The sequence below is a fragment of the Pseudonocardia sp. TMWB2A genome (assembly GCF_017312135.1).
In genome coordinates this window covers 1,148,978-1,606,934 of sequence record NZ_QKQY01000001.1, presented here as the reverse complement: position 1 = coordinate 1,606,934, position 457,957 = coordinate 1,148,978, and the positions used below count along the sequence as shown (strand labels likewise).

The window sequence follows — 457,957 nt, the reverse complement described above, 5'->3', positions numbered from 1 at the left end:
ATTGCGCCGGAAGCGCGCGCGCAATTTGACGGCTGGCGCGCGAAATTGCCGCGGCCTTTGACGTTGGGCGCACGCGATGCACTCTATGAACTGACGGCGGACAGGCTCAAGATAGGCGTCAAACTGCCGCAGAGTCTGACGCTCGATAGCCCGCATCTGTTCGCTGCGACCACCGATGTGATCGACTATGCCGCGCCCCAGCGTTTCTACCGAAGCGGCGATTGGCTGGTGATGGAGGGCAAGCCCAATGTGACGCCCGGCGTGACCATCAAGGGCTTGGACAGCCTCCTCAAAATCGCGCCTGACACCGGCCTGCGCTTTACCGCAACGCCTGCCAAAGCGGGCGAACTTCCCGCAAGTGGAACGACAGTGGGAGGAGCGAGCGCAGGCGGGGCTTTCGATGCCAAGCTGTTGCTCATCGCACTGGGCGGCGCGATTGTCGGCGGGTTATTGCTCAACATCATGCCGTGCGTGTTTCCGATCCTGAGCCTCAAAGCGATCAGCATTGCGCGGGCGGGCGGCGACCAAACAACCGTGCGCCGCGAGGCTTGGGCTTATGCGGCGGGCGTGGTCGCGGTGTGCTTGGCGCTCGGCCTCGTCATTTTGGGTTTGCGCGCAGGCGGCGAGCAGGTCGGCTGGGCGTTCCAGTTGCAAAATCCGGTGATGGTATTCCTGCTGCTCTTGCTGGTCGCAGGGATTACCGCAAATCTTGCCGGATTGTTCGAACTTGGCGGGCTAAGCATCACCAGCAGCGGTCCGCAGCGCGGCGGCACTGGCGGTGCTTTCCTCACCGGCGCGCTTGCCGCGATTGTCGCGACGCCCTGCACGGGACCGTTTATGGGCGCGGCCTTGGGCGCAACCATGGTGTTGCCGGGCTGGGCGGCGCTCGTCATTTTCGGCGGGCTTGGTGTCGGCATTGCGCTCCCCTTCCTCCTCATCGCCTATAGCGAGACTTTACGCGCGCGCCTTCCCAAGCCGGGGCCGTGGATGGAAACATTCCGCCATTGGATGGCGGTGCCGATGACGCTGACCTTGCTCGCGCTCGGCTGGCTCTTGTGGCGCATGGCGGGCGATGCCGGGCTGATGGCGGCGATCCTTGGCGCGCTTATCGTTGGCCTCTTCGCATTCGTATATGGCCGCAGCCAGCGACAGGGCAAAAGGCTTGGCCCGATCCTGCTCCCCCTGCTCGTATTGAGCGCCGCGATGGGCGCGATGCTGGTCAGGGGCCATGCGCCGGTCGAAGCGGGCAAAACCCGACTTGCGGGCGCGCCCTATAGCGAAACCGCACTCGCCTCCGCGCGCGCGTCCGGCAAACCGGTGTTCGTCTATTTTACCGCCGACTGGTGCGTCACTTGCAAGATTAACGAGGGTGCGGCGATCAACCGCAGCGAGACCGAAGCCGCGTTCAAGGCGGCGGGTGTCACGGTGCTGGTCGGTGACTGGACCGATGGCAATGCCGACATCACCCGCGCCCTCGCCGCGCGAGGCCGTAACAGTGTGCCGCTCTATCTCTGGTATCGCCCCGGTGCCGATCAGCCTGAAGTCCTGCCGCAAATCCTCACCGTGTCGATGCTCACCGACCGCGCGAAAGGCAAATGATGGCCAAGCAACGTGTGGACCAGATGCTCGTCGATCGCGGCCTTGTCGAAAGCCGGACGCGCGCGCAGGCGCTCATCATGGCGGGGCTGGTATTTGCAGGCGAACAGGGCGACCGGCAGGTGGACAAGCCAGGCTTGCAACTCGCCGACGATACGCCGCTTCTCGTTAAGGGCCGCGACCATCCTTGGGTGTCACGCGGGGGCTTGAAACTAGACCATGCGCTTCAGCATTTCGGCTGGGACATTAGCGGCGCGGTCGCGATTGATGTGGGCAGTTCGACCGGCGGCTTTACCGACGTCATGCTGTCGCGCGGCGTTGCCAAAGTCTATGCGGTCGATAGCGGCACCAACCAGCTTGCCTGGGCCTTGCGCCAAGATCCGCGCGTGGTGGTGCATGAGCAAACCAGCGCGAGGCTGCTCACCGATACGCATATTCCCGAAAGCGTTGACCTTATCGTGTGCGACGCAAGCTTCATCGCGCTCGCCAAAGTTTTGGAAGTCCCGCTGCGTTTCGCCAAACCGGGCGCGCGGCTCATGGCCCTCATCAAACCCCAATTCGAAGCCGAACGCCACGAAATCGGCAAAAAAGGCGTGGTACGCGATACGGCGGTCCATGAGCGCGTATGCAACGACGTCGCCACATGGTTAGAGAATCAAGGCTGGAGCGTCGACGGCATTGTCGAAAGCCCGATCACGGGGCCGGAGGGCAATGTCGAATTTTTGATCGCGGCCGGGAAGGGGTGAGCGGCTGAGCCTTTCGCCTCCATTCCGGTGAGGTCAGCTTCTTTCAAAAGATTCACGCGGAGGCGCGGAGGCACGAAGATCTGGGGCTGTGCGGGGTGTGGAGTAATATAAAGAAAGAGGGTCTCGCAGAGGCCCAGAGGATAGAGAGGGCGCAGAGATATAAAATTATCGAACAGGATAATCCCTCCCCCGTTTGCCCTGAGTAGCAGCGAAGCTGCGTATCGAAGGGTCTTGCTGTGGAGGAACAAGGTGCTTCGATACGGCCTGCGGCCTACTCAGCACGAACGGATTTTTTTAATTCAAAGCCTCTGCTTTAATCCAACCATCTCTGCGCCCTCCTTCCCTCTGCGCCTCTGCGAGAACCAAATAGTCTTCGCGTTTCCGCGCGCATCAAAATGTCGCACGCACCGGCAGCCAGCCCGCTCCCCCCAAACAAAAACCCCGGTCATTGCTGACCGGGGCTCTATGAAAAGCGAAAAGCTTTACCGACCTTAGACGGTCAGTTCCTTTTCGATTTTGCTCAGCTTGAAGCGGGCCATAGCGAGGTTGGCCTTGGCTTTGTCCAGCACGAGATACACGAACAGACCCTTGCCCGATTCCGAGGTCACGGGGCGGATGAGGTGATATTGGCTGTCGAGCGTGATCAGCACATCTTCAATATCTTCCTTAAGGCCCAATTCGCGCATCGTGTCATATTTGGCGCGCATCACATTGGTGTTGCCAGCGGCGGCAACTTCAAGGTTCAGACCCTTTGCGCTACCGGCGGTTGCAAGCGCCATGCCGCTTGCCTGGTCAACGAGGGCAACCGCCATCGAGCCGTCAATTTCAAGACATTCGTTCAATTTGACTTCATAAGACATAATATTTTTCCTTTCTGAAATAGATGATTTTTTCGGCATATTTTCATTATCCTGATGGGCAACCGGCACCGGGTTTCGCTCTGGAGAAGGTTGTCCTGCTTTCGGCTCCGCTCCGTCTTTTTTCGGCTTCTTTTTCTTGGTCTGGAGTGGACTGGCATCGTGGGCCACAGGGGTGGTGCTGTGGGCCGAAACACCCTCCTTCCAATTGATAACGCCCAGCGCGCTATCAATGGTGTCGCCATCGGACGAACAGGGCAGGAGGATGCCACGATAAAGGAGCAGCTTTTCGGCTTCGTTCACGAATTCCGCTTCGAAGCCGACGGGCGCACGGTTGGCCACGGTCTGCATATAATGGTCGGTGAGCCGCGACAGGATCGAGCGGCTGGGGACAGATTGAAGGTCTGAAGGCATGGCGTCGAGCTCTGCCTCGTTCATCACCTTGCGCCCGACATATTTGATGGCAGCATCGTCCAGATCATCGGAAAATTGCATCAAGACGGCGTGCTGGCCAAAATCGCCCATGCCGGTGCGCAAGATGGTCTGCGCATCGGGGAAACGGCCATTGTCGAACAGCTCGGCCCACATATTATAGGCGACAAGGTGCATCCGGCGTTCGGTCGCCGATGCGTCAACCGCATCCGCTCCCCCGCTGGCAGTCCCTAAGTCTGCAACGCCTTCATGTGCCACTGTCGATGAACCCTTGATCTGCTTGAAATGATTGATTGTCTTGAACGCTTCTTTGCCGCCCGGTTGTTAAAATGGAGTTAAGCGAAATCGCTTTTACGTTGAGTTACAACGACATGGGCGCTGCGGGATAACAGGAGTAGAACAAGGCTCGACAGGACCGCAGATGCGCGGTAGCACGGCAAAAAGGGCCGCTTTTCCTATGAATGAAATCGCCTCGACCGGTCAGTTGAAAATGTCGCTCGCGCGCTGGGTGATTGTGCTTGCGCCTTTGCTCATGCTGCTGGGCATTTTGTCCGGACTTATTGGCGGAAGCGGGGATGGCAACCGCTGGTATCAATCGCTCGCCAAGCCGGGTTTCATTCCGCCGGGATGGCTGTTCGGCGTGGTGTGGCCGCTACTCTATATCCTGCAAGCCTTCGCGCTCGCGCTGGTCCTCGATGCGCGCGGTGCGCCCAAGCGGGGCCGTGCGGTGATGCTCTTCATTATACAATTCGGCTTGGGCTTGCTGTGGACGCCGCTGTTTTTCGCCGCGCATAAAGTGGAAGCGGCAAGCTGGGTGGCGCTGGCGATGGCGGTGAGCGCCTTGGCGGCAATGCTGGCTTTCTGGCGCATCCGGCCCAAAGCCGGGCTGTTAATGGTGCCGCTTATTTTATGGCTGGTTTTTGCGTGCGTGACGACTTTCTCGCTTGCGCGCCTCAATCCCGACGCCGAAAGGCTTCACAATCCCGTTGCGCGCACCCACATAGGGGCGGCATCTTCTTGAATGACGGGGCGCAATGCCCTTGCCGGAGTGACTTATATGCAATCGCAGAACCGTTTTTTCGATGACCTGGCCAAGATTTTGAACGGCGCAGCCGGGACTTTTGCCGGTATGGGCCGCGAGGCCGAAGCCAATGCGCGCGAACGCTTCCGCGAATTTGTCGGCGGCGCGGATTTTGTGACGCGCGAGGAATTTAACGCGGTGAAGCAGCTTGCCGCCACCGCCCGCGCCGAAGCCGATGCGCTCAAAGCCCGCGTCGAAGCGTTGGAATCCGGGCATAAAGGCGCGGCTGCACCCAAGGCGGCGGCCAAACCCGCTGCGGCTGCCGCCAAACCGCGCGCAAAAGCGGCCCCCAAGGCTGCGCCGAAATCTGCGGCAAAGCCCGCACCTCCGGCCAAAAAATAACGCGCAACGGGGGGCGCTTGCCGCCCCGTCTGCCGCACCATAGCCACCGGCAAAACGCGCGCCGCTTGTCAAGCGGCGGCACAGTTGCGACAAGCACGGATAAGCATCGTGCGAGTCGCACCTGCTTGGGGTCTGTTTTTGGCCCGCTTTTTGAAAACGAGACATTTTTTTGACCGACGATTTGTTTGATGATGCTCCGGACGGCCCCGAGGATGCCGCGCCGATTGATATGCTCTGCGCCTATTTCGACGCGCATGGCTGGAGCCACGAGCATGTAAGCGACGATGAAATTGTCGCCAATACGCAAGGATCCTGGGCCTCTTATGAAGTGCGCGCGGTGTGGCGTTCGGACGATCAGGTGCTGCAATTGCTGGTCTTCCCCGACATCCGCGTCCTCGATGACAAACGCGCCGCCGTTTATGAAGCGTTGAGCCTCATCAACGAACAATTATGGCTCGGCCATTTCGAACTCTGGTCGTCGAGCGGCATCCTGCTGTTCCGCCACGGTCTGTTGGTCGGTGAAGGCGATACGCTGAGCCTTGCCCAGACCGAAACCATCATCGAATCCGCGATTGACGAATGTGAACGCTTCTATCCGGTGTTCCAGTTCGTCCTGTGGGGCGGAAAATCCCCAAGCGAAGCGATTGCGGCCGCCCTCATCGAAACACGTGGGGAAGCGTGAGGGTTAGGGGAAGCTGTTGAACTGGTCTGTTGAACGGTATGCAATAAATACACCGCTAGTGCTGAGCTTGTCGAAGCACGGGTATAAGGCAAGCACAATCTTGAACTGAAACCCGCCCTTCGACAAGCTCAGGGCTAACGGTTTTTGGATATGGGCGTTCAGCCTTGCCAAATACGCATGTCACCCATGCAGGTTCACGCGACCACGCCATACCCTTCAGCAGGCAGCTTTAACCCGGCCAATCATCCGCCCCTTCAAACCCGCGCAAAGCGGCTCAATAAACATTCGTGCGTTTCGACCATCGCGCGGGCCTTGTGGGCGACGATTTCGGCGCAGGCTTCTTCCATGCCGTCCACCATCACTTCGACATAGAGCATATCCTGCTCCTGCGTGGCGCGGACCGAGGCGGGGGTGAAGTCGCGCGCGGCGAACAGGCCGAGGAGGCGTAATAAGGCTTGCGGGCCATTATCCACCGTCAATTGAAAACAACTGCGCCGCGCTAATACTGTCATTTGGGGTGCCAGCATTTTGCGCGGCGCAGCGAGGGACGCGGAGGGGATCGCAAAATCCTCCGCAGGGGCTGTAAAATCGGGGGACGGACGGGCCAGCGGTTCGAATGACATGCAATACTCCATAAACGACCTGATCCGGCCCTAAGTCTTGAACGAGGGTATAGGGGAATATCGGCGGAATATCCTTGCAAATCTTGCCGATTTTGGTAAAAATAAGCATATATAATGCGCATTACATCATTTTAAGGAATGAAATGGTTCATAAGCTCGACTCGTTCGACCGGAAAATTCTCGCCGAAATGCAACGGGATTGCAGCCGCTCGGTCGCCGAAATCGGCGAGGCAGTCGGGTTGTCGCAATCGCCTTGCTGGCGGCGTATCGACCGGTTGCAGAAGGAAGGCTATATCAGCGCGCAGGTCGCGCTGGTGGACCCCAAGCGTGTCGGCCTCAACGCGCATTTATTCGTGCAGGTGAAACTGGACGCGCATGGCCGCCAACATCTTGACGAATTTGCCGAAAGGATGCGCGAATTTGACGAGGTGCTGGAATGTTGGGTGCTGATCGGGGCGATCGACTTCATGTTACGGGTTGTGACCGCCGACCTTGAAGCCTATGAGCGTTTCTTCTTCGACAAGCTCAGCAAGGTGCCGGGGGTGCGCGAAATTGTCGCGACAACGGCGCTTTCAAAAATAAAATCAACGACCATTTTGCCGATCCCGACGCGGTGACGGGCATAATAGAGGAATAATCATCATGACGACATCCTTTGCGCCGGACATTCCGGCGTCGTTGCGGGACTTTGCCGGGTCGCTGACGCTGGTCGGTTGCGGCAATATGGCGGGCGCGATGATGGCGCGCTGGCTCGATCTGGGACTGGCCCCTGAGCGCGTGACCGTGGTGCGCCCCAGCGGCGCGGCTGTGGCCGAAGGCGTGCGCGTCGTCACCGATATTGCCGAGCTTGCGCCAGTGAGCGGGCTGGTCCTGTTGGGCTTCAAGCCGCAGCAACTCGCCGACAGCGGCCCTGCGGTCGCGCGTGCGTTGGCACCGGATGCCACCGTCATTTCCATTCTGGCGGGCGTTGCTCTTGCCGATCTTGAAGCGATGTTTGCGGGGCATCATTGCATCCGCGCCATGCCCAATATGCCGGTGCGCGAAGGGGAGGGGGTTGTCCTCCTTGCCGGTGAACGTGATGCGGCGGTGGATACGCTGATGGCGGGGCTGGGCTATAATCAATGGTTGGCCGATGAAGCCGCGTTCGATTTATATTCCGCGCTGTCGGGCTGTGGTCCGGCCTATCTTTACCGCGTGATCGAAGCGATGACGGGCGCGGCAACCCGGCTTGGCCTGCCACAGGACGAGGCGCTGGCGATCACCAAGGCGATGGTGCGCGGGGCGTCCGGAAGCGCGCTGCGCTCACCATTGACGCCCGGCGAACTGGTCGCGCAAGTCGCTTCGAAGGGCGGCATGACGCAGGCAGGGTTGGATGTGCTGGACAGCGACGGTCAGCTTGCCGCGATCTTCACCGACACGCTACGCGCCGCCCGCGACCGCGGCAAGGAACTGGCCGACGCCGCACGCGGGTAAGGGGCAGTAGTTTAATCCGGGGGAGCGGTTAAGGCTGCTCCCGCCCGTTATTATTCCGGCACGGCTTGGGGGGGGGGGCTTGGCCCGCCGTTCGGGCGCGCTCTTCCAGTTTCGCCGCGTCGATGGCCTGTTGAATAGCGGCGCGTAACTCGGGCAGCATTTCAATCCCCATCATTGCAATAACAGATTGCAGGGGATGACACCGTAATGGCATAAATATGGACGACATGAACGGCGCTATGCTTTGGCCAAACTCGCGAGCAGCCCGCGCACCCCTTGGTCGCAATCCTCCCAACACAAGACGAAATCGCTTTCATCACCATACCAGGGGTCGGCGACAGGCTGGCCTTCACGGCCCGGCACATGGTCGAACAGGAGCGACAACGTGGCGGTGGAATCGTCCGGCTGAAGGCGGCGCAGGTCCTCCATATTGCTGAGGTCCATCGCGACAATATGGTCGAAGCGGTAAAAATCGTCGCGGGTGATTTGCCGGGCGCGCAGATCGTCAATCGGCGTGGCGCGGCGCGCAGCTTCCGCTATCGCGCGCGCATCGGGGGCTTTGCCTTGATGCCAGTCCCCCGTGCCAGCCGAATCCAACGTGACGTCCAGCCCCGTTTCGCGCGCCCTCACCCGCATAATCCCTTCCGCCGTTGGCGACCGGCAGATATTGCCAAGGCATAAAAACAGGATAGAGGTCATTGTAAAAACTCCCTAAAAACGAAAAATAATATTTGCGATGGACAGCAGATTTTCTTCTGCTAGCTTTCCTTACTTACACGGGTGAAAGTTGTCGCCCGGAACCGCATGACAGATAAAAAGGTCCGCATAACAGGGCCACACAGGAGAGGAAAGACGCATGAGCGACCAACAGGCGGAGTCTGTTTCCAGCCCCGATGCTTCCGTGACGAGCGTCCACGCGGCCGCGTCACAGGAGGGTAGCACAGACCCCCGCCAGCCCTCGCGCAGCTATGCCTGGTATGCGCTCTCGGTCATGGTCCTCGTCTATATATTAAACTTTATCGACCGCCAGATTTTGTCGATCCTCGCCAATGACATTAAGGCCGACCTTGGGCTGGATGATGCGCAAATCGGTTTTCTGGGCGGCGCAGCGTTCGGCGTGTTTTATGCCTTGTTCGGTATCCCCTTGGGACGGCTTGCGGATAATTGGAACCGCATCCGTTTGATGACCATCGGGCTGACCTTATGGTCGGCGATGACGGTCGCGTCCGGCTTTGCGCGCAATTTTGCGGGGTTGGGCGCAGCGCGCTTCGGGGTCGGTGTTGGCGAAGCATCGGCATCGCCCGCCGCTTATTCGCTCATTTCCGATTATTTTCCCAAAAGCCAGCGCGCGACCGCTATCGCCATCTATTCGTCGGGGCTTTATCTCGGCGCGGGGCTGTCGCTGTTTCTGGGCGGCAAGATCGCGAATTGGTGGAACGAAGCCTATCCCGGCGGCGGCCTGTTCGGACTGGTCGGCTGGCAAGCAGCCTTTGTGATTGTCGGCTTGCCCGGTCTGCTCCTCGCCTTTCTTGTCGCGACATTGAAAGAACCGGTGCGCGGGATTAGCGACGGGATTGAAAGCCAGACATCGCCGCATCCGTTCAAGGATTTTTTCGCCGAAATGATGACGGTCATCCCGCCTTTCACGTTGATCGGCGCCGCGAGCCGAGGTGTGCGTGCGCTCACCGGCAATCTTGTCTTTGGCGCGCTGACGGCGTTGGTCGCCTATGGCATGATAAGGCTGACCGGCGAGAAGAATATGCCGCAATGGGTGGCGATGGGACTGGGCTGCTATGCGGTCTATAGCTGGGCGACCTCGTTGAGGGAGCGCGCGCCGGTGACGTTCCGGCTGATCTGGGGGACACCCGCTTTCATTTATACCGGCCTTGCCTGCGCGATTACAAGCCTCACCTCTTATGCCATCGGCTTCTGGACGCCGCCTTATGTCGAGCGCGTGTTCGGCATCGGCAAGGCCGAAATCGGCCTGTTTGTCGGCGGAGCTGCGGCAGTGGGCGGCTTTATCGGCGTCATTGCGGGCGGCAAGCTTGCCGACCATCTCAAAAAGCGCAACCCCGGCGGGCGTTTGCTGGTGATGATGTTCTCCACCCTCGCACCGGTCATCCCGTTGATCGTCGCACTTAACACCAGCAATTTTGCACTGTTCGTCGGCCTGTTCTTCATCATGGCGACCACCACCAGCATGGCCATCGGCGCGGCGGGGGCGACCACGCAGGATCTGGTGATGCCGCACATGCGCGGGGCCGCCGCTGCGACCTTCTTCCTTGGCACCACCTTATTGGGGCTGGGCATGGGGCCGTATATGGTCGGGCAAGTGTCCGAGCTGACCGGCAGCCTGAAGAGCGGGATGCTCTCGCTGTTGCTGCTTGCGCCTTTGTGCATGGTGCTGCTCATCCTTGCCTATCGCAAAGTTCCGGAGGCCGAAGCCACCGTCGAAACCCGCGCAGCCGAAGGCGCGTGAGCGGGGGGAGGCGCTATCAGGGAGAGGAAGCGCCTCCCCTCTTATACTGTCGGTTTTTGCGTGGGCCGGTTGGCGCAAGGGATGCGTATGCTTTTGTGCGGCGCTGGATAAAGTTTCACGCGAAGGCGCGAAGGGTTTCCGGCCGTGGATGGCTAGAGGCGCGTACCGCGAGAGGACCGGAGGACGCAGAAGGTTTGAGAGTTTGAGAGATTGAGCTATTTGGATAGCGAGAGTCTGAGCGAACGCTAAAGGCCTAGATTATATGCGGGGTCTGGGGACTTCTCAGAAACTCCTGCCCAACCAATACCGCTCGTCCTGAGTGCCGTCCTGAAAGGACGGTGTATCGAAGGACAGGCTGCGCGCGCAACTGGTCCTTCGATACGGGTCATGCGGCCCTACTCAGGACGAACGGATTGAGAAACAGGACTAAAACGATCCCCATCAAATCTGGCGGAATACCCCGCAGGCGATGCGGTCGCCGCTATTGCCGCTGGGGTCGGTTTTATAATCGTCGGGTCCGGCATGGACGACAATCGCGCCGCCATCATCGTCGATAATGCCGCCTTGGCCGGTGTAGCTTTGTGCCGGGATGGTGAAATTCACCGTGCCCCGGCCATTGCTGCCCACTACAATATTAGGCAAGTCACCGCTATGCGGACCCATGCTGTTATGTGATCCGTGCTGGCGGCCCATCGGGTTCCAGTGCGCGCCTGCGCTTGTGAATTTCGGGCCTTCGCATTTGCCGACCATATGAATGTGCGTGCCATAGGTGCCGGGAGCAAGCCCGTTCACCGCAAGCGTGACATTCAGGTCGGAGCCGCGCTGATAGACCAAGGCTTCGCCCATCAATGCGCCGCCCGCATTGCGGATATCGGCGCGTGCGGCGGGGACGCCAAGGCTGGCAACGGTCGAACAGCCCGACACAATAAGGGCAGTCGCGATAGACAGGGCGGCTAAGCTTTTACGGGCGTTCATAAATTTCTCCAAAGATGGTCGGCGGGGGTGGCGGGGCATGGCACGCGGGCGATTCCCGCGCTTCCACACCAACACACAGCCATCCTTGGAGGTTCCCTGTCAACCCGCACTATTGCGCAGGTACGCGCGCTTAATCCGCCGGATCGTGATCCTTGAGGCCGATCGAATAATGGTCGAACCCGGCGCGCTCCACTTCGCTGCGGCGATAGATGTTCCGCAAATCGACCAGCTTTTTCTGCGCGACAATGGACGCCAAGCGGCCAAGATCGAGCGCGCGGAACGCATCCCATTCGGTGACGATGACGACAACATCGGCGTCCTTGGCGGCATCATAAGCATCACCGGCCATGATAACATCGGGCATTAGGGGTGCGGCTACCTCCATGCCTTCGGGATCGAAAGCGGTGATGGTCGCGCCTGCATCGAGCAAGGACTGGACGATGGCGAGCGAGGGCGCATCGCGCATATCGTCGGTGTTGGGTTTGAAGGTGAGGCCGAGCAGCGCAACCTTCTTGCCGCGCACCTCCCCGCCCAGCGCCTTGATGACCTTGCGGCCCATCGCGCGCTTGCGGTTGTCATTCACCTGCACCACGGCTTCGACAATGCGGATCGGCACATCATTATCCTGCGCGGTTTTGAGGAGCGCCAGCGTATCCTTGGGGAAGCAACTCCCGCCATAGCCGGGGCCTGCGTGGAGGAATTTGGTGCCGATGCGGTTATCCAGCCCGATGCCGCGCGATACATCGCGCACATCCGCGCCAACAATCTCGCACAAATCGGCCATTTCATTGATGAAGGTAATCTTGGTCGCAAGGAAGGCATTGGCCGCATATTTGATAAGCTCGGCGGTGCGGCGGCCGGTGAACATCAGCGGGGCCTGGTTGAGGAACAAAGGCCGGTAAATTTCGCGCATCACCTCGGACGCCCATTCATCCTCCGAGCCGATGACAATGCGGTCGGGGCGTTTGAAGTCGCCAATCGCCGCGCCTTCGCGCAAAAATTCGGGGTTGGAGACAACCGCGATTTTGTTGCGATCATTCACTTCATGGAGGATGCGCTCCACCTCGTCGCCGGTGCCGACAGGGACGGTCGATTTGGTGACGACGACGCAATCATGGTCGAGCGCCTCGCCAATTTCCTTGGCCGCTGCATAGACATAAGACAGGTCCGCATGGCCATCGCCGCGGCGCGAGGGCGTGCCGACCGCAATGAACACCGCGTCCGCGCCTTCGGTCGCGTCTGCAATGGTGGTGGTGAAGGACAGCCGTCCGGCCGCCACATTGGTCGCAACCAACTGGTCGAGGCCGGGTTCATAGATCGGCATTTTGCCGCCGAGCAGCGCGTCAATCTTGCGCTGGTCCTTGTCCACACACACAACATGATGGCCGAAATCGGCAAAACAGGCCCCCGAAACAAGCCCGACATAGCCCGCACCGATCATTGCGATTTTCATTCATTATGTCCTTTTGTCCGTCTACAAACGGTTGGGAGGCCGCTTGGGTGGCTGCGTCCTATAGCCGCCATTTGCTGAAATAGCGTAAAGGCCCGCGCCCAGTCTTGCCCGCGCCTATAGCCGAGCCACGCGTGCGACAAAAGAGGATTAAGTAAGGGAGGCGGCGGAGCGGGTGCAGGTGGTGCTGCCCAATAGTATCAAGCTCTGCTGTAAGGTAGGCAGGCTAGCTTTTGACAATGGAAGGGAAAGGGGGTGCGCCCCTCCCCTCCCGTCAAAAATCAGAAAACCCGCGCATATTGCTCATTGCCGATGAAACCCAATTTGCTGACTTGGGCATGTTTGATGGTCGCCAATGTTTCATCGACCACGACATAGGAAGCAAGCGGGTCGGGCTGGAATTGCAATTCGGGCGCGACGTCGAACTTCTTGGTTTGGTCAAGCAAATGGGCAAGCTGGCGCTGGTCCACCAAGGTGCCGTTCCACGCCATCACATTGTCCGCGCTAATGGTAAGCTTGTTTTTAACCGCATCGGGAACGGGGCCGGAGTCCGGTGCGGGTCTTGGCAAATCGACCTTTACCGAATGGGTCTGGATCGGCACCGTGATGATGAACATCACGAGCAGCACCAGCATCACATCAATGAGCGGGGTCGTATTCATCTCCCCCATCGCCTTGTCGCCGCTGCCATCCCCTTTGCCCAGCCAGCCCTTGATGCGGCCAAAAGCGGAAAAACCGGAATATGCCATCTCAACCTCCTCTATGGTGTAACCGTATCAATCTTCATAATTTCTAATTATGATATAACGTCTCACTTAAGCGGAGGAATTGCAAGCGATTTGGTCGGGCGGAGTGCGGGCGGAGGCTAAGGGCTTCGGGCAGGGGCTAAGAGCGGACGGGGAACGGCAGAAGGCGCAACGCAGGGGGACTAAAAGCTAAAAACTGGAGTGAAAGCTAAGGGCTAAGGACTGAGGAGGGGGCAGAAGGCGGATAAGAATAGCAGAAAGGGAGGAATGGGGATGGGGGTGGTGTGTCGATAAAATCAGAGGTGATTTTGAAAACCCCGGCACGCTTCCCGTCATATCCGGTCTATTACGCAACCCCCGCACCGCACCCAACAAAAAAGGCCGGACCTTATGGGTCCAGCCTTTAATTTCACGTGGATGCTGATGAACCCGAAGGCTGGATCAGAATTCACGTCCATATTGTTCATTGCCGACAAAGCCGAGCTTACCCACGTCCGAGCGTTTGATCGTCGCGAGCGTTTCGTCAACGATGACGTAGCGCGCATTGGGATCGGGCTGGAACTGGAGTTCCGGCATCGGCTGGATCGCCTTGGTCGCTTCAAGCTTGGCTGCAAGCGCCGTCTGGTCAACCGGCTCGCCATTCCACGCAAGCTGGCCGTTAATATCAATCGTCAGCTTATTCTTGATCGGGTCGATATTGTCGGTCTTCGGCGTATTATCCGGAACCGGCAGGTCGACCTTCACCGCGTGGGTCTGAATCGGAATGGTAATGATGAACATCACGAGCAACACGAGCATCACGTCGATCAACGGCGTGGTGTTCATTTCACCCATTGGCGCTTCATCACCGCCACCACCCATAGACATTGCCATGGTTTATTCTCCTATTCTAAAAAAGCTTAGAGGCGCGGTATAGTGGCCGAACCAGGAGCCGGTTCGGAAATGAACCCGATCCGCTGGTAGCCCGCATACTGCATCGTATAGATGACGCCCCCGATGCACTTATACGGTGTCATAACGTCGCCGCGAATATGCACTTCAGGCATGGTTTCGTCGGTGATATTTTCCGCACCGCCTACATCGGCGATAAGCTTTTCAAGTTTCGTCTGGCCCAGTTCGAGCAGCTTGGTCGAATCGACTTCCGACTTGCCCCAATAGACCTTGCAAGCACCCGTGCCGTCGTCATTCTCCGCGCGAACGGTGAGCAACACATTTTCCGGTTTGGTCTGCGTCGGGTCGAAAACGACCGGCGGCAGCTTGACCGGGACGGTGTCGAGCACAGCCGGAATTGTCAGAAGGAAGATGATCAGCATCACCAACATCACGTCCACGAGGGGCGTGGTGTTGATGTCCGCCATCGGACCACCTTCGTCTGATCCCATACTAATTGCCATTGATCAGCATCCTATCATTTCAAGTTCGTCCCGGACCGGATGTTGTGCCGGTCCGGCATGGAAGGGCGGGAGCATCCGCGCACCGGACGCTCCCGTGCTTCCCTTGATTATGCCTTCTGCGGAGCCGCAGCCGGACGGGCAGCGGCGGCAGCAGCCGGAGCCGCAGTTGCGGCGGTTACCGGACGGATCGTGCCGCGCGACATGATCGAACCCATAACGTCGTTCGAGAAGGTGCCGAGGAGACGGGCGATATTCTTGTTACGGGCCTGCAGCCAGTTGTAAGCAAGAACCGCCGGAACCGCGACGACCAGACCGATGGCGGTCATGATGAGCGCCTCACCGACCGGCCCTGCGACCACGTCGATCGACGCCTGACCCGACGCACCGATTTTCACGAGCGCGTTCAAAATACCCCAAACCGTACCGAACAGACCGATGAACGGCGCGGTAGCACCCACGGTTGCAAGGAAGGAAAGGCCGCCGTTAAGCTTCGAGTTGATGTGGCTTTGCGCACGGTCAAGCGTCCCATGGACCCAGTCATGGGCTTCCACGGGGTCGGTCAACTTGGTGTGTTCGGCTTCAGCGCGGATACCATCGTCAACGATCTGACGAAATGCGCTGTTCTTTTCGAGCTTCGCTGCGCCTTCATGCACGCTGTTGGCGCGCCAGAAAGTGCCCGACATCGCCTTATACTGGCGGAAAATCTTGTTCTGCTCGAAAAGCTTGGTGAACAGGATGTAGAGCGATCCGACAAACATGATGACCAGAATAGCGAACGTAGTCCATGTAACCGGACCACCTTCGCGCATCGCGGCCATGAAACCATATTTGCTTTCGCCTTCGGCGGCTGCTGCGCCTGCCGCTGCAATGAGATCAAGCAACATATTTAAACTTCCCTCTCAATAAATTCGTAAAAATCGGTTCAATTTTAAATTTGGAAGCGCGGTGCCGTTTTTCGGGCGCCACCGCGCTTTGGTAAAAGCTATTAATCCTTCGGGATCTGCCAGCGGACTGAACGCGACCAGCGTCCGGTTGTGGGCTGACCATCATCCCCCATTGCGGGCGTAAAACGACCACGGCGACGGATATTGGCACAAGCGGCCTGGTTAAGATCCTCATGCGGACCGCTGGCCGAACAATCGGCAACGCGACCGTCTGCACCCACCGTGACGCTGACCTGCGACGTGCCTTCGCGTTCTTCACGCAGCGCACGGGCCGGATAGTCGTCGGTCGTCACCCAGTTGGCCGGATTACCCTTGGGCGAAGCCGGTTTCGGCTGGGCCTTGGGCGGCGGCGGCGGGGGAGGCGGCGGCGGCGGAGCCGGCGGCTGCGTCGGCTGTATGCTCGGCAGATTGCTCTGCGGAGCAATTGGCGGCGGCGTCGGCGTCGTATCCCGCAACACGTTCGGCGTCGGACGCGCGATCGGCGACGGAGGAATTACAACCGGCGGCGGCACTTCCTTCTCCGGCGGAGGCGGAGGCGGCGGCGGCGGTTCTTCCGGTGGGGGCGGCTCTTCAACATCGACTACGTCGAGCTTTTCAGCCACCTTCTTTGCAATATCAACGGCCAGGCCGTTGACCAGGCCCCATCCGATAACAAACGTGATCAAGCCCACCAAAACGGCAGCTATGACCCTGTTCTTCGGATCTACATTATCACCATATGCCATTCAGGTATGACACTCCTTGCTTCATCTTGCGATTCTTAGAAGGTCGGGTCCGATGCAAAAAATAAGCAATGCCGGACCATTTTCAGGCCCTGCATCCCTTGAAGCGCATTTTCCCCAACCTATAATTTTTTGGCACGCAACGGCGTTCCTATCGACTCCATCGCGCTGGCGCAAACCCTTTATCGACCGTTAATGTCGGAAATAATACAAGGCGGGACAGGAAAGATGGCTCCCGCCATACCCGAAGCAAGAAAGGTAGTGATGATGAGATCGCTGATGGTTTCCGCCCTCGCCCTGTTGGCGAGCACCAGTCCCGTTTATGCCCAAAGCGGAAAAAATCCGGCGACTTCTGCGGACTCTGCCGCTGTTTCTGCCAGTGCAAGCCGTTATAATTTCGCCGATATTGCCGACCTTGCAGACCATGCGCCGATGGTGCTGGATGCCACTATCCGCACCGCTTCAAAGGTCGACAAGCCCTTCACCGCCGATGGCGGCGTGGTGCGGCAACGTTATTTTATCGAAGCCGATATTAGCGCCTTGATTCGCGCATCGCAGGCGATGCCCAAGCAAATCTCCTATCTGGTGGATATCCCGCTCGACTCGAAGGGTAAAAGCCCGAAGCTCAAAAAACAGCGCGTGCTGGTGTTTGCCCGCGCGGTTCCGGGGAAAGCGGGTGCGCTCCAATTGGTTGCGCCCGATTCCCAGCTTTTTTGGGATGCGACCACCGACCAATGGACCCGCAATGTCATCGCCGAATTGCTGAAACCCCAAGCGCCCGCCCGAATCACGGGGGTTTCGACCGCTTTTCACGCGCCGGGAAGCGTGACGGGCGCAGGGGAAACCCAGATTTTCCTTTCCACCGCGTCGGGCGCGCCTGCGTCGCTGTCGGTTAGCAGCGTGCCGGGAGCGGCCCCTACATGGTCGGCAACCTTTGGCGAGTTGGTGAGCGATGCGGACGGGATGCCAGCGCCTGCCACCTTGGGTTGGTATCGCCTCGCCTGCGGCCTCCCCGCCACACTTCCGGCGAGCGCCTTCAATGATGGCGGCGTGGAACATCGCGCCAAGATCGAGGCCGATTATATGTTGGTGCGTCAAGGGCTTGGCGATTGCACCCGCACCCGCGCACCGATCCGCCGTTGAAGCAAGAGGGGAGCTAACAGAAACAGTAAAAGAGACGGGGCTGGAATCTTGTCCGGTTCCGGCGTAGGGGGCTGGCTTTCTTCTTTCCCGTGCATCCTGCACCGCTCTTTTCACTTTAAGGATATTGCATGACCGCCCCCTCTTCCGGCCTTTCTTCCGGCGCTTCGTCCGGTCCGGCGTCCGGCGCGCAAGCACAGCCGCTGCGCATTGCGCTGGCGGGGCTTGGAACGGTGGGTGCGGGCGTGATTCGCCTGCTCGAAGCCAATAAGGAGCTGATCGCCCGCCGCGCCGGTCGCCCGATTGAAGTGGTCGCCGTGTCCGCGCGCGACCGCTCCAAAGATCGCGGCGTCGATTTGTCCCGTTATCGCTGGGACGATGATATGGACGATATGGCCGACCATCCTGATGTCGATACTGTGGTCGAACTGATCGGCGGCGCAGACGGCCCCGCGCTCACCCTTGCCCGCAATGCGTTGAAAGCAGGAAAACCGTTCGTCACTGCCAACAAAGCGATGATCGCGCATCACGGCCTTGCCCTTGCCCAAGCGGCAGAAGCGGCGGGCGTCGGCTTGAAATATGAAGCGGCGGTCGCGGGCGGCATCCCGGTCATCAAGGGCCTGCGCGAAGGGGCGGCTGCCAATGATATCAGCCGCGTCTATGGCATTTTGAACGGCACCTGCAATTATATCCTGACCACGATGGAAAAGGATGGCCGCGATTTCGATGTCGTCCTCAAAGAAGCGCAGGATAAAGGCTTTGCCGAAGCCGACCCGACCTTTGACATTGACGGCATAGACGCCGCGCACAAGCTCGCCATTCTGGCAAGCCTATGCTTCGGCACCGCGCTCGACTTGGCGCGCGTCGAAACTGATGGCATCCGTCATATCACTGCAGGCGACATCGCCGAAGCCGATGATCTGGGCTATCGTATCCGCTTGGTCGGCGCCGCGGTCGGCACCGAAGACGGGATGCTCCAGCGCGTCGCCCCGATGCTCGTGCCGATGAGCCACCCACTCGCCCATGTCGATGGCCCGACCAATGCGGTCGTCGCCGAGGGTAATTATGTCGGGCGGCTATTGTTCCAGGGTGCAGGCGCGGGCGACGGCCCGACCGCTTCCGCCGTGGTGGCCGACCTTATCGACATTGCGCGCGGTGAAGTTGGCCCGGCTTTCGCGATGCCGATTGCGGCGCTCAAATCCGCCGACCCTGCCGATCCCGGCGAACGGGGGGAGCGCAACTATGTGCGCTTCGGCGTCGAGGACCGTTTGGGTGCGCTCGCCGAAATCACCGCCGCGATGCGCGATTCCGGAGTGTCTATCGAAAGCGTCACCCAACGCGGCCATACCAGCGAAGGCGGCGTGTTCGTCGCGGTCGTGACCCATGAATGTAAGGTCCGCTGCATCAACGATATGGTGCAACGCCTCGCCAAATCGGAAATGGTCACGGGCGCACCATTGGTGCTGCCGCTGCTCGACGATTGAGATTTTTTCAAGCCGATAACATAGTCGTGATATAGTAACGGGTGGGCGTTTTTGCATGACGCCCTTCCCTGCGGGCATGACGCATGTCCATGCCGCGAAAAAGATCCTATAGAAAATAAAATCTGAGGAGAGTTATATTATGGCGGACATTATTTTCTATCATAACCCGATGTCGCGCGGGCAGATTGCGCGCTGGGCGCTGGAGGAAGCAGGTGCGGATTATGAGCAGGTGCTGCTCGATTATGGCACCAGCATGAAGGATGCGGCTTACCTTAAATATAATCCGATGGGGAAAGTCCCGTGCATCGTCCATCAAACGGATGCGGGCGAGCAGGTGGTGACCGAGGCTGCCGCGATTTGCGCCTATCTCGCCGATGCCTATCCCGCGGCCAATCTCGCGCCGACGGATGCAGAACGCGCGGATTATTATCGCTGGCTTTTCTATGCGGCGGGACCGGTCGAGCAGGCCGTTTCGGCGCGCTCGATGGGTTGGGCTGCGACCGACCCGCAAAAGCAGGGGATGCTCGGCTTTGGTTGCTATGATCAGGTGATGGACACGCTGGATGGCGTTATCGGCGATGGCCGCATCTACATCTGCGGCGACCGTTTCACCATGGCCGATGTCTATTTCGGCAGCCATATCGATTGGGGCTTGATGTTCGGCAGTATCGACAAACGTCCGTCCTTCGAAGCCTATGCCGCACGGTTGAAGGAACGGCCCGCTTACCAGAAGGCAAAAGCGATAGACGGTGCGCTGATTGCCGAAGCGCAGGCGAAAAGCGCGGGGTGATTGCGCCGTTCTCGCAGGTTCAGAGTAAGAAGGGCTAAACGGCTTTTCAGTCGTTCAGACCCACCCCCAACCCCTCCCGCAGGCGGGAGGGGCCTTATGAACTTCCCAGCTTCCATACCCCCAACAAAAAAGGCCCGGCGGATTGCTCTGCCGGGCCTTATCTTATGCAATGTCCTGTCCGACCTTATCAGTCGTTATTGCCCATGAACGAGAGCAGGAACTGGAACATGTTCACAAAGTCGAGATAGAGGCTAAGCGCACCCATAATCGCAACCTTGCCCATCATGTCGCTGCCTGCGACCTGGAAATACATGCTCTTGATGCGCTGGGTATCATAAGCGGTAAGCCCTGCAAAAACCAGCACGCCGATGGCGCTGATCGCCATTACGGTGATGCCCGATTTGAACACAAAATAGTTGAGCAGCGAGGCGATGAGGAGGCCCCACACGCCCATGATGAGGAAGCTGCCCCATCCGGACAAGTCCTTCTTCGTGGTATAGCCCCAGATGCTGAGACCCGCGAACGCTGCGGCGGTCGCAAAGAAGGTTTCGGCAATCGAGCTACCGGTAAAGCGCACGAAAATCGTCGAGAGCGACACACCGATAAGCGTCGCAAACGCATAGAAAGCGACCTTCATGCCGCCTTCGCTGAGGCGGTTCATGCCCGCGCCCATCAGCAGCACGAAAGCGATCGGCGATAGCGCGGCAATCCAGCCGAGCATCGACAGTCCGCCGGTCGGCGACAGCAACAGATTGACGGCTTCGCTATTCCCGATGACGTAAGCGACAATGCCCGTCCACAACACGCCCGAAGCCATATAATTATAGACTTTGAGCATATAGGCGCGCAGGCCCGCATCATAGCTGGCATCGGGCACGCCGACGCTGGGGTGATAGCTGGTGTCGGCGCCGACGCGATTGTCTTGGCGGGGATCAGACCAGTTAGCCATTGTTTCAAAAACTCCGTTGAACCCGGCCCTATGCCGGAACGCGTTACATATTGGAGCAAAACCGCAAAAATTCAAGGAAAACTATGCAGGAATCTTGCGCGGATTTCGGGGCATTTCGCATCATTCCGGCATATTTGCGCAAGCGATGCCCCCTTAAATTGCGGAAGCTGGGGGACAAAGCGGGCAGGCGCATCTTGGAGGGGCCTTCCGCGAAAAAAAAGCAAGCGGGCGCGAATAATTCCGCCCGCCTCTTGCCCGCGCGCCGAACCTCGCGCACAGTCACCCATGTCATGCACCGTCTCTTCATAGCGTTACGCCCGCCCGCGCCGATGCGCGCGCAGCTTCTGGGTCTGATGGGCGGGGTCGCGGGCGCGCGATGGCAAGATGACGGGCAATTACATGTAACACTCAAATATATTGGCGAGGTGGACAGCCACCGCGCCGAGGATATTGCGGCGGCGCTTGCGGGGGTCAACGCCCCTGCGCTCTATCTGGCGCTCGACGGGATAGGGACATTCTCCAAGAAAGGCCTTGTCCATACGCTATGGTCAGGCATCACCCCGCACGGGGCGGTGACCGCGCTCCACCACAAGGTCGATCAGGCGTGCATCAGGGCAGGTATAGCCCCCGAAGCGCGCGCCTTTGAACCGCATATCACGATCGCCCGCGCCAACCGCGCCACAGGGCCGCTCGATGCGTTTATTGCAACGCATGGCGGGCTTGCCTCGCCGCCCGCCTTGTTCGACCATTTCTTGCTGTACGAAAGCCATATGGGGCAAGGCGGCTCCTTCTATGAACCGGTCGCGCGCTATCCTTTGGGGTAAGGGTTGAGGGGAAGGGGGAAGATGTATCCCGATGATGTCCCCTATGTCCTCACACCCTTGCCCGCACGCAGGAAGCCCAAGCGCAGCCCCCTTCAGGCCTCTCTAAAAATACCCCCTCAGACTCCCGTCCCCGAAAATCCCTGACCGGAACGCCATCTGCAAAAAAATCACACTCTCCCTCTTGCGTAAAATAATATAAGATATATTTTGAGCGCATATGAAACAGTCAAAAATGATGAAAGGATGCTGGATGCGGTATCAGAATAGTGAAGAATATAGCGGCAGAGGCGCGCGCGAATTGGGCGGTTTTGGCCATGAACGTCGGGGCAGAGGCCGTCGCGGGTCGCGCTTTTATGAAGGGCGAGGTCGTGCCGAAGGCCATGAGCGCCGCTTTTATGTCTCGGACCATTATAATGCGGAACATCCGCGCGGCGAATCATCGGGCGAAGGCCATCGCGCCGGGCGGTGTGGGCATAGTAATGCGCGCAATTGGCACGACCGGCATGAACGCCGCGAACGCCGTGCGGCTTTTCGTGCCGCCCGTGCCGCTGTGCGAGCGGCGTTGCACGAGGGGCGGGGACCGCGCCGTCATGGTGGGGGCTTTAGAGGGCATTTCGGAGCCGGATTTGGCGGCGGCCATTTCGGGGGCAGGCATTTCGGGGGTGGCCCGTTCGGCCCCGATGGACCGTTCGGTCCCGATGGTCCTTTTGGTCCGGGCGGCCCGTTCGGAAATGATGGCCCCTTTGGCGGCGGCGGCGGTGGACGCGGGCGCGGCGGCGGGCGGCGGCGCAAGCGGTTTGACGGAGAGGAACTGCGGCTCCTCATGCTGAAGCTCATCGGCGACGAACCGCGCCACGGCTATGATATTATCCGCGAGATAGAGAGTCTGTCGGACGGGGCATATGCGCCCTCTCCGGGGCTGGTTTATCCGACGCTGACCTTGCTCGCCGATATGGACCTCATCGCCGAACAGGGCGAAGGCGGCGCGCGCAAAAGCTATGCGATTACCGATGCGGGCAAAGCCGAACTCGACGCCAAGGCCGATGAGGTGAAGGCGGTGCTGGAACGGCTCGGCAGCTTTGCCGGACGCGGCGGGCGCGACAGCATTGCACCCGCGCTGCGGGCGATGCAAAACCTTGCCGCGACCATGCGCAACAAGGTGATGCAATCGGCGCGCACGGGCGAAATGTCGCAAGAGGATCTGTTCAAAATCGTCGATATTATCGACGAGGCAGCGCAGAAGATCGAGCGGCTTTAAGGCGGGGTGCGGGGCTTCAATCCCGCGCCCTAAACCCCCGCGCCCTAAACCCCCGTGCGCTTATTGCGCTTATTGCGCCTATTGCGGACGTTCCATTCTGGCGGCGAGGCGGTCCACCTGCTTCGTCGCATTTTCCAACCCTTCGACCGTCACCAAAGTGAGGCTGCGCGCATAAGGATTGGCGCGCACCCGCTTATGTTTGGCGAGTGCAATCGTTGCTTCGCCGTCAATATTCAGCACCTCGCGGGTGGCGAGCGTCATCGCGTCGCGCAATTCCATCAGCGGCCATAATTCCGCCAGCATCGCCTTGTCGTCGGCCTGTTGCCCAAGCTGTTCTACCAGACTTGCCAGCGCGTCCAGAAAATGATCGCACAGCGCATCGGCCCGTTCGGCGCGGTAACGGTCCTGCGTCACAAAAAATTCCTGAATCGCGTGGAGTGCGCCCGGTACATTATTGCCGGGGACGGTATTTCCGGGGAGATTACCGGTCCCATCGTTGCTGGACACATGATTTTCAGGCGCATGATTTTTGGGCAAACGGGTCATAGGAATCGCTGTAGCCGCCTTCGGTTACAGTTGCGTAAAAGAAGGCGTGCGCGAAGCGGGTCTTATCGACGCTTACACCAGATAAATGACAAGATAGCGCATATCGTGCGCGTTGCTTCGCGTCGGTCCTGCCCCGCTTATACGGCCTCAAACCTGTTCATGGCTTAATCTCGTCGGCCAGCCGGAAACTGTCGGGCAATATGCCTTCATAATGTTCAAGCGGCGGCGCGCCGCGGATTTTCTGGCCGTGTCGCAGCAAGAAGATGTGGCGGACAATTTCGGCTTGCTGTTCGATGCCATAGCGTTCGAGCGGCCAGCCCGGAACTAGGCTATAATCATAGCGCGAAAAAGGATGGCGCATCAGGACGAGATAGAATTTCCCGCGCTTTTGCGCCTGCCACACATGGGTCATTTCATGGATGAACAGCCCTTGGCGGATAAGCTGCATATCGCAAAAATCGTCGCAATACAGGTCCGATTTGGGGTTGAAATGGATATGCCCCATCGGTGCCATCGCAACCATAGCAGGCTGGAAAAACGCCCATTTCCTGTTGCGGATTTCAACCTTGGCATAATCAATCGCCTCGCCGAATACAGAGCGGGCGAGGGTGATTTCGCGGGAGGTGAGCGGACGGGTGGACATGAGATCAGGCTTGCTTGAGGTTAATTGAAAAGATCGAAGATGCGGAACAGACCGGAGAAGGCGCTGACATCGTCCAACGTATTGCTGCCGGTGAGGCGCTTACCGATTTTATCGACGATAAAAGTGAGCGGAAAATAGACAATGGCACCGACAAGAAAGGCGATCATGAAGTTGCCGAAATCGTCTTTAATCCACGCCTTTTGCGTCATCCATTCGTATAAAATTGAGCCAATCAAATAGGCAATCGGTAGTATGATGGCTTGCCCGGTGAGAAAAATCAGGCATCCGCCGCAGCCTGATTTCAACTGACCGTTCGACGACATGGTTTATTGGGAATCTTTATCTGCCGCATCCTTGCCCATATCCATGCCCGCCATATCATGCCCGGCATGGTCATCCTTGGCCGCATCCGCCGCCGCATTGCCGGCAGTGGGTGCAGGATTGATCTTCACGTCCGCGACAATGCGGTCCTTGTTCGAAAAGACGAAGGTGATCGGGAAAGTGCCGCGCTGGATGGCGGCATCGTTAATGCCCCACACCATGACATGCTTACCGCCTTGCCTGAATTCGACCGTGCCCTTGGCGGGAACATCGACGCTTTGCAGCTTGTTCATCTTGACCAAGCCGTTTTCCGACACGGATTCATGCAGTTCGATGCGCTGGGTATCGGGCGACAGCACCGCGAGCAGCTTCACATCTTCCGGCCCGCCATTGATGCGGAAATAGACCGCGCCGGGATTGCCCTTGACCGCCGGTAAAGTGGTTTGCGCGCCGTGGATGTTCAGCACCGGCTGTTTGGCAGGCGGGGTGCAGGCGGCGAGTAGGGCGGTTGCGGCAACAGGCGCAATCAGGCTGGCGAACAGGGCGGGGCGGATAACGGGCATCGGCTTAATCCTTGGCTGGCTGGCAATTTCTATTCTCTCTAGTGGCGACTTCATCTTGTGCCAAGAAAAAGCGCACCTATATCGCTTGCAACAGTTCCAATGGCGACGCGGCTGTTTCGGCAGTTTCGCCCGTCATTCCCATCACATCTCACTAAGTTTCAGGGGTGAAAGATAATATGGCAAAAGTAATCGGTATCGACCTTGGCACCACCAATAGCTGTGTCGCCGTTATGGACGGCGGCAAGCCCAAGGTGATCGAAAATGCGGAAGGCGCGCGCACGACTCCGTCGATCGTGGCCTTCACCAAAGATGGCGAGCGCCTCATCGGCCAGCCCGCCAAGCGTCAGGCTGTTACCAATCCGGACAATACGATTTTCGCGGTCAAGCGCCTTATCGGCCGCCGCTTTGACGACCCCGTGACCAAGAAGGACACGGAGCTGGTCCCCTATAATATCGTCAAGGGCAAGAATGGCGATGCGTGGGTGAAAGCAGGCGGGGAAGATTATTCGCCGTCGCAAATTTCGGCCTTCATCTTGCAAAAGATGAAAGAAACCGCTGAAGCCTATCTGGGTGAAAAGGTGAGCCAGGCGGTCATCACCGTTCCGGCTTATTTCAACGACGCCCAGCGTCAGGCGACCAAGGATGCGGGACAGATTGCGGGGCTTGAAGTGCTGCGCATCATCAACGAGCCGACCGCCGCCGCACTCGCTTACGGCCTTGAAAAACAGGATAATAAAACCATCGCGGTCTATGACCTTGGCGGCGGCACGTTCGACATTTCGATTCTCGAAGTGGGCGACGGCGTGTTCGAAGTCAAATCGACCAATGGCGACACTTTCCTTGGCGGTGAAGATTTCGACGCCAGAATTGTCGAATATCTCGCGGACGATTTCAAAAAGGCCGAAGGCATCGACCTCACCAAGGATAAGCTCGCGCTCCAGCGTTTGAAGGAAGCGGCGGAAAAGGCGAAGATCGAATTGTCCTCGGCGCAAACCACCGAAGTCAATCTGCCCTTCATCACCGCCGACCAGAATGGCCCCAAGCATCTGGTCAAGACCATCACGCGCGCCGACCTTGAAAAGCTGGTCGACCCGCTCATCAAGCGCACTTTGCAACCGTGCAAAAAGGCGCTGGAAGATGCCGGGCTGAAGGCGAACCAGATTGACGAGGTTGTGCTTGTCGGTGGCCAGACCCGTATGCCCAAGGTGCGCGAAGCCGTGAAGGAATTTTTCGGCAAGGAACCGCATACCGGCGTGAACCCTGACGAAGTTGTCGCCATGGGCGCTGCCATTCAGGCGGGCGTGTTGCAGGGCGACGTCAAGGACGTGCTGCTGCTCGACGTGACCCCGCTCAGCCTCGGCATCGAAACGCTGGGCGGCGTGTTCACCCGCATGATCGACCGTAACACGACGATCCCGACGAAAAAGTCGCAGACTTATTCGACGGCGGACGACAACCAGCAGGCGGTGACCATCCGCGTGTTCCAGGGCGAGCGCGAAATGGCGGCGGATAACAAGCTACTCGGCCAGTTCGACCTTGTCGGCATCCCGCCGGCGCCGCGCGGTGTGCCGCAGATTGAAGTGACGTTCGACATTGACGCGAACGGCATCGTCAACGTGTCCGCCAAGGATAAGGGCACGGGCAAGGAACAGCAGATCAAGATCCAGGCATCGGGTGGTCTCAGCGATTCCGACATTGACCAGATGGTCAAGGATGCGGAAAATTTCGCCGAGGACGACAAGAAGCGCCGCGCGGCGGCTGAAGCCAAAAATAATGCGGAAAGCCTTGTCCACACCACCGAAAAGCAGCTCGAAGAGCATGGCGACAAGGTGGATGCGGGCTTGAAGTCCGAAATCGAAACCGCGATTGCCGACACCAAGGTGGCGGTCGAAGGCGGCGATGCGGACGCGATGACCGAAAAAACCCAAGCCCTCGCCAATGTCGCGATGAAGCTGGGGCAGGCCATCTATGAAAAGGAACAGGCCGGTGCAGCCTCGCCGGGCGGCGAAGGCGGTGCTGACGCTGAACCGGCGCAGGACGATGACGTGGTCGACGCCGAATTTTCGGAAGTCGAAGACGACAAGAAGGCCTGATTTTTTAAGATGAACCGGAACGGGCATCCTATCCGCGCAACAGCGGCAAGGGTGCCCGCTCTTATTTGAGCGGGTTAGGGCGGGGCGTTGAGTACCGAAATCGACTATTATGAATTGCTCGAAGTCGAGCGCACGGCGGATGATGCCACGATCAAATCCTCCTACCGGCGGCTTGCGATGCGCTTCCACCCCGACCGTAATCCCGGCGACCATGACGCCGAGCATCGCTTCAAATCCATCAACGAAGCTTATGATTGCCTGAAAGACCCGCAAAAGCGCGCGGCCTACGACCGGTTCGGCAAGGCGGCGTTTGAAAATGGCGGGCCCGGCGGCATGGGCGGCGGTTTTGGCGGCGGTTTTTCCGACCTTGGCGATATTTTCGAAACCATCTTCGGCGCGTCCGGCTTTGGTGGCGGTGGCAGCCAGCGCGGCCCTGCACGCGGCGCGGACCTGCGCTATGATATGGAAATCACGCTGGAAGAAGCGTTTCACGGGCGCGAAAGCGAAGTCACGATTGATGTCGCGGCGCATTGCGAAACCTGCGACGGCAGCGGCGCGAAACCCGGCACCAGCGCCTCACGCTGTGGCCATTGCCAAGGCAGCGGCAAGGTCCGCGCGCAACAAGGCTTTTTCGTGGTCGAACGCACCTGTCCGGTGTGCGGCGGCATGGGCGAAACCATTGCCGACCCCTGCCGCGACTGTCATGGCGAAGGCCGTGTCGGCAAGCGCAAGACGTTGAGCGTCACTATTCCGGCGGGCGTCGATGAAGGCAACCGCATCCGCTTGTCGGGCGAAGGCGAAGCGGGCGCGCGCGGAGCGCCGGCGGGCGATCTTTATATTTTCCTCCATGTGAAACGCCACGCGATTTTCGAGCGCGAAGGCACGACCCTGTTCGCGCGCGCGCCGATCAGTTTCACAACCGCCAGCCTTGGCGGCACGATTGCCGTGCCGGGCCTCGATGGTGTCACCCATGACATTAAAATCCCGGCGGGCATCCAGTCCGGCAAGCAAATCCGCCAGCGCGGGGCGGGGATGCCGGTGCTCAACGGACGCGGGCATGGCGACATGGTCGTCCAGATCGACGTCGAAACCCCGACCAAATTAAACGCCAAACAGCGCGAGTTGCTGGAACAATTCCGCGAAACCGAAACCGGCGAAGAATGTCCGCAGTCGAGCGGCTTTTTCAGCAAGATCAAGGATATGCTGGCGGGGTAAGCAGGGGTAGCCGAGGACGGTTAGCGGTTTGCGGTTAGCGTTATCCGTTATTCGTTCGCGCGGTGGCCGTTAGCAGTATATCTATCAGTGAGTCGTTGGCGCAAACAAGCCCGCCCCTTTGCAGTATATGACCCCGCCTTTCCCCACGCCGTGCCCCCGCGCAGGCGGGGTCCAGTGCCGTCTGCCATAATCTTCGATTGTGTATCCCTATAATAGCGACGCGCCCTACCACTCTGGACCCCCGCCTGCGCGGGGGCACGGGAGAGGAAAAATCGCTACTGGTCCTTGCTTCCAGTTACTCGCTCTCTCCCCCAAAAAACCATCATATAAAGTTTTCTTTATATCCACTCTTGACCCCGCGGGTCTTTTGGACAATCTTAAAGGCGTCATAGGTTCTCCGGTCGGGCGTACGCCTGCGCCGGAGCTAAGACGGGAAGCCGGTGCAAGACCGGCGCTGCCCCCGCAACTGTAAACAGCGAGCGGCAATCCAAGCAAAGTCACTGGACGGCTCACGCCATCCGGGAAGACGGATTGTCCGCAATGACCTGTGAGCCAGGAGACCTGCCTTTGGCATCATAACGTCCACCGGCGGGGTGCCCGGTCTGGTCGCGCGCATAAGGCGTTGCCGGTCATGGCCGCGCGTCTTGTGCCTGTGTCTGGTCCGGTCATGTCCGCCCCTCTTCGGGGTTGAAGAATATGACTGTCACTATTGCTACATTGGGTTTCCCGCGTATCGGCCCACGCCGCGAGTTGAAATATGCGCTCGAAAATTATTGGGCGGGTAAAACGCCACAAGCCGACTTGCTCGAAGCGGCCGCCGGTTTGCGCACCGCCGCTTGGGCGCGGCAAAATGCGTTGGGCGTGGATTGGCTCCCGTCGGGCGATTTTTCGCTTTATGACCATGTGCTCGATACCAGCCTGATGCTCGGCGCGGTGCCGCAACGCTATGGCGCGGAAGAAGGCGCGGCGGGGCTTGGCACCTATTTCGCAATGGCGCGCGGCACGACCGGCGATGCGGGCGGGTGCGCGCACCACAGCAGCCTTACCGCCTGCGAGATGACCAAATGGTATGACACCAACTATCATTATATGGTGCCCGAACTGGTCGCGGGGCAAAAGCTTACGCTCAACAATATGAAGGTCGTCGAAGATTATCGCGAGGCCAAGGCGCAAGGGTTTGAAACCCGTCCGGTGCTGCTTGGTCCGGTGACATGGCTGAGCCTCGCCAAAGGGCGCGGCGTCGATCCGTTCGACTTTCTCGACGAGGTACTGGGGCTTTACGGCGTTATCCTGTCGCACCTTGAGCAAGCGGGCGCGCAATGGGTGCAGATAGACGAGCCTGTGCTGGTCACCGACTTGACCGAGCAGCAACGCCGCGCGCTCACCCGCGCTTATGCCAAATTGCCGCGCAAAGGGTTGAAGCTGATGCTCACCACCTATTTTTGCGGGCTGGACAGTAATTTGGGCTTTGCCGCTGCACTGCCGGTGGCGGGGTTGCATGTCGATCTGGTGCGCGCGCCGGAGCAGCTTGATGCGCTGCTTAAAGCCGCGCCTAAAAATCTGTGCCTGTCGCTCGGCGTGATTGACGGGCGTAACATCTGGCGCAGCGATCTGGAAAGCCTGCTCGACCGCTTGGAGCCGGTAGCCGCAGAGCGTGACATCATCCTCGCGCCTTCCTGTTCGCTGCTCCATGTGCCGGTCGATTTGGCGCTTGAAAACAAGCTTGATCCGCAAGTCCGGCAATGGATCGCTTTTGCGGTGCAGAAGATCGAGGAGTTGGCCATCCTCAAACGCGCGCTCAATGAAGGCCGCGATAGTGTGGCGGACGCTTTGGCCGCCTCCAGCGCAGCAGCGGCACAGCGCAAAGTCTCGCCGCTCATCCATAACCCGGACGTCACCGCGCGGGTCGCCGCGATCACGCCGGATATGCGCGAACGGCGTTCGCCTTATGGCGTCCGGGTGGCGGTGCAGGCCGATGCGCTGAAGCTTCCCGCTTTCCCGACCACGACCATCGGCTCCTTCCCGCAAACGGGTGAAGTGCGCCGCGCGCGCGCCGAACATGGGCGCGGCAATATCGACGCGGCGGCCTATGAAGCTTTCCTGCGCGAAGAAACCGGTCGCGCGATCCGCTGGCAGGAGGAAGCGGGCCTAGACATGCTGGTGCATGGCGAGTTTGAGCGCAACGACATGGTGCAATATTTTGGCGAGCAACTGTCGGGCTTTGCCTTCACCAGCAATGCGTGGGTGCAAAGCTATGGCTCGCGCTGCGTGCGCCCGCCGATCCTCTATGGCGACGTATCGCGCCCCGCACCGATGACGGTTACATGGTGGCGCTATGCCCAATCGCTGACCGACAAGCCGGTCAAGGGGATGCTCACCGGTCCGGTGACGATCCTCAACTGGTCGTTCGTGCGCGATGACCAGCCGCGCGAAGCCTCGTGCCGCCAGATTGCGCTCGCGATCCGCGACGAGGTGACGGACCTTGAAGCCGCAGGTTGCAAGGCCATCCAGATTGACGAAGCGGCGCTGCGTGAAGGCCTGCCCCTCAAGCGCCGCGACTGGCAAGCCTATCTTGACTGGGCGGTCGATTGTTTCCGCCTGTCCGCGTCAGGGGTGGGCGATGCAACCCAAATCCACACCCATATGTGCTATTCGGAATTTAACGACATTCTCCCGTCCATCGGCGCGATGGATACGGATGTGATTTCGATAGAGACGGCGCGTTCGCAAATGGAATTGCTCGAAGGCTTTGCCGCCTACCGTTATCCGAGCGCCATCGGCCCCGGCGTCTATGACATCCACGCGCCGCGCGTGCCGACGGTTGAAGAAATGGTGCGGTTGATGGAATTGGCGCGCCAGCATCTCGGCGCGGAGCAATTATGGGTGAACCCCGATTGCGGTCTCAAAACGCGCAAATGGGACGAGGTCAAACCGGCCATCGACGCGATGGTCGCCGCCGCGCGAACTTTGCGGGAAAGTGCCGGGGCAGCGGCGTGAGCGCACCGCTCCCGGCCGAAAGCCTCGACAAAAATGTCGTCCGGATCATCGATATGGTGTTTCCGGGCGACACCAACCATCATGGCACCTTGTTTGGCGGAGAGGCGCTCGCGCATATGGACAAGGTCGCGTTTCTCGCGGCCTCGCGTCATGGGCGCGCGACCTTTGTGACCGCCGCATCCGACCGCATCGACTTTGCCGCGCCTGCGCATAAAGGCGAGCTTATCGAAGCGAGCGGGCGGGTGGTGCGCGTCGGCAGCCGCGCGCTCGATGTCGAGGTGGCCCTGGTCGCCGAAGGCTTGCTCACCGGCGAAAGGCGGCTCTGTACGCGCGGACTATTCACGCTGGTTGCGGTCAAGGAAGAGCCGCCGCACCGGCCGTTCCCCCGTATTGCCTGCACGGCACCGGGGATAGAGGCGGCAAGCGATACGCTCCATATGGTCGATATGGTGTTCCCGCCCCAGACCAACCATTATGGCACGTTGTTCGGCGGCGATGCGCTCAAAATGATGGGCAAGGCGGCGTTTATCGCCGCCACCCGCCATGCGCGCGCGACGATGGTGATGGCCGCATCCGAGCGTGTCGATTTCCGCGCGCCGGTCGAACAAGGGGAGATGGTCGAGCTTATCGCCCGCGTCACAATGACGGGCCGTTCGTCGCTGCGCGTCGCGGTCGAATTATGGGCCGAACATTTGCTGAGCGGGGCAAGGTGCTGCGCCGCCAAGTCCGAATTTGTCATGGTCGCGGTCGATTGCAACGGCAAGCCCCGCGCCTATGGTGAGAGACAGGTTTAGCGATAGCCTAAGCCGCGATTGTGCCCCCGCGCAGGCGGGGGCCAGTTCGGGGAGAGCGACTTTCCGGCTTGGCCCAACCGGCGATGGCGGGCGTGGCTGCTCCGGCCCCGCGCCTTTAACCCGCTGCCGCAACTAGGGCTTGCCCCGCCCGTTGCAACAACAGCGACGCATCAATCCCCGCCAGCGTTTGCGGACTGACAAAAGCGCCATTGACCAGCACCGCCAGTTGCGTCGCCAGCTCCTCGGCGCGCGCGACTCCCATGCGGCGGGCAAGATCGACAAGGCGGCGCTTCATTTCCTTCTTGTGCGCGGACGCGATGATTCGCGCCGGATGACCGGCTTCGGGAAACTCCACCGCGACATTGATTTGCGGGCATCCGCGATAGTGCGGCGCGCGCACCCGTTCGCCAATCCATTGAAAATGTGCGTCGAGTTCGGCGCGCGGATCGTCCGGATGGGCGGCGCTTGCTTCATCCCATAAACGCCAGAAATCCGCGTCTTCGCGCTCCAGATAGGCGGCGATCAGATCATCTTTGGTATGGAAATGGCGATATAGGCTGGTCTTGGCGACTCCGGCCTTTTCGACGAGCAAATCGACGCCCACGGCACGGACACCGCGTTCGTAAAACAGCGCGGACGCTGTTTGCATAATTTTTTCTCGAAGATCCATTTTCGAATTAAGTTACCAAAATTTCCGGAAATAATCCCTAACCGGAATGACCGTACGCGGCCAGCATAACATAGTTGCACTTGACACGATACATGATGTTACCTATCAAAAAACAGACAGGTCTGTAGCGTAACAGGGATACAGCCTCGACCATATTGCATTGTTAAAGCCGCATGCGCGCAGCGATTATGCTCGGGATTTTTCTCCCTGAGCGGCGCTGCCCGTTTGCCTATGTGTCAACCGGGGGCTTTCGATTAAGGAAGTGGAAGTTCGGATTATGGATGACCGAGAGAGTATCGCGGTTCTGGGGGCTAATGGCCATACGGGACGCTTTGTAATCGCCGAATTGTTGCGGCGGAATATCCACCCGATAGCCGTCGTGCGTCCGCCGACCGGGGACGCGCGCGGCAACCTTCCCGACTTTGGCGCGCACGAGGTTGAAATCCGCCACGCCGCGCTGGACCATGAAGCCGCGATTGATGCGGCTTTTTATGGCGCGGGCGCGATCATCAACTGTGCGGGGCCGTTTGTCGATACGGCAGAGCCCGTCATCCAGTCGGCGCTGCGGCTCGGCTGCCATTATCTCGATGTGACCTCCGAACAGGCGAGCGTCGAGGCCTGTTTCGCGCAATTTGATGCGCCCGCGCGCAAGGCCGGTGTGGTCGTCATGCCGGGGGCCAGCTTTTTCGGCGGCTTTACCGATTTGCTCGCGACCGTCGCGGCGGGCGATTGGGACACGGTCGATGCGATTACCGCCTATATCGGACTGGATAGCTGGCATCCGACCCACGGCACGCGCCGCACCGCCGCCATCAATGTGCCGCGTCAGGTGATGTGTTGCGGGCAAAAAGTGCCGCAATTCCTGCCTCCGCACCAGCGCGACTGGCGTTTCCCCGCGCCGTTCGGGACGCAGCTTGTGACCGCTTTGCCCCTGTCCGAAATCCCGCTGATCGCGCACCATATTCCCGCGTCCGAAATCCATACCTATGTGTCGGACATTGCGCTTCAGGATATTCGCAACCCCGATACGCCGCCGCCGGTGGTCAATCCGGTGACGGGCCGTTCTTCCCAGCAATTCATGGTCGAAGTCATCGCCCAAAAACGCGGCGTCACCCGCTCGATCTGCGCGCATGGCCATGACCTTTACCACTTCACCGCGCCTTTGGTGTGCGAAGCCGCCAAGCGCCTCATCGCCGCCGATTATGACGGCCACGGCGTCCTGTCCCCCGGCGCAGCGTTCGACGCCGCCCATCTGCTCGCGACATTATCGCCCGAACATATCCGCCTGAATTTGGCGCATTGAGGAAGGTCACTCTCTCACCTTCCTCAGAGCCCCTGTTCCCCCGCACGGCCGGGGGAACAGCGCGGCGCGCAATGCCTCGGCGGCGCTAAGCCTGCTTAGAAGTCTGGTATGGCGGCCTTGGACCCCCGCCTACGCGGGAGAACGGGAAGGTTGATGGTAAAGAGGCGTTGGGGGTGCGGCGCTAAACAGAAAGGCCTTGCCTTTCGTCCCTCACAATCCCGCCATTTGCACGCCGGAGCCGCCGCCGCGTTCGGCGATTTCGCCTTCATAATTGCCGGGAGGGTCGTAGCGGCAGACCAGATATTCCCATTGTGCGTTTTTGGACAAAGCGCAGCCGACATGGCGGGTGTCTTTCCAGATGACCTGGGTATAATGGCTCACATCTTCCCATTTGCCGGTGCGCGACACTTGGGGGAAGACGCGGCCTGCCTGATAATATTGGCCTTCTTCGACCCAGCCATCGACCATTTCGGCAAGGCTATAAGCACCGCGTGTGCCCATCCACAGATTTTCGCCCTGATTTTCGGCCGCTTGCGATTCTTCATCATGGTCGAAATTATCGGTTTCGGCCATTTCGGCGGCCCATACTGTGGCATCGCGTGCAAGGCCTTCATCCCATGCGAGAACGGGAAGGCCCATGCGGATCCGTTCGGCATTATGATTGTCGAGCATCGCCTTGATGAAGCTGGTGCGGCTCACTTGCGGGCGGTCGGGAAAGGCCCCCGTGCCATGCGCGTCGGCAGGGGCAGGGGCGAGGATGCTGGCGCTCGTCAAGGCTGCCACGGGCACAAAGGCGATTGACAGCGCGCGCAGAAGGTTGAGAGGCTGGTTCATGCTTCCAGAATATGAACCGCAGATAAACAGCCTTCTAACCGACGCAGTTAATGCGCCGCTAGCCATCTATATCCATTGGCCCTTTTGCGTAAAAAAATGTCCTTACTGCGACTTTAACAGCCATGTGCGCGATAGCGTCGACCAAATGGCCTGGCGCGCGGCGTTGCTGGCCGATCTGGCCTATGAGTCGGCGCTCATGCCGGGGCGCATTGTGGGGTCGATTTTCTTCGGTGGCGGCACCCCTTCCTTAATGGATCCGGCGACCGTCGCGGCGTTGATTGAAGCGGTCGGGCAGCATTGGCGGCTCGCCGATGATCTGGAGATAACTCTGGAGGCGAACCCGTCATCGGTCGAAGCGGCGCGCTTTGCCGATCTCGCGGCGGCGGGGGTTAACCGCGTGTCCTTGGGGTTGCAGGCGCTCGATGATGAAGTGTTGGTCTTTCTGGGCCGCGCGCACGGGGTCGAGGAAGGCTTGGCCGCGCTTGATGTGGCACAGCGCCATTTTGCGCGGGTGAGTTTCGACCTTATTTATGCGCGGCCGGGGCAGAGCGTGGCGGCGTGGGAGGCGGAGCTGGCGCGCGCGCTGGCGTTCGGGACCGGCCATTTGTCGCTCTATCAACTGACCATCGAGCCGGGGACGCGCTTTGCGGCGTTGGCGGCGAAGGGTGCGTTGACCTTGCCCGATGGCGACGCGGCGGCGGATTTATTTGAAACAACGCGCGCGATGACTGCGGCGGCGGGGCTGCCTGCCTATGAAATTTCGAACCATGCGCGGCTGGGCGAGGAGAGCCGCCACAATCTCACTTACTGGCGCTATGGCGATTATGTCGGGGTCGGCCCCGGCGCGCACGGACGGCGCTTGGGGGAGGCGACCGAGCGGCACAAAAAGCCTGAAAATTATCTGTCCGCTATGGGACGTAATGGTAATGGTATTAAATTGGTATCATCTTTGTCGCCGGAGACACGCGCGGCGGAAGCCTTGCTCATGGGTATGCGCTTGAAAGAAGGGGTAAATTTATCCCGCATCGCTGCGATTACAGGCGTAAACGAAGTGCGACTCACCGACGGAGAAGCGGTGCGCAAATTGCAAAAAATCGGCTTAATTTCCGCAGAAAACAGCCATATTCGCGTGACCGAAGCGGGGATGTTATTGCTCGACGCCATCCTCCCCCAAATCGTCGCCTCCTCTCTCCTTTCCGACACCCTTGTTTCGGACGGGGGAGCGGCGTAGATTTGCCCCTCGAAAATGCAGCATTTTCTGGTACAAAACTGGCGAAAAAGCCTTGAAGTCGAACAGCGCCGCTCGGCCCATACGGTGCGCGCCTATGTGACGACTGCCGAGCGTTTCTGCGCCTTTCTCGCAGATTATGAAGGGCAGGCGGTCGATGCGGACGCGTTGCGCGCGCTGACCCCTGCGACCTTGCGCGCTTTCCTTGCCCGGCGGCGCGGGGAGGGGCTGGGCAATGCGTCGGCGGCGCGCGAATTATCGGCAATCCGCGCCTTTCTGCGCTTTGTCGGCGGCAAGGAAGCCACGGTTCCGTTGGTCAAAGGCCCGCGCGTCACCAAAGGCGTGCCGCGCCCTGTCTCTCCGGACGAGGTGGTCGCGCTCGCCGAAGATGTAGCGGAAAACCGCCGCGAGGCTTGGGAAGGCGCGCGCGATTGGGCGGTCCTCATGCTGCTTTATGGCGCAGGGCTCCGCATCGGCGAGGCGATGGGTCTCAACGGCGATGTGCTGCCCTTGGGCGAAACGCTGCGGGTCACGGGCAAGCGCGACAAAACGCGGATTGTCCCGCTTTTGCCGCAGGTGCGCGAAGCGATTGACGCCTATGTTGCACTCTCGCCTTACCCGCCGGACAAGGGCGCGCCGCTCTTTCGGGGGCGTCGTGGCGGGGCGCTATCGCCTGCCCTGGTGCGCCGTGCGGTGCAAGGCGCGCGTGGTCGGCTGGGCCTTTCGGAGCGCACCACGCCCCACGCGCTGCGCCACAGTTTTGCAACCCACCTCCTTGCAGGCGGCGCGGATTTGCGCAGTTTGCAGGAGTTGCTCGGCCATGCGAGCCTGGCCTCGACGCAAATCTATACAGCGGTTGATGCCGCCCATTTGCTCGACGTCTATCGCAACGCCCATCCGCGTGCGGAAAGTTAAAGGATCATCATGGATAAGCGCTTATGGATATAGTGTGGAAAGGCGTGCTCGGCGGCCTTGTGACGGCGCTCATTGTGTGGCTGTCCAAGCGCGGTAATGTGTTGCCGGGCATTCTCCCACTCGCGCCGACTTTCGCGATTATCGCGCTGCTTGCGGTCGGCGCGAAAGGCGATGCGGGGGGCTTCAAAACCGCCTGTCTGGCTGGCCTCAAGACTATCCCCGCTTATGTGATATTCCTTGTCGGCTGCTATTTCCTCATCGACAGACTGGACTATCGGGTTGCCATATTGGGCGGGCTCGCTTTCTGGCTGGTCGCCGCGCTCGCAATATTTCTCGCGCCCAAATTTATTTAGGCCGCGACCCGTTTTTCCACCGCATCCCAGATCATCCCGGCAATGTTGGTGCCGTCAAAATCGCTGATCGCGACAATGCCGGTCGGTGAGGTCACATTGATTTCGGTGAGCCATTGGCCGCCAATCACATCAATGCCGACAAACACCAGCCCGCGTTTTTTAAGCTCCGGCCCCATCGCCGCGCAAATTTCGCGCTCGCGTTCCGTAAGATCGGCCTTTTCGGCAGAGCCGCCAACCGCGAGATTGGAACGGATTTCGCCCACACCGGGAAGGCGATTGATTGCACCCGCGACTTCGCCATCGACGAGCACGATGCGCTTGTCGCCCTTGGATACATCCGGCAAAAACGCCTGCAACATATGTGGCTCGACCCACATCAGATTGAACATTTCCATGAGCGCGGACAGGTTGCCGCCTTGCTCTTCAACCTTGAAAATCGCCTTGCCGCCATTGCCGTGAAGCGGTTTCACAACGATGCTGCCATGTTCATGGAGAAAGCTTTTCGCCTCTTCAAAACTGCGCGTAATCATCGTCGGCGGCATAAAGCGCGCATAATCCAGCACGAATAATTTTTCCGGCGCATCGCGCACCGAAGCGGGGTCATTGACCACCAATGTTTCGGCCTTGATGCGCTCCAGCAAATGGGTCGCGGTGATATAGCTTAAGTCAAAGGGCGGGTCCTGCCGCATCCACACCACATCAACGTCACGGCCAAGGTCGATGGTTTGCGCGGGGCCGACGCGATAATGGTCGCCTTCGACCCGCTGCACCATCTCGACCGGATGGGCGAGCGCGAGTAAGCGGTTGTCGCGCCAGGTCAGCGCCTTCACATCATAATGCCACAGTTCAATGCCGCGTGCTTGGGCTTCGAGCATCAGCGCGAAGGAGGAATCGCCTTTGATATTGAGCGTTGCGAGCGGGTCCATCTGGAAGGCGACGCGAAGGGACATGGGGTGGGCTTTCTTCAAATTGTGACATTGACCAGATGGCGCGGCAAGCGGCGCGGCGCAAGCAGGATAACGTCGACGCGAATATCTTCCCTGTTGCGCGCATAGTGCGGGGCCAGCATATTGGCGGCGGCAACAACGCGGCGCAGGCGATAGCTGTCAATCGCATGGTCAAGGTCGGCGGCACTTTTGCGGCGCTTCACTTCGACAAAGGCGATGATGCCACGGCGTTTCGCGATAATATCAACCTCGCCAGCCGCGACGCGCACTCTCTGTCCGATAATGCGCCAGCCGTGGAAGCGCAGCCACCAAGCGGCCCAGCGTTCCGCACCGCGCCCTTCGCTTTCGGCCCTTTGGCGGTTGGTGGAGCGCCGGCTCACGAGGGGTTGTTTTCCCCGTTTCCTTGGTCCTTTTCCCCTAGATTGACATCCTTCAGCGCCATTGCGCGCGCATAGACATCGTGCCGGTCAAGCTTGAGCTTTTTGGCGACCTCTTTGGCCGCTTTTGCGGGCGGAAGACTGGCAAGGGCTGCGCGCAACGCATCGTCGAGGCTGTCCGCATCGGGCGGCGCATCCTCCTCTTGTGGAGGCCCGACCATTAGCACAATCTCGCCCTTTGGCTCTTGCACGGCATAGCGTTCGGCAAGATCTGCAAGCGTGCCCGTCACACATTCTTCAAATTTTTTGCTGATCTCGCGCGCAACCGCGGCTTCGCGCGTTCCGAGCAATTTTGCGAGCAGCGCCAAGGTGGCCCCCAATCGCGGCCCGCTTTCATAATAAACGAGGCTCGCGCGCACCGCGCCCAGTTCGGCAATCGTGTCGGCCTTGGCTTTTTCCTTAGGCGGAAGAAAGCCTGCAAACAGGAAACGGTCGGTCGGCAGCCCCGCCATGCTAAGCGCTGTCGTCGCCGCGCAAGGGCCGGGGAGAGCGGTCACATAGCGCCCCGCTGCCCGCGCATCACGCACCAGCTTATAGCCGGGATCGGAGATAAGCGGCGTCCCCGCATCCGACACCAATACCACAATTTCATCCGCCATGCGCGCGATCAGCCGTTCGCGGTCGGATTCCTTACTATGGTCATGATAAGGCACCATCGGCTTTTTAAGGCCGAGATGGTGGAGCAATTTTGCGGTGACGCGGCTATCCTCCACCGCAATCACATCGGCAGCGGCGAGCAACTCGGCTGACCGCTTTGTTATGTCACCAAGGTTGCCGATTGGCGTCGGCACGATATACAGGCCGGGTAGAGGAGGCGATTCCATGACAGCGGTAATGGCAGACCAAGGCCTTGGTGGACAGGCTAATATTTCCGGGGGTATTTCAGGCGGCCAAGCGGCAAGCGCGGCGCGGCAATGGATGCGGCGCGGCTTTGTCGTCGCCATGGCGATGCTGGTGGCCGCGTGCCAGACGGTTGTTCCCAAAGGACCACCGACCACGCCCACCTCGCCGGAAGGGCCGGTAACGCCGGGCTTGCCGACCGATACGCAGCGGCATCGCATCGCGCTCCTTGTGCCGCAAACCGGTCCCCATGCCGATGTCGGCGAAGTGCTGGCCAATGCCACGATGATGGCGATATTGGACAGCAATACCGACAAGTTGCGCATCACGACTTATGATACTGGCGCAGGTGCCGCCGCCGCCGCGCGGCGCGCTGTTGCCGACGGGAACAAGCTTATCCTTGGGCCGTTGCTTGCCGAAGATGTGTCGGCGGTCGGCCCGATTGCGCGCGCGGCTGGCGTGCCGATCATCAGCTTTTCCAATGATACGGCGGTGGCAGGAAACGGCGTTTACCTGCTCGGCTATGTGCCCAACCAGTCGGTCACGCGCGTGGTCCAGTTTGCCCGCTCCAAGGGGCTGAACCGTTTTTCGGCTATTGCGCCGCAAGGGGCCTATGGCGACCGCGCGCTCGCCGCGTTGCGCACGGCGGTGGCAGCCAATGGCGGCACGATGGTTGCAACCGAAAGCTATGACCGTTCGGCCGCGAGCATCACCGGCGCGATCCGCCGGTTGAGCCGCACGGGCAGCTATGATGCGTTGCTGATTGCCGATGGTGCCAAGGTTGCGGTGCAGGCCGCGCCGCTGGTGCGTAGCCAATCGTCCAAAACCGCCAAGATTTTGGGCACCGAATTATGGAATACCGAATCGCAACTTGCCGGCACGCCTGCGCTACGCGGGGCGTGGTTTGCGAGCGTTCCGGACCAATATTATTCGACCCTTGCGACCAAATATCGCCAGCGTTACGGCAAAAACCCCTATCGCATCGCAAGCCTTGGCTATGATGCGGTGCTGCTCACCATCAAAATGTCGCGCAACTGGAAGCCCGGCACGCGATTTCCGGTGAATAATCTCAATGCAGCGGACGGCTTTGGCGGGATTGACGGGATTTTCCGTTTCGACCGGCGCGGTATTGCCGACCGCGCGTTGGAAGTGACCGAAATCCGCGCAGGCGGCTTCACCACGGTTTCACCCGCCCCGACACAATGGTGAGTAGCGGCGGCAAAAAGCCATAGAGCAAAAAAGACCCCCTCCTGATTTATGCAGGAGGGGGTATTTTTTGTATGATATATCGGCCCGCTCCGACGGACAGATTTAGCTGATTTTCTGGCCGGTCTTGGCCCAATCGGCGAGGAAGCCTTCAATGCCTTTGTCGGTAAGGACGTGCTTGACCAATGCTTTGATAACGCTCGGCGGGGCGGTCATGATGTCCGCGCCGATCATTGCAGCTTCATAGACGTGCATGACATGGCGGACCGAGGCGACAAGGATTTGCGTGTCGAACAGATAATTGTCGTAAATCTGGCGGATGTCGCGGATGAGTTGCATCCCGTCGAGGCCGTTATCGTCATGGCGGCCAACGAAAGGCGACACAAAGGTTGCGCCCGCTTTGGCGGCGAGCAAGGCTTGGTTGGCCGAAAAGCATAAGGTCACATTGACCATCGTGCCATCGTCGGTGAGCGCCTTACAGGTTTTGAGGCCATCCAGAGTGAGCGGAACCTTGATCGCGACATTGTCGGCAATTTTGCGCAGGATTTCGGCTTCGCGCATCATGCCTTCATGGTCGAGCGCGACCACTTCGGCGCTCACCGGACCATCGACGATGGCACAAATTTCCTTGGTCACTTCCATGAAATCGCGGCCCGATTTGGCGATCAGCGACGGGTTGGTGGTTACACCATCAAGAAGACCGGTGGACGCCAGTTCCTTAATGTCCGCAATTTCGGCGGTATCGGCAAAAAATTTCATGGGTCAGCTCTTTCGCAAAAACGAGGGGATGATTCGGGCGCCCTATAGCAAGGAACGGGCAGCTTTGGGGAGGGTTCCTCCACCAAGCGCCGCTCGTCTTATAGCAGAGTCTCGTCCTAAATTGTGCTCAAGATGCTGAACAATAATGTATCATTGGCCGACCCCGGATTGGCGCGGATGGCGGCTTCTTCGGCTCCAATAGCGCGATAAATGGCGCGGCTTCCCTTGCGGCTCACATCGCTTGCAAGCCCTTGAAAGTCGATACCGGTGGCAAGGCGCAAGGCTTCGGTGACGATCTTATCGTCAAACATGCGCAAGCCTTCGCCAACGCCCGGCAGCATCGCGTTAAACAGCGCATCGCCCATCGCATTTTCGAGCAGGCTGGTCGCCGCAGTTGGCCCGCCCTGAATAACGCCCAGCGCATCGGCAATCGTAAGCCCGCGAATGGCATCGGTCACAACCGGCGCGGCGCGTTTGGCTCCGACTTCGGCGGCGCGATTGACTTGTTTGCGCAGCCTGTCCTTGATGACCGCGCCGGTCAAGGCCGCGATAATCGCATTGCTCGCGCCCGCACCGCCAAGTTGCGGCGGCAGGTCGATTTGCGCGACCTGATTGTCATAAAAACCATTGGCCTGCATCAGCCTTGCAAAAGCGCGCTGCGAGGAAATGGTGAGGAGGCGACGCACCGCATCATCAATCCCGAAACTCCCCAAGCTGGTCGCACAGCCGGGAAGCATGAGCAACGCTACCAAGGTGGTGCCGCCAATCATATTACGGCGCGAGATTATTTGCTGTTTCACAAGCTTACCCCTCTTCATCATGCGGTTTTGTTTGTGTTTTAGACACAAGTTTTTCAAGACGCAAAATTTGTTAGCGTTCCTTATATGTTCTTGCTAGGGGAAGGGCATGGCAAAAGCGAAACGCAAATATGTGTGTCAGGCGTGCGGGTCGGTCGCGTGGCGCTGGCAAGGGCAATGTGCGGATTGCGGCGAATGGAATACATTGGTCGAAGAAGCCGGCGAAACCGTGTTTTCGGCCAAGCATAATCTGCAAGGCGGGGGTCGTGCGATTATGTTCGAAGGGCTCGACAGCGAAACCGCGCTGCCCGCCCGCGAAAGCACCGGCATTGCCGAATTTGACCGCGCTTTAGGCGGCGGTCTGGTGGCAGGCTCTGCGACGCTTATCGGCGGCGATCCGGGTATCGGCAAATCGACATTGCTGTTGCAGGCCGCAGCCCGCATGGCATCGCGCGGGCTGTCGGTGGCATATATTTCGGGCGAGGAAGCGGCGGGGCAGGTGCGTTTGCGCGCGCAGCGATTGGGGCTTGGCACGGCGCCGGTGCAACTGGCGAGCGCGACCAGCGTGCGCGACATTTTGACGACATTGGGGACAGCCAAGCCACCCTCATTGCTCATCATCGATTCGATCCAGACGATGCACTCCGACCTTATCGAAGGCGCGCCGGGGACGGTGAGTCAGGTGCGCGCGTCAGCACAGGAACTGATCCGCTTTGCCAAGGAGCAGGGGACGGCGGTGGTGCTGGTCGGCCATGTGACCAAGGATGGTAGCATTGCGGGACCGCGCGTGCTCGAACATATGGTCGATACGGTGCTGGCCTTTGAAGGCGAACGCAGCCACCAATATCGTATCCTGCGCGCCATCAAGAACCGCTTTGGCGGGACTGATGAAATCGGGGTGTTCTCGATGGCCGAACAGGGCTTGGACGAGGTCTCCAATCCTTCCTCCTTGTTCCTCTCCGACCGCAGCGAGAGCGTCACTGGCGCGACCGTATTCCCCGCATTGGAAGGCACCCGCCCCGTGCTGGTCGAAGTGCAGGCCTTGACCGTGCGGCTGGCGAGCGGGGCAACCCCGCGCCGCGCGGTAGTTGGCTGGGATTCAGGGCGGCTTGCGATGATTTTGGCGGTGCTGGAATCGCGCTGCGGCCTCAGTTTTTCATCCTGCGAAGTCTATCTCAATATTGCGGGCGGCTATCGCCTGTCCGATCCCGCCGCCGATCTGGCGGTTGCGGCCGCGCTCATTTCCGCGCTCAGTGAACGGCCCGTTCCTTCCGATGCGATTTTGTTCGGTGAGGTTGCGCTATCGGGCGAAATCCGCCCCGTGGCGCACAGCGCCCTGCGTTTGCGCGAGGCGGCGAAGCTTGGCTTTTCGCGTGCGCTTGTCCCCAAAGGGACCAAGGCGGACGGTGAAAAAATCGGGTGCAAAAACTATCAAACGCTCGCCGAATTCGTTGACCATATGCTTGGCCGTGACTAGGTATCAGCCCGACAGGGGGAGGTGCGGGGCGCTGTTCGCAGCGAATATCGGGCCTCAAAATATGGATTATCAAGGCATTTTTGAATGAGCGGATTGACCGGTTTCGACATGATCGTGCTTGCGCTGATTTTCGGCGGGGCGGTGCTTGGCTATTTCCGTGGCTTTGCGCAAGAAGCCCTGTCGCTGATGGCGCTCGCGGCTGCCGTCATCGCGCTGCGTCTGTTCCACACGCCCGTCACCGAATGGCTTATTCCCAAAATCGGCACCGAAAGCGGGGCGATGGTGCTGGCCTTTTTCATCGTGTTCGGCGGCGTATTGGGGCTGGGCAAACTGATTGCGCGCAAGATCGGCAAATCGAGCCGCGAAAGCTTTGTCGGCCCGTTCGACCGTGTGTTGGGCGTCGGCTTCGGGATGCTCAAAGGCCTGATCATTTCGACCATCGGCTTGCTGCTCTTCTTCATGGTCTATGATTTCATCTATGGCACCACCGCCGAGCGGCCTCAATGGTTACAGGAAAGCCGCACCTATCCGCTGCTGCGCGCCACCGGCGTTGAAATTGCCGACCTGGTGAAAGCACAGCAGCAAGGCGCGCCTGCCAGCGGTCCAGCAACCCCTGCAAAATAATAAGGCCGTTCCCCATAATATTCGCACCCCTCATAAATGATATGCGCGAGGGGCTTGCGGGAAGCGGAGTCTCGCTCCTATGGCAAGCGCATGGCGACGCCCCTTTACACGACGGAAATTTTGCGGCTCGCATCCGAAACGATCCACTGGCCGAGCTTGGATAACCCGCGCTTTTCGGTGGAGCGGCGTGCGGCTCTATGCGGCAGTTCGCTGCTCCTCGATCTTGAAACCGACAGCGACGGACGGATTGCGGCCATCGGGATGCGCCCGCAAAGCTGCGCGATGGGGCAGGCGTCCGCCACGATTTTCGCGCGCCATGCGAAGGGCAAGGATGCTGCCGCCATCCGTGCGGCGCACGAGGCGCTGCAAAATTGGTTGGGCGGCAAAAGCGATGCGCCCGACTGGCCGGACATAGAAATGCTAAGCGCGGCGCGGGACTATCCGGCGCGGCATGGCGCGATTTTATTGCCTTATGTCGCCGCGCGCGCGGCGCTTGAAGGGGAAAGATGATGGCCGCTGGCACCGTCGATACGACCGCACTTTTGTTGCAGGAAGGCGTCATCATGCTCGGCGCGGCCTTGGGTGCGGTGCTGATATTCCGGCGCTTCGGGCTAGGCTCGGTATTGGGCTATCTGATCGCGGGCGCGCTGATCGGGCCGCAAGTGCTGGGGCTTGTCGGCGGCGGAGAAACCAAGCTTGCGACCGCAGAGCTTGGCATTGTCCTCCTCCTCTTCCTCGTCGGGCTCGAACTTAATCTCGACCGTTTGTGGCGGTTGAAGCGCGAAATTTTCGGATTGGGCCTGACCCAAGTGGTGGTTGCAGGGCTTGCGCTCACCGCGCTTGTTTATTTGTCCTCCAGCTTCTCCCCCGCTGCGGCGCTTGCCTTGGGCCTGCCGCTCGCGCTCTCTTCGACCGCACAGGTTTTGCCGGGGCTTAAATCATCGGGGCGCATCAACTCGCCCTTTGGCGAGCGCGCCTTTTCGATCCTGTTGATGCAGGATCTCGCGATCGTCCCGCTCATTACGATCATCGCGGCCTTGTCGCGCGCGCCCGCTGACCCCAATGCCCCTCCCGGCTATATGGTCGCCATCTATACGGTCGGCGCGATCGTCGCGCTGGTGCTGGCGGGACGGTTCATATTGAGGCCGCTGCTGCGCATTGTCGGCCGCTTGGGTGAGCAGGAATTATTCATTGTCGTTGCGCTGTTCACCGTGATGGCCGCCGCCGCCCTCATGCACGCGCTGCACCTGTCCACCGCTTTGGGGGCCTTTATCGCAGGCGTGATGCTCGCCGATTCGCCCTATCGCCACGAGATAGAAGCCGATGTCGAACCGTTCCGCCAGATATTGCTCGGCATGTTCTTTGTCGCGGTCGGCATGGTGTTGGACCTCCATGCGGTGCTCGCCAACCCGCTTTATGTGGTCGGCATGGCGTTCGGGCTGGTCATCGTCAAAATCGCGGTCCTGTTCGGGGTCGCGCGGATATTCGGCATGGAAAGCAAGGGCGCACTCGCGCTCGCCTTGCTCTTGTCGCAAGCGGGCGAATTCGGCTTTGTCCTGTTCAAACAGGCGCAGGAAGCCTTGCTCATCGACCCCAGCGCGGCGAGCCTTTATGGCGCGATTGTCACGCTGTCGATGGCGACCACGCCGTTCCTGATGATGTTCGCCCGCCGCTTTGAAATGGAAGCGCGCGAGGATGGCGAAAATTTTGAAGGACCGGAACAGGCCGAGCGCAACAAGGTGCTGGTCATCGGCTATGGCCGTTTCGGGCAGATGGTTGCGCAAATGCTCAATGCCGCAGGGGCCAAGGTCACGCTCATCGACAAAAAGCCGCGCCAGATCGAATTGTCGCAGAAATTCGACAGCAAAGTCTATTTTGGCGACGGATTGCGGCTTGACCTGTTACGGCGCGCAGGGGCGGACGAGGCCGAACTCATCCTGTTTTGCACCGACGATGCGGGCATGACCGCCAAGGATGTCGAGCCTATCGTCCACGCCTTCCCGCACGCCAAAATCTATGCGCGCATTTATGACCGGCGGCAGGCCGTCGATATGGAAGGATCGGGGCTGACCGGCACGATCCGCGAAGTTTATGAAAGCGCGATTGCGATGGGCATTTTGGCGCTGCAATCGCTCGATACCCCGACCGATGAAATTCACGACATTGAACGGGCGGTGCGCTTGATGGATGCCGAGCGGCTGGACCTCCAGATAGCCGAGGGCGATTTGTCGGCAGGCTTGCATCTGCGTTTCCAACCGGGCGATGCGGGGCCGAGTTTCCAGGAAGTGCTGCAACGCGCACACGCCAAAAATGAAGCGCAATCAAGCGTGGGAGAATGTGGATGAGCGCGCGGGGACATAGTCTGTTTGTAGCCGCTGCTTTATCGGCGGCGCTTGCGGTCGCGGCAGGCGCGTTCGGCGCGCATGGCGCGGCCTCCCCCCAAGCCGCCGAGTGGCTGCGCACCGGCGCCCAATATCAGATGATCCATGCCGTCGCAGTGTTCGCGCTCGCGCTTGGCGGACGCTTCACCCGGCAAGGCTGGCTGATGCTGGCAGGCGCGGCGATTTTCGCGCTGACCCTCTACGCGATGGCGCTGGGCGGTCCGCGATGGTTGGGCGCTGTCACGCCGGTTGGCGGGATGTTTCTGATAGCCGCCTGGTTGTGGATTGCTTTTAGCGCGGCCTCAATGCCACGTCAGTCACTATAGTTCAGTCGATATGCCCGTCCGCTTTGCGCAGGTCATTATGGATGGCGGTGGCGGCAATCGCGCCGTGGCCCATCGCGACGCTGATCTGGTCGAGACATTCGACCGCATCGCCCGCAGCATAGACGCCTTTGACCGAGCTGCGCTGTTCAGTGTCGGTTTTGAAACAGGTCTCGTCGCATAAATCGACGCCAAGCATTTTGCCGAGTTCGTTGCGGGTTTCTGAACCCAGAGCGGGGTAGATGCTGTCAAAGTCGAGCGTGCGGGCGTCCTCCAAGGTGAGCCTCGCAATGTCGCCGTCAAAATCGAACGTGCGGATAGGGGTTGCTTCCCACGCAATGCCCGCTTCTTCCAAAGTGGCGCGGTCGCGCGCGTCGAGATCGCAGCTATAAAGGGCAAGCAGGGTGATGGCATCGCTATATTGGCGCAGGAACAAGGCTTCGGCCACGCCATGATCGGTGGAGCCAATCACCCCGATACGCTTGTCCTTCACCTCATAACCGTCGCAAATCGGGCAATAGCGTAAAAGCCCTTGTTCCAGCGCGCGGGCATGGACGGCCTCGTCGAGATCGGGGCGCAGATTGATGACGCCGGTTGCGAGTAGCAAGGTGCGGGCGGTGAGCGGGGCGGTGCCGGTAATGCTATCATCCTCCGCGCCATCGACGGTGACGGTGAAAAAATCGCCTTGCTTGCGCGCTGCGCTCACCCAGCCATGCTGTAATGTCGCGCCATATTTTTCGGCCTGCGCGCGCATATTGGCGAGCAAATCCCGTCCCTTTATCCCGTCGGGATAGCCCGGATGATTGTGCGAACGCGGGATCATTTCCATCCGCCCGCCGCCGCCATCTATCACCAGCACGCGGCGCCGGAAGCGCGCCAGATAGATGGCCGCGCTCAAACCGGCAGGGCCGCCGCCGATGATGATGCAGTCATACGGCGCCTGGGGCGCGTTCAATCAAGACCTCCGGCCTTGAGTTTGATTTTCTTTTTGACCACGGCGGCCGCTTTTTCTTCGCGTTTGCGGCGGTTGAACACGCTTTTCATATAGCGTAGGTCGGCAGGCGTCAGATGTTTTTCCGCCGCGACAAATTGCTCCTGCTCCTCCTCCTTTATGTGGTGGAGATATTCTTCATGCAGCACCGCAAAGCGTTTGAGCCAGCCGCTCTTGCCCATATCGCGCGCGGCAAGGTCGGCGAACATATCGTCGAGCGCCTTATGTTCGGCGACCGCATGGCGGCCATCGGGCGTGGTCGCGGGGTTGCGTAGGACGCTCGACCATAAGGCCTGTTCTTCGGCGGCGGCATGGGCCGCGACATCCTTCGCCAATTCCTTGAACAATTTCTGGCGGTCCTTGGATTTGCCTTCGGTTTCGGCGATCATTGCGAACAAGGCGCGATGCTTGTCATGATCTTCGACCAGCCGCCCGAACAGGTCCGGATTGCCGCGAAATTTGGTGCGCGGCGTGCTGCCGATGCGCGCGGCAAGGTCGGGCGCGAGCGCCTTTGCTTTGGCGATGCTCTTGGCTTTAGCCTGTTTGGGTGCGGTCTTGCCCGCATTTTTGGTCGCAATGCTTTTCGTCGCCGTTTTTCCGGTCGCCATTCATCCCTCCATCTAAGCTTTTCTTTTCAAAGCATGAGCCCGCTTTTGGTTGCATAGGGGGGTGGACGGGAGGGGAAGGCAAGCGGGGCAAACGGAAAGATGTGTAAGAAAAGGGTTCACGCGGAGGCGCGGAGACGCGGAGCGGTAGAGGCAGAAATTCCGGCGCGAACGCGCCCCTCTTTTTCTCATAAGATTAAGGGACGGCGATAGGGTTCCCCACCAAACCAAAACCTCTGCGCCCTTTGCGTCTCTGCGTGAACCCTTTCCCCTTTACCCCCTCCGCGTCTCCGCGCCTCCGCGAGAACCCAACTAACACAGACGCAAAACCAACCCCCTGAACCGGTCGTCGCTTCCCCGCGCGAAAAGGCCGGTTATGCTTTCGCCCTTGGCAGGCGAGGCTGGCTGGGCTACCCGCCGCGCCCATGAGTGCATCCAAATCCACCGATCCGACCATGTTGAGCCGCCTTTATGGCCGCGTCAAAGGCCATAAGCTGCGCCCGGGGCAGCAGGAGTTGGTTGACCAATTGCTCCCCGCCATTGCGGTCCCCGCGGAAGGGCCGGTGACGGCGGAAGGCCTGTTCGGTTATGACCGGCCCTTGCATTTCGAAATCGGGTTCGGCGGCGGCGAGCATATGGCCTATCGCGCCGATATGTTGCCCGACCACGGCTTTATCGGGGCCGAGCCGTTCCTCAATGGCGTGGTGTCCGCGCTCGGCCATGTGCGCGACCGGCACTTGCCCAATATCCGCCTGCATATGGGCGATGCGCTTGATGTGCTGGGGCGTATTCCCGACGGGGCGCTTTCCTTTGTCTATCTGCTCCACCCCGACCCTTGGCCCAAAGCACGCCACGCCAAGCGTCGCATGATGAATGATGGCCCGGTCGATATGATCGCGGCCAAACTTAAACCCGGCGGCGAATTCCGTTTCGGCACCGACCATCCGGTCTATGTGCGTCACGCGATGATGGTCATGGCCCGCCACGAGCATCAGTTTGAATGGCTGGCGCAAAGCCCCAAGGATTTCCTCAGCCGCCCCGGCGGCTGGCCCGAAACCCGCTATGAAGCCAAAGCCCGCGACGTCGGCCATGATGTCTGGTATTTCCGCTATCGTAAGCGGTAGCGCACCGGTTTCGTGCCGCGCCGCGCTCCACCAAAATCTTGACAATCGCACCTTGTGACGTATATATATGCGTCAGGAGATGCTTATGCCCTACGCGCTATCTTTGCAATCCAAGCCCGTTGCACCGCACGGGCTCCAGAATTTCGCCGATGAGGAGGACCGCAAGCGGCTCACCCCGGCGGCGGTCAAGGCCTTGCTCCGTCTGGTCGAGGCGTGGGATGGCAGCAATGCGCAAGGCGCGGCGCTGCTCGGCGTGTCGGACAGCACTTGGGACCGGATGAAGGCGGGTAAATGGGACGGCGTGTTGAGCCAGGACCAACTGACCCGCGCGTCCGCGCTCATCGGCATTTTCAAAGGCCTGCACCTGCTTTTTGCCGACAGCATGGCGGACCGCTGGCCCCGGCTTGCCAATCGCGGACCGATTTTTGACCGGCGCAGCCCGATCGAGGCGATGATCGAAGGGGGCATCCCACGTATGCTTGAAACCCGCCAATATATTGACGCATTGCGTGGCGGATTCTGACGAAGGCGCGATTGACGGCGTTCCGCTGATACGGGATGCTTTCCCGCGCACGGTGCGGTTGGTTTCGAGCGCGCGACTGCGTGAAGCGGTGTTGACCCCGCTTGCCGATGGCGAAGAGGCGCTTGCGCTTCTGGCCGAAATCGAAGGGGCGACGAGCAGCCGCCTGATCGCACAGGAGCGGGGGTTAAGCGGGCTGAATTCCGACGAGCTTGTCCACGGCGTCCCGCACGCCAAATTCATCAATGCCAGCTTCGCTTATGCCAAGCCGCGCCAGCCGATGCGTTTCAATCCGGCAAATCGCGGGGCGTGGTATGCGGCGCTCCATGTCGATACCTGTATCGCCGAGGTGGGTTTCCACCTGACGCGGGCGTTGGCAGATGCCGGTGATTTCAACGCTGTCGTCGATTATTGCGAGATGTGGGCGAGCATGGCGGGCCTGTTTGCCGACTTGCGACAACGACCCGGCCATAAGAGCCTCGATCCCGATATGGCTGTCGGTTATCCGGCGGGCAATGCTTTTGCGGCGGCCGTCCGCGCGGGCGGCCATAATGGCATCCTCTACCCGTCGGTGCGCGCGCAAGGCGGCACCTGTTTCGTGGCGCTATGGCCCAATGTGGTCCAATCGGTCGCGCAAGGTGCAATGATGCGCCTCACCTGGTCGGGCACAGCGGGCTATGATGTGGTGCGGCTGTAGTAATTGTTAAGATTTAAAATTTAATCTTGGCCCCATGTCCAGTGAATCGCGTACCCGCCTTGCCGTTCTTATCGACGCCGATAATGCGTCAGCGCGGATATGTGCGCGCCTGTTCGAAGAAATTGCCAAGATTGGCGAGGCCAGCGTCCGGCGCATTTATGGCGACTTTTCGAAACCGCAACTCAAGCCTTGGGTCGATATTCTGGCCCGGCACGCTATCCGGCCGCACCAGAATTTCGCTTATACGACCGGTAAAAATGCGTCCGACATTGCGCTGGTGATTGACGCGATGGACCTGTTGCATAGCGGGCGTTTCGACGCTTTTTGCCTTGTATCGTCGGACAGCGATTTCACCGGCCTTGCCGCACGCATCCGCGAACAGGGCGTGGATGTCTATGGCTTTGGCGAGCAGAAAACGCCGCAAAGCTTCCGTCAGGCCTGCCACCGCTTCATCTACACCGAAAATCTGATGTCGCCCGATGCCCCGGTCGCGGCCAATGAAATAAAGGCTGCCCCGGAAGCCAAGAAGGAAGCGCCCAGCAAGGCGGTTCCGCTCATCCGCAAAGCGATTGCGCAACTGGACAATGATGATGGCTGGGTGATGCTGGGCTTGGTAGGCAGCCGCCTTGCACAACTCACCACCGATTTTGACCCGCGCACTTATGGTCATACCAAACTCAGCGATTTGGTGGTGAAGAGCGGCGGGTTTGACTCGCGCCGTGCGGCATCCGGCCACTACCAGATCCGCGCGAGATAGGCCGGATTGTCTGCACCGACCTGTTAGGGGGGCGCCTATCCGCCCGCCATTTCGTCGGCCAGCACTTTTTGGACCACCGGATCGGCGGCGAGGCGGTCCATCAGGGCTTTGACATTGGGATAATCTTTGAGCCCTCCCGGCACTTTGGCGACCGCCCAGCGCAGCATCGGAAACGCATAAGCGTCGATGACCGACAGTCCGCCATCCAAAATCCATTCGCGGCCCGCCATATGCGCGTCGAGGAAGGCCAATTGCTTGCGCACCAAGGCAACACCCGCCTCGGCCGCCGCCGCCAGCGCGGCATCGCTGCTATCGACCGTATAGCGGGCGGGCGAAAAGATCGGCCAGAAAGCCGCGTGCATATCGGAGGTAAAGAAGGACGACCAGCGATGCAGTTCGGCTTGCGCGCGCAAATCGGGTGCGCCGCCTAACCCGGCTTCCGGATATTTGGCGGCCAGATATTCAAGGATTGCGCCGGCCTGCGTCAAGGTCCAGCCATCCTCTTCGCGCAACGCCGGCACCGCGCCGGTCGGGTTGATTTCCTTATAGGCATCCGACCCCAATTCGACGCGCACCGCCTCATAAGGCGCGCCAATCCATTCCAGCACAATATGCGGCGCGAGCGAGCAGGCACCGGGCGAATAGAAAAGCGTGGTCATGAAGGAATCTCCGCAAAAATAGGGGCCATCGGGAAAGCGCAGGCGGCACATATGATGCCCCTGCCACACAGCCTTTCTATGTTTGAACAAGCCATCGGTTCCCGCCTATCCACGGTAACGGCCCCGCAACGGCGGCTGACCGCGAGGGTAAGGCGGATAAGCGGATGGATATGGATGGTTGGGCGGGGGCAGTCTCGTGGCGCTCTATGCGGCTTATATGCCCGCATCTTCAGGTGGGGAGCCTTTGTTTGTGCGGTCTGAGTTTATGCGATCTGTGTTTATGCGATCTGTTGATGCGCAGATAGACCTACCCACACACCGCCATTTAAATCTACCCACCCACCGTCATTGCGAGGAGGCGAAGCCGACGCGGCAATCCAGCGTTGCGTAGCGCGACTATGGATTGCTTCGTCACTCCGTTCCTCGCAATGACGATGAGATAAATAACACCAAGCCTACCTCAAGCCTACCCAAAACCGCAGTCCTGAGCTTGTCGAAGGACGCCCATCCGCCAGATCCGTCCTTCGACAATCGTAGGGCTACGGTTCAATTTTGGGGCTAAATTTACCCATCAAGGCTGGGTAATCGACGGCGGGTCGGAGCCGTCCATCGAATCATCCAACTCCCGATCCAGTTCGCGCGATTCCGCTTTTTTGGTGAGCGCATCCTTTTGCTTGGCCTTCTCGTCCGCACGCGCCGCTTCCGCGTCCAACCGGGCTTTATCCTTCTTGCCCTCTTCCTCGGCATGGCCCGCATTGGCCTGCACCGCTTCATTCTTTTCCTGATTGGTCCGATTCTGGTCGGTCATCGTCTGTCTCCTTCACCCAGCCAACGGGCGGCAAGGCAGAAGGGTTCCACAAACCCACAGTAATACGTCTCTTTTTGCAAAGGTTAAGGGGGTATGTAACCTTTCACCCAGACTTATAGTTACAGGGGTATGTAACTTTAAGATGTTCCTTCACTGCGACCACGTGCATGACACACATGACATAAACGCCCTCCCAACCCTCCCGAAGTCACAAACCCACTCACCAGCAAACCCGGCATGGCTTTAAGGGGAGGGTGTAGGAAAGGGGAAAATGGGGGGAGAGACTTAATCCCAAATATTGTCGAGATATTGCGCTCCATGGAGCAGGCGAACGATTTCGACGTCGCTTTTGCGCAAGCGATAGAGGATCAGATAATTTCCGACCGTAAGACTGCGCGCGTCCGCCGCGATTTCGGGGCGGGCCGATTTCGGGAAAGTCGCGTAAGCCTTCTGCGGCGTCCCATAACCGTTCGAGAAGCGCGCTTGCGGCAGGCTCATGGTCGGCAGCAATGAAGCGGTAGATGGCGCCAAGGTCGGCCTCTGCGGACGGAAGCCAGATAAGGCGCGGCATTATGCGCCGCGCGCCTTGGCCTTGATCGCCTCCAAATCGGCGCGGATCAGTTCCCACACTTCACCACTCGCAAGGCCGTCTTTCCACGCTGTTCGCAATTCGGCGACAAAGGCCGACCGCTCCTGCCGCTCGCGTCGCCACAACCGCAACGCATCGCGCATCACCTCGCTAGTCGTCGCAAACTCCCCGCTCTGCACCGCCGCCTGAACATCGGCCGCAAGGTCATCGGTAAGGGCAATGCTGATCTTTTGGACTTTGGCCATGGGGTGGGATGATAGTGGATGGTAGGAATAATTGCTACTAAAATGAAATTGACATAAGAACAAAGAGGGAACATTGTGTTTTTATGCTATGTGATGATTCATCTCGTCGACTTCGCGTTGACGGTAATGGTGGGAAAGATTAGTGCCCACGGCACATAATGTGGGTGTATTTTTGGGGGATAGATTGACGTCCGGACATGATCCTAGGGCGATAGCAAATGTAATGATCACATTTGCAAACCGACGCGAAATGCCAATTTGGAACGTTTCTGTTCAGAAATTGATGTATTTCGCGCACGCAAGCTTTTTGATTAGGCAGAGTAGGCCGTTAATCCGAGGGGCTTTTGAGGCTTGGGAATATGGTCCGGTTTGCAGGCCAGTATACAACGAGTTAAAATCTTATGGGCGCGAGCCTATCACGACCCTTATCCAACGTGTAGACCCCTTTACTGGTGAAATAACGATGCCCGCATTAGATGGCGATATAGAGGCTGACGATCATATTGCTGGCATAATGCGGACGATGGGACATTTACATCCCAATCAGCTCATCTCACTGAGTCATGTTCGCGACGGGGCGTGGTACGAAGTATGGAACAAAGCAAAAACAGGTGCTACAGTCGGTAATCGAATCAGCGACAAATTGACTGTCGAGCGATTCCATAAATTGAAGCTTGTTTTGACAGATGCGCCTGCCCAAGGGGGAATGGATGAAGCTACGCCGTTTGCCGGAAATTGACTTAGCAAAAGTTGCACATTTACCGGCTGAGGAGAAACGCATTCGATTGCGACGGTTCGGTGTCGGTGGCGGAGGGTGGTCTTATGATCCAGCACGTAGCCAAAGCTTTACTGTTGTTAACCCGCGCGATCCCTTGGGGCTTAGTGCGAACGCGCCTAAGATAGAGAATATTCTCAAAATCGTGAGGCAGGCTTGTCGATGTGACAATCAAGAGATTGCTTGTTTGGATGTGATCAAGCTGTTTCACAGTTGGTGTTCAGAAAATGTGACGGATGCGATCGAGCGACAGCTTCCAGCAATGTCCATCGGCTCTTGGGGAAGTGTCAGATATTGGGAAAATTTTATTCTTGTTGTTAATGGCAAGCCAACCCAAGTATTTACTGACCATCGACGGGGAACATCCGGTTTAGATTTTCTTGCTCGAAAATTTGTTTTTTCTATGATGCATGAGCATACGCGTTCCGTAGATCCGGACATGCTGGATGCGGAAAGGCTGATCCTGAAATTTCCGCAACACGGGAAAAAAGATCGCCAAATTGCCGAATATTTTGCTTCTGAAGTTGGCTTGTATTCTTTTGAAGAACTGTCAGCAATGATAGATGAAACTTATAAAATTTGGATTGAGGTCGAAGAAGAACGGCAAGCTGCTCCTCCCAAACGCCGTGCGGCAGGTGGCAGTCTTTTGTAGCCATCGGAGTAGATGGCTCGGACAGGTCGGGCAATTGGGAGGCTCACCCACCCCCCGACCATCGTCGCCCTTTGACTCTTTCGCCCAACGCGCTAAGGGGCAGGGCATCTATTTTCCACCTGAGTGCTTTGCGCTGGTTTGATGGTCCCTTGGCCCTGTTAGCGGGGCGGCTGCCTTAGAATATAGGGCGGATTTTGTGAGGGGGTGCGTCATTCCCCAAACCGGTCGCTATGCACCTTTTAAGAACGAGGGACGCATCTCATGACTGCTGTTGGACAGGACGCTTTGGGCGCGCGCGCTACGCTGGACGTAGGCGGCAAGCACTATGCTTATTATTCGCTCAAAAAGGCTGCCGAAAAATTTGGCGATGTGTCGCGCCTGCCTTTTTCGATGAAGGTGCTGCTCGAAAATCTGCTGCGTTTTGAAGATGGTGGCTTCACCGTCGGCGACGAGCATATCAAGGCGCTCGTCGATTGGCAGAATAATCCCACGTCGAACACGGAAATCCAGTACCGCCCCGCGCGCGTATTGCTTCAGGATTTCACCGGCGTTCCGTGCGTGGTCGATTTGGCCGCGATGCGCGATGCGATTGCGAAGCTTGGCGGTGATACCTCCAAGATCAACCCGCTGGTGCCCGTCCACCTCGTCATCGACCACTCGGTCATGGTTGATGAATTCGGTACCCCCAAGGCGTTCGAACAGAATGTCGAAATCGAATATTATCGCAACGGCGAACGCTATGACTTTTTGAAATGGGGATCGAAGAGCCTCGACAATTTCAAGGCGGTCCCTCCCGGCACCGGCATTTGCCATCAGGTGAACCTTGAGCATATCGCGGGCGCGGTGTGGACGTCGCAAGATGCGAGCGGCGCGACGGTTGCTTATCCCGATACCTGTGTTGGCACCGACAGCCACACCACGATGATTAACGGCCTTGGCGTGCTTGGCTGGGGCGTTGGCGGGATCGAAGCCGAAGCCGCGATGCTCGGCCAGCCGGTCTCGATGCTCATCCCCGAAGTGGTCGGCTTCAAGCTCACCGGCGCATTGCCCGAAGGCATTACCGCGACCGACCTTGTGCTGACCTGCACCCAGATGCTGCGCGCCAAGGGCGTGGTCGGGCGCTTTGTGGAATATTATGGTCCGGGCCTTGCGTCCTTGAGCCTTGCTGATCGCGCGACGCTCGCCAACATGGCGCCGGAATATGGCGCGACCTGCGGCTTCTTCGGCATTGACGAAAAGACCATCGATTATCTGCGCCTCACCGGCCGCAGCGAAGAGCAGATTGCGCTGGTCGAAGCCTATGCCAAGGAACAGGGTCTGTGGCTCCACGCCGATATGCCGGATCCGGTTTTCACCGACACGCTCGAACTCGACATGTCGACGGTTGTGCCGAGCCTTGCCGGTCCCAAGCGTCCGCAGGATAAGGTTGCGTTGACGCAAGTTGATGACGTGTTCAACGGTGACCTTAAGAGCGTATACAATCATGACGGCTTCAAGCGCGTTGCGGTTGATGGCAAGCCCCATGACATTGGCGATGGCGACGTTGTGATTGCGGCGATTACGAGCTGCACCAACACATCGAACCCCAGCGTTCTTGTTGCCGCCGGTCTGGTCGCGCAAAAGGCGAATGAGCGCGGCATGAAGCCCAAGCCTTGGGTCAAGACCAGCCTTGCGCCAGGGTCTCAGGTTGTGACCGACTATCTGGAAAAGGCCGGACTGCAATCGCATCTCGACGCGATCGGTTTCAACCTTGTGGGTTATGGCTGCACCACCTGTATCGGTAACTCCGGCCCGCTCGCCGAGCCGATTTCAAAGGCGATCAACGAGAATGATATTGTTGCCGCGTCGGTCTTGTCGGGCAACCGCAACTTTGAAGGTCGTGTGTCGCCGGACGTGCGCGCCAACTTCCTTGCCTCGCCGCCGCTGGTGGTCGCTTATGCGCTTAAAGGCACGGTGACGGAGGATTTCACCTCGACCCCGATCGGTCAGGACAAGAATGGCAATGATGTGTTCCTGAAGGACATCTGGCCGACCAATGAGGAAGTCTCCGCGCTCATGCAAAATGCGGTGAGCCGCGATATGTTCGTCGCGCGCTATGCCGATGTGTATAAGGGCGACAAGCATTGGCAGGCGATCAATGTGACGGGTTCGGAAACCTATTCGTGGAATCCGGTGTCGACCTATGTGGCGAACCCGCCTTATTTTGACGGCATGGAAATGACGCCTGCGCCGGTGTCGGACATTATCGACGCGATGCCGCTCGCGATTTTGGGCGATTCAATCACCACCGACCATATTTCGCCGGCTGGCTCGATCAAGGCGGACTCGCCGGCGGGCCAATGGCTGATGGAGCATCAGGTCGCCAAGGCCGACTTCAACTCTTACGGGAGCCGTCGTGGCCATCATGATGTGATGGTGCGCGGGACGTTCGCCAATATCCGCATCCGCAACGAAATGGTGCCGGGCGTCGAAGGCGGCATGAGCCGCTATCAGGGCGAAGTCATGCCAATCTATGATGTCGCGATGAAATATAAGGAAGAGGGTAAGCCCCTCGTCGTTATCGCGGGCAAGGAATATGGCACCGGATCGTCGCGCGACTGGGCGGCCAAGGGCACCAATTTGCTGGGCGTCAAAGCCGTGATCGTCGAAAGCTTTGAACGCATCCACCGGTCGAACCTTGTCGGTATGGGCGTGCTGCCCTTGCAGTTCAAGGATGGCGAAACCCGCGAAACGCTGGGCCTGACGGGCGATGACAGCTTCACCATTGTCGGCATTGCCGATTTGCAGCCGCGTCAGGACGTGCAAGTCGAAGTCACCCGCCCGGATGGCACCCGTGTGACCTTCACCGCGCTCTGCCGCATCGATACCGCCAATGAACTGGAATATTTCATGAATGGCGGCATCTTGCAGTATGTGCTGCGCAAATTGGCGGCGTAAGGAAGCCCTACATTCCGTCATTGCGAGGAGCGCAAGCGACGAAGCAATCCAGGGCGGTTTACGCCGGCTCTGGATTGCTTCGCTTACGCTCGCAATGACGATAGGTTATTTGTCCGTTTTCACCCGTTAGCCCTGAGCCTGTCGAAGGGCGGGGGTAAGACAAGCGCAATACTGACAAACGCCCTTCGACAAGCTCAGGGCTAACGGGTGGTGAGGGTGGCCGCGTGTCAAAATTCTGTGTGCCGGGCCAACCATCTGGTCAATTTGCGTCAAACACACTAAGGCCCGCGCCATGACTCGCTACATTGATGTAACCCCCGATACCCCGCGCGAGCGGATGAATGTTATCAAGCTTTATGGCCCTGACGCCTTTGCCGGGATGCGTGTTGCGGGGCAGATTTCCGCGCGGATATTGGATGATGTGGCAGGGCTTGTCGTGCCCGGCGTCACCACCACCGCGCTGGATGATTTCATCCGCACCAGCATCGAAGCTGCGGGCGCGACCGCTATCAATATCGGCTATAATGGCTATGCCCATGCAAGCTGTATTTCGGTCAATCATGTCGTGTGCCACGGCATCCCCGGCGACAAGATGCTGCATGAAGGCGATATTCTCAATATCGACATTACATCGGTGGTGGATGGCTGGCATGGCGATACCAGCCGTATGTATCTGGTCGGCACTGTGCCGATCAAAGCGCGCAAACTGGTCGATGTGACCTATGAATGTCTGATGCTCGGTATCGAACAGGCCAAGCCCGGCAATCATTTGGGCGACATCGGCCATGCAATCCAGCGCCATGCGGAAAAGCATCGCTATAGCGTGGTGCGCGATTTTGTCGGGCATGGGGTGGGGTTGGTTTATCATGACCAGCCGGACGTCTATCATTATGGCCGCGCAGGGCAGGGGCCGGAACTGAAGCCCGGCATGATCTTCACCATCGAGCCGATGATCAATATCGGCAAGCCCGGCGTCAAAATCCTCGACGATGATTGGACCGCCGTCACCCGCGACCGCAGCCTGTCGGCGCAATTCGAACATAGTATCGGCATTACCGAAACGGGCTGTGAAATTTTCACAACCAGTCCCGGCGGGCTGCACCGCCCGCCTTATGCGGCGGCGTCATGAGGCATAGGGGGCAGGGATTTCCCCCTTACCCTTACGTCCGCGATTGCTTGACCCGATACATTTCCTGATCCGCGCGGGCGAGGAGCTGGTCCTCATTTTCCTCCGGCGTAATCATGATGCAGCCGATAGACGCGCTAAGCCCGAAGCGGCGGCCGCTAAATTCGATGTGCGTGTCCGCAATCACCCTATTGAGCCGCTGGCCCTTTTCGAGTGCTGCTTCCTCGTCAAGCTGGTCGAGCAACAGCGCAAATTCATCCCCGCCAATGCGCGCGGCAATGTCCGACGCGCGGATATTGGCGCGCAGCAATTCGGCGAGGCGCAACAGCGCGAAATCGCCCGCCGCATGGCCGTGCGCATCGTTAATCGCCTTTAATCCGTCCACGTCGATATAGAGGAGCGCGCAGGGCTGTTTATGCCGTTGCAACCGCGCCTTGCGCTTGATCAGCGCGTGCATGAAATAGCGCCGGTTATAAAGCGGGGTCAGCGTATCGCGGTCGACAATCCGTTCGAGTTCGGCGACCGCAATTTTCAACGTCTGATTTTCCCGGATCAGATTTTGCACCTGAAGGCGCAGCATTTCCACTTCTTCGGGAGAAGTTAGGGGCTTATGCCCTGTTGCTGTTCCTTTGGAGCGGCTTCCGCCTGCATCCATATTAACGCCCTGCCCCAATATTTGCACCGGAGATTCGTGCGAATCCGGTAAGGTTTTCTGCCTATTAGTTCATAGGGTTATCATGGATTAAACCATATTAGGAATTGAAAGTTCCACCCAATCGCGCAGCCAAGGGCCGCCAGCCATTGCCCCGCGCGGCGGGACTCGATAGAGCGCAAGCACATCCTTTTGAGCGAAGCGGGAAATACAGGCATGGGTGGAGACGAAATCAAGGTCGGCATTGTCATGGGGAGCCAGTCGGACTGGGAAACCATGATCCGCGCAAGCGAGGTGCTGCGCGAACTGAGCGTGGCCCATGAATGTCGCATCGTATCCGCCCACCGCACGCCCGACCGGCTGGTCGAATATGCCAAGGGCGCGGCAGAGCGCGGCCTTAAAGTGATTATCGCAGGCGCAGGCGGCGCAGCGCATCTGCCCGGTATGGTCGCATCGATGACCTGGCTCCCTGTTCTGGGCGTGCCGGTGCAATCGCAAGCCTTGTCCGGCATGGATAGCCTATTGTCGATTGTGCAGATGCCGGGCGGGGTTCCGGTGGGAACGCTGGCTATTGGGAACGCGGGGGCGACCAATGCGGGGCTGATGGCGGCCTCCATCCTTGCAACACAGGATGACGCGCTCGCCGGACGGCTTCAGGATTGGCGCGCGGCCCAGACGCAGAAAGTGGCTGACACGCCATCATGAGCGCAGGCACAGAAGCGGACAGCGCGGTGATCGGGCCGGGGGCAACCATCGGCATTATCGGTGGCGGACAGCTTGGGCGGATGATGGCCATGGCCGCAGCCCGGCTTGGCTATCGCACCCATATTTATGCGCCGGAAAGTTCGGGGCCGGCCTTTGAAGTATCGACCCATTGGACGCAAGGCGCTTATGACGATGCCGACGCGCTGGGGCGATTTGCTGACCAATGCGCCGTCGTCACCTATGAATTTGAAAATCTGCCCGCAGCGCCGATAGCCGCGCTGGCCAAACAGGTGCCGCTGCGCCCCAATGGCCGCGCGCTTGCGATTGCGCAGGACAGGCTGGCGGAAAAGGATTTTGTGCGCGATCTGGGCGGCGCGCCCGCGCCTTATCACGGGGTCGATAGCTTGGCCGATCTGGAGTCTGCGCTGGCGGCTATCGGCACACCCGCCATCCTCAAAACCCGGCGCTTGGGTTATGACGGCAAGGGGCAGGTGGTGATCCGCGATGCGGGCGAAGCGGTGGCGGCATGGGACGCGATTGCGGGACAAGCCGCGGTGCTGGAAGGCTTTGTCACCTTCACCCATGAATTTTCCATCCTGCTCGCGCGCACCCCCAATGGCATGATAAAATCATGGGACGCGCCCAAAAATGTCCATGTCGATGGCATTTTGGACCGCTCGACCGTGCCCGCGCCCGATGCGCTGGGCGATACTATTGCCAAGGCGCGCAGCCTTGCCGCGCAGATTGCCGAGGCGCTTGATTATGTCGGGGTGATGGCGTGCGAATTTTTCGCAAGCGCGGATGGGCCAGTGTTCAACGAAATGGCCCCGCGCGTCCATAATAGCGGGCATTGGACCATTGAGGGCGCGCTCACCAGCCAGTTTGAAAACCATATCCGCGCGATTTGCGGACTTCCCTTGGGCAGCACCGCGACCCTCGGTAACCGCGTTGTCATGCACAATATTATCGGCGAGCGGGTCGATGACTGGCCCGAATTTCTCGCCGACCCCGCCTGCCACTTGCATCTTTACGGCAAGGGCAAAGGCCGTGCGGGGCGCAAAATGGGCCATGCGACTTGGGTGCTGGCCGATGAAAGCGAACCCGCCATTCCCGGCGCGAAGTCGGCCAAGGAGGGCAGTGCCTGATGTCTCCCGCCCATCCCGAAATCATCCTCATCATGGCGCGCGCCGACAATGGCGTTGTCGGCAATAAGGGCAAAATGCCCTGGCATCTGCCCGCCGACCTGCGCCGCTTCAAACAGATTACCATGGGCAAGCCGATGGTCATGGGCCGCAAAACGTTCGATAGCCTCCCCGGCATATTGGAAGGCCGCCGCCACATCGTCATCACCCGCGACCAAGCATGGGAAGAAGACGGCGTCGAAGTCGCGCACAGCGTCGAGGACGCCATCCGCATCGCCAACGCCCCGCATATCGCGGTCATTGGCGGCGCGGAAATTTATGCGCTGTTTCTGGACCGCGCCGACCGCATCGAACTGACCGAAATCGATCTGTCGCCCGAAGGCGATGCGCGCATTGCCTATCCGGATGCGGCGCACTGGGAAGAGGTGGCGCGCGAGGATCATCCGGCAGCGGACGGTAAAGCCGCTTACAGTTTTGTCACATTCCGGCGGAAGGGTCTATCATGAAGCGCAAAGGCTGGCTGATCACCGCGGCGGTTATCGCGGTCGCGGCGGGCGGATTTTTCGGCTTTGTCCCGCAAATCGCCGAAAATAGCATGAACAAGGTGACCGGCACCGACCACCGGATTTCCGAGCGCGCCAAGGCGCTGCACGCGAAGCTGTTCATCGCCGACCTCCATTCCGATGCGCTGTTGTGGAATCGCAGCCTGCTCACCCAAAGCGCGCGCGGCCATGTCGATCTGCCCCGGCTGGAGCAAGGCCATGTCGGGTTGCAGATATTTTCGTCGGTGACCAAAACGCCGCGCAACCAGAATTATGACAATAATACAGGTGATAGCGACAATATCACTTTGCTGGCGTTCGGCCAGTTGCAGCCGCCGCGCACATGGTTTTCGCTGGTCGAGCGCAGCCTCTATCATGGGCAGAAACTGGAAGCGGCCGCCAAAGCTTCTAACGGCAGCTTGATGCTGGTGCGCACCCGCGCCGACCTTGCGCGCCTCCTTGCCGAGCGGCAGGCTGGCAAGCGCGTGACCGGCGGGCTGTTCAGCGCCGAAGGGCTGCATAATCTTGAAGGCAAGGAAACCAATCTCGCACGGCTTTATGATGTCGGCCTGCGCTCGGCGGGGCTTACCCATTTTTTCGATAATGAGCTGGGCGCGTCGATGCACGGCGTCAGCCAGGGCGGCCTCACCCCCTTTGGCCGCAAGATGGTGACCGATATGGAAGCGCGCGGCATCCTTGTCGATGTGGCGCATCTGTCGCATCAGGGCGTTGCCGAAGTGCTGGCGATGGCGACCAAGCCGGTCATCAGCTCGCATGGCGGAGTGCAGGCGACCTGCAAGGTCAACCGCAACCTTACCGACGAAGAGGTGAAGGGCATCGCCAAAACGGGCGGCGTGGTCGGCATCGGCTATTGGGACGGGGCGATCTGTTCGACCCGCCCCGATGACATCGCCAAGGCCATTATCCATGTGCGCGACATTGCGGGGATAGACCATGTGGCGCTCGGCTCCGATTTTGACGGCGCGGTCACGACCCCGTTCGATACGCGCGGCGTCCCCCATGTGACGCAGGCGCTCATTGATGCCGGACTTTCGGATGAAGACATCGCCAAGGTGATGGGCGGCAATGTGGTACGCGTGTTGATGCAGACCCTGCCGGAAAAATGATTGCAAACCCCTCGCGGGTATAAAAAGACGAAGATCAGAGATTATTGATGACCATCCCCCGCCTCACCAATGCCGAGCCTGTCCCCGAACCGTTGCGCGGGGCAATCGTGGCGCTCGGCAATTTTGACGGCTTCCATCTGGGGCATCAGGCGGTTGCGGGCGAGGCGATTGCGTGGGCGCGCGCAGAAGGCCGACCCGCGATCATCGCGACATTTGATCCGCATCCGGTGCGCGTGTTCCAGCCCGATGCGCCCTGGTTCCGCCTGACAACGCTCGACCAGCGTCAACGCCTGTTCGAAGCGGCGGGCGCGGACGCGATGTTCATCTTCGAATTTGATCGCGCGCTGGCGAGCGTTCCGGCGGAGGAATTTGTCCGGCGTATCCTCCACGAAGAGATGGGCGTGGCGGGCGTGGTCACGGGCGATGATTTCACTTTCGGCTATAAGCGCGGCGGCAATGTCGCCTTGTTGCGCGACCTCGGCGCACCGCTCGGCATCGAAGCCCGCACTGTGGGGCCGGTCGAAGAGGGCGGGGCGATTGTCTCCTCCACCCGCATCCGCGATGCGCTGCGCTCAGGCGATTGCGCCACCGCGACCCGCCTCCTGACGCGCCCTTTCGCCATCGAAGGCGAGGTCCAGCATGGCGATAAAAATGGCCGAAAACTAGGCTTTCCGACCGCCAATATTGACATGGGCCATTATCTGCGCCCGCGTTATGGCGTCTATGCGGTCAAGGGCCGTTTGCCTGACGGGCAGCTATTGGACGGCGCGGCCAATATCGGCATCCGCCCCAGCTTCGACCCGCCCAAGGAATTGTTAGAACCGCATTTCTTCGACTTTTCCGGCGACCTTTATGGCCAGACCATCGAAGTCGAATTTCACGCCTTCCTGCGCGACGAAATGAAGTTCGACGATATGGATAAGCTGGTCGCGCAAATTGCACAGGATTGTGCGGATGCAAAGGCGGTGTTGGCTTAGCTCGAAACTCCTCCCCTGATAAGGGGAGGTGGATTGCGCGTTAGCGCAAGACGGAGGGGTGACACCCTCTCGATAGCGTCACACCCCTCCGTCACGACCTTCGGTCGCGCCACCTCCCCTGATAAGGGGAGGAGAAGCACCGAGGCCGCCAAACCAGTTGAAACCTCCCGCGCTCTCCCGTAAGGCGCGAAGCTGTATGACTGACGCGCAAAAGCCCGACTATAAAGACACTGTCTTTCTCCCCCAGACCGACTTTCCGATGAAAGCCGGATTGCCGCAGAAAGAGCCGCTCATCCTCGCCAAATGGCAGGAGGAGAACCTCTATGAAAAGCTGCGCGATGCGCGGCGGGGGCATGAAAAATTCATCCTCCATGACGGCCCGCCTTACGCCAATGGCGACATGCATATCGGCCATGCGCTGAACCATATTCTAAAGGACATGGTGGTGCGCACGCAATCTTTGCGGGGCAAGGACGCGCCTTATGTTCCGGGCTGGGATTGCCACGGGCTTCCGATCGAATGGAAGGTCGAGGAGCAATATCGCAAGAAAAAATTGAACAAGGATGAGGTGCCGGTCAAGGAATTCCGCGCCGAATGTCGTGCCTATGCAAAACATTGGGTCGATGTGCAGCGCGAGCAATTAAAGCGGCTCGGCATCAATGGCGATTGGGCGCATCCCTATCTCACCATGGATTTCGATGCGGAAGCGACCATCGTGTCGGAACTGATGAAATTCGCGTCGAATAATATGCTCTACCGCGGGGCAAAGCCGGTGATGTGGTCGCCGGTGGAGAAAACCGCTTTGGCCGAAGCCGAGGTGGAATATGAGGACATCACCTCGACGCAGGTGGATATTGCGTTTGAAATCACGGACTCGCCGATCAAGGAATTGATCGGGGCTTATGCGGTGATCTGGACGACCACGCCTTGGACGATTCCGGTCAATCAAGCTTTGGCCTATGGGCCGGACGTTGAGTATTGGAAAATCTCCTTCCAACCGGAATGGGATGACGGTGGCGACGGTATTTGGTCAGAGGATGATCCGCGGCGGCAATATATTGAACGCTATTCAAGCAAAGGTGGAATGCGCAGCTTTATTGTCGCTGCTTCGCTGGCAGATCAATTTGTGGACCGTATCCGGGCTGAATTTCGACGTAACGCGGAATTGTTAGGCATTGAAAATCTCAGAATTCACGGTTTTTATGAACAAGCAAAATTCAAAGGCTCCGATCTCGCCGGAACAATCGCGCGGCATCCGATGGCGAAGCTGTTTGAATCTCCCCTCCCCTTTAGGGGAGGGGTCGGGGGTGGGGGCAGTCAAACTGACGCCACGCCTGCGGACAGCCCCCACCCCAACCCCTCCCCTGAAGGGGAGGGGCTTAATAGTCCCGCGACCATCCACCCCGACTCCCCCCTCGCGGAATTTTTCCTCCGCCCTCGTCCCTTCCTCCCCGGCGATTTCGTGACGACCGATAGCGGCACCGGCTTGGTCCATATGGCGCCCGACCATGGCGAGGACGACTTTGACCTGTGCAAGGCGCACGGCATCAACCCCGTGTTCGCGGTTGAAGGCGATGGCAAATATCGCGAGGATTGGGCCTGGCTCGGCGGGCTAGGGTCGGTCATCAATCCCAAGTTTAACGCGCCCGATGGTCCCATCTGTTCGGACCTTCGCGACGCGGGCGCTTTGCTCGCGGCGTCAAGCGATTATAAGCATAGCTATCCCCACTCATGGCGCTCCAAAGCCAAGGTCATTTATCGCTGCACGCCGCAATGGTTCGTGTCTATGGACAAGGTGATGACCCATATTTCGCCCAAGACCCGGGCCGAAAAAGGCTGGGAGAATGAAGGCGGGGCGATTAATCCGGCGGAAGAGGCTTTATGCGCCGCGCCAACATTGCGTCAGGCCGCGATGAACGCGATTACCGATACGCGCTTCATCCCCGAAAAGGGCCGCAACCGCATCGGCGCGATGGTCGAAGGCCGCCCCGATTGGGTGTTGTCACGCCAGCGCGCATGGGGCGTTCCGATCACCTTGTTCGTGCATAGAAAGTCGGGCGAATATCTCGTCGATCCCGAAGTCAATGACCGCATCATTGCCGCCATCCGCGCCGAGGGCGTCGATGCGTGGGACGAAGAGCGCGCCCAAACCTATCTGGGCGACAAATATGACGCCGCCGATTATGAGCGCGTGACCGACATTTTGGACGTGTGGTTCGACAGCGGTTGCACCCATGCGTTCGTGCTGGAAAGCGGCAAATGGCCGGACCTTAAATGGCCCGCCGACCTTTATCTGGAAGGCAGCGACCAGCATCGCGGCTGGTTCCAGTCGAGCTTGCTTGAAAGTTGCGGCACGCGGGGCCGTGCGCCTTATAATGCAGTGCTGACCCACGGCTTTACGATGGCGGCGGACGGGCGCAAAATGTCCAAGTCGCTCAATAATAGCATCTCGCCGCTCGACCTGATGCGCGATTATGGCGCGGATATTATCCGCCTGTGGGCGCTGTCGGTTGATTATACCGAGGATCACCGCATCGGGAAGGAAATCCTTGCCGGGGTGGGCGACCAATATCGTAAGCTGAGGAACAGTTTCCGCTATATGTTGGGCGCTTTGTCGGACTTTGACGAGGCCGAGCGCGTGGAAGTGGCCGATATGCCGGAACTGGAGCAGTATATGCTCCACCTGCTCGCGGATATGGACACCAAGCTCAAACAGGCGGTCGATGATTTCGATTTCAACACTTATGTGCGGCTATTGAGCGATTTCGCCAATGAAGACCTGTCGGCTTTCTTCTTCGATATCCGCAAAGATTGCCTCTATTGCGACGCCAAAGATGACCCGAAACGCCGCGCTTATCGCACGGTGCTCGACATCTTGTTCCAAGCCATGGTGCGCTATACCGCGCCGGTGCTGGTGTTCACCGCGGAAGAAGTGTGGCAATCGCGCTATCCGGACAGCGACAGCGTGCATTTGCTGGTATGGCCTATCCTCCCTGACCTTCGTCATTCCCGCGAAAGCGGGAATCCAACTGATGCTGGTGCCGTTTTGACGGGTCCGGAAATGGATCCCCGCCTTCGCGGGGATGACGAGTTGGTTAGGAAATGGACGCAAGTGCGACATTTACGCAATCAATTGACCGAATCTATTGAGCCGTTACGCCGCGAGAAGATTGTGGGTTCAAGCCTTGCCGCTGATGTCGAAGCCTTAGCATTCGGCGAGCGCGAACTTGAACTTCTAACATCAGTGGATTTTGCTGAAGTTGCGATTGTTTCTGATTTCAAAGTCGTAAAAGTAAATGCGAATACGGTGACGTCAGAGGATTTAGCGAAAACCCAAGGACTGCATTTAGTTCGGTTTGTGCCAACCAAAACCCACAACCATAAATGCGGGCGCTGCTGGCGGCATTTGCCGGACGTTGCCGAAGATGGTGCATTGTGCGGGCGCTGTGATGCGGTGCTAGCGGGTGAAGGAGCGGCGGCATGAAGCAGTATCGCATCACCGGCCTTATTGTGGCGGGGCTGATTTTCCTTGCCGACCAGCTTGTCAAATATGTCGTGACCGGCCCGTTGCAACTGCAACATCGCGGCGAACAGGGCATCAACCTCATTCCCTTTTTCAAGCTCACTTATGCGGAAAATAACGGGGTTTCGATGGGAATGCTGACCGCTAATACCGATCTGCAACGCTGGTTGCTGGTCGGATTGACGGCGGTGGTCGCTTCGCTGGTCGCGGGCTGGCTGTGGAAAGAAAAGCAAAAATGGGACGCGATGGCGCTGGGGCTTATTTTGGGCGGCGCGCTCGGCAATATCCTTGATCGGGTGCGGCTTGGCTATGTCGTCGATTATGCCGATTTCCACATCGGCACCTGGCGGCCTTTCCTGATTTTCAATCTGGCCGACGCGGCGATTACAATCGGCGTGCTGATTCTGATTGCACGGGCCTTTTTGTTGCGCGACAAGGGCGAAACCGCTAGCGAGGCTTGAACAAGGGCCATCCCCGACCCGTGTTCCCCCGCGTTCCGCTCCGTTCAACCGGGGTTCAGCGCGAAACGGGTTGAGGGGTGGAGTAGTTTTTGGAGTTTAGATGACGATGCGTAAATCCACCCTGCTTTTGGCCCTTGGTGCGGCTGTCAGCCTGTCGGCTTGTGCAAGCGGCAGCCTGTTTGACCGCGACCGTCCGGACGAATTCGCGGTTGGCCGTCAGGCACCGCTCGTCGTTCCCCCCGATTTCAGCCTGAACCCGCCGCAGCCCGGCGCGCCGCGTCCCGGCGTGGAAGGCGCAGGCGAGCAGACCTTGCGCGCCTTGTTCGGCGGCCCCGCTCCGCGCAGCGGCGCAGAAACCTCGCTTTTGAATGATGCGGGCGGCCAGCGCGCCGATGCCGGTATCCGCACCACCGTGGGCGATCCGGCAACCAACAGCGTCGACAAGGGCGCAACCGTGCGCAACATTCTGGCAGCCCCCGAAGGCGCCGGCCAGTTCGCCAATGCGGACACCCCGCAAAACTGATTTTAGCGACATCCGGCAACGGAAAAAAATAGGCCGCCTCCGGATAAGGAGCGCGGCCTTTTTTTGTGGGGTGGGGTGGGGGAGGGGATAGGGTAGAGGGTAGCAAAAAACCGTCAGTCATGAGCAGAAAAAACCGCTAGCCCTGAGCTTGTCGAAGGGCGTCTGTCAGTATTGCATCCACCTATCCTGATGGCCGTGCTTCGACAAGCTCAGCACTAACGGGGAACGATAAACTCACCCCGTGCTTCTATAAGCTCAGCACTAACGGGGAACGATAAACTCGCCCCGCGCTTCGACAAGCTCAGCACTAGCGGAGAAAGCTAAGCCCTCCTCGTGCTTCGACAAGCTCAGCACTAGCGGAGTTGGGTTTCGAAAAACTTTGACAAGCACGCTATGCGATAATCCGGCTATCCCGCACTGTCCCCATTCACCCAAGCCAAAGCCTCGTCGCGGGCATCGGGTTCAAACACGCGATAGCTGATATTGGGCAATATCATGCTTTCAAAACGGGTTGCGCCGCGAATCCAGGCTTGGTCGGCGACCACCGCGACACGGCCAAATTGGCCGAGTTTTCCGAACAGGGGCATGGCGCGCATCGTATAGGCACCGAGCGAGTCCAGCTCTATCCCCTCAATATCGTGCGTTTCGACGAAAATATGGACCGTGCCATGGGCGGCCATCAGCGCGTCGAGCCGGTCCATGATCGTGTCGAGATCGGCTCCGGTAATATTGTGCGAAATGGTAAGTGCCAGCACATCGTCGGCGCTGTCGATGAGGTGCAACATAAACGACTCCTTTGCGAAGATAGTCGCTTATTTATAGTCGATTGTGATGCAATCCGCAGCCTGTTTTGCAAGCGCGCGCGCCGCATCGCTGGTCGCACCGGTCGCAAGCGCTACGCCCATGCGGCGATAGGGCCGCGTGACGGGCTTGCCGAACAAACGCACATCCACGCGCGCGTCCGCAGCCCCCAGAGTAAGCGCATCGGCTAGCCCCGAAAAAGCATAATCCTCCGCGTCCCGGTCGGCGAGAATGACCGCCGATGCTGCCGCAGGCGCGGTCATGCCGATGGCCGGGATGGGGAGGCCGAGGATGGCGCGGGCGTGCAAATCAAATTCGCTCAAATGCTGGCCGATCAAGGTCACCATCCCGGTATCATGCGGGCGCGGGGACAGTTCGGAGAAAATAACCTGATCGTCTTTGGTCACAAAAAATTCGACGCCGAACAGACCATAGCCGCCCAGATTATCGACCACTTTCGCGGCCATTTGCTGTGCGGCGGCAATGGCGGCATCGCTCATCGCGGTCGGTTGCCAGCTTTCTTGATAATCGCCGCGTTCTTGCCGGTGGCCGATGGGCGGGCAAAACAGGATGCCATCCTTGGTCCGCACCGTGAGCAGCGTAATTTCATAGGCAAAGTCGATAAATTGCTCGACAATCACGCGCTGCCGGTCGCCGCGCATCCCGGCACAGGCATAATCCCACGCCGCGCGCACATCTTCCGCGCCGCGCACCACGCTCTGCCCCTTGCCGGACGAGGACATGACCGGCTTCATCACCGACGGAAAGCCGATGTCGGCTGCGGCTTGCTCCGCTTCCTCCAGCGTTTTGGCATAGGCATAAAGGCTGGTCGCAACGCCCAATTCCTGCGCCGCCATATCGCGGATCGCATCGCGGTTCATGGTCAATTGCGTCGCGCGCGCGGTGGGGATGATGTTGAAACCTTCCGCCTCCAGCGCGCCCAATTCTTCGGTGCGGATCGCTTCGACCTCGGGGACGATATGGGTGGGCTGATGCTTGAGCACCACCGCGCGCAGCGCCGCCCCGTCGAGCATCGAAAATATCTCTGCCGCGTCGGCGACCTGCATCGCGGGCGCATCGGCGTAGCTGTCACACGCAATCACCCGCGCGCCCAAACGCTTGGCCGAAATGGTAAATTCCCGGCCCAATTCGCCGGAGCCGAGAAGGAGGATAATAGCGGTCGGTGTCATGGGGCGGTCTATAATCGCAACTGTGTGATTATGGAAACTATCCCTGCCGATAATAAGTCTATGTTGCGGTGCAGCATAAAAAGCGATTATAGAATGGCTCGTTCCAAAGCATCACGGATTCCCCTGAAAAATGACCGATACGTCTGCGCCCGTCGCGCATTCCCCCATGGCTCCCGCTATGCCCGCTCCGCCCGTCACGTTGATATTATGCGCGTTAGGGATGGGCGGTTTTGCGATTGGTATCACCGAATTTGCAACGATGAGCCTGCTGCCTGACTTTGCGCGCAGCTTGCACATTGATGCCCCGACCGCAGGGCACGCGATTAGCGCCTATGCACTGGGCGTCGTGGTCGGTGCGCCCGCGATCACCATATTGGCCGCAAAGATGCGCCGCCGCACCTTGTTGATCGGTTTGATGATAGTGTTCGCCTTGGGCAATTTGCTTGCGGCCTTTTCGCAAACCTATCCGCAAATGCTGGCTTTCCGCTTTTTGAGCGGATTGCCGCATGGGGCCTATTTTGGCATTGCGACCCTAGTGGCCGCATCGCTGGTGCCACGGGATCAGCGGGTGAAGGCGTCGGCCTATGTCCTGCTTGGCCTTACAATCGCGAATATTATCGGCACGCCTTTTGCCAATTTATTGGGGCAGATTGCGGGGTGGCGGTCCTGCTTTATCGTGGTGGCGGTGCTGGCCATTATGACCGCCGGATTAGTGTGGCGCATCGTGCCCGATGAAGCGCCCGATGCGAAGGCCAACCCTTTGCGCGAACTGGGCGCGCTAAAAAAACCGCAAGTGTGGTTGACCTTGGGGATTGGCGCGATCGGCTTTGGGGGCATGTTTTCGGTCTATACCTATCTTGCCGACACGATGACGCATGTGACCGGCGTGTCCCAGAAAATGGTGCCGCTGGCGTTAATGATATTCGGCATCGGTATGTTTTCGGGCAGCTTGATCATCCCGCGGTTTGAACGCTTCGGTTTGCTGAAGCCGGCGGCGGGGGTGCTCGTCTTCTCGGCCATCGCATTGAGCCTCTACTGGTTCACTGCCGCGCATCTGCCGCTCTTGCTGATGAATGTCGTCGCAATAGGCATGGGCGGAATGTTAGCGCCGCTGTTGCAAACGCGGCTGATGGACGTGGCAGGCGACGCACAGGCACTTGCTGCCGCGCTCAACCATTCCGCATTTAACGCGGCCAATGCGCTGGGACCATTTCTTGGCGGGCTTGCCATTTCGGCAGGCTATGGCTGGCAATCAACCGGGCCGGTAGGCGCAGGGTTGGCACTAGGCGGCTTGGCGATATTGGGTGTGTCGGTGTCGGTCGAGCGGGGGGCTAAGCCAAGTCTTTGAACGGGTTGACGATGCGGAGGATGTGTCCGTCAGGGCCTTCCATCACCAAGCCATCCTGCATATCTTCGGAATAGAGGATGTCGCATTTGGCTTCAAAAGCGGCGGCTACAATCAAACTGTCATAGATGGAAAACCGGAAGCGCGCCGCGATACGGCAGGCTTGTTCGTGCAGCGGAAGGCTTAAGGCGAGGATGGTAGGGCAGCATGTGTGAATGAAGTCGAGACTTTCTTGCACCTCGTCCCATGTCATACCTAGTTTACGCCGCGCGACATTCACAAATTCGTTGAGGCATTGGACGCTGATGACGCCCTCTTGACGCAGCAGCGAGCGGGCCACCGCGTTGCGCGGATCCTGGCTATGGGCATAGACCAGAATATTGGTGTCGAAGAATTGCATTGCCGCGTTCAGCGGGCGTTCGCTTCGTCGCGGTCGAATTTATATCCGGGGGGCAGGGGCTTGGCGATGCGGCGCATCCCTTCAATCGCTTCGTCGCGCGTGAGGATGCGGCGTATGCCGATCTTGCCTTCAATCGCGCACAGGTCGATTTCGTCGCCTTCTTCAAGACGCAATTCGCGCGCCACATCGGCGGGAATACGGATGGCGAGGCTATTGCCCCATTTGGCGACTTTCATGGGATTTGCTCCTTATGGATATACATATACGCCATGTATATCCGTGGGGCAAGTTCTTGCGGTTACGGGCCGTCTGCTATACATTTATAGCAAGGAGGCGTCACCCCATGTTGGCTATTCGATTGGATGCAGAGTTGGAGCGCCGCTTGGCGGACCTTGCCGCGCGGACGGGGCGCACCAAAACCTATTATGCGCGCCGGGCGATCGAGGAATATATTGACGATCTGGAAGACCATGCGCTCGCGACCGAGGCGATGGCGGATTATGACCCGAAGCGGAATGTGTCGCATGACGAAATGAAGCGGCGCCTTGGTCTGGACGATTGAATATAGCGCGGGCGTTGCCAAAACGCTCGGCAAGATCGACCGACAGGCGGCGGCGCGCATATTGAAAGCGGTCGAAGAGATTGCCGCGCTCGACGATCCGCGCCTGCGGGGCAAGGCGCTGACGGGGGAATTGTCCGGCCTGTGGCGTTACCGCGTCGGCGATTATCGCGTGATTGCCAAAATCGAGGACGGGCGGCTGGTGATTGTCGTGGTGGCGCTGGGCCACCGCCGCGATGTGTATCGGCGGTGAGCGGGTTTAAGCCACCCCACCCTCCACGACGCCCACACTATTATGCCGCAAGGCCTTCAGCACCGTGTCGACAATATGCGGGGCGTTTAATCCCGCTTCGTCATATTGTTTGTCGGGGCTATTCTGGTCCTGGAACATATCGGGGAGGCGCATAGTGCGTAGTTTCAGGCCATTGTCGATGAGGCCCTCATCGCTCGCCATGGTGAGGACGTGCGCGCCCAAGCCGCCGACGGCGTTTTCCTCGATGGTCACGCACACCTCATGGCTCGTCAGCAATTTACGGATCAGCGCCTCGTCGAGCGGCTTGGCAAAGCGTAAGTCAGCGACGGTGGTCGAAAGCCCCTTGGCGTCCAACTCGTCGGCGGCCTTTAACGCTTCTTCCAATCGTGTGCCGAGCGAGAGGATCGCGACCGATTTGCCTTCGCGCACCAAGCGGCCCTTGCCGATTGCCAAGCGTTCGGGGACTTCGGGGAGCGCAACGCCGGTGCCATTGCCGCGCGGATAACGGAACGCAATCGGGCCGTCATCATGGAGCGTCGCGGTATAGGTCATATGGACCAGTTCCGCTTCATCTGCCGGGGCCATCACCACCATATTGGGGAGCGTCGCGAGATAGGTCACGTCAAACGATCCCGCATGGGTCGCGCCGTCCGCACCGACCAGCCCTGCACGGTCAATCGCAAAGCGCACCGGCAAATTCTGGATCGCGACATCATGCACGACCTGATCATAGGCGCGCTGGAGGAAGGTCGAATAAATCGCGCAAAAGGGCCGCATCCCTTGTGCCGCCAAGCCTGCTGCGAATGTTACGGCGTGCTGTTCGGCAATGCCGACATCGAACGTCCGGTCGGGATGGGCTTTCGCGAATTTATCAACGCCGGTGCCCGATGGCATGGCGGCGGTGATCGCGACGATGCGCGGGTCGGTATCGGCCAGCTTCGCCAAGGTTTCCCCGAACACATTCTGGTAGGCGGGCGCGGAGGCAGGCGCTTTGACCTGCTCGCCCGTCACCACGTCGAATTTCTGGACGCCATGATATTTGTCGGCGGACGCTTCGGCGGGGGCATAGCCTTTGCCCTTTTGCGTGACGACATGGATGAGGCATGGGCCCTCGGCGGCATCGCGCACATTTTCCAGCACGGGGATGAGATGGTCGAGATTATGCCCGTCAATCGGCCCGACATAATAAAAGCCAAGCTCTTCGAACAAGGTGCCGCCCATCGCCATGCCGCGCGCAAATTCGTCGGTTTTGCGGGCAGCAGCATGGAGGGGTGGAGGGAGGAGGCGCGAAAATTTCTTCGCCACTTCGCGCATTTCGAGGAAAGGCCGCGACGATACCAGCCGCGCCAGATAGGCCGACAGCCCGCCCACCGGCGGCGCAATCGACATATCATTATCGTTCAGAATGACGACCAGACGGTTGCCCGCTTGCTCGGCATTGTTCATCGCCTCATAGGCCATGCCCGCCGACATCGAGCCATCGCCGATGACCGCAATCGCCTTGCCGGGTTTGTCGGCAATCTTGTTGGCAATCGCAAAGCCCAAGGCCGCCGAAATCGAGGTCGAGCTATGCGCCGCGCCGAACGGATCATATTCGCTCTCGCTGCGCTTGGTGAAGCCGCTGAGGCCGCCACCTTGCCGCAACGTGCGGATACGGTCGCGCCGTCCGGTCAAAATCTTGTGCGGATAGCATTGGTGGCCAACGTCCCACACCAAACGGTCATCGGGCGTGTTGAACACATAATGGATCGCGGTGGTCAATTCGACCACACCCAACCCCGAACCGAGGTGCCCGCCGGTGGTGCCGACCGCCGCTATGGTTTCGGTGCGCAACTCGTCGGCAAGCTGGCGCAACTGCTCCGGCGCAAGGGCGCGCAGGTCGGCGGGCGTGGTGACGGTATCGAGCAAAGGTGTCTGTGAAAGAACAGTCATAAAAATGCCTTACGCCCCGTTGCCGCAGGAGTCGAACCAAAAAGCGGTGCAGTGGATGTGCAGAAGGGGTGGGTCGTTAACTTTGAAGGATCGGGTAAACTTTATTGCGCCCGTGCCGGAAAATATCCCGACGCGGCAACATAATTTTCAACCGCTTTTGCGTCGGTCGTGTCGAGTTCAATAATCTGCTTGAGCGCAAGACGCTTGTCTTGGGCCTTGGCATAATAGGATTTCGCGATGGCATAGCCGACATAATAGCCAAGGTCGCGCACGCCAAACGGGCTGCCGTCAACGCCGGTATAGAGCCAACCGTTCGCACTTGCGCCCTTGGCGAGATCCGCTTGAAAGCGCGCCTTGATCGCGGCGTCATTGGCCGGGCCGAAGGTCATATAGGGGAGGTTGGGCAATTTTCCGGTGACGCGCTCGGTCACGAAATCGGCCGCGCCTTCCGATACGGTTTGCGCAAGGAGGCCGGTGGCGCCTTCTTTTTGCTGGGTGTGCACAAATTCGTGGATGGCTAGGACGGGGAGGCCTTTTTCGGGGTCGGTTGCGTAAAAAGCGCTGAAAAATTTCTTACCGCGTTCGGGAAGTTCGCTCAAATCCACTTGGGCATTGCCCATCACCAATTCGGTGCCGAACATGACCTTATCGCCCGACGCCGTGCCTGCCGAGGTCATGCAGCCGACAAGGAAATACACGCTTGCGGGACGCATTTCGGGATAGACGGCGCGGAATTTTGCAAGGTCGGGGGCGATGGCGACGGTGAGGTTGCGCGCGGCCAAGGATCGCGCGCGCAGGCTTTCCCAAAACCGCGGATAATTGCGCATATGGTCGGTGTAGGTTTCCGCCGTGCATCTTTTGGCGGCGGCAAAGGCTTTGAGCCCCGCGCTGCCGCTATCGAGATAGCCACTTTGCACGAGCGCGATTTGCGTTGGCCGGTCATTGGTCGCGCGGACCCTATCATAAGTCGCCCAGAAACGATCAATGTCGCCCGTTTCTATCGGCGGGGCGGAGAGCGAGGCATTGTTTTGGGCCGGTTCCAGCGGCGCGCATCCGCTCGCCATAGCCAACAGGCTGCCCGCTGCGACTGCACGGCTTATGCTCCGCATCATCATTCCCCCCGAAATCTTATGATTTTACCCGCAATCGGTGCAGGTGCCGCGCACTTCGATGACCGGATGGTCGACCGCAAAGCCGGTCTTGCCCGCTATCGAGCGTACGCTTTGGGTGAGCGTGTCATCGTCGATATGGGTGGCCGACCCGCAATTATCGCAGATGAGGAAGATGCAATCGTGGAGGCATCCGGGATGTTCATTAGCGATGAACGCATTGGCGCTTTCGACGCGGCGGACAAGGTTGGTCGTCACGAACAGGTCGAGGATGCGATAGACGCTGTTGGGCGCAACGCGCTTGCCGCGCTTTTTGGATACGAGATCGGCAATATCATAGGCCGATGACGGCTTGGTGAGTCCGGACAAGGCTTCGAAGACATCGGCGCGCATCGCGGTCCATTGCTCGCCCGCTGCCTGCAAGGTGGTGCGCGCGGCGTCGGCTAAGTCCGCCCCTTCCATATGATGATGGTGGGCATGATTATGCGTATCGGATTTTTGCGTCTGGGCCATGGCTGCAATGTAATCCTTTCGCCGATGCGCGGCAAGGGGCCGCAATACGGGAATAGCGGGCCAGGGCACCGGTTTAGCGTGAGCGGACGCGTGTGCGCCGGTTCATAAAGCCCGTCAATAAAGGGGTGGCGCTTAGCGCAGGCGGCTTGATGCGCGGATATTGAGGTCATGCCCCAAGGCGACAAGCGACACGCCGAACAGCGTATAGACCAGCTCGGCATCGCCATGCGGAATGGTGAGCGCCCCTGCCATTATGCCAAGGCCAAGCCCGCCAAAAGCGGCAGGCTGGAGATAGCCATGCTCGATAATGCCCTTGGCCAACGCGAGCGCGCCGAAAATAATCGCGATGACCAGCCCGCCTTCATGGATGAGCGGGCTGCCGAGCCAACTGCCAGCGGTCGACAACAGGCTGACGATGATCGCGGTCGCGACACAATGGACAAGGCACAGCCCCGAAATCGCCATGCCGAGCCGGTCCAGCCAGCGCGGACGGATGGCCGAATCAAGCGCCCGCACCCGCGCTGTCGCGAGATCGCGCAAGCCCGACCGAAATTCCGGAGCCGTGCGCGCGAGGCTGGCTATTGCCTGATGATCCTGCTGAGTCTGTGCCATTGCGAGCGATGATATGACATATCGCCGTCAAAGATACAATATATCATTTGAAAGAAATGCGGGTTTGATCCGGCCTGTTATTCCGGTCTGTTATTCCGGCCTTCGGTTGCGGTCCATTTCTTCCCGCCTGCTTGTCGACGCGCCGCCCTAAGCCTTGCGTCGCGCGCGCGCGCGGCCTAGGGGCAGGCCCATGTCGCAGACTCAACGCTCCCCCTCGCTCTTGCCGCCCGGCGCGCGGCCTGTCGCCATCGCCAACTGGTTGTGGGTGGTCGCCGCTTTGGTGTTCTTCATCATTGTGGTGGGCGGGATTACGCGGCTCACCGAATCCGGCCTGTCGATTACCGAATGGAAGCCGGTATCGGGCGCGCTGCCGCCTTTGAATGAGGCCGACTGGGCGCACCAGTTTGCGCTCTATAAACAAACCACGCAGTTCCAGACCGTCAACCAGAATATGACGCTCGCGGATTTCAAATTCATCTATTTTTGGGAGTGGGTGCATCGGCTCATCGGGCGCTTGATCGGTGTGGTGTTCGCGGTGCCGCTTATCTGGTTCGCGTGGAAGCGCGCGATTCCCCAAGGTTATATGCCGCGCCTTGTATTCCTGTTGTTCCTTGGCGGATTGCAGGGCCTGATCGGCTGGTGGATGGTGGTGTCCGGCCTCGTCGGACGCACCGAGGTTAGCCATTACCGCTTGGCGGTGCATTTGATGAATGCCTTCCTGATTTTGGCCGTCACGGTGTGGACCGCGCTCGACATGCTGGCGCTTGCCCGCGGCGAAACGCGCGGCAAGGTCAAGCCGACCGGCTTTGGCTGGCTCGCGCTGCTTTTGTTGGCTGTGCAACTGACGTGGGGCGCTTTTGTCGCGGGGATGCGCGCGGGCCACGTATCGGCGGACTGGCCCAAGATGAACCCGGCGGAATGGTATCCGTCCGGCGTCCCTTATATAGAGCCGCTGTGGCGCAATATTGTCGATAATCCGGTGGTGGTGCATTTCTTCCACCGCTGGTTTGCTTGGGGTGTGGCGGTGGTGCTTGTGATGCTCGCGTTGAAAGCGATGAAGCGCGGCGGGCGCAAGGTCGCGATGGGCCTGAAACTCGCACTGGTCGCGCAAATCCTGCTCGGTATCATCACGGTGATGAGCGGGGTCGAACTATGGGTCGCGGTCACGCACCAAGCGGTCGCGGCGATCCTGCTGATGTTTGCGGTGGCGAGCGCCCATGCGGTGGGATTGATGGAATCCTCCCACCGATAGGACGCGTTCCCCCGCGAAGGATGATGAGAGTCACGTGCCTCTCATCATCCTTCGCGGGAGAATAGCGCAGGAAAAAGCAACGGTATCATAATACCCGTTTTAAGTCCCGCACATATCCTTGACTTTTGACTCATTCCCCGTCATTAGCGCGCTCATTCGCGGTGCGTGGCGGGTTTTCGCTATGCCCCGTGTTTTTGTTTCCGGGAGGACCCTTCTCCCGCTCAACAGGAGTTCACGCCCATGAAGGCGCTCATGAAAACGACCAAGTCGGTAAATCCGGCGGACGTCGAAAAGAAATGGGTGATGATCGACGCAGAAGGTCTCGTCGTAGGCCGCGTTGCCACCATCATCGCCAGCATCCTGCGCGGCAAGCACAAGCCGAGCTTTACGCCCCACGTCGATTGCGGTGACAATGTCATCGTCATCAATGCCGACAAGGTCGTATTCACGGGCAAGAAGCTCAACGACAAGGTTTACTACAAGCACACCGGCTATGCTGGTGGCATCAAGGAAACCACGCCTGCGAAGATCCTCGAAGGCCGTTTCCCCGAGCGCGTGCTTGAAAAGGCGGTTGAGCGTATGATCCCGCGCGGTCCGCTGGGTCGTCAGCAGATGAAAAATCTGCGCGTCTATGCCGGCACCGAGCATCCGCACGATGCCCAGAAGGCCGAAATCCTCGACGTCGCTTCGATGAACCGCAAGAACAAGGTGGGTGCATAATGTCCGATCTTACCGATTTGAAAGACCTCACCGAAGGCACCGAAGTTGTTGTTGACGCTCCGGCACAGCCTGCTGCTCCCTTGCGCGCACAGGAACTCGACCAATATGGCCGTGCTTATGCAACCGGCCGTCGTAAGGACGCTGTTGCCCGCGTTTGGGTCAAGCCCGGCACCGGCAAGATCACGGTCAATGGCCGCGATCAGGAAGTCTATTTCGCACGCCCCACGCTGCGTCTCGTCATCAACCAGCCCTTCACCGTCACCGAACGTGAAGGTCAATATGATGTGATCTGCACCGTCAAGGGCGGTGGCCTTTCGGGCCAAGCTGGCGCTGTCAAGCATGGCATCAGCCAGGCGCTCACCAAATATGAACCCGCGCTGCGTTCGGCGGTGAAGCGTGAAGGCTTCCTCACCCGCGACAGCCGTGCGGTTGAACGTAAGAAATATGGCAAGGCGAAAGCCCGCCGCAGCTTCCAATTCTCGAAGCGTTAATTTCTTACCCGTTCATTGCGAACAAAAAGACGGCTCCGGATTTTCCGGGGCCGTTTTTTGTGTGAGGAGCGCACATAAATTCCCCTCCCGCTTGCGGGAGGGGTTAGGGGAGGGGCTGTTGGTCGATTGACCTTTCACGATAAGCCCTCCCCCAGCCCCTCCCGCAAGCGGGAGGGGAGATGGTTGCCCCCAAAAAAAATTCTGCACCCCCGTTGACACTGTTCTATCTTAGTAATACACAGCGACTACACGCGTAATCGCAATGGGAGTGCGGAGGCTATGGTCCGGAAAATAAAAGCAATGCAGAGGCGCAGCTTATGGTTGGCGGGGGCGATGCTATCGCTCGGCGCTATGGCATCCCCCGCCGTCGCACAGCAAGTCGACGAGCGCGGTCGCACCGTTTATGATGCGGCCTATTTCACCGCCTTTGCGCCCTCCAATGCGCTCGATATTGTGAACCGCATCCCCGGCTTTTCGCTCAGCACCGGCAATAGTGATGTGCGCGGTTTCGGAGGGGCGGCGGGCAATCTGGTGATTGACGGGCAGCGGCCCAGCAGCAAATCCGACTCGCTCGAAACCATATTGAGCCGCATCCCCGCCAACCGCGTGCTGCGTGTCGAAGTCGGCGCGGGCGATCTGTTCGGCGCGGAATATTCGGGCAAGCCCCAAGTGGTGAACCTTGTGCTGACGGCCACGGGCGGCCTGTCCGGCACCGCAGAGGTCGAAATCTCGCGCGATTATACCGGCGACATCCATCCCGTTGGGTCGGTGTCGGCGCTGCTGCGGTCGGGTAAATCGACCTTCAACGCGTCCGCTGGCTATCGCGCAAGTGCCTATACCGAAGAAGGCTATGACCGGCTGGTCAGCCTGCCCGAACGCGACCTCATCGAATATCGGCGCAAGATTAACGACATCACCGACGGCCAATATTTCGGCACCTTATCTTGGGCGCATGATGATGGCGCGAACCGCAGCGCGCACCTCAATGGCCGCATCGCGCGCGGGCTATACCGGCTTGGCCAGACCAATGATGTGACGCCCGTTGGCGAGCCCGTGCGCGACGATATTTACCACCAGCGCATCAATGTATGGGATTATGAACTGGGCGGCGACATTACGCGGCCCTTGGCGGGCGGGGGGCTCAAGCTCATCCTGCTTGGCACAAGGCGCGATTGGGACAATTTCGAATATAATCACAACCGCATCGCGTCCCAGCAGATTGGCGGCTATGAACAAAGCGTCATCTACCGCCGCGACGAGGCGGTCGCGCGGCTGGTGTGGAGCCGCAGCAACTGGAACGGCTGGAATGTCGAACTCGGCACCGAAGGCGCGTTCAACCGGCTCGACAGCAAGGTCAAGCTCAACAGCATTGATAGCAATGGCAATCCCGTCCCCATCGACCTTAGCGTCGATGAAGCGGTCGTCACCGAATATCGCGCCGAACCTTTTGTGACGCTGGGGCGCAGCCTCACGTCCAAGCTGCGCATGGATATGGGCCTCACTTACGAAGGCTCGCGGCTCACCGTGACGGGCGATGCCAAGGCGGAACGCAGCCTGTCTTACCTCAAACCCAAGCTTTCGCTGGATTGGCAGGCAGGCCATAAGTGGCGGGTGCAAGCGTCGGCAGCGCGCACCGTGGCGCAGCTTAATTTCAACGATTTTGTCGGGGCCGCAGAGCTTGCCAATGACCGCGTCAATGGCGGCAATCCCGATCTGGTGCCGCAGCGTGTGTGGACGTTCCGCGCGTCGGCGGAGCGCCCGATCTTCACCAATGGCCGCATCTTTGTCGAAGGCGGCTATAAGGCCTTTACGCAGGTGCAGGACCGCGTGCCGCTGGAGGAGGGCGACGGCCCCGGCAATCTTGGCAATGGGCGGCAATTTTTTGCAACCGGCGCGCTCACCTTGCCGCTTGGCCAATGGGGCATAAAGGGCGGGCAGTTGACCGGCAATATTTCATGGGGCGACACAAGGGTGCGCGACCCTTACACCCACCAGCACCGCCATTTTTCGGGCTATTCCTCGCTCGGCGCGGATTTGGGCTTCCGGCAGGATTTGGGCAAATTCGCGTGGGGTGTCGACGCCGAAGTCGGCACTTGGGGAACGAGCTTCTGGCGCTCGGAAGAAGATTCCAACCGCATGAGCGACCCTGAATTTTCCGCCTTTGTCGAATATCGTCCGACCTCCAAAACGACGATCAAATTTACCGGACAGAATTTGTCGGACATCCCTGCGGTGCGCCGCCGCACCTTCTTCACGCCGGACCGTTACAATCTAGTGCCAAACGAAGAAGAATATCGCGTCCGCAATGCCCACATCCAGCTTTTCCTGACCCTCAAACATAATTTTGGTTGAGGGGAAGGAGAAAAAGCTGTTCGCGCATCAGCGTTTCCGCACAAATTCGGCCCGCAATACAAGGCCTTTGATGCCTTCATATTTGCAGTCGATTTCCTGGGGGTCGCCAGTCAAACGGATCGATTTGATGAGCGTGCCGCGCTTCAATGTCTGGCCTGCGCCCTTGACCGTCAAATCCTTGATGAGCGTGACCTGATCGCCATCAGCGAGCAGATTGCCGACCGCATCGCACACCTCGACGCCACTATCCCGGGCCCCGCCTGCGCCCGCTTTGGCACGGGCATCTGCCGCGCTAATCCATTCGCCTGTCTCATCGTCATAGACATAATCTTCGTCACTATCGCTCATAAACAGGTTCCCTTGTGTGCGGCATCGGCTATGCTTTGCACCAACCCATAACGCGGCGCGGCAGGGCTTGCCAGCGCCCGATCGAAAATGAGGAAGAGTTTATGCGGATTGCGCGTCTGACCCTGTGTGTTGCGGCCTTGTCGGGGCTTGCTCTCGCCGGTTGCCAGAACAAGGATGAAGCGCCGCCGCCTGTGCAGACGACCGAAGGCGCGGCTACCCCGGCACCGGTTACAGACCCTGCGGCGCCCGACCAGCCCAAAGCCTATTGGCGTTCGGCGAGCAATGAGGAAGGGGATTCGCTGCGCTATACCGATGCGGCTACCAACAATACCGTGGTGCTGGCCTGCCCGACCGGTTCGGGCAAATTTTATGTCAATGTGACCAACTTCACGCCGGTATCGAGCGAGGACCGCATGAGCATCGGCAATGGCGGCATCGTCACCGCGCTGGTCGCCGACCCCAACCGCGAAACCAATGCGGGCGGCATGACCGGCGTTGCGCCCGTGCCGACCGATTTGAGCAAATTGCTCCCCGGCGAAGCAGGGCTTTCGGTAAGCTATGGCAACCAGAAACTCGGGCCCCTCCCGCCGGTCCCCGCCGAAATGGCCGCGATTTTCGAAGAAGGTTGTTACGACTGACGCGCGCGAAGGATGCCCCGATCCTTCGCAAGCCCGTCCTCACAGCAAATTTTGCTGCTCGGTCAAATCGGGGAGTGTCCAGTCGATCGGCGCTAATCCGTGGCTTTCGAGGAACGCATTGGTCTGGCTAAAATGCTTACAGCCCAAAAAGCCGTTATGGGCCGAGAGCGGGGAAGGGTGCGCGGATTTCAGCACCAGATGCGGCCCGCCTTTGTCGATACTGTCGACGAACGCGGCTTTTTTCTGCGCATAATTGCCCCATAGCAGGAAGACGACCGGTTCCTTGCGCGCATTGATAGCAGCAATAATCGCGTCGGTGAATTTTTCCCACCCGCGCCCTTGATGCGATGCGGCTTTGCCCATTTCGACGGTCAGCACGCTGTTTAACAACAACACGCCTTGCTCCGCCCAATGTTCGAGAAATCCGTGTGCAGGCGGGGTAATACCCAGATCGCTTTTCAATTCCTTATAGATATTGACGAGCGAGGGCGGCGGTTTGACGCCCGGTTGCACCGAAAAGCACAGGCCATGCGCTTGTCCCACGCCGTGATAAGGATCCTGCCCCAAAATCACCACGCGCACCTTGTCCGGCGGGGTGAGGTCGAGCGCGCGAAACCATTCGCTCGCCTTGGGGAAAATGCGGCGGCCTTGGGCGCGTTCATCGACAAGGAATTGGCGCAGCGCCGCCATATAAGGCGCATCAAACTGCGCCTGTAATGCGTCCTTCCAGCCAGCTTCGAGTTTTATCGCGCTCATGGCCCCAAGCGCCTGCACGGAACATTCGCACGGGTCAACCGTTTTCCAGCCACCAACCAAGCCTGCGTCCGACGCCCTTAAAATGTCTGGCGCACGCTAGAGGGAGAGGGACTATGATAACAGCAAATGATCTGCGCGCAGGGATGCGCGTGCTGGATTCCGACGGTGATTTTATCGGCACAATTTTGGGCGTAGCGGGCGATAATGTGCGCTTGCGGCAGGAAGGCGTGGTCGATGGCGAACATGATGTGCCGCTCACCCGTTTCGCGCGCGTGGACGGGGAATCGGCCTATCTGGACGGCGCTTGGTCCACCATATTGACGACTTTGGGTGGCTTGGCGGCGGGCGCTGCGGCGACGGTCGGCGGCGCGGCCCATGCAGCAGAGCGCGGGATCGACCGGATGGGTGACCGTATCCGTGATGGCGTGCATGGCGATCCTGTGCACCGCGATCCTCTGCATCGCGATCCTGTGACGCCCGCAACCTATAATGACCCGGTAGAGCCGGAACGGCGGATGGGTTTTTGGCCGTGGCTGTTGCTTATTGCCGCTGCGATTGCCGCATTCCTCGCGTTCAAGAGTTGCAGCACGGCGGAAGCGCCTGCGCCCATGCCTGCTGACCCCGGCGTTGAGCAGGCGACCCCTGCTACACCCGCAACCCCAGCGACGGGACCAGTTGAAAGCGTGACGCTTGCCGACAATAGCAAGCTCGACATCACGCCGGGAACGATCACTTACAATCTCTATAAATTTGTGACGTCGGGCGATGCGGTGCCGAAAACCTTCACGTTCGATAAGCTGAACTTCGACACCGGTTCCGCCGCGATCCGCGCCGAAGACCAACCGACCATCGACAGTATCGGCGCGATCATGAAAGCCTATCCCAAGGTCAAAGCCTCGGTTGTCGGCTATACCGACGCGACTGGTGACAAGGCCACCAACGAAAAACTTTCTGCGGAACGCTCGGCCAATGTGGTCAAAGCGATTGTCGCCAAGGGCGTGGACGCTGGCCGTCTTGATTCCAAAGCGGGCGGTATCGCCGAAACCAAAGGCGGCGCTGACCAGAATGCCCGCCGCACCGATTTGGTCGTGACCGCCAAATAAGGGCGGCATTATAGCTTCGTCGCTGTTTTGTGGGGGGCGCTTAGGCGTCTCACGCAAAACAGGCTAGCCATCGGCCCGGTCTCACCACCGGGCCGATTTTTTTGGGCGGGTATGGCGCAATCTAAGCCTCTCAATAAGTCATACATTTCGCTTTGCCGTCAGCAGCCGTATCGGCTTTGTCCCGCGCGACTTTGTTCGCATCGCGCGTCGCCCCCGGAATTTCGGCCAAGCGGCAGCCGGGTTTGCCGCCTTTGCCGACGGTTTCGACCATGAGCCAGCTTTGCTTGGGCTGGTCGGGGACGTCGCTTGTCAGGCGGAAGATGATGGCGAAGGGTTGGCCGTCTTTGCCGACGCGCCATTCGACCGTATCACTGGCCGCGTTAAACGGGCCGGGGGTTAAAAATTCGCCCATCGCACCCGCATCCAGATCAGCGCGCAAATCGCCTTCCTTGATATAGAGCGGGGTGCCCGCAAAGCCGGTGCATTTCTGCTCGCGATATTCTGCCTCGTCATCGGCGGCGATGGTTTTGCAGGCGGATCCTTTGATCGAGCTATAGACCGAGCGGATACCCGTGGCCGCATGCGCTTTTGTTTCGGGACCGCTTGCGGGGACAGTTGCTTGGTCGGTTGTAGCGCCGGTCGCAGGTGCGCCACTTTCTCCCGGCCCGGTTGTGCTATTCGCGGTTGGGGCAGAAATGTCCGCAGCCCCCGCATCCGCAGTAGATACCCCCGATCCGGTTCCGCTCCCCGCCTTATCCTGCGGGGCTTCACGCGTATCGCTGCACGCCCCCAGCGCCAGCAAGCTCGCAAGACAAAGGGCGGCGGGGAGGGGCTTGGGGGGCATGGTCATCTCCTGCATTGCCCCTTCTGCGCTGGACCCCGCGCACGAAAAACGGTAAGATTTGCGCGCATCGGCTATAGCCCAAACAAGGAGCCTTGATATGTCTGCCACCAACCGCGCTGCGGGCAAAGCGTTCCGTATTTTGAAAGTCGCCCTGCCGGTCGCCTTGGTCGGGGGGCTGGGCTTTATGACCTTCCGGCCCGCCACCACGACCGCCGCGCTTCAGGCCAATGCCCGCGCGCCGCAATTTGTCACGCAAGGCGCGATTGGCGGCAAAGTCTTCACGCTCGACCTTCGCAAACAACTCGCCAAAGGGCCGGTTGTCCTTTATTTTTTCCCCAAAGCCTTCACCAAAGGCTGCACCTTGGAAACGGCGGCCTTTGCGGAAAATCATGACCGTTTTTCTGCGGCTGGCGCGACCGTTATCGGTATGTCGGCGGACAATATCGCCGATCTCCAGCGTTTTTCGACCGAGGTGTGCCGCTCCAAATTTCCGGTGGCGATTGCCACCTCGCGCATCATGCAGGCTTATGATGTCAAGCTTCCGGCGGTCAATATGACCAACCGCACTAGCTTCGTCATCGCAGCTGACGGGCGCATTGCTTATGTGCATAGCGATATGAATTATGTCGACCATGTCCGCAACACGCTGGCGGCGGTGGAGCGGTTGAAGACGCGTCCGGCGCGGCGGTAAAGCCTATTTATAACCCGCTAGCCCTGAGCTTGTCGAAGGGCGGTTTTAAGGCTGGCGTAATATTGATGGGCGTCCTTCGACAAGCTCAGGACTAACGGGTTCAGGACTAGCGGGCTTATTTGAGAATATTCGAAATGAAAAAAGCCCGCCGGAATATCCTCCCGGCGGGCTTTTTCATTCTTCTAACCCTATGCCTTATTCGGCGCGCGGGGCGGCGGCGCTGGGGTTGGTCGGCATCCCGCCCAACTGCGTCACCAGATCGCGATAGGCGTCGAGATAGGCCAGCACGATGACCTGACCGATTTCGGTATTTTCATAGCTCGACCCGCCGAGCGCGCCCAATGCGCTGCCCCAGCCAAAGCCGCCGCCGCCAAAACCGATGTCGGTCTTGCGGGCATAGCCTTCGGTCAGGCGTTCCTGTTCGGTGGTGCGCGAATTGACCAGTGTCAGCGTGACATTGGCTTCCTTCTTCTTGACGTTGAGGCCGCCCGCAATCGCGCCGATGGTGCGGTTGCCGATGAGGCCGCCGAGCGCGCCGCCAAGGCCGCCGCCGCCCGAATTGCGGTTGCGCGATACAATGTCGGGGACAAGGAAATAGTCCGCCGCGCGCACCTGACGCTTGCCAATGTTCGACCCGCGCTGCAATTCGCCATTGTCGGCAAGCGCGCGTTCGAGGTTGCGGCTTTCAAGCCCGCGTCCGCGATCGACCAACGTGAAACAGCCCGAACGCATGACCATGACCTTGAGCAAGGCTTCGGGCGAGGTCAGCCCATATTCCGACCACCAGCGATAGTCGGGTTCGACAATCGCGATCGAGCCGAGCTTGCGGGTGCAGACCGGAATTTCGGCCGATGCGCGTTCTTGCGCCTTGCGTCCCGAACTTTTGCTTTTGTTGTTTTGAGCCATTGCGGGCGTGGCCGCCATCGTCATGGCGCTCGCCGCAGCCAGCGCGATCAGAATCTTCTTCATCAAAATAACTCCCTTGGGTTCTCCCTGTGGACGATGCGCACATACCCCCGCAGATCCGTGCGAATCTGCGCTAACTCTTAACGGAGACAGGAAATATTGGTAGAGCCAAAAGCGCAGCTGTCCCGCAAGGTGACGATTATCACATAATCGGACGGGAGGTGAGGCGAGAGGAGAGGGAGAGTGCTGAGCACTCCCACATAACTAGACGGGCACCGTTTCCGATGCCCGTCCGTTGCGACCCCGAAGGGTGGGATGACGCCTCTCATTCAAGAGACGTATCTTTTTTTTAGCGACAGCGTGCGCTGCCCCGGTCAATTTCGCGACCGGCAATAGCGCCCACGCCTGCACCGATGATAGTGCCCAGCGTTTTATCACCACGGCCAGCAATCTCGTGGCCTGCAACACCGCCTACAACCCCGCCGACCACCAGACCGGTCGTGCCATTGTCACGCTTACAACGCCAGCGACCGCGATTATCACGCCACAAACGCTCGTTGCTACGCACACGGCGGTCGCGATACCGCTTTTTGTAAAAGTCGCTAGTGGTCGCCGCAGTCATATCCGGCACATAGCTCGGCATCGTTGCGGCTCCGTTCATCGGACTGATTGCCATCATGGCAGCCATAATCATGCTCATTGTTCTTACCCTTTCGCATGGATGTAATCTCGTGATTTGGGGTATGAACGAACATAGATGAACGCTGGTTGCATGAACGCCTGACAACGGCAGAAATACGTGCAATTTGGCGGTGAAGAGTGCAAAAGCGACGATGGGACGAGGCGCGTTTTTTACAGCTTGTGACGCCTCACCCGCCAAGGAGAGAAGCGACAGGGAGCTACAGCGTGCGCCGACTACCCCTCATCCCCCATCTTAAGCGCAGCAATAAACGCCTCTTGCGGGATGCTGACATTGCCATATTCGCGCATCTTGGCCTTGCCTTTTTTCTGCTTTTCCAAGAGCTTTTTCTTGCGGCTGATGTCGCCGCCATAGCATTTGGCGGTCACGTCCTTGCGCATTGCGGCAATGGTTTCGCGGGCGATGACCTTGCCGCCAATGGCCGCCTGGATCGGGATTTTGAACAGGTGGCGCGGGATGAGGTCTTTCAGCCGCTCGCACATACCGCGTCCGCGCGCTTCGGCGGTGCCACGGTGGACGATCATGCTCAGCGCATCGACCGGATCGCCATTGACCATGATGCTCATCTTGACGAGATCGCCGGGGCGGTGGCCGATTTGGTGATAGTCGAACGAGGCATAGCCCCGGCTGATTGACTTCAACCGGTCATAAAAATCGAACACCACTTCGTTGAGCGGCAGCTCATAGACGATCTGCGCGCGGCCACCGACATAGGTGAGCTGTTTCTGGATACCGCGCCGGTCCTGACATAGTTTGAGGATCGAGCCCAGATATTCGTCGGGGCAGTAAATCGTGGCTTCAATCCACGGTTCCTGAATTTCGTCGATGCGGTTGACGTCGGGCATATCCGCCGGATTGTGCAACTCCATCTCGCGCGCATCTTCGGTTTTCGAGCGGCTGAGCTTGAGCTTATAGACCACCGACGGCGCGGTGGTGATAAGGTCGAGATCATATTCGCGCGTCAGGCGCTCCTGAATGATTTCAAGGTGGAGCAGCCCGAGGAAACCACAGCGGAAACCAAAGCCCAGCGCCGCGCTGCTTTCGGTTTCAAACGAAAAGCTCGCGTCATTGAGGCGCAGCTTTGAGATAGACTCACGCAGCTTTTCAAAATCGGCGGCGTCGGTCGGGAACAGGCCGCAGAAGACTACAGGCTGCACTTCCTTAAAGCCCGGCAAAGGCTCTGCGGTCGGGCGCTTGGCATCGGTAATCGTGTCACCGACGCGGGTTTGCGCGACTTCCTTGATTTGCGCGGTGATAAAGCCAACCTCGCCGGGGCCGATCTCGCTCAAAATTTCGATTTTGGGGCGCATACAACCGACGCGGTCGATGAGGTGGGTCGTGCCCGCCTGCATGAATTTGATCTGCTGGCCTTTCTTGATGACGCCATCAATCACACGCACCAAAATGACGACGCCCAGATAAGGGTCATACCATGAATCGACCAGCATCGCCTTTAACGGCGCATTGCGGTCGCCCTTGGGCGGCGGGATTTTGGCGACAATCTGTTCGAGAATATCTTGAATCCCGATGCCCGATTTGGCCGAAGCCAGCACCGCGTCGGACGCATCAAGGCCGATCACTTCCTCGATTTCGGCCTTCACCTTGTCGGGTTCGGCGGCGGGCAGGTCAATCTTGTTAATGACCGGCAGGATTTCATGGTCATGCTCGATCGACTGATAGACGTTCGCAAGCGTTTGCGCTTCAACCCCTTGGGCGGCGTCCACCACGAGCAACGCGCCTTCGCACGCGGCGAGGCTGCGCGATACTTCATAGGCAAAGTCCACATGGCCCGGCGTGTCCATGAGGTTAAGCTCATAGGTGATGCCGTCCTTGGCTTTATAGTCGAGCCGGACGGTCTGCGCCTTGATCGTGATGCCGCGCTCTTTTTCAATGTCCATATTGTCGAGCACTTGCTGCGCGCCGGACATTTCACGGTCGGACAGCCCGCCCGTATATTGGATCAAACGGTCGGCGAGCGTCGATTTGCCATGGTCGATATGGGCGATAATCGAAAAATTGCGGATGAGGCTAAGGTCGGTCATGGATGCTTCATAATGCGATGAAGGCGGACCTTTTGTGGCCCGCCCGATAAAAAGATTCTGCGCCGATAGCAGGGCCAAGCCTTGCTGTCACCGTTGATTCAGAAGGCAAGCCCGTGCGCGCCTTGGCTCAGCGGTCGCGCCGTCCGGCAAGCATCCGGTCAATGACGGCAATGGCTTTGAGTTTGCGCGCTTCGCCGTCGCCCGAAATCACCACATAAGGCACGCCGCGCCGGTCGAGTTCGGCCTTGGATAATGCTTGGAAATGCGCGCGTTCGGCGGCGCTTTTGTGGACGCGCAGGCCATCGTCGATCCACGGCAAATCATCATCCATCAGCAGATAGAGGTCGCCCACATCGGTAAAGGCGTCGAGATCGGGATGGCGCGATGCGAACATCATCATCTGCCAGGCCGCCGTCATCAGCGGGTCGGTGTCGGAGAAAAACAGCGCACAGGCTTGTTTGCGCACTTCGGCGGTCAATTCCATATGGCCGCGCATGATCTTGACCAGATCGTCCGGCATCAAATCGGTGCCATAGGCTTCGCAATAGGTGCGGCCATATTCATGCACAAAGGGCGCGTCATAATGCGCCGCGAGTTGCCGCGCGAGTGTTGATTTTCCGGTGCTTTCCGCGCCGTGCAGGACGATATTCAACGAAATGCCTCGCTCTCCTCTTGGGGCCGCTGCGCACGATGGATTTTCCACCATTGGATAAGCCCGACTATAGCAAGCAGCAGGAACAGACCATAGAGAATAGCGGTCAAATGCAAGGCCTTGGTCCAGTAAAGCCCGACCGCCAGAATGTCGACGATGATCCACAACACCCAATTTTCGACATAGCGGCGCGCGAGCAAGAGTTGCGCGACAACGCTGATCATCGCAATCGCACCATCCCAATAAGGATAATGGGCATCGGTCATCCGCGCCATCATCGTTCCCCAGCCAAGCGTCAGGATAAGGCATCCGCCCAGCACCGCCAACTGGTTGACCTTGTTAAGCTGTAACACGGGGATTTTGTGATCTTCGGCATCGCTCGCGGCGCGCGACCACACCCACCAGCCGTAAATTTGCACGACAAAGAAGAAAAGCTGGAGCAGAGCGTCGCTGTAAAGCTTAGCCCCGTAGAAGATCCACGCATAGCAGCTCACCATCGCTATCCCGAACGGATAGTTCCAGATGCTGCGCCGGATGATGAGGATGATGTTCATCATCCCCAGCACCACAGCAATGGTTTCAAGCGTAGAAAAGATCATGGGTGCTAGGCTGTTACAATCTTTGTCAGGCGCGCGCGATTAAAGATCATCGGCTTTCATCCGGAAAATCGTCTGGTGCGGTTCATAAGCCGCCATGCGGGTGATAAGGCCATCCAATGTATCATCGACAATCATGATATTTTTATGCGCCTCGCGGACAAAACCCACATCAATCATATGCTGGTTGAACGCGACCAGATGGTCATAAAAGCCCGCAACATTCAGAACGCCGACCGGCTTTTCATGATAGCCAAGCTGCGCCCAGCTAATCGCTTCCCACAATTCGTCCATCGTGCCGACGCCGCCCGGAATGGTGATGAAGCCATCCGACAGGTCGGTGAACATCTTCTTACGCTCGTGCATCCCCGGTACGATATGGAGTTCGGTGCAAAGATCGTTGCGCACTTCCTTGGAGCATAAAGCTTCGGGGATAACGCCGATGACTTCGCCGCCCGCATGGATGCACGCATCGGCAACCGCGCCCATAAGCCCAAGCCGTCCGCCGCCATAGACCAGCCCTATGCCACGCTCCGCCAGTGCCCGCCCGACCGCTTGCGCGGTTTCGATATAGACAGGGTCGGCTGGCGATGCCGAACCGCAATAGACGGCGAGGCGTTTCAACTTATGGGGCATAAAGTCTCCGGTTAAGGGGGAAATGATATTCAGCGCGGGGCCGCGCCGGTGCGGTCTTCGACCAGTTGCCAGCAGCTTGCGGTTTTGCGGAAGCTATAGCTTTGCGCGGGGCCAAAGCGGCGGACAAGGCTTTCTTCCGCCTCATCCTCTCCCGTGACCGCAAATGTGCCGCGGCTCCAGTCCACGCGATAATCGCCCTTGGGAAGGGGGACGGCATTATGCGTAATTTTGTCATAACCGGCGCGCTTGCCCGCTTCGAACAGGGCAAAGCTGCTTGCGGTCGCATAGCTATAATCGATCAGCATGATATCATAGCCGGTATAAGCGGCGCGCGGGACCATGCGGGCCTTGCCGTTCTTCACCACCCGGATGGACGGGGCCAGATAAGCCTGCCGTTCAGGCCAGCTTGCGCGGCTGAACCCTTCAAAAAAGCCTGCAAAATCCTTGTCGCGACAAGCGGTTTCCATCATGACTTTGCCGGTGGTGTCAACGGATTGCGCCTTGAGGGGCGCATCGGCCAATATACCGGTCGCCGATAATATCATGGTTACTGTCGCGACGACCATAAGCTTTCCATAGTGCATAAAGGCGGACTCCCGTGCGGCATAGCGTCACGGTTGCCCATAGCCCGACTGCGCGCGTCCAACAAGGTCACCCGCTTCCTCCACCAGACATTTGCACTGGCACAATAACTCTCTATACATAGGCCCATACCCCGGGGAGCCGATGGCTGAGAGGCGGTGCTGTGATGCCCGCGACCCGTTGAACCTGAACCGGTTAAGACCGGCGGAGGGAGGGCGGTTTTTCCTTTAAGCCACGCCAAAGGACCAAAACCGTTATCACTCCGAACTAGCTTTACCTGCCCCGAAAAGTGGGAACCGGTTTTCGGATCAGGCAGGTAAACAACAATATTGGAGTTGATACTGATGGCTGACTTTTCTATTAGTGAAGATCTGATTTCCGACGGAAATCAGGGGCCCGCCCGCACCGAAGGCAAAGCAACGCTCCCCAGCGTCACCACCGGCCCCATTCGCGGATCGAAGAAAGTCTATGTCGAAACCCCGTCAGGTGTGCGCGTCGCGATGCGTGAAATTCATCTGGAACCTTCCAGCGGTGAAGCGCCGGTGCGCGTCTATGATACGTCCGGCCCTTATACCGACCCCAATGTGCATATCGACATCGACAAGGGCCTTGCCGAATTGCGCCGCGACTGGATTGTTGCGCGCGGCGATGTCGAAGAAGTCACCCAGCGCGAAGTGCGCCCCGAAGATAATGGCCAACTCGGCCCGGATCGCAGCGGCGGGGTCAAGCCTTTCCCCAACGTGCGCGAGCGGGTGCTGCGCGCCAAACCCGGCGCGAATGTCAGCCAGATGCACTATGCCCGCCGCGGCATCATCACGCCCGAAATGGAATATGTGGCGGAGCGCGAAAACTTGGGCCGCGCGCGCCTCAAAGAATATGTCCGCGATGGAGAGAGTTTCGGCGCTGCCATCCCTGATTATGTGACGCCCGAATTTGTCCGCGAAGAAGTTGCGCGCGGCCGCGCCATCATCCCGTCGAACATCAACCACCCCGAAAGCGAGCCAATGGCGATTGGCCGCAATTTCCTCGTTAAAATCAACGCCAATATCGGCAATAGCGCGGTCGCATCCGACGTTGCATCGGAAGTCGACAAGATGGTGTGGTCGATCCGCTGGGGCGCGGACACCGTCATGGACCTTTCCACAGGCCGCAATATCCACGACACCCGCGAATGGATTTTGCGCAACTCGCCCGTCCCCATCGGCACCGTGCCGATCTATCAGGCGCTCGAAAAAGTCGGCGGCATTGCCGAGGAACTGACGTGGGAAATCTTCCACGACACGCTCATCGAACAGGCTGAACAGGGCGTCGATTATTTCACCATCCATGCGGGCGTCCGCCTGCCCTATATCCCGCTCACAGCAAAGCGCGTGACCGGCATTGTCTCGCGCGGCGGATCGATCATGGCGAAATGGTGCCTCGCGCATCACAAGGAAAGTTTCTTGTACGAACGCTTTGACGAGATCACCGAGATTATGAAGGCCTATGACGTCGCCTACAGCCTTGGCGATGGCCTGCGCCCCGGCAGCATAGCAGACGCGAATGACGAGGCGCAATTTGCCGAGCTTTATACCTTGGGCGAACTCACCAAGCGCGCGTGGGAACAGGATGTGCAGGTGATGATCGAAGGGCCGGGCCATGTCCCCATGCACAAGATCAAGGAGAATATGGACAAGCAATTGGAGGCGTGCGGCGAAGCCCCCTTCTACACGCTTGGACCGCTTACCACCGACATCGCGCCGGGCTATGACCATATCACCAGCGGCATTGGAGCGGCGATGATCGGTTGGTATGGCACCGCGATGCTGTGCTACGTCACGCCCAAGGAGCATCTGGGCCTGCCCGACCGTGATGATGTGAAGGTCGGCGTGGTGACCTATAAGTTAGCCGCTCACGCCGCCGACCTCGCCAAGGGCCACCCCGCAGCCAAAGTCCGTGACGACGCCCTAAGCCGCGCGCGCTTCGAATTCCGCTGGCGCGACCAGTTTAACCTCAGCCTAGACCCCGACACCGCCGAGCAATATCACGACCAGACGTTACCGGCGGAGGGGGCCAAAAGCGCGCATTTCTGCTCGATGTGCGGCCCCAAATTCTGCAGCATGAAAATCACGCAGGAAGTGCGCGAATTTGCGAAGCTGCAGAATCAGGACGCCGATGCTTTTGTCGCGGCGGATGAGGCGGAAGCGGGCATGGCGGAAATGAGCAAGATCTATGTCGAAACCGGGCGGGAGTTGTATATGGGCGGCGGCGACTGGGAGCGGGATTGACAAACGCAAGAAATAATTGAGCGGTACCAAGCTATATATGCCGTATAGCTTCGATTAAATCTTTTCCGTATTTTGTTTCTAATCGAGAAACAAATTCCGGCTCTACGTCTCGAGCAAATGCGATCAAGCCTTTCAGTTTTTTCTTCTGCTCGTCGTTCATTAAACCTTTCCGATAGTGATCGACCATCGATCTAATTAGCTTTTTTCGTTCTCGTCCAATGGACACTCGATCATCGTTGGTCAGTATCAATCCTGTAACCGACCTACGATATTTTTTCGTTGCTAGGACCCGTTTTTGATCATTCAGCTTTAGTTTGGGGAACGCCAGTTCCTGAAGTATCGTTCTAACGATCTTTTCGACAGGTTGAAGATAACCAGTTCGGTTTGCAGAAAAAGTCAAATCGTCGGCGTATCGCGTGTAAATGACGGTATGCGTCGCGACGAGCTCAGACACAAGCCTGTCAAAATCATACATCAAGAGATTGGATAAGCGTGGTGACGCAGGAGCGCCAATTGCAAGACGCAATATTGAAGATCCGCGTGCCTGATGGAACATGAGGTTGCCAGCTAGAATTCGATCTTCATTGTCTTCAAAAAGATCGTGTTTCACAGAAAAAGCTAGCCAGTCATCAAATCGAAACGACGGAAAAAAATCTTTAAAATCGAGCTTTAGAATCGCACCAGATGGAGAATGCTTATCTGCATTTTTTCTGATAGAAGTACCTTTTTCATATGCAGTTGCTGCGGGATGGATCGGCAGATCAGACAGGTAATGGGCAATCAAGATTTTCTGTAAAATCTTCACTTCCCTTGCGGGTTGAGCGATCGGCCTTTTCCCCCCATTCCGTTTGTCGATTGTGTAATGCTTGTAACGAATCGGGGCAGACTTGGCTATCTGCCGCACATCCTTTTCCAGCATTCCAGAGAGCTCAGACAGCTCAGAGATTAAGCTGCCCATTTTTTCCCTTTCATTTCTGCAATGGCATAAAATCGCTCCGGATCGTTGGCTTGCCAATAATCTAAAATAGCTGCTCGTCGACGCAAAGCGTTTGTCGGTAAATCGCCGCCTTTCTTGACGAGAAACTGGGTTGCTGTCTCCTCCAATTTGGGATTAGGGAAAATCAACCGCCGATCTCCTGTGCGATTCTCCCTCAGCCACGTAACGGATTCCGCGCACAAGATATATCTGGAAAGCTGGTCGTCGTTGATGTCAATTCCAATATGTTGCAATGCGAGTAGCATCTCATCGCGCTGCAAAGCGCCGAGTTCTTGCGCGAAACCGACAAGTGCCTTAATGGCATGACCCTCGCGTAAAATGCTCAGCGTAGTGTGGCGGTCAATTGACGATAATCGTCGAGCGATTCGTTCCTTCAGCAAGGCGCCAAGGGCTTGACGATTTGCATTTGAAACGTTGGTGCCGACAATACCAAGTTGATTTTTGCTATAGGTGACAACCGCTGAGTCGTCATCGTTCAGAAGGGCTTGAAGAGGTCCCAGCCTAATATAAGATTTTTCATCGTTAAAAAACTCGTCTTGAATGACGACTAGCGTTCTTGAAGATATTTCTTCATTTGAAGCAAATGAACCCAGTTCAGAAAAGCTGCCTTCGCTTTCGCAAAATAATAAAATAAGTTCACATATTTGTGCAAGATCATTTTCAAATTTCAGTAAGTCGTCGTACTTTGCACTTTTAATGTAAAACGCGTTTACATCTTCTGCTCTAAAGAGAGTGGAGTCTTTCGGAATGGGGCTGTCAACAATTTTGAAAAACACGTCTCGGAGTGAAAGAGGCGCATCCTCGTGCTTGTTGGACATCTGTCCGCCGCAAAGTAAGATAATTTTAGAAGGAGCGCGGACACGAATGTCGCTCAAATCCAATTGTGCAAGAAATTCGAACAACATCCGTATTTTAGCTTACCTATGCTCCGAAAGAGACCGATGCGGTATCGAGCGGAGCGGCTCCGCCGGAGACGATACCGCATCGGTCTCTTTCGGAGCCACAATTGTGTCCAATCATATGAAGTCCGGACGAAACGCCAGACTAGGCACCCACGGGCACCTTAATCGCGTAAGCTGCCTTGTAAATATAGTATTTGGTGGAATAGTCAAGCGTATGGCGAGATTCCTTTCCATTAAATGGAACAAGCAAGTGAAGTAATTAAGAAATCCCTTGACGGAATACTAACTACCCACTCACCCCAACCTAACCAATGCCGCGTCCAGCGCCTGCAAAAACCTCGTTCTATCCGCCTTGCTAAACGGCGCTGGCCCGCCGCCCACCCCATCCATTCCGGCGCGCAGGTCGGCCATGATGGCGCGGGTGGCGAGGGCGCTGCCTATGGAGGCGGGTGTGAAGGGTTTGCCGTTGTTGCCGATGACGATGGCGCCTGCTTTCAGGCAGCGGTCGGCAAGTATGATGTCGGCGGTGATGACGATGCTGCGCGGGTCCGCAGCCCCAGCGATCCAATCATCGGCGGCGTCGAAACTGTCCGGCACGATATGCCGGGTAATCAACGGATGGTCGGGTAAGCGAAAACGCGCATTGCTGACCAACACCACGGGCACATTGCGGCGAAAGGCAACCTTGTAAATCTCGTCCTTTACGGGACACGCATCGGCATCGACCAATATGCGCGGCGTCGGGGTGCGGGGCGCGGCTGGCGGCGGTTCCATGGGCTTGGGGTCTGGATTATCGGTCATAGCTGCATGGCGCTGTAGCATATATTGCGTAGGCGCGCGCGAGATGACAGCTTTGATGATGATATGGTATATACACCGCACATATAATGAGGGCACGACAGACCTTGCTTTCGCGCCCTTATCTAGCGGGAGAATGCTATGCGAAAGCGCGCAAGCTTTGGGTTCGGTGCGGCATTGGTGATGCTGGCCTTTTCACTATCATCGCCTGCTGAGGCACAAGCATCCGATGCGAAGGCCGCGAAAAGGGCCACGGCTCCGACTTCTCCCTCCACGCCCACACATCCACGCCACGTATCATCGTTGCTCGGAAGCTGGGACGTTGACGTAACGCGTCTGCCTATGCCGCCCGAAGCACGGCCGCAACGGGTGACGATCCGCTATAGTCAGGTCGATGCGGTACGCTGGCAGATGGACGTCGAAATTGTCGATAATAAGGGCAACAAGACGCATGGCGTGTCGGTTTTTCCGCTCGACGGCACACAGGTTGCGGCGGCCGGAAGTCCGGAAGCGGATAAGATCGCGGCGGTTTTGCCACAGCCTAATGTGCTGGTCACCTCGCTTGCCAAAGGCACCGCGCCAGCCTCGACGCGCATCTATGCGGTGGCGGACGATGGCAAGACTATGGTGGAAACCGCTTCTTATTTCGGGGCGGAGGGCAAATCTATTTTGCGGACCAATTATTTCACGCGCTCAAAAACGCCATAAGGGTGGTCTGAGCCGAAACGGCTATACGAAAAGAGGTTCCCATGTTTATCGCAGGCTATTGGTGGCAGATTGAACCGGCCAAGGAAGAGCAATTCCGGGCGGCTTGGCGGCGGGGGACGGAGTTGATCCGTGAGAAATATGGCTCGCTCGGCTCGCGGCTTCATGTCGAGGAGATGTCGCACGGGACGCGGCGCTTTGTGGGTATTGCCGAATGGCCGGACCGCGCGACTTGGCAAAAGGCGTTTGATGCCAAAATGGTCTATGACGAGCCGGAAACGCGCGCGGCTTTTGTCGATGCGATTGCGGGGGCGTCGGAAGGGCCGATATTTTTGCTTGAGGTGACGGACGATTTATTGGACCGCGCGTAGAAGGCGTTGCGCGCGGGGGAGGGGCCTCAAACGGCCTTGGTTTTACGCAGGCCAGTGAGAGAAAACTCCCCCCGCCAGGCCCGTTCGTGGAAGAAAAACACTACCGCATTGACGCATGGCTCCACCAACGCAATCCCGCCCGCCAGCGCGATGGATCCGGTGAAAATATAGGCAACCGAAAAGCCTACCAGCAAATGTAGCGCCAGAAAGCTGATGGTCTTGGCAAGGTCGCGGTTCATAATCTGTTTGTCCATCCTTGGCTTTATTTATAATGATAATCATTCGCAAATACAAGATGGCGTTTCCGGTCAGTGTGATTGGTGGAGGCGATAAGGCGGGGAGGGATAAAGCGTGAAGCGAGAAAGCTTGAATGCAGGGTGCGGTGCGGATGTGGATGAAGTTGGCAAGGTGAACGGCGGTGCTGTGGTTGCACGATGTGCTTCATGGCTGTGAGGGAATAGGTTCACTCGGAGGCGTGGGGGCGCGGAGTTTTTTATATTCACGCGAAGACGCGAAGGCGCGAAGATTTTTTGGTTCACGCGGAGGCGCTGAGGGAGAGGTAAAAATGGGGCCGTTGTGCTAGAGAAAAATGTCGGGCGGGCGGATAGGATGGTCCTGTTTTTGTCGCTGGGGAGTCCCGGAACGTAGATGCTAGGCAACGTGTGGTCTATGCGCCGACATCTATTCTCAGGCATACCCCTATTTGCCGCTTTGCGGCATTTAATCCTGCAAAATATTCGGGCATCTCCAGCCCTTCGATGCACCGCCCTTACGGGCGGAACTCAGGGCGAACGGAGAGTCAAACTCTCGCTCCCAAGCCTCTCCTTTCCTCTGCGTCTCTGCGCGAACCAAAAATCTTCGCGCCTTCGCGTGAATAATAAGGAGTGGAAGCCCGGCCTAGAAATTGACCGAACCTCGCGACCACATGCCAGCTTACCGGCCATCGGGACAAACCCCTACGAAAGGTCAGCCTTCAAAGCTTGGCATCCTCCTCTAAGCCGGTATAGCTATTAGCCATGCGCGCAAGGTTGCAACGATGGTTCGGGATTGGGAAGTCCGCTTCCAACCCTGCACCTGCGCCTGTCAGGGCTTCGGATACTGCCATGCCGCCACCGCCACCGCTTCCCCGAACCCCCATCCCGCAAGGCCATGTCCGCTGCATTGTCGAGCGCGCGTCGGTGTGTATGGGCGATGATGCGACAACGCCCAACCGGCGTTATTATGATGTGAAGGTGGATGCGGGGCTCGCCGACCTTGCGCTGTATCTGGTTGACCATATTGTGCGCGCGCGGCATTATCTGCCTTCGGTGCAAGGCGGGTCGACTTGGGTAGCGCGGGTCGACGGGCGACCGGTTGCGGTGGTCACCAAAGCAGATGGGTATGTTCACGCGGAAAACTCCGCTCCGTCGCATAAGCTTTATCGTGTCTTTCCGTTGCACCAAGCGGGGCATGAGGTGTCGCCTAATGCCCCTTTTCCTGTAAGCATTCCTCTCTATTTCGACTATTATCTCGCCAATGACCCGGAACGGATCGTGCAACAATTGACATTAGAGGGAAAAGCGGAGCGGCGATCGGGAGATCAGTTTCAGCAATAATAACATTTTTCGCTGCCATGTCCCTGCCGATATTCCGCGTGCCCATATTCTACTTGCGTCTTAGCGCGCTTCGCCATCCAGAAACGCGCTGACATCGGCCATTTCGACCTGCTTGTCGAGGAAGGTTTGGCCGATCCCGCGTGCAAGGAGGAAGGGGACATGGCCCCCGCTCGCTTTTTTGTCATGCGCCATATGCGCGGCCAGCGTTGCGCCATCGGCTTGGACCCCTGCGGCGGAGAGGCCGTCGGGCAAGCCGACGCTGCGCAAATGGGCCGCGACCCGTTCGGCATCCTGCCCGTTGCATAGCCCTTTGCGCACCGAATAGCGGTAAGCGAGCGCCATGCCTGCGGCGACCCCTTCGCCGTGGAGCAGCGTATCGGAAAAGCCGGTTTCGGCTTCGAGCGCATGGCCGAACGTGTGGCCAAGGTTGAGCAGCGCGCGGGTGCCGGTGGTTTCGCGCTCGTCCGCGCCAACAATCCGCGCTTTGGCGGCCACGCTATGCGCTATGGCATAAAGCCGCGCCTGCGCATCGCCTTCGAGCAATTTTTCGCCATTGGCTTCGCACCATTGGAAAAAATCCGCATCGTCGATCAGGCCATATTTGACCACTTCGGCATAGCCCGCGCGGCGGTCGCGCATCGGCAGGCTATCGAGGCTGGTGGGGTCGATCAGCACCAACACCGGTTGGTAAAAGGCCCCGACCAGATTTTTGCCCGCACCCGTATTGATGGCGGTCTTGCCGCCGACGCTCGAATCAACCTGCGCGAGCAAGGTCGTCGGGATCTGGATGAAATCGCAGCCGCGTTTGACGATGCTCGCGGCAAAGCCGGTGAGGTCGCCAATCACCCCGCCGCCGAGCGCAATAATCGCCTCCGACCGCTCGACCCCCAAGCCCAGCAGCGCATCGACCAGTTCGGCAAGATGCGCCCAGCTTTTGGTGCCCTCGCCGGGCGGTAAAATAATCGGCTGCGCGGTAATCCCTGCATCTTCCAGCGACGCGACGAGGCGCGAAAGCTGCGCGTCGGCCACATTGCGGTCGGTGACGATAATCGCCCGGTCGCGTTTCAGCCAAGGGGCGAGATGCCGCGCGGCATGGTCGATGAGACCATCGGCAATCATTACATCATAACGCCGATCGCCCAGCTCCACCGGCACAATGGTCATCGCGTCAATATCGGATATTATGCCGGCCATCGGGCAAGCTCCTCCATAATGGCTTTCACCGTTTCTTCGTGCGGCGCGCGGTTCGATTTTACGTGGATATGCGCTTCGGCATAGACGGGGTTACGCTTGGCCGCGAGGTCGGTCAGCACCTCGACCGGGTTTTTGCCTGACAGCAAAGGGCGTGTGTCGCGCCGCGAAACCCTGTCGGCAAGGATTGCAATATCGGCATCCAGCCAGATCGCCAGCCCCTTGGTCATGATGAGCGCGCGGGTTTCGTCATTCATGAACGCGCCGCCGCCGGTCGCCAGCACCATCGGCTTGTCACTCAATAGCCGCGCAATCACCCGCCGTTCGCCGTCGCGAAACCCGCTTTCGCCATAGCGGTCGAAAATGTCTGGGATGCTCATATCGGCGGCTTTTTCAATCTCCGCATCAGCATCGACAAATTGGAGGCCCAGCTTTGCGGCTAGCCTTTTTCCCACCGTCGTCTTGCCCACGCCCATCAGCCCGACCAGTACAAGCGGGCGGTCCGGCGCAAGCGCGGCGCTGGAAGGAAAAGACGAACGCATCGGGCGGCCTATAGAGGGGGGAGCGGGGGAGGGGAAGCGGCAAGGGCAATTATATGGGCTAGAATTTATGTCGGCGATTATAGGCATGTTTGTCGCGCGCGGCTTGCGCAACGCGGTCTGACCCACTATCGCCAGCCTATGTCACGACGCATTTATTTTCTGCTGATCGCTTTGGTAATCCTGTTCGGATTGCTGTTCCTCCTGTCGCGCATGGACGGCGAAAAGCCGGTCAAGCCTATGGAAGCGGCGGTCGTTGAACCCGCTCAGGCGAAACAGGATTAACATCAGCGCCCGGCGCGTGGTATCGGACGAACCGCATATGACAGCTCGACACGGCATTAAAACGCGCACCGCTTTCGGAACGGCCTTTGCCACGGCTTCGGCTATCGCCTTGCTGGCAGGGACGGCCTCGCTTATATTTGCGCCTGCGGTGGACGGGCAGGAATCGATCCTGCCGCCGGGCTTTGGCGGGCCTGAACCCAAGCAAAAGGCAGAGCCGAAGCAAAAGGGTGAACCCAAAACCAAAGGCCCGACGCGCGCCGAACCCAAAAAATCGTCCGAACCCAAAAAGACGGACGAGCCGCGTCCGGCATCACCGTCATCTGCTGCTGGTGCAGGGGCTGCGCCCCGACCCGTGAGTCCGGTGAGTCCGGCGGATCCGGCAGGTTCATCTGTGCCGCCCGGTCCGACCATGGGTGCAGGTGCTGTAGCGGGCGCGAGCGAATCAACCGCCACGCATGAAGCGGGCGCGGGCGATGAATTTACCCGCGTGCGCAAATATGATTTGCCGTCCGGATCGCGGCGCTCGCTTGAGCGTATCGGCCCGCTCACCCAAGCCGAAGGCGGGCTTCCGGCGGATGCTTTCTGGGGCGCGGGCGGCAATTATCTGTCTATCCTGATGGACAAGACCAATGCGCCCTTGGTGTCGCGTTGGGGGTCTATCCTGTTGCGCCGCGCGATGGTCTCTGCGGTCGATACACCGACCACGATTAATGGCGCGGATTTTGTCGCCTCGCGCGCGGACCTGTTGTTGCGCATGGGCGAAGCCAATGCGGCGCGCGAACTGCTCCAGAATGTCGATCCGGACAAGGCGACGCCCAAGCTGCTCCATACGGCGCTTGATATTTATATGGCCAATGCCGACCCCGGCGGCCTGTGTCCGCTCGTCCCGCGTGGCCTCCAGATCGGCAAGGATGCGCGCTGGGATTTGGCGCGCGGCATGTGCACCGGCCTGTCGGGCGATGCCAGCACGGCAGGCGTGATGATCGACCGCTCGGCGCGCAAGCCGGGGCTTGAGCCGATTGATGCGCGCTTGGCCGAGAAAATTTTGGGCGCAAGTGCCAATGGCCGCCGCTCGGTCAAGATTGAATGGGAGGGCGTCAAGCAATTGACCCCGTGGCGCTTCGGCCTCGCCACCGCCACCGCCGTTGAAATTCCGGATAATTTGTTCAAGACGGTCGGCTCCGATTATCGCGCTTGGCAAACGCTCGCGCCGATGACCTCGCTCAACGCGCGCGTCGCGTCTGCGCCCTATGCAGCGCAAATCGGCGTGCTGTCGAACAATGCCTATGTCGATCTGGTCAGCGCGGCCTTTGCCTCCGATGAGCGCGACGAAAAGACCACCGATGAAGCGCAAGCCTTGCGCGACGCTTATGTCGGTGCGACCTTGGGCGAGCGCATGACCGCCATCCGTTTGCTATGGGCCAATGCCGAAAAAAGCGGCGATCCTTATGCGGGCCAAGTGTTGACCGCGCGCGCGGCGGCGCGGCTTCCCGTCACCGACGAAGTGGGCGACGATATGGGCCGCCTCATCGCCTCGATGCTGAGCGCGGGGCTGGACACCAATGCGGCGGCATGGGCGCGGGTTGCCGAAGAAGGATCGGACGCTTGGGCGTTGCTCGCGGTCGGTGCGCCCAACCCGCTGAACGGCGTGGATGCAGGCGCGGTCGATGATTTCTCCGGCAATGACAACAGCCCCAATTATCTCAAGAGCAAAATCTTCCTCGCCTCGCTCGCAGGCCTTGGCCGCATCGACCAGAAGGAATTTGCAAGCGCGGCCAGCGACCTTGATATGAATATTTCGGGCAAGACCGCATGGGCGGCGGCTATCGGGAAAGCGGCGAATGACGGCCAGCAAGGCACGGTGGCCTTGCTCGCAGCGGTCGGTCTTCAGGGCGATAATTGGGGCAAGATGAACCCGATGCACTTGTATCATATCACGGCGGCGCTGCGCAAAGTCGGCCTCAATGCCGAAGCGCGGATGATTGCCGCCGAAGCCGTCGCGCGCAGCGGGTAAGCCGGTGACGCGCGCGGACGATCGGGCGCTCATCGACCGCTTCCTCGAAATGATGATGGCCGAGCGGGGCGCGGCGCGCAACACGCTGCTCGCCTATCGCACCGATCTTAACCAAGCCGCGGACGCCTTGCCGCAAGGACTGGTCGCTGCCGATGGCGGGGCGTTGCAAGGGCTGGTTGCGCAATGGCAGGATCTGGCCGCTTCAAGCGCGATGCGCAAAATGTCGGCGCTGCGCCATTTTTACCGCTTTCTTGTCGAAGAACGCATGATAGCGCACGACCCGTCCGAAATATTGGCGCGGCCCTGCGGCAGGAGGCCCTTGCCCAAAATCCTATCGCATGATGATGTCGGGCGGCTATTTGCGGAACTTGATGCCCGCATCGCTGCCGACCATCCGGCGATGGCCGATGTGCGGCTCCTCCTCATGCTCGAACTCCTCTATGGGTCGGGCCTGCGCGCAACCGAATTAGTGAGCCTGCCGCGCAATGCCATCGCGCCCGACCGGCCCTTCATGATTATCCGGGGCAAGGGCGGCAAGGACCGGCTGGTGCCCTTGTCCGACCGCGCGCGGCTGATTGCGGGGCGCTGGGCCGATTTTGTCAGCGACGATGCGCTGTGGCTCTTCCCTTCGGGAAAATCGCATATCTCGCGCATCCGTCTTTACCAGATGGTCAAGCAACTTGCCGCTGCCGTCGGTATCGACCCGCAGCGCATCAGCCCGCACGTCTTGCGCCATGCTTTTGCCACCCATTTGCTCGAAGGCGGCGCGGACCTGCGCGCGCTCCAGACCTTGCTTGGCCATGCCGATATTGCGACCACGGAAATCTACACCCATGTCGATAGCAAGCGCCTTGTCGATCTGGTCAATAAACGCCACCCGCTTGCGCGCCATTCGTTGAAACGCGACGTTGACGAGGGCGCGCGAGACGCTTAACCGCCTTTTCCCATGGTAAGCTTTCTTGATTTCGAAAAACAGGTCGCCGCGCTGGACCAGCGCATTACGGAACTGCGCGAAACCGCGGATGACAGTCCTGTCGACATCGAATCCGAAATTGCCAAGCTGGAAACCAAATCGGGCAAATTACTGTCCGATATTTATTCCAAGCTCACGCCCTGGCAGAAAACACAGGTCGCGCGCCATCCCGAACGCCCGCATTTCAAACATTATGTCGCGGCGCTGTTCGACGAATTTATCCCGCTAGCGGGCGACCGCGCCTTTGCCGATGATCAGGCTATATTGGGTGGCCTTGCGCGCATGGGCGAGCGGCGCATGGTCGTTATCGGCCATGAAAAAGGCGATGATACCGCAAGCCGCCTCAAACATAATTTCGGCATGGGCAAGCCCGAAGGCTATCGCAAAGCGATCCGCCTGATGCAGCTTGCCGACCGGTTCGGCTTGCCGGTGGTGACGCTGGTGGACACATCCGGCGCATTTCCGGGCGTTCAGGCCGAAGAACGCGGGCAGGCCGAAGCGATTGCCCGTTCGACCGAACAATGTCTGGCGCTCGGCGTGCCGATGGTTGCGGCGGTGGTTGGCGAAGGCGGCTCCGGCGGCGCGATTGCGCTGGCGGCGGCGAACCGCGTTTTGATGTTCGAACATGCGGTCTATTCGGTCATCTCGCCCGAAGGCTGTGCTTCCATCCTGTGGCGCACCGCCGACAAGGCGAGCGATGCCGCGATTGCGATGCAGGTGACCGCGCAAGACCTTAAAAAACTCGGCGTGATCGACGCGATTATCCCCGAACCTATTGGCGGGGCGCATCGCGATCCGGACAGCGCGATTGCTGCGCTCGGCACCGCGATAGCGGAGGAATTGGACTCATTGAGCGGTAAAACGGCCCAATGGCTGCGCCATGACCGCGAAGAAAAATTCCTTAAAATGGGTAGCATCTGACCCTAAGGGACGGCCTTAAAGCTCTCCTTGTCCTGAACGCACCGGCCATGCCCGGTTCATTCCCGTTTTCATAAAATATTGTAACTGGAACCGTTCGACTTGCGTCGGGTTATAGGTTCGAAATAGCCATGACGTTGGATCATTATGGCCATCGCAATATTGATGAGAGGGGTCTGCCATGAAAAATAAGCTTATTCCGGGAATCGCCGCGCTTGCTTTGCTGGGCGGCGGGATGGTCGGGACAATGGCAACGGCGCAAAGCGCCCGATCCATTTCGGCCACCGACAAAGCCGAAGGCGCAAAAGCGCATCCGCAATTGTTGAACGAATTTGGCGGTGCTTATACGTCCGGCGCGCAAAGCGCCTATGTGACGCGCGTGGGGCAAAATATTGCCGTGCAGTCGGGGCTGTCCAATGCGCGCAGCGATTTTACCGTGACCTTGCTCAACTCGCCGGCGAACAATGCGTTCGCGATTCCGGGCGGCTATGTCTATGTCACGCGCCAGCTGATGGGGCTGATGAATGACGAGGCGGAACTGGCCGGGGTATTGGGCCATGAAGTCGGCCATGTCGCCGCGCGCCATTCTCAAAAACGGCAAAAGGCCAGCACGCGCAACAGTATATTGGGTGCGATCGGCTCGATAGTGGGCGCCGCTATTGGTGGTGACGGTGGCGGTTTTGGCGGATTGATCGGGCGCGGGCTGCAAGAATACTCGGGCACCTTGGCTCAGGTCTTCACGCTGAAATTTTCGCGGTCACAAGAAACGCAGGCCGATGATCTGGGCATCAATTATCTGCGCCGCGCGGGCTATGATACCGATGCGCTATCGTCGATGCTCGCATCGCTGGCCAACCAGACCAATTTGGAGGCGCAAGTTTCAGGGCAAAATGCGCGCTCTATGCCCGAATGGGCGAGCACCCACCCCGATCCTGCGTCGCGCGTGACCCGTGCGCTCAATCAGGCGCGTAAAGTGGGCGGCACCGAAGGGATGCGTAACCGCGACCAGTTTCTGAACGCGCTCGATGGCGTGATGTATGATGATGACCCGCGCCAGGGCGTGGTCGAAGGCAATAGCTTTCGCCATCCCGACCTCAAACTCGCTTTCACCATTCCCAACGGATATGGCATGTCGAACGGCACCAGCGCGGTGACGATTTCGGGCACCAACGGCAAAGCGATGTTCACCACGCAGCGTTATGACGGCAATATGCAAAATTATGTCGATACCGCATTGAAGGCCGTGCTGGGCAATGCGCAGGCGCAATATGGCGAGACTAATCGCACGACGATCAACGGAATTCCGGCCTATTTCCGCGCGGCGCGCGCGGCGACGCAACAGGGGCAAGTCGATGTGATGGTCGTGGCCTATGAATTTTCGCCGAGCAATGCCTATCATTTTGTCACTATGACACAGGCGGGGCGTTCGGATGCGTTCAACCCGATGTTCAACAGTGTGCGGCGCCTGTCAGCGTCCGAAGCGGCACAAATCCGTCCGCGCCGGATTGATGTGGTGACGGTGGGCGCTGGTGATACGGTCGCACGTCTTGCCGCGCGCATGGCTTATCCCAATTACCAGCAAGAACGGTTTATGGTGTTGAATGGCCTCAAATCAGGCGAAGGTTTGACACGTGGGCAACGGGTCAAAATTGTGACCTATTAATAAAGAATAAATAAAAGAATACATATTGTTCTAAAATATATTAAAATCATAAATAAAAGGCGGCTGCCATATGGCAACCGCCTTTATATTTTTTAATCTTTGATGATTAGTTCACGCCAGCGTGAGCCGCTTCCATCTTGTCAGCGCCCTTTTGGAAGGTGCCCGAAATCGCGCCACCGAGTGCGCCGAAAGCAGTGATGCCAGCAACAGCAATAAGTGCAGCGATAAGGCCATATTCAATAGCGGTCGCAGCTTCGTTGTTACGAATCATTTTCTTGACGAATTTCATGTTTGGTCTCCTTGGTCTCAAGCTTCAATTTACCCGGTTGAATGATTTGTCATCCAACAAGAGGGAGGTTTAAAGCGGAAAGGTTTTTAATTTCTTAAAGCTCCGAAATTTTTTACGATTTTGTTGCTTCGACGGTTTTGACCTGAACGGTTGCCCACATATCACCATTGGCATCCGCAAACGCAGAAATGGCAGTAAGGGCACCCAAACAGATGATGGCCGCAATCAGCCCATATTCAACAGCCGTCGCGGCGCGCTCGCACCGCAGCAGGCGGAGTAACTTGGTCATGGTTGCTCGCCCCGATATAATAGTTCCTGAAATGCGCTTATGGGGCCGCTATAATTAAGAAATTATTATGAAATCGGCGGAGGTGTAAAATAATGTTGATGGTCGTCGCGGCCGCTCTTCAGGACGGGGACGGGCGGATATTGGTGCAACAGCGTCCCGAAGGCACACAGATGGCAGGCTTGTGGGAATTTCCCGGCGGCAAGCTGGAAGCAGGCGAAACACCCGAAGCGGCGTTGGTGCGCGAACTGGACGAAGAATTAGGCATAAAGGTGGATGTGGCCGATTTGACGCCCTGCCATTTTGCGAGCGCGCCTTTGGGAGAGCGGCATTTGCTGCTGTTACTCTATCGCTGCACCCGCTGGACGGGAACGCCGGTCGCGCATCATGCGCGCGCGATACAATGGTTGCGCCCCCATGAGATGGAAGGCTTACCCATGCCGCCCGCCGACCTTCCCTTCATCGACGCGCTGCGCCTTTACAGCGAAGCACGCGCGGGCGGGGTCCAACCGATAAAATAGAGCAGGTTAAACTGCTCGGCTATCCGGCCTTCATCATCCGCGAGTGTTTCAAAAGCGGCGCGCAACGCGGCGGCACTTTCCCGCGTAAACGGTCGCACAGACCCGTTAAGCTTATTGGTAAGGCCACTCCCGCGCAGATCGCCGACCAGATTGTCGAAGCTGCGATAGCGCACCGTCAACGGCTCGCTATCCGCCATCGGCATCTGGTAGCCACAGCGGTGGAGCAAATCGCCCATCGCGCGCACGTCGATTTGCGGATGGAAGCGCGCAACACCCTGTTCGCTGGCAAGGCCGCGCATCACCCCGCGCAGCGTGTCGAGCGTGCCTGCCCCCATGCACAGGCCGAGCAATACGCCTTCGGGCCGCAACAGTGTGCGGCACTGGATGAGCGCCCCCGGCACGTCATTGACGCTGTCGACCCCGCCATTCCATAAAATAAGGTCGAAGGAGGCAGGGGACAATCCGCTCGCGATAAGCTGGTCCTCGTCGCTATGAAGGGCATGGGCTGCGCGAGCAAAGAGCGCGCCATGTTCGACCAAGGTTAATGCAAAGCCGCGCGCTTCAAGCCGCGCGACCAGCGTCCGGTCTTGCGCGCCAATGAGCAGCACATCCTTCACCGGACGCTGCACATCATCAAGCCGTTCTTCCAGCCGCTCGCTCATAATCGGCGCAAGGAAATCGGACGCGCGTTCGCCTGCACGAGCCGCCATCACCGCCATACGGTCGCGATGGAGTCGGCGGCGGCGGACATCGAAAATCTGCGGCGGAGCGGCGGCGAGCGTGGTCATGATGGCGGGCTTGTGCCTTGGTTGTGGCTGGTTCACAAGAGGCGAATGGGGAAGGGGTTGAAATGGATGGAAAAGCTGGTGCGCGGCGCGGTCGATTATGCGCTGCCGCCGCGCTGTCCTTCATGCGGGGTGATGGTCGAAGCCGATGACCGTTTCTGCCTGCCCTGCTGGTCAAAACTGGATTTTTTAGGGCCGCCTTGGTGTGCGCGCTGCCAGATGCCGTTGGACGATGCGGCGCTGGAGGGTGATTGGTGCGCCGCCTGCCTTGCGCAAGAACCGCCTTATGATAGGGTCAGCGCGGTGGTCGCCTATACGCCGCAAAGCGGGGCGCTCGTTCTGAAGCTCAAATATGGTCGCCGCACCGGACTGGCGCGGCTGATCGCCACCCATATGCTGCGCCATGTGCCGCAGGATAGCGACGAAGGGGAAGGCGGCGGCGAATGGCTGCTCGTGCCGGTGCCGTTGCACCCGATGCGCTTATGGGAGCGCGGTTTCAACCAGTCGCTCCTCATCGCGCGCCACTTGGGCAAGCGGACAGGGTTTACGGTGATGCCCGACCTGCTGCGCCGTACCAAAAGGACGCGGCCCTTGAAAGGCCTCAACCCTGCGCAGCGCGACAAAGAGGTGCGCGCGGTGTTCGCGCTGGCACCCGACGGCAAGGCGCACGTCAAAGGGCGGCGCATCCTTCTGGTCGATGATGTCTTTACCAGCGGTGCAACCGCGCGGGCCTGTGCGCGTAAGTTAAAGCAAGCGGGCGCGGCGGAAGTGCGGATTTTCTGCTGGGCGCGCGTGGTGCCCCGGCGCGCGGCGCTTGACTTGGGGCTGCCGGATTCCGATATGCCGGAGGACAAGGAACGGGGCTGGCGAGCAAGTAAGACGTTAAGGAATGAAAATGCCCAAGGTTGAAATCTACTCCAAATTTACCTGCCCCTATTGCGCGCGCGCCAAGATGCTGCTCGACCAGAAGGGCGTCGCGTATGAAGAATATGAAATCAGCATGGGCGGCCCCAAGCGCACCGAAATGCTGGAGCGCGCCAATGGCCGCACGACCGTGCCGCAAATTTTCATCAACGGCTATCATGTCGGCGGATCGGATGATCTGGCCGAACTGGAACGCGCCGGAAAGCTTGACGCGCTGCTCGCGGCCCCGGCGGATTAAGCCGATAGGGTCCGCGCCTTATGATCCTGTTCGACCTTCAATGCGGCCAGTGCAGCCACAGGTTTGAAGCCTGGTTTGCTTCTTCGCCTGCTTATGAGGCGCAGAAGGAACGGGGCCAGCTTGCCTGCCCGCTTTGCATGGGGAGCGCGGTGCGCAAAGCGCCGATGGCTCCGCGTTTGAACGGCGTCGGGCGCGAGGATGGGCCGCCACATGCTGTCGCCGATGCCCCCGCCGCCGCGCAAGGCGTATCCGAAGCCGACATGGCCAAGCTCCATATGGCGATGACCAAAGCGGCGGCGGCGCAGGCGGATATGCTCAAACAATCGCAATGGGTCGGCAATAAATTTGCCGAGCAAGCGCGCGCCATCCATTATGGCGAAGCCCCGGCGCAGGCGATTCACGGCGAGGTCGATAAGGCCGAAGCCAAAAATCTCCATGCCGAAGGGGTCAAAGTCGCGCCGCTCCTTTTTCCGGTCGTCCCGCCCGAACAGCAAAATTGACGCAAGCCCGCGCGCGCATTACGGGGAAGCCTTGGCGCGCCCATAGCTCAGCAGGATAGAGCACCAGATTCCTAATCTGGGGGCCACAGGTTCGAATCCTGTTGGGCGCACCATTTCATTACAAAGGTAGACGTTTTTTGTCTTGAAGAGGGCGGAGGTTGCACTCGCGCAAGCGTGGCTTTGGCACTGCGGCTTCGTATTTTCTACCCAGCGCCGAAATCGAAGTGCGGCGAAGCGGTCGCGAAGGCTAGCATCATTTGCTTTGATTAAAACTTGCTCCGTCAATTCCAGCAGTCGCGTAATTGCCGCTACGGCTTTTCGCGAACAGCAATCTAGCGGGTGCGCCTATCCTGCCTTTCGTCCGTCGCCAGAATATCGTGTTATACCCGTGCTTACCTTCGCAGGCTGAACTCTACCGGGACCGTCAATGTCACGACATCCGGCATGTCGTTCGGGATTGCGGGTAAGGGCTGCGCGCGCTGCAATGTTTCCAACGCCGCATCGTCTAATGTGCGAAAGCCGGACCCCCTTTGTATCGAAGCCGATAGCACAGCCCCCGCGCGGTTCATTTTGAATCTGATATAGACGACGCCTTGTTGCCGTGCCGCGCGCGCGCGCGCAGGGTAACGCCGATACTGTTCAAGATGGGCGAGAAGCCGGCCTTCCCAATTGGCTTTGTTGCCAGAGATGCGTTCTGCGGATGGCGCGGCCTGTGCGGTCGGCGGGGATTGTGAAGGTGGAGCCGCCTGCGCTGGCGGTGTTGCTGGTGCAGGCGCCGCCATTTTTTCCGGCACAGGGTTTGCGGGGGCAAGGCCAAAATCGGCTGGTCGTTGTACCGGAGGATATGGCTGGACGGGCAATGTACGAAGGGGCGTTATATCTTGTGGTGCTGCGGGTTGTTGCATTTTTTCAACCGGCTTGGCGTCTTCAGGATGGTCGTCTATATTCTGGATTTCGCGCGGCGGAGAGGTAAGGGGGGAAAGCTCCATCACGAGCGGCGCTTTGGCGGTCATCATCGGCGATTTTTTTATCTCATCCCAACCGAAATATGCCGCCCCGACAATGGCAATAGTCGCGGTTACAGTACCAAAGGAGCCAAACAACCGCGTGCGCCAATCCTGTCCGGCATAGCGGCTATGGCTGTCCGTTAAGCGATAAAAGCCGGGCGGAGAAATCGCGGGGGACGGAGCAGATGTCGAGCGTCCATAGGCCGCATTATCATATTCTTTTTCAGCGCCTGGCCGCAGGCGCTGGGCTACGAGGTCAGCGGTCATGGCGCGTCATGCCCACAATGCTTTTACGGGTGACGATCCATAGCAGACATCCAAACATGACTGCGGCCGTTGCGGTAGCCAGACGCCATCCCGGATGAGCGGACAGGCAGAAGATTAGAAATCCGATGATGATCCCCGCAGAAGCCGCAATCTTGGCTTTGCGGGGAATGACTTTATGCTCGCGCCACATCCGGATTGGCGCGCCAAAGCGAGGGTGCGTTAACAACCATTGTTCCAATTTCTGCGATGAGCGCGCAAAACAACCGGTGGCAAGGATAAGGAATATCGTCGTCGGCATCAACGGGAGCAATGCTCCAATAACGCCAAGTGCTACGCATATAAACCCTAGGAGAAGCCAGCCATAGCGGGCGATCCGGTCAATATGCCCGGTGGGATTACGCTTGGCCAAATTGGTCTTCCACAAGCTGGTATACGCGAGAAAATGCGGATTTTGCACCTTCGAACGCGCGTTGCTCTTCGGATTCCGATAGGTTGATATCGTCAAGCGCGGCGGTAAATTTGCGCCAATGCTGCGCGCGCCCGTCGGGGTGGCCGGCAAGATGGCGTGCGCCTCTTTCGCTATCGAAGCCCAGTGTCATGGCCGCTTTATAGAGAAAAGCGGCACCAAGATTTGACCCCTCGGCAACATAAAGCCAGCCCAATGCTGTGGCAAAATCGATTGCCTCGGGTTCAAATTCAGGCGTTGTTTGCGGCATGTCTACGCGCCGTCCCAGATCGGCAATATCCTGACCGATAAGGTCCCACCTGCGGCGTATCTCAAGATCCGGCAGGGCGGCTTGAAGGTCCGGATCTTCATATAGTGCGGCGATATCGCGGTGGAATTTATATTGGACTTGCAAGAAACGGCCATAGCCGTCGCTGTCGGCAAATGGCTTATAAGCCATGATCCTTTTATCCAGTCTTTCATGCGCCGCATGGGTCGCTGCTTTCAATCGCTTGGCGCGACCTTCTTCAACAAGGTCCATGGCGAGTTCGGATGCTGTTTTGCTCAAGATGCGCTCTTCCCTGAAAAAATTGACGGGTGGAGCAGCTCAAGTTGCGAGCTTTGGCTGATTCCACTACATGCTCAACGTCTGGCAGAATTAAAATTCCGGAAAAACTTACGCCTCCGGCTATCTGATGGTCACAATCCGGAGCCAGGGCGATACATGTTGAACATCAAGCGCGTGGGCTGAAGACAGCGCGGCCAAGGCTGCGTCGGGATCATCGAGATTATAAACCCCGGTGACATGATAGGGTTGGCGGGTCGCATGACGGACAATGATGCGTCCCTTATACCAAGGGCGCAAAGCATTGAGGACATCCGTGATCGGGCGGTCATTGACGATCAATTTTTTGTCGACCCAAGCGGCAACATGATTGACGCGAATGTCTTTGCGCAAAAATTTTCCTGCACCGGTCAATTGTACGGATTCGCCGGGGCGTAGTTTTTCACTGTGGGGAGATGAGCGATCCCTATCGGACACTCCGACCATGCCGCGACGGACGGCAATGGTGGCGTCATCATCCTCCAACCCAACCTCGAACGCCGTGCCAAGGACGGTGGTCTCGCTTGATCCGGCCCGCACCTTGAAAGGTCGGGCAGCGTCATGGGCAACGTCGAAAAAGGCTGCACCGCGTAACAGGCTGACGGACCGGACCGGACCATCTATGTTGAAAGCGATGGCCGATTGGGGCGCGAGATGGACTTTGCTGCCATCCGCGAGCGTCATTGCCCGGACTTCTCCGGCAGACGTCACCTGATCTGATCGCACGCGTAGTACCAACTCGGGTCCGGCTAACCATAAAAGCAGGATTGTTGCCGCAATCGAGGCGCCAAACGCCCAACCGGGCTTGCGTCTTTGGTAAATAGGCAGGCGGTTAAACGGAATGACTGTTTCGTCTTGTTGGCCGCTCTCTCCGGCCGCATTGATGAGCCGGGAGATGCGCACGGTTTCATTCCAAGCCAAAAGATGATCTGTATCCGCCGCAATCCAAGCGTTGAACGCGGCGCGCACTTCTGCATTGTCTGGATCGTCTTCAAGTAGCACGAACCAGTTGCTGGCCTGACGGCTATATCTTTCATGCGCTCTTTCTTGACCGTGCCCCGAAACCATTATCTTACCCTATGTCATTATTGGCACCGTCGAAAGAATGTTATCGCTATGCCTTATTCCTACAACGGATAAGGCATCAATTTTTCCGGAAGCTGATATTCGGATATTAAGCGCGTCGGTCGAGCGCCTTCTTGCATCGCTCGATTCCGTTGACCACCAATTCATGCGCCAGACTTTTCGATATACCAAGCTGTGCGGCAATTTCGACCAACTTCAAGCCTTGGAATCGGTGCATTTCAAAGGCTTTGCGCGTGCGATCGGGCATATTTGCGATAACGCGCTGAATGGCGGCTATGTCACCACGCGATTCTACGACAGTTTGCTGAGACGGTTGATCGCTTTGCACGGTTGCCCAAATATCAAAGGATGTTTCTACAAAAAGCCGCTGTTCTAAGCCTCTGCGCCGGCGTCCATCCAAGGCCAAATTCCGCACAATCCGGTAAAGATAACCCTTTGGCTCGGTAAGAAAACGCGTGTTTGCAATAGTGCGAAACCGCAACCAGGCTTCCTGAACAATGTCCTCTGCGTTCGAAATATCTCCGACTATGTTTGCTGCGTAGCGGATCAGTTCGCGCCGGTGCGATAGATATAGTGCAAGGCTGTCGCCATGTCCGCACGGCGCGGCGTCTTCTGTCGGACTGCTCATATATCTGGCGATAGCAAAGCTGGTATTGAGAATCAATCGCAAAAACATTTTGACTGAGATGGAGGATAATTTGACCGCTATCTCGACCGCGTTTCCGGCCAGTTTAACTTATTTTCCGGAAATAGCCTGCCCCTGTTCGTCCAACCGATATGCGAATGACTCGCAGTAGCGAATCTGGGCATCCCATCATCAGACGAAGGAATAAAATAGTGACTCTAGGGGGTAATAAGGTTGCGGGTAATCCGCGCACGGCGATAAAAGTGGCATTGACCCTATCCTTGGCATTAACCGGCGGGGCCTTGGGTGCCTCGGCCGCATTTGCTCAAGACGTGGTCGGCGAATTGCGTCGATACGATATTCCGGCACAAACGCTTGCCGAATCGCTGACAGATTTCGGGACACAATCCGGCCTTCAGGTCAGCGTCGATGCAGATCAGGTGCGCGACCGGTCGGCGCCGCGTGTGTCGGGACAAAAGACGTCGCGCGATGTGCTCGACCAGCTATTGCAAGGCAGCGGCCTCAGCTACAAAATTGAAGGACAAGTCGTCACCTTGCAAGGCGCGCAAGCGCCGCAAGCAACACAGGCCGCTCAGGTGGAACAGGCTCCTCCGCCAAGCGATGGCGATGCCGTCGAGCTTGGACCGTTGCGGGTGGAAGGATCGACAATCCCTGCCCATGAAACGGGCGCCGAGCGCGATGCGCGGCAAAAGGATGCAATCTATGACCAGGATGTGTCGTCCACCTATGCAGGCAAGGAGGAAGTAGAGCGCTACAAAGGCATCAATACCGCTGACGTGCTTAAAGGCATGGTCAATGTATTTAGCGGGGATGCGCGCAATGGTGGCGCTCTAGACCCTAGTATTCGTGGTATTCAAGGTCCCGGCCGCGTGCCGGTTATCATTGACGGTACCGAACAGGCGCTAACGGTATGGCGCGGTTATAATGGCGCGAGTAATCGCAGTTATATCGACCCTAGCCTGATTTCGGGCGTGCAAGTGCTGAAAGGTCCGCTGTCGATCCGCGGTGTTAATGGCTCCACGGGCGGCGCGGTTGTGATCAACACATTGGACGCTGAAGACATATTGAAACCGGGAGAAAAGTTCGGGATGGAGGTGCGGCTTGAAGGTGGCAACAACTCCACCAAGCCCCGCTTACCCACGCTATTGACCGGACAGGATTATCGGGAGGTGCCGGGCTTCCTATGCAAGGGCGGCTGGCCCAACCCGACCTATCCATATTGTGATACGTCATTACGCGTAGGGCTACGCAAATCTGGGGACAATGAAGTATTTTCATTCGGCGATCATGCGATCCGGGTAGCGGCTGCTGCCAGACTTGGGGATGTGGACCTCTTCGGCGCCTATGCCTTTCGGGAACGTGGGAATTATTTTTCCGGTAAGTCCGAGCCTGATTATTATCAGCGGGAAGATCTCCCGCTCAACGCCGACACCTATGTCCGCAAGCTTGGCTTGAACTATGAGCCGGGCAACGAAATTCCCAATACTTCGAGCGAACTCGAATCTTTCCTCGTCAAGGCAACATGGCGGATCAGCGACGAGCAAGCGTTGCAAATCGGCTTTCGCGACAGCAAAACAAAATTCGGCGATATCCTGCCTTCACGGGTTATGACGACAGGCGGCGGCTATTTCGGCGATGTTCAATGGCCGCTGAGTAAGGTCCATGCCCAAGCCTATAATGCCGAATATAAATGGCAACCCGACAGCCGCTGGATTGATTTCCGCGCGACGGCGTGGCTGACCGATACCGTCAGTAATACTTATAGTTCCGGCGGTTTTCCCAATGCGGCATCCGTTCAGGATCCGATCATTGTCAACACGGCCATTTCGAACTCGCGCAATGATCGTTACGGTCTCACTGCCAGCAACCAGTTCAATCTTTCGTCAAAATTGAATTTCTTGCTCGAAGGGAATTGGCAGCATGAAAAATTGCGGTCGGATGATGAATATACGACAGCCATTGCCAATGGCTGGCGGCAGTTGCCACGGGCAGGTCGACGCGAGGAATATCGCATCAATTTGAGCGGTGAATGGCGGCCGGTTAGCTTCTTAAAATTGAACGCCAGCCTCGCTTATTCCGGTTATTGGGCGAAGGATGATTTCTTGCCCGAATATATCCGTCGCCGGGGCGGGCCAATTATCAATGTTCTCGCGACGAGTTGGCGAACCTCTTATCGAACCCATGGGTCAAGTTTGGCGGATTACGAACTTTATTTTCGTAACCTATACGCTGGTTTCGACCCTGAATTTATAGAAAAAAATCTTCCTGAATTTTTAAAAACTTATGACCCCAACATCCCTTTTCACCTCGAGCATAGCGGTCCGGACTGGACTCCGGACACAGACGGAAACTTCCGCCGCGCGAATAATATCTGCCTCAACGGGTTTTTCTCTAGCGTTCCCAAGCATGTGGAAAAGAGCTGTGTTGTAAGTCCCAATCAAACCACAGTTACAACGTCGCCAACAGGACGAAATTCGGGTCATGGCTGGGCGCCTACCGCATCGGCGACCTTTCAGATTAGCGGCGCAAGCCGGGCCTATATACGCTATGCGCAAGCCTATCGTTTCCCCAGTATGTTTGAAAGCACCATCGGCTTTTCGGCTTCGATCAATCCGCTTCGTGATTTGAAGCCGGAACGTATCCGCTCATGGGAAGCCGCGTGGGTTCAGGATTTGCGTCCTTTGTTCCGGCTTGGCGAAGGTCAGAGTGCGGATATCAAACTCACCTGGTTCCGTAATACGACCCGCGACGTGATCGAACGCAGCACCAGTTTGATGTTCAGCAATGTCGACAAACAAGTGATTGAAGGCGTCGAATTACAGGCGCGTTTTGATAATGGCGGAATCTTTGCCGATCTTGGCGCAAGCCATATGATCACCAACAAGGTCTGCGATGAAAATGTCGCCGCCTTGATGGATCCTGCGCGCGGGCGCGTCCCGGATTGTGTCAAATATGGTTTCATGGCTGGATTCCTCTTAACGCAGGCAACACCAGAAGACGCGATAAATCTGGCCGCGGGTGCCCGTTTTCTAGACCGTCGCCTTGAAGTTGGAGGCCGCCTTGCTTGGTATAGCAAATATGACAATCCGCAGCTTGCAGAATTTACACAGAGAAATGATTGTGTTGGCGGATGCGCGCTCAACATTCCCTATACTTGGGGCGAAATCTTCACGCTCGATGCCTATGCGAAGTTCCGGATCAATGACCGTTTCAGTGCAGAGCTGACCGCACTCAATCTCAATAACCGTTATTATCTGGACCCGCTTTCGCGGTCGATGTTGCCCGCTCCGGGACGGACATTCCGATTGAGCCTTACGGGCAGATTTTAAAGCGATTCAAATTTTAAAAGGATTCAAATTTTTAAAGAGATTCAGGGCCGCCGTCGCACCTTTTCCTTGGACAGTTGAAGTGTGACGACGACCCCGGATGAAAGCGCCTGAATGGTCAGGCGCACCAACACTGGAGAAATACCATGAAAAATGTACAATTCAAATTATTGGCTGCAACCCTTGCCTCAGTCATGCTGGCTGGAGCCGCCCATGCTCAAGTCGTTGGCGGGACGAGCGATCCAGCCAAAGTGAAAATCAGTTCGAGCACCGTCAATGGCGGGCCACATTCTGCTGGAAAAGTAGGTTTCAATGTCCCCAATCTTGCACCTGGGCAGTTTGTCGATTTTCAGGGGCTGAAAACTATCATTGGTACCGATGCTAACGGCGTCACGACCTTCGTAAACACAACGGGAACGACAACCGACCACAGCCAATATGGCCAATTCGACTTCGCCAAGGTCGGTTCGCATGACATTTACTTCGGCGAATGGAAGCAGACGGCCAGTGTAACGGCTGGCGACCACACCGTTTATTATGGCGGCACGGGCGCGTCGACATCGGTGCCTACCACCGGATCGGCGACTTACGCCGTGAAGGGTATTAGCGATTACCAAGGCAAAGGCATATTGACCGGAACGTTCACAGCCAACTTCGCCAGCGGTAGCAGCGGAACCTTGACCGGTAATCTTGCCAATTCCGGGTCCACCTACGGTGTGAATATCGGCACGGCCAATATCAAAGCTGATGGGACATTTATCGGCTCTGGCGCCACGGCAACCGGTTCCAGCGGGACGCCGCTTGCTTCGAGTGGCAGCGTTAATGGCCGTTTCTTCGGTTCGAATGTCAATGCTCTTGCGGGAACGGTGAAATTCGGCCCCGGCACCACCGCAGTGCGTCAATATGACACTGCGTTCGGCGGTACGAAGAACCCCTGATTGCTCAACGGACCGGGCCCCGTTCACCAAGGCGGGGCCTGATCTTTTTCTCCTGCGTTTCCTCGCCCTCTACCGAGATTATATTATCCCATGCACCATTCACCTCTCATCGAGAGTCCATGTCGTTTGCCTTTGATGCTTGTGGGAGCGGGGTGGATGCTGCTTTCATTGGCTGTGCCCGCCGCCGCGCAAACCGAAAGCGGACAGGATGTAAGGCTGCGTCTCGATCAGCAGCTTGACCGGCAACGCAGCGACAATGAAGCTAGGACTTTAGAGGAAGCCGAGCCGCTTGATGGCGCCCCGGCCTCGATTGTCATCGACGGCGAAACCTATAGTGTCGGCAATAGTGTCGATGACGTCGGCAGGGCGCTCTATCTCTCGATCACCCGCAAGCAATGGCGTGATGTCCGCCGGTTTCTGGCTTCTTATCAAAAGCTCGCCGGGCATGATCCGATGCTTATTCTCTACGCACAAGGCGGGTTGGCGCGCGAGGCCGGTGATCTGGCAAAAGCAGAGCAACATTATGGCGCCTTGTTGAAAATTAAACCGGACTTCCTGCCGGGGCAGCTTGAACTGGCGCGGGTGTTGTTTGAAAATCTCAAAGACCGCGAAGCGCGCAACGCATTCGATGATGCCCGCACCATATTGGCCGGCGAAGGCGACAAGGCCGAAGGCGTGCGCCGGAGCGTAGATGCCTATCTTGCCGCCCTGAAACGTCGACGCGGCTGGCAGGGAAATTTCGCGGTTGGCCCTAGTTATAGCAGTAACCTCAACCAGTCATCGGGTAGCTATACCTGCCTGCTCGCGGTTCCGGACGGATCATGCGCGATCGAGCGCAAGGTGCCCGATCCGATCAAAGCGACGGGCATCGGCTTTGAAGGCACGCTGGGGCGCACAGTGCCGCTATCGGGCCATCATAGCCTGCGTGCCCGCGCGATTGTTTACGGCGACATTTATCCTGATAAGCATGATTATTCGCAAACAACCATGATGGCCCGGGCCGGATATCAGTATCAGTCCGCCAGAAACATCATTTCATTATCGCCTTCGTTCGAGCTTGGTACGCTGGCCTCGTCGGAACTCTATCGTGCATGGGGCGCGAATGCCGAATGGCAGCATACAGCCGCACAGAATATTTTATTGCGGATAGAGGCAAACTATCGCGATTTTCGCTATCGCCAGCCCTTCTATGGTGCACAGGATGGGCCATTAGTGGATGTTAACATCACTGGCTGGTATGTCGCATCGCCAAGTTTGACGATTTTCGGCGGACCGGATTTCGCTAGGAAAGACACGTCCGATCCTATCGATTCCTATGGCCAATGGGGCGGTCGGATTGGCGTGAATAAGACGTTCGGCACGAGTGCCAGCCTGCTATTGCTGACCTCCTATCGCTATCGCAAACACCACGCCTATAGCGAATTGCTGGAAGGCCAGCGCCGCGACAAGCAATATAATGTCACCGCGATTGCGCGCTTCCCGGCATTTCAGCTCGCTGGTGTCGTTCCTGAAATTATCGTCCAGCATAACCGTGTGAAAAGCAGTATCGACTGGCTTTACTCCTACAAACGCACTTCCGTCAGCATCAGGCTCAGCTATGCCTTTTAAGCATCCAGGGTTTGAAGGACATTTTTTGCCTAATGGTCATGTGTGTGCCGTTAAAGATGGTTACACATCCAGTGCCTCGGCGCAGCGCCGACAAATGGGCTGACCTTGCGGCAGACGGTTGATTCAAGACTATCTTTTGGGGGCGAGGTTGGGCCGAGGCGATCTTACGGATGCTAGGTATCTGATTTTTTGAAGGGTTTGTTGGCGATTGCGGCTACGAACCTTGAGCGCGGACAGCGGCCAGAAGCTCGGCCTTATGTTCTGATGCCGGACAATCCCAAACCATAATCTGTCAGTTCTCGTCTTCCTTATCTACGGCGCACCATTTTTTGCGGATTTTACGCGCCGCCAGCTTGCCGTAACGGAAGGGCGTGGCGAAAGGGCCACAGCGTGACCGAAATCCGTCACATTGACCTGCCATCTCTAGGAAATCGGGGCTTTTCGCCATTGACACTGTAGTCAGTCCCGTGTTTGTTGACGCCATTCGAGGGGTTGTTGCTGCTTGGCGCAGGAACGGCCGAGCCCGCTGGCTGACAAGGCGGGGTAAATTATTTGTTCGGGGAAGGATGTTTCTGATGAAATTCACACATTATCTTTTGTCGGGTGTCGCACTGGCCGTATTGCCGGTAAGCGCCGCTTATGCGCAGGACACGACCGAAGCGGTCGATGCGGTTGCGGCCCAGCCCGAAGCGGCAGCCGATGAAGGCTATGGCGATGACATCGTCGTGACCGCGACCCGCCGTAACGAAACCGCGCAAAGCGTTCCGCTCGCGGTCAGCGTGGTCGGCGGCGAACAGCTTAAGGTTGCGGGCGTCACCGACATTCGCGGCATGAAACAGCTTTCTCCCTCGCTTCAGGCGACCACCGGCCAGTCGGCAGCGACCGGCGTGGTATTGTCGATCCGCGGTATCGGGACGGCAGGCGATAACCCCGGCTTTGAACCGGCTGTGGGCGTGTTCATCGACGGTGTGTTCCGTGCGCGCGCAGGCGTTGCGCTGGCCGAGCTTCCGCCGGTTGATCGCGTCGAAATCCTGCGTGGCCCGCAAGGCACGCTGTTCGGCCGTAACACTTCGGCCGGTGCGCTCAGCATCACGACCGCGCTGCCCAAATTCGAAACCGGCGGCTATGTCGAAGCGGCCTATGGCAATTATGACAATATCGAAGTCAAAGCGGGCGTTACCGGTCCCGTTGCGGAAGCCTTGGCGCTGCGTCTTGATGGCGGCTATCACAAGCGTGACGGTTACATCAAAGACGTAAATTCAGACCGCCGCGTCAATGATGTTGACCGCTGGTTCGTGCGCGGTCAGGCGCTTTATGAAAAAGAAAATCTGACGTTCCGCCTCATCGCCGACTATGCCAAGACCGATGAAAATTGCTGCGGCATCGTCAACACCAATTCGGGCTTTGTGCTGTTTCCGACGGGCATGGACACCAGCACATCTTCGGCGGTGGGCTATATTGCCAGCAATGTGATTGAAGTTTTGGCCGGTATGAACGGCCTTGACGGCATTGTCCGCCCCTATGATCCGGAAGGTCGTCACATGGCCCTTTCGCCCAACCGCTCGCTGAGCGAAAAGGTGAAGGATTGGGGTGTTTCGGGCCAGTTCGACATTGATATTGGCGACATGAAGCTGACCTCGATCACCGCGTGGCGCGAATGGGCCGCGCTGCGTAATCAGGATGTGGACTTCTCCGGCGCGGACCGTGCCTATCGCGAAGGCTATAAGTCGGAAATGCGCGATTTTACGCAAGAACTACGCTTGCAGGGCAAGGCGTTTGACGACAAGCTCGACTGGCTCGTCGGCGGTTTTTACCTCAATGAAAAGAATAAACTGCGTGACACCGTGCGTTTTGGCACCCAGTCTGACCTTTATGCCGACATGGTAACATCGCAAGCGAGCCGTAGCGCGCTATTGCCGAACGGCTTCCAATGGTTTGGTAATTTGCCGGGTGTCCCGACTTGGGGGCAGGTCGTTATCGGGCAGTTGCAAGCGGCAAATTCGCCGATTTTGGGTCAACTCACACCTACTCAGATTGCCGGTATCATGGCACCGCTCCCTTCGAACGTAGGGGCTGGCCAGTATAATGACAATTATACCGTCAATACTCAGGCATTTGCGCTGTTCACGCACAATATCATCAGCTTCACGGACAATATCAAGCTCACCTTGGGCTTGCGTTATAACCATGAAACCAAGAAGATTAATGCGGACCTCAATACGGTCAACCCGGCTTGCACGGCATTGCTTGGCAATCCGATTTTGGCGGGCGCGCTCCAGCAGAATGCGGGTGCCCGCTCCTTGAGCCTGCTGATTTGTAACCCGACCATCAACCCGCAATCGAACGGTGTCTATAAGGGCAAGCGTTCCGACAGCGAGTTCACCGGCACCGCGAAACTCGCGATCAAGCTGGATGATGGCATCATGCTCTATGGCGGTTATGATCGTGGCTTTAAGTCGGGCGGCTACAATCTTGACCGCGGTACGTTCAGCTACCCCTTCTATGGCGGCACGGGCATCAGCATCGACAATCTGGCGTTTAATCCGGAAACCGTCGATGCGTATGAAATCGGTATCAAGACCAACATCACGCGCGAATTCACCTTTAACGCGACCGTATTCCACCAGACCTTCCATGATTTCCAGTCGCTGGAATTCATCGGTAACAACTTCCAGGTGCAATCGTTCGACAAGGTGCGCTCGAAGGGCGTCGAGCTGGAAACGGTTATCCGTCCGGAGCGGAACTTCACCGTCAATCTGGCGTACACCTATCTCGACTCGAAGGTGCTCGATCCGGCATCCGGTTTCGACCATCGCCAGCAGTCCACCAACCAGCCGCGCCACGTTATTGCGGGCGGCGTGACCTGGACGCCCGATCTGTCGGATAATGTCGGCCTGCTTGCAGCGGTCAATTTCCGCTCGCAGTCGGACCATACATCGGACAACTCGCCGCTGGCGAAACCCTTTGTGCAGAATGACGGCTATACTTTGGTCAATGCCAAGCTTGGTTTGAACTTTGGCCAGAACCGCCAGTTCGGCGTCGAAGCCTATGTCGAAAATCTGTTCAACAAATATTATAATGTGACGTCCTTCCCCATTCCGGAGCAGGGCAACAGCTATGCCATCTATCCGTCGGCACCGCGTTTCTACGGGGTTCGCGTCCGCGCCGGCTTCTAACGAACCGGATCAGGATTGACGAAAAGGCCGGGTTGCCCTTGTGCAGCCCGGCCTTTTCCTTATGTGTCGGACCCAGACATTAGGGAGACAATCATGGGTGATCTCATCCAGACCGCGCTTGAAGCGCGCGAAGCGGCGAAATTGCCGGTGCCGGACGATGTGCAGGACGCGGTGCGCGTGTTGCTGCGCTGGGCCGGCGATGATCCGGACCGCGAAGGCTTGCTCGATACCCCCAAGCGCGTTGCGCGCGCGTGGAAGGAATATTGCCAAGGCTATGGCGAAGACCCCGCCATCCATCTTGCGCGCACATTCGAAGAAGTGGGCGGCTATGACGAGCTGGTCCTGCTCAAGGATATTCCGTTCCAGTCGCATTGCGAACATCATATGGCCCCGATCATCGGCAAGGCCTCGATCGCCTATATGCCGCGCGACCGTGTGGTGGGCATTTCAAAGCTTGCGCGCGTGCTGCACGGTTTTGCGCGGCGCTTGCAGGTGCAGGAACGGCTCACTGCGGAAGTCGCGGGCTGTATCTGGGATAATTTGAAACCGCATGGCGTCGCGGTCGTTATAGAAGCACAACATGCGTGCATGACCGCGCGCGGCGTCCGCACCCCCGGCGTCGGCATGGTCACAAGCCGCCTCCACGGCTGCTTTCTCGACGATGAAAAGACCCGCAAGGAAGTGCTGAGTTTGATGGGATATTGAATATGACTGCTCCCGCGCCATCGCCGCAACAATGGGCCGAAACGGACCATTATTTCGAAGCGCGGTTGCTGGCCGATGATCCGGTGCTGGCCGCAGTTATGGCGGCCAATCAGGCGGCGGGATTACAGGCGATCGATGTGTCACCGTTACAGGCGCACTTCCTTGCGCTAATGGTGCGGATTAGGGCTGCGCGGCGGATTTTGGAGATTGGCACGCTTGGCGGCTATTCGGCGATCAGCATGGCGCGGGCCTTGCCCGATGACGGCATAGTGGTGACGCTCGAACTGGACCCCGCAACCGCAGCGGTTGCGATAGACAATATTGCGGCGGCAGGCCTGTCGGAGCGCATTGCGGTGCGCGTCGGCGCGGCGCTCGACACGCTGCCGGAGCTGGCGGGTGAGGCCCCCTTCGACCTCATTTTCATCGACGCGGACAAGCGCAATAATGCGGCCTATACCGACTGGGCGGTCAAACTCGCGCGGCCCGGCAGCGTCATCATCGTGGATAATGTCGTGCGCGGCGGCGCGATTATCGACCCCGACAAAAGCGATCCGCACACCGCTGGCAACCGCGCATTGGCGGATATGCTGCACAACCATCCTCAACTCGACGCAACCGCGCTCCAGACCGTCGGCGTCAAAGGCTGGGACGGTTTTGTAATGGCGGTGGTGCGGTAGGGGTAAGCGAGAGGCAGCACGCCCTAAATCCTCCCTAGCAAGAGTTACTTTTGAGGATTGCGGCGCAAATTTGGAAGGCCGCGCGCCCCAAATCCTCCCCTGATAAGGGGAGGTGGATTGCGCGTTAGCGCAAGACGGAGGGGTGATGCCCTCTCGATAGCGCGACACCCCTCCGTCATTTGCTAACGCAAATGCCACCTCCCCTTGCAGGGGAGGAGTTGGGAAAAGAGCCACCTCTTTACGCTAAATCGACGATTCCACTGTCCTACATCCGCTACGTTTCGCACGGTGGCGGGTAAGGGAGGCTCTATGCCCACGGGCTAATGCCATAAAATTGTTTCACGCACGCAATCGCGCCGCACCCCCACATATTGTGGTTCAAAAATTTGCAGATAAGCCTGAACTTTGCGAAGCTAAGGGGGTATTTTTGGCAGGAATCCGCCATTTTCCACTTTTTCCCCGCACACCACAATATCTAGGGGCAGCCGGTGATGACGGCGCGGGCGACTCGGCCCGTCAAGCGCGCCAACAAAAAGGGCCGCCAAGCGTGATGCCGGGCGACCCTTTGGATTTTTGTGAAAAAGCGAAAGCCTTAAGCTTCGTCTTCAGCGCCTTCTTCGGTGGCAGCAGCTTCGTCGTCAGCAGCAACAGCCGCTTCTTCTTCAGCTTCTTCACCAGCGATGGTGCCGGGTTCTGCGTTGGCGTCATAATCCTCGACAAAACCGGTTTCTTCTTTTTCGAACATCTGCGCCATAATGTCGACGCCGTCCTTTTGAAGGTCGGCTTCTTCGGGCGAGCGGGCGACGTTCACCTGAACGGTCGAGGCCACTTCGGGGTGCAGCGCGACCTTGACGTCGAACAGGCCGAGCGTCTTGATCGGGCGTTCCAGCACAACCATCGCCTTGGTCACTTCGGTGATGCCCGCTTCATGCAAGGCTTCAACGATGTCACGGACCGATACCGAGCCATAAAGATGACCGGCGTTCGACGACTGGCGGATGAGGACGACTTGCTTGCCGTCAACATTGCCCGATGCCTTTTCAGCGTCAGCGCGCTTGGTGGCATTGTCGGCTTCGATCTGGGCGCGGTTGGCTTCGAACAGCTTCTTATTTGCCTCGTTAGCGCGCAGCGCCTTTTTGTTGGGCAGGAGGAAGTTGCGTGCATAACCGTTCTTAACGGTGACGACATCGCCAATGCCGCCAAGCTTTTCGACGCGTTCGAGAAGGATGATTTCCATGGGTCTTTCTCCTTACTTCACAACGTAGGGAAGCAGGCCCAAATGACGGGCGCGCTTGATCGCCTTGGCGAGTTCGCGCTGCTTCTTGGCGGAAACCGCAGTGATGCGGCTGGGAACGATCTTGCCGCGCTCGGATACGAAACCCTGGAGCAAGCGGACATCTTTATAATCGATCTTCGGGGCGTCCTTGGCTGCAAAGGGGCAGCTTTTGCGACGGCGGAAAAACGGGCGTGCCATAGTGAGGTCTCCTTATTCTGCGCCAGCGTCAAAATCTTCGCGTTCGCGGCGCGGAGCGCGTTCACCGCGTTCACCACCACGTTCGCCGCGACCACCGCGTTCACCGCGGTCGCTCTTGCGCATCATCACCGAAGGACCGGCCTCATGCTCGTCAACCTTGATGGTGACATAGCGGATCACGTCTTCGTTGATGTTGGTTTGGCGTTCCAGTTCGGCGACAACATCGCCCGGAGCGTCAATGTGCAGCATCACATAATGCGCCTTGCGGTTCTTGGCGATTTTGTAAGCAAGCTGGCGAAGACCCCAGGTTTCGGTCTTGGTGACCTTGCCCTTATTGTCTTCAACGATTTTGGTGGCGGCTTCCGCCAGCGCATCGACCTGGGCTTGGGCCAGATCCTGACGCGCGAGAAATACATGCTCGTAAAGCGGCATGGCGTCTTCTTTCTTCGTTGGCCGATCGCTGGTATTCCGCCCCATGCGGATACCCCTCCGGCTGTCGTCTCGGGTATTTTGCTATTCAGCTTCACCGCCGCCGAATCATATCCGGCACGGATGAAGCGCGCCTCATACAGGATTCCGGCAGATTCGCAAGTCATTCCCCCAAGGAGGAGAGGCAGTGTAAACGGATGTAATGTGATATTTTGAACACGCTTTAGGCAAATAAGAAATCACTGATTTTTATCCGCTTTACGCAATCCCGTCGAAGGCGCATTTCGCATGTCGAATCAACACACGCCAAATCCAAGAAGCGAAGAGAGCGTGATATTTGGGGAGACGACAAATGAAACATCCTGTTGCAAAATTGCGCCTCGGTGCCGCTACGGCGGCCTTGGGGCTGGCCTTGCTAACAGCGCCCGCTGCGGCGCAAACCGAAACAACAACTCCAACCTCCGATGATCAAGCTGCGACAACCCAGACGTCGGGTGACGACGCGATTGTCGTGACCGGATCCTTGTTCCGACGCACCGATACGGAAACCCCTTCGCCGGTTACGGTATTGACCGCCGATAATCTTGCCAAAGCAGGTATCACGACAGCCGCCGATGCTATCCGTTCGGTTTCGGCCGATAGTGCCGGTTCGATTGGCGTCGGGTTCCAGAGCGGTTTTTCGGCTGGTGGATCGGCCGTCTCGCTGCGCGGATTGGGGGTTTCTTCGACCCTGGTTTTGGTGGATGGTCTGCGTTCGACCAATTTCCCGATCAATGACGATGGCCGCAACGCCTATGTCGATTTGAACTCGATCCCGTTCAGTCTGGTCGAGCGTGTCGAGGTGCTGAAAGACGGTGCGTCCTCGACCTATGGTGCGGACGCTATCGGGGGTGTGGTCAACCTCATCCTCAAAAAACAATTTACCGGTGTTGCCGGGCAGGTTGAAGCCGGTGCCGCCCAAAAGGGCGATGCGGGCCACCAGCGCGCGACCTTGACGGTGGGCTTTGGGGATTATGAAGCGTCGGGCTTTAACGTCTATCTGAACGGCGAATATCAGCGTGACGGGCGGGTGACCAATCACAGCCGCGGCTTCCCCTATAATAATCGTGACCTTACCTCGATCGGCGGTCTCGATAATAATGCGGCCGACCATTCTTTGACGACCGCGACGCCCGATGCCGTTGTGGTGCGGATCAACCAGACGGACCTTAACAATCCGCTGGCAGGCGGCACAGCGCCGCTCACCAATATGTACACCTTGCTCAGCAATCAATGTGTGAACGGTACTTTCACCGTCACAACCGGCGGCGCACGCGGCACAGGTTGTAAGCATAATATCGAGGATGAATATAACCAGTTGGCGCCGTTGCAGCGCAAATGGTCTTTGAACGGTCGGGTGAGCCTTCGCCTTTCGGACAATATCGAAGCTTATGCGACGGGCAGCTATTCGAACAGCTATGTCAGCATCAAAAACGCGCCGCGCCCGTTGCGTAATACGCAACCTTATGGCGCAGCTCCGGGGCTGGCTTCAAGCAATCCGGGGATTGTTTTGCCGGTCTATGTCTGCTCTGCCGGTACGAATTGCGCGACCGCCGCAGATCGCCGCCTTAACCCCAACAACCCTTATGCGGCGGCTTATGCCAATGACCCGGCCAATGGCGCGGCGCGTATTTATTATCTGTTCGGCGATATTGCGGCAGGTAGCGATCGCACCAATGAGGTTTGGCGCTTTACTGCCGGCCTTCATGGCAGCGTAGGGGATGATTGGAACTGGAAAATTGACGGCGTTTACGCGCGCGACAATCTTGAGATCGTCCAGCATGGTTATCTCAACATTGCCAATACGTTGAAGGCGATCAACACGGGTGAATATAATTTCGTCAATCCGCTGTCGAACAGCCAAGCGGTGCGTGACTTCATTGCCCCTGATAAGACGACCAAATCGCATTCGCAGATGATGTCGTTAGATGCGTCGATTGCAAAGAGCTTGTTTGAACTGCCCGGTGGCCCGCTGATGTTTGCTATCGGTGGTCAGATCCGTCGCGAAGAACTGGAAAATAACAACCAGAATGCGGCGCTCGATACTTGGTCGCTGACGACCTCCTCTGCGTTCGGTAAGCATACCGTCACGGCGGGTTATTTCGAACTCCAGGCACCGGTGCTCGACATACTCGAAATCAACGCATCGGGCCGTTATGACCATTATTCGGAAGGGTTCGGTCGCTTCTCGCCAAAGGTTGGCTTCAAATTTAACCCGATCCGTCAAGTCGCTCTTCGCGGCACCTATTCGCAAGGTTTCCGCGCACCGACCTTTGCTGAATCCGGTCCGCGCAGCCAATATGCAGGCTTTGTGACCACAACGCCTCCGGGTAATTTCTGTGCCCAGCATGGTGGTTCAGCGGGAGCAAATAACGCGTGTGTGTCGGGCGGGAATCCTTATAACCTCGCTTACTCGCTGGGTCGCGGTTATGTCGGCAATCCCAATTTGAAGCCGGAAACGTCTCGTAGCTTCACCTTGGGAGCGATCTTCGAACCGATCCCGCAACTGAGCTTCACGGTAGACTATTACAACGTGAAGAAGAAAAATCTCATTGTTGCTGGCCCTGACTCGGCCAAGGCGATTGCGGCTTATTATAGCGCCACCACGCTTGATGAAGCCCGTGCTGCGGTATTGGCGGCAGCGCCTGGCTATTCGGTAAATACGGTTGACGGTGTCGATCCGCTTTATCCGACAGCATTGCCGCGTTTACTTATCTTGAATGCACCGTTCGTGAATGCCAACTATTCGAAGACATCGGGCATTGACGTATCGGCAACGGCCCGTATTCCGATTGGCGACAATGCACGGTTTACCAGCCGTCTCGAAGTCACGCATGTCATCAATTATGACCTGCACACGCCGTCGGGTGTCCAAAAATATGCCGGTACGCTTGGGCCTTATGATCTTTCATCGGGTAACGGTACGCCCAATTGGCGCGGCAACTGGCAGAATACGCTGGAAGTCGGCAAATTCGCACTCAGCGCAACGGCCTATTATGTCGGCCGCATCAAAGGCGTGAGCGCGGATCAGGTTTCTCCGGTGAACGGAGAATATGATCTTTCCTGCGCCAACGGCCTCTACAAGACCCCGACGAACGACAATAAATTCTGCTATATCAAGAAATTCATTACCGTCGATATGAACGCATCGGTTGAAGTGAATGATGATTTCAAAATTTATGCAAATGTCGGAAACCTGTTCAACGCGCGCGCACCGATTGCTCCGCAATCCTATGCAAGCTCGCCGAACTTCCTGACGACATGGCATTATGCCGGGCTGATTGGCCGCACATTCAAAGTCGGTGCGAATTTCAAATTCTGATTTTGACGCAAGTTACAGGAAAAGGGCCGGTAATCACCGGCCCTTTTTTATGGTGGGATGGCGATCGGATGCTGATTGCGACGCGGGTCCGGATTATCTAAACCCTCTTCATGTTTAACCACCCGAAATTCCGCCTGTTTCGTAAAGCGGTGCCCAGCCGTATATTATTGATAACCGGGCTTGTAACCGGCGCGGCGACCTTGCTGTTGTGGCTCTGGTCCGAAATTGGCGAGGGTGAATTGCGCCATTTTGACGAGGTCATTTTGCTCGCTTTCCGCCACCCCGATGCGGTCGGGCAAATGGTAGGGCCGCTATGGCTCAAACAGACGATGCTCGATTTTACCAGCCTTGGCAGTTCGACCCTCTTGTCGCTGGTCATTGTTGGTGCGACCGCCTTTGCGCTCACCAAGCGCGCCTATCGCATCGCCTTTCTGGCCGCAGGCGCGCCGATCAGCGGGGCGATATTGGTGGCCTTGTTGAAAGTGCAATTCGGCCGCGCACGACCCACATTGGTCGACCCGATGATGGTCGAAAGCTCGGCCAGTTTTCCAAGCGGCCACACCGCCAATAGCGCGATTGTCTATCTCACCATCGCGGTGCTGCTGATGCGGGTGGAGAAAAAGCCGGAAACGCGCATGTTCATCCTGATGGTCGCGGTGCTGCTGACCACCTTGGTCGGCATATCGCGCGTGGCGTTGGGTGTGCATTGGCCAAGCGATGTGCTGGGCGGATGGTTGTTCGGCACGACTTGGGCGTGTCTGTGGGCGCTCGTCATCCGTCATCCGGTGATCGAGAAAGCGACCCCAGCACCCTCGGAAGGATAGACGGTTTAGAGGCGCGCCAGCACGTCGGCGGCGAACAAGGGCAGGCTGTCATCGCGCGCGCCCATGATGACGATGCGGTCGCCGGGGCGGGCAAGCTCCACCAACCGGTCGCCAACGCTTTCACGTTCGGGCACCAGTTCGGCCTTGAAACCGTCCGCTTTCAAAGGGTCGATGACCGCTTCGGAACCGACCGAACGGTCCACCGTCCCGCCAAAATAGCAAGGGTCGGAAAAGATAAGCACATCGTCCGGTCCGAGGAGACCCTTGAACATGCTGGTCAATTCATCGCCCATCACCCGCAACGGCCCATAGCCATGCGGCTGGAAGAATAAGAGCAAGCGCCCCGGAAAGGCTTTGAGTGTTTTCATCGTCGCGGCGATCTTGTCGGGGTTATGGCCGAAATCGTCGATGACCGTGATGTCATTCATCGTGCCGACAATTTCAAAGCGGCGCTTGATGCCCGCATAACCCGCTATCGCGCGCACCGCATCGGCGACACTGATGCCGATCGCATAAGCAGCCGCAATCGCGGCGAGCGCATTGGCGGCATTATGCTTGCCTGGCACACGCAACATAACGGCATGGCTTTGCCCAAAAGCGGTGAGGGTGAAGCGCACCGATAGCGGCTCTTCGACCAAATCCGACGCGCGGAAATCGGACGTTTCGCCAAAACCGAAACGGATCGCATCGGGAAGGCCTGCGCCGTCCAACAAGGCTGCGGTTTCCGCATCATCAGCGTTATACACAGCGCGGGTCGCGACCTTGGCAAAATCGAGGAAAAGCTCGCGCAATTCCTCCATCGGGCGGTGGTCGTGGCTGATATTATTGATGACAGCCACGGTCGGGCGGAACAGGGAAATGGACCGGTCGCTTTCATCGACCTCGCTGATGAACAACTCGCCTTTGCCGACAAGAGCGCTCGCAAAGGGCGCATCGGCATCAGCGAAATTCTTCATGACCGCCCCGTTCATCACGGTAGGCGACAGGCCAAGATCATGCGCGATCCAGCCGATCATGCCGGTGACGGTCGATTTGCCGCTGGTCCCGCCAATCGCGATGCTGGTGGGCGTGGCGTTGAACAGGGTGGACAAGAGTTCGGCGCGGGTCATGCGCTCGCAACCTAACTCTTCGGCGCGCGCCACATCGGGGACCGTGCGTTCTACCGCAGCGGATGCGACAAGGATCTGGTCGGCGGAGGTGACGCCGCTCCCGTCTTGCGGGAAGAGTGCCATGCCGCGTGCTTTGAGCCAGTCAAATTTGGCATCATGTCGGCCCTGGTCCATCGAGCGGTCGGAGCCTGCGACCTGATGGCCTTGCTCGGCGAGGATGGTGGCGAGGGGGAGCATACCGCTTCCGCCAATGCCGCAAAAGAAATAGGATTTGCTTGCTGTCATTTGCACCCGCTATTGGGGATGGAGAGTAAAAGCAATCGGGGAGTGCATCAGGCCCATGAAACGCATCGCGGTGGTCGGCACCAGTAATACATTGAATCCGGAACGCGCGCGACAGGTGATAGAGGTCGCAGGCGGCATCTATCCCGAAGGCGCGCTGGAGATTGTGTTCCACCCGCAATGCTTCACCAGCGCGGGCCATTTTGCAGGCACCGACGAAGCGCGCAGCAGCGCCTTTCTGGAGATGGCCAACGACCCTGCCTTCGACGCCATCTGGTTTGCGCGCGGCGGCTATGGTGCTGGAAGATTGCTGCAATCCGTCATCCCCAACCTCAATCAGGCGGCGCGGCACAAGACCTATATGGGCTATAGCGATGCGACCGCTTCTCTGGCCGCGCTCTACAGCCACGGCATAGGCCGTCCGGTGTGGGGACCGATGCCGGTCGATGTGGGCCGCAAGGAGGTCGGGCCGTTCATCATCGAACAGGCGCTGCGCTTCCTTGTGGACAATGACCACACCTATATCGACCCCGCCGTGCGTGAGACGAACGCCCCTATTATTGCGGCGAACCTCACCGTCTGGTGCGGCATCATGGGCACCAAATGGGAGCCGCAGGTCGAAGGCCATGTCCTCTATCTGGAAGATGTCGGCGAACAAATGTATCGCATCGACCGCATGATGTTCCAGCTCACCGCGCGGCAAAAAATGCTCAAACTGAAAGGCATCCGCGTCGGCAATTTTACCGATATCGAACCCAATACCCCCGATTTCGGCATGACCATCCATGAAGTGATGGAGTATTGGTCGAAACGCAGCGGCATCCCGATTTTAGGCTCCAGCATGATCGGCCATGTCGCCACCAACCGCATTGTGCCGTGGGGGCGGTATCGGGGGTAGGGAGGCCTTCCCGCGCTCGACACGAGCGGAAATTTCTATAACGGATTTATCCGAGATAAATTATGCGGCGCTTGTCGTTATCAACGCGCCGTCACCCAACCCATTTGAAAGGTCAATTCATGCGCGCATTCATCTTCCCCGGTCAGGGCAGCCAGTCGGTCGGCATGGGCAAGGCGCTCGCCGAAGCCTCTCCGGTTGCTCGCGAAGTGTTTCAGGAAGTCGATGATGCGCTGGGCCAGCATTTGTTCAAGCTGATGACCGAAGGCCCTGCCGATGATCTGACGCTCACCGAAAATGCGCAACCCGCGATCATGGCCAATGCGATTGCCACGCTGCGCGTGCTGGAACAAGAAGGCGGCGTGCGCCTGTCCGAAAAGGCGGTATTTGTCGCGGGGCATAGTCTGGGCGAATATTCGGCCCTTTGTGCGGCAGGGGCGATGGATTTGGCGACCACCGCCAAATTGCTCAAATTGCGCGGGCAAGCGATGCAAGCGGCGGTGCCGGTCGGCGAAGGCGCGATGGCGGCGTTGCTGGGCGCCGATATTGAGGCCGCGCAAAAGCTTGCCGATGCGGCGGCGGAAGGCGAGATTTGCACGGTCGCTAATGATAATGATCCGGGGCAGGTGGTGATTTCCGGCCATAAGGGCGCAATCGAACGCGCGGTGGCGATGGTCAAGGATTTCGGCATCAAGCGCGGCGTGCTGCTCCCCGTGTCTGCGCCCTTCCACTGTCCGCTCATGCAGCCCGCTGCCGACGCGATGAAACATGCGCTTGCCGATGCTGCCGTCGGCGCGCCAGTCGTCCCCGTCTATGCCAATGTGCTGGCCGCCCCGATCAGCAATCCGATGGACATTCGCGCACGCCTTGTCGAACAAGTCACCGGCCGCGTCCGCTGGCGCGAATCGGTCCTTGCGATGTTCGACGCAGGCGTCTCCGATTTTGTGGAATTTGGCGGCAAAGTCCTGGCCCCGATGGTCAAACGTTCTGCGCCGGACGCCAATGCAACCAGTGTGGTTTCGATGGATGATATCGAAGCGGTGCTTAAGGGGTTTTAATTAGTTCACGCATTAGTTCACGCAGAGGACGCAGAGCCTATTTGCGGCTTGGCCGGTTTCCGGTAGTTAAAGCAAAATAATATACAGGAGTTATCATGTTTGACCTCACAGGTATGACCGCGTTGGTGACCGGCGCTTCGGGCGGGATCGGGTCGGCGATTGCCAAGGCTTTGGCAGAACAGGGGGCGACGCTCGCTTTGTCGGGCTCCAATGCCGATAAGCTTACGGCCTTTGCCAAGGAATTGGGCGGCGAACACAAGACGCTGGTTTGCGATCTTGGCGATGGCGCGGCGGTCGACCAGCTTGTGCCGCAAGCGGTGGACGCACTAGGCGGCAAGCTTGACATTCTCGTCAATAATGCCGGTGTCACGCGCGATAATCTGGCGATGCGGATGAAGGATGATGAATGGGATCAGGTGATCCGCGTCAATCTCGAAGCCGCGTTCCGCCTGTGCCGCGCGGCGGCCAAGCCGATGATGAAAGCGCGCTTTGGCCGTATCGTCTCGATTAGCTCGGTGGTCGGCGCAACCGGCAATCCGGGGCAGGCCAATTATGCCGCCTCCAAAGCGGGCCTTGTCGGTATGTCCAAAGCCTTGGCGCAGGAATTGGCGAGCCGCGGCATCACGGTGAACTGCGTCGCCCCCGGCTTCATCCGCTCGGCCATGACCGATGGGCTACCCGACGCGCAAAAACAGGCGTTGCTCGGCAAAATTCCGGCTGGTGACTTGGGTGACGGGGAGGATATTGGTGCGGCAGTTGTCTATCTCGCTTCCAAAGAAGCAGGCTATGTCACGGGGCAAACGCTCCACGTCAATGGCGGGATGGCAATGCTCTGACCCGTTAGGCCAGTGCAGGGGCGAGCGGGAGGCTCGCTTCTGCCGGACGCAGCTCACGCAAAGCAAAATGCGTAACGGTGATACTGAACAACGCAATTATGATGCCTGCAATAATATCGACCAGATAATGCCCTCCATCCACAGGCGTCGCTGCGATCGTAAGGAGGGACAGTATAACGCCGGGGATGCGTAGGCCCGGAGTCCGGTAAAAGCTCCAAGCCGTCACGCTGGCCAATCCTGCATGGTAGCTGGGGAAGGTGATGATGCCCTGCATGTCGGGCAGAGCGAGACTGGTCAAGCTTCCATCCCGCAATGCCGTAAAATGCGCGAGGTGGAGATAGCCGGCATAGGGATCGACATGAGCGAAATCTTTTGCTGTCAGACCCAGATGCACAAAATTGCTGACCGCCGGGACGAGCGAAGACAGAATGATGCAAATCGTTCCGCACAACATGGCTGCAAACAAGGTTTGACGCATGAGAGGCAAGCGGTTGGCAAAGCCTTGAACAATAATAAGAAGCGCAATTTGCGGAACCAATGAGGCATAGGCAAGCTTGTAGACCGGAACGAGCCAAGGCTGGCTGTCCACCCAACGAACATAGGCTATCCAGTCAAAGCCGAGAGCCGCATCCCAGCGCGCTAGCATATCATCCTGTAAGGGCCCGCCTTCTTGCGCGACAAGGTAAGAGAAAAGGCATCCGATTGCGCTAAACAACAAGAATTGCAAAATCGCAAAACACATGGCGGCAAAAACCGGCCTTCGCCGGATATGGGTATAAAATAGCCCTATACCGACCAGCAGCGCTGTACCGGCGGCGAGTGTAACAAGGCTATCCCACTCTATGGGCAAAGGCGCGTGCCATTGGAGCAACAGGACTGCTATCAGGTTAAAACCCAAAAGCCACCAGTTCGCCCATCCCGCATCATGCTTGGCGTTTAAAGAAGAAAATTTGCGCAGATCCGGACGGCTCGGTCGATATTCCGGGGGAGCGGTATCTGTGATTATTGTGGTCCTTGTCATGATTACAGCATTAAACAGGCAAATTTAATTTGCCGTTAAATAGATATAATGGGCATCGACCATTGTGTGTGCGGACTTGCGGAATTTGTCGCCAAACGTCATATAGACTGCGCACTATACGAAAAAATCGCCGTGCGAGAGGCTCTGATAACAGGCCTCTTGCGCACCGGCTTCTCGCTCTATAGTGAGCAGCCTGAACTTTCGTTCATAGAATAAAGGGAATCACACCATGAGCGACACCGCTGATCGCGTTAAGAAAATTGTTGTCGAACACCTCGGCGTTGAAGCCGACAAGGTGACCGAAGAGGCCAGCTTCATTGATGATCTGGGCGCTGACAGCCTTGATATCGTCGAACTCGTCATGGCGTTTGAAGAAGAATTCGGTGTCGAAATCCCCGACGATGCAGCGGAAAAAATTTCGACCGTGAAGGACGCGATTGCGTTCATCGATTCGAACAAGGGCTAAGGTCCGCCTGCTTGGGGGTTTTCCTTTGAGCATATAGTTTACGGCTTCCCGGCTTGGGCTTCGCGCCCTATGGCTTGGGGAGCCGTTTTCGCTTATGGCGAACAGGAATAACGGAAAATTTTTGAGGAAGGGCAGCAATGCGCCGTGTCGTTGTAACAGGTCTGGGTTTGGTAACGCCGCTGGGTGGAGATGTCGAAACGACGTGGAAAAACATCCTCGCGTCGAAATCGGGAGCCGGACGGATTACCCGTTTTGACCCGAGCGACCAGAAATGCACCATTGCTTGCGAAGTAAAGCCTGCCGACCATGAATATGGGTTCGACGCCAATAAGCGCGTGGACCATAAGGTGCAGCGTCAGGTGGACCCCTTTATCGTTTACGGCATTGATGCGGCGGGTCAGGCCTTGGAAGATGCGGGCCTCACCGACATGAGCGAAGAAGAACGCCTGCGCGCAGGCTGCTCGATCGGGTCGGGCATTGGCGGGCTTCCCGGCATTGAATCGGAATCGCTGGTGTTGGCCGAAAAAGGGCCTGGCCGCGTAAGCCCGCACTTTGTGCATGGCCGTCTTATCAACCTCGTTTCGGGACAAGTGTCGATCAAATATGGCCTGATGGGGCCGAACCATGCGGTCGTGACCGCTTGCTCGACCGGTGCGCACGCGATTGGCGATGCGGCCCGCATGATCAAGGATGGCGATGCCGATGTCATGCTGGCGGGCGGCGCGGAAAGCGCCATCTGTCCGCTCGGCATTGCAGGCTTTGCGCAGGCCCGCGCTCTGTCCACCGCTTTCAACGACCAGCCCGAAAAAGCATCGCGTCCCTATGACAAGGACCGTGACGGCTTTGTCATGGGCGAAGGCGCGGGCATTGTCGTGCTCGAAGAATATGAACATGCCAAAGCGCGCGGCGCGAAAATCTATGCCGAAGTGGTGGGCTATGGCCTGTCGGGCGACGCTTATCACGTCACCGCGCCGCATCCCGAAGGGTCGGGCGCGTTCCGCTCGATGGACATGGCGCTCAAAAAAGCGGGCATGGCCCCGGCGGATATTGACTATATCAACGCGCATGGCACCTCGACCCCGATGGGCGACGAGCTGGAGCTTGGCGCGGTGCGCCGCCTGTTCGGCGATGCCATCGGCAATGTGTCGATGAGCTCGACCAAATCCGCCATCGGCCACCTCCTTGGCGGTGCGGGCGCGGTCGAAGCGATTTTCTGTATCCTTGCGATGCGCGACCAGATTGTGCCGCCGACGCTCAATCTCGATAATCCGTCGGATAGCTGTGAAGGCGTGGACCTTGTGCCGCACAAGGCAAAACAGCGCGAAGTGCGCGCGGTGCTCAATAACAGCTTCGGCTTTGGCGGCACCAACGCCAGTCTCGTCCTCAAAAAGGTGGATTAATGCGCAAACTGGTCTTGGCCGTCGGGGTGGCATTGTCTCTCGCGGCCTGCTCGGCGGGTTCGGCGGGCAAGGACACCACCGTTATCATCCCGCAAGGCGCGTCGCTTACCAAAGCGGCAGAATTGCTGGAAGAAGCGGGCGCGATTGACGATGCCGGTGCCTTTGTGCGCAATGCCAAGATTTTCGGCGGCGGCGCGATCCATCCCGGCGAATATGAGATTAAAAAAGGCACCAGCGCCCGCACCATCATGACGATGCTGGAAGAGGGCAAGACCAAGCAACGCTTTGTCATGGTGCCGCAAGGGATGCCGTCGATCCTCGTCTATGAAAAGTTGATGGCCGAGCCAAAGCTTACCGGCACGATTGCGGTGCCTGCGGAAGGTTCGATTTTACCCGATACCTATAGTTTTCAGGCTGGTGAGAGCCGCGCATCGGTGGTGAAGCGGATGCAATCGGCGATGGACAAGGCTTTTGCCGAGCTGTGGGCGAAAAAATCCCCGTCATCGGTGGTGAAAAACCGTAATGAGGCAATGACGCTCGCCTCGATTGTCGAAAAGGAAACCGGCAAGGCGGAGGAGCGCAAGACGGTCGCGGGGGTCTATTCCAACCGCCTGACCCAAGGCATCAAGCTTCAGGCGGACCCGACGATCATCTATCCGATTACCAAAGGCAAGCCGCTGGGGCGGCGCATATTGCGGTCGGAAATCGACGCGGTGAACGACTATAATACCTATGCGATGACCGGCCTGCCTAAAGGCCCGATTGCTAACCCCGGCAAGGCGTCGATCGAAGCGGTGCTGAACCCGGCCAAGACCGACTATATCTATTTCGTCGCGCGCGGTGATGGCGGCCATATATTCGCCAAAACGCTCGACGAGCATAATGCCAATGTCGAAAAATGGTATGAAATCCGCCGCCAACGCGGGGAGATGTAATCTGCGGGCGGCCTCGGGGGTACGTCTCTGGGACTGTCTGCGCATAGTAGTATTTTCGCCAGCCTTTTCCTACATAAAGCGATGTGACCGCACCGCTTCCTCCCGTCATCGCTAATTGGTTTGCTGCCAAAGGCTGGCGGCTGCGGCGGCATCAGGCCGAAATGCTGGACGCCGCGCGGGCTGGTGACCATGCGCTACTGGTGGCCGCAACAGGCGCGGGCAAAACGCTGGCAGGATTTCTGCCGGTGCTGGAAGAATTGGCAGTTCCTCCCAAATCCTCCCCTGAAAGGGGAGGGGGGCCGCTCGTCGATAGCCGGGTGGTGGCGGGGTATCGCCCTGACGAGAGCGCACCACCCCTCCGTCACGCCCTAGCGGGCGCGCCACCTCCCCTTGCAGGGGAGGAGACAGGGTTGCACACCCTCTATATCTCCCCCTTAAAAGCCCTTGCGGTCGACGTGCGGCGTAACCTGCTTGGCCCGATTGACGAGATGGGTCTCGACATCCGCGTCGAAACCCGCACGGGCGATACGCCGTCCGACCGTAAGGCGCGGCAACGGGTACGCCCGCCGCAAATCTTGCTGACGACACCGGAATCGCTGTCGCTCCTCCTCGCGCATGAAGATAGCGTCCATCTGTTTGCCAATCTCAAGACCGTCATCGTCGATGAAATCCACGCCTTTGCTACCCAAAAGCGCGGCGATCTCCTAAGTCTCTGCCTTGCGCGTCTACAGGCGATTGCGCCCGCCATGCGCCGCGTCGGCCTCACCGCAACCATCGCCGACCCGGACGCCTATCGCGCCTGGCTCGCGCCGTGGGGGGATATGGACAGCGTGCGGCTGGTCGCGGGCGAACCCGGCGCGGAGCCGGACATTGAAATTCTTGTCCCCGAAGGCCGTGTGCCTTGGTCGGGCCATAGCGGGCGCTATGCGGCGGGCCATGTCATGGAAATTATCGCCGCGCACCAGACGACGCTGATCTTCTGCAACACGCGCAGCTTAGCCGAGCTTATCTTTCAGGATTTGTGGAAAGCGAACGCGGATCAACTCCCCATCGGCATCCATCACGGATCGCTGTCGGTCGAAGCGCGTCGCAGGGTTGAAGAAGCGATGGCGACGGGGAAACTCCGCGCACTGGTCGCGACCGCGAGCCTCGACCTCGGCGTTGATTGGGGCAATGTCGATTGCGTGGTGCAGATGGGCGCGCCCAAAGGGGCCTCGCGCCTCGTTCAACGCATCGGCCGCGCCAATCACCGGCTCGATGAACCGTCCAAGGCGATTGTCGTCCCCGGCAACCGTTTCGAATATCTCGAAGCCCGCGCCGCGCTCGATGCGATTGCCGATGGCGAACTCGATCAGGAAGTTTTCCGGCCCGGCGCGATGGATGTGCTCGCGCAACATATCATGGCCTGCGCCTGTGCAGCGCCGTTCGATGAAGCAGCCTTGCTCGCCGAAATCCAGTTGGCGACGCCCTATTCGGCGCTCGATGCCGCGCAATTTGAACGCGTGCTGCATTTCGTCGCCAATGGCGGTTACGCGCTCAAAGCCTATGACAAATATAGCCGGATTGTGCGGCAGGCGGACGGCATATGGCGGGTCGCGCACCCGCAATTCATCCGCCAGCATCGCATGAATGCGGGCATTATCGTTGACGCGCCAATGATCTCGCTGCGCTTCAAAAATGGTCGGCATTTGGGGCAGGTAGAGGAATATTTCGCCTCTACCTTGATGCCCGGTGATGCGTTCTACTTTGCAGGCATGGCGGTCGAAGTCGAGCGGATGAAGGAGCACGACCTGATCGTGCGCGCGTCCACCCGTCCGGCGCGGATTATCAGCTATACGGGGCTAAGGCTTGCGCTCACCACCAATTTGGCAGGGCGGGTGCGCACGTTGATGCATGAACGCGACCAGTGGCACCGCTTTCCTGACGATGTGCGCGAATGGCTGGAAATTCAGGCGCAGCGTTCGGCCATCCCCGCGCCCGGTGATTTGCTGGTGGAAACCTTCCCGCATGAAGGCAAGCATTATATGGCGGTCTATAGCTTTGAAGGCTGGAACGCGCATCAGGCGATGGGGATGCTGGTCACGCGGCGGATGGAGGATGCGGGGCTGAAACCCTTGGGTTTTGTCGCCAATGATTATGCGTTTTTGACCTATGGGCTGGAGCCGGTCACCGACCCCGCCGCCTTGCTCTCGCCCGACATATTGGACCATGAATTTGTCGAATGGGTTGAAGGATCGCATATGCTGAAACGCGCATTCCGCGAGGTCGCGATTATCGGCGGCCTGGTCGAGCGCCAGCATCCGGGGCAAAAGAAAAGCGGGCGGCAAGTGACCTTTTCGACCGATCTTATCTATGATGTGCTACGCAAATATGAGCCGGACCATCTGCTGTTGGAAGCGGCATGGGCGGACGCGCGCACCCGGATGGCCGATGTGGCAAGGCTCGGTGATCTCCTCGACCGCGCGGAAGATACGATGGTGCATAAGGTGCTGGAGCGCGTGTCCCCGCTCGCGGTGCCGCTGATGGTAATCGTCGGCCACGAAAATGTCGCGCGGGCAGCAACCGAGGATGAATTACTCGCGATGGCGGAGGCATTGGCGGACGAGGCGATGGGGTGAAGTGAGTAAACGCTTCTCCCGCAAGCGGGAGGGGATGGCAAGCGCAAACGCCCCTCCTCCTTTAGGGGAGGGGCAACAGAGACTTAGGAATTTGAAGCGCAGCGAAAATTCTTAGTCGTAGTGGGGTGGGGTTTTGCGGTTAGCGTTGCGTTATACTGACAGACCCCACCCCAACCCCTCCCCTGAAGGGGAGGGGCTTTTTTACTACACCCCCATCAACACCTTGTGACTCCCCCGCACCACCCTATCCAGCCATTGCTTGAACAGCCGGATGCGTTTCAAATTCTGCGTATCCTTATGGCTCACCAGCCAGAAGCTGCGGGTGATATGGACATCATCGAGCAATGGCACCAACCCGTTTTCGCCATCACCAATGAAGCAAGGGAGGACCCCGATACCTGCGCCGCTCGCGACCAACTGATATTGCGCGTGAATACTCGACGAGCGGATATGCGCGTTGAGGCCCGGTTCTATCTCGTCGAGATAATGGAGTTCGGGGGTGTAGATGAGGTCGGGGATATAGCCGATCAGGCAATGGCCTTGCGTCAAATCGGCGCGCGATTGGGGCGTGCCATTGGCGGCGAGATAGTCGGCGCTGGCGTAAAGGCGCAGGCGATAATCGGACAATTTGCGCGCGACCACCGGCCCCGCACTCGGACGCGAAAGCATGACGGCTAAGTCGGCTTCGCGGCGGGAGGGGCTCAAAAAGCCGTTGCTTGCGACCAGATCAATCGACAGGTTCGGATGCTCGCGCGCAAAATCGGGGAGGTGGCGCGCGAGGAACCAGCTTCCGAAGCCTTCGGACACGCTCACCCGCAATGTTCCCGCCAATCCGCCATGTTCATCGCGCGTGGCGGCAATTGTGTCGGCTGCTTGTGCCATAGTTTCGACATGGGCAAGCAGCGCCTCGCCCGCTTCCGTCAAACTCTGGCCCTCGCGGGTTTGCTCGAACAAGGTCGTGCCAAGCCGCGCTTCCAGACGGCGCAGCCGCCGCCCCATCGTGGTCGCATCAACCCCCTCCAGCCGTGCCGCGCGCGCCAGTTGCCCGGTTCGGGCCACGGCCAAGAAGGCCTGATATTCGCTCCAGTCAATCGCCTGCATAATTGCAGCTTATAGTCGCAACATTGTCCCTTGCCTGCAACAATTTTGAGCGGCACACTATGCGCAAATTCTTTATCCCCCGGAGACTCGACCATGCGCCAGATTGACCATTTTATTGCCGGAGGCGCATCCTTCGCTCCCGCCCGCGAAAGCGATGTGTTTGACCCCAATAAGGGCGTCGTGCAGGCCAAGGTCGCTTTGGGCGACAAGGCGGTCCTTGATGCCGCTGTGGAAGCGGCCAAAAAAGCGCAGCCCGCTTGGGCGAACACCAACCCGCAGCGCCGCGCGCGTGTGATGTTCGAATTCAAACGGCTGGTCGAACAGAATATTGACGAACTCGCACATATGCTGTCGTCCGAACATGGTAAGGTGCTGGCCGATGCCAAGGGGGATGTGCAGCGCGGCCTTGATGTGATCGAATTTTGCTGCGGCATCCCGCACGCGCAAAAGGGCGAATATACGCTGGGTGCAGGCCCCGGCATTGATGTCTATTCGAGCCGCGTGCCGCTGGGCATTGGGGCAGGGATTACGCCGTTCAACTTCCCCGCAATGATCCCGATGTGGATGTTCGGCGTAGCGGTCGCGGTCGGCAATGCGTTCATCCTGAAACCGTCTGAGCGTGATCCCTCGGTGCCGGTGCGTCTCGCTGAACTGTTCCTTGAAGCAGGCGCTCCCGAAGGCATTTTGCAGGTCGTTCATGGTGACAAGGAAATGGTCGATGCCATCCTCGACCATCCCGATATTGCGGGCGTGAGCTTTGTCGGATCGTCCGACATTGCGCATTATGTCTATAATCGCGGGGTCGCTGCGGGCAAGCGTGTGCAGGCGATGGGCGGTGCGAAGAACCACGGGATTGTCATGCCCGACGCCGACCTTGACCAGGTGGTCAATGACTTGACCGGCGCGGCGTTCGGATCGGCAGGGGAGCGGTGCATGGCGCTTCCGGTCGTGGTGCCGGTGGGCGATGAAACTGCCGATCGTTTACGCGAAAAACTCATCCCCGCAATGGATGCGCTTAAAGTCGGCATTTCGACCGACCCCGACGCCCATTATGGCCCCGTCGTCACCGCCGCCCACAAAGCCAAAGTCGAAGGCTGGATCCAGAAATGCGCCGATGAAGGCGCGGAACTGGTCGTCGATGGCCGCGGCTTCAAGCTGCAAGGCTATGAAGATGGGTATTTCATGGGGCCAAGCCTGTTCGACCATGTCACCCCCGACATGGAAAGCTATAAGGAAGAAATTTTCGGCCCCGTCCTCCAAATGGTGCGCGCCAAGGATTTTGAAGAAGCAGTCGCGCTTCCGTCCAAACATCAATATGGCAATGGCGTTGCGATCTTCACGCGCAATGGCCATGCGGCGCGCGAATTTGCCGCCCGTGTCAATGTCGGCATGGTCGGCATCAATGTGCCGATTCCCGTGCCGGTAGCCTATCATACCTTCGGTGGCTGGAAGCGCTCGGCGTTCGGCGACACCAACCAGCACGGCATGGAAGGCGTCAAATTCTGGACCAAGGTCAAGACCGTGACCGCGCGCTGGCCGGACGGTTCGCCCGATGGCGGCAATGCCTTTGTCATCCCGACGATGGGGTGAGGCTAATCTTATCTGAACCCTGAAATGGCCGCGCGCATAGGGCTCGCGGCCATTTTTTTAAGCACAAGTCCGACGCGCGCATGCTTGCGCCGCCGCCACGCTTTCCCATATAAGGGGAAGACCGGATTTTTTCAGGAGTATGTGCGGTGGATAAGCGTCTGGTGGCGGCAGCATTTTTGGCGGTAACGGCAGCGCCGGTGATGGTGTCTCCGGTGATGGCGATGCAGGCGGGCAATGCCGGATTTGAAGAGGTTAAAGGCGGTAAATTCCCCGCGCCCTTCATCGGCAAATGGGCGACCGAGCGCGCCGCTTGTCTCGACCAGAAAGGCAATGCCGCTTTGCTGTGGGACATTCATGCCAAGGGCGTGCGTCAGGCCGATGGCGCGGGGACATTGGTATCGCTTGCGCGGAGCAGCGCCAATGACCGCGAATATCAGGTGGTGATGCGCTATGAAGGCGGCGGCGGCGCATCCGAAGCGCGCCAATTGTGGCGCCTGTCGATCAACGAGCAACAGATTCTCATCGCTAACGCATCGGGCGCATCGGGCGGCAACCGCTCGCTCTATCGCTGCCGCTGAGCGGGGCAGAGCGTTCGCACCGCTCTATGAGCCAGAGTCTATGAGCCGCTCGCCGCGCCAATCCCGCGACAACCTCACCGGCTTTTGGGTCGGACGCTATAGCTATGATGGCGGCATAGGCGATCCGGTGCAATTTCTGGTCCTGCTCGACGAACAAGGCGGGACGCATTCCGGCACGATCAGCGAGCCGAACAGCATCGGTCTGACCAGCCGCGAACTCCATGCCTTCCTGTCCGGCCACCGCAATGGCGCGGATATTGCCTTTGCCAAAACCTATGACGGGGCATCGGACGCGGCCCACCGCGTCGACTATCACGGGCGGCTCAACAGCGAAGCTACGGAAATTGTCGGTCGCTGGACGATTGCGCCCGAAGGCGGCGATTTTACGATGCGCCGCGAACTGCTCGACGAACAGGAAGTGGCCGAAGAGGTGGCGCTTGAAATCACACCACCAGCATAGGGATATTGCTATTTGCTCTCCGGAATCCGCGTATTCTGGTCATGGAACAACACCCATTTCTTGCCTTCCTTACGAAAGCTGAGGTTAAGCCAGCTATAACGCGTTTCCGGAACCGGCTTGCTCGTGTCGGTATAGCCCGACCGATAGAGTGCAACGGCGATGTCCTTGCCGACCGTCACGCGCTTGCGCTCGAAACTCATGCTCCAATTTTTGTCGGCAAACCATTCGCGGTGAAAGCTTAGAAATTCCGCGCGGGTGCCGGTATGTTTACCGTTGGGAAAGATGAGGTCCAGCTCCGGCTGGCTGGTAATGGTCGCCTCCATCCCCGCCATGTCGCGCTGTTGGATGGCAGCTATATGCTGCGCCAATGCCGCTTCAAAGGCCGCGCTCTCGCTCGCCGATGCGCTGTTTGCGGCCAGTAAAGCCAGTGCCACGCTGGTCGAACTGAAAAAAACCATAAATGCTCCTCTCGCTTATCGGCATATAGCTAAGCCTATGATTTTTCATGGTCAACCAGGGGTGCGGCGAGCGGTGTCGCGGGCGGGTATGGCCTTCATTCACCCCGAAATTGGCGCATCCGGCTGGCAAAATGTGCAAGCTGGCTTGCAAATGCCGCTTATTGTCCGGATAAACCGCGCAAGCCGGAACCGGGTCGTCGGTCTCTGCGTAGCTATACTATAGGAGAAAGCCTATGATGAAATATGCGATGACCGCAGCCGCCTTGGCCGCTTTGGCCGCCTGTTCGCCCGCAGCGCAGCCCGAGGCTGAAAAAGCAAAACCCGGAGAAGTGAGCGAAGTCACGCCCGGCACCGATGTATCAAGCGATGACATCATCGTCCCCGACGAATCCATGCCCGCCGACGAAGCGGATGGCGATGCCGCCGACGCTGCACCGGATGCTGCAACCGGCGCCAAACAGCCCGAGGGGCGGGCCGGTGGTGCGCCTGATGGTGCAGTCGAAACCCCGCACGCGACGACGAACTGAACGCACCTGTCCGATGCGCGCCATGCCGCAGCGGAATTTAAGGATTTTTATCAGCATGATTGGCGTAAAATAGGCCTAATATTGTGGATATGATCGTCTGGCGGTGCTAGCAGTATCGCCATGACCACACAGTTTGAACTCACCGAAGACCAGCTTGCGATCCAGGACATGGCGCGCAAGTTTACCGCCGATGCCATCACGCCTTATGCGGCGGAATGGGACGAAAAAGCCCATTTCCCGCGCGATGTCATCAAACAGGCCGCAGAGCTTGGCTTTGCGGCCATTTATGTGCGCGAAGAATCGGGCGGTATCGGGCTTGGGCGGCTCGATGCGGCGCTGATTATGGAAGCGATGGCTTATGGTTGCCCCGCAACCTCCGCCTTCATTTCGATCCATAATATGGCAAGCTGGATGATTGACAGTTTCGGCTCGGCCGATGTCAAAGCCAAATATCTGCCTGACCTTGTCTCGATGGAAAAAATGGCAAGCTATTGCCTGACCGAGCCGGGTTCGGGATCGGACGCGGCGGCGCTTAAAACCACCGCGAAACTGGAAGGCGACCATTATGTCGTCAATGGCACGAAACAATTTATTTCGGGCGCGGGCGTCAATGATATTTATGTGACGATGGTGCGCACCGGCGATGACGGGCCGAAGGGGATTAGCTGCCTCGTCATCGACAAGGATATGCCGGGCGTGTCGTTCGGCGCGAAGGAAAAGAAACTCGGCTGGAATGCGTCGCCCACCGCTCAGGTCATGTTCGACAATGTGAAGGTGCCGGTCGAAAATCGCGTGGGGCAGGAAGGCGAAGGCTTCCGTTTTGCGATGGCGGGGCTGGACGGCGGACGGCTCAATATCGGCGCTTGCTCGCTGGGTGGTGCACAGCGCTGCCTTGATGAGGCGGTCAATTACACCAAGGATCGCAGCCAGTTCAAACAGCGCATCGCCGATTTCCAAAATACGCAGTTCATGCTGGCGGATATGGCGACCGATCTGGAAGCCGCCCGCGCACTCCTCTATCTCGCCGCTGCCAAGGTGACAGCAGGCACGCCCGACAAGACCAAATTTGCGGCAATGGCCAAGCGGCTTGCGACCGATAGTGGCTCTGCGATTGTCAACGATGCGCTGCAATTATTCGGTGGCTATGGCTATTTGCGCGACTATCCGATCGAGCGTTTCTGGCGCGACTTGCGCGTCCATTCAATCCTCGAAGGCACCAACCAGATCATGCGGATGATCGTCGCGCGCGAAATGTTGCGGCAGTAATTCCTCCCCCTCTCCCCTTGTGGGAGAGGGTTGCGCAGACTTGCAAGCTTGCTTGCTAGTCGAAGCTGGGTGAGGGGTAAGCGGTCGGCACGACCGCGCGAGCCTACGGCTCGCTTCACCCTCATCCAACTCCGCCTAACGCCTACGGCGTAAGGCTTCATATCCTTCTCCCATCAAGGGAGAAGGTTTATTCTTACCTCCGTGTTGCGATAGTGATTAAGAGGATTTGGAGTATCGAATGACCAAAACCCCTTTCGAACCGTCCGCCCCCGAAGCCAATATCGCCGATATGTGGCAAAAGGCGCTGGGCAATATGAACGCCGCGCTGGCTGATCTGGCGCACGCCAAGCCCAAGCCGGTGTCGGGCAAGGCTTATGATCCGACCGCGCTGTTGCGTACCATGACCGGCTATGCGTTCGGGCTGGCGGCGGACCCCAAAAAGCTCATGGCCGCGCAAAATGAAGCGGTGAAGCAATGGGCCGACTTTTGGGGCGGGGCGTTTATGCCTAAACAGGACACCACCCCGCCGGTCGAAATTCCGCGCAGCGACCGCCGCTTTTCCGCGCCCGAATGGGGAGATAATCCCTATTTCCGATCGGTGCGCGACGCTTATCTGATCGCGGCCAAGCAGATGCGCGAAATGGTCGCCGATGTGCCGGGGCTTGCCGGGCCGGACAAGGCGATGGGCGAATTTCTGCTCGACCAATATCTGAACGCGATTGCGCCCACCAACTTCCCGATGACCAACCCCGATGTGGTCAAACGCACCGCGGAAACCGGCGGCGCGAACCTTGTGTCGGGCTTTGCCAATTTGTTGCAGGATGTGGCGGCGGGCAAGGGCGTGGTGAAGCGCCGCACCAGCGATATATTCCGCAAAGGCGAAACCATTGCCGCAACGCCGGGCAGCGTCGTTTTCCAGAATGATCTGTTCCAGCTCATCCAATATGATCCCGCAACACCGGACGTGCATGAAACTCCGCTGGTTTATGTGCCGCCGCTCGTTAACCGCTATTATATGATTGATTTACAGCCTAAATCCAGTCTGGTGAAATGGCTGGTGGACCAAGGCCGCACGGTATTTGTCATCTCTTGGGTCAATCCCGGCGCGGCGCATCGCGACAATGGCGTGGCCGAATATGTGCGCGATGGCATTGTCGAAGCGATGGATGCCGCGCGCGCCGCGACGGGAGCGAAATCGGTTGACCTATTCAGCTTCTGCTTGGGCGGGACGTTGGTTGCGGTCGCCCTCGCATGGCTCGCGGCACAAAAGCGCGAGAAGGAAGCCAATAGCGCAACGCTCATCGGCTCGATGGTCGATTTCGGCGATATGCGCGACTGGTCAGCGTTCGTGCATGAAGCCCATCTTGATGCGCTCGACAATCATCTGGAAAAACAGGGCTTTATTGATTCGACCGAATTGCAGCAATTGTTCAGCGCAGTACGCGCCAATGACCTTATCTGGTCGTCGGTGGTCAACCATTATCTGCTCGATAAGGAAGCGCCCGCGTCCGACCTTCTCTATTGGTTCGAAGATGGTGCGCGCATCCCGCAGGCCTTTCTGACCAGCTATAATCGCGGGCTGCTCCACGGCAATAAACTCACCCAAGCGGGCGCGTTTGAAATGGATGGCGTCGCGATTGACCTTGGTAAAATCAAAACGCCGGTCATGCTGATTGCGTTGAAAGACGACCATGTTTCGGCATGGGAGGCGGTCTATTCAGGCGCAAAACTATTTGGCGGCAAGGTGAGTTTCGTGCTGGGCGGATCAGGCCATAATGCCGGGGTCATCAACCCGCCCGCGGCCAATAAGCATGGCTATTGGACCGGCGACAAGCTTGTGCCCACCGCCGACGCATGGTTCGACAAAGCGATCCGCCATGAAGGAAGCTGGTGGCCGCATTGGGACACATGGCTGAGCGCGCAAGGTGTCGATAAATTGGTGCCTGCAAGAAAACCCGGCAGCGGCAAGCTCAAAGCCATTGAACCCGCCCCTGGTAGCTATGTAAGCATGGATTGATAGCCTATTGTGCTCCCGCGAAGGCGGGAGCCTAGGGCAGTATTGCGCAACCTAACACTAGGCCCCCGCCTGCGCGGGGGAACATATGGAATGAAGACTTAAATCGTGACAACAGACGTAATGGAAAAAGTAACAACAGAAGACGTCCTCACCTTCAAAGAAGGCGGGGTCGGCCGTATCCGCTTGCATCGTCCCAAGGCATTGAACGCGCTCAACCTCCCCATGGTGCAGGCGATGACCGAAGCCTTGCTCGACTGGCGCAATGACCCTGAAGTCAAGATCATCATGATCGACCATGCCGAAGGGCGCGGTTTTTGCGCGGGCGGTGATGTGGTGACGATTGCCAAATCGAGCGAAGGGCATGGCGCTGCGGGGCAAGCCTTCTTCTTCCAAGAATATCGCATGAACCATTTGATGTACACATACCCTAAGCGCGGGATTGTGTTCATGGACGGGGTGACGATGGGCGGCGGCGTCGGCATTAGCTGCCCGTGCAAATATCGCATCGCGACCGAGCGCACCATGTTTGCGATGCCCGAAACCTCGATCGGCCTGTTCCCCGATGTGGGGGCAGGGCGTTATCTGTCGCGCCTGCGCGGGCGGGTAGCGCAGTTTCTGGCGCTCACCGGCGCGCGGCTTGACGGGGCGGAATGTTTGGCGCTCGGCCTTGCGACCCATTATATCCCGTCGGAGCGGCTGGAGGAGGTGAAGCAAAAGCTCACCGAGACCCCCACCCATATCGAAGCGATCCTCAAGGAAGCATCGGTCGAACCGCCGCCTGCGCGCATCGTCGAAAATTATGCGCAGATCGACCGCCTGTTCGCATCGGACCGCTATGAGGACATCCTCGCAGCCCTTGAAGCCGATGACAGTGAATGGGCGCAAAAGGAGCTGGCGACCTTGCGCACCAAATCGCCGACTGCATGTAAAGTGTCGCTGCGCCTGCTCGTCGAAAGCCCGCGCCAGTTCCACTTCCTCGACGAAATGCGCATGGAATATGGCATTGTCGTGCGGATGTTCCGCCACCCCGATTTTATCGAAGGCGTGCGCGCGGTCCTGATTGACAAGGATCACGCCCCCAAATGGGAACCCGCTACGCCCGAAGGCGTCACCGACGCGATGGTGGACCGCTTCTTTGAGCCATTGCCGGAACGCGATGCGTGGACGCCGCTGGGGAGTTGAGGGGCGGGGCTGAGGAGTTTGATTAAAGGCTCGTCATCCCCGACTTGATCGGGGATCCATCTCCGGACCGATGGATTTAGACGAGCGGTTACGAGATGGATTCCCGCTTTCGCGGGAATGACGAGGAAAGAAGGTTTGAGATTATGCCCGACTATAAAACGCTGATCGTAGAGAAAAGGGGCGCGGTGACGCTCATTACGTTGAACCGCCCCGATGCGCTCAATGCACTCAACAGCCAGGTGCTGGCCGACCTTATCGCCGCACTTGAAGCCTATGATGCCGACACCAGCCAAGGCTGCGCGGTCCTCACCGGTAGCGAAAAAGCGTTTGCGGCGGGCGCGGACATTAAGGAAATGCAGACCGAAGGCTTTGCGGCCATGTATGGCGGCAATTTCTTTGGCGGCTATGACCGCGTGACCGCGACCCGCAAGCCGGTGATTGCGGCGGTTGCAGGCTATGCGCTCGGCGGCGGGTGCGAGTTGGCGATGATGTGCGACTTCATCATTGCGGGCGACAATGCCAAATTCGGCCAGCCCGAAATCAAGCTCGGCGTGACCCCCGGCATGGGCGGATCACAGCGCCTCACCCGCGCAGTGGGCAAGTCCAAAGCAATGGAAATGTGCCTGACCGGCCGCATGATGGGCGCCGAAGAAGCCGAACGCTCCGGCCTTGCCGCGCGCGTTGTGCCAGCCGCCGACCTCCTTGATGACGCGCTCAAAACCGCCGCGACGATTGCGGGCATGGCCCCGCTCGCGGTCATTGCGAACAAGGAAATGGTCAACGCCGCGTTTGAAACCGGCTTGCAACAGGGCATCAACTTTGAACGCCGCCTGTTCCACGGCCTGTTCGGCACCGAGGACCAGAAAGAAGGCATGGCCGCCTTCGTGGAAAAACGCCCCGGTAATTGGACGGGCAGGTAAGTGGACGGGCCGATAACTGGACGGGGAAGTAAGTGAAAGAAAAAGTAAAAAATTATGCTCCCGCGCAGGCGGGAGCCTAGGGCGGCATAGAGTTGCCTAACACTGCGTCCCCGCCTTCGCGGGGACACGGGTATAGTCCCCCTCCCGCTTGCGGGAGGGGTTAGGGGTGGGTCTTTCTTTATAAGCACCCACCATCATATTCGGGAGAAGGCCCACCTCCGGCCCCTCCCGCAAGCGGGAGGGGAGATTATGACAAAAATCGCATTTATCGGACTGGGCAATATGGGTGGCGGGATGGCCGCTAATCTCGCGAAAGCGGGCTATGCGGTGCGCGCCTTTGATCTGAGCGCCGACGCCCTCGACCGTGCCGTCGAAGCGGGTTGTGAGCGGGCCGCGAGCGCCGCTGAAGCCATTACCGGCGCGGATGTGGTCGTCACCATGCTGCCCGCAGGCAAGCACGTCGCGGCGGTCTATGAAGCCGATGTGTTCCCCAACGCTGCGCCCGGCACACTGCTCCTCGATTGTTCGACCATTGATGTCGCGACCGCCAAGAGCAATGCGGAGGCCGCCACCGCCAAGGGCTTTGTCGCGGTCGATGCGCCGGTATCGGGCGGGATTGCGGCGGCCAATGCGGGCACGCTGACCTTCATGGTTGGTGGCACCGATGAAGGTTTTGAACGCGGGCAGCCGGTGCTCGCTAAAATGGGCAAGGCGGTCATCCATGCGGGTGAGAGCGGCGCGGGACAGGCTGCGAAAATCTGCAATAATATGCTACTCGGCGCGACAATGGTGGCGACGTGCGAAAGCTTCCTGTTGGCCGAAAAGCTCGGCCTCGATTTGCAAAAATATTATGACATCGCCTCGGTATCGTCGGGGCAAAGCTGGTCTATGACCAGCTATTGTCCGGTCCCGGGTGTCGGCCCCGAATCGCCCGCCGACCGCGACTATAAAGGCGGGTTTGCCGCGCCTTTGATGCTCAAGGATTTGCGCCTTGCGATGGAAGCGGCGGGCAGCGTCGACGCGCATGTGCCGATGGGCGCGCGGGCAGCAGCGCTTTATGAAGCCTTTGTTGCGGGTTATCCCGAAGGCCATGACTTTTCGGGGATTATCCGGGCGTTGGATAAGTTGGCATAGAGGGCTGAGTTGGGGAGTGGTTCTATTTGAACAGGCCCTCCCCAAACCCCTCCCGCAGGCGGGAGGGGCTTTTCTGGCCGTCATTGCGGGACTCCTTCCCCCCCATCCTCATTGCGAGCGCCGTAGGCGCGCACCTCTTTTTTCTCCCTACCGTCATTGCGAGCCGCGAAGCGGCGCGGCAATCCAGAGCCAAGTCACGCTACATTTGTGTGAGACTGCTCTGGATTGCCGCGCCCCTACGGCGCTCGCAATGACGGTGGGGGTTAAGTGGCGGCGACCTTCGCGCCTCGCAATGACGGTAATGGGACAAAAGTGAGCGCGCGACGCGCTCCGACCCCCCTCAATAATTACGGTCGGTAATCCGTGAAATTTCGCGCGAGACCATGCGTTCCACGATTTCCGGCAAATGCGCGTCGAGCCATTCTTTGAGCATCGGGCGCACCATATCCTGCACCATCTGGTCGAGCGAGACGGAGCCTATAGCCATGTCCGGACGCGGGGCGGGTTTGACCGCTTCGGCCAATTGGCTGAGCGATTGGCGGCTGGCGGCCACGCGATCGGTGGCAAGCAGGCTTGCGTCGCTAACTTTGGTATTACCCTTGGCATCGCCGGATAATGCGGGTTCGGGGCTGGTGTCGGTCAGTTCCAGCACTTCTTCTTCGGTCGTCCCAGCATCCTGCCCGTCGGCGGCGGGGTCGGCCTGTCCGGCGGCAAAAGGATCCTCATCATCCCCGCCACCATTGGCCGAGGCACGGGGGGCGGCGACTTTACCCGCCTCGGCGTCTTCGCGCGCCATTACGCGGCGGATAGACGAAAGTATTTCTTCCATAGAAGGCTCTCTGCTCATGTCGCCCACTTTAAACCCCTGTAAGAACGAGCTTGATTGCTAGCCGCTCATGCGGGCCTTGCCAATATTTTTGTGTCAAAGCGAGACAATGGGGGCGCTGAGGGCGACGGAGCGAGCCACAGGCCTGCCCCCGACATAGCTTAACCGAGCTTAACGAGCCCTAATAACGACGCGGCGGAACAGGGGTTTGCGACGCATTGGTGCCGGGGCGGTCCATCGTCGGCACCGTCGCATTTTGCGCAGGGCTTTCATAGGTGCGCGTGGCTTGGGGGGTCGGATTTGGATCATCGTCCCAATCCCACACCTTGTCCTTGACGCGGTTATAATTGGCTTCGGGCTGATAAAGCGGCCCGCCTTCCAGTCCCAAATCCTGCGCTTCGGCCCGCCCCATCGCGGCGAGCAACGAGAAGCCTGCAACATAGGCATTGCGCTGCGCGGCGACCAGATCGACCTGCGCGTTCAGCAATTCCTGCTCGGCGTTCAAAATGTCGAGAATGGTGCGGTTGCCGACGCTATTTTCCGCGCGCACGCCTTCCAGTGACAGGCTGCTGGCCTGCACGGCGGTTTGCGACGACAGGATGATGTCCTGAGACGCGCGATGGCTGGCAAAAGCGGCGCGGGTTTGCGCGATTACGCTGCGTTCGGTCGCAATCAAGCCTTCCATCGCCTGACTGTTACGCGCCTGTGCCTGCCGCACGATGGCCGCCGGACGGCCGCCCTGGAATAAAGGGAAGGTTGCGGTCACGCCGACACCGCCCGCGATACGGTCCTGATCGGCGCGGAATGCGGGGTTCGCGCTATCCAGCGAACCGAGATAATTATTATAGGTGGTGCGGCCTGATGCTTCGATTTGCGGCAAACGCGCGCCCTTGGCCGATTTCACATCATAACGGCTGGCTTCGACCTGATATTGCGCGGCTTCAATGTCGGGATTTTCGGCGAGCGCCTGTTGTACCGCATCGTCTGCCGATGCGGGCAAATTGGGGAGCGGCGGCGGCGGTTGCAAATCGACCGGCGCTTCGCCGACAAGCTCGATATAGCGTTCACGGCTGCCGATAAGCTGGGCTTCGGCGCTACGGAGCTGGCCTTGGGCGAGCGCAAGGCGCGATTCGGACTGGGCAATATCGGTGCGGGTGAGGTCGCCAATCTGGAACCGGTCGCGCGTCGCTTCGACATTGACCGACAAGACCCCGACATTGCCACGGTTGAGCGACACAATCGCCTGATCGCGGATGACGTCCATATAGACGGCAACGACCTGATTAAACACTGATGCTTCGGTGGCGCGCAGGTCTGCTTGCCCCGATTCGACGCGCTTTTCCGCTGCGCGTACCGCATTTTTGACACGTCCGCCTTGATAGAGCGGGACCGACGCGGTGGCGCTGACTGCCAGCGAGCGGTCATTCATGCCTTGGCTCACGCCGAACAGATTTTCCTGATAATCCGCCTGACTTCCGGCAGAGGGCAGGCCGTCTGCGCGCGCAATCGGCACATTTTCGTCCTGCGCCCGTTGCCCCGCGCGCGCGGCGGTCAGCGTCGGATTATTGTCATAGGCTTTTTCAAGCGCGCCTTTGAGCGTTTCCGCCTGCACCGGCAACGCAACTGCGCTGGCTGCAAGGACGGAAAGAGCGAGTGTGGACCGGAGAAGAGCTTTGCTGCGCACTATTTATTATTCCTTATCTACGGTCGCAAGGGTCTGGACGGGTTATTAAAAGCTGAAAACTTTGGGTTTGGCAAAGCCGGGGAGCGGGGCCGCTTCCATATCGGCAAAAGGGTTGAACGCCACGCGCTCGCCCACGCGCACGCCATAACAAAGGCGGGTCACGGCGCGGTCGACAATTCCGGCCACCACACGGCCTTCGGGCGCGAGTTGGGTAACGATAATAGCGGGCAATTCTTCAATCGCGCCATCGACGATGATGACATCATAAGGCGCATGGGCCGCCGCACCTTGGTTGAGCGGGCCTTCGACAAAGGTGATATTGTCGCGGGCATCGAGATGTGTGCGGGCTTGGGCTGCAAGCTCTGTCGATTCTTCAAGCGCGACGACATGGCCGGCAAGGCGCGCGACAATGTCGGCGGTATAGCCGCTCGCCGCGCCGATCAGCAGCACCTTGTCGGTCGGGGCGAGGTCCGCCTCGACAATCAGGCGTCCGATGGTGAGCGGCGGATTGAGCGCGCGGCCCTCTGTGAGCGGAATGGCGCGGTCCATATAGGCCGTGCTGGCGCGCGCTTCGGGCACATAGGCTTCGCGCGGGACCTGCGCCATCGCCCCCAAGATGGCGGGATCATTGACATCGCTGGTCCGCAACTGGCTTTCGACCATATGCTGCCGCATGGCTTTGAATTGGCTTTGATTCACGAACATACCCCAAAACTTGTGTGGCTTGTTTATACCGGTTTGACCTGTATTGCAATAGTAATACAGCATAGCACGCGCAGCACCCGGACGGCGGTCCCTAGTGCCACAACGCGGCTGTCCTTACTGGCTTTTATGCCAAGCGCCAAGTGAATAGCGGTAACGAAAGCAGATGGCTTCGCCGCAAAATCTTGGCGTCATTATGCCAGATGGCTTGACATTGCCGCCAAACCTCCACAAGTGGCGCCTTCACCATCAGTGAGGCCCGTTGGCGGAGTGGTGACGCAGCGGACTGCAAATCCGTATACGCCGGTTCGATTCCGGCACGGGCCTCCATTTCCCTTCTTCCCATTTTTTTTGTCTTTCCAGCTGTCCGCAAAGCTTGGGAATTAAGCCAGTTTGTCACATGAAGCTTTTTGTTTTCTTTAGCAAATGAGCGCATGGTAAATATTGGTATGATGACTAGCTTAACCTCCTCAGCAATAGGTGCAAATAAAGTCGAGGTAGGTCCGTTGAGACACATCGAGGCGGATGGCGGCAGGAATAGCATTTTGGATCGCTATGGATTTTGCTAGTTATCAATGTGCGATGGCCGGGAATATCGCAATAGAAAATCTTATATTAAAGGGATTGGAGGTGGAATGTGCAAAAAATAAAAGAAATTACAGAAACAGATAATTTTCAAAAATTTATATATTTCTTGAATACTATAAGTTTATGCGTGATGGTTTTTATGGTTTTTATGAGAGTTTCAGGAAATATTACTTTTAATAATTATTATTATTACGTCCTATCAGGGCATGTAATTATATTAATAATATTTTTGTTTACTTATAAGCGGATAAATTAATATTATTTAATTGAGAGACTTCGATCCTTCTTTTTTACACAAGTCCGAGGATGGCATAGCTCACTTGCTACGAAAAACGCCTTACATGCGGAGCGAACTCGCCTATGAACTAGCCAAGGCAGTCATCGCCAGTTTAGAAAGTGGCACAGACAGCGTTGCCCTGAACAGCCGGGGCTGGCATTGCGAGGAACGGAACACGAAAGATGGCCTTCGCCGTGCAGCCCATATTTTCGAGGTGGAGCGTAGGTTCTTAAAGCTGGGTTCAAATCTTGGAGCAGCTCACCCTAGACATGCCGCCCATTCGTCTCCCATAGCGATGAACTGAGGCGATCTGGCCTGCAAGTCAGTCGCTCAGGGCAGTCTTTGCCGCGTCGGCAAGGCCCGACTTACTCAAATATGTTTGCGCTTGCCTCTTTGCATTGAGCCAAACCGCCTCAAACCTCGACTGCACAATTAATAGGGCCTGATCCTAGACGCCTCTGTGATGAATCCGGTTCATCTATTGGCCATGACATTTGTTTGTTAGCGGACGGCTTCCATCATAGTCTAAGCCGATAAAAAAACGGCTGATAGCTTCCTGTTGTAGCGGATCAAGTTGCGACGTGGATGCGCCGGATCCGTGGACAGGAATGATGAACTGTCTGCGTGCTATAGTGGGGTATGCGATTGTGACGACACTGCTCAATTCCATCAAAGTTCTCGACATGACGACGGTGCTATCGGGCCCGGCCTGCACCAGTGTTCTGGCGCATATGGGCGCCGAGGTCATCAAAGTCGAAGCGCCCAGCGGCGATATAATGCGTAACGTCGGCGAGCCCCGCATCGAGACGCTGGCCCCTATCTTTATGCAGGTGAACCGCGGCAAAAAATCTGTGGTGATCGACCTGCGGACCGAAGAAGGAAAAGCGGCACTCCGCGTGCTGGCGGCGCAATGCGATGTGGTTGTGGAAAATTTTCGGCCCGGCGTGATGGAACGGTTGGGGCTGGGCTATGACACATTGAAGGCGGATAATCCCGATTTGGTCTATGCCTCTATCTCCGGCTTTGGCGCCGAAGGGCCGTGGTCGGATATGCGCGCCTATGATTTGATGATCCAGGCTTTGAGCGGCTTTATGGGGATGCAAGGGCGGCATGGCGAGCCGGAATATGTGCAATGCGCGATTGCGGACAAAATTACCGGGCGCGCCGCAGCGGAAGGTATTCTGGCCGCACTGGTCGCGCGCGGGGCAGGGCAAGGCGGCGCGCATATTGCGGTGTCGATGCTGGACGCGACAATCGAATTTCTGATGGAAGATTCGATGGCGCTGCACACGTTTCTAGACCGCACGGTGAGTAAGGAGCGGCTCAACCACGCAAAGTTCAAAGTTGCCGATGGCTGGGTGTCGATCCTGTTTCTGCAATTGGAGGAGTATCACAGCCTGTTCCGGGTGCTGGGGCGCGAGGATTTGTGCAGCGATGCCCGTTTTGCAACGCGTGAAGCGCTGGTGCGCCACTTTGCCGATTGGCAAAGAGAGGCGGGCGCTTTGATGGCACAATGGAGCGCCGAAGAGCTTATCGCCATGACGCGCGCCGCCAAATTGCCGGTGGCGCCCGTGCTGACGCAGGAACAGATGTTTACATTCGATCAGGTGGTTGCAAACGGCACATTTGCGGTGCGTGATCTGGGGGAGGCAGCGGGGCGCGTGCGGTATCTGAACGGACCGTGGCGGATCAACGGGGCGGCGCTGACATCGCCCGCTGACGCGCCACGATTGGGCGAGCATAGTGCCGAAATTCTGGGCGGCATCGGCTATGATGCGGCGATGATTGCGCGCGCTGCCGGTAAGACGCTATGACAGGCGGCTAAATATCATTCCTTTTCGACGAGCATCGGTCCCATGTCGCCTGCCCCGCCTACGCCGCCATTCCTTTTGCTGCAGACGATAGAAGCGGTGACGCGGCGCGGCAGTTTTCGCGAAGCGGCGGAGGAATTGCTGGTAACGCCGTCTGCGATCAGCCACCGCGTGCACTCGGTTGAACAGATGCTCGGTGCGCGGCTTTTCGAGCGTGTGGGGCAGGGGGTGAAGCCAACCGCTGCCGCGCTGACGCTGGGAGAGGCGGTGGGGGCGGCGCGCGTCCAGATTGACCGTGCGTGGCAGGCCGTCGCCAAAAAAAATGACGAGCATATGATTAGCGTGCGCTGTATGGCGGGCTTTGGCGAGCATTTTATCCTGCCGCAGATGGACGTATTTCGCCGTACGTTCAGCAATATCGACCTTGATCTGTCGAGCAGCGTCTATTCCGATGCCCAAGCGGTGCGGCCCTATGATTTTGTGATCGGCCTCGGTGCGCCGCCGCCGGGCAAATGGCAGGTCGAACCGCTCATGCCGCTTTTGATGCATCCCGTCGTTGCGCCGCATATGCTGGGGGAGATGCTGGTGGATGGCGCGCTCAGCGGGCCGCTAATCGGTTATGGCGCGAGCCGTCTGACATGGGCGCAGATTGCCGACACGCTGGGGCATCATGTGCATCCCGACGCGAAGATCGTGACGTTCGATTCCATCGTGTCGGCCTGTATCGCGGCAGAGCATGGCTTAGGAGTTGCGCTTGCTCCAGCCTTTATTGCGGCGCGTATGGAGCGGGAGGGCAAGGCGCATATCCTGTGCCGTGACCGGCCGATAGATACACAGTTGAATTACTGGCTGGCGGCCAAACCCGAACAGCATGGCTGGCCCAGCTTTGCCCGTTTCCGCCGCTGGCTGAAAACCCAGATTGCGCAGGACAAGGCCAAGCGGTGAACAGCGCCCGCCCGGCTCTACGCCCATAGATCAGATTGCAGCGGCGCGTTCGACGATTTGCCGCCGTATATCCTCCCGGCAGATCATCGCCGACATATAGCTCATACCGACGCTTTCCTGCATTGGCAGGGTGGCCGATGTCTCTACGCCAAAGCGGACCGCCTGCAGGACATTCGGCGCGCTTTTGGCGATATGCTGTGCTAGCGCCATGGTGCGATCATATAAGGCATCGGCGGCAACCACATGGTTGGCAAGGCCCCATTGCAACGCATCGGACGCGCTCACGCGCTGCCCCGTCAGCATCCATTCCAATGCTTTTGCCTGACCGACAATGCGCGGGAGCAACCATGTCCCGCCATCGACCGGTGGCAGACCATTGAGGACATAGGCCCATTGGAAAAAGGCGTCATCGGACATAACCCGCATATCGCAAGAGGCCGCAAGGTCCGCCCCCATGCCGACAGCGGGGCCATTCACCATCGCGATTGTCGGCTTCATCAAATGGCGGAACCAGATGGCCATCATCGCGGTGGATTCGTCAATCATCAGCCCTTCCCGTGTAAAGGGCGATTGCGCGCTGCTGGCCTTTTGTTCGAGCGACGACCAATCTTTAATGTCCGCGCCCGCTGAAAAGGCGCGGCCCGCCCCCGTTACCACCACTACGCGGATGCGTTTGTCGAATTTCAATTCCTGCGTCACAGCGCGCATATATTGGTCGAATAGGGTCCAGCCCTCGGGGCGCGGCTGGTCGGCGGGATTGCCCATGCTAAAGGCGTTGAGCTTTTCCGGGCGGTTGAGCGTGACAAGCCCGACATGATGTTCGGCATCCACCTCTATCTTGAATTTGGTCATGCCCTCGGGTGCGTCGGCGATTATCCGGTCTACGCTGGCGTAACTGACTTCTTGCATGGCGACACATTCCTCTCTTCAAGATGGTACACAGATATCGGCATCTTGTGTGCGGGAGGAGGTGTGCAGGGTAAAACGCAATAGACAGGCAATTGATGAGCTATATTTACCAATTGCGGCGGGTTCATCAATCCAAATGGCCGGTTTCGAAGAAGCGTTCCATACGCGCCTCCAGCGGGGCGAGGTCGAGTGCGCGTTCGGCGATCCAATCGTCATTATAATAGGTCGAGCGATAGCGTTCGCCGCTGTCGCATAATATGGTGACGATGGAGCCGGCCTCTCCCCGTGCGGCCATCTCGCTGACGAGCATCGCGCAGGCCCACATATTGGTGCCAGTCGATCCCCCGCATAACCGGCCAATGCGCCGCGACAGGACGCGGGCAGCGGCGATGGATTGATCATCCTCCACCACAATCATGCGGTCGACCACGGTGGGGATAAAGCTGGGCTCGACACAAGGGCGGCCAATCCCTTCAATGAGGCTGGGCGCGCCGTCATGGGTCATCACATTGCGGTCATGCCAATGGCGGTGGAACACCGATGCCGCAGGATCTGCGACACAGATTCCGGTGGCATGATGGTGGTGGCGGGCAAAGCGGCCAATCGTTGCAGATGTGCCACCGGTCCCCGCGCCACAGACAATCCAGCGCGGGAGAGGATGCGGCTCACATTCCATCTGCGCGAAAATGGTTTCGGCGATATTATTGTTGCCGCGCCAATCGGTCGCCCGTTCGGCATAGGTGAACTGGTCGATATAATGTCCGCCGGTTTCGGCGGCGAGCGCGCGGGCTGCGCCATAAATCTCGCGCGGATTCTCGACATAATGGCATTGACCGCCAAGCGCCGTGATCGCCGCGATTTTCTCCGCTGCGGTATTATGCGGAACCACCGTGATAAACGGCAGGTCGAGCATTTGGGCGAAATAGGCTTCTGATACGGCGGTCGACCCGCTCGACGCCTCGATCACCGGACGCCCCTTGGCCAGCCAGCCATTGCACAGCGCATAGAGGAAGAGCGAGCGGGCGAGCCGGTGTTTGAGGCTGCCCGTCGGGTGCGATGCTTCATCCTTCACATAGAGTGCAATGTCGGGCAGCGCGGGCATCGACACCGGAATGAGGTGGGTGTCCGCCGAACGCCGGTAATCCGCCGCAATCCGCTTTGTCGCCCAATCCTGCCACGCCCGATCCTGCACCAGTCTACTCCCTTATATTTCGTCAAAATTGCCGCGTTTGCAGCGCGTCGCAGCGGCCCGACGGCCCAACGGACACCACGTTTGGCCGCGTCCAATAGGGCAAGCCGGGCGCCATTTACTTTGGCGCGCGACTATATTTGGCGACCAGTTCGGCCTTATAGAGTTTGCCGGTGTCGTGACGGGGGAGCGCGCTTTCGAAAAACAGGCTTTTGGGCGTTTTGACCGGCCCCAGTGACTGCCGGACATGCGCCAAAATGGTGGCGGCGAGCGCATCGTCGGCGCAGACGCCAGCCTCCACCTCGACAGCCGCGCAGGTCGTTTCCCCGAAATCGGGGTCGGGCACACCGAATACCGCCACATCGCGCACCATCGGCAGTTCCAAAATCGCCGCCTCAATCTCCTTGGGATAGAGATTGACCCCGCCGGAGATGATCGTGAAATTCTTGCGATCGGTAATATAGAGGTAGCCGTCCTCGTCGAGATAGCCAATATCGCCAAAGGTGCGCCAACCCTGTCGGCTGACACTATCAGCGGTCTTTTGGGGGTCGCGCCAATATTCAAAGGCATTGTCGCCCGCAAAGTAAATCTCGCCGATCATGTCGGGACCAAGCGGCTGGCCCTGTGCATCCAGAATATGGACGCTGCCCGGTGCAAGTCGCCCGACAGAGCCGGGGTGCGCCAGCCATTCGGCCGAGGTGATATGGGTAAAACCCACACCTTCGCTGCCCGAATAATATTCATCAATGATCGGCCCCCACCAATCAATCATCCGCTGTTTGACATGGACGGGGCAGGGGGCGGCACCGTGGATGGCATATTGCATCGAGCCGAGATCGGCGGCTAGCCGCTCTTGCTCCGGCAATTGCAGCATCCGGTGGAACATGGTTGGCACCCAAAGCCCGTGGGTGCCGCGATACTGTTCGATCAGATGCAATGCCTGTGCCGCATCAAATCGCTCGGGTATCACGACCGATGCGCCGCTGTGTAGTGCTGCCAAGACATAGCGATGGGGGGCCGCGTGATAGAGCAGGCTGGGTGAAATCAGCACCGCGCCGGGACGCAGTTTATACGCTTGTTCGATCCAGCTATTGGCCGGTTCGGCTATATCCCATGCGCCGTAGGGCAGCGGTTTACGCACTCCTTTTGGCCGTCCGGTGGTCCCCGAACTATAGAGCATCACCCGCCCCCATGACGGGTCGGCCACCGGCGTTTCGGGCATCTGCGCGGCAAACGCGGTCCAATCCTCTACGCCTGACAGGTCAATGCCGAACACGCGCGTAGGCAGCGCGTCGATCGCACCCGGCGTTTCCAGCGCAAAACATCCGGCGGAGATGACAAGCGCAGCAGCCTCGGAATTCTCGACAATATAGGCAAGGTCGGCTGCGGACAATTTGGTTGACAGTAGGACGTAATAGAGGCCCGCGCGCTGAGCCCCCAGCACACAGGACAGCCATTCGGCGCGGTTGGTGATGGCGATGCCCACACAATCGCCGCGCTTCAGCCCGATGGCGCGATAGGCGTGTGCTGCCTGATTGGCGGCGCGGTCAAGCGCCCCGAAGCTGAGGGTGGTGCCGCTGTCGGGAAAGATTGCCGCGATAGCGTCGGGCTGTTTCTGCACAACCTGTGCGATATGTGTCATCGCCTACCCCGGTCAGCGACGGCGCTGGAAGCGGTGCGACTGCACCTGTGCCAATGCGGCGTGATATTCCTGTTCGAGCTGCTCAACAATGTCGGCCACCGGCATTTCTGCGGTAATCGACCCACAGCCATGACCGGCCCCGCGAATGTCCCGCCACACTTTGATCTCGCCATCCTCGCCGCGACGGTATTTTGCGGTTTCCGGGCTCCAGGGCGGCAGGTTGTTGATGTCGAGCCCGGCGGCGGTGAGCGTAGGCTTCAGATAGTTGCCGTAAATGCCGGTGAAGATGTTGGTGTAGATAATGTCGTCGGCGTCGGCGGCGATAATTTCTGCCTTATGTTCGGCGCTGGTGCCCGATTCCGACGCCGCCAAAAAGCGCGTGCCAAGATAGGCGAGGTCGGCGCCCATCGCTTGCGCCGCCAATATGTCGCCGCCAGTGCTCATCGCGCCGGACAATATGATGGTGCCGTCAAAAAAGTCTTTGACCTGATTGACGAGGGCAAAGGGGCTGCGGTCGCCGCCCTGTCCACCGGCACCCGCGCTCACGAGAATCAGGCCATCGACCCCCGCCGATGCCGCCTTACGGGCATGTTTGAGGTTGGTGACATCATGAAAGATCAGCCCGCCATATCCATGCACTTCACTGATAATTTCCGGCGGAGGCGCACGCAGGCTGGTGATGATCAGGGGCACTTTCTCCTGCACGATGGTGACAAGATCGGCCTCCCAACGGTCATTGAGCGCGCTCATCACCTGATTGACCGCAAAGGGGGCAACCGGAAAACCGTCATTGTCCGCCGCCAGCCGTTCGCGGATTTCGGCAATCCAGTCCTTGAGTTCGGTTTGCGGGCGCGCGTTGAGCGCAGGGAAAGCACCAATGATACCGGCGCGGCATTGTTCGACAATCAGGTCGCGGCCCGACGCGATAAACATCGGCGCACCAATGACCGGCAGCCGCAGCATGTTCTGAAATTGCGATGGAATAGTCATGATATCCTCCCGTCACCGTCACCCGGTGTATTTTTGTCGGGAGGATGATGCGGATGAGGGGGCTTCACCTCAAACGAGAAAGCGCGCCCATTCGTGAGACATATTCACTTGTAGCAAATGTGTCGGGAATTTTCAGCTCAGGCGGGGATCAGGCGGAGAGGCCCGCGCCTATTCTCCTGTATATGCTCCCACCGTGCTCATGCCGCTGCGCTGCGCAATGCGTGATTTGAGCCAGCGATGGAAATGGTCGAAATTGTGGAAGCGTTCCTGCGTGCGCCGCACCGCCACCCAATATTGGCCGCCGACCGACACCGGCCCCGCGCCCAGCGCGACGACATGGCCAGCATCAATCCATTCCCGCGCGAGCCAGGATGGCGCAAGCGCAATCCCCACCCCGCTGCGCGCCGCAGCACATAAAGATTGTGCAGAATCAAAGCCGATGATGCGGGCGTCGGGTTGCAACTCGACATCAATCGCTGCGGCGACGTCATGCCATAATTGCGGAAATCCCGCATAGCCCAATAACGGCCCGGTCAGCCGCCCGTCGCGGAAAAAACGGCTGACGGCATCGGGTGCGGCGATGGGCTGCACCTGAAATTCCAACAAATCTTCGCACAGCCAATCGCCTTCGGGATATTTGCCCAGCCCGATCATAATATCGGCATGGCGGCCCCCTTTGGGCAGTCCGGTGACATTGCTGGTCAATTCCAGTTCGAAATCGGGGAATTTGCGTTTGAAATCCTGAATTCCCGACAGCAGGAAATGGTCGCCAAACCCTGCCATACATTGCACCCTGACCGGGCGCGTGGCGGCATCGTCTTTGATGCTTTTCCACACATCGCCCACTTCGCGCTGGGCATTGGCAACGACGGCGGCAATGCGCATCGCATCCTGTGTCGGTAATATCCCCTGACCTACCCGTTCGAACAGCGGGTGGCGCAGATCTTCTTCCAACTGTTTGATGCGGTGGCTGACGGCAGAGGGCGTCAGAAACTGTTCCTCCGCCGCCAGTTTGAAACTGCCAAGCCGCACCACCGCTTCCACGGTTTGCAAGAGGGGCCAGCCTGGCAGTTTCATCGTCACTCACAGCATCCTTTGCCGTGCCTCATGCGTCAAGACGCGCGGCGCGTCCAGTCGCGAAGTAGTGTTTAGAAGCGCAGCGTCGTGCGCACCTCTATCGAGCGCGGTTCGATAATCGAGGCCCCCTTTGCCCCGGAAAACACCGGAATATTGAGGACATAGGCCGCGCGGCGCTGATCGGTCAGATTCTTCATCACCAGCGCCACATTGATGCGGTCGTCGGGCGCAGTCAGCGACAGGCTGGCATCGACCAGCGCATAGCCCGATTGACGGCTGATCGGATCAAGGTCGGGCGCGACATATTGCGCGCTGCGATACGACATGCCGACATTGCCGTTAAGCGACCAGCCCGCCATGATCGGCATACGGTAATCCAGATTGGCGCTGCCCGACCAGCGGGAGGCATAGATGAGCGGCCGCCCGGTCAAATCCTGCGTGCAAGGGCCGGGCTTGCCCGACAGCCGATGGGCATCGGCCTGTCCTGTGGTGCAGCTGGCCCCGCGATAATCATCATAGGTCGCATCCAGATAGTTGACCGATCCCGAAAGCGTAAGGCGCGGCGCAACCAGCCAGCGGGCATCGAGTTCGACCCCATTGGCGGAGGCCTGTCCGGCGTTGGCGGTGATAAAGCCGGTGCCGTTGAACGACACGACCTGCAACCCCTTATACACCGAATGGAACACCGCCATATTCGCCTCGAACCGGCGACCGGCGGAAAATTTTGCGCCTGCTTCAATCGAGGTGGCCCGTTCGCTGCCATATCCGCGCGGGTCGCCCATCGTGTCGGATGCGTTGAAACCGCCGCTTAAATAGCCCCGGCTGGCGCGGGCATAGAGCATCAGATTGCTGACCGGACGATATTGCACTGTCAGCCCCGGCGACCATTGCGATTCGTCATGCGTTTGGTCGAGCAGATAATTATTATAGCCGAAATTGTTGCGGATCGCGGCCAACAGCGCGGGGTTGGTTTCGGGCAGGCCCGTCATGCTGTAAATCGTCACACCGCGCCGTGCGGCCTTGTCCTCCTTCGTCCAGCGCGCGCCACCGATGATGCGCAGGCCCTCTACCGGCTGCAACGTCAATTCACCAAAGCCGCTATAGGATGTGACATCCTGATCAAAAAAGGCGCGGGGGTTGGTGTTGAATAATCCCAGCACAGCACCGGTGACCAGATATTCCTGTGTCAGCCGATAGCGGCTTTTCTGGAAATAGCCGCCGACGACATAGCTCAACAGGCCGTCGCTGGTGGATTCCAGCCGCAATTCCTGACTGATCTGACGATAGCTCTCGCGATTATTATAAGCGAGCAGCGGCACCGGCGTATAATCGGCATCTTCATCAATATCGCGCGAACGATAAGAGGAATAGCCCGATTGCGACACCAGTCGCAGCGTGTCAAAATCCACCTGCACCCGCAGCGCGCCATTATGCGCGCCCATCGAATTGATATTCTGCCGCCCCGGCGCAACGCCAAAGCTGGTTTGTTGGTCGAGATTTGCCTCTACCTGCGGATCAAAGCGGGAGAAGAGCGGGCGATATGCACCAAAGGCGATCAGTTGGAACAATCCGCCCCGGGTGCGGCGTTCGGAATATTCATATTTACCATCGACGGAAACGGACGAGGTCGGCTCCCAGCGCAGCGCAACGCGCCCCAGATGTTCCCGGCTGCCGCGGTCATGCGACAACATGCGCGTATTGCGCAGCGGACCGTCATCGCTGTCGGCGGTGCGCCCCGAAACGCGTAGCGCCAGCGTGTCGGTGATCGGCATATTTACAATCGCCGATAGCTCATACCCGCCAAAGTTGAGGTTGGTGGCACCGCCCAGAATGATTTCGCTCTTGCGCTTGGGCCGCGTAGTCAAAATGTTGATCGCGCCCGCCACGGTGTTTTTGCCAAACAACACACCTTGCGGTCCGCGCAGCACTTCTATCCGCTCGACATCGAAAAACGGCACCGTGAATTGGCGCGCGCGTCCGGCATAGACGCCATCCACAAACATACCGACCGATTGTTCAAAGCCGCGGTTCGACCCCGAACTGATGCCGCGCATGGCAATGCGGTTGCCGCTCGCCGATTCTGCGATGGTCAGATTGGGGACGCGTGATGACAGCGATTCCAGATCGTTGATGCCCAGCCGTTCGGTATCTGCACCGGTGATGACGCCGACGGACACCGGCACATCCTGCAACCGCTCCTCGCGCTTTTGGGCGACCACGACAATGTCGTCGAGGCCGTCCTCTGCCGGTGCGGCGGCCGGGCTGCTTTGCGCTTGCGCCTCGGCTTGTGCGTCGCTGCTTTGCGCTTGTGCATTCGCGGCGCTCGCCAAGGCAATGGCGCTGATCCCGGCAACACTGAACGCGCGGATCGTGGTCCTCATAATCTCTCTCCCTTGTTGGCTATCAGGCCCCGTGCGTGTGCTGTTCTGGGTTCCTGTTTGTCATGAGGCATCGGCGGCGTCGGCCCGAAGCACAAACGAATAGGATTCAAAGTAGGTGAACTGCGCTCATCTATGATGGTGAGGGTGTTGCGTGAAGCGGCGTTACCGGTTGTCAGGCGGCACTTTGAGCGGCATAATCGGTCGCTGGAGCGCCGGTTGGAGCGCCGGTTACTGGCCCGTCCCCTGTCGCCGTTTCTGCATCATCAATGCGGATGCTGTGGGTCAGCCAGGCGCATAGCAAAAAGCCTAGCACCGGCACCCCGACGGCGATTATCGTCAATCCCTGCACACCCGATGCGGTCACGACCGTTTTGGGGTCAAACCCCAATGCCGCCACCAAAATCAGCGAAGCCGCGCCCGCACCGCTGCCCATTTTGTCAAAGAAAATGGCGGCGGCATAGGCGGCACCGCGTACGCTACCGGCCTCTTGTCGTTCATAAGCATTGGCTGCCGCGCCGGTCAGCGATCGCAGCATGAATGGCCCGGCGCCAAAGCCCAGACCCATCAAGGCCATTGCCGCGAGATAGCCGGGGACGCCAAAGCCAAAGGCCAGCGGTTGCGCACCGAATATGGCGGCGAGGTAGAGGCAGGCGATGGTCATCGCCCGGCGGTCACCGATACGCTTGGCGAGCGGTAGCCAGATCGCCATACCGATGGCGGCACAGACAAAGGTGACGGTCAGCCCCAGCGCGAAACGATCTGCTGCGCCGAACAGATATTTGGCAATGAAAAATCCGATGGCGCCATTCGCCATCCATGCGAAATTGATGCAGAATGTTGCGCCACAAATCCGCATGAACGGCCCGCTGAGCAGAAAGGGTTTGAGCAAGCGCAGCGAAAAATGGGCGCCTGCGCGGCCCTCCGCAGGCGGATCGGGCGTGAACAACAGCGTTGCCAGCGTCGCCAGCGTCAGCACAACAATCAGGAATCCACCAGCGGCCATAGCGCGCAATTGCACCGCATCCCCTGTCAGGCTTTCGGCGATAGCTGTGGCGCCAAACAGGCCGAAAATGCCGAGTATCACCGCGATTTCACGATATCCAAACAATCGCGTCAGCGCGGTCGGGCTATGCGCTAGCGCGGCCCCCCAGGCCTGATGCACCACCGATGCCACGGAAAAAGAGATATAGGCGATAGCCCCGGCGGCAAAGAGATAGAGCGGGGAGGGGCTTTCAACGATTGGAAAAAAGACAAGAAAGATCGCCAGCAGATAGAGCGGCAGGATAATCAACGTCCAGGGCTTATAGCGTTGCTTAAATGGCGCGGCATCGACCACCCACCCGATCAAGGGGTCAACAATCGCATCGGTCAGCCGGATCGCCAGCATCGCACTGCCAATCGTGGCCAATGACAGGCCCAGCGTCGCGCTATAATAGCCGGGGATAAAACTGGTGATCGCAATTGTTGTGGCGGTCAGCGGCAACGCATAAATTGCATAAGCCACCAGCACCCCGATCCCCAGCACCCCAGATGCCTCCGGTGAATTTTGTGTGGCCTTCGCCATAATCCGCTCCCCAATCTCACGCCATTCCACCAAAAGTCAGGCCAATGATGAAATGCGTAATGATTGTGAAGCCTATAAAATCCCGAACAAATGATTTCGCACAGGCTTTGGTGAAATGGGCTAATCAATCGGATGCCACCCTGCACCATGACCCATTTCTATGGGGTCGGTTGGAATAGCCCTTGGACTTCCGGATGCGTTTGGTCCTGATTTTGAGGGTGGGAGACCACGAAGGGGACGCGTGATTCCCGAGATGGGCGATGGAAAAGGGCGCGGCCTTTTCCTTGCGCCCTCAAGCTATGCGTTCAAATTCCAGTGCGCGGGTGGCTGTGTCGGCTTTGACCAAGCGGACTTGCATGGCGTCGCCGGGGTTGGTGCCGCGCGCTACGACGCGGGCGACGACGGGGTATTGGCTGAGCTGCATCCTCACGCCGCGTTCGTCTATGTCGGTGACGATGGCGTCGAACGATTGCCCGATTTTGTCCTGCAACACGATGGTTTCGGCAAGGTCTATCACCGCATTATCGACCTGATTGCCTAGTGAATCGGCGCGCGCCATGATTTTGGGGAGGCGTTCAAAGGCGTCAGCAACGACCGGTTCCACCGGCTCGCCATTGGCGACGCTTAATGCTGCGCGCACAATATAGCGGTCGGCCAAGCGGCGGAGTGGTGCGGTCGCATGGGTATAGGTCGCCGCCATCGCCGAATGCCAGGGCGTGACGCCCGCTTCATAAGGCTTATAGCTTGCGCCATTGCCCGCCCGCCGGATCGCGAGCATGAACGCCGCTTGCCGCGCGTCGGCGGGGTCGAGCGTCTTTTCATAATCGCTCAAGGAGGCGCTTTCCGGCCAATCCAGCCCGAACGCGCGTGCGGTATGGCGCAGCCGCCGGATCGCCGGTTCGCCCGGTTCGTCCATCACACGAAATAGACCTGTAGCGTTTGCCTGCAACGCATCGGCTATCGCCAAATTGGTCGCGAGCGACAGCGCCGCATTGTCCTCTTCCGACTGTAGGCGCGGGCGGAACAAAAGTTCGGGCCGCCCTTCGGCATCATGGCCGACCTCCTGTTCGGGCGGATCGACGCGCGCCGCGCCGCGTGCGACTTCGGCGGCCTGCATCCGTCGCGCCAGCTCGGCAAAACCTTGCGGCAAGTCGGTGGGGCGCACGCTGTCATAAGCAAGCTTGGCGCGGCTTTGGATGATCGCGCGCTCCGCCCCGTCCAGTTTCGGCACGCCGTCCGCATCGACCCGCACGGTGAAAACCACCGCAGGGCGCGGGCCGTCGGGGAGCAGGCTGGCCGCATTTTCGCTCAACACCGGCGGATAAAGCCCCGCCTTGCCGTCGGGCATATAGATGGTCGCGCCGCGTTTCCACGCTTCGGCATCAATCACCCCACCATCATCGACAAACCACGCCACATCCGCAATCGCATATTTGAGGATGATGTCCGCGCCCGCAACTTCGATCGCAAAGGCTTGGTCGAGGTCGGTCGAGGTCGCCGGGTCCAACGTCACAAAGGGAAGCGCGGTGCGGTCCTGATGCGCGGTCGGCGCGTGGGTCGCGGCATCATTGGCGGCGGCCAGCACGTCCGGCGGGAAGTCGGGCGGAACCTGGAATTGCTGGCGGATGGTGGCAAGGCCGCTGTTCAGCGTGTGCGTCGGGTCGATCAGGCTTTTCATCGCCCCTTTGCTATCCGCATCCACCCGCGTCGGGCAAGGCTTGAAAAGCCGATGGTGCGGATTCGTTACCTCTTATGCCCCCACCCGTCATTGCGAACCGCGTAGCGGCGCGGCAATCCAGAGTCGTCTCACACAAGCTTTGAGTTCCGTGACTCTGGATTGCCGCGCGCCTATGGCGCTCGCAATGACGGGTGGGGAACGTGGGTAAAAAAGAGAAGCAAACACGCCTTTGTTACACTTTTATTGAAATTATATGTCGCCAATACCTTCTTTTATTGCGCGCGGAACCTGTTTGCTTATAGGGCGTCGGTGCAGTATCAAGCCCCCCGCAGGAGAGCGTAATTTTATGGCGCACACAGCAGATAACCGAACATTGTTACGTCAAGCGCAACGGCGCGATGAAGGCGAACTGGTTCGTTCGCTGCTGGCCGCGCTCGCGGTCGATGCGCCATCTGTCGAAACGGTCAAGGCGCTGGGCCGCAAGATTATCGGCATTGCGAAATCGGGCGACAATAAAGAAACGCTGATTGATGCGTTTATGAACCGCTATCGCCTGTCGACCGAAGAAGGCGTGGTGCTGATGTGCCTTGCCGAAGCCTTGTTGCGCGTTCCCGACGATGAAACCGCCAATGCGCTTATCAAGGACAAGATTGCGGGGCGCGACTGGACCGAAAGCGATGCGCGGTCGGGCAAGATGCTGGTCGATATGTCGGCTTGGGGCCTGTCTTTGGGGTCGGCCACATTGCTGCTCGATCAAATTGGCAGCAAAGCCGCGCCGCTTTCTATTTTGCGCAAACTTATCCGCAAATCGGGCGAGCCGGTCATCCGCCAAGCCGCGCTTGCGGCGATGAAATTGCTCGGCCAGCAATTTGTCATGGGCGAAACGATCGAGGACGCCATCCGCCGCGCCGGCAAAATTGCGCCCGACGAGCTTTGCTCCTTCGATATGCTGGGCGAAGCGGCGCGCACGATGGAAGATGCCGACCGCTATTTTGACAGCTATCGCGATGCCATCAACGTCATCGGTAAATATGCGAAGCCCGGCGATCCGCACGCCAATCACGGCATTTCGATCAAACTGTCCGCGCTCCACCCGCGTTATGAATATTTGCAGGCCGATCGTGTCAAAAGCGAATTGCTGCCCAAGGTGATCGCGCTCGTCGAACAAGCGCGCGCCGTCAATATTCCGATCATGGTCGATGCCGAAGAAAGCGACCGGTTGGAACCGCATATGGATATGTGCGAAGGCGTGGTTGCAGCCGGATTGGCGAGCGACTGGACCGGCTTTGGCATTGTTATCCAAGCCTATCAGAAACGCGCCCCCGAAGCGGTGCAATGGCTCTATGATCTTGCCAAACGCGCACAGGTGAAACTGGCGATGCGGCTCGTTAAAGGCGCTTATTGGGATAGTGAAATCAAGCGCGGCCAAGTGCTCGGCATTGATTATTTCCCGGTCTATACCGCGAAGAATAATACCGACATTTCCTATATGCGGTGCGCGCAGATGCTACACGGCATGACCGACCATCTCTACCCTTGTTTCGCGACGCATAATGCGATGACGGTGGCCTATGTTGCGACCCTGTTCGGCCATAAGGACGACCATGAATTGCAGCGCCTCCACGGCATGGGCGAAGGCGCGCATGATGCTTTGGGCGAAATTAGCGGCCATGCGCGACCCGTGCGTATTTATGCGCCGGTTGGCACCCACCGTGATCTGCTCGCTTATCTGGTGCGGCGCTTGCTGGAGAATGGCGCGAACTCGTCCTTCGTCCACCAATTTTCCGACCCCGATGTGACCGTCGAGGAACTCACCATCGACCCGCGCGAAATGGCGAGCGTGAGCATGATGGGGAGCGGCATCCCGACCGGCACCGAGCTGTTCAATCCGGAACGCCGCAACAGCCAAGGCTATGACATTAACGATCCCGGCGTAGCGGCGGAATTGGTCGCAAGCATGGACAAGGCGCGCGCAGGCAAGCGGCTTGCGGTGCCGCTGGTTGCGGGCATAACCGTGACGGGCGCGCAAGTCCCTGTCACCAATCCCGCGACCGGCGAGACGATTGGCCATGTTATCAATGCCGATAGCGCGGCTGTGGATCGGGCGATTGCTTTGGCGGTTGTGGCGCAGCCTGACTGGTCGCTTGCGGGGGGTGAATGGCGCGCCGAAAAGCTGGAGCGCGCGGCGGATTTGCTCGAAGCTAACACTGCTAACTTCTTGGCGCTGGCGATGGATGAAGCGGGCAAGACTTTGCTCGATGCGATTGCAGAGTTGCGCGAAGCGACTGATTTCCTGCGCTATTATGCGGCCCAAGCGCGCAAGCATTTTGCACGCAATACGACGCTGCCCGGACCCACCGGCGAGCGTAATGAAATGATCCTCGAAGGGAAGGGCGTGTTCGCATGCATCTCGCCGTGGAACTTCCCGCTGGCGATCTTCCTTGGCCAAGTGTCGGCGGCGCTGGTTGCGGGCAATGCGGTGCTTGCCAAGCCTGCCGAACAGACCCCGCTGATCGCCCATGCAGCGGTCAAATTGCTCCATGAAGCGGGTGTGCCGCCCGAAGTCATGGCTTTCTTGCCCGGCGACGGCGAAACGGTCGGTGCGGCGCTTACGGGGCATGACCATGTCGATGGCGTGTGCTTCACCGGCTCGACCGAGGTTGCGAAAATCATCAACCGCAGCCTAGCCGCGCGCGAAGGGCCGATTGCGACGCTTATCGCAGAAACCGGCGGTTTGAACGCGATGATCGTTGATTCCACCGCGCTCCCCGAACAGGTGGCGCGCGATGTGATAGCCTCCTCCTTCCAGAGCGCTGGGCAACGCTGTTCGGCGCTGCGCTTGCTCGTCGTGCAGGAAGATGTTGCCGAAACAATGGTCGATATGGTGCGCGGTGCGATGGCGGAAATGCGCGTCGGCGATCCGGCCAAGCTCACCACCGATGTCGGGCCGATTATCGACGCGGAAGCGCGCGACGGCATTGCCGCCTATATTGAGGACCGCCGCCGCGAAAACCGTGTGTTGGCCGAAGCCACGCGCGCCGAAGATGCGTCACCTGATGGCACTTTCATCCCGCCGACCATCATCCGGCTCGACCGGATTGCCGACATGAAGCGCGAAATTTTCGGGCCGGTGCTGCACGTCGTCACCTTCAAGGCCGAAGAGATGGACGATGTAATCGACCAGATTAACGGGACGGGCTATGGCCTGACGCTTGGTATCCACAGCCGGATTGATGCGGTCGCCGCCCATATTGCCTCGCGTGCGCGGGTCGGCAATATCTATATTAACCGCAACCAGATCGGTGCGATTGTCGGCAGCCAGCCCTTTGGCGGGCGCGGCCTGTCGGGCACCGGTCCCAAAGCGGGCGGTCCTCATTATCTGTTCAGGTTCGCCGAGGAAAAGACATTGTCCACCGATATTACCGCATCGGGCGGCAATACAGCCTTGATGACCCGCTAAGGCCGGTCCGAAGGGGAGGGAAAGAGAAATGCTGCATTTTGCAAAGCCGGTATGTCTGGCGGCGGGCCTGTTTGCGCTCGCGGCTTGCTCCGGCCCGATCCAGACGCGCATTGATACCGCCATCCTACACGCGCCGGAACGGGGTGCGACCTATATTTTGGCGGTGCCCGAAGGACCGCCCGCGCCCTTGGCGGTGGAAGCAGCGCGGTTGCTCGAAGGGCGTCTGTCGGCGCTAGGTCTCACCCGCACCGATGATGCGGAGGCCGCCCATTATGCCGCATCCCTGTCTGTCTCCGACCGGCCTGCCGATATGAGTTATGCGGTCGATGGCGCGCCGCTTGCCAAGGCCAAAAAACGTCGCGCGCTGCAAAGCTGCAAGGATCGGGAAATTGGTATTAAATTGGTGCTAATGCGGGTCAAGGACGCCGCAATTGCCTATCGCGGCATGGCCGAAGAATATCATTGCAAGGCCAAAGCGGTGGACGTGATGCCGTTCTTGCTCGATTCCGCGCTCAGCGGCTTTTCCGGCCAAAACGGACAGCGGACCATCGAACGGCAAGGCGTCGAATAACGCGCCCTTAAGGCTCGAAATCAAGGTCGGCGCCATCATCGCCCGCTGCGGGAAATTCGATGATGAAATGCGCGCCTTTCTGCGCTTCGCCGGTTTCGGCGCGGATATTACCGCCATGCCGGTCCACCACCGTCAGCACAAAGTTGAGGCCCAATCCTGCGCCCTCGACCCCTTCGACCGGCTGTGTCACAGGGGCCGCCCCTTTGGCAAAGCGGGTGAACAGCCGCTCGGCCAAATCCCCCTCGATCCCGCGCCCTTCGTCGATCAGGTCGCAGCGGATTATGTCTCCCTCTCGCGATAAATGCGCGGAAATCACGCCTTTGTCGGGGCTATATTTGACCGCATTGTCGAACAGGTTGCAAAAGGCGCGGTGCAAGGTGCCGGGCTCGCCCATCACCCAATATTCACCGCGATCCGCGCGCGACACTTTGATACGGATACCGCGCCGGTGGGCGAGCGTGTAGAGCGCGTCGGCGGCTTCCTGCACAATGTCGCCAAGGTCCATAAATTCCGGCTCGAAGTCGGTGCCTTTCAACCGCGCCAGATGGACGAAATTGTCCGCCAGGGTCAGCGTGCGCCGCGCATAATTGCGCAGCCGGTCATAATCCTTGACCGCCAGCGGTTTGGCCGGAACCCCGTCGAGCAGCGCCAATATCGAGCTTTGCGGCGAGCGCATATCATGGGTCAGAAGCTGGAGCAGTTCCTCGCGTTCTTCCGCCGCCCGCTTTTGCCCGGTCACATCGGCCAGATAATATAAAAGCCCGCGCAATTCGCCATTATCTGCGCGCACATGAAGGCTGCGGATTTCATAGCTGCGCCCCGCGCGCGACTGGAACGTGATGCGATGTTCTTCATCCAGTCCGGGCTTGAGATCGTCGAAATAGCGCCGGTCTTCGGGGATAGCGATGCCGCGCAGCAGATTGAGCGCCTGATCATGATAGAGCGCGGTGCCGAACAATTCCGCCGCATCCTCATTGGCGAGCCGCACCCGCCCGCTGCTGTCCACCAGCATCATCGGGTCGGGAAGCTGTTCCAATATGTCGGACACGATGCGCCGCAATTCGCGCACCTCCGAAATCGCCTGTTCCAGCCGGAACGCGCGTTGCCCGACATAGTCGCTGAGCGCGGGCATCGCTTGCGCCGACGGGAGGATATTATCCTCGCGGCTGATGCGGTTTAGCTGGGTGCCGACAAAATCATCCATCGCCTGCAACCGCCGCCAGCCCCATAAAGGATAAACCAGCGCCACGCCGATCAGCGCAGGACTGGGCGGCACCCATAGCCCGAAGCGCAACAACAGGATGCGGATGAGGAAAATCGCTATGATAAGGAGCAAGGTGAGGATGAGCGTGGTGCGCGGGCGCAGCAACCAGAAACTCACCAGCAATAAGGCAATCGGCGCAAGCGAACTGAGCGCAAGCACAAGCGGGCGCACCTCGCGGATCGCCTTGCCTTGCTCCATTGCATTGAGCACATTGGCCATCAGCTCGACCCCATATGCGGTGCCGCCGCGTCCGGTAGGCGTCGGGTGAATATCGCCCATGCCCGAAGCCGCCGCCCCCACGAGCACCAGCTTATCCTTGATAAGCGCAGGGGGGACTTCCCCGTTCAGCACGCTCGCAAAGCTGATGGTGGAAAAGCCGCCGCCCTTGGCCTGATAGCTGATAAGCGCCTCATGGTCGGTGCCGCTGCTGCGCGCCCACATATGCGATGGCCGACCATGTTCGATGCGGTAAAGCTCCTCCATCATATGGAGCGTGCGGTCCGCGCCATCGCCAAAGCTTAACGGCACACGGCGCACCACGCCGTCGCTATCATAAGCGAGGCTGACATGGCCGACAGCTTTGGCCGCTTGCGCAAGCTCGGGGATGGGTTTCACCACATCATAAGGCGCACCATTGAGGCCGGGCACACTATAGGCTTGCGGCAGCACAACCGGCGTGCCGAGCGCGACAGCGCGGGCAAGCGCGCTATCATCGGCGGGGAGCGCGGGGTCGGGGAATAATACGTCATAAGCGACGGCCCGCGCGCCGCTCTGGTGGAGCCGCTCGACCATGCGCGCATGGAGATCGCGCGGCCAAGGCCAGCGCCCCAACTGCTTCAAACTGTCATCGTCAATCGTGACCAGCAGGATGCGCTCGTCAACTGCAGGCTGGAACAAGCCCAGCGCGCGGTCATAAATGATATTATCCACCCGCCGCGTCATGCCGGTATAGGATAGGGCAAACACAAATAAGGTCGCGATCAACGCAACCAGCAGCCATTCAAACCATAAACGGCGGCGGATAGGGATGGGGGTATAGGCGACCGTCGGAGGCCGACGCTCATTCTTCACGGGCGATAATCAGCTTTTCGGCTGTGGTCCAACTGTCGGTGACAGCGCCATCGTCGAAAACCGAAATGCCGACGCGCCAATACCAGGTGCCGGGCGGAAGGCGGTCGAGGCGTATCTCGCTTTTGGCCAAGCCCGGTTCGTCAATATAAGGCGTCGATTCCACACTATCACGATAAAGCTGGAAGCGGTGGACAATCTTGCCTTCGCCCATCGCATCCCATTTGAACAGGACGCTGCCATCGCTGGCAAACGGCGCGGCGCTTCCCTTGACCGACGACAGGCGGCGGGCAAAGCCGTAATTGGCGGGGAAGCCTTCAAATCCGTTAGGCGAAAGCGCCGACACGCGCACATAATAGCGGCCATTGGGAATGGACGGATAGGTGATAACCGGCGTGTCCGATCGCGTTTCGGCAAATTGTTCGGACAAGGAAGCGTCGGTTGCGAAAATGGCGTGATAGCGGGTAGCCCCGCTCACCGGTGCCACTTCGAACGACAATGTTTCATCCTTTTGCACCTTGCCGGGGCGCACCAGTTCGGGCGCGGGCAGGAGATTTTCGGCGATGTTGCGACCATCGCTGGTCACCGCCAGCCCTTCGCCTTTGACGACAGGCGTGGTCGGGCTGCCCTTGGCGGCCGCGCCCACTTCGACCGTGCCTTCCAGCACTTCGGTGAGCGAGGGGACTTCATCGCCTTCCAGCTTGATGCGGAATTCGGTGCCGCGCACTGCGCTCACCGCAATGGGCGTGCGGATGCGATAGCGGCTGTCCGGATTTTTGAGCGGCGCGGCTTTGGTCTGGAGGCGGCCCTTGTCCACCGCAATTTCATAATCGAGCGCCTGATTGATGCTATATTCGCGCAGGCGCGCAATACGCACCAGACTTTGCGAGGGGATAGACACGCGGCTGCCATTGGACAGTTGCAGCGTAACAAAGCCACCTTGCCCGGTCGCAATCGCAATGCCTTCGCCCAATTCCATACCGACCGTAGGCGCGCCGGTCTTGCCGACGCCGACATCGCCGCGCCATGCGACCAGCCGCGCTTTTTCGGGACGATATTTGAGATAGGCGACGGGGATGCGGATGACCGTCCCCACCGGCACCGCGCGCGGATTGGCGATGCGGTTCAGCCGCTGCACTTTTTCCACCGCCGTCATGGTCGACATATGGCGCTGGGCTAGGACGTAGAGATTGTCGCCCTGTTTCATGCGATAATGGAGCATATCGCCGTGGACCATGCCGCCGCGGACCATGCCGGGAGTCGCGCGCGCCGCATTGCTGCTTTGCGCATATGAAGGGGTAAGCGGCACGGACAGGCCGCCCAGCATCAAAGCCGCCAGCAGCATAGTCGCGCCGGCGGGCTTTTGCGGAGAGCATTTGCTCAGTTCAAGGACTCTTCGGTCAGACATTCCAAACGATACCCATAACCAAATACGGTCTGGACGCGATAGCCATTCTCCGCGGTTAATTCCAGCTTTGAACGGATTCGCGATACGTGCATGTCCAAGGTGCGGGTCGGGAGATCGGCCACACTATTCCATAAAGTCTGCAACAGATAGGAACGCGACAAGGCGCGGTTGAGGTTGCGGAAGAACATCAGAGCAAGACTATATTCTTTCGCTGTCAGAATGACTTCCTCACCCTTCACGCGGATGGTGCGGTTGATATAATCGAATGTGTAAGGGCCAATATCTTCGACACGGACACTCGGATCCACCTTGACCGTGCGGCGTAAAACAGCGGCCATGCGGGCGGCAATTATTTCCGGCACTTCGGGCTTCACAATATAATCATCGGCTCCCGCCTGAAGCGCGGTGGCGATGTCGCGCTTGTCGGCGCGACTCGTGAGCATGATGACCGGCGGCGCTTCATCCATCGTGTCGCGGATGACTTCCAGCGTCTCGATGCCGGACTTGCCCGGCATGTTCCAGTCAAGCATGACCAGATCATAGGTATCGCGGCGCAACGCCGTCAGCAGATGGTCGCCATTGGCGAACGTCTGGCTGTTATATCCTTGGTCTTTTACAATTCCGGCGATGTAATCCGACATCGTATTGTCGTCATCGGCAATAGCGATACGCATTTTATTTCCCTTCACCTGTGCGGGAAACTTCCTCTTCCCGCACTTCCCCTTACACGTCCGTAAATCTGGTTTTTTTACAAACGCGCGTAACGATGAAGAGTATCCGTTGAAAAATAAACCTGTAACCGCAAATAGTTACAAGGATTTACAATAGATTTTACATTGGATTTTACACTAATTGGTTGCAGTTGTTGCCAAAAGCCGTCCCCCGGCCGTCCTGCAACCGGTGCGGGGCTGTGATAGGCTTTGTTACAAAATCACGGCGCGGGGCGGCCCCTTTACGGCGCGAGCAGCCATTCCCACCCCAGCGAGTCGCCATCCATCAGCGCGACGCCTTGCGCAGCCATCGCGTCGCGGATGCGGTCGGAGGCGGCATAATCTTTGGCCTCGCGCGCCTGTTTGCGCTCGGCAATCGCGGCGTCGATTTCGATTTCGCTGATGGTCGCGGCCTTGGGACGCAGGCGCAAGTCGGCGCGCGACAAAGTGAGGAGCGCAAAGCCCGTCACATCATCCATGTGCGCAATCGTCGCAAGCTTTTGCGCAGCATCTATTTTTTTGAGCGCAATCGCCTCTTCCAATATTGTGAGCGCAATCGGCGTGTTGAGGTCATCCGATATGGCCGCATCAAAACGCGCGAGCAATTCGGTCAATTTGGGGTGGGTAATCTCCGTTGCGGCCCCGGTCGTCTCGCGCAACTGGCTGACCGCCATGACCATGCGTTTCAACCGTGTGAGCGCCGCGCCCAGATTGTCCCAGCTAAATTCCAGCTCGCTGCGATAATGGGCCTGCAAGCACATCATACGATAGCCGAGCGGGTGATAGCCTTTATCGATCAAAAGCTGGAGCCGCAAAAATTCGCCGCTGGACTTCGACATTTTACCCGTGCGGTCGACGAGGAAATTATTGTGCATCCACATCCGCGCGCCGGTATCGGCGGCGCAGCTATGGGCCTGGTTCTGCGCAATCTCGTTGGGATGGTGGATTTCGCGATGGTCGATGCCGCCGGTATGAATGTCGAACGGCATACCGAGCAGCGCCTCGCTCATTACCGAACATTCAAGATGCCAGCCCGGCGCACCTTTGCCCCAAGGGGAATCCCATTCCATCTGCCGCTTTTCGCCCTCCGGCGTTTTGCGCCAGATGGCAAAGTCGGCGGGGTGGCGCTTGCCGTCGACCGGATCAATGCGGCTTTCACCCTCATCGGTCCCATGGCGCGCAAGGCGGCCATAATCGGGCACGGTGCTGGTATCGAAATAAAGCCCGCTCTCCAGTTGGTAGCAATGGTTGTCGGCAATTTTTTCGGCAAATGCGATCATCTGCGGCACATAATCGGTCGCAATCGACCAATGCGCAGGCTGACGGATATTAAGCGCCTTCACATCGTCCCAATAGGCTTCGGTATAAAAGCGGGCAATGTCCCAGATCGATTGGGCTTTTTCCGCTGCGGCCTTTTCAAGCTTATCCTCGCCCGCATCCGCGTCGTCGGTCAGATGGCCGACATCGGTGATGTTGATGACATGGCGCAACGTATAGCCCTTCCACGTCAGCACACGCCCCAGCGTGTCGGCAAACACATAAGCGCGCATATTGCCGATATGCGGGAAATTATAGACGGTGGGGCCACAGCTATAAACGCGCGCTTCGCCCTCATGCACCGGATCGAACGGCTTTAACGCGCGGGTCAGGCTGTCAAACAGCGTGAGCGGGGCAGTGGGGGTAACAGGCTGGGCGTAAGGCTTGGTGGCAGGATGGGCGTCTGGATGCGTCATGCGGTCCTTTTGGCGGAAACTTTCCTGCCGTCAACCGCCTTGCGAAAGGGGGCTTGCCATCCTATCTGCTGCATTGACTGTGATTTCCAAAAGGGGATAGCCTGACCATGACGACCTTCGACGACCGCGAACGCGCTTTTGAAACCAAATTTGCCCGCGACGAGGAAATGAATTTCCGTGTCAATGCGCGCCGCAACAAGCTGGTCGGCCAATGGGCGGCAGAAAAAATGGGCCTGACCCCCGAAGAAACCGACGCCTATGCCAAAAGCGTGGTGCAGGCCGATTTCGAAGAAGCGGGCGATGAAGATGTGGTCCGCAAATTGTTAGGCGATCTGGTCTCGGCCGGTATCGACATTGACGATGCCGGTATCCGTCAGGCGCTCGATGAAAAGCTTATCGAAGCGCGCCGCCAGTTGATGAGCGAGATTTGAGGCCTATTCCGCCATGCCGATGAGCGCCGAAACGATTGAAACCATGATCCGCGATGCGATCCCCGATGCGCAGGTGACGATCACCGACCTAGCCGGTGATGGCGACCATTATGCCGCGCATGTCGTGTCCGAAAGCTTTCGCGGGATCCCGCGCATCAAGCAACAGCGCGCGGTTTATGCCGCGCTCGGCGAACATATGGGCACGACTTTGCACGCGCTCCAACTCACCACAGCCCTTCCCGAATAGGCCCCGAACAGGAGACTGCCATGTCCACCCCCGCCCAATCCCGCATCGATGCTCTCGTCAAGAATAACGACGTTGTGCTGTTCATGAAGGGCTCGCCCCTTTTCCCGCAATGCGGCTTTTCCAGCCGTGCGATTGCCATCCTCGACCATCTCGGCGTCAAATATGAAAGCGTTGACGTTTTGCAGGACATGGAAGTGCGCCAGGGCATCAAGGAATATTCCGACTGGCCGACCATCCCCCAGCTTTATGTGAAGGGCGAATTTGTCGGCGGCTCCGACATTATGATGGAAATGTATGAAGCGGGCGAACTGCAACAGCTCATGGCCGACGAAGGCGTCGCGACAGCCGAGGGCTGAGCCTTCTTCATTATTTATCAAAGATATGCCGATACGGGTGAGGGCGGGCCAGACCGGGGACCAGACCGGAACTGGCCCGCCTCTCTCTAGAGCGAGACACTCAGGAACAATTTAATCTATGCAGCGCGCGTGCCAATTTGCGGCACGCGCGGATTTCTGCGCTGCCTGATGGTGTGCGGTTTATTAACGCGCCGCTTGGGTGTAAAAATGCCCGACAATCAACGGGATGGGGATAGTCTCCGGCGAGCGTGCGTGTCCGCACGTATCAACGCGGGCGGGCTGTGGTTTCAAATTGTCGGGATGCCGGGTGAGGGCGGGTCGGATCAGGGACCAATCCGATCCGAACCCGCCTCTCTGGAGCGAAACACTCAGGAATATCGTAAACTATGCACCGCGCGTGCCATTTTAGGCCAAACGCCGGTTTCTGCCGCTTTTGATGGTAAGCAAAAGATGAACGCAGCGTAGCTTTGTAAAGAATCCCGACAAAATGAGGCGCGCGCCGCCGTTTGCTTTTTCCCCGCGCCCAACCCCGCGCCCTAAAATCGCCCCGCACAAAGACGGCAACCCGATCCAACAAATCCTTCAAAAGCTGCGCAGGATTTGCCACAAGGCCGGTCATGAATATTCCGCCTCCCGGTCCTGTCGGCCTGATCGAACAGGTTGAGCCTTTGGTGCAGCGATTGCTCGCGGGCAATCCGTCGCCTTACACCTATACCGGCACGCAAACCTATATTGTCGGCAGCGGCAAGGATGTTGCGGTGATTGACCCCGGCCCCGACGATGCCGACCATCTGGAAGCCCTTATCCAAGCGGTGGGCGCGCGCGCCATCATTGCGATCATGTGCACCCACACGCACCGCGACCATAGTCCGGCGGCGCTGTTGCTCCAGCAAAGAACCGGTGCGCCGATTATCGGCTGTGCGCCCCTCGTCCTCGACGATAGCGGCCCGCGCGCTGACGCATCGTTCGACCGGACCTATCGCGCCGATGCGGTCATGGCCGATGGCGACAATGTGCGCGGCGAAGGCTGGACACTGACGGCGGTTGCGACCCCTGGCCATACATCGAACCATCTTTGTTATGCGCTGGAGGAAAGCGGCGCGCTGTTTACCGGCGACCATATTATGGGCTGGTCCACCAGCGTCATTTCCCCGCCCGATGGCGATATGGCGGCCTATATGGATAGCCTCCAAAAGCTGATCGACCGGCCTCAGGACCGCATCTATTATCCCGCCCACGGCGCGCCGGTGGATAAGCCGCAACGTCTCGCGCGCGGTATGATGGGCCACCGCAAGCAGCGCGAAGGGCAGATTGTGCGGATGCTTGAACGCGGGGCGCAACGCATCGACCATTTTGTCGCCGAAATGTATAAAGGCCTCGACCCGCGCCTGCACGGAGCGGCGGGCCGATCGGTGCTTGCCCATTTGCTCGAATTGCAGATCCGGGGCCGCGTTACCGAAGATGCCGATGGCGTGTGGAGCCTCACCGGATGAGCGGGGCATTGCCCGGCGGCAACCGCATATGGGGATGGGGCATTGCCGCCCTCATCCTTATCGGTCTCCTCGCCGGATGGAAGAGTCGCCGCGCTGCCACCCCTGATGGCGACCCGCAAATGATCGTGCAGGCCAGCCTTGAAACGCTGAAAGAACAGCAAGTTCTGACGCCCTTCATCGCGCGCTATGTCGCGGTGGTGCCGCAAACCACAACGTCGGCGGGGTCGCCGCAACTGCTGCTCGTCCCCGGCACGGTGCGTTATGAAGTCGATGTCGAAGGCGTGCGCGCTTCCGATCTTGAATGGAACGCAACGACCAAGGAGCTGGAGATAAAGCTCCCGAAATTGCGCGTGAACGGGCCGGATATTATCCATGACGCGATTGCGCGCTGGCGCGGCGGGGGCAAGCCGGTTCCGCTCGCCAAAAAAGAGGGCGGCATCGACCGCGCCAGCCGCCGCAACGCCGAAGCGCAACTCCTCGAACAAGCCCGCGCCAAAGGCCCGATGGAACAGGCCAAAGCGGCGGTGCGCGCTATCGTCAAGCGCAGCTTTAGCGCACCGCTCAAATCCGCCGGGGTGGATGCAGGCGTCAAAGTCTATTTCGCTGACGAAGGCTGAGCCTTACCGCGCCGTTAAAATATTGGTAGTGGCTTTGAAGATCGGTTATATCCCTCACCGGGTTCGCACTACATCCTGTTTATGGGGAGGTATGCGCGATGGGGGACGTATCACGACAATCGGCGCGTGCGCTGCGCGGGGAGCCGCGCCTTTTCTTTTACATTGCACTTACTTGTTTAGCTATTGTGCTGCTCGGTTTCGGCATGAACGCAGCGTTGGGCCGTGCGAATTTTAGCGTGCTGGGCGTAGCGGTCTATTTTCATGGTCTTATCTATATCGGGTGGTGTCTGCTTGCGGTTACGCAACCTTCGCTAATTGCCCAAGGCGAACGCAAAAAGCACCGGTTACAAGGTTGGATCGGCGTCGGGCTTGCTGTCCTCATGGGGGTAAGCGGTCTGTGGGTGACAGTCCGGGGTATCGAGGCCGGACGGTTACAGCCACCAAATATCTTCCTGATGCTCAATATATTGACGGTAGCCGGATTCTGGACGCTGGTCGCTGCGGCCATCATGAAGCGTCGTGATATGGCGTGGCATAGCAGGCTTATGACCTGTTCGACCATCATCATTACCGGTCCAGCTTGGGCGCGCATTTTACCGATGGATCTGCTCGGGCCTGCGGGCTTGTTCGCAATTTCACTGGCCGTGCTGGCGTTGGTCGCGTGGGGTGCCCTTTATGATCGGCGTCGGCGGGGGCGTATCCATCCGGCTTGGTATTGGGGCGGCGGGGTCGCGGCGCTGATAGGACCTGTCGCGCCGCCGCTCGCTTTCATCCCGGCGGTGGTCGAATGGGCCGCAAGGATCGCATCTTCCTGAAGCGCGAACCGTTGCAAAGTTCGGTATCACCCCTTGCGCAATCAGCCTGCTGCCGCCATTTAGAAGGCAAATATAAAGGGATGAATGATGGACGCACGTAACGGTATCGGCGGCACCTTGCAGGGTGTCGATATTCGCGCAGAGATTGAACGTTTGCGCAAAGAGCGCAATGCGGTGATCCTCGCCCATTATTATCAAAAGCCGGAAATCCAGGATATTGCCGATTTTGTCGGCGACAGCCTTGAATTGTCGCGCAAAGCGGCGGAAACCGACGCCGATGTTATCGCTTTTTGCGGGGTCAAATTCATGGCCGATACCGCCAAGATTTTGTCGCCCGAAAAAATTGTCGTGCTGCCTGATCTGGACGCCGGATGCAGCCTTGAAGATAGCTGCCCGCCCGCGCAGTTCAAAGCATTTCGCGAAGCGCATCCCGACCATATTGCGCTCACCTATATCAACTGTTCGACCGAGGTGAAGGCGCTATCCGATGTGATTGTGACCTCGTCCTCGGCGGAAAAAATTCTGTCGCAAATCCCGCCCGAACAGAAAATCATCTTTGGCCCCGACAAGCATCTGGGCGGCTATTTGTCGCGCAAGCTGGGCCGCGAGATGCTGTTATGGCCGGGCGTGTGCATCGTCCATGAAGCGTTTAGCGAAACCGAGCTGATCAAATTGAAGGCGCAGCATCCCGACGCGCCGGTCGCTGCCCACCCCGAATGTCCGGGCTATATTGTCGAACATGCCGATTATGTGGGCTCCACCAGCGGCATTTTAAATTATGCCAAGACGATGGAAGGCGACACGCTGATTGTCGCGACCGAACCGCATATCATCCACCAGATGGAAAAAGCGGTGCCGGAAAAGACTTTTATCGGCGCACCGGGCGCGGACGGCAACTGTAACTGTAATGTCTGCCCCTATATGGCATTGAACACGATGGAAAAACTCTATCTCGCGCTCCGCGATCTGGAGCCGCGTGTCGAAATTGACGAAGAATTGCGCCTCGCCGCCAAGCGCAGCCTCGACAAGATGCTGGAGATGGCCTCAAGCACAGTCGGGCAGGGCGATGTGGGGCCGCGGCCTTAACAACATAATCTGTTAGATGAAAAAAAACGCCGGAGAATGACCTCCGGCGTTTTTTTATTTTGTATCTGTTAGGGGTTACAGGATCAAATCGCCTGCCAAGAGAGCTGTACCCGCGCCCAGATGGACCGAAAAATCGGCCACACCATCGCCATTGAAATCGGCATATACTGTGCCATTGGCATAACGGACCTGATTGGCACCGCTAAATGCTGCGTCACCGACAAAGCTTAAAGTTCCGGCAAAGGCACTGAGGTCGATTTTGTCGGTTCCGGAGACAAAATCGGTAATCCGGTCGCCAAATTCTGCATGGCTGAACTGGAAAATATCCTTGCCGGTGCCACCGGTTAGCGTGTCCGCGCCTTCAAAGCCGTTGAGAACGTCATCGCCGCCGCGACCGTCAAGCTTGTTGGCTACTTCGTTACCCCAAATCACGTCACGCGCCGACCCGCCGATAGCGTTTTCGATAATCGTGCCGTACGCAATAGCGATATTGTCATAAGCCGTTGCACGTACGCCGGTGACGCCGGTGTCTGCGGCGATCGCATTGGCAATCGCGTTCATATAGCTATTTGCGGTGGCGTCCACGCTCGCTTGGGTAAGTGCGCCAAAAGTCTGGGCGCCATCGGCAATTTGCGTCAAAGCTGCACGGTTGGCGTTAATTTCGGCCAGCGTTGGTACGGCCTGCGCGGCGGAACTGAACGATCCGGCATGAAGGTCGATGAAGGTGCTGGCGTTGAAACCCGAAAAATCGAACGTGTCATTGCCGCCTGCGTCATAAACGGCGACATTCGGGAATTTATTGCTCGAAAAATCGAATACGTCCCGGCCCGCATTGGAGTTGAAGCCATAGACTGTATCGCCGGTGCGGGTGGTGAGATCGGCTCCGTATTTTTGCTGGATCACATAAATATCATGCAGCATCGGCGTTTGGGCATTGCCGTTAAGGAAGGTGCTCCAATCGACCACGCGGGCCCCCGTTTCCGACGGCGACCAATAGGACATGATCGTATATTGCTCGCTGTCCTGCGCATATTCGGCCTGACCGGCGTAAGTGGTAGCAGCCGCTCCATTATAGGCTCCGGGATGGCTGAGGCCGATGGCGTGGCCGAGTTCATGGATTAATGTGGTTGCGCCATATCCGTTGAATCCCAGCCAGTTATTGGTCCAGTTGAGATTGGGATCGGCGATGAAAACATCGCTCTGGAATTTCCAGCCTTTAGTCCCCGGATAATAAGCATAAGCCTGTGCTGGGTCCGCGCTGTTCGCCATTACAATATCGGCACCCATACCATTTTTTTCTACAAAAGTCGGTGCAATGAGATCATCCCAGAACTGGATGGACTGGCGCGCTTCGGCACGTTGCGTCGCGCTGAACGGATTGACGCCATTGCCCGCGGTAAATCCGTTGTTCGGATTATTATACAGGCCCGTCAGGTGATTGAGGTCCAGAAATGTATAGGTAATCGTATTGTTTCCGGTGATTTTAAGCTGTCGACCGGAATCGATTTGGTCAAATACGCGGTCCAGATCTGCAATCGGTTTCCCGCGATAGGTGAAACCCAGACCTGCATAATCGTCGAGGTTGAATTCAACCGGTTCATGATTGAGCGGCTCGCTCAGTTCATGCGCACCATATTGATCCGGGCGATGATAATAAATTTCACCATCATAATCAAATATAGCCTGTTTCTTTGCCATCTTATGGGCTCCTCTCGATCCAAATGCGAACTCGTCATTTTTTTGCGAGGGTGCCCGCGATGCGGTGTCTCCCCCCTCCCTCAAGTTGCATCCGCTGGTTAAATGCCTCCGCTGCGCCGCTGTCAATCCCGATAGATCGTAAACTATTAGGGGATAGGGAAAATTGGATAAATCCGGCATATTTGTAAGGTAGGCCGCGACCGTTCTCCGATAGGCGAAGTAATAAAATTACAAAAACTATGAATTATCCACAATTTAATTCAAAGCCTGTGGATAAATCGCATTTTTCCATTTGCTGCGACTCGGTGGTGCGAGTCACCTTGACCTTATCGACACGGTGCAAAGCGCAATGGCGATGATCGGCAAGGTCCGGATTTCACATGGTTTTCCATGAGGAATCGGCGCTTGGGATCAGAAACCGGATTGTGCAGCGCGATGGTCGAGTGGTGAATGGTTGCCAAGGCGTGCCTCCGTTCGCGGTCACAAGATGGCCGGACCTTGCTTCACGCGAGGACCGGATGATCGGCAGACCGATGAAACAGCATGGCTGCGATACCGTAAAATTCACTACGTGATGATCGAGGGTGAACCCCGCTTTTGCTTTCAGGCTGCCCAAACACCTAGGCAAAAATGGCCGGACATCCAAAACCGTCACACCCTGTTGGTGATGAGGCAGATGCGTCCCGCTAAAGGCCAAGCATAAGCATATCATCGGAACAGGTCGGTTATCCCCCGTCACCGGGCGGATGGCCTATAGGAAGCAGGCGGCTGGGCCTTTGAGGTTTGGACGCATGTATTTCCGGACGCTGACGCGAAAATACGGACGGCATTGACCTTCAGGGCAAAGAAAGTCCGCTTATTTTTACGATAGCGCAGTGGGCGCTGGGTTTCATATCCAGCGCCCGTTTGCGTTTTTGAAAGGGAGGCGTGCGCTTGGAAGGGACGGGCGCGTTATGCGTGAAGGCTTGCATCGAAAGGCTTGAAGCTGTGTCTGTAAGATAGCGACGGTACCCGTTTGCGTTTTCAGGCCCGTAACCGCTTTCCGCGTTCTGGCGGGCATGACGGGATGAACGCAGTCAAGCAGGTGGGTGTTTTGCCACCCGCGCAAATAGTCCCAAACCGGACCTAATGCTCCACTCCCGCATCGCCCCGCTCCCTTCATGAAATAGCCGCCGGAAAGGTTTCCCCTTCCGACGGCTATCTTTCCTCCCCAGGAAAGATCGGTTGCGGTTCCGGTGTTTGCGCTTACCTGGAGCTCCACCGGCCGTTTATCTTGAAATTTTCAGCTCTTAGCTCCCCTTTGGCGCGCCGAGCGCGCTGCCGAGACGGTGGTAAAGATTGGCATATTCCACCGATTCCGGCTTGTCTTCGATGGCCTTCAGATAATGAAGCACCGCTGTGCGCAGCAATTCAAAATCGGCGGTGGAAAGGACCGCGCGGGACCGTGCTGGCTCTGGCATAACGATATTCCTTTCTTCTTCATCGGTAATCTAGGTCGGTAATCAGGGCCGGTAATCTTGTCGATGGAACCGGCTGGCTCTGGCTTCGTTGCGCCAGCCGGTCCTCCCATCGCGGCGGTTATGCCGCGAATTGGTTCCCACCGCGGCGTTATGCCGCGAATTGGTTCCCACCCGCGGCGTTAGGCCGCGAATTGGTTCATAGTGTTGTCTTTACCAGCGGCCTTGAGAGCAGCTTCGCCGCAGAAATATTCCTTGTGATCATCGCCAATGTCGCTGCCCGACATATTCTGGTGCTTCACACAAGCAATGCCCTCGCGGATTTCCTTGCGCTGCACGCCTTCGACATAGCCGAGCATCCCTTGATCGCCGAAATACTCCTTGGCGAGATTGTCGGTCGACAGCGCCGCCGTATGATAGGTCGGGAGCGTGATGAGGTGGTGGAAAATCCCCGCCCGCGCCGCAGCATCGCGCTGGAAGGTGCGGATGCGGTCATCGGCTTCCTGCGCCAAGGGGGTGGCGTCATAATCGACGCTCATCAGCTTGGCTCGGTCATAAGCCGACACATCCTTGCCGCCCTGTTCCCACGCATCGAACACTTGCTGGCGGAAATTCAGCGTCCAGTTGAACGAAGGCGAATTATTATAGGCCAGCTTGGCGTTGGGGATAACCTCGCGGATGCGGTCGACCATGCCCGCAATCTGTTCGATATGCGGCTTTTCGGTTTCGATCCACAACAGGTCTGCGCCATTTTGGAGCGAGGTGATGCAATCGAGAACGCAGCGGTCTTCGCCCGAACCGGCACGGAACTGGAACAGGTTCGAAGGCAGGCGTTTGGGACGCATCAGCTTGCCATCGCGGTTAATGAGAACATCGCCCGGATTGCCCGCGCCATCCACTTCTTCACAATCGAGGAAGCTGTTATACTGGTCCCCAATATCGCCGGGTTCGCGGGTGAAGGCGATCTGCTTGGTGAGGCCTGCGCCCAGGCTGTCGGTGCGGGAAACAATGATGCCATCCTCGACGCCCATTTCCATGAAAGCGTAACGCAGCGCACGGATTTTCGCGAGGAAATCCTCATGCGGAACCGTGACTTTGCCGTCCTGGTGGCCGCATTGCTTTTCGTCCGACACCTGATTTTCGATCTGCAGCGCACAAGCGCCCGCTTCGATCATCTTCTTGGCAAGAAGATAGGTGGCTTCCGCATTGCCGAACCCTGCGTCAATATCGGCGATGATCGGAACGACATGGGTTTCGAAATTGTCGATTTGATGCTGGACCTGCTTGGCCTTGACCTCGTCGCCCGCATCGCGCGCCGCATCGAGTTCGCGGAACAGGCCGCCCAGTTCGCGCGCATCGGCTTGCTTTAAGAAGGTGTAGATTTCCTCGATCAGCGCCGGAACGCTGGTCTTTTCGTGCATCGACTGGTCGGGCAGCGGACCGAATTCGCTGCGCAGCGCGGCAATCATCCAGCCCGACAGATAGATATAGCGGCCCTTGGTGGTGCCGAAATGCTTCTTGATCGAAATCAGCTTCTGCTGCGCGATGAACCCGTGCCAGCAGCCCAAGGATTGCGTGTAATTGGCGGGGTCGGCATCATAAGCGGCCATATCCTCGCGCATGATCTTGGCGGTGTAGCGCGCAATATCGACGCCCGACTTGAAACGGTTCTGCGCGCGCATACGGGCAATATTTTCACCCGAAATCGCGTCCCACGGCTTGCCGTTACCGGTGATGACGGCCGTAGCCTTGGAGATGTCTTCACTATAGCTCATGATTTTGGCCCCTTCACCAAAGAATCTGTTTGTCTTGGGATTTGGTGTAGCCCCGTGCTTTTGGGAGCGCGTCATTTTTGTAAAAATATTTAGTGGAATTGGCCGATAATGTGCATATAAGAATGTAATATTGTAAATATCTTTACAAAGATGGCACAAGGTGGCGGGATGGCAGAGCGGAAGATTTTTGCAGGAGCGGCGTTGCGGCGGTTGCGGCGCAATCATGGCCTGACCCAGGTGTCGATGGCCGAAACGCTTGATATTTCCTCAAGCTATCTGAACCTAATCGAGCATAACCAGCGGCCCGTCAGCGCGGCGATATTGCTGCGCATTGCCGAACGGTTCGACATCGACCCGCGCGATTTTGCAGGCGACACGCGCGGGGAACAGACCAGCGCGCTCAAACGCCTGTTCGGCCATTCCGACTTTGCCGACCTTGATATTGTCGCGAGTGAAATCTCCGAGCTTGCCGAGCAAGCCCCCGGCATTGCGGCGGCGATATTGCGCCTTGCCGAACGCGGGGCAGGGCAGGACAGAGGCGTCCCGGACGCAGAACCGCTTGCGGTGCGGCTGGTGCGGCAGGAGATTGAGCGGTGGAAGAACCATTTCGCCGATCTTGATGCGCAGGCCGAAGCCTTGGCGGACGAATTGCGGCTGGGGTCGGCGGACCTTTATGGCGCGATCAGCGAACGGCTGCGCGCGCGTCACCAGCTTGCCATCCGCATCCTCCCCGTTGATGTGATGCCCGACCGGCTGCGACGGCTCGACCTCCACGCGCGCCAGCTCCAGCTTTCGGAGATGCTCGAACCGGCTTCGCGCACTTTTCAGGCTGCAACCCAATTGGCGCAGTTGGAAGCGCGCGGCGAAGTGGATGCGCTGGTTGCGGGCGCCAACCTTCCCGACCGCGCAGCAGAACGGCTGTTGCGCCGCCATTTGTTCAGCTATTTCGCCGCCGCGCTCATCATGCCCTATGCAAGGTTTTTGCGGGCGTGCGAGGCGACCGGCTATGACCTTATCCTGTTGCAGCGCCGCTTTGGCGCGGGATTTGAACAGGTCGCGCACCGGCTAACCACCTTGCAACGCGTCGGTGCGCGCGGGCTTCCTTTCTTCATGATGCGTATCGACCGGGCGGGGCAGACGTCCAAACGCTATGCGGGGGCCAGCGGGTCGCCGCTCGTCGCGTCGGCGCAACGATGCCCGTTATGGAATATCCACGGCGCGTTCGCACGGCCTGCCGAATTGCTGCACGATCTGGTCGAACTGGAAGATGGGAGCCAATGGCTGACCTTTTCGCGCACGGTCGAAGGGCCGACTTATGGCACGCAGCATCCAGCACGCTTTGCCGTCGCGGTGGGAGTCGAAGCGCGCTTTGCCTCCAGCCTGTCGGTGCGCGGGGAAAGGGGCGTGACCGGCACGCGCGTGGTGCCGGTGGGGCTGGGCTGCATCGCCTGTATGCGCCCCGATTGCAGCCAACGCTCCGCGCCGCCTGCGGGCCGCACTTTATTGTTCAATGAACGCGAACGCACGATCAACGCCTATCATTTTGCAGGCGATTGAGCGCGAGAGTTAGCGCCGCTTTTCGGCCAGTTGGCGCACGTCCTGCGAACGTGCCAGAGGTGTGATGACAATATCATCGCCCTCCACAATCACCGCATAGCCTTCCAGCCCGATGATCGACACGCGCTTGCCGTCTGCGCGCACCAGATTATGCGCCGCGTCCACCATCAGCACATCGCCCGATAGCGCATTGCCATCCGCATCCTGCGCCGCGCGGTCATGGAGGGCCTGCCAGCTTCCGATGTCCGACCAGCCCATATCGACCGGCACCACCGCGACATTATCCGCGCGCTCCATCACCGCATAGTCGATGGAAATGGCGGGGCTTTGCGCAAAGGCATCGGCGTCGGGGGAAAGGATATTGCCGTCTGTGCGCGCGGCCTCCATCGCAATGCGGCAGGCAGCGATAATGGCGGGTTCAAATTGCTCGACGGCATCCAGAAGCGCGCGGCGCGAAAACAGGAATAATCCGGCATTCCATAGGAATCCCCCTGCGGCGAGCATTTCTTCGGCTTTGGCTTTGACCGGCTTTTCGACAAAACGCGCGACTTGGAAGCCGTCGCCAAGAGCCGCGCCTGCTTCGATATAGCCATAGCCGGTTTCGGCATGGGTCGGCTCGATGCCGAATGTCACCAATTGTCCGTTGCGCGCGAGCGGGACAGCTTTGTCGATGGCGCGCTGGAACGCCGCTTCATCGGCAATTGCATGGTCGCTCGGCATGACGAGTATCAGGTCGTCGTCATTGGCAAGCGCAAGCGCGGCCAGAACCAGCGCGGGCGCGGTATTACGGCCCATCGGCTCGGCGACAATGCGATAGCCGGCAAGCGCAGCCAATTGTTCGGCAATCAAGGGAAGATGGTCATGGCCTGCCACAATCAACGGCGGCAAAAAACGCTTGGCGTCCGCACATCGCGCTACGGTCAGTTGCAGCATGGATTGCCTATCGTCGGTAAGGCAAAGAAATTGCTTCGGTTTGTCCGCGCGCGATGCCGGCCATAGCCGCGTGCCCGCGCCGCCCGACAATATGACCGGCGTGATACGCTGGGGCGAGGATAGGGGGGCAAGGCTCATCATTGTCTTTCCGGTTACAGCCTGGATGGCGACCTTTAACCATAAATTGATTAATGCTTTTGTAAAAGCAATCGACACTTTACCACTGTCGGATATCTTTACGAAATTGACATGGGTCAGTGTTAGGACGTGCGCAAAGGCGAAGAGTGAACGACAGGAAAAAAGGATAACGGGTCCTCTGAAATATGTTCCGGCTGTTTAAACATTATATTCCGTATGGCGTGTTGCTGCTCGCCTTGCTCGATTTTCTGGCGCTGATCGGCGCGGGGGAATTGGCGTGGATTGTGCGCGCGGAGCAGATTGGCATGAGCGTCGGCTCTGTGAGCGAGCGTGTTGCGCCTTTGCTGAGTTTCGCGCTGGCCCTGCAACTCGCGATGATTGCGGTGGGGGTGTATAGCGCCGAAGCCTTCCAGTCGATGCGCTTTGCAACGGCCCGCCTGCTCACCGCTATCTCCCTAGGCGTCATCTTCCTGTCGGTGATGAACTTCATTTTGCCGGGGACGACCTTGTGGCGGTCAAACTCGCTCTATGCGATGGTCTTTGCGATAATTGCGTTGCTGCTCGTGCGTTTGCTGCTGGGGCGCTTGCTGGGCGGCGAATCCTTCCGGCGGCGGATTTTGGTGCTGGGCGCAGGCGCCCGCGCCGACCGCATCAAAACATTGTCGAAGCGCAAAGAAAGCGGCTTTTCGGTTGTCGGCTATGTCGCGATGACCGATGGCGAACAAATAGTCGGCGAAGCGGTCCGCCGCGATGCGATTGACAGCCTGTCCGACCATGTTGTGCGCTTGGGCGCGAGCGAGGTCGTGCTGGCGCTTGAAGAAAGGCGCAACGCCTTGCCGCTCTCCGACCTGTTGCGGATCAAGACAACGGGTGTCCATGTCAATGAAATTTCAAGCTTTCTCGAACGCGAAACCGGCCGTGTGGACTTGGATACCGTCAATCCGAGCTGGCTGATTTTTTCGGACGGTTTTACCGCAGGGCAACGGATTTCGACCTTTGCCAAGCGTATCTTCGACATTGTCGCGAGCCTTATCGTGCTTGCGCTGACCTTTCCGGTCATCATCCTGTTTGCGATCATTGTGAAGCTCGACAGCAAAGGGCCTGCTTTCTACCGGCAGGAGCGCGTGGGGCTATATGGCGTCCCCTATAATATCATCAAATTACGCTCGATGCGCACCGATGCCGAAGCGGGCGGCAAGGCGATATGGGCGGCCAAACATGACCCGCGCGTAACCCGTGTGGGACAGGTCATCCGCAAGCTGCGGATCGACGAATTGCCGCAAATCTGGTGCGTGTTGAAAGGCGAAATGAGCTTTGTCGGGCCGCGCCCCGAACGGCCCGAATTTGTGTCCGAACTGGAACAGCAAATCCGCTATTATGCCGAACGCCATATGGTAAAGCCCGGCCTTACCGGCTGGGCGCAGATCAACTACCCTTATGGCGCGTCCATCGACGATGCGCGGCAGAAGCTGGAATATGATCTTTATTATGCCAAAAACTACACGCCGTTTCTGGACCTGCTGATTATTTTGCAGACATTGCGCGTATTGCTCTGGCCGGACGGGGCGCGCTGATCATGCAGGGGGCGGATCATCTTTTGACAGCGATAGAGCATTGGGGCGCAATTGTTGCAGCCTCCGGCTTTTGTGCGCTGTTTTTGTGGGTGCTGCACCCGTTGCGGGGTTTGGCGACCCAGCGGGCGGTGCTGGCGGCGGCGCTTGCGGTTACATCGCTATGGCTATGGGCTTCAGCGTTCGGTGGCGCGACCGGTTATGAAGCGTTGATATTGGAAAATATCAGGAATACCGCCTGGTTGGGCTTCATGTATGTGCTGCTGCGCCGCGCCAAAATAGAGTTGCAAAGCCGGGGCCTCTTGTCGGTTTATGCCGCGCTCGCCATCATCGCTTTCCTGATTGCGATGCTCGACTTGGCGATTGTTGGCAATGTTGTGGCGATCGAAACGCCGCAACTCATTGGTACAACACGGCTTGTCCTGCAAATGGTCATGACGATTGGCAGCCTTGTGCTGGTCCATAATCTTTATACCGTCACCGCGCCCGATTCCCGTCATCTGGTCGCGCCTTATATCGGTGCGCTGACCGCAATGTGGGGCTATGACCTTAATCTTTATACCATCACCTATCTGGCGGGCGAGCCGGCCAATGCTTTGATCGAGCTACGCCCCGCGCTCAGCCTGCTGCTGCTGCCCTTATTCATGGCGGTGCTGGTCAAGCGCGGCAATGCGACGATCCGCCTGTCGCGCACCGTGACCTTCCAGACGCTCTCGCTCATGGCGATTGGCGCTTATTTGATGGGCATGGTGCTGATTGCAGCAGCGCTGCGCATGATTGGCGGCGATTATGGCGCGATCATGCAAAAGGCGTTTCTCGGCATCGCCTTTGCCTTCATCCTTGTGTTCCTGCCCTCGTCGCGTTTCCGCGCTATGTTGCGGGTGCAAGTGTCCAAACATTTCTTCCAGCACCGTTATGATTACCGCAATGAATGGATGCGCTTTACGCGGACCATCGGAAAGCCGGGCGACAGCTCGGAGCCGTTCAACGCGCGCATTATCAAGGCGATTGCGGATATTACCGAATCGCCCGGCGGCTTGCTGCTGCTCCCCGATGAAGGCGGCGCGCTGGTGCTGGAAAGCCGGTGGAAGGCAAAGAGTATCGACGTGCCGCCGGTCGCCGCCGATATAAAAACCTATCTCCATTTACAGGATAATGCGCGCATCATCGACTTTGATGCGCTGCGCAAAGCGCCGCTCGAAGATGCCGAACGCGCCGCAATGCCCGTATGGATGATCGAAGAGCGCCGCGTCTGGGTCGGTGTCCCGCTCGTGCATTTTGACCGGGTGGCAGGGATGGTGCTGCTTGAACGGCCCGCGCTTGACCGCACACTTGATTGGGAAGATTTCGACCTGTTGCGCATCGTCGGGCGGCAGGTGGCAAGCTATCTCGCGGAATCGCAGGGGCAGGAGGCTTTGTCCGAAGCGCGGCGCTTTGAAGAGTTTAACCGCCGCTTTGCCTTCATCATCCACGACATTAAAAATCTGGTGAGCCAGTTGAGCCTTGTTGCGCGCAATGCCGAACGCCATGCCGACAATCCCGAATTCCGCGCCGATATGATTGAAACGCTGCAATTTTCGGTGAGCCGGATGAATGACCTGCTCGCGCGCCTTTCGCAGCATAACCGCGCGCGGCCCGACGAGCCGCAGCCGGTGGCTTTGGGCGCGTTTGCCGAAGAATTGGCGCGCACCAAACGCGGGCAGCATCCGATTGTGGTCGGCGTGCAGGACGAGATTAAGGCGATGGTCGATCCGGCGCGGCTGGAGCAAATCCTGCTCCACCTCACGCAAAATGCGATCGAAGCCAGTCCGGCGAGCGAGCCTATCCAGATTATTGTGCGCCGCCATAATGAAGATGCGATTATCGAGGTGATGGATCGCGGCACAGGGATGACGCCCGATTTCATCCGCAATGAATTGTTCAAACCCTTCCATTCCACCAAGGAAGGCGGCTTTGGCATTGGCGCGTTTGAAGCGCGCGCGCTCACCGCTGCCATGGGCGGAAGCCTTGGCGTTGAAAGCCGCGTCGGCGAAGGCAGCCTGTTCCGCCTCACGCTTCCGCCCGCGGCCGATGAGCAATCGCTTCTGACGCCCCATAATTTTGATACGCAGGACGCCGCATGACGACCAAGACCGCAGACCTTGCCAAAACCCGCAATGGAACCGAGCCGCTGCCCAAATTGCTCATCGTCGAAGATGATCCGGGACTGCAGAAACAGTTGCGCTGGGCCTATGAGGATTACCAGATTCTCACCGCCGGAACCCGCGAAGAAGCGATCAACCTGCTGCGCGCCGAAGAGCCGGATGTGGTAACGCTTGATCTCGGCTTGCCGCCGGATCCCGACGGCACGACCGAAGGTTTTCGCACGCTCGATGAAATATTGGCGCTAAAGCCCGACACCAAGGTCATTGTCGCTTCGGGGCATGGCGCGCGCGAAAGTGCGCTGCGGGCGATTTCGGGCGGCGCTTATGATTTTTACCAAAAGCCCATCGACATTGACGAGCTGGGCCTCATCGTGCGCCGCGCTTTCCATGTGCGCGCGCTGGAGATGGAAAATATCCGCTTGGCCTCGGCGGTGGGCGAAAGCCAGCAGGTTTTGGGGCGGATGATTACCGGCGCGCCCGAAATGCTCAAAGTATCGCGTACCATCGAACGGGTTGCGACCAATAATGTGTCGGTCATGCTGTTGGGGGCGAGCGGCACCGGCAAGGAATTGCTCGCGCATGGCCTCCATGATGCCAGCAACCGCCGCGAGGGCGCTTTTATCGCTATCAACTGTGCGGCTATCCCTGAAAATCTACTCGAAAGCGAATTGTTCGGGCATGAAAAAGGTGCGTTTACCGGGGCGGTCAAAACCACCGAAGGCAAGATCGAAATGGCGCAAGGCGGCACCTTGTTCCTCGACGAAGTGGGCGATATTCCGCTGCCCTTGCAGGTCAAACTCCTGCGCTTTTTGCAAGAGCGGGTGATCGAACGGATTGGCGGGCGCAAGCCGATTGCGGTCGATACCCGCGTCGTATGTGCGACCCACCGCGACCTTGACGCGATGATTGCCGAGGGCATGTTCCGCGAAGATCTTTATTACCGCCTCGCCGAAATTGTCGTGAAAATCCCGACGCTCGCCGAACGACCGGGGGATGCGGGGCTGCTCGCCAAACATTTTGTCCAGCGTTTTGCGCCCGACATGAACCCGCAGGTCAAAGGCCTTGCGCCCGACGCGCTCGCGATGATCGACGCTTATTCTTGGCCCGGCAATGTGCGCGAGCTGGAAAACCGCATCAAGCGCGCAGTCATCATGGCCGATGCCAAGCTGGTGTCGGCGGCCGATATGGATTTGGACGAAGCCGAAGATGATGCGGCGGCGGTGTTGAACCTCAAGGCCGTGCGCGAAGCCGCTGACCGCAAGGCAATCCGCCGCGCGCTCGCTCGCACCGAAAGCAATATTTCCGGCGCGGCCAAGCTTTTGGGCATCAGCCGCCCGACGCTTTATGATCTGCTCAAGCTTTATGATCTTCAATGACAGGCCTTTGAAATATCGTAATAAAATTACGGGTGTTGCCGTGGCTGCTCTTGCATTGGCGGTTGCGGCAACGGGCTGGGCGGGCAAGGCTTGGGCGGCTGATAGTGAAGCCGCGCGCGGGGCTTTCAAAACCGCAATAGCTTATGAACGCGCGCAAAATTTGCGCGATGCACATAATGCGATGGCCAAAGCGATAGAGGCTGATCCGGATTGGCCCGATGCACGGCTTGCGCAAGCGCGGATATTGGTGGCGATGGGGAACGGGATTGGCGCGGAAGCGGAAATCCGCCGCGCGCGCGAACTTGGCCTGTCCGACACCGCAACCCGCGTGCAGCTTGCCCATGCGGTATGGCTGCAAGGCGAGCCAGCGCGGGCGCTCACCGAATTACAGGCTGGCCCTGTGCCCGACCGTTATAAAGCCTATGCCGAACGGATTGCGGGCAATGCTGCGATGGATTTGGGCAATTTTGACGGCGCGCGCGCGGCGTTTGATGAATCGATCCGGCTCGACCCTGATAACAGCCAGCTTTGGGCGGATATTTCGCGTTTCCGCTATACCAATGCCGATGTCGGCGGCGCGATGCAGGCGATTGACCGCGCGCTCCAGCTCAACCGCAACAATATGGATGCGACGCTCATCAAAGCGGGGCTGGTGCGTGAAAATCAGGGGCTGCTGCCTGCACTCGGCTGGTATGAGCGCGTCCTCAAGGTCAAGCCCGACCATGTCGGTGCACTCGTCGAATATGCTGCAACATTGGGCGATGTCGGGCGCTCCACCGAGATGCTCAAGGCAACAAGGCGGGTGCTCGCCATCGACAAAAATAATGCGCGCGCGCGGCTGTTGCAGGCAATTTTGGCGGCGCGCGCGGAAAATTATGATCTGGCCCAGCGCATCCTGTTCAAAATCGGTGACCAACTGGAAAACCTCCCCGCCTTCCTGCTCGTGAGCGCGGTGGTCGAGGAGGAATTGGGCAACCATAATGTCGCGGTCAACCGCGCGACCAAATTGCTCGACCTCCAGCCCAATAATTTCACCGCGCGGCGCATCTTGGCGCTGGCGAGCCTTAATGCGGGCGATGCCGACGATGCTTGGCATATCATCGCGCGCATCTACACTAGGCCCGATGCCGATAGCTGGTCGATCATGCTGGCGGCTTCCGCGCTGGAGGAGGAAGGGGACATAGGTGAGGCCGTGCCGCTGCTAATGCGCGCGAGCCAGTTCCGCAAAGGCGATGCGATTGCCTTTGCCCCCGCCACCGCGCCGGAATTATTGGCTGCAGATGCCGCGCGCAATCCGCTCAATGCTCAGCTTGTCATCCCCTATATCCGCTCGGAGGTGAATAGCGGGCGGATAGGCAGCGCGCTCGCCGCCGCCCAGCGGTTACAGCGCGCCAATCCCGGCGTCCCCGACGCGCATATGCTGGTCGGCGATACCGAGCTTGCCGGAAAACGCGCCGCTGCGGCGGTCACCGCCTATCAACAAGCGGTGCGGTTGCGCTTCGGAGAAGTGGGGGCGTTGCGCCTTGCCAATGCGCATAGCGAAAGCGGCAATGATGCCGCCGCGCTCCACACGCTGGGTGATTTCACCAGCCGCAATCCGGAAAATATTCCGGCAACACGCATTTTGGGGTCGCTTTATCTCAAGAGCCAAGATTGGAACCGCGCGGTCGCGGCGCTCGAAATGGTGCGCGCGCGGACCGGCAATCGCGATGCGTTGCTGATGAATGAATTGGGGAGCGCCTGGCAGGGGAAGGGCAATCTTGCCAAGGCCACCACCTATTTCCGCCATGCTTATGCGATCCAGCCCGCCAATGCCGCGATTACCAATAATCTCGGCTGGGCGCTGCATCGTTTGAGCGGCCCTTCCCGGACCTCGCTCGATTTGCTGGAAAAAGCGGTCATCCTTGCGCCCGATAATGGCACCTACCGCCAACGCTTCGAACAAGCGCGCGCAGCCAATCAAAAGGGCTGAAAAGCCTCAGACGGTTTCGCTGTCGTCCAGAAGCGCGCGCGCGTCGATCCCGATTCGCTTCATTTGCGCCGCGACCGGCGGCCAGACATTGGTGAGGAAGTCATCCTTCAACATCGCGCGCAATTTATCGGTCGCACCATCGGCGACAAACATGCCCACCCCGCGCTTGACCGTTACTAGCCCGTCATCCTGAAAGGTCTGATAAGCCTTGGCAACCGTAAGCGGGTTGGCCCCTTGTTCTGCGGCCAAGGCCCGCACCGAAGGGAGCATATCCCCGTCACGAAATTCGCCGTCCAATATCGCTGCGGCAATACCATCGCGCAGGCGCTGGTAGACGGGCTTTGACTGTTCAACCATAAGAGGATTAATGCCATAATACAGCAATGCAGTCAAGGAATTGAAGATTGCAGGTGAAACCGGGTAATACTTCTCTTGACCACACCAAATCCCCCCGATATAGGCGCCCCTCTCGGATGGCGGAGTAGCTCAGCCGGTTAGAGCAGCGGAATCATAATCCGCGTGTCGGGGGTTCGAGTCCCTCCTCCGCTACCATCCTTTTTATCGACCCCTTCCTATCCACATTGTTATCGTCCAAACCGCTTGCCCATGCGGGCTATGCTTGCCTATGCGTGAAAGGCTGGTTGCGGGCGATTCTTGGTCCGGTGCCGATGTTGATATTTTTAAGCGAAAGCCGATTGACCGATGAGCGAAACTATCCACACCCGTATGTTGATTTTGGGATCGGGGCCGGCGGGGCTTTCGGCGGCGATTTATGGCGCGCGGGCAGGGCTTTCGCCGATTGTGGTGCAAGGGATGCAGCCCGGCGGCCAGCTTACAATCACGACCGATGTGGAAAATTACCCCGGCTTTCGCGATGTAATCCAGGGGCCTTGGCTCATGGAAGAAATGCAGGCGCAGGCCGAACATGTCGGCACGCGCATGATTTTTGACCAGATCGCCTCGGTCGATCTGTCCGCGCGGCCGTTCCGTTTGGTGGGCGATGGCGGCACGGTCTATACCGGCGATACGCTGGTGATCGCGACCGGCGCGCAGGCCAAATGGCTGGGCGTTGAAGGCGAAAGCGCGCTGGGCGGCAAGGGCGTTTCGGCGTGCGCGACCTGCGACGGCTTTTTCTATCGCGGCAAGAAAGTGGTCGTCATCGGCGGCGGTAATACCGCGGTCGAAGAGGCGCTCTATCTCACCAACCATAGTCAGGATGTGACCTTGGTGCATCGCCGCGACAGTTTGCGCGCGGAAAAGATTTTGCAGGACCGGCTGTTCGCCCATCCCAATATCAAGATTTTGTGGAACAAGGCGGTCGACCGCTTTGTCGAAGGCGAAGGCATGGCGGGGCTGGTCGGTGTCGATCTGGTCGATACGGTGACGGGTGAAAAGAGCCATGAAAGCGCGGACGGGGCGTTCGTCGCCATCGGCCACGCACCCGCGACCGAATTATTCAAAGGCCATTTGCCGGTGGATAATGACGGCTATCTGGTGGTCGAGAAAGGCACGTCGAAAACATCGGTTCCGGGCGTATTTGCGTGCGGCGATGTGACCGACAAAGTCTATCGTCAAGCGGTGACGGCGGCGGGCATGGGCTGTATGGCCGCACTCGATGCCGAGCGTTTCCTTGCGCATGAAGATTTTGCCGCGAGCCAGAAGGTTGACGCTTAAACGCGGTCCAGTTGGGCGATAATCTGATCGAATAGCCAGTCGCCGTCGCGGGCGTCGGCATAGCTGTGCGCGGCGCTATCGCGTTCGGCGAGCGTGATTGCGGGATTTGGCTGCAAATTCCGGAATGTGTCGCTGCGCCAAGCGGTAAGGAAAGCCTGACCGGTGCGGTCACGGCTGGCGGCGAGCAGATGGACGGTGCCGCCCGTGTCGCAATAGCTGCGCAATGTTTGGGCTATCTGATTGGCGAGCACGGAGGGGGACGCGGCGCTGCTTGCAGCGGCCAGCCCTTTGCCGAGTTTGCGTAAATCGACCTTGCCGGTGAATAGCCGCACCAATTCTGCCGGATTTTTAAGCTTGCGCCAATAGCGCGCGCGGATGGCTTCGGCGGAAGGCGCGGTGGTTTCTTCATCGAACGTCCACGGATTGGACAGGATGAGCGCGTGCGGGCGCTCCGGCACTTCATGGAGCAAGAGCGCGGTTGCCGCATCACAATTGCCGAACGCAAGGATGCGCGTCAGGTGCGGCGCGGCCTGTTTGAAGGCGGCGATGGCGGCGGCAATATCGGCGGCGCTGCCGGTAAATTCCGCATTGTCGCCCTCGCTGTCGCCGATGCCACGCCGGTCGAAGCGGAACACCGGAAAGCCTTGCGCAGCAATGCGGGCGGCAAGCATGGCTTGGCCGCGATGTGCGCCCGCGCGCACTTCATTGCCGCCGGAGACGATGAGAAGGCCGGTGGTGCCGGACGCATCATCAAGCGTTGCGGCAAGGCGCGCCCCTTCGCACAGGAAGGTCAGATGGTGCCGCATTGCTGCATCCAATCTGCAATATCGGCGGCCATTGTGCGCGCCATATCCGCATCTTCGCCCGGTTCCGCGCGCAGCCATAGCGGCGTTCCGGCGATGGTATCCTCGCTGGCCGACCCGATTTTGACCGTGCGCAACGGGGTGACGGTTTGCGGTTCGGCCTCGCTTAATTCGGCAATCATCTGCGGCGATAATAGATTTCCGGCAAGCGATAAGGGCGCGGTTTGCGCTTGTTCCAAAAGCTGAGCGCTATCCGTTCGCACGCCATTTTCGGTGTCCGAAGCGATGCGGCTGCGCAGCATGGCTTTCAACAGGCTGCTCCCCGAAACCGGTGCGCAACGCCAATGCGGCGCGGCGATGTGATCGTCAATGAGACAGCTACCGCGAAAGGCGGCGACCAGCGCAACCTGTTCGCGCGCGGCCAGAGCGGCGGCCTCTTCGCGCCATAGCGACAGCGTCGCGGCGTCGGTTGCGACAAGGCTTTCATTCTGCCCCGGCAAATCGGGGAGAAGCGATGCAATCCCGGCATTGGCCAGCGCGCGCATGGTCAACAGCAAGGTGCGGCGCAGGCGATTGGCTTCTTCGAACAGCGGCGGCAGGATGAGGACGGTTGCGGCCTTGGCCGGGCCGTGCCTCAAAATCTGTTCGCCGCCCGCGTTCAAGCCTTTTTCTCTTTGACCTTGCGCGCGGCGAAACGGGTTAATCCGCCGAAGGTTTCAAAGATTTCGCCTTCGACTTCATCATCGTCGATCACGATATCGAAACGGTCTTCCATTTCGGTGAGCAGGTTCGCGACCGCCATCGAATCCAGTTCGGGAATGGTGCCGAACAGGCCGCTATCCTCTTCGAGCGCGGCGGCGCGTTCGGGGCCAATCCCTAAAATATCGTCCAATATTGACCGGACAACAGCATCAACGGGCGGCGTTTCATTCGGCACGAAATATTTCCCCAAAATAGTCCAAAAGCGCGAGCTGCGCGAAAAATGAGGCGCTATTTAGACCGGGATTTCCATAAATGCGATAGGCTTTCGCGGATTGCAGGCAACCAGCTTTGCGGCTTGGATAAATTGAACAGATCGACCTGATACAGCCGGTCGCTGCTCTCCATCCAGTCGCGCTTATAGGCATCGTCGCCAGTGCCGAAGTCGATTATGCCGACTTTGTCCTTGTCGATGACATGGCGGAACATCGCTTGGCTCAGCAAAGTTCCGGGCGAAAGATTGTCATCATCGCGCACATGGGCAAGTTTGTGGATGTTTGCGACGCCATGTTCGACGGTCCAGAATTGGGCGGCGACCGCTTGGCCGTCGCGCTTGGCGATGCCGAGCCGGAGCGCGCCCGCTTCGCCTTCGGCTTCGGCCAAAGCCTGTAGAAAAGCGGGATTCCCTTCGGCAGGCTTCCAGCTTTGCGCATAGACGCGCTCATAATCGGTCCAGGCATCGGCGTCGAACCGGTCATGGATGACAATATCGACCGGACCCTTTTTGGCCTTGCGTTCGACGGTGCTGCGCAGCGCGCCGGGGCGGGCGGCCCAATAATGCGCAAAATCGCGGCCATCGAGGTGGAGATAATGGTTGGTATCGAGCGCATCGCTAATGACCAGCCAGCCCGCCTTGCCGAACCCCGATTCGAGCAGTTCGAGCGTCCCGTCCTTTTGCGGCACAGCGGTCAGGGTAATACGCGAAAATTTCTTACGCAGCCGTTTGGCAGCGCCCTTGACCAAGGCCTGCCGCGTTCCGCTCGACAGGTCGCCGGTGAAAACGGGGCGGAAATGGAAACTATACCAGTTGGTCAAGGATTTAAGATGGGTGCGGCTCTGATAGACTAAAAACAGCCACATATCCGTATGTTCGGCGCGCGACCGCACGATGAGGGGGAGCGAACGCGGCGCGCAAAAACGGTGGAGGTTGCGGAACCATGAGAGGCGGTCAAACAGCCCCGCTTGGCCCCCGGCAAGCTCTGCATTTGCAGCATCCAGCCGGTCGAGCGCCCCGCGGGCCACCTCTTGCACGCTGTCAAAATTCGCGTGATATTCACCTTTGATCCACATAACGCGGCCACACTCCTTACAAAGGCCTTATACAGTCAGTCTATATGTCCCAAGCGTTAACCCTTAGTATGAAGCCGCTGGATGCGCTTGCCACCTGCGGCAAAGCGGATGATCCGGCGCTTATCCTTAAATCTGCGACTGTCAGTTTTCAGGCGCTGGACCAGATGGTTGGCCGCATCGCCCATTGGCTTGTCCAAGAGGGCTATGCCAAAGGCGACAGGGTTGCAAGCTGGCTCCCCAAAACCCGCGAAGCCTGTCTGATGCCGCTCGCGGCGGCGCGGGCGGGATTGGTGCATGTGCCGGTCAACCCGATGTTGAAGCGCGCGCAGGTCGCGCATATCCTGCGCGATAGCGGGGCGCGGCTGCTCGTCACGCAAAAGGCGCGCGCGGCGATGCTCGATCTGGCCGAGGATGCGCCGGACGCGCGGCTCATCGACGATAGCGCGCTGGCGGCCATTGCCGACGGGGCAGGGGCGGCGCTCGGCGCTTCCGATGCTGCGCCCGATGATCTTGCGGCCATCCTTTATACCAGCGGTTCGACCGGGCGGCCCAAGGGCGTGATGCTGAGCCATGCCAATTTATGGCTGGGCGCACAAAGTGTCGCGACCTATCTGGAATTGCAGCCCGACGACCGCACCTTATGCGTGCTGCCCTTGAGCTTCGATTATGGCCAGAACCAGCTTTTTTCGAGCTGGTTTGCCGGGGCCGCTGCGATCCCCTTCGATTATCTGACCCCGCGCGATCTGGTGCAAGCGGTCGCGCGGTTTGGCGCGACCACCTTGGCGGGGGTTCCGCCGCTCTGGGTGCAACTGGTCGAGCAGGAATGGCGCGCCGACGCAAAGGCAAGCTTGCGGCGGATTACCAATAGCGGCGGCGCGCTCACCCGCAGCCTTGGGGCCAAATTGCGCGGCCTACTGCCCGACACCGATATTTACGCAATGTATGGTCTCACCGAAGCGTTCCGCTCGACCTATCTCGCGCCCGACCTGTTTGAAAACCGCCCCGATTCTATCGGCAAGGCGATCCCCCACGCCGAAATATTGGTGGTGCGCCAAGATGGCAGCGTGACCGACGCCGACGAAGAAGGCGAGCTGGTGCATAGCGGGCCGCTGGTCGCGCAAGGCTATTGGCAAGACCCGGCGCGCACCGCCGAGCGGTTCAAGCCCGCGCCCAAAGCCTCGCGCTATGGCGGCATGGCGGTCTGGTCGGGCGACACGGTGCGGCGCGATGCGGAAGGCTTTCTCTATTTTGTCGGCCGCGATGACGCGATGATAAAGAGCGCGGGCAACCGCATCAGCCCCAGCGAAATCGAGGAGGAAGCCGTAGCAAGCGGCGCGGTCGCCGAAGCGGTCGCACTGGGGGTTCCCGACGAGCGGCTGGGCGCGGCGATTGCGCTGGTGGTGCGCGTCCTTGACGCCGGGCAAGAGGCCGCCTCCGAGGAGGTATTGCGCGCGCATTTGAAGGCGGCGCTCCCCAATTTCATGCAACCGGCGCATATCATCTGGCGCGCGGATTTGCCGCGTAACCCTAATGGCAAGCTCGACCGGGTTGAGATAGAGCGGCAATTGCGCGAGGAGAGGGTATGACCAAGCCTTCCGGACCGATACCGCCTTATTATTCAGCCAATGCCGAGGGGGTTTTGCTGGCCGGTGGAGCGCCGGTCGACACGCTGTTGCCCTCACCGGAGCAAACACCGATATTTATCTATGATTTCAATATTATAGAGGAGCGCATCAGCGATTTGCGCGCGGCCATGCCTGCCTCGCTCGGCATCCATTATGCGATCAAGGCGAACAGCCATGCCGGATTGCTCGCGCGCATGGCGGGCAAGGTGGATGGCTTCGATGTCGCGTCGGGCGGCGAGCTGGCGATGGCGCTCAAAGCAGGCATGGCGGCGGACGACATCAGCTTTGCCGGTCCCGGCAAGCGCGACGCGGAACTGGAAGCGGCGATTGTTGCGGGCGCAACGCTCAACCTTGAATCCGAAAGCGAGGCCGCCCGCGCGCTGGCGATAGCCGACCGGCTGGGGACACGCGCGCGGCTTGCGGTGCGCGTCAATCCCGACTTCGACCTTAAAGGATCGGGGATGCGGATGGGCGGCGGGGCCAAGCCCTTCGGCGTCGATGCAAGCCGCGTTCCGGCGCTGTGCAAGACGATCATCGCCAGCGGCGCGGACTGGCGGGGCCTGCATATTTTTGCAGGCTCGCAATCCTTGGACAGCGGCGCGATTATCGAAACCCAAGGCCAAACGCTCGCGCTTGCACAACAGATTGCGGATGAGGTTGGTGCAGCCCCGCCGCTCGTCAATTTGGGCGGCGGCTTTGGCGTGCCTTATTTTGCGGGCGATGCGCCGGTGGATATTGGCGCAATCGGCGCAGCTCTGGGCGCGCATCCCCTTTATGCCGCGATGGAGACAGCGGGCACAGGCTTTGCGATCGAACTGGGCCGCTGGCTGGTCGCAGAGGCCGGAATTTATGTGACCCGCATCATCGACAAAAAGGTCAGCCACGGCGAAACCTTCCTTGTGACCGATGGCGGATTGCATCACCAACTGGCGGCGAGCGGTAATTTCGGCACGGTTGTCCGTCGCAATTATCCCATTGCGATTGCAGGAAAATTCGGCGCGAAGCCGGACGGCGATGTGCATGTCGTCGGCTGCCTTTGCACCCCGCTTGACAAGCTTGGCGATCAGGTCGCTTTGCCCGACGCCGATGTGGGCGACCTAGTGGTGATTTTCCTTGCGGGCGCTTATGGACGCTCGGCCAGCCCGAGTGCCTTTTTGGGACACCCGCCAGCGGCAGAGTTACTCATCGGCTAAAAATACGGTGAGCCGAAGGGGCAAATGGCGCGTTACATAGCTTTTTACGCCACTTCCGGGCCGATTAGCGATAAGGCTAACGGTATGTTTACCCTTTGCCGGTAGCGGTAAGCGGCACATGTTTAAGGATTCTGGCGGGAGGAAAGCGCGAATGACGCCTTTCGTTCCGCTGCGCGAATCGGTAAGATTATGTAAGAGGATGAAAATCATGGCTTTTTCGGTACGGACCCGTTTCATGTTGGGCGCAGCCTTGGTATCGACCAGTCTTACCGGTTGTGCCGGGGGCTATGGCTCCGGCCCGCAACTGCCGCCCGCCTCGTTCGTGTCGCCGCAAGAAGGGCCGAGCGATGAATATATTGTCGGGCCGCTTGATGAACTCACCATCTTTGTGTGGCGCAATCCCGAATTGGGCGCGAAGGTTCAGGTGCGCCCCGATGGCCGCATCACGACGCCGCTTATCACCGATATGCCCGCGGTCGGCAAAACGCCCAAAATGCTCGCGGACGACATCAAGCAACAGCTCAGCAAATATATTAACGACCCGCTGGTGAGCGTGATCGTTAACAAGCCGTCCGGCACCTTTTCGCAGCAGGTGCGCATTGTCGGCGCGACCGAAAAGCCCGCCTCGCTGCCCTATCGTGCCAATATGACAATTTTGGACGCGATGATTTCCGTGGGCGGCTTGTCGGAATATGCGGCCGGAAACCGCGCGCGGCTTATCCGTACCGACCGCGCGACCGGCAAGCAGAGCGAATATGCGCTGCGCCTTGGCGATCTCCTCAAAAAAGGGGACAGCCGCGCCAATGTGAAGCTTGAACCGGGCGATGTTATCATCATCCCCGAAACCATGTTCTGACCATTTAGGGGGCGGCGGATGGCGGCGCACTCCGCCTCCGCTGCAATGACGAGATAAAAGCAGGGTTTGATGAACAGCATTTACGAAGAATTGCGAATCGCTCTTTACGGCATCTGGCAGCGCCGCTGGTTGGCGCTGGCGGTGGCGTGGGGCGTGGCGCTGGTCGGCTGGCTGCTCATCGCGATGGTCCCCAATGAATATGAATCGCGCGCCCGGATGCGGGTGGATGTGAACACGGTCCTCCCCAGTGCGACACAGAGCGACAAGAGCGAGCAATTGCGCCAGATTGACGGCGTCAAGCAAACGCTGACCAGTGCGCGTAACCTTGAAAAGGTCGCGATTTCGACCGGATTGGTGCAATCGGGCGCGGGCGACCGTGAAAAGGCCGATAAAATTGCGATGCTCCAGAAAAATGTGAGCATCAATGTGCCGGAAGATAATATCTTCCAGATCCGGGCAATCATGTCGGTCGGCAGCATGTCCGATGCGGAAAATGCCAAACTTGCGACCGCTGTGGTCGATAATCTCATCAGCATCTTCCGCGATGAACAAATTCGCGGCGGCATGTCCAATTCAAAGGAAAGCCTGCGCTTTCTCGACGAACAATTGGCCGCGCGCGAAAAGGAATTGCGGGAAGCGGAAGCGGCGCGGGTTGCGTTTGAAACCAAGAATTTCGGCGTCTTGCCGGGCTCGACCGGTTCGGCGAGCAGCCGCCTTGCCACCGCGCGGTCGGAATTATCGCAAATCGACACCCAGCTTGTGTCGGCGCAGGCGTCGCTCGCGGCCTTGAACGGGCAATTATCCTCGACGCCGCAAACCGTGTCGATGCCGGGTTTGAGCGGTGTAGGCGGCGGCTTTGCGCGCCAGCAATTATCGCAAGCGCAAAGCGAGCTTTCGGGGATGCGCGCGCGCGGGTTGACCGATGCCCACCCCGATGTGCAGGCGCTGCGTAACCAGATTGCCTCCCTGCAGGCCCAGGCCTCGCGCGAAGGGAGCAGCGGGACGGGGATGATCCAGTCGCCTAACCCTGCTTATGCGCAATTGCGTTCGATGCAGGCGGAACGTTCGGCGGCTGTGGTCGGCTATCAACAGCGCAAAGCCCAGTTGCAGGCCGAAATCACCGCCATGACCGCGCAGCAAAATCTGGAACCGGCGGCGGCTGCGGAAAATGAACGGCTCACGCGCAACTATGATGTGCTGAAGCAAAAATATGACGAGCTGGCCGCGCAGCGCGAGCAAGTGCGCTTGAAGGGCGATGTTGAAACCGAAACCGATGCGGTGCGCGTCGAAGTGCTGGATCCGCCGTCCAAGCCGCGCGTGCCGATTGCGCCTAACCGTCCGCTCTTGCTGGCAATGGTGTTGTTCGCAGCCTTGGGTGCAGGCGCGGCGTCGGCCTTTGCGCTCGGCCATTTGCAGACCACTTATGCGACGCCGGGCCGTCTTGAAAAAGCGAGCGGCCTTCCTGTTATCGGGTCGGTGAGCGCGGTCACAAATGATGCCGAACGGGTTGATGCGCGCAAGAAACTGGTGTGGCTGGCAGGCGGCTTTGCGGGGCTGGCGGGGATGTTCCTGCTGCTGCTCGCGGTCGAATTTGTCCAGCGCGGACTTGTGGCATGAGCGGGGGGAATAAGGACATGAACAAGCATAGCCCGATCACGCCCGAAACGCCGCAACCGGATGCTTCCAAGGACGAAACGCCCAAGCGCGGATCGTTGCTGGAACGCGCGTCCGAAACCTATAAATTTGACGACATCATGCGCGGGCAAGTGCAAGGGGTGACGCCGCCGCCGCTCGTCCCCGCCGATGTGGCCAAGCTCGAAGCACGCAAGGCGGCTGCCAAAGCGGCCAAGGAGGCTAAGGCCGCGCCCCAGATGCCGCCGCCTGCGCCCTATCCTGTCTATCATGCGCCGCCCATAGCAGTGCCCGTCGCTGCGCCCGCAGCGCCGCCGCAACCGCGTGCGACAGCGGCCGAACGCAAGGCCGCGCCGCGTCTCCACACCAAGCTCAAACTGCCGGTGCAGCCGGTGGACCGCGATTTGCTTGAGCAAAATGGCTTTATTTCGCCGGGCGGTGCGGTCAATACGATTGCCGAAGAGTTCCGCCTTGTGAAGCGCACCTTGCTGCGCGGCATGAACGGGGCTGCCGGACAAGCGCCGATTGCGCGCGGCGAACGCATCCTGATTGCCTCGGCCAATCCCAATGAGGGTAAGACTTTCTGTGCGGTCAATCTGGCGCTCAGTCTGGCGGCGGAAGAAGATCATGAAGTGTTGCTGGTCGATGCCGATTTCGCCAAGCCTTCGGTATTGTCGACGCTTGGCCTTGCGGGGCGCGAAGGCTTTATGGACGCGCTCGCCAATCCCGATATTGCGGTCGAGGATCTGATCATCCCCACCGATGTCAAAAATCTGTCGGTGCTGCCCGCGGGCAACCAGACGGTGCGCGATGCCGAATATCTGGCCTCTGACCGCACGGTCGAAGTGTTGGACCGGCTCACCGAAAATGCGCCGCACCGCATCATCATCTTTGATTCGCCGCCGGTTCTGGCGGCCTCGCCCGCTGCGGTGCTTGCCCAGCAAGTGGGCCAGACGGTCGTTGTCGTTCGCGCCGACAAGACCACCGAAAATGCGTTGCGCGAAGCGGTGTCGCTCTTGTCGGGATGCGAGCATGTGCAGCTTTTGCTCAATGCCGTGAAATTTTCGACCAGTGGCCGCCGCTATGGTGCCTATTATGGCTATGGAGAATGAAATGAACCGGAACCGCCTGAGATCAGTGCGCGGGCTGGGGGGGATGCTGGCCTTGCTGCTTGCCGGAAGTGCAAGCATGGCACAGGCACAATTGCTCGATTATGACGGCGTCGATGATGTGCCCGACGCGCAAGTGGAGGATGATACCGGCGTGCCTGCCGATACGGTGCGGCAGGCGAGCGACAGGGGCGGGCGCAAGGAACCGAAACGCCCGCGCGTTACGGTGCAGCCCTATGTCGAAGCGCAGCAAATCGTCACGACGCGGCTTAAAGGCGATAATGACAGTTCGGTCTATACCCAGCTTGGGGCAGGCGTAAATGCGGGCATTGCCACGCGCCGCGCCGAAGGGCAGTTGGGCCTGCGCTATGGCTATCGTTTCGGCTGGGGCAATGAAGGCGATCAGGATGATCTGTCCGGCATTGGCCGGGTGCGCTATGACCTCATCCCGCGCACCGTGTCGCTGGATGCAGGCGGGATCGCGACGCGCGGGCGCACCAGCACCGGCTATGCCATTCCCGGCTCCAATATCGGCGATTTGACCAACACATCGAGCGTTTATTCGCTTTATGGAGGGCCGAGCGTATCGACCCGTATCGGCCCGCTGACGGCGGCAGGTTCCTATCGCTTCGGCTATACCCGCGTCGATAATGACAATAATTATACGTCGGTCATTCCGGGCTATAACGGCCTTGGCGGTTATAATGAATCGACCAATCACAGCCTGTCCGCATCGGTCGGGATGCAGCCGGGGCAATTGCCGTTCGGCTGGTCGGTGAGCGGGGGCTATGACCGCGAAGATGTGGACCTGCTCGACCAGCGTTATGAAAGCAAATATGCTCGGGTAGACTTCACTTATCCGGTGAGCCGCACGCTCGCGCTGGTGGGCGGTGTCGGCTATGAAGATATTGAAATCAGCCAGCGTATGCCATTGCTCGATGCCGACGATAAGCCGGTCATCGACAATAAGGGCAATTATGTCATCGACCCCGATAGCCCGCGCCAGCTTGCGTTCAATACCGACGGCCTGATCTGGGATGTTGGCGTGATGTGGCGTCCGGGCCCGCGCACCGCTTTGAGCGCGCGCGTTGGCGAACGCTATGGCGATACTTTCTATTCGGGCAACCTGTCCTACCGCGTCAACCGCGACACCAATGTCCAGATTGGCGTTTATACCGGGCTGACCAGCTTCGGGCGGCAGATGAGCAACGGCCTTGCCGCGCTCCCGACAGAATTTCTGCTGGTGCAGGATCCGTTTGGCGGTGGCTTTGGCAATTGCGGCATTGGCCAACAGGGCGCAAGCTGCCTCAATCCGGCGCTCGCGGGGATTAACAGCACCAATTACCGCAATCGCGGCGTCCTCTTTTCGGTATCGAGCCGCGCGGACCGCTGGAATATCGGTTTTGCCGCAGGGTTTGACCAGCGCGAATATATCTCGCCGCTGCTGCTCGGCCCGATGGGGCTGGACGGCACCACGGACGAAAATTATTATCTGTCGCTGATGGCGAGCCGCAGGCTCGACGCCTACAGCAATTTTTCGACCTCGATTTACGGCAGCCTTTATGACAGCGGTTTTCCCGGCGTCGGCAATGCCACCAATATCGGTGTGACCGCAGCCTATGACCGCCTGTTATGGCGGCGCTTGACCGGTCAGGCGGCGGTCAATTTCAATTCGACCAAGCAAGAAGGTTTCAACAGCGAAGTGATGGCCGCCATCCTCCTCGGCCTGCGCTACGGCTTTTGACGGCAGACAGCCAAGAAAGAGAAGAAGACGATGTACGATCAGTTTTACGGTTTCAGCGGTCGCCCGTTCCAGTTAACGCCCGACGCGCGTTTTTATTTTGAAAGCGGCACCCACCGCAAGGCGATGTCCTATCTTGGCTATGGCCTTGCGCAAGGCGAAGGCTTCATTGTCATCACCGGCGAGATCGGGTCGGGCAAATCGACGCTGGTCGCCTATTTGATGGACACGATCGACAAGAGCCGGTTGAACGCGGTGCAACTGGTTTCGACGCGCGTCGGCGGCGATGATTTGTTGCGGCTGGTGGCGCAGCAATTCGAACTGCCGAGCGAAGGCGTTTCCAAGGCTGAACTGCTCCAGTCGATTGAATTTTATCTCCACGATCAAGCGCGGCAGGGCAAGCGCAGCCTGCTCATCGTCGATGAAGCGCAAAATCTGGAAGAAGGCGCGCTTGAAGAATTGCGCATGTTGTCAAACTTCCAGTTGGGCGGGCATCCCTTGCTCCAGATTTTCCTGCTCGGTCAGCCGGAATTCCGCGATATTGTGCAATATTCGCCCTATCTTGAACAGTTGCGCCAGCGTGTGATTGCGACGCATCACCTGACCGCGATGGAGCCGCACGAGATTGAACCCTATATCATGCACCGCCTCACCAAAGTGGGCTGGGCGGGCAGCCCGCGCTTTGTCGGCGATGCTTATTATGAAATGTATGCCTATAGCCAGGGCATCCCGCGCAAATTGAACGTGCTGGCAAGCCGCGTGCTGTTGCTCGGCGCGCTGGAAGGCTTACATGAATTTAACGGCGCGGATATTCGCGCGGTGGTCGATGATATGGTCGGCGATGCGGGCGATGAAGACCCGTTGGACCTCGACATCGAGTTTGATGCGCCCGAATTTGATGCGCCTGAAGCCGACGCAGCCAATGCAGCCTTCGCGCCGGAGCCTGCCTATGCACCCGCAACGGTCGCGCCTGTGCAAAACGGCCTGCTGGCCACCAAGCAAAAGCGCAGCGGCGAACCGGTCCTGTCGGGCGCGCTGGCGGATGAATTCGATAGTGCCGAAGAAGAATATGACGAAGAATTTTACAATGCGTCCGGCGACCAGATCGACTTTGTTGATCCGTTGACGGCGGTAGCCCCGCCGACCCGTTCGGTCGACGATCTTGTCGTGCCGCATGGCGGGGACGATGCGGTTGCGGCGCCTTCTGTCGCCAATACTTCTGCCATCACGCCGCCTGCCGCTTCTTCCGATGTAACGCTGGACCTTATCAGCCAGCAACAGGAAGAGATGGACGAAATGGCGCGCAAGATGGGCGAGCTTCAGGCGCGGCTGGAAGAACAGGATGTGGCGCTGCGCAAAATGCTCACGCTGCTGGTCAACTGGGTCGAAGCCGATGAGGCGGAAGCAGAAGCCTTGGCCGAAGACGATATGGTCAGCGCCGCCTGAACAGGCTAAGGGCTGGGGGGTAACGCACGGGCGGGCAGGGGTGTCACAACCCCCGCTCCCGCCCGTGAAACATATGAAAGACCGATGATTGGCATGGATAATGCGCTGTCCGTCGATGTAGAGGACTGGTTTCAGGTCGGAGCCTTTGAAAGCGTCTTTAGCAAAGACGACTGGCAAGGGCAGGCGCAGCGCGTCGAACGCAATACCGATGCAGTGCTGGCGCTGTTCGAAAAAGCCGGGGTCAAAGGCACATTTTTCACGCTGGGCTGGGTTGCCGAACGCTATCCTGCGCTCATTCGCCGGATCGTGGCGCAGGGCCATGAAATTGCCAGCCACGGCTATGACCATAAGCGCGTCTTTTTGATGGATGCGGAGGAATTTGCCGCCGATCTGGCGCGCGCGCGCGTGCTTATCGAGGATGCGGCGGGGCAGGCGGTGACGGGCTATCGTGCGCCCAGCTTTTCCATCGACGCGCGCACCCCTTGGGCGCATCGCGTGCTGGCCGAGGCGGGCTATCGTTATTCGTCGAGCGTAGCGCCGGTGCGCCATGACCATTATGGCTGGCCGGAAAGCCCGCGCTTTGCGTGGAAGCCATTGCCCGATAGCGATCTGGTCGAATTGCCGGTCACGACCGCGCGGCTCGGAAACCGTGTGGTTGCGGCGGGCGGCGGCGGATTTTTCCGGCTCTTGCCCTATCGTTTCTCGCATTGGGCTATCAGCCAGGTGAATGGCGACGGGCGGCCTGCCATCATCTATTTCCACCCGTGGGAAATTGACCCCGACCAGCCGCGTGTTGCCGATGCGCCGTTAAAATCCAAGCTGCGCCACTATAGCAAATTGTCGGCGATGGCGGGCAAGCTGGAGCGGTTGATGGGCGATTTCCGCTGGACGCGCATTGATGCGCTGGTCGAAGCGCAGGCGCAAAATCTTATGCCTTTCACGCGAGAAGCGGCATGACCATGATGTCTGATATAAAGGCCGAAGCTGCGCCCACCGACCCGCGCAGCCTTAGCTTTGGTCCGGTTGCGGCGGACGAATGGGACAGTTGGGTGATGGCGCAAGGCGACTCCACGCCGTTTCACCTCAATGCGTGGGGCGAAGCGGTTGAAGCGGCCACCGGCCACACTTTCCTGCGGCTAGGCGCGCGCGATGCCGACGGGGCGCTGATCGGGATTGTGCCCTTGCATTTTGTGACCTCGGCCCTGTTCGGCAAGGCGGCCGTGTCGGCAGGCTTTGCGGTCGATGGCGGCATTTTGGCGCGCGATCAGGCGGTGGCTGACGCGCTGGCCGAGCATATCTGGCAGCGCGACGATGTGCGCGCGACCGGCACGGCGGAGCTGCGCGGCGGGCGTCTGCCTTCGCAAAATTGGGCGATCAAAGCGGATAGCTATGCCGGTTTTTCCTGTGATCTGGCGGGCGATGACGAAGCGCAACTGCTCGCCATTCCGCGCAAGCAACGCGCCGAGGTGCGCAAGGCGCTGGCCGCTCTCGATGCGGGTGCTTTGACCGTCGCGACAGGCAATGATGATGCGTTTGCGCGCGACCATTACCGTGTCTATGCCGAAAGCGTGCGCAATCTCGGCACGCCGGTTTTCCCCAGAAAATTATTCGATGAAGTGCGCCGCCGCTTTGGCGCGGATGCGGATATTATAACCGTTTACGACGCGCAGCGTCCCGTCGCTTCGGTGCTGAGCCTTTATCATAAAGGCGCGGTCATGCCCTATTGGGGCGGCGGCACATTTGCCGCGCGCGCGAGCCGTGCCAATGAACTGGTCTATTATAAGCTGATGGGCCATGCGCGCGAACGCGGCTGCACGCGGTTCGATTTTGGCCGGTCGAAGGTCGGCACGGGCGCTTATGCCTATAAGAAAAATTGGGGGATGGCGCCGGTGTTGCTCGCTTATGCCAAGCGCACCGCAGACGGGGTGGAAGAACGCGATATCAATCCATTAAGCCCCAAATATCAGATGAAGATTAAAGTCTGGCAGAAGCTTCCCTTATGGCTTGCCAACCGGATCGGGCCGATGATTGCGCGGGGGCTGGGATGAACGACCGCCCGACGCCGGTGCGCGGCATTTTATATTTGACGCACCGCATCCCTTATCCGCCCGACCGCGGCGATAAAATCCGCAGCTTTCATCTGATGGAGGCGCTTGGCCGCTTTGGACCGCTCCATATCGGCACTTTTGCCGATGATGCGCGCGATATGGGGTTTGAACAGGCATTGGCCGAGCGCGCGGTCACGCACAAGCTGGTCCTGCGCCGTCAGGGCAAGCTGCGTGCGGCGCTTGATGCCTTTATCGGCAAGCGCCCTCTGTCGGTCAGCCTGTTCGCCGATGCTGGGTTGCAGGACTATGTGCAGCAAACATTGGCGACGCAGGATATTTCGCATATCGTCGTCTTTTCAGGCCAGATGGCGCAATATGTGCCGCTCGATGCAGGGGCAGGGCAGGCGCGCCGCTTCCTCATGGATTTTGTCGATGTCGATAGCGAAAAATTTGCCGGCTATGGCGCGGATGCCGGGGTGAACCCGGTAATGCGCCGCGTCTATGCGCGCGAGGGTAAATTGCTCGCGCGCTATGAACATGACATTGCCGCGCGCGCCGACACCAGCCTGTTTGTGAGCGAGGCCGAAGCCGCCTTGTTCCGCACCCGCGCAGGACTGGACGGGCCCCGCGTGAAGGCGCTCGAAAATGGTATTGATTTGGTATTATATGACCCCGCCAAATCCTATGCCGCGCCCGACCATCCACGCCTCAACCCCGCAAAACCCCTCATCATTTTTACCGGCCAGATGGACTACCGCCCCAATATAGAAGCGGTGCGCATTTTCGCCGAAAATGTCATGCCACTCATCCGTTTTTCCTCTCCGGATGCGCAATTCGCGGTTGTCGGACGGCAGCCGACGCCGGAGGTTGAAAGGCTCGCCAATCTCCCCGGCGTCATCGTCACCGGCGCGGTCGATGATGTGAAAGGCTGGCTTCAGGCCGCCAATGTCGTCGTTGCGCCCTTGCGGCTTGCACGCGGCATCCAGAACAAGGTGCTGGAAGCGATGGCGATGGCCAAAGCCGTGGTCGCCTCGCCCGCTGCCGCTGAAGGGATTGATGCTGTGCCTAACCGCGACCTGATTGTCGCCGACGGGGTGGAGGCCGAAGCCGCCGCGGTGCTGGGCCTTATCGACGCGCCAATGCGCGCGCGGCTCATTGGCGACGCGGCGCGCAAACGCATGGTCGAACGCTATAGCTGGGACGCAACCCTCGCGGCGCTCCCGCAACTGATGGGAGCCGCATAATGGCCACCGCTGCCCTGCCTTTGCCGCAAAGCAGCCTGTGGAGCAGGCATTTGACCATGCTCGCATTACTGTGGGCGGCGTTGCTGCTGTTATTCCACCGCGATGTTATCGACATAGTGCGCATCTGGTGGGACAGTTCGACCTATAGCCATTGCCTGTTGCTCGTGCCGATTATCGGCTGGCTGGTCCACCAATGTCGCGAAGAAGTGGCCCGGTTGGAGCCGGTCGGTTGGTGGCCGGGCTTACTATGGACTACAGGCGGCGCGCTATTATGGCTGCTCGGAGAATTGGGCGGGATTGCGCTGTTCCGCCATGCAGGGCTTATCGTCATGCTGCAAGGCGCAGTCGCCGCGACTTTGGGCGAGCAAGTGACACGCGGTTTACTCTTCCCGCTTTTCTATATGTTTTTCCTCGTGCCGTTCGGCGAGGAACTGGTTCCGCCGATGCAGACCATCACTGCCAAATTGTCGATGATCTTTCTGGGTTGGCACGGCATCCCCGCGCATATCGAAGGCGTGTTTATCACCACCCCCAACGGCTATTTCGAAGTGGCCGAAGCCTGTTCCGGCGTCAAATTTCTGGTCGCAATGGTGGCCTATTCGGTGCTGGTTGCGAATATCTGTTTCAAAAGCTGGACGCGCCGCATCATCTTCCTTGTAGTCGCGCTGATCGTGCCGATTATCGCGAACGGCATCCGCGCTTATGGCACGATTGCGATTGCCGAAAAGACCGGCATCGAATTTGCCGCCAGCTTTGACCATATCGTTTATGGTTGGCTGTTTTTCGGCGCGGTGATGTTGCTCGTCATGGCGATCGGCTGGCGCTTTTTCGACCGCAAAGTGCAGGATGCGATGATTGATCCGGCCAAAATCGCACCAACCCGCTTTGGCAAAATGGCGGTCATTCCGGCGGCCCTTATCGCGCTGGCGGTTCCGGCGGGCGCATGGGGCTGGGCGGCAAATAGCGGTGCGTTTGAAGATAATTTGCCAAAGACAATGGCTGCGCCGGTGGTCAAAGGCTGGACCGTCATTCCGGCCGATGGCGGCCATCGCTGGCGGCCGCGCTTTGACGGGGCGGATCGCTATTATTTCTGGCGCTACCGCAAAGATGATGGCGGGCAGGAGGTTGACCTCGCAATTGCCGCCTTTGCAGGCCAGCGCGAGGGCAAGGAGTTGGTCGGCTTTGGACAGGGCGCGCTTGATGCGGAAAATAAATGGGCGTGGAGCGAAAATCTGGGCGCTCTTGAAGGCGCACGGCTCCAGCAATATGCAGCGCCGGGGCCGGTGTTGCGCGCGGTGGCAAGCTGGTATCGCTTAGGCGGCGAGACGACCGCGAGCCAGAGCAGGGTCAAGCTGCTCACGCTGCAAACCCGCCTTACGGCACAAGATCCCCGCGCGGCTGCCATATTGATCTCCGCCGAACGCCATGCGGGCGACGTGCCGCCCGAACAGTTGATCGCCGACTTCCTCGCCGCAGGGCCGGGGATTGAGGTATTGGCGGAAAAGGCAGTGGGGAAGTAGGCAGAGCTTGGTAAGGGTGATGTATGCGTCCGACGCTGTGCGTGACCTAGGGAATACCCTCATCCAACTCCGCCTAATTCGCTACGCTCATAAGGCTCCATATCCTTCTCCCATCAAGGGAGAAGGGGCGGCGCATATCCATAAAAAATCGCGTCATTCCCGCGAAAGCGGGAATCCATCTGATACCCTCCAGCTTTGCCGGACGGTCCCGGTATGGACCCACCGCATTTACGCGCGCAACGAGATAGAGGGCGCAATATACCCGCACTTGTAAACCCGCGCATAACCGCACCAACCCCTAGTGACCTTTCCCCTCCTATCCGCTAAGGCCAGCTCCCTATGTGTGGCATCACCGGCGTCTATCATCTTGAAACAGCAAAACCCGTAGATCCTGCGCGGCTGCGCATGATGTTGGCACCGATGCAATATCGCGGGCCGGATGGGTCGGGGACGTGGACTGCGCCGGGCGTCGGTCTTGGCCATTTGCGGCTGTCGATTATTGACGTCGAAGGCAGCCCGCAACCGATGCTGTCGGACGATGAAACCACCGCCATCACGTTCAACGGCGAAATTTATAATTACCGCGAATTGCGCAAGGACTTGCGCGATATGGGGCATCGCTTCCACACCGAAGGCGATACCGAAGTCATCCTTGCGGCTTGGCGGCAATGGGGGCCGTCCTGTCTCCAGCATCTCCACGGCATGTTCGCCTTTGCGATCCATGACCATATGGCGGGGCAACTCTTCCTCGCGCGCGACCGGTTGGGGGTGAAGCCTTTATATTATGCGCTTCTGGCCGACGGCAGCGTCGCGTTCGCGTCGGAACTGAAAGGCTTGCTCGCGCATCCGATGCTGCGGGTCGAGCCGAGCCTTACCGCGGTCGATGATTATTTCGCGTTCGGCTATGTGCCGGATGATGCCTGTTTTGTTGCAGGCGTGCAGAAACTCCCGGCGGGCCATTTTTTAAGCTTGGAACGCGGCAAGCCGATGCCGGCCCCGCGCCAATGGTGGGACATTGATTTTTCCAAGCGGGTCAAGGCCAGCGTCGGCGAATGTGAAGAACATCTCGTCAAGCTCATGAAGCAGGCGGTGACGTCGCGCATGGTGGCCGATGTGCCGCTGGGCGCGTTCCTGTCTGGTGGCGTTGATTCCAGCGCGGTGGTCGCACTGATGGCAGAAGCCAGCCCGCGCGCGGTCAAAACTTGCTCGATCGGGTTCGATCAAGCCGCGCTCGACGAAACTGAATATGCCGACCGCATCGCCGAACGTTTTGCGACTGACCATAGGAAGCGCATTGTGTCGGCGGATGATTATAGCCTTATCGACCGCATCGCGCTCCATTTTGACGAACCTTTCGCCGATGCGTCGGCCTTGCCGATGTTCCGCGTGTCGGAACTGGCGCGCGAAAATGTGACGGTGGCTTTGTCGGGTGATGGCGCGGATGAAGCCTTTGCAGGCTATCGCCGTCTTGTTTTCCAGCATCAGGAAGAACGGGTGCGGCGTTTCCTGCCCGGGGTTTTCCGCAAAAATATATTAGGCCCTTTAGGCGCGATTTATCCCAAAGCTGATTGGGCGCCGCGTCCGCTGCGGGCCAAGGCGACCTTGCAAAGCCTCGCGCGGACGGGGGCGGAAGGCTATGCCGAAGCGGTCGGCGTCACCGGCCCCGCGATGCGCAAACGCCTGTTCACCGATGCTGCGCGGCGGGCTTTGGACGGCCATGTTGCGGAAGAACGCTATTGGCGGCTGATGGACAATGCGCCCGCACGCGAAGCGCTCGACCGGGCGCAATATGCCGATATGAAAATCTGGCTGCCGGGTGATATTCTCACCAAGGTGGACCGTATGAGCATGGCGGTCAGTCTGGAGGCGCGCGAACCTTTGCTCGACCACCGACTGATCGAATTTGCCGCCTCCATCCCCGCCGATATGCGCGTGCGCGGTGGCACGGGCAAATGGCTGATGAAAAAGGCGATGCAACGCTATCTGCCCGACGATATTCTCTATCGCCCGAAAATGGGGTTTGTGACGCCGATCAGCCAATGGTTCCGGGGTAAGCTCGCAGGCGAAGCACAGGCACTCACTGGCGCCTCGGCGCTCGCGCGGACGGGGTGGCTCGACACCAAACAGATAGACAAAATCGTCACCGCGCACCAATCGGGTAAAGCCGATCACGGACGACTGATCTGGCAGTTGATGATGCTCGATAAAGCGGTTGCGCGGGTGTTTAAACTGTAAGCGGACGCTACTAGCTAAACCGCTAGCCCTGAGCTTGTCGAAGGGCGGAGTTCAGCATCACACCACCCCATCCTGATAGCCGTCCTTCGACACGCTCAGGACTAACGGACAAAATCATGCGGGATAGACCGCCCGCACAAAATATAACCCGTCCGGCGGGGCGTTGAGGCCCAGCGCGCCGCGATCCTTGGCTTCGAGCGCCTCCCGCACATTATCGGGCGTCCATTTGCCCATACCTACGAGCGCCAGACAGCCGACCATCGAGCGCACCTGATGGTGGAGGAAGCTGCGGGCTTCGGCATGGACGGCAATGCGCTCGCCGTCGCGCACTACATCCAACCGGTCGAGTGATTTTAGCGGGCTTTGTGCTTGGCAATGAACCGAGCGGAAGGTGGTGAAATCATGCATGCCGACCAGATGTTGTGCGGCCTCGTGCATCGCGGATACATCAAGCGGTTGCCCGATCTGCCATGCCAGCCCCGTGTCGAACGTCAACGGCGCACGGCGGTTGAGGATGCGATAGACATAGGCGCGGCCAAGACAGGAAAAACGCGCGTGCCAATCATCGGGCACAATCTCGCAGCCGAGGATGGCGACAGGGTGCGGGCGCAGCCGGGCGTTCAACGCCTCCATCAGACGGAACGGCGTCATCTCCTTGTCAATATCGCAATGCGCGCGCATCGCCAGCCCATGCACCCCCGCATCGGTGCGCCCGGCGGCATGGACAATGACCGCCTCGCCGGTGATCGAATAGGCCGCATCCTCGATCGCCTGCTGCACCGAAGGGCCATGCGCCTGCCGCTGCCAACCCATAAACGGGCGGCCATCAAATTCCACGGTGAGGGCGAAGCGGGTCATGTTAAATGCGGCTACCTATATTCCGTCAGCCCTGAGCTTGTCGGTGCCGAAGGCGACCGTAGGTCAACGGCGTTTGTCAGTATTGAACAACGTGCTTCGACAAGCTCAGCACTAGCGGATAAATTTGATCATTGCACATTGTGGATCGCAATGACGATAGGTGGGGTGAGGGTGAAGGGGTCAGTCAAGTTTTGCGCCTTCTGGAATAGTAAAGCCGCGCAGCAATTCCGCGACGGTCATCGCCGATTTGCCCGCACGCTGGATGAGGGTCGGGCGGATGGCCCCGCTGCCGCAGGCGATGGTGAGGTGCGTGTCTATTACTACCCCACTCTCGTCATTCCCGCGAAGGCGGGAATCCATCTCGGAACCGGTCGTGCTAACCGATGGTTCAGGAGATGGACCCCCGTTTTCACGGGGGTGACGCGATAGGGAGAAATCATCGATCACCTCCGCACTATGCACCCTGAACCGCTCGGCTTCATATTCGAAAAAAGCCCCCGGAAACGGGTTGAACGCGCGGATTTGGCGTTCCACCTGAACCGCATTTTGGGTCCAGTCGATACGGCTTTCGGCTTTGTCGATTTTATGCGCGTAGGTGACGCTCTCTTGCGGTTGCACCACCGGCGGAAATGCATCCAGATCAGCCAGCACGCGCACCATCATTGCGGCCCCCATATGCGCTAGTTCATCGGTTAGCTCTCCGGCTGTTTTGCCTTCGACCGGCGTGCGCTCGACCAACCGCATGGCACCCGTGTCGAGGCCCTTCTCCATCTCCATGATGGTAACGCCAGTTTCGCTGTCGCCTGCCAATATCGCGCGCTGCACTGGCGCAGCACCGCGCCAACTGGGGAGAATAGACCCATGCACATTGAGGCACCCAAGACGCGGCGCATCCAGCACCGCTTGGGGAAGGATAAGCCCATAAGCCGCGACCACCGCAACATCGGCACCAAGCGCGGCAAACGCTGCCTGCACCTGCTTGTCGCGCAAGGTTTCGGGCGTGCGCACCTCCAGCCCCAGCGCGTCGGCGCGCGCGTCAACGGGCGAGGGCATAAGCTTTTTACCGCGCCCGGCGGGGCGGGGCGGCTGGCTATAGACGGCGACAATGTCATGCCCTGCCCCGACCAGCGCATTGAGCGTCGGCACGGCAAAATCGGGCGTTCCCATGAAAATAATCTTCATGGGGCCGCTTCAACAACTTGGCAGAGCAAAGCGCAAGCCTTACTATTTGGTCAACGTAAAAATAGAACCGCAGCCTTGAGTTCATCGAAGGTCATTTGTCCGCGCGGGTAATACCGTGCTTCGACAGGCTCAGCGCTGCGGTTTTTGAAAAATAATCTTTCGCAGGATTTCCATGATCTCACCCGAAATCGAAGCTTTGACGCAAGCCCTGTCGCGGCTCCCCGGATTGGGGCCAAGGTCGGCGCGGCGCGCGGTGTTGCATTTGCTTAAGAAGCGAGAGAGTGCGCTGGAGCCGTTGCTGACCGCGCTCGACGGGGTGAACCGGACCTTGGTGACATGCGACACGTGCGGTAATATCGACACGCGCAATCCGTGCGGTATCTGCGCGGACCCGCGCCGCGATGAACGCGCTTTATGCGTAGTGGAAGAGGTGGCCGACCTATGGGCGCTCGACCGCTCGCGCCTGTTTCCTGGCAAATATCATGTATTGGGCGGGCGTTTGTCGGCGCTGGAAGGCGTGCGTCCCGAAGACCTCACCATTGACTTGCTGACCGAGCGCGTCGCTGCAGGCGGAATTGATGAAGTGGTGCTGGCGATGAACGCGACCTTGGAAGGCCAAACCACCGCCCATTATATCGCCGACCGGCTCGAAACTTATCCGGTGCGATTGACCCAACTGGCGCACGGCCTGCCCGTTGGCGGCGAACTGGATTATCTGGACGAAGGCACATTGGCGCAGGCGTTGCGGGCAAGGAAACCGGTGGGATAGCGAAGATCCTCCCCGAGCTTGCTCGGGGAGGTGGCGCGCGCGAAGCGCGTGACGGAGGGGTTATGCGAGGCAAAGCTTCGCGCGATTGCAAGGCAATCGCTTTTACCCCTCCACCATCCGGCTACGCCGCACGGCCCCCCTCCCCGAGCTTGCTCGGGGAGGATCTTTAGGTATGTGGCCCAAGACAAGCTCGGGGAGGAACTTCGGAGAGGCGGCACCATACGCACAATCTTGACGAATCCCGCCTCTCACCTTACCTCGCGTCCATGGCCATTCTTCCCATTATCGAAACGCCGGATCCGCGGCTGCGTCTGATTTCCAAGCCCGTCGAGCTGTTTGACGATGCGCTGCGCGCGTTCGTCGCGGACATGTTCGAAACCATGTATGATGCGCCGGGCATCGGCTTGGCCGCCATTCAGGTAGGTAAGGCTGACCGTATCCTTGTGATCGATTTACAGGAACCGGACCCCGATGATGAAAAGGGCGAAAAGGTCATTCGCACCCCCCGCGTGTTCATCAATCCGGTCTTTTCCGAACAATCGGAAGAGCATAGCATCTATAATGAAGGCTGCCTGTCGGTCCCCGAACAATATGCCGAAGTGACGCGCCCCGCCGAAGTTACGGTCGATTGGCAGGATGAATTCGGCAAGCCCCACAAGGAGCGCCTCACCGGCCTTCTGGCCACCTGCATCCAGCATGAGCATGACCATCTGGAAGGCATTTTGTTCATCGACCATCTGTCGCGGTTGAAGCGCGATATGGTGTTGAAAAAACTCGCCAAGATGCGCCGCGCTGCGTGAGGCTCTTGCGCGGGGGTTGGTAACACGCGCTTTTCAAAGATTGGATAGGGCATAGCCCCCTTCGTTCAATACGAACGTAAGGGGCCTGTCCGGACCTTTGTTTTCCTCTGCCTGCCGCGCCCATTCCAGCCGATTTCTGTATAGCCCATTGCATATTTCTAATTTTGCATGGAAAAATAGCCGTTCCGGCCTGCGGATAGAGAAGCACGCGTCGGACACGGGAGGGTGTTCATGACAGCGACCGACCAATGGGCGCAGGAAGGCGGAGAGTGCGGCGAGCTTTTGCGCGCGCGCGATTGGTCCCGCACATCGCTTGGAGCATTGGAAAGCTGGCCGTCCGAACTTAAAATGCTGGTCGGCATCGTCATGGCCGCGCAGCAGCCCATGTATGTCGTGTGGGGACCGGACCAGATTGTCCTTTATAATGACGCCAATGCGCGGCTTTATGGCCGCAAACATCCGCGCGCTTTCGGCCGCCCGTTCCGCGAACCCCTGTCCGACCATATGTGGCAGGAAATGGAACCTTATATGACCGCCGCCTATGAAGGCATTGCAACATCGCGCGCCAAAGCGGCCTTCACATTTTTCCGCAACGGCCATCCCGAAGAAGCGTTTCTTTCCTTTTCCTATACGCCGGTGCGCTCGGCCAAGGGCGATGTGTTGGGGATGTTCTGTTCATGCCATGAAATGACCACCGATGTGGTGAAGCAACGCGCGCATGATGAAGAACGCAAACAGTTGCGCGACATTTTCCAGACCTCGCTGGGCGCGCTGGCGGTGGTCCGTGGCCCCGAACATATATTCACCTTTGCCAATGTTGAATATGAACAGCTTATCGGCCACCGCAATTTGCTGGGCCGCTCGGTTGCGGAAGCTTTGCCGGAAATGGTCGAGCAGGGCTTTATCCAACTGCTCGACGAGGTTTATATGTCGGGCAAACCCTATGTCGGCAAGGGCGTTCCGGTGACGGTGCAATGGATGTCTGACACCGCGCCGCAACAGCGTATCCTCGATTTTGTCTATCACCCGCTACTCGACCAGAACGGCCGCAGCGAAGGGATTTTTGTGCAGGTGTCGGACATTACCGAACAGCATCTGCTGAAACGGGAATTGGCGCATCGGCTCAAAAACCAGCTTGCCATTGTGCAGGCGATTGTGAGCGGCACGTTCCGCAGCAATTCGGACAAGGAGGAAATCCGCAACATATTGGCCGAGCGCATCGCGGTTCTCGCGCGTTCGCATGAAATTGTCGTGTCGGGCAATGTTGAAAGCCGCACGGTGGACGGGGTCGTGCGCAATGCGATCGAATGGCAGGATGACGGGCGGATCTGCATCGAAGGCCCCGATATTCCGATTGCGCCGCGCGCGGCCTTGTCGCTGGCGTTGGTGCTGCATGAACTGCTCACCAATGCGATCAAATATGGCGCTTTGTCGGTCGCTGAAGGGCGGGTTACTATCCATTGGAGCCGCGAGGAAAGCGGAGATGTGCAACGCTTCCGATTGGTATGGAAGGAACGTGGCGGGCCGGACGTGAAGGCACCCGACCATAAGGGGCTAGGCTCGCGGCTCATCGCGGCAGGATTGTCGGGATCGTGCCATAGCCAAGTCGTGCATAGTTTCGAACCTGACGGGGTAAGCTGCGAAATCAGCGCGGACCTTGCGGGGATGCACGCTGAGTAAGACGCGGGAAATTTTCCGCTTCCCCTGTTAAAATGTTCCGCCTATGTTCACGCGCATGAGCGAGCAGATATTTATCCTTATCCTTATTGTGGCGGTGCTAGTGGCGGGCTTGGTCGGCTGGCTGGTCGGCGCGCGCAGTGCGGCGGCGGCCAAGGCCGAGTGCGGGCATATGCGCGACCGGTTCAACCAAGCGATTATCGACCTTGAAGAAAGCGTGACCGAGCGCGATGAAGCGCGGCTCAATGTGGCGACCTTGACCGCCCAGCGCCAAGCCCAGGAAGCCGCGCATCAGGAGCGTATCACCGAACTTAATGCGGCGCGCGAGGCGATGGCGCACCAGTTTTCCTCGGTCGGCGCAGAATTGCTCGACCGCGCGCAAAGCCAGTTTCTGGAGCGCGCCAACCAGCGTTTCAAACAATCGGAAGAAGCATCGGGGCAGGAATTAAAGGCGCTGTTACAACCGGTGAGCGAGCGTTTGCAAAAATATGAAGAGCAGGTGCAGCGCATCGAAAATGAGCGGCGCGAAGCTTATGGTAATTTGCAAGGGCTGATGGACCAGATGCGCGCAGGGCAGGATCAGGTGCGCTCCGAAGCGGCGCGACTGGTCAATTCGCTGCGCAACGCCCCCAAGGCGCGCGGGCGTTGGGGCGAGCAGCAATTGCGCAATGTGCTGGAAAGCTGCGGCCTTAGCGAACATGCCGATTTCCGTATGGAAGTGAGCCAGACACAGGACGATGGCACACGGTTGCGCCCCGATGTGATTGTGCGGATACCGGGCGGAAAATCGCTCATCATCGACGCCAAAGTATCGTTGAACGCCTATCAGGATGCGTTCAATGCGGAGGATGAACATAGCCGCAGCCAGCATATGGCGGTCCATGCGTCGGCGATGAAAACCCACGTCAACGCGCTCGGCGCAAAGGCCTATCAGGACCAGTTTGACGATACCCCCGATTATGTCATCATGTTCGTGCCGGGGGAGCATTTCCTGTCTGCGGCGTTGGAGCAAGACCCTGATTTATGGGACTTTGCATTCGGCAAGCGGGTGCTGCTCGCAACCCCCACCAACCTCATCGCAATTGCGCGCACGGTCGCATCGGTTTGGCGTCAGGAGGCCCTGGCGCGCGAGGCCAAACAGGTCGCAGCCTTGGGCAAGGAAATGCACGAAAGGCTGGCGGTGGTCGCGGCCCATCTGAAGCGCGTCGGCGGCGGGCTTGGCACGGCGGTCAACGCCTATAACCAGTTCGTCTCCTCCTTCGAAAGTCGTGTGCTGACCACTGGGCGGCGCTTTGCGGATTTAAGCGTCGATACCGGCGGCAAGGAAATTGCCGACATTCCGGCGGTGGAAACCCTACCGCGCTATGCGGAAAGCGTGGCGGGCGAGGGGGAAACAGATCAACTTCCTGCGCCTGAGGACGATGCGGTTGCGGGAAAGGGTGAAGTCGGTGCTGAAGCGGCAGCCGACATTTCCGAAACCGGAATTGCCGAAACTGGTGTAAAGGCTAGCCCCTAACACCCAATCCACCCCTGACAATCCTCCCCTGATAAGGGGAGGTGGCGCGCCCTGAGGGCGTGACGGAGGGGTGATGCCCTGTAGATAACGCGACACCCCTCCGTTTTGCGCTGTCGCGCAATCCACCTTCCCTTATCAGGGGAGGATGATTTTGAGCTGAGGCTGTATCTCTTCCAGCCAGACTCCTTCACACAACTTCCCGCCGGCTTTGCCGATATGACTTCCTTCCGCGACTTCCCCGTTGACGTGCCGCGCTGGCGCAGCGATGATGCGGGGGCGTTTCGGCGCGCGCGTTTAACCCGCGCCCCGCTTGCATCTATACCGGTAAACGGAGTTTTGAATGACCCGATCTGTTTCGCTTTTTGCCCTCTCTCTGGCGCTCGCCACGGTGCTTTCCGCCTGTGGTCGCTCTGAATCGGTTGATACGTTCAAGCCGGATCGGGCGGAGGAAAAAGTGTCGGTGACGGATGCCAAGGGCGCAGCGCCCAAGGTGGACACTCAGGCCAAGGGCGAAGCGGCTCCCGGCGCACTGGCGCCGCAGGATGAATGTGCGCGCGATGCCGCCTTTGTTGCCTATCGCAAACAATTGGCCGCGGCTGTCAGCGCCAAGGATTTCGACAAGCTGAAGCCGTTGCTTTCCCCGCAAATCAAACTGGATTTTGGCGGTGGTAGCGGGCTGGAACTAATGGCCGAACGGCTCGCCAAGGGCGTCGATGCCAATCTTGATAACCGCCCGCATTGGGAGGAATTGGCTGAAATATTGTCGCTCGGTTGCGCGCTTGGCGGCGGCAATGCCAATGCCACCATGCCCTATGCGTTTGAAAAACTGGAAGGGCGCGATGCGTTTGCGACCTTGTTCCCGCGCCGCGACGGGATTGCGCTCTACAAGAGCGAGGATGCCAATAGCGAGATTGCCAAGACGCTCCACTGGGAGGCGCTGACATTGGCCAACCCTAACGATGCGAGCGATGCGACCATTGCGGTCAAGCTGGATGATGGCACAACCGGCTTTGTCCGCCGCGCCGATGTGCGCCCCGCAACCGGCTATCGCGCGCTGTTCAACAAGGGCGACGATGGCAAATGGTTGATGACCGCGTTTATCGCCGGGGATTAAGCCATCGCCCCGTCATTGCGGACGCCAACAGGCGTGCGGCAATCAGTCATAGTTTTACGCGACTCCGGATTGCCGCGTCGCAGCGCGGCGCGCAATGACGGACGTTTTTTAAATGACCTGTTGCAACATCAGTTTGCGCGAACCTTTGCCCAATAATTCCAGGCCGCCTTTGTCGGTGTAGCGCATATGCACGGCTTCTGCGAACAGCGCGCTGATGCTGCGTTCATAGCCGTCGAGCGGGGCGGGGCAGCCCATCATGGTGGAGATCATGGTGCTGACCGTAAGATTATGGTTTTCGGCCTTATAGCCGCCCGACATCTGGTTGCAGCCGACGCTTACGCCGATACGGTCCTTGTCAAAACGCAACGTGGCTTTGGCCGATTGCTCGGCAGTCAGCGCGCTAGTGTCGATATGCGTAATCCGCCATTGGGTGCCGTTTAAGGTCACCGGCGGGAGGATCGCGCCGCCACAGCCTTTATAGGTGGTGCCATTGGCGGTCAGCGACACGCTATGCTGGTAGCGCCGGTCGCTCATCCCGTCATTGCATTGGGCATAGAGAATATCGACCTCGATGCTCTGGCCGTTCGCGGTGCCGCTATATTGGACGCCGCCGGGGCGTTGCACCGCCTTGCTGATCGGCACGCGGATCTGGGTCGATCCATAATTGCCCGCATAATTGATTTCGGTCGGTGTAATTTCGGCGGTCCAGCCCGGTTCCGTGCCCATCGCAAAATAGCTTTTGTCCGCGCCCACGGGCAAGGACACGCTGTTGCTTGCGGGCAATGTGGCGCAGGCACCAAGCGCAAGCATCACGCTCGCGCCGCAAAGGGTAAGGCAAAGTCGGCGGTTCATCATCATGGTCGGCTCCTTATCGTGCCGAGGCTGTGCCCGCGCTGAACGGGGCATCAGCTTGTGCGGCGCTGGTTCACTATTTCATAGGCCATGACCGCACAGGCGACCGCGGCGTTGAGGCTGTCGGCTTTCCCCAGCATCGGCATTTTGACGAGCAGGTCACACTCCGCTTCATAAGCGGGCGGCAAGCCTTGCGCTTCATTGCCGATGAGGAGGAAGGTCGGCGCTGTATAGCGCGGGCCTTGATAATCATGCGTGGTATTGAGGCTGGTGCCGACCAACTGGCCCGGTCCTTGCCGTAACCAGTGGAGAAAATCGGCCCAGCGCGCGGTGCTGATCGACTGGGTGAACAAGGCCCCCATGCTCGCGCGCACCGCTTCGACCGAGAAGGGGTCAACGCAATCGTCGATCATGATAAGCCCGCCCGCGCCTACCGCATCGCCGGTGCGCAATACGGTGCCGAGATTGCCGGGATCGCGCATCGCCTGCACGACAATCCAGATGCCGGAGTGGCTGCGGTCAAGCCTGTCGAGCGGGGTCAGCCGGCGGCGATAAACGCCGACCAAGGTTTGCGGATTATCCTTGCCCGACAATTTGGAAAGAATGTCGGCGGTGGTTTCGACCACATCGCCGCCCGCTTTCAACGTCGCTGCAACCAGTTCGGCGGCGAGCGGATGCTGCGCGCTGTCACCGGCATAAAAGAGCATTTCGGGCAACGCGCCCGCCTCGCGCGCTTCGGTCAATATGCGCAGCCCCTCGGCCAGAAACAGGCCTTCTGCCTTGCGATGCTTTTTTTCGCGCAGGGATTTGATCCGCTTGACCAGCGGATTGGAAAAGCCGGTAATGAGCCGGTGGCCGTGAGCGTTGGTTTCCATAGGAGCAAGCCTGTGCGCTGCGTTTGGCGACAGGTCAATCCTCTCCGAAACTGTCCTTGACAAGACCGACCAGCTTCAGCATCGCTTCGTCCGCGCCTTCGCCTGCGGTATGGATGGTGATGCTGTCGCCCTTGGCCGCGCCGAGCATCATCAGGCCCATGATCGACGTGCCATTGACCCGCGACCCGTCCTTTTCGACCTCGACCGACACGCCGGCCGGAAGCTTTGACACGACGGTCACGAATTTTGCACTGGCGCGCGCATGAAGGCCGCGCTGGTTGGTGATTTCAACAGTTTCGGCGAATGCGCTCATGCATGGCTCCCCAAAAGTTCGGATGCGACCGAGATATATTTTTGCCCCGCTTCCTTGGCGGCGCGCACCGCGTCGGCAACCGACATGGATTTGCGCGCGCCGTCCAGCCGGATGAGCATGGGCAGGTTGATACCCGCAATCACTTCGATGGTGCCCGGCTCCATCAACGAAATAGCGAGGTTGGACGGGGTTCCGCCGAACAGGTCGGTGAGCAAAATCACGCCTTGTCCGCTATTGACCTTGCGGATTGCACCCGCAATTTCCGCGCGGCGTTCCTCCATATTGTCATGCGGGCCGATGCACACACATTCGACCTTTTTCTGCGGACCCACAACATGTTCCATCGCGACCAGAAATTCGGAAGCGAGGCGCCCATGTGTTACCAATACCATACCAATCATAGAGTTGCTCTTACTCGCAATATGTGGGGCTTAAACGGCGCTATCAACGGGCCGGTCCTCTGTGGATAGACTATCCTTGGAGGCATCTTCTCCGGGCTTGTCTTCCTCGACCGGTATTCCGGTGTCGGGCATAGCGTATTTGGCGCTACTGTCCAGATTGCGATGCAATAGGGTCGGGGCAAAGCCGTGATCCTTCAAAAAGCGGCCGACGCGCTCGGTGACATGGACCGAGCGGTGCCGCCCGCCGGTGCAGCCGAATGCGACGGTGATATAGCTTTTGCCCTCGGCGCGGTAGCGGGGGAGGAGGGTGAGCAAAAGCTGCTCAATCTGGCTGACCACGCTTTCATAGGCCGGGTCTTGCGCGACATAGTCGGCCACCGCCTGGTCAAGGCCGGTGAGCGGGCGCAATTCATTGTCCCAATGCGGGTTGCGCAGGAAACGCATGTCGAACACAAGGTCGGCATTACGCGGAATACCGCGTGCAAAGCCGAAACTCATCACATTGAGGACCGGACCGGCATCGCTTTTGCCCGCAAAGCGCAAGCGGATTTCCTGCTGCAAATCATTGGTCGAATAGCTGGTCGTGTCGATAATATGGTCGGCCCAGCGACGCAGCGGCGCGGTCATTTCGCGGTCGCGCGCAATGCCGTCGGCGGCGGGGCGATCTTCGGCGAGCGGGTGGCGGCGGCGGGTTTCGGAAAAGCGCCGCTCCAGTTCCGATCCCGAACAATCAAGATAAAGCGTCATCACATCGCGGCGATGTTTGTCGCGCAATTGTTTGATACGATTGACAATCTCTATGGCATTAAAGCCGCGCGTGCGGCTGTCGATACCAAGCGCCAGCGGGCGATCAATCCCCTCGCGCCCTTCCGACAGCGGCGTCGAGAGCAAACGGTCGAGCAGGCTCAAGGGCAGGTTATCGACCACCTCCCAGCCCATATCTTCGAGCGCCCGCAATGCGGTACTCTTGCCCGCACCCGCAAGGCCGGTGACGAGTAAAATGCTTTTGGAATGCGGTCCTTCGGACGCGGGCGGAGGGATTTCGATCACAAGGACACCGGAGCTTTGTAAGAGGGTTGTTGAAGCGGTTGGCTAAGGATAGCGGCAAGCGCGCGCTCCACCTTCAAAGGGGCGGAGATTTCAAACGCCTTCAAGCGCACATGGTCGATGGCAACACCCGCTAGGGTTTCGGTCTGGCGCGATAAAGGGAGCCGTTCATAACTATCCACCAGACGCACCACGAGGCGAAGCGTAATATCGGTGACGAACGGCATTTCGATAATGCCGACCCCGCGCACTTCCATCTTGCCGCGAATGGTGCCGGGCGAGGTTGCAACCAAGCTCTGCCCGCGCCGCATCAGCAAAGTCTGGTCATCGCTCACCAATTGGGCGCCGCGGTCGATAAGGCGCAACGCAAGGTCGGACTTGCCCGATCCGGAAGGACCGGCAATCAGCACGCCCGCGCCGTCAATCGCGATGGTGGTGCCATGATAAAGTTCGGAGGAGAGTCGTGCCATGGACGCGCCAGTCTAGGCGGCTTTACCCCATTGTTCCAGTAGAGATATAGGGTCGGGCGTCGGAAATTGGCACATTATATATCGTTAGATGATACGGAAGACAGCGCCCGCCCGCGCGAGCCTCATTGCGGCGAGGGTGCGGCGGGGCAGTTGGCCGAGGGCAAGCGCACTTCAAAACAGGCACCGGGCTGTCCGTCATCACGGTCGCGCGCTTCGATTGTGCCTTGATGGCCTTCGATAATGGTGCGCGCAATCGCAAGGCCAAGTCCGCTATGCTTGCCGAATTCTTCCGCTTCCGGACGGATTGAATGGAAGCGGCGGAAGATGATGTCGCGTTGCTCTTCGGGGATGCCGGGGCCGTCATCTTCGACGCGGATCACAACATCATTGCCGACGCGCGTGGCCGATATGCGCACCAGCCCGTCGGGCGGGGTGAAGGATAGGGCATTGTCGATAAGATTGTTGAGTACGCGCTCCAGCCGGTGCCCTTCGCCCATGACACAGGCAACATTGATGCGCGGGCGGGCAAAGGCGATGTCGGCTTGCGGCTCGCTTTCGGTCGAACGCCGCGCCGACCGCGAGGCAAGCATTGCGTCGATCATCAGGCCAAGGTCGATGACTTCAAACCGCGCGCGCGAAAGCTGGGCATCGACGCGCGAGGCTTCGCTAATGTCGGTCACCAGCCGGTCGAGCCGGTAGACATCTTCCGCCGCAATGCCGAGCAATTGCGCACGCAATCCCGGATCTTCGACCCGCTCCAGCCCTTCAATGGCGGAGCGTAGCGAGGCGATGGGATTTTTAAGCTCGTGCGTCACATCGGCGGCAAAATGTTCGCCCGCATCAATGCGGTTGCGCAGCGCATGGGTCATGTCGCTGAGCGCGCGCGCGAGCATCCCGATCTCGTCACGGCGCGAGGGAAGGCGCGGCACGGTCACTTCACGCGCGCGGCCCAGCCGGACCCGCAACGCCGCTATCGCCAACCGCCGCAACGGGGTGGCTATGGTGCGCGCAAGGAAGAGCGAAAGGAGGAGCGAGGCCAGGGTTGCGAGCGCCAGCACGACACCGAAACGGAAGCGTTCCGCCCGCACTGTGCGGATAATATCGCGCGCATTGGTGGTAATCAGCACCGCGCCATCATTATAGCCAAGCCGCATCCCCGCGCTCAGCATCGGGGTGCGGTCGGGGGCAAAGCGATAGGCGCTTTCGGGGCCGCCGCCGACGCGCGCCTTGACAATTTCGGGCCAGCTTGCCGCGACATCTTTGGTGGGTTCTGCATAATCGGGCGGCGAGGGGGCGCGCACGATGAAGTCAATCGCTTCATCCATGAAGCGCGCAACATGGCGTTCCCAGGATTCGCTGTCCGGATCGCGCAGTTCATAAGTTGGCGGGGCGAGCGCGAAACTGTCGATAATCTTTGCGCCATCCTTGTCATAAATGCGGATACGGCCATCGCTGTGGCGCGCAAAGCTTAAGACCAGCCGGTCCACCGCTTCGGGGCGCGCGGCTTTCAACGCGCGGTCGAGCAATTGCAATTCGGTCGCGGTCGCCTCGATACGGGTATCAATCAGCCGCGAACGATAGCTGTCGAGATAGAAAAAACCGCCAGCAAGCAGCGCCAGCACAAAGAAATTGACCGCCAAAATGCGGCGGGCAAGCGATAGGCGCGCGGTCCAATAAAGGCCATCGCCGGACGCTGCCGCTTCATTCTTCAGAGAATTTGTAACCAGCGCCATAAAGGGTTTCGATGCTGTCAAAGGTCGGATCGACCTCGCGGAATTTGCGACGGAGCCGCTTGATGTGGCTGTCGATGGTGCGGTCATCGACATAAATATCGTCCTGATAGGCGGTGTCCATAAGCTGGTTACGGCTCTTGACCACGCCGGGGCGCTGGGCGAGCGCCTCCAATATCATGAATTCGGTGACGGTGAGTGTGACGGGCTTGCCGTCCCATTCAACCTTGTGGCGCGCAGGGTCCATATTGAGCCGCCCGCGCCTTATCGGTTCCGGCACAGGTTCGGACGCGGCTTCGGATGAGGGCCGTGCATAATCGGCGCGGCGGAGGATCGCGCGGATGCGGGCGATCAAAAGCCGCTGCGAAAAAGGCTTGGCGATATAATCGTCCGCGCCCATCGCGAGGCCGATGGCTTCGTCCAGCTCGTCATCCTTGGAGGTAAGGAAAATCACCGGTATCTGCGACTTTTCGCGCAACCGGCGGAGCAGTTCCAGCCCGTCCATCTTCGGCATCTTGATGTCGAACACCGCAAGGTCCGGCGGATTTTCAACCAGTGCCTTCAACGCCACTTCGCCATCATTATAGACGCGCGTAACAAAGCCTTCGGCCTGCAACGCAATCGACACCGAGGTGAGGATATTGCGGTCATCATCGACAAGCGCGATGGTCGCAGGGGCAGCAGTTGCGGTGGGCGTTTCCGACATGGCCGCCTCGCTAGCCGATTCACGTCCCAACGGCAACGGGGCGCAGAAACAGGCAAAAATTTTACAGGCTTTGCTGAACATCTGCCGCGCTCGTCTTTCCTCCGCATCGAAGCCAATATGGCGCGGTTATGCCGCCATTCCGGTGGTATTAGCGGGCGAAATCTCCCGTGTTTGCATTGACGTAGCGGTTATGCGTGCCTAGGGCGGATTTTTTGAAAATAATCTGCCCGGTCAGGCACAAGCACGCGCCATGCAATTCAGAACGGATATCCAGACATTACGCGCCCTCGCCGTTGCGGCGGTTTTGCTCTTTCATTTCCAGGTTCCGGGATTTGCATCGGGCTTTCTCGGCGTCGATATATTTTTCGTTATTTCCGGTTATCTGATGATGGCGCTTTATGTACCTGAAAAAGGGGCTATCGGTTTTTACGAACGCCGCGCGAAGCGGCTCTTGCCAGCTTATTTAGCAACCATCCTCGCGACATTGGCGATAAGCTGGTTCGTGACTATTCCTCCCGATTTCAAGCAGGTCGCCGAACAGGCAGTATGGGCATCAGCTTTGTCGTCCAATGTCGGATACTGGATGCAGAACAGCTATTTTTCAAAAATCGATTTTAATCCGCTGCTCCACCTTTGGTCGTTGGGCGTAGAATTGCAATTTTATCTTATACTACCTCTGATTTTCTGGATTACGCGCCGGTTTCGCTGGTTCTTGCCACTGCTTGTCGTGGCATCGTTAATCCTTTGCCTGTTGCTGGTTACGCTCAGCCCCAAAACGGCTTTCTTCATGATGCCCGCGCGCATTTGGGAATTCGGTTTCGGTATGATGGCGGCGCAGCTTTCTGGCGGCGAGGCAAAGAATAAAATGGTCGGCGGCTGTGCAGCACTTTTGCTGCCCCTGACGCTATTCATCCCGGTTAATGGCGAAATACAGGATATCTTGTTTGGTCACCCGGGCGCTATGGCTGTCGTCGTGTCCTTGCTGACAGCCTTGGCCTTGTGGGGAGGCTTTTCCTTCACGCCTTTCAAAAAGATTGGTGATTGGTCATATAGTATCTACCTCGCCCATTTTCCGGCGCTCGCGCTCGTCAATTATGAACCCTTTGGCGGCACAATATTGGGCGGATGGATGGCGGTCCCTTGGACGATAATCGCTGCAGCCCTTCTCTACCGTCTGTTTGAACGGGGTAAGTTGTTTACTTGGCCGCGTGCGGCGCTTGCTACGGCGATGACAGGTTTGGCCGGATTGCTGGTTGCCCCTTTGCAATTGTCCGGTTTCAGCCCTGCGGAACAGAAAATTTTCGCGGCCCTTGATGACCGCGCGGAATATCGGTGTGGCAAATTGTTCCGCATTACCAATCCAGGATCAGATACTTGTCTGATTTGGCATGGTAAAGGCAAAGTGGTGGGCGAAATCTTTCTGGTCGGGGACAGCCATGCCGATGCCGTAAAACAGGTTTTTGCAGATGCTGCCGGCGCGCGTGGATATGCGGTCCGCTTTGCTGTCGCCAATGATCCGCTGCTCAACCCTGCCTTGGGTCCGGAATGGGTAATGGCGCGGGCAAAGGGCCCGGTCGTCCTCCATTTTTCGGCAACCAATATGCCCAAGATAAAACCGGTGCCGGGCGCGTTGATTATACCGCTCACGCCGGAATTCAGCGATAATGTTCCCAAAATCCTTTACCGGAATCTTGTGCGCAATGAGGCACTGCCTGCCGAGATGCAAAAGGATGGCGTGCCACTTTATTTTGACAAGGACCATTTGACGTTGACGGGCGCCCGTTTGTTGCGACCGGAAATGGACCGGATCGTCGCCGACGCCATATCCGCATCGGCCACAACGGATATGGCGTTGCATCCGCAGGAAATACCATATTCAGTGCAAGAAGAAAAAGATCAGGGCTCTTAGCCTTTGACGAGGGAGGGCTGGTATATTAGGGGGCTGGCATCGGAGAAAAACCGCTAATTTCGGCGATTCGTATCATTTTGTCGCCAGAGGAGCCTATCATAATGACCGCCATCACCATCGGAACCACCGCCGTTGAAACCAACGCCGCGATTGCCCAGAATCTTGGCACTGCCGCCCTTGTCGAAGAGGCGCTCAAAAATGGCGAAGGCCATCTTGCCAAGGACGGCCCGCTGGTCGTCAAGACGGGCGCGCATACCGGCCGTTCGGCGCAGGACAAGTTCACCGTCAAGGATGCGCTGACCGAAGATACGGTATGGTGGGGCAAGTCGAACAAGCCGATGGATCCGGCGCATTTCGCCAATCTCAAGGAAGATTTCTTCGCCGCATTGAAGGATAAGACCCAGCTTTATGTGGCCGACCTGTTTGGCGGGTCGCAGCCCGAACATCGCGTCAATGTGCGCGTCATCAACGAACTGGCCTGGCATAATCTGTTCATCCGCACGATGCTGGTGCGTCCCTCTGCCGAAGAACTGGCCGGTTTCGCGCCCGAATATACGATTATCGACCTGCCGAGCTTCAAGGCCGACCCCGAGCGTCACGGCTCGCGCGGCGACACGATCATCGCGGTCAACTTCACCGAAAAGCTGATCCTCATCGGCGGCACCCAATATGGCGGCGAAATGAAAAAGTCGGTGTTCGGCTTGCTCAACTATCTGCTGCCCGAACAAGGCATCATGCCGATGCACTGTTCGGCCAATATTGGCCCCGATGGCGACACCGCAATCTTCTTTGGCCTGTCCGGCACCGGCAAGACCACGCTCAGCGCCGATGCAAGCCGCACGCTCATCGGCGATGACGAACATGGCTGGTCGGACACCGCAGTCTTCAACTTTGAAGGCGGCTGTTATGCGAAGATGATCCGCCTGTCGGCAGAATCGGAGCCGGAAATTTACGCGACCACCAAGCGGTTCGGCACGGTGCTGGAAAATGTCGTGATGGACGCGGACAGCCGCGAACTCGACCTTGACGACAACACACTCGCGGAAAATACCCGTGCGGCTTATCCGATCGACTTCATCCCCAATGCGTCGGAAAAAAATATGGGTCCGGTGCCCAAAAATGTGGTGATGCTGACGGCGGATGCGTTCGGCGTCCTGCCTCCGATTGCGCGGATGACGCCGGAACAGGCGATGTATCACTTCCTGTCGGGTTATACCGCAAAGGTGGCCGGCACCGAAATCGGTGTGACCGAGCCTGAAGCGACCTTCTCGACCTGCTTCGGTGCGCCCTTCATGCCGCGCCACCCCAGCGTTTACGGCAATTTGCTCAAAGAGCGCATCGCCAAGGGCGGCGTCACCTGCTGGCTCGTCAATACCGGCTGGACCGGCGGCAAATATGGCGTGGGCAGCCGTATGCCGATTAAAGCGACCCGCGCTTTGCTCAATGCCGCGCTCGACGGCAGCCTCAATAATGCCGAATTCCGCATCGACCCGAATTTCGGATTTGAAGTGCCGGTCGCGGTGCCGGGCGTGGACAGCAACATCCTCGACCCGCGTTCGACCTGGGCTGATGGCGCGGACTATGACGCGACCGCGCAAAAGCTTGTGAACCTGTTTATTGACAATTTCGCGCAATTCGCCGACCATGTTGACGAAGGCGTTCGTGAAGCGGCCCCTACGGCAGCCTGATCGCTTAGCGGAATACAGCTGGAAAGCTGAGGAGAGGAGGGGTTTCCTGCCACAAGGCGGGGAACCCCTTACTCTTTGGGGGCGACTTCTTGGGGGGACGCACGGGGAGCAGTGTTGAACAAACATTGGTCACCGACAGGCGCCCTTCGACAAGCTCAGGGCTAGCGGTTATGATAATGGTTGAATTGTTGGTAGCTAGTGGGTTGCCATGCGCCCATGCCAAACAGGCGTGACCCGATTTTACCGGAACACCGTGAAACTTTGCGCGTATATAGCCGTCTTTCCTTTCACCCCCTATCCCGGGAGATTATCCAGATGAATATGTTGAACAGCCTCACCGACATGGCCGCCAAAATGGGGCTCGACCCTGAAATGGTCAAAGGCCTGCAAACCAAATTCCAGGAAAAGCTGGCGGCGAGCGGCGATCAGGCGCAGGCGCTTAAGGACACGGTGGCCGAATACGGCATTTCGATGGAACAGCTTCAAGGCGCGATGGCCAAGCTGAACGAAGAAGGCGGCCTGCTCGACAAGGTCGGCATTGGCGGTCAGGACGGCCTGATGAGTAAGCTCGACAAGGATGGCGACGGCAACCCGCTTAACGACATCACCGATTCGGTGAAGGGCTTTTTCGGGAAGAAGTGAGGTTTATCCTCTCGTTTCCCGTCTTTTTCAAACCCTCGTCATTCCCGCTTCAAACCCTCGTCATTCCCGCGAAAGCGGGAATCCATCTCCGGGCCTCTATATTTCCGCGTGCGGCACCGCTGTTTTTCAACGTCCAGGTTAGGAGATGGATCCCGGGTCAAGCCCGGGATGACGTGGGTTGGGGAGGGTGAGCCAACCCGTCAACAACACATGTAAAAAGGGCGCCGGGAAATTCTCCCGACGCCCTTTTTCATATCTAGTGCTGGCAACGTTTAGTCGCGCAGGTCCGCCGGAACGGTGCCGCCATTGGCAGCCAGTTCGTTCATCACGGCCTTATGCAGCCAGATGTTCATTTCCGCCGAACCGTTCAGTTCACCGGTATAGCCGAGTTCCTGAGCCAGTTCCTTGCGGTTTTCGAGGCTCGAATCAATGTCGAGCAGCTTCATGAGGTCAACAATCGAGTTGCGCCAGTTGAGTTCCTGACCCTTGGTTGCGGCAATGCTGTTGAGATTATTGGCAACATCCACCGAATCAATTGCGATCGATTCGATCGGGGTGGCCGTTGCGGCTGCATCCGCTGCGGGAGCTTCCTGAGCATTGGCTTTATGGCCGAAAATGGCATCCTTGATACGCGAAAAAATACCCATGCTATTAAACCTTTCCTCCATAGAGCGGGCCGGGGGAGGGCCGCGCCGTGTGGATGTTTGTAATGACGACGCCGCGCTTTTCAAACCGCCAATTAGCGGGACTTGTAAATTCGCAGCGCTAGTGGGAACTATATATGCCAAGAACCCTTGTGCCAAACGTGATGCAGGGCCAACTGGTTCCCGGTTGTTCCTGTAAAATCAGGTGAACACGCTTTTACGTCGGGCGGATATCCGGCGCTTTTGGAAAAGGATGACGATTATGGATATTAGCAGCATTTTGGTGCAGTCGGGCGCGATTGACGGCATTGCCAACCAACTTGGTATTCCGCCCGCAATGGCACGGGCAGGCGCTGGCGCATTGCTGCCGTCGATCCTTGGCGGCATGAAGGGACAGGCACAGCAGCAATCGGGCGGTCTTGGCGATTTGATCGGGATGCTCGGTGGCATGGGTGGTGCCGGGATGCTGGAGCAGGTGCTTTCGCCCAATGCGGCCAATGTAAGCCAGGGCAATGAAGTGCTGGGCCAAATTTTCGGCTCCAAGGATGTAAGCCGCACCGTGGCGGCAGACGCTTCGGCCAAATCGGGCATTGATGCGGAAACCTTGAAGAAAATGCTCCCGCTGCTCGCAATGGCGGTCGCCGGTTATATGGCCTATCAGGGCCGTCAAGGCGGCGCAGCGGCCCCTGCTCAGGCAGATGCAGGCGGCTTAGGTGGCGGCTTGGGCGGCATCCTCGGTAGCATTTTGGGCGGCGGCGCATCGACGCCTGCGGCTCCGGCAGCAACCCCGGCAGCAGGCGGCCTTGGCGGCCTCGGCTCGATGCTCGACATGGACGGCGACGGCAACCCGCTCAACGACATTCTCGGCATGGCCGGAAAAGCGATGGGGCGGTAAGCCTTATCCGTAAAATCTGGCGGGCGGTCCGTTTGTCAAATAGGCCGCCCGCCAGATCGCTGCGGTATCCATATGACCGGATATGATATCAGATCGGAAACACCCTCGGTCGCTGACTATCGGCGGCTGCGCGACATTACGGGTCTGACACCGCGCAGTGAAGCTGCAGCTATAGCCGGTTTGCCGAACACGGTCACCGCAGTCCTTGTCAGGCATAATGATATAGCAGTGGGCATGGGGCGGGTGATGTGCGATGGCCTATGCTATCAACTCGTTGATATAGCCGTCGACCCTGCGCATCAGGGGCATGGGCTCGGCAAGCAGATTGTGGCGCGGTTGATGGAAGAATTAAAGCGGCTGGCACCCGCCGAAGCCTATGTCAGCCTCATAGCAGATGGGGAAGCGCACCGGCTTTATGCACAATTTGGATTTGAACCAACCGCGCCTGCGTCCATCGGCATGGCGCAGTGGATCAGATGATGCGGGCTCATATTATTCTGCCCTGTGGAAAGCGGTTTCGGCAGAAATTTTTCCCTATCGAATCGCGTGCCCCCCACTGGCGTTTCAACGCCTGAATGATTACATGGGCCGCCACTCCCCCGACTCGCATATGAGGAAAAACGCGCTGTGGCCCATCTCGATATCCCGCTTGGTCTGACTTTTGACGATGTACTGTTGCAGCCGGGGGAATCGGATATTGTGCCGAGCCAGGCCAATACCGCGACCAAAATCACCCGCGACATCACGCTCAATATCCCGATCCTGTCGTCGGCGATGGATACCGTCACCGAAGCCGATATGGCGATTGTGATGGCGCAGCTTGGCGGGCTTGGCGTCCTCCACCGCAATCTGACGGTCGAAGAACAAGCCGCCGCTGTCCGGCAGGTGAAACGCTATGAAAGCGGCATGGTGGTCAATCCGATTACTATCGCTCCGACCGCGAAACTTGCCGAAGCGCAGGCGTTGATGGAGCATCACCGCATTTCGGGCATCCCCGTGGTCGAAGCCAATGGCAAGCTGGTCGGGATTTTGACCAACCGCGATGTGCGCTTTGCCGCCAACCCGAACCAACCGGTCAGTGAACTTATGACGCATGATGATCTGGCGACGGTGCGCGCGGGCGTGTCTCAGGAAGAAGCGCAAAAATTACTCCACCAACGCCGCATCGAAAAGCTGTTGGTGGTCGATGATAATTATGCTTGTGTCGGCCTCATCACGGTCAAGGATATTGAAAAGGCGGTCAATTATCCGCACGCCACCAAGGATGAAAGCGGGCGCTTGCGCGTTGCGGCGGCAACCACGGTGGGCGACAAGGGCATTGAACGCGCCGAAGCCTTGCTCGATGCGGAGTGTGACCTGCTCATCGTCGATACCGCGCACGGCCATTCGAAGATGGTCGGGCAGGCGGTCGAGGCTATAAAGAAATTGTCGAACCGCGTTCAGGTGATTGCGGGCAATGTTGCGACCGGCGAGGCGACCAAGGCGCTGATCGGTTCGGGCGCGGATGGCGTCAAGGTCGGCATCGGCCCCGGCTCGATTTGCACCACGCGCGTCGTTGCGGGCGTAGGCGTGCCGCAACTGACCGCGATTATGGATTCGGCCAATGAAGCGGCCAAATCGGGGGCGCCGATTATCGCCGATGGCGGCCTACGCACATCGGGCGATCTGGCCAAGGCGCTCGCGGCGGGGGCGGCGAGCGTGATGGTCGGCTCGCTCCTAGCAGGCACCGAGGAAGCGCCGGGCGAAACCTTCCTTTACCAAGGCCGCGTTTACAAAAGCTATCGCGGCATGGGCAGTGTCGGGGCAATGGCGCGCGGCTCGGCCGACCGCTATTTCCAGCAGGACATTAAGGACCAGTTGAAACTGGTCCCCGAAGGCATTGAAGGCCAAGTGCCCTATAAGGGCCCGGCCAAGGATGTGATCCACCAGCTTGTCGGCGGCATCAAGGCGGCGATGGGTTATACGGGGTCGGCGACCATTCCCGATTTGCAGGAACGCGCGCGCTTTGTCCGCATCACCAATGCAGGGCTTAAGGAAAGCCACGTCCATGACGTTGCGATCACGCGCGAAGCCCCCAATTATCCTTCGACCTGAAGCAAGAGAAGATGAACGAAATTTTTGTCTATATGCTGATTTTGGTAAGCTGGTCGGGCAATGCGGAATCACCGAAAATCGAGCGTTTTCCTGAGCTTTTTATCTCGCAAGAGGCGTGTGAAGCGCAAGCTAAGCGCGTCCGGGAAATGGTGAAGGCAGATCGTGAAATGCGACGCTTGCGGACCGCTTTTGAATGTCTGCAGGTTCCTGATCCCCAAGAATATGACGCTGCTTTCGCTGACGCTCAGCCAAAAAAATAAGCGCATCATTTGTAATGCCGCGCATGGCTGGTTAGAGCAGCGCCCATGACACCTGCTGCCCGCGTTCAAGCTGCTATCGAATTGCTCGACCAGATTATCATCGCCGCGCGCGATGGCGGGGCAGCGGCGGACGTGCTGATTGCGCGCTATTTCAAAGAGCGGCGCTATGCCGGATCGAAAGACCGGCGCGCGGTGCGTGAGCTTGTCTATCGCGCCATCCGGCGGACGGGCGAGCGGCCTGTATCGGGCCGTGCGGCGATGCTTGGGCTTGCCGATACGGACGCGGAACTGGCCGCCTTATTCACCGGCGAAGGGCATGGGCCTGCACCGATAGGTAAAGACGAGCCGCGCGCGGCAGCCTCGGCAGTGCCGACGTGGCTGCTGCCGCATCTTTATCCGCAGATTGACGAGGCCGAACAGGCTGCAATGCTGGAGCGCGCGCCGTTAGACCTGCGCGTCAATACCCTCAAAACCGACCGCACCGCCATGCTCGCCGCCTTTCCCGATGCGGTGGTTATCGAAGGGCTGGAGGACGCGCTGCGCTTGCCTGCCGATAGCGCAATCGAACAGAGCGCAGCCTATAGGGATGGCCTTATCGAAGTGCAGGACGCGGGCAGCCAATGGCTCGCCAAAGCCTGTGCGGTGCGCGCGGGGATGCGCGTTATCGACCTTTGCGCAGGCGGCGGCGGCAAGACGCTCGCGCTCGCCGCCGATATGGGCAATGACGGGCAAATTCTCGCCACCGACATCGCCCGCGCGCGGTTGCAGCAGCTTGCGCCAAGGGCCGAACGGGCGGGCGCGACCATCATCGACACGCTATTGCTCAACCCCGGCAAGGAAGAGGCTATGCTCGCAAGCTATGCGGGCGAGGCCGATCTTGTGCTGATCGACGCGCCTTGTTCGGGGAGCGGCACTTGGCGACGCAACCCCGAAAGCCGCTGGCGTCTGACCCCTGAAAGACTGGCAAAATTGCAACGCGACCAAGCCAATCTGCTCGACATTGCTAGCAAATTGGTGGCACCGGGGGGCAAGCTTGTCTATGCTGTCTGCGCGATAACCGGCGAGGAAGGGGCGGATCAGGTGGACGCTTTTGTCAGACGCCATTCAGGCTGGACGGTCGATAAGGCCATTGCCGATGACGCCTATTGGCCGGGGCGGCTGGTCCGTGCCGGAGAAGGGGCAGGGCGCTTGCTCACCCCGCACCATGACGGCACCGACGGCTTTTATTTTGCGCGGTTGCAAAGAGGATGAGCGCGGCGCATGGTAACGCGCTGTCCGGCAATCCGGATTCCGGTAGGCCGGAACGCGAAACGATGCCAGACCGCGAAACTATAATGGAGTTGATTATGCGTTTTTCCCCTGTTGCGCTTGCTGCTGCGGCCTTGTTTGCGACCGTCTCCAGCACCAGTCACGGGGAAACACCGCGTCCGCCCGCCAATCCGCAATCGGTCGCCTTTGTCGATCAGGGCTTGATTGAAGCAGGTGCGGGGCGGTTTGAAAATGCCATCAGCCTTTATGAAACCGCGCTGGCGATTGATCCGCAAAATCTGACCGCTTACCGCCAGTTGGCCGAAGTCGCGATGAAGCAGGGCCTGCCGGGCAAGGCCATCGGCTATTATGTGTCGATCCTGACCGCCGACCCCAATGACCGCGAGGCGCTGGAAGGCCAAGGCCGCGCGATGGTGCAAAAAGGTGCGGTCGAACGCGCACGCGAAAATCTCGTAAAATTGCGCGCGGTGTGCAAGACCGGCTGCCCCGAAATCGCCAAGCTGGAAACCGCGATAAGCGCAGGCCCGCCACAGCCCAAGCTGGCAATTGAAGCGGTAACCCCCAAGCCTGTCGGCCAAGAGGGCGAAGCGACCAAGAATTGAAGCGGAATTAAGAGGGAATTTAGGGCGTAGGAACGGGCTCTCTTGAACGCCCCCGCATAAAAGCCGCCGCCCCTAAAAACCCGCTAGCCCTGAGCTTGTCGAAGGGCGGTTGTCAGTATTGACCCCCGTGCTTCGACAAGCTCAGCACTTCGGATATTATGAAGCTACCGCCCGCGCTCCATTTCTCCCGCAACCGCGATAAAATCCGCGACCGATAGCGTTTCCGCGCGGCGGGTTTCGTCTATACCGACCTTGGCAAGCGCGTCCAATGCGCCCGGCAGGCCTTTGAGGCTTTGGCGCAGCATCTTGCGGCGCTGGCCGAAGGCGGCGGCGGTGAGGGCCGCCATCGTCTTGGGGCGGATGCCTTCGGGGGCGCTCGCGGGGGTGATATGCACCACCGCCGACATGACCTTGGGCGGCGGGGTGAAGGCCGATCGGTGGACCTTCATCGCGATTTTTGCTTCGCTACGCCATTGCGCAAGGATAGCGAGCCGCCCGAAGGCGCTGCTGTCGGGCTTGGCGACAATGCGCTCGGCCACTTCCAACTGGAACATCAAGGTGAGCGAGCGCCAAGCTGGTGGCCATACTTCCGCGCTCAGCCAGTCGGTGAGCAAAGCGGTGCCGACATTATAGGGGAGGTTGGCGACGATATGATAAGGCTTGCCGCCGGTGAGGTCGGCAATATCGACTTCCATCGCATCGCCCTCGATGACCCGCAACTGCCCCGGATAAGCGTCGGCCAGTTCGGCGAGCGCGGGGATGCAACGATGGTCGCGCTCGACCGCAATCACATCCGCGCCCGCCCGCAATAAAGCGCGGGTGAGGCCGCCGGGGCCGGGACCGACTTCGAACACGGTTTCGCCTTTGAGCGTGCCCGGAATCGCCGCAATGCGGTCAAGCAACTGCTCGTCGAACAGGAAATTCTGTCCCAACGCCTTGGACGCGGACAGGCCGTGGCGCGCAATCACCTCGCGCAGCGGGGGAAGGCTGGCTGACACCGTTGCTGCCGCTCCGTCAGGCGAGGCAAAGCGCGCGGTGGCGCGCGGCATCGCGGGCGAGCGCAATCGCGGCAATCATTGCGCCGGGATGCGCTTCATTGCGCCCCGCAATCGGAAAGGCAGTGCCATGATCGGGCGAGGTACGGATGATCGGCAGGCCCAAGGTCATATTGACGCCCTCGTCAAAATGGAGCGTCTTTAACGGGATCAGTCCTTGGTCATGATAGATGCACAGCGCGGCGTCATAGGAACGGCGCATTTGCGGCGTGAACATCGCGTCGGGCGGATAAGGGCCGCTGACATTGAGGCCTTCTTCATGAAGCTGGCGCAAGGCGGGTTCGATAATCTCGATTTCCTCGCGGCCCAACGCCCCGCCTTCGCCCGCGTGCGGATTAAGGCCGGCAATGGCAAGACGCGGATGGGCAATGCCGAAATCGCGGCGCAAGCCCTTGGCGGTCGCATGGGCGCGCGCTTTGATAAGGTCGATGGAAAGAAGCCCCGGCACATCCTTATAAGGCACATGAACCGTCACCGGCACGACGCGCAACGTTGGCCCTGCAAGCATCATCGTCGCATTGGTCGGCGATACGCCGCAATGTTGCGCCACATATTCGGTCTGCCCCGGATGGTCATAACCGATGGTGTAAAGCTGGCTCTTGGAAACCGGCCCGGTTATCAGCGCGCCCGCCGCGCCGGAGCGGGCCAGCCCTGTGCCTAATTCCAGAGATTTCAGCGCCATATGCGCGCCTTCTGTCGAAGGCTGGCCCGGCACAATCGGGCCGGATGCTTCAAGATGGAGGACGGGAAGCGCTTCGGAGAAGACTTCCGCCACCATATCGACATCATGGATAAGTTGGATCGGGCCATCCCACACCGCAGTAATGCTGTTGGCATCGCCCACAGCAAAAAAGGGCGGGAGTTCGGCCACGCGCCGCGCCTCCCACGCCTTTGCGGTTATTTCCGGCCCGATACCTGCCGGATCACCTAAAGAGACAACAAATGGTCGCATTAATTGGTTCACAGCCGCCCCCTTCTGTCGAGAGCGGCTCCCCCGAACCGCTCACCAGATCAGCTATATTCAATAATCGCGTCGCGGCGAAGGTCGCGCAAATAGCGCTGCGCGCGCTTGTTGACCTTGTCCTGCTTCAATTTTTCTTCGACCTGTTCGACCGAGGGCATCCCCGCATCTTCGGGCATATCGCGGCCACACAAGACGAGGACGCTCACCCCTTCTTCCGGCGAGCCGAAGGGCTGGGTGGTCTGTCCGACCTGAAGCTGGAGCAACGTATTCTGGAGCGGCGCGGGCAGATCGCGCAGCGCAATCTGGTCGCGGCTCACAACGGTCGCGCCCAGCTTGGTCGCAACATCATCGGCCATGCCGCAACCTTTAATGGCTTGGGTTTGGGTAGCAAATTGGCTTGCAAGCTGGGTCGCCTTTTCGCGGCTGGTGCCCGCCGGGAAAGGCAGGGAAATCTGCTTGAGGCTCAAAACCGCGTCATTGGCGTTGGCCATCAAGGATTTGCGCTTTTCACGCAGCAACAGGATGGAGATGCCGCCCTGCACGGGGACGACGCTCACCTGTCCGGGCTGCATCCCGGCTGCGGCCTGCGCAATTTCTTCGGGCAATTGGGCCGGACGGATCCAGCCAAGATCGCCGCCGACTACTGCGGTCGATGCTTCCGAATATTGGCGCGCATAGCCGGGGAAGGAGCCGCCCTGCTGCAACTGGGCGATAATCTGGCGCGCGCGGTCTGCGACCGCAGGCATGGTTTCCTGCGTGGCCGACAGATAAATCTCACCCAGCCAAAATTCGTCCGCGCCGCGTGTGGCCTGCATCCGGTCAAGGATCGACTTCACCTCATCTTCCGATACGTTGGTGAAGGGTTCGACATTGCGGCCGAGCAAACGGTCCCACGCCATTTCCCCGCGAATCTGTTGCTTCATGGAAGCCGCCGACGAGCCGTTTTTGCCGAGATAGGCGGTAAATGCGGCGGGCGTCTGTTTGAAATTCGCCGCGATGCGCGCATATTGCTGGTCGACTTCGGCGTCCTTGACTTCGATGTCGGCAGCCTTGGCGGCCTGAATCTGGAGCTTTTCATCGACCAGATTGCTGAAAATCTGGACGCGCAGGCGCTGGATTTCGTCCTGCGTGATCTTGCCGCCATTGGCGATGACGAGCAGCGCAAGCCGCTGGTCTACATCGGTCGCGGTGATGATTTCACCATTGACCACAGCGGTCGGCTTATAGACGTTGGACGGCGTCTTACTGTCGAAAACCGTGAGATTTTTGGGGACATTCAGCCCGACATTGGGAACATCCTGATCCTGCGCGGCCTGACCCTGCACGGCCTGCGCGGATACACTGACGGGTGCGACCATCAAGGATAGGGTTGCGGCGCTGGCCAGCGCACGACTATGGAATTTCGCGCGGGCGGGGAATTTTTTGTGCGGCATGATACGCATAAAGTTCAACTGAAAATCCCTGTATCAAAATATCCTTGGCGCCCAAAAGCGACAAGGCCGTTTCATTCATCGGTGCCTATGTCGAAAATTGCCTGAACAAAGGCTGAGTAATCCATTCGGCCAGTGTTTAGACGCCGAGATTGCGAATGGCTAGTCTGAGCAGAAAACTATTGCCACGCCGCGCGTCCCCCGCTTCTTCATAATCGCGCCGCCAGGTCACGCCAAAGGTGATGCAATCATCTTCATAAGCGATGCCCAAACGGTGGCGAAGTGGCGTAAATCCGTCGGTTGTGAAGGTCGGATCGTCTGTTTTGTCGGACAGATCGACGATCGCCGACCCGAAGATCGACCAATATTCGGCAAATTGAACACGCCCGCCGACCCGTAATTCTTCGCGGTCGCGCAAGTCTTCGGCATAAGAATCAATATCGCGGTTGAGCCGCAAATAGCCGATTTCGCCATAAGTGCTGCGGCTGCCGACGCGCGCGTCGATTTCGTTGCGCCGCACCGCAAGATTATCCTTGTCGACGCGGTAGCGGTGGGTGAAGCGCACAAAATCCTTATAAGCGACCGTGGTGCGTCCGATAATGTCGGAAGTGCGGTCGGTATGGCCGGTGCCTTCGGGGAAAAGCTTGAGCTTATTATCAAGCCGGTAGCTTTGCCCGACTACTGCATTGATGGCGAGGCCGGGGCGGTCGAGCGCCCATTCGACTCCATAGGTGACACGCGCGCTATCTTCGAACCGATCATAGCCGGGGAAGCGGTTCAGCGCGAACAAATTGCTGTCTTCAAGGTCGAACGCGCGCGAATCTTCGTTCGGAATGTCGAGATTTTTGACCGGCGGGGCGGCAACCAACTGGACGCGCGGGGTCAGCCGCTGCGTGCCGCCAAAGGCTTCGCCAACCAGGGGCCAGCGCACATCAATCGCTGCTGCTGCAATCGCGCGTGCCTGCCACCCGCTTTCACCGCGATAGGAGGGGACGGCGGTGAGCAGATTTTCGTCGCTATGATAGACATCGCCGCGCGCATAAAGGGTGAAGTCCACCTCTTGCCCCCACGGCGTCAGGCGGCGCAAATCCCAGCGCACGCCCGCAAAAGCGCGCTGCGTGTCCTGCCCCGCCGAACGGCTGAGCGCGAGGCTGTTCAACTGTAATTCGACCTTGCCCGCAAAAACCGGCTCGATCCAGCGTTGGCGGAAATCGATCATCGGCAGCGCGACGGGCTGGAGGCCTTGCTTGTCGCCGACGCGCAAGGTCTGCACCGCCCAGCCGCCTATCGAAAAATAGCTTGATCCGCCAATCCGTTCGATCGCGACGTTCGAGCGTAAGCGGTCATCGCGGCTAATATCATAGCGGCGCAGGAAAGTTCGGTCGGTCGCGCGGCGGATCGACGCGGACACGCTCCATGTCGGCGAAATCTGGAATTTTCCGGTGGCATCGACATAGGCGCGCAAGGCCTTATGGCCGTCATCGACCGGTTCGCCCGACACATCGACCTTGTTACTATAAGTCGCATAGCCGGTGACGCGGAACGCGCCCAAAGAATTCAGCTCGCGATATTCGGCCTCCAGCATCGGCAGGGATTCGGTATAGAAATGCGGCGTCACCGTGATGTCGCGATTGGGCGCAAGGCGGAAATAATAAGGCACCTGCACTTCGACCCCGTTCACACGGTCAAGCCTCAGGCTCGGCACGAGGAGACCGCTTTTGGGCTCGTTGCGCAAGCCGTGGGTGAGGCCGGGTAGCGGAATGAGCGGCAGGCCGAACAATTCCGCGCGCGCGCCCTTATAGCGCACCCGATCCTTCGCCTTGTCATAGGTGACCTTGACCGCCTTCACCTGCCAGCTTGGCTCTTTGGGACAGCCATCCTCGGTTTCGACCGCGCACGGCGTGTATGCGGCATAATCCAGCACCAGATCGCCATTGGCGAGCATCTGCCCGCGATTGGCCGCAAAGCGTGCGCCATTTTCCATGACGACCAGCAGATTTTCGGCAACCCCTTCGCGCAAGGAGCCGGTCAGCGTCACGCGCTCGCTATAAGCGACATCGCCTGCGGGGTTGGTCGCCGCGACATTGCCGCTGGCGATGACCTCGTCGGTCTTGCGGTTCCATTCGACCTTATTGGCGCGCAGCCTTTGGCCGTCATGCTCAACATAGACATTGCCCTCGGCGGTCAAAAGATCGCCCTTATTGTCATAACCGGCCCGGTCGGCGCTAAACACGACCTGATCGGCGGCATTGACGTTGGTGATCGCAGGCGCGTCGCTTTCGGGCGGGGCAATGGGAGGCGTGCGTTCACCGGGGAGCGGCGCGACCGGCGGCGGGGCCTCCGAAATATCAGGGACTTGTACGGAAGAAGGCGCAGGCACGGGCGCGCCTTGCTGGGCCAAATCTTGCGCATAAGCGTCGGTTGTTGCCAAGGCAAACAGGCTCAGTCCGGAAAAGGCGAGGGCAACAATCGGTCTCAACACTGGCTCCGAACAGTTGAAAGCATTAGCAAAACTGGCCCCTTTATGCATGGCATAAGGGGAAAATGGCTTGCCGCCAAGCGCATAAACTTTTGCAACCGGCGGGGGAACTCCCTATCTGCGTCGCAACCATCATTCAACTGCACACAGCATGGAGTCTGTCGTAATGAACATCCGCTTTGCCGCTCAACCCGATTCTACGGCCGGGGTTATCGTCTATCCGGTCGCCAAGAAAGCGTTGGAGAGCGTGGCGAATTTGCTGCCCTTGGAGGCGGCTTTCCTTGCGGATGCGGCCAAAGCCGCGCGTTTTGATGCAGCCGCCTCGGCGCTGTTCGAAGGCTTTGCGTCGGTCGAAGGCAAGCTTCACCGCATTCTGCTGGTCGGCCTTGGCGAAGGTAGCGCCAATGATATGGAGCGCGCAGGTGCGGCCATCACCGCACGGCTCCAGACCAGCGGTGTCGAGAATGTGAGCATAGATTTTACAGCCGCGGCCGAAGCCGATGCCAAGGCCATCGCCCATTTCGCGCTCGGCGCGTATCTGCGCGACTGGCGCATCGACACCTACCGCACCAAGCTGGCCGAAAATGCCAAGCCGACGCTCAAGGAGATATTGATTGCGGCTACGGACGTTGAAGGCGTTGAAAAAATCTGGCCGGATATGAAAGCGGTAGCCGAAGGCGTGATGTTCACGCGCGAACTTGTGTCGGAACCGGCCAATATCATTTATCCCGAAAGCTTTGTCGAACGCTGTGAAAAGCTCAAGGAATTGGGCGTTGAAATCACCGTGCTGGACGAAGCGGAGATGCAAAAGCTCGGCATGGGCGCGTTGCTCGGTGTCGCGCAAGGTTCCGTCCGCCCGCCGCGCCTCCTCGCAATGCGCTGGGACGGCACCAATGGCGCGCAAGAAACGCCGGTCTGTTTTGTCGGCAAGGGCGTGACCTTCGACACCGGCGGCATCAGCTTGAAGCCCGGACCGGGCATGGAAGATATGAAATGGGATATGGGCGGCGCAGGCGCGGTCGCTGGCACGATGCTGGCGCTCGCGGGCCGCAAGGCCAAGGCGCATGTCATCGGCGTGTGCGGTCTGGTTGAAAATATGCCCGACGGCAATGCGCAGCGCCCCGGCGATATTGTGACCTCGATGAACGGGCAGACCATCGAAGTGCTGAACACCGACGCCGAAGGCCGCCTTGTGCTGTGCGATGCGATGACCTGGACGCAGCAGACCTATAAGCCGAAGGTCATGCTCGATTTTGCGACTCTCACCGGCGCGATCATCATTTCGCTCGGTCATGAATATGCGGGCATGATGACCAACAGTGATGACCTAGCGGGCAAGATTGCCAAGGCAGGCACCGAATGTGGTGATCCGGTTTGGCGGATGCCGTTGGGCGATGCCTATAACAAGCTTATCGATTCGCCGATTGCGGACATTAAAAATGTCGGCCCGCGCGAAGCAGGGTCCATTACCGCTGCACAATTCCTGCAACGCTTTGTCGAAGAGGGCGTCGAATGGGCGCATATCGACATTGCCGGTATGGTGTGGGCGGCCAAGCCCGGCGCGACATGGGAAAAAGGCGCAACCGGCTATGGTGTGCGTTTGATGAACCAGTTCATCGCCGACAATTTCGAAGCGTGAGCCAAAACGCGCTTCTTATGAAAATGACCAAGGACGGCGCGGGTGCGGGTTGATTTTTATCACCTGACCCGCTCCGGTCCCGATGGCATTGTGCCGGTGTTGGCCGACAAGCTGGTTGCCAATGGCGACCGCTTGCTGATTGTCGCGGAAGATACGCTCATCCTTGAAGGCTTGGACAACCAGCTTTGGACCGCCAAGCCTGAAAGCTTCCTCCCCCACGCGCTTGCGGGCGGGGAGGGCAATGATGATGCAGGCGAACCGGTGCTGCTCGCAACCGACCCGGCCAATCCCGCCAATGGCGCGCGCGCCGTCCTGATCGCCGACGGGCAGTGGCGCGATGAAGCCTTGGCCTATGACCGCACATTCTACCTGTTCGACGCTGCCACCATTGACGCCGCGCGCACCGCCTGGAAAGCATTGGGTCAAAAGGATGGCCTCGAACGCCATTATTGGAAACAAGATGAACGCGGCCGCTGGACCGAGGGGCCGTAAGGGCAAGGCCTTTTCCAAAAAACGCTAGTCCTGAGGCCGTCGAAGGACGGCTATCAGCTTGGCGATACCCTAAGAAATGCCCCTCACCCCGCTCACCACAAACGGGGAAAAATGCGGGCCAGCCATAACCGCTTGCCATGAACGGGCGCACAAGCTAGAGGCGCGGCCAAATTCTCCCTATCTGCACTATATTATCTGGAGCTTTCCCCATGACGGTTACCCGTACTTTTTCGATCATCAAGCCCGACGCCACCCGCCGCAACCTCACTGGTGCGGTCACCAAGATGCTGGAAGATGGCGGCCTGCGCGTTGTTGCATCGAAGCGCATCAAAATGACCCGCGAACAGGCAGAAGGCTTTTATGCGGTCCACAAAGAACGCCCCTTCTTTGGCGAACTGGTGGATTTCATGATCTCCGGCCCCGTTGTCGTGCAGGTTCTCGAAGGCGAAAATGCGATGCAGCGTAACCGCGACATTATGGGCGCGACCAACCCTGCGGATGCCGCCCCCGGCACCATCCGCAAGGAACTGGCCGAATCGATTGAAGCCAACAGCGTCCATGGGTCGGACAGCGACGAAAATGCTGCGATCGAAATCGCTTACTTCTTCCAGCCGGAAGAACTGGTCGGCTAAAAAAACGCCGTTTTGCTAAAGAAAAAGGGCTGCCAAGAGGCGGCCCTTTTTTTATTTGTCCATACATTATTCCTACTTGCCCGTTTCTTGGAAGCTGATATATTTCTATCCATTGAAGGGGGCTTCATGAAATTTTGTGTCGCATGGACCGCGCTATTTGCTGTTGCGTCCGCTGCTAATGCTCAAACGCCGGAAGCGGCGGTTATGACGCCTATCGTCGAGGGCGAAGCGGTGGGGGGTGCGCCTGTTCCTGTACCTACCATTCCTGCGCTCACGCCGGTGCGGATCGAAATCCAAAATGAAATCAGTTCCAAAACCGCCAAGATCGGGGAGATGTTCGCGATCCGGTTGGCCAGCCCGATTGTGATCGACGGCAAAGTGATCGTGCCGGAAGGCATTACCGGACAGGGCGAAGTTGTCCACGCCGCCAAAGCGCGCGCGGCAGGCAAGGCTGGCGAGCTGATTTTGGCGGCACGCTATCTCGACTGGAACGGCACGCGCATTACGCTGCGCACATTGCGCTATGGACCGGAGACCGGTGAAAGCCGTGTGACCGAAGCGGTCGCGGTGGGCGCAATCGTGGCCACGCCGCTCACTTTGCTTATCGCTGGCGGCGAAAAAATAGTGCCCGCCGGATTGTCGGCCACCGCAAAGGTCGCGCAAGCCGTGCCCTATCCGGCCGACATTTCCGGCAATGATAATCCTTGAACCTGTTGTTTTTTGAGGGGGAAATATGAAGAAAGTGATGATGGCTTTGGCGCTGATGGCTTTATCGGGCGCGCAACCGGCTTTGGCCAAAGACAAACAGGTCGTCGCGGTGCCAACACCGCCCGCAGGCATGGGACAGGTGGTATTCTATCGCCCCGGGAGCCTGATGGGGGTCGCGATCAGTTGCAATGTGCGCGAAGCTGGCGTGATGGTCGGGCCGCTCGCCAGCGGTAAATATTTTGTCGCGAGCTTTACGCCCGGCAAGCATCAGTTCACGACCAAATCGGAAGCCACCGATACGCTCAACCTCGAAATCGAAGAGGGCGAAACCCAATATGTGAAGTGCAAGATCGGCGCGGGTTTTGCTGCTGGCCGCCCGAACCTGTCGCCATCCGATCAGGCTGATTTTGACAAGCGCCATGCCAAGCTGACGCTCAAAACCGAAGAAGAACGCCAAGCCGCAATCGCGGAGGATACAGCGGAAAAAGCTAAAAAATAATTCCAGATAATACCTTATTTACAAGCTCCCATCCACGGAGACATTGGGCCGCCGGAGAAATTCGGCGGCTTATTTTTTGGGTATCATGACATTGTGTTTATGCCTCTTTCCCCATAGCAGTCGGGGTATGGATGATGGCATCAGGCTCCGCTCAGCGGCCCCGGCGGACGCGCCCGCCTTGGAGCTGGTTGCGGGCGCGACTTTTCTGGAAACATTTGCCGATATTATTGCCGGACAGGATATCATCGCGCATGTCGCGGCAAATAACAGCGCCGAAAAATTCGGGGACTGGATAGGCGATGCGGCAAGCCGTGTATGGATTGCCGAACGCAAGGCTACCGCGGCGCCCATCGGCTATGCGCTGCTGACCGCGCCCGACCTTCCGGACATTGTGACGGGGGCGGATGATGCGGAGTTGAAGCGCATCTATATATTGTCGCGTTATCATGGCGGCGGGCTGGCGGGGCGCATGATGGAAGCGGTTATTGCCGAAGCGAAAGCCATGGGCAAAACCCGGCTATTGCTTGGCGTCTATGCCGCCAATGACCGCGCTATCGCTTTCTATCGCAAACATGGCTTCGGGATTGTCGGCGACCGCCGCTTTCAGGTCGGCGCGGCCTTGTTTGAAGACAAGATCATGGCGCGGGCGCTTTAGCCACCCAATGGCATTTGGGCATTATAGTTGTCCTTGTTCAGTTCCAGATAGATGCTGTCACACCATTCGCCATTCACTTCCATTGTATTTTGGGCGCGCCCGGTTTCGACAAATCCGGCGCGCATGAGCAGCCTTAATGATGCGCTATTACGGGGATCGACATCTGCAAACAGATGATCGGTATAACCATCAAAAACATGCGCTATGACCGCCCTCAACGCTTCTATGGCATAGCCTTGTCCCCAAGCGGAACGTGCTAGGTAGAAGCCGATTTCGGGCATTTGCCACACGCCTATTTTCCCAATAACGACGCCGTTCGTCTCGATGATAAAATCAGTGCTCCCATTCGCATTGCTGACGATCATGCTCTCCAACCATTGCTCGGTATCGGCATGGGTGCGGTGCGGAGGGGTAGACCAGTATCGCAGCACTTCGGCATCCGACATGATGGCGTGAACAGCATCCAAATCATCAGCGCGCGCGTGCCGTAGCAATAGTCGTTCGGTCCGAATTATGGTCATAGGCGCATTTTTATCAATCAGTGCTCACCCCGGCAACATCGACCCGGTTTCGATGAAACGCTGGTGCCACGACAAACTTTCCTTGAGCAAAGAGGGTGATTGCAGGCCATAGGCTTCGCGGCGCGCGCGGGCGTAATAATCTTCGAGTAGCGGGCGATAGTCGGGGTGGGCGCAATGGGCGATAATCTGTTCGGCGCGCTTTTTGGGCGAAAGGCCGCGCAAATCGGCCAAGCCTTGTTCGGTGACAATCACCTGCACATCCTGCGTGATATGGTCGACATGGCTGACTTGCGGAACAATCGCGCTAATCTTGCCGCCCTTCGCGGTCGAAGGCGTCATGAAGAAGCTGATAAAGGCATTACGCGCAAAATCGCCCGACCCGCCAATGCCGTTCTGGATGCGCGAGCCCATCACATGGGTGGAATTCACCGCGCCGAAAATATCCGCTTCAATGAGGCCATTCATCGCGATGCAGCCCAAGCGGCGGATGACTTCGGGATGGTTGGAAATTTCTTGCGTGCGCAAGAGCATCCGCCCGCGATATTTTTCCATATTGGCGTTGATGTCGGCGGCGCGTTCGGGGCTGAGCGAGAAAGCAGTAGCCGAAGCAAAGCTGAGTTTGCCCGCATCGAGCAAATCCATCATCCCGTCCTGAATGACTTCGGTATAAGCGGTCAAATTATCGAATGGGGCATCGACAAGGCCGGTCAGCACGGCATTGGCGATATTGCCGACGCCCGACTGCAGCGGCAGGAGTGACGCGGGGAGGCGGCCCTGCTTGACCTCATTGCTTAGAAAATCAAGGATATGTCCGGCAATGGTCTGCGCAGTCGCATCGGGCGGCGAGAAAGGCGCGTTGCGGTCCGGCGCATCGGTTTCAACCACGGCGACGACCTTGGCCGGATCGACATTAAAGCCGGTCTGGCCGATCCGGTCATCGGGCCGGACAATCGGGATCGGCACGCGATTGGGCGGCAGGCGCGTGCCATAATAAATATCGTGCATCCCTTCGAGCGCGGGGCTTTGCCAGCTATTCACTTCGAGGATGATCTTGTCGGCATTGTCGAGCCAGGTCTTGTTATTGCCGACCGAACTGGCCGGAATGAGCGTGCCATCTGCCTTGATGCCGGTGACTTCGATGACGGCAGCATCAAGCTTGCCCAAAAAGCCCTGCCACACAATCGGCGCGACCTGCGACAAGTGGATATCGAGATATTCAATCTCGCCCGCATTGATTTTAGTGCGGGTGATGGGGTCGCTATTATAGGGCATCCGGTAGGAAACCCCGTCCACTTCGGCGAGCGCGCCGTCGAGTTCGGGGCCGGTCGATGCGCCCGTCCACATGCGGATCTGGAGCGGATCGCCCTTGGCGTGCGCCTCTTTCATTTGCGCGGCGAGCGCGACCGGCACCGCCTTGGGATAGCCCGCACCGGTAAAGCCGCTCATCCCCACCGCATCATCATGGCGGATCAGCGCCGCAGCCTCCTCTGCGCCCATCAGCTTGGAGCGGAAAGCGTCGTGGAGGATACGGCTGGTCATGGCTGGGTCCTTTTTGGAAAATGGCAAAGCATTGATGATAGGTCGATGACGCAGATGCTTTTCTTTTCTGAAAAAGCCGCACTATCAACTGCCTGAAAAGCCGCTCATAAGCCTGCCACGCCGGTTTTGAAACCAAAGATTAGCGGAAAATCAGCTATTATGTGAGCGCTCGTCTGCCATAATGTGCACCTATGGGAAAAAGAATCATCAGCATCTTATTCACTCTCCTTTGCGCCAACGCCGCGATGGCCCAGGTTGAAGACGAAGTCGAATTTTATGACGATCTCGTCCACTCTGACGTCCCTCTATGGGGCGCGGGTGAGAAAGTATGGCCACAGAATTTTACCGCTGGCGACAGTTGGGGATGTTCTAACCGTTTAAAATATGGAGACTGGGAACGCAGCGATTATGACGAGGAAAAGGGTTGGATACGTTTGTCCAACTATGGGGTGTTCCATTGCTATATTGTTGTTTCACAATCCTATGAACGGACCGAATTAGACAAATCCGGCTATAGATATGCCTATCTGGTTGATTTAGGATCGGTCAAAGCGCGAGGTGTGGAACAAGAGCTTTGGTTGTTGCAGATCGGTTCAAGGCCGGGCAGCGATTATTTACTTTTATCAAGGCCTGTGGGCGAAAGTTTAATTACGTCTTTCTCGCTTCTGCAGACAAAATGCCCGCCCGCAAATGTGCGCGAAGGGCCGGGAATGGATATTGTTGGAACGCGCTATTGTGCCATCAACTCCCAAGCTGAAATGCGAGCCTTTGCACGGCGCATGGCGCAATTGAACCCTTTGGCCAAATTGGAATGGCGTGGGAGCCGTGCGGACGAGGGGTTACCAGTTAAAGATGGTAAATCCGAAAAATAATGACGTGGGGCATTCAACATGCCGCAGCCTTCAAAAACTATCGGCGGCGTCCATCAATTTGGTGAGGCTTTTGGGCGCGCAGCGGCGCCAGCTTTGCGCGAGCCAGTCGGTGACATGGTCCCAATCGGTGTCGGGGCGGTTCAGCGTCAAGCCGATCCAGCCACTCGCGCCATAGAAAGCGGGCTTGAAATAAAGGTCCGGATTCTGGTCGATATGCGCCATCATCTCGTCCATCCCGTCGGTTTTGACGATGAGCGCAATCGCATCGCTGCCATGATGGCGGTCGGCGAAATAGGCGAAATATTTGCCGCTCTTTTCCGAACCCACCCGCCAGCCGGGCGCGCCATGCGAGGGGCGCTCGTGCGTTTCGGGAAGGGCAAGCGCGCGGGCACGGACTTGCTCGAGCAGCCAGTCGGCATTGGCGGAGCGGCCCACATAATCGGCCAGCACGCGCGGATAAAGCTGATGTTCGGCAAAGCGGATGCGCGCGGCGAGCGTGTCGGAGGTATCGACGGGCGTAATCGTGACCTCTGCTTGGCCAAGGATCGGCCCGGCATCAAGGTCGGGCGTCACCAGATGGATGGTGCAGCCCGCATGGGCGTCGCCTGCTGCAATCGCGCGCGCATAGGTGTCCAGCCCCGGATATTTGGGGAGCAGGGAAGGGTGGATGTTGAGCATCCGGTCGCGCCAGCCTTCGACAAATTCGTCCGATAAGATACGCATATAACCCGCCAGCGCGACATAATGCGCGCCGCTCTTGCGGATTTCTGCGTCCATAATTGCATCGAACGCGGCGCGGGTCAGTCCCTTATGGCTGTGCGCAAAAGTGGGGATGCCTTCGGCTTGCGCGATGGCCAAACCTTCGGCGTCTGGATTGTTCGATGCGACGAGGACGATTTCATAAGGGTTATCGGGCAGGCGGCTGGCATAGAGCAACGCCGCCATATTGGTGCCTGCGCCGGAGATGAGGATGGCGACGGGGGTGCGCATTATTTCTCCCCTCCCGCTCGCGGGAGGGGCTGTTTGAAGGAGAGAATTGCGCTGTCGGACATGCCCTCCCCTAGCCCCTCCCGCAAGCGGGAGGGGGACATCGTCGCGCTATCCTTCATAGGTAGCGGTCCAATCTCCGCGGGCCGACCAAGTCTCTGCTGAGCCTGTCACCGTGCAACCCTTCACACCCGCACGAATCTCCCCGATGCGATGCACAACCTCGCCCGCCGCTTCCAGCGCCGCCGTCACCGCATCTACCTCTTCCGCTGCCACGACGACCGCCATACCGATGCCGCAGTTGAAGGTGCGCGCCATTTCTTCGGGTTCGATATTGCCTTGGGCCTGGAGGAACGCCATCAGGCGCGGCTGGGCCCAGCTATCGGCGTTGACAAACGCATGGAGATTATCCGGCAAAATGCGCGGGATATTTTCCAGCAACCCGCCGCCGGTAATATGCGCGAGCGCGTGGATTTTACCCTCACGAATAAGCGGCAGCAGCGATTTCACATAGATGCGCGTCGGGGCCATCAGCGCGTCGATCAGGCGGATATTCTGGTCGAACAAAGCCGGACGGTCGAGCTTCCAGCCCTTATCCGCCGCCAACCGCCGCACGAGCGAATAGCCGTTGCTATGCACGCCCGACGAAGCGAGGCCCAAAATCACATCACCCGCCGCAACCTTATCTGCGGTGAGCACCTGATCGCGCTCGACCGCGCCGACGCAAAAGCCCGCAAGGTCATAATCTCCATCCGAATACATGCCCGGCATTTCCGCCGTTTCGCCGCCAATCAGCGCGCATCCGGCTTGCTTGCAGCCTTCGGCAATGCCGGCGACCGCGGCGGTTGCGACATCATTGTCGAGTTTACCGGTGGCATAATAATCGAGGAAGAAAAGCGGTTCGGCGCCCTGAACGATCAAATCATTCGCGCACATTGCCACAAGGTCGATGCCGACCGTGTCATGCTTACCCGAATCAATCGCGAGTTTAAGCTTGGTGCCGACGCCATCATTGGCCGCGACCAGTAACGGATCGTTGAACCCGGCGGCCTTCAAATCGAAGAAGCCGCCAAATCCGCCAAGGTCGGCATTTGCACCGGGGCGGCGGGTCGCTTTGGCAAGCGGCGCAATGGCGCGCACAAGTGCATTGCCGGTTTCAATGGAAACGCCCGCTTCTGCATAGGTATAAGAAGGGGTGTTGGACGGATTTTGCTGGGTCGTATCGCTCATAGTTGCGCGCTTTACGCATTACGGGCTTGGATTTCCACGCCGTTGTCGCCAAAAGGGCCACAAGAATGACCGAACTTGTCCAAAATTCGCCTTTACGGCTGCAAAATCCGTCTGTTCTTGCCGGGCGAGGGCGTAAGCCTGCGGCGGACGGGCGCGGGGCGGCCATATTGATTCGCTCCCTTATGGAGCGCGCGGCGGCGATTCTGCGCTTTTCGATTCGCGAGATGTCGCTGAAGCAGATGGCGGGCTTGTTCCTTGCGGTGCTGGCGATGGCGACGGTCGCTTATGCGCAGATTGAAGGCGATAATCGCGGCGTTCAGCCGATCAACAGCTCGACCGATTATGAAGTCACCAACATCGAAATCGACGTGATGGGCGACAATGCCGAAGATGCGCGGCAAAAAGGCTGGCAGGAAGCCCAGCGCAAGGGCTGGGCGGCGCTCGCCCGCAAGATGGGCGCGGTCGAAAGCCTGCCCGACAGCACATTGAACGGCATCGTTACCGCCATTGTGGTGCAGGAAGAGCTGGTCAGCGAAAAACGCTATATCGCGAAATTGGGCGTATTGTTCGACAAGGTGCGCTCCTCGCCCATCCTGGGCGTGAGTGGCGGGCGGATGCGTTCGCCGCCGCTGCTCGTCATCCCCGTCACCTATATCGGCAATTCGCCACAAGTGTTTGAAAACCGCAGCGACTGGCAAAAGGCATGGGCGGTGTTCCGCACCGGCGACAGCAGCGTCGATTATGTCCGCACGGCGGGCACGGGCGCGGATACATTATTGTTGCAAGCGGGCCAGATTGGCCGCCGCAACCGCGCATGGTGGCGCGTTATCCTCGACCAATATGGCGCAGCGGACGTGATTATGCCGATTGCGCGGATCGAGCGCAGCTATCCCGGCGGTCCGGTCAAAGGCATTTTCTCGGCGCGCTATGGCCCCGACAATATCCTCCTTGGCACCTTTGAAATGACCGCGGCGTCGGCCAAGGATGTGCCGGACATGATGGCCAAAGCCGTGGTGCGGATTGACGAAATCTATCGCAACGCGTTGGCGGCGGGACAGCTTCGCCCCGACACCTCGCTGATCTTTGAAGACCCCAATGCGCGCGCTGCCGAAGAGCGCGAGGCGGAAAAAGCCGAAGATGCAACCGAAGTGGACAGCAGCGACAGCACGGATACGGGCGACACCAGCGCGACGCCCGAAACCCCCGCAACTCCTGCCACGCCCGATGTGCAAAGCATCAGCGTGACGGTGCAATATGATTCGCCCGATGCGGCGTCGGTAAACTCTGCCGAAAGCAGTGTGCGCGGAGCTTCGGGCGTGCAGTCGGCCAATACATCGAGCGTCGCGATTGGCGGCACATCGGTGATGCGTGTCACCTATAAGGGCGACATGGAAGGGTTGAAGGCCGCGCTTGCCGCACGTGGCTGGCGTGTTCAGGAAGGCGGCGGCGCGCTTCGCATCAGCCGCTAAGACAGGATCAGGGCCCATTAATCAGGGGAAAGTCATGAGTCAGATGGCCTTGCCGCTAGACTGGACCGGAGCCAAAGGGCTGTCCGGTGACTTTCTAGTGAGCGCCTGCAACGCGGAAGCGGTGCGTCATCTGGAACATAGCGCAACCTGGCCGGTGCGCACCTCCATCCTTACAGGCCCTGCGCGGTCGGGGCGTAGCCTGCTCGGCCGCCTGTTCGCGCTCGCTACCGGCGGCACGGTGGTCGATACGGTCGCAGGGCAAAGCGATGACAGCCTGTTCCATGCGTGGAACCGCGCGCAAGAAACGCGCCTGCCGCTCCTCCTCATTGCCGACGCACCCCCATCCGAATGGAATGTGACACTCCCCGATTTAAAATCACGTTTGGGCGCAGCGCCGGTGGTGCATATCGACCAGCCCGACGACAATCTTATAGCCCCCTTGATAGAAAGGCTTTTTCTCGACCGCGGCACGCGCATCAGCGAAGATTTGCCCGGCTATCTGGCTCCGCGCATCGAAAGGAGCTATGCGGCGATTCATCAAACTGTCACAAACTTGGATGAAGCGGCTTTAGCCGATCATAAACGGATAAGCGTTCCGTTTGCGCGGCAGTTTTTTGCTGGGCGGGATGCGCCGGGATTGCCCGGTCTTGAACCGCCTCCTTTTGATCCGACTGGAGACTAACCCATGACGCGCGCGCCCACCCTTCGCCCGCAACTCACGACCGATGCCGAACGCCGTTTGACCGCAGAAGAAGCGCGGCGCCGTTTCTTTAACCGCGAACTGTCCTGGCTCGCTTTCAACCGCCGCGTGCTGGAAGAAGCCGCAAACCCTGCGCATCCCTTGCTGGAACAACTCCGCTTCCTGTCGATTTCGGGGAATAATCTCGACGAATTTTTCATGGTGCGGGTGGCCGGTTTGAAAGGCCAGCAGCTCCAGAATATCACCTACCGGTCGGTCGATGGCCGCACACCGACACAGCAGCTTGGCGAAATTGAAGAGGCGACCAACGCGCTGTTCAATGCGCAGCAATGGGAATGGCTGCGCATCCGTTCGGCGCTGGAACAGCATGACATACGCGTTGTCACCGAACCGGCAGAAGCCGAACCTTGGCGGCAAAGGCTGGAGGCGCATTTTCGCGCACAGCTTTTCCCGGTGCTTACCCCGCAAGCCATTGACCCGTCGCACCCGTTCCCCTTCATTCCCAATAAGGGCATGGCGGTGGTGTTCGACCTTGTCCGCCGTTCGGACAAGGAATCGATCCGCGAACTGGTGCTGATCCCGCAATCGCTGCCACGTTTCGTGCGTATCGAAAATGACAAGAGCGGCATCTATGTGCCGATGGAAACGATGATCGAGATGTTCTCGGACATTTTATTCCCCGGTTACGAGGTGGTCGAAAGCGGCTGTTTCCGTGTCATCCGTGACAGCGATATCGAAATCGAGGAAGAGGCCGAAGATTTGGTGCGCTATTATAAAAGCGCGATCAAAAGGCGGCGGCGCGGGCGGATTATCCTTCTCGAACTGGACCCGGCCATGTCGGGCGCGGTCGAAGAAATGCTGCGCGATGCGGTGTTGGGTGATGCCGCCACCATCGTCAATGTTGATGGCTTTGTCGGCATCGGCCAGTTGGACCAGATTGTCGATGAAGACCGGCCCGACCTTAAATTCCCGCAATTTACCGCGCGTTTCCCCGAACGTATCCGTGAACATGACGGCGATTGTTTTGCCGCGATCAAGGCCAAGGACATTATCGTCCACCATCCTTATGAAAGTTTCGAGGTGGTCCTGTCCTTCCTGCGCCAGGCCGCGCAAGACCCCGATGTGGTGGCGATCAAACAGACGCTCTATCGTGCGGGCAAGCAATCGGCAGTGATCCGCGCGCTGATTGATGCTGCCGAAGCGGGTAAATCCGTGACTGCCGTAGTCGAATTGAAAGCGCGTTTTGATGAAGAGCAAAATCTCCACTGGGCCGACCAGTTGGAGCGCGCAGGCGTTCAGGTCGTCTATGGCTTTATCGAATGGAAAACCCACGCCAAAATTTCGATGGTGGTGCGCCGCGAAGGCGATGCGTTCCGCACTTACTGCCATTTCGGCACCGGCAATTACCACCCGATTACCGCGCGCATCTATACCGATTTGAGCTTCTTCACCGCTGACCCCCAAGCCGGACGCGATGCGGCGCAGGTGTTCAACTATATCACCGGCTATGTCGAGCCCGAAAATCTGGAGCGCATCTCCATGTCGCCGCTCTCCATCCGCGCGGACCTGTGCCAGCTTATCGACGATGAAATTGCCAATCTGGCCGAAGGCAAACCGGCGGGCATCTGGGCCAAGATGAATAGTTTGGTGGACCCCGCCATCATAGAAAAACTTTATGAAGCGTCCAATGCGGGCGTGCCGATTGATCTCGTTGTGCGCGGCATTTGCTGCCTGCGCCCCGGCGTTGAAGGCATGTCGGAAAATATCCGCGTCAAATCCATTGTCGGGCGTTTTCTGGAACATAGCCGCATCTGGGCCTTTGCCAATGGCAAGGGGCTGCCCTCGCGTCAGGCGAAACTTTATATCAGCTCGGCGGACTGGATGCCGCGCAACTTTGACCGGCGCGTCGAATATATGATGCCGATCATCAACAAGACCGTGCATGACCAGATTCTCGATCAAGTCATGGTCGCCAATCTTATCGACAATGAACAAAGCTGGGTGCTGGAAAGCGATGGCACCTATGTGCGGATGCAGCCGGGCGAAAAGCCGTTCAACCTGCACCGCTATTTCATGAACAACCCGTCCCTGTCCGGGCGCGGGGCGGCGCTGCGCAAGTCGAAGGACGTGCCGACGCTCGATATAGAAAGATATAAGGCTTGACCGCTCTCACCACCCCCGTCCGCGATGGCGCGCATGTGCATCCCATCCGGGTGCCGCGCGCGATGATGCCCTCCAGCGAAGCGGTGCGCGCCGACCGCGACCATCGCGAGGCGATTATCGACATCGGCTCCAACTCGGTGCGTCTGGTGGTCTATTCGGGCGCCCGCCGCGCGCCTTCGGTGATTTTCAACGAGAAAGTCATGGCGGGGCTGGGGCGGTCCTTGACCGCTACGGGGCGGATTGACGATGAAGCTTTGGCGCGCGGCCTGCGGGCGCTCGAACGCTTCGGCGCGCTCGCCAAGGCGATGGGGCTGGACCAGATACGCTGCGTTGCGACCGCCGCCGTGCGTGATGCGGCCAATGGCGATGCGATTATCGCGGGCGCAGAAGCGATGGGGCTGACGGTCGAATTGCTCAGCGGCGAGCAGGAAGCGGAAGCGGCAGGTTATGGCGTGATCGCCTCCATTCCGGACGCTGACGGCATTGTTGCCGACCTTGGGGGCGGGAGCCTCGAATTGGTGCGCGTGTGCGGTGGTAAGATCGGCCAGCGCGTCTCCTTCCCGCTCGGCGTGCTGCGGCTTGCGGCGGTGCGCGAGGGCATCAAGGATAAGGCCAAAGCCAAGACGGCGGTCACCGACCATATCAAAAAATTGCTGCGCGGGGCCGATTGGCTTCAGGAAGCGCAAGGCTTGCCGCTCTATCTGGTCGGCGGCTCATGGCGCTCGCTCGCTAAAATCGACATTGAAGACCGGCACGATCCTCTGCCCGTGCTGCACTATCACCAGATGCCGCCCAAGTCCGCGAGCCGCATCCTGCGCCTGATTGACGGGATGACGCCGGAGGATTTGAAAGCGATACCGGGGGTGAGTTCGGTGCGTATCCCGACGCTCCCCGATGCGGCGCTTTTGCTCGCAACGCTCACCAAATTTCTGGGGAGTCGCCGCCTGATTGTGTCCTCGGCGGGCTTGCGCGAAGGCTTGCTTTACCAGCAACTGCCCGACGATGTGCGCGCGCAAGACCCGCTATTGGTCGCGGCCAAGGCCGAAGGCAGCCGCCTGTCGCGCTTTCCCGAACATGGCCGTTTGCTCGACAAATGGATTGCGCCCTTATTTGCCGATGATGATGCCGCCGCCGCGCGGTTGCGCATGGCGGCCTGTTTATTGTCCGAAGCAGGCTGGGCGGAAACCCCCGATTTCCGGGCCTCGCGCGGGCTGGAAATGGCGCTTCACGGCGACTGGCACGGCATCGACATGGAAGGGCGCATCATTATAGGGCAGGCGCTCTATAGCTGCTTTGGCGGCGGCACCAGCCTGTTTGAAGGCGCGCCCGCAGGCGTGCTGACCGCCAAGATTAACCGCGCGATCCGCTGGGGCCTCGCGATGCGGCTGGGACAGCGCATGTCGGGCGGCGTCGAACTGCCGCTCCACCAATCGCGCCTCGAACGCGACGGCAATATGATCCGCCTGCATTTGTGGGACGATGCGGCCAGCCTCTATGGCGAAGCGGTGCAACGCCGCCTCAAAAACCTCTCTGTGGAGTTTAAGTGCCGCTTTGAAATGGTACGGGATGCGTGAGGCAGAAGGATAGGGTAAGCGCAACCTAATTCCCCTCCCGCTTGCGGGAGGGGTTAGGGGAGGGCATGTCACTCACGGAGGGCCTGCCGCCTTCGCTTCCTACCCGCACACCATCGCATTAATCACCCGATTATCCGGATGATAATAAACGTCCAGCCGCGCCGCTTGGGGATTGCCCGGCCCTCTATAGAGGCCGGGGATGAAACGGACTTCGGTTTGGCCGCTGCGGGTGCGGATGTCGCGTTCGACATCCTGCGCAAGCCCGTGGCCCAGATGATAGGATAGTTTCTGCGCGCCGCACGCGTCGCTGGCAGGCTTGGGGGCCATAGCCATCGGTTCGGCGAACAGTCCGGACGAACAACCGGTGAGGGCCAGTCCTGCCAGCGCTGCGGTCAGCATTACAGAGACAAAACGCATAAATTATCCACAGCTCAATCTGATAATCTTTCGCTTATGGCCAAGATTGATGTTCAACCGGTCTTGACGATAATCCATAGTTGCCGCGCTATCGGGGAAGAGAATACGGACCTCTCCCGCACGCGACATAGCACGAATGGCCGTTTCGTTGCGCGGATTGAGGTGTTTACCCACGAAATGCTGCACCCGGCCTGCACCGCAATTACCGGGGTTATCAGGAACAGGGTGGGGAAGCGGGGTGGCACATCCGGCCAAAGCCAGAAGCGAAGCGGTAGCAAAAGCGAACGTAAATTTAGAGCTAAGCTGCATACTCACATCTCCATTTTAAGCGGCGTCGGCTTCTTCTACCGTGTCGCTGGTTCGGGTCATTTTGAGTCGTCCATTTTTGACCGCAAAGGCAAGTCGGCCTTCCACCAGATCAAGCGCATCATGGCCGAACACCTCATAGCGCCAGCCGCTTAAAATAGCGAGACTTTCTCGTTCTCCCGCCGCCAAGGCTTCCAGATCGTCCGAACGGCTGATGAGACGCGAGGCAACATTGATTTCGCGCGAGCGGATTTTGAGGAGGAGCTTGAGCAAATCCGCGACCAACGCGCCCTCTTTGCCGGGACCGGCGCGGCGCGGGCCATGATCGGGCATTTCTTCGCGCGGCATGGGCTTGGCGTTGGCAAGCGCGCGCATCAGCCGCTCGCCAATATCATTGGAGCGCCAGGCGGCCGACAGTCCGCGCACCCGTCCCAAATCTTCCTGGGTCTTGGGCGGATGGCTCGCCAGATCGGCCAGCGTTTCATCCTTGACGATGCGCCCGCGCGGTAAATTCTTGTTGCGCGCCTCGCTTTCGCGCCAGCCCGCGAGCGCCTTCAACCGGCCCAGCACGTCGGGCTTTTTGGAGGCAATCCGCACCCGCTCCCATGCGGTATCGGGCGAGGACGCATAGTTGGACGGGTCGGCGAGGCGCTCCATCTCGTCATCCAGCCATGCCCCGCGTCCCGTCGCGCGCAGCTTGTCGATCATCATCGGGAAGATTTCCGACAAATAGGTCACATCGCCAATCGCATAATCAATCTGCCGCTTGTCGAGCGGACGGCGGCTCCAGTCGGTAAAGCGCGCGCCCTTGTCGAGATGATGGCCGAGCCAGCCTTCGACCAGATTGGAATAGCCAAGCTGTTCGGCTTGCCCCAGCGCCATCGCGCCGATTTGCGTATCGAATAAAGGATGCGGGGTCTTGCCGGTGAGATTGTAAATAATCTCGATGTCTTGCCCGCCTGCATGGAATACCTTCAAAACATCCTCATTGTCGGTGAGGAGATCGAGCAAAGGCTTCATGTCGAGGCCGGGGGCCATCGGGTCAATCGCGGCGGCTTCCTTGCCGTCCGAAATCTGGATGAGGCATAATTCGGGCCAGAAAGTATTTTCGCGCATAAATTCGGTATCGACCGCCACAAAATCGGCTTTGGCTAAGCGGTCGCACAGTTGGCGCAGGGAATCACTATCGGTAATCAGCGGAAGAATCTTCATAGCGCCCGCGCATATCAGGATATGCTCCCTTGACAAAGCGGGCATTGCAGGCTGTTAGCGAGCGCCATAGTTATGGCGCAGAATTGCGCCGGAAGTTTATCCGGAAAAGAGCCGAAAAAATGCACGCCTATCGCACCCATACTTGCGCAGATTTGCGCGCCGAAAATGTCGGACAGGAGGTTCGCCTGTCGGGATGGGTGCATCGCAAGCGCGATCATGGCGGCTTGTTGTTCGTCGATTTGCGTGACCATTATGGGCTGACGCAAATTGTCACCGACATTGATAGTGAAGCATTCAAGGCGCTCGACAGCGCTCGCACCGAAAGCGTGGTCACGGTCACGGGCGAGGTGATTGCGCGCACCAAGGAAACGGTGAACGGCAACTTGCCCACCGGCGAAATCGAAGTGCGCGCCAAGGATGTGGTCATCCAGTCGATGGCCGCCGAATTGCCGATGCCGGTTGCGGGCGAACAGGAATATCCGGAGGAAATCCGGCTCAAATACCGCTTCCTCGATCTGCGCCGCGAAACGCTCCATAAAAATATCGTCACCCGCACCAAGGTGATTTCGGATATGCGCCGCCGCATGGAAGGCGCGGGCTTTACCGAATATTCGACGCCGATTTTGACCGCATCCTCGCCCGAAGGCGCGCGCGATTTTCTGGTGCCGAGCCGCATCCATCCCGGCACTTTCTACGCGCTGCCGCAAGCGCCGCAGCAATATAAGCAGCTTTTGATGGTCGCGGGCTTTGACCGCTATTTCCAGATTGCGCCCTGCTTCCGCGACGAAGACCCGCGTGCCGACCGCCTGCCGGGCGAATTTTACCAGCTCGACCTTGAGATGAGCTTCGTCACCCAGGAAGAAGTGTGGGAAACGATGGAGCCGGTCATCGGCGGCGTGTTCGAAGATTTCGCTAACGGCAAAGCGGTGACACCCATCGGCCAATTCCCGCGCATCCCTTATGCCGAATCGATGCTCAAATATGGCAGTGACAAGCCGGACTTGCGCAACCCGCTGATCATTTCCGATGTGGGCGACTATTTCAAAGGTTCGGGCTTTGGCCTGTTCGACAAAATTGTGTCGGGCGGCGGTTTTGTCCGCGTCATTCCGGCCCCGAACACTGCCGACAAGAGCCGCAAATTCTTCGATGAAATGAATGAATGGGCGCGCGGCGAAGGCTTTGCAGGTCTTGGCTATGTCACCCGCAAGGGCGGCGAATTTGGCGGCCCGATTGCCAAGAATCACGGCGAAGAAGGCATGGCTGCGCTCTATGACGCGCTCGGCCTTGGACCCGATGACGGTCTGTTCTTCGCCGCGTCCGGCAAGGAAGCGGAAGCGGCAAAGCTTGCAGGCCTTGCCCGCACGCGCATCGCCAACCAGCTTGGCCTTATCGACGAAAACCGCTTTGAACTGGCGTGGATTGTCGATTTTCCCATGTATGAATGGGACGAGGACAATAAGAAGGTCGATTTTTCGCACAATCCCTTCTCGATGCCGCAAGGCGGGCTGGATGCGCTCAACAACCAAGACCCGCTCACCATCAACGCCTATCAATATGATCTGGTGTGCAACGGCTTTGAAATTGCGTCGGGCTCGATCCGCAACCAGTCGCCCGAAACCATGGTCAAGGCGTTCGAGATTGCAGGGCTTACCAAAGCCGATGTCGAAGAGCGGTTCGGCGGTATGTATCGCGCCTTCCAATATGGCGCGCCCCCGCACGGCGGCATGGCCGCGGGCGTGGACCGCATCGTGATGCTGGTGTGCGGCGCGCAGAATTTGCGCGAAATCACACTCTTCCCGATGAACCAGAAGGCCGAAGACCTGCTCATGGGCGCGCCTTCCAAGCCCGGTGACAAGCAATTGGAAGAATTGCATATCCGCGTGGTCGATCTCGAAGAGTGAGCGCGCCCAAGCACAGGTTGAGGGCATGGCACCGCGCATCGGCGCTGGTCCTGCTCCTCTTTCTGGGGCTTCATTTGGCCAATCATATTGCGGGCCTTTGGGGGGCGGATAGCCATATCGCCTTCATGGACACGGCGCGCAATTTTTATCGCCAGCCTTTCATCGAGCCGCTTTTGCTTGCGTTGATCTGTTTCCAGATTGGTTCGGGGGTGACGCTCGCGGCGCGGGGCTGGCGCACACGCTCCGGGCGTGTTGCCTGGCTGCAAGCTTTGTCCGGCCTCTATGTGGCGTTATTCCTGCTCAACCATGTGTTAGCAGTGCTGACGGGACGGCTGCTCGACGGGCTGGATACCAACTTTTACTTCGCCGCTGCCGGTTTCCATGTGGCGGGCTGGCCGTGGTTTTTTGTGCCTTATTATTTTTTAGCGGTCGCAGCGCTCCTCAGCCATATCGGGTGCGCATTATATTGGAATATCAGCGGCGGAGAGACACGCGCCGCGCGTATAGCGCTGACCTCATGCGTCCTCCTCGGCATCATATTGGGCGCGCTTTTTGTCGCCGCGATGGCGGGCATGATCGTGCCGGTTACGATACCGCAAGACTATCTTGCTAGTTATCTGTGACGGAGTCGATTAGGCTACCGCGTTCGACCGCTATTGCCTTGACGTTGAAAGATTTGGCCCGATGACCATCACCCTCGCCGATTATGAAAAAGGCGAAAAATATGACGGCGATTATAGCGCCGACCTTGCCGCTTTGCAGGACCGCATGACGCGCATCCAGCAAGCGCATATCATCCACGGCCACCGCTCGATCATCATGATCGAAGGCTGGGATGCGGCGGGCAAGGGCGGGCTGATCACGCGCATGACCGGGATGCTCGATCCGCGCTACTATGAAGTCTGGCCCATCGCCGCGCCGACACCGGAGGAAAAGGACCGCCATTTCCTCTACCGCTTTTGGAAACGGATTCCGGGCAAGGGCGAAATCGTGGTGTTCGACCGCAGCTGGTATGGCCGCGTGCTGGTCGAGCGGGTCGAAGGCTATGCCACCGACACCGAATGGAAGCGCGCCTATGATGAAATCAATGAATTTGAAGCGCAGCAACTCGACAGCGGCACGCACCTCATCAAACTTTTCTGCCATGTGACGCAAAAAGAACAGGATGCGCGTTTTGCCGACCGGCTCAACGACCCGTGGAAGCGGTGGAAAACCGGCACGGATGATTATCGCAACCGGTCGAAACGCAAGCAATATCTGGAAGCCTATAAGGATATGTTCAAACTCACCGACACGCGCTGGGCGCCGTGGAAGGTGCTTGATATGAATAATAAAAAGGCGGGACGCATCGCGGGGCTGACCTATGTATGCGAACAGTTGGAAGCAGCGGTTCCGATGACCGGGGCAGAGCTTGATCCGGCAGTGGTGAAGCTGGCCGAGAAGGCGTTCAAGTTCAAACTGGACGAGAAAGTGGGCGAGGGGGAGTAAGAGGCACTCGAAGCCCGCTCACCAACACCTTCTCCCTCACCCCCTTCTCCCCTTGTGGGAGAAGGATACGAAGCCTTAGCCGTCAGGCTTAGGCGCAGTTGGAAGAGGGGTAAGCGAGGCAAAGCCTCGCGCGATTGCTTAAGCAATCGCTCACCCCTCACCCAGATCCGGCTAAGCTCACTAGCGTTCGCTAAGCCTTCTCAACCCTCTCCCACAAGGGGAGAGGGATAGGAGTGGAAAGGGGAACATGGTGCGCGGGGGAACATCAAGGGTAAAAGGAAGGGTTACCCCGGATACCCCACTTCCATCACCTCATATTCCTTCTCGCCCGAAGGTAGCGCCACCCGCCGGACATCGCCGACGCTGGCCCCGCGTAAGGCGCGGGCTATGGGGGCGTTCCAGCCGACTTTGCCTTCCCCGGCATCGGCTTCATCATCGCCCACCAAGGTCAAAGTGCGATGGTTATCATTCTCGTCCGCGATGGTGACGGTGCAGCCGAAAAAGACGCGGGCTTTGTCGGGCTGGTCGGCGGGGTTTACCACCTGCGCGGCTTTCATCCGGCGCGCGAGAAACGCCAATCTCCGGTCGATTTCGCGCATCCGTTTGCGGCCATAAAGATAGTCGCCATTTTCGCTGCGGTCGCCATTGCCAGCAGCCCATGAAACGACCTCGACAATGGCGGGGCGTTCGACCTCCAGCAATTGCCGATATTCCTCGCCCATCGCCGCATAGCCTGCGGGCGTGATATAGTTGGGCCGCTGCTCCGCCACGGACTTCCCCCTGTTATGCGCCTAACGGGTCACCCCGGATTATTGGCCTTGCCCAGATAAAAGCTCAACGGATTGCGCTCATGGCGATATTTGGGGTTGGGGTTGATCGTGTCATAGACCACCGCATTTTCCAGCACATGATGCACATAACCGCGCGTTTCGGAGAGCGGAATGGCTTCGATCCAGTCGAGGATCGAAATGCTGCCCGAACGCGGATCGCCATTGTTGCGCAGCCATTTGCGCACATTGCCGGGGCCCGCATTATAGGCCGCAACCGCAAGCGGATAGCTGCCGAACTGGTTCATGAGGCCACGGAAATAGGTGGAGCCCAGCATGATATTATAGGTCGGGTCATAAAGCTGGTCATAGCCATAGCCCATGCCAAGCTTGCCCGCCGTTTCGCGCGCGGTGCCGGGCATAAGCTGCATCAGGCCAGTCGCGCCCGCGCGGCTGATGATACGCTTGTCGAACTGGCTTTCCTGCCGCGCAATCGCGTGGATCATCGTCCATTGGTCGGTTTCGGTCGGCGGCACATTGACCGTCGGGAAGGCGGTTGGCGTGAAGTCGTTAAGACCGTTTAGCCGCGCGCTGCGCCCGATCATGACCGACAGGTCGGGGCGGGCAATTTCTTCAGCCAGCCGCGCGGCGAAATAATGGTCGGCGTCGGACTTCGCAAAATTGGCGATGGCGCGCACGAACAGGCTCTGGGTTTTCCAGTCGCCCTGCTGGCCCAATATACGCGCGGCGCGCACGACCGAGCGGTTCTGGAACGCATTGCGCTCGGCCCCTGAAAAGCTTGCCGTGGCAGGCGGGGCAGGGCGCGGTTGCGGACGGCCCAGCCGTTCGAGCGCAAGCTGGCCGTAAAATTGGTCAAAATGCTGCGCGGCGGTCTGATAGTAATTTTGCGCTTCGGACGCCTGACCCGCTTGCTGTGCGGCGCGGCCCGCCCAATAATAGCCCTTGGACTGGGTCATCGGCGAGCGGGCGGCTTCGGCATATTTGCGGAACATGATGGCGGCATCGCGCGGGCGGTTAAGCTGCCGCATCGCGGTCGAGCCAGCGAGCCATACAAGGCTGGTATAATCATCGCGCACGCCCGCCGATTGTTCGCGGACGAGTGTGCCGGGGTCGAATGCGTCATCGACCTGGCTCGCAATGTCATAAGCGACGCGATACTGGCCTTCGGAGACCGCCCCGCGCGCATTGACGAGCAAGGTTTCATACCATTCTTCAGGGTCCGACGGGCGGCTGGTAAGCGCGCGGCCCTGGCTCAGCAAATTACGCGCGCCGAGCGCATTGCCGGTGCCGCGCAGCCATGTCGCGCGGTCGACAATATAGCCCGGATCATTGCGCGCAAAGCCGTCCACGGCGGAGGACTTGGCATAAGCGTCGGGCGCGCGCGTCCGCATAGCGAGCCGCGCATCGAATACCGCGCGTTTGTTCGACGAGGTGAAGGGCAGCGTGCGCATCGCCGCGCTGGTCTGTCCGGCAAGCAGCAAGCGGTCCATCCGCGCATCATGGTCAACCGAGGTCAGCGCGCCGGGGAATTGCGACAAAAGCCGCGCTTCGTCGGTGGCGCTCAATACGCCTTCACGCCATGCACGGCGGGCGGCGGCTTGGGCGTCGCCCTTTTTATTGTCGCCATCCAGCGCAATCGCATAGCGCAGCCAGCCTCCGGGGGTCAGCGGCGGGAAACGGTTGAAATAGGCAATGCCGCTATTGGGCGTCAGGCTATAGTCAATCGGCGCGCTTTCGGCTTGCTTGCGCAGCTTGTCCTCGTTCGGCCAATCCGGATTTTGCATGAGGAATTGCGTGATTTCGCCAAAGCCTGCACCGGTCGTGTCGCTGAGGCGGCGCCATTGCAGTACGGCCCCCGACACCGCATTATCGGCAGGCAAGGGCCGCTGCGCTGCGGGCGCCCATCCGCCCTGATAATTGCGGTTGTCCTGATTGGCCTGCGTCACCGGAATTTTGATCGCGGGGATTAATGTCACCCGCGCGGGGCTGCGTAAGGAGGAATGGGCAGCAGAAGCGGCAGGCGTGGGTGCAGGCGATGCTACCACAGACGTCGTTGCGGGCGCGGGCGTTGCGACAGGCCGGGCCTCGGCTGTTCTCGACGAAACGGCGGCGGGAAGACCGCAAAGGGTGGAAAAAAGGGCGGAAGCGAGAGCAAAGCGAGAAACCATGCTTGCCATGATGGGGGTCATCTCCTTATCAGACGCTGAACAACCGTCGGCAGACGGTGGAAGAGTAGCGGCCAAGTCTAAAGAGGCTTTGACCGGCCATGTAAAGGAACAAGTTCATGTTTTCGGGGTCCATACCCGCTCTGGTGACGCCATTTCGCGACGGATCGTTTGACGAATCCGCGTTCCGTCAATTGGTCGAATGGCAGATAGGCGAAGGCTCGTCGGGGCTTGTCCCGTGCGGCACGACCGGCGAAAGCCCGACCTTGTCCTATGACGAACATTATCGCGTGATTGCGGTGTGCGTCGATCAGGCGGCGGGCCGTGTTCCGGTGATTGCAGGCTGTGGTTCCAACGATACCGCGACCGCCGTGCGCCATATGAAATTTGCGCAGGATGAAGGCGCGGATGCGGCGCTGGTGGTCGTCCCTTATTATAACAAGCCGAGCCAGGACGGGCTTTACGCCCATTTCGCGCATCTTGCCGAACAATCGGACCTGCCGATCATCCTTTATAATGTGCCGGGACGCACGGTTGCCGACCTCCTCCCCGAAACGGTGGCGCGGCTGGCGGAGATACCGTCCATCGTCGGCATCAAAGATGCAAGCGGTGACCTGTCGCGCGTGGCGAGCCATATGCTGGGCTGCGGCCCCGAATTCTGCCAGCTTTCAGGCAATGACGATATGGCCGTGGCGTTTAATGCGGGCGGCGGGGTCGGTTGTATTTCGGTGAGCGCCAATGTCGCGCCGCGCCTGTGCGCCGAGCTACAGGCCGCAACGCTGAAGAGCGATCGCGCACGCGCCATCGAGATTAACAATAAGCTGCAATTACTGCACCTTGCCTTGTTCAGCGATACGTCGCCGGGGCCGACCAAATACGCGCTGTCGCGTATCCATGAATGGTTCGATCCCGAACTGCGCCTGCCGATCATCCCCGCCGATACCGTATCGCGCGAGGCGGTGGACAAGGCGCTGGTGGCGGCGGACCTGATCTGAATTTGATGGGGTCGGATGCCATCGCATCGTCCGTCACGCATTATCGGGGGCGTTTTTTGCAACGCCCTCTTATTAAGTTACCATTATTGACTATATAGACCCCGCCATGGCCCGCCCGAAACATTCCACCTTTGACAAGCAAAAGACCGTCGCCGAAAACCGGCGCGCGCGCTATGACTATGCAATTGGCGATATTTATGAAGCCGGCATCGTGCTCACCGGCACAGAGGTGAAATCGCTGCGTTCGGGTGAAGGGTCGATTACCGAAAGCTATGCCGAGGTGAATGATAATGGGGTGTGGCTGATCAATTCCAATATTCCGGAGTTCAGCCACGGCAACCGTTTCAACCATGAACCCAAGCGCCCGCGCAAATTGCTGCTCAACGAACGCGAGATTAACAAATTCCACGGCGCGGTTGCGCGGCAGGGCATGACTTTGGTGCCGCTGTCGATTTATTTTAACGGTCGCGGGCGCGCCAAGGTCGAACTGGCGCTGGCCAAGGGCAAAAAGGCGCAGGACAAGCGCGAAACGATCAAGGAACGAGACTGGAAGCGCGAACAAGGTCGCCTGCTCAGGGACCGTGGCTAAATCCATGATCCACCGTGTGCAAAATTGGGTTAGCTCCAATATGCCGACGCGCGAGGGCATGGCCGAAAATAAATATATCAAGCCGTTTGCCGGGCGCGTGTTGCGCAGCGAATTGTGGCGCTTCAACCGCCGGTCGGTCCCGCGCGGTGTGGCGTTGGGGATGCTTGCGGCGGTGTTTCCGGTGGCGCAAACCATTGTCGCGGCCGTGCTGGCGCTCCCCGTGCGCGCCAATGTGCCGGTGGCGGTGCTGACCACCTTTATCACCAATCCCTTGACCACCCCCTTCCTGCTCGCGGCGGCCTATAAGGTCGGGCAATGGATATTGCGCGTCGACCGCTTCACTTATGGCCGCCCGATCAATGCGGTGGCCAATAGCGACCATGTCGAAACATGGATGGAGTGGCTCACCGGTAATGCGGGGATTATCGCGATGAATACCGGCGTCGGCCTGGTGGTGATTGCGATCATTTCGGCGGCGGTCGGTTATCTCGTTGCAAGCTTTGGCTGGCGCTGGTGGATTGCCCGCAAGTGGCGCTCGCGCATCCGCAAACGCATAGCGGACAGTTGAAACCCTGCCCACACTCGGTATAGCGACTCACCTATAAGTTGCGCCCGAAACCATCGCGGCGTCAGGGAAGGATAATTAGATGAAACAGCTACGGCTCATGAAAGCGGCGTTGATTGGCAGCGCAGCATCGCTGGCTCTTGCAGGCTGCGCCACGTCGGGGGAGAAAGCTCCGGCGGAAAATGCGCAAGCCGCAATCGATCAGGCGACCAACGCGACCTTTGTTCCCGCCGCTACCAAGCCCAAGCCGACCTATGGCACTTTCGGCATGGATACCGCAGGCATGGACACCAGCGTCAAGCCGGGTGATGATTTTTATGCCTATGCCAACGGTAATTGGGCGCGCACCACGGCCATCCCTTCGGACAAGTCCAACTATGGCATGTTCACCGTGCTCGATGACCTGTCCAAAAAGCGCACGCAGGAAATTCTGGAGGCGGCCAAGGCCGACCCCAACAGCCGTATCGGCCGTGCTTATGCAAGCTATCTTGATGAAGCCGGTGTCGAAGCCAAAGGCTTGGCGCCGATTGAACCTTGGCTCAATGAAGTGCGCGCGCTCAAGAACAAGGCCGATTATGCGGCGCTTGCAGCCAAAGCTGACCGGATGGGCATTGGCGGCGTCAACTATGCCTATGTGGGGCAGGACGATAAAAATCCCGAAACCTATATTGTGACCATGGGCCAATATGGCATCGGGATGCCGGACCGCGATTATTATCTGTCGAACGCGCCGCAATTCACCAAGACGCGCGCGCAATACCAAACCTATCTCACCAATATGCTGACCCTGATGGGTGAGAAAAACGCGGCGGCGCGCGCCAAGGCTGTCTATGATTTCGAAAAGAAAATCGCGACCGCACATTGGACCAAGACCGACAGCCGCGATGCGGACAAAACCTATAACAAGATGACGGTGGCCGAGCTTACCAAGCGCGCGCCGGGCTATGATTATGCCGGATGGCTGAAGGGCATCGGCGTCAATGTGACCGAAGTGCTGGTGAGCCAACCCTCGGCGCTCACCGGCATCGCCAAGGCTGTGCAACAGGCTCCCATCGGCGTGCTGCGCGATAAATTACTTATCAGCAGCTTGAGCAGCTATGCCAATGTCCTGCCCGACCGCATCGCCAAGGAAAATTTCGCATTTTACGGCACCGCATTGTCGGGCACCCCCGAAATGGAACCGCGCTGGAAGCGGGCGGTCAGCTACACCGTCGGCGGCCTTGGCGACGAAGTGAGCAAGGAATATGTGGCGCGCTTCTATCCGCCCGAAACCAAAGCTTCGGCGGATGAACTCGTCAAAAATGTGGTGGACGCGATGGGCCGCCGCATCGACGCGCTCCAATGGATGGCCCCCGCCACCAAGGAAAAAGCGCGCGGCAAGCTTGCGGCTTTCACCACCAAGATCGGCTATCCCGACCAGTGGCATGATTATAGCAGCATCGACGTCAAGGCTGATGACCTGTTCGGCAACACCGTGCGGATGAATGAATGGGCGCATAATGACCAGATTTCCAAGCTGGGTCAGCCGATCCGCCGCTGGGAATGGGGCATGACGCCGATGGAAATCAACGCTTATGCCAATTTCGGCATGAACGAGATTGTGTTCCCCGCCGCGATCCTCCAGCCGCCTTTCTTTGATCCCAACGCCGACGCTGCGATGAATTATGGCGGTATCGGCGCGGTCATCGGCCATGAAATCAGCCACCATTTCGACGATCAAGGGTCGAAATATGACGCTACGGGCAAGCTCACCACTTGGTGGACGCCGCAAGATGTCGCCGCGTTCAAAGCGGCGGCCAAGCAGTTGGTGGACCAATATAATCTCTATGAAGTGCTGCCGGGTCAAAAGATCAACGGCGAGTTTACGCTGGGTGAAAATATCGGCGATCTGGCAGGCCTTGCGGTTGCCTATGATGCCTATAAACATTCGCTCGGCGGCAAGGAAGCGCCGGTGATTGACGGCATGACCGGCGACCAGCGTTTCTATCTCGGCTGGGCGCAAGTGTGGCGGCGCAACTATCGCGAAGCCAATCTGTCGCAGCGCCTCACCACCGATCCGCACTCGCCCTCGATCCAGCGCGCCTGGGTCGTGCGCAACCAGGATCCCTGGTATGACGCCTATAAGGTGACGCCGGAGCAGAAGCTCTATCTGTCGCCCGAAAAGCGTGTGCGCATCTGGTAAAAGCCGGGGATAAAGATTGCCGTTCAAAACCTCCTCCTACCGGTCCCTGTTTGCATCGTCAGCGGGAGGTTTTGCGGTGCTATCCCTACGTGACTGGGCGCTGCTGCTAGGCGCAGCGGCGGCCAGTCTCGCGCTGGTCTATCTGTCCTTGAACGATATTGTGCTGGCGGCAGGCGTGCTGCTCGCGCTGATCGTTGCGGGCGTATTGCTGCTCCTCCTCCGGCGCACCAGTCAAGAAGCGGTCGCGCTCGGCATGGCCGAACCCGACTGGTCGATCACCCGCGAGGCCGCCGAACATGACGGCATCGGCATTGCGATCACCGACCGCAGCGGGCGCATGGTGTGCGCCAATGATCTTTATGCAAGCTGGTTCGGGGGCTTTGTAACCCCGCCGGGCTTGCCGGTCGAAGGACGCGGCGGCGAACAGCTTGCCGAAGCCGGGCGCAAGGCGTGGCGCGATGGCCGTGCGGATGTGCCCAGCCTGTTGCGCGGCGCGCTCAGGCTCGAAGCCGAAATCATCCGTTCGGGCGCGTCGGACGATTATCTCCTCTGGCGTTTCCGCCCGCTCGCCCAGCATGACATGGTATCGGACATGATCCGCCAAGTCGGCGGCGCGGTCGGCCAATCTTATAGCCATGCGGGCATCATGTCCTGTGTCATCGGCGGGGAAGGACGCATCCGCGCGGCCAATCCCGCCTTCCTCGTGCGCGCGACGGGCAAGGCCGATGCCGAAATTATCGGCCGCGAATTTGCCTCCTATCTGCGCGTCGATGAACAGGGCCATATCTATTTCACCTATGAGCGCGACCGCGGCACGCCGGTGCGCTTGCTGCAAATCCCGCTCCACGGTGACACCCAGAGTGAAGGGCCGGTGCTGATCCTCCTCATCGACGATGACGGCATGGCCGCCGACCGGGGCAGTTCGACCGATTCTGCGCGCAAGCTGGTGTCGCTCCTCCCGTTCGGTGTCGCGATGGTCGACCGCGACGGGCGCTTTCTCCATATGAATAACAGCTTCGTGCGCGCCGCCGGGCTTGGCGATGGCCCCGCGCCGGTTTACCCCGGCGATCTGGTAATTGCCGAAGATAAATCCGCCGTGGCCGACGCGGTGCGCCGTTATGGCACCGGCCAACAGCTTGGCGGCGATATTGCGGTGCGGCTGCGCGCGCAACCCGAAGAACCGGTGGCGCTTTCCATCGCCGGGGTGCGCGGCATGGGCGAAGCGTCGGTCCTGCTCAGCCTTAAGGATAATAGCGAAGAATCGCGCCTCAAACGGCAGGTCGCGCAAGCCTCCAAAATGCAAGCAGTCGGCCAGCTTGCTGGCGGCGTCGCGCATGATTTCAACAATATATTGACCGCGATTATCGGCTATTGCGACCTCATGCTGATGCGCCACACGCCGGGCGACAGCGACTATGCCGATATAGTGCAAATCCAGCTAAATTCGAACCGCGCGGCGGCTTTGACGCGGCAATTGCTCGCTTTTTCGCGCCAGCAAACCCTGCGCCCGCAAATCCTGCAACTGCCCGATGTGATTTCCGAAGTATCGAGCCTTTTGAACCGCTCGATGGGCGAAACCGTCACCATGACGGTCAAGCATGGCCGCGGGCTTGGCCCCGTGCGCGCCGACCCAAACCAGTTGGAGCAGGTCTTGCTCAATCTGGCGGTCAATGCGCGCGATGCGATGCCCAATGGCGGCGAACTGGCGATAGAAACCTATCCGCTGCCCGCCAATGCGGTGCCCAAGCTCGGCCTCGAAATCCTGCCGCACGCCGATTATAGCGTGTTGAAAGTGACCGACACCGGCTCCGGCATCCCGCCCGAAGTGCTGCCCAAAATCTTCGAACCCTTTTTCACCACCAAGGATGTGGGGAAAGGGACGGGGCTGGGCCTTTCGACCGTCTATGGTATCGTCAAACAATCGGGCGGCTTCATCTTTGCCGATGCGGTGACGGCTGCGACGCGCACCGGCAAGCAGAAAACCGGCACCAGCTTCACGCTCTACTTCCCCGTCCATAGCGGCCCCGACATCGCCGCCGCTCCGCCCCCTAAAAGCGTCAAGGCGCGTGAAAGCTGGGGATCGGGCAGCCTGTTGCTGGTCGAAGATGAAGATATGGTGCGCGCGGTCGCCGAACGGGCCTTGACGCGCGCGGGCTATAGCGTCGTGTCCGCGTCAAATGGCGAAGATGCGCTCACCCAGCTTGCCGAAATGGACAAGGTCGACCTGATGATCTCGGACGTGGTCATGCCGCAAATGGACGGCCCGACTTTGGTGCGCAACGTCCGCGCTGAACGGCCTGACCTCCCGGTCCTGTTCATGTCGGGCTATGCCGAAGAGCAATTACGCAAATCCATCGCCCTCGACAATGTCGCCTTCCTCCCCAAACCCTTTTCGGTGAGCCAATTGATCGAAAAAGTGCAAACCGTGCTGAGCGGGAATGTGCGGGACGGGTAGGGGGGTCGGCTAAGGTTTGTCCGTGCGCGACATATGATGAAAACCATCCGTCCCTGAAAAACCATCCGTCATTGTGAGCGCCGTAGGCGCGCGGCAATCCAGAGTCGTCTGGCGCGGCGCTGTGTGACTCTGGATTGCCACGCCGCTTCGCGGCTCGCAATGACGGTGGTAGGGGCAGAGTTTCGATAGCTAGGAAGTAGTTGGTAAGCCGATAAGCCAGACCCGCTAAACTCAAACCCAACCCTTATTCCACACCGCTAGCCCTGAGCCCGTCGAAGGGCGCCCCTCAGCCAAACACAAGCCTCCAAACCGCGCCCGCCCTCAATACCCCCCGTCAAACCGGAAGGTAAAACGGTAATCCTGTGGCCGGATCGCCGCCTGACTACGTTCGGGCGTGACCGCGACCAGCCGCAAAGCGCCGTCCGCGACCTGCACCGGCTTGTTCGACACCAGTTCGATCTCGCGGCTCCATGCGCCGCCCGTCACCCGCACGCGCAGCTTGACCTGCCCCGCCCATACGCAGCGCACTTCCTTGGGACAGCGGCTATCTTCCAGCACTTCGAGCGGCGTCACCTGTGGCCCGTCGACATAGGCCGTCTGGCCCAGCGCCACCGGCCCGTTTTCGACACGCGGCGGTGTTGACGCACTCCCCGCCGCACATCCAGCGAGCGTCAAGGGAAGGGCGATGGGCAACATCATGTAGGAACGCATAAAATCACTCCTTATCCGGAAGGTTATTCGGGAGGGCGCAATATTTATCCTCGGGGTAAACAGATAGCGATGAACAAACCCTGTCCTACGCCCCCCTAACACCGCTAATCTCAATTCTGGCCCCCCCCCCCCCGATTAAGAATAAAATTTCCATGCTTATTCCCCCGAACCTACTGGACCGCCCCATACGCGCGCACCCCATATATAGTCTCCAAAACCCGTCCGGAATTTCCGGCATAAGACCGAACTTTGCGAAGTTAAGAGGGTGTTTTTGGCAGAAAAGCGCGATTTCACTCGATTGCCACCCCCGACCACAAGATATGGTATCCATGCTGACTATCCTCTTATGCCCCCTTCGCCCGCCCGTAAAAGCTTACCGTATAATGTCCGGAAAGATTTTCTTGTTCCCCTCTTGTTCTATAAGAACAAATAGGATACATAATGATTCACGTTGCCGCTTTGGCACGGGAAGCGCATAGGGAAGGACGACGGCACATGACCGCATCTTTGAAACTGGTAGATTCCGACAAAGCGGGGAATATGGATAGACAAAAAGCATTGGAAGCAGCGCTCGCGCAGATTGATCGCGCGTTCGGCAAGGGCTCGGCGATGAAGCTGGGTAGCCGCGAGGCGATGGAGATTGAAGCGATCTCGACCGGCTCGCTCGGCCTTGATATTGCGCTTGGTATTGGCGGCTTGCCGCGTGGTCGCATCATTGAAATTTACGGGCCGGAAAGCTCGGGTAAGACGACGCTGGCGCTCCACGCCATTGCCGAAGCGCAAAAGGGTGGCGGCACGGCGGCGTTCGTCGATGCCGAACATGCGCTCGATCCGGTTTATGCCAAAAAGCTTGGCGTTGATATTGACGAACTGATCGTGTCGCAACCCGATACGGGCGAGCAGGCGCTGGAAATTGTCGATACGCTGGTGCGTTCGAACGCGATTGACGTGTTGGTGGTCGACTCGGTCGCCGCCCTCGTTCCGCGTGCGGAAATCGAAGGCGAAATGGGCGACAGCCATGTCGGTTTGCAAGCCCGTTTGATGAGCCAAGCGCTGCGTAAGCTGACCGGCTCCATTTCGCGTTCGCGCTGTATGGTGATTTTCATCAACCAAGTCCGCATGAAAATCGGCGTGATGTATGGCAATCCCGAAACCACCACGGGCGGCAATGCGCTCAAATTCTATGCCTCGGTCCGCCTCGACATCCGTCGCACCGGCCAGATCAAGGATAAGGAAGATATTATCGGCAACACCACCAAGGTGAAGGTCGTCAAGAACAAGGTCGCGCCGCCGTTCAAACAGGTCGAATTCGACATCATGTATGGCGAAGGCATTTCCAAGGTTGGCGAAATTCTCGACCTTGGCGTCAAGGCCGGTCTGGTCGAAAAATCGGGTGCCTGGTTCAGCTATGATTCGGTGCGGATCGGTCAGGGCCGCGAAAATTCCAAGACTTTCCTCAAATCCAATCCGGAAATGATGGAGCGGCTTGAAAAAGCCATTCGCGGCAAGACCGCCGAGGTTGCCGAAGAAATGATGACCGGCCCCGACAGCGACGATGATGCGGGCGACGACAGCTAAGAAGCTGGTGGCCCAGCATCCGGCAGGCGCGGTGGCAATCCGCGCTTTCCGGCAAGATGCTCAATAACAGGAAAAGCGGGTCGGGCGTTCCGGCCCGCTTTTCCGTTGGGCTGTCGGCCTGTTTTTTTCAGCTTCTTTTCGGGGCCAACCGCTTTGGTCCTTTTTTCCTGTAGCCGGTCATTTTGCAGCATTTTCCTTGGACCAAACGCGGCGAAGGGGATAGGCTATAGACCATGACCACCGCACAAGAATGGACCGGCCCTGTGGGCGATGTGTGGGCGCAGGAATGGCGCCGCACCGACCGTAGTTTTTCCGGCCTCACCGCCGAGCTTATTCCCGCTATCCTCGCCCAAGCGCCCCATAGCGGTCAAGCCATCGACATTGGCTGCGGCGCGGGCGAAACCGCGATTGCGCTTGCCTCGGCCAAGCCGGACCTCGCTGTCACCGGCGTCGACATTTCCGCAGAATTGCTGGCGATTGCCAAGACCCGTGCGGGCGATCTTCCCAACCTCGAATTCGAAGCTGGCGACGCGGCAAGTCGCGCCGCTGCCCACGCACCGGTCGATCTTTATCTCTCGCGTCACGGCGTCATGTTTTTCGATGACCCGCTCGCCGCCTTCACCCGTCTGCGCGCTGCCGCGTCCGACAAGGCCAGCCTGATTTTCTCCTGCTTTCGCGACTGGCACGACAATGGATTTGCCCATGTCCTCGCCGCGCTCACCGGCGAAGGCCCGCCACCGCCCGACGCACCCGGCCCGTTCGCCTTTGCTGACAAGGACAAGGTCACGCGTCTCCTCGACCAATCGGGCTGGACCGGCATCGAAGCCCGCCCTGTCGATTTCTCTTATGTCGCAGGCCAAGGCGCTGACCCGGTAGCGGACGCGCTATCCTTCCTCCGCCGCATCGGCCCTGCCGCGCGCGCCATCCGCGCCGCGCCCGAAGACCAGCGCCCCGCGCTCATCGCCGCGCTCACCGGGATATGCGAAAAGCACCGCACGTGGGACGCCGTCCTTTTCCCTGCCGCCGCATGGATATGGACCGCCCGCGTCTGAACCCTCGCCCGCCACTCAATCCTCCGACCGGAAGGCCCCCGCATGACCATCATCGTCCACCACCTCAATAACAGCCGGTCACAACGCATTTTATGGATGCTCGAAGAAATGGGACTGCCTTACGAAATCCGCCGCTATGAACGCGATCCCAAAACCATGCGCGCACCCGCATCGTTGCGGCGCATCCACCCGCTCGGCAAATCACCGATTGTCGAACATGGCGGACATACCCTCGTCGAAACCGGCGCGATTGTGGAATATCTGCTCGAACTGGGAGAGGGCGAACTCGCCCCGCCGCCCAACCGCGATGCGGTCCTTAAACACCGCATGTTCCTCCATTATGCCGAAGGCTCAATGATGCCGCCGCTCCTCGCGTTCCTTATCATCAGCAAGCTTGGCATCCTCGGCAAACCCGCGCGCAAACCCGTCCAGTCCATGCTGGACGACCATCTAGACTGGCTCGAAAGCGAACTGGACGGCCGCGATTATTTCATCGGCGACACGCTCACCGCCGCCGACATCATGATGAGCTTCCCCCTCGAAGCCGCCCGCGCCCGCGCTGGCCTTGACCCAAGCCGCCCCAACCTCGCCGCTTGGCTGGAACGCATCCACGCCCGCCCCGCCTATCAACGCGCGCTCGCAGCAGGTGGGCCTTACGCCTATGCGTGACCGGATGTCCGTGTCGGCCAAGACGGCGCTCCTTGGCGTCATGCTCGCCGCCGCCTTTCCCGCCCAAGCGGAAGATCAGATCCAGCCCTTTAGGTGGACCGATGTGGACGTCACCTCTGATTGCGGCCCCAACCCCGGATTTTTGCGGGTCTTGCGTTATCTAGACGGACGGCATCCAGATCCCGACGCTGCGCCTCCGCCCGTTGATGGCGCGGTTGCTCATGCGCTCGCGGGGGCGGGCGATACGGAGCAGCGCTTGAACCTCGATACTCCGCAAACATGGCATGGCCTCAAGCTTAGCGGTATCGGCGTCATGTCCGGCATTGAACGCGGCCCTGTAGCCTATAGCCTCTATTTCGAGGATGGCATCGACAAGGTGCGCCATGTCCTCAACCAGCGCGGCTGGAAAATCCCGCCCAAGGAAAATGGGCGCGAGATTATCGAAAATTATGCCTCGATCGGGCTGTATGCCGAAGCCGATGGTAGCACATCGGTAAGTTGCACGCGCGATTGAAGCCCGCACCTCTCATCCTTTGCCGGTAAATTCAACCGGACCCATCGACATTACCCGCTTGTCTAGCAGCATCGCCTCGCTTACATCGCGGCCATGACATCGACCAACGACATCCGCCGCTCCTTCCTCGATTATTTTGGCCGTGAGGGCCATCATATCGAGCCGTCCGCCCCGCTTGTGCCGTATAACGACCCGACGCTGATGTTCGTCAATGCGGGCATGGTGCCGTTCAAAAATGTGTTTACCGGCCTCGAAACGCGCCCCTATTCGACCGCGACGTCGAGCCAGAAATGCGTGCGCGCAGGCGGCAAGCATAATGATCTCGACAATGTCGGCTATACGGCGCGGCACCATACTTTCTTTGAAATGCTGGGCAATTTTTCGTTCGGCGATTATTTCAAGGAGCGCGCGATCACGCTCGCCTGGAACCTGCTCACCAAAGAATGGGGCATTAATCCGGACAAGCTGACCACGACCGTCTATCACACCGATGACGAAGCCTTTGACCTGTGGAAGAAGATTGCGGGGCTTCCCGACCACCGCATCATCCGCATCGCGACGGCGGATAATTTCTGGTCGATGGGCGATACCGGACCGTGCGGGCCATGTTCGGAAATCTTCTATGATCATGGCGACCATATTTGGGGCGGGCCTCCGGGATCACCGGAAGAAGATGGCGACCGGTTCGTTGAAATCTGGAACCTCGTTTTCATGCAATATGAGCAGATGGAAAGCGGCGAGCGGGTTGATCTGCCGCGTCCTTCCATCGACACCGGCGCAGGGCTGGAGCGCGTCGCGGCGGTGATGCAGGGCGTGCATGACAATTATGATACCGACACGTTCAAGGCGTTGATCGAGCAATCGGGCGAGCTGACCCGCACCGCGACCGGCGGCGAGCATAAAGCCTCGCACCGCGTCATCGCCGACCATCTGCGTTCGACCGGCTTCCTCATTGCCGATGGCGTGCTGCCCGCCAATGAAGGGCGCGGCTATGTGCTGCGCCGCATCATGCGCCGCGCGATGCGCCATGCCCATTTGCTGGGCGCGAAAGACCCGTTGATGCATCGGATGGTGCCGTCGCTGATCACCGAAATGGGGGCCGCTTATCCGGAATTATTCCGTGCCCAGCCCCTCATCGAAGAGACGTTGCTGCGCGAGGAAACCCAGTTCAGGAAGACACTCGACAAGGGGCTGAAGCTGCTCGACGAAGCAACCGCGGGCATGACCGAAGGACAACGGCTCGCGGGCGAAACCGCGTTCAAGCTCTACGACACCTATGGCTTCCCTTACGATCTCACCGAAGATGCGTTGCGCGGCAAGGGTTTTGGCGTCGATCGCGAAGGCTTTGACGAAGCGATGGCGCATCAAAAAGCGATGGCGCGCGCGGCGTGGAAAGGCTCCGGCGAAAAGGCGTCGGATGAAGTCTGGTACGACATTGCCGAACGCGAAGGCGGCACCGAATTTACCGGCTACGCATCGACCAATGGCGAAGCGCAGGTAATTGCACTCGTCAAGGATGGCGCGGAAGTGGATAGCGCAACCGAGGGCGATGACGTCACCATCCTCACCAACCAGACGCCTTTCTATGGCGAAAGCGGCGGGCAGATGGGCGATGCCGGTACAATCAGCGCCGCTGCTTTTACCGCAGAGGTTACGGATACCGCGAAGCCTTTGGGCCGTCTCCACGCGCATCATGCCAAAATCGGCAAGGGCACGGTCAAGAAGGGCGATATGGTCCAGCTTGCCGTCGATGCTGAACGGCGCGACCGCGTGCGCGCGAACCATAGTGCGACCCATCTTGTCCACGCCGCCTTGCGCGAGCATCTGGGCGCGCACGTCACGCAAAAGGGCAGTCTGGTCGCCGAAGACCGTTTGCGTTTTGACTTTTCACACCCGCAAGCCGTCAATCCCGCAGAAATCGCCGCGATTGAAGCCGATGTGAACGCGCAAATCCGCGGCAATGATGCGGTCACGACCCGCTTGATGTCACCCGATGATGCAATTGCAGCGGGCGCAATGGCGTTGTTCGGCGAAAAATATGGCGACGAAGTGCGCGTGCTGAGCATGGGCGCAAGCAAAGGCAAAGCGGCGGAGAAAGCGGACCCCAAAACCTATTCGGTCGAACTGTGCGGCGGCACCCATGTCAATGCGTTGGGCGATATCGGCCTGTTCAAGATCATCAGCGAAGGCGCAGTTGCGTCGGGCGTGCGGCGCATCGAGGCGCTGACCGGCGAGGCGGCGCGGCAATGGCTGACCGCGCGCGACGATGCTTTGAAGGGCATCGCGGCAACGCTCAAAACCCCGGTCGATGATGTGCCCGCGCGCGTCGGCGCGATGGCCGAGCAGGTCAAGCGGCTCGAAAAGGAACTGGCCGATGCCAAAAAGGCGCTGGCTTTGGGCGGCGCTGGCGGCGCGGAAGCCAAGATCGAGGACGTCAATGGCACCGCCTTTGTGGCGCAGGTCGTGGACGGGCTGGACCCCAAGGAATTGCGTGGTGCGGTCAATGATTTGAAGGCCAAGGTCGGATCGGGCGTCGCGATGATGGTGGTGACCAATGACGGAAAAGCGTCGGTTTCGGTCGGCGTGACCGATGATGTGACCGCGCGCTTCTCCTCCGTCGATCTGGTCAAGCTGGCGGTGGCAGCTTTGGGCGGGCAAGGCGGCGGCGGCCGTCCGGACATGGCCCAAGGCGGTGGCCCCGATGGCAGCAAAGCCGAGGATGCGGTCGCGGCCGTGCGCGCAGCCTTGGCAGGGTGATCGGACGGCGATAGGCGCGCGTTTCAGCTTGTGGTGCGCGGTATTCCGTCCATTTTTAGGGCTTCCTTCCCTCAACCGTTCGCCTCGAGCGAAGTCGAGAGGCGGTTAGCACATTGCTGGCGTGTCTCGACTTCACTCGACACGAACGGAGAGGGAAAGGGCCTGAAATGGGTATGGGTCAGAAAGAGTGGTAGCCCGTGCGTTATTGGCGCGGACCTAATCTAACTTGGCCTCATTAAAGCCCGACCCAACCCCTAATCCCCCACTCATCCTCATCCGCAGCGGAAGGAGCCGATCTTGCCGTTCATGCCAAGATGGGCGTTGAGGCGGTCGTGGCGTAAATCCATTGTAATCATCGCGTCTGGGGTGAGCCAGCGGATCGATTTTGCGCCCGATTTGGCCGCGACTTCGGCCCGCAATGCTGGTGTCGCTTCCTTGCCGACATAGGCGCGCACCTTGTCCGCACCGCAATCGGCGTCGACGATTTCGGCGGTTACTGCCGGTTCGTTATGAGGCAGCTCTTTTTTGGGCGGCTGGGCTTTTGGTGGCTCGGCCTTGGGTGGCCCGGCTTTTGGAGCGGCCGTTTCGGGCGGTTCACTGTTGGCCGGATTGGTAGGTGTAGGCGGCACAGTTTCGCTGGCAGGCGCGCCCGCCACCACTTCGCCGGACGCCGTCGCACTCACCCCGCTCTCCGGCATCGGCTCGCTGGCCGAAGGCTGGCATCCGGCAGCGAGAAGGGCAAGGGCGGCAGGGGACCAGAACAGGCGTTTCATCATATTCTCCTTCATGCGAACTGATGCGTGTCTGAAGCACGCATCATACGCGTCCACGCAATATTCGATGCTGGAGAAAGAACGGATGAGGGCGCGGCAAGGTCCGCAAAAATCCGGTAAATTACCGTAATTTTTCAGCGCCTTGCCGCAAGGGAGGGGCATTATGCGCTTCAATCTATTTCGCTTTCCCGTTAAAGTTACAGGGGTATGTAACCTTATTGCACCCCGCTTTTATCGCGCGCCGCCGTCCTTTGACCCTTATTCGACGCCCTTGATCTTCCCCCATTGGCGCGTGATCGTATAGCCAAGATAACCGGTGCCAAAGAGCGCATAAAGCGGTTCGGGCAGGCCGGTGAGGTAAGCGTTCATGCCCTTGGCAATCGCCATCGCGGTGTCGGGGCGGAAGGCGGCGATAAGTCCCATCGGAATGGCCCAGAGCAACAGCGCATACATGACATAAAGGAAAGATGGACGCGCGCGGCTGGTCCACGGATCGGTCGATTGCGCTTCAGCGACAATGGCCGAAAGCTGCGCTTGCACGACCTGCATTTCTTGGCTGTCCTGTTGTTTCAACAGTTCAAGCTTGGCGCGGTCGCGCGCTTCGGGGTCGGGAATGATCTTGTCGAGTAATTTGGCCACGGGGCCGATAATGGCTTCAATAAGTGCCATGATAAATCTCCTTGAAAGGGTAAGCGTTCACGAACCGATACGGTTCGCGAGCCAGCCGTAAAGAAAAGCTTCGTTGGCGGGGCGCTGTTCAGCAAGCGCGATATAGCGTTCGCCTTGCAAGGCTTCGAGCGCCTTCAGTAACACCGTGTGGCCAGTCTTGCCGCGCACGGTGAGAAAGCCGCCAAGCGCCGCCTCGGTTGCGGGTCCGATCAGGCCGTCCACATCAATATCGGGATAATCGCGCGCGCGGCGGTTGAGTGCGTTCAAGGCGCGCTGGAGCATCCGCACGGCGACGCCCGGCCCCATATTAACCGCGGTATCGAACATTTCTGCGGCAATAAGCATATTATGCCGTGCAATCCGGTTGAGCCGGGGCGTGAGCCAATATTGGTTGCGGTAAATATCGCGGGCAAGCTGCACGGGGAGGGCATCCATCCGGCCTTGATAGCCATGCGCGCGTGCGACCGCTTCGGTAATTCCCCAGCGCGTCGCCCCGCCGCGATCAGCGGGATGATTGCTGAAACCACCCTCCCGCATAATCACATCGTCAATCAGTTCGTCTATGTCCATATTAAGTCTCCAAAGAATCGTGGAGACAGAGATAACCAATATGGTTTTATGTAGGACAGGGGTTTTGATGGGAAGTGTGTGAGGGGTGGTGAGAGGGTTGTCGTCCCTGTTCCCCCGCGCAGGCGGGGGCCTAGGGAAGTATAGCGCCACGCAGCCCTAGGCCCCCGCCTGCGCGGGGGAACAGTAATGTGATAGGGCAGGCGTAGGCGTCCCCCAACAGCAAAATCCCCCGTCCTTGCCTCCGCTCAAGAAATTCTTTCTTTCGTGTGCGCCGGTTTGCGATATTTTGAAGGACATTCTTTCCTTATCTTCATGTCCTACTTTCTACCCATGACCCCGAATTTCTCCCTTATCCCCTCCCGTCCGCGCACCTGCGGGGCCGCCTTATGACCAAGCGCGCGCTTATCATTCGCCATGTGCCTTATGAGGGCATTGCGGGCTATCGCGCGCCGGTCGAGGCGGCAGGTTATGCCATCGACAAGGTTGATGTATGCGACCCCGCTTTTGCGCATGTGGATTTGAACGCGCCCGATCTGCTCATCATGATGGGCGGGCCGATGGGGGTGTATGAAGCGGATGTTTATCCGTGGATCAACTGCCAGAAAAACCGGCTCGCGCGGCGTCTGGAGGCGGGGCGTCCGACCTTGGGCGTATGCTTTGGCGCGCAGATGATGGCGGCGGCGTTAGGCGCGGATGTCTATGCAGGGCCGGTCAAGGAGGTCGGCTTCCATCCCGTCCATGTGCGCGCCAATGCGCGCGGCGGGCCGCTGCGCCATCTGGTCGATGTGCCGATCCTCCATTGGCATGGCGACAGCTTCACCTTGCCCGACAATGTCGAATGGCTCGCCTCCAGCAATGCCTATGACCATCAGGCTTTCCGGCGCGGGGACAATATATTGGCGCTGCAATTCCATGCCGAAATGGGCCTAGATGCGCGCTTTGATGCGTGGATAAAGGAATGGCCCGAATCCGTCACAGAAGCCGGGGGAGACGAGGTTTCTCTCCGGGCTGCCCATGACGAATTCGGGCCGGGTGCGGTCGCCGCAGGTCAAGCCATGCTTGGCGAATGGCTAGCCGGGCTGCGTGCCTAGGCGCTGACCTCCGGGTCCCCCTTACTATCTGACCCGGGACCAGACCTTGGTTCGACAGATGAAGGCGACGCACCCTTTCACTTCCAGCTTTCCGTCGGCGCGCAGCTTCAAAATGCCGCTGCGTGCGCCATCGCCGGATTCCGGATCATAGACCGGGCCGCCGCGCCATTCGCCGGGACCGCCGGAAAAGCTTTGCAGGACGACCAGCCCCTTGACCTTGCGGTTGCGCAAGGCGGGGTCGGAATTTTTACGGTCGCGCAGGTCCGGATTGGCGCGGATCGGCGCGCCATCAATCACCTTGCCGCACATATTCGCGCCGCATTTATAGATTTGCACACGGCCGTCATTATTGCCGGTCGCCCACACGCCTTCGATGCGGGCATGGGCAGCGGCGGGGAGCATCGCTGCTCCCAAAACAAAGGCCGTAAGGACATATTTCAAACGCATAAACTCTCCTTGAAAGCGGTTCGGATATTTGTCCGAAAGCGTCGGCGCTTAATGTTGGGCAGCCATTGCGGGCGGGAAGGTCGCGAGCGTTTTGGCAACAAGCGCACGGTCATCATGGTCCCACGGGTGGAAGCGCGGCTTCATATAGCCGAATGCGCCGACAACGAGAATACGCATCGGACCTTTGCGGCCATAAAGATAGCGCAGCATCCGGCTCCAAGTTTTGGCATCATTCAGGCCATCTTCCTTGAGCAAATCCTTGATATTACCGAACAATACCATGTGGAAACGGATGGTCGAAAAGGTCATTACGACACAGCGGCGCCACCAGTTGCTGAACGCCGAGCGGTTGCGCGTGACATGGACGAGCGTGTCATAAGCGACCGCTTTATGCTCGATCTCTTCGACCGCGTGCCAGCGCCACATTTGCAAGGCTTCTTCGGGCATCCCTTCAAGCTGCAAATCATCGGACAGCGCCGCATTGGCGAGCGTTGCGGTGAAATGTTCGAGCGCACAGGTGCTGGAAAGCTGGAGCAGGGCCGGGCGGCTTTTCGCCCAATTCACCATTTTGCGGGTGCGCTCTTCCAGCTTTTTAATGTCATAGCCGGCGCGTTCGGCCTGCTGGTTGAAAAACACATGTTCGCGGCTGTGCATCGATTCCTGATACATGAAATCGTCAATCTGGCCGCGCAGCGGCATCGACGTTTCATCGCGATAATGTTTGACCGAAGTCATAAAATATTTCTCGCCGATCGGGAATGTCGCGGACAGGGCGGTGAAGAAAGCGGTGCGGATGACATCGCCGCCAAACCACCAGCGTTGATAATTTGCGCCGCGACCGAATTTCCAGTCGCGCTTGATAATGGTCAGGTCATCCGGCGTATGGGCAGTATCGGACATATGGGCCTCACGAATCAAATGGACATTGATGTAAAAATAGATACACCCATTTTCCGGATTTGCAAGCCCTTGTTATATATTTGCGTCACATAGACATTGAGGTATACTTGTCGTTTCGACGAGCGGAGATTTATTGGGAATGCGGGCAAAATCATGAAGACTCCAAAGGTAACACGGGGACGCTATGCGACATCGACGGACCAGATGGAGCGTCCGCGCCGCAGGAAAAGAAATGGCGATGAAGCGCGCGAAGAGGGGCTGGTCGCGGCGCGCAAGCTGCTGCTCGAAGGCGGCCCCGGTGCGGTTACGGTTGCTAATGTCGGCAAACAGATCGGCATGTCGCATGCCAATGTGCTGCACCATTTCGGTTCGGCAGCGGGGCTGCAATCCGCGCTGATGGGGTCAATGGTCCGCGATCTGACCTCGGCGATTGACGAAACCGTGCAACAGATCCGCAAGGATGAAGGCGCGCCGCGTCTGGTGGTCGATCAGGTATTCGATGCGTTCGACAAGGGCGGGGCGGGGCAACTCGCCGCCTGGATTGCACTGGCGCGTGATTTTGAACATTTGGAACCGATCCGCGATGCGGTGCAGGCGCTGGTTGCCGCGTTCAAGGAAAAAATGACCGGCGTTGATACCGATGACCATATCCGGGGCGCGGTACTGATGGTGGCGCTTTGCGCGTTTGGCGATGCGGTGATTGGTCCGCATCTGCGCGACATGCTCGGCCAGTCGGACGAGGAAATGCGGGCGATTACCGCCAAGATATTACCCGTCCTCATCATGATGCCGCGCTAAGACGCAAAACGGGCGCGCGCAGGTTTTGTCCCGCGCTAGCCCGTAACGGCCTTTAGAACTGCTTGCGAAGCGACAGGCGGATGGTCCGGCCCATGGGGTCGATCTCGTCGCGCGCAAGCGCCTGGGGCGCTGTTCCGGGGCCGATATAGTCGATCCGCCGATAGCTGTTGAACAGATTCTGGATGTCGAGCGACACGCGCAGGTTCGACGCCCACCATTTGCCTTCGCGCGGGGGCATCAGATGTTCCGGCTCGGCAAAGAGCGACAGGCTGAACATCGTGTTGGCCGGGTAGCGGAACATCATCCCGCTCCCTGCCGTGCCGCCACGCACATAAGCGGTGGCGTTCCAATTGCCCGATAAGGTTGCGCCCATGCCGCGCTTGCCCGCCACCAGTTGCGCGCTGATATTGTGGCGCGGCTGGCCGCTGCCGCGCAGGCGATCGATGACCGGAAGGCCGGTGCGGATGAGGCTTTTGCTTTCCAATTGCCAGCGATGGTTGATCGTGGCGGTTACCGACCACGGACGCGGCGCTGCCGGTGATGGGGGTGTGCCGTCGGGTGCTGCGACCTTTTCGGTCCAGCGGAGCGACACGCCGGAGCTAATCTGCGCATTGACATCATGCGCGATATTGATTGCGCGAGCATCGACCGCGACCAGCTTGCCGCTGGCATCGCGGATGACCCTTTCGGGAAAAGCGGCCTCGATTTCGGGCGTAAGGGACGGGAGCGCACTGATCCCGCCGCGCGCAACATTGCGCTGATAGCCAAAATTGAAAGTCGCCAGATCATCCTTGAACGGCCGGAGCATAGCATTGATTGACAGGTTACGGCTGCTCCCGCCATGCAGGTCCGGATTGCCACCGAAAATATAGAGCGCCTGCACATATTCTTGCCGCGCAAAGTCGAATACACGGTTCAATATTTCCATCCGCGAACCATTGCGTTGGTCGGAGGAGGGCTCGACATTTTCATGCGACAGCGACGCGCGCAGATTGAGGATAGGGAAGGGCGACCAGCTCATCCCGCCATTCAGCCGGTAATAAAGCGGCGTGTCTGACGCGCGGCGTGCGGAGGCGCTAACATCAAGAGACAGGTCACCTAATGTGGCCAAAACATCCTGCGCACGGCTGGCAACCGGAATGGTAAAGGACATTTGGCCATCAACCTGCTCGCTACCGCTTTTACTGTCGGTGAACGCCTTGCTTGCCGAACTATAGGCGCTGTAGCGTGTCCGGAACCGGCTGGCATTGAGCGAGACGCTCGCATTGACGGCCCCTGCGGGCAAGGTGAGGATGGATTTGCTCATATTGAATGAGCCATTCAGTGATTGTGTGCGCGAGCGCGTGCGATCAGCGAGCAAGGGTGTGTCCGGCCAGGCGCCATAAGGATCGAATGAAGGATTTTGCGCATCGACAAGCGCCTGCACTTCGCTTGCATCAAAACCGCGCTCATATGCGTTGCGGCTGCGGCTATTATTATATTGCAGCGACAAGCTGCTCTGCCAGCCCATGACCGGGCCTGATACAGAGGCGCTGACACCAAAGGAGGTTGACCGCTGGCGGCTTTCCAACGCGTTGTCGCTGATGAGCTTGCTGACAAGCGTCGTGGCCCCGTTGCCGTCCGGAACGCGGATAGACGCGACCGGCATACCGACAAGCTGGCGGTTGCTATTGCGGTTGGCGTTGAAATTGAGGCTTCCCGAAAAATCGCCGAACGGACGGTTGATACCTGCATTGAAACTTGCCGTTTCCGATGCGCCCATAAGCGTTTCATAAGCGTCGGGGTCAATGTCCCCGTTTTCGGCATTAATGACGGATTGGCTGATCGTCAGGATTTCGGGCCGCAGCGGAATGTCGCGCGCGATACGCCGCAACATGGTGTCGCGCGAATAGCTGGCCTGCGCGTTCCACCGTGTATTGCCCGCGATTGTGTGGCGACCTGCGCTAAGCTGCGTCCCATAACGCCCACCCGCTGTGGGGGCGCTAATACCGGCATCGGTAGTCCAGCTTGCGAATTTCTTTTTCAGCTCCAGATTGACCACGCGCTTGCCCGCCGGATAGCCATAATGGGCGGCCGCTTCGGGCGGCAATATGGCGAGCCGCGCCAAAGCTTCGGGCGGGTAGCCGGTGATTTCGGAAGGGTCGGTGATGCGTTTGCCGTTGACGAGGAGGACGGGAGCCTCGCCTGTGCCGTCAATGAGCGGCGTAACGCTCTTGACCAGATCGCCAATATCGTCCGCGCCATAAGCGCCGATTTGCTGTTCATCCAAGTCGCGTTCGGATGCAATTTCGGCCTGGCCCCAGCGTTTGCCAAGGACGATAATTTCTTCCTCGGTCGAACCGGGGACGGTGGGTTGCAGCGGAGGCGCGGGCTGTTGGCTACTGATATCATGGTCAGGGTTGGGGGAAGATGTATCCGGGGTGGATGCAGCCATCGCTCCCGGTGCAGCATGGGCTGCAACCGGCAGCGCGCCAAAAAGGACAGAGAAGCTTGCGGCACCAAGCGCGATGCACAGCGCTGTACGGGAAACGGGCGAGGAGAATTGCCCAAGCGGGACCGGATGGACAAACATTGCTGTGGTTGCATCATGGGGGAGGCGGCGTGTCAATATTCGCTCTTTGCCTCCACGGTAAAATGAACCGTGCCGATGATTGTGTAGCACGCTGTCATCGGCTGGAGATGAGGGTAACGATAGGAGGACAGAGACAGGAAAACAGATGCACAATGAAACAGGTCATAATCCTCTAGGCCGGGAAAAAAATAGCGCGCCATGTAGCGCGCCCTAGTTGGGGAGAGTGTCGCCGTCATGACAACGGCAACGCTCAAGGATTAGTGATGGTCAGCGCGCCGGGGCCGGAAGTTTGGGTTAAGGTTCCCATAAACTTGCAGGGCGCACCTGCGGTTGCGGTTGAATCCGACATGGGGCTGCTCAATCCAATCGTGCGGGGTGCGGTGCCGTTTCCGCCCCACTGCATTTTGACCGGGCCGGTACAATAACCCGTGCTCAACACGAATTGCATTGTCCAGCCATTTACGGTCAAATGCGTACCGTCGAACGAAACTGTGCCGTTTCCATCAATAAAAGAAGCACATCCCGGCTTATCATAAATGCGTGCGGTAGCGGTTGCTGCAGACGATGTTGCATCTATGGTCAATTCCATGGTGCAACCAAAAGCCGACATATCTTTTTGATAAATAACCTGGCCACTAAAAACATAAGTTCCGGCAGGAGCGTATGTGGTGGCGTTTACGGTTTGAGCACATAGTAAGCCAGCAGAAGCAACAATGTATTTTAGGCCATTGAACATAATACACCCTTCCAATGTAAGAATTTATAGTAAAATTGTTACAGAAATGATCGTAGTATCAATATTATAATATCAGTTATTAACTTGCGGTGTGCTGCCTTGATATAGAATTCCCGTGATTTTACATGGTTTCCCGCCTGTAGAATCCGTTGAATCGGACAGCGGGCTGCTAAATATCATTTGCGAAGGGGTGACGCCGTCACTGGCATCCTTCCATTGGAACTGGATCGGGCCGTTACACACCCCGGCGCTCAATGGCGGGTCGATAGTTAGTCCCGCTATGGTGCCTCTATTGGGTCCCGTTGAGGCAATGGTCGCTGGGCCTGTGATTATAATAAAAGAGCATGGAAAAGCGCCACTAAAAGCAGCACCATTTGTTGGGATATGACCAACTCCAGAGCTGTCAATGGTGAATGTTATTTTAAAATCACAACTATAAGCGGCACCGTCTTTTTGAATTGTAACTGGAACCGAACTGGAAAATGTGTGGGGTCCACTAGGGGCGGGGGTATAACCAGCAGCCACAGGAGTTGCAGCGCCTAATAATGCGGTTGCTGCCAACGGAGTAAGGATCAACCGTTTCATTGCATCTCTCCTCGCGGCTTATATATCGTGAAAGTCACGACAACATATATACAGAAAAAGGGCGGCATTTTTTTGATGCCGCCCTCAAACTTTTTAATTATTAATTATTCACCTGTGGCGTGTTGGTTTGCTTGAGTACGCCCGTCATTTTGCAAGGCTTGCCGCCAGCAGAATCCGTTGAATCCGAAAGCGGGCTGCTCAAGTGAATTTCGGAGGGCGTTACGCCATCGCTTGCATCTTTCCATCCGAAATTGATGGGGCCGTTACAGACGCCAGCGCTCAACGGCGGGTCAATGCTCAAACCTGTGATCGTACCGCTATTTGTCCCGGTTGAAACAATTGTAGCCGGGCCGGTAACTGAAATAAAAGAGCAAGGGAAAGCACCGGAAAGTACCGCGCCGCCAGCCGCAACATGTCCGACACCCGCGGCATCGATAGTGAAGGTCACGGTGAGTGTACAAGGGTAAGCGGACCCATCTTTCTGCACTGAAACGGGACCCGATACGGTGTGCGGGCCGCTCGGTGCGGGCGTGTACCCAGCTACAGCGGGGACGGCTGCTCCTACGAGCGCAGTTCCAGCGACAAGAGCAGTGAAAAATTTCTTCATTTTACCTCTCCTTCCATTCTCGGTTTTAACAATGCTGCGTTTCGCATTTACGATTCGAAACGCATGTCGAACATATAAAAATAGATATTGTTGTCAAAGTATAAATTCATCCATAACGGTGCTATTATGCTGAAAGATAATGTAATTAAACTGCAACTTTGGAATATTGCTTCAATATTTTGAAACAATATTCCAGTTATACGGTTCAAAATTTCTTGGAAACGCTAAATCCTATAATACGTGGATCTAAAGTGAAGATGTTGGTGCTCAAGCCAGCATCGTCGCTATTCGTAAAAAAGTCTGTGATCGGAGACTTGTTAAACAGATTTTTCACATAAACCTGAAATGCAAGATCATCTTCCGGACGCGCCAATGTTACTGCCAAGTTGGCATTGTCCCATGCCTTGAGGCGGTCATACGCTGTATTATATACACGGGCATAGCTTTTCGACTGGCGGTAATAGTCACCACGAACGGTCAGTTCCCAATCACCATCATCGATGAAGAATGTATATTGTGCGCCGATATTAAACGTCAGCCTAGGAGCATTAGGCAGTTCATTGCCTTCCAGATCAGCATAAAACCCACGTCCACCGTTCGGGGCGTCTGTGATCGGATTATAATTTATGCCATAATAATTATAGAGCGGCAGACCATCTTTGATTTCAGGATCAAATGTACCCATTTCTCTAGAGCCGCCGCATAACGCCTGTAAAGCGCCTAACCCGAGCCCAAAAGCTGTAAACGGATGCTGCAAGATATCCTCAACAAGCTTGCGCGGAGCAATGCAGTTTGAAGGAAGTTGCAACCAAGGACGCAACACGACCCAATCTTCATTACCTTGGGTGCGATTCATCACGTCGATCGATTGCGCGCCCTTTTTCAAACGTGTCTGCAAATAACCCAGATTAGCATCAAGTCGGAACGCGCGTGACGGTCGCCAAGCGGCTTCCAGTTCAAGGCCCCAACTTGTCGCATCAAAATTCTCGTTAAGAGAAATGCGATCGACAATCTGGGAAATTTGATAGTCCTGATAATCATAATAGAAAGCGGTGGCGTTCAATGTGAAACGCCCTCCGTCAAAGCTGTTTTTGGTGCCGATTTCAAACGCCGTAATATATTCCGGTTTGAACGTAGATGGCAGAGGTTGGAACTGGACAATGCGCGGGTGCAGATTGGGCCGCGGGGGATTGGTGCCGCCGCCCTTATATCCGCGTGAGGCCGATGCATAAATCAAGGTCTGATCAGTGAAATCGAGGTCAGGTTTCCAATCAATGACGATGCGCCCGGTGGGAACAGACCATTTCTGTATAACGTCCGGATCGGTCGGATAGCCATAGCTGACATAACCGCCACTGGTCCCCAGCTCGGCACCGCCACCCAAGAGCAATTGACTTTGCACCGGAGTGGTAATTTTCTTGTCCTTGGTCCAACGCAGGCCAGCGGTGATTTTCAGATTATCCGTGACATTCACATAGGCTTCGCCGAAAATCGCCCAGGATTTTGTTCTGATAAGATTACGGCTGAGAAAATAGTTGTGACCTTGCTCGTCCAGAGAGTCGATCGGATTGGGGTCGACATAAACGCAATCCACACCTGTCGTCCCGATAGGACAAGGGTGGTAGTTCGGAATGGAATCAACCTTTCTATTGTACAGATTATAGGCCAAGAAAGAAAATACATTGTTGAATACATAATATTCATCTTTGGATTTGAAATCGAGGTAATTGACGCCAAGATTGAAATTAAACGGCCCGTCAAAAGAGGATTGGAGCCGGAATTCCTGGGACCATTGCCGATTTCTCGATCGGTTTAAATCTACTGCGATCAAACGATCCGAGCATCCCAATTGCGGGTCGCAGAATATGCCGCCGGGTGCCCCATGTTCCTGGCTCATGGGCTCCCCGGTCATAGTATAGACCAAGCCCCTGGAATCATTGAAAATCGGTTCGGACACAAAGCGGTTGAAATCTTGTAAGGAATAATAACGATCACGGGCATAAGCGGTCTGCGATACGAATTTGACCGAATCGCTTACGTCAAATTCTATATTTCCTTGAATGACATCATTTTTCGCACGGAATTCAGGATCTCTACTTGTTGATAGTTCGCGCAGATTGCGGGATTGCTTTACGTTGGCGAACGGATCCCCCCCTTTAATTCCAAGCACTGTGTTAAATGTTCCCGGATAGTCACCCATTGTGACCAAAATTCTTCCCGCTACGAGAAAGGCGAGGCCGTCGCCGTTTGGTGCACCATAAGCGGCATCATCATATAAAGAGCCTGGCAAGCAGCCTTGGCTGAAACGACCTTGCAAATCTTCGGGCACAGGAATTCCGGAAACTTCGGTCCGTCCCGGATCACGGGTACACAGATTTTTTCCGGTGCGTGCGCGGTTATCATCTTCTTCAAAATGTTGCCAGATCACATTGGCACGGAAACGGTCGCTCGGTTCCCATGCAAGGATAGCGCGGGTGGACCATAGGTCACGACCGTTGATACGCTCCATCGTGTAGGTATTATAATCAAATCCGTCACGCTTGGTCCAAGCTCCTGACGCGCGGAATGCCAGCGTATCGCCCAGCGGGATATTGATCATACCGCTCAGGCGGCGTGTTTCATAGCTACCGACTTCGGCTTTGATTTCGCCTTCAAATTGGTGCTTGGGCATGGCAGGCAGGATGTTGACGACGCCCCCCGTCGCGTTGCGGCCATAGAGTGTGCCTTGCGGGCCGCGCAGCACCTCGACGCGCGCAAGGTCGAAAAATTCCGATTCAAACAGGCGGTTGCGGATGAGCGGCGTATTGTTGAAGCTGACCGCGACAGCCGGATCGGACGATGCCGAAATCGCCTTGGTCCCGATCCCGCGGATCGAGAAGTTGTACATCGAAAAATTGCTCTTCGAAAAGTTGACGTTCGGCACGGCGCGCAGCAGCTCCGAGCCGCCTTCAATCTTTTGATTATCCAGCGCGTCCGCCGAAATCGCGGTGATCGCGATAGGCACGTCCAGAAGCTTTTCCTCGCGCTTCTGGGCGGTGACGATGATAGCATCGCCGGTGTCGACTTCTTCGGCGGCTACCGGTTGTGCGGCGGCGGCCTCTGCGGACGCATCCTGTGCATATACCGGCGCGGCAGACAGGCTGATGATGGCGATAAGGCTAGTAGTGCACGCGGTGCGTGCGAGGAATCGAGCGTTCATTTCCCCTCCCAGGGTGTAATGGGCCGCGCGATCCTCTTCCTCGAGACTTGACCGGTCTCTATTTTCGAAAGCGATGTCGGGCGACCGCGTTCTTGTTATCGAAAAGCTGCCTAACCATCCCGAAGCCCCCTGTTTGCCGGTGGATAATCGCGATGGCGCAGCCCGACTCAATAGGAGCCGGTTGCTTTCCAAGGTCGAACATTCCGGATATGGACATTAATGTCAATGCTGGGCGCCTCTGTTTGCCGCAGATTTATAGGAGTTTACGGGCGCAGGTAACCGGTTGCCCGCGATTTGACCGGACAAATATAAGGGTTGGGGGGATGCCTGATAATGCCGCCTTCCCTAGGGGAAAGTCAGGATGCGTCAGGCCTCCGGATATAAGGAGGGGACGGACGCTCTATGGCGAAAAATATTTTATCAAAAAATGCGCGGTGGCTGAAATAATCAGTCTCCACGCGACACCGGAATCAACGCCCCGTTAATCGCGCGCGCTGCCGGGGAGGCAAGGAACAGGATGACATCGGCAATCGCTGCCGGTTGCACCCAGCTCGCGAAATCCGCGTCCGGCATATCCGCACGATTGGTAGGCGTGTCGATCATGGTCGGGAGGATCGCGTTCACCGTCATATCCTTGTCCGCCACTTCCGCCGCCAGACTTTCGGTGAGCCGATGCACCGCGCCCTTGGACGCCGCATAAGCGCCCATGCCCGCGCCCGCCGTCACTGCGCCCGCTGCGCCAATATTGATGATGCGCGCGGCGCGCGCCTTTTCCAGTTCGGGAAGTGCAGCTTTAATCATGGTGGCAGTGGTGAGCGTGTTCATCGCGAACATTCGGCTCCAAGTAGAAATATCCCCATTACTTAAAGTTTCCCAAGTAAAACCGCCCGCAATATTGACGACAACATCGACCGACCCGAAGGTGGCGACAATATCGGCGACAACTTTGGCCGCGCTGTCCGCATCGGTGAGGTCAACCCCGCCAATATCCAGCCCGCCCGCAAGCGGCTCGGCGAGCGGCGGCGCAAAATCGACCCGCGCAACCCGGTCGCCTTTGGCCGCAAAAGCTTCCGCCACAGCGCGACCCAATATGCCAAACCCGCCGGTCACAATGATGTTGCGCGCCATGTGAAACTCTTTCCTTAAGTAGATGTGGCGCACGGAATAGCCCCATTTCCGGAGCAGGTCACGCACGAAAACCGCCCACCCATAATTAAATATTGTGTCCCCGAAATTAGCAGGCGCGCCCCGTTCGAGTTTCGGGGACACAATACTAAATAGACCCAGCGCTTGCCCCGGAAGCATTGCGTGCCTCCGGGGCGGTTGCGTCAATATTTGAAGCCGACGCCGACATAGATGGCGCGCGGGTCGCCGGGGAAATAATAGGCCCCGTCGGCGCCGCGGGCATTGGCCTGCACCGCAGTCCCCGCCACAAAGCTGCGGTCAAAGATGTTGCGCGCATCGGCGAACCAGTTGAACCGCTGGCCGATATCGCCATGCACGCGCACATGGGCGAGCGCATAGCCTTTCTGCTTCACGCTATTGGCATGGTCGATCCACACGCCGCCCGGCTGCCATTCGACCGAAGGCGCGATGGCGAACCCGCTGACCGGTTTCCATTCAATTTCGGCATGGAGCATATGTTCGGGGATACCCGCAATGCGGTTGTCGCCATAAAAAGCGTCCCCATCAAAACGGAAATCGTTGAACAAATAGGTTCCGCGCACGCTCAGCGTGTCGCCCAGCGGCACCCGCGCGCCAAGCTCCACCCCCTGATGGATAGTGCGGTCGGCATTGGCGGTGCCGATGGTCGTGCCAGTCGCATCGGTGAGCGCGAGCAGCTCATCGTCCAGCCAGGCGCGATAGGCGGTCGCTTCCAATTGCAGCGCACCCGCGCGATGCCGCCAGCCTGCCTCGACCGTGGTAGCCCGCTGCGCGCGCGGCATCGGCAAGAGCGGGCGTATCGGGGCTTCTCCGAACGGGGCCGCCTCAAAGCTGCGGCTCACATTGGCAAATAAGCGGTCGCTGTCCGATGCGGTCCAGATCAGCCCGAATTTGGGGCTGAACGCATCAAAGGTCGCGCGATAGCTGGCGGAAGGGTTCAAACGATTGTCGAGCCTGCGCGTTGTGCGCGTCACCTGTCCGCCAAGCTGGACCAGCAAGGCAGGCGACAGGCTGTGCGAATATTCGGCATAGAGCGTATAAAGCTGTGCCTCGACATCATTTTGCCCCGTGCGGACACCGGGCTTGCCATCGGGGTTGGTAAAGCGGCCTTCGCTGCCCTTATAGCGCGCCGCCGCCGTGCCCAGCACCAAGCGCCGCGTCAAGCTGTCCGATCCGAAATCGAACACCCCGCGCACATCCGCGCCGATATCGGTAGTGTCCTGCGTGAGGATCGCCATCGTCATCGGGTGGAAGCGGTCGCGGTGCGAGATGAAGGCGGAAGCCGTCACCTGACGCCCTTCCGCCGGGGTCCAGCTAAGCCGAGCGGCGGCGCGGTTGAGGTCATAATAATTGCCCGCATGAAGCCGCGATGCGTTGGGCGCGGCCTGCCGCCGGTTGGCGTTCATTGCCGCGAGGGCGATGCTGCCCGGCAATTGCAGGTCGGAATCGACATGGGTGAGGTAAAGCCGCCCTTCCAGACTGTCGCTGAAGCGATAACCGATATTGCCCGACACGCGCACTGCCTTGGTCGAGCTATGTTCGCGCCAGCCTTCCTGCTGGCTATAGGTGACGCCGATCACCGCGTCCAAAGCCTCGCCCGCGCCTGCAACGCGCGCATGGGCGCGGCGCTGACCGTAGGAGCCGGCATCCAGCCGCACGCCCAGTCGCTCGGCGGTGCGCCCGGTCGGCGTCACAATATTGACCGCGCCGCCCAATGTGTTGGCCCCATATTCCAGCGCATTGGCCCCGCGCCATATTTCGACATGCTGGATGGCGAGCGGGTCTATCGCCTGATAATCGCCCCCGCCATCGGCCGGGTTCATCGGGATGCCATCCTGGTAAATCTGGATACCGCGCATGAGGAAACCGCGCTGGATGCCGGACCCGCGGATGGAAAAGCGCACCTCTTCGCCGTGGCGGCTCTGGGCGTAAACACCGGGGGCATAAGCCAGCATATCACCAAGATTGGTTGCGCGGGCCTTATTATAATCGGCGGCGGTCACCAGCGTGGTAGCGCCTGCGCGGGCGTCCAGCCGTTCGGCGGCCTCGGCAAGCGCAGCATCGCGCGCTGTCACCGGCGCGGTTACGACGATGGTTTCATCCTTATCTTCAGCCTCATTGTCGGCAGCCTCTTCATGCGCGGCTAGCGGGGCGGGCGCGACCAGCCATAAGGCTGGCACAAGCGGGACTAGGAGCCTTGGGGCCAAGATGGTGGCGAGGCGCAAATGGGCGCGGCGGTCGAATGTCATAAAAACACTTTCAAAAATAGAGAATGGGCAAAAATAGAGAATGGGCCGCCGGTTCGCGAAGAGGTTGCGCGTTTCTATTTGAACAAAACAGGCGCGCACGGCGGCGCACAGGCGCAGGGTCTCGGGGTCGCGGACCGGACCGGCAAAAATGTCGGAGAAAAGGCACCGTGAGCGCGCCAGCCCGGCTTAACGGTCGGACTTTATGCAATAAGCGCGCGGTTGCGATGCGCTTTAAAAGGCGGCTGGCGGCCCTATGCTCGGCGGCAACAGGAAGGTCGCGCCGCGTAACACAAGGCGCTCCCCGAAAATATTCTGTTGTAATTTGGCTTGCAGATAGACGGCACGCAGCCAGTCAAAATCCGCCCCGCCCAGCGATGGCATAGCGAGCGCGGAAAAGGCGCACACACTATCCATCTTTTGCGGGTCCGCCCCATGTTGCTGATCCTGCGGCGCTTTATCGCGCGGGATAACCAGCGTCACACTTTGTTGCGACAGGCCCTCGTTGCAAAGCTCGACCTTGAGCGTCAGCGGCCCGTCGGTGGACACCATATAGCCTTGCGGCACGACAAATTTGAGGCACAGCGCAAAAACCACAAACCATATGGCCGCACCCCTATATCGCGCCGTCAAGAGTCGAAGGGAATCCATAGCGCGGCCCTATAAGGGAGGACGAGGGCGTTGGCTATCGCGAATGTGGGGGAGATAAAGGCGTATATCGCCCGGCCAGGGATTGCGATACGGCTTAATATTTGAAGCTGCACAGAAAAGGATAATCATCGGCACAGTTTTTTGTTTGTGCGCCTATGCGCCCCCATGATCGGCAATCATCGCTTCCAACGTGGCAACCAGATCGGCTTCCTCCGCAGGCTTGTCAGTCCGGATGCGGGAGATGCGCGGGAAGCGCATGGCGATGCCCGATTTGTGGCGCTTGCTGGTGTGGATGGAGTCAAACACCACTTCCAATACCAGCGATTTGGTCACTTCGCGCACCGGGCCGAAGCGGGCGGTCGTATTTTTACGAACGAAATTGTCGAGTATCTTCATTTCATCGTCGCTGAAGCCCGAATAAGCCTTGCCGACCGGAACAATGTCTCCGCCTTGGTCGGGCGGCGCAGTCCAACAGCCGAAGGTGAAGTCCGAATAATAGCTCGACCTCTTGCCCGATCCGCGTTGTGCATACATCAACACGCAATCGGCCACGAGCGGATCGCGCTTCCATTTATACCAATAACCGACGCGGCGACCCGCGACATAGGGGCTGTCACGCCGTTTCAGCATCACGCCTTCGATGGCGCTATCCCGCATTTGCCCACGCAAGGCTTCAAGCGCGTCAAAATTTTCAACAGCAATAAGCGGCGACAGGTCGAAATGGTCCGGCGGGAATTGGGGCATCCGCTTTTCCAATATGTCGCGTCTTTCTTGCCAAGAATTGTCCCGCAAATCGCGCGCGCCATCGAACAATATATCATAGAGCCGGACAAAGGCGGGATATTCCGCAAGCATTTGCGCGGAAACATTTTTGCGCCCCAATCGCTGCTGTAACGCATTGAAGCTGGCCGCTCCGCCTTCTTCGCCCCCTTGGAAGCTGCCGCGCACCAATAATTCGCCATCAAATACCCCGGCGACCGGAACAGCATTGGCTATATCCGGAAAAGCGGCGCTAATATCATCGCCGCCCCTGCTGAACAGCCGTGTTTCGCCGCCCACATTGGCAATCTGGACACGAATTCCATCCCATTTCCATTCAACCGCAAAATCGGCAAGGTCAAGATCGCTATGTTCGAGCGGCGGCGCCAGCATGAAGGGGCGGAAGCTGGGAACAGCCGATATATCGGGCCGCGCAGCCCCGCGCGCAGCCCAATCAAACAGCGCCGTATAGGGAGGACGAAGGGCGTGCCACACTTCCTCTACATCATTAATGTCGAGGTTGAACGCTTGGGCCAGTGCCAATTTCGCAAGACGGGCCGACACGCCGACCCGCATCCCTCCGGTTGCAAATTTGAGCAAAGCGAAACGCTCACCGGCATCCATCCGGTCCAATAGCTCCGCCAGAATTTTGCCCGCATTTGCGCGGGTGGTGGCGTGGAGCAGGTCAACGACTTCGCCGAGCGCCGGTGCAGAGGACGGGACAGGCGGTTCCGGCCATAACAGGCTGACCGTTTCTGCCGTATCGCCGACATAATCACGCGACAGCCGGAATAATGTCGGATCGACACGCTCGGAAATGAGGGCGCGCACGGTGGCGGATTTAACCGCCGGAAAATCAATATTTCCGGTCAAAGCCGCCAGCGCCCACCCGCGATCCGGATCAGGCGCATTTTGCAAATAGCGGGCAATCAGGTCGAGCTTGGCATTGCGCGATCGTGTATAAATGAGGCTGTCGAGGAGGGCGGCAAAGGCCTTCATCCGTCATCATCCTCGTCGTAGCCGTGAAGGTCGAGCGCGCGCGCTTTTAACTGGTGCATCTCGCACCAATGGACCAGCGCATCATCGCGCCCGTGGGTCACCCATGTTTCTGCGGGGCGCAGGGTCTGGATAGTATCGGTGAGTTCGTTCCAGTCCGCATGATCGGAAATGATGAGCGGCAATTCAATCCCCCGCTGCACGGCGCGCTGGCGCACGCGCATCCAGCCTGAAGCCATGGCCAAAAGCGGGTCGGCCATGCGGCGGCTCCACCGGTCGGCCAGCGCCGAGGGCGGGCATATTATGATTTCCCCTGCCAACTCAGCGCCCTTACGCTCTTCGATTAAACGCAACGGACCAAGATCAACGCCGAAATCGGCATAAAGTGCGCACATCCGTTCGAGCGCGCCGTGAATGAAAATGGTGCGGTCATAGCCTCCCCGCCGTAATTCCGCGATGACGCGCTGGGCTTTGCCCAGGGCATAGGCGCCGACAAGAAGGGTGCGCTCCGGATACATATGGTGTGCGCGCAATAATTTGCCGATTTCCTGTTCGATTGGCGGATGGATAAAGACAGGTAAACCGAAGGTCGCTTCGGTGATTAAAATGTCGCAGGACACCAATACGAAAGGAAGACAGGTCGGATCGGCGCGGCGTTTGAAATCGCCGGTAACAACGACACGCTCGCCTTGCCTTTCGAGCAGAATCTGCGCTGATCCCAGCACATGGCCTGCCGGAAAAAAGGTTGCGGTCACGCCATCCCCGAGCGCAACCGGCTCGCGCAGCTTGGCCGATATTATATTGTCAAAATGGCCATAGCGCAGCGCCATGATGGCCGCAGTTTCGGCGGTCGTTACCACCGTGCCATGCCCGCCACGCGCATGATCGCTATGGCCGTGCGTGACCAGCGCCTTTTCGACCGGAAGCGACGGATCAATCCAGCAATTACTGCCTTTAATGAAAAGGCCGCTGGGACGGGGCACAAGCCAATGCGTGTTTTTCTTGTGTGCCACCTATTCAGTCGCTCCGCTTTTGGGGGACTATTCTTGGCCGTAAAAGTTCGTTTGCCTCGCCCATTTCCATCCGGTATCAATCGACAAATTCGGAATTGGTTGCGCAGAGCGCTTTGGAGGAAGAATGAATTTCTCGCGTTATGCGTATCGTAGCCATCAGACACAGATTTTGTCGGAAGCCGATCTATACGCCTTGGTGGAACAGGCGCGGCGGCTGAATGCGCTGGACGGTATCACCGGTCTTCTTTTTATGAGCGGCGACTATTTCTTCCAGATTGTGGAAGGCGGCCATGACGCCATTGCCGACCTGAAACTGCGCCTCGCGCGGGACCCGCGCCACCAGTCCATCGAAACATTGTTGGACGAAGAGGCGGAGGAAAGACTATTTCTCGGTTGGGATATGCAGCTTGTCGAAAACGATAGCGATGTCCGCACCCAAGCCGTTGCTTCGCTAATTTCCCCGCGCCAATTGCCGGAAAATGTTGCGCTGTTTCTGCATATGAGGGCCGCCTGACCCGCACGCATCCGGCAAAATAATTGCCGCACGGCTGGGCTGTGATGAAAGGCCATATAAGCGCGCCGCCCGGCATGAGCCGCTGGCATGATGCGCGATGAACTCGGTTATAATGGAATATTTGGTCGGGACGAGAGGATTCGAACCTCCGACCCCCACACCCCCAGTGTGATGCGCTACCAGGCTGCGCTACGTCCCGACCGGAAGGTGCGCCAATAGGGGGATGTGGGCGGGGTGGCAAGGGGGTTTCTTTTATTGGTCGGGCTTATTTTATCGGGGCGGGGCAGCGGGTGGGGGGTTTTGGCCTTGTGGTAGGGGTGCGGTGTGATGGCGCGTGCGGGCTGCCGCTTCACGGAGCCACTACGCGCCGCCGCTTGCTTCTATCTCCTCGCACGGTCCCGCGTTGTTCGCCTCTTTGTTGCCCCTCAAGCACTATCTCCCGCGCATTCCGCCACGCTTCCCCCGCATCTTGCTTTGCGTTAAACATTGCCTGTCGCGCGCCCTTGTGATAGCCGCGCGCCACATTATGTCCGTTGGCCAGCGCGTTTCCTACAAGCTGGCTGGACGCAATTTCTATTGGAACTGGATATTCTATGTCGATTTCGGCGATTTTGGCGCAGGCCGCCCCCGCAGCAGCTGATGGAGCAGGCTCGATGGGCTGGATAGCTTTTGCGCCTTATGTGCTCATCTTTGTGGTGATGTATTTTCTCCTGATCCGCCCCCAGCAACAGCGCGTCAAAGCCCATCAGCGCAAGGTCAACGCGATCAGCCGCAATGATCAGGTCGTGACCGCTGGCGGCCTTGTCGGCAAGGTGGTGCGGGTCGATGATGATTATGCCGATGTTGAAATCGCCCAAGGGGTGAAGGTCAAGGTCGTCAAGGCGACCATCGCCGATGTGGTCTCCAGCGCCACCAAACCCGCCAACGATTAATCCCGCCTTTTTTCCGGCGCGCCTGCACTACCGGGCGCTCCACCACCCGATTTGCCTTTAAACCCAAGGCGCAAGCAGCGAACAGACAGGCTCTATCAATGCTCGATTTTCCCCGCTGGAAGACGATCTCCATCTGGCTCATCATCATTTTGGGGCTGGTCTTTTCAATCCCCTCGATGGTGCCCGAAAAGACGGTCGAAAGCTGGCCCTCCTTCGTTCCCAAAGAGCGCGTAAATCTTGGCCTCGACCTTGCGGGCGGCTCGCATATTTTGCTCGAAGCCGATGTTGCGGACGTGACCAAGATGCGCCTCGAAACGATGGAAAAGACCGTGCGTTCGCTGATGCGCGGGGAGCGCGGTTCCGGCAACAGCATCGAAATCGGCGATGTGCGCCGCGATAACAACAAGGTCAGCTTCACGGTCAACAACCCTGCACAAGTGCAGGAAGCGCGCCAGCGGCTTGACCGCGAAACACAGGTAGCGACTGGCCAGCGTGACTGGAATATTACGGTTGCCGACACCAATCGCTTCACGCTGACGCCGACCAAGGCGGGCATCGACAATGCGGTCAACAGCGCGATGGACGTGGCGACCGAAGTGGTGCGCAAGCGTATCGACGAAATGGGCACGCGCGAACCTACTATTATCCGTGCGAGCGCCGACCGTATCGTGGTGCAGGTGCCGGGGCTTCAGGATCCCAATGCACTGAAAGAATTGCTCGGCCAAACCGCGCGGCTCGAATTCAAGATGGTCAATGATGAGCCCGATGCGAGGGCACAAGCGGCCCAAGGCGTCGCGCCTCCGGGCTACGAGATTGTGCCGAGCGCCGAAGCCACTGGCGGGACCGAACTGCTGGCACGGCAGGTGATGATCAGCGGCGAACGTCTTATCAACGCGACGCAAGGCTATGACCAGAATGGCCGTCCGGTGGTCGACATCACCTTTGACTCGCAAGGCGCCAATACTTTTGCGCGCGTGACCCAGCAAAATACGAATAAACGGTTCGCGATGGTGCTGGACGGCAAAGTCCTGTCCGCGCCCACAATTAACGAGCCTATCCTTGGCGGTCGCGCACAGATTAGCGGTAATTTCAACGTAGATTCGGCCAACCAGCTTGCGATTGCGCTTCGTTCCGGTGCGCTTCCGGTCAAGTTGACGGTGGTTGAAGAACGCACGGTCGGTCCCGATCTGGGCGCGGATTCGATCCGCAAGGGTGTGCTCGCCGGTGTGATTGCCACCACTGCCGTTCTGGTGCTGATGCTGGTTTCTTATGGCCGGTTCGGTTTTTATGCGGACGTTGCGCTGGTCATCAACATCTTCCTCATTCTGGCGGTAATGGCCTTGTTCAATGCGACGCTGACCTTGCCGGGGATTGCGGGCTTTGTCCTCACCATCGGTGCGGCGGTGGACGCCAACGTCCTAATTAACGAGCGCATACGCGAAGAACTTAAACGGGGGCGAACGGCGGTCATGGCCATCGAGCATGGCTATAAAGAAGCCAGTCGCGCTATTTTCGACGCCAATATTACCAACGTCATTGCTGCGGCCTTGATGTTCTGGTTCGGCTCCGGCCCCGTCAAAGGCTTTGCCGTCGTTCTCACCATCGGGATTATCACATCGGTTTTCACCGCCGTGACCATGACCCGTATGTTTGTCGCGCATTGGGTCCACAAAACCCGCCCGACCGCACTTAATATCTAAAGGACCATCCCATGCGTTTGCTCAAACTGGTTCCGGACAATACCAATATCGACTTCCTCAAATGGCGGAAGGTTGCAATGGCGCTCAGCGTCATCATGATTGTCGCCTCGATTGCGCTGGTTGCGGTGCGTGGCCTTAATCTGGGCGTCGATTTTGTCGGCGGGCAGATGATGAGGGTGGAATTTACCAACCCGCCGCCGCTCGACCAATTGCGCTCCAAAGTGGATTCGCTGGGGCTTGGTGAGGCAACCATCCAGCAATTCGGATCGCCCAAGGATATTTCGATCCGAACGCCTTTGCCGGAAGGCGACAAAAGCGCAGCGGATGCCGCCGCCAACAAGCTGAAAGCAGGCATTCAGGCCGCTTATCCCGACGCAAAATTCGGGCAAGTGGATACGGTGTCGGGCAAGGTTTCGGGCGAGCTTATCACCACCGGTGCGCTCGCGCTGGGCCTCGCGATGATTGCCATTTCCATCTATATCTGGTTCCGCTTCGAATGGCAGTTCGGGGTGGGGGCGCTGTTCGCACTGTTCCATGACGTTGCGCTGACCTTCGGCTTTTTTGCGCTGACCCAGCTAGAATTTGACCTCAATATCGTCGCGGCCTTGCTGACGATTATCGGCTATTCGCTCAACGATACGATTGTGGTTTATGACCGTGTGCGTGAAAATCTCAAAAAATATCGCAAGATGGATATTGTTGCGCTGTTGAACCTGTCCGTCAACGAAACGCTGTCGCGCACGATCATGACCAATGTGTTCATGTTCATTACGCTGGGTGTGCTGCTGGTCATGGGGCCGGAAGTGATTTTCGGCTTCACCGCTGCAATGCTGCTCGGCATTTTCATCGGGACTTATTCGTCCGTCTATATGGCAGCGCCGCTGCTGGTGTGGATGAAGGTCGGCCCCGACAGCTTTACCGCGCGCGACACCGATGGCCCGGGCGGCGCAGAACGTACCGGCCCGCGCAAGAGCAACGACGGCGCTGTCGTTTAAATATCCTCTGCCCAAAAGGGAGGCAGAACCATCAAAGCCCCGCGAGCTTGCGCCAATGTGCGACCAGCTCGCGGGCATTTTTTTGCCAGCTAAAGCGGGCATGGACCATAGCCGAAGTGGTGTCCGGTAATGGCGGATGGGCGCGCAGATGTTTGACCGCTGCGGCCACGGCCTCCGGCGTGCGCTCGACAATCTGCACCGCGTCCGATCCCGGCGCGATTTCGCCTGCGCCGCCGACATTGCTGATGACAATCGGCGTCCCGCACGCCAGCGCCTCAAGCCAAGCATTGGCCAGGCCTTCACGCTCCGACACCAATATCATGGCATCCGAAGCTGCGAGCAGCATGGGAATATCCTTATGGGGGACCGCGCCCGCAAAGCGTACACGATCGGCAACGCCCACCTCTTCGGCGATGGCCGCAAGCCGCTCCTTGTCGGCCCCGACACCGGCCAAGACGTAACTAATGTCCGGCAAGAGGGGCAGCGCGCGAATGATAATCTCCTGCCCCTTGAGCGGAATTAACGCGCCGACCGTGCTGATGACGGTGCCGGAAAGGCCCAAAGCGGCCTTTGCGTCGGCGCGGGCGCGCGGTTTGAAATGGTCGGCATCAAGCCCGCTATGGTGAACTTTAATCTGATCTTCTGCCATGCCCAGCGCGGTCATGTCGGTTTTGAGAGCGGCGGATACGGCAAGAAGGCCGTCGGCTTGATGCCCGGCTTCGTTTATCTGCTGTGCGGTTGCGGGCTGGTGGCCCCAATAGGCGATATCCGAGCCTCGCGCTTTGATGGATACGGGGCGTTTGAGAGCCTTGCCGACTATTATGGCCGCAGGGCCGTCAGGATAGAAAAATTGCGCATCAATAATGTCGACGGAGGGGGCGGAGAGCTTTTGCAAAAGGTCGAGTATGGCCTTGGCCATATGTTGGCTGGCGAACCGTCCGCCGGTTCCGGGCCATATTGTGAAACGCGGGCGATAGACGGTCACGCCTTTCCATTGCTCGACTTGCGGCACCTCCGCAAATTCGCGATAGCGCGGATGGAGGGAGAGTGGCCAGACAGGCACCCCGATGGGCGCGACGATAGTGAGGTCAACCCCCGGTTGCCGCGCAGCTTCCAAAAGTGAGCGTTCTACAAAAACCCCGAAATTAGGACGGGTCGCGTCGGGGAACAGGCTGGCGATGGAAAGGACATGCAGCGGCGGCGCAGCGCTCATAAGCTGCGCACCAGACGGTTGGCGACGGCGATCCAGGCGGGGTTGGTGACGACCTGTTGGCGATGGCCTGCACCCGGCGGCAGGATGTGCAACATATCGGCATCGACAAAAATCAACCGCCCGAACAGGAAGCGACCTGCGGCGCGCGGCACCAATATGTCGCGGTTGAGTGCGCTGTTAATATCGGCGGCGTCAATCGGGCGGCACCAGATTTCATCACCCGTGCGATAATCGCCCGTGCTGCCGGTAACGCGCACCGCGACAAGGTCTGCGGTTGTTCGCACCGGTGCCAATCTTTCCACCTTAGTCGGCGCGCGCGCGCCATCGGGGGTGAGCAAGGCGGTGACGGTTAGCTGTTCTTCATCCGGCATTTGCACAAGGTCGGCGGGCGATACTTCGAGCGCATCGGCAATGCGGTTGAGCCAATCGAGTGACAAAGTCCGCATCCCGGTTTCAAGCCGCCCGATCGTTTGCGCGGTGGTGGGCGGCACACAGCGTTGCGCAACATCGTCCAAAGTCATGCTTTTGGCCTTGCGCACGGCGCGGATCGAATTGATCATAGCGAATATCCTTATCGGGTGTTATAACCTATATGGTTTTTTCTTTCCTACATCTTTTGCCAATTTGCAAGAGGGTATGAAGACGGATTCGTCTATCGCCCTGAACCGTCATGTGAATTTGCGAAAGAGACTATATGCCCAAAGCTGTCCGTAAGGCGCACATTGCGCGTAAAATGACCGACCTTGACTTGCCGCCCACGCAAAATCGCACATTGGTGACGCGCTGCCATCCCGATGATGTGCTGGACCCGGAGAAGATAGGGGGGAGGGCAGGAGACAGTGCCCGCCGCTCGGTTACCGTCAATATGCGCGAACATGCGATAGGCTGGCTCTATCATCGCACCCTTATCACCGGCATACAGTTTGCCGCCGCCGAAAAATTGCGCGCCGATTATGAGCGGGCCGGGCTTGTCCGGATGAGCATGATGCAATGGACTAAGACGGCGGACAAGACATCCCGTCGTGCGGGCGCTTCCCCCCATGAACCGACACTCGCGCAAATTGATGCCAAGCGCCGCTTTTATGCGGCGATTGACGCGGCGGGGCCGGGGCTTGCCGATATTTGCTGGCGGCTCATTTGCGCCAATGAAACGCTGACAGGCGCAGAAAAAGCACTAGGCTGGCCTGCGCGGTCGGGGCGGATCGTGCTGGGCATCGCGCTCGACCGGCTGGCAGACCATTATGGCTTGCGGCGTTAGGCCGCTCTTTAAGCCGCAGGCGGGGCGAGGGCGGCGCGCTCATAATGGACGATGAAATTGAGCATCGCGATATAGAGATGGTTGCGCTCGGCTTCGTCCAGCAGATCATGTGCATATTGGTCAAACGCAGGCCGGTCCTCGCGCACCGCGGCGGCGAACAGGTGAAGGACGAGCGTTTCGTCATGCGTCACCATGCAGCCGCAAGGCGTACAGACCGCGAGCGGCTCCGGCCATACAGCCCCGATGGCATGAGCGACGAGCATGAATTTGCGCACCGTAGCGGCATCGCCCAATTCTTCGACCAGCTTGGCCGCAGTCGAGGAGGCATTGCGGCGCAAATGCGGAACCAGCCTGAGGCTGCGCAACATTTTGCTGCCAAAGGGTTCAAGGTCGCGCGTGCGGGGCAGGGCGGCCCAGCAAAAGGGGGATGTCATGCTTTATCCTCTTCCAGAGTATGTGGAAGAAGGGCGTAGCGTTAATGATAATAGTTCGCAATAGCGAATTTTAAGGCAGCTATTATCGGTTTAAATTTTCCACCATTTCGGCCAGTTCCAGCCAGCGCATTTCGGACTCATCCTTTTCATTGCGTAGCGCGTCGAGTTCGGCGGTGAGCTTTTCAAACAATAAGGGGTCGCGGCGATAGAGCGCCGGATCGTGGAGCGCGGCTTCGACCTCGGAAATGCGGTTGTCGAGACTGCTGACCTTGTCGGGGAGCAGCTCATAATCGCGCTGGTCCTTATAGCTCAGCTTGACGCTACGCGGCGGAGGGGGAGGCGGTGCGGCTTCGCGCGCAACTGCCTTGGCGGCGGGTGCGGTGCGTTTGGGCGGATTGCGCTTGGCCTCCCAATCGGCATAGCCGCCCGCAATAATGTCAATCTTTCCCGACCCGTCGAGACCCAACGTGACCGTCACCGTGCGGTCCAAAAAGTCGCGATCATGGCTGACGATAAGGACGGTGCCGTCATAATCAGCAATCACTTCCTGTAACAGATCGAGCGTTTCGAGGTCGAGATCATTGGTCGGCTCGTCCAGCACCAACAGGTTCGATTCACGCGCAAATTCGCGGGCGAGGAGCAGGCGCGACTGCTCGCCGCCCGATAAGGTTCCCACCCGCGCTTCGACTAGTGACGGGTCGAACAGGAAATCTTTGAGATAGCCTTGGACATGCTTTTTTTCGCCGCGCACGGTGACCCAATCGCCGCCATCGGCGATAATGTCGCGCACCTGCTTTTCCGGCGATAACAGGCTGCGCTGCTGGTCGATCATGATGCCATTCAATGTCTTGGCGCGCGTGACCGTGCCGCTATCGGGCTCGACTTCGCCGGTCAGCATTTTGAGCAAAGTGGTCTTGCCCGCGCCATTGGCCCCGACAATCCCGATCCGGTCGCCGCGCTGGATGCGCAAGGTGAAATCCTTGATGATCGTGCGGTCGCCATAATTTTTGCTGACATGATCGGCGCTGATGACCGATTTGGTCTTATTGTCATTGGCAACCACCGCGAGCTTGGCCGCTCCTTGCGGCCCCAGCATAGCCGCGCGCTGCGCCCGCATTTCATAAAGTTTGGCAAGGCGGCCTTGGTTGCGCTTGCGGCGTGCGGTCACGCCGCGTTCCAGCCAATGCGCCTCGATTTTAAGCTTGGCGTCTAGCTTGTCCGCCGCGCGGGTTTCTTCAGCATAGACTTTCTCCATCCATGCTTCAAAGCCGCCAAAACCCATTTCGTTGCGCCGGATATTGCCGCGATCGAGCCATAAAGTCTGACGGGTGAGGCGGGTCAAAAAGGTGCGGTCATGGCTGATGACCACGAACGCGCCATTATAACGGTTGAGCCAGCTTTCGAGCCAGTCAATCGCGGCAAGGTCGAGATGGTTGGTCGGCTCGTCGAGCAGTAAAAGGTCCGGTTCGCTCGCAAGCGCGCGGCAAATCGCGGCGCGGCGGCGTTCACCCCCGCTCGCGGTCGCGGCCTTGCGGTTGAGATCAATGCCAAGCTGGTCGGCAATCGCTTCGACCTCATATTGTTGCGGCGCGCGTTCGCCATGGATCGCATAATCAAGCAAGGTTTCGAATGCGGTGACATCCGGGTCTTGCTCCAGCACGACGACATTGGTCCCGGGCACGATGGTGCGCTTGCCTTCGTCAGGTTCGATGCTGCCCGCAATCAGTTTGAGCAAGGTCGTCTTGCCCGCGCCATTGCGGCCGATGAGCGCCAGCCGGTCGCGCTCGCCAATATAAATGTCGAGATGACGGAACAGCCAGCCGGAGCCTTGGACAAGCCCCAGATTTTCAAAAGCCAAAATAGGTGCAGACATGGGCCCGCCGCTTACAGCGCGGCAGGTGACGGGGCAAGAGGGCGCGGGTTTATCCGATGAAAAGCCATATAGCTTCGTCATTCCCGGCTTGACCGGGAATCCATCTCCAGACAGCGCCGTTAAGCGCCCGCTTACCGCAGCGGGCCACCACTTCCGATACCACAATAACCATCAAGTTAAACCCCGATGACCACCGGGTTCAGCCATTTGTCAGGGAACTCTTTCTATTGGGGTTTCGTTCAACGCCGTGATGAGGGTATTTGGAGGACCATGAATGAAACCTATGATGATTTTGGCCGCGCTTGCGCTGGCTACCAGCCCCGCTGCGCTTTCCGCACAAGTGCAACAGGTGATGCACGTGGAAGCTGACGCCCCGCTGGTTACGCTCACCGTTCAGGAAGAGGTGCAGTCCGAACCGACGCTTGCGACGATGAATGCGGGCGTGGTGACACAGGCCTCGACCGCGAGCGAGGCTTTGCGGCAAAATGCGCAAAAGATGAATTCGGTCGTCGCCGAACTTAAAAAGCGCGGCGTCGCGGCCAAGGATATCCAGACATCGGGTATCAACCTCAACCCCCAATATAATTATAATAACCGCGAAGGGCAGCCGCCACAGCTTACCGGCTATCAGGCGAGCAATAATGTCACGCTGAAAACGCGCGACCTCACCAAGATTGGCGCGTTGCTCGATGCGCTGGTCGCGGTGGGTGGCAATAATATTAGCGGGCCGAGCTTCAGCATCGAAAATGATACGGCGCTCAAAACATTGGCGCGCGAAAAGGCGCTCAAGACCGCCGCCGCGCAGGCCGATTTTTATGCCAAGCAAACCGGCTTTACGCGCGCCAAGCTGGTGTCGATTACCGAAGGCGCGATCATGAATAGCGGTCCGCGTCCGATGATGATGGAAGCGCGCGCGGCGGGTAAGGCCGACTTCTCGCCGGTCGAGCCGGGCGAGGTTGGCACTGCGGTCACGCTCACCATCCAGTATCGCCTCGAAAAATAAGCGCGCCGCGCTTTTATAGTGCTTGACGTAAGGCAGGGCTTCCTCTTAAGGGGACGCCCTGCTTTTCGGCTGGCCAACGCCGCCGGAAGCACCTGATGTGGCGATCGTAGCTCAGTTGGTTAGAGCGCCGGTTTGTGGTACCGGAGGTCGCGGGTTCGGATCCCGTCGATCGCCCCATTTTTTCCGCATGACATTTCAATGATGTTTTTTCTGCTGACAAGTTACACTCGGTAGATTATTACGCGATGCTGTAATTATATTTCACGGCATTGAGGAATTTATCATGCGCGCTGTCTGGGACTTGCCCGATTTTGACGACCACGAACATGTCCATATGTTCACCGACCGCGCAACCGGCCTCAAAGCGATTATCTCGGTTCATTCGACCCATTTAGGCCCGGCAGCGGGTGGCACGCGCTATTGGACTTATGCCGATCGCCAGACCGCGGTGACCGATGCGCTGCGCCTGTCGCGCGGGATGAGCTATAAAAATGCGATGGCCGGTCTCCCGTTGGGTGGCGGCAAGGCGGTCATTCTGGCGGATGACAAGGCGCCCAAAACGCCTGAATATCTTGCCGCCTTTGGCCGCTCGGTGAACCTGCTTGGCGGCAGCTATGTGACCGCCGAAGATGTCGGCATGTCGGTTGACGATATGGTCGCGATTTCCAAGCAAACCAAATTCATTTCCGGCCTTCCGGTCGAAGGCGGCGAAGCGGGCGGAGACCCGGGACCGTTCACCGCTTATGGCGTGTATCTGGGCATCAAGGCTGCGGCCAAGGAAGCCTTTGGCAGCGACGATATGGCCGGACGCCATGTTGCGCTCCAGGGCGTCGGCAGCGTTGGCGGCAATGTCGCCAAGCGGCTGGCGGCCGAAGGCGCAAAGCTGACACTCGCTGATTTCAACGCGGATAAGGCTAAGGCCCTTGCGGCGGAACTGGGCGCGGAAATTGCCGACAAGGACGCGATCATGACGGTCGCCGCCGACATTTTCAGCCCCAATGCGCTGGGTGCCATCCTGACCGCCGAAAGCGTTGCCGCGTTGCAGGCACCGGTCATTGCAGGCGCGGCCAATAACCAGCTTGCGACCGCCAGCGTTGGCCAACTCGTCCATGATCGCGGCATTGTCTATGCGCCCGATTATGTCATCAATGCAGGCGGCATTATCAATGTCGGGCTGGAATATCTGGGGCAGGGCAATAGCGACGAGGTCAATAGCCGCATCGACCTTATTCCGGGGCGGCTTGCGGAAATCTGGGCGACGAGCAAAGCGCAAAACCGTCCGGCATCCGAAGTGGCCGACGCGATGGCGCAAAAGCTTATTGGCCGGTAATTCGCGCCAAAATGCCGCAACGCAAAGCATAATTTGACGCCAAGCGCATCCTGACGGCACTTGTTGACTTAAATCAGTGGAATCGCTGCGCCACTTCGCCTAAAGGCTCGGGCAACCATGCACGCCTATGCCAATCCGACGCGATTCCTGAAGATTGCCCGCCCGCTAACCCCTTGGCTGACGGGGCTGGGTTTGGCGCTGCTCGCAGTTGGCGCGTGGGCCGGATTGACGCAGACGCCGCCCGACTATCTCCAGGGTGAAACCGTCCGCATCATGTATGTCCATGTGCCCGCCGCTTGGTTAGGGATGGGCGGATGGACCAGCCTTGCGATAGCGGGGCTGGTGCAGCTTGTCTGGCGGCATCCGCTGGCCGGGATTGCCGCGCGCGCGATTGCGGTGCCGGGCATGTTGTTCACCGCATTATGCCTTGCGACCGGTTCGATCTGGGGCAAGCCGACGTGGGGGACATGGTGGGAATGGGACGGGCGCATGACCTCGATGCTTGTGCTGCTGTTCCTTTATGCAGGCTTTATCGCGCTTGCCAATGCGAGCGAGGACGAGGGCGGGCAGAAGGGCAGCTTGTCCAAGGTTGCCGCCATTTATGCGCTGGTCGGCGCGGTCAATATTCCGATTATCAACCGTTCGGTGGTGTGGTGGAACAGCCTCCACCAAGGGCCGAGCATTACCGCGCGCGGGAGCAGCATTGATGGCGCAATATTGTGGCCATTATGGCTGACGCTGATCGGCTTTTCGCTGCTGTTCGCAGCGATTGTGCTGATGCGGATGCGCGCGACGATTGCCAATATCCGGGTCGAAGCGCGGATGCGGCGCTTGGCGCTGGAGAGCGAATGATGGGGAAGGGCGGATAATGGGCGCGGATCCTTCTATGTGGGGCGGGCAATGGGATTTTGTCTGGGCGGCCTATGCGCTGACCTTCCTGCTTTCTGCGCTGGTTTTGGGGGGCGCCTATCTTGCGATGCGCCGCGCCGAAGCCCGCGCCGATGCTTTGAGGCGCAGCCGTGACTGATATGCCGCAATCTTCCGCTTCTCCCAAAATGAAAGCCAAGCATCAGCGGCTGGTTTTGGCGCTACTGGCGTTGGTCGCTGTGATTGGCGCAGGCTTGCTGGCGGCGTCGGCGTTGAAGGATGAAGCCGCTTATTTTTATTCACCGTCGGACATTTACGATAAGAAACCTGCGCCCGGCGAGGCGATCAGGCTTGGCGGGATGGTGAAGCACGGGACTTTGCGCAAGGAGGCTGATGGTGTGACCATCCGCTTTGTTGTGAGCGATGGCGATGCAAGCGTGCCGGTGCGGTTCAAAGGGATCGCCCCTGATCTGTTCAAGGAAGGGTCGGGCATGGTGGCGGATGGAACGCTTGGCGCGGACCGGGTTTTTGTGGCGGATAAAATCCTTGCCAAACATGATGAAAATTACATGCCGCCGCAAATGGCCGACCAGATGACGCCCAAAGCGGGCGCGCAGAAACCCGCGGATAACATGCCGGAATCGCGCGAAAATCAAGTGGTGGAGCGCCGGGTAGCAGAGGCCGCGCAATCCAAGGAGCAATCCCGGGAAATGCCAGCGCAATGATAGCGGAAACCGGCCTTGCCTTGCTGTGGTTTGCCGCAGCCTTGGCGATCATCCAGATCATTTTGGGGAGCCTGTCGCTGCAGGCCGGACGGCAGGTTTTGGCGGGGGCGGTGCGGCCGGTGGCGGTTGCGCAAGGATTGCTGACCATTGCCGCTTTTGCCTGTCTTATCTGGCTATTTGTCCAGACAGATTTGTCGGTCGATCTGGTTGCGCGCAACAGCCATGCCGACAAGCCGATGCTGTTCAAGGTCGCAGGGGCTTGGGGCAATCATGAAGGCTCGATGCTGCTATGGGTTGCGGTTCTGGGCTTGGCGGGCGCAGGCGTTGCGCTGTTCGAACGGCGCATCAGCACACGCACCTTGGTTGCGACTTTACTTTCACAATCGGCGCTATCTTTAGGATTTTACGCCTTTTTATTATTTTCATCCAACCCCTTCACGCGCCTAGACCCGCCAGCGCCGCAAGGGATGGGCCTCAACCCGCTGCTGCAAGACCCCGGTCTCGCTTTCCACCCGCCGACGCTCTATATCGGCTATGTCGGCCTGTCGGTCGCGTTCAGCTTTGCGGTCGGCGCGCTCATCACCCGCGAGGTCGGCCCCGCTTTTGCACGCGCGATGCGGCCTTGGGTGCTGATAGCGTGGATATTCCTCACCATCGGTATCACGGCGGGCAGCTATTGGGCGTATTATGAGCTGGGTTGGGGCGGCTGGTGGTTCTGGGATCCGGTCGAAAATGCCTCGCTCGTCCCTTGGCTCGCCGCGACCGCCTTGCTCCATTCGGTGAGCGTTACCGCGACCCGCGACGCGTTGAGGGCGTGGACCGTGATGCTCGCGGTGGTTGCTTTTTCGATGTCGATGGTCGGCACCTTTATCGTACGCTCCGGCCTTTTGACCAGCGTCCATGCCTTTGCGGTGGACCCCAGCCGCGGCACCTTCATCCTGGCCCTCCTCGTCCTTTATATCGGCGGAGCCTTGGCGCTGTTCGGCGCGCGCATCGGCACCGTCACCGAAGGCGAAAAATTCGATCTGGTGAGCCGCGAAGGTGGCCTCGTCATCAATAATCTGCTGCTTTCGGTCATCCTCGCAGTGACACTCATCGGCACCTTATGGCCTATGGTCGCCGAAGCGATGGGCGATAAAGTCTCGATCGGCCCGCCTTATTTCAACAAGGTCAACGGTCCCATCGCGCTGCTGCTTGTGCTTGCGATGGCGGTCGGCCCGCTATTGCGTTGGCGGCGCGACAATGCCGCCGCCCTCATCAATAAGCTCCTTATCCCCTTGTTCGTGCTGATCGCCGCGCTCGTCGCCGTGCTGATATTCAGCGGCGGCAAGATTGGCTGGATGCCCGCCGCTGGCTTGACGCTCGCGATAGGCGTCGGCTTTGCCAGCCTCTTGCCGCTCAAGGGCCGCAAGCTAAGCCGCACGCCGCTTACCATCTGGGGCATGGTGCTCGCGCATCTCGGCATTGCGGTCAGCCTTGGCGGGATGGCCGCCGACAGCGCCTTTACGGTGGAAAAGCTGGTCGCGGCCAAGCCCGGCGATGTAGTGCGCGTCGCCCATTGGCGCGTGCTGATGGTCGAAACCGCACCGGTCGCGGGGCCGAACTGGACCGCGATTGAAGGACGGCTTGCGGTGCGCAATGGCGATAAGGGCGCGCGCATCATCATGAAGCCGCAATCGCGCACCTTCATGCAGCCGATGCAGCGCGACGAAAGCGGGATGCCGATGAGCACCGTCACCAATGAGGCCGCGCTCCTCACCCGCTGGAACGGCCAGCTTTACGCGGTGCTGGGCGAGCCGACCGATGATGGCCGCTGGCAGCTTCGCCTGTGGTGGAAGCCGTTCGTCACGCTCATCTGGTTTGGCGGCTTGATGATTGCGGCGGGCGGGCTGCTCGCGCTCATCGGCCGGATTGAAATATTCAAGCGTATGCGCCGCTTTTTCAAGCGCCGCGCGGATCGCCGTTGGGAGCGTGACTGATGAAATTGTGGGTCAAATGGGTGCCGATCATGGTCGCAGCTTTGCTGTTCGGCATGTTCCTGTGGCACCTCACCGATGCGCCGTCGCAGCAGCAGGCAATTGCGTCCAAATGGATCAACAAGCCGATGCCGACGTTCGACCTGCCGCCCGCAACGGCGGGGGTAGAGGGCCTCAAGAGCAGCGACCTTGCCACCGGCCAGCCGCGCATCGTCAATATTTTTGCAAGCTGGTGCATCCCGTGCGCGGCCGAAGCGCCGATGCTCGAAAAACTCAAGGAAAAGGGCGTCATCATTGACGGCATCGCGATCCGCGACAAGCCCGAAGATGTCGCCAAATTCTTAGAAAAGCATGGCAATCCTTATGCGCGCATCGGCGCCGATATGGATAGCGGCGTGCAAATTGCGATTGGCTCGTCCGGCGTTCCCGAAAGCTTCCTTATCGACGGCAAGGGCGTGGTGCGCGAACAGATACAGGGCGTGATTACCGACGACATGATACCGGAGATTATTGCCAAGCTGGACGCAATGAAATGAAGCAGTTGCGGCTCTTTTTTGTGATGCTTTCTATGCTGGTCGCGGCCTATTCCGCGACCGCGCAGGACAAGGTGCCGCCCGCCGCTTATGCTTATAAACAGCTTGAAGACCCCGCGCAGGAAGCCAAGGCGCAGGCGCTTATGGAAACACTACGTTGCCTGACCTGCCAGAGCCAGTCGGTCGCGGATAGCGATGCGAGCATGGCGGGCGATGTGCGCAATGTCGTGCGGCAGAAAATCAAGGCGGGCGAAGAACCCGAAGCGGTGCGCCAATGGCTGATCGACCGTTATGGCAGTTGGATCAGCTATGATCCTCCCGCGACCGGTTCGACGCTGATCCTGTGGCTGTTGCCCTTGCTGTTATTGCTGGTGGCGGCCTTTGTCGCGTGGCAGCGGTTCAGCCGCGTCGGCGGCGATGGCCCGGTGGTCGAGCGCAGCGATACCGGCTTGGGCGCGCCGGATATGGATGATGAAGGGAGCGCCCCGCTATGACCAATGCCTGGTTCATCATTTTGCCGCTCGCAATCCTCTTATGGCTGGTGCTGGCCTTTCTGACGCCGCTCCCCAAGGACGGGCGCTTGCCGGTGGCCGCCGCGATGGCGCTGGGGCTTGCGGGCTATAGCTGGCAAGGGATGCCCGATGTGCCGGGCGCGCCGGTTGAAAAAACGGTCAAGATGGACGGATTTGGCGAGGTCATCGAAGCGCCGCTGGCGGGTATGACCGACCGTTATGGCGCACCGGCGCGTATCATCGCGCTGGCCGATGCGTTCACGCGGCAGGGCAATATGTCGAACGCCGCGCGGCTCCTTTATGGCGGCACCTTGCGCTATCCGGACAATGCCGACCTGTGGGTGGCTTATGGCAATGCGCTGGCCGAAGCGTCCGAAGGGGTGATGACCCCCGCCGCAGTGATGGCGTTCGAACAGGCGCGCACCCTCGACCCCGCGCATCCCGGACCGCAGCTTTTTCTGGGGCTTGCCCATGCGCAAAAGGAAGATTGGGCGGGCGCGCGGACCGAATGGCAAGGCCTGCTCGACCGCAGCCCCGCTAACGCCCCCTGGCGCGAAGATCTGGTCGCGCGGCTGAAAATGCTCGATATGGCCGAAGCCAAGGATCGCGGCGCACAGCCTGTTGAAAACGCACAGCCTGTTGAAAACACCACCGAAGCAACGGCGGGTTCGGCAACAGACCCGGATTGATGGTTCTTTTCCTGAAAAATCCTCCCCTGTAAAATCCTCCCCGCCTGCGGGGAGGGGGACCATCCGCACAAGCGGATGGTGGAGGGGGCTTGCGGTTTACGCTGCGTAAGAAGGATAGCCCCCTCCGTCATTTGCTGGCGCAAATGCCACCTCCCCTTTCAGGGGAGGATTTTGGGGGCGGGTGGGCATAGCAGGCTATCCTCCCCGCAGGCGGGGAGGAATATCTCTAATCTCTACCAAATCGCCTAACAAAAACCATAGATTGCACCCTGTCGCCGGGCGTGGTAGCGCGCGGCTCTTCATGCTTGTAGCACCGGACTATCCGGCGTAAATGGAGACACCGCCAGCGCGCGAGCATTGGCATCGACAGGGTAAGCTATGACCGAAACCGTTACTGCTTCGCGGCCAGCGAAGCCGGACCCGCATCACACCGACATTGACGAAGAGCGCGGCCACCATCATGGGGGCTCGATTGCGACCCTGATCGCTGGCTCGATCGGCGTGGTGTTTGGCGACATCGGCACCAGCCCGATCTATGCGTTCCGCGAAACTTTCAACGGCCATCACCCGATCCAGCCGGACCAGCTCCATATTTATGGCGTGCTGAGCCTTGTATTCTGGTCGATGATGCTGGTGGTGACATTGAAATATGTCCTCATCATCATGCGCGCGGACAATAAGGGCGAGGGCGGGAGCTTGGCGCTGCTGGCGCTTATCAACCGCAGCACCGAGGGCGCGAAATGGACTGCGCCGATTGTGTTGCTCGGCGTGTTTGCGACCGCGCTTTTCTATGGCGATTCGATGATTACGCCTGCCATGTCGGTCCTTTCCGCGACCGAAGGGCTTCAATATATCAGCCCCGGTTTCAAGCCCTATATCGTGCCGATTGCGGTCGGCATCCTGTTCGGCCTGTTCGCGATCCAGTCGCGCGGCACCGAAAAGGTCGGCAAATTATTCGGGCCGATCATGATTCTCTATTTCCTCACCCTTGCGGTGATGGGCGTGTCGCATCTTGTCGATATGCCGATTGTTGCGTGGGAGATGATTAATCCGTGGAATGCGGTGCAGTTTTTCATAACCGACGGTTTCCGCGCCTTTATCGCGATGGGCTCGGTCGTGCTGGCGATTACGGGGGCCGAGGCGCTCTACGCCGATATGGGCCATTTCGGGCGCAAGCCGATTGGTATGAGCTGGATGTTCTTTGTGCTGCCCTGTCTGCTGCTCAACTATATGGGGCAGGGGGCGATGGTGCTGAGCGCGCCGCCCGAACAAATGGCCGAGCTTATCAAGGATCCCTTCTTCTTGCTCGCACCCGACCAGTTCCGTTTGCCGGTGGTTATCCTTGCGCTGCTCGCGACGATTATTGCGAGCCAAGCGGTGATTTCGGGCGCTTTCTCGCTCACCCAACAAGCGATCCAGTTGGGCTTCATGCCGCGTATGCGTATCCAGCATACGAGTGAAAAAGCGGCGGGGCAGATTTATATTCCGGCGGTCAACTGGGCGTTGATGATTGCGGTCATCCTGCTCGTGCTGTTCTTCGGTTCGTCGAGCAATCTTGCGGCGGCTTATGGTATCGCGGTGACGGGGGCGATGTTTATCGACACCATCCTCATCGCGGTGGTGCTGGTATCGCTGTGGAAATGGCCAATGTGGAAGGCCGCGCCCTTGGTGCTGGTGTTTATCATCGTCGATATTTCCTACTTTGGCGCGAATCTTATCAAGGTGCCGGATGGCGGCTGGGTGCCGCTCTTCATGGGATTGTTCATCTTCACGCTGCTCACCACCTGGTCGCGCGGGCGCAAGCTGATGCAGGACCGTATGAAAGAAGCGGCGATGCCCATCCCCGTCTTCATCACCAGCGCCGCGAGCAGCGCCACGCGCGTGCCCGGAACAGCGGTGTTCATGACCTCCAGCCCGACCGGTGTGCCGCACGCTCTGCTGCATAATCTGAAGCATAACCGCGTGCTGCATGAACGCATCATCCTGCTCACCATCAAGATTATGGATGTGCCGGTGGTCGATGAAGAAAAGCAAACTACGGTCGAAGATCTGGGCGATGGCTTCCACCGCATGATCATCCGCTATGGCTTTATGCAGGAACCCGATGTGCCCGCCGCACTGTTGCGCAACAAAGGCTGCGGGGCGACGTTCAAGATGATGGAAACCAGCTTCTTCCTGTCGCGCCAGACGTTGCTGCCTTCCTCCAAGCCCGGCATGTTCCTGTGGCGCGAAAAGCTATTCGCATGGATGATGCGCAACGCGGAAGGCGCAATGGAATTTTTCCGCCTGCCCACCAACCGCGTGGTCGAATTGGGCAGTCAGGTGGAGATTTAGGGGAGTGGGATTTCCCCTACGTTCGTCATTTCCCAACCTTCGTCATTCCCGGCTTGACCGGGATTCCATCTCCGGACCTATAGGTTGTCACCATCCGCGCCGGTGTGTTCGACCGTGCGGTCGGGAGATGGATTCCCGCTTTCGCGGGAATGACGAGAGTGTGAGGACTGAAGAAGGGTGGGGGCCGACGACGGTTGGGAAATGACGCGGCTTTGGAAGGGTTAGCGCCGCAAAATCATGGCATTAGTCGAATGCGGAGGGACGGGCCAATCCAACCCAACCCCTCACCCCACCAACGCTTCGACATCCTTGCGGAAGGTCGTGGGCAATTTATAGGCTTTGCCGCCGACCGTCACGAACATGCCGGTGTCGCCGCTCATCGAGCCTGCAATCACCCGTTCCTTGCCGTCTTGGCAGGCGAGGCGGATGACGAGGCGGGCGTCAATGCTGGGCGCATCGCTCAAGGTCGCGGACGCGCCATCCAGCACGGCGGCAAGTTTCGTCAGGCGCGGGTCGCCGCTGCGCAATTCGGTGACTTTGCCCATCTCTTCGGCGCGTTCGGGCGAGAGCGCGGCGCGCGTCATCAAGGCTTCATCGACAAGGGCGATTTTGGCAGAAGCAATGGCGCAATGTCCGCGCAGCGTGTCACTCATGGCAGTCTCCGGCGCTTGAGGTTGTTTATGGTTGGCGGGCGCTGCCGAACAAGCCGCCGCGCCCAAGGCGAGCGACGATAGCAGCATCGCCTTTCCGATGTTAGCGATATTGCCGATAGCGGCGGGCGGGGAAGGCATAAAATCGGTGCGCCTTTTCAATCGGGAAGCCTCTTCGGGTCAGGGAAACGGATGCTATCACAATCCCCTGACCCGAAGATGAACCGGTGAGGGACCGGTTCGTTCCTTTTATCAGCTATGCTCGGTCGGAGAACCGACATGGACGACATCGCCCAAATGGTCCGTGCGCGTCGGCTCGCCCAAATCATTGGCGATGGTCGTTTCCGATCCTGTAATTACGCGCTTTTCTTCGGTATTATGGTAATTGTCACCCGTGGGTTTGGGCGTGATCATGTTCACCGCATGGTCGACTTCATGGATGAAGCCCATGGCCGGAGACTGGAATTTTTCGGTGCCGCCCACTTTCAAGGCCGAACGCGGATCCCATCCGATTTCACCATTATTGGGGTCGAAATAATCTTCATGCTTATTGTTGATCTTGACCACCTGATTGTCGGGCAGCTTGGCGAGCAAGGCTACCGCAGTCGGCGACACGGCCTTACCGTTCGCGTCCGCGCGCTGGAGATATTCGAGCATCGCCTTGAAGTCCGCGCGGTCCTGCTTGCTCGCACCGACCAGCTTGAAATCGTCAATGGTCTTGGCACCTTCTACCGTGGTCGAAGGCGCGGTCGGGCCAGTCGGGCCTTCAGGCTTGCCGGGCTTTTGCGGCTGTTTGCCGGCACCGCCCAACAAATCCTGGATGAAGTTGCGCAACGCATCGACAATATCCTGGATAAAGCCTTCGCCGCGCGCCTGCACTTGCTGCGTGCGGGCCAGTTCGCCTTGCTGCACGGGGGTAAGATTTTGCGGGGCAATACCGCCGGTGCCAAGGCCTTGCGCGCCCGCGACATTACCGGTCAGCGCCGGATGGAGGCCATTTTGGGCAAGTCCGCCCTGCATCGGCTGGAGCGCCGTGCGGCTGGTTGGGGTAGCACCGGATATTTGCATCACACACCTCGAGCATCTGAATAGACCAACAGGGTCAATAAGGGCGGGCGCCGGATGTGGTTTTGCCGGATACGCCCTTCGAGGGAAAATGTAACCCTGCTGTAACAATGCCACCATCAGCGATTCGTTTAGATGGCCCACCGTTCGGCGATGGAATTGCTTCGGTTCATCGTGAAATATGCGGGCGTTGGGGCAAGTGGGCCGTGAGGACGGGCGACTCCGCGGGCCTGCTGATATTGCGGGGCAGTCGGAAACCCGCGTTAGAAACCCGCCTTAAAAACCGGTCGGCGTGCGGCCTTCAAGCCGTGCCTTGATGCGCGCCTCTTCGGCAAGACGACGTTGCTGGTCAATATAGCGTTCGGTCGATTTTTCGCTGTCTTTGACAAGGTCGCGGGCCGTTTCGGCCCATTGTTGCTGGTCGCGCTGCAGCGCCTGATTTTGCATGTCGCGCAGCCGCTGTGCCTCGCCCTGCCGCACCGGCGACGTGAGGACATTGCACACGGTCGAACAGACGCCATCGACCACCGCAATCCCGGTATCCACCACCGCTTCGACCACCGCGACAAGGCCGGTCAGGATCGGGCAATCGGGGTTGGAGGCGTGGGGGTGGGCGTGTGGGTGAGTATGATCGCGCGGGGCGGGGGTTTCGGCATGGCTCTGCCTAACCGCGCCCTGTTCGTGTCGGGCATAGTCAGCGCACCCGGCCCCTTTATTATCCGCCTCTCGACTTCGCTCGACACGAACGGAAGAAGGGATGACGGGCGTCGGAAGATCATTTTGGCCCATAAGGCCCGCGACCTGCTCGCGCCCGTTTGCCCTATTTGCTGTCACGCCTGACACTTGCATATCCGCCTCGCTCGTCCGTCCGGTTATGGCGGAAAGTGTAGGCAATATCGCAACCCGCGACCATCAGCGATTCGTTTAGAAAGGGCAGATTTCTGCCCCTTCCATTCACTTCATCTTGGCGAGCAATTCTTCCTTGGCGGCGCGATATTCGGCTTCGAAAATATCGACGCGTTCGGCAACGCTGGTGATGGCGTCGATCGCGCCAACCCCTTGACCGGACCCCCAAATATCCTTCCACGCCTTGGCGCTGCTATTGCCGCCGGAGCCGAAATCCATCGCGCTCAAATCGCCTTCGGGGAGGTTGTCGGGGTCCATTCCCATCTTCACAATCGACCCGCGCAGATAATTGCCATGCACGCCGGTGAAGAGGTTGGAATAGACAATGTCGGCTGCGGTCGAATCGACAATTTCCTGCTTATATTCGGGCTGTGCATTGGCTTCATGCGTTGCGATGAAGGCCGAGCCGATATAGGCAAGGTCTGCGCCCATCGCTTGCGCCGACAAGATGGAGCGCCCGCTCGCAATCGAACCGGACAGCGCGACGGGACCGTCGAACCAACTGCGGATTTCCTGCATCAAAGCGAAGGGCGATTGCACGCCCGCATGACCGCCTGCGCCTGCTGCAACCGGGATGAGGCCATCCGCACCCTTTTCAATCGCCTTGCGCGCAAAGCGGTCATTGATAATGTCATGGAAGGTAATGCCGCCCCAGCCATGCACGGCCTGGTTCAAATCTTCGCGCGCGCCCAAAGAGGTAATGATGATCGGCACCTGCCATTTGGCGCAGGTCATAAGGTCCGCTTCCAGCCGGTCGTTCGAGCGGTGGACAATCTGGTTGACCGCAAAGGGCGCGGCTGGACGGTCGGGATTGTCGCGATTATGCGCGGCCAATTCTTCGGTAATCTGGTGCAGCCATTCGTCGAGCAACGTCTGAGGCCGCGCGTTCAATGCGGGAAAGCTGCCGACAATCCCCGCCTTGCACTGGGCGATGACCAGCTCCGGCCCCGAAATGATGAACAAGGGCGACCCGATGACGGGCAGGCGTAGCTTGTCGAACAGGGGCGAAGGCAGCGACATGGATATGATTCTCCCAAGGGCATTATCAGTGGTGGAGCGCCCAAGATTGCCGCATTTTCCGGCCCTGTCCAGTGCTGTTTGACGTTTACGTCAAGTCGGGTGGAAGCCGTAAGGTCAGCTTGATGGCTGGTCTGCCATGTCGCGGGGCTTGGCGGCACTCAGCCGCACGTCAACCAGCGTGAAAAAGCCGACTCCGGCCAAGACCAGCGCGGTGCCGACCGCTTCGGGCCAGCCGAACGGCTCGCCCAAAAGCTGCACCGCCAGCACGACCGTCACGACAGGGCTTAAGGTGGCGATAATCGCATTGCCCTGTGCGCCGATGCGCGCGGTGCCAGCCGACATGAGGAAGGCGGGCACGACGGTTGCGAACAGCGCAAGGGTGAGGACCAGCGGCCAGGCCGCGCGGCTGACGGCCAAATCGCTGACCGGATGGGTCAGGAAAAATTGCGCCATGATCGACGCGCCCGCCGCGCTCATCGCAATGGCGGTGAACAGCGCCGCGCCGCATTTGACGATCATCTCGCGCGCGAATAATTGGTAACAGGCAAAGGTGAAGGCCGCCGCCAACACATAGGCCGCCCCGGCCAAATGCGCAGGGGACAGCCGTTCGGGCGCACCGCCGAACATCGCCAAAATCCCCGCATAGCTGATGACCGCGCCGCCTATCGCGTGCCAGCTTAACGGACGGCGGTAAATCGCCCAGCCGAGCAGGATTACGAAAAAAGGATAGGTGAACAGGATCAGCCGTTCCGATTGCGCATCCAGATGCACCAGCCCTTCAAAATCGAGCCAGGAGGAAAGATGATAGCCGACCATGCCGACCAAGGCAGCCAGCGCCATATCCTTGCGCGATGGCCGCGTGGCAAGCGGCCTACGCCGCCATTCGGCAAGGCCTACCAATAAGAACACGGGCGTGGACAACAGCATCCGCCATGCGAGCAACGGCGCAACGCCAACGTCATGTGCGTAAGTGAGTTTCACTATCACGCCCTTGGCCGCAAACAGCATCGCCCCCAAAGCCGACAGGATAAAGCCGGTCAAAATCCACCCGCGCGAACGGGGGAGCGTGATGCTGGATTTTTGCGGGCCGACCATGATGATTTTTGAACCTTTAATTCATGCAGGGGCGCAATTTTTTATTAATAACGCAATATTTACCGCTAGCCCTGAGCCTGTCGGGGCCGAAGGCGACCGCAGGTCAACGGCGTCTATCAGACAACGGCGTCTATCGGTTAGGGGCGTCTATCGGTTAGGCAAAAGCAGCATCGAGGACCGTCCTTCGACAGGCTCAGGACTAGCGGTGGTTGGACCCTATATACAGTTTCACACCCCGTTCGCTGCGCTCAAAATCGCGCGCACGCTGGCGGTTGCGACGTCGGTGTCCAGCCCGCAACCGAACACGCTTTTGCCGTCGGCTGTCTTACATTCGACATAGGCCGCCGCTTGCACGTCCGAACCGTGGCCGATGGCGTGTTCGCTATAATCGACGATTTCCAGAACCGGACCGGTCGTTTCGGCCAGCGCCGCGATGACCGAAGACATGAGGCCGTTGCCGCGCCCCGATACGCTGGTGGTTTCGCCCGCGACACGGATTTTGCCGACGAAAATACGGTCATTGCCGCTCTTCGTTTCGTGCCATTCGTCGAGGATGAAGCGGCCATTTTGCTGGTCGATATAGCTGCGCTCGAACGCCTGCCAAATATCGTCTGCGCCCAGTTCCCGGCTGCTGTCGTCGGCGAGCTTTTGCACCACATGGCTGAAGCTTGCCTGCATCCGCTTGGGGAGTTTGAGGCCCTTGTCCTGCTCCAGCACCCACGCAACCCCGCCCTTGCCGGATTGGGAATTGACGCGGATGACGGCTTCATAGCTGCGGCCCAGATCAGCGGGGTCGATGGGGAGGTAGGGGACTTCCCACACATCGTCATTGCGCGCGGATTGGGCGGCAAAGCCTTTCTTGATCGCGTCCTGATGGCTCCCCGAAAAAGCGGTGAACACCAGCTCGCCGCCATAAGGATGACGTGGATGGACCGGCAATTGGTTGCAATATTCAACCGTCGAAATCACCTCGTCAATATCGGAAAAATCGAGGCCGGGATTGACGCCTTGGGTGTACATATTGAGCGCGACGGTCACGAGGTCGCAATTGCCGGTGCGCTCACCATTGCCGAACAGACAGCCTTCGACCCGGTCCGCGCCCGCCATCATGCCGAGTTCCGCGGCCGCAACGCCGGTGCCGCGATCATTATGCGTGTGGAGCGAAACCACCACCGCATCGCGATGGGGGATATGCCGCCCGAAATATTCGATCTGGTCGGCATAGACATTGGGCGAGGAACATTCGACTGTCGCGGGCAGGTTGAAGATGATCGGATGGTCGGGCGTGGGCTGGAGAATTTCCATCACCGCCGTGCAGACCTCCAGACTGAAATCCAGTTCGGCGGTCGAAAATGTTTCGGGCGAATATTGGAACATCCAGTCGGTGCCGGAATATTTGGCCGCCTGGTCGCGCATGATTTTCGCGCCCTCGACCGCAATCGCGCGCACTTCGTCGCGGCTCATATTGAACACGATATTGCGCCATGCGGGACTGACCGCATTATAGAGATGGACAATCGCGCGCTGTGCGCCTTCCAGACTTGCAAAGCTGGTTTCGATGAGGTCGCGGCGCGATTGGGTCAGCACTTGGACGGTCACATCGTCGGGGATTTTATCGGCCCGCACGAGGCCGGAGATAAAGTCGAACTCGGTCGCGCCCGCGCTGGGGAATCCGACTTCGATTTCCTTCAAACCCACCTTCACCAAAAGGTCAAAGAAACGCTGTTTCTTTTCCGCGTCCATCGGGTCGATGAGCGCCTGATTACCGTCGCGCATATCGGTCGACAGCCAGCGCGGCGCGTGGGTGATGGTGCGGGCGGGCCATTGCCGGTCGGGCAAATTGATAGGCGGAAAGGCACGATATTTTTGCGAAGGGTCGGCGCGCATGGTCATGAAAATGTCTGCTTCTTGTCGTCGGGGTTTTGAAAGGCTTTTAGCGGGAAATCACCCTTGGGCCGTGCCTGCGGTCCGCTTGGGCAGAGCGCAGGAGAAATGTCACGCCCAAGGGCGCGTAAGTCGACGTAGAAGGAGGCCGGGAAGAATTCCGGTTGCAGCAGTCATGCGCCACCATGTGCCGCCATTCGCCCGCGCTGTCCAGCGGCTTTGTCGATTAAATTGTTACCGATGTAACCGGATGGGAAGGGGGGAGGTGGGAGAGGGGATGAGCAAGAGATGAGAAAGGAAGATGAATGACATCGCGGTCGCCTTTAAAATCCTCGTCTTTCTGGCACCGCCAAAAATCCTCCCCTGCAAGGGGAGGTGGCGCGCGCGCAAGCGCGTGACGGAGGGGTGATACCCTCCTGATAGCGCAACACCCCTCCGTCTTGCGCTACGCGCAATCCACCTCCCCTTGCAGGGGAGGATTTGTTGAGGAAGAGGGCAGAGGCTGCGCTTGGCGTGCTATCCGTTTCCTCCACTATCCGTTCCTCCACTTTCCGTCTGACCCGCTATCCGCCTGCCTTACGATCTGCTTGCCCCATTATGCGTGCCCGACCCTTCACTGTGTCCCCGCGCAGGCGGGGATCCAGTGCGGGTGCGCGCAACATCGCTCTGGACCCCCGCCTGCGCGGGGGCACGGTTGTGTTGGGGGCATGGCTCTCGCGGGGGCAGGCTTATTTTGGAGGCGCGGGTGTCGCGTGGGTGCGGCTTCTCGCGTGAGCATGGTTATCGCGGGCGCACAGCGATGCTGCGTAATGCCCCCCAAATCCCGTTCAGCTTGGGGACGGATAGGCCGCGCTAAGGATGGGCCATGCACGGAGGGACAATCACGAACCCGATCCAGTTTTGGCTCGATGATGCAGGGATTGGCTGGCGCGAACCGCGTGCGGAGCTTGCCGCCCGCTATGGTATCAGCAAGGCCAATCCTTACCGGTGGAACAGGGTGGCGTTTGATCTCGCCCCGCCGCCGCTTGACCATTTGCTCATGCCCTTGGGCTATGAGGAAGCCGGAGGGGAGCCGCTCCACCTGCCGCCGGTGCGCTTTACCGCTCAGCTTTATGTCGGGAATAATTGCGCCGCCAATATCCACAATGCCGCCGCCCAATTCGCCGCTGTCTTAGGGGCCGCCCCGGTCCGGCGACAGTTTAATACGCTGAAAGCGGTGTGGGTGCATGGACTGTCGGAGATCAGCTTGACCGTCTGGCCGCCGGGATTGCAGCCGGGCGGGCCTTTGAAGAATGAAGCGCATGAGCGTGAGCCGCGGCTCAAAGCCGCCTGTTCGGTCGAAATATTGAGCGGTTGGCGCGTGCCGCTTAGCCCTTATGAAAAATATTGGATGAGCCATGCAACGCCCATTGCGCGGGTTTATCACGGGGCGATAGACGAGGCGCCGGGCGATTATCCGCGCGACATGACGGGCATTGCGCGGCATATGACCGGCGGCGCACTGGAATTTATCCGCATTGCGCCGCCCGACCTTGCCATTCCCGCCGGCCATTTCGGTGTGTCCGATGATGGCGCGGTAATGATCGTCAACCATCATCTGTTGCAGATAGTGCCAGTGGCGCAGGTGACGGAAATCGAGGTGGTGCGGCTGCTCCCCGCAAAAGGCGGGGGCGGGAGTTGGCTTGCCTTGCGTTGCCTCGCCCATGATGGGGAACGCTCCGATAAAACCGTCCTGATCGCCCAAGGGGAAAAGCCCGACGACCTCACCGCCTTGGCCGAACAGCTTGCCTATAAAATCGGCAAACCGCTCAACATCCACCCCTGCCAATATGATGCGTGAAGGGCGCAGGGAATAGGGGGGAGGAGCGGGGAGAGGGCAGGGTTTTCGGCCCTTTCCTCTCCTTGTCCCCACCCCTCCTTAACTCCTCCCCTGCAAGTGGAGGTGGATTGCGCGAAGCGCAAGACGGAGGGGTGTCACGCTATCGAGAGGGCATCACCCCTCCGTCCCGCCCTTACGGGCGTGCCACCTCCCCTTATAAGGGGAGGATGAGCGCATGAAATGTCCGGATTTTTACTTCTCGAACGCGGCCGCAATGTCGAGTTCGACTTCGTCCGACACCAGCGGCAGGGCGAAATTGATGCCGAAATCGCTGCGGCGGATTTTGCCTTCCGCGCTAAAGCCGATCGTGGTTTTCTTGTTCATCGGATTGACGCCCGCGCCCTTGAAATCAACGTCGAGGACGACCGGACGGGTGACGCCGTTCAATGTGAGGTTGCCGGTGACCTTGGCTTCATCGCCATCATCATCGAGCGCTACCGCCGTCGATACAAAGCGCGCATCGGCCGGATTGGCACCGAAAAAGTCGGCCTTTTTACCAGCCTCGGCGGGTTTCAGAAGATGGGCGGTGAGGCCTTCATTGGCGGTCGTCACCTTGGCGACGGGGATAGTGATGTCGATCTTGGCGGCGGCGAGATTGGCCGGATCAATCACCAGCGTGCCGGTGGGGCTGCCGAAAATGCCGAAATAATCGGAAAAGCCGAAATGGTCGACTTCCCATTTGACCAGCGTGTGCGCGGGGTCGACCCTATAGGTGCCTGCGGTCACGATGCGCGGATTGTCGCTGCCGGGTAAAGCCGAGATTTGCTGGGCTGAGACAGGAAAAACCGTCGTGGCGAGCAACACCGCAACGGGTATGGCAAGCACGGCAGCAATTACGGATTTACGCATTGAAAACTCCTTGGGGCGATTTTTATATGAATGGGTCTGCGGGTAATTCACCGCGCCTTTACCCAGCATTAAAGACAATTTCGCGAAACAGTTCCCTCAGGAGTGCGTGATTACCTTATATTTTTTGTGAAAGGGCCAAAAGAATAAGATTAGCAAAGGCGATCATTTTCCAGAGCTTTTTCCTAATCTCGCTCCGTTTTTCGTGTGTAGGAATTTTATCCACCCCCTTCATATAGAAGAGGGTGGATAAAATAACGTCTTAATTCACGGCCTTATCGACCAGCTTATTCTTGCCGATCCAGGGCATCATCGCGCGCAGGTCGCTGCCGACTTTTTCGATTTGATGTTCGGCGGCGAGTTTGCGGCTCGCTTTGAGTTCGGGGTTGCCGACCGCATTGTCGGTCATGAAGCGTTGCACAAAGCGGCCCGACTGGATGTCTTCCAACACGCGCTTCATTTCGGCCTTGGTTTCGCTCGTGATGATGCGCGGGCCGGTGTGGATGTCGCCATATTCTGCGGTGTTCGATACCGAATAGCGCATATTGGCAATGCCGCCTTCATAGAGCAAATCAACGATCAGCTTGGTTTCGTGAAGGCACTCAAAATAAGCCATTTCCGGCGCGTAACCGGCTTCGACCAGGGTTTCAAAACCGGCCTGGATGAGGTGGGTGATGCCGCCACACAGCACGGCCTGCTCGCCGAACAGGTCGGTTTCGCACTCTTCCTTGAACGTCGTTTCGATGATGCCCGACCGGCCACCGCCGACCGCCGAGGCATAAGAAAGCGCGAGCGCCTTGGCATAGCCATTGCCGCGCTCTGCCGAACCGCCTTCGGCTTCCTGCGCTACCGCGAACAGACAGGGGACACCGCCGCCCTTTTGATATTCGGAGCGGACCGTATGGCCGGGGCCTTTGGGCGCGACCATGAACACGTCAATGTCGGCGCGCGGTTCAATGAGTCCGAAATGGACATTAAGACCATGCGCGAAGGCAAGCGCCGCGCCGGGCTTCATATGGGGCGCAATATCATCGGCATAGATTTTCGCCTGATGTTCATCGGGCGCAAGCACCATGATGATGTCGGCCCATTCGGCGGCTTCTTTGTTGGTCATGACCTTGAAGCCCGCGCCTTCGGCCTTCTTCGCGGTAGCCGAACCGGGGCGCAGCGCAATCGCAACCTCCTTGACGCCGCTGTCGCGCAGATTTTGCGCATGGGCATGGCCTTGGCTGCCATAGCCGACAATCGCGATTTTCTTGTCCTTGATGAGGCCTTGGTCGGCGTCGCGGTCATAATAAACTTGCATCAGACTTTCCCTTTTAGAGCAATCGTCATCCCGGACTTGATCCGGGATCCATCTCCTGACCGCACGGTTTAAACCGCAGGGTTAGGGGATGGATTCCCGCCTTCGCGGGAATGACGAGGTGTTAAAAATAACGAGATATAAAAAACTTTAAATCACGCCCCCTCCGCCCCGCGGGCGATGGCGACGACGCCGGTGCGCGCGACTTCGACAAGGCCACATTCGCGCATGAGCGAGATGAAACTGTCGACTTTTTCGCTGTTGCCGGTGATTTCGAACACAAAGCTTTCGGTCGTGGTGTCGACCACCTTGGCGCGGAACACATCGGCCATGCGCAGCGCCTCGATGCGCTTGTCGCCGGTGCCCGCCACTTTGACGAGCGCGAGTTCGCGTTCAACATGCGCGCCGACTTCGGTGAGGTCGGTCACGCGGTGAACCGGCACGGTGCGGTCCAACTGTGCGATAATCTGGTCGATTACGGCAGGCGGGCCGTTGGTGACGATGGTGATGCGGGAGAGCGCGTGGTCATCGCTAATATCGGCCACCGTCAGGCTTTCGATATTATATCCCCGCGCCGAAAACATCCCCGCAATGCGCGCAAGGATACCCGCTTCATTATCGACCGTGATGGTGAGAACGTGGCGTTCGGTTTGTTCTTGCTGGATTTTCATAATGCTATCCGTTTTCGCAACATGTTACCCCCCTCCAGGTGCGGGAGAGGTTACGGGGTGGGAATATAATTAAGAGGATCATTACACGGTCCCGGCTACCGCATTGGCAGGTTCGTCGGTAAACAACCAAGGATAGAGTTTCTCCATTCTGTCGTCGTCCAATTCTTTGATCGACAATATGCAGCGCTTGACCCGAACGGCGGCATAATTACTCGATACAAAAAATGAAGCGGCTTCACGCGGGCCTGAGGCCTCTATCTCGCGTATGTCACCAAACTCTTTGGCGTAAATCAAACCGCAGTCCCCGGGATATTGAATAGCCATATCCACGCCTGCAGGATCTTTTAACGATATTCGCACAAAAATTCCTGTCCAGTTACCGTCTGCATCACATGAGACGAATTGACCGTCGATCAAGATTTGGTGGGGTTCGACAATAATGGCATTTATTTCCCCATCCGTGATATTAAATTGGCTGAGATACTCCTCCGCGTCCCCCATCACACCAGCGCCTTTGCTTCATCGTCCATTTCGCCAGACACTTCTGCCGCTTGCAGCAGCATTTCGGTGTGCGCCGCGCCTGACGGGATCATCGGGAAACAGTTGGCGAGTTTGGCGACGCGGCAATCGACGATGACAGGGCCATCCGTTTCGATCATCTCGCGGATGCCATCGTGCAACTGGCTCATGTCCTCGATGCGGATGCCGGTCCAGCCATAGGCTTCGGCGAGTTTCACGAAATCGGGGAGACTGTCCGAATAGCTGTTGGAATAGCGGCTCGAATAAGTGAGTTCCTGCCACTGGCGCACCATCCCCATATATTCATTATTGAGGATGAAGATTTTAACCGGCAGGCGATATTGGCTGACCGTCGCCATTTCCTGGATATTCATCTGGATCGACGCTTCGCCCGCGATGCAGACGACAAGGCTGTCAGGATTGGCGACCTGCGCGCCATTGGCCGCCGGAAAGCCATAGCCCATCGTGCCGAGACCGCCGCTCGTCAGCCATTTATTGGGCTCATCGAAATGGAAATGCTGCGCCGCCCACATTTGATGCTGGCCGACTTCGGTGGTGATGATGACATCACGCGCCGAGGCTTTGGTTGCTTCGAAAAGCTGGCGGATCGCCTCTTGCGGCATGATTTCGGCCTTGGGCGCGGCGTCTTGCGGATAATCGAGGCAGCGGGTGGCCCGCCAGCCGTCGATGCGCCGCCACCATTCGCCCTGATCGGTCGCCTTATGCCCCTTGGCCTTCCATTCCGCGATAATCGCCGCGATGGCGCTCCCCGCATCCGCCGTAATCGGCAGATCGACCGCGACATTTTTATTGATCGAGCTGCGGTCAATATCGACATGGATTTTGATACTGTCGGGCGAGAAAGCATCAAGACGTCCGGTGACGCGATCATCGAACCGCGCGCCCAAGCACACAACAAGGTCGGCCTTGTTCATCGCCATATTGGCTTCATAAGTGCCGTGCATCCCGAGCATCCCTAGCCATTGGCCGGACGAGGCAGGGAAGGCACCCAAGCCCATCAGTGTGGACGTCACCGGCGCGCCGGTCAGCGCGGCCAGTTCGCGTAAAGCTTCGCTCGCTTCCGGCCCCGAATTGATGATGCCGCCGCCGGTATAGAGAATCGGGCGCTCGGCCTTCGACAGATAGTCTACCGCCTGCGCAATCGCGGCCGCATCGGGCTCGATTTGCGGGCGATAGCTTTTATGCTCGATATCGTTCGGGATTTCATAAGTGCCCGTGGCGACCTGAACATTTTTGGGAATGTCGATGACGACCGGGCCGGGGCGTCCGTGGGTCGCGATATAGAAAGCTTCATGCACGATAGCACCCAAGCGGTTCGGGTCTTTGACCAGATAATTATGCTTGGTGCAGTGGCGCGTGATACCGACCGTGTCGCACTCCTGAAACGCATCGGTGCCGATGAGGGTTGTCGGCACCTGTCCGGTAATCACAACCATCGGGATCGAATCGAGCAGCGCATCGGTGATGCCGGTGACCGCATTGGTCGCGCCGGGGCCGGAGGTCACAAGCACCACGCCGGGCTTTCCGGTCGAGCGTGCATAGCCTTCCGCCGCATGGGTCGCGGCCTGTTCATGGCGCACAAGGATATGCTTGATCTGCGGATGTTCGAACAGCACGTCATAAATGGGAAGCACCGCGCCGCCGGGATAGCCGAACACCGTATCGACGCCGAGGTCGATCAGGGCCTGAACCAAAATATCTGCGCCGCTGCGCTCGGTCACGTCACGTCTCCTGTTCGGGGAGGGATGCGCCCCTTATGCGGCCAAGCGGCCAAAGGGTGCGCGGATGATATTGTTTTCCGCGAATAATGCCGCAGTGCAGCATGTTCGGGACTGCTGTGCCTAGTCAGCATAATCTATCTTGTCAACACTCTGTCGCGTAATAATGTTGCGAATTTAGAAATATTAGCGGAATTAAGTGACTCGGTCATGCGCGGCCATGCGGGCGGGGGCTGGTTGCGGAACCAGGTATATTGCCGCTTGGCATATTGGCGCGTCGCTAGCTGTCCCCTTGAAATAGCTTCACTTTCCGTGATTTTGCCGTCGAGCATAACGGCAAGGTCCGGCACGCCGATGGCGCGCATGACCGGCGCGGAAAGCGGCAGCGCGCGCGCCAGCAGCCGCGCGACTTCCGTTGCTGCCCGGCGCTCCACCACCATTTCTTCAAACCGCCGGTCGCACCGCTCGGCCAACCAATCCCTTGGCGGGAGCAGGATTTGTGCAGTGAGCGCGATGCCGTCCGCGATCCCGCCGCGCGTTTGCCGCTGCCATTCGCCGATGGGCGTGCCGGTTGCCAAGACCACCTCCAGCGCGCGCGCAACCCTTGTCGTATCGGCGGGTTTCAGCCGTGCAGCCGCGTGCGGATCGGCGCTTTGCAGTTCGGCATAAGCGTCGGCAACGCCCAAGCCCCGCACCCGTTCGCGCACCTCCGGGTCAATCTCCGGCACTGGCGCGATGCCGTTCAATAGCGTGCGGATATACATGCCCGTCCCCCCGACAAGGATGGGGATTGCGCCCTCATCATGGGCCGCCGATATTTCGCGCTTGGCCTCCTCCGCCCAGCGCGCGGCGTTATATTCGTCCGCGCCATCCACATGGCCGAACAGGCGGTGGGGGACATCTTCCATCTCCTCGACCGTGGGCCTTGCAGACAATATCTCGAGATCGCGATAGACCTGGCTGGCATCGGCATTGATGACCACCGCGCGGTCGGCCTTCGCTTCCAGACTTTTCGCGAGCGCCACCGCCAATCCGCTCTTGCCGCTCGCGGTCGGACCCGCAATAAGCGCGACGCGGGGCAACTCATCCACGTCCGTTCGCCCTGAGTAGCCCGCAGGGCATATCGAAGGGCGCGCGCAATGCGGGGTGCTTCGATACACCGGACCGCTCGCGCGTTCCGGCACTCAGCACGAACGGATTAAGAAACCGGTCGCACGAAGGATCAAAAGAAAGAGCAAAATCTATGTTCATCGCCACTGTGATAGCAGCAAGTCACCAAGCCTCAACCTCCGCTTTCTTTGCGGTGGCAGACCGGCTGCACGAAATGCGCTGCGTCCCCGGCGACGCGCGGTGGATTGATGAAGGCTATGCGCTCGACATTCCGTTCGCGGCCAATCCGGAGGAAGCGCGCGCGCTGTTGAAAGACGGGCAGGACGGTCTCGACATCGCCGTGCAAGCCGCCGCAACGCGCAAGAAAATGCTGCTCGTTGCCGACATGGATTCGACCATGATCGAGGTGGAGTGCATCGACGAACTTGCCGATTATGCAGGGTTGAAGCCGCAAATCGCCGAAATTACCGAACGCGCGATGCAGGGCGAACTCGACTTTGCCGAAGCGTTGGAGGCGCGGGTTGCGTTGCTGAAAGGCCTGTCCGAGGACGTCATCGCCGCCTGCCTTGCCGAGCGCGTGACGTTGATGCCGGGCGCAAAAACGCTCATCCGGACGATGAAAGGCTGGGGGGCGGAAGCGGTGCTGGTGTCGGGCGGCTTCACCCATTTTGTCGACCCTGTGGCCGCGCAAATCGGCTTTGACCACGGCTTTGCCAACCGGCTCGGCATAGCGGACGGCGCGCTCACTGGCCGGGTCGAGCATCCGATTGTCGACAGCCATTATAAATATCGCACCTTGGAAGAGGCGCTTGTGCGGTTGGGGCTCCCCCGCGAAGCCAGCCTTGCCGTGGGCGATGGCGCAAACGACATTCCGATGATCGAAGCCTCCGGCACCGGCTATGCCTATCATGCCAAACCGAAAGCGCGCGCAGCCGCCGATGTTGCGGTCAATACAGGTGATTTGACTGCGTTGCTCTATGCCCAAGGCATCCCGCGCGACCAATGGGTGACGGACTAAGAAGCTGTTGAACTTAGCTAAGCAATTAGCTAAGCTCGCCCCATGACCACATTCACCGTTCATGAGGCCAAGACGCATCTGTCCAAACTCATCGCCAAAGTGTTGGCAGGCGAGGAGGTTATCATCGCGCGCGGCAAGGAGCCGGCGGTCAAGATGGTGCCGGTAGAACCGGCCAAGCCAAAGCGCAAACCGGGCCGCCTCAAGGGAAAAATTTCCGTGCCGGACAGTTTTTTCGATCCGCTGCCGGATGATGAACTTGCGCTTTGGAATGGCGAGGGCGGTTGAAACTTTTGCTCGATACCCACACGCTGGCATGGTGGCTGGAAGATAGTCCGAAGCTAGGCCCGGCAGCGCGCGCGGCGATGCTGGAGGAGGGCAATGCCATATGGGTCAGCGCCGTTTCCGCGATGGAAGTCACCACCAAATACCGGCTGGGCAAATGGCCCGAAGCCGAATGGCTGGCGTTGAATTTTTCAGATATGTTGGGCGGGGAAGGCTTTTCCGTTTTGCCCGTCACCCTCGACCATGCCGTCCTCGCAGGGTCGATGCCGATTGCGCATAAGGATCCGTTTGACCGGCTCCTGATAGCGCAGGCACGGGTCGAAGATATGCCGCTCCTGTCGAACGAGGCGATGTTCGACGGTTTCGGCGTGCGGCGTATCTGGTAGAGCACGAGCTTTCCGTTTTCCTCATGTCCCGCCTCATCCTCTTCAACAAGCCGTTCAATGTGCTGAGCCAGTTTACCGACAAGGGCAACGCCGGATCGGCGCGGCAAACCTTGTCGGATTATATCGCGGTGCCGGGCGTCTATCCGGCGGGGCGGCTGGACCTCGATAGCGAGGGGCTGATGCTGCTCACCGATGACGGGCGCTTGCAGGCGCGCATAGCCGATCCTAAACATAAGCTTGCCAAAACCTATCTGGTGCAGGTCGAAGGCGAGGTCGATGAGGCTGCGCTTAACCAATTGTGCCGAGGCGTTACCTTGAAAGACGGCCCAACCCGCCCCGCGCGCGCTAAAGCCATTGCGCCGCCCGCCTTATGGGACCGCGACCCGCCGGTGCGCTACCGCAAAACCGTGCCCGATAGCTGGCTCTCCCTCACCATTAGCGAGGGGCGCAACCGGCAGGTTCGACGGATGACAGCGGCAGTTGGTTTGCCAACATTGCGCCTCATCCGCTGGCAAATCGGGGAGTGGAAGGTTGAAGGACTTGCACCCGGGGAGTGGCACGAGGTGAAGTTGCACGGCAGTGCTTCATAACAACCGAATCTATTTGGCAATGAAGCCATTATGCGCCAATACGTTTGCTAGGAAAATCGCGGTCAGCTTCAAAAACCAAATTGTCGAGGTTTTGTCTTTGCCAAGACTGCTCGGTTGGGATGGTCATCACTAACGTTTGCTGATTCCCGACCATAAAGGGCTCGATTCCTTCCAAAGTCGTATCGTCGCAATCACGATGCACGTGCGCAATTAAGCCATCAAAATAAAATCGAAAAATCGGCTGGCTTCTTGCGGGCGCATCAGAAACTGGAGGAATAAACTTAGTTTGCGCCAGTGGCGTGAGGTTATGCTTAACCCCTAAGTTGGAAAGTTGGACCAGAGATATCGGGTAAAAGGAATCGTCAGGCATCCAGCCATCACGTACAATGCGCCTGAGTAGCTTCATATCTTTCCGATTTAATTCTATTTCTCTAAATTCAGATAACTGAGTAGCAGCGGCTCTCCATAAAAGACTAAGAAAAAACAATCTCATTTTTGCGGGGTCACGGAATCTAATGACGCGCAAACGTGCAAGGGGGTCAAAATCAGATGTCGACAGCACTTGCATAGGCCCCCAAGAGTGCCAGATAAGCTGCAACCGTCTCAGTTCAGAAATGGCATATGTATCATAATCTGTAAGAATATCTTCCCCATGCTGAGTTACGAGGTTGGGATCATACCAACTATCAAAACGCCTAACAGGTTGTTGCCCATTTCCAATTTGTGAAAATGCAGCTCCACCGATTTTCGGCGGCGTTAAAGCACGCGGGATAATATGAGATTTTACTAATTTTCCAGACGCGCCAGTCAATTTACAGATACCATGACGTGAACGAGAGTCCTTATTACCCATGGGCTAGTCCATCTACAAACAGGCTGATTTGTTCACCCTCTCTCCGCACAAAACTCACCCGGCTTCCGCCTTCTTTTGGAAGGGGCATTCCACTCGCGATGGCCGCGCGCAGGGCCGCCACATCGACCTCCTCCGGCTCCCTGTCGGGATATTTGGGTTCGGTCAGATATTTTCCGAGCCAGCGGGTGAAGGCGGCGCGGTCGCCGACCTTGTCCAATATCATCGCGTGGAGCCGGTCAATCGCTTGCGGCGCGATTTCGGCAGGGTGGCTGGCCTGGTGCAAATCGGGGTCGGTATAGCGGTCATCCTCGTCCAGCGTGTCGAGAATATCGTCGACAAAATAGCCGATCAGTTCGGCCCGCGACGGCGCGCGGAAACCGACCGAATAGGTCATGCAATCATCGCCCACCGCAACGCCATTATGCGCAAAACCGGGCGGGATGTAGAGCATATCGCCGGGCTCCAGCACCCATTCGTCGGTCGCTTCAAATTCGGCCAAGAGGCGCAGGCTGTCATGCGGGATAAGCGGGCTTTGGTCGGAGCATTTGGGGCCGACCTGCCAGCGCCTTTTGCCCAGTCCCTGGATGAGGAACACATCATATTGGTCAAAATGCGCGCCCACGCCGCCGCCCTCGCTTGCATAACTCACCATCACATCGTCGATGCGCCAATCGGGAATGAAGCGGAACGGTGCGATGAGCGCGGCCACTTCCGGCACATAATGATCGACGGCTTGGACAAGCAGCGTCCAAGGATGCTTACCGAGTTCGGAAAAACGGGTTTCCTGAACAGGACCATTTTCCACTGTCCAGCGCGGGGAAGGGGCGGGGCTGCCCTGTTCGATCAGGCGCGATTCAATGTCGGGTTCCACCGCCAAGCCCGCCAGCTCGTCCGGCTCCAGCGGATTATGCCATTCCGCCCACGGATTGCGGATAAGCAAAGGCTTTTTCTGCCAATAATGCTTGAGAAAATGGTCGATATCGAAATTATCGAAACGAAAAGGCTGGCTCATCGCCGCCTATTAGCAGCGGGCAGGGACGCGGGGAAGGGGAAGGGCAATTCCACCCTTCCGTTCGTGCTGAGTGGTGCTCGCAAGAGCCGTATCGAAGGACATTTCGCAAGCATAGGCCCTTCGATACGCCTCCTTACGGAGGCTACTCAGGGCGAACGGTGACTGAAATGGCGGTAACGGAAATGGCGCGACCGGCACCGCCCCTCAAACCCTGTCGTTCAGTCCCTCGACCCCCATATGCTCGGCACAATGGTCGCAGCAGAAAAAGCGGCCGTCCGCTTCCATGCCATGCCCGATGATGCGGCATTGGCAATGGGCGCAGCGCGGGGCGACGGCTTCGATCGCACATTCGAAACTGTCGAACCAGAAACTGCCGTCCGCATTGGTGAGTTGGAACGCTTTGTCATAGCTATTGCCGCATTGGGCGCATACAGGCATCATCGCCTCCTCTTCTTGTCGCCCCCGTCCGTTAAAAGAACAGGGAAAGAAGGGGTTGGTTCCTGACCAACCGATGCGCCTTCAATCACACGCCTTATGCAATTTCCACGCAAGCGCGGCGGCAATGACACAGGCACAGGCGACCGAAAGCAGCGTATTTTCCACCGAAAAGCCCAGTTTCGTCAGCCCTGCCAGCAAGGCGGCTGCCACCACCATGAAGCCGGAATTGACGATATTATTGGCCGCGACCGTGCGTGCGGTTTCGGATTTGGATACGGTCGTTGTGAGGAACGCATAGAGCGGCACCACGAAAATCCCGCCAAACACCGCAATGCCCAAAAGATCGATTAGCACCCAATCACCGCGCCCGATGGCGAGAAATTCGCGCCATGTCAGCAAGCCTTCTTCGCCGCTGCCCGGCGTCGGCACCCAGCCGCTTACGATCCACCACAGGTGCAGCACGAACAATCCCATGATGATCACAGCAGCGGGCGAAAAACGGGCGGACACTTTGCCTTTCAACAACAGGTTGATGATGATCGAACCGATGGCAACGCCGATGGAAAAGAGCGCGGTAAACATGGTTGCGACCGTATTGTCCGACCCCAGCACATTTTCGACCAAGGGCGGAAATTGCGCGGCGAGCATCGCGCCAATCGCCCAGAAGAAGCTGATCGAACAAATGGCGAGGAACAGGCGCGGAATATGCATGGTCGCGGACACTTGCTGCCATGAGGAGCGCAGGATGTTCCAGTCAATCTTGAGCGGCGGCGCGTCGGGTTCGGGCGGCGCTGCGGGGATGAATTGCCCTGCAATCCGCCCCAGCACCGCAAAGACCAACACGGCAATTGCTGCATCCTGATAAGGCAGCAAGCCGCCCAAAATCGTTCCGGCCAAAATCGCGATATAGGTGCCCGCTTCGACCAGACCGGTGCCCGCCAGCACTTCATCCTTGCCCAAATGCTGCGGCAAAATCGCATATTTGATCGGCCCGAAAAAGCTGGAATGGACGCCCATCGCGAACAAAGCAGCGAGCATGAGCGGGATGGAGTGGATATAAATGCCGAACGCGCCGACCATCATGATGAAGATTTCGGCGGTTTTTACGAGCCGCGCGATGCGGGCCTTGTCGCTGCTGTCGGCCAATTGCCCGGCCAGCGCGGAAAACAGGAAGAAGGGGAGGATGAACACCCCGCCCGCCAACGCATTGAAAAAAGCGTCCTGCTCGGGGTCTTTATAAATGGTGTAGGTCGCCAGCATGACCATCGCCATTTTGAACACATTGTCATTAAAAGCGTTCAGGAACTGGGTAATAAAAAGCGGCAGAAACCGGCGCTTGCCGAGCAGGTTGAGCGTTGGTGTCATAAGCGATTTGGCATCAGCCCCTTATTGCTACAGTTTTTCGCGTCTATCGGGTTCGATAGGCTTGGTCAAAATTCTTTTCTAATGCGCAAGGACACACTATGGCTGGAAGCACCATGTTGACGCTCCCCAACCTTTTGACCCTGTCGCGTATCTTTGCTGTGCCGTTGCTGGTGGCGCTGCTGTGGTTTCCGGGGTGGGAGCTGGGTTACGGCTTAGGCTTTGCGCTATACTGCCTGATGGGCATCACCGATTATTTCGACGGCTATCTGGCGCGCGCCAAGGGGACGGTATCGCGGCTTGGCGTGTTTCTTGATCCGATTGCGGACAAGATCATGGTCGCGGCGGTCATTTTGATGCTGGTCGGCACCCGCCACGAGCCTGCTTCGATCCAAGGCCTGCATATCATCCCCGCGCTGGTTATTTTGCTGCGTGAAATTGCGGTGTCGGGGCTGCGCGAATTTCTGGCTGGCTTGAAGGAAACCGTGTCTATTCCGGTGTCAAAGCTCGCAAAATGGAAAACCACGCTGCAAATTGTGGCGCTGGGCGCGCTCATTCTGGCAGGCGCTTTCCCGCACTATGCGTTCATCAAGCAGACGGGGATTGTCACCTTATGGGGCGCGGCCATCCTCACGGTCATCACCGGCTGGGATTATCTGCGCGTCGGTTTGAAGCATATGGATTGAGCGCGAAGGCCGCTCCGCTTCCGCTCCCGCTTACGGGCGGTCCGCCTTCATAATGTCTGCGAGCATTTTAAATTCTTCCTCGCGCGGGCTGTTTTTGCGCCACACGAGCGCGATGGTGCGGCTGTCATGGTCGGAGAGGAGCGGGCGGGCGATAATGCCGGTGCCGTCCAAAATGCCGGAATCGACCGCCATTTGCGGCAGCATGGTGACGCCCAGACCGTTCGCGACCATCTGCACCAGCGTATGCAGCGATGTGCCCATCATCGTCGCGCCCGCACGCAATTCGGGGCGGTTGCACGCGGCAAGCGCATGATCTTTGAGGCAATGGCCGTCTTCGAGCAGCAGCAATTCGGATGGCTCCAGCATATCGGCGGTAATCGCGTCAGGAATGTCCGAGGGATAATCGCCGGGATAGGCGACGAGCAACTTGTCCCCGAACAAAGGCACCTGATCAATGTCGCCGCACGCATAAGGCAGCGCGAGCAACACGCAATCGACGCGGCCATGATGGAGCGAATCACACGCTGCCGCGCTGGTTTCCTCGCGCAGATATAATTTGAGTTCGGGCCGCTCCTTGCGCAGGCGCGGCAGCAAGGCGGGCAACAGGAAGGGCGCAATGGTCGGGATCACCGCCATGCGCAATTCGCCCGCGAGCGGCTTGGCCGCACTCATTGCAAGGTCGGCCAACTGCTCGGCCTCGCGCAGCACCTTATGGGCTTGCTCGACAATGCGGTCACCCAAAGGCGTGAACCGAACCACCCGTCGCGTGCGCTCGACCAGCATCAGCCCCAACAGCGATTCCAACTCGCGAATCCCGGCGGACAAAGTCGATTGCGTCACAAAACAAGCCTCCGCCGCACGGCCAAAATGGCCATGTTCCTTAAGCGCGGTCAGATATTGAAGCTGCTTCAGCGTGGGGAGATAAGGGTGCATGGGGGAGAGTTTAATCGAAAAATCCGATTAAGGGTAGGGGGTATGGGGGGAGGTTGGTTCGTGAACGCTTTGGCGGTGCGGCATAACGGGGCTGGCGTGCAAAGCCGGTGCTTCGATACGGCTCTGGCGAGCCTACTCAGCACGAACGGTTTGTGAATGTCTTTTGGGGCGCAATAGAAAGATCCTCCCCGAGCTTGCTCGGGGAGGGGGACCGTTCGCCGTAGGCGAATGGTGGAGGGGTAAAAGCGATTGCCTTGGCAATCGCGCGCGCCGTTGGCGCGCTTAACCCCTCCGTCACGCGCTACGCGCGCGCCACCTCCCCGAGACAAGCTCGGGGAGGAACTTTGGTTACACGGCTTAAGGCAAGCTTGGGGAGGAACCTAAGGTTGCGGTCACATAAGCGCCCCAACCTCTCCGCACCCAACCCCCTCCCGCCCTCAAATGCTGGTAATTTGCCCGATGCGTCCCTATACTGTCCACTTGGGTGTCAAAGATAAGCCGGGAAACGGCTGGATAAAAGCCAAGCGAAGCGGGACGCGAACTTATGTTGAACAGTCTGGTCGACTATCTGGATTCGGTAAAGGCGCGCGATCCTGCGCCGCGTTCGCGGTGGGAGATTTTGCTTTATCCCGGCGTCCATGCGCTGGGTTTTCACCGTGTTGCGCATTGGCTGTTCGAAGCCGAAATGTTTTTCCTCGCGCGATTGATCAACCATATATCGCGGCTTTTGACCGCTATCGACATCCACCCAGGCGCGAAAATCGGCAAACATCTGTTTATCGACCACGGCTTTACCGTGATCGGCGAAACCGCGCATATCGGCGACAATGTCACCATCTACCAGTGCGTCACTTTGGGCGGCACCAATCCGGCCAACGGGGTGGCGGGCAAGCGGCACCCGACTTTGGAAAATGATGTGATTGTCGGTTCCGGCGCGCAGATTTTGGGGCCGATTACGGTCGGCCCGCGCGCACGCGTTGGCGCTAATGCGGTGGTGACGCGCGATGTGCCCGAAGGCGCGGTGATGGTCGGCATCCCCGCCAAGCCCACTTTGGTCGATGCGATCGAATATCAGAAAGAATTTGTGCCTTATGGCACGCCGTGCAACGAATTATTCGATCCGGCCACGCAAAAGCTGGAAATGCTGCAATGCCAGCTTGAAACCGCGCAAAAACAGCTCGCCCAGTTGATGGCCGAGCGCGATGCAGCGCAACGGGGCGGTGATGCGCCCGAACCGCCCGCCGCCAAACGCGCGCGCATCAAGGTTGTCGATAAGGGGTAATCGCGCGTCATAATGCATAATGTCACCCCCTTTCCGCTCGCTGCCGCCGGACCCCGGCAAGTCGGTTTCGAGCGCGGGGAATTGATGCGCATCCTGGACCTTTACGGCCGCATGGTCGCCGCCGGACATTGGCGCGATTATGCGATGGATATGGACCGCGACGCGGCGATTTTCTCCTGTTTCCGCCGCAGCGCCGAACGCCCCGAATATCGTATCGAAAAACGCCCCGCCTTACGCAACCGTCAAGGCATGTGGGCGCTGGTCGGTGAAGGGGGGATTGTCCTTAAACGCGGACATGAACTTGCGGGCATCCTTGCCCCCGTCGAGCGGCGGCTGATGAAGATTGTCGGCGATTAGGTTTCGCTTCGGGCTTCTTTAAGCGGCGGCGGCGATCATTCGAATATCCTTGTGGCACTCAGCCCCGATTGTTGCGCCTGGTTGATGGCCCGCGTCATCCGGATCGCCAGCGGGAACAGGAACAGGTCGGCGATACAGGCAACCAATGTCAGGATGAGTGTCATGCGCAGCGCAGATTCGTCCGCAGAACGCAGGCTGATCTGGAACGCAATGCCACTGGCGATACTGGCAACCAACCAAGCCGCCCACCATTGGTTGAGCAATGTATGCGGCGCGTCCAGATCGGTTTCGCCATGGCTGGCATTCCATATCTGCCGCATCGCCGAAAAGGGTTTGAAAAGATTGGCAAAGGGAATGAAATACCACCCCACCGCCCAGCCGGGACTATCGTGCAGCGGATGGTCTGCATCAACGGCATTTTGGGCGGCGCGGTAAATCCACATCCCGAAATAAATGATGGTCGCGATATTAAGCAGCGCCATGATCAGCGAGATCAGGATGACGATAGTGGAGCCGATATTTTCAGGATCATCATTGACCGTTACAAGCCCGCCCAGTTCGGCCAGCGTGGTAAGCGTCGTGACCATGGTTCCGGCCCAGCCCACCAGCAACAACAGGCGCAGCCTTGTCGTGCGCTCGTCCAGCAAAACGACGCCATTTTCCATCTGTGCCATATCGTCTTCCCCATGCCCGATAGCGGCCTTGCCCACTCCGGCTCCCCTCGGGGCGCGAAGGTGAACCAAAGCAGGTGGTTTGGAAAGGCTATTTTTATCGCGCAAGCCATAGATTATTTGCGCGGCCTGTCCCCGCCAAACTTTGTACCCTTGGCTCCAATCTACGACTAAAGCGTTATATGCCGACAGGTGCCCGCCATGATAGGAGGGGGCCTAAGCGATTATGCTATGGTCATAAAAAGGAGATGGACTGTGTCGGATCTGAAGCAAGGCTATGCGGCAAAACGCATGACGGCGGCGGAGGCTGCGGCGCTTATTCCTTCGGGCGCGAAGGTAGCGACCGGCCTTGGCTTTGCCCAGCCGCCCGCGCTTTTGGGCGCGCTTGCCGACCGTGCGCGGGCAGGGGGCGTGCGCGATGTGTCGCTTTACTATCTCCTTGCGAGCAGCAATGGCGCGGCGATATTGGACCCGGACATCCAGGACCGCTTACGCGCGGTGAGCCTGTTCCATGCCGGACCCGACCGCGCGCTCGACAAGGCGCTTGCCGCTTTGGGGCGTGCGCCGATGGACTTCATCCCGACCGCTTTTTGCCGAGTCCCCGCCATGCTGCGCGATGATGTGGGGGTGGATGTGGTGGTGACGACCGTTGCGCCGATGGACGAGCATGGCAATTTCAGCCTCAGCATCGATACCGACTATATCCACGCGCTCGCGCATAGTGCGCCGATGGTGATTTTGGAGGTAAATCCTGCCTTGCCGCGGGTTGGCGGGAATTGCCATGTGCCGCTGGAGCGCGTGACGGCGGTGGTGGAAAACCATGCGCCGCTGGTCGAGCTGCCCTCGGCGCAAATCCGCCCCGAAGATGAAGCCATCGGCCGCTTGGTCGCCGATATGGTGGAGGATGGCGCGTGCCTGCAAATGGGCATTGGCGCGGTTCCGGACGCGGTATGCGCGGCGCTGATGGATCGCAAGCATCTGGGCATCCACACCGAATTGCTGACCCCCGGTCTTGTCAAGCTGGTGCGCGCGGGCGTCGTCGATAATAGCCGCAAGGCCAATCATAAGGATGTGTCGGTGTTCACCTTCGCGATGGGCGACCGGGATTTTTATGCCTATCTCGACGATAATCCGGCGTTTGAAGCTTATCCGGTCGAATATGTGAACGACCCGCACACCATCGCGGCCAATGCGCGCATGGTGTCGGTCAATGCGACCATCGAAATAGACCTTGAAGGCGCGTGCAATTCCGAACATGTCGGCGGGCGGCAATATAGCGGTATTGGCGGCCAGTTGGACTTTGTGCGCGGCGCATCGGCCTCGCACGGCGGCAAGTCGATTATCGCCTGCCATTCGACCGCAGCGGGCGGCAAAGTGTCGCGCATCGTGCCGCATCTTGGCGGCCCGGTGACAACCCCGCGCACCGATGTGCAATATATCGCAACCGAATATGGCGTGGTGAATATGCGCGGCAAGACGCTTAAGGAGCGCGCCCGCGCACTCATCGGCATTGCCCATCCCGATTTCCGCGAGGTATTGGAGCGCGAGGCCCATGCCCGTTTCGGCGACATGCTTGTGGCGGTTGCGTGACGGGTATTGCGGTTGCATGACAGGCGCGCCGCTCGCCCGTGACCCTTGAAAGAAAAAGGTCATGGATGCGGGGGGACTGCATCCATGACCAAGTAAGGGACCGTGAAAGCTTGCCGACCGCAGAATCAGGGGGGAGAGGAAGCCGCCAGCCGAATCGCTTTCGCGGCCCATAAAGCGGGCGCAGATGACAGGCTTGTGACAGGGTGGAACGCAGATTTTTGCACGATGGCGACGGCAATAAATGACGTTAGGGAAGGTGGATGAGCGGCCTCCCGAATAAGCCGACCACAAAAAAACCGTCCGGATACGCTGATCTGAACGGTTTTTTCATTATACCGATTAGGGACCGGGATTAGCCTGCGAGTTTTTGCAACTGCGCCATGATCGCCATCGACTGTTCCGCGCCCGATTGGGGAATGGTTTCACCATTGCGGTCGGTAATCTTGTCCCAATTGGCCGCAATGCCTTCGGCGGTGCGGTCTTCGGGCTTCAGCGCAACGCCGGGGGTCAGCGTGATATAAGAAGCCTGATAGACCCCCGCGCCTGCGCCAACGATCATATTGGTCGGTGCGTCTTCGCTCACCAGATAGACAGCGGCGGGTGTCACATTTTCAGGAGCCAAGGCTTGGAAGAAAGCTTCCGGCATCCCCAGATCTTCGGTCATGCGCGTGCCCGCAACCGGTGCAAGCGTGTTGACCTTGATATTATTCTTCGCGCCTTCAATCGCGAGCGTCTTGGTAAGCCCGGCGAGGCCAAGCTTGGCCGCGCCATAATTGGCCTGACCGAAATTGCCGAATAGACCGGTCGATGATGCGGTCATCAGGATGCGGCCATAATTTTGCTCGCGCATGGTTTCCCACACGGCCTTGGTGCAATTGGCCGAGCCCATCAGGTGAACCTGCACCACAAGGTCGAAATCGGCCATTTCCATCTTGGAAAAGCTCTTGTCGCGCAAGATGCCCGCATTGTTGATAAGCACATGGACGCCGCCCCATGCTTCCTTCGCTTTGGCGACCATTTCGACCATCTGTTCATATTCTGCGACATTCCCCCCGTTGGACATCGCCTCGCCGCCAGCGGCCTTGATTTCTTCCACAACCTTCAGCGCAGCATCACTATGGCCGGTGCCGTCGCGCGAACCGCCAAGGTCATTGACGACGACCTTTGCGCCGCGCTTGGCGAGTTCGAGCGCATAGGTGCGGCCAAGTCCTCCGCCCGCTCCGGTTACGATTGCGACCTGATCTTTGAAGCTTATCGACATAGCAGGAACCCTTCGTTGAATTTGAAAAATGATGGCGCAAGTGATGCGGCATGTTGCGCTGCAGCGCAAGGGTGCAGCGGGCTTTGCGCATATGCCCTTACGTTCCCGTAAGGGCAATCATGACAGCTACAGGACCGATGTAACAATCTTGTCACGCAAACATCGCCATACTGTCATCGAATCGCAGTTAAACGGTCATCTTGGAGGCCTAGGGGCGGCGCATCACACAACAGAATCACCATTAAGGGGAATCAAAGAGATGCGTACCAAAAGCCTGCTTCTGGCAGGGACCGTGCTGTTCGGCGCGCTCCCGTTTTCAGTCCAAGCTAACACCACCGTAGAGGCGCCTGCCGATGTGGCCGCCGCCGCACCGGTTGCCGAAGACCAAAGCACGCAGGACGGTCTGACCGAAATTGTCGTGACCGCGACCAAGCGCGAAACCAACCTCCAGAAAACGCCGATCTCGATCGCCGTTATGAATGACGAGGAAATCAAGAAACGCCACGTGCAGAGCCTTGGCGACCTTGGCGACGGCGCTATTCCGAGCCTTCGCGTTGCTACCTTTGAATCGCGCCAGTCGGCTTTGACCGTTGGTATGCGCGGTATCGTCCCGGGCGACGCCAACCAGCCTGCGCGCGAACAGGGCGTCGGCGTTTATATTGACGGCATCTATCTTGGTCGCCAGCACGGCCTTAATGCAGGCTTGCTCGATGTGGAACGCATCGAAGTCCTGAAAGGCCCGCAAGGCACGCTGTTCGGGCGTAACACCGAAGGTGGCGCGGTCAATATTGTGAGCCGCGCGCCGACCGGCGAATTTGGCGGTCGTGTATCGGCTGGCTTCGGCAATTATGGCGCGTATAACAGCCAGGTCCATCTTGACCTTCCCGAATTTGCCGGCATTTCGTTCAAGCTTGACGGCGCGATCCAGCATCAGGAAGCCACCACCAAAAACCCGATGGAAGGCCAAGAAGGCTGGAACAGCTTCCACCGCTATGGTGGCCGCATTTCCGCGCGCGTCCGTCCGGTCGATGGCCTCACCGCCGATTTTGCGGTTGACCTTGGCCGTGACGAAAATACGCCGATTTACAGCCAGCTCATCAACTATAATCCGCGCAATCTGCCGATCGGACATTATGTTCCGCAAACCACAGATGGGGTTACCAAATATGTGTTGACGTCAAACGGTGCCAAGTGTGACGATAAAAATCGTTGCATTGCGCCGTTGCCGTCGATTGTCGGTGTGCATCCGGAACGCCAGAAGGTCGCCGACATCGGTGTTCCGCAACAGCCGAGCGTCGGCAAAACTTTCGGCGTGTCGAGCATCATCAAATATAAGGTCGCGTCCAGCCTCGAACTGCGCTCGATCACCGCTTGGCGCACAGTGAATGACGCGCAATGGGACAATAGCGGCGGCGCGAACCGCACGCCTGCTTTCGCTCCCAATGGCACGTTCAGCCGTTACAGCCTGTCGAAACTGGACCAGCGCCAGTTCAGTCAGGAATTCCAGGCTGTCGGCGGCTTTTCCGACATCGACTATGTCCTTGGCCTCTATTATTTCAATGAACGCGCCAATGACGAAGCCAAAACGCCCAATACCAATAAGTGGAATCTGGATGGCACGGCTTACTCGATTGTCGACCCGTTGACCTACCCGCTTGCAACCGTTGCGCGCGCCAGTATCGCTTATGCCAAAAGCTATGCCGCTTATGGTCAGGCCACCTGGACGCCTTCGAGCTTCGACAATTTCCACCTGACCTTGGGTGGGCGTTGGACGAAGGATAAGAAGCATGGTGATCTTTATATCATCAACGGTAAACCGGCGGATTTCTCGTTCGTTCAGAAAAATAGCCGCTTCGACCCGCTGATTACCGCAGCGTTCGAACCGACCGATGGCGTGCATATTTATGCCAAATATGCGACCGGCTATCGTGCAGGCGGCGCAAGCTCGCGCTCGCTCAACTATCGCTCGTTCGATCCGGAATCGGTGAAGTCGTATGAGCTGGGCCTGAAGTCGGAAATGTTCGACCGCAAGGTGCGTTTCAACCTTGCCGGTTACATCATGAACCGCAAGGACAGTCAGGTCGATTTCAACTTCTACATCCTTGATCCGCTGACCAACAATGTCCGTAACACGCTCGAAACCGTGAACGCTGATGGCACCACCAAGATCCGCGGCATTGAAGCGGACCTCACCGTCAATCCGGTGCAGGGCCTGACCTTGGGTGCGTCTTACGCTTATACCCATGTCGATATGCCGCTGGCGCGCAACACCGTGCAGGAAGCGGAAAATGCCAAGCGCAATCCGCCGATTACTGGTGAAGTGTGGCAGAAGGTGTTCATCGTCTATACCCCCAAGCACGCGCTTTCGGGCAATATCGACTATGAAGTGCCGATCGGCAGCGGCGACACTGCGGTCCAGTTCCACCTTGATGCCAACTATTCGAGCCCCGCTTATTCGTTCGATAATGAAGATGTGAAGGCCGAAAAGAGCTTCATCGTGAACGGTCGCCTTTCGCTTGCCAATATCGTGATGAACGACACGACCGGCCTCACCATCTCGGCTTGGGCGCGCAACCTGTTCAACGAGCAGCATATCTATCGCCGCTCGAACGCGAACGGTGCGGTGCTTGGCGATTATGCGAACTTCAACACGCCGCGCACCATGGGTCTGGAAGCGACGCTGAAATTCTAAAACTGGCGGATAACGCCTTTTAATATCGGAAAAAGCCGCGGCCGGTTCCTCACGGAATCGTGACCGCGGCTTTGCCATTTTGTGACGGAATATTGTCAGACAGCCGATAAATCGCCATAGGGGCGGGCAATCCCCCCTGTGACGCTTTTTTTCCGAAAGGTATGACAATGCTGGCCGCGCCCCGCTTTGCTCCCGCTCTCCTGACCGGCATGGCTGCCGCGCTTTGGGTCTTGCCCGCGCCAGCGGCGATAGCTGCGACGCCCGAAGAGGCCGCGCAAGATGCGCCCGAAAGCGGGGAGGGGACGGATGCGGAAAAGGCCCAAGCCAAGCCGCAAAAAGACGATGGCGGCTTTCCACTGAAACCGCGCTGGCGGGTGCATTATGATGTCGGTAAAGTGTCGGTTCCGGCCAATGTCGCAATGCCGGAGCGCGGCTGGAATGATGTGCTGCGCCGGGCTTATCTGGGCGTTGATGCCAAATTTGGCGGCGGGCTGTCGAGCCGGGTCGAGCTTGACCTGTCGGGTGACCAGCCGGAATTTACCGACCTTTATCTAAGCTATGAAACGGGCGGCGTGACGCTGACGGCGGGGCAGCAGAAAGTCTTCCAGTCGATCGACGATATGACCAGCGACCTCCACCTCGGTTTTGCCGAGCGCGCGGCCTTTGTCGAAGCCTTCGGTTTCGGGCGACGGACGGGGCTGACGGCGACGGTCAAGAAGGGCGATTTTCTGGCACAGGCCGGGGTTTCGACCGATGCGCTGGTGGCACTTAACGATGCCAAGACGAACAGCCTTGGTCTTAACGGCCGCTTGATTTGGGCACCCAAGGCGGGGGACACGCAACTGCATCTCGCCGCCTCGGCAAGCTGGCGGGATCGCAATGATTTTGCCGATGCCGGGCACCGCTACAGGGCGCGGCCCTATACCCGCACAATCGGCACCCGCTTTCTCGCGACCCCGTCGCTCAAGGTCAAAAGCGAGACCGGTTTCGGCGCGGAAGCGGCGTTTATCCGCGGGCGTTTGCATGGCGTGGCGGAAGGCTATTGGCTGCGGCCCGACCTTGCGAGCGGGGCGCTATACCGCGACCCCAAAATGTGGGGCGGGTATGCCGAAGTCGGGCTGTTTTTGACCAAAGACCGCCGCAGTTACAAGGGCGGCAATTTCGGCGCGGTCAAACCGTCCGCCCCGCTGGGAAGCGGCGGAATCGGGGCGGTCCAGCTTAATGCGCGCTACGACTATCTTGATCTAGGCAAAGGATTTTCTGCCAGTGGAGCGCCGGGGGGTAGCGATTGGGGCGAACAACGCGCCTTGCTCGGCTCGCTGGTCTGGACGCCGATAGATAATATAGCCTTTTCAATGAATTATGCAAAATCACGTTATGAAGATGCGGCGATTGCGGCAGCCGATGGCGACCGGGATTATAGCGCGGAGACATGGTTGTTCCGGTTTCAACTGCATTATTGAGGGTGGGGGGCGTCTGCTTATCCTCTTCTAGGAGGATGAAGAAAGGCGCAATCTCAGCCTTCGTCCTTCAGAGGGAAAGGAAGGCGCAACTTTAGCCCCCGATCCTTCAAGGGGAAAAGGAATGCGCAATCTTAGCCCCTCCTCCTTTAGGGGAGGGGCCTACGTAGCCTTATGACCCGGAGCGAAGTGAAGGGGAATTAGGCGGAGTGGGGTGGGGTCTGTCCGTCTGGCGTTGTGTATGCGGACAGCCCCCACCCCAACCCCTCCCCTGAAGGGGAGGGGCTTTCTTGTGTCGCTCCAACCCAGTCCACTCCTGAAGGGGAGGGGCTTTTTTTTCGCCACGCCAGCCTCGCCTCTCACTCTCCACACTCATCCATCATCTCCTCCCTCCTTCACCCTTGCGCTCGCCTTTGTTCCAATGCGGGACTGGTGGGGGTTGGGTGCAAAGCGGGCTTTGCGTTCGGGCGGTTTCGGGGTAAGGCTGGGCGTATGAGCGATATGTCTGACAATCATGATCACGGGCAGGGCCAAGGGCAGGGCCTTGAGTCCGCAGGGCAGGGGCATGACCAAGGGCCAGACCAAGGCCAAGAGCATGGCCTTAGCGCCGCAGGGCAGGACGGGCTGCTTGATGCTTCCTTAAAGAGCCCGATGGCGGTGCCGTCGCGGCGGCAGATGCTGGCGCTGGGCGCGGTCACGGCTTCTATGGTGGTGAGCGTCAAGCCTGCTTTTGCGAATACGGCGGTGTCGATCATGAATTGCGAAATTCCGGTGCCGGATCCCGCGCGCGCAGGCCAATATATTGCCGCCGACGGGTCGCTGGTCCCTGCCGGCACCAAGGGCGCTTTCCCGCCATTTCCCAAGCCGTTCAAGGGCGAGGATGTCAAAAAGGCGATGGCCGGACGCTCGCTCCCCGGCACCACCTATGACCAAAGCCAAGCTTATGTAAATTATATCCGCAAGCTGCAAATGGGGCAGAGCGGCTTTACCTGCTACGCGTCGATCCAGATGCCGCGCAGCTAAGGGCCGGCTGGCCTATGCGCGTGTAAATTCCCATGCCGGATCACCAAAAGCCGGACCATCCAAAGCCGGACAGCCTGCAAGACGGCCCCCGCGCCGCGCCGCTCTATAAAGGACCGCACCCCCATGATTATGCCCTTGTGGCGCTCGATGGCCTGTCCGCCTTGTTCGACCGGCGTTCGGGACAGACTCATCTGGTCGCAAGTCCGGTCCCGGAGTTACTGGCGTTAATGGATGAAACACCACGCACTATCAATGCGTTACTTACCGAATTAGCCAAGCAGTTTGAACTGGAGGAGGGCGCGGACCATGCCGCCAGCCTCACCGCGCGGCTCGAAGAATTGGCCGCACTCGGTCTGGTCGAGATGGTGCGATGAGGCACAGAATGTCGCTCGCGGTGGGGCCTTCGCGGTTCCGTATCGGGTCGGATTGGGCCGCGCCGATCGCGCAGTTAAAAGAACTTTATAAAGATTATCCGCAAGGCACCGGAAAATTTGACGATTTTACCGTGCGGCTGGAAGCCAACCGGCCCTGGCGGCGGCTTATCCGCCCGTCGGTCCATATCCGCGCCGATTATATGATCGCCGACGCTCTGCCGCTGGCGCTGGAACATGGCCTGCTCGCCGCAGAAATGGCGATGAATTTGCAGATGGCGCTCGGCTGGCGGCGGCATATGCTGCTCCATGCCAGCGCGGTCGAGCGTGATGGCCGCGCGCTCATCATGACCGGCGAAAGCGGTAGCGGCAAATCGACACTAGCGGCGATGCTCGGCGAGCGCGGCTGGCGGCTGATGGGCGATGAATTTACGCTGGTCGCGCCGGACAGCGGGCAGGCTTTTGCCTTCCCGCGCGCGGTCAGCTTAAAAAATGAAGCGATTGCGGCGATGGAGGCGGAGGTTGCCGCCGACCGGTTCGGGCCGCTGCTCGCCCACACCCCCAAGGGCGCGATCCGCCATATGCGCCCGCGCACCGATGCGGTCGCGCGCATGGGCGAAGGCGCGACGCCCGCGCTCATCCTGTTCCCGCGCTATGGCTTTGCGCGCGAGATACGCGGGCTGATGCCGTCCGAAACCTTCATGCGGCTGACGCAAGCATCGACCAATTATGTCGCGCTGGGGGAGGCGGGGTTCCGCTGCCTCACCGCGTTGGTCGGCGACGTTCCGGCGCTCGCGATCGACTATCAACAGGGCGCGGAAGCGGTGGAAATGGTCGAACAGCTTTGGGCGGAGCTGGCGTGACGGGGGCGCTTAAGGATGCGGCGCTCAACGATGCGGCGCTGCTGGTCGCCTTGCTGCGCGATCCGGCGCGGGCCGAAGCGGTAACGGCGGAACAATGGACCGGCGTGCTGGCGATCGCGCGGGCCGAAGCTTTGGCCGGAACGCTGGCGGTGCGGGTTGCGGATGCGGCTATGTCTGCGTCTGTGCCGGAGGAGGTTGCCGCCAGCCTTGCCGACCATCGTGCGAGCGCAGAGGAAGGCCGCCGCGTCGCTTTATGGGAAGCCGAAATGTGCCGCCGCGCGCTGGCGCCCTTGGGGATTGCGACGGTGCTGCTCAAAGGCACGGCCTATGCGGCGGCGGATCTGGCGGCCTCGCAAGGGCGGCAGATTGGCGACCTCGACATTTTGGTCCCGCGCGACCGGCTGGCGGAGGCAGAAAAGGCGCTGCGCGCGGCGGGGTGGGAGTGGGTCAAGGAAGATGCCTATGACGATGCCTATTACCGCCAATGGATGCACGAACTCCCCCCGATGATCCACGCGACCCGCGACCGGATGATTGATGTCCACCATACCATATTGCCCCTGACCGCGCGGGTGACGCCGGATGCGGCGGGGATGTTGGCACAGGTGGAAGGGGTGTGGGATGTTGCTGATGGAGCGCAGACATCCGCAGGCGGGAGGGGGACTGGTGGCGCTACCTCAACTCCCCTCCCGCTTGCGGGAGGGGCTGGGGGAGGGCCTGTTGAAAAAGCCGCGTTAGATGACAGGCCCTCCCCTAACCCCTCCCATAAATGGGAGGGGGACTTAAAGGAGCGGGAGGGTGAGAGCGCACCTCTCTACATCCTCTCCCCCAACGACCGGATTTGCCATGCAGCGGCGCATCTGCTGGCCGACGGGGATTTGCAGGGCGGTTTGCGCAACCTATGGGACATTCATTGTCTTATCAGTGAATTACCAGACACCCCTCATATATTTTCGGCCCTCGAAGCCCGTGCTGCCCATCATGGATTGGCCGCGCCCGTCCGCCGGGCAGCGCGACTGGCGGCGCATCTTTATGGCACTGTTATTTCGCCCGAATGGCAGGCGCTTGACCGGTTCGACCGTGCGCTGCTCCGCCGCCTGCTTGCGCGCAATGGCTGGGGGCAGGAGACGCACAAATTTTTGCGGCTCGGCTTTTATACCCGCTCGCATTGGCTGCGGATGCCGCCCCTCATGCTCGCGCGCCATTTATGGACCAAATGGCGTAAGGGTACGGCGCAATAGCGGCTGGCATCGCGCGTCAAGCCGTGGCAAAGGGCGGGGCGACCTTTCATTCATTTCAGGGCTTTTATGACCAGCACCAGCCATCCCCCGCTTGCCGCGATCATCCTTGCTGCCGGACAAGGCACGCGCATGAAATCGGATTTGCACAAGGTTCTCCACCCGATTGCGGGCAAGCCGATGCTGCTCCATCTGCTCGATACGGTCGCGACTTTGGGCGCGGCGCAATCGGTTGTGGTGGTCGGTAAGGGCCGCGAGCAAGTGGAAGCGGCGGTTGCGGGGCGGCCTGTCTCGATTGCGGTGCAAGACCCGCAACATGGCACCGGCCATGCGGTGCAACAGGCCGAAAGCGCGCTCACCGATTTTGTTGCGGCGCATCCCGATGGCGACATATTGATCCTCTATGGCGATGTGCCGCTGGTCCCCGCCGAAACCATGCAGGCGATGGTCGCGCGGCTGCACGCCGATGATGCCCCTGCGGTCGTTGTGCTAGGGTTTGAGCCCGATGACACGCTTTCTTATGGCCGCGTGATTGCCGATGACGCGGGGCTAATCGAAAAGATGGTCGAGCATAAGGATGCGAGCGCGGAAGAACGGCTGACAAGGCTTTGTAATAGCGGGCTTATGGCGGCCAAGGCCAAGGATTTGTTCGGGCTGTTGGCGCGCGTCACCAATGATAATGCCGCGGGCGAATATTATCTGGTCGATATCGTCAATATTGCGCGCGATGATGGCCGCGCGTCGGCGGTGGTCAAGACCGATCCCTTCGATGTGACCGGCGTTAACAGCCGCGCGGAACTGGCGGGACTTGAGGCGGGCTGGCAGCAACGCCGCCGCGCCGCCGCAATGGCGGACGGGGTGAGCCTTGTTGCGCCCGAAACCGTGTGGTTCAGCCATGATACCCGGATTGAACGCGATGTACGGATCGAGCCGAACGTCGTGTTCGGCCCCGGCGTGAGGGTGGGGCAAGGCGCTAATATCCGCAGCTTTTCGCATCTAGAAGGCGCTAATGTCGGCGAATTTGCCGAAGTCGGCCCCTATGCGCGGCTGCGCCCCGGCGCGCAGATTGGCGCAAAAGCCAAGGTCGGCAATTTCGTCGAGATGAAGAAAGCGGTGCTGGGCGCAGGCGCGAAGGTCAACCATCTTTCCTATATCGGAGATGCCGAGGTCGGCGCGGGCGCGAATATCGGCGCGGGTACGATTACCTGCAATTATGACGGCTTTTTCAAATATAAGACGGTGATCGGCGAAGGGGCGTTTATCGGCTCCAATTCGGCGCTGGTTGCTCCGGTGAGCATCGGCGCAGGCGCGATTGTCGGCGCAGGCAGCACGCTCACCAAAGACGTATCCGCAGGCGCCCTCGCCCTCGTCCGCCCGCCGCAGGAAGAAAAACCCGGCTGGGCCACGAAATTCCGCACCCTTATGGCAGCGAAAAAGGCGGGGAAGTGACACTAAATCCGGCGGCCACGCCCACCCACACCCCCCTCCTCGACGCGCCCGCCCTCAATGCCTTTCTTGCGCGCGCTTTTCCGCAAACAGTGGAGGTCGAACGGGGGGTGGTCGAGCGGGTTGTGCCGGGGGAGGCTGTTGTCCGCATGGAGCCGGGGGCGCGGCATTTGCGGCCCGGCGGGATTGTGTCGGGGCCGACATTGATGGGGCTGACCGATGTGGCGGCCTATGCTGTCATATTGGCGCATATCGGCGAGGTCGCGATGGCGGTGACATCGGCGCTGAACTACCAGTTTTTGCGTCCATGTCCGCACGAGCCGGCGTGCGCGGCGGCAAGCCTCGTGAAACTGGGCAAGCGTCAGGCGGTGGTCGATGTGCGGCTCTATGTCGAGAGCGTCACGGGGCCGGTCGGGCAGGCGATTGTGACCTATGCCATTCCGGCGGGGTAGCGGCGCGTATCGGCGGCGAGGGCTTTGCATGGGAATTAGTCGAATAGAAAACGGGCGGGTAGGGGCCGGAACAGCAACAGGCCGGAACAGCAATGGGAGAACGGCGATGACGCGGACAGCTATGGGGATCATGCTATCGGGGGCAGCGGCGGCGCTGTTGCTGGCGGGCGGCTTTGCATTGTCGGACAGGGCTTTTGCAACGGTTGCGGCCAAGTCTGCGTCTGATTCCGCCACCACCTCCGCACAGGAACAGGCGGCAGGCTGCGCTACGGGGGAGGCGGTGATTTTTGCCTGTCGTTTGCGCAATGGCAAACAGGTGGCGGTATGCGTGGCGCGGGACGGACAAGGCGCACGCTTTGCCCAATATCGCTATGGCGCCAAGGGCAAGGCACCCGAACTTGTGTGGCCGTCAACCCCTGAGCAGGGGCGGCTTTCCTATGCGAGCGCCATCTATTCGGGCGGCGGCGAGCAGCAATTAAACTTTGCGCGCGGGAATATCGGCTACACCATGTTCAGCCGCGTCGTGCGCACCAATTTCACCGAAGGCGAACCGAATAATCCGGCGATTAGCGACGGGCTGGTGGTGACCCGCAGCGGGCGCATCATCGCCGCCCATGCCTGCACCGGCGCGGATCTGACCCCTGTGCAAACGGGCCCTGCCGAACGCTATATCCCGATGGCCGACGATTTATTCGTCGATGTGGGCGAGCTGCGCTGAACGGTTAGCGGTTGGCGGTTGACGATGATCTGGAAATTGCGTGCGAATGGTTTGATGTGGTTTTGCGGGCATAAAATGCGCGCGCGCAAGCTTTGAAGGAAAAATGATGAAGCGGACAGCATATAGGAAAAGCTATAGGAAAAACCTGGCCTTTGCCGCGGCATTATTGGCGCTTGCGGCCTGTTCGTCCGAACCGCCCGAAACGCGCAGCTTGGCCGAAGCGCGGCAGGGTCAGGATGCGGCGCTGGTCGGGGCTAAGCGGCAAATCGGAGCCGCGCCCGTGCCGCCGCCCGATATACTTAAACTGGTGCGCTACCCTGCGCCCAAGGGCGAAACCAGCGGCTATCTGACGCCCGCGCCTGCGGAGGGGACCAAGCGGCCCGCCATAGTATGGGTGACGGGCGGGGATTTGTCGCTCGGCAATGTATGGTCGCCGCAACCAGCCGATAATGACCAGAGCGCCAAGGCGTTCCGCGATGCGGGGCTGATGGTATTCTATCCCTCCTTGCGCGGATTGAACGGCAATCCGGGCGAGGGCGAGGGCTTTTATGGAGAGGTCGATGATCTGGTCGCGGCGGCAAACTGGCTGAAGCAACAGCCCGGCGTCGACCCGCAACGCATCTATCTTGGCGGGCATAGTAGCGGCGGGACGCTCGCCTTGCTCGCGGCGGAATATGGCGGCCCGTGGCAAGGCGTGTTCGCATTTGGCCCGGTCGCGGACCCGGCCGTCTATGGCGACGCCATCCCCTTGCCGATTGCGCCCGATAATCAAGCTGCGCTGCGCTTGCGCCAGCCCTATCGCTGGCTCCATGCGATCACTATGCCGACCTATATTATCGAAGGCACCGGCGGCAATATCGACGATCTGCGCGATATGGAGCGCCGCAATAATAATGGAAACGTCCATTTTATCACCGCGTCCGGTTGCGACCATTTTTCGGTGCTTACCCCTGTGAGCAAGAAAATCGCCGCTGCGATTGTGGCCGATAAGGTGGAAGCGGCGGCATTGGCGCATGCGTGCGGGTAACCCCGTTTATCCGGCGTTTTACAGACAGGCTTCCAGAAAGGGTTGGTCGAACCCGAACATACGCGCTTTTTCCAGCGTATAGGGACGCAAGCCTTGCGAGCGATATTCGCCGATGATTTTGCCGTCGGGGCTTTCGTCGAGATATTCGAATTTGAACAATTCCTGCGTCACGATGACCTCGCCTTCCATGCCGATGACTTCGGTGACGTTGGTGACACGGCGCGAACCGTCGCGCAGGCGCTTGACCTGAACGATAAGGTCGACCGATTCCGCAATCTGGCGCGAAATGGCTTCTTTGGGGATTTTAATGTCGCCCATCAGGATCATATTTTCCATACGGCCCAGACATTCACGCGGGGAGTTGGCGTGGAGCGTACACATGGAGCCATCGTGGCCCGTATTCATCGCGGCGAGCAGGTCGAAACACTCGCTCCCGCGAATTTCGCCGAGGATGATGCGGTCGGGACGCATACGCAGCGCGTTTTTCACAAGGTCACCAATGGTAATCGCGCCTTGGCCTTCAAGGTTAGGCGGGCGGGTTTCGAGCGGCAACCAGTGCGGCTGCTGCAAGCGCAATTCCGCCGCATCCTCGATGGTAAGCACGCGCTCGCCCGGATCAATCATCTTGGACAGCGCGTTGAGCATGGTGGTTTTACCCGAACCCGTGCCGCCCGAAATGACGATATTGAACCGGCACGCACCCGCAATTTTAAGCGCGGTGCACATTTTCTCGCTCATCGCGCCAAAGCCTTTGAGCATGTCGAGCGTGATCGGCTTGGCCGAAAACTTACGGATGGAAATCGCGGTGCCGCGCAAAGACAAAGGCGGCACAATCACGTTCACACGGCTGCCATCCTTCAAACGGGCGTCGGCAAGCGGGGTGGTCTGGTCGACGCGGCGGCCGACCTGGTTACAGATGCGTTGCGCAATCTGGAACAGATGCTCTTCGTCACGAAACTGGATCGGGGCAATCTGGAGCTTGCCCTTTTTTTCGATATAGGTTTGTTCGGGACCATTGACCATGATGTCAGAAATATCCGGATCATTGAGCAATTCTTCGAGCGGACCAAAGCCGAGCAGTTCATCGACTAGCACTTTTTCGAGCGCAAATTGCTCGCGGCGGTTGAGGGTGAATTTAAGCTCCGCCAGCACTTCCATGATGATCGGGCGGAATTCTTCGGTCAGTTCTTCCTTGTTGAGTGTGGCGGCGGCCTCGGGGTCGACCCGTTCGAGCAGGCGCGGCAACACCTGCTCTTTGATTTTGTGGACCGATGCTTCAAAACCTTGCGGCTTTTCCGGCTCCAAATGTTCGGCCGAAGCGCGTTGGGCGAGGCGGGTGAGCGCATCCTCCTGTTGCGGCGTGACATTGGCGGCGGCATGTTCCGCGCCGGGGAGCGGGACCGAATCAAGCGGCGGGAACTGGTCACCGCCCAGCGCAGAGGCGGGGACGGAAGGCATGGCCCGCTGGGCGCCAGCAACCGGCGCGCTGCCTGCCTGCATCGGTTTTGCGACACCAAAGGCCGGGCGCGTGCCGCCAAGTCCAGGTTTGCGTCCAAATGCACTCATCACATCAACCCCGTTACGCTATTTTCTGGCCGGTATAATCCAACCAACACCTTATCGGGCTTGGTGAATAGCGGGTAAACTTTGACAAGTTCCTAATGCCGCTGATTTTGTTATGATGGCGGAGTGGCAAGGGAAGGGAAGGGAAGGGAAGGGAAGGGAAGGGAAGGGGAGAAGGATGCGGATAGCAGCGAAAAGGGTTGTGGGGGTAGCGGCGGGTGCGGCCTTGGCGCTCGGCGCTGGCGGTTTGGCGTTTGCGCAGGAACGGGCGACACCGGAGCCAGTCGCGGAAGCGGCGGTGCAGTTTCCGGACTGGATGGCGGGATCATGGATCGAGGAAAAGGGCGCGGCGTGGTCCGAAGAATATTGGACGGCGGCGCGCGGGGGCATCATGCTGGGGGTTGCGCGCAATGGCACGGGCACGCGGCTTGCTATGTGGGAGGCGACGCAAATCAGGCCAAACAAAGATGGCAAACTTGCTTTTTATGCGATGCCGCGCGGCGCTCCGGCGAGCGAATTTACGGTTGTAAGCCAATCCGCGACCGCCATCATCTTTGAAAATAAGGCGCATGATTATCCGCAGCGCATCCGCTATTGGCGCGACGGCGCACTGCTCAAGGCCGAAATTTCGCTGGCGGACGGCAGCAAGGCGCATGGATGGACGATGCAGCGGATCAAGGAAACGCACTGAAATCGGGATAGGCATCACCAAATGGGCAATCCTCCCAAGCGAGCGCAACAAAAAAGGGGCCAAAACGGCCCCTTGCTTGTGTGTGATCGGGCCTAAAGCCGGTCAGTTGATAACGCGCTCGGCAAGGACGGTGAGGCCCTTTTCATTGACCTCGGCAAAGCCGCCTTCGATGCGGATGATTTCGGGCGTGCCCTTGTCGGTCAGATAGATTTGCAGCTCGCCGTCGCGGATGGTCGACATGAACGGCGCATGGCCTTCCAGCACGCCGAAATCGCCTTCGGTGCCGGGCACAACAACCATATGGACGCTGTCCGAACGGACCAGCTTTTCCGGGGTTACGAGTTCAAAATTCAGGGCCATTTTCTTCTCCCCCCTCCCGCTTGCGGGAGGGGCAGGGGGTGGGTCTGTTTGCGGAGCGGGCCAAGCCCACCCCTAACCCCTCCCGCAGGCGGGAGGGGAATAGATGCGCTTACGCTTCAGCAGCGAGCTTCTGGGCCTTTTCGACCGCTTCGTCGATGCCGCCGACCATGTAGAAGGCTGCTTCCGGAAGATGGTCATATTCGCCATCGACCACGGCCTTGAACGAACGGATCGTGTCTTCGATCTGAACGAACTTACCCGAAATGCCGGTGAAGACTTCAGCAACGTGGAACGGCTGCGACAGGAAGCGCTGGATCTTACGCGCGCGGGCAACGGTGAGCTTATCTTCTTCCGAAAGCTCGTCCATGCCCAAAATCGCGATGATGTCCTGAAGCGACTTATATTTCTGCAAGGTCGATTGGACCTTACGCGCGGTTTCATAATGTTCCTGACCGACGATGCGCGGTTCAAGAACGCGGCTGGTCGAATCGAGCGGGTCAACCGCCGGATAAATGCCAAGCTCCGAAATCGCACGGTTAAGAACGGTCGTCGCGTCCAAGTGGGCGAAGGAAGTTGCCGGCGCAGGGTCGGTCAAGTCATCCGCGGGAACGTAAACGGCCTGAACCGAGGTAATCGAACCCTTGTTGGTCGAGGTGATGCGCTCTTGCAGCGCGCCCATGTCGGTCGACAGGGTCGGCTGATAGCCCACAGCCGACGGAATACGGCCAAGAAGTGCGGACACTTCTGCACCAGCCTGCGTGAAGCGGAAGATGTTGTCGACGAAGAAGAGAACGTCCTGACCTTCCTGATCGCGGAAATATTCCGCAATGGTGAGGCCCGAAAGCGCAACGCGCGCACGTGCACCCGGCGGTTCGTTCATCTGGCCATAAACGAGCGCAACCTTGGAGCCTTCCGAAATGGCGTTGCCATCGGCGTCCTTGGCGATAACGCCTGCGTCGAGGAATTCGTGGTAAAGGTCATTACCCTCGCGGGTGCGTTCACCCACGCCCGCGAACACCGAGGTGCCGCCGTGGCCCTTGGCGATATTGTTGATGAGTTCCTGAATAAGAACCGTCTTGCCAACGCCCGCGCCGCCGAACAGGCCGATCTTACCGCCCTTTGCGTAGGGTGCGAGAAGGTCGATGACCTTGATACCGGTGACGAGAATGGCGCTTTCGGTCGACTGGTCGACAAATTCCGGAGCCTTGGCGTGGATCGGGGCAACAGCCTTCGCGCCAACCGGACCGCGCTCGTCAATCGGCTCGCCGACGACGTTCAAAATACGGCCAAGCGTTTCGGGGCCAACCGGAACCGAAATCTGCGCGCCGGTGTCGACAACGTCCTGACCACGGGTAAGGCCGTCGGTCGCGTCCATGGCGATGGTGCGGACGGTGTTTTCGCCGAGATGCTGCGCAACTTCGAGAACGAGGCGCTGGCCATTATTGTCGGTTTCAAGCGCCGACAAAATTGCGGGGAGGTTGCCGCCCGCAAAGCTAACGTCAACGACCGCGCCGATGATCTGGCTGATCTTGCCGACATTGGCACCAGCCGCAGCCTTTTTGGGAGCAGCGGCAGCCTTGGTGGCAGCAGCCTTGGGAGCAGCGGCTTTCGCCGGAGCCTTCTTTGCAGGTGCCTTAGCGGCAGTCTTGGGTTCGGTTGCCATTACAATTACCTCGTAGTCGAATTTATTTTGAATAGATGGCCCTTAAACGCAGTAAGCCTTCTGTGAAAAAAATGTAGTTCTTTAAAAATACACTTTCCGATAGTTCGTAAGAATTTTCGGGAAGATCCAATATCAATTCAATTGTATTGTCATCAAAAATACCATGCCTAATAAATCGAAAATTCCTATTCAAATCGTTTATCATTTTCCAATCTACCGGCGTTTTTGTAGTTAATCTTGTTAGAAAGCATAAATTTCCGAAATCACCATCGCCATCGTTAGATTTTCCAAGATTGATGCAAAAACTAGGTTCATATTCTTTCGTTATTTCGTTCTCATACGAGAGGACCAAAAATGAGCGGTCACTAATCCAATCCATAGGACATTTGGGACGCCAGTGGCGTAGTATCCGTTCAATGTCATTGGCCTGCATTAACAACTATAGTGCCTCCGCGCCCGAGATGATTTCGACGAGTTCGGTGGTGATCGCGGCCTGACGGCTACGGTTATACTGGATGGTGAGCTTGTTGATGAGGTCGCCTGCGTTGCGCGTGGCGTTGTCCATCGCGGTCATTGACGCGCCTTGCTCGGATGCCGCATTTTCAAGCAATGCCTTGAAAATCTGGATCGTCACGTTGCGCGGCAGGAGGTCCGCAAGGATCGATTCCTCGTCCGGCTCATATTCGACGACCGAACCGCCCGCATCGACAGATGCGGCAGGGGCGACCACCGGAATGATTTGCTGGCCGGTTGCTTCCTGCACCAGCGCCGATTTGAATTTCGAGAAGAAGAGGTGGGCAACGTCAAATTTGCCCGCTTCGTACAACTCGCTCACCTGTTCGGCGATTTCGCGCGCTTGGGCAAAGCCGAGTTCGCGGAAACCCGTGGTTTCATAATTGGCGATCACTTGCCCCGGGAACAGACGGTTCAACACCGCACGTCCTTTGCGACCGATCAGGAAAAACTGGACCTTTTTGCCCTTGGCTTGAAGTTCCAGCGCCTTGTCGCGCGCGGCCTTGACGATGTTCGAGTTGAACGCACCGGCCAAACCACGGTCGGAGTTGGCAACGACGAGCAGATGCACATCATCCTTGCCGGTGCCGCCGAGCAGCTTGGGCGCATTGTCGCTTGCACCGACCTTGCTCGCCAACGATGCTACCACGCCTTCGAGGCGCTGGGCATAGGGACGCGCAGCTTCGGCGGCCGCCTGCGCCTTGCGGAGCTTGGCGGCTGCGACCATTTGCTTGGCCTTGGTGATCTTCTGGGTCGATTTGACCGAGCCGATCCGGACCTTGAGTTCTTTAAGGCTTGCCATCCGGCTTCAGTCCTTATGCGAAGGTTTTGCCGAAAGCTTCAAGAGCGGCCTTGAGGCCATCCTTGGCAGCGTCCGTCAAATCCTTCTTTTCGCGGATTTCCTTGAGGACATCGGCGTGGTTGGCGCGCAGGAAGGAGAGCATTTCTTCTTCATAACGCGTAACCTGATCGGTCGGAACGGCGTCGATATAGCCATTGGTGCCCGCGAAAATCGACGCGGTTTGCTCTTCAAACGGCATCGGCGAGAACTGGCGCTGCTTGAGCAATTCGGTCAAACGCGCACCACGGTTGAGGAGCTTCTGCGTCGAGGCATCAAGGTCCGAACCGAATTGCGCGAACGCAGCCATTTCGCGATATTGTGCAAGCTCAAGCTTAATCGAACCCGAAACCTTCTTCATCGCCTTGGTTTGTGCAGCCGAACCCACGCGGCTCACCGACAGACCCACGTTAATAGCGGGGCGGATACCGGCGAAGAACAGGTCGGTTTCAAGGAAGATCTGGCCGTCGGTGATCGAAATCACGTTGGTCGGAATATAAGCCGACACGTCGCCAGCCTGCGTTTCAATGATCGGCAGCGCGGTGAGCGAGCCATTGCCATTATCGTCATTCATCTTCGCAGCGCGTTCAAGCAGGCGGCTGTGGAGGTAGAAAACGTCACCGGGGTAAGCTTCGCGGCCCGGCGGACGACGCAGGAGAAGCGACATCTGGCGATAGGCCACAGCCTGCTTCGATAAATCGTCATAAACGATCAGCGCGTGCATCGCATTGTCGCGGAAATATTCGCCCATGGTGCAGCCGGTGTAGGGTGCAAGGAACTGGAGCGGAGCCGGTTCCGAAGCGGTTGCGGCGACAACAATCGAATATTCCATCGCGCCATTTTCTTCGAGCTGGCGCACAATTTGTGCAACCGTCGAGCGCTTCTGGCCGACAGCGACATAGATGCAATAAAGCTTCTGCGATTCATCGCCGCCTGCATTGACGCCCTTCTGGTTGATGAAGGTGTCGATAGCGACAGCGGTTTTACCGGTCTGACGGTCACCAATGATAAGTTCGCGCTGGCCACGGCCAACGGGGACGAGCGCGTCAATGGCCTTAAGGCCGGTCTGCACGGGTTCATGCACCGATTTACGCGGGATGATGCCCGGCGCCTTGACTTCCACGCGGCGGCGTTCGGTCGCTTCGATCGGGCCTTTGCCGTCAATCGGGTTGCCGAGACCGTCCACGACGCGGCCAAGCAGGCCCTTACCGACGGGAACGTCCACGATGGTGCCGGTGCGCTTCACGGTATCGCCTTCGCGAATTTCCGCGTCCGACCCGAAAATCACGACACCGACATTATCGGCTTCAAGGTTCAAAGCCATGCCCTGAACACCGTTCGCAAATTCGACCATTTCACCGGCCTGAACATTGTCGAGGCCGTGGATGCGGGCAATACCGTCACCCACCGAAAGAACCGAACCGACTTCCGAAACGGTCGCTTCGGTGCCGAAATTGGCGATCTGGTCCTTGATGACCTTTGAAATTTCTGCGGCGCGGATATCCATGATTAGCCTTTCATCGCATTCGCGAGAGTGTTGAGTCGTGTACGGATGGAGCTGTCGATCATCTGGCTGCCAATTTTGACGACCAGGCCGCCAAGAATAGCGGGATCAACCGAATAGGTGACGTTGACGTCGCGGCCAACGCGGGTGCGCAAGCGCGATTTCAACGCGAGCGATTGGGCGGCATCGAGCGGATGCGCCGAAATAACTTCTGCCGCAACTTCGCCGCGTTCGTTGGCGGCGAGCGTTTTGAACGCGCGGGCGACATTAGCGATTTCGCCAAGACGGCGATTCTGCGCAAGGACACCCAAGAAATTTGTGGTGAGCGAATCGACCTTTAACGCCTTGGCCGCCGCCGCCACACCCTTGGCCGCATCGTCGCGCGACAGGAGCGGGCTGGTGGTGAGCGTTTTGAAATCCGCCGACTGGGCCACGGCCTCGGTCAGCGTTTCAAGGCTTTTTTCAACCTTTTCAATGGCTTTTTGGTCACGGGCAAGGTCGAACAGAGCGGTTGCATACCGTCCTGCCAAGCTAGCCTGAATGCCGCCGGAATTATCCACGCGTTTAAGTCCTTTTGGGTCCCAAGGGATGTCGAATCGCACAGCAAAAGAGGCCGGTTCCAGCCCCCTGTCTTGCAATTGGGGGCGCGGTTAGCATTGCCTTTGCTGCAATGCAAGATGGGGGGAGGCTGATATTTGGATGTAAGCGGCTTTGACCGCAAGAAACGGGACGCGTCGAAAGGGGCGCGTCTTTACCTTGTTCGCAAGATTGACGAATAAGGAGTATGACCATGTTTATGGACACTAAAGTCAAGGTTGATGACGACACCGCATGGGCCGCTGTCGAGCGGCGCGATCGGGCGTTTGACGGGCGGTTTGTGACCGGCGTTCTCACCACCGGCATTTATTGTAGGCCCTCCTGTGCGGCGCGGCATCCGGCGCGGCCGAATGTGCGTTTCTTTGCAGATGGCGCGGATGCACGGGCGGCGGGGTTGCGCGCGTGTAAACGCTGCTTGCCCGATGATGTGGGCCGCGATGAACAGGCGGTCGCGCTGGCGCTCAAACTTTTGTCCGGCGAAGAGCCGCCGCGTCTGGAGGAATTGAGCGCGCAGGTCGGCTATTCGCCCGCGCATTTCTCGCGTGTGTTCGCGCGCGAAACGGGGCTTACCCCTGCGGCCTATGTGCGCGGGTTGAAGGCCCAGCGCGCCATTGCTGCAATCGAACAGGGCGCGAGCGTAACGGAGGCGATTTACGAGGGCGGCTTTTCCGCCCCAAGCCGCTTTTACGACGCGATGAAAGAGGAAATCCCGATGACGCCGAGCGCGTGGAAAAAAGGCGGGGCGGGCGTAACTATCCGCTGGGCAATCGCCGACACACGCCTTGGCAAAATGCTGCTCGCGGCGACCGACAAAGGCATTTGCCGCCTGTCCTTTGACGAGGATGAAAGCGCGCTGGTCCGCCGCTTTCCCAACGCCACTTTGTTGCCGGGCGATAGCGGCTTTGCCGACCTGCTGCGCCAAGCGGTTGCGGCGGTCGACCATCCGCAAGCGATGCCCGATCTCCCGCTCGATGTCGGCGGGACGTCATTCCAGCGCGCGGTGTGGGCGGAATTGCAACGCATCCCGGCAGGCGAAACGCGCAGCTATGCCGATATTGCCGCAGCCGTCGGTAAACCGGCGGCGATCCGCGCAGCGGGCAGTGCGAACGGGGCTAATAATGTGGCCGTGCTGATCCCGTGCCACCGCGTCATCCGCACCGATGGCAGCCTTGGCGGCTATGCCTATGGTCTTGAGCGCAAAAAAGCGTTACTTGAGGCGGAAAGTCAATAATATCGGGAGGATGGATGAGCTGGGTTGATGGCAGCACGCAATTGGCGGACCCCGATATGTCCGCCACCCCGCCGCAATCATTGGCGATGCGGATTATCCGCTTTCCCCTCACGCTCCTCATTCTGGGCTGTGTCTTCTATCTCGCCTCGCAAGTGGCAGCGGTCATTGTGCGCGCATGGATCAACCCCAACGCCGCGCTGACGCCGCCCTTTTTCGACGCCAATCCGGTGGACCTTGTCTATGGCATCGTCGCAGCGGCATTGTCGGTGCTCGGCTATTGGCTGCTCTGCCTCGTCGAAGGCCGCAAAATGGTCGATTTTGCCGGATGGAAATGGGGCCGCGAACTGACCGGCGGGATGATATTGGGGGGAGGGCTTATCCTGCTCCTGACCGGCTTTGTCGCACTGATGGGCAATTACCGGATTAGCGGTTGGGGGCATAGCGGATGGGGCGGGCTTGCCGCCATGCTCGGGCTGGCGATCAGCAGCGGGGTAGGGGAAGAGGTCGTGTTTCGCGGCGTCATCTTCCGCTTTACCGAAAAAATGCTGGGAAGCTGGTTTGCGCTCGCTTTTTCTGCCGGAATGTTCGGCCTGCTCCATATCGGCAACGCCAATGCCACCTGGTTTTCCAGCGCGGCGATAGCGATTGAAGCGGGCATATTGTTGGGCGCGCTCTATATGCTGACGCGGCGCTTATGGGCGGTAATCGGTTTTCACGCGGCGTGGAATTTCATGCAGGGTTGGGTGTTTGATATACCCGTGTCTGGCAACAAAACGCCTGCGCTGGTCCGTGCCGACATTAGCGGGTCGGACTGGATGACGGGCGGCGCATTCGGGCTGGAAGCCTCGGTACCTGCGCTCATTATCGCGACCGCTGCGGGCCTTGCGATATTGCGCTTTGCGGTCCAGCGCGGGCAGGTGCGGCGCCCGATGTGGGTAAAGAAAGACCGGCCCGAAGCGATAGAGCCTCCGCCGGTCAATCCTTTAATCTAGTCGGGAATTAGGAGTGCGAAGCGGGAGCCAGCCTAAACCGGCTCCACCAGCACACCGCCGCGCGCATTGACGCCGGTTATGCGCAATCTTGCGCCAATCGCCGCATCCGCGCCATGCGCAATCCATTCGCTGTCGCCGACGCGCACACGGCCATCGCCGCCAACGATCGGTTCTACTACCGTCACTATCTCGCCGATCATTTGCGCGGCGCGGTTATTGAGCAGAGGATCGGTCGATTCAATCGGATAGGCTTTGAACCAGCGCCGCGCGATGATGATCGACACCACGGTCAGCACCGCAAAGCTGATAAATTGCGCCGCTTCGCCAATCCCTGAAAAGGCGATGAGGCCGGTGAGCATTGCCGCCGCGCCAATCCAGATCAGGTAAAATCCCGGCGCAATCAATTCGGCAATCATCAGCACAAGGCCGACGGTCAGCCACAGCCAAGGCGGCGACAAAGGAAGATTTTCGAGCATATGACCCAATTCCTCTTGCTTATTTTTTAGCCAGTGCGTCCTTCGCCAGTTCGCCAATGCCGCCCAATGTGCCGATAAGGTTGGTCGCCTCGACGGGGAAGAGGATGGTTTTGGCGTTGGACGAATTGGCAAAATCCTTGACCGCCTCAACATATTTTTGCGCGACGAAATAGTTGATTGCCTGCGCATTGCCGTTGGCAATCGCCTCGCTCACCATTTGGGTTGCCTTGGCTTCGGCCTCGGCTTCACGTTCGCGCGCTTCAGCATCACGGAACGCAGCTTCGCGGCGGCCTTCTGCCTGTAAAATCTGGCCCTGCTTTTCGCCTTCAGCGCGCAGGATTTCGGACGCGCGGCTGCCTTCGGCTTCAAGGATGTTGGCGCGCTTTTCACGCTCGGCCTTCATCTGGCGGGCCATCGCATTGGAAATATCGGCGGGCGGGCGGATGTCCTTGACCTCGACCCGGGTGATTTTGACGCCCCACGGGCCGGTCGCATGGTCGACGACTGACAGCAGCCGCGCGTTAATTTCGTCGCGCTTGGACAGCAATTCGTCCAAATCCATCGACCCCATCACGGTTCTGAGGTTGGTTGTCGTCAACTGGAGCAGCGCGGTAATGAGGTCGGAAACTTCATAGGCCGCCTTTGCCGGGTCCAGCACCTGAAAGAACACCACCCCGTCAACCGCGACCATCGCATTGTCTTTGGTGATAATTTCCTGTCCCGGAATGTCGAGCACTTGCTCCATCATATTGACCTTGCGGCCGACACGATCAACGAACGGCATGATGAGGTTGAAGCCGGGCGATGCGGTGTGCGTATAGCGGCCAAACCGCTCAATCGTGTACATATAACCCTGCCGCACCACGGTGATCGCCGCAAAGGCAATAAACACGGCCAGCAAAGCCAGAACGCCGACAAAAATTTCCATAGGTTCAAGCCCCTTTTGAATAGCAATGCACTGATATTGCCCTGAACCTGCTTGCCCGCCAAGCATAATCCTCCGATAGAGGCAGAATGTTGTCCGAACAGCTCCCTCCGCGCACCGCACTTTATGTGCCCGCATCCAACGCCAAAGCCTTGACAAAGCTTGCTGCGCCGGGAGTGGATATGGGTGCGGATATGGTTATTGTCGAGCTGGAAGACGCCGTTCGGCCCGACCAAAAAGAGGACGCGCGCACAGCGGCTATGGCGGTGCTGGCAGGGAATTTTGGCGGTGCAATCAAAGCCTTGCGAATCAATGGCATCGGCACGCCCTGGCATGACGCCGATGTTTCAGCGGCGGCAAATAGCGGGGCCGATGTGGTGGTTGTCCCCAAGGTTGAAAGCGCGGCGGAGATAAAGGCGCTGGCGAAACGGCTTGGCCGGCCGGTGCTGGCGATGGTTGAATCGCCCGCCGCCGCCTTTGAGGCGCGCGCGATTGCGCAAGCGGCGGGCGTTATCGGTTTGATTGCGGGCCTCAATGATGTCGCCCATGACATGCGCCTCCCCGCAGATCCGGCGCGCGAGGGGCTTATCCTTGTGTCGCAGATGATTGTGCTGGCCGCGCGCGCTGCCGGCGGCTGGGCGCTCGATGGCGTTTATAATGATGTCAAAGATGCCGACGGATTGGCCGCAGAATGTGCGCAAGGGCGGCGCTGGGGCTATGATGGCAAAACGCTCATCCACCCCGCGCAGGTCGCCATTGCGAACCAAAGCTTTGCGCCATCGGAGGCCGAGCTTGCCGATGCGCGCGCGCTGGTGTCGTTGATCGAAGCCAATCCCGACGGGGTAGGCGCAATCCGCTTTCACGACCGCATGGTTGAAGATATGCATATAGCGAGCGCCCGTGCGCTGCTCGCGCGCGATGGGCAGGACAGACAGCGGGCCAACGGGGCCGGGGATAAATAAGGGGCGATCAGGCGAATGACAGGGATGCGTTTCAAATTCGGTATCGCGCTCGTGGCGCTGGTGACGCCCGTGCTGGCGGTGGCGGCGGACTTTACGCCGATCAGCGAGGCGGATTTGCGCCAGCATATCGCGGCGCTTGCAAGCGATGATTATGAAGGCCGCGCGCCCGGAACGGCGGGCGAAAGCAAAACCGTCACCTATATTGCAAATCAATGGTCTGCAGCCGGATTGAAGGGCGGGATGCCGGATGGTGGCTGGTATCAACCGGTGGATTTGCTCACGCTGACGCCCGGCAAAAGCCAGCTTTCGGTGCGCGGTAGCGGCAAACGGCTGTCCTTTTCCAATGATGCGGTGATGCTGCGGAGCCGCGAGGCGGCTGTCAAACTCGACAAACTGCCGATGCTGTTTGCAGGCTATGGCGTCGATGCCGACGGCAAGGTCGAAGGCGATGTTGCGGGCAAGCTGGTGTTGCTGCTCATGGCCGAGCCTGATTATGGCACTATGCGCAGCTATAGCGCGCGGCGCGATGCGGTCGCGGCGGCGGGCGCAGCGGTGGTTATCGGCATCTTGCCGGAAAAGGCTAATTGGAACGCCTATAAACGCAATTTCACCGACGGCACGACCATAGATAGCCGCCTGTCCTCGGCCAAAGTCGAAGGCATGATGCGGATGCCGACCGCCAAGGCCTTGCTCGATGCCAACCGCTTGCGGATTGACGATCTGACCGTGCAGGCGGCGGTGCCGGGCTTTGAACCGGTGGCGCTCAAGGATGAAGCGCGGCTGGCGGTTGCGACCACGACACAGCGCACCCGCAGCCACAATATTGTCGCCAAAATATCGGGCAAACTTGGCAGCGATAAAGGCGCCATCCTGTTTCTGGGCCATTGGGACCATCTGGGGCTGTGCCGTCCCGAAGGCGAGGCGGACCGCATCTGTAACGGCGCGGTCGATAATGCGAGCGGCATTGCGGTGCTGATCGAAGCCGCCAAGCGGCTCGCCAAAGCGCCGCAAATGGACCGCGATATTTATTTCCTCGCGACCACGGCGGAGGAGAAAGGGCTGCTCGGTGCCTATGCCTTTGCCGCGCACCCCGCCATCCCGCTCGACAAGATTGCGCTGGCGATCAACCTTGATACGGTCGCGGTCGTCCCCAAAGGCGAAAAGGTCGCGATATTGGGACGCGGCTCAACCGCGCTCGATGCCGATATTGATAAAGTCATCCGCGCAATGGGGCGGGTGCCCGAAACAGGCACCGAGTCCAATGTCATGCTGCAACGGCAGGACGGCTGGGCGCTTAAGGCCAATGGCGTGCCGACCGTGATGGTCGGGGGCAGCTTTGCCGACATGAAAAAGCTCGAAGCCTATCTGGGCGGTGATTATCACGGGCCGAAGGATGAGTTGAACGATAGCGTGATCCTGTCGGGCGCGGCGGAAGATGCGGATTTGCACGTCGCGCTGGGGCGCTATTTCGGCAATGTCGCAACTTGGGCCGGGCCGGGCGCAACACCGCCAGCGCCAGCAGCTAAGTCCGCCAAGCGTTAAACGAAGCTATAAGGGTCCACGTCCACGGTGACGCGCACCTTGCTCGGCCATTCGACGCTGCCAAGCCAGTGGCGGATTGCATCCTGCATCGCAAAATTGCGCTTGGCATGGACGAGCAGGCGGTGGCGGTGGCGGCCGCGCAGCATCGAAAGCGGCGCTGGGGCGGGGCCGTATATGTGCATATCGTCCGATTGCGGCGCAGCTTCGCCAATATCGCGTGCGATGCGCTGGGCAAGCTCGGCATCTTCGGACGAGATGATAATCCCTGCAAAACGGCCAAAAGGCGGCGCATGGGCGTGGCGGCGCGCATCGGTTTCGGCGCGGTAGAAATCTTCGCGCTCGCCCGAAATCAACGCTTCCATCACGGGCGCAGTAGGGAGCCGCGTCTGGATGAACACCTCGCCCGGCTTCTCGCCCCGCCCCGCACGCCCCGCAACCTGCGCGACCTGTTGGAAGGTGCGCTCGGCGGCGCGCAAATCGCCGCCCTCCAGCCCCAAATCCGCGTCGATAACCCCGACCAATGTGAGTTCGGGAAAATGATAGCCTTTGGTGACAAGCTGGGTGCCGACGATAATATCAATCGCGCCCGCTTCCATCTGCGCGACAAACTCACCGGCCTTGGCGGGTGACCATAAAGTGTCGGAGGTGACCACCGCAACGCGTGCGGTCGGGAACAAAGCGGTGACTTCATCGGCAATACGCTCGACACCGGGGCCGCACGCGACAAGGCTGTCTTCATCCTTACATTCGGGGCAAGCCTCGGGTGGCGGCATGACATGGCCGCAATGATGGCAGGCAAGGCGGCGCACGAGGCGATGTTCGACCATCCACGCGCTGCAGTTGGGACATTGGAAGCGGTGGCCACAGGTGCGGCACAAGGTCAGCGGCGCATAGCCCCGGCGGTTGAGGAACAACAGGCTCTGCTCGCCCTTGTCGAGCCGGTCGGCGAGCGCGGCGACCAGTTTGGGCGCTAGCCACATACCGCGGTCGGGCGGGTCATCGCGCATATCGATGGCTTTAATGTCCGGTAATTCGGCAGCACCAAAGCGCGAGGGCAGGGTGAGTTCCTCATACCGTCCCGCTTCGACTTGAACACGGCTTTCGATCGCGGGGGTGGCGGAGGCTAGGACCACCGGACAGGTTTCGAATTTACCGCGCATCACCGCCACATCGCGCGCATGATAATGGACGCCATCTTCCTGTTTGAAGCTGGTTTCATGCGCTTCATCGACGACGATCAGCCCCAGTTTCGCATAAGGCAGGAATAAAGCCGACCGCGCGCCGACCACCACTTGCGCCTCGCCCGACGCTATGGCGTGCCAGGCGCGGCGGCGTTCGGAGGCGCGCATCCCCGAATGCCAAGTGACCGGCTCGCACCCGAAGCGTGCGGTAAAGCGCGTCAGAAAGGGTTCTGTGAGCGCAATTTCGGGGAGCAGCACCAATGTCTGCCGTCCTTCGCGGATCGCCTGTGCGACCGCTTCGAAATACACTTCGGTTTTGCCTGATCCGGTGACGCCATCGAGCAGGAAAGGGCGGAAATCATGCGCCTTGACCGCATCGACCATCTGCGTTGCCGCCGCTGATTGCGCGTCCGACAGAAGTGGCGGCGCGAAAGCGGGGTCGGGGGCGGGGAAGGGCTGGTCGGTCGCGACCTCGATCCGGTCGAACGCGCCCGCCTTGATAAGCCCGCGCACTACCGCGTCGCTGACCTCGGCAATGGCTGCCAATTCGCGCGAGGTGGCTTGGGTGTCGCCGATACGCTCCATCGCCTGTTCGCGCTGCGCGGTCATGCGCGGCGGGCGCGTGCCATTGGCGCGATATTCGATGATAGGCCGCCCCGGCTGGCCCAAGGCTGACCCCGGCACCACCATGCGCAGCACCGAGGCGGGATGCGCAAGATAATAGTCCGCCGTCCACAGCACCAGTTCGCGCAGCGGTTTGGCGATGGGCGGGATCGGATAGACATGGAGGAGATTGCGCAGGCGGTTATCACCCACGGTTTCGACGACGAACGCCTCTTCCTCCCACACGACGCCGAGCATCCGGCGCGGGCCGAGCGGAGCTTCGACCAGCGATCCGGGTTCGACCTCCATATCGGTAGGCACGCGATAATCGAGCGGCCCTAGAGCGGAATTGAACAGGATAACGCGCGCGCGATTCATGGGCTTGGAGATAGGGAAAGGCGAGCGACATGAAAAGAGCGGGCGCCGGTTTTCACACCGGCACCCGCTCTTTAAAAAATAAGGATAAGCGGATTATTCGGCAGGCGGCGGGGGCGGTGCGACTATCGCACAGCGTGCTTTATCACCCGCGACACAAGCGTCCCAATCCGCCTTTTTCTGGTTATAATCGGCCATGCGCGCGTCATATTCGGCCTTGTCGCGCGCAATCTGTTCTTCGCGCGCCTTGGTGGCCGCTTCAAAGGCGGCAACATCGGCCTTATATTTTTCCTGTTGCGCCTGAATTGCGGCAACATCCGATTTGGCCTTGTTCGCAGCTTCCGCGTTAAGACCGCGGGTCGCTTCGATTTCGGATGGCTTGCGGCCATCGCGCTTATTGGTTGGCGTATCGGCGCTTGCTTCGGTCTGTGTGCCGACCTTGGCTACGCTATCATCAAGGCTGGTCGATTGTGCGAGCAAAGGCGAGGCCGCCATCATCGCGCCGCCAGCCATCAAACTTATTAATACCGTCTTCATCTTGCCCCTCCGTGCAGGTTGAACTCCCCCATGTAACGCGCATGGTGCGCGCCGGTTCCGGCCCTTTGTTACGCAAAGCAGATTTGTCATCCGCGCAAAAGCTGCTACCTCTCGGCCATGCGGGAAAAGGAATTACGGCTGGCGCTGGTATGCTATGGAGGCATCAGCCTTGCCGTCTATATGCACGGCATTACCAAGGAAATCTGGCACGCAGCGCGCGCCAGCAGGGCCGCCCATGACGCCGATATGCGCCTGTCCGCGACCGGCGAGGTCTATCGCCAACTCATCGCCGATATTGAAATGGTGACGGCCACCCGGACCCGTGTGTTTGTCGATATTATAGCGGGCGCGAGTGCTGGCGGCATAAACGGAGTGTTCCTCGCCCAAGCAATAGCCACCGGCCAGTCGCTCGATCCGCTCACCGATTTGTGGCTCAGCAAAGCCGATGTGAACGAGCTGCTCGACCCCGACGCGCGGCCCTTGTCGGGCTTTACCAAATTCTGGGCGGTGCCGATTGCCTGGGCTGCGACCAAGCGGCAGGGCAATGTGATCGACCGCACGGTCGAAGCCGCCACCCAAGAGGAAGTGCGCGACAAAGTCTCGCAATTTGTCCGCGCGCGCTGGTTTGAACCGCCCTTTGGCGGCAAGCAATTTTCGGGGATGCTGCTCGATGCGTTTGACGCGATGGCCAAATCGCTGCCCGAAGGCGAAATGCCTAGGCCGTTGGTGCCGCCCGAACAGCCGCTCGACCTTATCGTCACCGTCACCGACTTTGCCGGCTATCCGCAGCGGATGGAGTTGCACAGCCCCGCCGAAGTCATCGAAACCGAACATCGGCTGACACTCAATTTCCGTTACCAGCAAAGCACGCATGATGCGCTCGGCGATATTGCGGGCTTGACCTTTGCCGCGCGCGCGACCGCCAGTTTTCCGGGGGCTTTCCCGCCTTTTACGGTGCGCGAACTGGATGCGGTGCTGGAAGAGCGCGACCATGCTTGGCCCCAGCGCGATGATTTTCTGACCACCCAGCTTCCGCGCCAATCGGCCATCGGCAGCGCGGAAGACACCGTGCTGATTGACGGGTCGGTGCTGGCCAATGCGCCTTTCGGTCCGGCGATTGACGAGTTGCGCGGGCGTCCTGCGCGGCGCGAGGTGGACCGGCGCATCGTCTATATCGACCCCAAACCCGACTTGCGCAGCATCCGCATGACCGCCAAGCGCGGCGAGGATGGGTCCGCGCTGCCCGGCTTTTTCACCACGATTTTCGGGGCGATGTCCGACATTCCGCGCGAACAGCCGATCCGCGATAATGTCGAAATGATTGCGGGCCGTTCGTCGCGGATCCGGCGGATGCGGCGGATTATCGACGCGATGCGCGACGAGGTGGACGAGCGCGTCCAGAAATTATTCGGGCGCACCTTTTTCCTCGATAGGCCCACCGTCTCGCGGCTTGCCTCCTGGCGCTCCACCGCACAAAAACGCGCCGCCGATGCCGCCGGATTTGCCTATGTCGCTTATGGCCATCTCAAATTATCCGGCATAGTCGAAGATTTGGCGGTGCAGCTTTGCGGCATATTGGGCCTCACCGACAGCCGCGACCGCGAGCATATCCGGCAAGCGGTCTGGACCGAAATTCGCGCGCGCGGGTTGGACCAGATTAGCGGGCCGCATGGCGATGGCGCGAGCGATGCGGTCATCCATTTCTTCCGCAGCTTTGACCTCGGCTTCCGTATCCGCCGGTTGCGCTTCCTTGCGCGGCGGCTGGATGAAGCAATCGAAGCCAAGGGCGAGGTGCCCGAAGAAGCGGTGAGCGCGATGCGCGAGGCGATTTATAGCTGCCTTGCGCTTTATTTCGAACGGCAATCGCGCAATTTTTTCGACGCGCACCGTTTTGGCCATCCCGACACGGCGGCGAGCCGGATTGGCGAATTGTTGATGCAGTTGGAGCGCGACTGCGACCTTGCCGAAACCGATTCCATTGTGGACGCGCGCATGACCGAAGCGTTGGCCGCGCTTCCCAAGGCCGAGCGGCGCGAAATGCTACTCTCTTATCTGGGCTTTCCTTATTATGACATTGCGACCTTGCCCTTGTTGCAAGGCGAGGGGAGCGATGAATATGATCCGATCAAGGTTGACCGTATTTCGCCCAATGATGCCTCGGCCATCCGCCAAGGCGGCGCGCAGGCGACGTTGAAGGGCATCCAGTTCAACAGTTTCGGCGCATTTTTCAGCCGCTCTTACCGCGAAAATGATTATCTATGGGGGCGTCTCCACGGGGCCGAACGGATGCTCGACATCATCGCCTCCACCATGCCCGCGGGTAAAGCCTTGCCCCCGGGCCGTTTGGTAGAATTACGCCGCACATTGTTCCACGCCATATTGGACGAGGAAGAACCGCGGTTAACAGCGGTAAGCGATTTAATCGCCGGGCTGCGCAAGGAGATTGGCGCTGAGGGGTGAGGGTGAGGGGACGGCTGCCCTACCTTGCTTGCTTCCTTACCCAAAACCGCTAGCCCTGAGCTTGTCGAAGGGCGACCCTCAGTCACCCACAGTCTAAAGTTCAAGACCGTCCTTCGACAGGCTCAGGACTAACGGCTTTTTTGTAGAAACGTATTTGTTCTTACAGCGCAGTCGCTCTCACAAAGACGCCGCAACCAACCGCCGGAACGCCTCCGCCCGATGGCTCATCGCATGTTTTTGGGCCGGGTCCATTTCGGCAAATGTTTCCGCATGGCCAATTGGCTGGAATACGGGATCATAGCCGAAGCCTTTGTCGCCGCGTGGTGGCCAGACGAGATTGCCGCGCACTTGGCCTTCAAACACTTCATAATGGCCATCGGGCCAGGCGAGCGCGAGGGTGCAGACGAACTGGCACCCGCGCGGGGCGTCCGGCCCCAAAGCGGCAAGCGCGTCTTCGACCTTTTGCATCGCCATATCCCAATCGCGCGTGCCGTCGGGGAGCTCGGCCCAGTTGGCGGTATAGACGCCGGGGTCGCCGCCCAAAGCATCGACCATCAGGCCGCTATCATCGGCCAGCGACACCATGCCGGTGCCTTCCGCCGCCGCGCGCGCCTTGATGAGCGCGTTGCCGACGAACGTATCCTCAGTTTCCTCCGGTTCCTCCAAGTCGAACTCGGCGACCGAGACGGGCGTCATGCCAAGATGCGCGAGCAAATCCTTGATTTCACGCACCTTGCCCGCATTATAGGTGGCGACGACAATCTTGCCGGGCTCAAGCTTGCGATGGTCCATGTGGCTTAGCGTCCCGAAGCGCGGTCTTGCGCGGCAAAAATTTCCGCACAGCCGATGCGCGCGAGACGCAGCAGGCGGAGGAGGCCTTCTTCGTCAAACGTTTCGCCCTCGGCAGTCGCCTGCACTTCGGCAATTGCACCGTCACTGGTCAGCACGAAATTCGCGTCCGCGCCCGCATTGCTATCCTCGTCATAATCAAGGTCGAGCACGGGCGTGCCTTGATAGATGCCGCAGCTAATCGCCGCGACCTTTTGCTGGATCGGGTCTTCGGTAATCGCGCCCGATGCGAGCAGCTTGTCAACCGCAATGCGCAGCGCGACCCATGCGCCCGAAATCGACGCGGTGCGGGTGCCGCCATCGGCCTGGATCACATCGCAATCGAGCGTGATCTGATGCTCGCCAAGCTTTTTCAAATCGACGACCGCGCGCAAGGAACGCCCGATTAGGCGTTGAATTTCCTGTGTACGGCCCGATTGCTTACCCTTGGCGGCTTCGCGGCTGCCGCGCGTGTGGGTGGCGCGGGGGAGCATCCCATATTCCGCCGTCACCCAGCCTTCTCCCTTGCCGCGCATCCAGGGCGGCAAACGGTCCTCGACCGATGCTGTCACCAGCACTTTGGTTTCGCCAAAGCTCACCAGCACCGATCCTTCGGCATGTTTGGTGAAATTGGGCTCGATGCTGAGCGTGCGCATTTGGTCGGGGGTGCGGCCGGATGGGCGCATGAATATCTCCTGTTCTTGAAATCTGCTCCCCCCATAAGCATTTTTATGGAGGCGCGCTATGCGATAATCAAAGACAAGAGACAGGAACAGGATGATGCGGCATCAGCGAATATTTTCAGGCCTTTGTGCGGTTGCGATGCTTGGAATGGTCACCGGCTTGGCGGGATGCACGACCACGCCTTTGCCTGATGGCACTGAACTCCCCACCTCGATCAGCTTTAATTCGTCCATCTGTTACGGCACCTGTCCCGCCTATAAGGTGACGGTGCGCAGCGATGGCAGCGCCACGTGGGAAGGGGGGCAGTTTGTGGCGCTCAAAGGCGTGCGCCAGTTCAGTGTGAGCGATGAGGATTATCGCGCCTTTGCCCGCACGCTGGCGCCCATCCGCCCGAACGGCACACGCGCGATTGTGGCCGGGTCGCCCGATTGCGGTCCGGCGGCAACCGATCATCATTCAACCCTGATCGAATGGGAAGATGGCACGCGCAAGGATAGACTGGATTTCTATCATGGCTGTCACAACCCCGCAAATGCGTCGATAGCGGAAGCGGTTGCGGCCGCGCCCGAACATTTGCCGATTGATGCTTTTATCGGTGACCCGGCGACGGCAAAGCCCTAAAGGGGAGATATGCTGCACACGCCGCCCATCACCGAGCTCAACGACCGTGCGCGCGATATTTTCCGCATCGTGGTCGAAACCTATCTGGAGCATGGCCAGCCGGTCGGCTCGCGCACCATATCGAGATTTTCCGCGCTCAACCTGTCGCCCGCCTCGATCCGCAATGTGATGCAGGACTTGGAGGAGGGCGGGCTTTTATCTTCGCCGCATACCAGCGCGGGGCGGATGCCGACCGAAACGGGCCTGCGCCTGTTTGTCGATGGCATGATGCAGGTTGCTGAACCCAGCGCCGAAGACCGCGCGCGTATCGAAGCGCAACTCACCCGCCAAGGCCCTATAGAAGAGGCGCTGTCCGCCGCGACCACCGCCTTGTCAGGGCTGTCGGCCTGTGCGGGGCTGGTGATGGTGCCGTCGCAAGAGCCGGTATTGCGGCAAATGGGCTTTGTGCCTTTGTCCGACCGGCAAGCGATGGCGGTGCTGGTGGGCGCGGACGGTTCGGTTGAAAACCGCGTGGTCAATCTGCCCGCCGCCATTCCGCCGAGCGCACTCATCGAGGCGGGCAATTATATCAGCGCATCGTTGAGCGGCCTCACCTTGCGCGAAGCCCTTGGCCGGTTGCGCAAGGAAATTGCCGCCGAAGAAATTGCGCTCGACCGCGCCGCTGCCGATCTGGTCGAGCGCGGGCTTGCGGTCTGGTCGTCCGATCCCACCGACCGTCCTATCCTTATCGTGCGCGGGCAGGCGCACCTGCTCGACGATAGCGCGCAGGGCGATCTGGAGCGTGTGCGGCTTCTCCTCGACGAGCTGGAAGAAAAGCAGGAAATTGCGCGGCTCTTGGATAGCGCGCGCGAAGGCACCGCCACCCGCATTTTCATCGGGTCGGAAAATAAACTTTTTGCGCTGTCCGGTTCGTCGGTCATCGCAGCGCCCTGGCGCGGGAACGATGGGCGGGTGGTCGGCGTTGTCGGCGTAATTGGCCCCACACGCTTGAACTATGCGCGCGTCGTCCCCATGGTTGACTTTACTGCGAAAACCCTATCGAGATTGATGAGATGACTGACCATAATAAAAACCAAGACCCGAAATCCCAAAGCCCGAAATCCGAAACGGATGTGATTGACGAGGCGCTCGACAGTGTAGGCCTTGAAGATGAGGCGGTGCAGGCAGGAGCGGGCGCAGACCCGCTCGCCAAGCGCGTCCTCGAACTGGAAGAAGAAATCGCCAAGGCCAAGCAGGACGTGCTTTACGCACAGGCCGACACGCAAAATGTCCGCCGCCGTCTGGAAAAGGATGCGCAGGACGCGCGCGCTTATGCCGCGACCAATTTCGCCCGCGATATTTTGTCGGTCGCCGACAATCTGGAACGCGCGATGGAAGCGGTGCCGGAATCGATCCGCAATGACGATGCTGCCAAGGGCTTTGTCGCCGGTATCGAAGCAACCCAGCGCGAAATTATCAGCGTTTTTGAACGTAACGGCATCAGCCGCATCGAAGCATTGGGCCAAACGCTCGACCCCAACAAGCATCAGGCAATGGTCGAAGTCCCGTCGGCAGACGCCGAACCCGGCACGATCATCCACGAAATGCAGAAGGGTTATATGATCAAGGACCGGCTGTTGCGTCCGGCCTTGGTGGGGGTTGCGAAAAAGCCGGATTGAGTGGGAGGGTAAAAATTCCCATCCAGCCCTAAATTCTGCACGTCGTCATTCCCGCGAAAGCGGGAATCCATCTCCTGACATAAAGGTTTAATGCGCGCCTGCTGCGGCATTTGCCGTGAGGTCAGGAGATGGATTCCCGGTCAAGCCGGGAATGACGAGGGTTGAGTAGGGAGAGCCTCATCCCCCCATCACAAAAATGCGTCAACCCCGGCTTTTCCCACTAGCGTCCGGTCCGGATGCGCGGGGGTTACCCCTTCATAACAGGCCAATATTTTTTCCAGATCCGCGCGATAATCTCCGCTCGGATAAACCGGGGCGTGTAGCCCCGCCTCCTTCTTCGCATAATCCATGCTGGCCGGAATGATCGGGACGTCTGCTTTTTGCGCGATATGATAGAAGCCGGTTTTCCATTTGCCGCTGCCTTTGCCGCGCGTGCCCTCGACGGCGATGGTGAGCATGAAATCGTCATGGGTTGCAAACTGGTCGGCCATCTGGCTCACCATGTCGCGCTTTTGCGAACGGTCGACGGGGACGCCGCCCATCTCGAACATGAAGCGCCGCATCGGCCAGCGGAACAGGGAGGCTTTGCCCATGAAGCGCGGGGTAATCCCCAATTCGCGCGTCGCGCCCAGAAAATGCACAAAGTCCCAATTGGAGGTGTGCGGCGCGGCGATCATCACGGCCTTATGGATGCCCGGCGCATGGTTGAACACGCGCCAGCCTTCCCGCCGGTAAAGGCCAAGGATTATATCGCGTGTCAGACGGGATAATAATCCGGGATGGGCCAGATCGGCGGGAAGGGCGTTCATAAAGACTTTCTATTCGGTTCCACCTTCTGCCTCTGCAACGGGGGCCGGAGCAGAGGGTTTGGGGCGCGGCTTCAAACGCTTGCCTATGGCCTGTCCGCCGCGCGAATTCCAGAGCATCCATAACAAGAACAGCAAGAGCGCCCAAGGCAGCAGCACACCGATGGTCATCATTACAAAGCCGAGCATGGTCACAAAGGAGGTCACCGCCGCGCGCCAGCTATCCTTGAGCGGGGACGCGCCATCAAAGCCGGGGATCGTGCTGCCGGTGCCATAATGGAAAGTCATCGGCGTGTTGGCGAGCGCCTCGGCGCTGTCCGCACGGCCTTGCGCTTCGCCTTGGAGCGCGCGGCGGATGTAGCTGATTTCGCCTTGAAACCGCGCGCGTTCGGCGTCTTTGATGCCGGGGCGCTGGAGTTGTTTTTCAAGCTCGGCGATGCGGTCCTGCGCTTCGGCGCTGCGCACTTGCGAAGCCTTGATGGCCGCGCCTTCGTCGACGCCGCTAATCTCGCTATCGACCAGCATCCCTTCGGCAGCGGCCACAGCTGCGATGCCGTCCTTGCCGAACTGGCGCGCGATTTCGGGCGCGAGTTTGAATTGCAGCATCGCGCTCACCTCGTCGCCATCGACGATGGTGTAGCGCATCCCGGTAATGCGGCATTTGGCGATGCCCAATTTCTCGCACGCCGCCGCATGGCCTTCCTGCACCGCCATGATGCGGGCCGAGGGCAGGCGGAACGCATAGCGGTAATTGAACGCGACACCGGGCGCGGCGCTCACGGCTATATCGGGACCAGCGCCGGAATCCGCTACGGCATCGACCGCCATCGCCGTATCGGAACGGGCCTCATGCGCTTGTTGACCACAGGCCGCAAGCGTAGTTGCGGCGAGCAATCCGGCGGCGGTGATGCGCGTCCATTTGGTGCGGCGACTATCGGGGAACATAGACATTTAAGCTTCTCCTCTCCTCGGGCGGACTCCCATCCAACCATCATCGAAAAGACATGTAAATATCGGGGGTAGAAGGAGGTCCGGCGCGTCACCGCTGCCGGACCTCCGGTATTGCATCAGGCGGCGGGGGGCTGCGTCGCTCCGGTTTTGCGCGGGGCGGTAAATTTGCGCACCACCCAGATAATCAGGCCGACGAGCAGCACCCAAGGCGCAAGCAGCGCGACAAGGCTCAGCATCGCGTTGAAACTGGAGCTGGCATAGCCCGCCGCGCCATTGCCGGACGTGGCGTTATTGCCGAACCAACTCACCGCCGATTGATAGGTGAAATGCACCGGCGTGCGCGCCAGTTTGGCGCGCGCATCGCTTTGGGTCTGGCGGCTGGCCTCGTTGAGCGCGCGTAGCTGCGCAATTTCCTGTGCGGTCCGCACCCGTTCGGGGGAGCCTGCGCGCTGGTTGCGGGCTTGCTGTTCCAGCCGCGCAATGTCGCGGTTGCGGGCGCTGATTTCCTGTGCGGCGCTATCGACCGCCTGCTTCACATTCTCGCTGCTGATTGCGCCATCGGCGAGTGTGCCGTCCGCCGCTTCGACCGCCGCCAAGGCGCTCGTGCCGAACATCGTAGCGACCGAGGGTGCGATGAGGAAAGACATTTGCGCGCGCACGCCACCGTCGCGGCTCTGGCGATAATCGACGCCGGTGATTTCGCATTGCGCCACGCCAAGGTCGGCGCACAGGCGGCTATGCTGTTCCTGCACCCCGCTGATCCGGTCGGCGGGGAGGGTGAAGCTATAGTCATGGCTGAACGCCACATTCGGCGCGGCCGTGCGGCTGATAACCGGCGGATGATGCGCGCCGGAGCGGGTTGTAGCGGGTGGTGGAGCGCCGGGGGACAAAGAGGCGCTGTCGGATGCGGAATTGGCCGTTTCGGCGGAATGGTCGACGGCGGAAGTCGCTACATCACCGCTCCGGCCATCGTCTTGAGGCGCGCAAGCGGTCAAGGCCAAAGCGCCGCACGCTGCGGAAAACCACAGTTTATTCATATCCTTAACTCCCATAGAACAGGTTATTTACGACACCAGAAAATAACTCTATTATTTTTGTAGAGATACCGAGTCGCAAAGAGGCCGTCAAGGGAGAATATAACATATCCTGTTTGTGGCGGATTTGAGCGGTAAAGGAGAAAGGGAAGGTGGTGTGATCAAATTGCCACCGGTTTTTGCCTAAAGAGGGATAAATATTTGATTCGCTGTTCAGCCTGACACGGGCACATGCTCTCCCGAAGCATATGCTAACTCGGAATGGCGGCACTTCGGCGGAAAGCTCTGCCAGTTTTTGCCAGTCAGGAATGCGTAGGTGGCTGAAAGCAGAATGCAATTCGTCCGCTAAACGCGAATTCATTCTCCAGCGGAGCGTTTCGCGTTTAGCGGTCAGAAAATTTCGTAGCTATAAAGTAGCTCGGATTATCGCCTCAGCCTTTTTTCTTGGCCGCAGGCTTTTTCGCAGGGGTCGCGGCGGGGGCCTTATAGCCCATTGACGCCAGAACCGGACGGTCGCGGCCGTAAATATCGGCGAATTTTTTGAACTGGCCGTCTTCGACGCGCGCGGTGAAATAGTTGATGTAGACGGGGATCGGTTCGGGGAAGGGGATTTGCTTGGTTTCGCCCGAATAGATGATCTGTTTCAACTCGTCGGTCGTCTTCCCACCATAATAGATCGCCATGAACGCGGCGAATTCGACCGCACGGTCGGTGCGGATACAGCCGTGGCTATAGGCGCGGTTGGTGGTGTTGAACAGGTTTTTGGCCGGCGTGTCATGCAGGAAGATGGCATGGTCGTTGGGCATATCCATCTTCATCATGCCGAGCGAATTATCGACGCTCGCCTTTTGCTGGACATAAAGCTTGTTGCCCGATTTGGTCCAGGTATAGCCGCGCGCCTTGGCTTGCGCCGGATTGTTGCGGATCAGCGCGCCCACGCCTTCGTCGATGATGGATTGCGGCAGATACCAGACGGGGTTCAGGAACACGCCCTTGGCATCGACATTAAGCTGCGGCGTCGGGGTTTTGCTGTTGCCGACAATCACGCGGTGGGTGCGCAAAAGCTTACCCGAATCCGCCAGTTGCGCGGTATATTCCGGCACATTGACGAAAATATAGCGTTGCCCGAGATCACGCGGCAGCCAGCGCCAGCGTTCCAGATTGGTGCGGATAAGGCCGATCTTGGCGGTTTCCGATGCCGGTGTCTTGGCGAGTTCGGCCTTGAGCAACTTATAATCATTGTGGGTGGGCTCAAGCGAGGCGAGCGCGCCCGCCACATCATGCTGCTCGGTCGCTTGCGCCAAGAGCAGGTCATCGGTGTGGGTATAGGCGTCGTCATCTTTGACGAACCATTCGATTTTGGCCGATTTGGGCGTCGAGCCATCGCGCAGGTGGCGCGCTAGTTTAAGGAAACTGTCGGTTGCAACCTGTGTCAGTTGCGCCTGATCCCCGCCTTCAATCGCGGCTTGCAGCCCCGAAGGATTATAAGCCGACGGGACAAGGCCGTAATGATTGGCCAGCTTGATCTGATCGAGGAGCGCGCGCGCGTCCGATTGCGACCAGTTGCGCGTCACCACCTGTGTCGGCGGCGGGGGCGCATTTTGTTCGACCGTCGCCGGACCGGTCGCATCCAGCGCAACCGGGCCAGCCTGATCGCTGTTGGTTTGCGGCTTGGCAGGCTGCTTGCCGGTTTGTTCGACCGCTTTGGACAAATCCTTGGAAGCGGGCGCTTTGGTGCTGCTGCTCTTGGTTCCGGTCTGGGCCAGAACCGGCGATGCGGCTGCAAGAACAAGGAGAGAGACAAGCGGTAGGGTTGCCGCAAGCGGCGCACGTTTGATTGGGTTCGACATGGGGTTCCTCATTGCTGATCCATGCTGCATGGCGGCTGAACGAACGTCAAGGGCAAGGCTGGAATTCAGCTTTGTTTGTCCGCTTCACTGTTGCGGGCCAGCCACTCCTCCAGCCATTTGATTGTATAGTCGCCGTCTTGCACCTGCGGGTCGTCGATCAGCTTGCGGTGGAGCGGAATCGTGGTTTTCATGCCCTCGATTACAAATTCCTCCAAAGCGCGGCGCAGACGCATCAGACAACCTTCGCGGGTGCGGCCATAAACGATGAGCTTGCCGATCATGCTGTCATAATAAGGCGGCACCTTATAGCCTTGATAAAGGCCGCTATCGACGCGCACGTGCATCCCGCCGGGGACGTGATAGCGCGTCACGGTGCCGGGATTGGGCATGAAGCTTTCGGGGTCTTCGGCATTGATGCGACATTCGATCGCATGGCCTTTAAACTCGATTTCATCCTGCTTGACCGACAAAGGCTTGCCTTCGGCGACGCGGATCTGTTCGCGCACAAGGTCCACACCGGTAATCATTTCGGTGACGGGATGTTCGACCTGAAGCCGCGTATTCATTTCGATGAAATAAAATTCGCCATCTTCATAGAGGAATTCGATGGTGCCCGCGCCGCGATAACCCATATCGGCCATCGCTTTGGCAACGATGCCGCCCATTTCTTCACGCACCGCCGACGAAATGACCGGCGAGGGGGCTTCTTCCAACACCTTTTGGTGGCGGCGCTGGAGCGAGCAATCGCGCTCACCCAAATGGATCGCATTGCCATTGCCGTCGCCGAAAATCTGGAATTCGATATGGCGCGGATTGCCCAGATATTTTTCCATATAGACGGTATCGTCACCGAAGGCCGCTTTGGCTTCGGATTTGGCCTGGGACATCAAGCTTTCAAGGCTGTCCGCGTCGGGGATGACCTTCATCCCGCGCCCACCACCACCGGAGGCGGCTTTGACCAGCACCGGATAGCCGATCTCTTCGGCGACGCGCTTGGCTTCTTCGACGCTCTCGATGGCGCCGTCCGATCCCGGCACCAGCGGCAGGCCGAGCGCGCCAGCCGTGCGCTTGGCTTCGACCTTGTCGCCCATGATGCGGATATGGTCGGGCTTGGGACCGACGAAAATCAGGTTATGCGCTTCGACAATATCAGCAAATTGCGCATTTTCGGAGAGGAAGCCATAGCCCGGATGGATTGCATCCGCGCCGCTGATTTCTGCGGCTGAAATAATCGCCGGAATGTTGAGATAGCTGTCCTTGGCCGCAGGCGGGCCGATGCACACCGCTTCATCGGCAAGGCGCACATGCATCGCGTCGGCGTCGGCGGTCGAATGGACCGCTACCGTCTTGATGCCCATTTCATGGCACGCGCGATGGATACGCAGCGCAATTTCGCCGCGATTGGCAATGAGGAGCTTTTCGATGGTCATGAGCGGGCGGTCCGGGCTCAGGCGATTACGAACAGCGGTTGGTCAAATTCGACCGGCTGGCCGTTTTCGACCAGCATATGCGTGAGCGTGCCGCCATTGGGCGCGGTGATCGGGTTCATCACCTTCATCGCTTCGACGATAAGGATGGTGTCGCCCGCCGCGACCTTGCTGCCAACGCTGGCAAAGGGCGCTGCGCCGGGCTCTGCGGCGAGATAGGCGGTGCCGACCATCGGCGATTTTGTCGCATTGCTGTGCGCGTCGGCGGCAGGGGCTGCGGCTTCGGGAGCAGCGACAGGTGCGGCGGCTACAGCGACGGGCGCGGGGGCTGCGGCGACATGGACGGGAGCGGCGGTGACAGCGCGCGATACTTTGATCTTGCGGTCGCCATCTTCGACTTCGATTTCGCTAAGGCCGGTTTCGCCGAGCATTTCGGCGAGCTGACGCACCATATCGACGTCGATTTTCATGCCCCCATGTCCGTGCCCATGACTGTTATTGTCTGACATATATTTGCGTGTCCCTTGGTATAATTTGTTATCGGCGCTTGCTTTTGTCCGGACGCTAAGGATGGCGTCCCGTTTGAAAGCCTGTCTTGTTAAAAAAGCGTCCCTGATTAAATGCTCTATGTCAAAGCTGGGCGGCGGCGTCCAGCGCCAGTTCATAGCTCTTGGCCCCATGACCGGAAAAACATTCTTTCGCAACCATGCCGACATAGCTTGTGTGGCGGAACGCCTCGCGCTCTTTGGGTTCGGACAGGTGGACTTCGAACACCGGCACGGTGACGGCCTTTAACGCATCATGGATGGCGATGGATGTATGGGTATAGCCCGCTGCATTGATGAGGATGGCATGGGCGGCTTTTGCGCCTGCTTCCTGTATCCAGTCGATCAATGTGCCTTCATGGTTGGACTGGCGGAATTCAATGTGAAAGCCCAGATTGCCGCCTTGCGAACGCAAGCGTTCGGCGATCATGTCCAGCGTGTCCGACCCGTAAATCTCCGGCTCGCGCGTGCCAAGCAGATTGAGGTTGGGGCCATTCAGAACATAGATTGTCGGCGTTTCGGCCATCGGATCATCCTTTTTCGCGCATGAAAGCTTGCCCCCGTCAGAAACCATAAACGACCGTGAAGCGCGTGGTCCCATCGGTCATTTCACGCCCCGGCAGCGGGTCGGTTTCATGCAGTAATAAATAGCTGAGGCGCGTCGATACTTTTTTCGAGACTTTGAAATCAAGCGATGTCAGCGCGTTGATATTGGCAGATCGCGGTTCGAAATGCACCGCCGCATTTTCCGACAAACGTAAGGTCGGCGAAATCTGCCAGCCCAGATTGGCGGCGAGACGACCCACCACCGTGGTTTCCGCCGCTTGCGTCAGATATTGGGTGTCGCGCCAGGACGCCCCTGCCTCAAGGTCCAACTTTGCCTTTGCGGTGTTGATGACCTTATAGCCAAGGCCGGGGCCAAGCGACAGGCGGCGGCCATAACCGGCCTTGATGTCGCGTTCATATTGGCCAAGTCCATAGACATAGAGGCTGTCATTAATCTTCCAGTCGGGCTTATAGCCTGCGACAATATATTCGCGCGAGGTCACGCCATTGGTGCGCTGGTAATCGGCCGAGGCGAACAGATTATGCCGCCATTGCAGCCCCTCGCGCTTGAGCCTTAGCCCGCCCGACACGCCCGATGCTTCGGTATTGCCGGTGGTGAGAAACGCGCCCAGCTCGCCTTCGCCTTTCCAATTATCGAAAAAGCGCGCGGTGCGCAGCGCCTCTTCCTTGGCGGCCTTGGCGGCGGCCAATTGGGTCGCGTGGCGCGTGAGATAATCTTTGTGCAGCGCCTCTATGTCCGCCTTTTCGTCGGGGCTGACGCGCTTGGCATATTTAACGATGGTGGCAATTTCTTCCTTCGATCCGTTTTTGATCGCCTCGACCACCATATCACGCGCCGAAGGTGGCGGCGGGGGAGGGGGTGGCGGAGGGGGAGGCGGCGGAGGTGGAGGCAAGGTCGCCACCAAAGGCGGAACATAGAGCGGGGTTTCTTGCGCGGCGGCTTTGGCAGGCGCTGACGCGCTTGCGGGGGCAGGCGCTGCCGCAATTACGCGGGCAGAAGCGGACGGGGTCCACGTGACGGCGAGAAGCAGCAAAGCCAAATGCAACGGGGTGCGACTGGTCATGTTTCCTCTGGGCAATCTTGTGTGTATGAGCCACGACTGCACCGCCCAAATGGCGGCGCTTTGCCGGACGCGAAGCAGTCCGGACAGGCGGCCTTATAGGGAGGCCGTCCGCATTTGCCAACGCGAGCGGAAGGATTTGGGTAAAAAGATGACAGCGCTATTGGACATTATCGTGAATGGCGAACCGCGCCGCGTCGCCGAAGGCTTGACGCTGGCAGGGCTTGCCGCCGAACTTGGCCTTGCGCCCGAAAAGGTTGCGGTTGAACGCAATCGCGAAATCGTGCCGCGTTCGACCTTGGCGGATGTGGCGCTCGCGGCGGGGGACGAGATCGAAATTGTGCATTTTGTGGGTGGTGGCTGACCGCCGCGCTTCCTACATAAAGCTACATATTCCCCCATATCCCCCATCAAGACAGACAGGAAAATCCGTGACTATAGATAATAGGCCCGCAGACCGTTGGACCGTTGCCGGCAAAAGCTTCACCTCGCGCCTCATTGTCGGCACGGGGAAATATAAGGATTTTGAACAAAATGCGGCGGCAGTCGAAGCGTCGGGCGCGGAAATTGTCACGGTCGCGGTGCGGCGCGTCAATGTGAGCGACCCTAAGGCGCCGATGCTGACAGACTATATCGACCCCAAGAAAATCACCTATCTGCCCAACACCGCAGGCTGTTTCACTGCCGACGATGCGATCCGCACGCTGCGGCTGGCGCGCGAGGCGGGCGGTTGGGATTTGGTCAAGCTCGAAGTGCTGGGTGAAGCGCGCACGCTCTACCCCGATATGCGCGAGACGTTGAAGGCGACCGAAATATTGGCCAAGGAAGGCTTTCACCCGATGGTCTATTGCGTCGATGACCCGATTGCCGCGAAACAATTGGAAGAAGCGGGCGCGGTCGCGATCATGCCTTTGGGCGCGCCCATCGGGTCGGGGCTTGGTATCCAGAACCGCGTCACCATCCGCCTGATCGTCGAAGGCGCAAAAGTGCCGGTGCTGGTCGATGCCGGTGTCGGCACGGCGTCGGACGCGGCGGTCGGCATGGAATTGGGCTGCGATGGTATATTGATGAACACCGCAATTGCCGAAGCCAAAGACCCCATCCTGATGGCTCGCGCGATGAAAGCAGCGGTTGAAGCCGGCCGCATGGCCTATCTGTCAGGCCGCATGGGCCGCCGCCTATATGCCGACCCGTCCAGCCCGCTGGCGGGGTTGATTTGACGGGGTGAAGGCTATGCCTGAAGGCGGGGATTGGGTCTAGCTCCGGGTATGTCCGGCACTGTTGGGGGTGGTTTCCTAAACACGGTTTACGTTCGCCGAGATTGGAGTTGAAAGCCCCTCCACCTTTAGGGGAGGGGCAACGGAGACTTACGAATTTTACGCGCTAGCGAAAATTCTTAGTCGTAGTGGGGTGGGGTTTTGCGGTTTACGCTGTGCCAGACGGACAGACCCCACCCCAACCCCTCCCCTGAAGGGGAGGGGCTTTTAGTTGGCACCCGCTCCAACGATATCGGCGCCCTAAGGCGTTCATCTATAGGATGAGGGGCTTTTTAGGTTACGCCCCCAATGCTCCCCAATCCCCCCAAAACAAAAAGGCCCCGTTTGCACGGAGCCTTGAGGTTAGGAGAGTCTCGTCAAAATTACTTCTTTGGCGCAGCCTTCGGTGCGGGCTGGGCCGCCGCGACTTTCGGCAATCCGCCGGACGCCACAATATCCACATCGACCGTGTTGCGGCTGGTGGGATTGAGGATCACCACATAGGCTGCATCGTCGCTCGTGCGGGTGCCGCCCAGATAATGTTCGGTCCCCTTGGTAAGATGTTCGGCATTATAGCCGTTTTTAGTCGCTTGGGTATAATAATAGTCGATCACCGCTTGCATCGGCGCTGCGGTTTCGAAATTGACGACGCGCACGTCACATTCGCCGGTCACGCCCGCAGCTTCCTTAAGCTGCGCGCGCGGATAGACGGGGAAGCTCACCGGCATCCGGCGCGCCCAGTCGAGGCCATAGGTGAGCTTGGCATTGCATTTGCCCGGTGCCACTTCGCCCATGCGCGCGCCCGGCGTTACCGGATCGCGGCCGCAGGTTTTGCAATCTTCGGCTTCCATTTCCTTGGGCGCAGGCGTTGCGAGCAATTTGCCGCCGACCGGCATCGCGATAAGATCGGGATTGCCGCCCTTGGCCGCGCGATAGACCGGCGCGCCGCCATCCAGCGGGCGATTGCCGGGCGATACCGCATTGGCATTTGATTGTTCGGTAAGCTTGGGGTCCACCATGATCTGGTCAGCCAGCGCGGTTTTGAGGACCGGATCGCCGTCCGCCAGCTTATCCTCATATTTATCCGCCGCCTGCTTTTGCTCTTGCGCGCAGCCCGTCGTGGCCAGCGGCAACAGGGCCATCGCTGTAACCGTCAGCAATGTATAGCATTTCATGGTAAAGCTCCCTTAACCTTTTCACCAGCCATGCAGCCGCAACAGTTAATTATCTGTAAGCAGAACTGATTAACAAGTAAGAATTTGTTAAACATTTTTGTCCCGTTTCGGGATTGCCCTGTAACGGCCCTGCGCTGCGCCCCGCTCATGTGCGTTCTTTTTGCGCCTAAGCCCCGAAACCCACGCCCTTTAGCGCTTCAGCCAAGCCGTGCGCGCCATGAACAAAATGCGGGCACCACCCGGACGGCAAGGTCCGGATGATGCCCTTTTCTGCCAGCATCAAGGCGCAATGTCGAGCGGCGTATGGAGGGGGGAGAACACCGCCCGCGCGCCGCGCCGGCAAAGGGGACACCAAATATAAGGAATTCAGCACCCTAAAGAGAAAAGGCCGAGCCGCCAAAAGGTTGCGTTATCCAAGGTAAATTACCGTATAAAAAAACATGGGTTTGAAAGCGCCGCCAAGGCTTGCCTTTGCACGCGATTCTACCCATGTGGAGGAGATGTTGAACATTTTGTCCATCTGTGTCGGCTTGATCGCGCTGGTTTTCGGTGTGGTTGCCTTTCTTCCGCTGCTCGGCTGGGCTTATTGGGCGATTATCCCGGTCGCTTTGGTCGGCCTTGCCTTGGGCGCGATGTCGGACCGCACCAGCGGCCGCAATCTCAATCTGGTTGTCATCATCATCGGCATTGTCCGGTTGATGATTGGCGGCGGCATCATCTGATCGCCCGTTAGACCGTGAGCGCCGCAGACGCAGCCGCCTCGGCCGCGCGCGATCCGCGCGGCACCAAAGGCCTTGCCGAAGCGTTGGGCGCTTACACCATCTGGGGCTTTCTCCCGCTTTACCTGAAACCGTTACAGCATATCGCTCCGTGGGAAGTGGTGGGCGAGCGCGTCATCTGGTCGGTTGTGCTGTTGATGATACTGCTTGTCGTGCGCAAACGGCTTGGCGAATTCCGCCGCGTGATGACCAGCCCGCGCCTCATCGGGCCGCTGCTCGCCTCCTCGGTGCTGATCGGGGCTAATTGGCTGATTTACATCTGGGCAGTGAATAATGGCCATGTGTTGGCCGCAAGCCTTGGCTATTTCCTCAATCCCTTGTTGAACGTCGTGCTGGGCGCGGCGATCCTCAAGGAAAAATTGCGGCCCTTGCAATGGGCGGCGACCGGATTGGCGGCGGTGGGCGTTGCCATCCTTGCCTTTGGCGCGGTCGAAACATTGTGGATCAGCGTAGCACTGGCCGGAACCTTCGGCTTTTACGGCCTCATTCGCAAGATGATCGACACCGGTCCGATGGTCGGATTGGCGGCGGAAACCGTGCTGCTATTGCCGTTTGCGGTGGCGTTCCTGTTGTGGTGGCACAGCGAGCCGGGCCGCGCCGCGTTCGGCCAAGGCAATATGACCGACAATCTGCTGCTTATGGGCTGCGGCGTCGTCACCGCCGTCCCGCTGCTCCTGTTTGCCAGCGCCGCACGCAAATTGCCTTATTCGACGCTGGGCCTCATCCAATATTTAGCGCCAACCATCGTGCTGCTGCTCGGCCTGTTCGTTTATCACGAGCCGTTGAAACAATCGCAGATTATCTGCTTCGCGTTCATCTGGGCGGGGTTGGGTATTTATATCTACGACAGCCTGCGCGCGGTGCGGGCGGCGAAGGCGGGATAATATCCGGGCTAGCAAAATAACCCGCTAGCCCTGAGCGTGTCGAAGGGCGTGTGCAAGGCTCACACTGTCCCATCCTGATAGCCGTCCTTCGACAAGCTCAGGACTAACGGAATAAGACAGTGTCATCTGGGCGAGCTGAACGACCCTAATATAATATAATCCGTCATTGCGAGCGAAGCGAAGCAATCCAGTGTTGGGTACGCTTACTCTGAATTGCCGCGCCGCTTCGCGGCTCGCAATGACGATGTGTGTTAACGCTGGATCCGCCACCCCAATGTCTCGCCCGCATGAAAGGGCACCAATTCCGTGCCGCCTGCCGCAATCCGTTCCGGCACCACCGTTTCCCCGCGCTCCAGCGTAATCTGCGCTTCATTGACCGGCAGCCCGTAAAATTGCGGGCCGTGGAGGCTGGCAAAGCCTTCAAATTTATCGAGCGCGCCATCTTCATCGAACGCGGCGACATAGCTTTCCAGCGCATAGGGCGCATTAAAAATCCCTGCACAGCCGCAAGCCGATTCCTTGGCTTCTACCGCATGGGGCGCGCTATCGGTGCCGAGGAAAAATTTGGGCGAGCCGGACATGGCGGCTTGGCGCACCGCGACGCGATGCTGTTCGCGTTTGGCGACGGGCAGGCAATATGCGTGCGGGCGGATGCCGCCGACCAGCATCGCATTGCGGTTGATGCGGATATGCTGCGGCGTAATCGTCGCGGCGATATTTGCGGGCGCATCGGCGACAAATTGCGCCGCTTCGGCAGTGGTAATATGTTCGAACACGATTTTGAGCGCGGGGAGCTGCTTGACCAAGGGGGCAAGCGTGCGCTCGATAAACACCGCCTCGCGGTCGAAAATATCAATGTCGGCGTCGGTAACTTCGCCGTGGATGAGGAGTGGCATCCCGATGGCCTGCATCCGCTCCAGCACCGGCATGATTTTGGCAATATCGGTGACGCCATGCGCGCTGTTGGTGGTGGCGTGGGCGGGGTAGAGCTTGCAGGCGGTGAATACGCCCTGCTCATGGCCGCGCGCAATTTCGTCCGCATCGCTCGTATCGGTCAGATAAGCGACCATCAGCGGCGTGAAATCCGTGCCTTCGGGAACAGCGGCGAGGATACGGTCACGATAGGCGATGCCATCCGCCACGGTCATCACCGGCGGAGTGAGATTGGGCATGATGATCGCGCGCGCAAATTGCCGCGCCGTATAAGGCACCACCCCCTCCAGCATCGCCCCGTCCCGCACATGCACATGCCAGTCATCAGGGCGGCGGATAGTCAGCGTATCGGTCATGCGGGGGTTCCTGTGCGTGGGCGTTTGGGGGCCATTAGCGTAAAGCGGAAGGATAGGCGAGGGGGGAGATGGAGGGGTAGAGTGAGGATGATAGGATTGTCATGACCTTAAAGATCCTCCCCGAGACAAGCTCGGAGAGGAGCTTTTTTAGCTCTGGCCCAAGACAGACTTGGGAAGGAATTCACCTTCACCGTCCCGCACATCCCCCCTTTTAATCCTCCCCCCTCTATCCTACCTCACCCCCATGACCAAAATGCTCCACAATCGCGCCATCCTCCGCCTGTCCGCCACCGAAGCGGGGGAGGATGTGCGGGCTTTTCTGCAAGGGTTGGTGACGCAAGATATGGGGCAGGTCCGCCCCGGCGCGCCGGCTTGGGCCGCATTGCTGACGCCGCAGGGCAAACTGCTGTTCGATTTCATCCTGTGGGCTGATGGCGATGATATTCTGGTGGATTGCGAGGACGCCCAAGCCGATGCGCTGGCCAAGCGGCTGTCCATCTATCGTCTGCGCCGCAAAATCGCGATTGCGCGGGATGATAGCTTGTGTGTCGGCTGGAGCGCCGCACCCGATGATGCGCCTGCGGAGGCCCTGCAAAGCGCGCCCGACCCGCGGCTAGCGGCGCTTGGCACGCGCTATCTGGTGCGTGCGGCCGACATCGCTCGCGCGCGCGGTGCTTCCGGCGATGATGCCTGGCGCGCGCATCGCCTCGCCCTCGGCGTCACCGAAGGCGCGGATGAATTGGGGCAGGACAAGATTTTATGGCTCGAATGTAATGCGGCCGAACTGAACGGGGTGAGCTTCACCAAGGGCTGTTATGTCGGGCAGGAAAATACCGCGCGGATGAACTGGCGGCAAAAGGTCAACCGGCGGCTGGTGGTGGTGCCATTGGCGCAGGCGGACGAAAAGCGGCAGATGGTCGCTTATCCCGACCTCGGCCTGTCGGTGGAGCATCGGCGGGTGGAGGCTATCGACCGCGCGACCCTGCCCGATTGGCTGGCAGACGCATTGGCGGACGCCCCCTGACCCACCTGTCATTGCGAGCCGCGCAGCGGCGCGGCAATCCAGAGCGTCCGCGCGCAACACTGGATTGCCGCGCGCCTTGCGGCGCTCGCAATGACGTGGAGGGGGTAATGGATGGCGGTTACGCTTTGTAAAAGGTCGCGCGGGTATAAGCGGTGCCATGACCCGTATCATCCTCTTGGCCGTCGCTGTTTTCGCTATCACGCTCGCGCTATTGCGGATGAATGATAGCGGGGTGCCGACAGGCGGCAACGCATCCGTCACGTCCGCTCTCCAACCGGTGCAACCGACCGGAACGCGCGTGTCTCAGCGGCAAGAAAGCACCGCCTTTGCGCCGAAAGTCGACATAGAGCGCGGGCCGGATTCGCATTTCCGCACCATGGTCAAAGTGAACGGGACCGAGATTGAAATGCTGGTCGATAGCGGGGCAACCACCGTCGCTCTGTCGCGCCGCGATGCCGAGCGGGCGGGGATATTTACCGGCGGCTCCAATGATTTCAGCGAATCGGCGCGCACCGCTGGCGGCACGGTGCGGGTAAAGCCGGTCAAATTATCGCGCGTCGCGGTCGGCGGGATCGAACGGCGCGACGTTGATGCAGCGATATTGGAAGGCGATATCGGCGTGTCCTTGCTCGGCCAAAGCTATCTCGGCACGATTGATCAGGTCAGCATCAAGGGCGATGTGATGACGCTTCAATAAAAGCGGGGCAGGGGTTAAGAGTGCGGCTCTCACTTGTAATCACCAGCTATTGCCGCCATTTGTCGAGCCATGACTGACAAACCTGTTCCGCCTTTGCGCGCCGCCATCGTGCCGGTGACGCCGCTCCAGCAGAATTGCACGCTGTTCTGGTGTACTGAAACCAACAAAGCCGCCTTTGTCGATCCCGGCGGCGATCTGCCGCGGCTCAAGGCTGCGGCGGCGCAACATGGCGTCGAGCTTGAAAAAATCCTTATCACCCACGGCCATATCGACCATTGCGGCGAGGCGGGCACGCTTGCCAAAGAATTGGGGTTGCCGATCGAAGGGCCGCAGGAAGCGGACCGTTTCTGGATTTCGCGGCTGGAAGATGATGGCCGCAACTATGGCGTCAATGGCAAGATATTCGAGCCCGACCGCTGGCTCAATGATGGCGACACGGTGACGGTCGGTAATCTGGTGCTGGATGTCATCCATTGCCCCGGCCATACGCCCGGCCATGTGATATTCCACCACGCGCCGTCAAAGCTCGCCATTGTCGGCGATGTCTTGTTCCAAGGCTCGATTGGCCGCACCGACTTTCCGATGGGCAACCATCAGGATTTGCTCGATGCCATCACCCAAAAACTATGGCCTTTGGGCGATGACACGACCTTTGTGCCGGGGCATGGGCCGACCAGCAATTTCGGTTATGAGCGGCGCAATAATCCGTTCGTCAGCGATTCTGCGATGGCAGCGGCGCGAGCGTAACGGCTGTCGTTTGGGCGGGCTTTGCCATGCCATAAGCGGCATAGAGCGCAGCGCCTGCCAGCACCAGTAGCACGATATGGTTGATCGCAATGCCGGCCATGCGCGCCTTGGTCGGTATGTCGCCCTCCATGCCGAACGCATGGGCAAGACGGCCCAGCGTATAGAGGATGACAATGCCCCACAGCCATAATTGCGGGCCGAAGGCGAGTTCGACCAGCGCGAACAGGATCAGCACGAACGGCGCATATTCGGTGAAATTGGCGTGTGCGCGCATCCGCTTGAGGACAAGCGGACTGCCCCCGTCGCCATGCAATATTTTTTCCGACATACGCACGCGCCCGACGCGGCTGCTCAGCCAGATGTTGAGAATGGCGCACACGGCGGCAAAGGTCAGCGATAATGGAAGGATCATGACAATATTCCCTGTTTAGGCTCACGGGCTTGCCCCGTAAGCGCGCGTCCGGCAAAACCGGCGCAACCAACCGCATTTTACGAGGGAAGGACAAGCGCGCAAGTGTGACTTTTTGGCGTGAGGGTACTTGCCTTTAAAGCCAAAAACGTTATAGGCGCGGTTCGCTCAGCGATTGAGTCTCCTTGAACAGGAACATCACACCTACCGCTTTTGTTTCGAGGGCGGGTGATAAGCTGTTATTGCCATTTGGGCTACAAGGGCTTAATTGCGACTGGATTTTGAACGATTTGAACTGGAACAGGTGCCACTATGGCTGTCCCCAAGAGAAAAACTTCGCCGTCGAAGCGCGGTATGCGTCGCAGCCATGATTCGCTGAAGGTTGAAGCCTATCAGGAATGCCCGAACTGCGGTGAATTGAAGCGTCCGCACAATCTGTGTGATGCTTGCGGCCATTATAATGGTCGTGAAGTGATTGCCGCTGCTGACTGATTTTCCCGGGGTCATTGACCCCTTTTGCCGAAGGAGATGCCGGTGGGCATGACGCCGCGGATCGCAATCGACGCGATGGGCGGTGATGTTGGCGTACCCGTCATGTTGGCGGGTGCGGCAATGGCACGCCATCGGCACGACGGGCTGCAATTTCTGCTGGTCGGCGACGAAAAGCAGATTGTTGCAGCGCTCGACAAGCATCCCAATCTGCGCGCGGCGTCGGAAATCCTGCACACCGATCAGGTGGTGACGGGCGACGACAAGCCCAGCCAGGCCCTGCGCAAATCCAAAAACAGCTCGATGGGCCTTGCCATTCAGGCGGTAAAGTCCGGCGAATGTGGTGCGGCCGTATCGTCGGGGAATACCGGTGCGCTGATGGCGATGGCGAAGCTTGCGCTGCGTACCATGCCGGGCATCGACCGTCCGGCGCTGGCCGCCTTGTTGCCGACGCTTGGCAATAATGATGTGGTGATGCTCGACCTTGGCGCGAATACCGATTGTGACGCGAATAATCTCGTCCAGTTTGCGGTGATGGGCGCCGCTTATGCGCGCACCGCTTTGGGGCTTGAAAGCCCGCGCGTGCGCCTCCTCAATATCGGCACCGAAGAATTAAAAGGCACCGACGAGATTCGCGATGCCGCCGCTATCCTCAAGGCGGGCAGGAATCTGCCCTTCACCTTTGACGGCTTTACCGAAGGCGACAAGATTTCGCGCGGCGATGTCGATGTGATCGTGTGCGACGGTTTTTCGGGCAATATTGCACTCAAAACTATCGAAGGCACCGCGCGGTTCGTGACCGACCTGTTGCGCAACGCCTTTACCAGCTCGGTGCGTTCCAAAATCGGCTTCCTCATTTCCAAGCCCGCAACCGAATTGCTGCGTCACCATCTTGACCCCAATAACCATAATGGCGCGGTCTTTCTGGGGCTGAACGGGGTGGTCCTCAAAAGCCATGGCAGCGCCAATGAAAAGGGCGTGTCCAACGCCATCCATGTGGCCGCCAATCTGGTCAAAAAAGATATTACCCGGCAAGTGACGGACAATCTGTTGCTCTTTGCCGCAAGAGACAAGGGACAGACGGAATGAAGCGCCGCGCAATTATTGCCGGAACAGGAGCAGCCCTCCCCGAAAATTGCGTTTCAAACGATGAACTTGCCCGCAAAGTCGATACATCCGACGAATGGATTGTCGAACGCACCGGCATCCGCTTCCGCCATATTGCAGCCCCCCATGAAACCACCGCAACGCTGGCGCATGATGCCGCTAAACAGGCGCTGGAGACGGCAGGGCTTGATGCCGGCCAAATCGGCCTCCTCATTGTCGCAACCGCGACGCCGGACAATACTTTCCCCGCGACTGCTACCAAAGTCCAAGCGATGCTCGGTATTGACGATTGCGTTGCGTTTGACGTTGCAGCGGTCTGTTCGGGCTTTCTTTATGCGCTGAGCGTTGCCGACAGCATGATCCGCACCGGTGTTGCCGATCATGCGCTGGTGATCGGCGCAGAGACGTTTAGCCGCATCCTCGATTGGGAGGACCGCGCAACCTGTGTGTTATTCGGCGATGGCGCGGGCGCGGTGGTCTTGAGCGCCGAGGAAAATAGCGCGCGCGGTATCTTGTCGTCCAAACTCCACGCCGATGGCCGTCATTATGACTTGCTCTATGTCGATGGCGGGCCGTCCACCACCGGCACCACCGGCAAGGTGCGGATGAAGGGGCGCGAGGTCTTCCGCCACGCCGTCACCAATCTTGCCAGCGTCATGCACGAAGCGTTGGAAGGGGCGGGCGTCGAAGCAAGCGAGATTGACTGGGTCGTGCCGCATCAGGCCAATATCCGCATCCTTGAAGCCACCGCCAAGAAACTTGGCCTCAGCGCTGACAAGCTGGTCATCACTGTGGACCGCCACGCCAATACATCGGCGGCCTCCGTTCCCTTAGCTCTTGATTCTGCTGTCCGTGACGGGCGAATCACCCGTGGTGATTTGCTTGTACTCGAAGCAATGGGCGGGGGATTCACATGGGGCGCATCCGTTGTGCGATATTGAAATTGCGTTAATACAATATTTATATAAACAAATAAGAATCGCATTGAATTAAGCCTTGAAGACTGCGAAATCTCGCCGCATTGTGAAACTTCATTACGCGGACAAGGGGCAAAACGCACCATTTCGCGTTCAGCCCTGAGAGGGCTTGAGTGGGTCATACATAAGGAATGAGGACAACATGCGTTCTGCAGGCACATTAACACGCGCTGACTTGGCGGATTCGATCAACAAAAAAGTGGGTCTATCGCGCGCGGATTCGGCACAATTGGTGGAATCCATCATTGATTTGATGTGCGGGGCGCTGGAACATGGGGAAAATGTGAAGCTTTCGGGCTTTGGCACCTTTGTTCTGCGCGACAAGGGCGAACGGATCGGTCGCAATCCCAAGACCGGTGTCGAGGTTCCCATCTCCTCCCGTCGTGTTTTGACATTCCGTGCCAGCCAATCGCTGCGTGATCGGATTGTAAAAGCGGGATAATATTGTTAGCTCCGAAAGTCAGGGCGGGAACTTTCAACCGAAAGAGCTTGCAAGGACCGGATAACTAACAATGACAAACAAGGATCAGGGTGCATTGCGGACCATCGGCGAAGTCGCCGAACAATTCGGTCTGCCAACCCATATTTTGCGCTATTGGGAAACCCGCTTTTCCGCGCTCAAGCCGCTGACACGCGCGGGGAACCGCCGTTATTACCGCCCCGAAGACGTGGTGCTTATCGACCGCATCAACCGGTTGCTTAATGTCGAAGGCTTTACGATCAAGGGCGCGGAAAAGGCGCTGGCATCGGGGCTGATACCGGGTGAGGGGCAGGGTGAAGTGGAGCGGACAGGCCCCGCTGCTACCGCGTCCGCTGCTGCCGGGTCCGCTGGGCCGCAAAGCATCAAAGCGGACGCTATCGGCGCTGAAAAACTGGCCGAGCTGCGCAAGATCCGCGACCGGCTCGCGCGCGCCTTGGCCGACAGTCAGGTTTAAAACCGGCGAAACTTCCGCTTATCCTTCCGGGCCGCTTATTCTTCAGGGGCGCTTACTCTTCAGGGCCTAGGCCGGGGTCGAGATCGCGCGGGCGGACCATATGGGTGATATGCGCGCTGCGCACCGCAATATCGGCCCATTTGCTGATGGGAAGCTCCAGCCGGGCGAGGGCTGCGGTCGGGAATTTTTCTTCCGGCACGGCGCGTAGCGGCTCATCTTTGCTGTCCGGCACCAATTCCAGCAGCAAATCTTCCAGCCCCGGATTATGGCCGACCATCAGCACATCGGTTGCGCTGTCGGGGACGTCGCGCAACACATCGAGCAGCGAAGCGGACGAGGCGAGATAAATCCGCCGGTCCCATTTCGGCTCCAGATTTTCATTGCCCATCGCGGTCTGGAAAATGTCGAGCGTATCGACCACCCGCGCGGCGGGCGAAGCGACAATCATGTCGAATTTCAACCCTTGCGCGCGCGCATATTCGCCGATCGTCTTTGCCGCGCGCTTGCCGCGGTCGTTGACGATGCGATCAAAATCGCGCGCCGCCGGTTCATCCCACCCCGACTTTGCATGGCGCAGCACGGTTAGCGTCTTCAAGTCTCACTCTCCATTTACACCCTCGGCGATTCACATCGCCGGGCCATTTGCGTCCCCGGCCATTTACTTCCCCGGGCTATTTACATCCCCCGGCGGAAAGCGGGGAAGTTCATCGTCTATCCCCAAGGCTTTGCCGGATTTATCCTGTTCATGGAAGGGGGTATGATGGCTTTGTGCTGCGATTACATGACGCACCGCTTCATCCAGCGTCACACGGCGGATTGGCGTCCCTTCCGGAAAAGCGGTGAGCAAGCGCGACGGAACAGCGGCGGACAGCAGGATGAATTGCCCGCGATCTCCCTGGCGGCGGATGAGGCGGCCAAAGGCTTGCGCAAGTTTCGCGCGGATCAGCATATCATCATAAGTCGGTCCGCCCGCCGCCAGACGCCGCGCGCTGTGGAGCACGGTGGGCTTGGGCCAGGGCACGCCCTCCATGATGACGAGGCGCAGCGAATCGCCCGGTACATCCACCCCGTCGCGCAGCGCATCGGTGCCGAGCAAGGACGCGCGCGGATCATCGCGGAAAATATCAACGAGCGTGCCGGTATCTATGGGATCGACATGCTGGGCGTAAAGCGGCAATCCGGCGCGGGCCAAGCGGTCGGCAATGCGCGCATGGACGCTGCGCAAGCGGCGGATAGCGGTGAAGAGGCCCAGCGTGCCGCCTTGGGCTGCTTCGATAAGCCGCGCATAAGCGCCCGCAAGCTGGGGCAAATCACCTTTCTTCACATCGGTGACGATCAGCACTTCGGACTGGCGCGCATAATCGAACGGGCTATCGACGCCGATTTTTTCAACCGGGCTTTCCAGATGAACCGCCCCGGTCCGCGCTTCGGCCACCGCCCAGTCGCCGCCGCTGCGCAAGGTTGCCGATGTCATCACCACGCCATGCGCGGGCTTGAGGACGGTTTCGGCGACCGGCTTGGTGGGGTCGAGCCAATGGCGGTGGATACCCATATCCCATTCGCGCCCTTCGATGCGGTCGACCGCGAGCCAATCGACAAAATCGGGCATGGCGGGGCCACCGACGCGTGACAGGAGCGCAAGCCACGCGCCCAACGTCTCGCAGCGTAGGGAGAGGCTGCCAATCGCCCCTTCCACCCGCGCGCGGGCGGCGGCATCAAGCCAGTCGGGCGCTTCCTCCATCACCGCCTCCAGCCTTTTGCCGAGCGCCACCAAGGGGCGCAGCAAAGCATCTATCGCTTGCGCGGCGGGACCTGCCGCTTCGACCAGCGTCGCGTCCAGTTCGGCCATTTCGGTTTCGAGGCCATAGCCTGCATCGCCTTGGTCATCGCGCGCATAGACGGTGCCACGCACCGCCGCGAGCAGGCGCTCCACCGGCCCGAACGGGTCGCCTTCACCCAGCCGTTGCAGCCAGCCATCGGAAGGGAGCGCCTGTGCCGCAGTGCTGGCCGCGATAATCGCCTGTGCGCCTGCTTCATCATAGCTAGCAACATCGGAAAGTCGCGCCGCAAGCCCGCGCCTGCGCCCGCGCGCATTGCCCTCCGGCCCCAACACCCAGCGGCGGATTTCAATCGCCTCTTGTCCGGTGAGCGCGACCGCGAACATCGAATCGGCCGCGTCAAACAGATGGTGGCCTTCGTCGAAAATGATGCGTGCGGGTTTGTCGCCATAGTCACGCGCGCGGGCGGCGACGACCATCAACAGTGCATGGTTGGCAATGACAATATCGGCATGGGCCGACCCGCGTGCGGCCCGCTCGATAAAGCATTTGCGGTAATGCGGGCAGCCTGCATAAATACATTCGCCGCGCCGGTCGGTGAGCGCGGTTGAGCCATTACGCCGGAAAAGGGTAGGGAGCCACCCCGGCAAATCCCCGCCTATCATATCGCCATCGCGGCTATAGGCGGCCCAGCGGGCGACCAGTTGCGCGAGCACCGCTGCGCGCCCCGCAAACCCGCCTTGCAACGCATCTTCAAGGTTGAGCAGGCAGAGATAATTTTCGCGGCCCTTGCGCACCACCACCTTGTCGCGATGCTGTGCGGGGTTCAAATAAAGTCGCTCGGTTTCGCGTGCTAATTGGCGTTGCAGCGCCTTGGTATAGGTCGACACCCACACCGCGCCGCCCGATTGGCGTGACCATAGCGCGGCGGGCGCGAGATAGCCCAATGTTTTGCCGATGCCGGTGCCCGCTTCCGCCAGCAGCATATTGGGCGCATCGCGCCGCTCGCGCGGGCGGAAGGCATGGGCGGCGGCACGGGTATAAAGCTGTTGTCCGGGTCGCAATTCCGCATCATCGCCGGTCAGATGATGGAGATGCTCGACCGCCGCATCCTCGCCGATGATGACGGGCTTGGGCGCTGCACGCGGCGGCATCTCCTCCCATTCGGGCAGTCTGGAAAAGAGCCAGCGTTCGGCCTGTTCGGGCCGCTTGATCGCCTGGGCGACAATTTGTCCCCAAGGCCATCGCAACCGCGCCAGAGACTGCGCCGCCGTCCACGCCCCTTCACGCTCGGCCCATGCGGGATCGGCGAGCGTCGCGACAAGCTTTTGCGTGGCGGCGAGGTAGAGGAGGGGAAAGTCCCCCTCCCGCTTGCGGGAGGGGTTAGGGGAGGGTCTGTTATCTTTGGGAGCGTCAGTGATTTCTGACAGCCCCCACCCCAACCCAGTTACAGATAAATAGTCCCCCGGACTATTTAGGTCAGGCTGGGAGCCTGACCGATCTGTAACTCCTGAAGGGGAGGGGCTAACGTGCACTGCGCCCTTATCCCCCATCCACAACCCCAAAGCCCGCGCCAACCCAGCAGGCGTCGGCACCGCAAATTTTGCCGGATGCACGAATGCAAATAATTCCAGCAAATCCAGCCCCGACAAATCGGCATAGCCAAGTCGTTGTCCGGTCAGCGGGGCGTTCAGTAAAATCATCGGCGTTTCCGCCGCGCGCGCTATCGCTTCGCCTTTGCCGACTTCGCGCACTGTGCCGTCGGGCGTTGCGATCCAGATACCGGCATGGCTTGCATGGAGCGCAGGAAAGTTTAAGGCGGGGACCGACATTTTTTCTCCCTAACCAGAATGTGAACGAAAGGGCAACAAGTGACCGAGCTTCAATCTATCGCAATGACCTCCAAGGCATGGCCGTTTGAGGAAGCGAAGAAGCTCGTCAAACGCTATCCGCAAGGAAAGCCCGATGGCGCACCTGTCCTGTTCGAAACCGGTTATGGTCCGTCGGGTCTGCCGCATATCGGCACGTTCAACGAAGTCTTGCGCACGACGATGGTGCGCCATGCTTATGAAACGCTGGTGCCGGGCGCCAAGACGCGGCTGGTGGCGTTCAGTGATGATATGGACGGCCTGCGCAAGGTTCCGGACAATATCCCCAACGGCGCAATGCTGACCGAACATCTGGGCAAGCCCTTGACGCGCACCCCCGACCCGTTCGGCAAGTTTGAAAGCTTTGCGCATCATAATAATGCGATGCTGCGCGATTTTCTGGATCGTTTCGGATTTGACTATGAATTTGTGTCGGCGACCGAACGCTATGAAAGCGGCGCGTTTGACGATGCGCTCAAAAATGTGCTGCGCCATTATCAGGGTATCATGGACATCATGCTGCCGACCTTGCGCAAGGAACGCGCGGCGACCTATTCGCCGGTGCTGCCTGTGAGCGAAAAGAGCGGCATTGTTTTGCAGGTGCCGGTCGAGGTGGTCGATGCCGATGCGGGTCTCATCCGCTTTACCGATGATGAAGGCGAAACGGTCGAACAGTCGATTTTGGGCGGCAAGGCCAAGCTCCAATGGAAGGTCGATTGGGCGATGCGCTGGGTTGCGCTCGGCGTTGACTATGAAATGTATGGCAAGGACTTGACCGATAGCGGGGTGCAATCGGGCAAGATTGCGCGCGTATTGGGCGGTCGTCCGCCCGAAAGCTTAATCTATGAAATGTTCCTCGACGATAAGGGCGAGAAGATTTCCAAGTCCAAGGGCAATGGCCTCGCGCTTGAAGATTGGCTCACCTATGGGCCGCAGGAAAGCGTGGCTTTCTATGCGTTCCGCGAGCCAAAATCGGCCAAGCAACTGCATATGGGCGTCATTCCCAAGGCGGTCGATGAATATTATCAGTTCCGCAACACATGGCACGATCAGGACGATGCCAAGAAGCTCGGCAATCCGGTGCATCATATCCATAATGGCAAGGTGCCCAATACGCCGTTGCCGGTGACGTTCGGGCTGTTGCTCAACCTTGTCGGCGTGTTGCCTGCGGGGGCGACGCGCGATCAGGTGTGGAATTATCTCGGCAATTATGTCGCGGATGCGGAGCCGGAAAACCATCCGGAGCTGGATGCGCTGGTCGGCCATGCGCTCGCCTATCACCGCGATTTTGTCGCCCCGACTTTAAAGCGCCGCGCGCCGACCGATAATGAAGCGGCGGCCCTGCGCACGCTCGACAGCGAATTGGCGGCTCTGCCTGCGGGCGCGCCCGCCGAAGATATTCAAAACATCGTCTATGCCATCGGCAAGGACGAAGCCTATGGTTTTGAAAATCTGCGCGACTGGTTCAAGGCGCTCTATGAAACGCTGTTGGGGGCCGAGCAAGGGCCGCGTATGGGCAGCTTCATTGCGCTTTATGGCATTGATAATAGCCGGAACCTTATCAGTGAAGCGTTAAGCTGAGCGGCGCTGGATCGAAAATGCATTTCGATGGTTGGCTAGGCGTCATCACGCGACCGGGAGGCAAAAGAATGAACGGTCCGACCATCGAACAACTGGCGCTCGATCTGCTTGGCAAAACGCTGGAGGAGCTGGAAACCGAAGAGGAGCGGGTGCTGGAAGCGATCCGCAGCCGCAACATCATGGCGAGCGATGTGGCCGATACGTGCGATGCCAATGCGGGCTTTGGTGACAGGCTGGCCGACAGGGTTGCCGCGATTGGCGGGTCATGGGGTTTCATCATAGGTTTTGCGGTGGTGCTGGCCGCTTGGATGCTGCTCAATTCGGGGGTGATGGCCAAGCTTGGCCTGACCTTTGATCCTTATCCTTATATCTTCTTGAACCTGATGCTGTCGATGCTGGCCGCCATCCAGGCGCCGATCATCATGATGAGCCAGAACCGTCAGGCGGCCAAAGACCGTATCGCGGCGCGCCATGACTATCAGGTCAACCTCCACGCCGAATTGGAAATCAAACGGCTCCATACCAAAATTGACGGCTTGCTCGACCTTTTGAAAAGGGAGGAAAGCCGCAAACAGGCTTCATCCTCTCAGGCCCCAAGTCGTCAGCCCGGAGAATGAGCGCGTGACCGCCCGCGGCAGCCGCTTTTCCCCGGCGCTTATTTTCATCTTTGTTGTCGCCTTTATCGACGTGATGGCGATGGGGATTACCATTCCCATCCTCCCCAAGCTGATCGAGCAAATGGCGGGATCGAACGCCGATGCGGGCTTTTATAACGGCCTGTTCATCGCGCTGTGGGCGACGATGCAATTCATCTGCTCGCCCATTATCGGGTCGCTGTCCGACCGTTATGGGCGGCGTCCGGTCCTGTTGCTATCTGCCATCGGTTTGGCGGCGGATTTTGTGCTAATGGCGCTCGCACCGGACCTGTGGTGGCTCGCTGCAGGGCGCATATTGTCGGGCATTATGTCGTCAAGCTTCACCACCGCTTTTGCCTATATGGCCGACATCACCCCGCCCGAAAGCCGCGCGCGGGCTTATGGACTGATTGGTGCTGCGTTTAGCGCAGGCTTTGTTGCTGGGCCGTTTATCGGCGGTGTTTTGGGAGAATATGGGCCGCGGGTGCCATTTTGGGCGGCGGCCATTTTGAGCGGCGTGACCTTTCTTTACGGTCTGCTTGTATTGCCGGAATCGCTTTCGCCGGAAAAGCGCATGGCCTTTTCGTGGAAGCGTGCAAACCCGTTCGGCGCGCTCAAATTGCTGGCCTCGCATCCGGAATTGACCGGGCTGTCGCTGGTCAATTTCCTGCTCTATTTCGCGCATCATTTGTTCAGCGCGGTGTTCGTCCTTTATGCAGGCTATCGCTATGGCTGGGGCCCGTTAGAGGTCGGTTTGTTGCTCGCGCTGGTCGGCGTTCTGGATATGATTGTGCAGGGTGTCATTGTGGGGCCGGTGGTCAAACGTCTGGGCGACCGGCGCACGATGATTGCGGGGCTGGTGATGGGGGCCATCGGCATAGGCTGTATGGGGCTGGCAAGCACCGGTTGGCAATTTATCGCGGCGATGCTGCCCAATGCCTTTTGGGGCCTTGCGATGCCGACCATCCAGTCGCTCATGACCCGCCGCGTTTCCGAAACCGAACAGGGCCAGCTTCAGGGCGCGAACAATAGTGTGGGCGCGATTGCGGGGGTTATTTCGCCGCTCTTTTTCGGCTGGGCCTATGGCAAGACGGTCGGCCCCGATGCCGCTATCCCGCATCCCGGCACGACCTTCTTTATCGCCGCAGCGGTCATGGTGCTGGCCGCCCTGATTGCCACATCGGTCGCGCGGCGCGGGGTGGCGCGCGATAGGCTTACGACAATAGATTAAACCGTCGCGGGTTGCGGTTGGGTGACTTCGGCGAGGACTTCGCCATAGCCTTCCGCAACCGTCATGCGCGGGCCATAGCCTTTGCTCATAAGGGCGCGGTGGGCGCGCGGCAGGTTCCAGCATGGAACGCCCATGAACAGATGATGCTCCAAATGATAATTGACCCAATAGGGTGCGACCAAGGCCCGCTCGGTAACGCTGGCCAGCGTGGTGCGGGCATGGCTGAACGGGTCATCGCTCGCGGTCGTGGTGCAGGCGTGTTCGGCGATATTGCGGATGCGCAGGAAAAGCTGAAAACTCGTCGCGAGTGCGACAAACCATAGTGCAAAAGGCAGGATGCCATAACCGCTTGCAAAACTTAAGGCGAGCAACATGATTTGAAAGCCGATGAAGCGGAGGGTCGCGCGACCGATAAACACTTGCTGTTCCTTTGCGTCGGGCTTCATGCCTTCCAACGCCATTTTGATCTGCGCGCCGCGTTGCTTCAAAAAGGTAATGCCGGTGAGGTCGCGCCCCATTTTGCGCAGCATCGAGCTTTGCGAGGTAGGGAAGGGCGCTGACAAGGGCAGGTCGGGATCTTCGGGTTGCTGCGTGAAGGCATGATGTTTCAGATGATAGGCGCGATAGGCTTGGAGGTCGGTGCCGACCGGCGCGGCGCACAGCCAGTCGCCGATGAAATTGTTAAGCTTGCGGTCGGGGTGGAGATGGCCGTGGGCGGCGTCATGCATGAGGATGGCAAGCCCTAATTGCCGCCCGCCGATGAGGAATGCCGCGATAATCCATGCGACCGGATGGTCGAGCCACACCGCGCCGGCTATCAGCAGCACAATCACGCCCCACGCATGGGCGACCAGCCACAGCCCGCGCCAGCGCGAGCCTTGCGTCAATATGCGCCATTCGTCTGCGGAAAATATATCGGTCGGCTTTACCGCCTTCACCTGTCCCATGCGACCCCCACCTATCGTCGCGCCGGATGCCGGTTTTTCCGGTCGTTTCCGCGCTTTGCCCCTTCGTGCGGGAGGGAGGATAGCAAAAAGCGCGCCACAGGCAAGCCGCAGCGCGCTTTTAGGATTGAAAAAAGGCCGGTTTATTTTTCGCGGCTTATTTCTTCGCTGCAATCCAGCGGTCGATTTTTTCTTCCAATATTTTGAGCGGCAGGGAGCCGGTCATCAGCACCTGCTCGTGAAATTCCTTAATGTCGAATTTCGGGCCGAGTTCGCTTTCGGCCTTTTGGCGCAGACGCTGGATGGTGAGCGCGCCAACCTTATAAGCGAGTGCCTGACTGGGGATGGCGATATAGCGTTCGACCTCGGCGGTCGCGTCGGTTTTGCCCATATCGCTATTGGCGAGCATATAGTCGATTGCCTGTTCACGCGTCCAACCTTTGGCATGGATGCCGCTATCGACGACCAGCCGCATCGCGCGCAGCATTTCGTCGGACAGCGTCCCCATGCGCTGATAGGGGTCGGCATAAAAGCCCATCGGATAGCCCAAAGTTTCGGCATAAAGCGCCCAGCCTTCGACATAAGCGGTATTGCCGCCAAAGCGCATGAAGGGCGGGAGTGCTTCATTTTCCTGCGCCAGACTGATCTGGAAATGATGCCCCGGCGCGCCTTCGTGCAAATAGAGCGTGGTCATCCCCGGCGTGGTGCGCGAAGGGAGGTCATAAGCGTTGAAATAGAAACGCCCCGGACGCGACCCGTCGGGCGAGCCGGATTCATAGCTGCCGCCCGCTTCATATTTTTCGCGGAATTCTTCGTAAGGGCGGATTTCCAACTTACTCTTGGGGATGGTCGAAAAATAGTCCGGCACCTTGGCGTCTACCGCTGCGCCAATTTTATAATAGCCTTGGGTGAGCGCGTCGCGGCTCTTCATCTTGAGTTTCGGGTCGGTGCGCAGATGGTCGAAAAACTGCGCGAGCGTGCCTTTGAAGCCGACCTCGGTTTTGACCTCTTCCATCCCCTTATGGATGCGCGCGACCTCGCTGAGGCCCAGATTATGCACCTCATCCGGGGTCATATGGATGGTGAGCGTATTGTCGATCAGGCGTTGATACAGCATATCGCCGCCCTTCATATATTTGAGGCCCACGCCATCGCGCGCGCTCTTCAGATAGTCATTTTTGAGATAGTCGCGAAGGCGGGTGAGGACGGGGTAAATTTCATTCTGGATCGACGCGCTATAGGCGGCCGTGAAACGATCCTTGTCGGCTTGCGAAAAGTCTTTGGGGAAGTTGCGGATTGGTCCCGAATAGGGCGATTCCATCAGCTTTTGCTTAAGCTGCGCGTCGATTTGGCCAATCATATTATTGGTCGTCATCTTGGTTTCGACGACACCGGCTGCTTGCCCCTGTTTGAAGCGCGCAATCGCGCGGTCCATCATCGACACAAATTCCTTGTTGCGCTTCAAACCATTTTCATAGTCTGTGACGGTCTTGTAGGGCGCGCCGCCCTGACCGCTAGAAAAGGTCGGATACATGGTGTGCAGCCCGTAAAAATGGTTCATCGGCCGCCCTTGGGTCAGCGCCATATATTCGGGGCGATAATCGACCAGCCGGTCCTCATTGGTGAATTTGAAAACATCATAAGCAAGCTGGTCGGTCGGGTTGAGCGCCGCACGATCAATCTTGGCGAGCCCTGCCAGATTATCCTCGACCAGCTTTTTGGATGCCGCATCAAACGCATCGCTATAATAATCGCCCAGCTTGTTGGCATAGCGCATATCGCCGCGATAAATCGCGCTGACCGGATTGAGCTTCAGTTCGGCTTCATCCGCATCGGCGAATAATTTTTTGAGCGCAGCCGCTTGGTCGACTTGGGCCGCAGGAAGGTCCGGCGATGCTGGCGGCGGAGTCGCGCCCGCACTTTCGCTCGGCGTTGCGGTGCTGGCGCAGGCGCCAAGCATCAGAGCGGGCAAGGAAATTGCGGCGAGACGAAATAAAATGGCTTTCGGGGCGCAAGCTTTCATGGGGATCATCGACTCCTGTTCATTATGCCTGTTCATTATAATTGTCCGGACCATAGGCGTTCATGTGGAGCGCGCAAGCTGGTTTGGGCGAGGGGGGCGACATCTTCTGCCGTTCGTCCAGAGTAGCAGCGAAGCTGCGTATCGAAGGATAAAACTGCGCGCCTGCCTGTCCTTCGATACGGCCTTCGGCCTACTCTGGACGAACGGGGGTGGGGTAGCGCCCCCTCCCAATCCTCGTCATCCCCGCGAAAGCGGGGATCCATCTCCGGACCATTAGGCAAAACGCAAGGTCACCAGATGGATTCCCGCTTTCGCGGGAATGACGAACGTAAGAGAAGCAATCGGGAAAATGAGGCGGAATTGCGCGCCCTATGGCTCGCCTGCGCCCCAAATATGGCTTTCGCGGATATAGCCGCGTTTGCCGCCGACATTGAATACGCACCAGCCTTTGCTGCAATCGGTGATGAAGCCGACGACGCCGGGTTCGGCGCGGTAGGCGACATTGGCATCATCCTTGGGCGCATCGCGCATCGGGCGGATTGCACCGGTGACAATGGCCGAGCGTTTGGCCGACAAAAGCCGTGCGGCCATCCAGCCTTGTGTGCCGTCAGGGTCTTCGATTTTGCGCCAATTCTGATAGACTTCGATCACCTTGATCGGAAGATTTTCGCGGCGATATTGCCACATCACCGGCATCGCTTCGGACGGCCCTTTACGCATCCGCGCATCATCGGTCGCAATCGACGCCCAATAGGGGGTCTTGCGCTCCTCTTGGGCAGCCAGCGGCGCAGCGGCAAAAGAGGCGAGGAGGGGCAGCAGAAAAAGGGGAAGAAGGCGGCGGTTCATGGGAATAAACCAGTGCCATAAGCCGCGCGCGCGGGCAAGCGTTGCGCGGGGGCAAAGCTGTAAACTTGTTACATTTCCGCACAATGCTGTCCGGCCCCGCTTTCCGGAGCCTCAAACAAGGTGCGCTACACACGTGTCGCGGGCCATTGCGCCCGAACCATGCCCCGCCTAAGACGGACCAATATAGGCCTATAGAGGAAGCCCGCAAAGCTAGCATCATGACCGAAACCGATCGTCCTTCGCGTCCGCGCATCATCGTCACCCGCCGCTTGGCCCCTCATGCCGAAGCGCGCATGGCCGAATTGTTCGAAACGGTGTTGAGCGCCGATGACCATGATATGGATGATTCCGAACTGGTCGCCGCGATGCAGGATTGCGACGTGCTGGTGCCGACGCTCAACGATCATTTGACGGCGGACCTGATCGGCAAGGCGGGGCCAAGGCTCAAGCTGATTGCCAATTTCGGCAATGGTATCGACCATATCGACCTTAAGGCCGCGCGCGCCAAGGGCATTATCGTTACCAACACGCCGGGTGTCTTTACCGAAGACACCGCCGATATGGCGATGGCGCTCATCCTTGCGGTGCCGCGCCGTTTGGCGGAAGGCGAAAAGCTGGTGCGCGCGGGCGCATGGAAGGGCTGGACCCCTTCAGGGATGCTCGGCCACCGCATCGGCGGCAAGATTGTCGGCATTATCGGCATGGGCCGCATCGGGCAGGCGGTAGCGCGCCGCGCGCGCGCGTTCGGCCTGTCGGTCCATTATCATAACCGGCGGCGGCTTCCCGAAACGCTGGAACAGGAATTGGGCGCAAGCTATCATGCGACGCCCGACACATTGCTCAGGATTGCCGATATTGTTTCAATCCATTGCCCGCACACGAGCGAAACGCATGAGCTGGTCAATGCCGCGCGCATCGCCGCGATGAAGCCGACCGCTTATATTATCAACACCGCGCGCGGCGAGATTATCGAAGAGGCCGCGCTGGTGGATGCACTCGCCAAGGGCAAGATTGCGGGCGCGGGCCTCGATGTTTACAGCCAAGGGCCAAAGATCGACCCGCGCTTGCTCACGCTCGATAATGTCGTGTTGTTGCCGCATATGGGTTCGGCCACCTTTGAAGGTCGCGAAGCGTCGGGCGGGCGCGTTATCGCCAATATCCAGGCCTGGTCCGACGGCCACCGTCCACCCGATCAGGTGCTGGAAGGCTGGGTATAAGCCCGGCTCCCCCCGCGTATTTGCACGGCCTATAGCTGTTTACTATTTTTACGGGGTTAGCGTGTAGTTTACGCATTCCAGCTTGCGCACGATGGTGATAGGCTGGCGTCATTATCATGCGGATGACTGCAAATAGCATATTGATAAGCGGGGATAAAATATGAAATTGGCCAAAGTTGCGCTGCTTGCCGGATTGACCGTGTCTGCAAGCCTTGCCCCCACGGCGGCAAGTGCGCAGGAGCTGGTTGCGGATAGCGGCGATACAGGCTGGATGCTGGCGGCGTCTGCTTTGGTCCTGTTCATGGCGCTCCCCGGCCTCGCGCTTTACTATGCCGGACGGTCGGCCAATTTACAGGGCGCAACCCGCGCGGTGACGAGCCTGCTGGCGATTATTGCCGCTGTGTCCTTGCTATGGATCGTCATCGGTTACAGCCTTGTCTTTTCGCCTACGGGCGGCAGCTATATCGGCGATGGCTTTAACTGGATGCTCAATAATCTGGGCATGGTGCGCGGCAATACGACCGTGCCGGAATCCGCTTTTGCGCTGTTCCAGATGGGCTTTGCCTGTGTTGCCGCAATGCTTGCGGTCGGCGCGGTGGTGGACCGCGCGCGCTTTGGCTGGATGCTCGGCTTTGCGAGCCTGTGGACGCTTATCGTCTATGTGCCGGTGGCGCATTGGGTGTGGAGCGGCTGGTTGGGCACGCTTGGCCTGCTTGATTTTTCCGGCGGGCTTGTCGTCCATGCAACGGCGGGCGTTTCGGCCTTGGTGTCGGCGCTCGTGGTCGGCAAGCGCAGCGCGCCCGAACAAGCGCTCGACAGCGGCTATACGCCCTTGTTCGCGCTTGCAGGCGCGGCAATGCTGTGGATCGGCTGGTTCGGCTTTACCGGCGGGTCGGAACTTGCCGCAACCGACGATGCGGTCATCGCCATCGTCAACACCCATTTGGCCGCCTCAGCCGCCGCCTTGGTGTGGGCGCTTCTCGAACGCTTGCTCGACGGCAAGAATAGCGCGCTGGGCGTGGCGATGGGTGCGGTGTCGGGCCTTGCGACCGTCACCGCATCGGCTGGTTATACCAGTCCCGGCGGGGCGATGATTATCGGCGTGATTGGCGCGCTGGCCTGTTTCTTTGCGGCCCGAAGCCTTCGTACGCGCTTTGACGATGTGACGGGTGTGGTTGCTGTGAACGGCGTCGGCGGTATAACCGGCACCTTGCTGGTCGCGCCCTTCCTGTTGCCTGCGCTTGGCGGGCTTGGCTTTGACGGTAACCAGACATTGGTGAGCCAGCTTATCACCCAGGTGATCGGCGTCGGTGTCGTCCTTATCTGGGCGGTCGTCGGCACGTTGATCTGCGCTTATATCGCCGCCGTTACCGGCAAGATGCGCGCGGAGGATTGAAAGCGCGTGCCATGAAGGCGATGGCGCGCGTCCTGTCACCTGTCTATTTGCTGTCAGTCCAATTCAGACATCGCAAAGGAACGAATCGCTATCAGCAGCGATAGACCGGTCCCGGCGTGACTCCCTTGTCCCTGATTTGCCCAATGTGCCGGGGCCGGTTCCCGGAGAAAAGCTATGACATTTATGGGTAAGTTCAATTTGAAAAACGGCCTCAACGCCTTGGTGGCAACCGTTGCGCTCGGCGCAATGATCGCGCCGGGTGTGGCACAGGCACAAGAGCGCCGCGGCGACAATCGCGGCCAGCGCAGCGAGCGGAGCTGGGATCGCGGTAACCACCAGCGCAGCCAGCAGCCCCGCGTTCAGCAACCGCGCGCCCAACAACATCGCGAGGTTCGCCCCGAACAGCGCCGTTGGAACGGCCAGAATGACCAACGCCGTTGGAATAACGACCGCCGCGACAATGATCGTCGTGGTAATGATTGGCGCAATAATGATCGTCGCGACAATGACCGGCGCTGGAACAATAACCAGCGTTGGGATAATGGCCGCGACCATGACCGCCGCTGGAATAATGATCGCCGCCCGTCGAACAATGGCTGGCATAATGGCTGGCGCAATGACCGTCGCTATAACTGGCAAGGCTATCGCAACCAGTATCGCGACCGCTACCGGATGCCGACCTATTATTCTCCCTATCGCGGGCGCGGCTATAGCCGGTTGAGCATCGGGATTAGCTTGGGTTCAGGCTATTATGGCTCGCGTTATTGGATCAACGATCCCTATCAGTATCGCTTGCCCCCTGCGCCTTATGGTGCGCGTTGGGTCCGCTATTATAATGACGTCGTGCTGGTCGATATGCGCCGTGGCCGCGTAATTGACGTGATCCACAACTTCTTCTGGTAAGAGGTTGGGTTAGGAAAAAAGAAAACGCCGGACTGTGATGGTCCGGCGTTTTTTTTGTTTCAAATTACCGTCATTGCGAGGAGGCGGAGCCGACGAAGCAATCCAGTGTTGCGCGAAAACGCTCTGGATTGCCGCGCCGCTTCGCGGCTCGCAATGACGGTCGAGTGGAGGGAGAGGCTTAAACCAACTCCACCGCAACTGCTGTCGCCTCGCCGCCGCCGATACACAGGCTCGCAACGCCGCGCTTTTTGCCGTGGCTCTGGAGCGCGGAAATCAGCGTTGCCATAATCCGCGCGCCACTGGCACCAATCGGGTGGCCGAGCGCGGTCGCGCCGCCATGCACATTGATCTTGTCGTGCGGGATGCCAAGGTCGCGCATCGCGATCATCGCGACCACCGCAAAGGCTTCATTGACTTCGAACAGGTCGACATCGTCGAGGCTCCAACCGGCCTTGTCGAGCACCTTCTTGATCGAATCGACCGGCGCGGTGGTGAATTTGGCGGGCTCATGCGCATGGGCAGCGGTGGCCACAATGCGCGCAACAGGCTTCAAGCCCTTGGCATCGGCAACACTCTGACGAGTCAGAACCAGCGCCGCCGCGCCATCCGAAATGGACGAGGCATTGGCTGCGGTAATCGTGCCATCCTTGGCAAAAGCAGGCTTCAGCGTCGGGATTTTGGTAACATCGCCCTTGGGCGGCTGTTCGTCCTGCGTCACTACTTCATCGCCCTTTCGGCCTTTGATCGTGACCGGCACGATTTCAAGATCGAACAAGCCCTTTTCCTGCGCATCCTGCGCGCGGCTGAGCGAGGCAATCGCATAGGCGTCCTGATCGTGGCGGGTGAATTGATATTCGCCCGCCGTTTCTTCGGCAAAGCTGCCCATTGCGCGGCCCGGTTCATAAGCATCTTCAAGGCCGTCCAAGAACATCGAGTCCATGATGCGGTCATGGCCGATGCGCGCGCCGCCGCGATGCTTGGCGAGCAGATAAGGCGCGTTAGTCATCGATTCCATGCCGCCAATGACGAGCATATCGACATTGCCCGACGCCAGCGCCTCTTCGCCCATGATTGCGGCCTGCATCCCCGACCCGCACATTTTGTTGACCGTGGTGGCTTCGACCGATTGGGGGAGGCCCGCCTTTAACGCGGCCTGACGGGCAGGGGCCTGGCCCAAACCTGCGGGCAACACACAGCCCATATAGATGCGTTCAATGTCCGCCGCGTCCACGCCTGCGCGTTCGACCGCTGCCTTGACGGCGGTTGCACCAAGGTCGGTGGCCGATGCGCCCGACAGGCTGCCTTGGAAACTGCCCATCGGCGTGCGCGCGAAGGAAAGGATAACGACGGGATCGGCGGGGGTTTCGGAGGATGCGGTCATGGCGAGGACTCCAGAATTTCGTCATGCCCGACTTGATCGGGCATCCATCTCCTGACATCGGAATTTACAGGGACGGAGATGGATTCCCGCCTTCGCGGGAATGACGATAGTTTATAAAATAGCCCATCCGCCCTACCGATAATTCCCCCCTTCCGCAATTCCCTCCTCTTCTGCTAAGTGAGTAATAATATTACAATCAGCATGAGGATGCTTGCCATGACGACCGCCCCCGCTCTTGATTTTGCTTTAGGCGAAATGGCTGACGCGATCCGCGACACGACTGCCAAATTTTCGGCTGACAAGATTGCGCCGCTGGCGGCCAAGATTGACGCCGATGACTGGTTCCCGCGCGATGAATTATGGACCGCGATGGGCGAGCTTGGCCTGCATGGTATTACGGTCGAGGAAGAATTTGGCGGGCTTGGCCTTGGCTATCTGGAGCATGTCATTGCGTGCGAGGAAGTGAGCCGCGTGTCGGCCTCCATCGGCCTTAGCTATGGGGCGCACTCCAACCTGTGCGTCAACCAGATCCGCCGCTGGGGCAATGCCGAACAAAAAGCCAAATATCTGCCCAAGCTGATTTCGGGCGAACATGTCGGCAGCCTTGCCATGTCGGAAGCAGGCGCAGGGTCTGACGTGGTTTCGATGAAATTGCGCGCCGACCAGAAGGGCGACCGTTTCATCCTCAACGGCACCAAATTCTGGATCACCAACGCGCCTTATGCCGATACGCTGGTCGTTTATGCCAAAACCGGCGAAGGCTCGCGCGGCATTACCGCTTTCCTCATCGAAAAGGATATGCCGGGTTTTTCGATCGGCCAGAAGATCGACAAGGTCGGGATGCGCGGCAGTCCCACGGCGGAACTGGTGTTCAACGATTGCGAAGTGCCGGAAGAAAATGTCATGGGGCCGATCAATGGCGGCGTCGGCGTGTTGATGAGCGGATTGGATTATGAGCGGGTGGTCCTCTCGGGCATCCAGCTTGGCATCATGCAGGCCTGCCTCGACACCGTCATCCCTTATGTGCGCGAGCGCCAGCAATTCGGCAAACCGATTGGCAGCTTCCAGCTTATGCAAGCCAAGGTCGCGGATATGTATGTCGCATTGAACAGCGCCCGCGCTTATGTCTATCAGGTGGCGAAGGCGTGTGATGCAGGCCAGACCACGCGATTTGACGCGGCGGGGGCGATTTTACTGGCATCCGAAAATGCGGTGAAGGTCGCCAATGAAGCAGTGCAAGCTCTGGGTGGCGCAGGTTACACCAAGGATTGGCCGGTCGAACGCTATATGCGCGACGCCAAATTGCTCGACATTGGTGCGGGGACAAATGAAATCCGCCGGATGTTGATCGGGCGCGAGTTGGTTGGCGGGGCGGGGTGAGCTTAATCTCCCCCTAGACCGGAGGCTGAACTGATGTGGCTGTCTTTGAAAGACCGATTATATCGGGCCATGTTTACGGTAGTTCCATTCGGATTATTTGCCGCGGTGTGTTTTGGCGGAGAATGGCGAGGATATTTTGCCCTATTGATTGTATGTTATATTGTCGCCATGATCTTTTACGGACGGAATATGGACGGCGATAAAGTGGTTTTTGGGTTGCCTTTGAATGATGATGGTACAGTGAAAGTGCCATTCTTTGGCGATCGGCAGCGGCGAAAGAGCGACGCATCAGGCGAAGATTCCGACCTTGGCGCGGACAAGCACAAGTCGGTCGATTAAACGCCTCTGTGCTCACGGCAAGGTCACATATGCCTTAACATGTTCTTCCGTCATTGCGAGCGTAGCGAAGCAATCCAGAGTGGCTTTGCGCCAACTCTGGATTGCCGCGTCGCTTCGCTCCTCGCAATGACGCGCTAGAAGGTTATTATTGTCTTCGCGGGAGCGCCAAGGTTGCGCAAATTACCCCCACACCTTCACGCGCTTATCTGGCGCAAGGTAAAGCTTATCGCCTTCCTTCACATCGAACGCCTTATACCACGCATCCAGATTACGCACGGTGAGCGCGCGGTAATTGCCGGGTGCGTGGCCGTCGGTGGCGATGCGTTGGCGCAGCGCCTCTTCGCGCATCTTGGTCGCCCAGGTTTGCGCATAAGCGATGAAGAAACGCTGGTCGCCGGTGAGGCCGTCAATGACGGGGGCTTCCTTGCCTTTTAGCGACGCACGATAGGCGTCATAAGCCGCCTGCAAGCCCGCCACATCGGCGATATTTTCGCCCAAGGTCAGCTTGCCGTTGACGTGTAAACCGGGGAAGGGCTCATAAGCGTCATATTGCGCGGCGAGCGCATTACCTTGCTGTTCGAAGTGGGCGAGGTCTTCCTTGGTCCACCAGTTTTTGAGTGCGCCGGTTGAATCAAACAGCGCGCCATTATTGTCGAAACTATGGCTGATTTCATGCCCGACCACCGCACCGATCGCGCCATAATTATAGGCGGCATCGGCCTTGGGGTTAAAGAAAGGCGGCTGGAGGATTGCGGCGGGGAAATTCAGCGCATTTTGCACCGGCAGATTGACCGCATTGATCGTTTGCGGCGTCATCCACCATTCGCCCTTATCCATCGGCTTGCCGAGCTTCGCAAGCTGGTGCGTATATTCCGCCTTCTGCGCCGCCACCTTATTGGCATAAGGATTGTCGGGCGTAATCGTCACATTGGCATAATCGCGCCAGCTATCGGGATAGCCGACGCCCACCACAATGGTTTCGACCTTCTTCAAAGCCTCGTCGCGGGTCGCGGGGGCGAGCCAGTCGATGGTCTTCACCCGATCGGCAAAAGCGGCCTTGATGTTGGTGACCATGCCCTGCACTTCGGCCTTGGCTTCGGCGGGAAAATATTTGTCGGTATAGGCTTTGCCCATCGCATCGCCGAGATCATTATTGACCGCATCCAGCGCGCGCTTGTCGCGGCTGCGCTGTTGCGGGGTGCCGTTCAAGGTGGTGCCGTAAAAAGCGAAATGGTCCGCATCAAGCTTGGTCGGCAGCACTGCGGTATTGGTGTTGATCTGATGGAAGGCGAGCCAATCTTTCCAAGCATCCAGCGGCTCGGACTTAACGAGCGCGGACAAAGCCGTGATGGCTTTGGGGTGATAGGCGGCAAATTTTTGCTGTGCACCCAATTGAGAGGCATTGAAGAAGCGCGTCCAGTCGATACCGGGGGCTTTGGTGTCAAAGTCCGCGCGCGCCCACACATCCGCCGATTTGCCGAAATCTTCGCTATCTTCGCGTGGCTGCTGTGCCTTGGCGATTTTCATTTCCAGATCATAGATGCGCGCGGCCTTGGCGTCGGCATCGGCGATCCCCGCATCGGTCAACAGCTTGGCGATATAGGCTTTATAGGCAGTGCGGATGCCGGCCATCTTGGCATCGCCCGACAGGAAATATTCGCGTTCGGGAAGACCGGTGCCGCCTTGCAGGATATAGGGCAATACTTCGCCCGGTGTCGCAAGCCCTTGCGTTACGAAAAGGCCGAACAGATTTTCGGTGTAAAAATTGGTCGCATTGAGCGGGTCCACATCGGCGCGTATCTGGCTCCCCAGCACGTCGGATAGGGTCGCCACATCGGTAATCGCCGCAAAGCGCATAAGGTCGGCTTCGACTGGCTTCATACCCGCCGCATCAATCGCGGCAGTATCAAGATAGGCATTATAATAGTTGGCGATGCGGCCCTCATTGGTGTCCGCCGCCGGTTTTGCCGCAAGGATGGTCTTGAGCAATTCGTCATTCTGCTTTTCGGTCGCAAGCGTCGCGGTATAGAAGGAGCCGACATTCGACCGATCCGCCGGAATTTCGGTATTTTTCTGCCAGTTGCCATTGGCATAGCCGTAAAAATCATCGCCGGGCTTCACGCTCTTGTCCATCGCGGCAAGGTCAAGCCCGATCTCGGTGCCGGTCATCTCCTTGTCGGCTACGGTCTTGCCATCGGTCGGCGGCTTGCAGGCAATCGGCCCAGCGAGCGCAGTAGCGGCGGCGAGTAGCGCAATGAATGTACGGTTGGCCATGGAAGCGACTCCTTCACATCAAATTTTGAAGCGGGGGATATAGGCCCATCCCTGGCGGCTCGCAAATTTCCCTTACGCCGCGCGTCCGCGCATCCTTTTCATCGGCCATCGAAACGGCTAGGCAAGGGCCACGACCCTAGAGGAGAAGTATCAGCGTGAGCGCGCCTGTTATTGAAACGAAAATCGACCGCGATAGTGACGGCTATAAAGCCAATTATGCGCATAATATGGCTTTGCGCGACGAGCTTTATGCACGCGTCGGGGCCGCGGCGCTTGGCGGCAATGAAAAATCGCGGGAACGCCATGTGAGTCGCGGCAAATTATTGCCCCGCGAGCGCGTCGAACGTCTGCTCGACCCCGGCTCGCCCTTGCTTGAAATCGGCCAGCTGGCGGCGGGCGACCTTTATGATGGCGAAGTGCCGGGCGCGGGGATGATTGCCGCAATCGGACGCGTCTCGGGCCGCCAGTGCATGATTGTCGCCAATGACGCGACGGTCAAAGGCGGCACTTATTACCCGATGACGGTCAAGAAACATTTGCGCGCACAGGAAATCGCCGAAGCGAACCGCTTGCCGTGCATCTATCTAGTCGATTCCGGCGGTGCGAACCTGCCGCATCAGGCCGAAGTCTTTCCCGACCGTGACCATTTCGGGCGGATTTTTTACAATCAGGCCAATATGTCGGCCAAGGGCATCCCGCAAATTGCCTGTGTGATGGGAAGCTGCACTGCGGGTGGCGCTTATGTTCCCGCCATGTCCGACGAAACCGTGATTGTGCGCAATCAAGGGACGATCTTTCTGGCCGGGCCGCCGCTAGTCAAAGCCGCAACGGGCGAGGAAATCAGCGCCGAAGATCTGGGCGGCGGCGATTTGCACGCGCGCAAATCCGGCGTTGTCGATCATCTTGCGGAAAATGACGAGCATGCGCTCACCATTGTGCGCGACATTGTCTCGCATTTGCCGACACCGTTCGGGGCAGGGGCGATAGCGGGCGCGCATGATAATGTGACGACCAACCTTGACCCTGCGGGCCTTAAAGAACCGCGCGCGCCCAAATATGACCCCAAGGAATTATACGGCCTCATCCCCGACGATGTGCGCGCGCCTTATGATGTGCATGAAGTCATTGCGCGCCTTGTCGATGGCAGCGAATTCCATGAATTCAAGGCATTATACGGCACGACGTTGGTGTGCGGTTTTGCGCATATCTGGGGGATACCGGTCGCCATCCTCGCCAATAATGGTGTGTTATTTTCGGAAAGCGCACAAAAAGGCGCACATTTCATCGAACTGGCGTGCCAGCGGCGGATACCCTTGCTGTTCCTGCAAAATATCTCCGGCTTCATGGTCGGCGGCAAATATGAAGCGGAAGGCATCGCCAAACATGGCGCAAAGCTGGTGACGGCGGTTGCGACCGCGACCGTTCCCAAAATCACCGTGTTGATCGGCGGCAGCTTTGGCGCGGGCAATTATGGCATGTGCGGCCGCGCCTATTCGCCGCGTTTCCTCTTCACCTGGCCCAATAGCCGCATCTCGGTGATGGGCGGCGAGCAAGCGGCCAGTGTGCTGGCAACCGTCCACCGCGATGCGGATAGCTGGACGCCGGAGCAGGCCGAAGCCTTCAAAAACCCGATCCGCCAAAAATATGAAGATGAAGGCAACCCCTATCACGCAACCGCAAGGCTGTGGGATGACGGGATTATCGACCCGGCACAGACGCGCGATGTGCTGGGCTTGGCGTTCGCCGCGGCGCTGAATGCGCCGGTGGAAGAACGGCCTGCCTTTGGTGTGTTCAGGATGTGATGGAGAAGCTATGAAGACAGTTTTTCAAGAAGATCAGTACGGTTGCGGTACTGCTTGCGCTGCCATGCTAATAGGGAAATCATACAGTTTTGCAGCACGACTGGTTTTCCCAGATCGCGATTTCCCGAAACAACGCCCAATTTCCATCGATACTAAACCTTTAGTGCAGGCCGTGAAAGAGTATCGCAAGGAAGACCATAGAGCTCGCATCTCAACAAAGCGGCATTTGCGGGATATCGAACATGATGCTTTGTTAATTGGCTATCTCATGGGATATGATGATGAGAAAGAGCGAATGCATTTTATGGTATGGGACCCAAAACAAAAATGTGTTCGCGACCCAAAAGGGTTTGAACGACCCTGCCGAATAACATCCTATGTAGCTTTTAAATGAGACGAGTTATTTGATCTTGTTGAAATCGACCGCATTCCTCCCCGTGCCGGGGAGGATTTTATGGGAAATAAGCTTATAAGAACTCCTCCCCGGAACGGGGAGGGGGACCGTTTGCCGGAGGCAAATGGTGGAGGGGATTAGGTGGCACTAACCGGGACTTCACGCACCGTCACCCGCGCCCGCGCACTGCGCCGCGAAATGACGTTGCCGGAAGTGCTTTTGTGGAAACAGCTTAAAGCTCGACCGGGCGGCTATAAATTCCGGCGACAACATCCGGCAGGCATCTATATTCTCGATTTTATATGTATGTCGGCAAGGCTTGCTATCGAAGTTGATAGCGCAGCGCATGACGGTGCGACGCGCCATTTTCAGGATCTCAAACGCGATGCGTGGCTGGAGCGCCACGGCTATGCCACGATACGCATTGCCGCGCGCGACGTGCTGGGCGATATGGATGCGGTGTTGGCGTATCTCGTAAACAAATGTCGTGCGCGCAATCCCCTCCACCATCCTTCGGATGGTCCTCCTCCCCGAGACAAGCTCGGGGAGGAGTTTTAAGGAATTTTCATGACCTTTCCTTTTTTTCTTGCCCTAACGTTTCAATCCGCAACCTTGCCACCGGCCATCCCTCTGCCGCCGCCATCGTCCGATGAGTCCGCTGTTCTTGCGCCGGTGGAGCGCATGTTTGCAGGGCTGAAGGCGCGCAATTCTGCCGCCATTCTCGCCGAACTGCGCCCCGATGGCCGCGCGGTTGCGGTGGTGGAGGATGGTGCCCAAGCGACCGTCAAATCGCTCGCGCTTGCCGACTTTGCCGCCTCGATCAAACCCGGAACCGAGCAGTTGGAGGAAAAATTCCTCGGTCGCCCCGCGATTGAAGTCGATGGCAATATCGCCACGGTGCTCGCGCCTTATATCTTCACTGTGAACGGCGAGCTGTCGCATTGCGGCACCAACCATATCGGTCTGGTGCGGGAGAACGGGGCGTGGAAAATTGCGTCCATCCAATGGACACAGCGCAAGACAAATTGCCCCCCAGACTAAAACCCATGCGAGACCAAGTGTGAGCTTTCTCTTTTATATCCTTGCAGCCATTGCCGAAATTGCGGGCTGCTTTGCCTTTTGGGCATGGTGGAAACTCGACAAGCCGATATGGTGGCTGGTCCCCGGAATGGTTGCGCTCGCGACCTTCGGATGGCTGCTTGCGCAAGTCGATACCGGCCATGCGGGGCGTGCTTTTGCAGCCTATGGCGGTATCTACATTGTGTCGGCCATTCTATGGGGCTGGGCGGTTGAAGGGCAGATGCCGGATCGCTGGGATATGATAGGCGGGGCGGTATGTCTTTTGGGTGCGGCAATAATTTTTGCAGGACCGCGCGCTGCAATAACAGGAAGCTAGTGCGCTCTGTCCTGTTGCACGCTATGGGAGGGGCATAGGCGCAGTCCCTTCGACAAGATGCGCAAAAATACAAACGAGCAGGATGCCATGATCAAATCCCTCCTCATTGCCAATCGCGGCGAAATTGCGTGCCGGATTATCCGGACCGCGCGCAAGCTGGGTATCCGCACGATTGCGGTCTATTCGGATGCCGATGCAAACGCGCTCCATGTCCGCACGGCGGATGAAGCGGTGCATATCGGGCCTTCCCCTGCGCGCGAATCCTATCTGGTTGGCGACAAGATTATTGCAGCGGCCAAACAAAGCGGCGCGGAAGCAATCCACCCCGGCTATGGTTTCCTGTCGGAAAATGCGGAATTTGCAAGGGCCGTCAAAGAGGCGGGCCTCGTCTGGGTCGGGCCGGAGCCGGAGAGCATCATCGCGATGGGGCTTAAGGATGCGGCCAAGCAATTAATGGCCGACGTCGGCGTTCCGGTGACGCCCGGCTATTTGGGCGAAGACCAATCGGGCGCGCGTTTACAGGCGGAGGCGGACGCTATCGGCTATCCCGTGCTGATCAAGGCGGTCGCGGGCGGCGGCGGCAAAGGGATGCGCAAGGTCGACCGCGCCGAAGATTTTGCAGATGCGCTTTTGTCCTGCCAGCGCGAGGCGGCGGCCTCGTTCGGCAATGATGTGGTCCTCATCGAAAAATATATCCTCTCGCCGCGCCATATCGAGGTGCAGGTGTTCGGCGACAGCCACGGCAATATCGTCCATCTGTTCGAGCGCGACTGCTCGCTTCAGCGCCGCCACCAGAAGGTCATCGAAGAAGCCCCCGCGCCCGGCATGAGCGAAGAAACACGCGCGGCTGTATGCGAAGCGGCGGTCAATGCGGCCAAGGCGGTCAATTATGTCGGCGCGGGCACAATCGAATTTATCGCGGACGCGAGCGAGGGCCTCAAGGCCGACCGCATCTGGTTCATGGAAATGAACACGCGGCTTCAGGTCGAACATCCGGTGACCGAAGAAATTACCGGACAGGATTTGGTCGAATGGCAATTGCGCGTGGCGTCGGGAGAGCCGCTCCCCAAACGTCAGGATGAACTCGCGATCAACGGCCATGCGATTGAAGCGCGGCTTTATGCCGAAGACCCGTCCAAGGGCTTCCTGCCCTCCATCGGCAAGCTAGACATGTTCAAACTGCCCCGCGCACGGCCCGGCCTCGACCCGCGCTATGATATGGGCGTCAATTGGGGCGATGAGGTCACGCCTTTTTATGACCCGATGCTCGGCAAGATTATTGTCCATGCCGAAGAACGGTGGGAGGCGATCGACGCGCTGGCCGAAGTGTGCGAGCGCACGATGATCTGGCCGGTGGCGACCAATCTCGGTTTTGTCGCGCGCGCGCTCAAGATGAAGGAATTCCGCAAGGCCGAAATCGACACCGGTTTTATCGACCGGCACGCCGACGACCTCCTTACCGCCAAACTGCCGCTTGCCGATATGGCTGCCCATGCAGCGGACGAGTTGAAGCTGTTCCCCAAGAAGAAAGCGGGGCGGCCTTGGCGCGATTCGCGCGGCTTCCGCATGAACGGCGCGCGCCGCGCGGAATTGCACCTCATCGACGATCAGGGCGACGTCCATGCGGTGGACCTCACCAAAAAGCCCAAGCGCAAATTCAAGGATTGGGGCAAAAACCCGCTGGTCATGAAATATGGCGGCGATTATCGCGCCTTCCGTGTCTATCAACCGCGCGGCGTCATTGGCGGGGCGGGGAGCGATGGCACGATCCTGTCGCCCATGCCCGGCAAGATCATCGCCGTCGCGGTCGCCGCCGGGGACAAGGTTGCCAAGGGCCAGAAATTGCTCACATTGGAAGCGATGAAGATGGAACATAGTCTTGTCGCGCCCTTTGACGGGGTGGTCGCCGAACTTAATGCGCAAGAAGGCGAGCAGGTTCAGGTTGATGCGCTGCTGGTCAAGGTGGACGCCGACAAAGAACAAGCGGCATAAGGCAGAGACAGGCTTGGGCCATGACCGAATGGTTTGAATTCCACCCGACCGCGATTGTTGCGCTCGCCGGACTGGCGGTGGCGGTGATCGGCACCATCGCCGAACGCCGCCGTGCGAACCGGCGCAACATCAATAATGTCGGCTTCATGCCCTGGCGCGGGATTGTGCTGGCAGGGATTTTCGTGGCGCTCATCGCGGGCGCTTATGCGTTCAAGGGCGGGTAGGGTATCATTTCCTATCAATCCCATATTGACATGATATCATGATATGATATCGCTATATCAATGACACGAATCCTGGCAGATCTTCCCGAAGAGGATGTGAAATGGCTCGACCGCATTGCGGTTGAACAGGGCAAATCGCGCGCGGCTATTTTGCGTGAGGCGGTTGCGAATTATCGCGACGAGACATTGGCGCAGGGGATAGAGAAATATTTCGGGCTGTGGGAAGGGCGCACCGATATTGAGGATGCGCTAGCGTGGCAGCAACGCGAGCGGGCGACGTGGGTGCGGGCCGGTTCGGGACGTGATCATGATAACGGGCGAAAGTCCGGTGCGTGAAGCCCGATGAGTGAGCCCCGATGAGCGAAGCAATGTTCGATACCGGCATCTTGATTGATGCGTTGTGCGGCGTCAAACCGGCGCAAGTCGAACTGACGCGCTATTCGCGGCGGTTCATCAGCCGGATTACCTGGATGGAAATATTGAGCCTGTCCGCGCCCGACGACGCGCGGCGCAGCGAAGAATTTATGGACCATTTCACCATATTGGAAGTGGACGAGGAAATCGGCCGCCGCGCGGCGACCTTGCGCACCCAACGCCCCGGACTGACGTTGCCGGACGCCATAATATTGGCGACGGCGCTGCTGCGCGGTCGCGTTCTCATCACCCGTAATACACAAGATTTTCCGGCCAATATGCCGGGTATTCGCGTGCCTTATAGCATTTAACTTCACCGTCTTCATTTTTCGGCTAAAGAGCATCCACTCCAACCCCCAAGGAACTGACTTCATATGTGCGGCATTATCGGGATTATCGGCAAAACGGATGTAGCAGACGCGCTGGTCGACGGGCTTAGAAGGCTGGAATATCGCGGCTATGATTCGGCGGGGATTGCGACGTTGGAAGATGGCGCGCTCGACCGTCGCCGCGCCGAGGGCAAATTGAACAATCTCGCCAAAGTGCTGGTGGACCAGCCTTTGGGCGGGGCGATCGGTATCGCGCACACGCGCTGGGCGACGCATGGCGCACCGACGACCAGCAATGCCCACCCGCACGCGACCGACCATGTTGCGCTGGTCCACAATGGCATCATCGAAAATTTCAAGGAATTGCGCGAAGAATTACAAGCGCGCGGACGCAGCTTTACGTCGGAAACCGATACCGAAGTCGTCGCCCATCTGGTGAGCGAGCAGATTGAAGCGGGGCAAACTCCGGAAGAAGCGGTCAAGGCTGTGCTGCCGCGGCTGCGCGGGGCGTTTGCGCTCGCGATCCTGTTCAAAAATCATGACGATATGCTGATCGGCGCGCGATTGGGCTCGCCGCTGGTCGTTGGCTACGGAGACGGCGAAAATTATCTGGGGTCGGATGCGCTCGCGCTTGCGCCGCTGACGCAGAAGATTGCCTATCTGGAAGAAGGCGATTGGGCGGTTGTGAAGCGCGACGGTGTTGCCGTGTTCGACAAAGATAATAACCCCGTCACCCGCGAAATCACCACATCGGGCGTGTCGGCGGCGGCGGTCGAAAAGGGCAATTACCGCCACTATATGCAGAAGGAAATTTTCGAGCAGCCCACGGTGGTCGCGCAAACCTTGCGCAGCTATTTGCGCGGTGTGGAGCAGCAAGTTGCGCTGCCGCAAATGGACTTTGACCTGTCGGCAATCAAGCGCATCACCATCGTGGCGTGCGGCACCAGCTTCTATGCGGGCATGGTCGCCAAATATTGGTTCGAACAATTTGCGCGCGTCCCCGTGGACATCGATGTGGCGTCCGAATTCCGTTACCGCGAGCCGGTGATGGAGGAGGGCGGTTTGGCGCTCTTCATTTCGCAATCGGGCGAGACGGCGGACACACTGGCGGCGCTGCGCCATGCGCGGGCCGAAGGGCAGAAGATTGCGGTTGTCGTCAATGTGCCGACTTCAAGCATGGCGCGCGAGGCCGACTTGCTGCTCCCGACCCATGCCGGGCCGGAAATCGGTGTGGCGTCGACCAAGGCATTTTCCTGCCAGTTGGCGGTGCTGGCCGCGCTCGCGGCGCATCTCGCGGTGGTCAAGGGCCGCATCAGCCGCGATGAAGAACGCGACATTGTGGCACAGCTCACCGAAACCCCGGCGGCGCTCAACGCCGCGCTCGCCCATGATGGCGAGATCGAGAAAATGGCCCCGCTGATCGCACCCGCCCGCGATGTGCTCTATCTTGGCCGCGGTCCCGACTATCCGCTGGCGATGGAAGGTGCGCTCAAGCTCAAGGAAATCAGCTATATCCATGCCGAAGGCTATGCGGCGGGCGAAATGAAGCATGGCCCGATTGCGCTGATCGACGAAAATGTGCCGGTGATCGTGCTCGCTCCGTCCGGGCCTTTGTTCGAAAAAACCGTGAGCAATATGCAGGAAGTGCGCGCGCGCGGCGGCAAGATTGTCCTTATCTCGGACGCGGAGGGCCTGAACCATGCAGGCGAAGGCTGCCTTGCGACCATCGAAATGCCCAAAGTCCACCCGCTGATCGCGCCGTTGGTCTATGCCGTGCCGGTGCAATTGCTCGCCTATCATGTGGCGGTCGCCAAAGGCACGGATGTCGACCAGCCGAGAAATTTGGCGAAGTCAGTGACGGTGGAGTGAGGCCGATAGCATAAATTGCGCATAAATTGGCATCATGCTATTATGGCTGTCCAACCATCGCAGGAGGAGCGCGCATGAACCTGTCTATCGGAGAGCGTTGGGAAGATTATATCGATCAACTGCTTCAGCAGGGCCGCTATGGCTCGGCGAGCGAGATTGTACGCGAGGGGTTGCGGCTGGTCGAGGAACGTGAACAAAAGCTTGCAGCCTTGCGCGCGCGGATTGAAGCGTCGATTGCCGAAGGTGGCGCGCACTCTATCGAGGATATGCGCGGATCGGTAAAAGCAACGCTTGGCGAATGGGAGAAGAAGCGCAAGCAGCACGCTGCCTGATGCGCAGGTTAACCTTTACAGATGCGGCACAGCGCGATCTGGGCGCAATTGCCGTCTATGTCGCGGAACAAAGCCGGGACGTGGCAAGTGCAGAAAACTTGATCGACAAGCTATTGGCCCGTTGTGAACGGCTTGCCCGGTTGCCGGGACTTTTGGGGTCGGCCCGTCCCGAACTGCGGCAGGATCTGCGCAGCGTGCCGGAGAGCGGCTTTATCATCTTTTTCCGTTACCGTGCCGATGATGTTGAAATCGTGAACATATTGCACGGCAGTCGTGATCATATTTCGTGGTATGACATAGGTTATGACGACTAACTCACCTTAATTTTGATATTTCCCTGCACCACGCCCCGCCGCATCAAGCGGCTCGGTTCGTCGCTAAACGCGGAACAGGCGCGGGGCGGAGCCGTTTTAAGCGCATCTTTCCCACGAAATTTCACGAGGAGGAAAATGCGATGAGCATGACCAAAAAATTATTGGCAGGCTTTGCAACGGCAACTTTGGCGCTGGCACCGATGAGTGCATCGGCGGCCCCTGCACGGATGGACGCGCCCATGTCCGAAAGTTCGGAGCTGAGAGGCGGCGCTGGCGGCACCGTTTTGCTGGCGCTGGCTGCGGCGGGCTTTGCCTATGTGCTGTATGAGCTGATTTCGGGCGATGATGATGACCATCCGGTCAGCCCCTAAAGCCTTGCGCTAGCTTAATAGATAAACCCCCGCTCCTATGTTGGACGGGGGTTTATTTTTTGGGCCGGAAACCCCAAAAAGCCCGCATCCGCGCGCCGTTCGCAAATATTGACGTTACCCCGACTTTGCGGCACATTCTGCGCTGCGTTTAACAGCGCGGGATAGGGGGGATTTATGCGGATAATGTCTTTGGCTCTGCCGATGGCGGCGCTCACCATTTTAGCCTTGCCGTCGGCCTTGGAAGCCCAGCGCACACGGCCTGCGGCAAAGCCTGCGCCCAAGGCTGTCCCTCCTAAAACCATTCCGAAAGCATCGTCCACTATGCCGGTTGCCCCCGGCTTTTGGATCGGCGAGGAAGAAAATTGCGGCACCGTGCGCGGTATCACTTTTTATGACGGGCGGCGCTGGGGCAATTTGCGCACCGAGGGGCGCGAAATTTATGGCAGTAGCGGTCAGCCGATCCTGCGCACGGCAGCGGGCAAGGGCGGCTATACCAATATCTGGTTCGACAATAATACCCGCGTTGATGGCGACATGTCGGTCCGCTCGCTGGGGCCGACCCGCTATATGACGCGCACCATATCCTATGGCAGCGGCTATATTGGCGGGCGCGTCGAGGTGGACGAATATGTCAGCAAAAAATGCGACTATGCGCAATTGCCGCCGGTGATGCGCACGGCGATCCAACGCTATGTGCCGCATATGATGCCGGGACAGCCTCTTCCACCCAAGCCTGTGCTAGTGCCCCCTGTGCCAGCGCGGCCTGCACCAATTACCCCGGCGCCGGTGGCTGCTCTCCCTGCCGCAACCGGTCCGTTGGGCATCCGTCCCGGCCATTATATCAACCCCAATCGCCCGTGTAACAATGATGGCGGCGAGATTTTCTTTTATGACGGGCGGCGCTGGGGCTGGATGGATTTGAGTGGCTATGCGGCGGGAAGGCTCGATCCGGTATCGGGTATCCGCAAGGCGGGCAATCGCTGGAACCTTGGCTATGGCGAAATGCTGCGCGTCGATGGCGTGGACCGGATCTTTATAGCGAGCGACAATATCGGAAATTTCCCTTTACGCTGGTGCGCACCGGCGAGCGTGCGCGCCAACGCCCGCGTGCGGTAATGCGGTTTAAGGCCCTTATCCGGTTTAAAGCATAGCCTTTCGCGCGTGAAACCGTTATTCCGGCGGCTCTATATGAGCAGTATAAGGCGGCGCTAAATTTATGGGCTGGAAAATCATTGCGGCGATCATTCTTATCATCGTCGGGTTCAACTTGCTGGCCTATTCTTACATGAAACGCCGTATCGCTGCGACCAAGGCGGAAGGCTATCGCCGCTTGGCCGAAGAAGAACAGGGGCAGGGCGGTGCGCCGGAGGCCGGTGCCGGGACCGATGGCGACAGGGGCAGTTGACGCGCATTGTGCGATCCACCGCCATTTTCTCCCGCCGCAAAAACCCGCCCAAAAACCTGCCGCAAAAACCGGCTTGAAAAACTTAGGCAAAGCGTCACCATATAAGGCTGGGCTATAAAATCTGGCCGCACGGATCGGGGCAGGAGAGAGGTACGAGGCGCTATGGCTGATCCGCACGATCATCATCATGACCATGCGCATAGCCCTGACCATGCGCATAGCCCTGACCATGAACATGGCCCCGACCATTCCGGCAAGGGCGGTGCGGGCAAAATCCATTCCCATGCAGGTCATTCGCACGCCAGCCATTCGCATGGCGGCCACTCGCACGCCAGCCACGCACACGCCAGCCACGCACACGCCAGCCATTCGCATGGCGGCCACGCACACGCCAGCCACTCCCACGGTGGCCACTCCCACGGCGGTCACGACCATAATCATGCGGCGGGGGCGAGCGCGCGCAGTCTGGCGATAGCGCTCTGCCTGACCGGCTCCTTCCTGTTTGCCGAAATTATCGGGGCGTGGTGGTTTAACAGCCTCGCCTTGCTGTCGGATGCGGCGCATATGTTTACCGACAGCGCGGCGCTCGCGATTGCGCTGGTCGCGGTCAAGGTCGGGCAACGCAAGGCGGACGAACAGCGCACCTATGGCTATCGCCGCTTTGAAATATTGGCCGCCGCCTTCAATGCGGTGCTGTTGTTCGTGGCCGCCGCCTTCATCGCGTGGGAGGGGGTGCAGCGCGTCATTGCACCGCAACCGGTGGCTTCGCTCGGCATGATGGCGGTCGCGGCTTTAGGGCTGATCGTCAATCTCATTGCGATGATGGTCCTGTCCAAGGGCAAAGAGGAAAGCCTCAATGTGAAGGGGGCTTATCTGGAAGTATGGGCCGATATGCTGGGGTCATTGGGCGTGATTGCGGCGGCGGCGATGATCTGGTTTACCGGATGGGACTGGATCGACCCGATTGTCGCCATCGGCATCGGCGTATGGGTCTTGCCGCGCACGTGGGTGTTATTGAGGGATACCACGCATATCCTCCTCCAGGGCGTGCCGAAGGGGATGCAATTGTCCGACATCCGCGCCGCGATGGAGGGCAGCACAGGTGTTGCCAGCGTCCACGACCTCCACCTTTGGTCGGTCGCCGGCGATGATGCGAGCCTCACCGCGCATATCGTGCTGGCGGGCGACCATGATGGCGAAGCGGTGCGGTTGCGCGTCGCGGCGCTGTTGGAAGAACGGTTCGAACTCCACCATGTCACGCTCCAGACCGAGCGGGTGGCGTGCCATGATGGCGACCATGTGCATGATTGAAGGGGGGGGGATGCACATTTTGTTTACCTCCGGGCTTTTCGTTATTCCCTTACATCTTGTTATCCACGCGCTTTAGGCTTCTCCCACCTCGTCATTCCCGCGAAAGCGGGGATCCATCTCCTGAGTTATAGGTTTAAGCGGACGGATGCGGCGAACCCGGCGAACCGGTCGCCTGCAGCTTGAGAACCGGTAAACCTCATCGCCCGGAGATGGATTCCCGCCTTCGCGGGAATGACGAAGCTATGAGAGGGAGGCGGCGCGGGACTAACGGGTGAGCAGGGCAAAATGCACGCCCTTGCGGGGGTTGAAACGCCTTCCTTGCTCCGCTATTCGACCAAGCAGCATAGGGCGGCCTATGCCCCGGTTCGGGGTGGGCCGCTTTTTTGCTTTTTGCATGATTTTTTTAAGGCGACCTGTTTGTCGAGAAAGGCTCACCGATGGCGATTACCCCGTTAATGCCCGTTTACCCGCGTTGTGCCGTGCGCCCTGTGAAGGGCGAAGGCTGCTATCTTATCGGGGAAAAGGGTGAGCGATATCTGGATTTCGCGAGCGGCATCGCGGTCAATCTGCTCGGCCATGACCATCCGCATCTGGTGGGTGCGATCCAGCAACAGGCCGCGACCTTGATGCACGTATCGAACCTGTATGGCAGCCCGCAAGGCGAACATTTTGCACAGCGGCTGGTCGATAATACGTTCGCCGACACAGTGTTCTTCACCAATTCGGGCGCGGAAGCGGTCGAGTGCGCGATCAAGACCGCGCGCCGTTACCATTTCGCCAAAGGCAACCCGCAGAAAAATACGCTGATTACCTTCCATAATGCGTTTCACGGTCGCACCATCGCGACCATCAGTGCAACCAATCAGGAAAAATTGCGCGACGGTTTTGAACCGCTTTTGCCCGGTTTCAAATATGCGCCGTTCGATGATCTGGAAGCGGCCCTTGCACTGATCGACGAAAATACCGCCGGTTTCCTTGTCGAGCCGGTGCAGGGCGAAGGCGGCCTGCGTCCGGCGAGCCAAGGCTTCCTTGAAGGCCTGCGCATGGCGTGTAACGACCATGACCTGATGCTCGTGCTGGACGAAGTGCAGGCGGGCATTGCGCGCACCGGCAAGCTTTATGCGCACGAACATTATGGTATCGAACCCGACATTATGGCGACGGCCAAGGGCATTGGCGGCGGCTTTCCGCTGGGCGCCTGCCTTGCCACCGAAGAAGCGGCAGCGGGCATGACCATCGGCACCCACGGGTCGACCTATGGCGGCAATCCGCTCGCTATGGCGGCAGGTGAAGCGGTGTTCGATGTGATCCTTGAGGACGGCTTTATGGAACATGTCCGCTTGATGGGCGACCGTCTGCGCCAGAGTCTGGAGCAGCTTATCCCCAATCATGACGATCTGTTCGAAAGCGTGCGCGGTCTGGGGCTGATGCTCGGCGTGAAGCTCAAGACGGACAGCCGCGCCTTCGTGGCGCATTTGCGCGACAATCACGGACTGTTGACGGTGGCCGCGGGCGACAATGTCGTACGCGTCCTGCCCCCGCTCGTCATCAACGAAGCCCATATCGACGAATTTATCGAGCGGCTGTCGGCGGGCGCGAAAAGCTATACGGTGCCCAAGGCGTAATTTGATGGCCCTCCCTTTGTCGGGAGGGCGCAACCCAAATCCCCCTCCCGCTTGCGGGAGGGGCTAGGGGAGGGGCTGTTGCTCACATAAAGGCAACCATCCCTCCCCCGGCCCAGTGAGCTTGAAACTGCCCCCGGCAGTTTCACATTATGCCGGGGGCATAATCTCGCTCACTCGCAAGCGGGAGGGAAGAGGAGTAATATATGACCCGTCATTTCCTGAATTTGTCTGATGCCGGTGGCGATGCGCTCGCGGCCATTCTCAATGATGCGATGGAGCGTAAGGCTGCCCGCGCGGACCTGCCCAAGGGCGCGGTCGATCCCGATGCGCCGCTGGCCGGCCATGTGCTTGCGATGATTTTCGAGAAAAATTCGACCCGCACGCGCATGAGTTTCGACATGGCGATCCGCCAGCTTGGCGGCACCAGCATTGTGATGGATGCAGGATCGACCCAGATCGGGCGCGGCGAAACCATCGAAGATACCGCGCGCGTCGTGTCGGGCTTTGCCGATGCGATCATGATCCGCACCGACGATCATGCCAAGATTGACGCGATGGCCAAGGCCGCCACCGTGCCGGTCATTAACGGCCTCACCGACCTGTCGCACCCGTGCCAGATTGTCGCGGACCTCCAGACCATCCTTGAAAATGGCAAGGCCTTGCCGGGGCTGGAAGTCGCTTGGCTTGGCGATGGCAATAATGTGCTGAATTCGATTATCGAGGCGGCGGGCCTGATGAAATTCAATCTGCGCGCGGGCTGCCCGATGGGGTTTGAACCCGACGCCGCTTTCGTCAAGGAAGCGCAAAAAGCGGGCGCGCAGATAATGCTCACCGGCGATGCGAAGGAAGCGGCGAGCGGCGCGGATGTGGTCGTCACCGACACTTGGGTGTCGATGGGACAGGACCATGCCGAAGAAAAAATCGCCGCGCTGACCCCGTTCCAGGTCAATGAAGGCATTATGGCGCTCGCCAAACCCGACGCTATTTTCCTCCATTGCCTCCCCGCCCACCGCGGCGAGGAAGTCACCGAAGCGGTCATTGACGGCCCGCAATCGCGCATCTTCGAAGAAGCCGAAAACCGCCTCCACGCGCAAAAATCCGTTTTGCTGTGGGCGCTGGGCAAGCTGGGCTGATCCGCATGGCCGATACGCCTGAAAACAAAGCTGCCCCGGCGGAGATTTATTTCGACCAGCCGCTTATTTTTACCCTGCCGGAAAATCATGCGCGCGGACGGTTTGTGCGGTTGGGGCCGGTGCTGGACCTGATCCTGTCGGCGCATGGCTATCCGCCCGCGATCGAGCGGGTGCTGGCCGATGCGCTGACGTTGACGGCGTTGCTCGGCTCGACGCTCAAACAGGCGGACGGGCAGTTGACATTGCAGGCGCAGACCGAAAACGGCCTCATCGAATTGCTGGTATGCGATTATAAGGCGGGCGAGCTGCGCGGTTATCTCAAATTCGATGCCGAGCGCGCCGCGGAAATGCCCGACGATCCTTCCCTATTTGCGCTGTTCGGCAAAGGCTATCTTGCGATTACCTTCGATCAGGCCTCGTCCGATGAACGCTATCAGGGAATTGTACCGCTGGACGGTGAAAATCTTGCGGAAGCGGCGCAAAATTATTTCGTACAGTCCGACCAGTTGCCGACGTTGGTGCAGCTTGCGACGCGGCGCGATCCGGTTGCGGGCTGTGTTGCGGGCGGGCTGTTCCTCCAATATCTGCCAGATGGCGAAGAAGGGCGCGAGCGGCTCCATGTGCGCGACGATAATCCGGAATGGGATCATGTCAGCGCATTGGCCGGGACGATGGGGGCGGAAGAACTGACCAACCCCGAACTCAGCCTTGAAACGCTAACCTGGCGGTTGTTCCATGAAGAGGAAATCCGCGTGACACCGGGGCTGAAATTATCGCGAGGGTGCCGCTGCGATGCCGAATATCTGAAATCGGTGCTGGCGCGCTTTCCCGAAAGTGAACGCGCGGCGATGGCCGATGAAAATGGCAATATCGTCATCGATTGCGCCTTCTGTTCGGGCCTTTTCCCCGTAGCGGTTGACTAAGCCCGTTAAATGCGGCCTTATTTGACACAATAATGCCATTTTCCGGTCATCACTTGCCGGGATGTTTATGCTATATCCTGTGATTGACTACGACGAGGCGTGTTCATATGGCGCTAAGCTGTATCGACATAAAGGTAAGTAACCGGCCTGTTAGCGCCCGAATCATTCGGGCGGGGGAGGGTCGGCAAAGGATAGATGAACAGGATGAATGGGATCATGAAACCGCGTTATCTGATTGGGTTGACTGCCGTTGCGGGCCTGATGGCCGTCGCCGCGCCTGCGCAAGCGCCCAGCTTTGCGATGCTGGGGACATTGGAAAAGGGCCAATGGTCGCTCGTCGAGCGCGGGCAGGGCGGTGCGTCCAAAAATATCTGCCTTGGCGATGCGACGCAGCTTTTGCAGTCCGAACATCCCGGCGCGCAATGTTCGCGCTACACCATCCGCGACGGTGCGGACGAAGTGACGGTGCATTATACCTGCGGCAAGCAAGGCCATGGCCGCACCACGGTGCGCAAGGAAACCCCGCGCCTCGTACAAATCGACACGCAAGGCATCCGCAACGGCCAGCCTTTCTCCTTCGCCTATGAAGCGCGCAAGGGCGGAGGCTGCTGATATATAAAAAACTTGAAGGTTAACGCTTTATTTACTAACATGGGTTAATCAGGGTCTCTCTCGATGAGACCTTCCTCTCCTACAGGTTAGATACCTGTAACTTGGCCGCTCTATTACAGGGCGGCCTTATTTTTTTGGATAGAGAAGAGCATGTTCGACCATTTAGGGGAAAGGGAAGCGGTCTTTCACCCCGATTCCGGAATAACGGATTAAACTAAATGTGCGAACAATAATAATTGCGTGGGGCTATCAGTTTGCATTGACGATAAAATTTATTGCTTTTCATCTCTGGCTTGATTGGGACTCGGCGCATTTATGCCCAAATGCCGCGCAAATCCGCGCAGGAATTTGTAACCTGTATCAAATGCAACTGGATTTTACGGGCGGATTGAGGGATAACCCTTGTTAATAAGCCCAAGGTTTGCGCCACTTTCGGGGCTATCCGGACAAGGAAAGCAAGCGCTTGCTTGCCCAATCGTCCGGATAGGCGCATGGCTTGGGGGCAAATAGAGCCAAATATAAAGGGGACGCACCTGATGAGCCTGTCGCGATTTACCGTTTATACCCCCGTCATGCGCGGCATTTTGCGCATCGTCAGCGGGGCCTTGTTCTTCGCCCACGGGCTTCAGAAATTTGCAGGCTTCCCGCCCGGCGAAATGGCAGGCGCTGGGCTGACATTTAGCAGCGCGGGGGCGTTTGCGGGTGTGATCGAGCTTATTGCGGGCTTTCTTATCATGATCGGGCTGTGGACCCGTCCCGCGGCCTTTATCGCGTCGGGCACAATGGCCTTTGCCTATTTTATCGGCCATGCGCCGCAAAATTTCTTCCCCGTCAATAATGGCGGCGACGCGGCCATTTTATATTGTTTCCTGTTCCTCTATTTCGTCTTTGCAGGCGGCGGGGCGTGGGGCATCGATTATGCGCGCGACAAGAACCGTTTCCGCCGCTAATCCATGCTAAATGCCTGAATTACCCGAAGTAGAAACGACCGTTGCGGGGTTGCGCCCGTTCCTGGAAGGGCAGCGTATCACACGCGTCACGCTGCGCCGCGCCGATCTGCGCCGCCCCTTTCCGGTCGATCTGGTCCAGCGTATTACGGGCGCCGAAGTCACCAGCCTGTCGCGCCGTGCCAAATATGGCCTCATCCTGACCGACCGCGAGGATAGCCTGATCTTCCATCTGGGGATGTCGGGGCGCTGGCGGGTTAATCCGGCGGACGAGGACCGCCACGACCATTTATTGCTCGAAACCGCGCGCGGCGATGTGCTGGCGCTCAACGACCCGCGCCGCTTCGGCTCGGTCGATCTGGTGGCGGGCGATGCGGCGACCCTGTTCGCGCCCTTCCTGACGCTGGGGCCAGAGCCTTTGTCCGACGCGTTTTCGCCCGCGATGCTGCACAAGCGGCTGGCGGGGAAGGGGGTGGCCATCAAGCTGGCGCTGCTTGACCAGCGCGTGGTTGCGGGGCTTGGCAATATCTATGTGTGCGAGGCCCTGTTCATGGCGGGAATCGCGCCGCGCACCCCCGCCGGTAAGGTGAGCCGCGCGCGGCTGGAACGGCTGGTGCCGGCGATCAAGCAGGTGCTGCTGGCCGCGATTGCAGCGGGCGGATCGACCTTGCGCGATTTTGCGCGGCCCGATGGCGAGCTGGGCTATTTCGCCAAGGAATGGCTTGTCTATGGCCGTGAAGGCGAACCTTGCCGGACATGCGGGACGCTGATTACGCGGCAGGTGGATGGCGGGCGCTCGACCTTTTTTTGCCCGAAATGCCAGAAATAAGCGGCTTTTGGTTGACGTTAGCGGGGGGAATCAGTAAAGGCACCCCACGCTTGCGGGCCGAATCTCGTGATTTCGGCCCCTTTTATATTGCAAATCGCTGAAATTATTCGAGGAATTCATGGCCAATACGCCGCAGGCAAAGAAACGTATCCGTCGCAACGCTCGCCGTGCAGAAGTTAACGGTGCGCGCATCGGTCGCATTCGCACCCTCGTGAAGAAGGTCGAAGCGGCGCTTGGCGCGGGCGACAAGTCGGCGGCAACGGCAGCTCTGTCGGCTGCGCAGCCGGAACTGGCGCGCGGCGTTGCCAAGGGCGTCCTCCACAAAAACACCGCATCGCGCAAATTGTCGCGCCTCACCAAGCGCGTCTCCGCGCTCGGCTAAGGCCGCTTGCGCCGCCCTTTGCGCTTGGCGCTATGGGGGCTGCGATAGAATGGGCGGTCAAGCCCAACGGGATTTTTAAGCCCTGTCCGGTCATAAATCGGGCGGGGCTTTTCCTTTGCGCGGGAGATGCGGGTGCGCGGGATGCTGGTCGCGCGGGATGTTGGCGCGGCGATGCGGGCGAAGCGCGGTAAGGTGCGGTGGAAGGGTAGAGAGAAAAACATCGCGCCCCACCAAAAAACCATTAGCCCTGAGCGTGTCGAAGGGCGTTTGTCAGTATTGCGAACCGTGCTTCGACAAGCTCAGCACTAGCGGATTATATTGAGATCAGCGGTTACATTTAAAGCCGGCATCTGCGCGCGAACAAAATTTCCACGCGAACAAGATTTCCATGCGAACATTATTACCGCCCGGACCCCATCTCAAACCGTGCCAATATCTCCATCGGGCCATCACCTCCGCTCGGGTCACAATCCCATACGGGGCAACATCTCACCCGGCCAACATATCCACCCGGATCAACATATCCACCCGGATCAACATATCCACCCCGGGTCAATACACCTCCAGCAGCACCAAGCCCTCAACAGCAGATAACATCGCCTCCCGCGCAAACACTCTCCACACCCGACTCAGCTGGGGGCGAATCTCGCTGTGACGCTACTGGTCGGTGCGATTCGCGGCCGGGTTGATCCCGCCTCAATGACATTCGCCTTTCGTTCTTTTAAAGGGCTTAACGCGCCCCAAAATGTTACAAATGCAAGGCCCATTGAGAAGTCCAGCTTATTCCGCGATTCGGGATGAGCAGATTTACTACCAATTTCTCTAACGGCATGAAAAGTAACGGTAAAATCAAAAGACCTTGGATTCTCTTGGCTTGTGCGAGTCAATGGCATTTATTTCAGTTTTTTTACGCCGCCGCCCTTGCCCTCTTCGCGCACCGGTGCTTACAAATGACTTGTCCAGCAGATCGCCTTCTGACCGGGCCGCACCGAGTATGAACAAACCGCCAAGCCGGAAAGCCGACTTTCCGGAAAAGCTTTTTGCGCGACTCGAACAGCAGACCAGAAGGCGCTGGAGGGGGTAATCTTTCGCAAGGAAGATGAACGAGACGGGGCCAACGAGATGCGGCCCGTTTGAGGGGGCCGCTTGATAGCGCCACTTTGGTGAGGCCAGTTTGATGGGGCCAGTTTGATGGGGCCAATTTGATGGGGACGTATGCAATGGCAGATCGGGATCGGAAAGGGGCGCCGGACGCGGGCGCTGCTGCACCGACCGAAGCCATGTGGACGGCCCTTGCCCAAGGGCTGCGCCGCGATATTGGCGTAAGAGCCTTTGACCATTGGCTAAAACCGGTGCGCTTCGGCAATTTTTGCGAAGATACCGGCACGCTCACGCTTTTTGCCCAGACCAGTTTTTCCGCCAATTGGGTCGCCGACCGTTTCCTCGACCGGCTGACTTTGGCGTGGCGCAGCGTGTCGCCCGATGTCACCGCCGTGCGCATTATCGGCGCGCCGCAACGGGCCGAATTGCCGGTCGCCAAATTGCCCGCAGCCCCTGCCGCTAACCAAGGAACGCCCGCCGCCAATCAGGGCGAAGCCATGTCGGGTGCGACGACAACGCCGCTGTCCGATACCGGCCTGTTCGCTTTTGCAGCGCCCGCGCCGACCGCGCCTGCGACGCTGCCCAATCTCGACCCGCGGCTTGTTTTTGACAATTTTGTGTCAGGACGCGGCAATATCCTCGCGCTCAACGCGGCGCGGCGGATGGCGGCGGTCGAACGGCCGATGTTCAACCCGCTCTATCTCCAATCGGGGACGGGGCAGGGCAAGACCCATTTGCTGCACAGCATCGCGCATGGCCTTTTGGCGGTTAATCCGGCGGCTAACATCATCCTGATGTCGGCGGAAAAATTCATGCTCGAATTTGTGACGGCGGTGCGCGGCAATGATATGCCCGCATTCAAGGCCCGGCTGCGCGCGGTTGACCTCCTCATGATTGATGACCTGCAGTTCATCATCGGTAAGGGGTCGACGCAGGAAGAATTGCTCCACACGATTGATGAAATTTTGGGCGCCGGCAAGCGTTTGGTGGTCGCCGCCGACCGTGCGCCGCATCTGCTCGGCGGGATTGACCCGCGCTTGCTGTCGCGGCTTCAGGGCGGGTTGGTTGCCGAAATTGACGCGCCGGACCTCGCGCTGCGTGAAGCGATTTTACGCCACAAATGCGCGACCCATCATGAAGCCCATGTGCCCGAAGAGGTGATTGCTTTCCTTGCGACCAGCTTCACGCGCAATATTCGCGAGCTGGAAGGCGCGCTCAATAAATTGCTGGCTTATGCCTCGCTTGCCGATACCGCGATCAGCCTCGATCTGGCGCGCGACCGGCTCGCCGAAACCGCACGCGGCGCGCGCACGCGCATCAGTATTGATGACATCCAGCGGGCGGTGTGTGCGCATTACAAGCTCGACCGGATGGAGATGGCCTCCAAGCGGCGCGCGCGCGAAGTCGCCCGTCCGCGCCAGATTGCCATGTATCTCGCCAAGACGCTGACGCCGCGCTCCTATCCCGAAATCGGGCGCAAATTTGGCGGGCGCGACCATTCGACCGTGATCCATGCGATCAAGACGATCGAATCCTTACGCGTCGCCGACCCCGCCATCGACAGCGACATCGCCCGCATCCGCCGCGCCTTGGAAGTTTGAGCGGTTGGCGGTGTAAGCCCGCTTTATCTCTTTTTCTCCTTATTCTCTGCGGCCTCTGCGTGAACCAGATATAGTTCGCGCGGAGAGGCAGAGGGTGCCGCAGGGGATTATAGATTCACGCGAAGATAATAGATTCACGCGAAGGCGCGAAGGAGGTTTTTACCGGGCTTTGCCCGTTTTCATTGCGGAAAGCCTTGTCCAGATTTCCAAAGTCGTGCGTAATTCTGCGCAACCCAATCTCCGCGCCTTCGCGCCTCCGCGTGAATCCTTTTCACATCCGTTCCGATCATCCAAACGGTCCGGAGATGGATGCCCGCTTTCGCGGGCATGACGAGGGTGGGGAGTAGCGTCATGGGAACCACGCACAAAAAAAGGCCTTGCGACGGATATACCGCGCAAGGCCTTTTTCGCGATTGTTACGGCTTACCCGTCAGTTTTTCTTCGGGGGAAGGGAGATTTTGACTTTTTCGCCGCCATTGCCGGGGAAGCCGGTGAACATGGCGTCGATGAGGTTGGGGACCAGATAGGTGAGGTCATTGTCGCGGCTCAACGCTTCGGCAGAGCCTTCGAACAGGCGCTCCTTATTGCCGCCGCGCTCGATGGTCATGCCAAGATGGCTGACATAGACGGTATAGCTGCGCACGCCCGAATTCCATCCCGGACCATAAAGGAACGGGTCGTTAAAGCCCCACATATAGGGGCGATGGAACCGGCCATAGCGGCCGTAAAAGGGGCGGCCATAATAACCGCGATACCCGCCCCACGGACCCCAGAACGGGTCATTATAGGTCGGATCGCTCACAATGCGTTCGCGGCCCTTGTCGACGCCATAGTCGAGATGGACCACCAGTTCGGCATTGCCGCTGGTCGCGGGACGATAACCGAGTGCGCCCATTTTCTGGCTGACAAGGCCCGCATAATGCTGGAATTCCAGACTGCGGGCCATGTCGGGATTGGCGGCGGTGACGGTAAAGCTTTGCCCCTGTGCGGGGGGCATTTGCTGGAAACGCTGGACATTCGCCTGAAACGGCGTGGCGCAGGCGCCGAGCGTCAGCAAGGCGAGTGGTGCGGTAATCATGGCGACCCGGCGCGTAAGCGACTTAATAGGCATTTTTTGTCTCCAATGCGGGGAAAGGAAGCCGGTAAGGCTTTCTGTCCGCACCTAATTGTTCAAACTTCCTGACCCCATATGGGGTGCGACCGATCCAAAACCAAGACGGAGAGGCGCAGTCATTTACCTGCCCGTCTCTAACAATATATGGCTGAATGGTGTTTGAACAGCGACGAGTTGAACAATTTTACAGTTGCTTATGCACATAAGAAAAAATTCCGGTGCGCATTACGCCCGGCAACGGGGGCGCAATGCAGAAGAGACAGAAGGCTGTGCAGTTTTTATGTTTTTTCGCAGCAGACCCCAATGCAAACGATGACAGCATCCTGCCGTGCGCTATGATGCGCGGGACAGGGGAGGGGCAGCGATGATTCTGTCCTCCTCACAGCATGGACGCATAGGTGGAGCGAGGGGGTTTTTGTGGGAGAGACGGTAAAGATTTTGCGGGCGGCAACGATGCTGGCCGGGGCAGCAGGGAGCCTCCTATTGGCGACGCCATCATGGGCAGGCGACCAGCCGCTTTATGAAGCCGCCCCCGCATGGGTCGATGGCAAGGAGGCCGATGTCGCGCTTGCCAAAACCGGCACGAGCAAAGCGACGCTGGTGGTAATGGACCGCCAGACCCGCATCGAAAAAGGCAAGCTGTGGAATTATACCGACATGGTCTATCGCATCGATAGTCCGGAGGCTTTGAGCCAGGGCGGGATGATCCAAGGGATGTGGAACCCCGACCTTGGCGATCTCATTGTCCATAAGGTCGAGATTTTGCGCGGCAATGAGCGTATCGACGCACTGGCGGGCGGACGCAAATTCGAAATATTGCGGCGCGAGGCGCAATTGAGCCAGTTGCAGGTCACAGGCGTGCTCACCGCGATGTTGCAGGTGGAAGGGCTGCGCATGGGCGACCGTGTGCGCTATGTTTCCTCGACCACCTATCGCGACCCTGCAACCGGCAATGATAGCGCGCATATCGCGCCGATTGTCGCGGCCCCCGCTATGGCCGATTTTGCGCGCACGCGGATTATATGGCCGGCCAATGAAAATCTGCGCTGGAAGGTGACGGGGAAGAATATCAACCCGCTCTATACGCCTGCATCGGGCAACGGGATGAACAGCCTTGTCATCCGCGAACCGGTGAGCAAACAGCCCGACCAACCCGCGCTTGCGCCGATGCGCTATATGGTGACGCCCTTGGTCGAGGTGAGCGGCTTTGCCGACTGGAAAGCAGTGTCGCGCGCCAGTGCGAACCATTATCGCACGGCAGGCTTGATTGCCGACGGCTCCGCGCTCGCGCTGGAAGCCGACAAAATTGCCAAGGCAACGCGCGACCCCAAGATGCGCGCCGCCCAAGCGTTGGAACTGGTCCAGCGCGAGGTGCGCTATCTATTCAACGGCATGGGCAATGGCAATTATGTGCCGCAAAGCCCTGCCAAGACTTGGGAAATGCGCTATGGCGATTGCAAGGCGAAAACCTTGCTGTTGCTCGCGCTCCTCCACCGGCTCGATATTGAAGCGGTGCCTGCGCTCGTCAATGCGACGGGCAAGGATAGTGTCGCCGAACGGCTCCCCGCATTCGGCGCGTTCGACCATGTGATTGTGCGCGCGGTGATTGACGGCAAAACCTATTGGCTTGACGGCACCAAAAATGACGACCGGCTGGCCGACCTCGAAAATGTGCCGGATTTCGGCTATGCGCTGCCCTCGACCGAAGCGGGGGCGGACCTGGAGCGGCTGGCCTTCCGCCCCAATGCGCGGATGGACGAAATCGCCGACACCAGCATCGACATGCGCGCAGGGCTTTATGTGCCTGCGGTGATTAAGGTGCGCAAAACGGTGCGCGGCGAGCTGTTGGGGATGCTGCGTCTTGCCAAAGGGTCAATGGACAAGGAAATGTTCGACGCACTGGTGAGCAAGGCGCTGCAACCCAATGATCTGTCCTCCATTGTGCGCAGTTCGATCCGCTTTGACGATGCAGCGGGAACCGCATTGCTGGAAGGCGAGGGGCTTTATACGGTGCAGGTGCAGTCCAAGGGGCCGCGCCGCATCTTGCCGATCGACACAATATTGGCCGACTTTAAACCGGACGCGCCGCGCAACAAAACGGAGTGGAAGGATATTCCGTTCGCGCCGCCCAATATCGGGTATCGCCAGCGCATCACCCGCCTGTTGCTGCCCGCAGGCGGCAAGGGCTTTACCGTGGACAATGGCACCGCCCTTAACGAACAGCTTGCCGGATATAAATTTGCCCGCAGCGTCAAGAATGAGGCCGCCAGCGTGACGCTGGACGAAACCGTGCAGACGGTGGCGCTGGAACAGCCTTATGACCGCTTCCTTGTCGATAAGGGCCGTATCGGCCAGATTAACGCGAGGCCGGTCGAGCTGGTCATTGCCGCCGATTATCCCGAAAGCTGGGCCGAACGCCGCGCGTTAAAGGATAGCGCCGCGCTCGCGCCGGTGGTTGCGGTTTATGATAGCTGGGTCGCAAAGGATAAGGACGACACCCACGCGCTCCAGAACCGTGCGAGTTTTTACGAAGGGGTGAAGGACTATAAAAAGGCCGAAGGCGACCTTGACAGGTTGATCGCGCTGGAGCCGAGTGCGGACCATTATTCATGGCGCTCTTACTTGCGCATGTTCCGCGATTTGAAGGCAGCCGAACCCGATGCGCGCAAAGCTTTGGAGCTGGATCCGGGGCATTTGCAGGCGACCGGCAATCTGGTGGAAATATTGGTGCGCGCCGGAAAATTCGATGCGATCCCTGCGGTGCTTGACCATTGGGAGTCCAATGGCGCGCCGGAAATCGACCTGACGCTTGCCCGCGCGATGCAGTTGGATGAAAGCGGCAAGCCGGACGAGGCTTTGGCCATGCTCGACCGCCTCAACGAACAAAAGCCGGGTACGCCGGGCGTGTTGAACACCCTGTGCTGGGTGAAGGGGCGCAATAATCTCGACCTGCCGGGCGCGCTCAAACAATGCACCAAGGCGATTGAACTGGCCGACAATCCTGCCGCCTTTCTCGATAGCCGCGGGCTGATTTATTACCGGATGCAGCGTTATGACGATGCGGTGGCAGATTATGATGCGGCGCTGCGCATCGATAATAGTCTGGCGCTAAGCTATGTCATGCGCGGCCTTGCCAAGCGCGGACTGGGGCAGGAGGCGGCCGCGGCGGCCGATATTGCCACAGCGCGCGGGCTTGACCCTTATGCGATTACCGAAGTGACGCGTATGGGCCTGAAGCCCTGAGCCCTTAAACCTGACGGGGCGGTTCGGATTTAACCGAACAGCCCCATCGCGGCTTGGGCGGCTTCGAGCTGGGGTTTGGCCAATGCGCGCGCGCGGATGGCCCCTTGCTCCAAGGCCGCATCAATGGCGGCATGGTCCTG

438 protein-coding genes, 5 tRNA genes, 2 pseudogenes and 2 riboswitches (2 of these 447 cut by a window edge) are annotated in these 457,957 nt (G+C 59.0%); of the genes and pseudogenes, 252 read left to right on the top strand and 193 right to left on the bottom strand.

What is annotated here, in order from left to right:
* Window positions 1–1,599 carry the 3' portion of a protein-disulfide reductase DsbD family protein gene (locus DMP17_RS07535; protein WP_337828449.1) on the top strand. 531 nt of this gene lie to the left of the window's left edge, so only the last 1,599 of its 2,130 coding nucleotides appear in the window; the start codon falls outside the window, past its left edge; it ends in the stop codon at window positions 1,597–1,599.
* Complete coding sequence (locus tag DMP17_RS07530) at window positions 1,596–2,342, top strand: TlyA family RNA methyltransferase (protein WP_337828448.1); 747 nt, start codon at window positions 1,596–1,598, stop codon at window positions 2,340–2,342. Before DMP17_RS07535 ends, DMP17_RS07530 begins: the two co-directional genes overlap by 4 nt.
* 491 nt (window positions 2,343–2,833) lie before the next feature.
* On the opposite strand, the gene DMP17_RS07525 is transcribed toward DMP17_RS07530, so the two are convergent.
* On the bottom strand, window positions 2,834–3,889 hold the full coding sequence (locus tag DMP17_RS07525) for a hypothetical protein (protein ID WP_337828447.1): 1,056 nt from the start codon (window positions 3,887–3,889) through the stop codon (window positions 2,834–2,836).
* 199 nt (window positions 3,890–4,088) lie between these two features.
* On the opposite strand from DMP17_RS07525, the gene DMP17_RS07520 reads away from it, so the two are divergent.
* The 3 genes from DMP17_RS07520 to DMP17_RS07510 all read left to right on the top strand — a co-directional run bounded on the left by DMP17_RS07520 (window position 4,089) and on the right by DMP17_RS07510 (window position 5,736).
* Window positions 4,089–4,652, top strand: coding sequence for a TspO/MBR family protein (locus DMP17_RS07520; RefSeq protein ID WP_337828446.1), 564 nt, complete (start codon window positions 4,089–4,091; stop codon window positions 4,650–4,652).
* A 36-nt stretch (window positions 4,653–4,688) separates the two neighbouring features.
* Window positions 4,689–5,054, top strand: coding sequence for an accessory factor UbiK family protein (locus DMP17_RS07515; RefSeq protein WP_337828445.1), 366 nt, complete (start codon window positions 4,689–4,691; stop codon window positions 5,052–5,054).
* 169 nt (window positions 5,055–5,223) lie between these two features.
* Window positions 5,224–5,736 (top strand): YbjN domain-containing protein, encoded by a 513-nt coding sequence (locus DMP17_RS07510; protein WP_337828444.1) that lies wholly within the window; start codon window positions 5,224–5,226, stop codon window positions 5,734–5,736.
* 254 nt (window positions 5,737–5,990) lie between these two features.
* Here DMP17_RS07510 and DMP17_RS07505 read toward each other — a convergent pair whose 3' ends face one another.
* Window positions 5,991–6,359 (bottom strand): hypothetical protein, encoded by a 369-nt coding sequence (locus DMP17_RS07505; RefSeq protein ID WP_337828443.1) that lies wholly within the window; start codon window positions 6,357–6,359, stop codon window positions 5,991–5,993.
* A gap of 143 nt (window positions 6,360–6,502) precedes the next feature.
* Between DMP17_RS07505 and DMP17_RS07500 the strand changes: the two genes are divergently transcribed.
* Entirely contained in the window at window positions 6,503–6,976 is a 474-nt protein-coding gene (locus DMP17_RS07500) for an Lrp/AsnC family transcriptional regulator (protein WP_337828442.1), read from the top strand.
* Between the two features lie 25 nt (window positions 6,977–7,001).
* Complete coding sequence (locus DMP17_RS07495; RefSeq protein WP_337828441.1) at window positions 7,002–7,832, top strand: pyrroline-5-carboxylate reductase family protein; 831 nt, start codon at window positions 7,002–7,004, stop codon at window positions 7,830–7,832.
* A gap of 237 nt (window positions 7,833–8,069) precedes the next feature.
* On the opposite strand, the gene DMP17_RS07490 is transcribed toward DMP17_RS07495, so the two are convergent.
* The gene (locus DMP17_RS07490) at window positions 8,070–8,531 is read right to left on the bottom strand and encodes a low molecular weight protein-tyrosine-phosphatase (protein ID WP_337828440.1); all 462 of its coding nucleotides are present in this window, start codon (window positions 8,529–8,531) and stop codon (window positions 8,070–8,072) included.
* A 157-nt stretch (window positions 8,532–8,688) separates the two neighbouring features.
* On the opposite strand from DMP17_RS07490, the gene DMP17_RS07485 reads away from it, so the two are divergent.
* Window positions 8,689–10,311 (top strand): spinster family MFS transporter, encoded by a 1,623-nt coding sequence (locus DMP17_RS07485; protein WP_337828439.1) that lies wholly within the window; start codon window positions 8,689–8,691, stop codon window positions 10,309–10,311.
* Window positions 10,312–10,752: 441 nt separating this feature from the next.
* Here DMP17_RS07485 and DMP17_RS07480 read toward each other — a convergent pair whose 3' ends face one another.
* From DMP17_RS07480 to DMP17_RS07450, 7 genes and pseudogenes are all read right to left on the bottom strand, one after another.
* Window positions 10,753–11,286, bottom strand: a complete 534-nt coding sequence (locus DMP17_RS07480) for a superoxide dismutase family protein (RefSeq protein ID WP_337828438.1) — start codon at window positions 11,284–11,286, stop codon at window positions 10,753–10,755.
* 130 nt (window positions 11,287–11,416) lie between these two features.
* The gene (locus DMP17_RS07475; protein ID WP_337828437.1) at window positions 11,417–12,739 is read right to left on the bottom strand and encodes a UDP-glucose dehydrogenase family protein; all 1,323 of its coding nucleotides are present in this window, start codon (window positions 12,737–12,739) and stop codon (window positions 11,417–11,419) included.
* A 278-nt stretch (window positions 12,740–13,017) separates the two neighbouring features.
* On the bottom strand, window positions 13,018–13,485 hold the full coding sequence (locus tag DMP17_RS07470; protein ID WP_337828436.1) for an ExbD/TolR family protein: 468 nt from the start codon (window positions 13,483–13,485) through the stop codon (window positions 13,018–13,020).
* Window positions 13,486–13,923: 438 nt separating this feature from the next.
* On the bottom strand, window positions 13,924–14,355 hold the full coding sequence (locus tag DMP17_RS07465) for an ExbD/TolR family protein (RefSeq protein WP_337828435.1): 432 nt from the start codon (window positions 14,353–14,355) through the stop codon (window positions 13,924–13,926).
* A gap of 26 nt (window positions 14,356–14,381) precedes the next feature.
* Window positions 14,382–14,840, bottom strand: coding sequence for an ExbD/TolR family protein (locus DMP17_RS07460; RefSeq protein WP_337828434.1), 459 nt, complete (start codon window positions 14,838–14,840; stop codon window positions 14,382–14,384).
* Between the two features lie 310 nt (window positions 14,841–15,150).
* Window positions 15,151–15,760, bottom strand: a pseudogene (locus DMP17_RS07455) (MotA/TolQ/ExbB proton channel family protein); the annotation flags it as partial.
* Window positions 15,761–15,861: 101 nt separating this feature from the next.
* Window positions 15,862–16,545, bottom strand: a complete 684-nt coding sequence (locus DMP17_RS07450) for an energy transducer TonB (RefSeq protein ID WP_337828432.1) — start codon at window positions 16,543–16,545, stop codon at window positions 15,862–15,864.
* Between the two features lie 129 nt (window positions 16,546–16,674).
* On the opposite strand from DMP17_RS07450, the gene DMP17_RS07445 reads away from it, so the two are divergent.
* The 3 genes from DMP17_RS07445 (at window position 16,675) to DMP17_RS07435 (ending at window position 19,956) form a co-directional block, all read left to right on the top strand.
* The gene (locus DMP17_RS07445; protein ID WP_337828431.1) at window positions 16,675–17,685 is read left to right on the top strand and encodes a hypothetical protein; all 1,011 of its coding nucleotides are present in this window, start codon (window positions 16,675–16,677) and stop codon (window positions 17,683–17,685) included.
* A 128-nt stretch (window positions 17,686–17,813) separates the two neighbouring features.
* Complete coding sequence (locus tag DMP17_RS07440) at window positions 17,814–19,166, top strand: homoserine dehydrogenase (RefSeq protein WP_337828430.1); 1,353 nt, start codon at window positions 17,814–17,816, stop codon at window positions 19,164–19,166.
* Window positions 19,167–19,305: 139 nt separating this feature from the next.
* The gene (locus tag DMP17_RS07435) at window positions 19,306–19,956 is read left to right on the top strand and encodes a glutathione S-transferase family protein (RefSeq protein WP_337828429.1); all 651 of its coding nucleotides are present in this window, start codon (window positions 19,306–19,308) and stop codon (window positions 19,954–19,956) included.
* Between the two features lie 187 nt (window positions 19,957–20,143).
* Here DMP17_RS07435 and DMP17_RS07430 read toward each other — a convergent pair whose 3' ends face one another.
* Window positions 20,144–20,905, bottom strand: coding sequence for a Bax inhibitor-1/YccA family protein (locus DMP17_RS07430; protein WP_337828428.1), 762 nt, complete (start codon window positions 20,903–20,905; stop codon window positions 20,144–20,146).
* An 83-nt stretch (window positions 20,906–20,988) separates the two neighbouring features.
* Here DMP17_RS07430 and thpR point away from each other — a divergent pair, with 83 nt between their 5' ends.
* Entirely contained in the window at window positions 20,989–21,729 is a 741-nt protein-coding gene (gene thpR / locus DMP17_RS07425) for an RNA 2',3'-cyclic phosphodiesterase (RefSeq protein ID WP_337828427.1), read from the top strand.
* 436 nt (window positions 21,730–22,165) lie between these two features.
* On the opposite strand, the gene DMP17_RS07420 is transcribed toward thpR, so the two are convergent.
* Window positions 22,166–22,585, bottom strand: coding sequence for a hypothetical protein (locus DMP17_RS07420; protein ID WP_337828426.1), 420 nt, complete (start codon window positions 22,583–22,585; stop codon window positions 22,166–22,168).
* On the opposite strand from DMP17_RS07420, the gene DMP17_RS07415 reads away from it, so the two are divergent.
* A complete protein-coding gene (locus DMP17_RS07415) occupies window positions 22,553–22,987 on the top strand; it encodes a PadR family transcriptional regulator (RefSeq protein WP_337828425.1) in 435 nt (144 codons plus the stop codon). The two genes, DMP17_RS07420 and DMP17_RS07415, sit on opposite strands and share 33 nt — an antisense overlap.
* Before the next feature lie 78 nt (window positions 22,988–23,065).
* Here the strand turns inward: DMP17_RS07415 and DMP17_RS07410 are convergent, their stop codons facing one another.
* The 4 genes from DMP17_RS07410 to DMP17_RS07395 form a co-directional block, all read right to left on the bottom strand.
* Window positions 23,066–23,533 (bottom strand): hypothetical protein, encoded by a 468-nt coding sequence (locus DMP17_RS07410; protein ID WP_337828424.1) that lies wholly within the window; start codon window positions 23,531–23,533, stop codon window positions 23,066–23,068.
* Between the two features lie 157 nt (window positions 23,534–23,690).
* Window positions 23,691–24,176: a hypothetical protein gene (locus DMP17_RS07405; RefSeq protein ID WP_337828423.1), complete on the bottom strand. Its 486-nt coding sequence runs from the start codon at window positions 24,174–24,176 to the stop codon at window positions 23,691–23,693.
* A 20-nt stretch (window positions 24,177–24,196) separates the two neighbouring features.
* A complete protein-coding gene (locus DMP17_RS07400) occupies window positions 24,197–24,499 on the bottom strand; it encodes a hypothetical protein (RefSeq protein ID WP_337828422.1) in 303 nt (100 codons plus the stop codon).
* 3 nt (window positions 24,500–24,502) lie between these two features.
* Window positions 24,503–25,060 carry a copper chaperone PCu(A)C gene (locus tag DMP17_RS07395; RefSeq protein ID WP_337828421.1) on the bottom strand — a complete coding sequence of 186 codons (558 nt, stop codon included), beginning with the start codon at window positions 25,058–25,060 and terminating at the stop codon, window positions 24,503–24,505.
* Window positions 25,061–25,236: 176 nt separating this feature from the next.
* On the opposite strand from DMP17_RS07395, the gene dnaK reads away from it, so the two are divergent.
* From dnaK to DMP17_RS07375, 4 genes are all read left to right on the top strand, one after another.
* Window positions 25,237–27,153, top strand: a complete 1,917-nt coding sequence (gene dnaK / locus DMP17_RS07390; protein ID WP_337828420.1) for a molecular chaperone DnaK — start codon at window positions 25,237–25,239, stop codon at window positions 27,151–27,153.
* A gap of 87 nt (window positions 27,154–27,240) precedes the next feature.
* The gene (dnaJ, locus tag DMP17_RS07385; RefSeq protein WP_337828419.1) at window positions 27,241–28,368 is read left to right on the top strand and encodes a molecular chaperone DnaJ; all 1,128 of its coding nucleotides are present in this window, start codon (window positions 27,241–27,243) and stop codon (window positions 28,366–28,368) included.
* Window positions 28,369–28,741: 373 nt separating this feature from the next.
* A riboswitch (cobalamin riboswitch) is annotated at window positions 28,742–28,951 on the top strand.
* Window positions 28,952–29,064: 113 nt separating this feature from the next.
* Window positions 29,065–31,365, top strand: a complete 2,301-nt coding sequence (gene metE / locus DMP17_RS07380; protein WP_337828418.1) for a 5-methyltetrahydropteroyltriglutamate--homocysteine S-methyltransferase — start codon at window positions 29,065–29,067, stop codon at window positions 31,363–31,365.
* Window positions 31,362–32,159, top strand: a complete 798-nt coding sequence (locus DMP17_RS07375; RefSeq protein WP_337828417.1) for an acyl-CoA thioesterase — start codon at window positions 31,362–31,364, stop codon at window positions 32,157–32,159. The genes metE and DMP17_RS07375 overlap by 4 nt, the downstream gene beginning before the upstream one ends.
* A 115-nt stretch (window positions 32,160–32,274) precedes the next feature.
* Here DMP17_RS07375 and DMP17_RS07370 read toward each other — a convergent pair whose 3' ends face one another.
* Complete coding sequence (locus DMP17_RS07370) at window positions 32,275–32,829, bottom strand: TetR/AcrR family transcriptional regulator (RefSeq protein ID WP_337828416.1); 555 nt, start codon at window positions 32,827–32,829, stop codon at window positions 32,275–32,277.
* A gap of 277 nt (window positions 32,830–33,106) precedes the next feature.
* Here DMP17_RS07370 and DMP17_RS07365 point away from each other — a divergent pair, with 277 nt between their 5' ends.
* On the top strand, window positions 33,107–34,132 hold the full coding sequence (locus tag DMP17_RS07365; protein ID WP_337828415.1) for a saccharopine dehydrogenase NADP-binding domain-containing protein: 1,026 nt from the start codon (window positions 33,107–33,109) through the stop codon (window positions 34,130–34,132).
* A gap of 210 nt (window positions 34,133–34,342) precedes the next feature.
* On the opposite strand, the gene DMP17_RS07360 is transcribed toward DMP17_RS07365, so the two are convergent.
* Entirely contained in the window at window positions 34,343–34,915 is a 573-nt protein-coding gene (locus DMP17_RS07360) for a CAP domain-containing protein (RefSeq protein ID WP_337828414.1), read from the bottom strand.
* On the opposite strand from DMP17_RS07360, the gene hemW reads away from it, so the two are divergent.
* The 3 genes from hemW to DMP17_RS07345 are packed head-to-tail and all read left to right on the top strand — an operon-like array spanning window position 34,890 to window position 37,462.
* Complete coding sequence (gene hemW / locus DMP17_RS07355; protein WP_337828413.1) at window positions 34,890–36,197, top strand: radical SAM family heme chaperone HemW; 1,308 nt, start codon at window positions 34,890–34,892, stop codon at window positions 36,195–36,197. The genes DMP17_RS07360 and hemW overlap by 26 nt on opposite strands.
* Window positions 36,198–36,212: 15 nt before the next feature.
* Complete coding sequence (locus DMP17_RS07350) at window positions 36,213–37,109, top strand: tyrosine recombinase XerC (protein WP_337828412.1); 897 nt, start codon at window positions 36,213–36,215, stop codon at window positions 37,107–37,109.
* Window positions 37,110–37,132: 23 nt separating this feature from the next.
* On the top strand, window positions 37,133–37,462 hold the full coding sequence (locus tag DMP17_RS07345; protein WP_337828411.1) for a GlpM family protein: 330 nt from the start codon (window positions 37,133–37,135) through the stop codon (window positions 37,460–37,462).
* On the opposite strand, the gene gshB is transcribed toward DMP17_RS07345, so the two are convergent.
* Genes gshB through rsmI form a run of 3 tightly spaced genes read right to left on the bottom strand, consistent with a single transcriptional unit; the run spans window position 37,459 to window position 39,670 of the window.
* Window positions 37,459–38,430, bottom strand: a complete 972-nt coding sequence (gene gshB, locus DMP17_RS07340; RefSeq protein ID WP_337828410.1) for a glutathione synthase — start codon at window positions 38,428–38,430, stop codon at window positions 37,459–37,461. The two genes, DMP17_RS07345 and gshB, sit on opposite strands and share 4 nt — an antisense overlap.
* Window positions 38,427–38,789: a YraN family protein gene (locus tag DMP17_RS07335; protein ID WP_337828409.1), complete on the bottom strand. Its 363-nt coding sequence runs from the start codon at window positions 38,787–38,789 to the stop codon at window positions 38,427–38,429. The genes gshB and DMP17_RS07335 overlap by 4 nt, the downstream gene beginning before the upstream one ends.
* The gene (rsmI, locus tag DMP17_RS07330; protein WP_337828408.1) at window positions 38,786–39,670 is read right to left on the bottom strand and encodes a 16S rRNA (cytidine(1402)-2'-O)-methyltransferase; all 885 of its coding nucleotides are present in this window, start codon (window positions 39,668–39,670) and stop codon (window positions 38,786–38,788) included. The genes DMP17_RS07335 and rsmI overlap by 4 nt, the downstream gene beginning before the upstream one ends.
* On the opposite strand from rsmI, the gene DMP17_RS07325 reads away from it, so the two are divergent.
* Entirely contained in the window at window positions 39,669–40,895 is a 1,227-nt protein-coding gene (locus tag DMP17_RS07325; RefSeq protein WP_337828407.1) for a penicillin-binding protein activator, read from the top strand. The genes rsmI and DMP17_RS07325 overlap by 2 nt on opposite strands.
* A gap of 102 nt (window positions 40,896–40,997) precedes the next feature.
* On the opposite strand, the gene fsa is transcribed toward DMP17_RS07325, so the two are convergent.
* A complete protein-coding gene (fsa, locus tag DMP17_RS07320; protein ID WP_337828406.1) occupies window positions 40,998–41,651 on the bottom strand; it encodes a fructose-6-phosphate aldolase in 654 nt (217 codons plus the stop codon).
* Between the two features lie 116 nt (window positions 41,652–41,767).
* Window positions 41,768–42,451 carry a DUF4197 domain-containing protein gene (locus tag DMP17_RS07315; protein WP_337828405.1) on the bottom strand — a complete coding sequence of 228 codons (684 nt, stop codon included), beginning with the start codon at window positions 42,449–42,451 and terminating at the stop codon, window positions 41,768–41,770.
* A 106-nt stretch (window positions 42,452–42,557) separates the two neighbouring features.
* Between DMP17_RS07315 and radA the strand changes: the two genes are divergently transcribed.
* The 5 genes from radA (at window position 42,558) to DMP17_RS07290 (ending at window position 47,256) form a co-directional block, all read left to right on the top strand.
* Window positions 42,558–43,925 carry a DNA repair protein RadA gene (gene radA, locus DMP17_RS07310; RefSeq protein WP_337828404.1) on the top strand — a complete coding sequence of 456 codons (1,368 nt, stop codon included), beginning with the start codon at window positions 42,558–42,560 and terminating at the stop codon, window positions 43,923–43,925.
* Window positions 43,926–44,009: 84 nt separating this feature from the next.
* Complete coding sequence (locus DMP17_RS07305) at window positions 44,010–44,549, top strand: CvpA family protein (protein WP_337828403.1); 540 nt, start codon at window positions 44,010–44,012, stop codon at window positions 44,547–44,549.
* Window positions 44,550–44,639: 90 nt separating this feature from the next.
* Complete coding sequence (locus tag DMP17_RS07300) at window positions 44,640–45,059, top strand: iron-sulfur cluster assembly scaffold protein (RefSeq protein ID WP_337828402.1); 420 nt, start codon at window positions 44,640–44,642, stop codon at window positions 45,057–45,059.
* The gene (locus tag DMP17_RS07295) at window positions 45,059–46,894 is read left to right on the top strand and encodes a cation:proton antiporter domain-containing protein (protein WP_337828401.1); all 1,836 of its coding nucleotides are present in this window, start codon (window positions 45,059–45,061) and stop codon (window positions 46,892–46,894) included. Before DMP17_RS07300 ends, DMP17_RS07295 begins: the two co-directional genes overlap by 1 nt.
* Entirely contained in the window at window positions 46,891–47,256 is a 366-nt protein-coding gene (locus DMP17_RS07290; RefSeq protein ID WP_337828400.1) for a DUF423 domain-containing protein, read from the top strand. Before DMP17_RS07295 ends, DMP17_RS07290 begins: the two co-directional genes overlap by 4 nt.
* A gap of 1 nt (window position 47,257) precedes the next feature.
* Here DMP17_RS07290 and DMP17_RS07285 read toward each other — a convergent pair whose 3' ends face one another.
* Both DMP17_RS07285 and DMP17_RS07280 read right to left on the bottom strand, forming a co-directional pair.
* Window positions 47,258–48,208: an NAD(P)/FAD-dependent oxidoreductase gene (locus DMP17_RS07285; RefSeq protein ID WP_337828399.1), complete on the bottom strand. Its 951-nt coding sequence runs from the start codon at window positions 48,206–48,208 to the stop codon at window positions 47,258–47,260.
* Window positions 48,205–48,852, bottom strand: a complete 648-nt coding sequence (locus DMP17_RS07280) for a hemerythrin domain-containing protein (protein ID WP_337828398.1) — start codon at window positions 48,850–48,852, stop codon at window positions 48,205–48,207. Before DMP17_RS07280 ends, DMP17_RS07285 begins: the two co-directional genes overlap by 4 nt.
* A 422-nt stretch (window positions 48,853–49,274) precedes the next feature.
* Between DMP17_RS07280 and trmB the strand changes: the two genes are divergently transcribed.
* The 4 genes from trmB (at window position 49,275) to DMP17_RS07260 (ending at window position 51,947) form a co-directional block, all read left to right on the top strand.
* On the top strand, window positions 49,275–49,973 hold the full coding sequence (trmB, locus tag DMP17_RS07275; RefSeq protein WP_337828397.1) for a tRNA (guanine(46)-N(7))-methyltransferase TrmB: 699 nt from the start codon (window positions 49,275–49,277) through the stop codon (window positions 49,971–49,973).
* 67 nt (window positions 49,974–50,040) lie between these two features.
* Entirely contained in the window at window positions 50,041–50,496 is a 456-nt protein-coding gene (locus DMP17_RS07270; protein WP_337828396.1) for an antitoxin Xre-like helix-turn-helix domain-containing protein, read from the top strand.
* Complete coding sequence (locus DMP17_RS07265; RefSeq protein WP_337828395.1) at window positions 50,483–51,190, top strand: RES family NAD+ phosphorylase; 708 nt, start codon at window positions 50,483–50,485, stop codon at window positions 51,188–51,190. Before DMP17_RS07270 ends, DMP17_RS07265 begins: the two co-directional genes overlap by 14 nt.
* Window positions 51,191–51,224: 34 nt before the next feature.
* Window positions 51,225–51,947 carry an NYN domain-containing protein gene (locus DMP17_RS07260; RefSeq protein ID WP_337828394.1) on the top strand — a complete coding sequence of 241 codons (723 nt, stop codon included), beginning with the start codon at window positions 51,225–51,227 and terminating at the stop codon, window positions 51,945–51,947.
* 35 nt (window positions 51,948–51,982) lie between these two features.
* Here DMP17_RS07260 and DMP17_RS07255 read toward each other — a convergent pair whose 3' ends face one another.
* The 5 genes and pseudogenes from DMP17_RS07255 to DMP17_RS07240 form a co-directional block, all read right to left on the bottom strand.
* Complete coding sequence (locus DMP17_RS07255) at window positions 51,983–52,606, bottom strand: glutathione S-transferase family protein (protein ID WP_337828393.1); 624 nt, start codon at window positions 52,604–52,606, stop codon at window positions 51,983–51,985.
* 571 nt (window positions 52,607–53,177) lie between these two features.
* Window positions 53,178–53,414: a hypothetical protein gene (locus tag DMP17_RS07250; RefSeq protein ID WP_337828392.1), complete on the bottom strand. Its 237-nt coding sequence runs from the start codon at window positions 53,412–53,414 to the stop codon at window positions 53,178–53,180.
* Window positions 53,415–53,699: 285 nt separating this feature from the next.
* A complete protein-coding gene (locus DMP17_RS07245) occupies window positions 53,700–53,906 on the bottom strand; it encodes a type II toxin-antitoxin system RelE/ParE family toxin (RefSeq protein ID WP_443217876.1) in 207 nt (68 codons plus the stop codon).
* Window positions 53,907–53,910: 4 nt separating this feature from the next.
* Window positions 53,911–53,985 (bottom strand): annotated as a pseudogene (locus DMP17_RS46365) (hypothetical protein); the annotation flags it as partial.
* A complete protein-coding gene (locus DMP17_RS07240; protein WP_337828390.1) occupies window positions 53,985–54,248 on the bottom strand; it encodes a type II toxin-antitoxin system ParD family antitoxin in 264 nt (87 codons plus the stop codon). The pseudogene DMP17_RS46365 and the gene DMP17_RS07240, both read right to left, overlap by 1 nt.
* Before the next feature lie 223 nt (window positions 54,249–54,471).
* Here DMP17_RS07240 and DMP17_RS07235 point away from each other — a divergent pair, with 223 nt between their 5' ends.
* The 4 genes from DMP17_RS07235 (at window position 54,472) to map (ending at window position 59,741) form a co-directional block, all read left to right on the top strand.
* Window positions 54,472–54,987: a Panacea domain-containing protein gene (locus DMP17_RS07235; RefSeq protein ID WP_337828389.1), complete on the top strand. Its 516-nt coding sequence runs from the start codon at window positions 54,472–54,474 to the stop codon at window positions 54,985–54,987.
* Window positions 54,935–55,675 (top strand): type VI toxin-antitoxin system SocB family DNA replication inhibitor toxin, encoded by a 741-nt coding sequence (socB, locus tag DMP17_RS07230; protein WP_337828388.1) that lies wholly within the window; start codon window positions 54,935–54,937, stop codon window positions 55,673–55,675. The genes DMP17_RS07235 and socB overlap by 53 nt, the downstream gene beginning before the upstream one ends.
* Window positions 55,676–55,936: 261 nt before the next feature.
* Window positions 55,937–58,612, top strand: a complete 2,676-nt coding sequence (gene acnA / locus DMP17_RS07225; protein WP_337828387.1) for an aconitate hydratase AcnA — start codon at window positions 55,937–55,939, stop codon at window positions 58,610–58,612.
* A 292-nt stretch (window positions 58,613–58,904) separates the two neighbouring features.
* Entirely contained in the window at window positions 58,905–59,741 is an 837-nt protein-coding gene (gene map / locus DMP17_RS07220; protein WP_337828386.1) for a type I methionyl aminopeptidase, read from the top strand.
* A 31-nt stretch (window positions 59,742–59,772) separates the two neighbouring features.
* On the opposite strand, the gene DMP17_RS07215 is transcribed toward map, so the two are convergent.
* On the bottom strand, window positions 59,773–60,393 hold the full coding sequence (locus tag DMP17_RS07215; protein WP_337828385.1) for a GGDEF domain-containing protein: 621 nt from the start codon (window positions 60,391–60,393) through the stop codon (window positions 59,773–59,775).
* Window positions 60,394–60,606: 213 nt separating this feature from the next.
* On the opposite strand from DMP17_RS07215, the gene purE reads away from it, so the two are divergent.
* The 8 genes from purE (at window position 60,607) to DMP17_RS07175 (ending at window position 69,390) form a co-directional block, all read left to right on the top strand.
* Window positions 60,607–61,095 (top strand): 5-(carboxyamino)imidazole ribonucleotide mutase, encoded by a 489-nt coding sequence (gene purE, locus DMP17_RS07210; RefSeq protein WP_337829770.1) that lies wholly within the window; start codon window positions 60,607–60,609, stop codon window positions 61,093–61,095.
* Window positions 61,092–62,240: a 5-(carboxyamino)imidazole ribonucleotide synthase gene (locus DMP17_RS07205; RefSeq protein WP_337828384.1), complete on the top strand. Its 1,149-nt coding sequence runs from the start codon at window positions 61,092–61,094 to the stop codon at window positions 62,238–62,240. Before purE ends, DMP17_RS07205 begins: the two co-directional genes overlap by 4 nt.
* The gene (locus tag DMP17_RS07200; protein ID WP_337828383.1) at window positions 62,240–62,743 is read left to right on the top strand and encodes a dihydrofolate reductase; all 504 of its coding nucleotides are present in this window, start codon (window positions 62,240–62,242) and stop codon (window positions 62,741–62,743) included. The genes DMP17_RS07205 and DMP17_RS07200 overlap by 1 nt, the downstream gene beginning before the upstream one ends.
* Window positions 62,740–63,906, top strand: coding sequence for a dipeptidase (locus tag DMP17_RS07195; RefSeq protein ID WP_337828382.1), 1,167 nt, complete (start codon window positions 62,740–62,742; stop codon window positions 63,904–63,906). The genes DMP17_RS07200 and DMP17_RS07195 overlap by 4 nt, the downstream gene beginning before the upstream one ends.
* Window positions 63,907–63,953: 47 nt before the next feature.
* Window positions 63,954–64,883 carry a bifunctional riboflavin kinase/FAD synthetase gene (locus tag DMP17_RS07190; protein WP_337828381.1) on the top strand — a complete coding sequence of 310 codons (930 nt, stop codon included), beginning with the start codon at window positions 63,954–63,956 and terminating at the stop codon, window positions 64,881–64,883.
* Between the two features lie 196 nt (window positions 64,884–65,079).
* Entirely contained in the window at window positions 65,080–68,367 is a 3,288-nt protein-coding gene (locus DMP17_RS07185; protein ID WP_337828380.1) for an isoleucine--tRNA ligase, read from the top strand.
* Complete coding sequence (gene lspA, locus DMP17_RS07180) at window positions 68,364–68,867, top strand: signal peptidase II (RefSeq protein ID WP_337828379.1); 504 nt, start codon at window positions 68,364–68,366, stop codon at window positions 68,865–68,867. The genes DMP17_RS07185 and lspA overlap by 4 nt, the downstream gene beginning before the upstream one ends.
* Window positions 68,868–68,967: 100 nt before the next feature.
* Window positions 68,968–69,390, top strand: a complete 423-nt coding sequence (locus DMP17_RS07175; protein WP_337828378.1) for a DUF3035 domain-containing protein — start codon at window positions 68,968–68,970, stop codon at window positions 69,388–69,390.
* Window positions 69,391–69,797: 407 nt separating this feature from the next.
* On the opposite strand, the gene DMP17_RS07170 is transcribed toward DMP17_RS07175, so the two are convergent.
* Both DMP17_RS07170 and purT read right to left on the bottom strand, forming a co-directional pair.
* Window positions 69,798–70,175 (bottom strand): STAS/SEC14 domain-containing protein, encoded by a 378-nt coding sequence (locus DMP17_RS07170; RefSeq protein ID WP_337828377.1) that lies wholly within the window; start codon window positions 70,173–70,175, stop codon window positions 69,798–69,800.
* Between the two features lie 27 nt (window positions 70,176–70,202).
* On the bottom strand, window positions 70,203–71,381 hold the full coding sequence (purT, locus tag DMP17_RS07165) for a formate-dependent phosphoribosylglycinamide formyltransferase (protein ID WP_337828376.1): 1,179 nt from the start codon (window positions 71,379–71,381) through the stop codon (window positions 70,203–70,205).
* A 220-nt stretch (window positions 71,382–71,601) separates the two neighbouring features.
* Here purT and DMP17_RS07160 point away from each other — a divergent pair, with 220 nt between their 5' ends.
* Complete coding sequence (locus DMP17_RS07160) at window positions 71,602–72,729, top strand: MFS transporter (RefSeq protein ID WP_337828375.1); 1,128 nt, start codon at window positions 71,602–71,604, stop codon at window positions 72,727–72,729.
* On the opposite strand, the gene DMP17_RS07155 is transcribed toward DMP17_RS07160, so the two are convergent.
* Both DMP17_RS07155 and DMP17_RS07150 read right to left on the bottom strand, forming a co-directional pair.
* Window positions 72,713–73,126, bottom strand: a complete 414-nt coding sequence (locus DMP17_RS07155) for a PIN domain-containing protein (protein ID WP_337828374.1) — start codon at window positions 73,124–73,126, stop codon at window positions 72,713–72,715. The two genes, DMP17_RS07160 and DMP17_RS07155, sit on opposite strands and share 17 nt — an antisense overlap.
* A gap of 8 nt (window positions 73,127–73,134) precedes the next feature.
* Window positions 73,135–73,362, bottom strand: a complete 228-nt coding sequence (locus DMP17_RS07150) for an AbrB/MazE/SpoVT family DNA-binding domain-containing protein (RefSeq protein ID WP_337828373.1) — start codon at window positions 73,360–73,362, stop codon at window positions 73,135–73,137.
* A 107-nt stretch (window positions 73,363–73,469) separates the two neighbouring features.
* Here DMP17_RS07150 and relB point away from each other — a divergent pair, with 107 nt between their 5' ends.
* A complete protein-coding gene (relB, locus tag DMP17_RS07145) occupies window positions 73,470–73,688 on the top strand; it encodes a type II toxin-antitoxin system RelB family antitoxin (RefSeq protein WP_337828372.1) in 219 nt (72 codons plus the stop codon).
* Window positions 73,672–73,938 carry a type II toxin-antitoxin system RelE family toxin gene (locus tag DMP17_RS07140; RefSeq protein ID WP_337828371.1) on the top strand — a complete coding sequence of 89 codons (267 nt, stop codon included), beginning with the start codon at window positions 73,672–73,674 and terminating at the stop codon, window positions 73,936–73,938. The genes relB and DMP17_RS07140 overlap by 17 nt, the downstream gene beginning before the upstream one ends.
* Before the next feature lie 6 nt (window positions 73,939–73,944).
* On the opposite strand, the gene dxs is transcribed toward DMP17_RS07140, so the two are convergent.
* The 4 genes from dxs to DMP17_RS07120 form a co-directional block, all read right to left on the bottom strand.
* Window positions 73,945–75,870, bottom strand: a complete 1,926-nt coding sequence (dxs, locus tag DMP17_RS07135) for a 1-deoxy-D-xylulose-5-phosphate synthase (RefSeq protein ID WP_337828370.1) — start codon at window positions 75,868–75,870, stop codon at window positions 73,945–73,947.
* Window positions 75,871–75,971: 101 nt separating this feature from the next.
* The gene (locus DMP17_RS07130; RefSeq protein WP_337828369.1) at window positions 75,972–76,934 is read right to left on the bottom strand and encodes a hypothetical protein; all 963 of its coding nucleotides are present in this window, start codon (window positions 76,932–76,934) and stop codon (window positions 75,972–75,974) included.
* Window positions 76,935–77,006: 72 nt separating this feature from the next.
* Window positions 77,007–77,492: a Fur family transcriptional regulator gene (locus tag DMP17_RS07125; RefSeq protein ID WP_337828368.1), complete on the bottom strand. Its 486-nt coding sequence runs from the start codon at window positions 77,490–77,492 to the stop codon at window positions 77,007–77,009.
* 132 nt (window positions 77,493–77,624) lie between these two features.
* Window positions 77,625–78,104 (bottom strand): MerC domain-containing protein, encoded by a 480-nt coding sequence (locus tag DMP17_RS07120; protein ID WP_337828367.1) that lies wholly within the window; start codon window positions 78,102–78,104, stop codon window positions 77,625–77,627.
* A gap of 190 nt (window positions 78,105–78,294) precedes the next feature.
* On the opposite strand from DMP17_RS07120, the gene DMP17_RS07115 reads away from it, so the two are divergent.
* The 4 genes from DMP17_RS07115 to DMP17_RS07100 all read left to right on the top strand — a co-directional run bounded on the left by DMP17_RS07115 (window position 78,295) and on the right by DMP17_RS07100 (window position 82,919).
* Window positions 78,295–79,356, top strand: coding sequence for a COX15/CtaA family protein (locus DMP17_RS07115; RefSeq protein ID WP_337828366.1), 1,062 nt, complete (start codon window positions 78,295–78,297; stop codon window positions 79,354–79,356).
* Between the two features lie 240 nt (window positions 79,357–79,596).
* Entirely contained in the window at window positions 79,597–80,076 is a 480-nt protein-coding gene (gene rplM / locus DMP17_RS07110) for a 50S ribosomal protein L13 (protein WP_443217832.1), read from the top strand.
* Complete coding sequence (gene rpsI / locus DMP17_RS07105; RefSeq protein WP_337828365.1) at window positions 80,076–80,567, top strand: 30S ribosomal protein S9; 492 nt, start codon at window positions 80,076–80,078, stop codon at window positions 80,565–80,567. Before rplM ends, rpsI begins: the two co-directional genes overlap by 1 nt.
* Before the next feature lie 351 nt (window positions 80,568–80,918).
* Complete coding sequence (locus DMP17_RS07100) at window positions 80,919–82,919, top strand: TonB-dependent receptor domain-containing protein (RefSeq protein ID WP_337828364.1); 2,001 nt, start codon at window positions 80,919–80,921, stop codon at window positions 82,917–82,919.
* A 27-nt stretch (window positions 82,920–82,946) separates the two neighbouring features.
* On the opposite strand, the gene DMP17_RS07095 is transcribed toward DMP17_RS07100, so the two are convergent.
* Window positions 82,947–83,267, bottom strand: a complete 321-nt coding sequence (locus tag DMP17_RS07095; protein WP_337828363.1) for an alkylphosphonate utilization protein — start codon at window positions 83,265–83,267, stop codon at window positions 82,947–82,949.
* A 101-nt stretch (window positions 83,268–83,368) separates the two neighbouring features.
* Between DMP17_RS07095 and DMP17_RS07090 the strand changes: the two genes are divergently transcribed.
* Entirely contained in the window at window positions 83,369–83,905 is a 537-nt protein-coding gene (locus DMP17_RS07090; protein WP_337828362.1) for a hypothetical protein, read from the top strand.
* A 39-nt stretch (window positions 83,906–83,944) separates the two neighbouring features.
* On the opposite strand, the gene ung is transcribed toward DMP17_RS07090, so the two are convergent.
* On the bottom strand, window positions 83,945–84,661 hold the full coding sequence (gene ung, locus DMP17_RS07085; RefSeq protein ID WP_337828361.1) for a uracil-DNA glycosylase: 717 nt from the start codon (window positions 84,659–84,661) through the stop codon (window positions 83,945–83,947).
* Window positions 84,662–84,774: 113 nt separating this feature from the next.
* On the opposite strand from ung, the gene DMP17_RS07080 reads away from it, so the two are divergent.
* A complete protein-coding gene (locus DMP17_RS07080; protein ID WP_337828360.1) occupies window positions 84,775–85,764 on the top strand; it encodes an OmpA family protein in 990 nt (329 codons plus the stop codon).
* 130 nt (window positions 85,765–85,894) lie between these two features.
* Here DMP17_RS07080 and DMP17_RS07075 read toward each other — a convergent pair whose 3' ends face one another.
* Complete coding sequence (locus tag DMP17_RS07075; protein ID WP_337828359.1) at window positions 85,895–86,608, bottom strand: hypothetical protein; 714 nt, start codon at window positions 86,606–86,608, stop codon at window positions 85,895–85,897.
* A gap of 97 nt (window positions 86,609–86,705) precedes the next feature.
* Between DMP17_RS07075 and DMP17_RS07070 the strand changes: the two genes are divergently transcribed.
* Window positions 86,706–87,299: a peroxiredoxin gene (locus tag DMP17_RS07070; RefSeq protein ID WP_337828358.1), complete on the top strand. Its 594-nt coding sequence runs from the start codon at window positions 86,706–86,708 to the stop codon at window positions 87,297–87,299.
* Window positions 87,300–87,494: 195 nt separating this feature from the next.
* Here the strand turns inward: DMP17_RS07070 and DMP17_RS07065 are convergent, their stop codons facing one another.
* The 7 genes from DMP17_RS07065 to DMP17_RS07035 all read right to left on the bottom strand — a co-directional run bounded on the left by DMP17_RS07065 (window position 87,495) and on the right by DMP17_RS07035 (window position 93,352).
* Window positions 87,495–88,268, bottom strand: a complete 774-nt coding sequence (locus tag DMP17_RS07065; RefSeq protein WP_337828357.1) for a CsgG/HfaB family protein — start codon at window positions 88,266–88,268, stop codon at window positions 87,495–87,497.
* 286 nt (window positions 88,269–88,554) lie between these two features.
* Window positions 88,555–88,905 carry a glycine zipper 2TM domain-containing protein gene (locus DMP17_RS07060; RefSeq protein ID WP_337828356.1) on the bottom strand — a complete coding sequence of 117 codons (351 nt, stop codon included), beginning with the start codon at window positions 88,903–88,905 and terminating at the stop codon, window positions 88,555–88,557.
* Window positions 88,906–89,120: 215 nt separating this feature from the next.
* On the bottom strand, window positions 89,121–90,947 hold the full coding sequence (gene lepA / locus DMP17_RS07055; protein ID WP_337828355.1) for a translation elongation factor 4: 1,827 nt from the start codon (window positions 90,945–90,947) through the stop codon (window positions 89,121–89,123).
* A 127-nt stretch (window positions 90,948–91,074) separates the two neighbouring features.
* Window positions 91,075–91,599 carry an AAA family ATPase gene (locus DMP17_RS07050; protein ID WP_337828354.1) on the bottom strand — a complete coding sequence of 175 codons (525 nt, stop codon included), beginning with the start codon at window positions 91,597–91,599 and terminating at the stop codon, window positions 91,075–91,077.
* Entirely contained in the window at window positions 91,596–92,198 is a 603-nt protein-coding gene (gene pnuC, locus DMP17_RS07045; protein WP_337828353.1) for a nicotinamide riboside transporter PnuC, read from the bottom strand. Before pnuC ends, DMP17_RS07050 begins: the two co-directional genes overlap by 4 nt.
* A gap of 39 nt (window positions 92,199–92,237) precedes the next feature.
* Window positions 92,238–92,819, bottom strand: a complete 582-nt coding sequence (locus DMP17_RS07040) for a TIGR00730 family Rossman fold protein (RefSeq protein WP_337828352.1) — start codon at window positions 92,817–92,819, stop codon at window positions 92,238–92,240.
* A 41-nt stretch (window positions 92,820–92,860) separates the two neighbouring features.
* Window positions 92,861–93,352, bottom strand: coding sequence for a hypothetical protein (locus DMP17_RS07035; protein WP_337828351.1), 492 nt, complete (start codon window positions 93,350–93,352; stop codon window positions 92,861–92,863).
* Window positions 93,353–93,537: 185 nt separating this feature from the next.
* A riboswitch (TPP riboswitch) is annotated at window positions 93,538–93,643 on the top strand.
* A gap of 114 nt (window positions 93,644–93,757) precedes the next feature.
* On the opposite strand from DMP17_RS07035, the gene thiC reads away from it, so the two are divergent.
* Window positions 93,758–95,680, top strand: coding sequence for a phosphomethylpyrimidine synthase ThiC (gene thiC, locus DMP17_RS07030; protein WP_337828350.1), 1,923 nt, complete (start codon window positions 93,758–93,760; stop codon window positions 95,678–95,680).
* Window positions 95,681–95,711: 31 nt separating this feature from the next.
* Here the strand turns inward: thiC and DMP17_RS07025 are convergent, their stop codons facing one another.
* The 3 genes from DMP17_RS07025 to DMP17_RS07015 form a co-directional block, all read right to left on the bottom strand.
* Complete coding sequence (locus DMP17_RS07025) at window positions 95,712–96,638, bottom strand: retron St85 family RNA-directed DNA polymerase (protein ID WP_337828349.1); 927 nt, start codon at window positions 96,636–96,638, stop codon at window positions 95,712–95,714.
* On the bottom strand, window positions 96,626–97,582 hold the full coding sequence (locus DMP17_RS07020) for a retron St85 family effector protein (RefSeq protein ID WP_337828348.1): 957 nt from the start codon (window positions 97,580–97,582) through the stop codon (window positions 96,626–96,628). The genes DMP17_RS07025 and DMP17_RS07020 overlap by 13 nt, the downstream gene beginning before the upstream one ends.
* Window positions 97,583–97,873: 291 nt before the next feature.
* Window positions 97,874–98,380 carry a YaiI/YqxD family protein gene (locus DMP17_RS07015; RefSeq protein WP_337828347.1) on the bottom strand — a complete coding sequence of 169 codons (507 nt, stop codon included), beginning with the start codon at window positions 98,378–98,380 and terminating at the stop codon, window positions 97,874–97,876.
* A gap of 366 nt (window positions 98,381–98,746) precedes the next feature.
* Between DMP17_RS07015 and DMP17_RS07010 the strand changes: the two genes are divergently transcribed.
* Window positions 98,747–99,085: a hypothetical protein gene (locus DMP17_RS07010; RefSeq protein WP_337828346.1), complete on the top strand. Its 339-nt coding sequence runs from the start codon at window positions 98,747–98,749 to the stop codon at window positions 99,083–99,085.
* 41 nt (window positions 99,086–99,126) lie between these two features.
* Window positions 99,127–99,453: a hypothetical protein gene (locus DMP17_RS07005; protein ID WP_337828345.1), complete on the top strand. Its 327-nt coding sequence runs from the start codon at window positions 99,127–99,129 to the stop codon at window positions 99,451–99,453.
* Between the two features lie 26 nt (window positions 99,454–99,479).
* Here the strand turns inward: DMP17_RS07005 and DMP17_RS07000 are convergent, their stop codons facing one another.
* The gene (locus DMP17_RS07000) at window positions 99,480–99,707 is read right to left on the bottom strand and encodes a DUF2061 domain-containing protein (RefSeq protein WP_337828344.1); all 228 of its coding nucleotides are present in this window, start codon (window positions 99,705–99,707) and stop codon (window positions 99,480–99,482) included.
* 930 nt (window positions 99,708–100,637) lie between these two features.
* Between DMP17_RS07000 and DMP17_RS06995 the strand changes: the two genes are divergently transcribed.
* Window positions 100,638–101,048 (top strand): hypothetical protein, encoded by a 411-nt coding sequence (locus DMP17_RS06995; RefSeq protein WP_337828343.1) that lies wholly within the window; start codon window positions 100,638–100,640, stop codon window positions 101,046–101,048.
* Between the two features lie 60 nt (window positions 101,049–101,108).
* Here the strand turns inward: DMP17_RS06995 and aroB are convergent, their stop codons facing one another.
* On the bottom strand, window positions 101,109–102,242 hold the full coding sequence (gene aroB, locus DMP17_RS06990) for a 3-dehydroquinate synthase (protein ID WP_337828342.1): 1,134 nt from the start codon (window positions 102,240–102,242) through the stop codon (window positions 101,109–101,111).
* Window positions 102,230–102,781: a shikimate kinase gene (locus DMP17_RS06985; RefSeq protein WP_337828341.1), complete on the bottom strand. Its 552-nt coding sequence runs from the start codon at window positions 102,779–102,781 to the stop codon at window positions 102,230–102,232. Before DMP17_RS06985 ends, aroB begins: the two co-directional genes overlap by 13 nt.
* Before the next feature lie 138 nt (window positions 102,782–102,919).
* On the opposite strand from DMP17_RS06985, the gene DMP17_RS06980 reads away from it, so the two are divergent.
* From DMP17_RS06980 to DMP17_RS06960, 5 genes are all read left to right on the top strand, one after another.
* Window positions 102,920–103,063, top strand: a complete 144-nt coding sequence (locus DMP17_RS06980; protein WP_337828340.1) for a hypothetical protein — start codon at window positions 102,920–102,922, stop codon at window positions 103,061–103,063.
* A gap of 16 nt (window positions 103,064–103,079) precedes the next feature.
* Window positions 103,080–105,077: a hypothetical protein gene (locus DMP17_RS06975; RefSeq protein WP_337828339.1), complete on the top strand. Its 1,998-nt coding sequence runs from the start codon at window positions 103,080–103,082 to the stop codon at window positions 105,075–105,077.
* Window positions 105,078–105,081: 4 nt separating this feature from the next.
* Complete coding sequence (locus DMP17_RS06970; RefSeq protein WP_337828338.1) at window positions 105,082–106,011, top strand: tyrosine recombinase; 930 nt, start codon at window positions 105,082–105,084, stop codon at window positions 106,009–106,011.
* Between the two features lie 12 nt (window positions 106,012–106,023).
* On the top strand, window positions 106,024–106,971 hold the full coding sequence (locus tag DMP17_RS06965; RefSeq protein WP_337828337.1) for an acetyl-CoA carboxylase carboxyltransferase subunit alpha: 948 nt from the start codon (window positions 106,024–106,026) through the stop codon (window positions 106,969–106,971).
* 178 nt (window positions 106,972–107,149) lie between these two features.
* Window positions 107,150–108,631: a M48 family metalloprotease gene (locus DMP17_RS06960; protein WP_337828336.1), complete on the top strand. Its 1,482-nt coding sequence runs from the start codon at window positions 107,150–107,152 to the stop codon at window positions 108,629–108,631.
* 106 nt (window positions 108,632–108,737) lie between these two features.
* On the opposite strand, the gene DMP17_RS06955 is transcribed toward DMP17_RS06960, so the two are convergent.
* Window positions 108,738–108,920 (bottom strand): Flp family type IVb pilin, encoded by a 183-nt coding sequence (locus tag DMP17_RS06955; protein ID WP_337828335.1) that lies wholly within the window; start codon window positions 108,918–108,920, stop codon window positions 108,738–108,740.
* A 112-nt stretch (window positions 108,921–109,032) separates the two neighbouring features.
* A complete protein-coding gene (locus DMP17_RS06950) occupies window positions 109,033–109,209 on the bottom strand; it encodes a Flp family type IVb pilin (protein ID WP_337828334.1) in 177 nt (58 codons plus the stop codon).
* A gap of 92 nt (window positions 109,210–109,301) precedes the next feature.
* Between DMP17_RS06950 and DMP17_RS06945 the strand changes: the two genes are divergently transcribed.
* Window positions 109,302–109,727, top strand: a complete 426-nt coding sequence (locus tag DMP17_RS06945; protein ID WP_337828333.1) for a (deoxy)nucleoside triphosphate pyrophosphohydrolase — start codon at window positions 109,302–109,304, stop codon at window positions 109,725–109,727.
* Here the strand turns inward: DMP17_RS06945 and DMP17_RS06940 are convergent.
* Window positions 109,685–110,515: a hypothetical protein gene (locus DMP17_RS06940; RefSeq protein ID WP_337828332.1), complete on the bottom strand. Its 831-nt coding sequence runs from the start codon at window positions 110,513–110,515 to the stop codon at window positions 109,685–109,687. The two genes, DMP17_RS06945 and DMP17_RS06940, sit on opposite strands and share 43 nt — an antisense overlap.
* Before the next feature lie 66 nt (window positions 110,516–110,581).
* Here DMP17_RS06940 and DMP17_RS06935 point away from each other — a divergent pair, with 66 nt between their 5' ends.
* The 4 genes from DMP17_RS06935 to DMP17_RS06920 all read left to right on the top strand — a co-directional run bounded on the left by DMP17_RS06935 (window position 110,582) and on the right by DMP17_RS06920 (window position 112,287).
* Window positions 110,582–111,421 (top strand): ComF family protein, encoded by an 840-nt coding sequence (locus DMP17_RS06935; RefSeq protein ID WP_337828331.1) that lies wholly within the window; start codon window positions 110,582–110,584, stop codon window positions 111,419–111,421.
* On the top strand, window positions 111,408–111,674 hold the full coding sequence (gene grxC / locus DMP17_RS06930) for a glutaredoxin 3 (protein ID WP_337828330.1): 267 nt from the start codon (window positions 111,408–111,410) through the stop codon (window positions 111,672–111,674). The genes DMP17_RS06935 and grxC overlap by 14 nt, the downstream gene beginning before the upstream one ends.
* Before the next feature lie 20 nt (window positions 111,675–111,694).
* Window positions 111,695–112,174, top strand: coding sequence for a DUF1178 family protein (locus DMP17_RS06925; RefSeq protein WP_337828329.1), 480 nt, complete (start codon window positions 111,695–111,697; stop codon window positions 112,172–112,174).
* A 36-nt stretch (window positions 112,175–112,210) separates the two neighbouring features.
* A tRNA-Arg gene (locus tag DMP17_RS06920) sits at window positions 112,211–112,287 on the top strand.
* Between the two features lie 279 nt (window positions 112,288–112,566).
* On the opposite strand, the gene DMP17_RS06915 is transcribed toward DMP17_RS06920, so the two are convergent.
* The 5 genes from DMP17_RS06915 to DMP17_RS06895 form a co-directional block, all read right to left on the bottom strand.
* The gene (locus tag DMP17_RS06915; RefSeq protein ID WP_337828328.1) at window positions 112,567–113,448 is read right to left on the bottom strand and encodes an energy transducer TonB family protein; all 882 of its coding nucleotides are present in this window, start codon (window positions 113,446–113,448) and stop codon (window positions 112,567–112,569) included.
* On the bottom strand, window positions 113,438–113,857 hold the full coding sequence (locus DMP17_RS06910; RefSeq protein ID WP_337828327.1) for a YbaN family protein: 420 nt from the start codon (window positions 113,855–113,857) through the stop codon (window positions 113,438–113,440). Before DMP17_RS06910 ends, DMP17_RS06915 begins: the two co-directional genes overlap by 11 nt.
* On the bottom strand, window positions 113,844–114,461 hold the full coding sequence (locus tag DMP17_RS06905; RefSeq protein ID WP_337828326.1) for a biliverdin-producing heme oxygenase: 618 nt from the start codon (window positions 114,459–114,461) through the stop codon (window positions 113,844–113,846). Before DMP17_RS06905 ends, DMP17_RS06910 begins: the two co-directional genes overlap by 14 nt.
* A gap of 120 nt (window positions 114,462–114,581) precedes the next feature.
* The gene (locus tag DMP17_RS06900) at window positions 114,582–115,565 is read right to left on the bottom strand and encodes a FecR family protein (RefSeq protein ID WP_337828325.1); all 984 of its coding nucleotides are present in this window, start codon (window positions 115,563–115,565) and stop codon (window positions 114,582–114,584) included.
* Between the two features lie 106 nt (window positions 115,566–115,671).
* Complete coding sequence (locus tag DMP17_RS06895) at window positions 115,672–116,211, bottom strand: sigma-70 family RNA polymerase sigma factor (RefSeq protein WP_337828324.1); 540 nt, start codon at window positions 116,209–116,211, stop codon at window positions 115,672–115,674.
* A gap of 155 nt (window positions 116,212–116,366) precedes the next feature.
* Here DMP17_RS06895 and DMP17_RS06890 point away from each other — a divergent pair, with 155 nt between their 5' ends.
* The 6 genes from DMP17_RS06890 (at window position 116,367) to DMP17_RS06865 (ending at window position 126,659) form a co-directional block, all read left to right on the top strand.
* Window positions 116,367–119,558, top strand: coding sequence for a TonB-dependent receptor (locus DMP17_RS06890; protein ID WP_337828323.1), 3,192 nt, complete (start codon window positions 116,367–116,369; stop codon window positions 119,556–119,558).
* Window positions 119,559–119,701: 143 nt separating this feature from the next.
* Window positions 119,702–120,493 (top strand): Slam-dependent surface lipoprotein, encoded by a 792-nt coding sequence (locus tag DMP17_RS06885; RefSeq protein ID WP_337828322.1) that lies wholly within the window; start codon window positions 119,702–119,704, stop codon window positions 120,491–120,493.
* 156 nt (window positions 120,494–120,649) lie between these two features.
* Complete coding sequence (locus tag DMP17_RS06880) at window positions 120,650–122,101, top strand: surface lipoprotein assembly modifier (protein WP_337828321.1); 1,452 nt, start codon at window positions 120,650–120,652, stop codon at window positions 122,099–122,101.
* 575 nt (window positions 122,102–122,676) lie between these two features.
* The gene (locus DMP17_RS06875; protein WP_337828320.1) at window positions 122,677–125,277 is read left to right on the top strand and encodes a TonB-dependent receptor; all 2,601 of its coding nucleotides are present in this window, start codon (window positions 122,677–122,679) and stop codon (window positions 125,275–125,277) included.
* Window positions 125,278–125,370: 93 nt separating this feature from the next.
* The gene (folE, locus tag DMP17_RS06870; protein ID WP_337828319.1) at window positions 125,371–125,982 is read left to right on the top strand and encodes a GTP cyclohydrolase I FolE; all 612 of its coding nucleotides are present in this window, start codon (window positions 125,371–125,373) and stop codon (window positions 125,980–125,982) included.
* Window positions 125,983–125,984: 2 nt separating this feature from the next.
* Window positions 125,985–126,659, top strand: coding sequence for an O-methyltransferase (locus DMP17_RS06865; protein ID WP_337828318.1), 675 nt, complete (start codon window positions 125,985–125,987; stop codon window positions 126,657–126,659).
* A 592-nt stretch (window positions 126,660–127,251) separates the two neighbouring features.
* Here the strand turns inward: DMP17_RS06865 and rplI are convergent.
* The 3 genes from rplI to rpsF are packed head-to-tail and all read right to left on the bottom strand — an operon-like array spanning window position 127,252 to window position 128,610.
* Window positions 127,252–127,896 carry a 50S ribosomal protein L9 gene (gene rplI / locus DMP17_RS06860; protein ID WP_337828317.1) on the bottom strand — a complete coding sequence of 215 codons (645 nt, stop codon included), beginning with the start codon at window positions 127,894–127,896 and terminating at the stop codon, window positions 127,252–127,254.
* Between the two features lie 12 nt (window positions 127,897–127,908).
* On the bottom strand, window positions 127,909–128,133 hold the full coding sequence (gene rpsR / locus DMP17_RS06855) for a 30S ribosomal protein S18 (protein WP_337828316.1): 225 nt from the start codon (window positions 128,131–128,133) through the stop codon (window positions 127,909–127,911).
* A gap of 12 nt (window positions 128,134–128,145) precedes the next feature.
* Entirely contained in the window at window positions 128,146–128,610 is a 465-nt protein-coding gene (gene rpsF, locus DMP17_RS06850) for a 30S ribosomal protein S6 (RefSeq protein ID WP_337828315.1), read from the bottom strand.
* 304 nt (window positions 128,611–128,914) lie between these two features.
* Here rpsF and DMP17_RS06845 point away from each other — a divergent pair, with 304 nt between their 5' ends.
* Both DMP17_RS06845 and DMP17_RS06840 read left to right on the top strand, forming a co-directional pair.
* Window positions 128,915–131,923 carry a TonB-dependent receptor domain-containing protein gene (locus tag DMP17_RS06845; RefSeq protein WP_337828314.1) on the top strand — a complete coding sequence of 1,003 codons (3,009 nt, stop codon included), beginning with the start codon at window positions 128,915–128,917 and terminating at the stop codon, window positions 131,921–131,923.
* Between the two features lie 110 nt (window positions 131,924–132,033).
* The gene (locus DMP17_RS06840) at window positions 132,034–132,747 is read left to right on the top strand and encodes a phosphatase PAP2 family protein (protein ID WP_337828313.1); all 714 of its coding nucleotides are present in this window, start codon (window positions 132,034–132,036) and stop codon (window positions 132,745–132,747) included.
* A gap of 5 nt (window positions 132,748–132,752) precedes the next feature.
* Here DMP17_RS06840 and DMP17_RS06835 read toward each other — a convergent pair whose 3' ends face one another.
* The gene (locus DMP17_RS06835; protein WP_337828312.1) at window positions 132,753–134,141 is read right to left on the bottom strand and encodes a Mur ligase family protein; all 1,389 of its coding nucleotides are present in this window, start codon (window positions 134,139–134,141) and stop codon (window positions 132,753–132,755) included.
* Window positions 134,142–134,196: 55 nt separating this feature from the next.
* Here DMP17_RS06835 and DMP17_RS06830 point away from each other — a divergent pair, with 55 nt between their 5' ends.
* The 3 genes from DMP17_RS06830 (at window position 134,197) to fabG (ending at window position 136,927) form a co-directional block, all read left to right on the top strand.
* The gene (locus DMP17_RS06830; RefSeq protein WP_337828311.1) at window positions 134,197–135,036 is read left to right on the top strand and encodes an LD-carboxypeptidase; all 840 of its coding nucleotides are present in this window, start codon (window positions 134,197–134,199) and stop codon (window positions 135,034–135,036) included.
* A 119-nt stretch (window positions 135,037–135,155) separates the two neighbouring features.
* Window positions 135,156–136,091, top strand: a complete 936-nt coding sequence (gene fabD, locus DMP17_RS06825) for an ACP S-malonyltransferase (RefSeq protein ID WP_337828310.1) — start codon at window positions 135,156–135,158, stop codon at window positions 136,089–136,091.
* A 95-nt stretch (window positions 136,092–136,186) separates the two neighbouring features.
* On the top strand, window positions 136,187–136,927 hold the full coding sequence (gene fabG / locus DMP17_RS06820) for a 3-oxoacyl-[acyl-carrier-protein] reductase (protein ID WP_337828309.1): 741 nt from the start codon (window positions 136,187–136,189) through the stop codon (window positions 136,925–136,927).
* 4 nt (window positions 136,928–136,931) lie between these two features.
* Here the strand turns inward: fabG and DMP17_RS06815 are convergent, their stop codons facing one another.
* The gene (locus DMP17_RS06815) at window positions 136,932–137,948 is read right to left on the bottom strand and encodes a phosphatase PAP2 family protein (protein ID WP_337828308.1); all 1,017 of its coding nucleotides are present in this window, start codon (window positions 137,946–137,948) and stop codon (window positions 136,932–136,934) included.
* Between the two features lie 229 nt (window positions 137,949–138,177).
* Between DMP17_RS06815 and DMP17_RS06810 the strand changes: the two genes are divergently transcribed.
* From DMP17_RS06810 to DMP17_RS06795, 4 genes are all read left to right on the top strand, one after another.
* Window positions 138,178–138,414, top strand: coding sequence for an acyl carrier protein (locus DMP17_RS06810; RefSeq protein ID WP_337828307.1), 237 nt, complete (start codon window positions 138,178–138,180; stop codon window positions 138,412–138,414).
* A 137-nt stretch (window positions 138,415–138,551) separates the two neighbouring features.
* Complete coding sequence (fabF, locus tag DMP17_RS06805; RefSeq protein ID WP_337828306.1) at window positions 138,552–139,814, top strand: beta-ketoacyl-ACP synthase II; 1,263 nt, start codon at window positions 138,552–138,554, stop codon at window positions 139,812–139,814.
* The gene (gene mltG, locus DMP17_RS06800; RefSeq protein WP_337828305.1) at window positions 139,814–140,749 is read left to right on the top strand and encodes an endolytic transglycosylase MltG; all 936 of its coding nucleotides are present in this window, start codon (window positions 139,814–139,816) and stop codon (window positions 140,747–140,749) included. Before fabF ends, mltG begins: the two co-directional genes overlap by 1 nt.
* An 83-nt stretch (window positions 140,750–140,832) precedes the next feature.
* The gene (locus DMP17_RS06795; RefSeq protein ID WP_337828304.1) at window positions 140,833–143,367 is read left to right on the top strand and encodes a ligase-associated DNA damage response DEXH box helicase; all 2,535 of its coding nucleotides are present in this window, start codon (window positions 140,833–140,835) and stop codon (window positions 143,365–143,367) included.
* 204 nt (window positions 143,368–143,571) lie between these two features.
* Here DMP17_RS06795 and DMP17_RS06790 read toward each other — a convergent pair whose 3' ends face one another.
* Window positions 143,572–144,468, bottom strand: a complete 897-nt coding sequence (locus DMP17_RS06790; RefSeq protein WP_337828303.1) for a LysR family transcriptional regulator — start codon at window positions 144,466–144,468, stop codon at window positions 143,572–143,574.
* Between the two features lie 93 nt (window positions 144,469–144,561).
* Here DMP17_RS06790 and DMP17_RS06785 point away from each other — a divergent pair, with 93 nt between their 5' ends.
* The 3 genes from DMP17_RS06785 to DMP17_RS06775 all read left to right on the top strand — a co-directional run bounded on the left by DMP17_RS06785 (window position 144,562) and on the right by DMP17_RS06775 (window position 147,096).
* On the top strand, window positions 144,562–146,058 hold the full coding sequence (locus DMP17_RS06785) for a CoA-acylating methylmalonate-semialdehyde dehydrogenase (protein ID WP_337828302.1): 1,497 nt from the start codon (window positions 144,562–144,564) through the stop codon (window positions 146,056–146,058).
* Between the two features lie 146 nt (window positions 146,059–146,204).
* The gene (locus DMP17_RS06780) at window positions 146,205–146,636 is read left to right on the top strand and encodes a hypothetical protein (RefSeq protein ID WP_337828301.1); all 432 of its coding nucleotides are present in this window, start codon (window positions 146,205–146,207) and stop codon (window positions 146,634–146,636) included.
* A gap of 40 nt (window positions 146,637–146,676) precedes the next feature.
* Window positions 146,677–147,096 (top strand): hypothetical protein, encoded by a 420-nt coding sequence (locus DMP17_RS06775; protein WP_337828300.1) that lies wholly within the window; start codon window positions 146,677–146,679, stop codon window positions 147,094–147,096.
* Between the two features lie 8 nt (window positions 147,097–147,104).
* On the opposite strand, the gene DMP17_RS06770 is transcribed toward DMP17_RS06775, so the two are convergent.
* Window positions 147,105–147,554, bottom strand: a complete 450-nt coding sequence (locus DMP17_RS06770) for a YybH family protein (protein ID WP_337828299.1) — start codon at window positions 147,552–147,554, stop codon at window positions 147,105–147,107.
* A gap of 233 nt (window positions 147,555–147,787) precedes the next feature.
* Between DMP17_RS06770 and DMP17_RS06765 the strand changes: the two genes are divergently transcribed.
* The 6 genes from DMP17_RS06765 to mmsB all read left to right on the top strand — a co-directional run bounded on the left by DMP17_RS06765 (window position 147,788) and on the right by mmsB (window position 154,600).
* On the top strand, window positions 147,788–148,081 hold the full coding sequence (locus DMP17_RS06765) for a hypothetical protein (RefSeq protein ID WP_337828298.1): 294 nt from the start codon (window positions 147,788–147,790) through the stop codon (window positions 148,079–148,081).
* A 120-nt stretch (window positions 148,082–148,201) separates the two neighbouring features.
* Window positions 148,202–149,347 (top strand): acyl-CoA dehydrogenase family protein, encoded by a 1,146-nt coding sequence (locus tag DMP17_RS06760; protein ID WP_337828297.1) that lies wholly within the window; start codon window positions 148,202–148,204, stop codon window positions 149,345–149,347.
* Window positions 149,348–149,585: 238 nt separating this feature from the next.
* Entirely contained in the window at window positions 149,586–151,364 is a 1,779-nt protein-coding gene (locus DMP17_RS06755) for a PHA/PHB synthase family protein (protein WP_337828296.1), read from the top strand.
* A gap of 105 nt (window positions 151,365–151,469) precedes the next feature.
* On the top strand, window positions 151,470–152,546 hold the full coding sequence (locus tag DMP17_RS06750) for an enoyl-CoA hydratase/isomerase family protein (RefSeq protein WP_337828295.1): 1,077 nt from the start codon (window positions 151,470–151,472) through the stop codon (window positions 152,544–152,546).
* A 95-nt stretch (window positions 152,547–152,641) separates the two neighbouring features.
* Window positions 152,642–153,466, top strand: a complete 825-nt coding sequence (locus tag DMP17_RS06745) for an enoyl-CoA hydratase (protein WP_337828294.1) — start codon at window positions 152,642–152,644, stop codon at window positions 153,464–153,466.
* A gap of 249 nt (window positions 153,467–153,715) precedes the next feature.
* Window positions 153,716–154,600, top strand: coding sequence for a 3-hydroxyisobutyrate dehydrogenase (gene mmsB, locus DMP17_RS06740; RefSeq protein WP_337828293.1), 885 nt, complete (start codon window positions 153,716–153,718; stop codon window positions 154,598–154,600).
* Between the two features lie 340 nt (window positions 154,601–154,940).
* On the opposite strand, the gene DMP17_RS06735 is transcribed toward mmsB, so the two are convergent.
* The 3 genes from DMP17_RS06735 to DMP17_RS06725 all read right to left on the bottom strand — a co-directional run bounded on the left by DMP17_RS06735 (window position 154,941) and on the right by DMP17_RS06725 (window position 157,878).
* Complete coding sequence (locus DMP17_RS06735; RefSeq protein ID WP_337828292.1) at window positions 154,941–155,447, bottom strand: DUF2497 domain-containing protein; 507 nt, start codon at window positions 155,445–155,447, stop codon at window positions 154,941–154,943.
* A 160-nt stretch (window positions 155,448–155,607) separates the two neighbouring features.
* A complete protein-coding gene (locus tag DMP17_RS06730) occupies window positions 155,608–157,110 on the bottom strand; it encodes a TolC family outer membrane protein (protein ID WP_337828291.1) in 1,503 nt (500 codons plus the stop codon).
* Window positions 157,111–157,155: 45 nt separating this feature from the next.
* Window positions 157,156–157,878, bottom strand: a complete 723-nt coding sequence (locus DMP17_RS06725) for a protein-L-isoaspartate O-methyltransferase family protein (RefSeq protein ID WP_337828290.1) — start codon at window positions 157,876–157,878, stop codon at window positions 157,156–157,158.
* 190 nt (window positions 157,879–158,068) lie between these two features.
* Between DMP17_RS06725 and DMP17_RS06720 the strand changes: the two genes are divergently transcribed.
* The 3 genes from DMP17_RS06720 to DMP17_RS06710 all read left to right on the top strand — a co-directional run bounded on the left by DMP17_RS06720 (window position 158,069) and on the right by DMP17_RS06710 (window position 161,433).
* Window positions 158,069–158,142: transfer RNA gene (locus tag DMP17_RS06720), tRNA-Cys, on the top strand.
* A gap of 1,182 nt (window positions 158,143–159,324) precedes the next feature.
* Entirely contained in the window at window positions 159,325–160,491 is a 1,167-nt protein-coding gene (locus DMP17_RS06715) for a CaiB/BaiF CoA transferase family protein (RefSeq protein ID WP_337828289.1), read from the top strand.
* A gap of 42 nt (window positions 160,492–160,533) precedes the next feature.
* Entirely contained in the window at window positions 160,534–161,433 is a 900-nt protein-coding gene (locus DMP17_RS06710) for a LysR family transcriptional regulator (RefSeq protein ID WP_337828288.1), read from the top strand.
* A 30-nt stretch (window positions 161,434–161,463) separates the two neighbouring features.
* Here the strand turns inward: DMP17_RS06710 and DMP17_RS06705 are convergent, their stop codons facing one another.
* The 8 genes from DMP17_RS06705 to DMP17_RS06670 all read right to left on the bottom strand — a co-directional run bounded on the left by DMP17_RS06705 (window position 161,464) and on the right by DMP17_RS06670 (window position 172,770).
* A complete protein-coding gene (locus DMP17_RS06705; protein WP_337828287.1) occupies window positions 161,464–162,342 on the bottom strand; it encodes an enoyl-CoA hydratase/isomerase family protein in 879 nt (292 codons plus the stop codon).
* Window positions 162,343–162,469: 127 nt separating this feature from the next.
* The gene (locus tag DMP17_RS06700; RefSeq protein WP_337828286.1) at window positions 162,470–163,534 is read right to left on the bottom strand and encodes a PLP-dependent cysteine synthase family protein; all 1,065 of its coding nucleotides are present in this window, start codon (window positions 163,532–163,534) and stop codon (window positions 162,470–162,472) included.
* 115 nt (window positions 163,535–163,649) lie between these two features.
* On the bottom strand, window positions 163,650–165,173 hold the full coding sequence (locus DMP17_RS06695; RefSeq protein ID WP_337828285.1) for an AMP-binding protein: 1,524 nt from the start codon (window positions 165,171–165,173) through the stop codon (window positions 163,650–163,652).
* 12 nt (window positions 165,174–165,185) lie between these two features.
* The gene (locus DMP17_RS06690; RefSeq protein WP_337828284.1) at window positions 165,186–166,163 is read right to left on the bottom strand and encodes an NAD(P)H-dependent flavin oxidoreductase; all 978 of its coding nucleotides are present in this window, start codon (window positions 166,161–166,163) and stop codon (window positions 165,186–165,188) included.
* Between the two features lie 168 nt (window positions 166,164–166,331).
* Window positions 166,332–167,240, bottom strand: coding sequence for a LysR family transcriptional regulator (locus tag DMP17_RS06685; RefSeq protein ID WP_337829768.1), 909 nt, complete (start codon window positions 167,238–167,240; stop codon window positions 166,332–166,334).
* A gap of 71 nt (window positions 167,241–167,311) precedes the next feature.
* Entirely contained in the window at window positions 167,312–169,621 is a 2,310-nt protein-coding gene (locus DMP17_RS06680; RefSeq protein WP_337828283.1) for a TonB-dependent receptor, read from the bottom strand.
* Window positions 169,622–169,793: 172 nt separating this feature from the next.
* On the bottom strand, window positions 169,794–171,185 hold the full coding sequence (locus DMP17_RS06675; protein ID WP_337828282.1) for an MFS transporter: 1,392 nt from the start codon (window positions 171,183–171,185) through the stop codon (window positions 169,794–169,796).
* A 292-nt stretch (window positions 171,186–171,477) separates the two neighbouring features.
* On the bottom strand, window positions 171,478–172,770 hold the full coding sequence (locus tag DMP17_RS06670; protein WP_337828281.1) for an RNB domain-containing ribonuclease: 1,293 nt from the start codon (window positions 172,768–172,770) through the stop codon (window positions 171,478–171,480).
* Between the two features lie 439 nt (window positions 172,771–173,209).
* On the opposite strand from DMP17_RS06670, the gene putA reads away from it, so the two are divergent.
* Window positions 173,210–176,323 (top strand): bifunctional proline dehydrogenase/L-glutamate gamma-semialdehyde dehydrogenase PutA, encoded by a 3,114-nt coding sequence (putA, locus tag DMP17_RS06665; RefSeq protein WP_337828280.1) that lies wholly within the window; start codon window positions 173,210–173,212, stop codon window positions 176,321–176,323.
* 28 nt (window positions 176,324–176,351) lie between these two features.
* Window positions 176,352–176,894 carry a hypothetical protein gene (locus DMP17_RS06660; RefSeq protein ID WP_337828279.1) on the top strand — a complete coding sequence of 181 codons (543 nt, stop codon included), beginning with the start codon at window positions 176,352–176,354 and terminating at the stop codon, window positions 176,892–176,894.
* A gap of 7 nt (window positions 176,895–176,901) precedes the next feature.
* On the opposite strand, the gene DMP17_RS06655 is transcribed toward DMP17_RS06660, so the two are convergent.
* The 4 genes from DMP17_RS06655 to cysS all read right to left on the bottom strand — a co-directional run bounded on the left by DMP17_RS06655 (window position 176,902) and on the right by cysS (window position 183,077).
* Entirely contained in the window at window positions 176,902–179,124 is a 2,223-nt protein-coding gene (locus DMP17_RS06655; protein WP_337829767.1) for a CHASE2 domain-containing protein, read from the bottom strand.
* A 94-nt stretch (window positions 179,125–179,218) separates the two neighbouring features.
* Complete coding sequence (locus DMP17_RS06650; protein WP_337828278.1) at window positions 179,219–180,571, bottom strand: FecR family protein; 1,353 nt, start codon at window positions 180,569–180,571, stop codon at window positions 179,219–179,221.
* Between the two features lie 35 nt (window positions 180,572–180,606).
* Window positions 180,607–181,308 carry a response regulator transcription factor gene (locus tag DMP17_RS06645; protein ID WP_337828277.1) on the bottom strand — a complete coding sequence of 234 codons (702 nt, stop codon included), beginning with the start codon at window positions 181,306–181,308 and terminating at the stop codon, window positions 180,607–180,609.
* A gap of 278 nt (window positions 181,309–181,586) precedes the next feature.
* Entirely contained in the window at window positions 181,587–183,077 is a 1,491-nt protein-coding gene (cysS, locus tag DMP17_RS06640; protein ID WP_337828276.1) for a cysteine--tRNA ligase, read from the bottom strand.
* Between the two features lie 107 nt (window positions 183,078–183,184).
* Here cysS and DMP17_RS06635 point away from each other — a divergent pair, with 107 nt between their 5' ends.
* From DMP17_RS06635 to nadA, 7 genes are all read left to right on the top strand, one after another.
* On the top strand, window positions 183,185–183,508 hold the full coding sequence (locus DMP17_RS06635; protein ID WP_337828275.1) for a DUF1476 domain-containing protein: 324 nt from the start codon (window positions 183,185–183,187) through the stop codon (window positions 183,506–183,508).
* A 19-nt stretch (window positions 183,509–183,527) separates the two neighbouring features.
* Window positions 183,528–183,755: a BolA family protein gene (locus DMP17_RS06630; protein ID WP_337828274.1), complete on the top strand. Its 228-nt coding sequence runs from the start codon at window positions 183,528–183,530 to the stop codon at window positions 183,753–183,755.
* A gap of 20 nt (window positions 183,756–183,775) precedes the next feature.
* Window positions 183,776–184,111 (top strand): Grx4 family monothiol glutaredoxin, encoded by a 336-nt coding sequence (grxD, locus tag DMP17_RS06625; RefSeq protein WP_337828273.1) that lies wholly within the window; start codon window positions 183,776–183,778, stop codon window positions 184,109–184,111.
* A 506-nt stretch (window positions 184,112–184,617) separates the two neighbouring features.
* On the top strand, window positions 184,618–185,604 hold the full coding sequence (locus DMP17_RS06620; protein ID WP_337828272.1) for an MBL fold metallo-hydrolase: 987 nt from the start codon (window positions 184,618–184,620) through the stop codon (window positions 185,602–185,604).
* On the top strand, window positions 185,601–186,221 hold the full coding sequence (locus tag DMP17_RS06615; protein WP_337828271.1) for a DUF4230 domain-containing protein: 621 nt from the start codon (window positions 185,601–185,603) through the stop codon (window positions 186,219–186,221). The genes DMP17_RS06620 and DMP17_RS06615 overlap by 4 nt, the downstream gene beginning before the upstream one ends.
* A gap of 185 nt (window positions 186,222–186,406) precedes the next feature.
* Entirely contained in the window at window positions 186,407–187,036 is a 630-nt protein-coding gene (locus DMP17_RS06610) for a hypothetical protein (protein WP_337828270.1), read from the top strand.
* An 84-nt stretch (window positions 187,037–187,120) separates the two neighbouring features.
* The gene (nadA, locus tag DMP17_RS06605) at window positions 187,121–188,122 is read left to right on the top strand and encodes a quinolinate synthase NadA (protein ID WP_337828269.1); all 1,002 of its coding nucleotides are present in this window, start codon (window positions 187,121–187,123) and stop codon (window positions 188,120–188,122) included.
* Window positions 188,123–188,197: 75 nt separating this feature from the next.
* Here nadA and DMP17_RS06600 read toward each other — a convergent pair whose 3' ends face one another.
* The 3 genes from DMP17_RS06600 to DMP17_RS06590 all read right to left on the bottom strand — a co-directional run bounded on the left by DMP17_RS06600 (window position 188,198) and on the right by DMP17_RS06590 (window position 193,052).
* On the bottom strand, window positions 188,198–189,820 hold the full coding sequence (locus DMP17_RS06600; protein ID WP_337828268.1) for a M10 family metallopeptidase C-terminal domain-containing protein: 1,623 nt from the start codon (window positions 189,818–189,820) through the stop codon (window positions 188,198–188,200).
* Between the two features lie 1,289 nt (window positions 189,821–191,109).
* Window positions 191,110–191,280, bottom strand: coding sequence for a hypothetical protein (locus DMP17_RS06595; protein WP_337828267.1), 171 nt, complete (start codon window positions 191,278–191,280; stop codon window positions 191,110–191,112).
* A 179-nt stretch (window positions 191,281–191,459) separates the two neighbouring features.
* The gene (locus DMP17_RS06590; RefSeq protein ID WP_337828266.1) at window positions 191,460–193,052 is read right to left on the bottom strand and encodes an isocitrate lyase; all 1,593 of its coding nucleotides are present in this window, start codon (window positions 193,050–193,052) and stop codon (window positions 191,460–191,462) included.
* 150 nt (window positions 193,053–193,202) lie between these two features.
* On the opposite strand from DMP17_RS06590, the gene DMP17_RS06585 reads away from it, so the two are divergent.
* On the top strand, window positions 193,203–194,609 hold the full coding sequence (locus DMP17_RS06585) for a helix-turn-helix domain-containing protein (protein WP_337828265.1): 1,407 nt from the start codon (window positions 193,203–193,205) through the stop codon (window positions 194,607–194,609).
* Window positions 194,610–194,618: 9 nt separating this feature from the next.
* Here DMP17_RS06585 and DMP17_RS06580 read toward each other — a convergent pair whose 3' ends face one another.
* Entirely contained in the window at window positions 194,619–195,758 is a 1,140-nt protein-coding gene (locus DMP17_RS06580; RefSeq protein WP_337828264.1) for a mannose-1-phosphate guanylyltransferase/mannose-6-phosphate isomerase, read from the bottom strand.
* A 143-nt stretch (window positions 195,759–195,901) separates the two neighbouring features.
* On the opposite strand from DMP17_RS06580, the gene DMP17_RS06575 reads away from it, so the two are divergent.
* From DMP17_RS06575 to DMP17_RS06560, 4 genes are read left to right on the top strand one after another with little or no spacing between them, the layout of a single operon-like run.
* Window positions 195,902–197,254, top strand: coding sequence for a TIGR03013 family XrtA/PEP-CTERM system glycosyltransferase (locus DMP17_RS06575; protein WP_337828263.1), 1,353 nt, complete (start codon window positions 195,902–195,904; stop codon window positions 197,252–197,254).
* A gap of 2 nt (window positions 197,255–197,256) precedes the next feature.
* Window positions 197,257–199,374: an XrtA/PEP-CTERM system histidine kinase PrsK gene (prsK, locus tag DMP17_RS06570; RefSeq protein ID WP_337828262.1), complete on the top strand. Its 2,118-nt coding sequence runs from the start codon at window positions 197,257–197,259 to the stop codon at window positions 199,372–199,374.
* Window positions 199,371–200,771 carry a PEP-CTERM-box response regulator transcription factor gene (gene prsR, locus DMP17_RS06565; RefSeq protein ID WP_337828261.1) on the top strand — a complete coding sequence of 467 codons (1,401 nt, stop codon included), beginning with the start codon at window positions 199,371–199,373 and terminating at the stop codon, window positions 200,769–200,771. The genes prsK and prsR overlap by 4 nt, the downstream gene beginning before the upstream one ends.
* The gene (locus DMP17_RS06560; protein WP_337828260.1) at window positions 200,758–202,743 is read left to right on the top strand and encodes a tetratricopeptide repeat protein; all 1,986 of its coding nucleotides are present in this window, start codon (window positions 200,758–200,760) and stop codon (window positions 202,741–202,743) included. Before prsR ends, DMP17_RS06560 begins: the two co-directional genes overlap by 14 nt.
* Before the next feature lie 6 nt (window positions 202,744–202,749).
* Here the strand turns inward: DMP17_RS06560 and DMP17_RS06555 are convergent, their stop codons facing one another.
* Window positions 202,750–203,136 (bottom strand): GntR family transcriptional regulator, encoded by a 387-nt coding sequence (locus DMP17_RS06555; protein ID WP_337828259.1) that lies wholly within the window; start codon window positions 203,134–203,136, stop codon window positions 202,750–202,752.
* 82 nt (window positions 203,137–203,218) lie between these two features.
* On the opposite strand from DMP17_RS06555, the gene DMP17_RS06550 reads away from it, so the two are divergent.
* Window positions 203,219–203,295, top strand: a tRNA-Met gene (locus DMP17_RS06550).
* A gap of 150 nt (window positions 203,296–203,445) precedes the next feature.
* Window positions 203,446–204,417: a thioredoxin-disulfide reductase gene (gene trxB, locus DMP17_RS06545; protein WP_337828258.1), complete on the top strand. Its 972-nt coding sequence runs from the start codon at window positions 203,446–203,448 to the stop codon at window positions 204,415–204,417.
* Here trxB and DMP17_RS06540 read toward each other — a convergent pair.
* The 4 genes from DMP17_RS06540 to DMP17_RS06525 are packed head-to-tail and all read right to left on the bottom strand — an operon-like array spanning window position 204,414 to window position 207,269.
* Window positions 204,414–205,223 carry a hydrolase 1, exosortase A system-associated gene (locus DMP17_RS06540; protein WP_337828257.1) on the bottom strand — a complete coding sequence of 270 codons (810 nt, stop codon included), beginning with the start codon at window positions 205,221–205,223 and terminating at the stop codon, window positions 204,414–204,416. The two genes, trxB and DMP17_RS06540, sit on opposite strands and share 4 nt — an antisense overlap.
* Window positions 205,208–205,882: a hypothetical protein gene (locus tag DMP17_RS06535; protein ID WP_337828256.1), complete on the bottom strand. Its 675-nt coding sequence runs from the start codon at window positions 205,880–205,882 to the stop codon at window positions 205,208–205,210. Before DMP17_RS06535 ends, DMP17_RS06540 begins: the two co-directional genes overlap by 16 nt.
* Window positions 205,879–206,157, bottom strand: coding sequence for an acyl carrier protein (locus DMP17_RS06530; RefSeq protein ID WP_337828255.1), 279 nt, complete (start codon window positions 206,155–206,157; stop codon window positions 205,879–205,881). Before DMP17_RS06530 ends, DMP17_RS06535 begins: the two co-directional genes overlap by 4 nt.
* A 53-nt stretch (window positions 206,158–206,210) precedes the next feature.
* Window positions 206,211–207,269, bottom strand: coding sequence for a GNAT family N-acetyltransferase (locus DMP17_RS06525; protein WP_337828254.1), 1,059 nt, complete (start codon window positions 207,267–207,269; stop codon window positions 206,211–206,213).
* 44 nt (window positions 207,270–207,313) lie between these two features.
* Between DMP17_RS06525 and DMP17_RS06520 the strand changes: the two genes are divergently transcribed.
* From DMP17_RS06520 to DMP17_RS06465, 12 genes are all read left to right on the top strand, one after another.
* Window positions 207,314–208,855: an acyl-CoA ligase (AMP-forming), exosortase A system-associated gene (locus tag DMP17_RS06520; RefSeq protein ID WP_337828253.1), complete on the top strand. Its 1,542-nt coding sequence runs from the start codon at window positions 207,314–207,316 to the stop codon at window positions 208,853–208,855.
* Window positions 208,852–210,087 carry a pyridoxal-dependent decarboxylase, exosortase A system-associated gene (locus tag DMP17_RS06515; RefSeq protein WP_337828252.1) on the top strand — a complete coding sequence of 412 codons (1,236 nt, stop codon included), beginning with the start codon at window positions 208,852–208,854 and terminating at the stop codon, window positions 210,085–210,087. The genes DMP17_RS06520 and DMP17_RS06515 overlap by 4 nt, the downstream gene beginning before the upstream one ends.
* Window positions 210,088–210,295: 208 nt before the next feature.
* Window positions 210,296–210,943, top strand: coding sequence for an XrtA/PEP-CTERM system exopolysaccharide export protein (locus tag DMP17_RS06510; protein WP_337828251.1), 648 nt, complete (start codon window positions 210,296–210,298; stop codon window positions 210,941–210,943).
* Window positions 210,944–211,012: 69 nt separating this feature from the next.
* Window positions 211,013–212,560, top strand: a complete 1,548-nt coding sequence (locus DMP17_RS06505) for an XrtA system polysaccharide chain length determinant (protein WP_337828250.1) — start codon at window positions 211,013–211,015, stop codon at window positions 212,558–212,560.
* A 17-nt stretch (window positions 212,561–212,577) separates the two neighbouring features.
* Complete coding sequence (locus DMP17_RS06500; RefSeq protein ID WP_337828249.1) at window positions 212,578–213,687, top strand: AAA family ATPase; 1,110 nt, start codon at window positions 212,578–212,580, stop codon at window positions 213,685–213,687.
* Window positions 213,647–215,428, top strand: a complete 1,782-nt coding sequence (locus tag DMP17_RS06495; RefSeq protein ID WP_337828248.1) for a hypothetical protein — start codon at window positions 213,647–213,649, stop codon at window positions 215,426–215,428. The genes DMP17_RS06500 and DMP17_RS06495 overlap by 41 nt, the downstream gene beginning before the upstream one ends.
* Before the next feature lie 30 nt (window positions 215,429–215,458).
* Window positions 215,459–216,871 carry an XrtA/PEP-CTERM system-associated ATPase gene (locus DMP17_RS06490; protein WP_337828247.1) on the top strand — a complete coding sequence of 471 codons (1,413 nt, stop codon included), beginning with the start codon at window positions 215,459–215,461 and terminating at the stop codon, window positions 216,869–216,871.
* Between the two features lie 84 nt (window positions 216,872–216,955).
* A complete protein-coding gene (locus tag DMP17_RS06485; RefSeq protein ID WP_337828246.1) occupies window positions 216,956–217,828 on the top strand; it encodes an XrtA system polysaccharide deacetylase in 873 nt (290 codons plus the stop codon).
* Window positions 217,829–217,923: 95 nt separating this feature from the next.
* The gene (locus DMP17_RS06480) at window positions 217,924–218,919 is read left to right on the top strand and encodes a FemAB family XrtA/PEP-CTERM system-associated protein (protein WP_337828245.1); all 996 of its coding nucleotides are present in this window, start codon (window positions 217,924–217,926) and stop codon (window positions 218,917–218,919) included.
* On the top strand, window positions 218,916–220,163 hold the full coding sequence (locus tag DMP17_RS06475) for a TIGR03087 family PEP-CTERM/XrtA system glycosyltransferase (protein ID WP_337828244.1): 1,248 nt from the start codon (window positions 218,916–218,918) through the stop codon (window positions 220,161–220,163). The genes DMP17_RS06480 and DMP17_RS06475 overlap by 4 nt, the downstream gene beginning before the upstream one ends.
* Window positions 220,163–221,683, top strand: coding sequence for an exosortase A (gene xrtA, locus DMP17_RS06470; RefSeq protein WP_337828243.1), 1,521 nt, complete (start codon window positions 220,163–220,165; stop codon window positions 221,681–221,683). Before DMP17_RS06475 ends, xrtA begins: the two co-directional genes overlap by 1 nt.
* Before the next feature lie 339 nt (window positions 221,684–222,022).
* Window positions 222,023–223,918: an XrtA/PEP-CTERM system amidotransferase gene (locus DMP17_RS06465; RefSeq protein WP_337828242.1), complete on the top strand. Its 1,896-nt coding sequence runs from the start codon at window positions 222,023–222,025 to the stop codon at window positions 223,916–223,918.
* 114 nt (window positions 223,919–224,032) lie between these two features.
* Here the strand turns inward: DMP17_RS06465 and truA are convergent, their stop codons facing one another.
* Window positions 224,033–224,776, bottom strand: coding sequence for a tRNA pseudouridine(38-40) synthase TruA (truA, locus tag DMP17_RS06460; RefSeq protein ID WP_337828241.1), 744 nt, complete (start codon window positions 224,774–224,776; stop codon window positions 224,033–224,035).
* A gap of 180 nt (window positions 224,777–224,956) precedes the next feature.
* A complete protein-coding gene (gene fmt, locus DMP17_RS06455) occupies window positions 224,957–225,958 on the bottom strand; it encodes a methionyl-tRNA formyltransferase (RefSeq protein ID WP_337828240.1) in 1,002 nt (333 codons plus the stop codon).
* A 172-nt stretch (window positions 225,959–226,130) separates the two neighbouring features.
* On the opposite strand from fmt, the gene recR reads away from it, so the two are divergent.
* The 5 genes from recR (at window position 226,131) to DMP17_RS06430 (ending at window position 231,834) form a co-directional block, all read left to right on the top strand.
* Window positions 226,131–226,727 carry a recombination mediator RecR gene (gene recR / locus DMP17_RS06450; RefSeq protein ID WP_337828239.1) on the top strand — a complete coding sequence of 199 codons (597 nt, stop codon included), beginning with the start codon at window positions 226,131–226,133 and terminating at the stop codon, window positions 226,725–226,727.
* 266 nt (window positions 226,728–226,993) lie between these two features.
* Window positions 226,994–227,527 (top strand): peptide deformylase, encoded by a 534-nt coding sequence (def, locus tag DMP17_RS06445; protein WP_337828238.1) that lies wholly within the window; start codon window positions 226,994–226,996, stop codon window positions 227,525–227,527.
* A gap of 231 nt (window positions 227,528–227,758) precedes the next feature.
* Window positions 227,759–229,207 carry a sensor histidine kinase gene (locus tag DMP17_RS06440; RefSeq protein WP_337828237.1) on the top strand — a complete coding sequence of 483 codons (1,449 nt, stop codon included), beginning with the start codon at window positions 227,759–227,761 and terminating at the stop codon, window positions 229,205–229,207.
* Between the two features lie 55 nt (window positions 229,208–229,262).
* On the top strand, window positions 229,263–230,720 hold the full coding sequence (locus tag DMP17_RS06435; protein WP_337828236.1) for a DNA recombination protein RmuC: 1,458 nt from the start codon (window positions 229,263–229,265) through the stop codon (window positions 230,718–230,720).
* Window positions 230,721–231,060: 340 nt separating this feature from the next.
* Entirely contained in the window at window positions 231,061–231,834 is a 774-nt protein-coding gene (locus DMP17_RS06430) for a hypothetical protein (RefSeq protein ID WP_337828235.1), read from the top strand.
* A 108-nt stretch (window positions 231,835–231,942) separates the two neighbouring features.
* On the opposite strand, the gene DMP17_RS06425 is transcribed toward DMP17_RS06430, so the two are convergent.
* The 8 genes from DMP17_RS06425 to DMP17_RS06390 form a co-directional block, all read right to left on the bottom strand.
* Window positions 231,943–232,692 (bottom strand): META domain-containing protein, encoded by a 750-nt coding sequence (locus DMP17_RS06425; protein ID WP_337828234.1) that lies wholly within the window; start codon window positions 232,690–232,692, stop codon window positions 231,943–231,945.
* A 47-nt stretch (window positions 232,693–232,739) separates the two neighbouring features.
* Complete coding sequence (locus DMP17_RS06420; RefSeq protein ID WP_337828233.1) at window positions 232,740–233,624, bottom strand: TrmH family RNA methyltransferase; 885 nt, start codon at window positions 233,622–233,624, stop codon at window positions 232,740–232,742.
* Window positions 233,596–233,874 (bottom strand): HPr family phosphocarrier protein, encoded by a 279-nt coding sequence (locus DMP17_RS06415; protein WP_337828232.1) that lies wholly within the window; start codon window positions 233,872–233,874, stop codon window positions 233,596–233,598. The genes DMP17_RS06420 and DMP17_RS06415 overlap by 29 nt, the downstream gene beginning before the upstream one ends.
* Entirely contained in the window at window positions 233,871–234,266 is a 396-nt protein-coding gene (locus tag DMP17_RS06410; RefSeq protein ID WP_337828231.1) for a PTS sugar transporter subunit IIA, read from the bottom strand. The genes DMP17_RS06415 and DMP17_RS06410 overlap by 4 nt, the downstream gene beginning before the upstream one ends.
* A 39-nt stretch (window positions 234,267–234,305) precedes the next feature.
* A complete protein-coding gene (gene rapZ / locus DMP17_RS06405; protein ID WP_337828230.1) occupies window positions 234,306–235,325 on the bottom strand; it encodes an RNase adapter RapZ in 1,020 nt (339 codons plus the stop codon).
* The gene (locus DMP17_RS06400; protein ID WP_337828229.1) at window positions 235,322–235,792 is read right to left on the bottom strand and encodes an HPr kinase/phosphorylase; all 471 of its coding nucleotides are present in this window, start codon (window positions 235,790–235,792) and stop codon (window positions 235,322–235,324) included. The genes rapZ and DMP17_RS06400 overlap by 4 nt, the downstream gene beginning before the upstream one ends.
* A gap of 122 nt (window positions 235,793–235,914) precedes the next feature.
* Window positions 235,915–237,612: a sensor histidine kinase gene (locus DMP17_RS06395; protein ID WP_337829766.1), complete on the bottom strand. Its 1,698-nt coding sequence runs from the start codon at window positions 237,610–237,612 to the stop codon at window positions 235,915–235,917.
* Window positions 237,494–238,309, bottom strand: coding sequence for a response regulator transcription factor (locus tag DMP17_RS06390; protein WP_337828228.1), 816 nt, complete (start codon window positions 238,307–238,309; stop codon window positions 237,494–237,496). Before DMP17_RS06390 ends, DMP17_RS06395 begins: the two co-directional genes overlap by 119 nt.
* Window positions 238,310–238,478: 169 nt before the next feature.
* On the opposite strand from DMP17_RS06390, the gene DMP17_RS06385 reads away from it, so the two are divergent.
* The 3 genes from DMP17_RS06385 to DMP17_RS06375 all read left to right on the top strand — a co-directional run bounded on the left by DMP17_RS06385 (window position 238,479) and on the right by DMP17_RS06375 (window position 242,467).
* Complete coding sequence (locus DMP17_RS06385; RefSeq protein WP_337828227.1) at window positions 238,479–240,137, top strand: acyltransferase family protein; 1,659 nt, start codon at window positions 238,479–238,481, stop codon at window positions 240,135–240,137.
* Window positions 240,138–240,238: 101 nt separating this feature from the next.
* Window positions 240,239–241,825 carry a phosphoenolpyruvate carboxykinase gene (locus tag DMP17_RS06380; protein WP_337828226.1) on the top strand — a complete coding sequence of 529 codons (1,587 nt, stop codon included), beginning with the start codon at window positions 240,239–240,241 and terminating at the stop codon, window positions 241,823–241,825.
* A gap of 321 nt (window positions 241,826–242,146) precedes the next feature.
* Window positions 242,147–242,467: a hypothetical protein gene (locus DMP17_RS06375; RefSeq protein ID WP_337828225.1), complete on the top strand. Its 321-nt coding sequence runs from the start codon at window positions 242,147–242,149 to the stop codon at window positions 242,465–242,467.
* Window positions 242,468–242,739: 272 nt separating this feature from the next.
* Here the strand turns inward: DMP17_RS06375 and DMP17_RS06370 are convergent, their stop codons facing one another.
* Entirely contained in the window at window positions 242,740–243,114 is a 375-nt protein-coding gene (locus DMP17_RS06370) for a DUF3597 domain-containing protein (RefSeq protein ID WP_337828224.1), read from the bottom strand.
* Window positions 243,115–243,373: 259 nt separating this feature from the next.
* On the opposite strand from DMP17_RS06370, the gene DMP17_RS06365 reads away from it, so the two are divergent.
* From DMP17_RS06365 to DMP17_RS06340, 6 genes are all read left to right on the top strand, one after another.
* Entirely contained in the window at window positions 243,374–244,006 is a 633-nt protein-coding gene (locus DMP17_RS06365) for a DUF937 domain-containing protein (RefSeq protein WP_337828223.1), read from the top strand.
* Between the two features lie 72 nt (window positions 244,007–244,078).
* Complete coding sequence (locus tag DMP17_RS06360; RefSeq protein WP_337828222.1) at window positions 244,079–244,486, top strand: GNAT family N-acetyltransferase; 408 nt, start codon at window positions 244,079–244,081, stop codon at window positions 244,484–244,486.
* 147 nt (window positions 244,487–244,633) lie between these two features.
* Window positions 244,634–246,100, top strand: a complete 1,467-nt coding sequence (guaB, locus tag DMP17_RS06355) for an IMP dehydrogenase (protein ID WP_337828221.1) — start codon at window positions 244,634–244,636, stop codon at window positions 246,098–246,100.
* Between the two features lie 11 nt (window positions 246,101–246,111).
* Window positions 246,112–246,360: a hypothetical protein gene (locus tag DMP17_RS06350; RefSeq protein ID WP_337828220.1), complete on the top strand. Its 249-nt coding sequence runs from the start codon at window positions 246,112–246,114 to the stop codon at window positions 246,358–246,360.
* Window positions 246,361–246,405: 45 nt separating this feature from the next.
* On the top strand, window positions 246,406–247,611 hold the full coding sequence (locus tag DMP17_RS06345) for an RsmB/NOP family class I SAM-dependent RNA methyltransferase (RefSeq protein ID WP_337828219.1): 1,206 nt from the start codon (window positions 246,406–246,408) through the stop codon (window positions 247,609–247,611).
* A complete protein-coding gene (locus DMP17_RS06340) occupies window positions 247,608–248,231 on the top strand; it encodes a tetratricopeptide repeat protein (protein ID WP_337828218.1) in 624 nt (207 codons plus the stop codon). Before DMP17_RS06345 ends, DMP17_RS06340 begins: the two co-directional genes overlap by 4 nt.
* Before the next feature lie 164 nt (window positions 248,232–248,395).
* Here the strand turns inward: DMP17_RS06340 and rsmA are convergent, their stop codons facing one another.
* The 4 genes from rsmA to DMP17_RS06320 all read right to left on the bottom strand — a co-directional run bounded on the left by rsmA (window position 248,396) and on the right by DMP17_RS06320 (window position 254,111).
* A complete protein-coding gene (gene rsmA, locus DMP17_RS06335; protein WP_337828217.1) occupies window positions 248,396–249,229 on the bottom strand; it encodes a 16S rRNA (adenine(1518)-N(6)/adenine(1519)-N(6))-dimethyltransferase RsmA in 834 nt (277 codons plus the stop codon).
* A 16-nt stretch (window positions 249,230–249,245) separates the two neighbouring features.
* Complete coding sequence (pdxA, locus tag DMP17_RS06330) at window positions 249,246–250,250, bottom strand: 4-hydroxythreonine-4-phosphate dehydrogenase PdxA (RefSeq protein WP_337828216.1); 1,005 nt, start codon at window positions 250,248–250,250, stop codon at window positions 249,246–249,248.
* A 47-nt stretch (window positions 250,251–250,297) separates the two neighbouring features.
* Window positions 250,298–251,692 (bottom strand): peptidylprolyl isomerase, encoded by a 1,395-nt coding sequence (locus tag DMP17_RS06325; RefSeq protein ID WP_337828215.1) that lies wholly within the window; start codon window positions 251,690–251,692, stop codon window positions 250,298–250,300.
* 127 nt (window positions 251,693–251,819) lie between these two features.
* Window positions 251,820–254,111, bottom strand: a complete 2,292-nt coding sequence (locus DMP17_RS06320; protein ID WP_337828214.1) for an LPS-assembly protein LptD — start codon at window positions 254,109–254,111, stop codon at window positions 251,820–251,822.
* A gap of 214 nt (window positions 254,112–254,325) precedes the next feature.
* Here DMP17_RS06320 and DMP17_RS06315 point away from each other — a divergent pair, with 214 nt between their 5' ends.
* The 6 genes from DMP17_RS06315 to DMP17_RS06290 all read left to right on the top strand — a co-directional run bounded on the left by DMP17_RS06315 (window position 254,326) and on the right by DMP17_RS06290 (window position 258,784).
* Complete coding sequence (locus DMP17_RS06315; RefSeq protein ID WP_337828213.1) at window positions 254,326–255,798, top strand: leucyl aminopeptidase; 1,473 nt, start codon at window positions 254,326–254,328, stop codon at window positions 255,796–255,798.
* A gap of 42 nt (window positions 255,799–255,840) precedes the next feature.
* On the top strand, window positions 255,841–256,290 hold the full coding sequence (locus DMP17_RS06310) for a DNA polymerase III subunit chi (RefSeq protein WP_337828212.1): 450 nt from the start codon (window positions 255,841–255,843) through the stop codon (window positions 256,288–256,290).
* 209 nt (window positions 256,291–256,499) lie between these two features.
* Window positions 256,500–256,922: a nucleoside-diphosphate kinase gene (gene ndk, locus DMP17_RS06305; RefSeq protein ID WP_337828211.1), complete on the top strand. Its 423-nt coding sequence runs from the start codon at window positions 256,500–256,502 to the stop codon at window positions 256,920–256,922.
* Window positions 256,923–256,934: 12 nt separating this feature from the next.
* Window positions 256,935–257,630, top strand: coding sequence for a hypothetical protein (locus DMP17_RS06300; protein ID WP_337828210.1), 696 nt, complete (start codon window positions 256,935–256,937; stop codon window positions 257,628–257,630).
* Window positions 257,631–257,655: 25 nt separating this feature from the next.
* Window positions 257,656–258,129, top strand: a complete 474-nt coding sequence (locus DMP17_RS06295; RefSeq protein ID WP_337828209.1) for a DUF2846 domain-containing protein — start codon at window positions 257,656–257,658, stop codon at window positions 258,127–258,129.
* Between the two features lie 127 nt (window positions 258,130–258,256).
* Window positions 258,257–258,784: a GNAT family N-acetyltransferase gene (locus DMP17_RS06290; protein ID WP_337828208.1), complete on the top strand. Its 528-nt coding sequence runs from the start codon at window positions 258,257–258,259 to the stop codon at window positions 258,782–258,784.
* Here DMP17_RS06290 and DMP17_RS06285 read toward each other — a convergent pair.
* Both DMP17_RS06285 and DMP17_RS06280 read right to left on the bottom strand, forming a co-directional pair.
* The gene (locus DMP17_RS06285) at window positions 258,781–259,305 is read right to left on the bottom strand and encodes a GNAT family N-acetyltransferase (protein ID WP_337828207.1); all 525 of its coding nucleotides are present in this window, start codon (window positions 259,303–259,305) and stop codon (window positions 258,781–258,783) included. The two genes, DMP17_RS06290 and DMP17_RS06285, sit on opposite strands and share 4 nt — an antisense overlap.
* Before the next feature lie 24 nt (window positions 259,306–259,329).
* Window positions 259,330–260,844, bottom strand: a complete 1,515-nt coding sequence (locus DMP17_RS06280; protein WP_337828206.1) for an acetyl-CoA hydrolase/transferase family protein — start codon at window positions 260,842–260,844, stop codon at window positions 259,330–259,332.
* A 191-nt stretch (window positions 260,845–261,035) separates the two neighbouring features.
* On the opposite strand from DMP17_RS06280, the gene DMP17_RS06275 reads away from it, so the two are divergent.
* Entirely contained in the window at window positions 261,036–261,716 is a 681-nt protein-coding gene (locus DMP17_RS06275) for a hypothetical protein (protein ID WP_337828205.1), read from the top strand.
* Between the two features lie 30 nt (window positions 261,717–261,746).
* On the opposite strand, the gene purN is transcribed toward DMP17_RS06275, so the two are convergent.
* Both purN and purM read right to left on the bottom strand, forming a co-directional pair.
* Window positions 261,747–262,706, bottom strand: coding sequence for a phosphoribosylglycinamide formyltransferase (gene purN / locus DMP17_RS06270; RefSeq protein ID WP_337828204.1), 960 nt, complete (start codon window positions 262,704–262,706; stop codon window positions 261,747–261,749).
* A 108-nt stretch (window positions 262,707–262,814) separates the two neighbouring features.
* A complete protein-coding gene (purM, locus tag DMP17_RS06265; protein ID WP_337828203.1) occupies window positions 262,815–263,933 on the bottom strand; it encodes a phosphoribosylformylglycinamidine cyclo-ligase in 1,119 nt (372 codons plus the stop codon).
* A 65-nt stretch (window positions 263,934–263,998) separates the two neighbouring features.
* Between purM and DMP17_RS06260 the strand changes: the two genes are divergently transcribed.
* Genes DMP17_RS06260 through DMP17_RS06245 form a run of 4 tightly spaced genes read left to right on the top strand, consistent with a single transcriptional unit; the run spans window position 263,999 to window position 269,839 of the window.
* On the top strand, window positions 263,999–265,402 hold the full coding sequence (locus DMP17_RS06260) for a hypothetical protein (RefSeq protein ID WP_337828202.1): 1,404 nt from the start codon (window positions 263,999–264,001) through the stop codon (window positions 265,400–265,402).
* Window positions 265,403–265,436: 34 nt separating this feature from the next.
* Window positions 265,437–266,084 (top strand): HdaA/DnaA family protein, encoded by a 648-nt coding sequence (locus tag DMP17_RS06255; protein ID WP_337828201.1) that lies wholly within the window; start codon window positions 265,437–265,439, stop codon window positions 266,082–266,084.
* Between the two features lie 3 nt (window positions 266,085–266,087).
* Window positions 266,088–268,265, top strand: coding sequence for an RNA degradosome polyphosphate kinase (locus DMP17_RS06250; protein ID WP_337828200.1), 2,178 nt, complete (start codon window positions 266,088–266,090; stop codon window positions 268,263–268,265).
* The gene (locus DMP17_RS06245; protein ID WP_337828199.1) at window positions 268,262–269,839 is read left to right on the top strand and encodes a Ppx/GppA family phosphatase; all 1,578 of its coding nucleotides are present in this window, start codon (window positions 268,262–268,264) and stop codon (window positions 269,837–269,839) included. The genes DMP17_RS06250 and DMP17_RS06245 overlap by 4 nt, the downstream gene beginning before the upstream one ends.
* Window positions 269,840–269,938: 99 nt before the next feature.
* On the opposite strand, the gene DMP17_RS06240 is transcribed toward DMP17_RS06245, so the two are convergent.
* The 3 genes from DMP17_RS06240 to rnd are packed head-to-tail and all read right to left on the bottom strand — an operon-like array spanning window position 269,939 to window position 271,774.
* Window positions 269,939–270,256 carry a hypothetical protein gene (locus tag DMP17_RS06240; protein WP_337828198.1) on the bottom strand — a complete coding sequence of 106 codons (318 nt, stop codon included), beginning with the start codon at window positions 270,254–270,256 and terminating at the stop codon, window positions 269,939–269,941.
* 3 nt (window positions 270,257–270,259) lie between these two features.
* Window positions 270,260–270,565, bottom strand: a complete 306-nt coding sequence (locus tag DMP17_RS06235; RefSeq protein WP_337829765.1) for an I78 family peptidase inhibitor — start codon at window positions 270,563–270,565, stop codon at window positions 270,260–270,262.
* 15 nt (window positions 270,566–270,580) lie between these two features.
* On the bottom strand, window positions 270,581–271,774 hold the full coding sequence (rnd, locus tag DMP17_RS06230) for a ribonuclease D (RefSeq protein ID WP_337828197.1): 1,194 nt from the start codon (window positions 271,772–271,774) through the stop codon (window positions 270,581–270,583).
* A 29-nt stretch (window positions 271,775–271,803) separates the two neighbouring features.
* On the opposite strand from rnd, the gene aspS reads away from it, so the two are divergent.
* The 3 genes from aspS to DMP17_RS06215 all read left to right on the top strand — a co-directional run bounded on the left by aspS (window position 271,804) and on the right by DMP17_RS06215 (window position 275,163).
* Window positions 271,804–273,675 (top strand): aspartate--tRNA ligase, encoded by a 1,872-nt coding sequence (gene aspS, locus DMP17_RS06225; protein ID WP_337828196.1) that lies wholly within the window; start codon window positions 271,804–271,806, stop codon window positions 273,673–273,675.
* Window positions 273,672–274,298, top strand: coding sequence for a hypothetical protein (locus tag DMP17_RS06220; protein WP_337828195.1), 627 nt, complete (start codon window positions 273,672–273,674; stop codon window positions 274,296–274,298). Before aspS ends, DMP17_RS06220 begins: the two co-directional genes overlap by 4 nt.
* 61 nt (window positions 274,299–274,359) lie before the next feature.
* A complete protein-coding gene (locus DMP17_RS06215) occupies window positions 274,360–275,163 on the top strand; it encodes a polyphosphate kinase 2 family protein (RefSeq protein WP_337828194.1) in 804 nt (267 codons plus the stop codon).
* A 284-nt stretch (window positions 275,164–275,447) separates the two neighbouring features.
* Here the strand turns inward: DMP17_RS06215 and greB are convergent, their stop codons facing one another.
* A complete protein-coding gene (gene greB / locus DMP17_RS06210) occupies window positions 275,448–275,933 on the bottom strand; it encodes a transcription elongation factor GreB (protein ID WP_337828193.1) in 486 nt (161 codons plus the stop codon).
* A 29-nt stretch (window positions 275,934–275,962) separates the two neighbouring features.
* Window positions 275,963–277,927: a lytic transglycosylase domain-containing protein gene (locus DMP17_RS06205; RefSeq protein ID WP_337828192.1), complete on the bottom strand. Its 1,965-nt coding sequence runs from the start codon at window positions 277,925–277,927 to the stop codon at window positions 275,963–275,965.
* A 308-nt stretch (window positions 277,928–278,235) separates the two neighbouring features.
* On the opposite strand from DMP17_RS06205, the gene dapA reads away from it, so the two are divergent.
* From dapA to DMP17_RS06180, 5 genes are all read left to right on the top strand, one after another.
* Entirely contained in the window at window positions 278,236–279,111 is an 876-nt protein-coding gene (gene dapA / locus DMP17_RS06200; RefSeq protein ID WP_337828191.1) for a 4-hydroxy-tetrahydrodipicolinate synthase, read from the top strand.
* 106 nt (window positions 279,112–279,217) lie between these two features.
* The gene (gene smpB, locus DMP17_RS06195; RefSeq protein WP_337828190.1) at window positions 279,218–279,700 is read left to right on the top strand and encodes an SsrA-binding protein SmpB; all 483 of its coding nucleotides are present in this window, start codon (window positions 279,218–279,220) and stop codon (window positions 279,698–279,700) included.
* A 40-nt stretch (window positions 279,701–279,740) separates the two neighbouring features.
* Window positions 279,741–280,268, top strand: coding sequence for a DUF2062 domain-containing protein (locus tag DMP17_RS06190; RefSeq protein ID WP_337828189.1), 528 nt, complete (start codon window positions 279,741–279,743; stop codon window positions 280,266–280,268).
* A gap of 79 nt (window positions 280,269–280,347) precedes the next feature.
* Entirely contained in the window at window positions 280,348–282,447 is a 2,100-nt protein-coding gene (locus tag DMP17_RS06185) for a M13 family metallopeptidase (protein ID WP_337828188.1), read from the top strand.
* Between the two features lie 76 nt (window positions 282,448–282,523).
* Window positions 282,524–284,902 (top strand): hybrid sensor histidine kinase/response regulator, encoded by a 2,379-nt coding sequence (locus DMP17_RS06180; RefSeq protein WP_337828187.1) that lies wholly within the window; start codon window positions 282,524–282,526, stop codon window positions 284,900–284,902.
* A 321-nt stretch (window positions 284,903–285,223) separates the two neighbouring features.
* Here the strand turns inward: DMP17_RS06180 and DMP17_RS06175 are convergent, their stop codons facing one another.
* Window positions 285,224–285,613 carry a hypothetical protein gene (locus DMP17_RS06175; protein ID WP_337828186.1) on the bottom strand — a complete coding sequence of 130 codons (390 nt, stop codon included), beginning with the start codon at window positions 285,611–285,613 and terminating at the stop codon, window positions 285,224–285,226.
* A gap of 540 nt (window positions 285,614–286,153) precedes the next feature.
* Here DMP17_RS06175 and recA point away from each other — a divergent pair.
* From recA to alaS, 5 genes are all read left to right on the top strand, one after another.
* Entirely contained in the window at window positions 286,154–287,191 is a 1,038-nt protein-coding gene (gene recA / locus DMP17_RS06170) for a recombinase RecA (RefSeq protein WP_443217875.1), read from the top strand.
* A 233-nt stretch (window positions 287,192–287,424) separates the two neighbouring features.
* Window positions 287,425–288,243: a class I SAM-dependent methyltransferase gene (locus tag DMP17_RS06165; protein WP_337828184.1), complete on the top strand. Its 819-nt coding sequence runs from the start codon at window positions 287,425–287,427 to the stop codon at window positions 288,241–288,243.
* Window positions 288,244–288,285: 42 nt separating this feature from the next.
* Window positions 288,286–288,912: a glutathione S-transferase family protein gene (locus DMP17_RS06160; protein WP_337828183.1), complete on the top strand. Its 627-nt coding sequence runs from the start codon at window positions 288,286–288,288 to the stop codon at window positions 288,910–288,912.
* Complete coding sequence (locus tag DMP17_RS06155) at window positions 288,905–289,426, top strand: hypothetical protein (RefSeq protein WP_337828182.1); 522 nt, start codon at window positions 288,905–288,907, stop codon at window positions 289,424–289,426. Before DMP17_RS06160 ends, DMP17_RS06155 begins: the two co-directional genes overlap by 8 nt.
* 93 nt (window positions 289,427–289,519) lie before the next feature.
* On the top strand, window positions 289,520–292,183 hold the full coding sequence (alaS, locus tag DMP17_RS06150; RefSeq protein WP_337828181.1) for an alanine--tRNA ligase: 2,664 nt from the start codon (window positions 289,520–289,522) through the stop codon (window positions 292,181–292,183).
* 272 nt (window positions 292,184–292,455) lie between these two features.
* Here alaS and DMP17_RS06145 read toward each other — a convergent pair whose 3' ends face one another.
* The 3 genes from DMP17_RS06145 to DMP17_RS06135 form a co-directional block, all read right to left on the bottom strand.
* Window positions 292,456–292,956: an I78 family peptidase inhibitor gene (locus DMP17_RS06145; protein WP_337828180.1), complete on the bottom strand. Its 501-nt coding sequence runs from the start codon at window positions 292,954–292,956 to the stop codon at window positions 292,456–292,458.
* 258 nt (window positions 292,957–293,214) lie between these two features.
* Window positions 293,215–293,625, bottom strand: a complete 411-nt coding sequence (locus DMP17_RS06140; protein ID WP_337828179.1) for a holin family protein — start codon at window positions 293,623–293,625, stop codon at window positions 293,215–293,217.
* Between the two features lie 27 nt (window positions 293,626–293,652).
* Window positions 293,653–294,195, bottom strand: coding sequence for a glycoside hydrolase family 108 protein (locus tag DMP17_RS06135; protein WP_337828178.1), 543 nt, complete (start codon window positions 294,193–294,195; stop codon window positions 293,653–293,655).
* Window positions 294,196–294,581: 386 nt separating this feature from the next.
* Here DMP17_RS06135 and DMP17_RS06130 point away from each other — a divergent pair, with 386 nt between their 5' ends.
* A complete protein-coding gene (locus DMP17_RS06130; RefSeq protein WP_337828177.1) occupies window positions 294,582–295,286 on the top strand; it encodes a glutamine amidotransferase in 705 nt (234 codons plus the stop codon).
* Window positions 295,287–295,310: 24 nt separating this feature from the next.
* Here the strand turns inward: DMP17_RS06130 and DMP17_RS06125 are convergent, their stop codons facing one another.
* Entirely contained in the window at window positions 295,311–295,733 is a 423-nt protein-coding gene (locus DMP17_RS06125; protein WP_337828176.1) for a DUF2147 domain-containing protein, read from the bottom strand.
* 48 nt (window positions 295,734–295,781) lie between these two features.
* Complete coding sequence (locus DMP17_RS06120; protein ID WP_337828175.1) at window positions 295,782–296,633, bottom strand: metal-dependent hydrolase; 852 nt, start codon at window positions 296,631–296,633, stop codon at window positions 295,782–295,784.
* Window positions 296,634–296,837: 204 nt separating this feature from the next.
* On the opposite strand from DMP17_RS06120, the gene DMP17_RS06115 reads away from it, so the two are divergent.
* Entirely contained in the window at window positions 296,838–297,431 is a 594-nt protein-coding gene (locus DMP17_RS06115) for a TetR/AcrR family transcriptional regulator (RefSeq protein WP_337828174.1), read from the top strand.
* Window positions 297,432–297,483: 52 nt separating this feature from the next.
* On the opposite strand, the gene DMP17_RS06110 is transcribed toward DMP17_RS06115, so the two are convergent.
* The 8 genes from DMP17_RS06110 to DMP17_RS06075 form a co-directional block, all read right to left on the bottom strand.
* Window positions 297,484–300,039: a hypothetical protein gene (locus DMP17_RS06110; RefSeq protein WP_337828173.1), complete on the bottom strand. Its 2,556-nt coding sequence runs from the start codon at window positions 300,037–300,039 to the stop codon at window positions 297,484–297,486.
* Window positions 300,036–300,257, bottom strand: a complete 222-nt coding sequence (locus DMP17_RS06105) for a hypothetical protein (protein WP_337828172.1) — start codon at window positions 300,255–300,257, stop codon at window positions 300,036–300,038. The genes DMP17_RS06110 and DMP17_RS06105 overlap by 4 nt, the downstream gene beginning before the upstream one ends.
* Window positions 300,254–300,739, bottom strand: a complete 486-nt coding sequence (locus DMP17_RS06100) for a hypothetical protein (protein ID WP_337828171.1) — start codon at window positions 300,737–300,739, stop codon at window positions 300,254–300,256. The genes DMP17_RS06105 and DMP17_RS06100 overlap by 4 nt, the downstream gene beginning before the upstream one ends.
* 72 nt (window positions 300,740–300,811) lie before the next feature.
* On the bottom strand, window positions 300,812–301,324 hold the full coding sequence (locus DMP17_RS06095; RefSeq protein ID WP_337828170.1) for a hypothetical protein: 513 nt from the start codon (window positions 301,322–301,324) through the stop codon (window positions 300,812–300,814).
* A 100-nt stretch (window positions 301,325–301,424) separates the two neighbouring features.
* A complete protein-coding gene (locus DMP17_RS06090) occupies window positions 301,425–301,772 on the bottom strand; it encodes a hypothetical protein (protein WP_337828169.1) in 348 nt (115 codons plus the stop codon).
* A 364-nt stretch (window positions 301,773–302,136) separates the two neighbouring features.
* Window positions 302,137–305,130, bottom strand: coding sequence for a TonB-dependent receptor (locus DMP17_RS06085; protein WP_337828168.1), 2,994 nt, complete (start codon window positions 305,128–305,130; stop codon window positions 302,137–302,139).
* A gap of 447 nt (window positions 305,131–305,577) precedes the next feature.
* A complete protein-coding gene (locus DMP17_RS06080) occupies window positions 305,578–306,324 on the bottom strand; it encodes an SDR family oxidoreductase (RefSeq protein WP_337828167.1) in 747 nt (248 codons plus the stop codon).
* 134 nt (window positions 306,325–306,458) lie between these two features.
* Complete coding sequence (locus tag DMP17_RS06075) at window positions 306,459–308,543, bottom strand: TonB-dependent receptor family protein (protein WP_337828166.1); 2,085 nt, start codon at window positions 308,541–308,543, stop codon at window positions 306,459–306,461.
* Between DMP17_RS06075 and DMP17_RS06070 the strand changes: the two genes are divergently transcribed.
* Window positions 308,520–308,714, top strand: coding sequence for a hypothetical protein (locus DMP17_RS06070; protein ID WP_337828165.1), 195 nt, complete (start codon window positions 308,520–308,522; stop codon window positions 308,712–308,714). The genes DMP17_RS06075 and DMP17_RS06070 overlap by 24 nt on opposite strands.
* Before the next feature lie 60 nt (window positions 308,715–308,774).
* Here the strand turns inward: DMP17_RS06070 and DMP17_RS06065 are convergent, their stop codons facing one another.
* The 3 genes from DMP17_RS06065 to DMP17_RS06055 all read right to left on the bottom strand — a co-directional run bounded on the left by DMP17_RS06065 (window position 308,775) and on the right by DMP17_RS06055 (window position 311,959).
* Window positions 308,775–309,137 (bottom strand): hypothetical protein, encoded by a 363-nt coding sequence (locus DMP17_RS06065; protein ID WP_337828164.1) that lies wholly within the window; start codon window positions 309,135–309,137, stop codon window positions 308,775–308,777.
* A 207-nt stretch (window positions 309,138–309,344) separates the two neighbouring features.
* A complete protein-coding gene (locus DMP17_RS06060; RefSeq protein ID WP_337828163.1) occupies window positions 309,345–310,949 on the bottom strand; it encodes a cisplatin damage response ATP-dependent DNA ligase in 1,605 nt (534 codons plus the stop codon).
* Window positions 310,946–311,959 (bottom strand): ligase-associated DNA damage response exonuclease, encoded by a 1,014-nt coding sequence (locus DMP17_RS06055; RefSeq protein WP_337828162.1) that lies wholly within the window; start codon window positions 311,957–311,959, stop codon window positions 310,946–310,948. Before DMP17_RS06055 ends, DMP17_RS06060 begins: the two co-directional genes overlap by 4 nt.
* Before the next feature lie 124 nt (window positions 311,960–312,083).
* Here DMP17_RS06055 and DMP17_RS06050 point away from each other — a divergent pair, with 124 nt between their 5' ends.
* Window positions 312,084–312,473, top strand: a complete 390-nt coding sequence (locus DMP17_RS06050; RefSeq protein ID WP_337828161.1) for a BLUF domain-containing protein — start codon at window positions 312,084–312,086, stop codon at window positions 312,471–312,473.
* Between the two features lie 122 nt (window positions 312,474–312,595).
* Here the strand turns inward: DMP17_RS06050 and DMP17_RS06045 are convergent.
* A tRNA-Pro gene (locus tag DMP17_RS06045) sits at window positions 312,596–312,672 on the bottom strand.
* 394 nt (window positions 312,673–313,066) lie between these two features.
* Here DMP17_RS06045 and yajC point away from each other — a divergent pair.
* The 3 genes from yajC (at window position 313,067) to secF (ending at window position 316,100) form a co-directional block, all read left to right on the top strand.
* Window positions 313,067–313,405, top strand: coding sequence for a preprotein translocase subunit YajC (gene yajC, locus DMP17_RS06040; RefSeq protein ID WP_337828160.1), 339 nt, complete (start codon window positions 313,067–313,069; stop codon window positions 313,403–313,405).
* A gap of 98 nt (window positions 313,406–313,503) precedes the next feature.
* Window positions 313,504–315,105: a protein translocase subunit SecD gene (secD, locus tag DMP17_RS06035; RefSeq protein ID WP_337828159.1), complete on the top strand. Its 1,602-nt coding sequence runs from the start codon at window positions 313,504–313,506 to the stop codon at window positions 315,103–315,105.
* A gap of 11 nt (window positions 315,106–315,116) precedes the next feature.
* The gene (secF, locus tag DMP17_RS06030) at window positions 315,117–316,100 is read left to right on the top strand and encodes a protein translocase subunit SecF (RefSeq protein WP_337828158.1); all 984 of its coding nucleotides are present in this window, start codon (window positions 315,117–315,119) and stop codon (window positions 316,098–316,100) included.
* Window positions 316,101–316,131: 31 nt separating this feature from the next.
* Here the strand turns inward: secF and DMP17_RS06025 are convergent, their stop codons facing one another.
* A complete protein-coding gene (locus DMP17_RS06025) occupies window positions 316,132–317,313 on the bottom strand; it encodes a glycosyltransferase (RefSeq protein ID WP_337828157.1) in 1,182 nt (393 codons plus the stop codon).
* The gene (locus DMP17_RS06020; RefSeq protein WP_337828156.1) at window positions 317,310–317,873 is read right to left on the bottom strand and encodes a helix-turn-helix domain-containing protein; all 564 of its coding nucleotides are present in this window, start codon (window positions 317,871–317,873) and stop codon (window positions 317,310–317,312) included. Before DMP17_RS06020 ends, DMP17_RS06025 begins: the two co-directional genes overlap by 4 nt.
* Window positions 317,874–318,046: 173 nt before the next feature.
* Between DMP17_RS06020 and DMP17_RS06015 the strand changes: the two genes are divergently transcribed.
* Window positions 318,047–318,571 carry a DUF6456 domain-containing protein gene (locus DMP17_RS06015; protein ID WP_337828155.1) on the top strand — a complete coding sequence of 175 codons (525 nt, stop codon included), beginning with the start codon at window positions 318,047–318,049 and terminating at the stop codon, window positions 318,569–318,571.
* Window positions 318,572–318,579: 8 nt separating this feature from the next.
* Here the strand turns inward: DMP17_RS06015 and DMP17_RS06010 are convergent, their stop codons facing one another.
* The gene (locus tag DMP17_RS06010; RefSeq protein ID WP_337828154.1) at window positions 318,580–319,005 is read right to left on the bottom strand and encodes a hypothetical protein; all 426 of its coding nucleotides are present in this window, start codon (window positions 319,003–319,005) and stop codon (window positions 318,580–318,582) included.
* Window positions 319,006–319,087: 82 nt separating this feature from the next.
* Window positions 319,088–321,043, bottom strand: coding sequence for an ABC-F family ATP-binding cassette domain-containing protein (locus DMP17_RS06005; RefSeq protein ID WP_337828153.1), 1,956 nt, complete (start codon window positions 321,041–321,043; stop codon window positions 319,088–319,090).
* Between the two features lie 109 nt (window positions 321,044–321,152).
* Here DMP17_RS06005 and DMP17_RS06000 point away from each other — a divergent pair, with 109 nt between their 5' ends.
* From DMP17_RS06000 to DMP17_RS05950, 11 genes are all read left to right on the top strand, one after another.
* On the top strand, window positions 321,153–321,881 hold the full coding sequence (locus DMP17_RS06000) for an SIMPL domain-containing protein (RefSeq protein WP_337828152.1): 729 nt from the start codon (window positions 321,153–321,155) through the stop codon (window positions 321,879–321,881).
* A gap of 100 nt (window positions 321,882–321,981) precedes the next feature.
* Window positions 321,982–322,058 (top strand) — tRNA-His (locus tag DMP17_RS05995).
* 157 nt (window positions 322,059–322,215) lie between these two features.
* The gene (locus tag DMP17_RS05990; protein WP_337828151.1) at window positions 322,216–323,211 is read left to right on the top strand and encodes a Glu/Leu/Phe/Val family dehydrogenase; all 996 of its coding nucleotides are present in this window, start codon (window positions 322,216–322,218) and stop codon (window positions 323,209–323,211) included.
* A 117-nt stretch (window positions 323,212–323,328) separates the two neighbouring features.
* Complete coding sequence (gene ccmC / locus DMP17_RS05985) at window positions 323,329–324,063, top strand: heme ABC transporter permease CcmC (RefSeq protein ID WP_337828150.1); 735 nt, start codon at window positions 323,329–323,331, stop codon at window positions 324,061–324,063.
* A 16-nt stretch (window positions 324,064–324,079) separates the two neighbouring features.
* The gene (locus DMP17_RS05980) at window positions 324,080–324,238 is read left to right on the top strand and encodes a hypothetical protein (RefSeq protein WP_337828149.1); all 159 of its coding nucleotides are present in this window, start codon (window positions 324,080–324,082) and stop codon (window positions 324,236–324,238) included.
* A 1-nt stretch (window position 324,239) separates the two neighbouring features.
* Entirely contained in the window at window positions 324,240–324,803 is a 564-nt protein-coding gene (gene ccmE, locus DMP17_RS05975) for a cytochrome c maturation protein CcmE (protein WP_337829764.1), read from the top strand.
* Window positions 324,804–324,844: 41 nt separating this feature from the next.
* Window positions 324,845–326,782, top strand: a complete 1,938-nt coding sequence (locus DMP17_RS05970; RefSeq protein WP_337828148.1) for a heme lyase CcmF/NrfE family subunit — start codon at window positions 324,845–324,847, stop codon at window positions 326,780–326,782.
* Complete coding sequence (locus tag DMP17_RS05965) at window positions 326,782–327,315, top strand: redoxin family protein (protein WP_337828147.1); 534 nt, start codon at window positions 326,782–326,784, stop codon at window positions 327,313–327,315. The genes DMP17_RS05970 and DMP17_RS05965 overlap by 1 nt, the downstream gene beginning before the upstream one ends.
* Window positions 327,312–327,806, top strand: a complete 495-nt coding sequence (locus tag DMP17_RS05960) for a cytochrome c-type biogenesis protein (RefSeq protein ID WP_337828146.1) — start codon at window positions 327,312–327,314, stop codon at window positions 327,804–327,806. The genes DMP17_RS05965 and DMP17_RS05960 overlap by 4 nt, the downstream gene beginning before the upstream one ends.
* Window positions 327,803–328,513, top strand: a complete 711-nt coding sequence (locus DMP17_RS05955) for a tetratricopeptide repeat protein (RefSeq protein WP_337828145.1) — start codon at window positions 327,803–327,805, stop codon at window positions 328,511–328,513. The genes DMP17_RS05960 and DMP17_RS05955 overlap by 4 nt, the downstream gene beginning before the upstream one ends.
* Window positions 328,514–328,891: 378 nt before the next feature.
* Window positions 328,892–330,847, top strand: a complete 1,956-nt coding sequence (locus DMP17_RS05950; protein ID WP_337828144.1) for a potassium transporter Kup — start codon at window positions 328,892–328,894, stop codon at window positions 330,845–330,847.
* A gap of 284 nt (window positions 330,848–331,131) precedes the next feature.
* Here DMP17_RS05950 and DMP17_RS05945 read toward each other — a convergent pair whose 3' ends face one another.
* The 6 genes from DMP17_RS05945 to leuA all read right to left on the bottom strand — a co-directional run bounded on the left by DMP17_RS05945 (window position 331,132) and on the right by leuA (window position 337,476).
* Window positions 331,132–331,500 (bottom strand): hypothetical protein, encoded by a 369-nt coding sequence (locus DMP17_RS05945; RefSeq protein ID WP_337828143.1) that lies wholly within the window; start codon window positions 331,498–331,500, stop codon window positions 331,132–331,134.
* A 249-nt stretch (window positions 331,501–331,749) separates the two neighbouring features.
* Window positions 331,750–332,568, bottom strand: a complete 819-nt coding sequence (locus DMP17_RS05940) for a hypothetical protein (protein WP_337828142.1) — start codon at window positions 332,566–332,568, stop codon at window positions 331,750–331,752.
* Window positions 332,569–332,838: 270 nt separating this feature from the next.
* On the bottom strand, window positions 332,839–333,123 hold the full coding sequence (locus DMP17_RS05935; protein WP_337828141.1) for a hypothetical protein: 285 nt from the start codon (window positions 333,121–333,123) through the stop codon (window positions 332,839–332,841).
* A 393-nt stretch (window positions 333,124–333,516) separates the two neighbouring features.
* Complete coding sequence (locus tag DMP17_RS05930) at window positions 333,517–334,488, bottom strand: NAD(P)H-dependent flavin oxidoreductase (protein ID WP_337828140.1); 972 nt, start codon at window positions 334,486–334,488, stop codon at window positions 333,517–333,519.
* 114 nt (window positions 334,489–334,602) lie between these two features.
* Complete coding sequence (locus DMP17_RS05925; protein WP_337828139.1) at window positions 334,603–335,583, bottom strand: DMT family transporter; 981 nt, start codon at window positions 335,581–335,583, stop codon at window positions 334,603–334,605.
* 228 nt (window positions 335,584–335,811) lie between these two features.
* Entirely contained in the window at window positions 335,812–337,476 is a 1,665-nt protein-coding gene (gene leuA / locus DMP17_RS05920) for a 2-isopropylmalate synthase (protein WP_337828138.1), read from the bottom strand.
* Window positions 337,477–338,332: 856 nt separating this feature from the next.
* On the opposite strand from leuA, the gene DMP17_RS05915 reads away from it, so the two are divergent.
* A complete protein-coding gene (locus DMP17_RS05915; protein ID WP_337828137.1) occupies window positions 338,333–339,307 on the top strand; it encodes a hypothetical protein in 975 nt (324 codons plus the stop codon).
* 231 nt (window positions 339,308–339,538) lie between these two features.
* Here DMP17_RS05915 and DMP17_RS05910 read toward each other — a convergent pair whose 3' ends face one another.
* The 6 genes from DMP17_RS05910 to miaA all read right to left on the bottom strand — a co-directional run bounded on the left by DMP17_RS05910 (window position 339,539) and on the right by miaA (window position 345,515).
* A complete protein-coding gene (locus tag DMP17_RS05910) occupies window positions 339,539–340,195 on the bottom strand; it encodes a YceI family protein (protein ID WP_337828136.1) in 657 nt (218 codons plus the stop codon).
* Window positions 340,196–340,454: 259 nt separating this feature from the next.
* Window positions 340,455–341,498, bottom strand: a complete 1,044-nt coding sequence (gene ilvC / locus DMP17_RS05905; RefSeq protein ID WP_337828135.1) for a ketol-acid reductoisomerase — start codon at window positions 341,496–341,498, stop codon at window positions 340,455–340,457.
* A 152-nt stretch (window positions 341,499–341,650) separates the two neighbouring features.
* The gene (gene ilvN / locus DMP17_RS05900) at window positions 341,651–342,166 is read right to left on the bottom strand and encodes an acetolactate synthase small subunit (RefSeq protein ID WP_337828134.1); all 516 of its coding nucleotides are present in this window, start codon (window positions 342,164–342,166) and stop codon (window positions 341,651–341,653) included.
* Window positions 342,167–342,247: 81 nt separating this feature from the next.
* Window positions 342,248–342,670 (bottom strand): hypothetical protein, encoded by a 423-nt coding sequence (locus DMP17_RS05895; protein ID WP_337828133.1) that lies wholly within the window; start codon window positions 342,668–342,670, stop codon window positions 342,248–342,250.
* Entirely contained in the window at window positions 342,667–344,427 is a 1,761-nt protein-coding gene (locus tag DMP17_RS05890) for an acetolactate synthase 3 large subunit (protein WP_337828132.1), read from the bottom strand. The genes DMP17_RS05895 and DMP17_RS05890 overlap by 4 nt, the downstream gene beginning before the upstream one ends.
* Window positions 344,428–344,561: 134 nt before the next feature.
* Window positions 344,562–345,515: a tRNA (adenosine(37)-N6)-dimethylallyltransferase MiaA gene (gene miaA, locus DMP17_RS05885; RefSeq protein WP_337828131.1), complete on the bottom strand. Its 954-nt coding sequence runs from the start codon at window positions 345,513–345,515 to the stop codon at window positions 344,562–344,564.
* A 152-nt stretch (window positions 345,516–345,667) separates the two neighbouring features.
* Here miaA and serB point away from each other — a divergent pair, with 152 nt between their 5' ends.
* The 4 genes from serB to DMP17_RS05865 are packed head-to-tail and all read left to right on the top strand — an operon-like array spanning window position 345,668 to window position 347,810.
* Window positions 345,668–346,552, top strand: a complete 885-nt coding sequence (serB, locus tag DMP17_RS05880) for a phosphoserine phosphatase SerB (protein WP_337828130.1) — start codon at window positions 345,668–345,670, stop codon at window positions 346,550–346,552.
* Between the two features lie 42 nt (window positions 346,553–346,594).
* Window positions 346,595–346,837: a type II toxin-antitoxin system Phd/YefM family antitoxin gene (locus DMP17_RS05875; protein WP_337828129.1), complete on the top strand. Its 243-nt coding sequence runs from the start codon at window positions 346,595–346,597 to the stop codon at window positions 346,835–346,837.
* Window positions 346,834–347,220: a type II toxin-antitoxin system VapC family toxin gene (locus tag DMP17_RS05870; RefSeq protein ID WP_337828128.1), complete on the top strand. Its 387-nt coding sequence runs from the start codon at window positions 346,834–346,836 to the stop codon at window positions 347,218–347,220. Before DMP17_RS05875 ends, DMP17_RS05870 begins: the two co-directional genes overlap by 4 nt.
* Before the next feature lie 23 nt (window positions 347,221–347,243).
* Window positions 347,244–347,810 carry a pseudouridine synthase gene (locus tag DMP17_RS05865; protein ID WP_337828127.1) on the top strand — a complete coding sequence of 189 codons (567 nt, stop codon included), beginning with the start codon at window positions 347,244–347,246 and terminating at the stop codon, window positions 347,808–347,810.
* A 28-nt stretch (window positions 347,811–347,838) separates the two neighbouring features.
* On the opposite strand, the gene DMP17_RS05860 is transcribed toward DMP17_RS05865, so the two are convergent.
* From DMP17_RS05860 to DMP17_RS05845, 4 genes are all read right to left on the bottom strand, one after another.
* Window positions 347,839–348,663: a hypothetical protein gene (locus DMP17_RS05860; protein ID WP_337828126.1), complete on the bottom strand. Its 825-nt coding sequence runs from the start codon at window positions 348,661–348,663 to the stop codon at window positions 347,839–347,841.
* Entirely contained in the window at window positions 348,656–349,675 is a 1,020-nt protein-coding gene (locus DMP17_RS05855) for a cupin domain-containing protein (RefSeq protein ID WP_337828125.1), read from the bottom strand. Before DMP17_RS05855 ends, DMP17_RS05860 begins: the two co-directional genes overlap by 8 nt.
* A gap of 204 nt (window positions 349,676–349,879) precedes the next feature.
* Window positions 349,880–350,116, bottom strand: coding sequence for a Prokaryotic metallothionein (locus DMP17_RS05850; protein WP_443217826.1), 237 nt, complete (start codon window positions 350,114–350,116; stop codon window positions 349,880–349,882).
* 78 nt (window positions 350,117–350,194) lie between these two features.
* Window positions 350,195–351,478: an MFS transporter gene (locus tag DMP17_RS05845; RefSeq protein WP_337828124.1), complete on the bottom strand. Its 1,284-nt coding sequence runs from the start codon at window positions 351,476–351,478 to the stop codon at window positions 350,195–350,197.
* Window positions 351,479–351,576: 98 nt separating this feature from the next.
* Between DMP17_RS05845 and pgsA the strand changes: the two genes are divergently transcribed.
* Window positions 351,577–352,161 carry a CDP-diacylglycerol--glycerol-3-phosphate 3-phosphatidyltransferase gene (gene pgsA, locus DMP17_RS05840; RefSeq protein WP_337828123.1) on the top strand — a complete coding sequence of 195 codons (585 nt, stop codon included), beginning with the start codon at window positions 351,577–351,579 and terminating at the stop codon, window positions 352,159–352,161.
* A gap of 30 nt (window positions 352,162–352,191) precedes the next feature.
* Here the strand turns inward: pgsA and DMP17_RS05835 are convergent, their stop codons facing one another.
* On the bottom strand, window positions 352,192–353,094 hold the full coding sequence (locus DMP17_RS05835) for a LysR substrate-binding domain-containing protein (protein WP_337828122.1): 903 nt from the start codon (window positions 353,092–353,094) through the stop codon (window positions 352,192–352,194).
* Between the two features lie 544 nt (window positions 353,095–353,638).
* Between DMP17_RS05835 and epsC the strand changes: the two genes are divergently transcribed.
* Together epsC and DMP17_RS05825 are read left to right on the top strand one after the other, a co-directional pair.
* Window positions 353,639–354,376, top strand: coding sequence for a serine O-acetyltransferase EpsC (gene epsC / locus DMP17_RS05830; RefSeq protein ID WP_337828121.1), 738 nt, complete (start codon window positions 353,639–353,641; stop codon window positions 354,374–354,376).
* A gap of 12 nt (window positions 354,377–354,388) precedes the next feature.
* Window positions 354,389–354,733: a DUF2794 domain-containing protein gene (locus tag DMP17_RS05825; protein WP_337828120.1), complete on the top strand. Its 345-nt coding sequence runs from the start codon at window positions 354,389–354,391 to the stop codon at window positions 354,731–354,733.
* A gap of 35 nt (window positions 354,734–354,768) precedes the next feature.
* Here the strand turns inward: DMP17_RS05825 and DMP17_RS05820 are convergent, their stop codons facing one another.
* Window positions 354,769–355,443: a DUF4328 domain-containing protein gene (locus DMP17_RS05820; RefSeq protein WP_337828119.1), complete on the bottom strand. Its 675-nt coding sequence runs from the start codon at window positions 355,441–355,443 to the stop codon at window positions 354,769–354,771.
* Window positions 355,444–355,659: 216 nt separating this feature from the next.
* On the opposite strand from DMP17_RS05820, the gene DMP17_RS05815 reads away from it, so the two are divergent.
* Window positions 355,660–356,994, top strand: coding sequence for an acetyl-CoA hydrolase/transferase family protein (locus tag DMP17_RS05815; protein WP_337828118.1), 1,335 nt, complete (start codon window positions 355,660–355,662; stop codon window positions 356,992–356,994).
* A gap of 352 nt (window positions 356,995–357,346) precedes the next feature.
* Here DMP17_RS05815 and DMP17_RS05810 read toward each other — a convergent pair whose 3' ends face one another.
* Entirely contained in the window at window positions 357,347–358,255 is a 909-nt protein-coding gene (locus tag DMP17_RS05810) for an SDR family NAD(P)-dependent oxidoreductase (RefSeq protein ID WP_337828117.1), read from the bottom strand.
* A 28-nt stretch (window positions 358,256–358,283) separates the two neighbouring features.
* Here DMP17_RS05810 and DMP17_RS05805 point away from each other — a divergent pair, with 28 nt between their 5' ends.
* The 10 genes from DMP17_RS05805 to DMP17_RS05760 all read left to right on the top strand — a co-directional run bounded on the left by DMP17_RS05805 (window position 358,284) and on the right by DMP17_RS05760 (window position 369,545).
* Window positions 358,284–360,947 (top strand): TonB-dependent receptor, encoded by a 2,664-nt coding sequence (locus DMP17_RS05805; protein ID WP_337828116.1) that lies wholly within the window; start codon window positions 358,284–358,286, stop codon window positions 360,945–360,947.
* A 167-nt stretch (window positions 360,948–361,114) separates the two neighbouring features.
* The gene (locus tag DMP17_RS05800) at window positions 361,115–362,410 is read left to right on the top strand and encodes an OprO/OprP family phosphate-selective porin (protein ID WP_337828115.1); all 1,296 of its coding nucleotides are present in this window, start codon (window positions 361,115–361,117) and stop codon (window positions 362,408–362,410) included.
* A 489-nt stretch (window positions 362,411–362,899) separates the two neighbouring features.
* Window positions 362,900–363,430 carry a hypothetical protein gene (locus tag DMP17_RS05795; RefSeq protein ID WP_337828114.1) on the top strand — a complete coding sequence of 177 codons (531 nt, stop codon included), beginning with the start codon at window positions 362,900–362,902 and terminating at the stop codon, window positions 363,428–363,430.
* A 32-nt stretch (window positions 363,431–363,462) separates the two neighbouring features.
* Window positions 363,463–363,804, top strand: a complete 342-nt coding sequence (locus tag DMP17_RS05790; RefSeq protein ID WP_337828113.1) for an HPr-rel-A system PqqD family peptide chaperone — start codon at window positions 363,463–363,465, stop codon at window positions 363,802–363,804.
* A gap of 8 nt (window positions 363,805–363,812) precedes the next feature.
* Window positions 363,813–364,664: an HprK-related kinase A gene (locus DMP17_RS05785; protein ID WP_337828112.1), complete on the top strand. Its 852-nt coding sequence runs from the start codon at window positions 363,813–363,815 to the stop codon at window positions 364,662–364,664.
* Complete coding sequence (locus DMP17_RS05780) at window positions 364,661–365,905, top strand: nucleotidyltransferase domain-containing protein (protein WP_337828111.1); 1,245 nt, start codon at window positions 364,661–364,663, stop codon at window positions 365,903–365,905. Before DMP17_RS05785 ends, DMP17_RS05780 begins: the two co-directional genes overlap by 4 nt.
* 66 nt (window positions 365,906–365,971) lie before the next feature.
* Window positions 365,972–367,351 carry a bifunctional UDP-N-acetylglucosamine diphosphorylase/glucosamine-1-phosphate N-acetyltransferase GlmU gene (gene glmU / locus DMP17_RS05775; protein WP_337828110.1) on the top strand — a complete coding sequence of 460 codons (1,380 nt, stop codon included), beginning with the start codon at window positions 365,972–365,974 and terminating at the stop codon, window positions 367,349–367,351.
* An 89-nt stretch (window positions 367,352–367,440) separates the two neighbouring features.
* Entirely contained in the window at window positions 367,441–367,800 is a 360-nt protein-coding gene (locus DMP17_RS05770) for a PaaI family thioesterase (protein WP_337828109.1), read from the top strand.
* Between the two features lie 106 nt (window positions 367,801–367,906).
* A complete protein-coding gene (locus DMP17_RS05765; protein WP_337828108.1) occupies window positions 367,907–368,518 on the top strand; it encodes a hypothetical protein in 612 nt (203 codons plus the stop codon).
* Between the two features lie 211 nt (window positions 368,519–368,729).
* Window positions 368,730–369,545, top strand: a complete 816-nt coding sequence (locus tag DMP17_RS05760; protein ID WP_337828107.1) for an alpha/beta hydrolase family protein — start codon at window positions 368,730–368,732, stop codon at window positions 369,543–369,545.
* Between the two features lie 18 nt (window positions 369,546–369,563).
* On the opposite strand, the gene DMP17_RS05755 is transcribed toward DMP17_RS05760, so the two are convergent.
* Window positions 369,564–371,111 (bottom strand): CpaF family protein, encoded by a 1,548-nt coding sequence (locus DMP17_RS05755; RefSeq protein ID WP_337828106.1) that lies wholly within the window; start codon window positions 371,109–371,111, stop codon window positions 369,564–369,566.
* 175 nt (window positions 371,112–371,286) lie between these two features.
* Here DMP17_RS05755 and DMP17_RS05750 point away from each other — a divergent pair, with 175 nt between their 5' ends.
* Window positions 371,287–371,799 (top strand): DUF6265 family protein, encoded by a 513-nt coding sequence (locus DMP17_RS05750; protein ID WP_337828105.1) that lies wholly within the window; start codon window positions 371,287–371,289, stop codon window positions 371,797–371,799.
* A 102-nt stretch (window positions 371,800–371,901) separates the two neighbouring features.
* Here DMP17_RS05750 and DMP17_RS05745 read toward each other — a convergent pair whose 3' ends face one another.
* The 6 genes from DMP17_RS05745 to DMP17_RS05720 form a co-directional block, all read right to left on the bottom strand.
* On the bottom strand, window positions 371,902–372,159 hold the full coding sequence (locus DMP17_RS05745; RefSeq protein WP_337828104.1) for an ATP synthase F1 subunit epsilon: 258 nt from the start codon (window positions 372,157–372,159) through the stop codon (window positions 371,902–371,904).
* A 109-nt stretch (window positions 372,160–372,268) separates the two neighbouring features.
* Entirely contained in the window at window positions 372,269–373,822 is a 1,554-nt protein-coding gene (gene atpD / locus DMP17_RS05740; RefSeq protein WP_337828103.1) for a F0F1 ATP synthase subunit beta, read from the bottom strand.
* Between the two features lie 22 nt (window positions 373,823–373,844).
* Window positions 373,845–374,255 carry a hypothetical protein gene (locus tag DMP17_RS05735; RefSeq protein ID WP_337828102.1) on the bottom strand — a complete coding sequence of 137 codons (411 nt, stop codon included), beginning with the start codon at window positions 374,253–374,255 and terminating at the stop codon, window positions 373,845–373,847.
* A gap of 6 nt (window positions 374,256–374,261) precedes the next feature.
* Window positions 374,262–375,137 (bottom strand): F0F1 ATP synthase subunit gamma, encoded by an 876-nt coding sequence (locus tag DMP17_RS05730; RefSeq protein ID WP_337828101.1) that lies wholly within the window; start codon window positions 375,135–375,137, stop codon window positions 374,262–374,264.
* Window positions 375,138–375,150: 13 nt separating this feature from the next.
* Window positions 375,151–376,680, bottom strand: a complete 1,530-nt coding sequence (atpA, locus tag DMP17_RS05725) for a F0F1 ATP synthase subunit alpha (protein WP_337828100.1) — start codon at window positions 376,678–376,680, stop codon at window positions 375,151–375,153.
* A gap of 2 nt (window positions 376,681–376,682) precedes the next feature.
* Window positions 376,683–377,237, bottom strand: a complete 555-nt coding sequence (locus DMP17_RS05720; protein ID WP_337828099.1) for a F0F1 ATP synthase subunit delta — start codon at window positions 377,235–377,237, stop codon at window positions 376,683–376,685.
* 230 nt (window positions 377,238–377,467) lie between these two features.
* Between DMP17_RS05720 and ada the strand changes: the two genes are divergently transcribed.
* Window positions 377,468–378,505: a bifunctional DNA-binding transcriptional regulator/O6-methylguanine-DNA methyltransferase Ada gene (gene ada / locus DMP17_RS05715; protein WP_337828098.1), complete on the top strand. Its 1,038-nt coding sequence runs from the start codon at window positions 377,468–377,470 to the stop codon at window positions 378,503–378,505.
* Window positions 378,506–378,519: 14 nt separating this feature from the next.
* Window positions 378,520–379,497, top strand: a complete 978-nt coding sequence (locus DMP17_RS05710) for a CPBP family intramembrane glutamic endopeptidase (RefSeq protein WP_337828097.1) — start codon at window positions 378,520–378,522, stop codon at window positions 379,495–379,497.
* 32 nt (window positions 379,498–379,529) lie between these two features.
* Here the strand turns inward: DMP17_RS05710 and DMP17_RS05705 are convergent, their stop codons facing one another.
* Both DMP17_RS05705 and DMP17_RS05700 read right to left on the bottom strand, forming a co-directional pair.
* Window positions 379,530–379,973, bottom strand: coding sequence for an NfeD family protein (locus DMP17_RS05705; RefSeq protein ID WP_337828096.1), 444 nt, complete (start codon window positions 379,971–379,973; stop codon window positions 379,530–379,532).
* A 19-nt stretch (window positions 379,974–379,992) separates the two neighbouring features.
* Complete coding sequence (locus DMP17_RS05700) at window positions 379,993–380,901, bottom strand: SPFH domain-containing protein (protein ID WP_337828095.1); 909 nt, start codon at window positions 380,899–380,901, stop codon at window positions 379,993–379,995.
* Between the two features lie 86 nt (window positions 380,902–380,987).
* Between DMP17_RS05700 and DMP17_RS05695 the strand changes: the two genes are divergently transcribed.
* Together DMP17_RS05695 and DMP17_RS05690 are read left to right on the top strand one after the other, a co-directional pair.
* Window positions 380,988–381,860, top strand: a complete 873-nt coding sequence (locus DMP17_RS05695; protein WP_337828094.1) for an HpcH/HpaI aldolase/citrate lyase family protein — start codon at window positions 380,988–380,990, stop codon at window positions 381,858–381,860.
* A gap of 24 nt (window positions 381,861–381,884) precedes the next feature.
* Window positions 381,885–383,402, top strand: coding sequence for a M28 family peptidase (locus DMP17_RS05690; RefSeq protein WP_337828093.1), 1,518 nt, complete (start codon window positions 381,885–381,887; stop codon window positions 383,400–383,402).
* Here the strand turns inward: DMP17_RS05690 and DMP17_RS05685 are convergent.
* Window positions 383,399–385,564, bottom strand: coding sequence for a primosomal protein N' (locus DMP17_RS05685; protein WP_337828092.1), 2,166 nt, complete (start codon window positions 385,562–385,564; stop codon window positions 383,399–383,401). The genes DMP17_RS05690 and DMP17_RS05685 overlap by 4 nt on opposite strands.
* Before the next feature lie 93 nt (window positions 385,565–385,657).
* Entirely contained in the window at window positions 385,658–386,098 is a 441-nt protein-coding gene (locus tag DMP17_RS05680; protein ID WP_337828091.1) for a hypothetical protein, read from the bottom strand.
* 117 nt (window positions 386,099–386,215) lie between these two features.
* On the opposite strand from DMP17_RS05680, the gene DMP17_RS05675 reads away from it, so the two are divergent.
* Window positions 386,216–388,558 (top strand): patatin-like protein, encoded by a 2,343-nt coding sequence (locus tag DMP17_RS05675; RefSeq protein WP_337828090.1) that lies wholly within the window; start codon window positions 386,216–386,218, stop codon window positions 388,556–388,558.
* A gap of 177 nt (window positions 388,559–388,735) precedes the next feature.
* Here the strand turns inward: DMP17_RS05675 and rdgB are convergent, their stop codons facing one another.
* The 3 genes from rdgB to DMP17_RS05660 form a co-directional block, all read right to left on the bottom strand.
* Entirely contained in the window at window positions 388,736–389,350 is a 615-nt protein-coding gene (gene rdgB, locus DMP17_RS05670; RefSeq protein ID WP_337828089.1) for an RdgB/HAM1 family non-canonical purine NTP pyrophosphatase, read from the bottom strand.
* 5 nt (window positions 389,351–389,355) lie between these two features.
* The gene (gene rph, locus DMP17_RS05665) at window positions 389,356–390,072 is read right to left on the bottom strand and encodes a ribonuclease PH (protein WP_337828088.1); all 717 of its coding nucleotides are present in this window, start codon (window positions 390,070–390,072) and stop codon (window positions 389,356–389,358) included.
* A gap of 102 nt (window positions 390,073–390,174) precedes the next feature.
* Complete coding sequence (locus DMP17_RS05660) at window positions 390,175–390,303, bottom strand: hypothetical protein (RefSeq protein ID WP_337828087.1); 129 nt, start codon at window positions 390,301–390,303, stop codon at window positions 390,175–390,177.
* A gap of 34 nt (window positions 390,304–390,337) precedes the next feature.
* On the opposite strand from DMP17_RS05660, the gene DMP17_RS05655 reads away from it, so the two are divergent.
* From DMP17_RS05655 to grpE, 3 genes are read left to right on the top strand one after another with little or no spacing between them, the layout of a single operon-like run.
* Complete coding sequence (locus DMP17_RS05655) at window positions 390,338–390,691, top strand: DUF6438 domain-containing protein (RefSeq protein WP_337828086.1); 354 nt, start codon at window positions 390,338–390,340, stop codon at window positions 390,689–390,691.
* 9 nt (window positions 390,692–390,700) lie between these two features.
* A complete protein-coding gene (gene hrcA, locus DMP17_RS05650; RefSeq protein ID WP_337828085.1) occupies window positions 390,701–391,747 on the top strand; it encodes a heat-inducible transcriptional repressor HrcA in 1,047 nt (348 codons plus the stop codon).
* Window positions 391,744–392,349, top strand: a complete 606-nt coding sequence (gene grpE / locus DMP17_RS05645) for a nucleotide exchange factor GrpE (RefSeq protein WP_337828084.1) — start codon at window positions 391,744–391,746, stop codon at window positions 392,347–392,349. Before hrcA ends, grpE begins: the two co-directional genes overlap by 4 nt.
* Window positions 392,350–392,537: 188 nt before the next feature.
* On the opposite strand, the gene DMP17_RS05640 is transcribed toward grpE, so the two are convergent.
* The 8 genes from DMP17_RS05640 to DMP17_RS05605 all read right to left on the bottom strand — a co-directional run bounded on the left by DMP17_RS05640 (window position 392,538) and on the right by DMP17_RS05605 (window position 400,356).
* On the bottom strand, window positions 392,538–393,158 hold the full coding sequence (locus DMP17_RS05640) for a 1-acyl-sn-glycerol-3-phosphate acyltransferase (protein WP_337828083.1): 621 nt from the start codon (window positions 393,156–393,158) through the stop codon (window positions 392,538–392,540).
* A 9-nt stretch (window positions 393,159–393,167) separates the two neighbouring features.
* Window positions 393,168–394,106, bottom strand: coding sequence for a hypothetical protein (locus DMP17_RS05635; RefSeq protein WP_337828082.1), 939 nt, complete (start codon window positions 394,104–394,106; stop codon window positions 393,168–393,170).
* A gap of 116 nt (window positions 394,107–394,222) precedes the next feature.
* Entirely contained in the window at window positions 394,223–395,143 is a 921-nt protein-coding gene (locus DMP17_RS05630) for a hypothetical protein (RefSeq protein WP_337828081.1), read from the bottom strand.
* A gap of 428 nt (window positions 395,144–395,571) precedes the next feature.
* Window positions 395,572–396,990 (bottom strand): L,D-transpeptidase family protein, encoded by a 1,419-nt coding sequence (locus tag DMP17_RS05625; protein WP_337828080.1) that lies wholly within the window; start codon window positions 396,988–396,990, stop codon window positions 395,572–395,574.
* Window positions 396,991–397,055: 65 nt separating this feature from the next.
* Window positions 397,056–398,420, bottom strand: a complete 1,365-nt coding sequence (gene accC, locus DMP17_RS05620; protein ID WP_337828079.1) for an acetyl-CoA carboxylase biotin carboxylase subunit — start codon at window positions 398,418–398,420, stop codon at window positions 397,056–397,058.
* A gap of 17 nt (window positions 398,421–398,437) precedes the next feature.
* Window positions 398,438–398,887 carry an acetyl-CoA carboxylase biotin carboxyl carrier protein gene (gene accB / locus DMP17_RS05615; RefSeq protein WP_337828078.1) on the bottom strand — a complete coding sequence of 150 codons (450 nt, stop codon included), beginning with the start codon at window positions 398,885–398,887 and terminating at the stop codon, window positions 398,438–398,440.
* A 160-nt stretch (window positions 398,888–399,047) separates the two neighbouring features.
* Window positions 399,048–399,488 carry a type II 3-dehydroquinate dehydratase gene (locus DMP17_RS05610; protein WP_337828077.1) on the bottom strand — a complete coding sequence of 147 codons (441 nt, stop codon included), beginning with the start codon at window positions 399,486–399,488 and terminating at the stop codon, window positions 399,048–399,050.
* Between the two features lie 37 nt (window positions 399,489–399,525).
* Window positions 399,526–400,356: a DUF481 domain-containing protein gene (locus DMP17_RS05605; RefSeq protein ID WP_337828076.1), complete on the bottom strand. Its 831-nt coding sequence runs from the start codon at window positions 400,354–400,356 to the stop codon at window positions 399,526–399,528.
* A 262-nt stretch (window positions 400,357–400,618) separates the two neighbouring features.
* Between DMP17_RS05605 and thiS the strand changes: the two genes are divergently transcribed.
* On the top strand, window positions 400,619–400,954 hold the full coding sequence (thiS, locus tag DMP17_RS05600; protein WP_337828075.1) for a sulfur carrier protein ThiS: 336 nt from the start codon (window positions 400,619–400,621) through the stop codon (window positions 400,952–400,954).
* Window positions 400,955–401,021: 67 nt separating this feature from the next.
* On the top strand, window positions 401,022–401,810 hold the full coding sequence (locus DMP17_RS05595; protein ID WP_337828074.1) for a bifunctional sulfur carrier protein/thiazole synthase protein: 789 nt from the start codon (window positions 401,022–401,024) through the stop codon (window positions 401,808–401,810).
* Window positions 401,811–402,229: 419 nt separating this feature from the next.
* Here the strand turns inward: DMP17_RS05595 and DMP17_RS05590 are convergent, their stop codons facing one another.
* A complete protein-coding gene (locus tag DMP17_RS05590) occupies window positions 402,230–402,988 on the bottom strand; it encodes a hypothetical protein (protein WP_337828073.1) in 759 nt (252 codons plus the stop codon).
* Window positions 402,989–403,461: 473 nt separating this feature from the next.
* Between DMP17_RS05590 and DMP17_RS05585 the strand changes: the two genes are divergently transcribed.
* Both DMP17_RS05585 and rarD read left to right on the top strand, forming a co-directional pair.
* On the top strand, window positions 403,462–403,743 hold the full coding sequence (locus tag DMP17_RS05585) for a hypothetical protein (RefSeq protein ID WP_337828072.1): 282 nt from the start codon (window positions 403,462–403,464) through the stop codon (window positions 403,741–403,743).
* Between the two features lie 14 nt (window positions 403,744–403,757).
* Window positions 403,758–404,684: an EamA family transporter RarD gene (gene rarD, locus DMP17_RS05580; protein WP_337828071.1), complete on the top strand. Its 927-nt coding sequence runs from the start codon at window positions 403,758–403,760 to the stop codon at window positions 404,682–404,684.
* Between the two features lie 251 nt (window positions 404,685–404,935).
* Here the strand turns inward: rarD and pyrC are convergent, their stop codons facing one another.
* The gene (pyrC, locus tag DMP17_RS05575) at window positions 404,936–405,973 is read right to left on the bottom strand and encodes a dihydroorotase (RefSeq protein WP_337828070.1); all 1,038 of its coding nucleotides are present in this window, start codon (window positions 405,971–405,973) and stop codon (window positions 404,936–404,938) included.
* A gap of 244 nt (window positions 405,974–406,217) precedes the next feature.
* On the opposite strand from pyrC, the gene ygfZ reads away from it, so the two are divergent.
* From ygfZ to DMP17_RS05560, 3 genes are all read left to right on the top strand, one after another.
* Window positions 406,218–406,997, top strand: a complete 780-nt coding sequence (ygfZ, locus tag DMP17_RS05570) for a CAF17-like 4Fe-4S cluster assembly/insertion protein YgfZ (protein ID WP_337828069.1) — start codon at window positions 406,218–406,220, stop codon at window positions 406,995–406,997.
* Between the two features lie 157 nt (window positions 406,998–407,154).
* A complete protein-coding gene (locus DMP17_RS05565; protein WP_337828068.1) occupies window positions 407,155–407,694 on the top strand; it encodes a retropepsin-like aspartic protease family protein in 540 nt (179 codons plus the stop codon).
* Between the two features lie 69 nt (window positions 407,695–407,763).
* Window positions 407,764–408,441, top strand: coding sequence for an MBL fold metallo-hydrolase (locus DMP17_RS05560; RefSeq protein WP_337828067.1), 678 nt, complete (start codon window positions 407,764–407,766; stop codon window positions 408,439–408,441).
* Here the strand turns inward: DMP17_RS05560 and DMP17_RS05555 are convergent.
* On the bottom strand, window positions 408,407–408,853 hold the full coding sequence (locus DMP17_RS05555) for an MAPEG family protein (protein ID WP_337828066.1): 447 nt from the start codon (window positions 408,851–408,853) through the stop codon (window positions 408,407–408,409). The genes DMP17_RS05560 and DMP17_RS05555 overlap by 35 nt on opposite strands.
* A gap of 309 nt (window positions 408,854–409,162) precedes the next feature.
* Between DMP17_RS05555 and rpmF the strand changes: the two genes are divergently transcribed.
* From rpmF to DMP17_RS05530, 5 genes are all read left to right on the top strand, one after another.
* Entirely contained in the window at window positions 409,163–409,342 is a 180-nt protein-coding gene (gene rpmF / locus DMP17_RS05550; RefSeq protein ID WP_337828065.1) for a 50S ribosomal protein L32, read from the top strand.
* Window positions 409,343–409,390: 48 nt separating this feature from the next.
* Window positions 409,391–410,428 carry a phosphate acyltransferase PlsX gene (gene plsX / locus DMP17_RS05545; RefSeq protein WP_337829762.1) on the top strand — a complete coding sequence of 346 codons (1,038 nt, stop codon included), beginning with the start codon at window positions 409,391–409,393 and terminating at the stop codon, window positions 410,426–410,428.
* The gene (locus DMP17_RS05540) at window positions 410,425–411,387 is read left to right on the top strand and encodes a beta-ketoacyl-ACP synthase III (RefSeq protein WP_337828064.1); all 963 of its coding nucleotides are present in this window, start codon (window positions 410,425–410,427) and stop codon (window positions 411,385–411,387) included. Before plsX ends, DMP17_RS05540 begins: the two co-directional genes overlap by 4 nt.
* A gap of 178 nt (window positions 411,388–411,565) precedes the next feature.
* Window positions 411,566–411,865 carry an integration host factor subunit alpha gene (locus tag DMP17_RS05535; protein ID WP_337828063.1) on the top strand — a complete coding sequence of 100 codons (300 nt, stop codon included), beginning with the start codon at window positions 411,566–411,568 and terminating at the stop codon, window positions 411,863–411,865.
* A 70-nt stretch (window positions 411,866–411,935) separates the two neighbouring features.
* A complete protein-coding gene (locus tag DMP17_RS05530; RefSeq protein WP_337828062.1) occupies window positions 411,936–412,358 on the top strand; it encodes a MerR family transcriptional regulator in 423 nt (140 codons plus the stop codon).
* Between the two features lie 52 nt (window positions 412,359–412,410).
* On the opposite strand, the gene DMP17_RS05525 is transcribed toward DMP17_RS05530, so the two are convergent.
* On the bottom strand, window positions 412,411–412,953 hold the full coding sequence (locus DMP17_RS05525; RefSeq protein WP_337828061.1) for a SixA phosphatase family protein: 543 nt from the start codon (window positions 412,951–412,953) through the stop codon (window positions 412,411–412,413).
* A 63-nt stretch (window positions 412,954–413,016) separates the two neighbouring features.
* The gene (locus DMP17_RS05520) at window positions 413,017–415,968 is read right to left on the bottom strand and encodes an ATP-dependent DNA helicase (protein ID WP_337828060.1); all 2,952 of its coding nucleotides are present in this window, start codon (window positions 415,966–415,968) and stop codon (window positions 413,017–413,019) included.
* 39 nt (window positions 415,969–416,007) lie between these two features.
* On the opposite strand from DMP17_RS05520, the gene DMP17_RS05515 reads away from it, so the two are divergent.
* The 3 genes from DMP17_RS05515 (at window position 416,008) to DMP17_RS05505 (ending at window position 419,451) form a co-directional block, all read left to right on the top strand.
* The gene (locus DMP17_RS05515; protein ID WP_337828059.1) at window positions 416,008–417,585 is read left to right on the top strand and encodes a lysine--tRNA ligase; all 1,578 of its coding nucleotides are present in this window, start codon (window positions 416,008–416,010) and stop codon (window positions 417,583–417,585) included.
* A 68-nt stretch (window positions 417,586–417,653) separates the two neighbouring features.
* On the top strand, window positions 417,654–418,202 hold the full coding sequence (locus DMP17_RS05510; protein ID WP_337828058.1) for a DUF1003 domain-containing protein: 549 nt from the start codon (window positions 417,654–417,656) through the stop codon (window positions 418,200–418,202).
* A 4-nt stretch (window positions 418,203–418,206) separates the two neighbouring features.
* Window positions 418,207–419,451: a TCR/Tet family MFS transporter gene (locus DMP17_RS05505; protein WP_337828057.1), complete on the top strand. Its 1,245-nt coding sequence runs from the start codon at window positions 418,207–418,209 to the stop codon at window positions 419,449–419,451.
* Here DMP17_RS05505 and DMP17_RS05500 read toward each other — a convergent pair.
* From DMP17_RS05500 to DMP17_RS05490, 3 genes are all read right to left on the bottom strand, one after another.
* Window positions 419,448–420,398, bottom strand: a complete 951-nt coding sequence (locus tag DMP17_RS05500; protein WP_337828056.1) for a fatty acid desaturase family protein — start codon at window positions 420,396–420,398, stop codon at window positions 419,448–419,450. The genes DMP17_RS05505 and DMP17_RS05500 overlap by 4 nt on opposite strands.
* Before the next feature lie 154 nt (window positions 420,399–420,552).
* Complete coding sequence (locus DMP17_RS05495; RefSeq protein ID WP_337828055.1) at window positions 420,553–422,427, bottom strand: DUF885 domain-containing protein; 1,875 nt, start codon at window positions 422,425–422,427, stop codon at window positions 420,553–420,555.
* Window positions 422,428–422,787: 360 nt separating this feature from the next.
* A complete protein-coding gene (locus DMP17_RS05490) occupies window positions 422,788–423,264 on the bottom strand; it encodes an SH3 domain-containing protein (RefSeq protein WP_337828054.1) in 477 nt (158 codons plus the stop codon).
* 218 nt (window positions 423,265–423,482) lie between these two features.
* Here DMP17_RS05490 and DMP17_RS05485 point away from each other — a divergent pair, with 218 nt between their 5' ends.
* The 3 genes from DMP17_RS05485 to DMP17_RS05475 all read left to right on the top strand — a co-directional run bounded on the left by DMP17_RS05485 (window position 423,483) and on the right by DMP17_RS05475 (window position 426,780).
* Window positions 423,483–424,481: a 2-hydroxyacid dehydrogenase gene (locus tag DMP17_RS05485; protein WP_337828053.1), complete on the top strand. Its 999-nt coding sequence runs from the start codon at window positions 423,483–423,485 to the stop codon at window positions 424,479–424,481.
* 160 nt (window positions 424,482–424,641) lie between these two features.
* Window positions 424,642–425,877 carry an ammonium transporter gene (locus tag DMP17_RS05480; RefSeq protein WP_337828052.1) on the top strand — a complete coding sequence of 412 codons (1,236 nt, stop codon included), beginning with the start codon at window positions 424,642–424,644 and terminating at the stop codon, window positions 425,875–425,877.
* 183 nt (window positions 425,878–426,060) lie between these two features.
* Window positions 426,061–426,780 (top strand): RcnB family protein, encoded by a 720-nt coding sequence (locus tag DMP17_RS05475; protein ID WP_337828051.1) that lies wholly within the window; start codon window positions 426,061–426,063, stop codon window positions 426,778–426,780.
* Window positions 426,781–426,958: 178 nt separating this feature from the next.
* Here the strand turns inward: DMP17_RS05475 and DMP17_RS05470 are convergent, their stop codons facing one another.
* On the bottom strand, window positions 426,959–428,161 hold the full coding sequence (locus tag DMP17_RS05470; protein ID WP_337828050.1) for an acetyl-CoA C-acyltransferase: 1,203 nt from the start codon (window positions 428,159–428,161) through the stop codon (window positions 426,959–426,961).
* Between the two features lie 216 nt (window positions 428,162–428,377).
* Between DMP17_RS05470 and DMP17_RS05465 the strand changes: the two genes are divergently transcribed.
* Together DMP17_RS05465 and DMP17_RS05460 are read left to right on the top strand one after the other, a co-directional pair.
* Window positions 428,378–429,541 carry an isovaleryl-CoA dehydrogenase gene (locus DMP17_RS05465; protein ID WP_337828049.1) on the top strand — a complete coding sequence of 388 codons (1,164 nt, stop codon included), beginning with the start codon at window positions 428,378–428,380 and terminating at the stop codon, window positions 429,539–429,541.
* Between the two features lie 33 nt (window positions 429,542–429,574).
* Window positions 429,575–429,880 (top strand): hypothetical protein, encoded by a 306-nt coding sequence (locus DMP17_RS05460; RefSeq protein WP_337828048.1) that lies wholly within the window; start codon window positions 429,575–429,577, stop codon window positions 429,878–429,880.
* A gap of 180 nt (window positions 429,881–430,060) precedes the next feature.
* Here DMP17_RS05460 and DMP17_RS05455 read toward each other — a convergent pair whose 3' ends face one another.
* Window positions 430,061–432,154 carry a M13 family metallopeptidase gene (locus DMP17_RS05455; RefSeq protein ID WP_337828047.1) on the bottom strand — a complete coding sequence of 698 codons (2,094 nt, stop codon included), beginning with the start codon at window positions 432,152–432,154 and terminating at the stop codon, window positions 430,061–430,063.
* Window positions 432,155–432,309: 155 nt separating this feature from the next.
* Here DMP17_RS05455 and DMP17_RS05450 point away from each other — a divergent pair, with 155 nt between their 5' ends.
* The 24 genes from DMP17_RS05450 to dnaA all read left to right on the top strand — a co-directional run bounded on the left by DMP17_RS05450 (window position 432,310) and on the right by dnaA (window position 453,460).
* Entirely contained in the window at window positions 432,310–433,956 is a 1,647-nt protein-coding gene (locus DMP17_RS05450) for a carboxyl transferase domain-containing protein (RefSeq protein ID WP_443217824.1), read from the top strand.
* A 10-nt stretch (window positions 433,957–433,966) separates the two neighbouring features.
* Window positions 433,967–434,350, top strand: a complete 384-nt coding sequence (locus DMP17_RS05445; protein ID WP_337828046.1) for a hypothetical protein — start codon at window positions 433,967–433,969, stop codon at window positions 434,348–434,350.
* A gap of 141 nt (window positions 434,351–434,491) precedes the next feature.
* Window positions 434,492–434,908, top strand: coding sequence for an endonuclease domain-containing protein (locus tag DMP17_RS05440; RefSeq protein WP_337828045.1), 417 nt, complete (start codon window positions 434,492–434,494; stop codon window positions 434,906–434,908).
* A gap of 9 nt (window positions 434,909–434,917) precedes the next feature.
* Complete coding sequence (locus tag DMP17_RS05435; protein WP_337828044.1) at window positions 434,918–435,391, top strand: hypothetical protein; 474 nt, start codon at window positions 434,918–434,920, stop codon at window positions 435,389–435,391.
* A gap of 19 nt (window positions 435,392–435,410) precedes the next feature.
* Window positions 435,411–435,746, top strand: a complete 336-nt coding sequence (locus tag DMP17_RS05430; RefSeq protein ID WP_337828043.1) for a YnfA family protein — start codon at window positions 435,411–435,413, stop codon at window positions 435,744–435,746.
* Between the two features lie 87 nt (window positions 435,747–435,833).
* Window positions 435,834–437,738, top strand: a complete 1,905-nt coding sequence (locus tag DMP17_RS05425) for an acetyl/propionyl/methylcrotonyl-CoA carboxylase subunit alpha (RefSeq protein ID WP_337828042.1) — start codon at window positions 435,834–435,836, stop codon at window positions 437,736–437,738.
* A 20-nt stretch (window positions 437,739–437,758) separates the two neighbouring features.
* Window positions 437,759–437,962 carry a hypothetical protein gene (locus tag DMP17_RS05420; protein ID WP_337828041.1) on the top strand — a complete coding sequence of 68 codons (204 nt, stop codon included), beginning with the start codon at window positions 437,759–437,761 and terminating at the stop codon, window positions 437,960–437,962.
* A gap of 60 nt (window positions 437,963–438,022) precedes the next feature.
* On the top strand, window positions 438,023–438,298 hold the full coding sequence (locus DMP17_RS05415; RefSeq protein ID WP_337828040.1) for a ribbon-helix-helix protein, CopG family: 276 nt from the start codon (window positions 438,023–438,025) through the stop codon (window positions 438,296–438,298).
* A 20-nt stretch (window positions 438,299–438,318) separates the two neighbouring features.
* Window positions 438,319–438,687, top strand: a complete 369-nt coding sequence (locus tag DMP17_RS05410) for a type II toxin-antitoxin system VapC family toxin (RefSeq protein WP_337828039.1) — start codon at window positions 438,319–438,321, stop codon at window positions 438,685–438,687.
* Window positions 438,688–438,750: 63 nt separating this feature from the next.
* On the top strand, window positions 438,751–440,574 hold the full coding sequence (gene glmS / locus DMP17_RS05405) for a glutamine--fructose-6-phosphate transaminase (isomerizing) (protein WP_337828038.1): 1,824 nt from the start codon (window positions 438,751–438,753) through the stop codon (window positions 440,572–440,574).
* Between the two features lie 74 nt (window positions 440,575–440,648).
* Window positions 440,649–440,906, top strand: coding sequence for a type II toxin-antitoxin system ParD family antitoxin (locus tag DMP17_RS05400; RefSeq protein ID WP_337828037.1), 258 nt, complete (start codon window positions 440,649–440,651; stop codon window positions 440,904–440,906).
* A complete protein-coding gene (locus tag DMP17_RS05395; RefSeq protein WP_337828036.1) occupies window positions 440,873–441,220 on the top strand; it encodes a type II toxin-antitoxin system RelE/ParE family toxin in 348 nt (115 codons plus the stop codon). The genes DMP17_RS05400 and DMP17_RS05395 overlap by 34 nt, the downstream gene beginning before the upstream one ends.
* A gap of 140 nt (window positions 441,221–441,360) precedes the next feature.
* A complete protein-coding gene (locus DMP17_RS05390) occupies window positions 441,361–441,591 on the top strand; it encodes a hypothetical protein (RefSeq protein ID WP_337828035.1) in 231 nt (76 codons plus the stop codon).
* 201 nt (window positions 441,592–441,792) lie between these two features.
* The gene (locus DMP17_RS05385) at window positions 441,793–442,707 is read left to right on the top strand and encodes a hypothetical protein (protein WP_337828034.1); all 915 of its coding nucleotides are present in this window, start codon (window positions 441,793–441,795) and stop codon (window positions 442,705–442,707) included.
* A 100-nt stretch (window positions 442,708–442,807) separates the two neighbouring features.
* Complete coding sequence (locus tag DMP17_RS05380; RefSeq protein WP_337828033.1) at window positions 442,808–442,996, top strand: hypothetical protein; 189 nt, start codon at window positions 442,808–442,810, stop codon at window positions 442,994–442,996.
* Between the two features lie 162 nt (window positions 442,997–443,158).
* Window positions 443,159–444,307, top strand: coding sequence for a cation diffusion facilitator family transporter (locus tag DMP17_RS05375; RefSeq protein ID WP_337828032.1), 1,149 nt, complete (start codon window positions 443,159–443,161; stop codon window positions 444,305–444,307).
* A 437-nt stretch (window positions 444,308–444,744) separates the two neighbouring features.
* Window positions 444,745–445,932: an aspartate aminotransferase family protein gene (locus tag DMP17_RS05370; protein WP_337828031.1), complete on the top strand. Its 1,188-nt coding sequence runs from the start codon at window positions 444,745–444,747 to the stop codon at window positions 445,930–445,932.
* 203 nt (window positions 445,933–446,135) lie between these two features.
* On the top strand, window positions 446,136–447,065 hold the full coding sequence (argF, locus tag DMP17_RS05365) for an ornithine carbamoyltransferase (RefSeq protein WP_337828030.1): 930 nt from the start codon (window positions 446,136–446,138) through the stop codon (window positions 447,063–447,065).
* Between the two features lie 5 nt (window positions 447,066–447,070).
* Window positions 447,071–447,988 (top strand): Hsp33 family molecular chaperone HslO, encoded by a 918-nt coding sequence (gene hslO / locus DMP17_RS05360; protein ID WP_337828029.1) that lies wholly within the window; start codon window positions 447,071–447,073, stop codon window positions 447,986–447,988.
* A gap of 195 nt (window positions 447,989–448,183) precedes the next feature.
* On the top strand, window positions 448,184–448,600 hold the full coding sequence (locus DMP17_RS05355) for a hypothetical protein (RefSeq protein ID WP_337828028.1): 417 nt from the start codon (window positions 448,184–448,186) through the stop codon (window positions 448,598–448,600).
* 491 nt (window positions 448,601–449,091) lie between these two features.
* Window positions 449,092–449,550, top strand: coding sequence for a DoxX family protein (locus DMP17_RS05350; RefSeq protein ID WP_337828027.1), 459 nt, complete (start codon window positions 449,092–449,094; stop codon window positions 449,548–449,550).
* Window positions 449,551–449,560: 10 nt separating this feature from the next.
* Window positions 449,561–450,376, top strand: coding sequence for a bifunctional DNA-formamidopyrimidine glycosylase/DNA-(apurinic or apyrimidinic site) lyase (gene mutM, locus DMP17_RS05345; RefSeq protein ID WP_337828026.1), 816 nt, complete (start codon window positions 449,561–449,563; stop codon window positions 450,374–450,376).
* Window positions 450,377–450,494: 118 nt separating this feature from the next.
* Window positions 450,495–450,758, top strand: a complete 264-nt coding sequence (gene rpsT, locus DMP17_RS05340; RefSeq protein WP_337828025.1) for a 30S ribosomal protein S20 — start codon at window positions 450,495–450,497, stop codon at window positions 450,756–450,758.
* Between the two features lie 1,220 nt (window positions 450,759–451,978).
* Window positions 451,979–453,460: a chromosomal replication initiator protein DnaA gene (gene dnaA / locus DMP17_RS05335; protein ID WP_337828024.1), complete on the top strand. Its 1,482-nt coding sequence runs from the start codon at window positions 451,979–451,981 to the stop codon at window positions 453,458–453,460.
* A 430-nt stretch (window positions 453,461–453,890) separates the two neighbouring features.
* Here dnaA and DMP17_RS05330 read toward each other — a convergent pair whose 3' ends face one another.
* Window positions 453,891–454,571, bottom strand: a complete 681-nt coding sequence (locus DMP17_RS05330) for a DUF4136 domain-containing protein (RefSeq protein WP_337828023.1) — start codon at window positions 454,569–454,571, stop codon at window positions 453,891–453,893.
* Between the two features lie 456 nt (window positions 454,572–455,027).
* Here DMP17_RS05330 and DMP17_RS05325 point away from each other — a divergent pair, with 456 nt between their 5' ends.
* Window positions 455,028–457,817 carry a DUF3857 domain-containing protein gene (locus DMP17_RS05325; protein ID WP_337828022.1) on the top strand — a complete coding sequence of 930 codons (2,790 nt, stop codon included), beginning with the start codon at window positions 455,028–455,030 and terminating at the stop codon, window positions 457,815–457,817.
* A 29-nt stretch (window positions 457,818–457,846) separates the two neighbouring features.
* Here the strand turns inward: DMP17_RS05325 and trpS are convergent, their stop codons facing one another.
* Window positions 457,847–457,957: the 3' portion of a tryptophan--tRNA ligase gene (gene trpS, locus DMP17_RS05320; protein ID WP_337828021.1), read on the bottom strand. 897 nt of this gene lie beyond the right edge of the window; the window shows 111 of its 1,008 coding nt (coding positions 898–1,008); its start codon lies beyond the right edge, outside the window — the gene reads right to left on this strand; its stop codon occupies window positions 457,847–457,849.

Coding starts and splice junctions, on each gene's coding strand:
- mmsB (WP_337828293.1), top strand. CDS start 153,716: ATGACAAAAATCGCATTTATCGGACTGGGCAATATGGGTGGCGGGATG.
- DMP17_RS06760 (WP_337828297.1), top strand. CDS start 148,202: ATGACCACACAGTTTGAACTCACCGAAGACCAGCTTGCGATCCAGGAC.
- DMP17_RS07170 (WP_337828377.1), bottom strand. CDS start 70,175: ATGTTGCACCTCATCGACAGCGCCGACGATGTGCTGGCACTTACCATT.
- DMP17_RS06340 (WP_337828218.1), top strand. CDS start 247,608: ATGAGCGCGGCGCATGGTAACGCGCTGTCCGGCAATCCGGATTCCGGT.
- DMP17_RS06095 (WP_337828170.1), bottom strand. CDS start 301,324: ATGAAACGGTTGATCCTTACTCCGTTGGCAGCAACCGCATTATTAGGC.
- DMP17_RS06675 (WP_337828282.1), bottom strand. CDS start 171,185: ATGGCGAAGGCCACACAAAATTCACCGGAGGCATCTGGGGTGCTGGGG.
- DMP17_RS07240 (WP_337828390.1), bottom strand. CDS start 54,248: ATGGCCAAAGTCCAAAAGATCAGCATTGCCCTTACCGATGACCTTGCG.
- DMP17_RS05660 (WP_337828087.1), bottom strand. CDS start 390,303: ATGGACGAATTAAAGCTGATCGAGGTGGGGAGTTCAGTGCCATCAGGC.
- DMP17_RS06950 (WP_337828334.1), bottom strand. CDS start 109,209: ATGACCAAGTTACTCCGCCTGCTGCGGTGCGAGCGCGCCGCGACGGCT.
- ung (WP_337828361.1), bottom strand. CDS start 84,661: ATGAGCGCGATAAAACTCGAAGCTGGCTGGAAGGACGCATTACAGGCG.
- DMP17_RS06745 (WP_337828294.1), top strand. CDS start 152,642: ATGGATTCCCGCTTTCGCGGGAATGACGAGGAAAGAAGGTTTGAGATT.
- DMP17_RS06235 (WP_337829765.1), bottom strand. CDS start 270,565: ATGCAGCTTAGCTCTAAATTTACGTTCGCTTTTGCTACCGCTTCGCTT.
- DMP17_RS06790 (WP_337828303.1), bottom strand. CDS start 144,468: ATGCAGGCGATTGACTGGAGCGAATATCAGGCCTTCTTGGCCGTGGCC.
- DMP17_RS06060 (WP_337828163.1), bottom strand. CDS start 310,949: ATGAAGGCCTTTGCCGCCCTCCTCGACAGCCTCATTTATACACGATCG.
- trmB (WP_337828397.1), top strand. CDS start 49,275: ATGAGTGCATCCAAATCCACCGATCCGACCATGTTGAGCCGCCTTTAT.
- DMP17_RS07190 (WP_337828381.1), top strand. CDS start 63,954: ATGACCATCCCCCGCCTCACCAATGCCGAGCCTGTCCCCGAACCGTTG.
- DMP17_RS07025 (WP_337828349.1), bottom strand. CDS start 96,638: ATGGGCAGCTTAATCTCTGAGCTGTCTGAGCTCTCTGGAATGCTGGAA.
- DMP17_RS05680 (WP_337828091.1), bottom strand. CDS start 386,098: ATGAAGACGGTATTAATAAGTTTGATGGCTGGCGGCGCGATGATGGCG.
- hrcA (WP_337828085.1), top strand. CDS start 390,701: ATGCTGCACACGCCGCCCATCACCGAGCTCAACGACCGTGCGCGCGAT.
- DMP17_RS06830 (WP_337828311.1), top strand. CDS start 134,197: ATGAAACGCATCGCGGTGGTCGGCACCAGTAATACATTGAATCCGGAA.
- DMP17_RS05410 (WP_337828039.1), top strand. CDS start 438,319: ATGAGCGAAGCAATGTTCGATACCGGCATCTTGATTGATGCGTTGTGC.
- DMP17_RS06375 (WP_337828225.1), top strand. CDS start 242,147: ATGTTGAACAGCCTCACCGACATGGCCGCCAAAATGGGGCTCGACCCT.
- DMP17_RS07280 (WP_337828398.1), bottom strand. CDS start 48,852: ATGGCGACCGGAAAAACGGCGACGAAAAGCATTGCGACCAAAAATGCG.
- DMP17_RS05390 (WP_337828035.1), top strand. CDS start 441,361: ATGAGCATGACCAAAAAATTATTGGCAGGCTTTGCAACGGCAACTTTG.
- DMP17_RS06635 (WP_337828275.1), top strand. CDS start 183,185: ATGACGACCTTCGACGACCGCGAACGCGCTTTTGAAACCAAATTTGCC.
- serB (WP_337828130.1), top strand. CDS start 345,668: ATGTTCATCGCCACTGTGATAGCAGCAAGTCACCAAGCCTCAACCTCC.
- dnaK (WP_337828420.1), top strand. CDS start 25,237: ATGGCAAAAGTAATCGGTATCGACCTTGGCACCACCAATAGCTGTGTC.
- DMP17_RS06390 (WP_337828228.1), bottom strand. CDS start 238,309: ATGTTCAGCAAAGCCTGTAAAATTTTTGCCTGTTTCTGCGCCCCGTTG.
- DMP17_RS05355 (WP_337828028.1), top strand. CDS start 448,184: ATGAACAGGATGAATGGGATCATGAAACCGCGTTATCTGATTGGGTTG.
- thiC (WP_337828350.1), top strand. CDS start 93,758: ATGGCTGACTTTTCTATTAGTGAAGATCTGATTTCCGACGGAAATCAG.
- DMP17_RS05470 (WP_337828050.1), bottom strand. CDS start 428,161: ATGACCGCATCCTCCGAAACCCCCGCCGATCCCGTCGTTATCCTTTCC.
- DMP17_RS06520 (WP_337828253.1), top strand. CDS start 207,314: ATGTCCCAAGCGTTAACCCTTAGTATGAAGCCGCTGGATGCGCTTGCC.
- DMP17_RS07480 (WP_337828438.1), bottom strand. CDS start 11,286: ATGAACGCCCGTAAAAGCTTAGCCGCCCTGTCTATCGCGACTGCCCTT.
- glmS (WP_337828038.1), top strand. CDS start 438,751: ATGTGCGGCATTATCGGGATTATCGGCAAAACGGATGTAGCAGACGCG.
- DMP17_RS06290 (WP_337828208.1), top strand. CDS start 258,257: ATGGATGATGGCATCAGGCTCCGCTCAGCGGCCCCGGCGGACGCGCCC.
- mutM (WP_337828026.1), top strand. CDS start 449,561: ATGCCTGAATTACCCGAAGTAGAAACGACCGTTGCGGGGTTGCGCCCG.
- DMP17_RS05455 (WP_337828047.1), bottom strand. CDS start 432,154: ATGGCCAACCGTACATTCATTGCGCTACTCGCCGCCGCTACTGCGCTC.
- DMP17_RS07365 (WP_337828415.1), top strand. CDS start 33,107: ATGGATGACCGAGAGAGTATCGCGGTTCTGGGGGCTAATGGCCATACG.
- DMP17_RS05610 (WP_337828077.1), bottom strand. CDS start 399,488: ATGGCCGAAACGCCGACAATCTATGTTCTGAATGGCCCCAACCTCAAT.
- DMP17_RS07495 (WP_337828441.1), top strand. CDS start 7,002: ATGACGACATCCTTTGCGCCGGACATTCCGGCGTCGTTGCGGGACTTT.
- rnd (WP_337828197.1), bottom strand. CDS start 271,774: ATGAAGATTCTTCCGCTGATTACCGATAGTGATTCCCTGCGCCAACTG.
- DMP17_RS07125 (WP_337828368.1), bottom strand. CDS start 77,492: ATGGCCCAGACGCAAAAATCCGATACGCATAATCATGCCCACCATCAT.
- xrtA (WP_337828243.1), top strand. CDS start 220,163: ATGGCCACCGCTGCCCTGCCTTTGCCGCAAAGCAGCCTGTGGAGCAGG.
- DMP17_RS07490 (WP_337828440.1), bottom strand. CDS start 8,531: ATGACCTCTATCCTGTTTTTATGCCTTGGCAATATCTGCCGGTCGCCA.
- DMP17_RS06645 (WP_337828277.1), bottom strand. CDS start 181,308: ATGCGTATCGCTATTGCCGATGACGACAATACGATGTCGGATTACATC.
- DMP17_RS06890 (WP_337828323.1), top strand. CDS start 116,367: ATGACTCGCAGTAGCGAATCTGGGCATCCCATCATCAGACGAAGGAAT.
- DMP17_RS05635 (WP_337828082.1), bottom strand. CDS start 394,106: ATGTCTATGTTCCCCGATAGTCGCCGCACCAAATGGACGCGCATCACC.
- DMP17_RS07345 (WP_337828411.1), top strand. CDS start 37,133: ATGGATATAGTGTGGAAAGGCGTGCTCGGCGGCCTTGTGACGGCGCTC.
- DMP17_RS05860 (WP_337828126.1), bottom strand. CDS start 348,663: ATGGGTAATAAGGACTCTCGTTCACGTCATGGTATCTGTAAATTGACT.
- rph (WP_337828088.1), bottom strand. CDS start 390,072: ATGCGCCCATCCGGCCGCACCCCCGACCAAATGCGCACGCTCAGCATC.
- DMP17_RS05835 (WP_337828122.1), bottom strand. CDS start 353,094: ATGCACCCTTATCTCCCCACGCTGAAGCAGCTTCAATATCTGACCGCG.
- mltG (WP_337828305.1), top strand. CDS start 139,814: ATGCGCAAACTGGTCTTGGCCGTCGGGGTGGCATTGTCTCTCGCGGCC.
- DMP17_RS07290 (WP_337828400.1), top strand. CDS start 46,891: ATGAGCGCGCGGGGACATAGTCTGTTTGTAGCCGCTGCTTTATCGGCG.
- pnuC (WP_337828353.1), bottom strand. CDS start 92,198: ATGATCTTTTCTACGCTTGAAACCATTGCTGTGGTGCTGGGGATGATG.
- DMP17_RS07115 (WP_337828366.1), top strand. CDS start 78,295: ATGTCGCAGACTCAACGCTCCCCCTCGCTCTTGCCGCCCGGCGCGCGG.
- rpsT (WP_337828025.1), top strand. CDS start 450,495: ATGGCCAATACGCCGCAGGCAAAGAAACGTATCCGTCGCAACGCTCGC.
- DMP17_RS05930 (WP_337828140.1), bottom strand. CDS start 334,488: ATGTCGCTGCCTTCGCCCCTGTTCGACAAGCTACGCCTGCCCGTCATC.
- DMP17_RS05585 (WP_337828072.1), top strand. CDS start 403,462: ATGGGTTTGAAAGCGCCGCCAAGGCTTGCCTTTGCACGCGATTCTACC.
- DMP17_RS07515 (WP_337828445.1), top strand. CDS start 4,689: ATGCAATCGCAGAACCGTTTTTTCGATGACCTGGCCAAGATTTTGAAC.
- DMP17_RS06560 (WP_337828260.1), top strand. CDS start 200,758: ATGATCTTCAATGACAGGCCTTTGAAATATCGTAATAAAATTACGGGT.
- secD (WP_337828159.1), top strand. CDS start 313,504: ATGCTCGATTTTCCCCGCTGGAAGACGATCTCCATCTGGCTCATCATC.
- DMP17_RS06615 (WP_337828271.1), top strand. CDS start 185,601: ATGAGCGGGGCATTGCCCGGCGGCAACCGCATATGGGGATGGGGCATT.
- DMP17_RS06840 (WP_337828313.1), top strand. CDS start 132,034: ATGTTTAACCACCCGAAATTCCGCCTGTTTCGTAAAGCGGTGCCCAGC.
- DMP17_RS06585 (WP_337828265.1), top strand. CDS start 193,203: ATGGCACAAGGTGGCGGGATGGCAGAGCGGAAGATTTTTGCAGGAGCG.
- grxD (WP_337828273.1), top strand. CDS start 183,776: ATGTCCACCCCCGCCCAATCCCGCATCGATGCTCTCGTCAAGAATAAC.
- DMP17_RS06440 (WP_337828237.1), top strand. CDS start 227,759: ATGACAGCGACCGACCAATGGGCGCAGGAAGGCGGAGAGTGCGGCGAG.
- DMP17_RS05520 (WP_337828060.1), bottom strand. CDS start 415,968: ATGTCGGTCCCCGCCTTAAACTTTCCTGCGCTCCATGCAAGCCATGCC.
- rplM (WP_443217832.1), top strand. CDS start 79,597: ATGAAGGCGCTCATGAAAACGACCAAGTCGGTAAATCCGGCGGACGTC.
- DMP17_RS07460 (WP_337828434.1), bottom strand. CDS start 14,840: ATGGCGGACATCAACACCACGCCCCTCGTGGACGTGATGTTGGTGATG.
- accB (WP_337828078.1), bottom strand. CDS start 398,887: ATGAAAATCGACGTCGATATGGTGCGTCAGCTCGCCGAAATGCTCGGC.
- DMP17_RS06015 (WP_337828155.1), top strand. CDS start 318,047: ATGACCGACCTTGACTTGCCGCCCACGCAAAATCGCACATTGGTGACG.
- DMP17_RS06885 (WP_337828322.1), top strand. CDS start 119,702: ATGAAAAATGTACAATTCAAATTATTGGCTGCAACCCTTGCCTCAGTC.
- DMP17_RS06155 (WP_337828182.1), top strand. CDS start 288,905: ATGCGTGACCGGATGTCCGTGTCGGCCAAGACGGCGCTCCTTGGCGTC.
- DMP17_RS07410 (WP_337828424.1), bottom strand. CDS start 23,533: ATGACCCGTTTGCCCAAAAATCATGCGCCTGAAAATCATGTGTCCAGC.
- DMP17_RS07235 (WP_337828389.1), top strand. CDS start 54,472: ATGATCACATTTGCAAACCGACGCGAAATGCCAATTTGGAACGTTTCT.
- DMP17_RS07475 (WP_337828437.1), bottom strand. CDS start 12,739: ATGAAAATCGCAATGATCGGTGCGGGCTATGTCGGGCTTGTTTCGGGG.
- DMP17_RS07090 (WP_337828362.1), top strand. CDS start 83,369: ATGCGGATTGCGCGTCTGACCCTGTGTGTTGCGGCCTTGTCGGGGCTT.
- DMP17_RS06130 (WP_337828177.1), top strand. CDS start 294,582: ATGACCAAGCGCGCGCTTATCATTCGCCATGTGCCTTATGAGGGCATT.
- rsmI (WP_337828408.1), bottom strand. CDS start 39,670: ATGGAATCGCCTCCTCTACCCGGCCTGTATATCGTGCCGACGCCAATC.
- DMP17_RS05400 (WP_337828037.1), top strand. CDS start 440,649: ATGAACCTGTCTATCGGAGAGCGTTGGGAAGATTATATCGATCAACTG.
- DMP17_RS05945 (WP_337828143.1), bottom strand. CDS start 331,500: ATGAGTGACACGCTGCGCGGACATTGCGCCATTGCTTCTGCCAAAATC.
- DMP17_RS07060 (WP_337828356.1), bottom strand. CDS start 88,905: ATGAGCATGATTATGGCTGCCATGATGGCAATCAGTCCGATGAACGGA.
- DMP17_RS07505 (WP_337828443.1), bottom strand. CDS start 6,359: ATGTCATTCGAACCGCTGGCCCGTCCGTCCCCCGATTTTACAGCCCCT.
- fabG (WP_337828309.1), top strand. CDS start 136,187: ATGTTTGACCTCACAGGTATGACCGCGTTGGTGACCGGCGCTTCGGGC.
- DMP17_RS06275 (WP_337828205.1), top strand. CDS start 261,036: ATGGGAAAAAGAATCATCAGCATCTTATTCACTCTCCTTTGCGCCAAC.
- DMP17_RS05555 (WP_337828066.1), bottom strand. CDS start 408,853: ATGATCCTTCCATTATCGCTGACCTTTGCCGCCGTGTGCGCCATTCTC.
- epsC (WP_337828121.1), top strand. CDS start 353,639: ATGTTGAACAGTCTGGTCGACTATCTGGATTCGGTAAAGGCGCGCGAT.
- DMP17_RS06430 (WP_337828235.1), top strand. CDS start 231,061: ATGACCCGATCTGTTTCGCTTTTTGCCCTCTCTCTGGCGCTCGCCACG.
- DMP17_RS06810 (WP_337828307.1), top strand. CDS start 138,178: ATGAGCGACACCGCTGATCGCGTTAAGAAAATTGTTGTCGAACACCTC.
- DMP17_RS06370 (WP_337828224.1), bottom strand. CDS start 243,114: ATGGGTATTTTTTCGCGTATCAAGGATGCCATTTTCGGCCATAAAGCC.
- DMP17_RS07120 (WP_337828367.1), bottom strand. CDS start 78,104: ATGGCACAGACTCAGCAGGATCATCAGGCAATAGCCAGCCTCGCGCGC.
- DMP17_RS06485 (WP_337828246.1), top strand. CDS start 216,956: ATGATTGGCATGGATAATGCGCTGTCCGTCGATGTAGAGGACTGGTTT.
- DMP17_RS06475 (WP_337828244.1), top strand. CDS start 218,916: ATGAACGACCGCCCGACGCCGGTGCGCGGCATTTTATATTTGACGCAC.
- grxC (WP_337828330.1), top strand. CDS start 111,408: ATGCCCAAGGTTGAAATCTACTCCAAATTTACCTGCCCCTATTGCGCG.
- DMP17_RS06395 (WP_337829766.1), bottom strand. CDS start 237,612: ATGACCGCACCATCGACAGCCACATCAAGCGGCTCCGTCGCAAATTCC.
- DMP17_RS06705 (WP_337828287.1), bottom strand. CDS start 162,342: ATGCAAGAAGTCAGTTACGCCAGCGTAGACCGGATAATCGCCGACGCA.
- DMP17_RS06145 (WP_337828180.1), bottom strand. CDS start 292,956: ATGAAACGCCTGTTCTGGTCCCCTGCCGCCCTTGCCCTTCTCGCTGCC.
- DMP17_RS06995 (WP_337828343.1), top strand. CDS start 100,638: ATGGGCGATGATGCGACAACGCCCAACCGGCGTTATTATGATGTGAAG.
- DMP17_RS06685 (WP_337829768.1), bottom strand. CDS start 167,240: ATGAAACTGCCAGGCTGGCCCCTCTTGCAAACCGTGGAAGCGGTGGTG.
- DMP17_RS07020 (WP_337828348.1), bottom strand. CDS start 97,582: ATGTTGTTCGAATTTCTTGCACAATTGGATTTGAGCGACATTCGTGTC.
- DMP17_RS05375 (WP_337828032.1), top strand. CDS start 443,159: ATGGCTGATCCGCACGATCATCATCATGACCATGCGCATAGCCCTGAC.
- DMP17_RS06600 (WP_337828268.1), bottom strand. CDS start 189,820: ATGGCAAAGAAACAGGCTATATTTGATTATGATGGTGAAATTTATTAT.
- DMP17_RS07370 (WP_337828416.1), bottom strand. CDS start 32,829: ATGGATCTTCGAGAAAAAATTATGCAAACAGCGTCCGCGCTGTTTTAC.
- DMP17_RS05380 (WP_337828033.1), top strand. CDS start 442,808: ATGGGCTGGAAAATCATTGCGGCGATCATTCTTATCATCGTCGGGTTC.
- DMP17_RS05370 (WP_337828031.1), top strand. CDS start 444,745: ATGGCGATTACCCCGTTAATGCCCGTTTACCCGCGTTGTGCCGTGCGC.
- thiS (WP_337828075.1), top strand. CDS start 400,619: ATGAGCCACGACTGCACCGCCCAAATGGCGGCGCTTTGCCGGACGCGA.
- DMP17_RS06000 (WP_337828152.1), top strand. CDS start 321,153: ATGAAACCTATGATGATTTTGGCCGCGCTTGCGCTGGCTACCAGCCCC.
- ilvC (WP_337828135.1), bottom strand. CDS start 341,498: ATGCAAGTTTATTATGACCGCGACGCCGACCAAGGCCTCATCAAGGAC.
- DMP17_RS06540 (WP_337828257.1), bottom strand. CDS start 205,223: ATGCGGCACCATCTGACCTTCCTGTGCGAAGGGGCGCGCCTTGCCGCA.
- DMP17_RS06835 (WP_337828312.1), bottom strand. CDS start 134,141: ATGACAGCAAGCAAATCCTATTTCTTTTGCGGCATTGGCGGAAGCGGT.
- DMP17_RS06595 (WP_337828267.1), bottom strand. CDS start 191,280: ATGCCAGAGCCAGCACGGTCCCGCGCGGTCCTTTCCACCGCCGATTTT.
- DMP17_RS06075 (WP_337828166.1), bottom strand. CDS start 308,543: ATGACATTCGACCGCCGCGCCCATTTGCGCCTCGCCACCATCTTGGCC.
- DMP17_RS06315 (WP_337828213.1), top strand. CDS start 254,326: ATGAACATCCGCTTTGCCGCTCAACCCGATTCTACGGCCGGGGTTATC.
- DMP17_RS07255 (WP_337828393.1), bottom strand. CDS start 52,606: ATGACCACGCTTTTCTATTCGCCCGGTGCCTGCTCGCTCGCGCCGCAT.
- DMP17_RS06125 (WP_337828176.1), bottom strand. CDS start 295,733: ATGCGTTTGAAATATGTCCTTACGGCCTTTGTTTTGGGAGCAGCGATG.
- DMP17_RS07465 (WP_337828435.1), bottom strand. CDS start 14,355: ATGGCAATGTCTATGGGTGGTGGCGGTGATGAAGCGCCAATGGGTGAA.
- DMP17_RS05510 (WP_337828058.1), top strand. CDS start 417,654: ATGAACGGTCCGACCATCGAACAACTGGCGCTCGATCTGCTTGGCAAA.
- DMP17_RS06185 (WP_337828188.1), top strand. CDS start 280,348: ATGAAACAGCTACGGCTCATGAAAGCGGCGTTGATTGGCAGCGCAGCA.
- purT (WP_337828376.1), bottom strand. CDS start 71,381: ATGACACCGACCGCTATTATCCTCCTTCTCGGCTCCGGCGAATTGGGC.
- DMP17_RS07470 (WP_337828436.1), bottom strand. CDS start 13,485: ATGGCATATTCCGGTTTTTCCGCTTTTGGCCGCATCAAGGGCTGGCTG.
- DMP17_RS06135 (WP_337828178.1), bottom strand. CDS start 294,195: ATGGACATAGACGAACTGATTGACGATGTGATTATGCGGGAGGGTGGT.
- DMP17_RS06425 (WP_337828234.1), bottom strand. CDS start 232,692: ATGATGATGAACCGCCGACTTTGCCTTACCCTTTGCGGCGCGAGCGTG.
- DMP17_RS05705 (WP_337828096.1), bottom strand. CDS start 379,973: ATGCTCGAAAATCTTCCTTTGTCGCCGCCTTGGCTGTGGCTGACCGTC.
- DMP17_RS06945 (WP_337828333.1), top strand. CDS start 109,302: ATGTTGATGGTCGTCGCGGCCGCTCTTCAGGACGGGGACGGGCGGATA.
- DMP17_RS06505 (WP_337828250.1), top strand. CDS start 211,013: ATGAACAGCATTTACGAAGAATTGCGAATCGCTCTTTACGGCATCTGG.
- dxs (WP_337828370.1), bottom strand. CDS start 75,870: ATGACTGTTCTTTCACAGACACCTTTGCTCGATACCGTCACCACGCCC.
- DMP17_RS06985 (WP_337828341.1), bottom strand. CDS start 102,781: ATGCGTTCGTCTTTTCCTTCCAGCGCCGCGCTTGCGCCGGACCGCCCG.
- rpsF (WP_337828315.1), bottom strand. CDS start 128,610: ATGGGGCGGAATACCAGCGATCGGCCAACGAAGAAAGAAGACGCCATG.
- DMP17_RS07005 (WP_337828345.1), top strand. CDS start 99,127: ATGTTTATCGCAGGCTATTGGTGGCAGATTGAACCGGCCAAGGAAGAG.
- DMP17_RS05845 (WP_337828124.1), bottom strand. CDS start 351,478: ATGACACCAACGCTCAACCTGCTCGGCAAGCGCCGGTTTCTGCCGCTT.
- DMP17_RS06690 (WP_337828284.1), bottom strand. CDS start 166,163: ATGACTATTCCATCGCAATTTCAGAACATGCTGCGGCTGCCGGTCATT.
- DMP17_RS06680 (WP_337828283.1), bottom strand. CDS start 169,621: ATGAGGACCACGATCCGCGCGTTCAGTGTTGCCGGGATCAGCGCCATT.
- DMP17_RS05465 (WP_337828049.1), top strand. CDS start 428,378: ATGACGACCGCCCCCGCTCTTGATTTTGCTTTAGGCGAAATGGCTGAC.
- DMP17_RS06955 (WP_337828335.1), bottom strand. CDS start 108,920: ATGAAATTCGTCAAGAAAATGATTCGTAACAACGAAGCTGCGACCGCT.
- DMP17_RS06490 (WP_337828247.1), top strand. CDS start 215,459: ATGTACGATCAGTTTTACGGTTTCAGCGGTCGCCCGTTCCAGTTAACG.
- prsR (WP_337828261.1), top strand. CDS start 199,371: ATGACGACCAAGACCGCAGACCTTGCCAAAACCCGCAATGGAACCGAG.
- DMP17_RS06695 (WP_337828285.1), bottom strand. CDS start 165,173: ATGACACATATCGCACAGGTTGTGCAGAAACAGCCCGACGCTATCGCG.
- leuA (WP_337828138.1), bottom strand. CDS start 337,476: ATGACCATGCGCGCCGACCCTTCGCAAAAATATCGTGCCTTTCCGCCT.
- DMP17_RS05810 (WP_337828117.1), bottom strand. CDS start 358,255: ATGTCGATAAGCTTCAAAGATCAGGTCGCAATCGTAACCGGAGCGGGC.
- DMP17_RS07070 (WP_337828358.1), top strand. CDS start 86,706: ATGTCTGCCACCAACCGCGCTGCGGGCAAAGCGTTCCGTATTTTGAAA.
- DMP17_RS05540 (WP_337828064.1), top strand. CDS start 410,425: ATGAAGCGCCGCGCAATTATTGCCGGAACAGGAGCAGCCCTCCCCGAA.
- map (WP_337828386.1), top strand. CDS start 58,905: ATGACTCGCTACATTGATGTAACCCCCGATACCCCGCGCGAGCGGATG.
- relB (WP_337828372.1), top strand. CDS start 73,470: ATGTTGGCTATTCGATTGGATGCAGAGTTGGAGCGCCGCTTGGCGGAC.
- DMP17_RS07435 (WP_337828429.1), top strand. CDS start 19,306: ATGGCGGACATTATTTTCTATCATAACCCGATGTCGCGCGGGCAGATT.
- DMP17_RS05800 (WP_337828115.1), top strand. CDS start 361,115: ATGCTGGCCGCGCCCCGCTTTGCTCCCGCTCTCCTGACCGGCATGGCT.
- purN (WP_337828204.1), bottom strand. CDS start 262,706: ATGCGCACCCCCGTCGCCATCCTCATCTCCGGCGCAGGCACCAATATG.
- DMP17_RS05475 (WP_337828051.1), top strand. CDS start 426,061: ATGGGTAAGTTCAATTTGAAAAACGGCCTCAACGCCTTGGTGGCAACC.
- DMP17_RS07000 (WP_337828344.1), bottom strand. CDS start 99,707: ATGGACAAACAGATTATGAACCGCGACCTTGCCAAGACCATCAGCTTT.
- DMP17_RS07250 (WP_337828392.1), bottom strand. CDS start 53,414: ATGACCGACCAGAATCGGACCAATCAGGAAAAGAATGAAGCGGTGCAG.
- DMP17_RS06515 (WP_337828252.1), top strand. CDS start 208,852: ATGACCAAGCCTTCCGGACCGATACCGCCTTATTATTCAGCCAATGCC.
- DMP17_RS06935 (WP_337828331.1), top strand. CDS start 110,582: ATGGAAAAGCTGGTGCGCGGCGCGGTCGATTATGCGCTGCCGCCGCGC.
- DMP17_RS05700 (WP_337828095.1), bottom strand. CDS start 380,901: ATGGAAATTTTTGTCGGCGTTCTGGCTTTGCTGGCCGTGTTTATTGCC.
- DMP17_RS05925 (WP_337828139.1), bottom strand. CDS start 335,583: ATGGTCGGCCCGCAAAAATCCAGCATCACGCTCCCCCGTTCGCGCGGG.
- DMP17_RS06255 (WP_337828201.1), top strand. CDS start 265,437: ATGAGTCAGATGGCCTTGCCGCTAGACTGGACCGGAGCCAAAGGGCTG.
- DMP17_RS05325 (WP_337828022.1), top strand. CDS start 455,028: ATGCTGGCCGGGGCAGCAGGGAGCCTCCTATTGGCGACGCCATCATGG.
- DMP17_RS05385 (WP_337828034.1), top strand. CDS start 441,793: ATGGCGGCGCTCACCATTTTAGCCTTGCCGTCGGCCTTGGAAGCCCAG.
- DMP17_RS07150 (WP_337828373.1), bottom strand. CDS start 73,362: ATGAAAGTCGCCAAATGGGGCAATAGCCTCGCCATCCGTATTCCCGCC.
- DMP17_RS06410 (WP_337828231.1), bottom strand. CDS start 234,266: ATGGTATTGGTAACACATGGGCGCCTCGCTTCCGAATTTCTGGTCGCG.
- DMP17_RS06400 (WP_337828229.1), bottom strand. CDS start 235,792: ATGGCACGACTCTCCTCCGAACTTTATCATGGCACCACCATCGCGATT.
- DMP17_RS07350 (WP_337828412.1), top strand. CDS start 36,213: ATGCAGCATTTTCTGGTACAAAACTGGCGAAAAAGCCTTGAAGTCGAA.
- DMP17_RS05695 (WP_337828094.1), top strand. CDS start 380,988: ATGTTGTCCGAACAGCTCCCTCCGCGCACCGCACTTTATGTGCCCGCA.
- DMP17_RS06240 (WP_337828198.1), bottom strand. CDS start 270,256: ATGCGTTTTGTCTCTGTAATGCTGACCGCAGCGCTGGCAGGACTGGCC.
- DMP17_RS05480 (WP_337828052.1), top strand. CDS start 424,642: ATGAAATTGGCCAAAGTTGCGCTGCTTGCCGGATTGACCGTGTCTGCA.
- DMP17_RS05950 (WP_337828144.1), top strand. CDS start 328,892: ATGACCGAAACCGTTACTGCTTCGCGGCCAGCGAAGCCGGACCCGCAT.
- DMP17_RS05605 (WP_337828076.1), bottom strand. CDS start 400,356: ATGGTGGTCGAGGCGATCAAAAACGGATCGAAGGAAGAAATTGCCACC.
- DMP17_RS05785 (WP_337828112.1), top strand. CDS start 363,813: ATGTCGCTCGCGGTGGGGCCTTCGCGGTTCCGTATCGGGTCGGATTGG.
- DMP17_RS07295 (WP_337828401.1), top strand. CDS start 45,059: ATGGCCGCTGGCACCGTCGATACGACCGCACTTTTGTTGCAGGAAGGC.
- lspA (WP_337828379.1), top strand. CDS start 68,364: ATGAAGCAGTATCGCATCACCGGCCTTATTGTGGCGGGGCTGATTTTC.
- DMP17_RS07260 (WP_337828394.1), top strand. CDS start 51,225: ATGTCCAGTGAATCGCGTACCCGCCTTGCCGTTCTTATCGACGCCGAT.
- folE (WP_337828319.1), top strand. CDS start 125,371: ATGGGTGATCTCATCCAGACCGCGCTTGAAGCGCGCGAAGCGGCGAAA.
- DMP17_RS07075 (WP_337828359.1), bottom strand. CDS start 86,608: ATGCCCCCCAAGCCCCTCCCCGCCGCCCTTTGTCTTGCGAGCTTGCTG.
- DMP17_RS05330 (WP_337828023.1), bottom strand. CDS start 454,571: ATGCCTATTAAGTCGCTTACGCGCCGGGTCGCCATGATTACCGCACCA.
- DMP17_RS06815 (WP_337828308.1), bottom strand. CDS start 137,948: ATGACAAGGACCACAATAATCACAGATACCGCTCCCCCGGAATATCGA.
- DMP17_RS05640 (WP_337828083.1), bottom strand. CDS start 393,158: ATGAACGCCCTTCCCGCCGATCTGGCCCATCCCGGATTATTATCCCGT.
- DMP17_RS06120 (WP_337828175.1), bottom strand. CDS start 296,633: ATGTCCGATACTGCCCATACGCCGGATGACCTGACCATTATCAAGCGC.
- lepA (WP_337828355.1), bottom strand. CDS start 90,947: ATGACCGACCTTAGCCTCATCCGCAATTTTTCGATTATCGCCCATATC.
- DMP17_RS05710 (WP_337828097.1), top strand. CDS start 378,520: ATGAGCTGGGTTGATGGCAGCACGCAATTGGCGGACCCCGATATGTCC.
- DMP17_RS06020 (WP_337828156.1), bottom strand. CDS start 317,873: ATGATCAATTCGATCCGCGCCGTGCGCAAGGCCAAAAGCATGACTTTG.
- DMP17_RS05865 (WP_337828127.1), top strand. CDS start 347,244: ATGTCCCGCCTCATCCTCTTCAACAAGCCGTTCAATGTGCTGAGCCAG.
- DMP17_RS05910 (WP_337828136.1), bottom strand. CDS start 340,195: ATGCGTAAATCCGTAATTGCTGCCGTGCTTGCCATACCCGTTGCGGTG.
- DMP17_RS06525 (WP_337828254.1), bottom strand. CDS start 207,269: ATGTGGATCAAAGGTGAATATCACGCGAATTTTGACAGCGTGCAAGAG.
- DMP17_RS06140 (WP_337828179.1), bottom strand. CDS start 293,625: ATGGCACTTATTGAAGCCATTATCGGCCCCGTGGCCAAATTACTCGAC.
- fmt (WP_337828240.1), bottom strand. CDS start 225,958: ATGAAGATTATTTTCATGGGAACGCCCGATTTTGCCGTGCCGACGCTC.
- DMP17_RS06500 (WP_337828249.1), top strand. CDS start 212,578: ATGAACAAGCATAGCCCGATCACGCCCGAAACGCCGCAACCGGATGCT.
- DMP17_RS05565 (WP_337828068.1), top strand. CDS start 407,155: ATGACCCGTATCATCCTCTTGGCCGTCGCTGTTTTCGCTATCACGCTC.
- DMP17_RS06765 (WP_337828298.1), top strand. CDS start 147,788: ATGATGAAATATGCGATGACCGCAGCCGCCTTGGCCGCTTTGGCCGCC.
- DMP17_RS06630 (WP_337828274.1), top strand. CDS start 183,528: ATGAGCGCCGAAACGATTGAAACCATGATCCGCGATGCGATCCCCGAT.
- grpE (WP_337828084.1), top strand. CDS start 391,744: ATGACTGACCATAATAAAAACCAAGACCCGAAATCCCAAAGCCCGAAA.
- DMP17_RS06875 (WP_337828320.1), top strand. CDS start 122,677: ATGAAATTCACACATTATCTTTTGTCGGGTGTCGCACTGGCCGTATTG.
- DMP17_RS06385 (WP_337828227.1), top strand. CDS start 238,479: ATGCAATTCAGAACGGATATCCAGACATTACGCGCCCTCGCCGTTGCG.
- DMP17_RS05915 (WP_337828137.1), top strand. CDS start 338,333: ATGCACGGAGGGACAATCACGAACCCGATCCAGTTTTGGCTCGATGAT.
- fsa (WP_337828406.1), bottom strand. CDS start 41,651: ATGAAATTTTTTGCCGATACCGCCGAAATTGCGGACATTAAGGAACTG.
- ilvN (WP_337828134.1), bottom strand. CDS start 342,166: ATGAAAATCCAGCAAGAACAAACCGAACGCCACGTTCTCACCATCACG.
- DMP17_RS07015 (WP_337828347.1), bottom strand. CDS start 98,380: ATGACCGATAATCCAGACCCCAAGCCCATGGAACCGCCGCCAGCCGCG.
- DMP17_RS05965 (WP_337828147.1), top strand. CDS start 326,782: ATGAAATTGTGGGTCAAATGGGTGCCGATCATGGTCGCAGCTTTGCTG.
- thpR (WP_337828427.1), top strand. CDS start 20,989: ATGCAGGAATCTTGCGCGGATTTCGGGGCATTTCGCATCATTCCGGCA.
- rpmF (WP_337828065.1), top strand. CDS start 409,163: ATGGCTGTCCCCAAGAGAAAAACTTCGCCGTCGAAGCGCGGTATGCGT.
- DMP17_RS07395 (WP_337828421.1), bottom strand. CDS start 25,060: ATGCCCGTTATCCGCCCCGCCCTGTTCGCCAGCCTGATTGCGCCTGTT.
- DMP17_RS07530 (WP_337828448.1), top strand. CDS start 1,596: ATGATGGCCAAGCAACGTGTGGACCAGATGCTCGTCGATCGCGGCCTT.
- DMP17_RS05735 (WP_337828102.1), bottom strand. CDS start 374,255: ATGCAGGCCAATGACATTGAACGGATACTACGCCACTGGCGTCCCAAA.
- DMP17_RS07065 (WP_337828357.1), bottom strand. CDS start 88,268: ATGAAGAAGATTCTGATCGCGCTGGCTGCGGCGAGCGCCATGACGATG.
- DMP17_RS07405 (WP_337828423.1), bottom strand. CDS start 24,176: ATGTCCACCCGTCCGCTCACCTCCCGCGAAATCACCCTCGCCCGCTCT.
- DMP17_RS07200 (WP_337828383.1), top strand. CDS start 62,240: ATGTCTCCCGCCCATCCCGAAATCATCCTCATCATGGCGCGCGCCGAC.
- DMP17_RS06165 (WP_337828184.1), top strand. CDS start 287,425: ATGACCACCGCACAAGAATGGACCGGCCCTGTGGGCGATGTGTGGGCG.
- purE (WP_337829770.1), top strand. CDS start 60,607: ATGGGTGGAGACGAAATCAAGGTCGGCATTGTCATGGGGAGCCAGTCG.
- DMP17_RS07100 (WP_337828364.1), top strand. CDS start 80,919: ATGGCATCCCCCGCCGTCGCACAGCAAGTCGACGAGCGCGGTCGCACC.
- DMP17_RS07175 (WP_337828378.1), top strand. CDS start 68,968: ATGACGATGCGTAAATCCACCCTGCTTTTGGCCCTTGGTGCGGCTGTC.
- DMP17_RS06050 (WP_337828161.1), top strand. CDS start 312,084: ATGAATTTCTCGCGTTATGCGTATCGTAGCCATCAGACACAGATTTTG.
- DMP17_RS05435 (WP_337828044.1), top strand. CDS start 434,918: ATGACCTTTCCTTTTTTTCTTGCCCTAACGTTTCAATCCGCAACCTTG.
- DMP17_RS06285 (WP_337828207.1), bottom strand. CDS start 259,305: ATGACCATAATTCGGACCGAACGACTATTGCTACGGCACGCGCGCGCT.
- yajC (WP_337828160.1), top strand. CDS start 313,067: ATGTCGATTTCGGCGATTTTGGCGCAGGCCGCCCCCGCAGCAGCTGAT.
- prsK (WP_337828262.1), top strand. CDS start 197,257: ATGCAGGGGGCGGATCATCTTTTGACAGCGATAGAGCATTGGGGCGCA.
- ccmC (WP_337828150.1), top strand. CDS start 323,329: ATGCACGCCTATGCCAATCCGACGCGATTCCTGAAGATTGCCCGCCCG.
- DMP17_RS07325 (WP_337828407.1), top strand. CDS start 39,669: ATGACAGCGGTAATGGCAGACCAAGGCCTTGGTGGACAGGCTAATATT.
- DMP17_RS05755 (WP_337828106.1), bottom strand. CDS start 371,111: ATGAGTGCATTTGGACGCAAACCTGGACTTGGCGGCACGCGCCCGGCC.
- DMP17_RS07400 (WP_337828422.1), bottom strand. CDS start 24,499: ATGTCGTCGAACGGTCAGTTGAAATCAGGCTGCGGCGGATGCCTGATT.
- recA (WP_443217875.1), top strand. CDS start 286,154: ATGGATAGACAAAAAGCATTGGAAGCAGCGCTCGCGCAGATTGATCGC.
- DMP17_RS05790 (WP_337828113.1), top strand. CDS start 363,463: ATGCCGGATCACCAAAAGCCGGACCATCCAAAGCCGGACAGCCTGCAA.
- DMP17_RS05485 (WP_337828053.1), top strand. CDS start 423,483: ATGACCGAAACCGATCGTCCTTCGCGTCCGCGCATCATCGTCACCCGC.
- recR (WP_337828239.1), top strand. CDS start 226,131: ATGATCTCACCCGAAATCGAAGCTTTGACGCAAGCCCTGTCGCGGCTC.
- DMP17_RS06260 (WP_337828202.1), top strand. CDS start 263,999: ATGACCGAACTTGTCCAAAATTCGCCTTTACGGCTGCAAAATCCGTCT.
- DMP17_RS06365 (WP_337828223.1), top strand. CDS start 243,374: ATGGATATTAGCAGCATTTTGGTGCAGTCGGGCGCGATTGACGGCATT.
- DMP17_RS05415 (WP_337828040.1), top strand. CDS start 438,023: ATGACACGAATCCTGGCAGATCTTCCCGAAGAGGATGTGAAATGGCTC.
- DMP17_RS05535 (WP_337828063.1), top strand. CDS start 411,566: ATGCGTTCTGCAGGCACATTAACACGCGCTGACTTGGCGGATTCGATC.
- DMP17_RS07195 (WP_337828382.1), top strand. CDS start 62,740: ATGAAGCGCAAAGGCTGGCTGATCACCGCGGCGGTTATCGCGGTCGCG.
- DMP17_RS06915 (WP_337828328.1), bottom strand. CDS start 113,448: ATGACCGCTGACCTCGTAGCCCAGCGCCTGCGGCCAGGCGCTGAAAAA.
- DMP17_RS05495 (WP_337828055.1), bottom strand. CDS start 422,427: ATGATCCCCATGAAAGCTTGCGCCCCGAAAGCCATTTTATTTCGTCTC.
- DMP17_RS06280 (WP_337828206.1), bottom strand. CDS start 260,844: ATGACCAGCCGTATCCTCCACGACGCTTTCCGCTCCAAGCTGATGGGC.
- DMP17_RS07130 (WP_337828369.1), bottom strand. CDS start 76,934: ATGGCGAGCGGATGCGCGCCGCTGGAACCGGCCCAAAACAATGCCTCG.
- DMP17_RS06415 (WP_337828232.1), bottom strand. CDS start 233,874: ATGAGCGCATTCGCCGAAACTGTTGAAATCACCAACCAGCGCGGCCTT.
- DMP17_RS06325 (WP_337828215.1), bottom strand. CDS start 251,692: ATGCGTATCATGCCGCACAAAAAATTCCCCGCCCGCGCGAAATTCCAT.
- nadA (WP_337828269.1), top strand. CDS start 187,121: ATGATGGACGCACGTAACGGTATCGGCGGCACCTTGCAGGGTGTCGAT.
- ccmE (WP_337829764.1), top strand. CDS start 324,240: ATGCCGCAATCTTCCGCTTCTCCCAAAATGAAAGCCAAGCATCAGCGG.
- DMP17_RS07415 (WP_337828425.1), top strand. CDS start 22,553: ATGCTGAAGCTCATCGGCGACGAACCGCGCCACGGCTATGATATTATC.
- DMP17_RS05350 (WP_337828027.1), top strand. CDS start 449,092: ATGGCTTGGGGGCAAATAGAGCCAAATATAAAGGGGACGCACCTGATG.
- DMP17_RS06895 (WP_337828324.1), bottom strand. CDS start 116,211: ATGAGCAGTCCGACAGAAGACGCCGCGCCGTGCGGACATGGCGACAGC.
- accC (WP_337828079.1), bottom strand. CDS start 398,420: ATGACCATCGAAAAGCTCCTCATTGCCAATCGCGGCGAAATTGCGCTG.
- DMP17_RS06360 (WP_337828222.1), top strand. CDS start 244,079: ATGACCGGATATGATATCAGATCGGAAACACCCTCGGTCGCTGACTAT.
- DMP17_RS06025 (WP_337828157.1), bottom strand. CDS start 317,313: ATGAGCGCTGCGCCGCCGCTGCATGTCCTTTCCATCGCCAGCCTGTTC.
- DMP17_RS05825 (WP_337828120.1), top strand. CDS start 354,389: ATGCATAATGTCACCCCCTTTCCGCTCGCTGCCGCCGGACCCCGGCAA.
- DMP17_RS07095 (WP_337828363.1), bottom strand. CDS start 83,267: ATGAGCGATAGTGACGAAGATTATGTCTATGACGATGAGACAGGCGAA.
- DMP17_RS05460 (WP_337828048.1), top strand. CDS start 429,575: ATGTGGCTGTCTTTGAAAGACCGATTATATCGGGCCATGTTTACGGTA.
- DMP17_RS06845 (WP_337828314.1), top strand. CDS start 128,915: ATGAAACATCCTGTTGCAAAATTGCGCCTCGGTGCCGCTACGGCGGCC.
- DMP17_RS06100 (WP_337828171.1), bottom strand. CDS start 300,739: ATGTTCAATGGCCTAAAATACATTGTTGCTTCTGCTGGCTTACTATGT.
- aroB (WP_337828342.1), bottom strand. CDS start 102,242: ATGGCCGGCATAATATCCGATATTGACGCGATGACCATTGTGCCGGTG.
- rplI (WP_337828317.1), bottom strand. CDS start 127,896: ATGGAAATCATCCTTCTCGAACGCGTCGAAAAGCTTGGCGGCATTGGC.
- pgsA (WP_337828123.1), top strand. CDS start 351,577: ATGGCTGGAAGCACCATGTTGACGCTCCCCAACCTTTTGACCCTGTCG.
- DMP17_RS06190 (WP_337828189.1), top strand. CDS start 279,741: ATGCCGACGCGCGAGGGCATGGCCGAAAATAAATATATCAAGCCGTTT.
- DMP17_RS06480 (WP_337828245.1), top strand. CDS start 217,924: ATGGCGCAAGGCGACTCCACGCCGTTTCACCTCAATGCGTGGGGCGAA.
- purM (WP_337828203.1), bottom strand. CDS start 263,933: ATGAGCGATACGACCCAGCAAAATCCGTCCAACACCCCTTCTTATACC.
- DMP17_RS07485 (WP_337828439.1), top strand. CDS start 8,689: ATGAGCGACCAACAGGCGGAGTCTGTTTCCAGCCCCGATGCTTCCGTG.
- putA (WP_337828280.1), top strand. CDS start 173,210: ATGGCGCACACAGCAGATAACCGAACATTGTTACGTCAAGCGCAACGG.
- DMP17_RS05625 (WP_337828080.1), bottom strand. CDS start 396,990: ATGTCGAACCCAATCAAACGTGCGCCGCTTGCGGCAACCCTACCGCTT.
- DMP17_RS06755 (WP_337828296.1), top strand. CDS start 149,586: ATGACCAAAACCCCTTTCGAACCGTCCGCCCCCGAAGCCAATATCGCC.
- DMP17_RS05875 (WP_337828129.1), top strand. CDS start 346,595: ATGACCACATTCACCGTTCATGAGGCCAAGACGCATCTGTCCAAACTC.
- DMP17_RS05675 (WP_337828090.1), top strand. CDS start 386,216: ATGCGGGAAAAGGAATTACGGCTGGCGCTGGTATGCTATGGAGGCATC.
- DMP17_RS05490 (WP_337828054.1), bottom strand. CDS start 423,264: ATGAACCGCCGCCTTCTTCCCCTTTTTCTGCTGCCCCTCCTCGCCTCT.
- argF (WP_337828030.1), top strand. CDS start 446,136: ATGACCCGTCATTTCCTGAATTTGTCTGATGCCGGTGGCGATGCGCTC.
- DMP17_RS06770 (WP_337828299.1), bottom strand. CDS start 147,554: ATGGTTTTTTTCAGTTCGACCAGCGTGGCACTGGCTTTACTGGCCGCA.
- alaS (WP_337828181.1), top strand. CDS start 289,520: ATGACATCGACCAACGACATCCGCCGCTCCTTCCTCGATTATTTTGGC.
- DMP17_RS06295 (WP_337828209.1), top strand. CDS start 257,656: ATGAAGAAAGTGATGATGGCTTTGGCGCTGATGGCTTTATCGGGCGCG.
- DMP17_RS06350 (WP_337828220.1), top strand. CDS start 246,112: ATGAACGAAATTTTTGTCTATATGCTGATTTTGGTAAGCTGGTCGGGC.
- DMP17_RS06175 (WP_337828186.1), bottom strand. CDS start 285,613: ATGCGTTCCTACATGATGTTGCCCATCGCCCTTCCCTTGACGCTCGCT.
- DMP17_RS05795 (WP_337828114.1), top strand. CDS start 362,900: ATGAGCGATATGTCTGACAATCATGATCACGGGCAGGGCCAAGGGCAG.
- DMP17_RS06725 (WP_337828290.1), bottom strand. CDS start 157,878: ATGCTGTATTACTATTGCAATACAGGTCAAACCGGTATAAACAAGCCA.
- DMP17_RS06865 (WP_337828318.1), top strand. CDS start 125,985: ATGACTGCTCCCGCGCCATCGCCGCAACAATGGGCCGAAACGGACCAT.
- def (WP_337828238.1), top strand. CDS start 226,994: ATGGCCATTCTTCCCATTATCGAAACGCCGGATCCGCGGCTGCGTCTG.
- rpsR (WP_337828316.1), bottom strand. CDS start 128,133: ATGGCACGCCCGTTTTTCCGCCGTCGCAAAAGCTGCCCCTTTGCAGCC.
- DMP17_RS06070 (WP_337828165.1), top strand. CDS start 308,520: ATGGGCGCGGCGGTCGAATGTCATAAAAACACTTTCAAAAATAGAGAA.
- DMP17_RS06345 (WP_337828219.1), top strand. CDS start 246,406: ATGACACCTGCTGCCCGCGTTCAAGCTGCTATCGAATTGCTCGACCAG.
- DMP17_RS06940 (WP_337828332.1), bottom strand. CDS start 110,515: ATGACCACGCTCGCCGCCGCTCCGCCGCAGATTTTCGATGTCCGCCGC.
- atpA (WP_337828100.1), bottom strand. CDS start 376,680: ATGGATATCCGCGCCGCAGAAATTTCAAAGGTCATCAAGGACCAGATC.
- ygfZ (WP_337828069.1), top strand. CDS start 406,218: ATGACCAAAATGCTCCACAATCGCGCCATCCTCCGCCTGTCCGCCACC.
- DMP17_RS06880 (WP_337828321.1), top strand. CDS start 120,650: ATGCTGCTTTCATTGGCTGTGCCCGCCGCCGCGCAAACCGAAAGCGGA.
- DMP17_RS05855 (WP_337828125.1), bottom strand. CDS start 349,675: ATGAGCCAGCCTTTTCGTTTCGATAATTTCGATATCGACCATTTTCTC.
- atpD (WP_337828103.1), bottom strand. CDS start 373,822: ATGGCAACCGAACCCAAGACTGCCGCTAAGGCACCTGCAAAGAAGGCT.
- DMP17_RS07205 (WP_337828384.1), top strand. CDS start 61,092: ATGAGCGCAGGCACAGAAGCGGACAGCGCGGTGATCGGGCCGGGGGCA.
- DMP17_RS05730 (WP_337828101.1), bottom strand. CDS start 375,137: ATGGCAAGCCTTAAAGAACTCAAGGTCCGGATCGGCTCGGTCAAATCG.
- DMP17_RS07185 (WP_337828380.1), top strand. CDS start 65,080: ATGACTGACGCGCAAAAGCCCGACTATAAAGACACTGTCTTTCTCCCC.
- DMP17_RS05590 (WP_337828073.1), bottom strand. CDS start 402,988: ATGGCCCTGTTGCCGCTGGCCACGACGGGCTGCGCGCAAGAGCAAAAG.
- dnaA (WP_337828024.1), top strand. CDS start 451,979: ATGGCAGATCGGGATCGGAAAGGGGCGCCGGACGCGGGCGCTGCTGCA.
- DMP17_RS05530 (WP_337828062.1), top strand. CDS start 411,936: ATGACAAACAAGGATCAGGGTGCATTGCGGACCATCGGCGAAGTCGCC.
- DMP17_RS06735 (WP_337828292.1), bottom strand. CDS start 155,447: ATGAGCAGAGAGCCTTCTATGGAAGAAATACTTTCGTCTATCCGCCGC.
- DMP17_RS07300 (WP_337828402.1), top strand. CDS start 44,640: ATGGCGACGCCCCTTTACACGACGGAAATTTTGCGGCTCGCATCCGAA.
- DMP17_RS05750 (WP_337828105.1), top strand. CDS start 371,287: ATGCGGATAGCAGCGAAAAGGGTTGTGGGGGTAGCGGCGGGTGCGGCC.
- DMP17_RS07305 (WP_337828403.1), top strand. CDS start 44,010: ATGAGCGGATTGACCGGTTTCGACATGATCGTGCTTGCGCTGATTTTC.
- DMP17_RS06785 (WP_337828302.1), top strand. CDS start 144,562: ATGCGCCAGATTGACCATTTTATTGCCGGAGGCGCATCCTTCGCTCCC.
- rdgB (WP_337828089.1), bottom strand. CDS start 389,350: ATGGACCATCGCAAGCTTGAGCCCGGCAAGATTGTCGTCGCCACCTAT.
- radA (WP_337828404.1), top strand. CDS start 42,558: ATGGCAAAAGCGAAACGCAAATATGTGTGTCAGGCGTGCGGGTCGGTC.
- DMP17_RS06960 (WP_337828336.1), top strand. CDS start 107,150: ATGAAAAATAAGCTTATTCCGGGAATCGCCGCGCTTGCTTTGCTGGGC.
- DMP17_RS07155 (WP_337828374.1), bottom strand. CDS start 73,126: ATGCAATTCTTCGACACCAATATTCTGGTCTATGCCCATAGCCAGGAT.
- DMP17_RS06710 (WP_337828288.1), top strand. CDS start 160,534: ATGTCGCCTGCCCCGCCTACGCCGCCATTCCTTTTGCTGCAGACGATA.
- trxB (WP_337828258.1), top strand. CDS start 203,446: ATGAGCGAAACTATCCACACCCGTATGTTGATTTTGGGATCGGGGCCG.
- DMP17_RS05990 (WP_337828151.1), top strand. CDS start 322,216: ATGTTCACCGACCGCGCAACCGGCCTCAAAGCGATTATCTCGGTTCAT.
- plsX (WP_337829762.1), top strand. CDS start 409,391: ATGACGCCGCGGATCGCAATCGACGCGATGGGCGGTGATGTTGGCGTA.
- DMP17_RS05955 (WP_337828145.1), top strand. CDS start 327,803: ATGACCAATGCCTGGTTCATCATTTTGCCGCTCGCAATCCTCTTATGG.
- fabF (WP_337828306.1), top strand. CDS start 138,552: ATGCGCCGTGTCGTTGTAACAGGTCTGGGTTTGGTAACGCCGCTGGGT.
- DMP17_RS06660 (WP_337828279.1), top strand. CDS start 176,352: ATGCTGCATTTTGCAAAGCCGGTATGTCTGGCGGCGGGCCTGTTTGCG.
- DMP17_RS05500 (WP_337828056.1), bottom strand. CDS start 420,398: ATGGGACAGGTGAAGGCGGTAAAGCCGACCGATATATTTTCCGCAGAC.
- DMP17_RS06465 (WP_337828242.1), top strand. CDS start 222,023: ATGTGTGGCATCACCGGCGTCTATCATCTTGAAACAGCAAAACCCGTA.
- DMP17_RS06250 (WP_337828200.1), top strand. CDS start 266,088: ATGACGCGCGCGCCCACCCTTCGCCCGCAACTCACGACCGATGCCGAA.
- DMP17_RS06590 (WP_337828266.1), bottom strand. CDS start 193,052: ATGAGCTATAGTGAAGACATCTCCAAGGCTACGGCCGTCATCACCGGT.
- DMP17_RS07215 (WP_337828385.1), bottom strand. CDS start 60,393: ATGGATGCAGGCGGAAGCCGCTCCAAAGGAACAGCAACAGGGCATAAG.
- DMP17_RS06965 (WP_337828337.1), top strand. CDS start 106,024: ATGGTAAGCTTTCTTGATTTCGAAAAACAGGTCGCCGCGCTGGACCAG.
- metE (WP_337828418.1), top strand. CDS start 29,065: ATGACTGTCACTATTGCTACATTGGGTTTCCCGCGTATCGGCCCACGC.
- DMP17_RS05745 (WP_337828104.1), bottom strand. CDS start 372,159: ATGGCCCTGAATTTTGAACTCGTAACCCCGGAAAAGCTGGTCCGTTCG.
- DMP17_RS06980 (WP_337828340.1), top strand. CDS start 102,920: ATGTCACGACGCATTTATTTTCTGCTGATCGCTTTGGTAATCCTGTTC.
- DMP17_RS06010 (WP_337828154.1), bottom strand. CDS start 319,005: ATGACATCCCCCTTTTGCTGGGCCGCCCTGCCCCGCACGCGCGACCTT.
- DMP17_RS05690 (WP_337828093.1), top strand. CDS start 381,885: ATGCGTTTCAAATTCGGTATCGCGCTCGTGGCGCTGGTGACGCCCGTG.
- hemW (WP_337828413.1), top strand. CDS start 34,890: ATGCTGGCGCTCGTCAAGGCTGCCACGGGCACAAAGGCGATTGACAGC.
- DMP17_RS07440 (WP_337828430.1), top strand. CDS start 17,814: ATGACCGCCCCCTCTTCCGGCCTTTCTTCCGGCGCTTCGTCCGGTCCG.
- DMP17_RS06115 (WP_337828174.1), top strand. CDS start 296,838: ATGGAGCGTCCGCGCCGCAGGAAAAGAAATGGCGATGAAGCGCGCGAA.
- DMP17_RS05980 (WP_337828149.1), top strand. CDS start 324,080: ATGGGCGCGGATCCTTCTATGTGGGGCGGGCAATGGGATTTTGTCTGG.
- hslO (WP_337828029.1), top strand. CDS start 447,071: ATGGCCGATACGCCTGAAAACAAAGCTGCCCCGGCGGAGATTTATTTC.
- smpB (WP_337828190.1), top strand. CDS start 279,218: ATGGCCCGCCCGAAACATTCCACCTTTGACAAGCAAAAGACCGTCGCC.
- DMP17_RS05765 (WP_337828108.1), top strand. CDS start 367,907: ATGACGCGGACAGCTATGGGGATCATGCTATCGGGGGCAGCGGCGGCG.
- acnA (WP_337828387.1), top strand. CDS start 55,937: ATGACTGCTGTTGGACAGGACGCTTTGGGCGCGCGCGCTACGCTGGAC.
- DMP17_RS06925 (WP_337828329.1), top strand. CDS start 111,695: ATGATCCTGTTCGACCTTCAATGCGGCCAGTGCAGCCACAGGTTTGAA.
- DMP17_RS06160 (WP_337828183.1), top strand. CDS start 288,286: ATGACCATCATCGTCCACCACCTCAATAACAGCCGGTCACAACGCATT.
- ndk (WP_337828211.1), top strand. CDS start 256,500: ATGACGGTTACCCGTACTTTTTCGATCATCAAGCCCGACGCCACCCGC.
- DMP17_RS06380 (WP_337828226.1), top strand. CDS start 240,239: ATGACCGCCATCACCATCGGAACCACCGCCGTTGAAACCAACGCCGCG.
- DMP17_RS05445 (WP_337828046.1), top strand. CDS start 433,967: ATGAAGACAGTTTTTCAAGAAGATCAGTACGGTTGCGGTACTGCTTGC.
- DMP17_RS05425 (WP_337828042.1), top strand. CDS start 435,834: ATGATCAAATCCCTCCTCATTGCCAATCGCGGCGAAATTGCGTGCCGG.
- DMP17_RS07160 (WP_337828375.1), top strand. CDS start 71,602: ATGGGCGGTTTTGCGATTGGTATCACCGAATTTGCAACGATGAGCCTG.
- DMP17_RS05395 (WP_337828036.1), top strand. CDS start 440,873: ATGGGAGAAGAAGCGCAAGCAGCACGCTGCCTGATGCGCAGGTTAACC.
- DMP17_RS07080 (WP_337828360.1), top strand. CDS start 84,775: ATGATAACAGCAAATGATCTGCGCGCAGGGATGCGCGTGCTGGATTCC.
- DMP17_RS07430 (WP_337828428.1), bottom strand. CDS start 20,905: ATGGCTAACTGGTCTGATCCCCGCCAAGACAATCGCGTCGGCGCCGAC.
- DMP17_RS06510 (WP_337828251.1), top strand. CDS start 210,296: ATGGCTTTTTCGGTACGGACCCGTTTCATGTTGGGCGCAGCCTTGGTA.
- rpsI (WP_337828365.1), top strand. CDS start 80,076: ATGTCCGATCTTACCGATTTGAAAGACCTCACCGAAGGCACCGAAGTT.
- DMP17_RS05420 (WP_337828041.1), top strand. CDS start 437,759: ATGACCGAATGGTTTGAATTCCACCCGACCGCGATTGTTGCGCTCGCC.
- pyrC (WP_337828070.1), bottom strand. CDS start 405,973: ATGACCGATACGCTGACTATCCGCCGCCCTGATGACTGGCATGTGCAT.
- cysS (WP_337828276.1), bottom strand. CDS start 183,077: ATGACGCATCCAGACGCCCATCCTGCCACCAAGCCTTACGCCCAGCCT.
- glmU (WP_337828110.1), top strand. CDS start 365,972: ATGACCAGCACCAGCCATCCCCCGCTTGCCGCGATCATCCTTGCTGCC.
- DMP17_RS05685 (WP_337828092.1), bottom strand. CDS start 385,564: ATGAATCGCGCGCGCGTTATCCTGTTCAATTCCGCTCTAGGGCCGCTC.
- ada (WP_337828098.1), top strand. CDS start 377,468: ATGTTTATGGACACTAAAGTCAAGGTTGATGACGACACCGCATGGGCC.
- DMP17_RS06775 (WP_337828300.1), top strand. CDS start 146,677: ATGAGCCGCTCGCCGCGCCAATCCCGCGACAACCTCACCGGCTTTTGG.
- DMP17_RS07520 (WP_337828446.1), top strand. CDS start 4,089: ATGAATGAAATCGCCTCGACCGGTCAGTTGAAAATGTCGCTCGCGCGC.
- fabD (WP_337828310.1), top strand. CDS start 135,156: ATGCGCGCATTCATCTTCCCCGGTCAGGGCAGCCAGTCGGTCGGCATG.
- secF (WP_337828158.1), top strand. CDS start 315,117: ATGCGTTTGCTCAAACTGGTTCCGGACAATACCAATATCGACTTCCTC.
- DMP17_RS05805 (WP_337828116.1), top strand. CDS start 358,284: ATGATGGCGCAAGTGATGCGGCATGTTGCGCTGCAGCGCAAGGGTGCA.
- socB (WP_337828388.1), top strand. CDS start 54,935: ATGCGCCTGCCCAAGGGGGAATGGATGAAGCTACGCCGTTTGCCGGAA.
- truA (WP_337828241.1), bottom strand. CDS start 224,776: ATGACCCGCTTCGCCCTCACCGTGGAATTTGATGGCCGCCCGTTTATG.
- DMP17_RS06435 (WP_337828236.1), top strand. CDS start 229,263: ATGAGCGAGCAGATATTTATCCTTATCCTTATTGTGGCGGTGCTAGTG.
- dapA (WP_337828191.1), top strand. CDS start 278,236: ATGTTTTCGGGGTCCATACCCGCTCTGGTGACGCCATTTCGCGACGGA.
- DMP17_RS05630 (WP_337828081.1), bottom strand. CDS start 395,143: ATGAATAAACTGTGGTTTTCCGCAGCGTGCGGCGCTTTGGCCTTGACC.
- DMP17_RS06215 (WP_337828194.1), top strand. CDS start 274,360: ATGACCATCACCCTCGCCGATTATGAAAAAGGCGAAAAATATGACGGC.
- DMP17_RS06900 (WP_337828325.1), bottom strand. CDS start 115,565: ATGGTTTCGGGGCACGGTCAAGAAAGAGCGCATGAAAGATATAGCCGT.
- DMP17_RS05560 (WP_337828067.1), top strand. CDS start 407,764: ATGACTGACAAACCTGTTCCGCCTTTGCGCGCCGCCATCGTGCCGGTG.
- DMP17_RS06650 (WP_337828278.1), bottom strand. CDS start 180,571: ATGCTGCTGGCGGCTTTGATGCTGGGCGGCCTGTCCGTGCCGCTTACC.
- DMP17_RS05850 (WP_443217826.1), bottom strand. CDS start 350,116: ATGATGCCTGTATGCGCCCAATGCGGCAATAGCTATGACAAAGCGTTC.
- DMP17_RS06085 (WP_337828168.1), bottom strand. CDS start 305,130: ATGAACGCTCGATTCCTCGCACGCACCGCGTGCACTACTAGCCTTATC.
- DMP17_RS07500 (WP_337828442.1), top strand. CDS start 6,503: ATGGTTCATAAGCTCGACTCGTTCGACCGGAAAATTCTCGCCGAAATG.
- DMP17_RS07270 (WP_337828396.1), top strand. CDS start 50,041: ATGCGTCAGGAGATGCTTATGCCCTACGCGCTATCTTTGCAATCCAAG.
- DMP17_RS07450 (WP_337828432.1), bottom strand. CDS start 16,545: ATGGCATATGGTGATAATGTAGATCCGAAGAACAGGGTCATAGCTGCC.
- DMP17_RS05960 (WP_337828146.1), top strand. CDS start 327,312: ATGAAGCAGTTGCGGCTCTTTTTTGTGATGCTTTCTATGCTGGTCGCG.